The organism is Methylobacterium sp. Leaf99 (assembly GCF_001422375.1).
Lineage (GTDB): Bacteria > Pseudomonadota > Alphaproteobacteria > Rhizobiales > Beijerinckiaceae > Methylobacterium.
The window spans coordinates 1,183,158-1,627,709 of sequence record NZ_LMMU01000001.1 but is presented as its reverse complement, the minus strand read 5'-3'; the positions used below and the strand labels follow the sequence as shown (position 1 = coordinate 1,627,709).

The 444,552-nt window shown below is 70.5% G+C and carries 424 protein-coding genes, 2 tRNA genes, 3 pseudogenes and 1 riboswitch (2 of these 430 running past the window's edge); of the genes and pseudogenes, 210 read left to right on the top strand and 219 right to left on the bottom strand.

Going from position 1 to position 444,552, the window contains the following annotated elements; genetic code table 11:
• The 3 genes from ASF28_RS07425 to ASF28_RS07415 form a co-directional block, all read right to left on the bottom strand.
• Window positions 1-569, bottom strand: the 5' portion of a protein-coding gene (locus ASF28_RS07425; protein WP_056091397.1) for a 5-oxoprolinase subunit B family protein. Its footprint begins 151 nt before the window's first position; the window shows 569 of its 720 coding nt (coding positions 1-569); its start codon is at window positions 567-569; its stop codon lies off the left edge, out of view.
• 76 nt (window positions 570-645) lie between these two features.
• Window positions 646-1,764 (bottom strand): 3-dehydroquinate synthase, encoded by a 1,119-nt coding sequence (gene aroB, locus ASF28_RS07420; protein WP_056089634.1) that lies wholly within the window; start codon window positions 1,762-1,764, stop codon window positions 646-648.
• Window positions 1,761-2,378 carry a shikimate kinase gene (locus tag ASF28_RS07415; RefSeq protein WP_056089631.1) on the bottom strand — a complete coding sequence of 206 codons (618 nt, stop codon included), beginning with the start codon at window positions 2,376-2,378 and terminating at the stop codon, window positions 1,761-1,763. Before ASF28_RS07415 ends, aroB begins: the two co-directional genes overlap by 4 nt.
• Window positions 2,379-2,642: 264 nt before the next feature.
• Between ASF28_RS07415 and ASF28_RS23215 the strand changes: the two genes are divergently transcribed.
• Together ASF28_RS23215 and ASF28_RS07405 are read left to right on the top strand one after the other, a co-directional pair.
• The gene (locus ASF28_RS23215) at window positions 2,643-2,795 is read left to right on the top strand and encodes a hypothetical protein (RefSeq protein WP_056089629.1); all 153 of its coding nucleotides are present in this window, start codon (window positions 2,643-2,645) and stop codon (window positions 2,793-2,795) included.
• Between the two features lie 59 nt (window positions 2,796-2,854).
• Entirely contained in the window at window positions 2,855-3,733 is an 879-nt protein-coding gene (locus ASF28_RS07405; protein ID WP_244474965.1) for a site-specific tyrosine recombinase XerD, read from the top strand.
• A 13-nt stretch (window positions 3,734-3,746) separates the two neighbouring features.
• Here ASF28_RS07405 and ASF28_RS07400 read toward each other — a convergent pair whose 3' ends face one another.
• Window positions 3,747-4,946, bottom strand: coding sequence for an AI-2E family transporter (locus ASF28_RS07400; protein WP_056089620.1), 1,200 nt, complete (start codon window positions 4,944-4,946; stop codon window positions 3,747-3,749).
• A 92-nt stretch (window positions 4,947-5,038) separates the two neighbouring features.
• Window positions 5,039-5,506: a molybdenum cofactor biosynthesis protein MoaE gene (locus ASF28_RS07395; RefSeq protein WP_056089618.1), complete on the bottom strand. Its 468-nt coding sequence runs from the start codon at window positions 5,504-5,506 to the stop codon at window positions 5,039-5,041.
• Between the two features lie 183 nt (window positions 5,507-5,689).
• Between ASF28_RS07395 and ASF28_RS07390 the strand changes: the two genes are divergently transcribed.
• Window positions 5,690-6,709 carry a gamma carbonic anhydrase family protein gene (locus ASF28_RS07390; protein WP_056089615.1) on the top strand — a complete coding sequence of 340 codons (1,020 nt, stop codon included), beginning with the start codon at window positions 5,690-5,692 and terminating at the stop codon, window positions 6,707-6,709.
• A gap of 10 nt (window positions 6,710-6,719) precedes the next feature.
• On the opposite strand, the gene ASF28_RS07385 is transcribed toward ASF28_RS07390, so the two are convergent.
• A complete protein-coding gene (locus tag ASF28_RS07385) occupies window positions 6,720-7,343 on the bottom strand; it encodes a MarR family winged helix-turn-helix transcriptional regulator (protein ID WP_056091394.1) in 624 nt (207 codons plus the stop codon).
• 320 nt (window positions 7,344-7,663) lie between these two features.
• On the opposite strand from ASF28_RS07385, the gene rfbF reads away from it, so the two are divergent.
• From rfbF to ASF28_RS07360, 5 genes are read left to right on the top strand one after another with little or no spacing between them, the layout of a single operon-like run.
• Window positions 7,664-8,431 carry a glucose-1-phosphate cytidylyltransferase gene (gene rfbF / locus ASF28_RS07380; RefSeq protein ID WP_056089613.1) on the top strand — a complete coding sequence of 256 codons (768 nt, stop codon included), beginning with the start codon at window positions 7,664-7,666 and terminating at the stop codon, window positions 8,429-8,431.
• Between the two features lie 60 nt (window positions 8,432-8,491).
• Window positions 8,492-9,595 carry a CDP-glucose 4,6-dehydratase gene (gene rfbG / locus ASF28_RS07375; protein WP_244474921.1) on the top strand — a complete coding sequence of 368 codons (1,104 nt, stop codon included), beginning with the start codon at window positions 8,492-8,494 and terminating at the stop codon, window positions 9,593-9,595.
• Between the two features lie 5 nt (window positions 9,596-9,600).
• On the top strand, window positions 9,601-10,830 hold the full coding sequence (locus ASF28_RS07370) for a class I SAM-dependent methyltransferase (RefSeq protein ID WP_056091388.1): 1,230 nt from the start codon (window positions 9,601-9,603) through the stop codon (window positions 10,828-10,830).
• 4 nt (window positions 10,831-10,834) lie between these two features.
• The gene (locus tag ASF28_RS07365) at window positions 10,835-11,365 is read left to right on the top strand and encodes a dTDP-4-dehydrorhamnose 3,5-epimerase family protein (protein ID WP_056089609.1); all 531 of its coding nucleotides are present in this window, start codon (window positions 10,835-10,837) and stop codon (window positions 11,363-11,365) included.
• Window positions 11,362-12,279 (top strand): NAD-dependent epimerase/dehydratase family protein, encoded by a 918-nt coding sequence (locus ASF28_RS07360; RefSeq protein WP_056089606.1) that lies wholly within the window; start codon window positions 11,362-11,364, stop codon window positions 12,277-12,279. The genes ASF28_RS07365 and ASF28_RS07360 overlap by 4 nt, the downstream gene beginning before the upstream one ends.
• On the opposite strand, the gene ASF28_RS07355 is transcribed toward ASF28_RS07360, so the two are convergent.
• From ASF28_RS07355 to ASF28_RS22345, 3 genes are all read right to left on the bottom strand, one after another.
• The gene (locus ASF28_RS07355; RefSeq protein WP_056089604.1) at window positions 12,257-12,646 is read right to left on the bottom strand and encodes a response regulator; all 390 of its coding nucleotides are present in this window, start codon (window positions 12,644-12,646) and stop codon (window positions 12,257-12,259) included. The genes ASF28_RS07360 and ASF28_RS07355 overlap by 23 nt on opposite strands.
• 130 nt (window positions 12,647-12,776) lie before the next feature.
• On the bottom strand, window positions 12,777-14,030 hold the full coding sequence (locus ASF28_RS07350; RefSeq protein WP_056091386.1) for an adenosylmethionine--8-amino-7-oxononanoate transaminase: 1,254 nt from the start codon (window positions 14,028-14,030) through the stop codon (window positions 12,777-12,779).
• 136 nt (window positions 14,031-14,166) lie between these two features.
• A complete protein-coding gene (locus tag ASF28_RS22345; protein WP_244474920.1) occupies window positions 14,167-14,607 on the bottom strand; it encodes a hypothetical protein in 441 nt (146 codons plus the stop codon).
• On the opposite strand from ASF28_RS22345, the pseudogene ASF28_RS23210 reads away from it, so the two are divergent.
• Together ASF28_RS23210 and ASF28_RS07345 are read left to right on the top strand one after the other, a co-directional pair.
• Window positions 14,504-14,892: pseudogene (locus ASF28_RS23210) on the top strand (methyl-accepting chemotaxis protein); the annotation flags it as partial. The gene ASF28_RS22345 and the pseudogene ASF28_RS23210 sit on opposite strands and share 104 nt — an antisense overlap.
• A 1,192-nt stretch (window positions 14,893-16,084) precedes the next feature.
• Entirely contained in the window at window positions 16,085-17,053 is a 969-nt protein-coding gene (locus tag ASF28_RS07345) for a helix-turn-helix domain-containing protein (RefSeq protein ID WP_056089601.1), read from the top strand.
• A 139-nt stretch (window positions 17,054-17,192) separates the two neighbouring features.
• Here ASF28_RS07345 and ASF28_RS07340 read toward each other — a convergent pair.
• The 4 genes from ASF28_RS07340 to ASF28_RS07325 all read right to left on the bottom strand — a co-directional run bounded on the left by ASF28_RS07340 (window position 17,193) and on the right by ASF28_RS07325 (window position 19,998).
• Window positions 17,193-17,268: transfer RNA gene (locus ASF28_RS07340), tRNA-Phe, on the bottom strand.
• Between the two features lie 120 nt (window positions 17,269-17,388).
• Window positions 17,389-18,183, bottom strand: a complete 795-nt coding sequence (locus tag ASF28_RS07335) for an ABC transporter ATP-binding protein (RefSeq protein ID WP_056089597.1) — start codon at window positions 18,181-18,183, stop codon at window positions 17,389-17,391.
• 14 nt (window positions 18,184-18,197) lie between these two features.
• Window positions 18,198-19,001, bottom strand: coding sequence for an ABC transporter permease (locus ASF28_RS07330; protein ID WP_056089595.1), 804 nt, complete (start codon window positions 18,999-19,001; stop codon window positions 18,198-18,200).
• Between the two features lie 7 nt (window positions 19,002-19,008).
• Window positions 19,009-19,998: an ABC transporter substrate-binding protein gene (locus tag ASF28_RS07325; RefSeq protein WP_244474919.1), complete on the bottom strand. Its 990-nt coding sequence runs from the start codon at window positions 19,996-19,998 to the stop codon at window positions 19,009-19,011.
• Between the two features lie 113 nt (window positions 19,999-20,111).
• Here ASF28_RS07325 and ASF28_RS07320 point away from each other — a divergent pair, with 113 nt between their 5' ends.
• Both ASF28_RS07320 and ASF28_RS07315 read left to right on the top strand, forming a co-directional pair.
• The gene (locus ASF28_RS07320) at window positions 20,112-21,050 is read left to right on the top strand and encodes a 3-hydroxyacyl-CoA dehydrogenase NAD-binding domain-containing protein (RefSeq protein ID WP_244474918.1); all 939 of its coding nucleotides are present in this window, start codon (window positions 20,112-20,114) and stop codon (window positions 21,048-21,050) included.
• Between the two features lie 603 nt (window positions 21,051-21,653).
• Window positions 21,654-24,746: an autotransporter domain-containing protein gene (locus ASF28_RS07315; protein ID WP_056089591.1), complete on the top strand. Its 3,093-nt coding sequence runs from the start codon at window positions 21,654-21,656 to the stop codon at window positions 24,744-24,746.
• Window positions 24,747-25,505: 759 nt separating this feature from the next.
• On the opposite strand, the gene ASF28_RS07310 is transcribed toward ASF28_RS07315, so the two are convergent.
• Entirely contained in the window at window positions 25,506-26,750 is a 1,245-nt protein-coding gene (locus tag ASF28_RS07310; RefSeq protein ID WP_056089588.1) for an outer membrane beta-barrel protein, read from the bottom strand.
• Between the two features lie 322 nt (window positions 26,751-27,072).
• Between ASF28_RS07310 and ASF28_RS07305 the strand changes: the two genes are divergently transcribed.
• Window positions 27,073-28,002: an AEC family transporter gene (locus tag ASF28_RS07305; RefSeq protein WP_056089586.1), complete on the top strand. Its 930-nt coding sequence runs from the start codon at window positions 27,073-27,075 to the stop codon at window positions 28,000-28,002.
• Window positions 28,003-28,144: 142 nt separating this feature from the next.
• On the top strand, window positions 28,145-29,353 hold the full coding sequence (locus tag ASF28_RS07300) for an acyl-CoA dehydrogenase (protein WP_056089583.1): 1,209 nt from the start codon (window positions 28,145-28,147) through the stop codon (window positions 29,351-29,353).
• Between the two features lie 7 nt (window positions 29,354-29,360).
• Here the strand turns inward: ASF28_RS07300 and ASF28_RS07295 are convergent, their stop codons facing one another.
• The 4 genes from ASF28_RS07295 to ASF28_RS07280 all read right to left on the bottom strand — a co-directional run bounded on the left by ASF28_RS07295 (window position 29,361) and on the right by ASF28_RS07280 (window position 31,819).
• Window positions 29,361-29,570 (bottom strand): hypothetical protein, encoded by a 210-nt coding sequence (locus tag ASF28_RS07295; protein ID WP_056089581.1) that lies wholly within the window; start codon window positions 29,568-29,570, stop codon window positions 29,361-29,363.
• 451 nt (window positions 29,571-30,021) lie between these two features.
• A complete protein-coding gene (locus ASF28_RS07290) occupies window positions 30,022-30,429 on the bottom strand; it encodes a Panacea domain-containing protein (RefSeq protein ID WP_056089579.1) in 408 nt (135 codons plus the stop codon).
• Window positions 30,430-30,854: 425 nt separating this feature from the next.
• A complete protein-coding gene (locus tag ASF28_RS07285) occupies window positions 30,855-31,619 on the bottom strand; it encodes a hypothetical protein (protein ID WP_056089576.1) in 765 nt (254 codons plus the stop codon).
• Window positions 31,616-31,819, bottom strand: a complete 204-nt coding sequence (locus tag ASF28_RS07280) for a hypothetical protein (RefSeq protein ID WP_056089574.1) — start codon at window positions 31,817-31,819, stop codon at window positions 31,616-31,618. The genes ASF28_RS07285 and ASF28_RS07280 overlap by 4 nt, the downstream gene beginning before the upstream one ends.
• 720 nt (window positions 31,820-32,539) lie before the next feature.
• Between ASF28_RS07280 and ASF28_RS07275 the strand changes: the two genes are divergently transcribed.
• Complete coding sequence (locus ASF28_RS07275) at window positions 32,540-34,117, top strand: serine hydrolase domain-containing protein (protein ID WP_082476037.1); 1,578 nt, start codon at window positions 32,540-32,542, stop codon at window positions 34,115-34,117.
• Window positions 34,118-34,626: 509 nt separating this feature from the next.
• Here ASF28_RS07275 and ASF28_RS07270 read toward each other — a convergent pair.
• Both ASF28_RS07270 and ASF28_RS07265 read right to left on the bottom strand, forming a co-directional pair.
• Entirely contained in the window at window positions 34,627-37,320 is a 2,694-nt protein-coding gene (locus ASF28_RS07270; RefSeq protein ID WP_056089572.1) for an MGH1-like glycoside hydrolase domain-containing protein, read from the bottom strand.
• A gap of 172 nt (window positions 37,321-37,492) precedes the next feature.
• On the bottom strand, window positions 37,493-40,924 hold the full coding sequence (locus ASF28_RS07265; RefSeq protein WP_082476036.1) for a GAF domain-containing protein: 3,432 nt from the start codon (window positions 40,922-40,924) through the stop codon (window positions 37,493-37,495).
• 347 nt (window positions 40,925-41,271) lie between these two features.
• On the opposite strand from ASF28_RS07265, the gene ASF28_RS07260 reads away from it, so the two are divergent.
• Window positions 41,272-42,270, top strand: coding sequence for a catalase family peroxidase (locus ASF28_RS07260; protein ID WP_082476035.1), 999 nt, complete (start codon window positions 41,272-41,274; stop codon window positions 42,268-42,270).
• Window positions 42,271-42,896: 626 nt separating this feature from the next.
• Window positions 42,897-44,174, top strand: a complete 1,278-nt coding sequence (locus ASF28_RS07255) for a CaiB/BaiF CoA transferase family protein (RefSeq protein WP_244474917.1) — start codon at window positions 42,897-42,899, stop codon at window positions 44,172-44,174.
• A gap of 7 nt (window positions 44,175-44,181) precedes the next feature.
• On the opposite strand, the gene ASF28_RS07250 is transcribed toward ASF28_RS07255, so the two are convergent.
• The gene (locus ASF28_RS07250; protein WP_056091371.1) at window positions 44,182-44,694 is read right to left on the bottom strand and encodes a TetR/AcrR family transcriptional regulator; all 513 of its coding nucleotides are present in this window, start codon (window positions 44,692-44,694) and stop codon (window positions 44,182-44,184) included.
• A 417-nt stretch (window positions 44,695-45,111) separates the two neighbouring features.
• On the opposite strand from ASF28_RS07250, the gene ASF28_RS07245 reads away from it, so the two are divergent.
• Window positions 45,112-48,525 (top strand): acyl-[ACP]--phospholipid O-acyltransferase, encoded by a 3,414-nt coding sequence (locus ASF28_RS07245; RefSeq protein WP_056089566.1) that lies wholly within the window; start codon window positions 45,112-45,114, stop codon window positions 48,523-48,525.
• Window positions 48,526-48,548: 23 nt separating this feature from the next.
• Here ASF28_RS07245 and ASF28_RS07240 read toward each other — a convergent pair whose 3' ends face one another.
• Genes ASF28_RS07240 through ASF28_RS07220 form a run of 5 tightly spaced genes read right to left on the bottom strand, consistent with a single transcriptional unit; the run spans window position 48,549 to window position 54,656 of the window.
• Window positions 48,549-49,607, bottom strand: coding sequence for a glycosyltransferase (locus ASF28_RS07240; RefSeq protein ID WP_056089563.1), 1,059 nt, complete (start codon window positions 49,605-49,607; stop codon window positions 48,549-48,551).
• The gene (locus ASF28_RS07235) at window positions 49,604-50,521 is read right to left on the bottom strand and encodes a galactosyltransferase-related protein (protein WP_056089562.1); all 918 of its coding nucleotides are present in this window, start codon (window positions 50,519-50,521) and stop codon (window positions 49,604-49,606) included. Before ASF28_RS07235 ends, ASF28_RS07240 begins: the two co-directional genes overlap by 4 nt.
• A 46-nt stretch (window positions 50,522-50,567) precedes the next feature.
• Window positions 50,568-51,704, bottom strand: coding sequence for a glycosyltransferase (locus ASF28_RS07230; protein ID WP_056089559.1), 1,137 nt, complete (start codon window positions 51,702-51,704; stop codon window positions 50,568-50,570).
• A 20-nt stretch (window positions 51,705-51,724) separates the two neighbouring features.
• A complete protein-coding gene (locus tag ASF28_RS07225; RefSeq protein ID WP_200912648.1) occupies window positions 51,725-52,612 on the bottom strand; it encodes a glycosyltransferase family 2 protein in 888 nt (295 codons plus the stop codon).
• Window positions 52,602-54,656: an HAD-IIB family hydrolase gene (locus tag ASF28_RS07220; protein ID WP_056089556.1), complete on the bottom strand. Its 2,055-nt coding sequence runs from the start codon at window positions 54,654-54,656 to the stop codon at window positions 52,602-52,604. The genes ASF28_RS07225 and ASF28_RS07220 overlap by 11 nt, the downstream gene beginning before the upstream one ends.
• A gap of 60 nt (window positions 54,657-54,716) precedes the next feature.
• Between ASF28_RS07220 and ASF28_RS07215 the strand changes: the two genes are divergently transcribed.
• Window positions 54,717-55,757: a glycosyltransferase family 4 protein gene (locus ASF28_RS07215; RefSeq protein ID WP_056089554.1), complete on the top strand. Its 1,041-nt coding sequence runs from the start codon at window positions 54,717-54,719 to the stop codon at window positions 55,755-55,757.
• Entirely contained in the window at window positions 55,757-56,932 is a 1,176-nt protein-coding gene (locus ASF28_RS07210; protein ID WP_056089551.1) for a glycosyltransferase family 4 protein, read from the top strand. Before ASF28_RS07215 ends, ASF28_RS07210 begins: the two co-directional genes overlap by 1 nt.
• Before the next feature lie 110 nt (window positions 56,933-57,042).
• Here ASF28_RS07210 and ASF28_RS07205 read toward each other — a convergent pair whose 3' ends face one another.
• The gene (locus ASF28_RS07205) at window positions 57,043-57,996 is read right to left on the bottom strand and encodes a hypothetical protein (protein WP_244474964.1); all 954 of its coding nucleotides are present in this window, start codon (window positions 57,994-57,996) and stop codon (window positions 57,043-57,045) included.
• A gap of 118 nt (window positions 57,997-58,114) precedes the next feature.
• Here ASF28_RS07205 and ASF28_RS07200 point away from each other — a divergent pair, with 118 nt between their 5' ends.
• Complete coding sequence (locus ASF28_RS07200) at window positions 58,115-58,765, top strand: hypothetical protein (protein WP_056089546.1); 651 nt, start codon at window positions 58,115-58,117, stop codon at window positions 58,763-58,765.
• Between the two features lie 10 nt (window positions 58,766-58,775).
• Window positions 58,776-59,456, top strand: a complete 681-nt coding sequence (locus ASF28_RS07195) for a hypothetical protein (protein ID WP_056089543.1) — start codon at window positions 58,776-58,778, stop codon at window positions 59,454-59,456.
• 4 nt (window positions 59,457-59,460) lie between these two features.
• Here the strand turns inward: ASF28_RS07195 and ASF28_RS07190 are convergent, their stop codons facing one another.
• The 4 genes from ASF28_RS07190 to ASF28_RS07175 all read right to left on the bottom strand — a co-directional run bounded on the left by ASF28_RS07190 (window position 59,461) and on the right by ASF28_RS07175 (window position 66,167).
• Window positions 59,461-60,606: an aminotransferase class I/II-fold pyridoxal phosphate-dependent enzyme gene (locus ASF28_RS07190; RefSeq protein WP_056089540.1), complete on the bottom strand. Its 1,146-nt coding sequence runs from the start codon at window positions 60,604-60,606 to the stop codon at window positions 59,461-59,463.
• Between the two features lie 134 nt (window positions 60,607-60,740).
• A complete protein-coding gene (locus ASF28_RS07185) occupies window positions 60,741-62,432 on the bottom strand; it encodes a methyl-accepting chemotaxis protein (RefSeq protein ID WP_056089538.1) in 1,692 nt (563 codons plus the stop codon).
• Between the two features lie 472 nt (window positions 62,433-62,904).
• Window positions 62,905-64,272 carry a sigma-54-dependent transcriptional regulator gene (locus tag ASF28_RS07180; protein ID WP_056089535.1) on the bottom strand — a complete coding sequence of 456 codons (1,368 nt, stop codon included), beginning with the start codon at window positions 64,270-64,272 and terminating at the stop codon, window positions 62,905-62,907.
• Window positions 64,269-66,167 carry an ATP-binding protein gene (locus ASF28_RS07175; RefSeq protein WP_056089532.1) on the bottom strand — a complete coding sequence of 633 codons (1,899 nt, stop codon included), beginning with the start codon at window positions 66,165-66,167 and terminating at the stop codon, window positions 64,269-64,271. The genes ASF28_RS07180 and ASF28_RS07175 overlap by 4 nt, the downstream gene beginning before the upstream one ends.
• Before the next feature lie 309 nt (window positions 66,168-66,476).
• Here ASF28_RS07175 and ASF28_RS07170 point away from each other — a divergent pair, with 309 nt between their 5' ends.
• Window positions 66,477-67,820: a dicarboxylate/amino acid:cation symporter gene (locus ASF28_RS07170; RefSeq protein ID WP_056089529.1), complete on the top strand. Its 1,344-nt coding sequence runs from the start codon at window positions 66,477-66,479 to the stop codon at window positions 67,818-67,820.
• A gap of 225 nt (window positions 67,821-68,045) precedes the next feature.
• A complete protein-coding gene (locus tag ASF28_RS07165; protein WP_056089526.1) occupies window positions 68,046-69,338 on the top strand; it encodes an NAD(P)/FAD-dependent oxidoreductase in 1,293 nt (430 codons plus the stop codon).
• Between the two features lie 15 nt (window positions 69,339-69,353).
• On the opposite strand, the gene ASF28_RS07160 is transcribed toward ASF28_RS07165, so the two are convergent.
• From ASF28_RS07160 to ASF28_RS07145, 4 genes are all read right to left on the bottom strand, one after another.
• Window positions 69,354-70,280, bottom strand: a complete 927-nt coding sequence (locus tag ASF28_RS07160; protein ID WP_443189712.1) for an alpha/beta hydrolase — start codon at window positions 70,278-70,280, stop codon at window positions 69,354-69,356.
• A gap of 387 nt (window positions 70,281-70,667) precedes the next feature.
• Complete coding sequence (locus tag ASF28_RS07155; RefSeq protein WP_056089522.1) at window positions 70,668-71,387, bottom strand: cytochrome c biogenesis CcdA family protein; 720 nt, start codon at window positions 71,385-71,387, stop codon at window positions 70,668-70,670.
• A 5-nt stretch (window positions 71,388-71,392) separates the two neighbouring features.
• Complete coding sequence (locus ASF28_RS07150) at window positions 71,393-71,782, bottom strand: thioredoxin family protein (RefSeq protein WP_056089519.1); 390 nt, start codon at window positions 71,780-71,782, stop codon at window positions 71,393-71,395.
• Window positions 71,783-71,943: 161 nt separating this feature from the next.
• Window positions 71,944-72,132, bottom strand: coding sequence for a DUF1289 domain-containing protein (locus ASF28_RS07145; RefSeq protein ID WP_056089516.1), 189 nt, complete (start codon window positions 72,130-72,132; stop codon window positions 71,944-71,946).
• Between the two features lie 249 nt (window positions 72,133-72,381).
• Here ASF28_RS07145 and ASF28_RS07140 point away from each other — a divergent pair, with 249 nt between their 5' ends.
• Window positions 72,382-74,145, top strand: coding sequence for a pilus assembly protein (locus ASF28_RS07140; protein WP_244474915.1), 1,764 nt, complete (start codon window positions 72,382-72,384; stop codon window positions 74,143-74,145).
• Between the two features lie 43 nt (window positions 74,146-74,188).
• Here the strand turns inward: ASF28_RS07140 and ASF28_RS07135 are convergent, their stop codons facing one another.
• The 9 genes from ASF28_RS07135 to ASF28_RS07095 form a co-directional block, all read right to left on the bottom strand.
• Window positions 74,189-74,878 carry a TadE/TadG family type IV pilus assembly protein gene (locus ASF28_RS07135; protein ID WP_162239986.1) on the bottom strand — a complete coding sequence of 230 codons (690 nt, stop codon included), beginning with the start codon at window positions 74,876-74,878 and terminating at the stop codon, window positions 74,189-74,191.
• Window positions 74,879-74,893: 15 nt separating this feature from the next.
• The gene (locus ASF28_RS21545) at window positions 74,894-75,484 is read right to left on the bottom strand and encodes a TadE/TadG family type IV pilus assembly protein (RefSeq protein WP_162239985.1); all 591 of its coding nucleotides are present in this window, start codon (window positions 75,482-75,484) and stop codon (window positions 74,894-74,896) included.
• Between the two features lie 249 nt (window positions 75,485-75,733).
• Entirely contained in the window at window positions 75,734-77,962 is a 2,229-nt protein-coding gene (locus tag ASF28_RS07125) for a xanthine dehydrogenase family protein molybdopterin-binding subunit (RefSeq protein WP_056089508.1), read from the bottom strand.
• 53 nt (window positions 77,963-78,015) lie between these two features.
• Window positions 78,016-78,993, bottom strand: a complete 978-nt coding sequence (locus ASF28_RS07120) for an FAD binding domain-containing protein (protein ID WP_056089505.1) — start codon at window positions 78,991-78,993, stop codon at window positions 78,016-78,018.
• Between the two features lie 96 nt (window positions 78,994-79,089).
• Window positions 79,090-79,752 (bottom strand): 2Fe-2S iron-sulfur cluster-binding protein, encoded by a 663-nt coding sequence (locus tag ASF28_RS07115; RefSeq protein WP_056089503.1) that lies wholly within the window; start codon window positions 79,750-79,752, stop codon window positions 79,090-79,092.
• A 253-nt stretch (window positions 79,753-80,005) separates the two neighbouring features.
• Window positions 80,006-82,315, bottom strand: a complete 2,310-nt coding sequence (locus tag ASF28_RS07110) for a TonB-dependent receptor family protein (protein WP_056089500.1) — start codon at window positions 82,313-82,315, stop codon at window positions 80,006-80,008.
• A gap of 41 nt (window positions 82,316-82,356) precedes the next feature.
• Window positions 82,357-82,728 (bottom strand): DUF2946 family protein, encoded by a 372-nt coding sequence (locus ASF28_RS07105; RefSeq protein WP_056089497.1) that lies wholly within the window; start codon window positions 82,726-82,728, stop codon window positions 82,357-82,359.
• 27 nt (window positions 82,729-82,755) lie between these two features.
• Complete coding sequence (locus ASF28_RS07100) at window positions 82,756-84,126, bottom strand: PepSY-associated TM helix domain-containing protein (RefSeq protein ID WP_056089494.1); 1,371 nt, start codon at window positions 84,124-84,126, stop codon at window positions 82,756-82,758.
• A 133-nt stretch (window positions 84,127-84,259) separates the two neighbouring features.
• Complete coding sequence (locus tag ASF28_RS07095; protein WP_056089492.1) at window positions 84,260-84,580, bottom strand: hypothetical protein; 321 nt, start codon at window positions 84,578-84,580, stop codon at window positions 84,260-84,262.
• A 192-nt stretch (window positions 84,581-84,772) separates the two neighbouring features.
• On the opposite strand from ASF28_RS07095, the gene ASF28_RS07090 reads away from it, so the two are divergent.
• The 17 genes from ASF28_RS07090 to ASF28_RS07015 all read left to right on the top strand — a co-directional run bounded on the left by ASF28_RS07090 (window position 84,773) and on the right by ASF28_RS07015 (window position 102,465).
• A complete protein-coding gene (locus ASF28_RS07090) occupies window positions 84,773-85,879 on the top strand; it encodes a UV damage endonuclease UvsE (RefSeq protein WP_056089489.1) in 1,107 nt (368 codons plus the stop codon).
• 19 nt (window positions 85,880-85,898) lie between these two features.
• The gene (locus ASF28_RS07085; protein WP_056089485.1) at window positions 85,899-86,489 is read left to right on the top strand and encodes an FUSC family protein; all 591 of its coding nucleotides are present in this window, start codon (window positions 85,899-85,901) and stop codon (window positions 86,487-86,489) included.
• 115 nt (window positions 86,490-86,604) lie between these two features.
• Complete coding sequence (locus ASF28_RS07080; RefSeq protein ID WP_056089483.1) at window positions 86,605-87,771, top strand: FtsW/RodA/SpoVE family cell cycle protein; 1,167 nt, start codon at window positions 86,605-86,607, stop codon at window positions 87,769-87,771.
• 70 nt (window positions 87,772-87,841) lie between these two features.
• Window positions 87,842-88,951 carry a UDP-N-acetylglucosamine--N-acetylmuramyl-(pentapeptide) pyrophosphoryl-undecaprenol N-acetylglucosamine transferase gene (locus tag ASF28_RS07075; protein WP_056089480.1) on the top strand — a complete coding sequence of 370 codons (1,110 nt, stop codon included), beginning with the start codon at window positions 87,842-87,844 and terminating at the stop codon, window positions 88,949-88,951.
• A 48-nt stretch (window positions 88,952-88,999) separates the two neighbouring features.
• Complete coding sequence (gene murC / locus ASF28_RS07070; RefSeq protein ID WP_056089478.1) at window positions 89,000-90,415, top strand: UDP-N-acetylmuramate--L-alanine ligase; 1,416 nt, start codon at window positions 89,000-89,002, stop codon at window positions 90,413-90,415.
• 7 nt (window positions 90,416-90,422) lie between these two features.
• A complete protein-coding gene (locus ASF28_RS21540; RefSeq protein ID WP_082476031.1) occupies window positions 90,423-90,962 on the top strand; it encodes an endonuclease domain-containing protein in 540 nt (179 codons plus the stop codon).
• On the top strand, window positions 90,959-91,897 hold the full coding sequence (murB, locus tag ASF28_RS07065) for a UDP-N-acetylmuramate dehydrogenase (protein WP_056089475.1): 939 nt from the start codon (window positions 90,959-90,961) through the stop codon (window positions 91,895-91,897). Before ASF28_RS21540 ends, murB begins: the two co-directional genes overlap by 4 nt.
• 238 nt (window positions 91,898-92,135) lie before the next feature.
• Window positions 92,136-92,333, top strand: a complete 198-nt coding sequence (locus ASF28_RS07060; protein WP_056089473.1) for a type II toxin-antitoxin system HicA family toxin — start codon at window positions 92,136-92,138, stop codon at window positions 92,331-92,333.
• Complete coding sequence (locus ASF28_RS07055; protein ID WP_056091362.1) at window positions 92,333-92,539, top strand: type II toxin-antitoxin system HicB family antitoxin; 207 nt, start codon at window positions 92,333-92,335, stop codon at window positions 92,537-92,539. Before ASF28_RS07060 ends, ASF28_RS07055 begins: the two co-directional genes overlap by 1 nt.
• A 24-nt stretch (window positions 92,540-92,563) precedes the next feature.
• Window positions 92,564-93,487: a D-alanine--D-alanine ligase gene (locus tag ASF28_RS07050; protein WP_056089470.1), complete on the top strand. Its 924-nt coding sequence runs from the start codon at window positions 92,564-92,566 to the stop codon at window positions 93,485-93,487.
• Window positions 93,454-94,407, top strand: a complete 954-nt coding sequence (locus tag ASF28_RS07045) for a cell division protein FtsQ/DivIB (protein WP_056089467.1) — start codon at window positions 93,454-93,456, stop codon at window positions 94,405-94,407. Before ASF28_RS07050 ends, ASF28_RS07045 begins: the two co-directional genes overlap by 34 nt.
• A 69-nt stretch (window positions 94,408-94,476) precedes the next feature.
• Entirely contained in the window at window positions 94,477-95,799 is a 1,323-nt protein-coding gene (gene ftsA / locus ASF28_RS07040) for a cell division protein FtsA (protein WP_056089465.1), read from the top strand.
• Window positions 95,800-95,925: 126 nt separating this feature from the next.
• On the top strand, window positions 95,926-97,692 hold the full coding sequence (ftsZ, locus tag ASF28_RS07035; protein WP_056089462.1) for a cell division protein FtsZ: 1,767 nt from the start codon (window positions 95,926-95,928) through the stop codon (window positions 97,690-97,692).
• 322 nt (window positions 97,693-98,014) lie between these two features.
• Window positions 98,015-98,962, top strand: coding sequence for a UDP-3-O-acyl-N-acetylglucosamine deacetylase (gene lpxC / locus ASF28_RS07030; protein ID WP_056089460.1), 948 nt, complete (start codon window positions 98,015-98,017; stop codon window positions 98,960-98,962).
• 275 nt (window positions 98,963-99,237) lie between these two features.
• Window positions 99,238-100,116, top strand: coding sequence for an outer membrane protein assembly factor BamD (locus ASF28_RS07025; protein WP_056089457.1), 879 nt, complete (start codon window positions 99,238-99,240; stop codon window positions 100,114-100,116).
• A gap of 244 nt (window positions 100,117-100,360) precedes the next feature.
• Window positions 100,361-102,028: a DNA repair protein RecN gene (gene recN, locus ASF28_RS07020; RefSeq protein ID WP_056089455.1), complete on the top strand. Its 1,668-nt coding sequence runs from the start codon at window positions 100,361-100,363 to the stop codon at window positions 102,026-102,028.
• A 227-nt stretch (window positions 102,029-102,255) separates the two neighbouring features.
• Window positions 102,256-102,465, top strand: a complete 210-nt coding sequence (locus ASF28_RS07015; RefSeq protein WP_082476030.1) for a hypothetical protein — start codon at window positions 102,256-102,258, stop codon at window positions 102,463-102,465.
• Window positions 102,466-102,483: 18 nt separating this feature from the next.
• Here the strand turns inward: ASF28_RS07015 and ASF28_RS07010 are convergent, their stop codons facing one another.
• Window positions 102,484-102,738 (bottom strand): hypothetical protein, encoded by a 255-nt coding sequence (locus ASF28_RS07010; protein WP_056091356.1) that lies wholly within the window; start codon window positions 102,736-102,738, stop codon window positions 102,484-102,486.
• 245 nt (window positions 102,739-102,983) lie between these two features.
• On the opposite strand from ASF28_RS07010, the gene pstS reads away from it, so the two are divergent.
• The 6 genes from pstS to phoB all read left to right on the top strand — a co-directional run bounded on the left by pstS (window position 102,984) and on the right by phoB (window position 108,683).
• Window positions 102,984-104,024, top strand: coding sequence for a phosphate ABC transporter substrate-binding protein PstS (gene pstS, locus ASF28_RS07005; RefSeq protein WP_056089451.1), 1,041 nt, complete (start codon window positions 102,984-102,986; stop codon window positions 104,022-104,024).
• 155 nt (window positions 104,025-104,179) lie between these two features.
• Window positions 104,180-105,154 carry a phosphate ABC transporter permease subunit PstC gene (gene pstC / locus ASF28_RS07000; protein ID WP_056089449.1) on the top strand — a complete coding sequence of 325 codons (975 nt, stop codon included), beginning with the start codon at window positions 104,180-104,182 and terminating at the stop codon, window positions 105,152-105,154.
• Window positions 105,155-105,174: 20 nt separating this feature from the next.
• Window positions 105,175-106,068, top strand: a complete 894-nt coding sequence (gene pstA / locus ASF28_RS06995) for a phosphate ABC transporter permease PstA (RefSeq protein WP_056089446.1) — start codon at window positions 105,175-105,177, stop codon at window positions 106,066-106,068.
• A 49-nt stretch (window positions 106,069-106,117) separates the two neighbouring features.
• The gene (gene pstB, locus ASF28_RS06990; RefSeq protein ID WP_056089444.1) at window positions 106,118-106,936 is read left to right on the top strand and encodes a phosphate ABC transporter ATP-binding protein PstB; all 819 of its coding nucleotides are present in this window, start codon (window positions 106,118-106,120) and stop codon (window positions 106,934-106,936) included.
• A 164-nt stretch (window positions 106,937-107,100) separates the two neighbouring features.
• A complete protein-coding gene (gene phoU, locus ASF28_RS06985; protein ID WP_056089441.1) occupies window positions 107,101-107,841 on the top strand; it encodes a phosphate signaling complex protein PhoU in 741 nt (246 codons plus the stop codon).
• Window positions 107,842-107,978: 137 nt separating this feature from the next.
• Complete coding sequence (gene phoB, locus ASF28_RS06980) at window positions 107,979-108,683, top strand: phosphate regulon transcriptional regulator PhoB (protein WP_056089440.1); 705 nt, start codon at window positions 107,979-107,981, stop codon at window positions 108,681-108,683.
• Window positions 108,684-108,762: 79 nt separating this feature from the next.
• Here the strand turns inward: phoB and ASF28_RS06975 are convergent, their stop codons facing one another.
• The gene (locus tag ASF28_RS06975) at window positions 108,763-109,362 is read right to left on the bottom strand and encodes a GcrA family cell cycle regulator (protein ID WP_056089437.1); all 600 of its coding nucleotides are present in this window, start codon (window positions 109,360-109,362) and stop codon (window positions 108,763-108,765) included.
• Window positions 109,363-109,755: 393 nt separating this feature from the next.
• Here ASF28_RS06975 and ASF28_RS06970 point away from each other — a divergent pair, with 393 nt between their 5' ends.
• Window positions 109,756-110,586 carry a cell envelope integrity EipB family protein gene (locus tag ASF28_RS06970; RefSeq protein ID WP_056089435.1) on the top strand — a complete coding sequence of 277 codons (831 nt, stop codon included), beginning with the start codon at window positions 109,756-109,758 and terminating at the stop codon, window positions 110,584-110,586.
• A 25-nt stretch (window positions 110,587-110,611) separates the two neighbouring features.
• Here ASF28_RS06970 and ASF28_RS06965 read toward each other — a convergent pair whose 3' ends face one another.
• Window positions 110,612-111,943, bottom strand: coding sequence for a DNA polymerase IV (locus ASF28_RS06965; RefSeq protein WP_056089432.1), 1,332 nt, complete (start codon window positions 111,941-111,943; stop codon window positions 110,612-110,614).
• Complete coding sequence (locus ASF28_RS06960) at window positions 111,940-112,272, bottom strand: DUF3572 domain-containing protein (RefSeq protein WP_056089429.1); 333 nt, start codon at window positions 112,270-112,272, stop codon at window positions 111,940-111,942. Before ASF28_RS06960 ends, ASF28_RS06965 begins: the two co-directional genes overlap by 4 nt.
• Before the next feature lie 108 nt (window positions 112,273-112,380).
• Between ASF28_RS06960 and ASF28_RS06955 the strand changes: the two genes are divergently transcribed.
• Window positions 112,381-112,761, top strand: coding sequence for a response regulator (locus tag ASF28_RS06955; RefSeq protein WP_056089426.1), 381 nt, complete (start codon window positions 112,381-112,383; stop codon window positions 112,759-112,761).
• A gap of 38 nt (window positions 112,762-112,799) precedes the next feature.
• Window positions 112,800-114,173, top strand: coding sequence for a PleD family two-component system response regulator (locus tag ASF28_RS06950; RefSeq protein ID WP_056089423.1), 1,374 nt, complete (start codon window positions 112,800-112,802; stop codon window positions 114,171-114,173).
• A gap of 3 nt (window positions 114,174-114,176) precedes the next feature.
• On the opposite strand, the gene ASF28_RS06945 is transcribed toward ASF28_RS06950, so the two are convergent.
• From ASF28_RS06945 to ASF28_RS06930, 4 genes are all read right to left on the bottom strand, one after another.
• On the bottom strand, window positions 114,177-115,406 hold the full coding sequence (locus ASF28_RS06945) for an O-antigen ligase family protein (RefSeq protein WP_244474914.1): 1,230 nt from the start codon (window positions 115,404-115,406) through the stop codon (window positions 114,177-114,179).
• A gap of 28 nt (window positions 115,407-115,434) precedes the next feature.
• The gene (locus tag ASF28_RS06940; RefSeq protein WP_056089421.1) at window positions 115,435-116,058 is read right to left on the bottom strand and encodes a DUF2059 domain-containing protein; all 624 of its coding nucleotides are present in this window, start codon (window positions 116,056-116,058) and stop codon (window positions 115,435-115,437) included.
• Window positions 116,059-116,116: 58 nt separating this feature from the next.
• On the bottom strand, window positions 116,117-116,827 hold the full coding sequence (gene rpiA / locus ASF28_RS06935) for a ribose-5-phosphate isomerase RpiA (protein WP_056089417.1): 711 nt from the start codon (window positions 116,825-116,827) through the stop codon (window positions 116,117-116,119).
• Between the two features lie 130 nt (window positions 116,828-116,957).
• The gene (locus ASF28_RS06930) at window positions 116,958-117,437 is read right to left on the bottom strand and encodes a hypothetical protein (protein ID WP_056089414.1); all 480 of its coding nucleotides are present in this window, start codon (window positions 117,435-117,437) and stop codon (window positions 116,958-116,960) included.
• Window positions 117,438-117,604: 167 nt separating this feature from the next.
• Between ASF28_RS06930 and gph the strand changes: the two genes are divergently transcribed.
• Complete coding sequence (gene gph / locus ASF28_RS06925) at window positions 117,605-118,330, top strand: phosphoglycolate phosphatase (RefSeq protein ID WP_244474913.1); 726 nt, start codon at window positions 117,605-117,607, stop codon at window positions 118,328-118,330.
• Window positions 118,331-118,478: 148 nt separating this feature from the next.
• Here the strand turns inward: gph and ASF28_RS06920 are convergent.
• From ASF28_RS06920 to ASF28_RS06900, 5 genes are all read right to left on the bottom strand, one after another.
• Window positions 118,479-118,553 (bottom strand) — tRNA-Val (locus ASF28_RS06920).
• 155 nt (window positions 118,554-118,708) lie between these two features.
• On the bottom strand, window positions 118,709-120,361 hold the full coding sequence (locus ASF28_RS06915; protein ID WP_056091351.1) for an ABC transporter permease: 1,653 nt from the start codon (window positions 120,359-120,361) through the stop codon (window positions 118,709-118,711).
• Window positions 120,362-120,443: 82 nt separating this feature from the next.
• Window positions 120,444-121,466 (bottom strand): extracellular solute-binding protein, encoded by a 1,023-nt coding sequence (locus ASF28_RS06910; protein WP_056089408.1) that lies wholly within the window; start codon window positions 121,464-121,466, stop codon window positions 120,444-120,446.
• Window positions 121,467-121,612: 146 nt separating this feature from the next.
• Window positions 121,613-122,680: an ABC transporter ATP-binding protein gene (locus tag ASF28_RS06905; protein ID WP_056089405.1), complete on the bottom strand. Its 1,068-nt coding sequence runs from the start codon at window positions 122,678-122,680 to the stop codon at window positions 121,613-121,615.
• Complete coding sequence (locus ASF28_RS06900) at window positions 122,671-123,384, bottom strand: alpha/beta hydrolase (RefSeq protein ID WP_244474912.1); 714 nt, start codon at window positions 123,382-123,384, stop codon at window positions 122,671-122,673. Before ASF28_RS06900 ends, ASF28_RS06905 begins: the two co-directional genes overlap by 10 nt.
• Window positions 123,385-123,515: 131 nt before the next feature.
• On the opposite strand from ASF28_RS06900, the gene ASF28_RS06895 reads away from it, so the two are divergent.
• Together ASF28_RS06895 and ASF28_RS06890 are read left to right on the top strand one after the other, a co-directional pair.
• Complete coding sequence (locus ASF28_RS06895) at window positions 123,516-125,792, top strand: primosomal protein N' (protein ID WP_056089402.1); 2,277 nt, start codon at window positions 123,516-123,518, stop codon at window positions 125,790-125,792.
• Window positions 125,793-125,846: 54 nt separating this feature from the next.
• The gene (locus tag ASF28_RS06890) at window positions 125,847-126,206 is read left to right on the top strand and encodes an STAS/SEC14 domain-containing protein (protein WP_056091346.1); all 360 of its coding nucleotides are present in this window, start codon (window positions 125,847-125,849) and stop codon (window positions 126,204-126,206) included.
• Between the two features lie 3 nt (window positions 126,207-126,209).
• Here ASF28_RS06890 and ASF28_RS06885 read toward each other — a convergent pair whose 3' ends face one another.
• The 7 genes from ASF28_RS06885 to ASF28_RS06855 all read right to left on the bottom strand — a co-directional run bounded on the left by ASF28_RS06885 (window position 126,210) and on the right by ASF28_RS06855 (window position 131,466).
• Window positions 126,210-126,599 carry a hypothetical protein gene (locus ASF28_RS06885; RefSeq protein ID WP_056089399.1) on the bottom strand — a complete coding sequence of 130 codons (390 nt, stop codon included), beginning with the start codon at window positions 126,597-126,599 and terminating at the stop codon, window positions 126,210-126,212.
• Between the two features lie 282 nt (window positions 126,600-126,881).
• On the bottom strand, window positions 126,882-127,877 hold the full coding sequence (locus tag ASF28_RS06880; protein ID WP_157085513.1) for an asparaginase: 996 nt from the start codon (window positions 127,875-127,877) through the stop codon (window positions 126,882-126,884).
• 99 nt (window positions 127,878-127,976) lie between these two features.
• Window positions 127,977-128,183, bottom strand: coding sequence for a Trm112 family protein (locus ASF28_RS06875; RefSeq protein WP_056089394.1), 207 nt, complete (start codon window positions 128,181-128,183; stop codon window positions 127,977-127,979).
• 26 nt (window positions 128,184-128,209) lie between these two features.
• The gene (locus ASF28_RS06870; protein ID WP_056089389.1) at window positions 128,210-128,878 is read right to left on the bottom strand and encodes an LON peptidase substrate-binding domain-containing protein; all 669 of its coding nucleotides are present in this window, start codon (window positions 128,876-128,878) and stop codon (window positions 128,210-128,212) included.
• A gap of 61 nt (window positions 128,879-128,939) precedes the next feature.
• Window positions 128,940-129,833 carry a thioredoxin gene (trxA, locus tag ASF28_RS06865; protein WP_056089387.1) on the bottom strand — a complete coding sequence of 298 codons (894 nt, stop codon included), beginning with the start codon at window positions 129,831-129,833 and terminating at the stop codon, window positions 128,940-128,942.
• A gap of 128 nt (window positions 129,834-129,961) precedes the next feature.
• Window positions 129,962-130,432 (bottom strand): hypothetical protein, encoded by a 471-nt coding sequence (locus tag ASF28_RS06860; RefSeq protein ID WP_056091343.1) that lies wholly within the window; start codon window positions 130,430-130,432, stop codon window positions 129,962-129,964.
• A 101-nt stretch (window positions 130,433-130,533) separates the two neighbouring features.
• On the bottom strand, window positions 130,534-131,466 hold the full coding sequence (locus ASF28_RS06855) for an alginate O-acetyltransferase AlgX-related protein (RefSeq protein ID WP_056089383.1): 933 nt from the start codon (window positions 131,464-131,466) through the stop codon (window positions 130,534-130,536).
• Between the two features lie 82 nt (window positions 131,467-131,548).
• Here ASF28_RS06855 and ASF28_RS06850 point away from each other — a divergent pair, with 82 nt between their 5' ends.
• From ASF28_RS06850 to ASF28_RS06815, 8 genes are all read left to right on the top strand, one after another.
• Complete coding sequence (locus tag ASF28_RS06850; RefSeq protein ID WP_056089381.1) at window positions 131,549-132,079, top strand: 2'-5' RNA ligase family protein; 531 nt, start codon at window positions 131,549-131,551, stop codon at window positions 132,077-132,079.
• Between the two features lie 36 nt (window positions 132,080-132,115).
• Entirely contained in the window at window positions 132,116-132,880 is a 765-nt protein-coding gene (locus tag ASF28_RS06845) for a phosphatase PAP2 family protein (protein ID WP_056089378.1), read from the top strand.
• A 211-nt stretch (window positions 132,881-133,091) separates the two neighbouring features.
• Entirely contained in the window at window positions 133,092-134,405 is a 1,314-nt protein-coding gene (locus tag ASF28_RS06840) for a Gfo/Idh/MocA family protein (RefSeq protein ID WP_056089375.1), read from the top strand.
• A 93-nt stretch (window positions 134,406-134,498) separates the two neighbouring features.
• Entirely contained in the window at window positions 134,499-135,989 is a 1,491-nt protein-coding gene (locus ASF28_RS06835) for a carbohydrate porin (protein WP_056089372.1), read from the top strand.
• A 173-nt stretch (window positions 135,990-136,162) separates the two neighbouring features.
• Complete coding sequence (gene gntA, locus ASF28_RS06830) at window positions 136,163-136,888, top strand: guanitoxin biosynthesis heme-dependent pre-guanitoxin N-hydroxylase GntA (protein WP_056089369.1); 726 nt, start codon at window positions 136,163-136,165, stop codon at window positions 136,886-136,888.
• On the top strand, window positions 136,881-137,492 hold the full coding sequence (locus ASF28_RS06825) for a DUF1989 domain-containing protein (protein WP_056089366.1): 612 nt from the start codon (window positions 136,881-136,883) through the stop codon (window positions 137,490-137,492). The genes gntA and ASF28_RS06825 overlap by 8 nt, the downstream gene beginning before the upstream one ends.
• Window positions 137,493-137,609: 117 nt before the next feature.
• Window positions 137,610-138,623, top strand: a complete 1,014-nt coding sequence (locus ASF28_RS06820) for an SDR family oxidoreductase (RefSeq protein WP_056089363.1) — start codon at window positions 137,610-137,612, stop codon at window positions 138,621-138,623.
• Window position 138,624: 1 nt separating this feature from the next.
• Complete coding sequence (locus ASF28_RS06815) at window positions 138,625-139,524, top strand: alpha/beta fold hydrolase (protein ID WP_056089359.1); 900 nt, start codon at window positions 138,625-138,627, stop codon at window positions 139,522-139,524.
• 6 nt (window positions 139,525-139,530) lie between these two features.
• Here the strand turns inward: ASF28_RS06815 and glmM are convergent, their stop codons facing one another.
• The 5 genes and pseudogenes from glmM to ASF28_RS06795 form a co-directional block, all read right to left on the bottom strand.
• Window positions 139,531-140,901, bottom strand: a complete 1,371-nt coding sequence (gene glmM / locus ASF28_RS06810) for a phosphoglucosamine mutase (RefSeq protein WP_056089357.1) — start codon at window positions 140,899-140,901, stop codon at window positions 139,531-139,533.
• Between the two features lie 64 nt (window positions 140,902-140,965).
• A pseudogene (locus tag ASF28_RS22340) lies at window positions 140,966-141,415 on the bottom strand (SIS domain-containing protein); the annotation flags it as partial.
• A 145-nt stretch (window positions 141,416-141,560) separates the two neighbouring features.
• A pseudogene (locus tag ASF28_RS22335) lies at window positions 141,561-141,899 on the bottom strand (SIS domain-containing protein); the annotation flags it as partial.
• A 30-nt stretch (window positions 141,900-141,929) separates the two neighbouring features.
• Window positions 141,930-143,419 (bottom strand): glutamine--fructose-6-phosphate transaminase (isomerizing) (glmS, locus tag ASF28_RS06800; RefSeq protein ID WP_157085511.1); only part of this gene is annotated, 1,490 nt, incomplete at its 3' end.
• Window positions 143,420-143,623: 204 nt separating this feature from the next.
• Window positions 143,624-148,693: an Ig-like domain-containing protein gene (locus ASF28_RS06795; protein WP_056089350.1), complete on the bottom strand. Its 5,070-nt coding sequence runs from the start codon at window positions 148,691-148,693 to the stop codon at window positions 143,624-143,626.
• 409 nt (window positions 148,694-149,102) lie between these two features.
• On the opposite strand from ASF28_RS06795, the gene ASF28_RS06790 reads away from it, so the two are divergent.
• The 11 genes from ASF28_RS06790 to ASF28_RS06740 all read left to right on the top strand — a co-directional run bounded on the left by ASF28_RS06790 (window position 149,103) and on the right by ASF28_RS06740 (window position 164,490).
• Window positions 149,103-151,388 carry a hypothetical protein gene (locus ASF28_RS06790; RefSeq protein ID WP_056089347.1) on the top strand — a complete coding sequence of 762 codons (2,286 nt, stop codon included), beginning with the start codon at window positions 149,103-149,105 and terminating at the stop codon, window positions 151,386-151,388.
• Entirely contained in the window at window positions 151,385-152,761 is a 1,377-nt protein-coding gene (locus ASF28_RS06785) for a hypothetical protein (protein ID WP_056089344.1), read from the top strand. The genes ASF28_RS06790 and ASF28_RS06785 overlap by 4 nt, the downstream gene beginning before the upstream one ends.
• The gene (locus ASF28_RS06780; protein WP_056089342.1) at window positions 152,758-153,864 is read left to right on the top strand and encodes a hypothetical protein; all 1,107 of its coding nucleotides are present in this window, start codon (window positions 152,758-152,760) and stop codon (window positions 153,862-153,864) included. The genes ASF28_RS06785 and ASF28_RS06780 overlap by 4 nt, the downstream gene beginning before the upstream one ends.
• Complete coding sequence (locus tag ASF28_RS06775) at window positions 153,861-154,877, top strand: hypothetical protein (protein ID WP_056089339.1); 1,017 nt, start codon at window positions 153,861-153,863, stop codon at window positions 154,875-154,877. The genes ASF28_RS06780 and ASF28_RS06775 overlap by 4 nt, the downstream gene beginning before the upstream one ends.
• On the top strand, window positions 154,861-156,399 hold the full coding sequence (gene pelF / locus ASF28_RS06770; protein WP_056089336.1) for a GT4 family glycosyltransferase PelF: 1,539 nt from the start codon (window positions 154,861-154,863) through the stop codon (window positions 156,397-156,399). Before ASF28_RS06775 ends, pelF begins: the two co-directional genes overlap by 17 nt.
• Before the next feature lie 2 nt (window positions 156,400-156,401).
• A complete protein-coding gene (gene pelG, locus ASF28_RS06765; protein ID WP_056089333.1) occupies window positions 156,402-157,799 on the top strand; it encodes an exopolysaccharide Pel transporter PelG in 1,398 nt (465 codons plus the stop codon).
• 29 nt (window positions 157,800-157,828) lie between these two features.
• Complete coding sequence (locus tag ASF28_RS06760) at window positions 157,829-159,193, top strand: polysaccharide biosynthesis/export family protein (protein WP_056089330.1); 1,365 nt, start codon at window positions 157,829-157,831, stop codon at window positions 159,191-159,193.
• Window positions 159,194-159,296: 103 nt separating this feature from the next.
• Window positions 159,297-160,220 (top strand): MJ1477/TM1410 family putative glycoside hydrolase, encoded by a 924-nt coding sequence (locus ASF28_RS06755; protein WP_056089327.1) that lies wholly within the window; start codon window positions 159,297-159,299, stop codon window positions 160,218-160,220.
• 99 nt (window positions 160,221-160,319) lie between these two features.
• Window positions 160,320-162,059 carry a type I secretion system permease/ATPase gene (locus ASF28_RS06750; protein WP_056089324.1) on the top strand — a complete coding sequence of 580 codons (1,740 nt, stop codon included), beginning with the start codon at window positions 160,320-160,322 and terminating at the stop codon, window positions 162,057-162,059.
• The gene (locus ASF28_RS06745; RefSeq protein WP_056089321.1) at window positions 162,059-163,402 is read left to right on the top strand and encodes an HlyD family type I secretion periplasmic adaptor subunit; all 1,344 of its coding nucleotides are present in this window, start codon (window positions 162,059-162,061) and stop codon (window positions 163,400-163,402) included. Before ASF28_RS06750 ends, ASF28_RS06745 begins: the two co-directional genes overlap by 1 nt.
• A gap of 443 nt (window positions 163,403-163,845) precedes the next feature.
• Window positions 163,846-164,490: a response regulator transcription factor gene (locus tag ASF28_RS06740; RefSeq protein ID WP_210166744.1), complete on the top strand. Its 645-nt coding sequence runs from the start codon at window positions 163,846-163,848 to the stop codon at window positions 164,488-164,490.
• Between the two features lie 276 nt (window positions 164,491-164,766).
• Here the strand turns inward: ASF28_RS06740 and ASF28_RS06730 are convergent, their stop codons facing one another.
• Window positions 164,767-167,337 (bottom strand): bifunctional metallophosphatase/5'-nucleotidase, encoded by a 2,571-nt coding sequence (locus tag ASF28_RS06730; protein ID WP_244474911.1) that lies wholly within the window; start codon window positions 167,335-167,337, stop codon window positions 164,767-164,769.
• A gap of 504 nt (window positions 167,338-167,841) precedes the next feature.
• On the opposite strand from ASF28_RS06730, the gene ASF28_RS06725 reads away from it, so the two are divergent.
• The 3 genes from ASF28_RS06725 to ASF28_RS06720 all read left to right on the top strand — a co-directional run bounded on the left by ASF28_RS06725 (window position 167,842) and on the right by ASF28_RS06720 (window position 168,994).
• Window positions 167,842-168,117, top strand: a complete 276-nt coding sequence (locus ASF28_RS06725) for a hypothetical protein (RefSeq protein WP_056089315.1) — start codon at window positions 167,842-167,844, stop codon at window positions 168,115-168,117.
• Window positions 168,118-168,370: 253 nt separating this feature from the next.
• Window positions 168,371-168,616, top strand: coding sequence for a hypothetical protein (locus ASF28_RS23205; protein ID WP_082476027.1), 246 nt, complete (start codon window positions 168,371-168,373; stop codon window positions 168,614-168,616).
• Window positions 168,617-168,796: 180 nt separating this feature from the next.
• Entirely contained in the window at window positions 168,797-168,994 is a 198-nt protein-coding gene (locus tag ASF28_RS06720) for a hypothetical protein (protein ID WP_056089312.1), read from the top strand.
• 348 nt (window positions 168,995-169,342) lie between these two features.
• Here ASF28_RS06720 and ASF28_RS06715 read toward each other — a convergent pair whose 3' ends face one another.
• Window positions 169,343-169,543 (bottom strand): hypothetical protein, encoded by a 201-nt coding sequence (locus ASF28_RS06715; protein WP_147710121.1) that lies wholly within the window; start codon window positions 169,541-169,543, stop codon window positions 169,343-169,345.
• Window positions 169,544-169,931: 388 nt separating this feature from the next.
• On the opposite strand from ASF28_RS06715, the gene ASF28_RS23555 reads away from it, so the two are divergent.
• Entirely contained in the window at window positions 169,932-170,063 is a 132-nt protein-coding gene (locus ASF28_RS23555; RefSeq protein ID WP_274533112.1) for a hypothetical protein, read from the top strand.
• 47 nt (window positions 170,064-170,110) lie between these two features.
• Here ASF28_RS23555 and ASF28_RS06710 read toward each other — a convergent pair whose 3' ends face one another.
• On the bottom strand, window positions 170,111-171,232 hold the full coding sequence (locus ASF28_RS06710) for a YeiH family protein (RefSeq protein ID WP_056089305.1): 1,122 nt from the start codon (window positions 171,230-171,232) through the stop codon (window positions 170,111-170,113).
• A 134-nt stretch (window positions 171,233-171,366) separates the two neighbouring features.
• Between ASF28_RS06710 and ASF28_RS06705 the strand changes: the two genes are divergently transcribed.
• Window positions 171,367-171,609 (top strand): hypothetical protein, encoded by a 243-nt coding sequence (locus ASF28_RS06705; RefSeq protein WP_056089301.1) that lies wholly within the window; start codon window positions 171,367-171,369, stop codon window positions 171,607-171,609.
• 101 nt (window positions 171,610-171,710) lie between these two features.
• Here the strand turns inward: ASF28_RS06705 and sorB are convergent, their stop codons facing one another.
• The 7 genes from sorB to ASF28_RS06670 form a co-directional block, all read right to left on the bottom strand.
• A complete protein-coding gene (gene sorB, locus ASF28_RS06700) occupies window positions 171,711-171,995 on the bottom strand; it encodes a SorB family sulfite dehydrogenase c-type cytochrome subunit (protein ID WP_443189726.1) in 285 nt (94 codons plus the stop codon).
• Window positions 171,996-172,096: 101 nt separating this feature from the next.
• Window positions 172,097-173,302: a SorA family sulfite dehydrogenase catalytic subunit gene (gene sorA, locus ASF28_RS06695; protein ID WP_056089299.1), complete on the bottom strand. Its 1,206-nt coding sequence runs from the start codon at window positions 173,300-173,302 to the stop codon at window positions 172,097-172,099.
• A 38-nt stretch (window positions 173,303-173,340) separates the two neighbouring features.
• Window positions 173,341-174,069: a GntR family transcriptional regulator gene (locus ASF28_RS06690; protein ID WP_056089296.1), complete on the bottom strand. Its 729-nt coding sequence runs from the start codon at window positions 174,067-174,069 to the stop codon at window positions 173,341-173,343.
• A gap of 161 nt (window positions 174,070-174,230) precedes the next feature.
• Window positions 174,231-175,220: an Ldh family oxidoreductase gene (locus ASF28_RS06685; RefSeq protein ID WP_056089293.1), complete on the bottom strand. Its 990-nt coding sequence runs from the start codon at window positions 175,218-175,220 to the stop codon at window positions 174,231-174,233.
• A gap of 5 nt (window positions 175,221-175,225) precedes the next feature.
• Window positions 175,226-176,167: a hydroxyacid dehydrogenase gene (locus tag ASF28_RS06680; protein WP_056089290.1), complete on the bottom strand. Its 942-nt coding sequence runs from the start codon at window positions 176,165-176,167 to the stop codon at window positions 175,226-175,228.
• Between the two features lie 176 nt (window positions 176,168-176,343).
• Window positions 176,344-177,606 carry a UxaA family hydrolase gene (locus tag ASF28_RS06675; RefSeq protein ID WP_274533111.1) on the bottom strand — a complete coding sequence of 421 codons (1,263 nt, stop codon included), beginning with the start codon at window positions 177,604-177,606 and terminating at the stop codon, window positions 176,344-176,346.
• 25 nt (window positions 177,607-177,631) lie between these two features.
• Window positions 177,632-177,949, bottom strand: a complete 318-nt coding sequence (locus ASF28_RS06670) for a UxaA family hydrolase (protein ID WP_056089287.1) — start codon at window positions 177,947-177,949, stop codon at window positions 177,632-177,634.
• A 323-nt stretch (window positions 177,950-178,272) separates the two neighbouring features.
• Here ASF28_RS06670 and ASF28_RS06665 point away from each other — a divergent pair, with 323 nt between their 5' ends.
• Complete coding sequence (locus ASF28_RS06665; protein WP_056089285.1) at window positions 178,273-179,016, top strand: sulfite exporter TauE/SafE family protein; 744 nt, start codon at window positions 178,273-178,275, stop codon at window positions 179,014-179,016.
• A gap of 38 nt (window positions 179,017-179,054) precedes the next feature.
• Here ASF28_RS06665 and ASF28_RS06660 read toward each other — a convergent pair whose 3' ends face one another.
• The 7 genes from ASF28_RS06660 to ASF28_RS06630 form a co-directional block, all read right to left on the bottom strand.
• Window positions 179,055-180,785, bottom strand: coding sequence for an L-aspartate oxidase (locus tag ASF28_RS06660; protein WP_056089282.1), 1,731 nt, complete (start codon window positions 180,783-180,785; stop codon window positions 179,055-179,057).
• Window positions 180,785-181,390, bottom strand: a complete 606-nt coding sequence (locus ASF28_RS06655; protein ID WP_056089279.1) for a fumarate hydratase C-terminal domain-containing protein — start codon at window positions 181,388-181,390, stop codon at window positions 180,785-180,787. The genes ASF28_RS06660 and ASF28_RS06655 overlap by 1 nt, the downstream gene beginning before the upstream one ends.
• Before the next feature lie 85 nt (window positions 181,391-181,475).
• Window positions 181,476-182,348: a fumarate hydratase gene (locus ASF28_RS06650; RefSeq protein ID WP_056089275.1), complete on the bottom strand. Its 873-nt coding sequence runs from the start codon at window positions 182,346-182,348 to the stop codon at window positions 181,476-181,478.
• A 40-nt stretch (window positions 182,349-182,388) separates the two neighbouring features.
• On the bottom strand, window positions 182,389-182,763 hold the full coding sequence (locus tag ASF28_RS06645; protein ID WP_056089272.1) for a succinate dehydrogenase, cytochrome b556 subunit: 375 nt from the start codon (window positions 182,761-182,763) through the stop codon (window positions 182,389-182,391).
• Window positions 182,760-183,089: a succinate dehydrogenase gene (locus ASF28_RS06640; protein WP_056089271.1), complete on the bottom strand. Its 330-nt coding sequence runs from the start codon at window positions 183,087-183,089 to the stop codon at window positions 182,760-182,762. Before ASF28_RS06640 ends, ASF28_RS06645 begins: the two co-directional genes overlap by 4 nt.
• On the bottom strand, window positions 183,086-183,871 hold the full coding sequence (locus tag ASF28_RS06635; RefSeq protein ID WP_056089269.1) for a succinate dehydrogenase/fumarate reductase iron-sulfur subunit: 786 nt from the start codon (window positions 183,869-183,871) through the stop codon (window positions 183,086-183,088). Before ASF28_RS06635 ends, ASF28_RS06640 begins: the two co-directional genes overlap by 4 nt.
• Window positions 183,872-183,874: 3 nt before the next feature.
• Window positions 183,875-184,894 (bottom strand): ABC transporter substrate-binding protein, encoded by a 1,020-nt coding sequence (locus tag ASF28_RS06630; RefSeq protein ID WP_056089266.1) that lies wholly within the window; start codon window positions 184,892-184,894, stop codon window positions 183,875-183,877.
• 105 nt (window positions 184,895-184,999) lie between these two features.
• Here ASF28_RS06630 and ASF28_RS06625 point away from each other — a divergent pair, with 105 nt between their 5' ends.
• On the top strand, window positions 185,000-185,758 hold the full coding sequence (locus tag ASF28_RS06625) for a GntR family transcriptional regulator (protein WP_162239984.1): 759 nt from the start codon (window positions 185,000-185,002) through the stop codon (window positions 185,756-185,758).
• 81 nt (window positions 185,759-185,839) lie between these two features.
• Here the strand turns inward: ASF28_RS06625 and ASF28_RS06620 are convergent, their stop codons facing one another.
• From ASF28_RS06620 to motA, 10 genes are all read right to left on the bottom strand, one after another.
• Complete coding sequence (locus ASF28_RS06620) at window positions 185,840-186,739, bottom strand: ABC transporter permease (RefSeq protein ID WP_056089261.1); 900 nt, start codon at window positions 186,737-186,739, stop codon at window positions 185,840-185,842.
• Complete coding sequence (locus ASF28_RS06615) at window positions 186,732-187,526, bottom strand: ABC transporter ATP-binding protein (RefSeq protein ID WP_056089257.1); 795 nt, start codon at window positions 187,524-187,526, stop codon at window positions 186,732-186,734. Before ASF28_RS06615 ends, ASF28_RS06620 begins: the two co-directional genes overlap by 8 nt.
• Before the next feature lie 541 nt (window positions 187,527-188,067).
• Window positions 188,068-188,757 carry a response regulator transcription factor gene (locus ASF28_RS06610; protein WP_056089254.1) on the bottom strand — a complete coding sequence of 230 codons (690 nt, stop codon included), beginning with the start codon at window positions 188,755-188,757 and terminating at the stop codon, window positions 188,068-188,070.
• Window positions 188,758-189,157: 400 nt separating this feature from the next.
• On the bottom strand, window positions 189,158-189,613 hold the full coding sequence (locus ASF28_RS06605; RefSeq protein ID WP_056089251.1) for a hypothetical protein: 456 nt from the start codon (window positions 189,611-189,613) through the stop codon (window positions 189,158-189,160).
• Window positions 189,613-190,671 (bottom strand): flagellar biosynthesis protein FlhB, encoded by a 1,059-nt coding sequence (flhB, locus tag ASF28_RS06600; RefSeq protein ID WP_056089248.1) that lies wholly within the window; start codon window positions 190,669-190,671, stop codon window positions 189,613-189,615. The genes ASF28_RS06605 and flhB overlap by 1 nt, the downstream gene beginning before the upstream one ends.
• A gap of 53 nt (window positions 190,672-190,724) precedes the next feature.
• On the bottom strand, window positions 190,725-191,768 hold the full coding sequence (locus ASF28_RS06595) for a flagellar motor switch protein FliG (RefSeq protein ID WP_200912664.1): 1,044 nt from the start codon (window positions 191,766-191,768) through the stop codon (window positions 190,725-190,727).
• Window positions 191,769-191,772: 4 nt separating this feature from the next.
• Entirely contained in the window at window positions 191,773-192,144 is a 372-nt protein-coding gene (fliN, locus tag ASF28_RS06590) for a flagellar motor switch protein FliN (protein ID WP_056089245.1), read from the bottom strand.
• A gap of 73 nt (window positions 192,145-192,217) precedes the next feature.
• Window positions 192,218-192,460, bottom strand: a complete 243-nt coding sequence (locus tag ASF28_RS06585; RefSeq protein ID WP_244474961.1) for a hypothetical protein — start codon at window positions 192,458-192,460, stop codon at window positions 192,218-192,220.
• Between the two features lie 62 nt (window positions 192,461-192,522).
• A complete protein-coding gene (locus ASF28_RS06580; RefSeq protein WP_056089242.1) occupies window positions 192,523-193,461 on the bottom strand; it encodes a flagellar motor switch protein FliM in 939 nt (312 codons plus the stop codon).
• Between the two features lie 2 nt (window positions 193,462-193,463).
• Window positions 193,464-194,336 (bottom strand): flagellar motor stator protein MotA, encoded by an 873-nt coding sequence (motA, locus tag ASF28_RS06575; protein WP_056089240.1) that lies wholly within the window; start codon window positions 194,334-194,336, stop codon window positions 193,464-193,466.
• Between the two features lie 424 nt (window positions 194,337-194,760).
• Between motA and ASF28_RS06570 the strand changes: the two genes are divergently transcribed.
• A complete protein-coding gene (locus ASF28_RS06570) occupies window positions 194,761-195,507 on the top strand; it encodes a YebC/PmpR family DNA-binding transcriptional regulator (protein ID WP_056089237.1) in 747 nt (248 codons plus the stop codon).
• 75 nt (window positions 195,508-195,582) lie between these two features.
• Complete coding sequence (locus ASF28_RS06565; RefSeq protein WP_082476025.1) at window positions 195,583-196,527, top strand: glutaminase; 945 nt, start codon at window positions 195,583-195,585, stop codon at window positions 196,525-196,527.
• Between the two features lie 6 nt (window positions 196,528-196,533).
• On the opposite strand, the gene ASF28_RS06560 is transcribed toward ASF28_RS06565, so the two are convergent.
• Window positions 196,534-196,725, bottom strand: a complete 192-nt coding sequence (locus ASF28_RS06560) for a DUF2735 domain-containing protein (RefSeq protein ID WP_056089233.1) — start codon at window positions 196,723-196,725, stop codon at window positions 196,534-196,536.
• Window positions 196,726-197,194: 469 nt separating this feature from the next.
• On the opposite strand from ASF28_RS06560, the gene ASF28_RS06555 reads away from it, so the two are divergent.
• From ASF28_RS06555 to ASF28_RS06545, 3 genes are all read left to right on the top strand, one after another.
• Complete coding sequence (locus ASF28_RS06555; protein ID WP_056089231.1) at window positions 197,195-198,235, top strand: glutamine synthetase beta-grasp domain-containing protein; 1,041 nt, start codon at window positions 197,195-197,197, stop codon at window positions 198,233-198,235.
• A gap of 157 nt (window positions 198,236-198,392) precedes the next feature.
• Complete coding sequence (gene ruvC, locus ASF28_RS06550; RefSeq protein WP_056089226.1) at window positions 198,393-198,962, top strand: crossover junction endodeoxyribonuclease RuvC; 570 nt, start codon at window positions 198,393-198,395, stop codon at window positions 198,960-198,962.
• A gap of 215 nt (window positions 198,963-199,177) precedes the next feature.
• Window positions 199,178-199,753, top strand: coding sequence for a PilZ domain-containing protein (locus ASF28_RS06545; RefSeq protein WP_056089223.1), 576 nt, complete (start codon window positions 199,178-199,180; stop codon window positions 199,751-199,753).
• 22 nt (window positions 199,754-199,775) lie between these two features.
• Here ASF28_RS06545 and ASF28_RS06540 read toward each other — a convergent pair whose 3' ends face one another.
• Window positions 199,776-200,393: a YceI family protein gene (locus tag ASF28_RS06540; RefSeq protein WP_056091326.1), complete on the bottom strand. Its 618-nt coding sequence runs from the start codon at window positions 200,391-200,393 to the stop codon at window positions 199,776-199,778.
• 185 nt (window positions 200,394-200,578) lie between these two features.
• Here ASF28_RS06540 and ruvA point away from each other — a divergent pair, with 185 nt between their 5' ends.
• From ruvA to bfr, 3 genes are all read left to right on the top strand, one after another.
• A complete protein-coding gene (ruvA, locus tag ASF28_RS06535; protein ID WP_056089220.1) occupies window positions 200,579-201,196 on the top strand; it encodes a Holliday junction branch migration protein RuvA in 618 nt (205 codons plus the stop codon).
• A gap of 205 nt (window positions 201,197-201,401) precedes the next feature.
• The gene (locus tag ASF28_RS06530) at window positions 201,402-201,671 is read left to right on the top strand and encodes a (2Fe-2S)-binding protein (RefSeq protein WP_056089217.1); all 270 of its coding nucleotides are present in this window, start codon (window positions 201,402-201,404) and stop codon (window positions 201,669-201,671) included.
• Between the two features lie 60 nt (window positions 201,672-201,731).
• Complete coding sequence (gene bfr, locus ASF28_RS06525; protein WP_056089214.1) at window positions 201,732-202,229, top strand: bacterioferritin; 498 nt, start codon at window positions 201,732-201,734, stop codon at window positions 202,227-202,229.
• A 43-nt stretch (window positions 202,230-202,272) separates the two neighbouring features.
• Here the strand turns inward: bfr and ASF28_RS06520 are convergent, their stop codons facing one another.
• A complete protein-coding gene (locus ASF28_RS06520; protein WP_056089210.1) occupies window positions 202,273-202,857 on the bottom strand; it encodes a Uma2 family endonuclease in 585 nt (194 codons plus the stop codon).
• Between the two features lie 196 nt (window positions 202,858-203,053).
• Here ASF28_RS06520 and ruvB point away from each other — a divergent pair, with 196 nt between their 5' ends.
• On the top strand, window positions 203,054-204,103 hold the full coding sequence (ruvB, locus tag ASF28_RS06515; RefSeq protein ID WP_082476128.1) for a Holliday junction branch migration DNA helicase RuvB: 1,050 nt from the start codon (window positions 203,054-203,056) through the stop codon (window positions 204,101-204,103).
• Between the two features lie 37 nt (window positions 204,104-204,140).
• A complete protein-coding gene (gene ybgC / locus ASF28_RS06510; protein WP_056089207.1) occupies window positions 204,141-204,587 on the top strand; it encodes a tol-pal system-associated acyl-CoA thioesterase in 447 nt (148 codons plus the stop codon).
• Between the two features lie 104 nt (window positions 204,588-204,691).
• Here the strand turns inward: ybgC and ASF28_RS06505 are convergent, their stop codons facing one another.
• Complete coding sequence (locus tag ASF28_RS06505) at window positions 204,692-205,855, bottom strand: methyl-accepting chemotaxis protein (protein ID WP_244474910.1); 1,164 nt, start codon at window positions 205,853-205,855, stop codon at window positions 204,692-204,694.
• A gap of 501 nt (window positions 205,856-206,356) precedes the next feature.
• Here ASF28_RS06505 and tolQ point away from each other — a divergent pair.
• The 4 genes from tolQ (at window position 206,357) to tolB (ending at window position 210,401) form a co-directional block, all read left to right on the top strand.
• Window positions 206,357-207,073 carry a protein TolQ gene (tolQ, locus tag ASF28_RS06500; RefSeq protein ID WP_056089202.1) on the top strand — a complete coding sequence of 239 codons (717 nt, stop codon included), beginning with the start codon at window positions 206,357-206,359 and terminating at the stop codon, window positions 207,071-207,073.
• A 27-nt stretch (window positions 207,074-207,100) separates the two neighbouring features.
• On the top strand, window positions 207,101-207,544 hold the full coding sequence (locus ASF28_RS06495; RefSeq protein WP_056089200.1) for an ExbD/TolR family protein: 444 nt from the start codon (window positions 207,101-207,103) through the stop codon (window positions 207,542-207,544).
• Window positions 207,545-207,557: 13 nt separating this feature from the next.
• Window positions 207,558-208,961, top strand: a complete 1,404-nt coding sequence (gene tolA, locus ASF28_RS06490; protein ID WP_244474909.1) for a cell envelope integrity protein TolA — start codon at window positions 207,558-207,560, stop codon at window positions 208,959-208,961.
• A 117-nt stretch (window positions 208,962-209,078) separates the two neighbouring features.
• A complete protein-coding gene (gene tolB / locus ASF28_RS06485) occupies window positions 209,079-210,401 on the top strand; it encodes a Tol-Pal system beta propeller repeat protein TolB (protein WP_056089197.1) in 1,323 nt (440 codons plus the stop codon).
• 28 nt (window positions 210,402-210,429) lie between these two features.
• Here tolB and ASF28_RS06480 read toward each other — a convergent pair whose 3' ends face one another.
• From ASF28_RS06480 to ASF28_RS06470, 3 genes are all read right to left on the bottom strand, one after another.
• Entirely contained in the window at window positions 210,430-211,008 is a 579-nt protein-coding gene (locus ASF28_RS06480; protein ID WP_157085385.1) for a hypothetical protein, read from the bottom strand.
• A 188-nt stretch (window positions 211,009-211,196) separates the two neighbouring features.
• Complete coding sequence (locus ASF28_RS06475) at window positions 211,197-212,429, bottom strand: MFS transporter (protein ID WP_056089191.1); 1,233 nt, start codon at window positions 212,427-212,429, stop codon at window positions 211,197-211,199.
• A gap of 8 nt (window positions 212,430-212,437) precedes the next feature.
• Window positions 212,438-214,594 carry a protein-disulfide reductase DsbD family protein gene (locus tag ASF28_RS06470; protein ID WP_056089188.1) on the bottom strand — a complete coding sequence of 719 codons (2,157 nt, stop codon included), beginning with the start codon at window positions 214,592-214,594 and terminating at the stop codon, window positions 212,438-212,440.
• 165 nt (window positions 214,595-214,759) lie between these two features.
• Between ASF28_RS06470 and ASF28_RS06465 the strand changes: the two genes are divergently transcribed.
• Window positions 214,760-215,545: a 3-hydroxybutyrate dehydrogenase gene (locus ASF28_RS06465; protein WP_056089184.1), complete on the top strand. Its 786-nt coding sequence runs from the start codon at window positions 214,760-214,762 to the stop codon at window positions 215,543-215,545.
• A 45-nt stretch (window positions 215,546-215,590) separates the two neighbouring features.
• Here the strand turns inward: ASF28_RS06465 and ASF28_RS06460 are convergent, their stop codons facing one another.
• The 3 genes from ASF28_RS06460 to meaB form a co-directional block, all read right to left on the bottom strand.
• Complete coding sequence (locus ASF28_RS06460; protein ID WP_056089181.1) at window positions 215,591-215,944, bottom strand: CsbD family protein; 354 nt, start codon at window positions 215,942-215,944, stop codon at window positions 215,591-215,593.
• A 71-nt stretch (window positions 215,945-216,015) separates the two neighbouring features.
• Window positions 216,016-216,702 (bottom strand): pyroglutamyl-peptidase I family protein, encoded by a 687-nt coding sequence (locus ASF28_RS06455; protein WP_056089178.1) that lies wholly within the window; start codon window positions 216,700-216,702, stop codon window positions 216,016-216,018.
• On the bottom strand, window positions 216,699-217,703 hold the full coding sequence (gene meaB, locus ASF28_RS06450) for a methylmalonyl Co-A mutase-associated GTPase MeaB (RefSeq protein ID WP_056089175.1): 1,005 nt from the start codon (window positions 217,701-217,703) through the stop codon (window positions 216,699-216,701). The genes ASF28_RS06455 and meaB overlap by 4 nt, the downstream gene beginning before the upstream one ends.
• Before the next feature lie 155 nt (window positions 217,704-217,858).
• Here meaB and ASF28_RS06445 point away from each other — a divergent pair, with 155 nt between their 5' ends.
• The 4 genes from ASF28_RS06445 to ASF28_RS06430 all read left to right on the top strand — a co-directional run bounded on the left by ASF28_RS06445 (window position 217,859) and on the right by ASF28_RS06430 (window position 220,239).
• Window positions 217,859-218,068, top strand: a complete 210-nt coding sequence (locus ASF28_RS06445) for a type II toxin-antitoxin system HicA family toxin (protein ID WP_056089172.1) — start codon at window positions 217,859-217,861, stop codon at window positions 218,066-218,068.
• A gap of 26 nt (window positions 218,069-218,094) precedes the next feature.
• Window positions 218,095-218,496, top strand: coding sequence for a type II toxin-antitoxin system HicB family antitoxin (locus tag ASF28_RS06440; protein ID WP_056089169.1), 402 nt, complete (start codon window positions 218,095-218,097; stop codon window positions 218,494-218,496).
• Between the two features lie 166 nt (window positions 218,497-218,662).
• Window positions 218,663-219,703: an alpha/beta hydrolase gene (locus tag ASF28_RS06435; protein WP_244474908.1), complete on the top strand. Its 1,041-nt coding sequence runs from the start codon at window positions 218,663-218,665 to the stop codon at window positions 219,701-219,703.
• A 173-nt stretch (window positions 219,704-219,876) separates the two neighbouring features.
• The gene (locus tag ASF28_RS06430) at window positions 219,877-220,239 is read left to right on the top strand and encodes a hypothetical protein (RefSeq protein ID WP_056089167.1); all 363 of its coding nucleotides are present in this window, start codon (window positions 219,877-219,879) and stop codon (window positions 220,237-220,239) included.
• A gap of 43 nt (window positions 220,240-220,282) precedes the next feature.
• On the opposite strand, the gene flaF is transcribed toward ASF28_RS06430, so the two are convergent.
• A complete protein-coding gene (flaF, locus tag ASF28_RS06425; RefSeq protein WP_056089164.1) occupies window positions 220,283-220,642 on the bottom strand; it encodes a flagellar biosynthesis regulator FlaF in 360 nt (119 codons plus the stop codon).
• Window positions 220,643-220,822: 180 nt separating this feature from the next.
• Here flaF and ASF28_RS06420 point away from each other — a divergent pair, with 180 nt between their 5' ends.
• Complete coding sequence (locus ASF28_RS06420) at window positions 220,823-221,086, top strand: hypothetical protein (RefSeq protein WP_056089161.1); 264 nt, start codon at window positions 220,823-220,825, stop codon at window positions 221,084-221,086.
• Window positions 221,087-221,147: 61 nt separating this feature from the next.
• Here ASF28_RS06420 and ASF28_RS22945 read toward each other — a convergent pair whose 3' ends face one another.
• The 7 genes from ASF28_RS22945 to ASF28_RS06390 all read right to left on the bottom strand — a co-directional run bounded on the left by ASF28_RS22945 (window position 221,148) and on the right by ASF28_RS06390 (window position 225,341).
• Window positions 221,148-221,324, bottom strand: coding sequence for a hypothetical protein (locus ASF28_RS22945; RefSeq protein ID WP_200912671.1), 177 nt, complete (start codon window positions 221,322-221,324; stop codon window positions 221,148-221,150).
• 91 nt (window positions 221,325-221,415) lie between these two features.
• Entirely contained in the window at window positions 221,416-221,730 is a 315-nt protein-coding gene (locus tag ASF28_RS06415; RefSeq protein ID WP_056089158.1) for a hypothetical protein, read from the bottom strand.
• A 122-nt stretch (window positions 221,731-221,852) separates the two neighbouring features.
• A complete protein-coding gene (locus ASF28_RS06410) occupies window positions 221,853-222,389 on the bottom strand; it encodes a metallophosphoesterase (protein WP_056089155.1) in 537 nt (178 codons plus the stop codon).
• 15 nt (window positions 222,390-222,404) lie between these two features.
• Window positions 222,405-223,493, bottom strand: a complete 1,089-nt coding sequence (locus ASF28_RS06405; RefSeq protein WP_056089152.1) for a TonB family protein — start codon at window positions 223,491-223,493, stop codon at window positions 222,405-222,407.
• A gap of 4 nt (window positions 223,494-223,497) precedes the next feature.
• The gene (tolR, locus tag ASF28_RS06400; protein WP_056089149.1) at window positions 223,498-223,989 is read right to left on the bottom strand and encodes a protein TolR; all 492 of its coding nucleotides are present in this window, start codon (window positions 223,987-223,989) and stop codon (window positions 223,498-223,500) included.
• 158 nt (window positions 223,990-224,147) lie between these two features.
• A complete protein-coding gene (locus ASF28_RS06395; protein ID WP_056089146.1) occupies window positions 224,148-224,843 on the bottom strand; it encodes a MotA/TolQ/ExbB proton channel family protein in 696 nt (231 codons plus the stop codon).
• A 33-nt stretch (window positions 224,844-224,876) separates the two neighbouring features.
• Complete coding sequence (locus tag ASF28_RS06390) at window positions 224,877-225,341, bottom strand: Tat pathway signal protein (RefSeq protein ID WP_157085509.1); 465 nt, start codon at window positions 225,339-225,341, stop codon at window positions 224,877-224,879.
• 648 nt (window positions 225,342-225,989) lie between these two features.
• Between ASF28_RS06390 and ASF28_RS06385 the strand changes: the two genes are divergently transcribed.
• The gene (locus ASF28_RS06385; protein ID WP_056089140.1) at window positions 225,990-226,427 is read left to right on the top strand and encodes an Hsp20 family protein; all 438 of its coding nucleotides are present in this window, start codon (window positions 225,990-225,992) and stop codon (window positions 226,425-226,427) included.
• Between the two features lie 69 nt (window positions 226,428-226,496).
• Window positions 226,497-226,781: a DUF1150 family protein gene (locus ASF28_RS06380; protein ID WP_056089138.1), complete on the top strand. Its 285-nt coding sequence runs from the start codon at window positions 226,497-226,499 to the stop codon at window positions 226,779-226,781.
• On the opposite strand, the gene ASF28_RS06375 is transcribed toward ASF28_RS06380, so the two are convergent.
• Entirely contained in the window at window positions 226,768-227,553 is a 786-nt protein-coding gene (locus tag ASF28_RS06375; protein WP_056089136.1) for an alpha/beta hydrolase, read from the bottom strand. The genes ASF28_RS06380 and ASF28_RS06375 overlap by 14 nt on opposite strands.
• Before the next feature lie 178 nt (window positions 227,554-227,731).
• Here ASF28_RS06375 and ASF28_RS06370 point away from each other — a divergent pair, with 178 nt between their 5' ends.
• Together ASF28_RS06370 and infC are read left to right on the top strand one after the other, a co-directional pair.
• Window positions 227,732-228,955, top strand: coding sequence for a glycosyltransferase family 4 protein (locus ASF28_RS06370; RefSeq protein WP_056089133.1), 1,224 nt, complete (start codon window positions 227,732-227,734; stop codon window positions 228,953-228,955).
• 203 nt (window positions 228,956-229,158) lie between these two features.
• Window positions 229,159-229,680, top strand: coding sequence for a translation initiation factor IF-3 (gene infC / locus ASF28_RS06365; protein WP_238223988.1), 522 nt, complete (start codon window positions 229,159-229,161; stop codon window positions 229,678-229,680).
• Window positions 229,681-230,005: 325 nt separating this feature from the next.
• On the opposite strand, the gene ASF28_RS06360 is transcribed toward infC, so the two are convergent.
• Window positions 230,006-232,345 (bottom strand): amylo-alpha-1,6-glucosidase, encoded by a 2,340-nt coding sequence (locus tag ASF28_RS06360; protein ID WP_056089127.1) that lies wholly within the window; start codon window positions 232,343-232,345, stop codon window positions 230,006-230,008.
• Window positions 232,346-232,529: 184 nt separating this feature from the next.
• Window positions 232,530-233,663: a glycosyltransferase family 4 protein gene (locus ASF28_RS06355; protein WP_056089124.1), complete on the bottom strand. Its 1,134-nt coding sequence runs from the start codon at window positions 233,661-233,663 to the stop codon at window positions 232,530-232,532.
• A gap of 375 nt (window positions 233,664-234,038) precedes the next feature.
• Between ASF28_RS06355 and ASF28_RS06350 the strand changes: the two genes are divergently transcribed.
• From ASF28_RS06350 to ASF28_RS06250, 21 genes are all read left to right on the top strand, one after another.
• Window positions 234,039-234,404, top strand: coding sequence for an NADH-quinone oxidoreductase subunit A (locus ASF28_RS06350; RefSeq protein WP_056089121.1), 366 nt, complete (start codon window positions 234,039-234,041; stop codon window positions 234,402-234,404).
• A gap of 57 nt (window positions 234,405-234,461) precedes the next feature.
• Complete coding sequence (locus ASF28_RS06345; protein WP_056089118.1) at window positions 234,462-235,049, top strand: NuoB/complex I 20 kDa subunit family protein; 588 nt, start codon at window positions 234,462-234,464, stop codon at window positions 235,047-235,049.
• Window positions 235,050-235,056: 7 nt separating this feature from the next.
• On the top strand, window positions 235,057-235,704 hold the full coding sequence (locus ASF28_RS06340; RefSeq protein ID WP_056089115.1) for an NADH-quinone oxidoreductase subunit C: 648 nt from the start codon (window positions 235,057-235,059) through the stop codon (window positions 235,702-235,704).
• 15 nt (window positions 235,705-235,719) lie between these two features.
• A complete protein-coding gene (locus tag ASF28_RS06335) occupies window positions 235,720-236,910 on the top strand; it encodes an NADH-quinone oxidoreductase subunit D (protein WP_056089113.1) in 1,191 nt (396 codons plus the stop codon).
• 22 nt (window positions 236,911-236,932) lie between these two features.
• Window positions 236,933-238,012, top strand: coding sequence for an NADH-quinone oxidoreductase subunit NuoE (gene nuoE, locus ASF28_RS06330; RefSeq protein WP_056089107.1), 1,080 nt, complete (start codon window positions 236,933-236,935; stop codon window positions 238,010-238,012).
• Window position 238,013: 1 nt separating this feature from the next.
• Entirely contained in the window at window positions 238,014-239,315 is a 1,302-nt protein-coding gene (gene nuoF / locus ASF28_RS06325; protein WP_056089104.1) for an NADH-quinone oxidoreductase subunit NuoF, read from the top strand.
• Window positions 239,316-239,358: 43 nt separating this feature from the next.
• Complete coding sequence (gene nuoG / locus ASF28_RS06320) at window positions 239,359-241,440, top strand: NADH-quinone oxidoreductase subunit NuoG (RefSeq protein WP_056089101.1); 2,082 nt, start codon at window positions 239,359-239,361, stop codon at window positions 241,438-241,440.
• Between the two features lie 11 nt (window positions 241,441-241,451).
• Entirely contained in the window at window positions 241,452-242,474 is a 1,023-nt protein-coding gene (gene nuoH / locus ASF28_RS06315; protein WP_056089098.1) for an NADH-quinone oxidoreductase subunit NuoH, read from the top strand.
• A gap of 24 nt (window positions 242,475-242,498) precedes the next feature.
• Window positions 242,499-242,987, top strand: a complete 489-nt coding sequence (gene nuoI, locus ASF28_RS06310) for an NADH-quinone oxidoreductase subunit NuoI (RefSeq protein ID WP_056089094.1) — start codon at window positions 242,499-242,501, stop codon at window positions 242,985-242,987.
• Between the two features lie 166 nt (window positions 242,988-243,153).
• Window positions 243,154-243,774 carry an NADH-quinone oxidoreductase subunit J gene (locus ASF28_RS06305; RefSeq protein WP_056089091.1) on the top strand — a complete coding sequence of 207 codons (621 nt, stop codon included), beginning with the start codon at window positions 243,154-243,156 and terminating at the stop codon, window positions 243,772-243,774.
• Between the two features lie 25 nt (window positions 243,775-243,799).
• Entirely contained in the window at window positions 243,800-244,105 is a 306-nt protein-coding gene (gene nuoK, locus ASF28_RS06300) for an NADH-quinone oxidoreductase subunit NuoK (RefSeq protein ID WP_056089088.1), read from the top strand.
• A gap of 138 nt (window positions 244,106-244,243) precedes the next feature.
• Window positions 244,244-246,322, top strand: a complete 2,079-nt coding sequence (gene nuoL, locus ASF28_RS06295) for an NADH-quinone oxidoreductase subunit L (RefSeq protein WP_056089086.1) — start codon at window positions 244,244-244,246, stop codon at window positions 246,320-246,322.
• A gap of 113 nt (window positions 246,323-246,435) precedes the next feature.
• Window positions 246,436-247,956: an NADH-quinone oxidoreductase subunit M gene (locus ASF28_RS06290; RefSeq protein ID WP_056089083.1), complete on the top strand. Its 1,521-nt coding sequence runs from the start codon at window positions 246,436-246,438 to the stop codon at window positions 247,954-247,956.
• A 13-nt stretch (window positions 247,957-247,969) separates the two neighbouring features.
• Entirely contained in the window at window positions 247,970-249,424 is a 1,455-nt protein-coding gene (nuoN, locus tag ASF28_RS06285) for an NADH-quinone oxidoreductase subunit NuoN (RefSeq protein ID WP_056089080.1), read from the top strand.
• A gap of 10 nt (window positions 249,425-249,434) precedes the next feature.
• On the top strand, window positions 249,435-250,214 hold the full coding sequence (locus tag ASF28_RS06280; protein WP_056089078.1) for a biotin--[acetyl-CoA-carboxylase] ligase: 780 nt from the start codon (window positions 249,435-249,437) through the stop codon (window positions 250,212-250,214).
• A 13-nt stretch (window positions 250,215-250,227) separates the two neighbouring features.
• The gene (locus ASF28_RS06275; protein WP_056091315.1) at window positions 250,228-251,901 is read left to right on the top strand and encodes a ribonuclease J; all 1,674 of its coding nucleotides are present in this window, start codon (window positions 250,228-250,230) and stop codon (window positions 251,899-251,901) included.
• 175 nt (window positions 251,902-252,076) lie between these two features.
• Window positions 252,077-252,481, top strand: a complete 405-nt coding sequence (gene mce / locus ASF28_RS06270; RefSeq protein WP_056089075.1) for a methylmalonyl-CoA epimerase — start codon at window positions 252,077-252,079, stop codon at window positions 252,479-252,481.
• Window positions 252,482-252,486: 5 nt separating this feature from the next.
• Window positions 252,487-252,822, top strand: a complete 336-nt coding sequence (locus ASF28_RS06265) for a DUF1467 family protein (RefSeq protein WP_056089072.1) — start codon at window positions 252,487-252,489, stop codon at window positions 252,820-252,822.
• A 406-nt stretch (window positions 252,823-253,228) separates the two neighbouring features.
• Complete coding sequence (gene proS, locus ASF28_RS06260) at window positions 253,229-254,554, top strand: proline--tRNA ligase (protein WP_056089069.1); 1,326 nt, start codon at window positions 253,229-253,231, stop codon at window positions 254,552-254,554.
• A gap of 7 nt (window positions 254,555-254,561) precedes the next feature.
• The gene (locus tag ASF28_RS06255; protein WP_056089066.1) at window positions 254,562-255,860 is read left to right on the top strand and encodes a lipoprotein-releasing ABC transporter permease subunit; all 1,299 of its coding nucleotides are present in this window, start codon (window positions 254,562-254,564) and stop codon (window positions 255,858-255,860) included.
• A gap of 20 nt (window positions 255,861-255,880) precedes the next feature.
• Window positions 255,881-256,594, top strand: coding sequence for an ABC transporter ATP-binding protein (locus ASF28_RS06250; protein ID WP_056089064.1), 714 nt, complete (start codon window positions 255,881-255,883; stop codon window positions 256,592-256,594).
• Window positions 256,595-256,604: 10 nt separating this feature from the next.
• On the opposite strand, the gene ASF28_RS06245 is transcribed toward ASF28_RS06250, so the two are convergent.
• Complete coding sequence (locus ASF28_RS06245) at window positions 256,605-257,852, bottom strand: glycosyltransferase (RefSeq protein ID WP_056089061.1); 1,248 nt, start codon at window positions 257,850-257,852, stop codon at window positions 256,605-256,607.
• 564 nt (window positions 257,853-258,416) lie between these two features.
• Here ASF28_RS06245 and dnaE point away from each other — a divergent pair.
• Complete coding sequence (dnaE, locus tag ASF28_RS06240; protein WP_056089058.1) at window positions 258,417-261,914, top strand: DNA polymerase III subunit alpha; 3,498 nt, start codon at window positions 258,417-258,419, stop codon at window positions 261,912-261,914.
• A 122-nt stretch (window positions 261,915-262,036) separates the two neighbouring features.
• On the opposite strand, the gene ASF28_RS06235 is transcribed toward dnaE, so the two are convergent.
• Window positions 262,037-262,741 carry a gamma-glutamylcyclotransferase gene (locus ASF28_RS06235; RefSeq protein WP_056089055.1) on the bottom strand — a complete coding sequence of 235 codons (705 nt, stop codon included), beginning with the start codon at window positions 262,739-262,741 and terminating at the stop codon, window positions 262,037-262,039.
• 42 nt (window positions 262,742-262,783) lie between these two features.
• Window positions 262,784-263,173: a hypothetical protein gene (locus ASF28_RS06230; RefSeq protein WP_056089053.1), complete on the bottom strand. Its 390-nt coding sequence runs from the start codon at window positions 263,171-263,173 to the stop codon at window positions 262,784-262,786.
• 131 nt (window positions 263,174-263,304) lie between these two features.
• On the opposite strand from ASF28_RS06230, the gene recO reads away from it, so the two are divergent.
• Together recO and parC are read left to right on the top strand one after the other, a co-directional pair.
• Complete coding sequence (gene recO, locus ASF28_RS06225; protein WP_056089050.1) at window positions 263,305-264,042, top strand: DNA repair protein RecO; 738 nt, start codon at window positions 263,305-263,307, stop codon at window positions 264,040-264,042.
• A 53-nt stretch (window positions 264,043-264,095) separates the two neighbouring features.
• Window positions 264,096-266,345, top strand: coding sequence for a DNA topoisomerase IV subunit A (gene parC / locus ASF28_RS06220; protein ID WP_056089046.1), 2,250 nt, complete (start codon window positions 264,096-264,098; stop codon window positions 266,343-266,345).
• An 87-nt stretch (window positions 266,346-266,432) separates the two neighbouring features.
• Here the strand turns inward: parC and infA are convergent, their stop codons facing one another.
• Window positions 266,433-266,705: a translation initiation factor IF-1 gene (gene infA / locus ASF28_RS06215; protein ID WP_055879197.1), complete on the bottom strand. Its 273-nt coding sequence runs from the start codon at window positions 266,703-266,705 to the stop codon at window positions 266,433-266,435.
• Window positions 266,706-267,011: 306 nt separating this feature from the next.
• Complete coding sequence (locus ASF28_RS06210; RefSeq protein WP_056089044.1) at window positions 267,012-268,133, bottom strand: branched-chain amino acid ABC transporter substrate-binding protein; 1,122 nt, start codon at window positions 268,131-268,133, stop codon at window positions 267,012-267,014.
• A 184-nt stretch (window positions 268,134-268,317) separates the two neighbouring features.
• On the opposite strand from ASF28_RS06210, the gene ASF28_RS06205 reads away from it, so the two are divergent.
• The 4 genes from ASF28_RS06205 to ASF28_RS06190 are packed head-to-tail and all read left to right on the top strand — an operon-like array spanning window position 268,318 to window position 270,946.
• Window positions 268,318-268,641, top strand: a complete 324-nt coding sequence (locus tag ASF28_RS06205; protein WP_056089041.1) for an XdhC family protein — start codon at window positions 268,318-268,320, stop codon at window positions 268,639-268,641.
• Window positions 268,642-268,651: 10 nt separating this feature from the next.
• A complete protein-coding gene (locus tag ASF28_RS06200; protein WP_056089038.1) occupies window positions 268,652-269,353 on the top strand; it encodes an XdhC family protein in 702 nt (233 codons plus the stop codon).
• Window positions 269,350-270,375, top strand: coding sequence for a molybdopterin-binding protein (locus tag ASF28_RS06195; protein ID WP_056089036.1), 1,026 nt, complete (start codon window positions 269,350-269,352; stop codon window positions 270,373-270,375). Before ASF28_RS06200 ends, ASF28_RS06195 begins: the two co-directional genes overlap by 4 nt.
• Window positions 270,365-270,946, top strand: coding sequence for a nucleotidyltransferase family protein (locus ASF28_RS06190; RefSeq protein ID WP_443189711.1), 582 nt, complete (start codon window positions 270,365-270,367; stop codon window positions 270,944-270,946). The genes ASF28_RS06195 and ASF28_RS06190 overlap by 11 nt, the downstream gene beginning before the upstream one ends.
• A 4-nt stretch (window positions 270,947-270,950) precedes the next feature.
• Here ASF28_RS06190 and ASF28_RS21525 read toward each other — a convergent pair whose 3' ends face one another.
• Window positions 270,951-271,118 (bottom strand): DUF2256 domain-containing protein, encoded by a 168-nt coding sequence (locus ASF28_RS21525; protein WP_187272959.1) that lies wholly within the window; start codon window positions 271,116-271,118, stop codon window positions 270,951-270,953.
• Window positions 271,119-271,203: 85 nt separating this feature from the next.
• Between ASF28_RS21525 and ASF28_RS06185 the strand changes: the two genes are divergently transcribed.
• Together ASF28_RS06185 and ASF28_RS06180 are read left to right on the top strand one after the other, a co-directional pair.
• Window positions 271,204-271,470 (top strand): type II toxin-antitoxin system ParD family antitoxin, encoded by a 267-nt coding sequence (locus ASF28_RS06185; protein WP_056091312.1) that lies wholly within the window; start codon window positions 271,204-271,206, stop codon window positions 271,468-271,470.
• On the top strand, window positions 271,463-271,753 hold the full coding sequence (locus ASF28_RS06180) for a type II toxin-antitoxin system RelE/ParE family toxin (RefSeq protein ID WP_056089029.1): 291 nt from the start codon (window positions 271,463-271,465) through the stop codon (window positions 271,751-271,753). Before ASF28_RS06185 ends, ASF28_RS06180 begins: the two co-directional genes overlap by 8 nt.
• A gap of 9 nt (window positions 271,754-271,762) precedes the next feature.
• Here ASF28_RS06180 and ASF28_RS06175 read toward each other — a convergent pair whose 3' ends face one another.
• Window positions 271,763-272,629, bottom strand: a complete 867-nt coding sequence (locus ASF28_RS06175; RefSeq protein ID WP_056089027.1) for a methionyl-tRNA formyltransferase — start codon at window positions 272,627-272,629, stop codon at window positions 271,763-271,765.
• A 116-nt stretch (window positions 272,630-272,745) separates the two neighbouring features.
• Here ASF28_RS06175 and ASF28_RS06170 point away from each other — a divergent pair, with 116 nt between their 5' ends.
• A complete protein-coding gene (locus ASF28_RS06170; RefSeq protein WP_056089023.1) occupies window positions 272,746-273,480 on the top strand; it encodes an SDR family NAD(P)-dependent oxidoreductase in 735 nt (244 codons plus the stop codon).
• A gap of 9 nt (window positions 273,481-273,489) precedes the next feature.
• On the opposite strand, the gene bcsS is transcribed toward ASF28_RS06170, so the two are convergent.
• The gene (gene bcsS / locus ASF28_RS06165) at window positions 273,490-274,167 is read right to left on the bottom strand and encodes a cellulose biosynthesis protein BcsS (RefSeq protein ID WP_244474906.1); all 678 of its coding nucleotides are present in this window, start codon (window positions 274,165-274,167) and stop codon (window positions 273,490-273,492) included.
• Between the two features lie 361 nt (window positions 274,168-274,528).
• Between bcsS and ASF28_RS06160 the strand changes: the two genes are divergently transcribed.
• Window positions 274,529-275,131: an exopolysaccharide biosynthesis protein gene (locus ASF28_RS06160; protein ID WP_056089021.1), complete on the top strand. Its 603-nt coding sequence runs from the start codon at window positions 274,529-274,531 to the stop codon at window positions 275,129-275,131.
• Between the two features lie 24 nt (window positions 275,132-275,155).
• Here ASF28_RS06160 and ASF28_RS06155 read toward each other — a convergent pair whose 3' ends face one another.
• The 3 genes from ASF28_RS06155 to ASF28_RS23550 are packed head-to-tail and all read right to left on the bottom strand — an operon-like array spanning window position 275,156 to window position 277,025.
• Window positions 275,156-275,980 (bottom strand): metal ABC transporter permease, encoded by an 825-nt coding sequence (locus tag ASF28_RS06155; protein ID WP_082476126.1) that lies wholly within the window; start codon window positions 275,978-275,980, stop codon window positions 275,156-275,158.
• Between the two features lie 50 nt (window positions 275,981-276,030).
• A complete protein-coding gene (locus ASF28_RS06150) occupies window positions 276,031-276,906 on the bottom strand; it encodes a metal ABC transporter ATP-binding protein (protein WP_056089017.1) in 876 nt (291 codons plus the stop codon).
• Entirely contained in the window at window positions 276,903-277,025 is a 123-nt protein-coding gene (locus tag ASF28_RS23550) for a hypothetical protein (RefSeq protein WP_274533110.1), read from the bottom strand. The genes ASF28_RS06150 and ASF28_RS23550 overlap by 4 nt, the downstream gene beginning before the upstream one ends.
• A 174-nt stretch (window positions 277,026-277,199) precedes the next feature.
• On the opposite strand from ASF28_RS23550, the gene ASF28_RS06145 reads away from it, so the two are divergent.
• On the top strand, window positions 277,200-277,700 hold the full coding sequence (locus tag ASF28_RS06145) for a Fur family transcriptional regulator (RefSeq protein ID WP_056089015.1): 501 nt from the start codon (window positions 277,200-277,202) through the stop codon (window positions 277,698-277,700).
• A 14-nt stretch (window positions 277,701-277,714) separates the two neighbouring features.
• Here the strand turns inward: ASF28_RS06145 and ASF28_RS06140 are convergent, their stop codons facing one another.
• A complete protein-coding gene (locus tag ASF28_RS06140; protein WP_056091304.1) occupies window positions 277,715-279,220 on the bottom strand; it encodes an exopolysaccharide biosynthesis polyprenyl glycosylphosphotransferase in 1,506 nt (501 codons plus the stop codon).
• A gap of 361 nt (window positions 279,221-279,581) precedes the next feature.
• Between ASF28_RS06140 and ASF28_RS06135 the strand changes: the two genes are divergently transcribed.
• Window positions 279,582-280,844 (top strand): MFS transporter, encoded by a 1,263-nt coding sequence (locus ASF28_RS06135; protein WP_082476023.1) that lies wholly within the window; start codon window positions 279,582-279,584, stop codon window positions 280,842-280,844.
• Between the two features lie 81 nt (window positions 280,845-280,925).
• On the opposite strand, the gene ASF28_RS06130 is transcribed toward ASF28_RS06135, so the two are convergent.
• A complete protein-coding gene (locus tag ASF28_RS06130; RefSeq protein WP_056089012.1) occupies window positions 280,926-281,261 on the bottom strand; it encodes an antibiotic biosynthesis monooxygenase family protein in 336 nt (111 codons plus the stop codon).
• A 436-nt stretch (window positions 281,262-281,697) separates the two neighbouring features.
• On the opposite strand from ASF28_RS06130, the gene ASF28_RS06125 reads away from it, so the two are divergent.
• A complete protein-coding gene (locus tag ASF28_RS06125) occupies window positions 281,698-282,108 on the top strand; it encodes a helix-turn-helix domain-containing protein (RefSeq protein WP_056089010.1) in 411 nt (136 codons plus the stop codon).
• Window positions 282,109-282,119: 11 nt separating this feature from the next.
• On the opposite strand, the gene ASF28_RS06120 is transcribed toward ASF28_RS06125, so the two are convergent.
• From ASF28_RS06120 to ASF28_RS06105, 4 genes are all read right to left on the bottom strand, one after another.
• Window positions 282,120-283,430, bottom strand: coding sequence for a cobyrinate a,c-diamide synthase (locus ASF28_RS06120; RefSeq protein WP_056089007.1), 1,311 nt, complete (start codon window positions 283,428-283,430; stop codon window positions 282,120-282,122).
• Window positions 283,427-284,224: a precorrin-4 C(11)-methyltransferase gene (cobM, locus tag ASF28_RS06115; protein ID WP_056089004.1), complete on the bottom strand. Its 798-nt coding sequence runs from the start codon at window positions 284,222-284,224 to the stop codon at window positions 283,427-283,429. The genes ASF28_RS06120 and cobM overlap by 4 nt, the downstream gene beginning before the upstream one ends.
• Window positions 284,221-284,730 carry a cobalamin biosynthesis protein gene (locus ASF28_RS23200; RefSeq protein WP_338011685.1) on the bottom strand — a complete coding sequence of 170 codons (510 nt, stop codon included), beginning with the start codon at window positions 284,728-284,730 and terminating at the stop codon, window positions 284,221-284,223. Before ASF28_RS23200 ends, cobM begins: the two co-directional genes overlap by 4 nt.
• 1,096 nt (window positions 284,731-285,826) lie before the next feature.
• On the bottom strand, window positions 285,827-287,053 hold the full coding sequence (locus tag ASF28_RS06105; RefSeq protein WP_056089001.1) for a bifunctional cobalt-precorrin-7 (C(5))-methyltransferase/cobalt-precorrin-6B (C(15))-methyltransferase: 1,227 nt from the start codon (window positions 287,051-287,053) through the stop codon (window positions 285,827-285,829).
• 14 nt (window positions 287,054-287,067) lie between these two features.
• On the opposite strand from ASF28_RS06105, the gene ASF28_RS06100 reads away from it, so the two are divergent.
• A complete protein-coding gene (locus ASF28_RS06100) occupies window positions 287,068-287,796 on the top strand; it encodes a cobalt-precorrin-6A reductase (RefSeq protein WP_056088997.1) in 729 nt (242 codons plus the stop codon).
• A gap of 458 nt (window positions 287,797-288,254) precedes the next feature.
• Here ASF28_RS06100 and cobJ read toward each other — a convergent pair whose 3' ends face one another.
• The 10 genes from cobJ to ASF28_RS06050 are packed head-to-tail and all read right to left on the bottom strand — an operon-like array spanning window position 288,255 to window position 298,503.
• A complete protein-coding gene (gene cobJ / locus ASF28_RS06095) occupies window positions 288,255-289,010 on the bottom strand; it encodes a precorrin-3B C(17)-methyltransferase (protein WP_056088994.1) in 756 nt (251 codons plus the stop codon).
• Window positions 289,007-289,801, bottom strand: coding sequence for a precorrin-2 C(20)-methyltransferase (locus tag ASF28_RS06090; protein WP_056088992.1), 795 nt, complete (start codon window positions 289,799-289,801; stop codon window positions 289,007-289,009). Before ASF28_RS06090 ends, cobJ begins: the two co-directional genes overlap by 4 nt.
• A complete protein-coding gene (locus tag ASF28_RS06085) occupies window positions 289,801-290,433 on the bottom strand; it encodes a precorrin-8X methylmutase (RefSeq protein ID WP_056088990.1) in 633 nt (210 codons plus the stop codon). Before ASF28_RS06085 ends, ASF28_RS06090 begins: the two co-directional genes overlap by 1 nt.
• Window positions 290,430-291,677 carry a hypothetical protein gene (locus tag ASF28_RS06080; RefSeq protein WP_056088987.1) on the bottom strand — a complete coding sequence of 416 codons (1,248 nt, stop codon included), beginning with the start codon at window positions 291,675-291,677 and terminating at the stop codon, window positions 290,430-290,432. The genes ASF28_RS06085 and ASF28_RS06080 overlap by 4 nt, the downstream gene beginning before the upstream one ends.
• Window positions 291,674-295,240, bottom strand: coding sequence for a cobaltochelatase subunit CobN (gene cobN, locus ASF28_RS06075; RefSeq protein WP_056088984.1), 3,567 nt, complete (start codon window positions 295,238-295,240; stop codon window positions 291,674-291,676). The genes ASF28_RS06080 and cobN overlap by 4 nt, the downstream gene beginning before the upstream one ends.
• Before the next feature lie 16 nt (window positions 295,241-295,256).
• Window positions 295,257-296,129, bottom strand: a complete 873-nt coding sequence (locus ASF28_RS06070; protein WP_244474905.1) for a DUF4349 domain-containing protein — start codon at window positions 296,127-296,129, stop codon at window positions 295,257-295,259.
• Window positions 296,130-296,134: 5 nt separating this feature from the next.
• Window positions 296,135-297,169, bottom strand: coding sequence for a cobalamin biosynthesis protein CobW (cobW, locus tag ASF28_RS06065; RefSeq protein WP_056088978.1), 1,035 nt, complete (start codon window positions 297,167-297,169; stop codon window positions 296,135-296,137).
• Entirely contained in the window at window positions 297,166-297,558 is a 393-nt protein-coding gene (locus ASF28_RS06060) for a DUF1636 family protein (protein ID WP_056088976.1), read from the bottom strand. The genes cobW and ASF28_RS06060 overlap by 4 nt, the downstream gene beginning before the upstream one ends.
• The gene (locus tag ASF28_RS06055; protein ID WP_056088973.1) at window positions 297,551-298,300 is read right to left on the bottom strand and encodes a CbtA family protein; all 750 of its coding nucleotides are present in this window, start codon (window positions 298,298-298,300) and stop codon (window positions 297,551-297,553) included. The genes ASF28_RS06060 and ASF28_RS06055 overlap by 8 nt, the downstream gene beginning before the upstream one ends.
• 26 nt (window positions 298,301-298,326) lie before the next feature.
• The gene (locus tag ASF28_RS06050; RefSeq protein WP_056088970.1) at window positions 298,327-298,503 is read right to left on the bottom strand and encodes a CbtB domain-containing protein; all 177 of its coding nucleotides are present in this window, start codon (window positions 298,501-298,503) and stop codon (window positions 298,327-298,329) included.
• A gap of 53 nt (window positions 298,504-298,556) precedes the next feature.
• A riboswitch (cobalamin riboswitch) is annotated at window positions 298,557-298,753 on the bottom strand.
• An 88-nt stretch (window positions 298,754-298,841) separates the two neighbouring features.
• Here ASF28_RS06050 and cobU point away from each other — a divergent pair.
• From cobU to ASF28_RS06025, 5 genes are all read left to right on the top strand, one after another.
• The gene (gene cobU / locus ASF28_RS06045) at window positions 298,842-299,390 is read left to right on the top strand and encodes a bifunctional adenosylcobinamide kinase/adenosylcobinamide-phosphate guanylyltransferase (protein WP_056088968.1); all 549 of its coding nucleotides are present in this window, start codon (window positions 298,842-298,844) and stop codon (window positions 299,388-299,390) included.
• Window positions 299,387-299,986, top strand: coding sequence for a cob(I)yrinic acid a,c-diamide adenosyltransferase (gene cobO / locus ASF28_RS06040; protein ID WP_056088965.1), 600 nt, complete (start codon window positions 299,387-299,389; stop codon window positions 299,984-299,986). The genes cobU and cobO overlap by 4 nt, the downstream gene beginning before the upstream one ends.
• Before the next feature lie 108 nt (window positions 299,987-300,094).
• Window positions 300,095-300,475, top strand: coding sequence for a hypothetical protein (locus tag ASF28_RS06035; protein ID WP_157085381.1), 381 nt, complete (start codon window positions 300,095-300,097; stop codon window positions 300,473-300,475).
• A 53-nt stretch (window positions 300,476-300,528) separates the two neighbouring features.
• Window positions 300,529-301,983, top strand: coding sequence for a cobyric acid synthase (locus ASF28_RS06030; protein WP_200912647.1), 1,455 nt, complete (start codon window positions 300,529-300,531; stop codon window positions 301,981-301,983).
• Window positions 301,984-302,046: 63 nt separating this feature from the next.
• The gene (locus ASF28_RS06025) at window positions 302,047-303,411 is read left to right on the top strand and encodes an MFS transporter (protein ID WP_056088960.1); all 1,365 of its coding nucleotides are present in this window, start codon (window positions 302,047-302,049) and stop codon (window positions 303,409-303,411) included.
• Window positions 303,412-303,420: 9 nt separating this feature from the next.
• Here the strand turns inward: ASF28_RS06025 and ASF28_RS06020 are convergent, their stop codons facing one another.
• Together ASF28_RS06020 and cbiB are read right to left on the bottom strand one after the other, a co-directional pair.
• Window positions 303,421-304,488, bottom strand: a complete 1,068-nt coding sequence (locus tag ASF28_RS06020; protein WP_082476021.1) for a DUF3616 domain-containing protein — start codon at window positions 304,486-304,488, stop codon at window positions 303,421-303,423.
• Window positions 304,489-304,523: 35 nt separating this feature from the next.
• Complete coding sequence (gene cbiB, locus ASF28_RS06015) at window positions 304,524-305,525, bottom strand: adenosylcobinamide-phosphate synthase CbiB (protein WP_056091289.1); 1,002 nt, start codon at window positions 305,523-305,525, stop codon at window positions 304,524-304,526.
• On the opposite strand from cbiB, the gene cobD reads away from it, so the two are divergent.
• A complete protein-coding gene (gene cobD, locus ASF28_RS06010; RefSeq protein ID WP_056088958.1) occupies window positions 305,502-306,521 on the top strand; it encodes a threonine-phosphate decarboxylase CobD in 1,020 nt (339 codons plus the stop codon). The genes cbiB and cobD overlap by 24 nt on opposite strands.
• Here cobD and ASF28_RS06005 read toward each other — a convergent pair.
• Complete coding sequence (locus ASF28_RS06005) at window positions 306,514-307,698, bottom strand: MFS transporter (RefSeq protein ID WP_056088954.1); 1,185 nt, start codon at window positions 307,696-307,698, stop codon at window positions 306,514-306,516. The genes cobD and ASF28_RS06005 overlap by 8 nt on opposite strands.
• 367 nt (window positions 307,699-308,065) lie before the next feature.
• Between ASF28_RS06005 and ASF28_RS06000 the strand changes: the two genes are divergently transcribed.
• The 12 genes from ASF28_RS06000 to metH all read left to right on the top strand — a co-directional run bounded on the left by ASF28_RS06000 (window position 308,066) and on the right by metH (window position 323,097).
• Window positions 308,066-308,266 (top strand): hypothetical protein, encoded by a 201-nt coding sequence (locus ASF28_RS06000; protein ID WP_056088951.1) that lies wholly within the window; start codon window positions 308,066-308,068, stop codon window positions 308,264-308,266.
• Between the two features lie 237 nt (window positions 308,267-308,503).
• Window positions 308,504-309,910, top strand: coding sequence for a malonyl-CoA decarboxylase (locus ASF28_RS05995; RefSeq protein ID WP_056088948.1), 1,407 nt, complete (start codon window positions 308,504-308,506; stop codon window positions 309,908-309,910).
• Between the two features lie 18 nt (window positions 309,911-309,928).
• The gene (locus ASF28_RS05990; protein ID WP_056088944.1) at window positions 309,929-311,449 is read left to right on the top strand and encodes a malonate--CoA ligase; all 1,521 of its coding nucleotides are present in this window, start codon (window positions 309,929-309,931) and stop codon (window positions 311,447-311,449) included.
• 108 nt (window positions 311,450-311,557) lie between these two features.
• A complete protein-coding gene (locus tag ASF28_RS05985) occupies window positions 311,558-312,712 on the top strand; it encodes a YihY/virulence factor BrkB family protein (protein ID WP_056088941.1) in 1,155 nt (384 codons plus the stop codon).
• Between the two features lie 108 nt (window positions 312,713-312,820).
• The gene (gene msrB / locus ASF28_RS05980) at window positions 312,821-313,222 is read left to right on the top strand and encodes a peptide-methionine (R)-S-oxide reductase MsrB (protein WP_056088937.1); all 402 of its coding nucleotides are present in this window, start codon (window positions 312,821-312,823) and stop codon (window positions 313,220-313,222) included.
• 283 nt (window positions 313,223-313,505) lie between these two features.
• Window positions 313,506-314,387 (top strand): hypothetical protein, encoded by an 882-nt coding sequence (locus ASF28_RS05975; protein ID WP_056088934.1) that lies wholly within the window; start codon window positions 313,506-313,508, stop codon window positions 314,385-314,387.
• Between the two features lie 150 nt (window positions 314,388-314,537).
• On the top strand, window positions 314,538-315,938 hold the full coding sequence (locus ASF28_RS05970) for a dicarboxylate/amino acid:cation symporter (RefSeq protein ID WP_056088931.1): 1,401 nt from the start codon (window positions 314,538-314,540) through the stop codon (window positions 315,936-315,938).
• A 9-nt stretch (window positions 315,939-315,947) separates the two neighbouring features.
• The gene (locus ASF28_RS05965; protein ID WP_056088928.1) at window positions 315,948-316,853 is read left to right on the top strand and encodes an ROK family protein; all 906 of its coding nucleotides are present in this window, start codon (window positions 315,948-315,950) and stop codon (window positions 316,851-316,853) included.
• A gap of 59 nt (window positions 316,854-316,912) precedes the next feature.
• Window positions 316,913-317,920 (top strand): ArsR/SmtB family transcription factor, encoded by a 1,008-nt coding sequence (locus ASF28_RS05960; protein ID WP_056088924.1) that lies wholly within the window; start codon window positions 316,913-316,915, stop codon window positions 317,918-317,920.
• A gap of 56 nt (window positions 317,921-317,976) precedes the next feature.
• Window positions 317,977-318,900, top strand: a complete 924-nt coding sequence (gene metF, locus ASF28_RS05955; protein WP_056088921.1) for a methylenetetrahydrofolate reductase [NAD(P)H] — start codon at window positions 317,977-317,979, stop codon at window positions 318,898-318,900.
• 29 nt (window positions 318,901-318,929) lie between these two features.
• Window positions 318,930-319,181, top strand: coding sequence for a hypothetical protein (locus tag ASF28_RS05950; protein WP_056088919.1), 252 nt, complete (start codon window positions 318,930-318,932; stop codon window positions 319,179-319,181).
• A gap of 163 nt (window positions 319,182-319,344) precedes the next feature.
• Entirely contained in the window at window positions 319,345-323,097 is a 3,753-nt protein-coding gene (gene metH / locus ASF28_RS05945) for a methionine synthase (RefSeq protein ID WP_056088916.1), read from the top strand.
• 56 nt (window positions 323,098-323,153) lie between these two features.
• On the opposite strand, the gene ASF28_RS05940 is transcribed toward metH, so the two are convergent.
• Window positions 323,154-323,936, bottom strand: a complete 783-nt coding sequence (locus ASF28_RS05940) for a VOC family protein (RefSeq protein ID WP_056088913.1) — start codon at window positions 323,934-323,936, stop codon at window positions 323,154-323,156.
• An 84-nt stretch (window positions 323,937-324,020) separates the two neighbouring features.
• Here ASF28_RS05940 and ASF28_RS05935 point away from each other — a divergent pair, with 84 nt between their 5' ends.
• Window positions 324,021-324,476 carry a MarR family winged helix-turn-helix transcriptional regulator gene (locus tag ASF28_RS05935; RefSeq protein ID WP_056088912.1) on the top strand — a complete coding sequence of 152 codons (456 nt, stop codon included), beginning with the start codon at window positions 324,021-324,023 and terminating at the stop codon, window positions 324,474-324,476.
• A gap of 133 nt (window positions 324,477-324,609) precedes the next feature.
• Window positions 324,610-325,059 carry a hypothetical protein gene (locus ASF28_RS05930; protein ID WP_056088909.1) on the top strand — a complete coding sequence of 150 codons (450 nt, stop codon included), beginning with the start codon at window positions 324,610-324,612 and terminating at the stop codon, window positions 325,057-325,059.
• A gap of 18 nt (window positions 325,060-325,077) precedes the next feature.
• Here the strand turns inward: ASF28_RS05930 and ASF28_RS05925 are convergent, their stop codons facing one another.
• On the bottom strand, window positions 325,078-325,293 hold the full coding sequence (locus ASF28_RS05925; RefSeq protein ID WP_056088904.1) for a hypothetical protein: 216 nt from the start codon (window positions 325,291-325,293) through the stop codon (window positions 325,078-325,080).
• Window positions 325,294-325,495: 202 nt separating this feature from the next.
• On the opposite strand from ASF28_RS05925, the gene fae reads away from it, so the two are divergent.
• Window positions 325,496-326,035 (top strand): formaldehyde-activating enzyme, encoded by a 540-nt coding sequence (gene fae, locus ASF28_RS05920; protein ID WP_056088899.1) that lies wholly within the window; start codon window positions 325,496-325,498, stop codon window positions 326,033-326,035.
• Between the two features lie 34 nt (window positions 326,036-326,069).
• On the opposite strand, the gene ASF28_RS05915 is transcribed toward fae, so the two are convergent.
• Genes ASF28_RS05915 through ASF28_RS05900 form a run of 4 tightly spaced genes read right to left on the bottom strand, consistent with a single transcriptional unit; the run spans window position 326,070 to window position 332,212 of the window.
• Window positions 326,070-326,507 (bottom strand): hypothetical protein, encoded by a 438-nt coding sequence (locus ASF28_RS05915; protein ID WP_056088896.1) that lies wholly within the window; start codon window positions 326,505-326,507, stop codon window positions 326,070-326,072.
• A 45-nt stretch (window positions 326,508-326,552) separates the two neighbouring features.
• Window positions 326,553-329,870: an error-prone DNA polymerase gene (locus tag ASF28_RS05910; RefSeq protein ID WP_056088893.1), complete on the bottom strand. Its 3,318-nt coding sequence runs from the start codon at window positions 329,868-329,870 to the stop codon at window positions 326,553-326,555.
• A gap of 25 nt (window positions 329,871-329,895) precedes the next feature.
• A complete protein-coding gene (locus ASF28_RS05905) occupies window positions 329,896-331,467 on the bottom strand; it encodes a Y-family DNA polymerase (protein ID WP_056088891.1) in 1,572 nt (523 codons plus the stop codon).
• Window positions 331,379-332,212 carry an ImuA family protein gene (locus ASF28_RS05900; protein WP_056091287.1) on the bottom strand — a complete coding sequence of 278 codons (834 nt, stop codon included), beginning with the start codon at window positions 332,210-332,212 and terminating at the stop codon, window positions 331,379-331,381. The genes ASF28_RS05905 and ASF28_RS05900 overlap by 89 nt, the downstream gene beginning before the upstream one ends.
• Before the next feature lie 264 nt (window positions 332,213-332,476).
• On the opposite strand from ASF28_RS05900, the gene ASF28_RS05895 reads away from it, so the two are divergent.
• Window positions 332,477-333,304: a collagen-like protein gene (locus ASF28_RS05895; RefSeq protein WP_056088888.1), complete on the top strand. Its 828-nt coding sequence runs from the start codon at window positions 332,477-332,479 to the stop codon at window positions 333,302-333,304.
• 59 nt (window positions 333,305-333,363) lie between these two features.
• On the opposite strand, the gene ASF28_RS05890 is transcribed toward ASF28_RS05895, so the two are convergent.
• Window positions 333,364-334,587 (bottom strand): TIGR03862 family flavoprotein, encoded by a 1,224-nt coding sequence (locus tag ASF28_RS05890; RefSeq protein WP_056088885.1) that lies wholly within the window; start codon window positions 334,585-334,587, stop codon window positions 333,364-333,366.
• Window positions 334,588-334,794: 207 nt separating this feature from the next.
• Between ASF28_RS05890 and ASF28_RS05885 the strand changes: the two genes are divergently transcribed.
• A complete protein-coding gene (locus ASF28_RS05885) occupies window positions 334,795-335,802 on the top strand; it encodes a TerC family protein (RefSeq protein ID WP_056088882.1) in 1,008 nt (335 codons plus the stop codon).
• Window positions 335,803-335,823: 21 nt separating this feature from the next.
• Here ASF28_RS05885 and ASF28_RS05880 read toward each other — a convergent pair whose 3' ends face one another.
• The 4 genes from ASF28_RS05880 to ASF28_RS05865 form a co-directional block, all read right to left on the bottom strand.
• Complete coding sequence (locus tag ASF28_RS05880) at window positions 335,824-336,540, bottom strand: hypothetical protein (RefSeq protein WP_056088879.1); 717 nt, start codon at window positions 336,538-336,540, stop codon at window positions 335,824-335,826.
• Window positions 336,541-336,567: 27 nt separating this feature from the next.
• Window positions 336,568-337,326 carry an N-acetylmuramoyl-L-alanine amidase gene (locus tag ASF28_RS05875; protein WP_056088876.1) on the bottom strand — a complete coding sequence of 253 codons (759 nt, stop codon included), beginning with the start codon at window positions 337,324-337,326 and terminating at the stop codon, window positions 336,568-336,570.
• Window positions 337,323-338,048 carry a TerB family tellurite resistance protein gene (locus ASF28_RS05870; RefSeq protein WP_056088873.1) on the bottom strand — a complete coding sequence of 242 codons (726 nt, stop codon included), beginning with the start codon at window positions 338,046-338,048 and terminating at the stop codon, window positions 337,323-337,325. The genes ASF28_RS05875 and ASF28_RS05870 overlap by 4 nt, the downstream gene beginning before the upstream one ends.
• A 216-nt stretch (window positions 338,049-338,264) precedes the next feature.
• Window positions 338,265-338,534 carry a hypothetical protein gene (locus ASF28_RS05865; RefSeq protein ID WP_056088870.1) on the bottom strand — a complete coding sequence of 90 codons (270 nt, stop codon included), beginning with the start codon at window positions 338,532-338,534 and terminating at the stop codon, window positions 338,265-338,267.
• Between the two features lie 197 nt (window positions 338,535-338,731).
• Here ASF28_RS05865 and ASF28_RS05860 point away from each other — a divergent pair, with 197 nt between their 5' ends.
• Together ASF28_RS05860 and dusA are read left to right on the top strand one after the other, a co-directional pair.
• Window positions 338,732-339,334: an urease accessory protein UreE gene (locus ASF28_RS05860; RefSeq protein ID WP_056088866.1), complete on the top strand. Its 603-nt coding sequence runs from the start codon at window positions 338,732-338,734 to the stop codon at window positions 339,332-339,334.
• 43 nt (window positions 339,335-339,377) lie between these two features.
• Entirely contained in the window at window positions 339,378-340,376 is a 999-nt protein-coding gene (dusA, locus tag ASF28_RS05855; RefSeq protein WP_082476020.1) for a tRNA dihydrouridine(20/20a) synthase DusA, read from the top strand.
• Here the strand turns inward: dusA and ASF28_RS05850 are convergent.
• The 3 genes from ASF28_RS05850 to cobS all read right to left on the bottom strand — a co-directional run bounded on the left by ASF28_RS05850 (window position 340,373) and on the right by cobS (window position 342,199).
• The gene (locus ASF28_RS05850; RefSeq protein ID WP_056088864.1) at window positions 340,373-341,068 is read right to left on the bottom strand and encodes a retropepsin-like aspartic protease family protein; all 696 of its coding nucleotides are present in this window, start codon (window positions 341,066-341,068) and stop codon (window positions 340,373-340,375) included. The two genes, dusA and ASF28_RS05850, sit on opposite strands and share 4 nt — an antisense overlap.
• Window positions 341,065-341,313 carry a DUF1289 domain-containing protein gene (locus tag ASF28_RS05845; RefSeq protein ID WP_056091281.1) on the bottom strand — a complete coding sequence of 83 codons (249 nt, stop codon included), beginning with the start codon at window positions 341,311-341,313 and terminating at the stop codon, window positions 341,065-341,067. Before ASF28_RS05845 ends, ASF28_RS05850 begins: the two co-directional genes overlap by 4 nt.
• Before the next feature lie 61 nt (window positions 341,314-341,374).
• Window positions 341,375-342,199, bottom strand: a complete 825-nt coding sequence (gene cobS, locus ASF28_RS05840; protein ID WP_056091279.1) for an adenosylcobinamide-GDP ribazoletransferase — start codon at window positions 342,197-342,199, stop codon at window positions 341,375-341,377.
• Window positions 342,200-342,313: 114 nt separating this feature from the next.
• Here cobS and cobT point away from each other — a divergent pair, with 114 nt between their 5' ends.
• Window positions 342,314-343,336: a nicotinate-nucleotide--dimethylbenzimidazole phosphoribosyltransferase gene (gene cobT / locus ASF28_RS05835; RefSeq protein WP_443189710.1), complete on the top strand. Its 1,023-nt coding sequence runs from the start codon at window positions 342,314-342,316 to the stop codon at window positions 343,334-343,336.
• Here cobT and uraD read toward each other — a convergent pair.
• The 5 genes from uraD to ASF28_RS05810 all read right to left on the bottom strand — a co-directional run bounded on the left by uraD (window position 343,333) and on the right by ASF28_RS05810 (window position 347,908).
• Window positions 343,333-343,839: a 2-oxo-4-hydroxy-4-carboxy-5-ureidoimidazoline decarboxylase gene (gene uraD / locus ASF28_RS05830; protein ID WP_056088858.1), complete on the bottom strand. Its 507-nt coding sequence runs from the start codon at window positions 343,837-343,839 to the stop codon at window positions 343,333-343,335. The two genes, cobT and uraD, sit on opposite strands and share 4 nt — an antisense overlap.
• Window positions 343,840-343,845: 6 nt before the next feature.
• Window positions 343,846-344,199 (bottom strand): hydroxyisourate hydrolase, encoded by a 354-nt coding sequence (gene uraH / locus ASF28_RS05825; protein ID WP_056088855.1) that lies wholly within the window; start codon window positions 344,197-344,199, stop codon window positions 343,846-343,848.
• A 52-nt stretch (window positions 344,200-344,251) separates the two neighbouring features.
• Window positions 344,252-344,797, bottom strand: a complete 546-nt coding sequence (gene uraH / locus ASF28_RS05820; RefSeq protein WP_082476019.1) for a hydroxyisourate hydrolase — start codon at window positions 344,795-344,797, stop codon at window positions 344,252-344,254.
• A 29-nt stretch (window positions 344,798-344,826) separates the two neighbouring features.
• Window positions 344,827-346,173: an MFS transporter gene (locus tag ASF28_RS05815; RefSeq protein WP_056088852.1), complete on the bottom strand. Its 1,347-nt coding sequence runs from the start codon at window positions 346,171-346,173 to the stop codon at window positions 344,827-344,829.
• A gap of 154 nt (window positions 346,174-346,327) precedes the next feature.
• The gene (locus tag ASF28_RS05810; protein ID WP_082476018.1) at window positions 346,328-347,908 is read right to left on the bottom strand and encodes a sensor histidine kinase; all 1,581 of its coding nucleotides are present in this window, start codon (window positions 347,906-347,908) and stop codon (window positions 346,328-346,330) included.
• Window positions 347,909-348,160: 252 nt separating this feature from the next.
• On the opposite strand from ASF28_RS05810, the gene ASF28_RS05805 reads away from it, so the two are divergent.
• From ASF28_RS05805 to ASF28_RS05795, 3 genes are all read left to right on the top strand, one after another.
• Window positions 348,161-348,616: a (2Fe-2S)-binding protein gene (locus ASF28_RS05805; RefSeq protein WP_056088849.1), complete on the top strand. Its 456-nt coding sequence runs from the start codon at window positions 348,161-348,163 to the stop codon at window positions 348,614-348,616.
• Between the two features lie 57 nt (window positions 348,617-348,673).
• The gene (locus ASF28_RS05800) at window positions 348,674-350,878 is read left to right on the top strand and encodes a xanthine dehydrogenase family protein molybdopterin-binding subunit (RefSeq protein WP_056088846.1); all 2,205 of its coding nucleotides are present in this window, start codon (window positions 348,674-348,676) and stop codon (window positions 350,876-350,878) included.
• 259 nt (window positions 350,879-351,137) lie between these two features.
• A complete protein-coding gene (locus ASF28_RS05795) occupies window positions 351,138-351,458 on the top strand; it encodes a hypothetical protein (RefSeq protein WP_056088843.1) in 321 nt (106 codons plus the stop codon).
• Window positions 351,459-351,527: 69 nt separating this feature from the next.
• On the opposite strand, the gene ASF28_RS05790 is transcribed toward ASF28_RS05795, so the two are convergent.
• From ASF28_RS05790 to ASF28_RS05780, 3 genes are all read right to left on the bottom strand, one after another.
• On the bottom strand, window positions 351,528-351,803 hold the full coding sequence (locus tag ASF28_RS05790; protein ID WP_056088840.1) for a hypothetical protein: 276 nt from the start codon (window positions 351,801-351,803) through the stop codon (window positions 351,528-351,530).
• A gap of 121 nt (window positions 351,804-351,924) precedes the next feature.
• Window positions 351,925-353,097 carry a zinc-dependent alcohol dehydrogenase gene (locus tag ASF28_RS05785; protein ID WP_056088838.1) on the bottom strand — a complete coding sequence of 391 codons (1,173 nt, stop codon included), beginning with the start codon at window positions 353,095-353,097 and terminating at the stop codon, window positions 351,925-351,927.
• Between the two features lie 146 nt (window positions 353,098-353,243).
• Window positions 353,244-354,065, bottom strand: a complete 822-nt coding sequence (locus ASF28_RS05780; RefSeq protein WP_056088835.1) for an alpha/beta fold hydrolase — start codon at window positions 354,063-354,065, stop codon at window positions 353,244-353,246.
• A 129-nt stretch (window positions 354,066-354,194) separates the two neighbouring features.
• Between ASF28_RS05780 and ASF28_RS05775 the strand changes: the two genes are divergently transcribed.
• Both ASF28_RS05775 and pyrF read left to right on the top strand, forming a co-directional pair.
• The gene (locus ASF28_RS05775; RefSeq protein ID WP_056088833.1) at window positions 354,195-354,824 is read left to right on the top strand and encodes a uracil-DNA glycosylase family protein; all 630 of its coding nucleotides are present in this window, start codon (window positions 354,195-354,197) and stop codon (window positions 354,822-354,824) included.
• Window positions 354,825-354,880: 56 nt separating this feature from the next.
• Complete coding sequence (pyrF, locus tag ASF28_RS05770) at window positions 354,881-355,576, top strand: orotidine-5'-phosphate decarboxylase (RefSeq protein WP_056088830.1); 696 nt, start codon at window positions 354,881-354,883, stop codon at window positions 355,574-355,576.
• Between the two features lie 7 nt (window positions 355,577-355,583).
• Here pyrF and ASF28_RS05765 read toward each other — a convergent pair whose 3' ends face one another.
• On the bottom strand, window positions 355,584-356,156 hold the full coding sequence (locus tag ASF28_RS05765) for a TetR/AcrR family transcriptional regulator (protein WP_244474904.1): 573 nt from the start codon (window positions 356,154-356,156) through the stop codon (window positions 355,584-355,586).
• Window positions 356,157-356,286: 130 nt separating this feature from the next.
• Window positions 356,287-356,484 (bottom strand): hypothetical protein, encoded by a 198-nt coding sequence (locus tag ASF28_RS05760; protein ID WP_056088824.1) that lies wholly within the window; start codon window positions 356,482-356,484, stop codon window positions 356,287-356,289.
• 351 nt (window positions 356,485-356,835) lie between these two features.
• Here ASF28_RS05760 and ASF28_RS05755 point away from each other — a divergent pair, with 351 nt between their 5' ends.
• A complete protein-coding gene (locus ASF28_RS05755; protein WP_056088821.1) occupies window positions 356,836-357,126 on the top strand; it encodes a BrnT family toxin in 291 nt (96 codons plus the stop codon).
• On the top strand, window positions 357,089-357,352 hold the full coding sequence (locus tag ASF28_RS05750; RefSeq protein WP_056088820.1) for a BrnA antitoxin family protein: 264 nt from the start codon (window positions 357,089-357,091) through the stop codon (window positions 357,350-357,352). The genes ASF28_RS05755 and ASF28_RS05750 overlap by 38 nt, the downstream gene beginning before the upstream one ends.
• A gap of 33 nt (window positions 357,353-357,385) precedes the next feature.
• Here the strand turns inward: ASF28_RS05750 and ASF28_RS05745 are convergent, their stop codons facing one another.
• From ASF28_RS05745 to ASF28_RS05735, 3 genes are all read right to left on the bottom strand, one after another.
• The gene (locus tag ASF28_RS05745) at window positions 357,386-359,182 is read right to left on the bottom strand and encodes an NADPH-dependent assimilatory sulfite reductase hemoprotein subunit (RefSeq protein ID WP_056088816.1); all 1,797 of its coding nucleotides are present in this window, start codon (window positions 359,180-359,182) and stop codon (window positions 357,386-357,388) included.
• 182 nt (window positions 359,183-359,364) lie between these two features.
• Window positions 359,365-361,137, bottom strand: a complete 1,773-nt coding sequence (locus tag ASF28_RS05740) for a diflavin oxidoreductase (protein ID WP_056088812.1) — start codon at window positions 361,135-361,137, stop codon at window positions 359,365-359,367.
• A 123-nt stretch (window positions 361,138-361,260) separates the two neighbouring features.
• A complete protein-coding gene (locus ASF28_RS05735; protein ID WP_056088810.1) occupies window positions 361,261-361,767 on the bottom strand; it encodes an Lrp/AsnC family transcriptional regulator in 507 nt (168 codons plus the stop codon).
• Between the two features lie 229 nt (window positions 361,768-361,996).
• Here ASF28_RS05735 and ASF28_RS05730 point away from each other — a divergent pair, with 229 nt between their 5' ends.
• From ASF28_RS05730 to ASF28_RS05715, 4 genes are all read left to right on the top strand, one after another.
• On the top strand, window positions 361,997-362,794 hold the full coding sequence (locus tag ASF28_RS05730) for a phosphoadenylyl-sulfate reductase (protein ID WP_056088806.1): 798 nt from the start codon (window positions 361,997-361,999) through the stop codon (window positions 362,792-362,794).
• Window positions 362,791-363,720 carry a sulfate adenylyltransferase subunit CysD gene (gene cysD, locus ASF28_RS05725; RefSeq protein WP_056088803.1) on the top strand — a complete coding sequence of 310 codons (930 nt, stop codon included), beginning with the start codon at window positions 362,791-362,793 and terminating at the stop codon, window positions 363,718-363,720. The genes ASF28_RS05730 and cysD overlap by 4 nt, the downstream gene beginning before the upstream one ends.
• A 1-nt stretch (window position 363,721) precedes the next feature.
• Entirely contained in the window at window positions 363,722-365,134 is a 1,413-nt protein-coding gene (cysN, locus tag ASF28_RS05720; RefSeq protein ID WP_056088800.1) for a sulfate adenylyltransferase subunit CysN, read from the top strand.
• Between the two features lie 138 nt (window positions 365,135-365,272).
• Window positions 365,273-365,962, top strand: a complete 690-nt coding sequence (locus ASF28_RS05715) for a class I SAM-dependent methyltransferase (protein ID WP_056088797.1) — start codon at window positions 365,273-365,275, stop codon at window positions 365,960-365,962.
• Between the two features lie 34 nt (window positions 365,963-365,996).
• On the opposite strand, the gene ASF28_RS05710 is transcribed toward ASF28_RS05715, so the two are convergent.
• Entirely contained in the window at window positions 365,997-366,302 is a 306-nt protein-coding gene (locus ASF28_RS05710) for a helix-turn-helix domain-containing protein (RefSeq protein WP_147708413.1), read from the bottom strand.
• Window positions 366,303-366,398: 96 nt separating this feature from the next.
• Here ASF28_RS05710 and ASF28_RS05705 point away from each other — a divergent pair, with 96 nt between their 5' ends.
• The 3 genes from ASF28_RS05705 (at window position 366,399) to ASF28_RS05695 (ending at window position 368,655) form a co-directional block, all read left to right on the top strand.
• Window positions 366,399-367,601: a pyridoxal phosphate-dependent aminotransferase gene (locus ASF28_RS05705; protein WP_056088794.1), complete on the top strand. Its 1,203-nt coding sequence runs from the start codon at window positions 366,399-366,401 to the stop codon at window positions 367,599-367,601.
• A gap of 451 nt (window positions 367,602-368,052) precedes the next feature.
• The gene (locus tag ASF28_RS05700) at window positions 368,053-368,352 is read left to right on the top strand and encodes a hypothetical protein (RefSeq protein WP_056088791.1); all 300 of its coding nucleotides are present in this window, start codon (window positions 368,053-368,055) and stop codon (window positions 368,350-368,352) included.
• 84 nt (window positions 368,353-368,436) lie between these two features.
• Entirely contained in the window at window positions 368,437-368,655 is a 219-nt protein-coding gene (locus tag ASF28_RS05695; protein ID WP_056088790.1) for a hypothetical protein, read from the top strand.
• On the opposite strand, the gene ASF28_RS05690 is transcribed toward ASF28_RS05695, so the two are convergent.
• Window positions 368,656-369,045: a hypothetical protein gene (locus tag ASF28_RS05690; protein WP_056088784.1), complete on the bottom strand. Its 390-nt coding sequence runs from the start codon at window positions 369,043-369,045 to the stop codon at window positions 368,656-368,658.
• Between the two features lie 390 nt (window positions 369,046-369,435).
• Between ASF28_RS05690 and ASF28_RS05685 the strand changes: the two genes are divergently transcribed.
• Entirely contained in the window at window positions 369,436-369,645 is a 210-nt protein-coding gene (locus ASF28_RS05685; protein WP_055956856.1) for a cold-shock protein, read from the top strand.
• 189 nt (window positions 369,646-369,834) lie between these two features.
• Window positions 369,835-370,065, top strand: a complete 231-nt coding sequence (locus ASF28_RS05680) for a hypothetical protein (RefSeq protein ID WP_056088781.1) — start codon at window positions 369,835-369,837, stop codon at window positions 370,063-370,065.
• A gap of 245 nt (window positions 370,066-370,310) precedes the next feature.
• Here the strand turns inward: ASF28_RS05680 and ASF28_RS05675 are convergent, their stop codons facing one another.
• The 5 genes from ASF28_RS05675 to ASF28_RS05655 all read right to left on the bottom strand — a co-directional run bounded on the left by ASF28_RS05675 (window position 370,311) and on the right by ASF28_RS05655 (window position 374,167).
• Complete coding sequence (locus ASF28_RS05675; protein ID WP_056088778.1) at window positions 370,311-370,883, bottom strand: NUDIX domain-containing protein; 573 nt, start codon at window positions 370,881-370,883, stop codon at window positions 370,311-370,313.
• Between the two features lie 102 nt (window positions 370,884-370,985).
• Window positions 370,986-371,231, bottom strand: coding sequence for a sulfurtransferase TusA family protein (locus ASF28_RS05670; protein WP_056088775.1), 246 nt, complete (start codon window positions 371,229-371,231; stop codon window positions 370,986-370,988).
• 108 nt (window positions 371,232-371,339) lie between these two features.
• Window positions 371,340-371,807: a hypothetical protein gene (locus ASF28_RS05665; protein WP_056088772.1), complete on the bottom strand. Its 468-nt coding sequence runs from the start codon at window positions 371,805-371,807 to the stop codon at window positions 371,340-371,342.
• Between the two features lie 110 nt (window positions 371,808-371,917).
• On the bottom strand, window positions 371,918-373,285 hold the full coding sequence (locus ASF28_RS05660) for a glutamate--cysteine ligase (RefSeq protein WP_056088769.1): 1,368 nt from the start codon (window positions 373,283-373,285) through the stop codon (window positions 371,918-371,920).
• Between the two features lie 129 nt (window positions 373,286-373,414).
• Window positions 373,415-374,167: a 16S rRNA (uracil(1498)-N(3))-methyltransferase gene (locus ASF28_RS05655; RefSeq protein ID WP_056088765.1), complete on the bottom strand. Its 753-nt coding sequence runs from the start codon at window positions 374,165-374,167 to the stop codon at window positions 373,415-373,417.
• Window positions 374,168-374,434: 267 nt separating this feature from the next.
• On the opposite strand from ASF28_RS05655, the gene ASF28_RS05650 reads away from it, so the two are divergent.
• A complete protein-coding gene (locus tag ASF28_RS05650) occupies window positions 374,435-374,902 on the top strand; it encodes a hypothetical protein (protein WP_056088762.1) in 468 nt (155 codons plus the stop codon).
• A 102-nt stretch (window positions 374,903-375,004) separates the two neighbouring features.
• The gene (gene ubiA, locus ASF28_RS05645) at window positions 375,005-375,958 is read left to right on the top strand and encodes a 4-hydroxybenzoate octaprenyltransferase (RefSeq protein WP_056088759.1); all 954 of its coding nucleotides are present in this window, start codon (window positions 375,005-375,007) and stop codon (window positions 375,956-375,958) included.
• Window positions 375,959-375,961: 3 nt separating this feature from the next.
• Here the strand turns inward: ubiA and ASF28_RS05640 are convergent, their stop codons facing one another.
• Window positions 375,962-376,471, bottom strand: a complete 510-nt coding sequence (locus tag ASF28_RS05640; protein ID WP_056088756.1) for a DUF6101 family protein — start codon at window positions 376,469-376,471, stop codon at window positions 375,962-375,964.
• A 330-nt stretch (window positions 376,472-376,801) separates the two neighbouring features.
• On the opposite strand from ASF28_RS05640, the gene ASF28_RS05635 reads away from it, so the two are divergent.
• A complete protein-coding gene (locus ASF28_RS05635; RefSeq protein ID WP_157085379.1) occupies window positions 376,802-377,641 on the top strand; it encodes a 3'(2'),5'-bisphosphate nucleotidase CysQ in 840 nt (279 codons plus the stop codon).
• Between the two features lie 53 nt (window positions 377,642-377,694).
• On the opposite strand, the gene ASF28_RS05630 is transcribed toward ASF28_RS05635, so the two are convergent.
• The 10 genes from ASF28_RS05630 to ASF28_RS05585 all read right to left on the bottom strand — a co-directional run bounded on the left by ASF28_RS05630 (window position 377,695) and on the right by ASF28_RS05585 (window position 390,364).
• Window positions 377,695-378,960 (bottom strand): Zn-dependent hydrolase, encoded by a 1,266-nt coding sequence (locus ASF28_RS05630; RefSeq protein WP_056088753.1) that lies wholly within the window; start codon window positions 378,958-378,960, stop codon window positions 377,695-377,697.
• 54 nt (window positions 378,961-379,014) lie between these two features.
• The gene (locus ASF28_RS05625) at window positions 379,015-380,043 is read right to left on the bottom strand and encodes an ABC transporter ATP-binding protein (RefSeq protein ID WP_056088750.1); all 1,029 of its coding nucleotides are present in this window, start codon (window positions 380,041-380,043) and stop codon (window positions 379,015-379,017) included.
• The gene (locus ASF28_RS05620; RefSeq protein ID WP_200912646.1) at window positions 380,040-381,101 is read right to left on the bottom strand and encodes an ABC transporter ATP-binding protein; all 1,062 of its coding nucleotides are present in this window, start codon (window positions 381,099-381,101) and stop codon (window positions 380,040-380,042) included. The genes ASF28_RS05625 and ASF28_RS05620 overlap by 4 nt, the downstream gene beginning before the upstream one ends.
• Window positions 381,098-382,018, bottom strand: a complete 921-nt coding sequence (locus tag ASF28_RS05615; protein WP_056088746.1) for an ABC transporter permease — start codon at window positions 382,016-382,018, stop codon at window positions 381,098-381,100. Before ASF28_RS05615 ends, ASF28_RS05620 begins: the two co-directional genes overlap by 4 nt.
• Window positions 382,018-382,971, bottom strand: coding sequence for an ABC transporter permease (locus ASF28_RS05610; protein WP_056088741.1), 954 nt, complete (start codon window positions 382,969-382,971; stop codon window positions 382,018-382,020). Before ASF28_RS05610 ends, ASF28_RS05615 begins: the two co-directional genes overlap by 1 nt.
• A 172-nt stretch (window positions 382,972-383,143) precedes the next feature.
• Window positions 383,144-384,694: an ABC transporter substrate-binding protein gene (locus tag ASF28_RS05605; RefSeq protein WP_244474957.1), complete on the bottom strand. Its 1,551-nt coding sequence runs from the start codon at window positions 384,692-384,694 to the stop codon at window positions 383,144-383,146.
• Between the two features lie 443 nt (window positions 384,695-385,137).
• On the bottom strand, window positions 385,138-388,227 hold the full coding sequence (locus tag ASF28_RS05600) for an efflux RND transporter permease subunit (protein WP_056088734.1): 3,090 nt from the start codon (window positions 388,225-388,227) through the stop codon (window positions 385,138-385,140).
• A gap of 42 nt (window positions 388,228-388,269) precedes the next feature.
• Window positions 388,270-389,511 carry an efflux RND transporter periplasmic adaptor subunit gene (locus tag ASF28_RS05595; protein ID WP_056091264.1) on the bottom strand — a complete coding sequence of 414 codons (1,242 nt, stop codon included), beginning with the start codon at window positions 389,509-389,511 and terminating at the stop codon, window positions 388,270-388,272.
• A 2-nt stretch (window positions 389,512-389,513) separates the two neighbouring features.
• Window positions 389,514-390,152 (bottom strand): TetR/AcrR family transcriptional regulator, encoded by a 639-nt coding sequence (locus ASF28_RS05590; RefSeq protein ID WP_056088732.1) that lies wholly within the window; start codon window positions 390,150-390,152, stop codon window positions 389,514-389,516.
• Window positions 390,149-390,364: a hypothetical protein gene (locus ASF28_RS05585; RefSeq protein ID WP_157085375.1), complete on the bottom strand. Its 216-nt coding sequence runs from the start codon at window positions 390,362-390,364 to the stop codon at window positions 390,149-390,151. The genes ASF28_RS05590 and ASF28_RS05585 overlap by 4 nt, the downstream gene beginning before the upstream one ends.
• A gap of 442 nt (window positions 390,365-390,806) precedes the next feature.
• Between ASF28_RS05585 and ASF28_RS05580 the strand changes: the two genes are divergently transcribed.
• From ASF28_RS05580 to ASF28_RS05565, 4 genes are read left to right on the top strand one after another with little or no spacing between them, the layout of a single operon-like run.
• Complete coding sequence (locus tag ASF28_RS05580; protein ID WP_082476017.1) at window positions 390,807-392,012, top strand: iron ABC transporter substrate-binding protein; 1,206 nt, start codon at window positions 390,807-390,809, stop codon at window positions 392,010-392,012.
• Window positions 392,009-393,067 (top strand): FecCD family ABC transporter permease, encoded by a 1,059-nt coding sequence (locus ASF28_RS05575; RefSeq protein ID WP_443189709.1) that lies wholly within the window; start codon window positions 392,009-392,011, stop codon window positions 393,065-393,067. The genes ASF28_RS05580 and ASF28_RS05575 overlap by 4 nt, the downstream gene beginning before the upstream one ends.
• A complete protein-coding gene (locus ASF28_RS05570) occupies window positions 393,064-393,837 on the top strand; it encodes an ABC transporter ATP-binding protein (protein WP_056091258.1) in 774 nt (257 codons plus the stop codon). Before ASF28_RS05575 ends, ASF28_RS05570 begins: the two co-directional genes overlap by 4 nt.
• Window positions 393,838-393,857: 20 nt before the next feature.
• Window positions 393,858-394,343 (top strand): SAM-dependent methyltransferase, encoded by a 486-nt coding sequence (locus ASF28_RS05565; RefSeq protein WP_056088725.1) that lies wholly within the window; start codon window positions 393,858-393,860, stop codon window positions 394,341-394,343.
• A gap of 21 nt (window positions 394,344-394,364) precedes the next feature.
• On the opposite strand, the gene ASF28_RS05560 is transcribed toward ASF28_RS05565, so the two are convergent.
• Both ASF28_RS05560 and modA read right to left on the bottom strand, forming a co-directional pair.
• Window positions 394,365-394,574 (bottom strand): TOBE domain-containing protein, encoded by a 210-nt coding sequence (locus tag ASF28_RS05560; protein ID WP_056088721.1) that lies wholly within the window; start codon window positions 394,572-394,574, stop codon window positions 394,365-394,367.
• A gap of 13 nt (window positions 394,575-394,587) precedes the next feature.
• Window positions 394,588-395,370, bottom strand: coding sequence for a molybdate ABC transporter substrate-binding protein (gene modA, locus ASF28_RS05555; RefSeq protein WP_056088718.1), 783 nt, complete (start codon window positions 395,368-395,370; stop codon window positions 394,588-394,590).
• Window positions 395,371-395,554: 184 nt separating this feature from the next.
• On the opposite strand from modA, the gene ASF28_RS05550 reads away from it, so the two are divergent.
• The 6 genes from ASF28_RS05550 (at window position 395,555) to ASF28_RS05525 (ending at window position 399,930) form a co-directional block, all read left to right on the top strand.
• Window positions 395,555-396,325: an SDR family NAD(P)-dependent oxidoreductase gene (locus tag ASF28_RS05550; protein ID WP_056088715.1), complete on the top strand. Its 771-nt coding sequence runs from the start codon at window positions 395,555-395,557 to the stop codon at window positions 396,323-396,325.
• Between the two features lie 26 nt (window positions 396,326-396,351).
• Window positions 396,352-396,843, top strand: coding sequence for an ureidoglycolate lyase (locus ASF28_RS05545; protein ID WP_056088711.1), 492 nt, complete (start codon window positions 396,352-396,354; stop codon window positions 396,841-396,843).
• Window positions 396,844-396,888: 45 nt separating this feature from the next.
• Window positions 396,889-397,584 carry a glutathione S-transferase family protein gene (locus ASF28_RS05540; protein WP_056088708.1) on the top strand — a complete coding sequence of 232 codons (696 nt, stop codon included), beginning with the start codon at window positions 396,889-396,891 and terminating at the stop codon, window positions 397,582-397,584.
• A gap of 76 nt (window positions 397,585-397,660) precedes the next feature.
• Entirely contained in the window at window positions 397,661-398,449 is a 789-nt protein-coding gene (locus ASF28_RS05535; RefSeq protein ID WP_056088705.1) for a glutathione S-transferase family protein, read from the top strand.
• Between the two features lie 103 nt (window positions 398,450-398,552).
• On the top strand, window positions 398,553-398,816 hold the full coding sequence (locus tag ASF28_RS05530; protein WP_056091255.1) for a hypothetical protein: 264 nt from the start codon (window positions 398,553-398,555) through the stop codon (window positions 398,814-398,816).
• 406 nt (window positions 398,817-399,222) lie between these two features.
• Window positions 399,223-399,930, top strand: coding sequence for a Crp/Fnr family transcriptional regulator (locus ASF28_RS05525; RefSeq protein ID WP_244474903.1), 708 nt, complete (start codon window positions 399,223-399,225; stop codon window positions 399,928-399,930).
• A gap of 21 nt (window positions 399,931-399,951) precedes the next feature.
• Here ASF28_RS05525 and ASF28_RS05520 read toward each other — a convergent pair whose 3' ends face one another.
• The 5 genes from ASF28_RS05520 to ASF28_RS05500 form a co-directional block, all read right to left on the bottom strand.
• Entirely contained in the window at window positions 399,952-401,673 is a 1,722-nt protein-coding gene (locus ASF28_RS05520) for a putative 2-aminoethylphosphonate ABC transporter permease subunit (protein WP_157085373.1), read from the bottom strand.
• Window positions 401,674-401,681: 8 nt separating this feature from the next.
• Window positions 401,682-402,779: a putative 2-aminoethylphosphonate ABC transporter ATP-binding protein gene (locus ASF28_RS05515; protein WP_056088699.1), complete on the bottom strand. Its 1,098-nt coding sequence runs from the start codon at window positions 402,777-402,779 to the stop codon at window positions 401,682-401,684.
• A 43-nt stretch (window positions 402,780-402,822) separates the two neighbouring features.
• On the bottom strand, window positions 402,823-403,848 hold the full coding sequence (locus ASF28_RS05510; RefSeq protein ID WP_056088696.1) for a putative 2-aminoethylphosphonate ABC transporter substrate-binding protein: 1,026 nt from the start codon (window positions 403,846-403,848) through the stop codon (window positions 402,823-402,825).
• A 230-nt stretch (window positions 403,849-404,078) separates the two neighbouring features.
• Window positions 404,079-404,906, bottom strand: coding sequence for a phosphonoacetaldehyde hydrolase (gene phnX, locus ASF28_RS05505; protein ID WP_056088693.1), 828 nt, complete (start codon window positions 404,904-404,906; stop codon window positions 404,079-404,081).
• Window positions 404,907-404,927: 21 nt separating this feature from the next.
• Window positions 404,928-406,037 carry a 2-aminoethylphosphonate--pyruvate transaminase gene (locus ASF28_RS05500; RefSeq protein ID WP_056088688.1) on the bottom strand — a complete coding sequence of 370 codons (1,110 nt, stop codon included), beginning with the start codon at window positions 406,035-406,037 and terminating at the stop codon, window positions 404,928-404,930.
• A gap of 127 nt (window positions 406,038-406,164) precedes the next feature.
• Between ASF28_RS05500 and ASF28_RS05495 the strand changes: the two genes are divergently transcribed.
• The 3 genes from ASF28_RS05495 to ASF28_RS05485 all read left to right on the top strand — a co-directional run bounded on the left by ASF28_RS05495 (window position 406,165) and on the right by ASF28_RS05485 (window position 408,807).
• Window positions 406,165-407,028, top strand: coding sequence for a LysR substrate-binding domain-containing protein (locus ASF28_RS05495; protein WP_056088685.1), 864 nt, complete (start codon window positions 406,165-406,167; stop codon window positions 407,026-407,028).
• Window positions 407,025-407,840: a DeoR/GlpR family DNA-binding transcription regulator gene (locus tag ASF28_RS05490; protein WP_056088682.1), complete on the top strand. Its 816-nt coding sequence runs from the start codon at window positions 407,025-407,027 to the stop codon at window positions 407,838-407,840. The genes ASF28_RS05495 and ASF28_RS05490 overlap by 4 nt, the downstream gene beginning before the upstream one ends.
• A gap of 100 nt (window positions 407,841-407,940) precedes the next feature.
• On the top strand, window positions 407,941-408,807 hold the full coding sequence (locus ASF28_RS05485; RefSeq protein ID WP_244474902.1) for an EamA family transporter: 867 nt from the start codon (window positions 407,941-407,943) through the stop codon (window positions 408,805-408,807).
• Window positions 408,808-408,829: 22 nt separating this feature from the next.
• Here ASF28_RS05485 and ASF28_RS05480 read toward each other — a convergent pair whose 3' ends face one another.
• From ASF28_RS05480 to ASF28_RS05470, 3 genes are all read right to left on the bottom strand, one after another.
• Complete coding sequence (locus tag ASF28_RS05480) at window positions 408,830-410,260, bottom strand: GumC family protein (protein ID WP_244474901.1); 1,431 nt, start codon at window positions 410,258-410,260, stop codon at window positions 408,830-408,832.
• Between the two features lie 407 nt (window positions 410,261-410,667).
• A complete protein-coding gene (locus tag ASF28_RS05475; protein ID WP_056088677.1) occupies window positions 410,668-411,756 on the bottom strand; it encodes a glycosyltransferase in 1,089 nt (362 codons plus the stop codon).
• A 10-nt stretch (window positions 411,757-411,766) separates the two neighbouring features.
• Window positions 411,767-413,827 carry a glycosyltransferase gene (locus ASF28_RS05470; protein WP_056091248.1) on the bottom strand — a complete coding sequence of 687 codons (2,061 nt, stop codon included), beginning with the start codon at window positions 413,825-413,827 and terminating at the stop codon, window positions 411,767-411,769.
• A gap of 360 nt (window positions 413,828-414,187) precedes the next feature.
• Between ASF28_RS05470 and ASF28_RS05465 the strand changes: the two genes are divergently transcribed.
• Complete coding sequence (locus tag ASF28_RS05465) at window positions 414,188-414,532, top strand: winged helix-turn-helix domain-containing protein (RefSeq protein ID WP_056088675.1); 345 nt, start codon at window positions 414,188-414,190, stop codon at window positions 414,530-414,532.
• Between the two features lie 92 nt (window positions 414,533-414,624).
• On the opposite strand, the gene ASF28_RS05460 is transcribed toward ASF28_RS05465, so the two are convergent.
• The 7 genes from ASF28_RS05460 to ybaL all read right to left on the bottom strand — a co-directional run bounded on the left by ASF28_RS05460 (window position 414,625) and on the right by ybaL (window position 422,516).
• Window positions 414,625-415,980: an NTP/NDP exchange transporter gene (locus ASF28_RS05460; RefSeq protein ID WP_056088672.1), complete on the bottom strand. Its 1,356-nt coding sequence runs from the start codon at window positions 415,978-415,980 to the stop codon at window positions 414,625-414,627.
• Window positions 415,977-416,699 (bottom strand): NADPH-dependent F420 reductase, encoded by a 723-nt coding sequence (locus tag ASF28_RS05455; RefSeq protein ID WP_056088671.1) that lies wholly within the window; start codon window positions 416,697-416,699, stop codon window positions 415,977-415,979. Before ASF28_RS05455 ends, ASF28_RS05460 begins: the two co-directional genes overlap by 4 nt.
• Entirely contained in the window at window positions 416,689-417,615 is a 927-nt protein-coding gene (locus ASF28_RS05450) for an aldo/keto reductase (RefSeq protein ID WP_056088668.1), read from the bottom strand. Before ASF28_RS05450 ends, ASF28_RS05455 begins: the two co-directional genes overlap by 11 nt.
• A 249-nt stretch (window positions 417,616-417,864) precedes the next feature.
• The gene (locus tag ASF28_RS05445; RefSeq protein WP_056088665.1) at window positions 417,865-418,749 is read right to left on the bottom strand and encodes a polysaccharide deacetylase family protein; all 885 of its coding nucleotides are present in this window, start codon (window positions 418,747-418,749) and stop codon (window positions 417,865-417,867) included.
• Between the two features lie 75 nt (window positions 418,750-418,824).
• Complete coding sequence (locus ASF28_RS05440) at window positions 418,825-419,859, bottom strand: cysteine synthase A (protein WP_056088662.1); 1,035 nt, start codon at window positions 419,857-419,859, stop codon at window positions 418,825-418,827.
• Between the two features lie 45 nt (window positions 419,860-419,904).
• Window positions 419,905-420,237, bottom strand: coding sequence for a hypothetical protein (locus ASF28_RS22940; RefSeq protein ID WP_056088661.1), 333 nt, complete (start codon window positions 420,235-420,237; stop codon window positions 419,905-419,907).
• A gap of 458 nt (window positions 420,238-420,695) precedes the next feature.
• Window positions 420,696-422,516 (bottom strand): YbaL family putative K(+) efflux transporter, encoded by a 1,821-nt coding sequence (gene ybaL, locus ASF28_RS05430; RefSeq protein WP_056088658.1) that lies wholly within the window; start codon window positions 422,514-422,516, stop codon window positions 420,696-420,698.
• Between the two features lie 318 nt (window positions 422,517-422,834).
• Here ybaL and ASF28_RS05425 point away from each other — a divergent pair, with 318 nt between their 5' ends.
• From ASF28_RS05425 to polA, 4 genes are read left to right on the top strand one after another with little or no spacing between them, the layout of a single operon-like run.
• Entirely contained in the window at window positions 422,835-424,022 is a 1,188-nt protein-coding gene (locus ASF28_RS05425; protein ID WP_056088655.1) for a YihY/virulence factor BrkB family protein, read from the top strand.
• A 40-nt stretch (window positions 424,023-424,062) separates the two neighbouring features.
• Window positions 424,063-424,359, top strand: coding sequence for a nucleotidyltransferase family protein (locus ASF28_RS05420; RefSeq protein WP_056088651.1), 297 nt, complete (start codon window positions 424,063-424,065; stop codon window positions 424,357-424,359).
• Entirely contained in the window at window positions 424,340-424,699 is a 360-nt protein-coding gene (locus ASF28_RS05415; RefSeq protein WP_056088649.1) for a HepT-like ribonuclease domain-containing protein, read from the top strand. Before ASF28_RS05420 ends, ASF28_RS05415 begins: the two co-directional genes overlap by 20 nt.
• 43 nt (window positions 424,700-424,742) lie before the next feature.
• Complete coding sequence (gene polA, locus ASF28_RS05410; protein WP_056088647.1) at window positions 424,743-427,817, top strand: DNA polymerase I; 3,075 nt, start codon at window positions 424,743-424,745, stop codon at window positions 427,815-427,817.
• 36 nt (window positions 427,818-427,853) lie between these two features.
• Here polA and ASF28_RS22325 read toward each other — a convergent pair whose 3' ends face one another.
• A complete protein-coding gene (locus ASF28_RS22325) occupies window positions 427,854-428,189 on the bottom strand; it encodes a DUF6968 family protein (protein ID WP_157085371.1) in 336 nt (111 codons plus the stop codon).
• Window positions 428,190-428,921: 732 nt separating this feature from the next.
• On the opposite strand from ASF28_RS22325, the gene ASF28_RS05405 reads away from it, so the two are divergent.
• The gene (locus ASF28_RS05405) at window positions 428,922-429,644 is read left to right on the top strand and encodes a DUF4142 domain-containing protein (protein ID WP_056088644.1); all 723 of its coding nucleotides are present in this window, start codon (window positions 428,922-428,924) and stop codon (window positions 429,642-429,644) included.
• 56 nt (window positions 429,645-429,700) lie between these two features.
• Here ASF28_RS05405 and ASF28_RS05400 read toward each other — a convergent pair whose 3' ends face one another.
• The 4 genes from ASF28_RS05400 to ASF28_RS05385 all read right to left on the bottom strand — a co-directional run bounded on the left by ASF28_RS05400 (window position 429,701) and on the right by ASF28_RS05385 (window position 432,494).
• Window positions 429,701-430,459: a hypothetical protein gene (locus ASF28_RS05400; RefSeq protein ID WP_056088641.1), complete on the bottom strand. Its 759-nt coding sequence runs from the start codon at window positions 430,457-430,459 to the stop codon at window positions 429,701-429,703.
• Between the two features lie 78 nt (window positions 430,460-430,537).
• A complete protein-coding gene (gene proC / locus ASF28_RS05395; protein WP_056088638.1) occupies window positions 430,538-431,350 on the bottom strand; it encodes a pyrroline-5-carboxylate reductase in 813 nt (270 codons plus the stop codon).
• Window positions 431,347-431,850 (bottom strand): YbjN domain-containing protein, encoded by a 504-nt coding sequence (locus tag ASF28_RS05390; protein WP_056088634.1) that lies wholly within the window; start codon window positions 431,848-431,850, stop codon window positions 431,347-431,349. Before ASF28_RS05390 ends, proC begins: the two co-directional genes overlap by 4 nt.
• 335 nt (window positions 431,851-432,185) lie before the next feature.
• On the bottom strand, window positions 432,186-432,494 hold the full coding sequence (locus ASF28_RS05385) for an accessory factor UbiK family protein (protein ID WP_056088631.1): 309 nt from the start codon (window positions 432,492-432,494) through the stop codon (window positions 432,186-432,188).
• Between the two features lie 274 nt (window positions 432,495-432,768).
• On the opposite strand from ASF28_RS05385, the gene ASF28_RS05380 reads away from it, so the two are divergent.
• Window positions 432,769-433,491, top strand: coding sequence for a response regulator (locus tag ASF28_RS05380; protein ID WP_056088629.1), 723 nt, complete (start codon window positions 432,769-432,771; stop codon window positions 433,489-433,491).
• On the top strand, window positions 433,488-434,876 hold the full coding sequence (locus tag ASF28_RS05375) for an ATP-binding protein (RefSeq protein ID WP_056088626.1): 1,389 nt from the start codon (window positions 433,488-433,490) through the stop codon (window positions 434,874-434,876). Before ASF28_RS05380 ends, ASF28_RS05375 begins: the two co-directional genes overlap by 4 nt.
• 47 nt (window positions 434,877-434,923) lie before the next feature.
• Here ASF28_RS05375 and ASF28_RS05370 read toward each other — a convergent pair whose 3' ends face one another.
• The gene (locus tag ASF28_RS05370; protein ID WP_056088623.1) at window positions 434,924-435,580 is read right to left on the bottom strand and encodes a glutathione S-transferase family protein; all 657 of its coding nucleotides are present in this window, start codon (window positions 435,578-435,580) and stop codon (window positions 434,924-434,926) included.
• Between the two features lie 429 nt (window positions 435,581-436,009).
• Here ASF28_RS05370 and ASF28_RS05365 point away from each other — a divergent pair, with 429 nt between their 5' ends.
• Complete coding sequence (locus tag ASF28_RS05365) at window positions 436,010-437,224, top strand: polyhydroxyalkanoate depolymerase (protein ID WP_056088621.1); 1,215 nt, start codon at window positions 436,010-436,012, stop codon at window positions 437,222-437,224.
• Between the two features lie 229 nt (window positions 437,225-437,453).
• A complete protein-coding gene (gene rpsU / locus ASF28_RS05360) occupies window positions 437,454-437,771 on the top strand; it encodes a 30S ribosomal protein S21 (protein ID WP_056088618.1) in 318 nt (105 codons plus the stop codon).
• Between the two features lie 96 nt (window positions 437,772-437,867).
• Here rpsU and ASF28_RS05355 read toward each other — a convergent pair whose 3' ends face one another.
• A complete protein-coding gene (locus tag ASF28_RS05355; protein WP_056088616.1) occupies window positions 437,868-438,260 on the bottom strand; it encodes a response regulator in 393 nt (130 codons plus the stop codon).
• 422 nt (window positions 438,261-438,682) lie between these two features.
• Here ASF28_RS05355 and ASF28_RS05350 point away from each other — a divergent pair, with 422 nt between their 5' ends.
• Both ASF28_RS05350 and ASF28_RS05345 read left to right on the top strand, forming a co-directional pair.
• Window positions 438,683-439,477, top strand: coding sequence for a class II glutamine amidotransferase (locus ASF28_RS05350; protein WP_056088613.1), 795 nt, complete (start codon window positions 438,683-438,685; stop codon window positions 439,475-439,477).
• An 85-nt stretch (window positions 439,478-439,562) separates the two neighbouring features.
• Entirely contained in the window at window positions 439,563-441,005 is a 1,443-nt protein-coding gene (locus ASF28_RS05345) for an NAD-dependent succinate-semialdehyde dehydrogenase (protein ID WP_056088610.1), read from the top strand.
• A 52-nt stretch (window positions 441,006-441,057) separates the two neighbouring features.
• Here the strand turns inward: ASF28_RS05345 and ASF28_RS05340 are convergent, their stop codons facing one another.
• The 3 genes from ASF28_RS05340 to ASF28_RS05330 form a co-directional block, all read right to left on the bottom strand.
• Window positions 441,058-442,590: a L,D-transpeptidase family protein gene (locus ASF28_RS05340; RefSeq protein ID WP_056088606.1), complete on the bottom strand. Its 1,533-nt coding sequence runs from the start codon at window positions 442,588-442,590 to the stop codon at window positions 441,058-441,060.
• Between the two features lie 354 nt (window positions 442,591-442,944).
• Complete coding sequence (locus ASF28_RS05335; protein ID WP_187272926.1) at window positions 442,945-443,898, bottom strand: acetyl-CoA carboxylase carboxyltransferase subunit alpha; 954 nt, start codon at window positions 443,896-443,898, stop codon at window positions 442,945-442,947.
• Between the two features lie 122 nt (window positions 443,899-444,020).
• Window positions 444,021-444,552 carry the 3' portion of an aminopeptidase P family protein gene (locus ASF28_RS05330; protein WP_056088601.1) on the bottom strand. Its footprint extends 1,280 nt past the window's final position, so the window shows 532 of its 1,812 coding nt (coding positions 1,281-1,812); its start codon lies off the right edge, out of view — the gene reads right to left on this strand; the stop codon is at window positions 444,021-444,023.

Sequence of the window (444,552 nt, the reverse complement as noted above, 5' to 3'; positions counted from 1 at the left end):
GTCCGGCCGATCACGTACCAGCCCGTCGGCATCGGCACGGTCGCCACGGCCGCGAGGCCGCCGCCGATCAGGATGGCGTTGGCGGGGTGGGGCGGGCGCGGGCTCTCGCGTCGCGCGATGCCGAGATCGGCGGTGAGGCCACCGAGATAGGCGAAGCCCGGCGCGAAGCCGTACATGTAGACGCGGTAATCGGCGGCGGCATGGCGCGCGGCGACCTGCGCCGCCGGGAGGCCGGCCCACGCGGCGACGGCCTCGATGTCCTCGGCGAGCGCCGGATCGTAGCAGCATGGCACCGTCCAGAGCCGTCCGGCCCGCGGCCGCGGGACAGCCGAGGCCAGGAGGTCCGTGACGGTCCGGCACAGCTGTGCCCGGTCGAGGATCAGGGGATCGTAGTGGATCGTCAGCGAGCGGTAGGTCGGTACGCATTCGCCCAGCCCGGCCACCGAGGCGGCGCCCAGGGCGGCGTCGAGGGCGAGGACCCTGTCGTGCACGGCGGGATCGACGGCCTGCCCGAACTCGACGACGAGCGCGGCTTCGCCGACATCGAGGAGGCGGGGAGCATTCGCCACCCTCGGTCCCCGGGCGGCCCCCGGCACGGTCCGGCCGGTGGGATCGCGGTTGGTCGTCGGATCGATGGCCACAGGCTCAGCCGGTGCGCAGTTCGTCCGTGAGGAAGGCTCGGACCTCGGCCGCATCGATGCCGGGCGCGATGAAGCTCCGGCCGATCCCGTGGGCGAGGATGAAGGTCAGCGCCCCGTCGCGGACCTTCTTGTCCTGCGCCATGGCGTCGAGGAGGGTGTCGGCGTCGCCGCAGCCGCCCGGCACCGCCCCGAGGGTGGTGGGCAGGCCGGCGAGGGCCAGGTGGTTGGCGACGCGGCCCGCATCCTGGCCCGGACACAGGCCGAGGCGGGCCGAGAACCGGAAGGCGAGGGCGAGGCCGATGGCGACGCCCTCGCCATGGACGAGGCGGGCGGAGTCGTAGCGCGTCAGGCGTTCCAGGGCGTGGCCGAAGGTGTGGCCGAGGTTGAGCAGGGCGCGCTCGCCGTCCTCGCGCTCGTCGCGCACCACCACGCCGGCCTTGGACCGGCAGCAGATCGCCACGGCCTCGTCCCGTTCCGGGCCGCCGGAGAAGATGCCGGCCCAATGCGCCTCGCACCAGTCGAAGAACGCCGCGTCGTTGATGAGGCCGTACTTCGCGACCTCCGCGTAGCCGGCGCGCATCTCGCGCTCGGACAGGGTGTCGAGGGTGCCGGTATCGGCGAGCACTAGGCGCGGCTGGTGGAACGCGCCGATGAGGTTCTTGCCGAGCGGCGAATTGATCCCGGTCTTGCCGCCAACGGACGAGTCGACCTGGGCCAGGAGCGAGGTTGGCGCCTGGACGAAGCGCACGCCGCGCCGGAGGGTGGCGGCGGCGAACCCCGCGAGATCGCCGACGACGCCGCCGCCCAAAGCCACGACGATGTCGCCGCGCTCGACCCTGTGGGCCAGCAGCCCGTCGCAGACCTCCGCGTAGGTCGCGTAGCTTTTCGAGGCCTCGCCCGGCGCCACGGTGACGCGGCCGGAGCGCAGGCCCGCCGCTTCCAGGCTCGCGCTCAGGCGCTCGCCGTAGAGGGCGGCGACGTTCGTGTCGGTGACGATGACGGCGGCCCGTGCGCCCAGCGCCGCGATCCGCGCCCCGGCCTCGTCCAGCAGGCCACGGCCGATGAGGATCTCGTAGGCGCGGCCCTGGTCGAGGGGGACGCCCACCGTCAGGCGGTCGGTCACTGGGCTGCGATTCCTTGGTGGCGGGCGCCGTTGAGATGGGCGTCGAGGGCTTCCATCACGTCCTGCACCACGCGGTCGTGGGCGACGTCGCGGGAGACCACCACCACGTCGGCCGTGGCGTAGACCGGGTGACGCACCTCCATCAATCCGCGCAGGGTCTCCTCGGGGTCCTCGGTCTGGAGAAGGGGACGGCCGCCGCGCTTGCGGACCCGGCGCATGAGCACGTCGAGTTCGGCCTTGAGCCAGATCGAGACGCCGCGCTCGGCGATCCGCTCCCGGGTCGTGGCGCGCATGAAGGCGCCCCCGCCCGTGGCGAGGACCAGGGGGCCTTCGCGCATGAGCCGGGCGATCACCCGCTCCTCGCCATCGCGAAAGCTCGGCTCGCCGTAGATGGCGAAGATGTCCGGGATCGTCAGCTTGGCCGCCGTCTCGATCTCGATGTCGGCATCCCGGAACATCAGGCCGAGGCGTGAGGCCAGGCGCCGGCCGACCGTGCTCTTGCCGGCCCCCATGAGGCCGACGAGCACGATGGAACGGTCGCCCAGGGCGCGGCGCAGGCGCAGTTCGATGGGGTCGCCCGGGGGCGCGGTGCCCTGAGGCTCGGCTTCGGTCATCGGCTTCTTCGCATCGTTGCGCGGGTCTTAGCGCGTTTTGAGGATCGGGCGAAGCGGCGCCCGCGGGGCGTGCACGAAAACCCGATGGTCCGCCCGCGTCCCGGCGCAGCGACGCGCCTATTGCGCCGCAACCTGTGGCCGCGAAGTCATTGCCACGGCGCGCCCTCCATGGTGCAACCGATGACTTGTCACCGATGACTTGCCCTTGCGCCATCGGCGCCGCATTTCCCTCCCCCTTGCGCCCCGCGATCGAGGTTCGTCCGAGTGCCGACCCTGTTCCGTTTTCTCGCCACCCTCGCCATCCTGGGCGGCCTCGCCTTCGCGGGCCTGTTCGCCCTGGCGACCCTGGTGGTGCCGACGCCGCGCGAGATGAGCGTGACGATTCCGGCGTCCAAGCTCCAGCCCCCCGGCCGGTGAGCACGGCGCCGACGTCGGAGGACCTGTCGGGCGAGGCGCTGATCCAGGGCTACCTCGACATGCTCGCCGCCGAGCGCGGGGCGGCGGCCAACACCCTCAGCGCCTATCGCCGCGACCTGTCCGATTATCTCGCCGCCCTGACCCGCGACGGCCGCGACCCCGTGCGGATCGAGGCCGGGCCGGTGCGGGCCTACATGGCGGACCTCGAGACCCGCGGCCTCTCCGCGGCCTCCGCCGCCCGGCGCCTCTCCTGCATCCGCGGCTTCCACAGGTTCCTCTACGCGGAAGGCTTCGCCGAGGGGGACCCGAGCGCGCCCGTGGCCGCGCCGCGCAAGGGCCGGACGCTGCCCAAGGTGCTGTCGGTCACCGAGGTCGACGCCCTCCTGGCCGCCGCCCGGGGGCAGGCCGAGGCGGACGGCACGGGGCGAAGCCGGCGGATGCTGTGCCTCATCGAACTGCTCTACGCCACGGGGCTGCGCGTCTCCGAGCTCATCGCCCTGCCGCGGGCGGCGGGATCGACGCGGGAGCGCTACCTCGTGGTCAAGGGCAAGGGCGGGCGCGAGCGCCTGGTGCCGCTGACGGAAATGGCCCGTGCCGCCATGCGCGACCACCTCGCCCGCCCGGGTCCCGACGGGCCGTGGCTGTTTCCCGCCGACAGCGCGAGCGGACACCTCACGCGGCAATCCTTCGCCCGCGACCTCAAGGATGTGGCCGCCGCCGCCGGCCTGCGCCCGGACCGGGTCAGTCCCCACGTCCTGCGCCACGCCTTCGCCAGCCACCTCCTGCAGAACGGCGCGGATCTCCGCATCGTGCAGGAGCTGCTGGGCCATGCCGACATCGCCACGACCCAGATCTACACCCACATCCTCGACGAGCGCCTGAAGGGGATGGTGCGCGATCTCCACCCCCTGTCCGACGCCGAGGACGAGCCCGCCTGACGGCGGCGCCCCTTCAGGCCTCGGCGTCCTCCTTCAGGGTGTCTTCGATGTAGAGCTGCGCCAGCAGCACCTTGATCACCGCCATCAGGGGGAGGGCCAGGGCGATGCCCCACAGGCCGAACAGCACGCCGAGCACGAGCTGCCCGGCGAAGATGGTGGCGGGCGGGATATCGAGGGCCCGCTTCTGGATGTACGGCGTCAGGCCGTAGCTCTCCAGGGTCTGCACGGCGAGGTAGACGCCCAGGGCGCCGAGGACCGCCGTGAGGCCCGAGGCCAGGGCCGCCAGGATGATGACCACGCCCGCGATGAGGGGACCGATGGTCGGGATGAAGGCGAGGAGACCGGCCTGGAGGCCGAGGATCAGCGCTCCGCCGATTCCGAGGAAGCTCAGGCCCGCCCAGGTGCACAGGAAGATCACCGCCATGGTGATGAGCTGGCCGAACAGCCAGTGCCGCAGGGTCTCGCCCATGCCGTCGAGGAGGGCCCGCGCCCGCTCGCGGTGGCGCGGCGGCACGAAGCGCACGAGGCCGTCGCGGTAGGCACCCGGATCGGCCGCGCAGGACAGGCCGAGGAACACGATGACGAGGACGTTGCCCAGGGCTCCGAACAGGGCGATCACCACGCTGGCCGCCGGACCGAGGACGCTGCCGGCATCCGACAGGAGGGAGCCCGGGCTCTCCATGGCGCCCGAGGCGAGGCCGGCGAGGCCACCCTGCTTCTTGCCCTTGGGGTCGGACCCGTCCTTGTCCTTGCCATCCTCCGGGGTGGCCTGCCCGTCCGGCGCCGTCTTCGGTGCGGAGAGGCCGGGCACGTCGATGCCGTACGCCTTGAGCCGGTCGCGCACGGTGCCGGCCTGAGACGCCACGGTCTGCCCAAGGTCGCGGCCCTGCTGCATGATCGTCGCGCCGCCGAAGGCGATCATCGACAGGCTGAGGCCGGCGAGCACGAGGCTGACCAGGCTGAGGCGCAGGCCGCGCCCGGCGGGCAGCACCTTGCCGAGGAGCTGGGTCAATCCGTCGAGGAACACCCCGAGCAGGATGCCGGCGAAGATGAGCATCAGCGTCGAGACCGCGCTCCAAGCGAGGGCCAGGAACGCGGCGAAGGCCACGATGGCGATGCCCGAGACGGCATGGGACCAGCCCCGCGGCTGCGGGCCGGCCCCTGGCGGGGCCGCATGGGGATCGGGCCGGGTGTCGGGCCGGGTATCGGGCATGGAAATCGGGTGAACTCCTGAGATCGGGCGCTGACCCGGCACATGCGGGGCCCGTCGGCACAAGGCCGGGCGACGGCTTGCCTGTGGACGCCCTAGCGCCAACGCGCGGTTGCGGCCTCGTCGGCTTGCGTCGCCTCGACCCAGCCACCGACCGCGCCGCCGACGAGGTGCTCGCGCTTCCAGAACGGTGCCTGCGTCTTGAGGTAGTCCATGAGGAAGCTCGCCGCCTCGAAGGCCGCGATCCGGTGGCCCGCTGCCGTGATCACGAGGACGATGCCGTCGCCGGGGGCCACGAGGCCGTGGCGGTGGATGACCCGCACCCCCTGGAGCGGCCAGCGGGCGCGGGCGGTCTCCACCACCCGGCCGATCTCGGCCTCGGCCATGCCGGGGTAGTGTTCGAGTTCGAGGCCCGCGAGACGCCCGTCCTCGTCGCGGCACAGGCCGGTGAAGGTCACGATGGCGCCGGCCCGGCCCTGGAGGTCGCGGGTCAGGGCCGCGATCTCGTGCGCCACGTCGAAGGGCTCGGCCTGGATGCTGACGTCGGGGGTCGGTGCGGTCATGGCGGCTCGCTGGTACGGGGGCGCTCGATTGCTCTTGAGCACGGCGCGGCGACAGGACATTGGTGGGCGCGGACCCCACGCCGCGAACGCCGCTTCGCGGCCGAGCATGTCCGCCCGGTCCCGAAAGACCTATATGCCCCTCGTCCCGGTCCGCGCCACCGGGCCTCGAAGGAGACCGCCCGCGTGACCCCCGACCTTATCCTGTCCCATGACGGCGTTCTGCCCGTCTTCTCCGCTCGGCCCGTCTGGTGCGGACGCGGCAGCACGGTGATCGGCGCCGCCACCCTCGGGGCGCAGGCCTGGCTCGGCGACGACAGCGTGATCCGCGCCGACGGGCAGGTGGTGACCGTCGGCGAACGGTTTTGGCTCGGGCACCGCTCCACGGTCCACATCGCCACCCAGTCCTACGCGACCCGCGTGGGCGACCGGGTGACGGTCGGCCGCAACGCCGTGGTGCATGCCTGCACCGTCGGCTCCGACGTGGTGATCGAGGACGACGTCATCGTCCTCGACGGGGCCACGGTGGAGGATGGCGTGCTCATCGAGGCCGGCGCCACGGTGTTTCCCCGCGGGCACCTAGCCGCGGGGTTCGCCTATGCCGGCAGCCCGGCCAAGCCCCTGCGGCCCATCACCCTGCCGGAGATCGCCGAGCGGGCCGAGCGCCTGCGCGAGGCCTCCGGCGATCTGCCCCAGCCGCCCGAAGCGGACGCCGCCGAGACGGAGGCGAGCGTGTTCGTCGCCCGCACGGCACGCCTGCGCGGCCGCATCGCCCTCGGGGCGGGGTCGACCGTCCTGTTCTCCTGCGATCTCAACGCCGACGTCGGTCCCATCGTGGTGGGCGCCGACACCAACATCCAGGACAACACGGTGATCCGCACCCGTGCCGAGGGCGTCGTCATCGGCCGCGACACCACCATCGGACACAATGTGCGGCTCGCCGATTGCCGCATCGGTGCGCGCAGCCTCATCGGCATCGGCTGCGTCGTCGCCCCCGGCACCGTGGTGGCCGACGACGTGTTGCTGGCGGCCGGCGCCACCACCGATCCGGGCCAGTTGCTGGAGGGCGGCCACCTCTGGGGCGGGCGACCCGCCCGGGTCCTCGGCCCCCTCGACGAGGGCAAGCGCACGATGATGGCCCGCGTCGTCGAGGGCTACCGCGAGCTCGGGCGCGCGTATCGCCTCGCTCAGGACGCGATGCTGTAGGATTGCCGGCTCAGAGCGCCGAGACGATCCCATCGGCTTCCGCGTCGTCCTCGTCGATCTCGGCGTCGCCCTCGACCTCGTGGCCCAGGGCGCCGGAGATGGCGGCGAGGTTGCGGGCGGCCTTGCGCAGGAGCTTGCGCAGGCGGCGGCGCTCCTTGCCGTCGAAGCCGGCGAGCAGCTCGGCCTCGACGGCCTCGCCGATCCGCTCGATGGCCTCGGCCTTGGCGAGCCCCATTTCGGTGAGACGCACGCGCACGATGCGCCCGTCGCCCGCCTCGGCCCGGCGCTCGACGAAGCCGAGGGCGGCGAGGCGCGAGATGGTCTTCGAGGCCGTCGGCGGGCGCACCCGCAGGGTGGCGGCCAGATCCCCCATGGTCATGGTGCCGGAGGCGGCCAGCGCCTGGACCACCTGTTCCTGGCCCGCGAACAGGTCGAGGGCCGCGAGCCGGTCGCCGACCCGCGAGCGGTGAAGGCGCGCCGCCTGGACCAGGGCCCAGCCGACGCTCTTCGAGCCAGGGACGCTCTTCGACCCGGGAACATTCCTGGACCCGGGGGCATCCTTCGATCCCGGGCCACCCTGCTCGGAATCGCCCTTGGACCCCGGCGGGCGGATGCGCTTGTCCGACTTGCTCATGGTCCGCTCGGCACCCGGGAGGAGGGAATGGGGAAGGGGAAGGGGGCGTCCGTCGGCGAACGGCGCGCGGTCCAGGATCGCCTCGGTGCCGGATCGCTCGTCAACCGCCCGCATCGCCGCGTTCCCTTCGCATCATAGCGCGCAAACGGTGGGTCCGCGCCGGAATTTCCGGGCCCGTCCATCGCCGACTCGGCATCTGCCAGGGGAGTCGTGACGCCGATGTGACACGGCCCGGGATTTCGTCGCCGGTGGCCTGCCTGGACGGGTCGGTCCCCCCCGACTAATCGTGGGCCGCCGCACGCGGGCGGGCGGGGGAAACCATGAAGGCAGTGATCCTCGCGGGCGGTCTCGGGACGCGCCTGTCGGAAGAGACGGTGACCCGGCCGAAACCCATGCTGGAAATCGGCGGGCGGCCGATCCTGTGGCACATCATGCAGATCTTCGCGGCCCACGGCGTGCGCGAGTTCGTGATCTGCCTCGGCTACAAGGGCTACGTCATCAAGGAGTTCTTCCTGAACTACCGCCTGCACCTGTCCGACGTCACCATCGACGTCGGAGCGGGCCATGTCGACTTCCACCGCAGCGCCGCCGAGGACTGGCGCGTCTCCCTCATCGAGACCGGCGAGACCACCATGACGGGCGGCCGCCTCAAGCGGGTACGCGATTATCTCGGCGACGACGATTTCTTCATGACCTACGGCGACGGCGTCGCCGATGTCGATCTCACGGCCCTCGCCGCCTTCCACAAGTCCCACGGGCGTCTCGCCACGCTCACGGCCGTGACCCCGCCGGGCCGCTTCGGCGCCCTCGAACTCGACGGCGGCGCCGTGCGCAGCTTCCGCGAAAAACCGGCGGGCGACGGGGCGACCATCAACGGCGGCTTCTTCGTGCTGTCGCCGGCCGCCCTCGATCACATCGCCGGCGACAGTACCGTGTGGGAGGCCGAACCCCTGGAGCGCCTGGCCCGCGACGGCGAACTCTCGGCCTACGTCCACACCGGCTTCTGGCAGGCCATGGATACCCTGCGCGACAAGAACCACCTCGAGGCCCTGTGGGCCGGCGGGCAGGCGCCGTGGAAATGCTGGTAGGCGCGAACTGACACCGGCGCCGTCCCGGTGTAGGGAGTCGCGATCCGGAGACGCGACGGCTTGCAGAGTCCCATTCCTTCGCCGAACGCGGGTGCCCGCAACCCCGACCCCGCCTTCTGGGCCGGACGCTCGGTGCTCGTCACCGGGCATACGGGTTTCAAGGGCGCGTGGCTGAGCCTGTGGCTGGAACGCCTCGGCGCGCGGGTGAGCGGCCTCGCCCTGCCGCCCGAGACCCGCCCGAACCTGTTCGACGGCGCCGGCCTCTCCGGGCGCATGGATTCGCATCTCGGCGACATCCGCGGCCTGGAGCCCGTGCGCGCATGCCTCGCCGCGACGCGTCCCGAGATCGTGATCCACATGGCCGCCCAAGCCCTGGTGCGCCCGTCCTACCGCGATCCCCTCGCCACCTACGCCACCAACGTCATGGGCACCGCCCACGTACTGGAGGCCGTGCGCGAAACCCCGTCCGTCCGTGCCGTCGTGGTGGTGACGAGTGACAAGGCCTACGCCAACCGCGAATGGCCCTACGGCTACCGCGAGACCGAGGCGCTGGGCGGCCACGATCCCTACAGCAGCTCCAAGGCCTGCGCCGAACTCGTCACCGGCGCCTACCGCGCCTCGTTCCTCGCCGAGCGCGACTGCCGCGTCGCCACGGCCCGGGCCGGCAACGTCATCGGCGGCGGCGACTGGTCGGAGGACCGGCTGATCCCCGACATCGTCCGGGCCTTCCTGGCCGGCCGCTCCGTCGAGATCCGCGCGCCCCATGCCACCCGGCCCTGGCAGCACGTCCTCGAACCCCTGAGCGGCTACCTGCGTCTCGCCGAGGCCCTGTGCGCCCGGAACGGGGCGTCCGTCGCCGAGGCCTGGAATTTCGGCCCGGCCGACGAGGATTGCCGGCCGGTCTCGTCCATCGTCGAGACCCTGGCCCTGGCCTGGGGGGAGGGCGCCGCCTGGCACCTGTCCGAAAAGACCCATCCGCACGAGGCGACCTTCCTCAAGGTCGATGCCTCCAAGGCCCGCGCCACCCTCGGCTGGGACCGGCGCCTGCGCCTCGACGCGGCCCTCGCCTGGACCACGTCCTGGCACCGGGCCCAGGCGCAGGGGGCCTCGGCCCTCGACCTGACCCTGGCGCAGATCGGCGCCTACGAGACCCTGGGAGCGTGAGCGCCGTGACCCGACCCGCCTGTCGCGCCTGCGGCGCGCCCCTCGCCCGCACCGTGGCCGATCTCGGCCTGTCGCCGCTGGCCAACGCCTACGTGCCGGCCGACCGGGCCGGGAGGGGCGAGATGTTCCACCCGCTCCACGCCTTCGTCTGCGACACCTGCCACCTCGTGCAGCTCGAAGCCTTCGAGACGCCGGAGGCGATCTTTTCGGATTACGCTTACTTCTCAGGCTTTTCCGCCGGCTGGCTGGCGCATGCCGAGGCCTATGTCGCGGCGATGCGGGCCCGCTTCGGCCTCGGGGCCGACAGCAAGGTCGTGGAGGTGGCGAGCAACGACGGCTACCTCCTGCAATACGTGGTCGCGCGCGGCATCCCGGCGCTCGGCGTCGAGCCGGCGGCGAATGTGGCCGCGGTCGCCGTGTCCCGCGGCGTGCCCACCGAGGTCGCGTTCTTCGGCGCCGAGACCGCCCGGCGTTTGGTGGCCGAAGGCCATTCCGCCGATCTCACGGCGGCCAACAACGTCCTCGCCCACGTGCCCGACATCCACGACTTCGTGGAAGGGTTCCGCATCCTCCTGAAGCCCGAGGGGGCCGGCACCTTCGAGTTCCCGCACCTCCTGCGGATGATCGAGGAACGCCAGTTCGACACCATCTACCACGAGCATTTTTCGTATCTGTCCCTCGGCGTGGTGTCGGGCATCCTGGAGCAACACGGCTTGCGGGTGTTCGACGTCGAGGAACTGCCGACCCATGGCGGCTCCCTGCGGGTGTTCTTCGGCCATGCCGGGGCCGCTCACCCGACCGGTCCGGCGGTGGAGCGCGTCCGCGCGGCCGAGCGCGCCGGCGGCCTGTTCGCGGCGGAGGGCTACGCGGCCTTCGCCGAGGACGTGGTGGCGATCAAGTGCGCGACGCTGACCTTCCTGGCCGACCTGCGCCTGAAGGGCGCGAAGGTCTGCGCCTACGGGGCGGCGGCCAAGGGCAACACCTTCCTCAACTATTGCGGCATCGGCCCCGAGCTCGTGGCGGCGGTGGCCGACCGCTCGCCGCACAAGCAGGGCACCCTCCTGCCCGGCAGCCGGATTCCCGTGGTCTCGCCGGACGCACTGCTCGCCCTGCGGCCGGACTACGTCCTGATCCTGCCCTGGAACCTCAAGGACGAGATCGCCCGGGAGATGGCCGCCATCCGCGACTGGGGCGGGCGCTTCGTCACGGCGATTCCGCGCCTCAGCGTGACCTGACGCCATGCGTTTCGAGGAAACGCCGCTCGCCGGCGCCTACCGGGTGTGGCCCGAGCCCATGGCCGACGACCGCGGCTTCTTCGCCCGCACCGCCTGCGCGGACGAGTTCGCGGCGCATGGTCTCGTCGGCGCCTTCGCCCAGTCGAGCGTGTCGTTCAACGCCCGGCGCGGCACCGTGCGGGGGATGCATTTCTCGGCTTCCCCCCACGCCGAGACCAAGCTCGTGCGCTGCACGGCGGGCGCCATCCACGACGTCATCGTCGACCTGCGGCCGGATTCCGCGAGCTATCTCAAGAGCTTCGCCGCCGAGCTGACGGCCCGCAACCGCTGCGCCCTCTACATCCCGGCCGGCTTCGCCCACGGCTTCCAGGCCCTGACCGACGCGGCCGAGATGCTCTACATGATCGACCGCGCCTACGTCGCCGACAGCGCCCGGGGCCTGCGCTGGAACGACCCGGCCCTCGACGTGGCGTGGCCCGAGCCCGTCGCGGTGATCGCCGAACGCGATCTCGCTTATCCGGACTGGAGCGCGTGAGGGTCCTCGTCACCGGGGCGTCCGGCTTCGTCGGCCGCCACGCCGTGCCGGCCCTCGTGGCGCGCGGCTACGCGGTCCATGCCGTCGCGCGCGCGCCGATGTCCGGCGCCGTCGTCCATGCCGCCGACCTCCTCGACGAAGCCCAGCGCCGCGCCCTCGTCGCCGCCGTGGCGCCGAGCCACCTCCTGCACCTGGCCTGGGACGCCGAGCCCGGCCGGTACTGGACCTCGCCAAGCAACCTCGACTGGGTCGCGGCCAGCCTCGACCTCGCCCGAAGCTTTGTCGAGGCCGGCGGCCGGCGTCTCGTCGTCTCGGGCACCTGCGCCGAGTATCGTTGGGATTCTCCACGCTTCGACGAGGCGACGAGCGCCTGTCGTCCCGCGACCCTCTACGGCGCGGCCAAGGACGGAACCCGTCGAATTCTTTCGGCCTATGCCGCGAGCGTCGGCCTGTCCTTCGCGTGGGGACGGCTTTTCTATCTCTACGGCCCCGGTGAGCGCCGGGGCCGCCTCGTCAGCGACGCGGTCCACGCCCTCCTGGCGGGCGAGGCGTTCCCGACCTCGCCGGGACATCAGCGCCGCGATTTCCTGCATGTCCTTGATGCGGCAGGCGCTTTGGCGGCGCTCCTCGACGGCCCGGTGACGGGCGCCGTCAACATCGGCTCGGGGACGGCCGTCCCCGTGCGCACCCTCCTCGACGGACTGGCCGAGCGGACCGGCCGGCCGGACCTCCTCGACTACGGCGCCCGGGCGCTCGGGCCGTCAGAGCCGGCGGTGATCGAGGCCGCCGTCGCGCGTCTCCGGGACGAGGTCGGCTTCCGGCCCCGGTTCACCCTCGACACCGGTCTCGACGACACCCTGGCGTGGTGGCGGGACCACCGCGCCGGAGGGCTCAGGCCGGCAGCAAGCCCTTGAGCTGATGGAGAATATCCTCGCCCGTGCACGGGCGGGCGATGAAGCGGGCGCCCGGCGGCATCCGTTCGGGATCGGGCGCCGCCCGCCCCGAGACGATGACGATGGGCAGGTGCGGACGCGCCGCCGAGACCGCGTTGGCGAGGTCGAACCCGTTGGTCTTGCCCGACAATTCGACGTCGGTGATCAGCCCGCGGATATCGGGGCGCTCCTGCAGGAGGCCCAGCGCCCGCTCGGCGGAGGCGCATTGCACCGTCTCGTAGCCGCCATCCTCGAGGACGTCGCCGAGATCCATGATGGTCACCGCCTCGTCCTCCACGAGGAGGATCACCGGCCGATCGTCGTCCGAGCCCGTCGTCTCATCCACCACGATGCACCCTCCGCCCGTTCCATGGAATGCGGCCCGCGACGTTCCACGGGGGGACCCGTAACGGTCCACGGGGCCCGCGCGCCGCTCCCGACCCTGGTGCAACGAGAAAACGCGCCGCGGGTTGCAGGCCTCATGCGGGTGTCGCGTCGCACACCACCGTCACGACGGCCTCGATGAGCCGGTCGAGGTCCGGTTCGTCGATGGTGAGGGCCGGCGTGAGGTAGACGATGTCGCCGAACGGCCGGACCCAGACGCCGCGTTCGACGAGGCGCCGCTTGACCGCGGCGAGGTCCGGCACCTCGGTCCACTGGACCGCCCCGATGGCGCCGAGCACCCGCACGCCGGCGAGGCCGGGCCGGCCGCGCAGGGGGGCGAGGCCGGCCTCCAAGCGCTCCCCGATGGCCCGGCCCTGCGCGAGGCGGGGTTCCCCCTCGAACAGGTCGAGGCTGGCATTCGCGGCCGCGCAGGCGAGCGGATTGGCCATGAAGGTCGGGCCGTGCATGAGGGCGGCGGCGGGGTCGTCGGAGCGGAACGCGTCGAACACGGCGCGGGTCGCCACGGTGGCGGCGAGCGCCATCGTGCCCCCGGTCAGCGCCTTCGACAGGCACAGGATGTCGGGGACGATGCCGGCCTGCTCGCAGGCGAACAGGGTGCCGGTGCGGCCGAACCCGGTAAAAATCTCGTCGGCGATGAGGGGCAGGCCGTGGGCTTGAGCGACGCGCGCCACCTCGGCCAGGACTTCGGGGGGATGCATCCGCATGCCGCCGGCCCCCTGGACCAGGGGCTCGACGATCACCGCCGCCAAGGTTTCGCGGTGTCGGGCGAGGCAGGAATCGAGGGCCGCACTCCGCTCGGCGCTCGTCGGCAAATCGCAAAAAATCTGGGTCGGCAGGTAGGCGCCGAAGCGCCGGTGCATGCCCTCGTCCGGGTCGCAGACCGACATCGCCCCGAGGGTGTCGCCGTGGTAGCCGCCGCGGAAGGCGAGGAAGCGGGTGCGGCCCGTCACCCCCCGGTTCAGCCACATCTGGGCGGCCATCTTCAACGCGACCTCGACGGCCACCGAGCCGGAATCCGAGAAGAACACGTGGTCGAGGTCGCCGGGCAGGACGGCGGCGAGGCGGGCGGCCAGGCCCTCGGCCGGGGCGTGGGTGAGGCCGCCGAACATCACGTGCGGCATGGCCTCGAGCTGGGCGGCGACGGCGGCGCGGATATGGGGATGGTTGTAGCCGTGCGCCGCCGTCCACCACGAGGCGATGCCGTCCACGAGCTCGCGCCCGTCGGCCAGCACGATGCGGGTGCCGTGGGTCCGCACCGCCTCCAGGGGCGGGGCGGCATTCTTCATCTGCGTGTAGGGCCGCCAGAGGTGGTCGCGCGGAGTGGTCATGGCGGTGGGATGGAAGCGCGGCGCGCCCGGGTCAAGGCGGTGCCGGGCGCCGGTCCGCGTTCGGGGCGCGAACGGCGGAGCGAGGTTCACTGTCCCGCAGCTTCCATCGAGGAGTCTAGTCCGTCGAGAGGTTGTCTCAAAGATCGTATTTGAGGTCTTGATTCAGATTAATCTCGTTGAATATCCTTGCCGAGGGAGGCGTTCCAATGAACATCCAAGTCTCATGCGTTCTGAGAACACCGAGTGGACCCCTGGTGACCGGACCGCTCGCCCAAGGTCTGATCGGCGCGATGCAGCTGCGCGCGGTCAACGCCGATGCGCCGGATCTCTCCCACAGCTGAATGCCGAGTGTCCGCGAGCGCGGCCGGAGGCGACAAGGCCCGGATCGCGGCGGCAGACGCCGACGCACGCACGCCGGCTGACCGGCCTGCTCTGCTTCGCGGCCCTCGTGGTCGGCCTCGCCGGTATCGTCGGAACTGGCCGCCCAGACGGCACGGACCACCGAGGAGATCGGCAGCCAGATCGGCAGCCGGATCGGCCAGATCCACGGCGTGACCGGGCAGGCGGTCGCGGCCATCGGCTCGATCACGACGCGCATCCGCGAGATCAACGGCGTGACGACCTCGATGGCGACGGCTGCGGAGCAGCAGGGCGCGGCGACGCAGGAGATCGTGCGCAACGTCGCCCGGGCCTCCACCGGCACGGGCGCGTCACGCGCAACATCGCGGGCGTCGCGCAAGCCTCCGAGGCGACGGGGGCGGCGGCCGGTGAGGTGCTGTCGGCGGCGTCCGAGCTCTCGCACCAGTCCGAGCACCTCGGCGCCGAAATCTCCCGCTTCCCGTCGACGGTCCGCGCGGCCTGAACCGGACGGGGCGCGAGGCCCCATCCGACACGCTTGACGTGGCGGACGGCCCCCATGCGCCGTCGAGGGAAGATCCCGAGGCGGAAACCCGGATCGCGCATCCGTCGACTTCGTCGGCCCCCTCGCCCGCCGCCCCAAGACCCCGCGCGGGCTCACGCCCGACGAAGCCGTCCGCACGGCAGGGTCCGCCGAGCCCGACCGGTTGCGGTCGAACCCGCTCCACCGGACCTACGGCCTTCACACATCTGCGTTTTTGGAGTCAGAGCGCGTTCCTCTCCCCAGCGGACCTCGGGCTTGCCCGAGATCCGTCGAGCTTGCGGGGAGAGATTAGGAGTGGGGGTGGTTGGGTGACCCTCGGGGTTCGGAGGCCAGCGGAGCCACCCCCACCTCCCACTCCTCCCCGCAAGGGGGAGGAGAGCCGCGTCGCGCTGACAATGTGTGAATCCGGAAGCCTTCCGGGAGGGGGAGCACCCGTGGGGGCCTCACGCCTGCATCCGGATGCCGTCAGGTGCCCTGTCTCTGCACGAGATCGGCCCATTCGCAGTTGTGTGAATCCAAGAGCCACCGGACACCGGGACCGAACCCGCCCGACCCGGAAAATGGAATGGCCCGCGTCGCCCGATTGTGACATGATATCATGTCATGAGACGGCCATATGCAATCATCGTAATCGGGTAATCAAATAGAGTCGGCCCATGGAGGGGAGTTTGAAATCGATGTCCAGCAAGACGTGCGCAAAAGAGGTTCGTCGCGGACGAAGTTGAAAATGTCCGCCGACGACCCGTCGAGCGGACGACGATCGAAACCTGCAGAATTCCCTAATCTTAGTGGGGCCGGAGGGACGGCGATTTGATGATTTCGATTCGTTGTTCAGGGTGCGTGTCGCGGCGCATCGACGGTGCGCGCGGGTCGAATCGGTCTCGAATGCATCCTGAAGACAGGATTTGCGTTTATCAATTACCAAATCTAAGATCACTACTCCTCGTCTGTCTATACACCCACAACGGGTAGACATATGGGTTCTGCATACTGAAGTTGCGTGTCCGTGGACGCGTGAGACGGACATGCCGTGCCCTGCGCCGAAGCGGGGCCGGTTCGTCGCATGGGGGCGCGGCACGCCCGGCGGGTGGAGGCGTGATCCGAGACGCCCGGCGCAGGCACGGCTGCCGCGACGCGAAGTGGAATGCGATGAATGCAGACCGTGCTGACGACCGACGAAGCCCCCTCCGGCAACACGTTCGATCCATGGTGTGAACGGCTCCGCGAGAGGTACTTTCCCATCGAGGGCTTGCGCGACGAGGACGGGCCGTTCCAGGCCCGGCTGGAAGTGTCCAGCATCGGAAACATGACGGTCAATCGTTTTACGCAGACTGGTTCGTCGCGGTACACAATTCGCGACAACGTCGTCCGAAAGAAGAATCTCAGGGACGACACGCTGACGGTCAGTTTAAGAACACGTGGCGTTGCGCATACCCTGCAACATGATCGAACCTCGATTCAGCGGCCCGGGGATATCGTCATCCGGGAAGTCGGGCCGCTGGATCTGCATCTGTGCGACTTCAGTCAGGACTTCAACCTCGGCGTTCCACGGCATAAGATCGAAAATCTTCTCGGAAACGCGAAGATCTACACGTCGCTGACCCTCGAAGCCGAGCAGGCTTCGACGAGCCTCGTGACCAGCTTCTTCGCCGAACTGATCCGGATTCGACACGAACTGTCCCCCGATACGGCGGCGCGCATGACGTCGATCGGTGTCGACCTGATCGTCGCCGGCATGGCCGACCGTCTCGCCCGCGAGGTGCCCCGATCCCTGCACGGGACCCTCGTGGTCCAGAGGGCCAAGGCCTATGTCGAGGCGCATATCGGCGACCCGACCCTCGATCCGGCCCAACTCGCGGCCGCCATGGGCGTGTCCCTGCGTCGGCTCCAGGAATTGTTCAAGGAGCAGGGGCGCCAGATCGCCGAGTGGATCTGGGAGCGCCGGCTGAACATCGCCGCGGGACGCCTGGCCGACCGCGGATCCGCGCATCGGCAGATCGCCGACCTGGCCTATGGCTGCGGTTTCTCAAGCCAGTCGCATTTTTCCCGGCGCTTCAAGGATCGCTTCGGCATGACGCCGCGCGACTACAGGGAGCATGCCCGGTTGCGGACGGACGCGTGAGGGGTTTTTGCGGGGCGCGCACGCGACACGGGACTGGCCGCAGGGGCCGCGACGATCCCCGTCTGCAACGGCTGAGCGGAGGGGGCGCATCACGCACCCGGTCCGGCGCTCAAAGAACCATCGCCGGGGAGAGTCGAAATGGTGCCCAGAGACGGGATCGAACCGCCGACACTGCGATTTTCAGTCGCATGCTCTACCAACTGAGCTACCTGGGCAACGGGCGGTTCGGGTGAGCGGCACCGCCTGTGGAGGGGGGGTATAGAGGGGGTTCGGCGGCCTGTCCAGCCGGTTTCGGGAAGGTTTTTTCGGGCGGTCCGCCGGGGGCCCGGAGGCGACTAAGCGACGGCCGGGCCGTGGCGTTCGGCTTCCGTGAAGCGGCTCTGCTCCTCCATCACCAGGGTGGCGAGCTCGCGCTTGAGGGCATTGAAGTCGGGGGCGGCCGTGTCCCGGGGCCGGGGCAGGGCGACGGCGATGTCGCGCTTGAGGCGGCCCGGGCGGTAGGTCATCACCAGGATGCGGTCGGCGAGGTAGAGCGCCTCCTCGATGGAGTGGGTGACGAAGATCACCGTCTTGGCGAACTCGGCCCAGATCCGCAGGAGCTCGTCCTGGAGGGTGCGCCGGGTCAGGGCGTCGAGGGCCCCGAACGGCTCGTCCATGAGCATCACCGGCGGATCGAGGGCCAGGATGCGCGCGATGGCGACGCGCTGGCGCATGCCGCCGGACAGGTCCTTCGGGTAGCGCTTGCGGAAATCCGACAGGCCGAGGGTCGCGACGATGCGGTCCACCGTCACCGTGGCGTCGGCTTTGGGCACCCCCTTGATGTCGAGGCCGAAGCGGACGTTGTCCTCGACGCTCATCCACGGGAACAGGGCGTATTCCTGGAACACCATGCCCCGGTCCGGCCCCGGCCCGGTGACGGGGCGGCCGCCGAGGGTGATCCGGCCGCCGCTCAGGGGGGCGAAGCCCGCGATGGCGTTGAGCAGGGTGGACTTGCCGCAGCCCGAGGGGCCGAGCAGGCACAGGAACTGCCCCTCCGGCACCGTGGCGCTGATGTCCTCCAGGGCGGTCACCGCCCCGGGCCCGCTGCCGAACACCTTGCTGGCGTGGGCGACGACGATTTCTGCCTGCATGCCGAGGGTCCGGTTCAGCGCTCGAGGCCGCGGTGCCAGCGCAGCAGGTGGTCGTTGAGGCGCGACATCGCCCCGTCGATGACGAGGCCGAGGAGGCCGATGGTGAGCATGCCGCCGATGATCTTGTCGGACCACATGTATTCGCGCGCCTCCAGGATGCGGTAGCCGAGGCCGTCCGAGACGGCGATCATCTCGGCGACGATGACCACGATGAAGGCGGTGCCGATGCCGATGCGCATGCCGGCGAGCACGAACGGGCTCGCCGCCGGCAGGATCACCCGGCGGAACATCGTCCACGATCCCGCCCCGAGGTTGCGCGCGGCGCGGATGTAGATGGAATCGACCTGCCGCACCCCCGCGATGGTGTTGACCAGCACGGGAAAAAAGGTGCCCAGCGCGATGAGGAACAGGGCCGGCGGGTTGCCAAGGCCGAACCAGACGATAGCCAGCGGAATGTAGGCGATGGGCGGGATCGGCCGCAGGATCTCGAGCAGGGGGTTGAACAGGGAGAACAGCCGGTCGCTGGTGCCAAGCAGGAGCCCGACGGGCACGGCGAGGCCGGCGCCGATGCAGAAGCCCGTGAGCACCCGGGCCAGACTCGCCACGGCGTCGTGGGGCATCTCGCCGGAGAACAGCCAGGAGACGTAGCTCTCCTGCGCCGGATCGTGGGGCAGGGCCGGGACCATGCCGGACAGCCACTTCACCGCCACGGAGCTCGGTGGCGGCAGCACCACGGCGGAGAAGACGCCGAGCCGGCTCAGGACCTCCCACAGGACGAGGAGCAGGACGGGGACGATGGCGCCGCGCAGCCGATGCATGGCGGCCTCAGCGGGACACGAGTTCGGCTTTGGCCTTCTCGAGCAGGTCGGTCTTCACCCACTCGGCGTCGGATTTCGGCGGATTGACCATCTTGCCGAGGCCGTACTTCATCATGGTGTCGGTGGTGATCTGCATGTGGCCGGCGGGCACGTCGTAGGTGTACTTGGCATTCGCCATGCCATCGCGAAAATCCTGGGCCGTGAGCTGGCCCTTGAACACCGTCTCGCGGACGTATTTCTCGGCCAGCGCCGGGTCGTCGATGAAGGCCTTGGTGGCGGCGACGAACAGCTTGAGGACGCGGCCGGCGACCTCGGGGCGCTCGTTGTACATCTTCTCGGTCATCACCAGGGGGCGCACGGGCCGGCCGATGGGGGTGTCGTAGGGTTTCACCACTTCCGTGGCGTAGCCGGCGCTGATGGCCTGGGTCGATTGCGGCTCGCTCTGGCAGATGACGTCGACGTATTTCTGCGCCAGCGCCTGGTTCAGGTCGGCGTAGTTGTTGAAGTAGATCAGCTGGACGTCCTTGCCGGGGCGCTCGCCCCAGGTCATCCCGTGCTTGTCGAGTTCGGCGAGCAGCATCAGGTCCTGGGTGCCGCCGCGGACGGAGGCGACCTTGAGGCCCTTCACGTCCTTCAGGGTTTTCACCGCGTCGAGGTCCGGCCGCTTGAGGATGCGGACGCCGCCGTCGGCGAAGCCCGCCACCACGTAGAGCTTCACCCCGTTGCCGCGGGCCGCCACCGCCCCGTCGGCGCCCGACGCCGAGATGTCGATCTGGTCCACGGCCATGGCCGGGTAGATGTCGGCGCCCTTGGCGAAGACGCGCTCGTCGATCTTCAGGCCGAATTTCGGCGCGAGCTCCTTCATGTAGGAGACGGCGCCGTAATGGGCGAACTTGAGATTGCCGAGGCGCACGACGTCGTCGGCCCGGGCCGGCGCGGCGGCGAAGGCGGCCAGGACCAGCAGGGCGGCCCGCGCCGCCGCATTGCGCATGAACATCGGTTTCCTCCGCGTCGCGGGTCGTTCTCGCCCGCATCCGGTCCTTCAACGGACCGTGATGGATTGAATAAGGCGTGCCGACCGCCGAAAGTAAAGCGGCGGGAGGCGACGGATTGGCCGAGCTCTGTACGGATGACACCGGCCCCGTGGCCGTGATCGGCTGCGGCACCCTCGGGGCGAGCTGGGCGGCCCTGTTCCTCGCCCACGGCCTCGACGTGGCGGCCCACGATCCGGCCCCGGATTTCGTGGATCGCCTCGGGCCGGCGGTGGCCCGCGCCCGCGAACAACTCGCCGAACTCGGGCTGACGGGCGACGGCCGCCTCACGCACCATGCCCGCCTGGCCGACGCGGTTTCGGGCGCCCGCTTCGTGCAGGAGAACGCCCCCGAGGACGAGGGCGTGAAGCGCGCCGTCCTGGCGGAGATCGACGGCCATGCGGCGCCGGGCATCCTCGTCGCGTCGAGCACCTCGGCGATGCTGCGCAGCGCCCTCGTGGCCGATTGCGCGACGCCGGAGCGGGTGATCGTCGCCCACCCGTTCCACCCGCCCCACCTCGTGCCCCTGGTGGAGATCGTGGCCGGGGACGACGCGGTGGCGGTCCGGGCGGCTTCGTTCTACGCCGGCCTCGGGCGCCGCCCGGTGATCCTGCGCCGCGAGATGCCGGGCCACATCGCCAACCGCCTCGCCTCGGCCCTCTACCGCGAGGCGGTGCACCTCGTGGCCGAGGGGGTGGCGAGCGTCGCCGACATCGACGCCGCCCTGTGCAACGGGCCGGGCCTGCGCTGGGCCGCCATGGGGCCACACATGACCTACCACCTCGGCGGCGGCGCCGGCGGCATCCGGCACTACCTCGACCATCTCGGGGCGAGCCAGGAGCGGCGCTGGGCGAGCCTCGGAACCCCCGGCCTCGACGCGGACGTGAAGGCCCGCATCGTCGCGGGCGTCGAGGCGGAGGCCGCCGGCCGGACCTTTTCCGAATTGGAGGCCCGCCGCGACCGGGCCCTGCTGGAGATCCTGAAGGCGCGGATCGAGGTGGCGGGCGACGCGTCCTGAGGGAGCGGTCCCCGCCCGTGGCGTCGGTGACGGGGGATCGGGAGACGGGCCGGCTCCGGACATGACGGGCGAGGGCGGCCGGTCCTGACCCCATCGCCGGTGCGGCACCGAGGGGGCCTCGTCCCCGCCGCGGGCGACCGCGCCCCCACGGACCGGGCTTCCCGCCCCCATGCCGCCTACGGCATCCACCCATCTCGCGGGCAGCGCAGGTCCCCTCTCCTAAAAGGCTACGGCATTCACCCATCTCGCGGGCAGCGCAGGTCCCCTCTCCTTCCAGGAGAGGGGGCACCCGTGGGCCTCACGCCCGCATCCGGATGCCGTCGGGGGCCCTGCCGCTGCACGGAATCGGCCCATTCGCAGTTGTGTGAATCCGGTCGCCCATGCCGCAGGGGGGGGGCGATCGAAATTCAGTCGGCGTCGGACAAACACGCGCCATCGATTGTCGCTGGACTGTCATCCGTCGCGCCTATGGCGTCGATCATCAATATTGACCGATGGGGCCGGCCGGTGACGACAGATAAAACAGACGTGTCTTCGTTCGCGTATTTGAAAAGCGTTCGAAGGATCAGTCGATCTCCGTCCGCGGTTTCGGTCGCCGCCCTGATGATCGCGGCGTTCGGCGTCGGTGAAAGTCACGCCCAGCAGGCCATCATGGAAGGGGGCGCGAATCTGCTCACCAACTTGAATCGACTGCCCGGCACGGCGGCGGGACGCGCGGCGCTCGACGTGAACCTCGAGACGACGTTTCAGATTCAGAACAATGCCACGCAGGAGCGGCGCAATCAGGCGATGCGCGATACCATCGGCGGCCCTGCGAACGCGGCCGCCTATGCCGAAGGAGGATTGGGCACCAGCCTGTTCAAGGCCTTCTCGGTCGGCAACAAGGAATTCCCCAGCTCTGCCTTCACGGAAGTGCCGAGCTGGAATCAACTGTTCGGTTCGATCAACACGTTGAGTGCGAACACCAGCGGTCAGCATCGCCTGCTGATCGGACAGGGCTTCGCCGCCGGCCGGGCCTGGACCGGCGCCGGCACCTCCGCCAACACGCTCGGCACGCCGTTCACGGCCAGACTCGCGCTCCCCGCGGACGGTATCCTGAACCCTTACGATCGCTACTATGTCCCGGAGCAGCCGAACAGCGCCGGCCCGGGCGGCACCAGCGAGAACACCCGTCCGTACTTCACGCGACCCGGCCGGTACGTCAACTTTTCCGCGGTCGACTACTTCGGCGTGACGAAGGACAATCTGACCGCCAACATTCTTCCCGGCAAGAACAGCATCTCGTTTCCGAGCGGTCACTCGTCCGGCGGATGGAGCGGCGCCTTGACCCTGGCGATGATGTTTCCGGAACGCTGGCAGCAGCAGGTGATGCGCGGCGCGGAATACAGCGCCAGCCGCGTCGTGCTCGGCGTGCACTATCCGCTCGACTCCATCGGCGGCCGCATCCTCGCGACCTGGAACCTCGTGCAGATTCTCAACAACAATCCCGACTTCACCAACCTCAATCTGCTGGATCAACGCGGCGTTCCCCTGCCGCAGCCGTCGACGGGCGATTACCAGGCGCTGTTCAACCAGGCCTTCACCGATCTGCGCGCGTCGGTGGCGCAGGCCTGCGGCATGAGCATCACGGCCTGCATCGCCGCCGGCGCGCCCGACCGCTTCAGCGACAACGCCAAGAACAAGGCCGCCTACACCTACTATCTCACCTACGGCCTGCCGTCGGTGGGACCGACCGACCTCGCGCCGGTCGTTCCCGTCGGGGCCGAGGTGCTGTTGCAGACCCGGTTCCCGTACCTCACCGCGGCGCAGCGGCGGGAGGTCCTGGCCACCACCGAAATCGCGTCGGGCTCGGCCCTCGACGACGGCTCCGGCTATGCGCGCCTCAACCTCTACGCGGCGGGCGACGGCTACGGCGCCTTCCATTCGCAGGTCGCCGTCACGATGAACGGGGCGCTCGGCGGCTTCAACGCCGCCGATTCCTGGAACAACGACATTTCCGGTTCCGGCGGCCTGACCCTCGGCGGCAGCGGCGTCCTGACCCTGAGCGGCCGGAACACCTATACGGGACCCACCATCGTCGATGGCGGCGCCCTCGAAATCGCCGGGTCGATCGTGTCGGCGGCCACGGTGAAGGCCGGCGGCATCCTCACCGGTGCGGGGTCCATGGGAGACGTCACGGTGAAGGCCGGCGGCACCCTGGCGCCGGGCGCCCTCGCGTCGATGGGGACGCTCGCCGTCAACGGAACGCTGACGGCCCAGGCGGGCTCGCAGTACTCGGTCCGGACCACGGCAACGACGAGCGACAGCACCCGCGTGGCGGGCGCGGCCCACCTCGACGGCGGCACCGTGGTCGTCGCGGCGTCACCGGCGGCCTTCACCCTCGGCACCCGCTACACCATCCTGACCGCCACCGGCGGCGTGACCGGACGGTTCTCCGGCGTCACCGGCACCGCGCCGATCGCGCCCTTCATCGGCCTCGTCGATCGCTACGACGCCAACGCCGTCTATCTCGATGTCGCGGCCTCGTTCGCGACGGCGGCCGTCACCCGCAATCAACGGGCCACGGCGGCCGGCCTCGACGGCCTCCCCGCCGGCAACGCGCTGTTCGCCGCCGCCGCCCATCTGCCGAACGCCGCCACGGCGCAATCCGCCTTCGATCGGCTGTCCGGCGACCTGCACGGATCGCTGCAGACCCAGATGATCGACGACAGCCGCTTCGCCCGCAACGCCGGCATCGATCGCATCCGGAGCGCATCCGGTGCGGTCGGCGGGTCCCGTGCGCCGGTCCTCGCCTATGCCGGCCCGAGCGCGGCCCTGCCCTACGCGGGCAACGCGACCGGGACGCACGGCTTCGTCGCGGCCCCCGCGACGACGGAGCGGCTGGCGATCTGGACCCAGGCCCTCGGCGACTGGAGCCGGCGCGACGCCGACGGCAACGCGTCCGGCCTGACGCGCACCGGCGGCGGGTTCCTCATCGGCGCCGATCACGCCGTCCTCGACGGCCGCGCGCGCCTCGGCGTGATGGGCGGCGTCGGCCGCTCGACCTACAGCGCTCCGGCATCGTCCGGCTGGAGCGACGATTACAGCCTCGGCGCCTATGGCGGCGCGCAGCTCGGCGCCCTCGGCCTTCGGGCCGGCACGGCGGTGACGTTTCACGACCTCCGCACCAGGCGAAACGTGACCCTTCCGGGCTTCGCCGACATCCTGACGGGCAGCTATTCCGCCACGACGGCCCAGGTCTACGGTCAGGTCGGTTACGGGATGACCGTCGGCCGTGTCGGCCTCGAGCCCTTCGCCGATCTCGCCTATGTCAGCCAGTCGACGGACCGCTTGGCCGAATCCGGCGGCCTCGCGGCCCTGACCATGGCGGGCAGGACCACGGGCGTCACGTTTTCGACCCTCGGCCTGCATGCGTCGACGGACGTGACCCTGAACGCGATGGCCGTCTCCCTGCGCGGCACGCTCGGCTGGCGCCACGCCTTCGACGACACGGCCGCGGCGACCCGCGTCGCCTTCACCGGCGGGACGCCGTTCACGAGTTCGGGCATCCCGATCGCCGCCGATGCGGTGGTGTTCGACGCGGGGCTCGATCTGGCGGTCGGCCCGTCGGCGAGCCTCGGCCTGACCTACGGCGCCCAATTCGCCGAGACGGCGCGGAGCCAGACGGCGAAGCTGAACTTTACGCAACGGTTCTGAGCAACGGTTCTGAGCAAAGGTTCTGAGCAAAGGTTCTGAGGACGACGTGCGAGGCTCCGTCCCGGGGCGCCCCGGGCGGTGGTTGCCGCAGGGGGCGATGGCCGGGTGGGGGGCGACAGTCCCGCCTTTGCGGCGTCCGCCCTGCCATAAGCCCCCGACGAGACCGGGGCGATCGCAGCTGGCGGTCGCGGTCTGAAAGCCGCTGCGGAAGGGGGCTGTCGAAGAAGCCCCGTGCGCATCCCCTCGCCCCGCTTGGCGAGGGCTACGGGATTCACACATCTCAAGGGCAGCGCGGGTCCCCTCTCCTGGAAGGCTCTCGCGGGCAGCGCAGGTCCCCTCTCCTGGAAGGAGAGGGACAGGGTGAGGTGTGTGACCTATTCGGAGATGTCCCACACCTCACCCCAACCCTCTCCTTCCAGGAGAGGGAGCTCCGGTGCGCCTCCCGCCCGCGTCCGGATGCCTGCCGCTGCATGGAATCGGCCCATTCGCAGTTGTGTGAATCCAGTAGGCAGGCGCGGAGATGGGGATGCGCACGGGCGCTCCGCGCGACGGTTCAAGCGCAAATGCAAGCGCAACCGGCCATCGCGATCGCCCTGCCGTCCAGCGGAGGGGGCCCGTCGCCCGCGATATCGGCCACGGGTCCGAACGCGGAAACCCCTCCATACCCGGAGCGCCCGGCGCTTCGGGCGCGCGCGCGACCCAAGAAAAAAGCCCCCTCCGGGGGGAGGGGGCTCGATCGGGCTGGGACGAGGGCGGCGATCAGAAGGTGATGCCGGTCTCGACCATGTAGCGCTCCTGGGAGGTCTTGGTGCCGGTGCGGCCGAAGCCGAGGCCGGGGGTGATGTCGTAGAGCTGCACCGTCGAGAACTCGCCGCGGACGAAATAGCGGTCGAAGGTGAAGGTCGGGGTCACGGTGAAGGAGAGCGCCGAGCTGCCCGGTCCGTAGAGGACGGACGTGGTCGGCCGGAACGGGTTCACGGCGCTGCCGCTCTGGGTGATGTACTCGAAGCGGCCGGCCAGGGCGAAGTTGTCGGTGAAGGCGTAGCTGGCCAGGATCGCGCCGCCGAAGGTCTCGGCGCCGGCGAGACCGAGGACCGAATTGCGCTCGATGTTGGTGTACTGGACGTAGGGTGTCACGATGACGGGGCCGTCGGCGTAGGTGTAGTTGGCGCTGACGATGGAGCTGTTCTGCACGGCGAGCGGGGTGGCGAACTGGAAGCGCGGGTTCTGCAGGGCGGCGTTGTAGGTGTTGAAGTGCGTGCCGCCGTTGATGCCGACGGTGTTGGCGGCGTCGATCTTGTAGACGATGGCGCCCGTGACCCAGTTGATCTCGCCCGAGTAGAAGCCGTCCGTGGCGGCGAAGGACGCCGACCACGGGCCGTCGCTGTAGTTCACCTGAACGCCCTGGTTGATCACGTTCTCCTGGTTGAACAGCAGGCCGCGGGAGATGTTCAGGTTCTGGTAGGTGAAGGGCAGCTCCGAGCCGATGAGGGTCGGCATGCGGCCGCCCTGGACCGACCAGTTGTCGTTGAACACGTACTTGCCGAAGACGATGGGGATCGGCGAGTAGAGCAGGTCGGTCTGGTCGAAGGTGCCGAGGATCGGCAGGCCGAGGCCCGGGATCGTGTAGGCGCCGAACGCGGCGTAGAACTGGAACGCGCCGTCGGCCTTCTGGATGGTGCCCATGAGGTTCGAGAAGTCGACGCGGGCGGCGCGGTCGCTGGCGATCTGGGGCACGGCCGAGAACGCGAACTGGTTGGTCTGGGTGTAGGCGTAGCCGGTCAGGGCGCCGCCGAAGTAGATGTCGCCGATGCCGCCGATGGTGAGGCAGGCCGGGTTGGGGTTCTGCTTGATGATGCCGCCGTAGGACGGGAAGGTGATTTCCGCCTTGCACGATGCCGGGGGCGCGGGGATCGGCGCCTTCACCGACAGGTCGGCGGCCTGGAGATAGGTCGACGACAGGAGGAGGGTCGTCAGTCCGATGAGCGCGCTGCGGCGGGCCATATCAAGTCTCGTGCTGTTCGTGGGTTCCGGTTGACTGAAGGGTCTCAAAGAATGCCGCCGGCGCCAAAGTCATCCTTTATGCAGTTGCCTATTGTTTAAGCAAAACCCGGGTTCGTGAGGGACTTGCGGCCTTCGTGTGGCATTCCGGGAACACTTGTGTGGCGGATCCGTCGAAAGGCTAACAAGTGCTTAACGACGGGGCGCCGGCCGATTGACGGCGCGGTTTTCGTGGGAATCGGGACCGCGGCGCAACGATCGGACCCGGCCGCGCATGCTATGCCGGCCCGGCACCCTCCGCCTGGTCCCGGGACACCGAGCCGCCATGAACGCCGTCAGCATCATCGCCCCGGTCTTCGGAATCATCGTGATCGGCTGGGGCGCGGCCCTCGCCGGCCTCCTGTCCGAGCGGGTCAGCGACGGCCTGTCGGAATACGTCTTCGCCATCGCGGTGCCGGCGCTCATCATCGGCACCCTCACCCGGCCGGGGCTCACCGGCGAGGTGACGTGGTCGTACTGGATCGCGTATTTCGGCGGGGCCGGATTGTCGTGGCTCGCCGGCTCCCTCATCGCCACCCGGCGCAAGGGCATCGGCCGCCAGGGCGCCGTGCTGCACGGCTTCGCCGCGAGCCAGTCCAACACCATCTTCGTCGGCGTGCCGACCATCCTGCAGGCCTACGGCGAGGAAGGCGCGTTCCCGCTGTTCCTGCTGCTCGCCGTGCATCTTCCCCTGATGATGGGCTGCGCCACCTTCCTCATCGAGGCCGAGGGCGACCGCACCCTGGTCCAGCGCCTGCGCGGCCTCGGCCTCGTCCTCGTCAAGAACCCGATCTTCGTGGCGCTCGGGCTCGGCATGGCCCTGCGCCTCGGCGGCGTGGTGCCGACGGGAATCGCCCGCTCCCTCATCGACGGGTTCGGCTCCACCGCCTCCACCTGCGCCCTCGTGGCCCTCGGCGCCGGCCTGACCCGCTACAAGGTGCTGTTCGACCTGCCCGGCGCCCTGGTCATCGCCGGGTTGAAGCTCGTGGTGCACCCCCTCGCCGTGTGGCTGCTCGCCACCAGGCTGTTCTCCATGCCGCCCGCCTATGCCGGCGTCGCCACCCTGTTCGCGGCGATGCCCGTGGGCATCAACGCCTACCTGCTCGCCGTGCGCTACAAGGCCGAGACCGGGCTGGTGGCGGCCTCCGTCCTCGTCTCGACCCTGCTGGCGCCCATCACCACCGTGCTCTGGCTCACGCTTCTCGGGCGGGCCTGAGCGGCTGGACGGCGCGCCCGCTTCGGGTCCATGATTCGTCCCGAACGGCCGGCGCGACCGGCCGAGCGAAAGCATTTTCAAGCGAGGTGGACACCGGCTCGCGTGAAGGAAATGCGACCCTGGAAGAGCCGAGGACACGCCCATGAACGCTCCCGTGAACGCCCCCTCGCGCGCGGCCGGATTCGTCTGGGACGATCCCTTCCTCCTCGACGACCAGCTGACGCCGGACGAGCGCGCCATCCGCGACACGGCCGAGACCTTCGCGCAGGAGCGTCTGCTGCCCGGCATCGTCGCGGCCTACGCGGAAGAGAAGACCGACCCCGACCTGTTCCGGGCCATGGGCAGCGTCGGCCTCCTCGGCCTGACCCTGCCGGAGGAATACGGCTGCGCCGCCGCGTCCTACGTCGCCTACGGCCTCGTGGCCCGGGCGGTGGAGCGGGTCGATTCCGGCTACCGTTCGATGATGAGCGTGCAATCCTCCCTCGTCATGTACCCGATCCACGCCTACGGCTCGGAGGCGCAGCGCCAGAGATACCTGCCGAAGCTGGCCTCGGGCGAATGGATCGGCTGCTTCGGCCTCACCGAACCCGACGCCGGCTCGGACCCCGCCGGCATGACGACGCGGGCCGAGGCCATCGCCGGCGGCTACCGGATCACCGGGGCCAAGATGTGGATCTCCAACGCCCCCTTCGCCGACGTGTTCGTGATCTGGGCCAAATCCGACCGGCATGACGGCGCCATCCGGGGCTTCGTCCTGGAGCGCGGCCTGACCGGGCTCTCGACCCCGACGCTGCACGGCAAGCTCAGCCTGCGCGCCTCCACCACGGGCGAGATCGTGATGGCGGGCGTCGAGGTGGGGGAGGACGCGCTGCTCCCCGACGTCTCGGGCCTGAAGGGGCCGTTCGGCTGCCTCAACCGGGCGCGCTACGGCATCTCCTGGGGGGTGATGGGGGCGGCCGAGGATTGCTGGCACCGGGCGCGGGGCTACACCCTGGAGCGCCGTCAGTTCGGCCGGCCGCTCGCCCAGACCCAGCTCGTCCAGAAGAAGCTCGCCGACATGCAGACGGAGATCGCCCTGGGGCTCCAGGCCTCCCTGCGGGTCGGCCGCCTCATGGACGAGGGCCGCATGGCGCCGGAGATGATCTCCCTGATCAAGCGCAACAATTGCGGCAAGGCCCTCGACATCGCCCGCACCGCCCGCGACATGCACGGCGGCAACGGCATCATGGGCGAGTACCACGTCATGCGCCACGCCCAGAACCTCGAGACGGTCAACACCTACGAGGGCACCCACGACGTCCACGCCCTGATTTTGGGCCGGGCGCAGACGGGGCTGCAGGCGTTCTTTTAGGGGGGAGCTATCGCCCGGGGGCCGGCTTCGGCGGGTGGCCCCGGCGGATCAGGGTGGTGCCGACGTAGTGATCGGCCCGTTCCATCATCGCGTCGGTCAGCTTGGGAAGTTCTTCGTACTCCTCCGGCTGGATCACGTGGGCATCGACCCTGGCGAAATCGGTTTCGCCAATGGCGTCGGCGGAGAACGGGGATTTTTTGGGTTCGCTTGCGAACATCGGTCTTTCTCCAAGAGAGAGAGGCTGACCGTCCGTAGCCTGACCCCCTCGTTCATGGATTTGCGCGCGTCGCAGAGGGGGGATCAGAGAACGCTCGCAAACAGAAGGGAATGAACGCTTCGATCATTCCTTGGGGTCAGGTTCCTTTTCCGTCGGGCGTTTTACGCCACCTGACAATCTATGGAACAAAATCTCCAGAAATCTTACGATCCAAGGAACTTCGAGCCAATTTGCGAGTGACGTAAGACCGGCTAAAACAAGACACGTGATCAGGCCGAATGCGAAATTACTGTCGAGATACTTGTATAAGAATACCTCAAGAAAAATCGAGAGCGAGAAAACCCAGAAAAACCGTTCGATACGTCGCTCGGTTTTTTCATTCTGAAGCTGTGCTTCGAGCGCAGCGGACGAGATCGAGGCGGGGCCTCTATCTCTTTTCGAGAAAATTACACTAGTGCTCTGTGAGGGTTCCGCCCCCGATACGGTCGGCGTACTCTCGGGTGATGTCGCGGTCGGGGATTTCGATCCCTCTGATTCCTGGGACATAGTATTTCGCCCAAGCTCCGCCATCCCAATGGGTAATCTCGACGAGATCGCCCGCCCTCTTCGGCAGAAGTTCCTGGCAAATTTCTACCAGGAACTTATGGCGATCATCGGTCTCGTCAAAAACTCTTGCATCGAAAAACACATCGCTGATCGGGTTCGACCCGAACATGCGGACCTTCCGATAGACGGAAGGCTCGACGGGACCATAGTCCCATGCTTCGAAGAAGCCGTCAAAAAGCTTCTTGCCTTCATGACGGCCCATATAGGTCATTTGAGCGAGGTACAGAAGCTTTTGAAGCTGGAGATTGGTCACGCTCCAGCCGCCTCGCTCGCATATGAACTTGCAAACAGACTCTGTCCGTGCGGCCATTGTCTTTAAAGCCGGTATGGCGGTGTCGCGCCCTACACGGCTCCTCCTCTTCCGAGGCCAATGCGGCGCTTCGCCACTCGGCCCATGTCAACCGCGATCATATCGCTATGAGCGCATGTTCCCGCAATGTTCCATTGTAAGAGACAATGTGACGCGTTTCAAGCCGTCTCTGCGTAGATTTCAGAAATCGCTCCCTCAACGGGTAAACCCGAACTTGCCGTAGAAAAAACCAAATATTAAATCATAACCTAGAAGGTAATTTATTGATAAAAAAAGTTTATCGAGTATAAATTTATTCTATATCTCCGATGTGTTTGTATGATCGGCGCCTATTTCAGCTGATTGTGCCGGCTGCACAGGTATGGCCATCAGGAGTCCACGGAGAAGGGATCGGCCGGCACCGGCGCCACCGCGGCGCGGCGGCGGGCGGCCCGCTCGCCGGCCTCGGCGCCGCATTTGGCCACGTGGACCACGCGGTTGACCACCTGGAGGTTGGGGGCGCCCCAGTAGCCCAGCAGTTCCGGCCAGGGCGCGTCGCGGTGCTCGCGCCAGACCCGGTAGAGCGGCACCCGGTGGTCGACCTCGGCGGTCTTGAACAGGCGCTTGCCGGATTCTGTGCAGCGGTGGCGCTGGTGGCGTTTCAGCACCGCCACCTGCTCGGCCGGCGCGCACCACAGCTTCCATGCGGTGACGCAGGCCGAATGCCAGGCGGCGTTCTTGTTCGGCTGCCCCGCGCCCCACAGGTCCCTGTGCCAGCCGAAGCGGAACACCGGCTGGCCGCACAGGCAGCAATGGCCGCGGCCGCGGCCATGGGCCGGCTCGCGGTAGGGCGAGGGCGGCAGGCGGAAGCTCGCCGCGAGGCCCGGTTCGGTGCCGAGGCGCCAGGTCCAGCCCGCGGGCGCGCCGGAGCGGGCGGCGAGCGCCCGGGCGAGGCGGTCGGCCCGCAGGATGTGGGCGCGCCAGTAGCTCTCGACGGCGAGGCGCGGCGTCGGCGGCAGCAGGGGCCGCGACAGGGCGTGCTGCAGCACCGGGGCGGGGAAGATCGCCGGCAGCGCCCGGTCGAGGCGGGCCCGGGACCGCGCGTTGCGGGTGTCGCGCCAGGATGATCCGGGGCTCGTCGATCCCTCGCTCACGGATGGGCGGCGGGGGCCGGGGCCACGGGGGCGGCCGGCCGGCCCGCGATGGCGTCGGACAGGAGGTGAAGGCGGCGGGCGAGGTCCGTCACCTCGTTGAGGGCGATGGATTTCTCGCCGTTCTTGACCGCCCGGGTGATGTCGCTGAGCTGCAGCTTGGCGATGCGCGTCAGTTCGGCGGCGAGCTGGTCTCTCGTCATCGTGGGGTCTCGGCCTTCGTGGGAGGGGTCTCTTGGCGTAAGCCGGAACGGTTACCGAGCCGTTCACCTTCCGTCCACCGGCGGGGGGATGCGGCTTCGGGTCCGCCCTGGGGCGGCCCCGGACGTCGCCGCCGACCTCCGCCCGAAGCCTACGGCCTTCACACATCTCGCGGGCAGCGCGGGTCCCCTCTCCTTTCAGGCAGGGCGATCGCAGATGGCGTTTGGGACCTTGAGAAGTCCCGCAACGCTTTGTCATCCCGGGGCCGCGCAGCGGAACCCGGGACCCAGAAACACCGGTTTTGCAGGGTTTTGCGCTGTCGGCGGCTCTGGATTGCACGCCTCCGGCGCGGCCCTCCGGGTCCGGGTTCGCCTGCGGCGCCCCGGAATGACACCGGCGGTCCTATGCGATCGCCCTGTCTTCCAGGAGAGGGAGCACCGTTGCGCCTCACGCCCGCATCCGGATGCCGTCGGGGGCCCTGTCTCCGCACGCGATCGGCGCGTTCGCATTTGTGTGAATCCAGTAGCCCCGCAAGCGGAGGGAAGCCGGTGACGCTCCGGCCTCCGCGAGGCGGCGCTGGTCTTCAAAAATGTCTCGCTTTGTCTTTGACTCGTCGCTGTGTTTCGGCACGAGACAAGTCTAGCGAAACAAGTCTAGACTGCATTCCGTCCCGTCATGGCCGGTCGATCTGACGGGTCGGCCCGAGCGGAGAAGACGATCCCATGCCGCGGTCTCGATGGAAGGGGGGCCTCGCCCCCGCCTGTGTTCTCTTCGCCTGGGCGATGGTCGGGCCCGGAGCGGCCATGGGCCAGACGCTCACGGGCCAGACGCTCACGCGGGCACAGGTGGCGGCGCGGCTGCCGGCCCTGGAGGCGCTGGCGCGGGGCGCCGTCGACGCCGGGGCGGTGCCGGGCCTCGCCATCGCCGTCGTCTTCGGCGACGAGACCCTGTGGCTGAAGGGGTTCGGCCGCCGGGAGGCCGGACGGCCCGACGCCGTCGACGCCGATACGGTGTTCCAGATCGCCTCCCTGTCGAAGCCGGTCACCGCGACGGTGGTGGCGGCCCTGGTGGGCCGGGGCGTCGTCGGCTGGGAGTCCCGCATCGCCGATCTCGACCCGGGCTTCCGGCTCCGCGAGCCCTATCCGACGGCCGAGGTCACCGTGCGCGACCTGCTCAACCATCGCAGCGGGCTTCCGGGCCATGCCGGGGACGACCTCGAGGGGATCGGCTACGGCCGCGACGCCATCCTCCACCGGCTGCGCCTGGTGCCCTCGTCCTCGAGCTTCCGGGCGGGCTATGCCTACAGCAATTTCGGCTTCACCGCGGGCGCCGTCGCGGCCGCGAAGCCCACCGGCCAACCCTGGGACGCGGTGGCCCGGGACACGCTCTTCGGACCCCTGGGGATGCGGTCCACGGGCACGACGCAGGCGGAGTTCCTGACGCGGGCCAATCGTGCCGCCCTGCATGTCAGGGCCGGAGGACCCGCCGAGCCCTGGGCCACCCGGGTCACGCGGGACCCCGACGCCCAGGCGCCGGCCGGCGGCGTCAGCTCGAACGTGCGCGACCTCGCCCAGTGGGTGCGCCTCGCGATCGGCAACGGGATGGTGGCGGGCCGGCGGCACGTCGCGGCGGCGGCCCTCGCCGAGACGCACGCGCCGCTCACGGCCCGCGGCACCAACCCCGTCTCCGGGGCCGCGTCGTTCTACGGGCTCGGCTGGAACGTCGAATTCGGACGCCATGGCCTCGTCTGGGGGCATGCCGGCGCCTTCAGCGCCGGCGCCCAGACCCTGGTCTCGATCCATCCGGGTTCGAGGCTCGGTGTCGTCATCCTGACGAACGCGTTTCCCTCGGGCGTTCCGGAGGGCCTCGCCGACAGCTTCGCCGACCTCGTCTTCGACGGGGCCGTCGGCAAGGACTGGCTGAGGGCGTGGGGCGACGTCTACGGCAGCATGTTCGCGGCCGTCCCCGCGACCGCGGCGGCTCCCGGCAGCCCCGCCGACGCGCCGGCCGCCCTCGGGCCCGCGGCCTATGCCGGCGCCTACGCCAACGCCTATATCGGCCGGGCCGTGGTGGCGGAGGCGAACGGGGGGCTGACCCTGTCGGTCGGCCCCGGCTTGGCGCGCACCTACCCCCTGCGCCACCGCGATCGCGACGTGTTCCTGTATTTTCCGGACGCGGAGGCGCCCGACACGCCCGCGACCCTGCGGTTCGCCATCGGCGGCCAGGGCAGGGCCACCGCCATGACGGCGGAGTCCCTCGACGGCAGCGGCCTCGGCACCCTGGAGCGCGTGCCCGACTAGGACGCCGCCGCCTTTCGCGCGCCCCGTCAGGGCCTACGACATTTCCACATCGCGCGGGCAGCGCGGGTCCCCCCTCCTGGAAGTTAGGGCGATCGCAGATGAGTTTTCTCGGTGCTCGAACAGGACACGAAGGGCTTCGAACACGCGCGACGGGCCCCCTCTCCTGTTTGGGCTATAGGATTCACACAACTGCGAATGGACCGATCCCGTGCAGCTGTGCGAACTCTCCGAATAAGTCCCACACCTCACCCTGTCCCTCTCCTTCCAGGAGAGGGGACCCGTGCTACCCGCGAGATGTGTGAATGCCGTAGCCTTCCAGGAGAGGGAGCACCGGTGTGCCTCACGCCCGCATCCGGATGCCTTCCGGTACCCTGTCTCTGCTCCAGATCACCCTCTTCGCACGCGTGTGAATGCCGTAGCCTTCCGGGAGACGGGGCCCGTCCCGTTTCATGCCGGCTCGGCGTGACATGGAAGACAGCCGCCGGGCGGAGGGGTGAATCCGGTCGCCGTCAGGGCAGGGCGCCCGGCGTATCGATCTCTCCCGCGCCCGGCCGGCCCGCCCGGTGGTGCAGCAGGTTGAGGATGAGCGCGGTCCAGCCGGTCTGGTGGGAGGCGCCCAGCCCCCGGCCGGTGTCGCCGTCGAAGAACTCGTGGAACAGGAGGGCGTCGTCCTCGCCGGGGGCGGCCGGGATCGGTTCGCGCGTCCCGAAGATCGGCCGGCGCCCGTCGGAATCCTTGGCGAACAGGGCGATGAGCCGGTCCTCCAGGGCGTCGGCGATGGCCGCCAGGGTGAGGGAGGTCCCGGAGCCGGTGGGGTACTCGACGAGAAAGTCGTCGCCGTAATAGGCGTGGAAGCGGCGCAGGGCCTCGATGATGAGGTAGTTCATCGGCATCCACACCGGCCCGCGCCAGTTGGAATTGCCGCCGAACATGTTCGAGGTCGAGTCGGCCGGGTCGTAGCGGACGCTGAACGAGGCGCCGAACTCGTTGAGGGCGTAGGGCCTGTCGCGGTGCGCCTTCGACAGGGAGCGGATGCCGTGGTCCGACAGGAACTCGGCCTCGTCGAGCATGCGCCGCAGGAGCGCCTTCATGCGGTGGCCGCGCAGGAGCGACAGCAGCTTGCGGTCGCCGACCCCGCCCTCGGTCCAGCGCGAGACGAGGCAGGCGAGGTGCGGGCGGTTCTCCAGGACCCAGTTCATCCGCCGGGCGAAATCCGGCAGGCGCTGGAGTACGGAGGGCTCGATCACCTCGACGGCGAAGAGCGGCACGAGGCCGACGACGGAGCGCACCCGCAGGGGCAGCATGCCGCCGCCGGGGATGTCGACCTCGTCGTAGTAGAACTCGTCCTCCTCGTCCCACAGGCCGAAGCCCTCGCCGCCCATGTCGGTCATGGCCTCGGCGATGAGCAGGAAGTGCTCGAAGAACTTCGAGGCGGTGCTCTCGTAGACGTCGTTGTGGAGCGCGAGTTCGAGGGCGATGCGCATCATGTTCAGGGCGTACATCGCCATCCAGGCGGTGCCGTCGGCCTGGTGGATGCGTCCGAAGCCGGGGGGCGGGCGCGAGCGGTCGAACACCCCGACATTGTCGAGGCCGAGGAAGCCGCCCTGGAACACGTTGCGGCCGTCGGCGTCCTTGCGGTTGACCCACCAGGTGAAGTTGATGAGCAGCTTGTGGAACACGCCCTCCAGGAAGGCGATGTCGCCGCGGCCGCCGCGCCGGTCGCGGTCGATCTCGAACACCCGGTAGGTCGCCCAGGCATGGACCGGCGGGTTGGCGTCGCCGAACTCCCACTCGTAGGCGGGCAGCTGGCCGTTGGGGTGCATGTACCATTCGCGGGTGAGCAGCAGGAGCTGCTTCTTGGCGAAATCCGGGTCGAGCAGCGCCAGGGGCAGGCAGTGGAAGGCGAGATCCCAGGCGGCGAACCAGGGATATTCCCAGGTGTCGGGCATGGACAGCACGTCGGCCCCGGCGAAGTGGCGCCAGTTGGTGTTGCGGCCGCCCTCGCCCGCGCGCTCGCGCGGCGGCGTCGGCTGCAGCGGGTCGCCCCGGAGCCACAGGCGGACATCGTAGGAATAGAGCTGCTTCGACCAGATCAGGCCGGCGGCGGCCTGGCGGAAGATCACCCGCGCATCCGCGTCGGCGATGCCGTCCTGCAGGCCGTCGTAGAAGGCGTTGGCCTCGGAGACCCGGCGGTGGAGGATGGCGCCCTCGGCGTCGACGGGGCGCGGGCGCTTACCCGCCGAGAGCCGGAGGGTGACGCGCTTGGCCTCGCCCGGCTCCAGCCGCAGGGAATAGTGCAGGCCGAGCTTGGTCCCGCCGTCGCGGCGGATGGCCGATTCGTCGCCGTCGACGATGGCCGCGTGCAGGCCGTCCTTGAACGGGCCGGCGGCGTCGGGCTTCCAGCCGTGCAGGCGCAGGTTGGTGTCGTTCTCGCAGAACAGCACGTCGGGCGCGCCGTCGAAGGCGAGGCGGTAGGGGCCGAGGCGCGAATGGGTGGCGAGGATGCCGCCGTCCGCCATGATCTCCAGGCGGGGGCGGACGGACGTTGCGTCCTCGCGCCACGACCAGGTGTTGCGGAACCACGCCTGCGGGACGAGGTGGAGGTCGGCGGCCTCGGGGCCGCGATTGACCGCCGTGATCACCGCGTGGACGTCGTCGATGTCCTCCTTGGCGTATTCCACCGTGACGTCGAAGAACCGCAGCCCGTCGAAGATGCCCGTGTCCTCGATCTCGTATTCGGGCTCGTCGCGGCCGCGCCGCCGGCCCTCCGCCACGAGGTGGTCGTAGGGATAGGGGCCGTGCGGGTAGCGGTAGAGGAACTTGAGGTAGGCGTGGCTCGGGACCGCGTCGAGGTAGTGGTAGACCTCCTTGACGTCCTCGCCGTGGTTGCCCTCCTCGTTGGTGAGCCCGAACAGGCGCTCCTTGAGGATGTGGTCGCGCCCGTTCCACAGGGCGAGGGACAGGCAGAGCTGCCCGCGCTCGTCGCAGATCCCGGCGAGGCCGTCCTCGCCCCAGCGATAGGCGCGGGAGCGCGCCTCGTCGTGCGGCAGGGAGCGCCAGGCGTTGCCGTCGCGGCTGTAATCCTCGCGCACGGTGCCCCATTGCCGCTCCGCGAGGTAGGGCCCCCACAGGGACCACGCCCGCTCGCCGCGGCCCTGCTCGGCCAGCCGCCGGCGCTCGGCCCAGTCATCGAGCTCGCTCAACGGGTCGCCCCCGGACGGGGCCGGGCCGGACGGAGGCGGAGCGGGTGAGGGTCTGTCATGGGTCCCGGCGGGGTGCGGTGCGGTGGCCGGCGGGATGCACTATCGGCGCCAAGCCGGGCAGCCTCCCGGGACGCATGGCTTGCGGGCGTTCGGCTTCCCGGCGATCCGCCCTTCAGGCCGGCACATCGCCGGCGAAGGTGGCGAGCGGCGCCACGAGGATGCAGGTTACCCCCTCGGGCCGGTAGTCCAGGGACAGGCTGCCGCCGACCTGCGAGGCGAGGCCGCGCTCGATGAAGCGCGAGCCGAAGCCCTTGCGGGTGGGGGGCGCCACCGGCGGCCCGCCGACCTCGATCCAGGCGAGGCGCAGGCGCGGCTCGGCCCCATCGAGGATCTCCCAGGTCAGGTCGACATGCCCCGCCGCGTTGGACAGGGCGCCGTATTTCGCCGCGTTGGTGGCGAGTTCGTGCAGCATGAGGGCGAGGGACACGGCCCGGTCCGCGCCGATCTCGATCTCCGGCCCGGCGATCCGGAAGCGGTCGCGCCCGTCCTCGTGGACGTGGAGGGCGCCGCGCACCACGGGCTCGATCCGGGTGCTGGTGAGGGCCGCGCCCATGAGCAGGTCGTGGGCGCGGCCGAGGGCCACGAGGCGCCCGGCCAGGACGTCCTTGGCCTCGTCGACATGGGTGGCGTTGCGCAGGGTCTGGGTGGCGATGGACTGCACCATGGCGAGCAGATTGCGCATGCGGTGCGACAGCTCGTGGTTGACGAGATCCTGCTGCTCCTCGGCCTTGAGGCGGGCGAGGGCCGCGTAGGTCCGGTCGGCCACGCCGCGGGTGAACGCCACCTCCTCCACGCTCCAGATCCGGGGCTCGGCCGCGTGCACCAGGAGGAGGCCGACCAGGGTCCCGGCCTTCAGGAGCGGGACCTTGATCTGGCCGCGCACGCCGATGGCCCGGTAGGTCGCGGCATCCCCGGCGAGGCGCACCTCCGCCAGGGTGTCGGCGCAGACGAGAATCCGCCCGGTCCGCAGGCGCTCCATGGTGCCGGGCAGGGCCGCGAACGGGTAGGTGCCCGCGAGGCTCTCCACCCCCGGGGCGGTCCAGTCGCCCGCGATGGTGAGGGTCTCGCGATGGGCGTCGACGGCCGCGTAGGCGGCCCGCCCCGCCCCGAGGGTCCGCCCGAGGAGATCGGCCGCGATGGCGACGGCCGCGGCCGTGTCCGTCGCCTCGGCGAGGCGGTCGCCGAGGTCGAGGAGGGCCTCGATGCGGGCGCGGGCGGCGCGCTGGTCGGTGACGTCGGCGACGGTGCCGAACAGGGCGGTGATCCGGCCGGCGGGGTCGCGGGCGAACTCGGCCCGGCGCCCGATCCAGCGGATGGCGCCGTCGTCCGCCCGGCGGATGCGGTACGCGATCTCGGGTATGGCGGCGCCGGTGGCGCGCCGGGCGGCGTCCGAGCGCAGGTGGGAATCCTCGGGGAGGATCAGGCCCTCGATGACCGGGACGGGATAGCTGCGCGCCGCGGGGAGACCGAACAGGCGGCAGAACTCGGCCGAGACGGCGACTGAATCCCCCCCGACATCGGCCTCGAAGGTGCCGATGCCGCCGGCCTGCTGGGCCCGCCGCGAGCGGGCGTCGCTCTCGCGCAGGGCCGCCTCGTCGTCCAGGCGCTCGCGGGCGACGGAGAGGAAGCGGGCCAGGGTCGCGAAGACGGTCAGCACCTCGTCCTCGAAGGCCGGCGCGTCGCGGCGGGCGAACGAGATCACGCCCGTGAGCCCGCCCCGGCCGGTGATGGGGAAGCTCGCATAGGCGTCGAACCCGGCCGCGCGCGCGGCCCGGTGGCGCGGCGTCGCGTCGGCCTGGAGGCCGGACAGGACGAGGGGCCGCCCCGTCGCGGCGACGATCCCGCAGAGCGGCCCGTCCAGGGAGGCTGGGTCGAGGGGGGGCCGGTCGAGGGGCGCCCGTTCGAGGGCGGCCCGCGCCTCCGGCGCGACCCCGACCGCCTTCACCAGCACGAGGCTGGCCCGGTCCGGCGCCAGCGCCCAGGTCAGGCTCTCGTCGAACCCCAGGGCTTCGGCGCCCTCCTGCAGGATCGGCAGGAGCTCGTGGGCGGGATCGGCCGCCGAGAGCAGGGCGGCGGAGGCCCGGCTCAGGAGGGCGAGGCGCTGTTCGTGGCGGCGCTCGGCGGTGCGGTCCTGCAGGATCTTGAGGAAGCCCCGGACGCTGTCGTCCTCGTGGCGCAGGGTCATCATCCGGCCCACCGCCCAGAACCGGCCGCCGTCGCGGCGCTGGTGCCAGCGCACGTCGGGGGACGACCCGTTGGCGAGGGCGACGCGCTCCTCCCGGTCGGGCACGCCGTCGCGCCGGTCCTCGGGCGTGAAGAAGGTGTCGAGGAGCCGGCCCCGGACCTCGTCGGCCGACCAGCCCATGATCTGCTCGGCGCCGGTGTTCCAGTCGGTGATCCGGCTCTCGGAATCCGCGGCGACGATGGCGAAGTCGATGGCGCTGTCGAAGATCGCCTTGTAGCGGCCCTCGGCCTCGCGCAGGGCCTGCCGGGTCTCGGCCTCGGCCACGTCGCCGAAGGCCGAGCCGGCGAGGCCGGCCAGCATCTGGGCCATCAGGATGTCGCGCGGGCCGAACGGGCCGCCGGCCTCCGAGCGGATCTCGAGGATGCCGACGGCGAGGCCGTGGCGCTGCACCGGGACCGCGAGCAGCGCCGGGGGCGGACGACCGGCCTCGGCCGCCGGCGCGCCGGTGGTGCCGACGACGAGGGTCTCCTCCGTGAAGGCCCGGCCCGACGGGCTGTCCGCGATGGGGGTGCGCCGGCCGGTCCACCCGGCCGCGTGACCGGCCCCCGTGCGGCAGACGAGTTCGTCGCCGTCGCAGAGCGCGATGGCCGCGCCGTCGGCCCGGTCGATGATCGACAGGGCGGCGTCGACCACGGCCCGGAACACCGTGTCGAGATCGGCGGTGGCGGAGGCGACCACCTGCTGGGCGGCGATCATCGCCTCCAGGCGCGCGGCGTCGGCCACCGCCTGGGCCTGCTCGCGCCGCTGGCCCGCCAGGGCCGCGTCGCGCTCGGCCAAAGCCCGGCGCAGGCCGAGCTGGCTCATCACCTGCTCGGCCAGGGCCGTGAGGGATTCGGTCTGCTGCGCCGTCAGCCCGTGCGGACGCGGGACCCCGTCGATGACGCACAGGGTTCCGAGGGTCTCGCCCTCCTGCGTGTTCAGGGGGGCGCCGGCGTAGAACCGGATGCCCGGCGTTCCCGTCACCAGGGGGTTGTCGCGGGTCCGGGCGTCGAGGGTCAGGTCGGGGATGACCAGGGGGGTCCGGCGTCCCAGGGCATGGGCGCAGACGGATGCGTTGAGGCTCGTCTCGCACGGGCCGAACCCGGAGCGGGCCTTGAACCATTGCCGGTCGGCCGCCACCAGGCTGACGAGGGCCACGGGCGCGTCGCACAGGGCGCGGGCCAGGAGGACGATGTCGTCAAAACCCTTCTCGGGCGGCGTGTCGAGGATGCCGTGGGCCTCCAGGGCCGCAAGGCGGACCGGATCGGCGGCGGCGGCGGGCGCCGCATCGCCCACGGGAAGCGGGAGTTTCCCGGTCATCGGCTCGCGCGCGGGGGCACGGCCGGAGCGCCGAGGCGCTGCGCGCGGGCAGCGGCCGGCACGCGGGGACGGGAGGATCTGGCCTGCATGATGCGCTCATAACACAAGCCGGAGCCGTCGGCGCCGTCGAACGCGGTCCCGCACGGTCCCGCGCACGGTCCTGCGCGTGGTCTTGCGATTTCGCCGCGCGCCCGATCCTCGTGCTTGCCACAAGATTGCGCGCAATCTAGAACCGTTCCATGGAACGCCGCACCGTGATTCGGGTGGGGTGACCCCGCGTTTGCAGTCCCCTCGCATCGTCCCCCCGCACGGCCCCCTCCCACAATCCCTTCGACGAAAGGCTTCCCATGCTGCGGTCCTCGCCCGTCCTCGCCGCCACCGCTCTGACGGCAAGCCTCCTGACCGGGGGGGCTTCGGCCCAGAACACCGCAGGGCAAGACGCCGATCCGGGGGCGATCGTCGACGCCCTGTTCGCCGCCGGCGGCAACCAGCCGAAGGTGCGCGGGAGCGGCGCCAAGGGCGTGTGCCTCAAGGGCAGCTTCACCCCGTCCGCCGAGGCGCCGGGCCTGTCGAAGGCGCCGCACTTCGCCAAGACCGTGCCGGTGACGGCCCGGTTCTCCATGGGCGGCTCCAACCCGAAGATCTCCGACAAGGCCAAGCCCGTCACCCGGGGCTTCGCCATGCGGATGACCGACCCGTCCGGCGACATGGTGTTCGTGGTGATCTCCGCGCCGGTGTTCTCGACCCGGACGCCGCAGCAGCTCCTCGACTTCGCCACCGTGCGGGCGCCGGGGCCGGACGGGAAGCCGGATGCCGACAAGATCAAGGCCTTCGCCGCCGCCAATCCCGAGACGACGCGGCAGGCCGCGTGGCTCAACGCCCGGCCGGTGCCGGCGAGCTTCGCCGGCGTCGATTACTGGGGCGTCCACGCCTACACCCTCACCAACGCCAAGGGCGCCGCCACCGTCGCCAAGCTGAAATGGGTCGCGAGCGCCGGCCAGCTCGGCCTCACGGACGACGAACTCAAGGCCAAGCCCGACAGCTTCTACGCCGACGAGCTGAAGGAGCGCCTGTCCAAGGGGCCGGCGAGCTTCGCCCTCGTGGCCGTGCTGGGCGAGACGGACGATCCGGTGAACGATCCGACCGTCGCGTGGCCTGAGGAGCGCAAGTCGGTGACGCTCGGCACCGTCGCCATCACCGCCATCGAGCCCGACGCCACCTGCGACGCCGCCACCTTCGATCCCGTCGTCAGCCTGCCCGACGGCGTCGCCGGACCGGCCACCGACCCGATGTTCGCCGCCCGCTCGCCGGCCTACGCCGTGTCCCTGTCCCGCCGGACGAACTGAGCCGGGGGGCGCCGTTCGTTCCCGTCCGAACAAACGGTTGCGACGCACGCCTCCTCTCCCCGCGTGCCGACCGTGTTCACACATCGGCTCAGCGGAAGCTTTCGGAAGCTACGCTGCCCTGGCGTGGAGCGCGGCGGGCTCCCTCTCCCTCCAGGCAGGGCGATCGCAGATGGCGTTTGGGGCGTTGGGCCCTCCCGCAACGCTGTGTCATCCCGGGGCCGCGCAGCGGAACCCGGGAACCAGAAACACTGGTGTAGCAAGGCCTTGCGCTGTCGGCGGCTCTGGATTCCGGGTTCGCCTGCGGCGCCCCGGAATGACACCGGAGGTCCTATGCGATCGCTCTGCCTGAAAGGAGAGGGGATCTGCGCCGCCCGCGAGATGTGTGAATCCGGTAGCCTTCCAGGAGAGGGGACCCGCGTATCGTGCGCGATGTGTGAATCCGGTAGCCTCGCGAGCGGGGCGAGGGAATGCAAACCGACGACTCTGCCTCCCCGGCAACGGGCCCTCGTGCCGGTTCGACACGGCGCCGTCCATCTGCAATCACGGGGCCTGAATCGCGTGGAGGACTCGCGCTCCGCCTCACCCTCTCGGCGACACGCGGGCCCGTCTGCAGCTCGGGAGAGAACGTGGCCGACACCTCGAGGATACCGGAGAACAAGGCGCCCGGCGGGGCCCTCGCAGGACTGCGCGTCCTCGACCTGTCGCGCATCCTCGCCGGTCCCTGGGCCGGCCAGGTGCTCGGCGACCTCGGCGCCGAGGTGGTCAAGATCGAGCGCCCGCAAGGTCCCGGCGACGAAGGGGGCGACGACACCCGCCGCTGGGGGCCGCCCTACCTGCGCGACGCGGACGGCCGCGAGACCGACGTCGCCGCCTACTTCCTCTGCGCCAACCGCAACAAGACGTCCGTGGCCGTCGACATCGCCACCCCGGAGGGCCAGGGCGTGATCCGGGCGCTGGCGGCGCGGGCCGACGTGCTCATCGAGAACTTCAAGGTCGGGGGCCTGGCCCGGTACGGCCTCGATCCGGCCACGCTGCGGGCCCTGAATCCGCGCCTCATCGTCTGCTCCATCACGGGCTTCGGCCAGACCGGCCCCTATGCGGGGCGCGCCGGCTACGACTTCCTGATCCAGGCCATGGGCGGCCTCATGAGCATCACGGGCGCCCCCGGCGACGCCGAGGGGGCCGGGCCGCAGAAGGCCGGGGTCGCCATCACCGACATCGTCACCGGCCTCTACGCCGCCATCGGCATCCTGGCGGCGCTCACAGCCCGCGCCCGCACGGGCGAGGGCCAGCACATCGACCTCGCCCTGCTCGACACCCAGGTGGCGAGCCTCGCCAACCAGGCGATGAACTACCTCACCACCGGGGTGGCGCCGGAGCGCCTCGGCAACGCCCATCCCAACATCGTGCCCTACCAGGACTTTCCGACCGGGGACGGCGCCATGATCCTGGCGGTCGGCAATGACGGGCAGTTCGCGCGCCTCTGCGGCGTCCTCGGCTTCGCCGAATGGGGCACCGACCCGCGCTTTGCCACCAACCGGGCCCGCGTGGAGAACCGCGCCCTCCTCGTGCCCCTCATCGGGGCCGCGACCCGCCAGCGCAGGACCGCCGACTGGGTGGCGGCCCTGGAGGGCGTCGGCGTGCCGTGCGGGCCGGTCAACACCCTGGCCGAGGTGTTCGCCGATCCCCAGGTGATCGCCCGCGGCCTGCGCGTCGACCTCCCCCATCCCCGCGCCGGCACCGTCGCCCTGGTGCGGAATCCTCTCAACCTCTCGGGCACGCCCGTCGCCTACGCCGCCCCGCCCCCGGCCCTGGGGGAACACACCGACGCGGTGCTCGCCGACTGGCTCGGCCTCGACGGCCCGGCCCTCGCGGCCCTGAAGGACGCCGGGGCCATCGGGTGAGGCCGCCTCAGCCCAGGAAGCGGCGCACGAGGAGGCGGGCGAGGTCGCGGGGCGGCTCCGGGGTCAGCACCGCGAGCTTGCGCGAAGTCGAGAGGGAGGCGAGGCCGTGCAGGCCGGCCCACAGGGTCGCCACCGCCTGCCGGCGCTCGTCGGCGTCCGGGATCATCGGCTGGAGCACCCGGTCGACGAGGTCGGTGGTGCGGGTGAGCGCCTGCCCGTACCACTCGGGAAACGCCGAATCCGGCGCCAGGGTGTGCTCGAACACGAGGCTCCACACCTGCGGGTCCGCCTGCACGAAGGCGAGGTAGGCATCCGCGACGGACACGGCGTTGTCGCGCGGCGTCGCCGCGTCCGAGATCGCCGCCACCAGGGCGTCGTGCAGGCGCTCCAGGGTGCGGGCGTTGACCCGCAGCACCACCGTGTCGAGGTCGCCCACGGCGTTGTAGATCGAGTTCGGCGCGTAGCCGATGGCCGCCGCGAGGCGGCGCATGCCGAGGCCGCGCAGCCCCTCCTGGCGCACCAGACCTTCGGCCGCCTTGGCGACGAGGGCCTGGAATTCCTCGCGGTTGTGGTCGCCGCGCGGTCCCGTTCCGCGCCGTGCCGTCTTGGTCAAGGCTCCGTGCTCCCTCCGGTCACGCGGGATTCGCGACCTCAGCAATGTTACACTATAGTATCACGCATCCGTGATGGGAGCGACCCCGGCGAAGATCGGGCGGTTTTGTCAGCATCGCCCGTCGGGGATAGCCGCGCCGGGTCCGGGTTGTCCCGTGCGCGTCCGCACGGCGGCCCCCGGATCGGCCGCAGGACCGGTTGCGCGCCGCCGGTATTTGAACGACGTTCAATAGCAGCGACGCGACGCGTCCACCGGCCTGTTCACGAAGGTGTTTGACGCTTCGTCCCTCGCCGGGCAGTCATGGTGCCGCCAAGGAGACCCGTGATGTTTCGTACGTTGATGACCACGCGCCGGTTCGCGCCCCTGTTCTGGTGCCAGTTCTTCTCGGCCTTCAACGACAATTTCCTGAAGAACGCCCTCGTATTCCTGATCCTGTTCAAGGTCGGCGGCGAGGGTGAGGGCTCGGGCATGCTCGTCACCCTGGCGGGCGCGGTGTTCATCGGGCCGTTCTTCATCCTGTCGGGCCTCGGCGGCGAGATGGCCGACCGCTACGACAAGGCGCTCATCGCCAAACGGCTGAAATTCGCCGAGATCTTCGGGGCCGCCGCCGCCGCGCTGGGGTTCTGGCTGCATTCCGTGCCGGTGCTGTTCGTTGCGCTCGGCCTGTTCGGCACCATCGCGGCCCTGTTCGGCCCGATCAAGTACGGCATCCTGCCGGACCACCTGAAGCGGGAAGAGCTGACCGCCGGCAACGCCCTGGTCGAGGCCGCGACCTTCCTCGCCATCCTGCTCGGCACCATCGTGGCCGGACTCGCCACCGCCATGGGCGGCGACGCCTTCGCCTTCAGCGCCCTCATCATGGTGTTCGCGGTCCTGTGCTGGCTCTCGGCCCGGATGATCCCGGCCACGGGCGAGGCCGCCCCGACCCTCCGGGTCGACCCCAACGTCCTGCGCTCCACGGCAAGCCTGATCCGCGAGATCTGGCGCGACACGCGGATGTGGCGCGGCGCCGTCATCGTCAGCTGGTTCTGGCTCGTCGGTGCCGTGATCCTGGCCCTGCTGCCGGTCCTGGTGCGCACGAGCCTCCACGGCTCCGAGACCGTGGTGACCCTGCTGCTCGCCGTGTTCTCCGTGGGCATCGCGGTGGGCTCCGGCCTCGCCTCGTGGCTGGCGAGCGGGCGCATCGTGCTCCTGCCGACCCCCATCGGCGCCCTGCTCATGGGCGTGTTCGCCCTCGATCTCGCCTGGACCGTGGCGCATCTGCCCCCGGTCTCGGGGGACGTCCTCGGCGCCCGCGACTTCCTCGCTACGGGCACGGGCCTGCGCATCACGGCGGCCTTCGCCGGGCTGGCCGTGGCGGGCGGCCTCTACATCGTGCCGTCGTTTGCCGCCGTGCAGGCCTGGACCGACAAGGACCGGCGCGCCCGGGTCATCGGCGCCGTCAACGTCCTCACCGCCGCCTTCATGGTGGCCGGGGCCCTGGGCCTCGCCGCCCTGCAGGCGGCCGGCTGGTCCATGGCGGCCCTGCTCACCCTCATCGGCGTCCTCAACCTCGTCGCCGGCGCGGTCATCCTCGCGGTGCTGCCCACGAGCCCGTTCCGCGACTTCCTCTCCATCGTGTTCCGGGCGTTCTACCGCCTGGAGGTGCGCGGCCTCGACAACGTCGACAAGGCCGGCCCCAACGCCATCATCGCGTTGAACCACGTCTCGTTCCTCGACGCGCCGCTGGCCCTCTCGCTCCTCGACCGCGAGCCGGTCTTCGCCGTCGACCACGGCATCGCCCAGCGCTGGTGGGTGAAGCCGTTCCTCGCCATGACCAAGGCGATGCCCCTGGACCCGACCCGGCCGCTCGCCACCCGCACCCTGATCAAGGCCGTGCGCGACGGCGAGACCCTGATCATCTTCCCCGAGGGCCGGCTCACGGTGACGGGAAGCCTGATGAAGGTCTATGACGGCGCCGGCCTCATCGCCGACAAGTCCGACGCCTGGGTGGTGCCGGTGAAGATCGACGGCCTCGAGAAGACCGCGTTCTCGCGGCTCTCCCGCGCCCAGGTGCGCCGGCGCTGGTGGCCGAAGGTCACCGTGACCATCCTGCCCCCGGTCAAGCTCGTCATCGACCCGGCCCTGAAGGGCAAGCACCGCCGCCGCGCGGCCGGCGCCGCCCTCTACGACGTCATGTCGGACCTCGTGTTCGAGACCGCCGACATCGACCGCAGCGTCATGAGCGCCCTGATCCAGGCCGGCACCGACCACGGCTGGCGCCGCAACGCCCTCGAGGACCCGGTCACGGGCAAGCTCAGCTATGCCCGCCTCGTCATGGGCGCCAACATCCTCGGCCGCAAGCTCATGCCGCTCGCGGGGGAAGGCAAGCCCATCGGCCTGATGCTGCCCAACGCCAACGGCGCGGCGGTGACGTTCTTCGCCCTCGCCAGCGCCGGCCGGGTGCCGGCGATGATCAACTTCTCCGCCGGCCCCGCCAACGTGCTCTCTGCGTGCCGGGCGGCGCAGGTCGACACGATCCTGACCTCCCGCGCCTTCATCGAGAAGGGCCGCCTCGGGCCCCTCGTCGAGGCGATCCAGGGCACCGTCACGCTCGTCTACCTGGAGGATGTCCGCGCCACCGTGACCACGGCCGACAAGATCCGGGGCTTTTTCGCGCCGCGCAAACCCCTGGTCGCGCGACGCGGCGATCATCCGGCCGCGATCCTGTTCACCTCGGGGAGCGAGGGCACCCCGAAGGGCGTGGTCCTGGCCCATCGCTGCATGCTCGCCAACACCGCCCAGGTCGCCGCCCGCATCGATTTCGGGCCCACCGACAAGGTGTTCAACGTGCTGCCGGTGTTCCACGCCTTCGGCCTGACGGCGGGGCTGATCCTGCCCCTGGTCTCCGGGGTCCCGGTCTACCTCTACCCGTCGCCCCTGCATTACCGGATCGTGCCGGAGCTCGTGTACGGCTCGAATTCCACGGTCCTGTTCGGCACCGACACCTTCCTGGCGGGCTACGCCAAGATGGCCCATTCCTACGACCTGCGGAGCCTGCGCTACATCGTGTCCGGCGCCGAGCCGGTGAAGCAGACCACCCGCAAGACCTATTCCGAAAAATTCGGCCTGCGCATCCTGGAGGGCTACGGCGTCACCGAATGCGGGCCGGTGGTGGCGCTCAACACGCCGATGTTCAACCTGTTCGGCTCCGTCGGCCGCCTGCTGCCGGGCATCCAGCATCGCCTGGAGCCGGTTCCCGGCATCGACGGGGGCGGACGCCTGTCGGTGAAGGGGCCGAACGTCATGCTCGGCTACCTGCGGGCGGAGAAGCCCGGCGTGCTGGAAGCCCCCGTGGACGGCTGGCACGACACCGGCGACATCGTCGCCATCGACGCCCTGGGCTTCGTCACCATCAAGGGCCGGGCCAAGCGCTTCGCCAAGATCGCCGGCGAGATGGTGTCGCTGGCCGCCGTCGAGTCCCTCGCCGCCGAACTCTGGCCCGACGCCCCGAGCGCGGTGGCGGCGGTGCCCGACGCCCGCAAGGGCGAGCGCCTGATCCTGTTCACCGAGCGGGCGGACGCGACGCGGGCCGCCTACCTCGCCTTCGCCAAGGGCCGGGGCGCCACGGAACTCGCGATTCCCGCCGAGGTGGTGGTGGCCAAGGTGCCGATGCTCGGCACCGGCAAGGTCGACGGGGTCAGCGTCACCAAGATGGCCCGCGAGCGGGCCGGCAGCGACGCGACGGCGGCGGCGTAGGGGGCGTTCTGCGGCGTCCCCCGTCAGGACGCCGCGCGCGCCTGGGTGTAAAGCGCCTCGCAGCGGTCGAGCCAGAGGTCGCGGGTGAACAGCCGCAGGACCCGCGCATGGGGCACGGCGCGCGGGATGGCGAGCGCCGCGCCGATGGCCCGCGCCAGGGCGGGTTCGTCCCCGAGGGGCGCGAGGCACCCGGCCTCGCCGACGACTTCCTCGGCCGCCCCCATGGCGAGGCCCGCCACCGGCACGCCGCAGGCCATGGCCTCGATGGCGACCAGCCCGAAGGGCTCGTCCCAGCACGGGGTGAACAGGAAGACCGAGGCGCGCCCGATCGCGCGCGCCAGGGCGTCGCCGGAGAGGTGGCCGCCGTAGCGGATCGCCCCGCCCAGCGCCGGCGCGATGCGGGTGTCCCAGTACTCCGGGTCCTCGATGGGGCCGTACAGGGTCAGGGGCAGCCCCGCCGCCCGCGCGGCCGCGATGGCGCGGTGCGCGCCCTTGATCGGCGCCATGCGCCCGGACCACACGGCGCTGCCGTCCCCGGTGTCCCGGTAGGGCCAGGCCGCGGGATCGACGCCGTTGTGGAGCACGGACACGTCGGGCGGCACCGCCTCCGGCCACCAGACCTTGGCCTGCGCCCGCGACGTCACGGTGATGCGGTGGGTGGGGGCGCGGCTCTCCTGCACGAACCAGCGCAGGGCGTCGTAGGGCGGCACGTGCAGGGAGGTGACGGTGGGCATCGCGGCCGTGCGCCGCCGCTCCAGGGGCAGGCGGCTCAGGGAGTTGTTGTGCAGCACGTCGAAGCCACCCGCCGCGATCCGGTCGCAGGCGGCGGCGTAGCCCGCATCCACATGGGCGACGAGCCCCGGATCGCCCCGGTGTTCGAGGCCGGGGAAGCTCGCCTCGTGGTGCACCGGGATCACCGGGTCGACGGCAAGGCGCGGGTCGCTGTCCCCGGCGGCGAACAGCACCACGTCGTGCCCCCGCGCCATCAGCCCCTCGGCGAGGGACCAGCTGTGGGCCTCCATGCCGCCGGCGAACGGCGCCGCCACCGGGTGGCGGAGATGGGCGAGGAGGGCGATCCTCACGCCGTCGCCGCCGGGGCCGCCCGGGCTTCGAGGAAGCGGATGACGGACGCCGAATTGGCGTAGGGCTGGTGGCTCTGCTGGCCGGTGAGCGCGAGGTCGGCGGCCTCGGGGCGGCGCAGGATGCGGATCGGCCGGTTGGGCGCGTCGTCGATGAGGCCCATCACCTTGAACGCGTAGAGCCAGTGGCCCATGGTGCGGTAGCCCCACTTGGCCTCGAACAGTTCGGCGTTGCGCACGACGCTGTCGAGGTGGTGCACCGGCGGCATGTGGTGCGGGTGGTACTGGTGATAGGCGAGGCCGCCCTTCATCCAGGCGATGGGCACGCCGCCCTGGTCGAGGACCTTGCCGAAATCCGTGTCCTCGCCGCCGTAGCCGGTGTAGCGCTCGTCGAACCCGCCGGTGGCGAGGAAGGTGGCGCGCCGGATGGCGAAGTTGAGCGACCAGAAGCAGCGGTAGTCGTTGCAGAGTTCGAGGCCGGAAGCCGGGGGCCCGCGCCGGTCGGAATGCTTCTCGGCGACGCCTGCGAAATCCGCGCACGTCCAGTCGCCCGCCGTGGCCCCGTCCGGCAGGTGGAGCACCTCGCCCATGAGCAGGCCGTCGAGTTCGGCGAGGCCGCGCGCGTAGTCGGCCACGAGGTCGGGGGCCGGGATGCAGTCGACGTCGAGGAAGACGATCATGTCCCCGGTCGCCGCCGCCACGCCGCGGTTGCGCGCGGCCGCGAGGGGCAGGGCCGCGCCCGGCACCAGGATCTGGCGGACCGGGAAGCCGACCTCGGGCAGGTCGTAGGGCGCGTCCTGCATCACCGCGACGACGAACTCGGCGGGGGCTCGCGTCTGGCGCTGCAGGCCCAGCAGCACGTTGCGCAGGTGGGCGGGCCGTCCCTTGGCGAGGGTCACGACGGAAACGGTGGACATGGGACGATCTGGCTCCGGGGAGTCTTGAGCACGGGAAACGAAGGGGTCAGCCGGCGGCAACGACCGGGGGCGCGGGGGGCTCCGTCGCCCCGTGCCAGAGTTCGTCGGTCAGCCCCTCGAGCCAGCCGGCGGCGCGGCGTGCGGCATCCGGCGCGTAGAGGCCGCGCAGGGCGGTGCCGTCGAGGGTGCGGGCCCGGGCCACGAGGTCGCGCCAGCCCTGGAGGTCGCCGGGCCAGACGGGGGCCTGGATGGCGGCGCCGAGGCGGACCAGGGCCTCGGCCTTGCGGGTCTGCTCGCCGAAGTAGCGCCATTCCGGCATGACGACGAGGCGCCCGCCCACGCGCGCGACCTCGTGGACCGTGTTGTCGCCGGCCGACGCCACCACGATGTCGGCGGCGGCGAGGTAGTCGGTGACGGACGGGACCCAGCCGAGTTCGCGCAGGTTGGCGAAATCGGTCTCGTGGCCCTCGCGGTGGGTCGGCCCGAGGGTCAGCCACAGGGCGTCGGGCACGGCGCGGGCGGCGACGGTGAGGGGCGCGTAGGGGGTGCCGCTGCCCCCGCCCCCGGTGACCGCGACGACGATCTCGCGCTCCGGGTCGAGGCCGAGTTTTTCGCGGGCCTCGGCGCGGCTCAGGACCCCGTCGACGCTGGTGCACAGGCCGCCGCTGTAGAAGGTCTTGGCCCGCAGGGACGCCGGATAATCGTCCTGCTCCATCCGTTCGTCGAAGGGGGCGAGCATCCCGACGCAGGCTTCGTAGGCGCCGACATGGCCGATGTCCGAGCGATCGCCGTGCATGCGGATCTGCACCGCCGGCACGCTGGCGATGCGCGCCAGCAGGGCGATCTCCGCCGAGACGTCGACCACGAACAGGCCGACGTCGCGGGCGTCGAGGTGGTCGAGGATCGTCCGCATGGTCCGGCGCATGGCCGTGAGACCGAGCGGCACGCAGTGCATCACCTGCGGCGTCGGCTCGGCGTAGAGGCGCGGGGTCGGCACGGCGGCGCCGATCATGTCGGGCAGGGTCACGATCTCGATGTCGCGGCAAAACCCCTCGAACAGGTGCGGCCCGGCGGTGAGCACGGAGACGGGACGGTCGCGGGCGAATTCGGCCGCCACCGCCATGGTGCGGTTGGCGTGGCCCCGTCCCTGGTGATGGACGAAGAACGCGATGGGCTTCTTCATGGCGGTGGTCTTCGCAACTCTCAGGAGAACAGGGCGTCGGGCCGGTGCGCGGCGGCGATCTCGGCGGCGCTCGGCCGGCGCAGGACGCGGATCGCGGGGGCGGCCGGGTCCCAGTCGATGAGGCCGGCGGCGCGGAACTGGCCGAGCCAGTAGGTCATGCACCAGCGCCCGTGGGTGTCGAAGAAGCGCGCGGCGTTGACGAGGATCGCCTCGAAATGCTGCAGGGGCGGCACGTGCACGGCGTGGTGCTGGTGATAGGCGCGGGCCCGCCCGACCCAGTAGGTCGGCAATCCGGTGGCGGCAAGGCGGGCGGCCAGATCGGTCTCCTCCCCGCCATAGCCGACATAGGCCTCGTCCATGCCGCCGACGGCGCCCCAGGCCCGGGCCGGCAGGGCGAAGGACAGGCCCCAGAGCTGGCCCGGATCGGGCTCGCAGCGCAGGCCCGTCTCCGGCACCGCGGGCCGCGCCGGATGCGCCTGCCCGAGCCGGTCGAGGGTCTCGGGGTCGGGCGGCGCGTCGGGGGACAGGTTCGGCGGCAGGTACAGGACCTCGCCGAGGAACAGGCCGTCCGTCTCCGCCGCCGCACGGGTGTAGGCGCCCACGAGGGTGGGGGAGGGGATGCAGTCGACGTCGAGGAAGATCAGGAGGTCGCCGGCGGCGGCTCCGGCGGCGCGGTTGCGGGCGGCGGCGAGCGGCATCGGCTCGCCGGCCACGTGGAGGTGGCGCACCGGGCAGCCCGGATCGGGCAGGTCCGGGGCGGGCTCCGGCTGCATCCAGGCGATCACCAGCTCGCGCGGGCACACGGTCTGGCGCGCGAGGCCCGCCATGAGGTTGCGCAGGCGGTCGGCCCGGCCGCGCACCAGGGTGAGCACGCTCGCCGGAACGCCGTCGGGCGGCTCAGCCGGCATCGGCCAGCATCCGGCGGAAATGGCCGACGCCCTCGATGATGCCGCGGGCGTGCGAGGCCCGGGCCACGTAGGAATGGGTCAGGCCGGCCTGGCTCGCCAGATCGTCGGAGTAGTTGGCGACGATGATGGCGTGCCCCTGGGCGCGCAGCATCTCGACGTCGTTGCCGGAATCGCCCGCCACGAACACGGCGCGCTCGGGCAGGCCGTAGCGCGCCCGGACGTGATCGACGGCCGTGCCCTTCGAGGCCGCCACCGGCAGGACGTCGAGGTAGCGGCCGTGGCTGTGGATCACGTTGGCGCGCCGCCCCGCCCGCACGAGGCGGGCCCGGACCGCCTGGGCCGTGGCCGCATCGCCGAAATAGCTGAGCTTGTGCCCGCGCTGCTCCAGGGAGCCCTGGGGCACGAGCCCGTCGAGGTCGGCCAGGGCCGCGCGGACGCCGTCGCGGTCCCAGTCCGCCGAGACGCGGGCGCGCCACGCCGCGTCGGCCGTGTAGGTCACGCCGTTGGCATCGAGGTGGTGGATCTCGGAGCCCACGGAGGTGATCATCACCTGCGGGCGCGGGCTCTCCTGCTGTTCGAGGATCGCCATGGCGCTGTGGAACGAGCGACCGGTGGCGACGCCGAAGGCCAGCCCCGCCTGCCGGCTGCGCCAGCGCCGGAAGATGCCGAGGGCCGCCGCGCAGCCCACCAGGGTGTTGTCGATGTCGCAGACCAGCAATTGCCGGGGCGTCGCCAGGGGCGGCTCGGGCGCCAGGAGCGCGCGCAGGAGGGTGTGGTAGCGCGCGGCGTGCCGGTCCCAATCGTAGGCCGCCGCCGCCCGCGCGCCGCCGGCGACGCAGGCGGCGTAGAGGCCGGGCTCGTCGAGGATGCGCAGGCAGGCGGCCGCGATGGCCTCGGGGGCGCGGGGATCGACGAGCAGGCCGTTGCCGCAGGTCTCGACGATGTCGTTGGGGCCGCCGCTATCGGTGGCCACCAGGGGCAGGCCGGCGGCGGAGGCCTCCAGCAGGGTCAGGCCGAACGGCTCGTTGAGGGCCGGGTTGACGAACAGGCCGCCGCGGGCGCGGGCATGGGCGTAGATCGCCGGCACGTCCTCCGGGCGGTGGGTCTTCGGATAGGCGACGCGGCCGTAGAGGTCGTAGCAGTCGATGAGCACCAGGATCTCGCGCATGGTCCCGGCCATGTCGCCGTCGAGGGCGTCGATGTCCTCGCGGGTGCCCGCCATCAGGACGAGGTTGGCCCGGGCCTGCAGTTCGGGGCTCTCGCCGTAGGCGCGCACGAGGGCGCCGAGGTTCTTGCGCGCCACCGGCCGGGCCAGGGCCAGCAGGGTGGGCTTGCCCGGATCGTGCAGGAAGCGGTCGATGGCGGCATCGACCTGCGGACGGGGCTCGGCCGCGGCGAACCGGGCGAGATCGCTGCCCGGCGGCAGGACGCGGATGCGGCCGGGCTCGTAGGCCGCGTAGCCGGCATACTGCACCTCCGCCTCGTCGCGGGACGAGGCGATGACGAGGCTCGCCCGCGCCAGGGCCGCTTCCTCGGCGGCGATCCGGCGCGCGAGGTCGGGGCAGCCCGCCGCCGCGGGCCCGAGCATCGCCGCCTTGACCCGCCCGAGGGAGTGGGCGGTGAACACGAAGGGAATCCCGAGGCGGTCCGCGACGAGGCCCGCCACGGAGGCGGCGTCCGCGTAATGGGCGTGGATCAGGTCCGGCGGCCGCGGCTGCGCGGCGATCCAGGCGACGAGGTTGCGGGCGAAGCTTTCGACCTCCGCGTGCATCGCCTCCTTCGACCGGTAGGCCGGCGACGCGCTCGCGAGCCGCACGAGCTCGACCTTGTCGGAGATGCGCTCTTCGGGCACGGCGTAGTCGGGGCCGGGCGCGCCGTGGAACAGGCGGGTCGCCACCACGATCCGGTCGACGCCGACATCCTGGGACGAGGCCGCCACGAGATCGAGCAGGTAGCGGATGTGGCCCCCGGTGTCGGCGGTGAGCCCGAACACGACCTCGCCGCCGCGCAGGCAGCCTTGCAGGGCGATATGCAAGACGAACATCAGGGCGCCGGCGTTATGGGCGGGTTCCGACGAAGAAACGTTTCAGATGAGGCACAACCCGTGATCCGCGTCGCCCAAGTCGCCCCGAACATTTTCCCTATTCCCCCAGAGCATCATGGCGGCACCGAGCGGGTCATCCACGACCTCGGCACGGCACTTCGAAGCTTGGGCGTGGATATAACGCTGTTCGCCCCGTCCGACAGTGCGACAGACTTGCCGCGCATCGGCGACTATCCGAGCCTGTCGGCCCTGGAGGGCCGCCACGGGCGGGTCGCCCCAGGGGTTCCGGCCGCCCTCGATGCCCTGCAGCTGGAGGCCCTGCGCCGGACGCTCGACGGGTTCGACATCGTGCATTGCCACGGCGAGTTCGCCCATGCGGCGCTCCTCGGCGACCGCCGGCGGCACAGCCTGACCACGGTGCACTGGCGCGTCGACGAACTCGACCGGGCCCTGTTCTTCTCGGGGTTTCCCGACCTGCCCGTCGCGGCGATCTCGGCGGCGCAGGAGGCCGGCATCCCGGCCTCGAACCGGGCCGGGGTGGTGCATCACGGCATCGACCGGGACCGCTACGCCCTGCGGACGCGGCCCGGCGGGCACGTCGCCTTCGTCGGCCGCATGACCGACCAGAAGCGGCCCGACACGGCGATCCGCGTCGCCCGCGCGGCCGGCCTGCCGATCCGCCTCGGGGGGACCATCGACGTCGGCAACCCGGACTATTTCGACAGCCGGGTGCGCCCCCTCCTCGGGGACGACGCGACCTACCTCGGCCCCGTGGACGACGCCCGGAAGGGGGACCTCCTCGGGGGCGCGCGGGCGCTGCTGTTTCCCATCGACTGGCCGGAGCCCTTCGGCCTCGTGATGATCGAGGCCATGGCCTGCGGCACGCCCGTCGTCGCCTGGAACCGCGGCTCGGTCCCGGAGATCGTCGAGGACGGCGTCACCGGCTTCATCGTCTCCTCCGAGGCCGAGGCGGTGGCGGCATTAGGCCGGATCGGCCAACTCGACCGCGCGGAAATCCGCCGCCGCTTCGAGGCGCGCTTCACCGCCGAGCGCATGGCGGCCGACTACCTCGCCCTCTACCGCCGCCTGCTCGCCGCCTGATGCGCACCGCCCTCCTCGCCTGGGACTACCCGCCGGCCCCGAGCGGGCTGTCGACGGCCGCCCGGGAGATCGCCGAGAGCCTCGCCGGTGCGGGGGCCGAGGTCACGGTCTTCACCCTCGACCGCGCGGCGCCCGAGCGGGTCGGCGGCGTCACCGTCGCGGGACTCGCCCTGCCGCCCGGCGGCGGGCTGGCGCGCCTGCGCCGGTGGGGTTCGGCCGGGCACCTCGCCGCGCCCCTGGCCTTCCGCCGCGCCGTCCTGGCGGCCCATGCCCAAACACCCTTCGCCGTGGTGGAGGCGACGAACTGGTACGCCCCCGCCGTGCTCCTCGCCGGACGCCCGGACCTGCCCCTGGTCACCCGGAGCTCGACGCCCGCCGCCTTCACCCGCGTTCCGCCCGGCTCCCTCCGCGACCGCCTCGACGGCCGGACCGCCGATGCCCTGGAGCGCCGGCAGGCGCGGGGCAGCGCCGGGCTCATCGCCAACACCGCCGCGCACGCGGCGGTGATCGCCCGCGCCTACGGCCTGTCCGGCCGGCAGCCCGCCGCCGTGATCGGCCTCAGCCTGCCGCCCGCGATCCTGGCCTCCGCCCGCGCGGCCGCCTACCCGGAGGCGGGCGATCCGGTGCGCCTGCTCTTCGTCGGGCGGGCCGAGGCGCGCAAGGGCTTCGACGCCCTGCTCGCGGCGATCGCGATCCTCGTGCGCGAGCAGGCGGCAGGCGCCGTCCCGCCCTTCGTCCTCGACCTCGTCGGCGTCCCCCCGGAGGACCTGCCGGCCAGCCTGCCCGAGGCGGCGCGGGCCCGCATCCGGGCGCGCGGCCGGGTTCCGGCCGAGGCCCTGGCCCGGGCCTATGCCGACGCGCACGCGGTGCTCGCCCCCTCCCGCTACGAGAGCTTCGGCCTCGTCTACCAGGAGGCCCTGGCCTATGGCCGCCCGGTGGTGGCCTGCGCCGAGGACGCGAGCGCGCGCGCCTTCGTGGGCGCGCCCGATGCGGGGCCCCTGGCGCGGGCGGCCACGGGCCCGGCCCTGGCCGACGCCCTGCGCCCGCTCCTCGCCGACCCCGCCCTGCGCCTCGCCTACCGGGCCCGCGCCCTGGCGGCGGCCGGCCGCTTCGACCGGGCGACCCTGGCGCGCGAGACCCTCGCCCTCTACGCCCGGGCCATGGCGGCGGCGTGATCCGGGCTTCCAAAGGGCCGAGGCCCTTTGGCGGGGTCTCGGGATCGGCGTTGACCGCAGGGCTCCGCCCTGCACCCGCCAAAGGTCTCGACCTTTGGAATCCGGGAGTCTCAGTCGCGGTAGGGGCGCAGCAGGGCGGCTTCCTCCTCGGTCCGGCCCCGGCCGGGATCGAGGGCCTCGTAGCGCCGCGAGCGGGCCAGGACATGGCCGCGGCTCAAGCCGTGCTCGATCGCCCCGTGCAGGGCGATGAAGCCGCGCGGCCAGCCGCCGTCGAGGCGGGGCCGCTCGTGGACGCGGCCGGCATAGCGCACGGCGCGGTGGTTCAGCCGGTACTGCACGTCCGGGTAGACGTCCGAGAGGATGCCGTCGACGCGGTTCCGGCGCGGCAGCCCGATGGAGACGACGTCGCCCGCCTCCGCCAGGGCGGCGAGGGCCGGCAGCAGCCGGCCGGCGCCCGGATCGAGGGCCTCGTCGGCGTCGAGCTGCAGCATCCAGGGATGGCGGGCGCGGTCCTGGAGGGCGTTGCGCTGCGCGGCGAAATCGCCCGCCAGGGGCCGGGCGCCCACCCGCACCGCGCCGGGGGGAAAGCCCGGCGCCGGCACCGCGCCGGGCGGGGCCGCCGGGGCGTCGAGGAGGATCGCGACGTCGTCGGTCCAGGCCGCGTGCGGGGCCACGGCCGCCAGGACGGCGTTGAGGTCGGCCGGGCGGCACAGCAGGCCGAGGGAGACGGGCCGCCCCTCGGCCGCATCGAGGTCGTAGAGCGCCGCCCGCGCGGCCCGTTCGCCGTGGGGATGGCGCAGGTCGTGGCGATCGTCGTCGGTGAGCGGGCGAACCCCGCGGCCGAACCCCGTCGCGGCACTGCGCAGGGTGTAGGGGTCCAGGCCGTAGGGTGCGTCCGGATCGGACAGGAAGGCCGGGCCGGCGAGGGCCGCCGCGAGGTGCGCGCGGGCCCGGACGGGATCGGTGCCCGGCTCCAGCAGGACGCCGCAGGCGGCGCAGGCGAGGGGAAAGGCGCGCGTCCGCCCGTCCGGATAGGCGAGGCGCCGGGCGCTCGGCCCCAGCATGTCGGCGGCGCAGACGAAGCATCGGCGCGGGATCGGCAACGGCGTCTCCTGTCGTGACCGGCCCTTGCCGCGCGGGGCCGGCGCCATACCTCCGCCCTTCCTCGAACCCCTGCCGCAAATGCCCGCCCAGGTCGACTCGCCTTGCCCGGACGACCCTCCCTGCGCGGACGACCGGCTTCCGGTTACGGATGCCCGCCTCAGCATCGTCGGCAACGCGCCGGACCTCGCCGCCGCCGCCGCCATCGATGCGGCGCCCGCCGTCGTGCGCTTCAACAACGCGCCGGGCTTCGGCGGCCGCACGGGCGCGCGGGTCACCCACCTCGCCCTGGTCAACCGCGGCGGGCAGATGCGCGAATGGCTCGCCGATCCGCACTTCCTCGACCGGCCTGTGGTCCGGCGCGCCGAGGCCTTCATCCTGCCGTTCCCCATGCTGCCGGCGGCGCACAACGTCCCCGAGCAGACGTGCTGGACCCGCGAGGCCCTGGCCCTGCTGCGCCCCCTCGGCAGGCCGGTCCACATCCTGCCCGAATCCCTGCACGCCGAGGCCCGGCGCCGGCTCGCCGCCCGCACGGAGGGGCGGCCGAACCCGAGCACCGGCTTACTCGTGACCCTGGCGCTCCTCCTCGGGCGGCCGCCGCGATCCGGCCCGGTGGACGCCTACGGCTTCGGCTTCGCCGGCTGGCCCGGCCACCCCTGGGCGGCCGAGCGTGCCTGGTTCGCAGACTCCGAGGCGGCCGGGCGGCTCCGGCTGCATTCCCCCAACGGATGAGTCCCGTCCCATGACCACGCTCATCACCGTCCTGAAGGGCGGTGGCCGCTACGATGCGACCTGGGTCGAGCGCCTCGCCCGGGGCGTGCGCCGCCACGCCCCGGCCTTCCACCGGATCGTCTGCCTCACGGACCTGCCCCTTGCCGTCGCCGGCGTGGAGCGGGTGCCCCTGCGGCACGACTGGCCGGCGTGGTGGGCGAAGATGGAGGCGTTCCGCCCCGGCCTCACGGAAGGCCCGACCCTGCTCTGCGACCTCGACACCGTCCTCACCGGGCCGGCCGACGCCCTGGCCGAGCCGGGCCTTTCCGCCATGGAGGACTATTTCCACGCGGGCCGCGTCTCCAGCGCCCTCCTGCGCTGGGAGGCGGGAGACTTGGCGGGCGACCTGGCGGGCGACCTGGCGGGCGACCTGGATTGTCTCTACGCGGCCTTCGCGGCCGAGCCCGAGCGCTGGATGGCGCCCGGCTCCTGCGGCCCCGTCCCCAATGCCGTCCACGGCGATCAGGTCGTCATCGACCACCTCCTGCGCCGCGAGGGGCTCCGGCCGGATTTCTTCCAGCGGCGCCACCCGGACCTCCTCGACTTCTACGATCCGCGCCGGGCGGAGCATGGCCCGGTGGTGATCTTCATCGGCGATGCAAAGCCGGACACCGCCACCGGCCCGGTCCGGGCGGCGTGGGACGGCGCCTGAACCCTCAGGTCCCGGCGCCGCGCAGGGCCAGGATCGCGTCCGCCAGCCCGTCCACCTGCGCCTCGCCGTGGGCGGCCGAGAACGCCACCCGCAGGCGGGCGGTGCCGGCCGGCACCGTGGGCGGCCGGATGGCGACGACGAGGAAGCCCCGCGCTTCGAGGGACGCCGACAGGGCCAGCGCCGCGGGCGCCTCGCCCACATGGATCGGCACGATGGGGCTTTGGGCCTCGGGCAGGCCGAGGCGGGCGGTGAAGCGACGGGCGAGGGCCAGGGGCCGGGCGGCGCGGTCGGGCTCGGCCTCCACGATCTCCAGGGCCGCCAGCGCCGCCGCCACCGAGGCCGGCGGCAGGCCGGTGGTGTAGACGAAGCTGCGGGCCCGGCTGGTCAGGAGGTCGACGACGGCGCGGGACGCGCAGAGGTAGCCGCCGTAGGAGCCCAGCGTCTTCGACAGGGTGCCCATCTCGAGGGGGGCGCGAGCCTGCGGCTCCACCACCCCGAGGCCGTGGGCGTCGTCCACCAGGGTCCAGGCGTCGTATTCGGCGGCCAAGCTCAGGATCTCGGACAGGGGCGCCCGGTCGCCGTCCATGCTGAACACCCGCTCGGTGAGGATCAGCACCCGTTCGTGCCGGCCGCGCCGCGCCGCCAGGATCGTTCGCAGGTGGTCGAGGTCGTTGTGGCGGAACCGCAGCATCGTCGCGCCGGACAGCTGCGCGCCGGAGAACAGGCAGGAATGGCCCAGCGCGTCGACGAGGACGAGGTCGCCGGCGCCCGCGAGCGCCGGCACGATGCCGAGGTTGGCGAGGTAGCCGCTGCCGAACACGAGGGCCGCCGCCGTCCCCTTGTGGGCGGCGAGCCGCGCTTCGAGGGCGGCCAGGGGCGGGTGGTTGCCGGTGACGAGGCGCGAGGCCCCCGCCCCGGCGCCGTAGCGCGCCAGGGCCGCCTGTCCGGCGGCGATCACCCTCGGGTCGTTGGCCAGGCCGAGATAGTCGTTGCACGAGAACGACACCAGGGCGCGGCCCGCCCGCGTCGCCCCGGCCGCGGGCCCCCGCGCCGTCTCGACGAGGCGCCTTCGCAGGGCCCCGGCGTCGAGGGCGGCGAGGCCGCTCCGGGCGAAGGCTTCGAGGCTGGGTGTGTCGGCGGGTCCTGGCATCGGGCCGATGGCGCCCCGATCCCCCGGCTTGTCAAGGGACGGCGCGGCACCGCCCCCGCGCTCTCGTAAAAAAGCCCGCCGCATCTTCGCAGATGCGGCGGGACCCTGATGAGGGCGGTCTCGGGCGCGGACGGTCAGGCCGCCTTCACGCCGGACAGGAAGCGCTCGACCTCGTGGCCGAGGCTTTCGGAGTAGCGGGAGAGCTCCTTGGCCGCGCCGAGGACCTGGGTGGCGGCGGCGCCCGTGGTGCCCGCGCCGACGCGGACGTGCTCGATGTTGCTCGTGACGTCCTGGGTGCCCTGGGCGGCCTCCTGGACGTTGCGGGCGATCTCGCGGGTGGCGGCACCCTGCTCCTCCATGGCGGCGGCGATGCCGGCGGAGTAGTTGGACATGTCCGCGATGGTCCGGCCGATCCGCCCGATATCGGCGACGACCTCGCCCGTGGCGCCCTGGATCTCGCCGATCTTCGCGCGGATCTCCTCGGTGGCCCGGGCCGTCTGGCCGGCGAGTTCCTTCACCTCGGTGGCGACGACGGCGAAGCCCCGGCCCGCCTCGCCGGCCCGCGCCGCCTCGATGGTGGCGTTCAGCGCCAGCAGGTTGGTCTGCCCGGCGATGGTCGTGATCATGGCGACCACGTCGGTGATGCTGTCGGCGACGGCGGCCAGGGTCTGCACCGTGGTCTCGGTCCGGCGCGTGTCCGCCACGGCCTGGGCCGCGATGGCGGAGGATTGCGTGACCTGGCTGACGATCTCCTGGATCGAGACCGACATCTCCTCGCTGGCCGCGGCCACCGTCTGGACGTTGGCGGAGGTCTGCTCGGCGGCACCCGCCACGGACACCGCCTGGTGGATCGCCTGCTCGGCGGTGGCGGACATCGACTGCGCCGTGGCCTCCATCTCCGTGGCCGCGCCCGCCAGGCCCTGCGTCAGGGCGGAGACGTTGGATTCGAAGCGCTTGGTCAGGCCGTCCAGGACTTCGGCGCGGCGCATCTTGGCGTCGTTCTCCGCCTCCTGCTCGGCGGCGAGGCGGCGTGCCGTCACGGCGTTGACCTTGAACACTTCGAGGGAGCGGGCGAGCAGGCCGACCTCGTCCTTGCGCTCGACGCCTTCGACGGCGATGTCGAGGTCGCCGTGGGCGAGCCGGCCCATGGATGCCGTCATGTGGCCGATCGGCCGCGACACCCCCAGCACGACGATGGCGGCGGCCAGGCCCATGGCCGCCAGCAGGCCGCCGGTCGCCGACACGATGAGGAGGGTCGTCGACGAGGCCGCGAGGTGTTCCGCGTCGTTGGACGCCGCCTTGAGCTGCTGCTCGATGATGGCGCCGCGGCGCTCGGCCTCCTCCCGGATCTTCGCGCGCTGGGGGGCCGCTTCCTCCTGGGAAATCTTCATGCCGGCCGCCGATTCGCCCTTCGCGCCGAGGGCGGTCGAGCGGTCGAGCACGGTGTAATAGGTCGTGAGTCCGGCGCGCAGGCTCTTGTTGGCCGCCGTCCGCTCCGCCGAATCCTCGAGGGCGACGAGGCGGTCCATCGCCGCGTAGCTCGCCGCGATGGCGGCGGCCTGCTTGGCCTGATAGCCGGACATCTTCGACAGATCGGCCTCGACCAGCGTATTGCGGTTCTGCACCGCCGCTTCGGTCATGGAAACCTGCATGTTCAGGATGTGGGCCTGGCGCGCCGCCTGGACTTGCGCGATCTCCCGCGTCTCATGGGCGAGTGTCGTCAGTGCCGATCGAGCATAGGCGACGAGGCCGGCCGCGACCAGCGCCATGAAGACCAGGGGAATGGCGATCTTTGCTAGAAGACCGAGATTGTTGAAAGCTTTCATGAACAGGGCCCTTCGGGTACGGCGTCGCAGCAACCACAGGAAATCTTTATTCTTGTCGAATGAAATTTCGATTAATTAGATCTAAAAATATACAGTTGTCATTCAGGTCGTATTCAGTCGCTGATTGGGTAATTTAGGCGGCATATTTCCGCGCGACTGGAAAAATTCATAGCGTCGAGGCGTGTGCTCGAAAGCACTGGGGCGGTTGTGGCATCGAACCGAAGACCAGCAATCACTGGGCGAGTCTTGACGGTTTCATGACAGCGAGGATCGCGGCTGGACCAAGACATGATCTGAACCAGGACGCCGCCTCGGCAACACACGGCCTGAAGCACGGCGCGGAACAGTGGCGGCCGGTGTTTCCGGACTCCTCACGCGGCGCACGGATTTCGCAGGACGCCGCTTCCACGCCCTCGCGGCGGGTGCGGTCTCGGCCGAGGGCGTGGAAGCGTCCGCGTCCCGGCGGGCGGACCTAGCGGTAATCCGTCGGGGTGAGGCCGTGGCGGGCGATCTTGTCGTAGAGGGTCTTTCGCGGGGTGCCGAGGGATTCGGCGGCGAGGCGCACGTCGCCGCCGGCCATGAACAGTTCCTCGCGGATGAGGCCGCGCTCGAACCGGTCGACCTGCTCGGCGAGGGTCCCGAGGGTGGCGGTCCCGGCGGCCCCGGGCGGGGCCGCCTCGGGCCGGCCGAGACCGAGGGCGTGGCGTTCGGCGAAGTGGCCGAGTTCGCGCACGTTGCCGGGCCAGTCGTGGCGGCGCAGGTACTCGCGCACGGCCGGCGTGACCGGGGGCGCCTCGCGGCCGAAGCGGGCGGCGGCCCGGGTCAGGAACTCCTGGAACAGCAGCATCACGTCCTCGCGCCGGTCGCGCAGGGGCGGGATCTGGATCGTGATGACGTTGAGCCGGTGATAGAGATCGTCGCGAAACGTGCCCTGGGCCGCCGCCTGGCCGAGATCGACCTTGGTGGCCGCCACCACCCGCATGTCGATGGCGCGGATTTCATTGGTGCCGAGGGGCTCCACGACCCGCTCCTGCAGGACGCGCAGGAGCTTCACCTGCAGGTTGAGCGGCATGCTCTCGATTTCGTCGAGGAACAGGGTGCCGCCCTGCGCGTGCTCGATGCGCCCGACCCGGCGCTTGAGGGCGCCGGTGAAGGCCCCGGCCTCGTGGCCGAACAGCTCGCTCTCGACGACGCTGTCGGGCAGCGCCCCGCAATTCATCGCCACGAAGTTGCGCCGCGCCCGCCGGCTCCAGCGGTGCAGGGCGCTCGCCACCACCTCCTTGCCCGAGCCGGTCTCGCCGAACACGAGCACGTCGACATCGGCGTTCGCCACCTCGCGCACGAGGCCGCGCAGGCGCACCATCTCGGGGGAGACCCCGAGGAAGGCGGGGTCCTCCTCCACCGCCGCGTCGAGGGTCGCCCGCAGGGCCCGATTCTCGAGGACGAGGCGCCGCCGCTCCAGGGCCCGGCGCGCCGACGCCATCAGGGCCTCGGCCGGGTAGGGCTTGGCGAGGAAATCGTAGGCCCCGTCGCGCATGGCGCCCACCGCCATGCGGATGTCGCCGTGGCCGGTGATGAGGATGACGGGGAGATCGGGGTCGAGGGCGCGCAGGCGCGCGAACAGGGCGACGCCGTCGAGGTCCGGCAGGCGCACGTCCGTGACCACGAGGCCGGGCGGATCGGCCAGGATCGCGGCCAGGGCCGGCCCGGCGGCCCCGAAGGTCTCGACGGTGAAGCCGTCGAGTTCGAGGCTCTGGCGGTTGGCCCGGCGGACATCCGCCTCGTCGTCGATGAAGACCACCCGCTCGGGCGACGGCCGCCCCTCCGCTGCCTCGCTCAACGCCCCGCCTCCCCGTGCCCGGCCGTCCTGGTCGCCCCGGCGAGATCCAGGCGGAAGACGGCGCCCCCCGCCGGATCGTCGCCCGCCGTCAGGCTGCCCCCGCAATCCTCGGCGATGCCGCGGGCGATGGCGAGGCCGAGGCCGAGGCCGTCCGTCTTGGTGGTGAAGAAGGCATCGAACACCTGCGCACGCAAGGCCTCGGGCAGGCCCGGGCCGGTGTCGTGCACCGCGATCCCGACGCGGTCGCCGTCCTCGCTCACCCGGAGGGTCACCCTCGGGTCGGGGCGGCCGGCGACGGCGTCGAGGGCGTTCTGCAGCAGGTTGACCAGCACCTGTTCCAGGCGCGGCCCGTCGCCGAGGACGTGGAGGTCGGTGCGGGGGACCTCGACCACGACGGGGATGCCGGCGCCGCGGGCGCGCGCCTCCACCAGTTCGAGGCCGTTGCGCAGGATCGCGTCCAGGGGCACCGGCTCGCGCCGGGGCGAGGCCCGCCTCGCGAAGCCCTTCAACTGGCGGGTGAGGCCGCCGATGCGGTCCGTGAGCCGGCCGATGGCGACGGTGTTCTCGGCCGCCTCCGCGGTGCGGCCGCGCTGCATCAGGATCGCGGCGTTGTCGGCGTAGGCGCGGATGGCGGCCAGCGGCTGGTTGATCTCGTGGGCCATGCTGGCGGCGAACTGGCCGAGGGCCGCGAGGCGGCCGGCCTGGGCGAGTTCGCGGCCCAGGCGCTCGCGCTCGGCTTCGATCCGCGCGCGCTCGGCTTCGACGCGCTCGCGCTCGGCCTCCGCCCGCCGGCGCTCCTCGATCTCGAGGCGCAGCATCCGGTTGGCGTCCGTGAGCTCCCGGGTCCGCTCGCGCACGCAAGCCTCGAGCTCCTCCCGGCGGGCCGAGGCCTCGGCGAGGCGCCGGCGCTGGTGCCGGCGCCGGTCGGCCAGGGTGGCGAGCCCGAGGCAGGCGAGGCCGGTGACGAGGGCGGCGATGATCCAGGCCTGCACCCGCTCGCGCTCCACCGCGCCGCCCAGCGGCGTCAGGGTGTGGAGCCGCCAGTCCGTCCCCGGGATCGCGGCGTCGAGGGCCAGGGCCGGCCGCGCCGGTGACGCGCCCCGGCCGACCCGCACGCGGTCGGGGGCGCCCGGAATGGGATGGAGCGGCATCTCGGCCAGGGGCGCCGCCCCGAATTCCAGGGCCTCGCGGATGCGGCGGCGCTCGTCCTCGTCGATGCGGCGCAGGGTCGAGAAGTGCCAGGCCGGATCGCTCGCCACGAGGACGATGCCGCGGGAATCGGCCACGAACACCCCGTCGCCGCCCGCCCGCCACGCGGCCTCGACCCCGTCGAACTCGATCTTGACCACCACGACGCCGCCGGTGCCGGCGATCTTTCGCGAGAGGTAGAGACCGGCCCGGCCGCTGACGGTGCCCAGCGCGAACTGCGATCCGGCGCCCGTGGCCACCGCCTGCCGGAAATACGGCCGGAAGGCGTAGTCCCGGCCGACGAAGCTGCGCTCGGCCCCGGCGTTGCTCGCCGCCACGGTGATGCCGTCGGGGCGGATGACGTAGATCACCGCCGCCCCCGTGGCCGCCGCCACCTGGGCGAGGCGCCGGTTCACCCGTTCGACGAGGTCCTGCGACAGGGACGCGCCCGCCACCGCCGCGATCTCCGGGTCCGCCGCCAGGGCCAGCGGCAGGGAGGCCTGCTTCTGCATCTCGGCCTGGAGCGCCGCGACCTGGAGCGCCAGGGTCGCGTGCGCCGTGCGGCGCAGGTCTGCCAGCGCCCAGCGCTCGGCCGCCCGCCCGGCGATCCAGGCGGCCAGGAGCATCGCGGCGAGGCTCGCCACGAGGACGAGGCCCCGCCGCCGCCCCGGACGGGGCGTGGCGGGATCGGGAGGGGCCGTCCTCATCGGGCGTGGCGGCGTGCGGATTTCCGCACGGCTTTCTCCGGCCGGGTGCGGGTTCTCGGATCGGGGTCGGGCGATCGGGCGGGCGGCATCGGAAAAATCGGCCTCGAATCAACGTGTTAACGAAATATTAGATTGGTTCCCGGGCTGGCATGCCGGTTGCCATTCGGTAAGCGAAACGCAGGCCTGCATCCACGGCAGGGCTGGGTACCGGGGGGAGAGACCCGCCGGCCAACACCAGGATCGGACGGAGCCGGGGCCAACCCCGCCTCCCAACCGACACCCGCAACGTCGAACCGGGAGAACGCCCCCATGGCTGCCGTACCATCACCGCTCACCGCCCCGCATCCGCCCGCCAAGCCCAAGCCCCTGTACCGGACCCTGTACTTCCAGGTCCTCGTCGCCGTCGCCATCGGCATCACCCTGGGCCACTTCTACCCGCAGGTCGGCGCGGACATGAAGCCGCTCGGTGACGCCTTCATCAAGCTCGTCAAGATGATCATCGCGCCGGTGATCTTCCTCACGGTGGTCTCCGGCATCGCCGGCATGACCAACCTCGAGAAGGTCGGCCGCGTCGGCGGCAAGGCGCTCATCTACTTCATCACCTTCTCGACCCTGGCCCTCATCGTCGGGTTGATCGTGGCGAACCTCGTCCAGCCGGGCTCAGGGATGCACATCGATCCCAAATCCCTCGATCCGAAGTCGATCGCCATGTACGCCGACAAGGCGAAGACGCAGACGATCACCGACTTCCTCATGAACATCATCCCGTCGACGGCGGTGGGGGCGTTCGCGGGCGGCGAGATCCTGCAGGTGCTGTTCTTCTCGGTGCTGTTCGGCTTCGGCCTCGCGTTCCTGGGCGACCGCGGCAAGCCGGTGCTCGACATCATCAAGGTGCTGTCGGAGGCCATCTTCGGCGTCGTCAACATCATCATGAAGGTCGCCCCCATCGGCGCCTTCGGCGCCATGGCCTTCACCATCGGCAAGTACGGCATCGCGTCGCTCGCCAACCTCGCCTACCTCGTCGGCGCGTTCTACCTGACCTCGGCGATCTTCGTGCTCGGCGTCCTCGGCCTGGTGGCGCGCTACAACGGCTTCTCGATCCTCAAGCTCATCCGCTACATCAAGGAAGAGCTGCTGCTGGTGCTCGGCACCTCGTCGTCCGAATCCGCGCTGCCCTCGCTGCTGGAGAAGATGGAGCGCGCCGGCTGCTCGAAGCCCGTCGTCGGCCTCGTCGTGCCCACGGGCTACTCGTTCAACCTCGACGGCACCAACATCTACATGACCATGGCGGCTTTGTTCATCGCCCAGGCCACGGACACGCCGCTGACCTACGGCGAGCAGGGCCTCCTGCTCCTCGTGGCGATGCTGTCCTCCAAGGGGGCGGCCGGCGTCACCGGCTCGGGCTTCATCACCCTGGCGGCGACCCTCGCGGTGGTCCCCTCCGTGCCGGTGGTGGGCATGGCGCTCATCCTCGGCGTCGACCGCTTCATGTCCGAGTGCCGCGCGCTGACCAACTTCATCGGCAACGCGGTGGCCTGCATCGTCGTCGCCCGCTGGGAGGGCGAGGTCGACGACGTCAAGCTCGCGGCGGCGCTCGGCGGCAACCCGATGCCCCTCGATTCCGAGCTGCCCGTCCTCCAGGCGGCCGAGTAACCCAGCATTGTCCGGTCTGACCGGTCCTCGACCCTTCGGCGCCCCGCGCCGGAGGGTTTTTTCGTGGGCCTTTGCCGACGCGGGCGGGCCGGGGCGGTCGTGCGTGCTCAGGTGGCCTTGTCCCCGGCCCCCGCGCCCGCGATAGGAGGCCGCGGTCTTGCATGGCGCCGGCCCCGAGGGGCCCGCGGCCTGCGCCTTCATCCGGAATGGGAACGATGCCGTCGCATGAGTGAGCAGCACGCAACGACCGCCGGGGACTCCTGCGACGTCGCGGTGATCGGGGGCGGCATGGTCGGCCTCGCCTCGGCCATCGCCCTGCGGGAGCGCGGCCTCGACGTGGTCCTCCTCGATCCGGGGGAGGCCCGGGCCCGGACCTCGTTCGGCAATGCCGGCGTGATCAGCCGCGGCTCGATCCTGCCCATGGCCGGGCCGGCCCTGTGGGGCAAGCTGCCGGCCTACCTGCGCAACGCCGACCGGGCCTTGCGCCTGCGCTACACCCATCTCCCGCGGGTGCTGCCCTGGACCGTGCACTTCCTCGCCGCCGCCCGCACCTCGGCCTGGCGCCGGGCCGCGGGGGCGCTCCTGCCCCTCACCAGCGCCGCCTATACCGAGCACGAGCGCCTCGCCGCCCGGGCCGGCACGACGCATCTCCTGAAGCGCACGGGCTGGATCAAGGCCTACCGGACGGACGAAGCCTTTGCCGCGGCCGCCCTGGAGCGGGCGATCCTGGCCGAGCACGGCGTGGCGATGGACCTCCTCGACGGGCCGGGCCTGCGCGACCTCGAACCGGCCCTGGTGCGCCCGTTCGCCCGGGCCATGCTCCTGCCGGAGACGGGCAGCGTCGGCGATCCGGGCGCCCTGGTCGAGGCCTGCGCCGCCCTGTTCGCCGGCCTCGGCGGCCGCACGATCCGCGCCGCGACCCGCGGCCTCGCGCCGGAGGCGGAGGGCTGGCGCATCGACGTCGAGGCCGGACCGGTCTTCGCCCGCCAAGTCGTCCTCGCGGCGGGGGCGGCGTCGGCCGACATCGCCCGGCCCTTGGGCTACCGCTTCGCCTTCGCGGCCGAGCGCGGCTACCACCGCCACTACGCCCTGCATCCCGACAGCCCGCCCCTGACCCGGCCCATCCTCGACACGGGGGCGGGCTCGATCCTGGCGCCCATGGGCGAGGCCCGGGTGCGGGTCCTGTCCGGCGTCGAGCTCGACGCCCGCGACGCGCCGCCCGATCACATCCAGATCGAGGCGGCCGCGCGGGAGGCCATGGGCACCCTGCGCCTCGGCGGCCCCCTCGACAACCAGCCCTGGCTCGGGGCCCGCCCGTCCACCCCCGACGGCCTGCCGGTGATCGGCCGGGCGCCGCGGCATCCGGGCCTGATCTTCGCATTCGGGCACGGCCATATCGGCCTGTCGACGGGACCGGTCACCGGCCAGATCGTCGCCGACCTCGCCACCGGCCGGCCCCCGCGCCTGCCCCTGGAGCCCTTCTCCCCCGAGCGCCTGCTGCGCTGGCCGCGCTTGTAGGGTTGTCCCAGGGTCTCATTCGAGGGCGGTCGGGTTCTCTTCTTCGAGGAAGGCCGCCACGGCGCGGAAGAACTGCATGCGGTTCTTCTCCATCATCACCGTGTGGGTGCCCTCGCCGAGCTCGACGAAGCGCTTGTAGGGCGCGGCGGTGAGCTTGGTGAAATACCCCTGCGCCTGATAGCTCGGCAGGTCGGCGTCCCATTCCGCGTGGATCACCAGGGTCGGCACCCGGATCAGGCCGGGGTCGTAGAGCGGCTTGCCGGCCTGCCAGTAATCCTGGGAATCGGCGAGGATGCCGTTGGGCGCGCGCAGGACCGGCGGGGTCCGGGCCGCCCCCACCGTGTCCGTCGCGAAGGTCGCGTCGGCCCATTGCTCGAACCAGCCGGGCGGGATGAGGCCGGCCTTCTTGTCCTCGGGCACGCCCTTGAGCCAGCGCTCCTTCGCGCTGTCCCGCGACACGGTGCGGTAGGCGCCGAGCGGGCCGGTGTTGCCGAGGTTCAGCGGCGCCGTGGCGAGCCATTGCGGCGCGTAGAGCACCAGCCGGTTCACCTTGGCGTTGTTCTCCGACGTGTAGAGCCCCATGGTCGAGGTGCCCCACGACCAGCCCATGAGGTTGAGCTTGTCCACGCCCCGGCGCTTGAGGATGGCCTCGACGGCGAGGCCCACGGCGCGGGCGGACTCGACCGTGCGCAGGAACGGCTTGTTGTCCCCGGCGGGGGCGCTCATCTGGTGCGGCCGGTCGGAGAAGCCGTAGCCCGGCAGATCGACGAGGTAGACGTCGAAGCCCTGGCCGGCGAGGTAGTCCATCATCGAGAGCCCGTTGAGGGGCAGGTCGAACGAGGTCGAGGCCGGGTAGGTCGCGCCGTGGACGTAGAGCAGGATCCTGTCGGCCGGGAACGCCGTCATGCCCGCCGGGCGCTTGTTGCGGACGTAGAGGGACACGGCGGGGTCCTCCGTCGGAACCCGGAAGGAGTCCGTCGCGAGGGCCCCGGCCTTTGCGCTGCCGCCTTCAGAGCCCTTGCCCTCGGAAGCCGAGGCGTGCGGAGCCTGCCCCGTGGACCACGCGGCGGCCCCGAGGGCGGCGAAGCCGTGCAGGATCTGGCGTTTCGTCGGTGTCTTCGAAGTCGTGGGCGTGGATGTCTCTGATTTCGATGTCTCTGATTTCGATGTCTCTGATTTCGATGTCTTGCGCATCGGTTTCTCCCGACCGCCGGAGGGGCGGACGGCTCAGGGTGACGCACGGCGCCACCCGCCGCAACGGGGATCGGAGCGCCTCACGAAACACCGCCGTTCTTCCGTCGAGTACGGCGGCGGGGTCGTGGGAAACATTCAGAACCGCGTGGTCAGGGCGGTGAGCCAGGCGGGCGAGGCCTCGACCAGGGCGGTCTCCAGGCCCTTGTCGAGGCCCGTGAGGATCGCGAGGCCGGTCGCGAGCAGGATCAGGCCGAGGACCGCCTTGAGGCCCCGGCCCAGCCCCATCATCCGGCCGCGCCACCCCATCAGCGTCGCGCGGGACAGGGTGCCCAGCAGCACCAGGGGCAGGCCGGCTCCGAGGCCGAACAGCACCATGGTGAGGGCCACGGCGGCGAGGTCGCGCCCCTGCGCGGCGAGGAGCGAGGCGGCCCCGAGGGTCGGCCCGACGCAGGGGCTCCACACGGCGCCGAGGAGCAGGCCGACGCCGAACTGGCCGCCGAGCCCGGTGGTCGAGGCCCCGCCGAACCGCGCCCGCGCCCGGTCGCTCAACGGGCCGGCGGCGACGGCCAGGCGGGTCTGGGCGGCGGGCAGCATCAGGACGAGGCCGATCGCCACGAGCAGGACGGCCGCGCCCATGCGGAATACCGCCGTGTCGAGGTCGAGGGTGAAGCCGATGGTGGCGACGAACAGCCCGATGGCGACGAACGCCAGGGCGAGCCCGCCCGCCAGGGCCGCCGGCCCGAGGCGATGCTCGCTCGCCGCCGCCCCAAGGACCAGGGGCAGGAGCGGCAGCACGCAGGGCGACAGCACCGAGAGCAGGCCCGCCAGAAAGGCGAGGCCGAGGGTGGCGGCCATCGGCGCTAGAGCGTCTTCTCCACCAGCCCCTCGATCCATTCGGGCTGGGTCTCGCCGACGGAGCGTCCGGTCTCGGTCGCGCCCTTGAAGGCGATGAGCGTGCTCTGCATGCGGGCGTCGAAGCGGCGCAGGACGTCCTTGCGGCTGTCGAAATCGATGTCGAAGATCACGAGGTCCTTGAAGCGCGGGTCCTGGGCGAGCCTGGCCAGGATCGGCTTCTGGGCCTTGCAGATCGGGCACCACGGCGCGCTGACCTCGACGAGGATCGGGCGCCCCGCCTTCTGCGCCGCCGCGAAGGCGTCCGCGTCGAAGGGAATCGGTTCGGCGCGCGCGGGCCCTGCGAGCGCCAGGGGGAGGAGGGCGGCGAGGCCGAGGAGCGCGCGGCGCAGCATCATGGGTGTTCCTCCGAGCCTTTCACCCCCGTTCGGTCGGCGCGGCCCTCGAGGCAGGCTTAGGGGATTGCGGCGCGCCTGTCTGTGACGGAGCGCCCCGCACCCGAAGAGTTGAAGGCGCGGCGGCGTCGGACGAAGTCCGCCTCGGGGAAGCGGAGACGGGATCAATCCTCCCGGGGGGCGTCCTGAACCTTCCGGACCCGGGCCGGCAGATCGCGCAGGAGGGCCGTGCGGCGGAACGGCGTCAGCTTCGTCCAGGCGCGGATCTCCGGGATCGTCCGGCCGCAGCCCACGCACCAGCCCGTCCGCCCGTCGAACCGGCAGACGGCGATGCAGGGATCGTTCTTGCGCATGGCTCCGTCCGGCCTCCACCATGGGGCGGACGCCCCGGACCCGGTCATAGGGCATCGCGACCGCGCCGCGTAGGCGCGCCGCGCGCGACGGGCCCGTTCCCGGCCGGTGCCGTGCTGCGGGACCCGAGTGGCGGGCAATGGTGTCGATCCAGGGCGGCATCGGGCTGGTGGCCGCCGGTGATCACCGAACGTTAAGCAAAACCTGATGGGTGTCGCCGGATGTCGATCAAGGTCCGAACGATGTCCCTCATGAGTCGATTTCTCAGCGACAGGCGCGGAAATATCGCGATCATCTTCGGCCTGAGCTTCGTGCCGCTGATGTTCCTCGCCGGTACCGGGATCGATTACGGCCGGGCCTCGGCCATGCGTGCCCGGTTGCAGAACGCCGTCGATGGGACGGCCCTGAGCCTGTGTCAGACCACCACGACCACGACGAGCGCCGCCCTGGAGGATCAGGCGACGAAGCTCATCGCCTCCTACATGCCGGTGGCGACCCTGACGACACCGCTGACCATCGGGGCGAACCCGCGCACGATCCTGGTGAAGGCCACCGCCACCTACACCACCGCCTTCGCCCGCCTCCTGCGCATCAACACCATCGATGTCTCCGCCTCGTCGCAATGCGCGACGCCCATGGCTCAGACCTTCGAGATCGCCATCGCGTTGGACACCACGGGCTCGATGAACAAGGCCGGCGGCTCGGGCACGAAGATGGCCGCCGCCCAGGACGCGGCCAAGAAGTTCGTCGATTACGTCTACACCAAGCCCGCCTTCAGCCCGCAGACCAGGATCTCCATCGTGCCGTTCGCCAGTGGTGTAGCCGTGGATCCCAATACCTACGGCGCCGCGACGGCCTGGATCGACGGGTCGTCGGCCCCGAAATCCGCCTACCACTGGACCAACGTCGATTTTTCCGCCGCCAACGCCACCGTCAAGGCGGCCATCAAGAACCGCCTCGACATCTTCGCCCAGCTCAAGAAGCTCGACTCGACCTGGGGCTGGGCCGGATGCCTGGAGACGCTGCCCTATCCCCTGAATGTGCAGGACGCGGCGCCGACCTCGGGCAATCCCGACAGCTACTTCGTGCCGATGTTCGCGCCCGACGAGCCGGCGGGTACCTCCCAGGACATGACGTACGTCCAGAACGACTCAGCCAATAACTTACCCAAGACGGCGTCGCGTTACACAAAAATGAATCCTTCAGTGCAATATCAACTCAACAGTTATCTGGAGGATTATACGAACGAGCCGGGTTGCGAGGCCAAGACGATGACCGCCCCGGAGGCGGAGATGCGTGCCTGCAAATACTACAAATCGACGCGCTATTCCGTCACGACGTACAATGACGTCGGCATCCCCAACGGGCCGAATTTCGGCTGCACGAGCAAACCGCTGCAGACGCTGACCAACGATACAGCGAAGCTGAAGTCTCTCATCGATGGTCTCGGTCCATTGGGCAGCACCAATATCTTCGAGGGCTTTATGTGGGCTTGGCGGACGATTTCGCCTCTCAGCGTTTTCGGCCAGGGCGTGGCCTACAACGACACGACGGTCCGCAAGGTCATCGTCCTCATGACCGATGGTTTCAATTCATGGAACACCAACGCGACTATCGCCGCATCGAGCGGTTTCGATTTCCGCAACATCAACGATTCCCTGTTCGGCTCCATGGGCTACATCACCAACGGCAACGGAACCAAGGTCTCGGGCAGTTCGGCCCTCGCCGGGCGCCTCGTCACCGGCACGGCCAGTCCGGCCTCCGACGCCCAGGCGCGGGACGCCCTCGACGCCCTCACGCGCGAGGCCTGCACCAACGCCAAGGCGCGCAACATCGCGGTGTTCACCATCGGCTTCAGCGTGCCGAACGACCCCATCGACCAGGCGGGTATCAATCTCCTGCGGGACTGCGCCACGGTGCCGGCCCAGGCCTACGTCGCCAACTCGTCCACCGCCCTGATCGCGGCCTTCGACGACATCGCCAAGAGCATCGGCAAGCTGCGCATCGTCCGCTGATCCGGCCGGCGGCACGCCCCCCTCGACCCGGGGACCCGCCCCCTCAACTCGACGTCGCCGGGCAGGCGACGCCCGCCGGCAGGACCACCTCGTCGTCGGCGCCGGTGGTGACGGCCTTGCCCTGGCGGGTGGGCCAGACCACCGTATCGGCCAGGGGAAACGCGCCCGTGCTGGCGCCGGTGAAGGTGGCGTAGGCGGCGCCGAGGACCGGCGAGTACGGCATCGTGACCTGGGCCACGACGAGGCGCATGCCGTGACGGTTGTAGTTGGCCGGGATCGTCAGGCCCGTCGGCGCGACGCCGACCGGCCATTTGGCCGTGCTCGGCGAGCCGTCGCTGGAGCAGATCCGCACCGTGCGCGTCGTGCCCTGCATGTAGATGCCGATGGCGGCGACCCGGATGACGGCCTGGGTCGCATCGAACGGATTGTAGACGAGGCGGGACGCCGCCAGGATGTCGTTCATGGTGGCCCGCGCCATGGGCGAGGTCGTGTCGCCGAGGGCGGTGAGGTCGGCCACGGTCCGGGCGAGCAGGCTGGTGCGCCGCTGGGCCATCGCCGCCCGGGCGAGTTCGCAGCCGCCGACATACATGAGCAGCAGCACCGGCGCGATGAGGGCGAACTCGATGGCCGCGACGCCGCCCTGGGCGCGCCGGAAACGGCCGAGGACGCCCGACGGGGCCGGGTCGGCGGAGACCGGCGCGGTCACGGCAGCCTCCGGGGATAAGCGGGTCACGCGGGCCTCCACGGCTCAGAACGGCTCGGTGCGAAAGACCTGGACGGATTGCAGCAGGCGCGATCCGTCCCGGAATGTCGGGGTCATGGGAAACATGATGGTGAAGGTCGGGTACTTCACCGCCGCCTGGACCACCACGATGGTGCTCGCCTGGGCGTTCGCGTAGGCCGTGCCGAACCCCTTCGACCAGTCGCCGGTGGAGGGGTCGACGGGGTTGGTGCCCGTGCCCGCCGCCATGGAGGCGAAGACCCGGACCTCCAGCTTCACCTCCGCGCACTTGAACAGGGTCCAGCGGTCGGCGCCGTTCACCTGGCAGAGCTGCTTGCGCAGGTTCTCCAGAACCAGCGCGGGATCGGCGACGCCGGAATTCACGCTCTGGAACTGCCCCGTCTGGATCGTGCGCGAGGCGTCGGCGAGGGCATCGTCGAGGGTCTGGCTCGCCCAGAACAGCATCGACATGTCGATGATGCCGGTGATCAGTGCCAGGAACGGAAACGCCAGGATGGCGAATTCCACCACCGTGGCGCCCTCCCGCGCGTGCCGGAACCGGGCGGCGAGGGCACGGGGTGTGAGCGCCCGGCGAGGGGGCAGGGGCGAGGGGGCCATGGGGCGTCGGGCCTTGTGGGATGCGCCGCGAGGGCGCGCGCACGCGACACTCCTGCCGCATCCTCCTTTCGAACCTGTTGCGTTGCGGGCCCGCCCGGAAACACTGCACAGGATTGCCCGCCCGGGACGGTCTTCGAGTGCGTGTCGGCAAAGACTCCGTTCGGCCCGACTCATCGCCGCGTGTCGCAACGGCATGGACTTCGCGCCGCGAGTCCCGACGACGTCTTGGGGACATCCGGTCCGGATGCGTCAGGTCGGGCGCGCCGGGGCGCGATCCCGGGTCTCCAGGCCGCGCAGAACCTTGTCGAGGGTGAGGGGGTAGTCGCGAATCCGCACGCCGGTGGCGTTGTAGACGGCGTTGGCGAGCGCCGCCCCGGCGCCGCAGATGCCGAGTTCGCCCAAGCCCTTGCTTTTGAGCGGATTGGCCTTGTCGTCGAGTTCGGGCAGGAACACCGCGTCGATGGCCGGAATGTCGGCATGCGCCGGCACGTGGTACTCGGCGAGATCGTGATTGACGAAGTGGCCCGTGCGCGGGTCGACGACCACTTCCTCCATCAGGGCCGCGCCGACGCCGAACACCATGCCGCCGATGGCCTGCGAGCGTGCCGTCTTCGCGTTGAGGATGCGTCCGCCGGTGAACACCCCGAGCATGCGCCGCAGGCGGACCTCGCCCGTATCGGCATCGACGCCGACTTCGGCGAAGTGCGCGCCGTAGGAGTATTGCGAGAACGCCTCCTTCATGGTGCCGGGCTTGATCTCGCCCGTCGCCTCGATGTCGCCGCGGCGCCCGGCGATGTCGGCGAGGCTCTCCGAGCGGTTTCCCGAGACGACGCGTCCCTGCTCGAAGCGGGCCTCCTCGGGCCCGAGACCGGCCGCCGCCACGATCTTCGCCCGCAGGGACTCGCAGGCGACGTAGAGGGCCGAGCCGGCGCTGCCCGCGCCGAACGAGCCGCCGGAGCCGGCGGCCTTCGGGAAGCGGGTGTCGCCGAGCTCGACCCGGACCCGCTCCACGGGAAGGCCGAGCATCTCGCCGGCGATCTGCGCCAGGATCGTGTAGGTGCCGGTGCCGATGTCGGTCATCGCCATGCGGACGGTGACGGTGCCGTCGCCCTCGAGACGGATGGCGGCGGAGGACGCCATCAGCGGGTTGAGGCGGGCGGCGGCCGAGACGCCCATGCCGACAAGCCACTGCCCGTCCCGCGTCGTGCCGGCGGCGCGGCGCCTGTCCCAGCCGAAGCGGGCCGCGCCCTCGCGCAGGCACGGCACGAGCTGGCGGGTGGAGAACGGCACGCCCTTCTCTGGGTCCTGTGTCGGCTCGTTGCGGATGCGCAGCTCGACGGGATCGATCTTCAGCTGCTCGGCGAGTTCGTCCACGGCGCATTCCAGCGCCAGCATGCCCACCGCCTCGCCTGGCGCGCGCATGGCCGAGGCGAGCGGCAGGTTGAGGGTGGCGAGGCGATGCTTCGTCATCCGGTTCGGCGCGGCATAGAGGGAGCGCGTCGCGTTGGCCGAGGTCTCGTAGAACCCGTCGCCCGGCGTGGTGTCGGACCAGGATTCGTGGCCGATGGCGACGAGTTTGCCGTCCGGTCCGGCGCCGAGGCGCAGGCGCTGGATCGTGTCCGAGCGCCGGGTGGTGACGTGGAACTCCTGCTGGCGGGTCAACGCCACCTTGACGGGACGGCCCACGGCCTTGGAGCCGAGGGCCGCGAAGATCGCGTCGGCCTGGGGCTGGAGCTTGCCGCCGAAGCCGCCGCCGATGTAGCGGCTGACGAGGCGCACGTTCTCCGGCGGCAGGCCGAACACCGAGGCGAGGGACACCTGTCCACGGTTCAGCATCTGGTTCGCCGTGAACAGGGTGACGTGGTCGCCCTCCCAGGAGGCGATGGTGGCGTGCGGCTCCATCATCGCGTGGGTCTGGACCGGGGTGGTGTACTCGACATCCACCTGCACGGCGGCCTTGGCGAAGGCGCCTTCGAAATCGCCCAGCGCCGAATCCGGCGGGCTCTGCATCTGTTTGGGCACCTGCGCGCCCGCCATGCCGGCGCGCAGGTCGTAGGCGCCGGTCTCCTTCGCGTACTCGGCCTTGATCGTGGCGGCGGCGGCGCGGGCCTGCTCGAAGGTCTCGGCCACCACGAAGGCGATGGGCTGGCCGTGATGCCGGATTTCGGTTCCCGTCAGGACGGGTGACACCTGCTCCTTCTTCTCGCCCTGGGGCGGCACGTTCTCGTGGGTCATGACGTGGAGCACGCCCGGCATGGCGCGGGCCGCAGCGACGTCGAGGCTGCGGAGGCGGCCCTTGGCGATTCCGGCCTCGACGAGGGCGCCGTAGGCGGGGTTCTTGAGCTCACGGGTCTCGTAGGCGTAGGGCGCCGCGCCCGTCACCTTGAGACGGCCCTCGATCCGGTCGATGGGCTTGCCCAGCAGGCCGTCGGGCTTGTCGTCGAGGGGGGTGCGGCCGATCGGCTGGTTCATGTCCATCGGACGGTTCCTGATTCTTTCGGGATTTGGCGTCGCGGCGGGCTCGGACGGCGTCAGGCCCCGAGGGCTTCGGCGACGACGGCGCGCAGGGTCCGACGGGTCAGGGGGATCTTGAAGTCGTTGGTGCCCTGACCCTTCGCCCCCGCCAGCACCGCGTCGGCGGCGGCGTCGGCATCGCCGTTCGAGGCGACGAGGGCCGCCTCGGCCGCCGGCACCCGCCACGGCTTGTGGGCGAGGCCGCCGAAGGCGAGGCGGGCCGCGCGGACTTTGCCGTCCGGTCCCTTGTCGATCACCGCCGCCACGGAGATGATCGCGAAGGCGTAGGAGGCCCGGTCGCGGACCTTGCGGTAGAGGTGCGCGCCGGGAACCGGCTTGCCCAGGGTCACGGCGGTGACGAGTTCGCCGGGCTTCAGGGCGGTCTCGATCTGCGGCGTGTCGCCGGGCAGGCGGTGGAACTCGGCAAGCGGGATCGTGCGCTCCGCGCCCTTGGCGTCCACGGTCTCGACGGCGGCGTCGAGGGCCCGCAGGGCCACGGCCATGTCGGATGGGTTGGTGGCGATGCAGGCGTCGCTCGCCCCCAGCACCGCGTGGATGCGGGTGAACCCGCCGATGGCGGCGCAGCCGGACCCCGGCGCCCGTTTGTTGCAGGCCTGGGTGGTGTCGTAGAAATACGGGCAGCGGGTGCGCTGCAGCAGGTTGCCGGCGGTGGTCGCCTTGTTGCGGAGCTGGCCCGAGGCCCCGGCCAGGAGGGCCCGCGACAGCACCGCGTAATCCTTGCGGATGCGCGGATGGGCGGCGAGATCCGAGTTCCGCACCAGGGCGCCCACGCGCAGGCCGCCGTCGCCGGTCTCGGTGACCTCGGCGAGGCCGAGGCGGTTCACGTCGACGAGGTGAGCCGGCGTCTCGACCTGGAGCTTCATCAGGTCGAGGAGGTTGGTGCCGCCGGCGATGAAGCGGGTGTTCGGCTTCGCCGCCGCCATCTCGGCCGCTTCCGCGACGGTTTTTGGCCGGGCATACGTGAAGGCTTTCATCGGCGTGGTGCCCGTTCTGGTGTGGCCCCGTGGAGGACCCGGCCGCGCGCCCGAGGGGCCGGGCCGGGACGGTGTTTCCCGTGAAACATGGTTAACTCAGCCCTGGCGCCCGGCGGCGTCGCCGATGGCCGCGACGATGTTCGGGTAGGCGCTGCACCGGCACAGGTTGCCGCTCATGCGCTCGCGGATCTCGACCTCGGTGAGCTTCGGCGCGGCGAGGAGATCGGCGCTGGCATGGCTCGGCCAGCCGGCCTCGACCTCGGCGAGCATGCCCTTGGCCGAGCAGATCTGGCCCGGCGTGCAGTAGCCGCACTGGTAGCCGTCGTGTTCGAGGAAGGCGGCCTGGAGCGGGTGCAGCGCCTCGCCCTTCGCCAGGCCCTCGATGGTCTCGATGTGGTCGCCCTCGTGCATGGCGGCGAGGGTCAGGCAGGCATTGATGCGCCGGCCATCGACCAGCACCGTGCAGGCGCCGCACTGGCCGTGGTCGCAGCCCTTCTTGGTGCCGTTGAGGTCGAGGTGCTCGCGCAGGGCGTCGAGGAGGGTGGTGCGGGTGTCGAGGACGAGGTCGCGGTCCTGCCCGTTGATGGTGAGGCGCACCGGCATGGTCTCCGGCGCCGGATCGCCGGGGGCGGGCGCCGGCGCGGCGAAGGCCGGCCGGCCGAAACCCGCCACCCCGAAGGCGGCCACGGCGGCGCAACCCTCCATGACCTTGCGCCGGCTGGGGCCCGAAAGTCTGGCGGTCTCGGTCTTCTCGGTCATGCACGCATCCCCGGCGTTCATTCCCACCGGCCGGACAGCCGTGGCGCGGACCCCGGTTTTCACCGGCGGGTGCGCTGTTTGGAATGACTACGAATTCGGGGGGTGAACGCGCGCCCGGCGCGTTGCGATCCGTTCGGGGAGGTGCGCCGGGATGGCGCAACCGGCCGCACGGACCGTTGCGGCCGTCACGTCCTCGCGATCGGGACCGGCCGGTCCCTTCGCCCGCGCCGCGAAGCGGCGCGGGGTACGGGCGTCAGAACGAGAGCTTCATCCCGGCCATGACGGTGCGCGGGGCGCCGGCATAGACGGAGCCGGTGACGCCGGCCAGGGCCGCCGGTCCCGTGGGCAGGCCGGTGGTGGCGCTGAGTCCGTTGGCGAGGTTCTGGGCCGAGGCCACGTAGGTCCGGTCGAGGAGGTTGCGCCCCTCGACGTAGAGGTTGAGGCGCTTGGCGTAGCCGCCGGGCAGGTCGGTGACGTAGTGGACGTTGGCGTTGACGAGGGCGTAGCCCGGCGCCTTCAGGGTGTTGGCGTTGTCGATGAAGAAGCCGTCCTGCGCCACCACCTCGACGAAGCCGCCGACCCCCGCGAGGGGGCCGCCGACCTGCTCGTAGCCGAGGCGGGCCAGGAGCTGGTGGGCCGGCACGCCGGGGATGAGCCGGCCGGCCCGGTCGAACCGGGCGGTGACGCTCCCGGCGCTGAGCTGCTCGACGTAGTTCGTGTAGATCTGATCGTCGAACGTGTAGGCGAGGGTGCCGCGCCAGCCGGGGCTGAACGCCCAGTCGGCGGCGAGTTCGACGCCGCGATGCTCCGAGGCCGGGGCGTTGAAGGTGTAGGCCAGGAGCCCGGCGCCGGGGCTCTGCGACACGAGTTCGTTGCGGAAGAACTCGTAGAAGCCCGTGAGGCTGACGCGCAGGCCCTCCCACGGGGTCCAGTCGGTGCCGAGGTCGAAGCCGAGATTCTCCTGGGTCTGGAGCCCGGTGTTGTTGCCCGGCACGCCGGCCGGGGTCACGAACAGGTTGCCGGCCGCCGGGGTGGTGTAGCCCGTGGCGGCGCGGCCCCGGAACGCCCATTCGGTGCTCGGCCGATAGACCAGGGCGAGTTCGGGGGCGACGTTGAGGAAGCTGCGGTCGGCCAAAGCCGGCGTCGTCGTGCGGCCGGCGGCGGAGTAGGCGTAGGCGCGGTTCTGCCCGGTGATCCAGGTGTTCTCGGCGCTGATCCCCACGACGCCGGTCCAGGCCGGCGACAGGGCGATCTCCGTGCGCGCCCGCCCGCCGAGGTTCGACTGCTGCGCCACCTGGTCGCCGATGAGGGCGCCGAGGGTCGGCCCCGCCAGGGGCTGCAGGTTGAAGGTGGTGGCGTGGGCGTCGAGGGCGTTGAAGGAGAGCGCCGCGTAGCTCACCGTCGGCAGCCCGAACAGCTCCGAGCGGTGGGTGATGTCGCTCATCACGTTGTAGGACGGGATGCTGCCCCGGCCGGAGCTGGTGAAGAACGGCTGGTTGTAGTTGCGCTCGTCGAAGCCCACCTGCGTGCGCCACGTGGTCTCGGCATCGACGTCGTGCTCCCAGCGGGCCGCCACGATGGTGCGCCGGTCCTTGCGCTCCAGGCCGACTTCGGCCGCCGTCACCGGCACGGTGGCGCCGAAGGCGCCGTTGCGGAAGAAGCTGAAGGTGGTGCAGCCGGGCGCCGCCGTCGCCGCCGAGGCGCAGCCGCGCTGGTACGGGTTGATCCGGTACTGGTTGAGGGACGACCGCGCCGGGATGTCGGCGTGGAGATCGTTGTTGATCACCTTCAGGGTGAAGCGGTTGTCCGGCGTCGGGGTGTAGCTCGCCAGCAGGTTGATGGTCTGGGTGTCGTAGGACGAATGCTCCTGGTAGCCGTTGGCGCGGACATCGCTGGCGAACAGGCTGATCTCCACCGGGCCGCTGGCGCCGCCGACGGTGAAGTAGTTGCTGAGATATCCGAAGCTGCCCGCGTCCGTGCCGATTTCGTAGCCGTCGATTTCGCGGCCCGTCCGGGTGCGGAAGGCGATGGCCCCGCCCGTGGCGTAGTTGCCGAACAGGGCCGATTGCGGCCCCCGGAACACGTCGATGCGGGAATAGGCGCGCGGATCGACGAGGTCGAAGCGCGAGGCGCCGTCGGGCTGGGTCAGGACGAAGCCGTCCTCCAGCACCACCATGTTCTTGGTCACCCCGGTGGAGCGGGCGTTGCTGCCGCGCACGGAGATGACGACGTCCCGCGCCCCGTTGCCCTGGCGCACGGTGACGCCGGGGCTCTCCAGCAGGACGGAGCCGATGCTCGTCGCCGGCCGGTCGGCGATGGCGCCGTCGCGGCCGATGGCGGTGATGATCTGGCCGATGGGCGTCTCGATGACGCTCGGGGCCGAGCCCGGCAGGGACGCGACGCCGAAGCCGCCGCGTCCGGCCGGCCGGCCGTCGCCGACGACGGAGACCTCGTCGAGGGTGACGCTCGACGCGTCCTGCGCCCGCGCGCCGAAACTCAGGCAGGCGACGGGGAGGGCGAGGAGGGGGCCGAGGCGACGCCTCGGGAGGAAGACAAGCACCATGGGAAACGCGTCCGATCGGTCGAAGGGGAGGGGCGACGGGATCAGGACGGACGGGGCGGTGCGCGGGGCTGGCCGGCGGGGCGGGGCCGGCGCAGGGAAGGCGGCGGCGGCGGGGTCGCCCAGGCCACGGCGTGCCAACGGGCGGCGCGCGCCACCTGCGGACCGGCCGGGACCAGGGGGGCGGTCGCGATCCCGGCGCAGAACGGGCAGGACGCGCATGCGCTCGGCCGCCCGTCCTCCGACGCGACGGGGGCCGGCGCGCCGTGGCCGCAGATGATCGCGTGGGCCAAGGCATCGGTGATGGGATCGGGGGCGGTCAGGCGCAGGGCCGCGCCCGGCGCCAGGGCCTGGAGCCACAGGGCCAGGATCACCAGGACGATGCCGAGACGGGTCCGGATCGGGGCGGGAGACACGGGCGGCGCGCCCGGTGCGATGGGTTTTCAGGCCGCGCTCCGCCCGACGAGGGCGCGCGTGCCGCAATCGAGCAGGATCATCGCCAGGATCGCCGCGCCGGTCAGGGGGAACAGGGCGCCGAGGCCCAGGACGAGGAGCGTGACGCCGGCGACGATCCCGGGGGCGCGCGGCCAGGGCGGGATGCCGAGACTCCCCGAGGGCCGGCGCTTCCACCACATCACCCCGGCGGTGACGCTGAGCAGGAGGCAGGCGAGGCACACCGCCAGCATGACGAGCTGGTTGAGCCGGCCGAAAATCTCGCCCTTGTGCAGGCCGATGCCCCACTGGATCGCCCGGCCGACGAGGCCGATCTCGGCGAAATGCACGTCGACGAGGGCCCGGCCGGTGTACTGGTCCAGGGAGATCATGCGCTGGCGGGTGACGTCGCGCGGGTAGGCGGCGGCGGCGTAGACCCCGGTCCCGCCCACGGGCAGGGCGAGTTCGTAGCCCGCCGGCATGCCGCGCTCCGTCAGGATCGCCGCCGCCCGGTCGAGGCCGATGGGCCGGCCGGGCGCGGGCCGCGACAGGGGCACGGGCGCGTCCTCCAGAGCCCAGCCGGCGGTGGTGAGCGCCGCGCCCATGGGAACCCGGGAGACCGGAACCTGCGCCCACAGGGCGCTCGGCTGGCCGAGGCCGGCGGCGTTGGACACGGCCCGCAGCTGCTGACCCCAGACGATGGACCAGGGCAGGCCCGTGAGCGCCAGGAACAGCAGGCCGCCCCCGGCGACGAGGCCCGTGACCGCGTGAAGATCGCGCCACCACACCCGCCGGCCGGGCGTGCCCCGGACCGTAACGACCCCGCCGGACCGTCCGCGCGGCCACCACAGGTAGGTGCCGGTGATCACGAGCACGACGAGGAAGCCCGCCACCACCTCGACGAGGCCGTTCGCGATCGGTCCGAAATAGCTCAGGCTGTGCAGGCGCCGGATCACCGCCATCACCTCGGCATCCGCCGCGACGCGGCCGAGGACGTCGCCCGTGCGGGGGTCGAGGGTGACCAGGGTCTTGGCGCCGTCCTTCGCCAGGGTGACCACGGCCGGAGACGTCGGGCCGGCGGGGTCGAGGTAGGTGAGGGGGGTGGCATCCGGCACCGCCTGGCTCGCCACGTAGACGAGGCGGTCCGGCCCGAGGGGCGCCCGGTCCGAGGCGGGCACGACGAAGCGCCGGGTGAACAGGGCGGCGTTGATCTCGTCCTTGAACAGGTAGAGCGCCCCCGTGGTCGAGAGCAGGATCAGGAACGGCAGGCAGATCAGCCCGGCATAGAAGTGCCAGCGCCACACGGCGCGGTAGACCGCCTCGCGGGAGAGGCGAATGGGCGCGGCCAAGGATGCGGCATCGCCGGAAAGGGAGGGGGGCATGGTCGTCCTGAGGGCACGAGCGCTCGGGGCCGCGCCACGGGGCACGGCCGATCCGTCGAACCCGTCCGGTCTGGCGGACGGGCGGGGATCGGGGCGCCGGCCGCACCGCCGGGGGCGGGGACGAAGGGCGCCCTCAGGCGACGGGCGGTGCCCGGGGCTGTGCGGGCCGTTCGGGCGGGGCCCGGGGCCGTGCCGCCGCATGGGGGCGCCACGCCGGGGGGGCGATGCGCCGGTCGGGCCAGACGGTGACGGTGGGCACGAGGGGCGGCAGGTCGAGGGTCGAGAACGCCGGAGCCGCCGTGCAGCAGGACAGGTGCACGTGGACCGGGGCGGGCGCCTCCGGCCCGGCCTCACCGGCCTCGTGCAGGCACAGGCCGGGCTCCTGGCCCATGGGCGTCGGGATCGCGGCGCTGCCGAGGATGGCCTGGAGGCACAGGGCGTAGAGCGCGATCACGGCGATGATCGCGCGGTGGCTCGCTCCCCTGGGCCGGTCTCCGTGCATGGCATCGGATAAAGGCGACGCCCGCCCGCCCGTCAATGGCCCGTCCGCGCGGGGCGCCGTGGCCGCGACATTTTTCACGGGGGCTGTGGCCGCCGCGCGCCGGGCCGGGCGGGACCAAACCGGCCCTGCGGCGTTGGGGCCAGGATGACCCAGACCCCGCCCTCACCCACGCCGACCACCGATGGCGAACCGCGCCTCGGCTTCTGCTGCAAGTTCATCCTCGAAGCCCCGCCGGAGAGCTTCAAGACCCTGAAGGCCGCCCGCGAGGCCGCCCTGGAGATGAATCTCACCCACGTCACCATGGCCAATCTCGCCCGCCTCGCCCCCGGCGCCCGCCGGGCGAAGCTCGAGGCCCTCGCGCGCCACAACCTCGGGGCCCTGGAGCGGCAGGTCGCCTGGGTCGCGGGGCGCCCGCCCCTGGAGCGGCTGCTGCGCATGGCGAGCAACGTGCTGCCCGGCTACACCCACCCCATCGCCAGCGACCTCTACGCCGAGGCGGGGATGCGCGCCCTCATCGAGCCCGGCCTCGCCCGCATCGGCGACCTGGCGCGGGCGGCCGGCGTCCGCCTCAGCTTCCATCCGGGGCAGTTCTGCGTCATCGCCTCGCGCAACCCCGCCGCGCAGGCCAACGGCCTCGCCGAGTTCGAGTACCACGCCGAGGTGATGGCGCTCATGGGCTACGGCGCCGGCTGGCACCCGCACGGGGCGCACATCAACATCCACGTCGGCGCCCGCGACCCCGGCGTCGCGGGATTTCGCGCCAGCCTGCCCCTGCTGTCGCAGACCGCGCGCGACCTCATCACCGTCGAGAACGACGAGAACTGCTTCGGCCTCGACACCGTGCTGCAGCTCGCCGACGCCGTGCCGGTGGTGTTCGACCTCCACCATCACTGGGTCGAGAGCGGCGGCCAGTACATCGAGCCCGAGGACCCGCGCATCGCACGGGTGCGCGAGTCCTGGCGCGGCGTCCGGCCCATCGCGCATATCAGCGTCTCCCGCGAAACCCTGCTGGCGGGCGCCGACCCCGAGGCCGCGCCGGATTTCGCCGCGCTCTCGGCCGCCGGCCATTCCCGGCGGGATCTGGCGGCCCATTCGGACATGATGTGGAACCGCGCCGTCAACGCCCTCGTCGGCCGCCACCTCGCCTGGGCGGATTTCGAGATCGAGGCGAAGGGCAAGAACGCCGCCTCCGGCCAGATCGCCGCGCAGGTCGCCCCCGGCCTCGCCGCCGCGCCGCAGGCGGCGGCCTGAGCGCCCGAGCGTGAACCCCATGGAACAGGACCTGCGCGAGCCCCCGGTCCTGCCGGGCGAGGCGACGCGGGACGAGGTCCGCATCGGCTGGCTGCGCCAGCAGCTCGCCCGCCTGCGCAAGCGCCTGCCCCTGCGCCGCCGCCTCGTCGGCGGGGCCGCGCACGGGCTGATGTCGGCCTCGGCCGCCCTCATCGCCTACATGCCGACCCAGGCGCTCAACCTGCGCGAGGGGTTCTGGAGCGCCATCACGGCCATCGCGGTGGTGCAGACGGAGTTCCGCGCCACCCGCACCATGGCCCGCGACCAGTTCCTGGGGGCGGCCACGGGCGGCCTCATCGGCCTCGCGGTGCTGAGCGCCGTCGGCCAGGACCTCGTCGCCTACGCCGTCGCCGTCATCCTGTCCCTCACCGCGTGCTGGCTCCTCAACGTCGCGAGCGCCGGGCGCCTCGCCGGCGTCACCGCCACCATCATCCTGCTGGTGCCCCATGCCGGCACCGCCCAGCAGATGTTCGGCTCGCGCCTGTTCGAGGTCGGCTGGGGCGTCACCGTCGCCATCGCGGTGGGCTGGGTGGCGACGCGGATGATGCGCCATCCCGCGGATGGAGTGTGATCGCAAAGGATTGGTTTACCATTCCGGCACAGGATCGCGCCGTGCCGGCTCTTAGGCTGCCGGCGGCCTGCGGCTGCTCCGGCGAGCGCCCCGGCCCCCACGGAGAGCGCTCACCATGATGTCCCGCGCGGAACGCACGCCTCTCACCGATTGGTGGTGGACCGTCGATCGCGGCCTGCTCGCGGGCCTCGGCGCCCTCATGGTGGCGGGCCTCGTCTTCCTCATGGGCGGCGGCCCGCCGGTGGCGGAGAAGATCGGCCTGCCGACCTTCCACTTCCTCAACCGGCAGGCGCTCTACCTCGCCCCCACCCTGCTCATCATCGTCGGCGTGTCGTTCCTGTCCCTGCGCCACATCCGGCGCGTGGCCCTGGCGACGTGGCTGATGGGCGTCGTCCTGTGCGTGCTGGCCGGCAAGTTCGGGCCGGAGATCAAGGGCGCGCATCGCTGGATCCAGTTCGGCCCCTTCGGCCTGCAGCCCTCGGAATTCGTCAAGCCCGCCTTCGTGGTGGTGGCCGCCTGGGCATTCTCGGAGGGGGCCCAGCGCCGCGACATGCCGGGCGGCCTCCTGGCGATCCTGCTCCTGCCCATCACCATCGTGCCCCTCGTGCTCCAGCCGGATTTCGGCCAGACCATGCTCATCACCATCGTGTGGTGTTCGCTGTTCTTCGTGGCCGGCCTGCACTGGTTCTGGGTCGCCGGCCTCGGGATCGCCGGCCTGCTCGGCGTCGGCGTCGCCTACCGCTTCCTGTACCACGTGCGCGAGCGCATCGACCGGTTCATGAACACCGAGTCCGGCGACAACTTCCAGGGCTTCTGGGCCCACGAATCGTTCAATTCCGGCGGCTGGCTCGGCGTCGGACCGGGCGAGGGCCTGGCCAAGCGCCACCTGCCCGACGCGCACACGGACTTCCTGTTCTCGGTGATCGGCGAGGAATTCGGCGTCCTCGTCTGCCTCGGCCTCGTGTCCCTGTTCGCCTACCTCGTCATGCGCGGCCTGAAGCTCGCGCGGCGCACGGACGACACCTTTTCGCGGTTGGCCATCACCGGGCTCGTCACCCTGTTCGGGCTGCAGGCCTGCATCAACATGGCGGTGAACGTCCAGCTCATGCCGGCCAAGGGCATGACCCTGCCGTTCGTCTCCTACGGCGGCTCGTCGATGCTGTCGCTGGCGCTGGGCATGGGTTTCCTCGTCGCCTTGACCCGCAAGCGCCCGCGCACCACCACCCTGAGCCAGAAGCCGCCGGGCACCGCCCCGGCGACCGTCGCCGGAGTGATGCGTTGACCGTTGCCACCGCTACCATCCTCTTGTGTGCCGCGGGCCCCGCCCCGGCGACCGTCGCTGGAGTGATGCGTTGACCGTCGCCACCGCTACCATCCTGCTCTGTGCCGGGGGCACGGGGGGCCACCTGTTCCCGGCCGAGAGCCTCGCCCACGTCCTGCGCGCGCGCGGGCTGCGGGTGGTGCTCGCCACCGACGCGCGGGTCGATTCCATCGCCACGGGGTTTCCGGCCTCCGAGATCGTCACCATCGCGTCGGCCACGCCCTCGGGCCGCTCCCCGGTGAAGCGCGGCCTCGCGCTCCTCACCCTGGGACGCGGCTTCGGCGTCGCCGCCCGGCATATCAGGCGCATCGACCCCGCCGCCATCGTCGGATTCGGCGGCTATCCCACCGTGCCGCCCATGCTCGCCGGGCAGATCCTGCGGGTGCCCACGGTCCTGCACGAGCAGAACGCCGTCATGGGCCGGGCCAACGCGTTCCTGGCGCGGGGCGCCCGGGCCATCGCCACCGGTTTCAGGGAGGTGCGCGGCGTGCCCGTGAAGGCCCTGGCGCCGCGCACCCACACGGGCAATCCCCTGCGCCCGGCGGTGATCGCGGCCGCCGCCACGGCCTATCCCTCCGTGGAGCCCGGCGCCCCCCTCCACCTCCTCGTCTTCGGCGGCAGCCAGGGCGCGCGGGTAATGGGCGAGGTGGTGCCCAAAGCCATCGAAGCCCTGCCGGCGGACCTGCGCGCCCGCCTCCACCTCGTGCAGCAGGTGCGGGCGGAGGACCTGACGGCGGTGCAGAACCTCTATCTCGGCCTCGGCCTCGGCGGGATCGAGGCGGCGCCGTTCTTCAAGGACCTGCCGGCCCGCATGGCCGCCGCCCACCTCGTCATCGGCCGCTCCGGCGCCTCGACGGTCTCGGAACTCGCCGCCCTCGGCCGGCCGTCGATCCTCGTGCCGCTCCCCGGCGCCATCGATCAGGACCAGGCCGCCAACGCCGCGACCCTGGCCACCCTCGGCGCGGCCCTGGCGATTCCCCAGAGCGCGTTCACGCCCGACCGCCTCGCGGCCGAACTCGTGGACCGCTTCACCAACCCTGAAAAATTGACCGCGGCGGCGGCAGCGGCCAAAAGCGCGGGCCTTCACGACGCCGCCGAACGCCTCGCCGACATCGTCGTCGCCACGGCCGCCCGCACCTGATTCTTACCCGACGGGCGCCCGGCGCCCCGCCCTGGACTGGTTCATCCCATGAAGCTGCCCGACAAGCTCGGACCCATCCACTTCATCGGCATCGGCGGCATCGGCATGTCCGGCATCGCCGAGGTGATGATGAACCTCGGCTACACCGTCCAGGGCTCCGACGCCTCCGACAACGCCAACGTGCGGCGGCTGTCCGAGAAGGGCATCCGCACCTTCGTCGGCCATTCCGCCGGAAACGTGGAGGACGCCGCCCTCGTCGTGGTCTCGACGGCGATCCAGCGCGACAACCCCGAGCTCGTCGCCGCCCGCGAGCGCCGCCTGCCCGTGGTGCGCCGGGCCGAGATGCTGGCCGAGCTCATGCGCTTCAAGTCCTGCGTCGCCATCGCGGGCACCCACGGCAAGACCACGACCACCTCCCTCGTCGCCACCCTGCTCGACGCCGGCAACATGGACCCCACGGTCATCAACGGCGGCATCATCAACGCCTACGGCACCAACGCCCGCATGGGCGAGGGCGAGTGGATGGTGGTGGAGGCCGACGAATCCGACGGCACCTTCCTCAAGCTGCCCGCCGATGTCGCCATCGTCACCAACATCGACCCCGAGCACCTCGACCATTTCGGCTCGTTCGACGCGGTCAAGGACGCGTTCCGGCGCTTCATCGACAACATCCCGTTCTACGGCTTCGCCGTGATGTGCATCGACCACCCCGTGGTGCAGGACCTCGTCGGCCACATCGAGGACCGCCGCATCATCACCTACGGCGAGAACCCGCAGGCCGACGTCCGCCTCATCGACATCGACCTGCGCGGCGGCCAGAGCCGGTTCCGCGTGATGATCCGCGACCGGCGCCCGGGCTTCCGCCTCGAGATGGAAGACCTCATCCTGCCGATGCCGGGCAAGCACAACGCCCTGAACGCCACGGCGGCGCTGGCGGTGGCCCATGAGCTCGGCGTCGAGCCGGAGGCGATCCGCAAGGCGCTCGCCGGCTTCGGCGGGGTCAAGCGCCGCTTCACCAAGACCGGCGAGTGGAACGGCGCCCTGATCTTCGACGATTACGGACACCATCCCGTGGAGATCAAGGCGGTGCTGAAGGCCGCCCGCGCCTCCACGGACGGCAACGTCGTCGCCATCGTGCAGCCGCACCGCTACACCCGCCTCGCCTCGCTGTTCGACGATTTCTGCACCTGCTTCAACGACGCCGACACGGTCATCGTCGCCCCGGTCTACGCGGCCGGCGAGGCCCCCATCGAGGGCATGGACCGCGACGGCCTGGTCTCGGGCCTCAAATCCCGCGGCCACCGCGACGCCATCGCCCTGGACCGCTCGGAGGATCTCGCCGGCATCGTCGCCGGCCGCGCCAAGGCCGGCGACTACGTGGTGTGCCTCGGCGCCGGCAACATCACCCAGTGGGCCTACGCCCTGCCGGGCGAGCTGGCGGCGCTCGGGGGTGTGGCGGGGTGAGACGTGGATGCGTGGATCGTCCCCGTCTCGGACACGCTTTCGTCGGCACCTGCGCCGTGAGGAAACGGATGCCGAGAGGCGCCTCTGGTCGCGTTTGAGGGACAGACGCCTCGCCGGGTTCAAGTTTGTCCGTCAGGAACAGATTGGTCCCTACATCGTGGATTTTGTCTGCCGTGAAGCGAGGCTCGTCATCGAAGCGGATGGCAGCCAGCATGCGGAGAACGCTCGCGATCACGTCAGGGACTCGTGGCTCGCCGAGCGAGGCTATCGCATCCTTCGCTTCTGGAATTCCGATATCATGCAACAGACCGATTCGATCGTCGCGACGATCCTCGTTGCTCTCCCCCCCTCTCCCCGCCTGCGGGGAGAGGACGCCGAACCCCTTGTCGGGTTCGGCGTGAGCCCGAAGGGCGAAGGTGAGGGGGGGCTTCCGAGTGAGACTCCTCCGGAATCGCCCCCTCACCCTCGGCTGCCGCCTCGCTTTGCCGACGACAAGGTCGACAAAGCCCTCTCCCCGCAAGCGGGGCGAGGAGGAGAACGCGCATGACCGCCTTTCCCGATCTCACCCCCGCCATCCGCGCGGCCGCGCCCGGCCTGCGCGGGCGCCTCATCGCCAACCAGCCCCTGTCCGACCTGACGTGGTTCCGCGTCGGCGGTCCGGCGCAGGTGCTGTTCACCCCGGCCGACGCGGAGGACCTCGCCGCCCTGCTGGCCGGCCTCGACCCCGAAACCCCCGTCACGGTGATCGGGCTCGGCTCGAACCTCATCGTGCGCGACGGCGGCGTGCCGGGCGTGGTGGTGCGCCTCGGCGGCAAGGCCTTCGGGTCGGTGGCGATCGACGGCGAGCATCTCCGCGTCGGCACGGCCGTGCCCGACATGCGCCTCGCCAAGGCGGCGGCGGAGGCCGGGCTCGACGGGCTCGCGTTCTTCCGCGGCATCCCCGGCTCCATCGGGGGAGCGCTCCGCATGAATGCCGGGGCCCATGGCGGCGAGACCACGGACGTGCTGATCGCGGCCGAGGGCGTCGACCGGACGGGCGGCCGGCGGACGTTCACCCATGCCGAGATGGGCTTCGCCTACCGCCACAGCGGGGCCCCCGACGACGTCATCTTCACCCATGCCCTGTTCCGGGGCCGGCCGGGGAACCGCGATGCCATCGAGGCTGAGATGGACCGGGTCACGGCGGCCCGCGAGGCGGCTCAGCCCATCCGCGAGCGCACGGGCGGCTCGACCTTCAAGAACCCGCCCGGGGGCAAGGCCTGGCAGCTCGTCGATGCCGCCGGCTGCCGGGGCCTGCGGGTCGGCGGCGCCCAGGTCTCGGAGATGCACTGCAACTTCCTGATCAACCGCGACGGCGCCACGGCGGCCGACATCGAGGGGCTCGGCGAAGAGGTGCGCCGGCGCGTGCGCGAGACCAGCGGCGTCGACCTGCACTGGGAGATCAAGCGCATCGGCCTTGGCGTCTTGGAGGCTGTGGCGTGAGCGAGGCGGGACGCGAACGGCCCGATTTGGACGGCGATGCGGCTGGATCTTCGCGGCCGGTCGCTGCGGAGCCGGCGGTCGCTCCAGGCTGCGATCCGTCGGGCCTGCCGGCGGTTGAGGACCCGTTCGTCACCTTCACCGAATGGGGCGACCCGGTCGATGAGGCCGATTACGCTGGATTGTAAGCCCCCGAAGGGCAACGGGCACGCGTGCGATCGGAATCGACGGATGGTCCATCATGAAAGTGCGTGAGATCATCCGATGGATCGAGGCCGATGGTTGGTTTCTGGTCACGACGCGGGGAAGCCACCGCCAGTACAAGCACCTCACAAAGCGTGGCCGCGTGACCGTCGCGGGCGCGATGTCGGACGAGATCGCTCCGGGAACGCGGGCAAGCATCCTGAAACAGGCCGGCCTCAAGGAAAGGGACGCATGATGCGCTACGCTGTCGTCATCGAAAAAGCGGGCGGAAATTTTTCCGCCTATGTCCCCGATCTTCCGGGCTGCATCGCAACGGGCGCAACGGTCGCGGCGGTCGAGCAGGAAATTCGCACCGCGATCCGTTTCCATATCGATGGCCTGCAGGAAGACGGCGAGCCCGTCCCGCAGCCGACATCCCTGGCCGAGTACGTGGACGCCTGAGCGCGGCCATCGGAGGAAAACATCATGTCCCAGCACGTCGCCGTCCTCATGGGCGGGTGGTCCTCCGAGCGTCCGGTCTCGCTCAATTCCGGCAACGCCTGCGCCGAGGCCCTCGAAGGCCGGGGGTTTCGCGTCACCCGCGTCGATGTCGGGCCGGACATCGCCACGGTCCTCACCGACCTGAAGCCCGACGTCGCCTTCAACGCCCTGCATGGGCCGGCGGGCGAGGACGGCACGGTCCAGGGCCTGCTGGAGCTCCTGCGCATCCCCTACACCCACTCGGGCGTGCTCGCCTCGGCGCTGGCCATGCACAAGGAACGTGCCAAAACGATCATGCGGGCGGCCGGCGTGAGCGTCCCCGAGGGCCGCGTCGTTAACCGTCACGAGGCCGCGAGCGCGCATGTCCTGACGCCGCCCTACGTGCTCAAGCCCGTGGCCGAAGGCTCCTCCATGGGGGTCATCATCGTGCGCGACGCGGGCGCGCCGCCGCCCCGGGAGGTCGGCCGGGCGGATTGGGGCTATGGCGATGAAATCCTTATCGAAACCTACGTCGCCGGGCGCGAGCTGACCTGCGCCGTCATGGGCGACAGGGCCCTCGGCGTCATCGAGATCAGGACCGCGTCGGGGGACTGGTACGACTACGACGCGAAGTACGCCGAGGGGGGGTCGATCCACGTCCTCCCGGCAGAAATTAAACCAAATCTTTACCAGCGTGTCCAAGAGTTGTCGTTAACGGCGCATCAAGCACTCGGGTGCCGGGGCATCAGCCGTGCGGACCTCCGCCTCGACGACACACCGGGTGGAACCGGTGCCCTCGTCGTCCTGGAGGTCAACACGCAACCCGGCATGACGAAGACGAGCCTTGTGCCGGAGATCGCAGCCCACGCTGGCTATAGTTTCGGTGAGCTCGTCCAATGGATGGTGGAGGACGCAACGTTGGGCCGCTGAGCGCTCCGGGTCATACCGGCGGCGCAGGCTTCGCCCCGGCCCGCGCCCTGCGCGACGCCGTGACCGCACGCCTGCGGCGCCTGGGTCCGGGCCGCCGCTCGCGCCTCGCCCTGCCCATCGAGCGGCGCATCCCGCGCCACCTCGGCACCCTGACGATGTCCGTGTCGTTCGCCGCCCTGGCGCTGACCGGCTTCGTCGCCAGCGGCCGCTACGAGCGCTTCGTCCTCGAGAACGGCCGCCCCTTCGACATCCTCGCGCGTCTGGCCGGCTTCGGCGTCGAGCGCGTCACCATCTCGGGCATCGCCCGCCTCTACGAGCGGGAAGTGCTCCAGGCCGCCGGCATCGACGGCCACTCGTCGGTGGTGTTCCTCGACGTCAACGAAGTCCGCGAGCGGCTGATGCAGGTGCCCCTCATCGCCAGCGCCTCCGTGCGCAAGGTCTACCCGAACGAGATCGTCATCACCCAGGTCGAGCGCGAGCCCGCCGCCCTGTGGCAGCGCAACGGACTCATCTCCGTCATCGCCGCCGACGGCAAGGTGATCGACGAGATGCGCGACGACCGCTACGCCGCGCTCCCCCTCGTGGTGGGCGAGGGCGCCAACGAGCGCCTCAAGGACTACCTCGCCCTCATCGACGCCGCCGGCACCCTCGCCGAGCGCGTCAAGGCCGGGACCTACGTCTCGGGCCGGCGCTGGACGCTGAAGCTCGACGGCGTCGACATCCGCCTGCCCGAGACGGGGGCGGCGGAAGCCCTCGCCCGCCTGGTGCGCCTCGAGCGCGAGGCCCGCATCCTCGAGAAGGACATCATCGCGGTGGACCTGCGCATGCCCGACCGGGTGGTGGTGCGCCTCACCGAGGAAGCCGCCGCCGCCCGCGCCGAATCACAGAAGAAGCCGAAGGCCAAGGGAACCGCGACATGAGCCGCACGATCCGTCCGGCGCATCCCGCGTCACCGCCGAATTCCTCCCCGTTCCCGGCCCGGTAGCACGATGCACCACCAGCATGGCCTCACCCCGCGGCTCAAGCCGCTCTCCGCCCGCCGGAGCACCACCCTCTCGGTGCTCGACATCGGGACGAGCAAGATCGTCTGCCTCATCGCCGAGCTCCAGCCGGCCGAGGCCCTTTCCACCTTACGCGGACGCACCCACTTCGCCCGCATCATCGGCATCGGCCACCAGCGCTCGCAGGGGCTCAAGGGCGGCGCCATCGTCGACCTCGAGGCCGCCGAGGGCGCCATCCGCCAGGCGGTCCACGCCGCCGAGCGCATGGCCAAGGTCGAGGTCCAGTCGGTCATCGTCAACATGTCGGGCGGCCGCATCGGCTCCCAGCATTTCGAGGCCCGGGTCAACACCCGCACGGGCACCGTCACGGGCACGGACGTGGAGCGCGTGCTGGAGACGGCCTCCGCCCACGGCGTCAGCCCCGGCCGGGCCGTGCTCCACGCCCTGCCCACGGGCTACGCCATCGACGGCCAGGGCGCGGTCATCGATCCGTCCGGCATGATGGGCGACGCGCTCGGCGTCGACCTCCACGTGGTCACCGGCGAGGCGGCCGCCGCCCGCAACCTGATGTTGGCGGTGGAGCATTGCCACCTCGGCGTCGAGGCGGTGATCGCCACCCCCTACGCGGCGGGCCTGTCGGCCCTGGTCGACGACGAGGCCGAGATGGGCGTCTGCGTCGTCGACATGGGCGGCGGCACCACCAGCGTCGGCGTGTTCTCCGGCGGCCACCTCGTCCACGTCGACGCCATCGCGGTGGGCGGCCACCACGTCACCATGGACATCGCCCGCGGCCTCTCCACCCGGGTCGCGGCCGCCGAGCGCCTGAAGACCCTCTACGGTTCGGCCATCGCCACGGCCTCCGACGACCGCGACATGATCGCCGTCCACGGGGTCGGCGAGGACGAGGGCGACGCCCCCACCCACGTGCCGCGCTCGCAGCTCGTGCGGATCATCCGCCCGCGCGTCGAGGAGGTCATCGAACTGGTGCGCGACCGCCTGCGCAATGCCGGCTTCTCGGCCCAGGCCGGGCGCCGGGTGGTGCTCACGGGCGGGGCGAGCCAGCTCGTCGGCCTGCCGGAAGTCGCCCGCCGGGTGATGGAGGGCCAGGTCCGCATCGGCCGGCCGCTGGGCATCCGCGGCCTGCCCGAGGCGGCCAAGGGACCCGCCTTCTCGGCGGCGGTGGGGCTGCTGGTCTACCCGCAGGTGGCGCATGCGGAGCACTTCGAGCCGCGCGGGCACGGCGCCTTCGCCCGCACCGGCACGGACAACTACATCCAGCGCGTCGGGCGCTGGCTGCGGGAAAGTTTCTGAAACGACCGCCGTCGCGCCCCAAACCCCCGGCATCGGGGGTGGGCGCGAACGGCCAGACGAAAATCGGCGCCTCCCTCGTTTCGAGGCGTCAAATGAAACGTGAAAGGCACGAGAGGCTCGACACCCATGGCCATCAGTCTGCAGGCACCTGACATCCGGGAACTCAAGCCCCGCATCACCGTCTTCGGTGTCGGCGGAGCCGGCGGCAACGCCGTCAACAACATGATCGAATCGGGCCTCCTCGGCTGCGAGTTCGTCGTGGCCAACACGGACGCCCAGGCCCTCACCTCGTCCAAGGCCGAGCGCGTGATCCAGATGGGTCTCGGCGTGACCCAGGGGCTCGGCGCCGGCTCGCACCCGGAGGTCGGCTCCGCCGCCGCCGACGAGGTCATCGACGAGATCCGCGACCAGCTCTCCGGCGCCCACATGTGCTTCATTACCGCCGGCATGGGCGGCGGCACCGGCACCGGTGCCGCCCCCGTCATCGCCCGCGCCGCCCGCGACATGGGCATCCTCACCGTCGGCGTCGTGACGAAGCCGTTCCAGTTCGAGGGCGTGCGCCGGATGCGCACGGCCGAGGCCGGCATCCAGGAGCTCCAGGCCGCCGTCGACACCCTCATCGTCATCCCGAACCAGAACCTGTTCCGGGTCGCCAACGAGAAGACCACCTTCGCCGACGCCTTCGCCATGGCCGATCAGGTGCTCTACTCGGGCGTCGCCTGCATCACCGACCTCATGGTCAAGGAAGGCCTGATCAACCTCGACTTCGCCGACGTCCGCGCGATCATGCGCGGCATGGGCAAGGCGATGATGGGCACCGGCGAGGCCTCCGGCGAGAACCGCGCCAACCGCGCGGCGGAAGCGGCCATCGCCAACCCGCTCCTCGACGACGTGTCGATGAAGGGCGCCCGCGGCCTGCTCATCTCCATCACGGGCGGCAACGACCTCACCCTGTACGAGCTCGACGAGGCCGCCACCCGCATCCGCGAGGAAGTGGATTCGGATGCCAACATCATCCTCGGCGCCACCTTCGACGAGAGCCTCGACGGCATCATCCGCGTCTCCGTGGTCGCCACCGGCATCGAGCCGGCCCTGATCACGGCGCACTCGCAGAACAACCCCGAGATCCAGCAGACCGAGCAGCGGATCGCGGAAGTGGCCGAGCGGCTCCGGGCGGAAGCGAGGGCCCGGGCGGCACAGCCCGCCCCGACGTTTCGTGCCCCAGGACAAGACCAGCCCGTGACCGCTGCGCAGAACCAGTCCCTGGGCGCCGCCCCCGTCGCTCCGGCGCCGGTGGCCCCCCGCCCCGCGCTGCCGGAGGCCGCCGCCCCCGAGCCCGTGCGGATGGAGATGGCGCCCGTCATCCGCGACGAGGTCGTGCTGACCCAGACCCAGCCCCGCGCCGCCATGGCGTACGAGCCGGCGCCCCAGCCCCAGCCCGAGCCGGCGCCCGTCCTCGCCGCCGGCCCGTTCGTGCCGCCGCGCCCGGCGGTGGCCGTGGCCCGCGCGCCGCGCATGCCGCAGATCCAGGACCTGCCGATGCCCGGCCAGGCCCAGATCCGCGCCAGCCGCGGCGAGGAGCCGGTGGAGCCCGCCGCCGACACCAAGCGGATGACCCTCCTGCGCCGCCTCGCCACCGTCGGCTTCGGCGGACGCCGCGAGGAGGCCGAGGCCGCCCCGGCCCCGGTTCCGGTGCCCGTGCGCGCCCCGGCGGCACCGGTGCCCCAGGCGCCCGTCGACTATGCCAAGCGGGCCCCCGCGCCCGTCGCCCAGGGCTACCGCCCCGCGCAGGGCAACCTCGACGCCCAGGGCCGTGTGCAGGCACCGCAGGCCCGCATGATGGACGACGATCAGCTCGAGATCCCGGCCTTCCTCCGCCGCCAGGCCAACTGAACCCTCCCGGACGGGGCCCATCCCCGTCCGGCTTGATGTCTTTTTGCAACGCACCCGGGGTCTCGCGACCTCGGGTGACATGCGTTGTTAAATCGTTGATCGAAAAAAGCTTTTTCGATCGCCGTCCCGACGCTGCATTGTAACACAGCGTAAGAAACCGTGATTTGGTCCCGGTTTGGGGCGGGGCTATACGAATTTTGGAACGAAAAGCGCGGCGGTTTCGCCGCCCGCGCTCGCGGGGCTTCAAGCAGCGGACGGATCACGGGAACGACTTGCCTCCCTCGAAGGAGGCCTGCGTTCGATCACGGCCGAGGGCTATGGAATGCGAACGAACCAGCAGACGACACTCAAGGCACCGGCCACCCTGCGGGGCATCGGCGTGCATTCCGGCAATCCGGCGGAGATCACCCTCCACCCCGCGCCGGCCAATCACGGGATCGCGTTCCTCCGCACCGGAATGCCCACGGGCAACGACCGCCTCATCAAGGCCCACCACGCCTGCGTGTCCGCCACCGAGCTCTGCACCGTCATCGGCGATGTCCAGACGGGCGCCGTGGCAACCATCGAGCACCTGATGTCGGCCCTGTACGGGCTCGGGCTCGACAACGTCCTCGTCGAGATCGACGGCCCCGAGATGCCGATCCTCGACGGCAGCGCCCGCCCCTTCGTCCAGGCCATCGACGCCGTCGGCCTCGCCACCTGCGGCGCCGCCCGGCGCTGGATCAAGGTGCTGCGCCCCGTGCGCATCGAGGTGGACCGCGCCTTCGCCGAGCTCCGCCCCATCGACCGGGGCTTCCGCCTCGACGTGGAGATCGATTTCGAGAACCCGGTGATCGGCCGCAGCCGCAAGGCCATGGACCTCACCGCCTCCGCCTACCGCCGCGAGATCGCGGGCGCGCGCACCTTCGGGATGATGCGCGACGTGGAGCGCTACTGGAAGGCGGGCTTCGCCCTCGGCGCCTCCCTCGAGAACACCGTGGCGGTCGGCGAGACGGCCGTCGTGAACCCCGAGGGCCTGCGCTACGCCGACGAGTTCGTGCGCCACAAGTTCCTCGACGCCGTCGGCGACCTCGCGCTGGCCGGCCTGCCGATCCAGGGCGCCTACCGCTCCTATTGCGGCGGTCACCGCATGAATGTCGGCGTGCTCACCGCCCTGTTCTCCGACCGCTCCAACTACGCCATCGTCGAGGCCGCGAGCCCGCGCCGCGAGACCAGCCTCGCCGAGTTCGGCAGCAGCCTCGGCCTCGCCGCCTTCGCGGGCGACCTCTGAGGGGCCGATCCGTCGCGGGCAGGATCTGTGGCGGGCGGGATCTGTAGCCGGTCTGCAACACGCGACCGTTTCGGACGCCTCCGCGGCACGGCCCGGCGGGGCCGCCGCTTTCACGCCCAAATCGCACGCCACGGTGACTCGTCCGTGAAACGGAGCAAGGTCCGCTGGGCAACGCAGCCGGACCGTGGCATCACGCCGTCAGCCACGCGACCGACACCTGTGATGGCTTGACGACGCGCGTCCCGAGCGGGCCGCCTGTTGGGGGAAGTACCGGAATGCGCCTCATTCATCCCAACCGCGGTGCGATGGCGGCCGTGCTTCTCACGCTCTGCAGCGTGGGCCTCGGCGGCTGCGACGCCCTCGATTCGATCAACCCCTTCGCCGAGAAGTACAAGCCGGAAGTCGTGCCGGATGTTCCTGCCGACAAGCTCTACAGCGACGGCCTGGCGCGGATGGAGGACAAGGACTACGAGGGCGCCTCGAAGAAGTTCGGCGAGCTCGACAAGGCCTACAGCTATTCCGACTGGTCGCGCCGCGCGCTGCTGATGACGGCCTACTCGAATTACGAGGGCCAGAAGTACGACGACGCCATCTCGGCCTCTAAGCGCTACCTCCAGCGCCACCCGGCGAGCAAGGACGCGGCCTACGCCCAGTACCTGATGGCGATGTCGCACTACAAGCAGATCCCCGACGTGACCCGCGACCAGGACCGCTCCGAGAAGGCGCTGGCCGGCCTGCAGGAGCTCGTCCAGAAGTATCCGACCTCGGAATACGCCACCGACGCCAAGGCCAAGATCCAGATCACCCGCGACCAGCTCGCCGGCAAGGAGATGGAGGTCGGCCGCTTCTACCTTGAGCGCCGCAACTTCCCCGCCGCCATCAACCGTTTTCGCGATGTGGTGAGCAAGTACCAGACGACCCGCCACGCGGAAGAGGCCCTGGAGCGCCTCGTCGAGGCCTACATGGCCCTCGGCATCACCGCCGAGGCCCAGACCGCCGCCGCCGTCCTCGGCCACAACTTCCCCGACAGCCCCTGGTACAAGGACGCCTTCGCGCTCCTGCAGAACGGCGGCCTGGAGCCGCGCGAGGAGAAGTCCTCCTGGCTGAGCAAGGTCTACCGCGGCGTCATCGGCCGGACCGCCGAGGCGCAGTGATCCGGACCGGCGGCCCCGCGCGGGCTTGGTGATCCGGACCGGCGGCCCCGCATGGGGCCGCCCTTCGGCGGAGCCCGTGCGTCTCCGCCGAGGCGGACAGGCGTTTCCGTCCGACCCCGAATCCCGCTAAGAGATCCTCACGCAAAGCCCCCGCGCCCCCCGTCGCCGGGGACGGCGCCGAACGGGCGTTTCGTGAGAGGCACCCAAACGTGGCCACCGTTTCCAACAGGGCCGAACCCGCGGCATGCTGAGCCAGCTCGCGATCCGCGACATCGTCCTCATCGACAAGCTCGACCTGAATTTTCGCGAAGGGCTCAGCGTCCTGACCGGCGAGACGGGTGCGGGCAAGTCGATCCTGCTCGATGCCTTCGCGCTGGCCCTCGGCGGGCGCGGCGACGGCCGCCTCGTGCGCCACGGCGAGGCCCAGGGCGCGGTGACCGCCGTGTTCGATCTCGGCCTCGACCACCCCGCCCGGGCGCTCGCGGCCCTGGCCGACCTCGACACCGAGGGCGACCTGATCCTGCGCCGCATCCAGATGGCCGACGGCCGCACCCGGGCCTTCGTCAACGACCAGCCCGTGGGCGTGCAGGTCCTGCGCGCCATCGGCGCCGCCCTGGTCGAGATCCACGGCCAGCACGACGACCGGGCCCTGGCCGACCCCGGCACCCACCGGGCCATCCTCGACGCCTTCGGCGGCCTGCACGGCCCCCTCGGGCAGGTGGGGGAGGCGGCCAGGCGCGTGCGCGCCGCCCGCACCGGCCTCAGCGAACACCGGGCCCGCGTGGACGCCGCCCGCAAGGAGGTCGATTTCCTGCGCCACGCCGTCGACGAGCTCGAGACCCTCGATCCGAAGGCCGGCGAGGAGACGGGCCTGGCCGAGCGCCGCACGGTGATGCAGCAGGGCGAGAAGGTCGCCCGCGAACTCAACGAGGCCATCGAGGCGTCCGGCGGCCCGAGCGTCGCCCACCTTTCCTCCGCCCTGCGCAAGCTCGAGCGCCGCGCCGGGCAGCTGCCCGCCCTGGTCGAGCCCTGCGTCGCCGCCCTCGACGCCGCGTTGACCGCCCTCGACGAGGCCCACACGGTCCTGGACGCCGCCCTGCGCGAGGCCGAGTTCGACCCGCGCGAGCTGGAGCGCGTCGAGGAACGGCTGTTTGCGCTCCGCGCCGCATCGCGAAAATACGACGTGCCCGTCGACGATCTCGCGGCCCTCCGCGAGCGCTACGCCGCGGATGTCGCCGCCATCGATGCCGGCGAGGAGGCGCTGGGCGGCCTGGAGAAGACCCTCGCTGAGGCCGAGGCCGCCTACGCCAAGGCGGCGACGAAGCTCACGGAAGGCCGCCGCAAGGCCGCCAAGGCCCTCGACGCGGCGGTGAAGGGCGAGCTGCCCCCCCTGAAGCTGGAACGCGCCCGCTTCATCACCGAGATCGGCACCGACCCCGAGTCGCGGGATGCCGCCGGCTACGACCGGGTCGAGTTCTGGGCGCAGACCAATCCGGGCACCCGTCCCGGGCCGATGATGAAGGTGGCTTCCGGCGGCGAGCTCTCGCGCTTCATGCTCGCCCTCAAGGTGGTGCTGGCCGACAAGGGCTCGGCCCCGACCCTGATCTTCGACGAGATCGACACGGGCGTCGGCGGCGCCGTGGCCGATGCCATCGGCGCGCGCCTCGGGCGCCTCGCCACCCGGGTCCAGGTGGTGGCCGTCACCCACGCGCCCCAGGTCGCGGCCCGGGCCGAGACGCACTTCCTCATCGCCAAGGACCCGGTGAAGGGCAGCGACCGCGTCGCCACCCGTGTTGCCTCCCTCGCCGCCCCCGCGCGGCGCGAGGAGATCGCCCGGATGCTCGCCGGCGCCACGGTCACCGACGAAGCCCGCGCGGCGGCGGCCCGCCTGCTGCAATCGGCGGAGGCGTGAGGCGGGCAGGGAAACCTGCTTTGACACAAAACATCGTCCCCGACGTCGTATCCGGCACCACGCTTAGGCCCCAAATCCTGGTTCGGCTCCCGCCGAGATCCAGCGTCTATTTCCCGGACCAATGTCTTAAGGGTTTGTTTACCATGATCGGGGACTCTCTCTCGGTGACGGGTACGCCCTGATTCGGCGCAGGCGTTGAACATCGCTCGAGACGAGGGACTGAGACGTTGGACCAGAGAGTCACCGGGATCGACAGGGGCTGCGGGCACGATGGCGATGCACACCCGACCCTGACCGACGACACGCGTTACCGCCTCGGCACCGCCCTGCGTTCCCTCTACGAGGAGACCTGCGACACGCTGCCGATTCCGGACGGCCAGATCGACCTGCTCCTGCGCCTGCGCCACAAGGAGCGCGACCGCCGCCGGGTCGACTGAGCGCCCGGTCTCCGCCGCCTACCAGCGCCGCGCGCCCGGCTGCCGCCGATACTCCGCCGCCCGGATCAGGGTGAGCACCCGGTCGAGGTCGAGCAGGGTCTCCCGCTCGTCGCTCCCGGCCCGCGCGATGGCGTCCGCGTTCGTGCCGAATTGCTGCTGCTGCTGGACGAGGACGAGCCTGCGCTCGAGGGCCTCCCGCTGCACGTGCAGATCGAGGAAGACGCCGTCGCCCGGGTCCGCCGGCGCCGTGCCGCTGCTCGCTTCGTTCGTCACCGTCGCCTCCCCGTCAGGGCCGCATCGCTCCGCCCGGACCGCCATGGGCCGAAGTCCCGATCAGGTTCCAACGCGCGAAGGCGCGAGACCGTGCCATTCGACTCTGGCCGCCGCTGTCATCGGCCTGTCACGTCGCGGTCATAGAGCCGCACCATCGGGCGGTTAACGGGTCGTGGCGGATCGAGGGCGCGCGGATCGCGCGGGCCCGGGGTCCCCCCTCCCGCTCGACAGACACGGAGAGCCTCGTGAAACCCTTCGCCTACGCCCTTGCCCTCGGGCTCGCGACCGCCCAGCTCGCCACCTCCGCCCTGGCCGCCGACATCACCGGCGCCGGCGCCACCTTCCCGTTCCCGGTCTATTCGAAATGGGCCGAAGCCTACCGCAAGGAGAGCGGCATGGGGCTGAACTACCAGTCCATCGGCTCGGGCGGCGGCATCAAGCAGATCCAGGCCAAGACCGTCGATTTCGGCGCCACCGACGCGCCCCTCAAGGGTGCGGCCCTCGAGAAGGACGGCCTCGTCCAGTTCCCCACCGTCATGGGCGGCGTCGTCCCCGTGGTGAACATCGCCGGCGTCGAGCCGGGCAAGCTCAAGCTCACCGGCGAGGTCATCGCCGAGATCTACGCCGGCCGGATCACCAAGTGGTCCGACGCGAAGATCGCCAAGCTCAACGAGGGGGTCAAGCTCCCCGAGGCGACCATCACCCCGGTCTACCGCTCGGACGCGTCGGGCACGACCAACATCTTCACCACCTACCTCTCCCAGGTCTCCGAGGCCTGGAAGAAGGAATTCGGTGCCGCCACCACGGTGAGCTGGCCCGCCGGCCAGGGCGGCAAGGGCAACGAGGGCGTCACCGCCACCGTCAAGCAGGTCCCCAACGCCATCGGCTACGTCGAGTCGGCCTACGCCAAGCAGAACAAGCTCAGCCACGCCCTGATCCAGAACAAGGCCGGCAAGTTCCCGCAGCCCGACGACAAGGCCTTCCAGGCCGCCGCCGCCAGCGCCGACTGGAAGTCCGCCCCCGGCTTCGGCATCTCCCTGACCGATCAGGCCGGGGAGAACGCCTGGCCGATCACCGCCGCGACCTTCATCCTGGTCTACAAGGAGCCGGCCGACCCGGCCAAGGCCGCCGACGTGCTCAAGTTCTTCGACTGGGCCTACAAGAACGGCGACAAGCTCGCCGTCGACCTCGACTACGTGCCGCTGCCCGACAACGTCGTCGGTCTGATCCACGACGCGTGGAAGGACATCAAGGCCAAGGACGGCAAACCTGTCTTCAACATGTAGGCTTGTCTTCGGCAGGTAAGACTTCGTCCCCTTCGAGGGACGGGCGATCCATCGACGGGCCCGGCGCATGCGCCGGGCCCGTCCCATGGAACACGATCGGCTCGCGTCGGGACACGCCGCGCTGTAGACGCCGCAGAGAGAAGAGACCAACTCGGATGGGCGCCTTGACTGAACAGATCTCCCTGACGCGGACGGCCGCTCCGGCCCGGCGCAAGCCCGGCGGCCTCGGCGACCAGCTGTTTCGCGCGGCCTCCTACGCCTCGGCGATCCTCGTCCTCCTCGTGCTCTTCGGCATCCTCGCCTCCATCGCCTATGGCGGCTGGCCGGCCTTCGCCGAATTCGGTCCCGGCTTCATCACGTCGAGCGCCTGGAACATCGGTCAGGAGCAGTACGGCGCCTTCGTCGCCATCATCGGCACCTTGGCCTCCGCCGTGCTGGCGCTGCTCATCGGCGTGCCCCTGTCCCTCGGCATCGCCGTCTACCTGACGCAGCTCTGCCCGGGCTGGGCGCGCAAGCCCGTCTCCATGACCATCGAGCTCCTCGCCTCGGTGCCGAGCATCATCTACGGCATGTGGGGCCTGTTCATCTTCGCGCCCCTGTTCGCCCGCTTCGTGCAGGTGCCGGTGTCGAACCTCGTGGAAGGCATGCCCATCGTCGGCACCCTGTTCTACGCCCGGGTGCCCTCGGGCGTCGGCATCCTCACCGCCGGCATCATCCTCGCCATCATGATCGTGCCGTTCGTGGCTTCGATCACCCGCGACATGCTCGACCAGATCCCCACGGTGCTGCGCGAGAGCGCCTACGGCATCGGCTGCACCACCTGGGAGGTGGTGCGCCACGTCCTCGTGCCCCAGGCCTCGGTCTCGATCATCGGCGCGATCATGCTCGGCCTCGGCCGGGCGCTGGGCGAGACCATGGCGGTGACCTTCGTCATCGGCAACGCCAACCGCCTCTCGGCCTCGGTGTTCGATCCGGGCTCCACCATCGCGTCGCGCATCGCCAACGAGTTCAACGAGGCCGACGGCCTGCAGCTGAATTCGCTCATGGCGCTGGGCTGCATCCTGTTCGTCATCACCTTCGTCGTCCTCATCGTCGCCCGCCTGCTCGTGCGACGCGTGAAGGTCGCGTGAGTTCGCCGGAGCCAGAACCCATGGACGCGCTCAACACCGTCGCCGGCACCGCGCCGCCGCTCCAGGCCAGCCGGGTCCGTTCCGGACGGCGGATCGCCGACAAGATGCTCATCGGCGCCAGCACCCTGGCCACCCTCATCGGCATCCTCGTCCTCGGCTCGATCCTGGGCATGCTCGTCATCGAGGGCGTGAAGGGCTTCTCGCCCCTCCTCTTCACCGAGCCGACGCCCGGACCCGGCTCCGAGGGCGGCGGCATCGCCAACGCGATCCTCGGCAGCCTCGTGATGACGTTCCTCGGCATCGTGGTGGCGACGCCCGTGGGCGTCATGGCCGGCACCTTCCTCGCCGAGTACGGCCGCAACTCGAAGCTCGCCGACCTCGTGCGCTTCCTCAACGACATCCTGCTGTCGGCGCCCTCCATCCTCATCGGCCTGTTCGTCTACACCCTCATGGTGCGGCCCATGGGCAGCTACTCGGGCTGGGCCGGCGCGGTGGCCCTCGCCATCATCGCCACCCCGGTCATCGTGCGGACCACGGAGGACATGCTGCGCCTCGTGCCCTCGACCCTGCGCGAGGCCGGCGCGGCGTTGGGCGCCCCGCCCTCGAAGGTCATCACCGCCATCACCTGGCGCGGGGCCTCGGCCGGCATCGTCACCGGCATCATCCTGGCGCTGGCCCGCATCGCCGGCGAGACCGCGCCGCTGCTGTTCACGGCGCTGAACAACAACAGCTGGTTCTCACCCAACCTCATGGGCGGCGTGCCGAACCTGCCGGTGATGATCTACCAGTTCGCCCTCTCGCCCTACCCGAACTGGCAGCAGCTCGCCTGGGCCGGCGCCCTCCTGATCACCGTCACGATCCTCGCCCTGTCGATCGTGGCCCGCTTCGTCATCAAGAGCGAGCGGGCGCGCTGATCCGCGCGCCGCTCCCACCGCCCCGCGCTCGATCGAAGGATTGCCACCGATGAACGCCGCCTCCGGGATCACCGCCGCGCAGCTCACCGGCCGCCACAAGGCGGACGAGAACTCCCCCGTCCGCATCGCCGTGAAGGACCTGAATTTCTACTACGGCAGCTTCCACGGTCTGAAATCCGTGAACCTCAACTTCCACGACCGCCAGGTGACGGCGCTCATCGGCCCGTCGGGCTGCGGGAAGTCGACCCTGCTGCGCACCTTCAACCGCATCTACAGCCTGTATCCGGACCAGCGCGCGGAAGGGCAGATCCTGCTCGACGGCCAGAACGTCCTCGATGCGAAGGTCGATCTCAACGAGCTGCGCTCGCGCATCGGCATGGTGTTCCAGAAGCCGACGCCGTTCCCCATGTCGATCTACGACAACGTCGCCTTCGGCCTGCGCCTCTACGAGAAGCTGCCGAAAGCCGACCTCGACGTGCGCGTGGAGGAGTCGCTCCGCAAGGCCGCCCTGTGGGACGAGGTCAAGGACAAGCTCAAGCAGTCCGGCATGGGCCTCTCGGGCGGCCAGCAGCAGCGCCTGTGCATCGCCCGCACCGTGGCCCAGCGCCCCGAGGTGATCCTGTTCGACGAGCCGACCTCGGCCCTCGATCCGATCTCCACGGGCCGCATCGAGGAGCTCATCGAGCAGCTGCGCTCCGAGTTCACCATCGTCATCGTCACGCACAACATGCAGCAGGCCGCGCGCATCTCGCAGTTCACGGCGTTCATGTATCTCGGCGAGCTCGTCGAGTTCGGGCCGACGACGCGGATCTTCATGAACCCCGAGAAGCGCCAGACCCAGGACTACATCACCGGCCGCTTCGGCTGAGGGCCTCCCGCGAAACGCCCGCCGCGCCGCCGGATTCGAGCGGAGCGGCCGCGATCGGGCGTTTCGCGAGGCACTCTGATCCTCGGGCGGGGGACATCGACCCCCGTATCCCGCCCCAACGCCACGTGGCAGGTTCCGAGACGGGCCTGACCGAGGAGTGCGACATGCCCGACCACATCGTCAGTTCCTACGACACCGACCTCGAAGACCTGCGCCGCTCCATCTCGGAGATGGGCGGCATCGCCGAGAAGATGATGACGGAGGCGAGCGACGCCCTCGTGCGCCGCGACGTGCCCCTGGCCCAGGCCGTCATCGCGGCGGATCACCGCCTCGACACCCTGCAGCGCGAGATCGAGGAGCGCTCGATCCTGCTCATCGCCCGGCGCCAGCCCATGGCCATCGACCTGCGCGAGACGGTCTCGGCCATCCGCGTCTCGAACGACCTCGAGCGCATCGGCGATCTGGCCAAGAACGTCGCCAAGCGCGTGGTCGCCATCGCCGAGCAGGTCCAGCCGCAGAAGATCGTCATCGGCGTCCAGCACATGAGCGACCTGGTGCAGGAGCAGCTCAAGGACGTCCTCGACGCCTATGCCAGCCGCGACACCAAGGCGGCTCTGGACGTGTGGGAGCGCGACGACGCCATCGACGCCCTCTACAATTCCCTGTTCCGCGAACTCCTGACCTACATGATGGAGGACCCGCGCAACATCTCGTTCTGCACCCACCTCCTGTTCGTCGCCAAGAACATCGAGCGCATCGGCGACCACACCACCAACATCGCCGAGACGATCCACTACCTCGTCACCGGCGAGAACAGCCTGGCCGAGAGCGACCGTCCCAAGAACGACGCCTCGAACTACGCCACGGTGGACGTGCCGCCCCTCGACGTGGCCACCGGCGTCTGAGGGACGGCGGGGACCGGGCCCGGTCGCCGGGACCCAGGAGATGGGACGGTTCCGGGGGCGTTCGGACCCGGTCCGGACGTCCCCGGTTTCGCATGGGGGCGCATGGTGGGCGGGCGTATACTGAGCGGGCGTGGGTGATGAGTACGCGGATCCTGATCGTCGAGGACGAGGAGGCCCTGACCCTCCTGCTGCGCTACAACCTTGAGGCCGAGGGCTTCGTGGTCGACTCCGCGACGCGCGGCGACGAGGCGGACATCCGGATGCAGGAACAGGTCCCCGACCTCGTCCTCCTGGATTGGATGCTGCCCGGCCTGTCGGGGATCGAACTGTGCCGCCGCATCCGGGCGCGCCGGGAGACCGAGCGCCTGCCGGTGATCATGCTCACGGCCCGGGGCGAGGAGAGCGACCGCATCCGCGGCCTCGGCACGGGCGCCGACGACTACATCGTCAAGCCGTTCTCCGTGCCCGAGCTCCTCGCCCGCGTGCGGGCCCTCCTGCGGCGGGCCAAGCCCGCCCACGTCGCCAACCTGCTGGTGGCCGGGGACATCGAGCTCGACCGCCTCAGCCACCGCATCCGCCGGGAGGGCCGCGAGATCCATCTCGGGCCGACGGAGTTCAAGCTCCTCGAATTCCTGATGCAGAGCCCCGGCCGCGTGTTTTCGCGGGAACAGCTCCTCGACGGGGTCTGGGGCCACGACGTCTACATCGACGAGCGCACGGTGGACGTCCATGTCGGGCGCCTGCGCAAGGCCCTCAACCGGCCCCGCCAGAGCGACCCGATCCGCACGGTGCGGGGCTCGGGCTACTCGTTCGACGAGATGTTCGCCGGCGCCGAACCGTAACGCGTCCGCTTCAGCGGAAGCCGCCGGCCAAGCTTAGCGAAAGCCGCCGGCCCGGCTCAGCGGAAGCCGCCGGCCGGGCTCATCGGAAGCCGCCGACCCGGCGGTCGCGCCGGCGCTCGGCCGCCGGCTGATAGGCGATCTCGGCGTGGTGGGTGCAGTAGGGCAGGCCGGTGATGGCGCGGTCGCCGCAATAGTGGAACTCGGGCGTGGTCGGGTCGCCCAGGGGCCAGCGGCACATGGATTCGCGCAGGTCCATGATCGTCACGCGCCGGGAGGTCGCCAGGGCCACGGGCTCGACCCGCGCGACGGGCGCCGCCTCGGCACGGGCGGCGGGCGCCTCGGCCGCCACGGGCACCATGGCCACGGACACCATGGCGATGACCGCTCCGGGTTCGGCCGTGCCGGTCTCGGCGCCCTGCGCCGCCCCGGTCGCTTCGGCCCCGGCCCCTTCCGACGCCTGGGCTTCCCCCTCGCGGGCGGCCTTCTTGCGGGGGAGGACCGTGTCGGACGCCTTCGCGGCGCGGCCGGACAGGCCGAGGCGATGGACCTTGCCGATGACGGCGTTGCGGGTGACGCCGCCGAGCTGCGCGGCGATGCGGCTGGCGCTCAGGCCCTCCTGCCACAGGCGGCGCAGGAGATCGACGCGCTCGTCCGACCAGCTCGGGATCGTATCCGTCATCGCCCCCTCCGACATCGTCCTCGCTCACCCTCGGCGTCGCGGGCACGGAGGCACAGCGGCGGGGCTCCGCGGCTGGCGACTTCGGGACCGGACGGGTGACGTTCGCCTCGGGCTCTCTTCGGCGACGGGCGAACCGTACAGGAGCGCGCGAGCCGGAGGCAAGAGCGGCTTCGGCGATGACCGGAAGAGCGGCCAAGTTTCCACCGGCCAAGTTTTGGCCGGACGCGTTCGCCTGGACTGAGTTTCCCTTGACTATGTTTCCTGCGGTCGCGTTTCGACCCCCGGCCTTTGGCCGGACGAGGCGTGCCGGCGGCCCCGCATTGCCGGTGGGAGACGGGCGGCCTATCTGAGGGGCGACCGCCGCATCCCGATCCACCCCCACCAGGAGACCCCATGCGTCTGCCCCGCGCCACGGCCTGTCTCGTCCTGTTCGCCACCGGGGCGGGCGCCGCCGAGCCCGTGCACCTCGCCAGTCACCGGGCGGTCTACGACCTGTCCCTGGCCCAGAGCGGCGGCACCCGGGCGGTGGAGAGTGCGCGCGGGCGCATCGTCATCGATTTTTCGGGCGACGCCTGCAAGGGCTACACGATGCAGACCCGGCAGGTGACGGTGCTGGACAGCGGTGAGACCGGCAGCCGCACCTCGGACCTGCGCAACACCACCTTCGAGAGCGCCGACGGACGCAGCTACCGCTTCAAGGTCAGCACCCTCCTCAACGGCACGCCCGGCCAGTCCGTGGACGGCACCGCCGAGACGGCGGCCGACGCCCTCAAGGTCCGCCTCAAGGAGCCCAAGCGCGACGGCTTCCAGGCGAGCGGCGAGGTGCTGTTCCCCACCCTCCACATGCGCCGGCTCATCGAGACGGCGCGCGCCGGCCAGACCACGCTCTCCGTCAAGGTCTACGACGGCACCGACGACGGCCGGAAGGTCTACGACACCCTGGCGGTCATCGGACGCCCGGCCACGACCGCCTCCGCCAAGGCGGAATCCGACCGCGACAAGCCCCTGCGCGAGGGCGAGATGGCGGGCATGACCCACTGGCCGGTGACCCTGAGCTACTTCACCTCCGGCGCGGGCGAGCGCACGCCGATCTACGTGCTGACCTTCGACCTCTACGAGAACGGGGTCAGCGGAAACCTGCGCCTGGATTACGGGGAATTCGCCGTGGCGGGCAATCTCAGCCGCCTCGACAAGCTCCCGGCCGCGACGGACTGCAAATCCTGACGCCCGCTACAAGTCCTGAAACGCGCTACTCGCCGGCGCGCGGCGCGGGGGTGAAGGCGAGGCCGCGCTGGATCGTTCCGGCGCCGAACTTTTCACGCAGCCGGTCGAGGGCGGCCTCGCGCCGGACGGTGCGGGCCACACCTCCGTCGACAAGGCCTCCGGTGACGAGACCTCCGGTGACGAGCCCGCCCGCCGTGAGGCTCCCGTCGATGAGGTCGCCCCGGTCGGCATGGACCGCGTCGCACAGGTCGCCGCCGCCGATGCCGAGGAGGCGGAACGGCGTGCCGTCGCAGGCCGCCCGCAGGAGGGGTTCGCTGTCGGCGAACAGGCGCGCGGCGAGCTGCGTCGGCGCCAGGCCGCCGCGCGTCCGGGTGCGGAGGCGGAACGCCGAATCCTTGAGCTTCAGGGTGACGTTGGCGGCCGCGAGGTTCTGGCGCTTGAGCCGGCCCGACACCTTCTCGCACAGGCGCCACAGGATCGGCCGCAGGGCCTCGAAGGCGGCGATGTCCGCGCTGAAGGTGGTCTCGGCCGAAACGCTCTTGGTGTCGCGCTCGGGCCGGACGGGGCGCGGGTCGTCGCCCCGGGCGAGGGCCAGGAGCCGGCTCGCGTCGCGCCCCAGGGCCGCGTGCAGGGTCCGCGGGTCGGCCCTGGCGATGTCGGAGACGCGGCGGATGCCGCGCTCGGCCAGCCGCGCCCGCGCCGCCTGGCCGATGCCGGGCAGGATCGAGACCGGGCGCCCGGCGAGGAATTCCACCGCCTCCGCCCGGCCGAGGATGGCGAACCCGCGCGGCTTGTCGAGGTCGGAGGCGATCTTGGCCAGGAACTTCGCATCGGACAGGCCGATGGAGACGGTGATGCCGATCTCCCGCTCCACCCGGGCGGCGAAGCGCGCCAGGGTGAGGGCCGGGCTCGCCCCGTGCAGGCGCTCGGTGCCCGACAGGTCGAGGAAGGCTTCGTCGATGGAGACGGGCTCCACCAGGGGCGTCAGGTCGAGCATCATCTGCCGGACCTCCCGCCCGACGCGGGCGTACTTCTCCATGTCCGGGCGCAGGACCACGGCGTCGGGGCAGGCCTTGAGGGCCTGGAACATCGGCATCGCCGAGTGGACGCCCGAGATCCGCGCGAGGTAGCAGGCGGTGGCCACCACGCCGCGGGTGCCGCCGCCGATGATGAGGGGCCGGTCGCGCAGGGACGGGTCGTCGCGCTTCTCCACCGTGGCGTAGAAGGCGTCGCAATCGACATGGGCGATGGTGAGCCGGTCGCGCTCGGGATGCGACAGCAGGCGCGGCGAACCGCAGGCGCGGCAGCGTGCCGGGCCGGCCTGGACCGTGCAGCAATCCCGGCAGAACGCCGTCATGGGAAATCGTCGCCCGCCGCCCCGTGGTCGGAGCCGTCATCGAACTCTGTGGGCGAGAGCCGGCGCCAGGCCGCCGCGATGCGCTCGGGCGGGACCGCGAGGGCCTGTGCCGCGGCCATCAGGGTGGCCTCGTCGCCCATCACGTGGTCGAGGAGGCCCGCGAGGAAGCCGGCATCCTGCGCGCTCGCCCGCAGGGTGTCGGGGGTCGCGCCGGTGGCGGCGAGGAAGGGGTGGAGCCGCTCGTCGTCGGTGGCCAGCCAGGCGAGAATCGCCACGGCGAGGCGCTCGGCCGAATCGCGCTCATTGTCGGATTTGCGTTTCGTCAACATGTATCCGTTACATCTTCTCGCGCGGGACATGTCGCGCGGGCCGAGCCTCCAAGAACGGGCCATGCCTCCAAGAACAATGAGCCGCTCGAACGCCGGGAACAATGGGCCATGACAAAGACGGTGCTCATCGTCGAGGACAACGAGCTGAACATGAAGCTCTTCAACGACCTGTTGGAGGGGCATGGCTACGCGACGCTCAAGACCGCCAACGGCATCGAGGCCATCGAGCTGGCCCGCACCCACCGGCCCGACCTCATCCTCATGGACATCCAGCTTCCCGAGGTCTCCGGCCTCGAGGTGACGAAGTGGCTCAAGGAGGACGACGACCTGAAGTCCATCCCGGTTATCGCCATCACGGCCTTCGCCATGAAGGGCGACGAGGAACGCATCCGCGAGGGCGGCTGCGAGGCCTACCTCTCGAAGCCGATCTCCGTGGCCAAGTTCCTCGCCACCGTCCGCCAGTATCTCGGCGACGGCCGGACGACGTGACCGCCTCCGCTCCCCTCGACCCGAACGCGTGAGGACAGATGTCGGCCCGCATCCTGATCGTCGATGATCTCTTCCCCAACGTGAAGCTCCTCGAGACCAAACTCTCGCTCGAGTATTTCGACGTGCTGGCGGCCATGAACGGCCCGGACGCCCTGGCGATCTGCGCCAAGGGCCTGTGCGACCTCGTGCTCCTCGACGTGATGATGCCCGGCATGGACGGGTTCGAGGTGTGCCGGCGCCTCAAGAACGACCCCAATACCGCCCACCTGCCCGTGGTGATGGTCACCGCCCTCGACCAGCCCTCCGACCGCCTGCGCGGCCTCGACGCCGGCGCCGACGACTTCCTGACGAAGCCCATCGACGACGTCGCCCTGTTCGCCCGCGTGCGCAGCCTCGTCCGGCTCAAAGCCGTGACGGACGAGCTGCGCAGCCGCGCCCTCGCGTCGCGGGATTTCGGCATGGGCGATCCCCTGGCGCTCGCCACCGCCGAGACCGGCCAGAACGCCGCGATCCTGCTGGTCGACGACCGGGCGAGCTCGGCCGACCGCCTGTCCACGGCCCTGAGCCAGCACCACAGCGTCACCGTCGAACCCGATCCGCACCGGGCCCTGGTGCTCGCCACCGAGGGGACCTTCGACCTCGCCCTCGTCAGCCTCGATCTCGTCGATTTCGACGGCCTGCGCCTGTGCAGCCAGCTGCGGTCCCTCGACCGAACCCGGGCCATGCCGGTGGTGATGATCGCCGAGCCGCACGACAAGGCGCGGGTGGTGCGCGGTCTCGATTTCGGCGTGCACGACTACCTCATGCGCCCCGTCGACCGGAACGAGCTCGTGGCCCGCGTCCGCACGCAGGTGCGCCGCCGGCGGTTCTCCGACACCCTGCGGGGCGCCGTGCAGGCCTCCATGGAGCTCGCGGTCACCGACGGGCTCACGGGCCTGCACAACCGGCGCTACCTCGACAGCCACCTCGGCGCCCTGTTCGCCGAGGCCGCCCTGCGCGGCCGCCCGGTGGCGACCCTCATGCTCGACATCGACCGCTTCAAGGCGATCAACGACACCTGGGGCCACGAGGCCGGCGACGAGGTCCTGCGGGCCTTCGCCGACCGCATCCGCACCCATACCCGCGGCATCGACATCGTCTCCCGCTACGGCGGCGAGGAGGTGGTGATCATCCTGCCCGACGCCGAGCCGCCCGAGGCCCACGCCATCGCCGAGCGCATCCGCGAGCGGATCGAGGCGGTGCCGTTCGCGATCCAGCGCGACACCCGCGCCATCGCCGTCACGGTCTCCATCGGCGTGTCCTGGCGCCGGCCCGAGGATATCGGCCCCGCCGACATGCTCAAGCGCGCCGATCTCGCCCTGTACCGGGCCAAGAACGCCGGCCGCAACCGCGTCGAGGCGGCCGCCGCCTGAGCGTCAGGCGGCCGGCTCGGCCCGGCCTTCGGCCAGCCCGTCTTCGCGCATCCAGCCCTCCCGCAACCACGTCACGGCGCCGCCGAGGCCCGCCACCCACCAGGCCTGCCACGCGCCGTGCTCGACGAAGGCGACCGCCGCCGCGGCGCCGAGGAGGCCCAAGGCCGTCACCGCCTGGAACCGGGGCATCGCGGCGATGGACCGGAGCGTCAGGAAGAGCAGGGCCGCCATCAGGCCGGCGCCGACGATTCCGAGTTCGGCCCAGACCTGCAGAAAACTGTTGTGCGGGTGGCCCACCGCCAGCATCCGGCGCCAGTCCGGCGCGAGGGTGTCGGCCACGGGGGTCCAGGCGAAGCGCCCGGCCGTGCCGTACCCGGCCCCGCGCCACGGATCGGCGGCGACCGCCGCGCCGAAGCTGCGGGCGATGGCGACACGGGCCCGCGAACTGCTCTGGATCAGGCGCTCGTGGGCCGCCTCCGGCATCAGGCGGTGCAGGAGATCGCCCTCCACGGGGCTGAGCGCCACGGCCAGGGCCAGGCCGGCGCCCGCGAGGCCGAGGCCGGCGCGCCGGGGCAGGCACCGGGCCGCGAGGGCCATTCCGGCGCCGGCGCCGAGCCCGAGGGCGGCCGCCCCGCTCACGGAGCGCAGGATCGCGGCCACGGACACGAGGACGACGAGGCCGGCGGCCCACCGATGCCCGCGCCGCAGGAGCACGGCCGCGAGGGGGCCGGCCACCAGGAGGATCGTCAGGACCGGGCGGTTGAAGACGAAGTAGGCGACCCGCGTGCCCAGCGCCTTCTGCACCGGCAGGTCGGCGGCGAGGTCGACGACGATGTAGAGCCCGGCCAGACCCAGCATCCAGGCGGCGGCCAGGGCCATTCCGGGCGGCATCCGTCCGGGGGCCAGGCGTGCCGCGCAGTAGGCCGCCACGAGGGTGGGGCCGAACTCGCCGGCCGTGCGCCAGGACAGGGTGGGGAACGGGCTCCAGGCGATGGAGACGAGGCCCCAGGCGAGGAAGGCGAGGGCGGCGCCCCCCGCCGGCGTGCGCAGGGGCGCCGCGAGCGCGGTCCAGGCCGCGCGCCGGTCCTCCACCAGGGCGGCGGCCAGGAACAGGAGGGCGGCGAGGCCGATGACGGCCGGGCTCGACCGGTTGGCCGCCGCCATCACCAGGGGGAGGGCGGCCAGGACCAGGGCGCCGGCGCCGCGCAGGCGCGCGACGGACGGGGACGTCACGGGGACGACCGCGCGGGAGCGGGGCGCCCTACTGGAGCTGGTGGCCGCGCTTCACCATCTCGGTCCGGACGCGGACCATGACGTATTCCGAGACCTCCTGGGTCCAGCCCTGCATGGCCTGGACGATGCCGTCGAGGACCTGGGGCTGGGTCTCGACGTAGCGCTTGCCGGCCGGGGAGCGGAAGAACGCGGCGATGTCGGCGAGTTCGGCCTCGGTGAGGCGGGTGGCGTAGATGCGCGCGGCCGTGTCGATCATGGCCTGCTTCTGCATCTCCATCTCGGGCTGGAGGCCGACCAGCACCTCGTCGAGGTCCTTGCCGAGTTCCGGCCGGGTGACGGCGTTCTGCCGGATCTGCTCGCTGAAGGCCGGGATGATGGAATCGAACGAGCGGGCGATGCCCGAACTCAGCATCACCTCGCGGGCTAGGGCCATGTGCGACGGGGCGAAGGCCGGGGCCTGTGTGTTCGCTGCCGGAGTCGGCACGGCGGGCGTCGGCGCGGCGGGCTTGCCCGGGGCGGCCTTCGGCGGGGTCGCCGGCTTCTGCGGGGCCTGGGCCCAGGCGGCCAGGGGAAAGGCGGCCGGGGCGATCGCCAGGACGGCCCCCGCCAGGGCGGTGCGCAGGGTCTGAGAGCGGACGATGGGGCGGGACATGGATAAGCGCTCCGGAGGTCTTCTGCGATGCGGTTCGGGCGATGGATCGGGCTTCTGGTTAGACGGCGCCGAGGCAGGTCACGTGCGCGACCCCGTCCCGCGCTTCCGCCAGGATCGCCCCGGTGGCGAGGCCGAGGAACAGGCCGTGCTCGACCACGCCCGGCACCGCCCACAGGGCGGCCGACAGGGCCTCGGGATCGGGGATGCGCTTGAGGTGCGCGTCGAGGATGTGGTGGCCGCCATCGGTGCGCAGGGGCGCGCCGTCCGCGCCGGCGCGCAGGAGAACCGCGCCGGCGCAGCCGGCGGCGGCGACGGCCGCCTCCACGGCGCGGCGGGTGGCGCCGAGGCCGAACGGGTTGACCTCGACGGGCAGCGGAAACGCGCCGAGGGTCTCGACGCCCTTGGCGGCGTCGGCGATCACCACCATGCGGCGGCTGGCGAAGGCGACGATCTTCTCCCGGAGCAGGGCCGCGCCGCCGCCCTTGATCAGGCGCATGTGGCCGTCGATCTCGTCGGCCCCGTCGATGGTGAGATCGAGCTCCGGCATCTCCTCGAGGGTGGCGAGGCGGATGCCGGCGGCCTCCGCCGCCAGCCGCGTCGCCTCCGAGGTCGGCACGCCGACGACGTCGAGGCCGGCCCGGACGCGGGCGCCCAGGAGCTCGACGAAGACGTTGGCGGTGCTGCCGGTGCCGATCCCGAGGCGCATCCCGTCGGTCACGAGGGCGACGGCCCGCTCGGCGGCGGCGCGCCGCAGGTCGGGCCCGCTCACGCCGCGACTCCGGGGGCGACGGGGCGGATCGGAACGGCAGGGCGCATGGCACGGGCTCGGGTTGCGGGCGTCGGCAGGCCCTACCACGGCTGGCAGCGCCGTCAAACGCGGGGCGTTCCGGCGCTTCCGATCAGGGGCGGGGTGTGGGCTGGAGGGGGGTGACGCTCGGGCTCGCGCGGCCCGGCGCCGGGCTCGCCGCCTCGTCGGCGGGGTTGGCCTGGGCGGTGCAGACCACGGCCTCCTTCTGGAGCTGGACGTAGCAGATGCTCATCTCGCCCGTGCGGTAATTGACCCGGAACACGCCCGCCTCGCGGGTGTGGCGGGAGGCGACGAGGCCGTACTCGGAAGGCGCCTGGGCGCTCGCCCCCTCGCCGGCGCCGTAGCACACGGTGACGCCGACGCTGCCCACCGCGCCCTCGCGCAGGCCGTACTGGCACGAGGTGACCTCGCCCGTGACCTTGTCGACCCGGTAGACCCGGTTGAGGTCGATCTGGGGGGCGGGCACGAACTCGTAGGAACTCGCGAGGGCCGTCCCCGTGAGCAGCCCGAGCACCGCGCCCGCGCGCAAAAGGTGTGAGACTTGATGTGAGGCCTGGTGTGTCAGACGCATGAGTGCCCCGATGTCCCGTTTGCGGATGTCGCGCGAGCGGTATCGCCGCCTTGCGGCGCAACCGTGACCCCGCGGCGGGCGTCTTGTCCGCGCCGCGCGGCCCCGATAGCGCTTGGCGCCGATCCCCGGCCCATCTCCGCAGCCGAGCCCTCGCAGAAAGCCAGCCCATGTCCGCGTCGAGCCCCATGTCCGCGTCGAGCCAATCCCCGTCCCCCCTGCCGCCCATTGCGGTGTTCGACCTCGACGGCACCCTGGCCGAGACGGCGGGCGACCTCGTCGGCACCCTCAACGCGATTCTGGCGCGGGAGGGCCTGAACACCCTCGACCTCGCGCAGGCCCGCGACATGATCGGCGCCGGCGCCAAGGCGCTGATCCGGCGCGGGTTCGAGGCGGCCGGCGAGGAACTCGACGAGGCCCGCCTGGAGACCCTGTTCGTGGCCTTCCTCGATCATTACGGCCGCCACCTGTGCGACCATTCCCACCTGTTCCCGGGGGTTACGGAGGCCCTCGACACCCTCGCCGCCCGGGGCTTCAGGCTCGCCGTGTGCACCAACAAGGTCGAGGCCCACGCCCTCACGCTCCTCGAACTGCTCGGGGTCTCGGGCCGCTTTTCCGCCATCTGCGGCCGCGACACCTTCGCGCATTTCAAGCCGGACCCGCGCCACATCACCCTCACCATCGAACGCGCCGGCGGCGATCCGGCCCGGGCCGTGATGGTGGGGGATTCGCGCGCCGACATCGACGCGGCGAAGGCCGCCGGCATCCCGGTGATCGCGGTGCCGTTCGGCTACACCGACCTGCCCGTCGAAGCCTTCGGCCCCGACCGGGTGATCGGGCATTTCGATGAGCTGGTGGAGGCCGTGGAGGCGCTGGTGCCGGTGGTGCGGGGATAGGGTCGCGTCGGCTCGGCCTGTCGGTCCCATTCCATCACCTCATCCCGAGGTGGTGGAACAGGCCGAGCGCATCGAAGGCGCGCCGACCGACGGCACGCGATGCGGCAGCGATGAAAACCGTCGGATGATGGGTGTTCATCGAGGAAAATGGTGGGCGGTACAGGGATCGAACCTGTGACCTTCCCCGTGTGAAGGGGACGCTCTACCGCTGAGCCAACCGCCCGTTGCCATTCTTGCCGGTTCGCGCGGGTTTCGCTCGTTCGAGCGTCCCCGTGGTCGTAGCGAACGGCGTTCCGCGGACGACGCCGCCGGAACCGAGGGCGTTCTAGGGCGCGGCCCCCCGGGCCGTCAAGGCGGGAATTTCGTGGCGATCGGATTTCACGGACGGGCCGTCGCGGCGGCCGCGCGCCGGGTGCCGAGGCGCATCAGGACGGCGACGGGCACGAGGCCGACGAGGACGATGAGGAGGGCGGCCACCGTTCCGTCCTCGTAAGTGCCGCGCGCCGCCTCGCCGTAGAGGTGGGTCGCGAGGGTCTCGACGTTGAGGGGGCGCAGGAGCAGGGTCGCGGGCAATTCCTTGACGCAATCGACGAAGACGAGGACCGCGCCGCTCAGCACCGCCGGCCAGGCGAGGGGCCATTGCACCCGGGCCAGCGTCGCGGCGGGGCCGCGCCCGAGCATGCGCCCGGCATCGGGCAGGCTTTCCGGGATGCGACCGAGCCCGGCCTCGCAGGTTCCCGTGCTGACGGCGAGGAAGCGGATGAGGTAGGCGATGACGAGGGCGCCGCCGGTGCCGAGGCCGATGAGGGCGGGGGCGACGCCGAACAGGCGCGTCAGCCCCTCCGACAGGATCGTGTCGGCGAGCGCCAGGGGGCCGAGCAGGCCGATGGCCAGGATGGCGCCCGGCAGGGCGTAGCCGAGGCTCGTCACCCGCACCATGCCCCGGCCGAGGGGACCGGGCAGGAGGCGGGGGCCGGCGGCGACGAGGAAGCCGATGCCGGCGGCGAGGGCCGTGGCGAGGCCCGCATACAGCACCGTATGGCCGATCTCTGGCAGGATGGTCGCGGGCCAGCCCACGCGCGCGATCCGCTCGAGGGCCGCGCGAAACAGGTAGGTCGCGGGAATCAGGAAGCCGACGGCGACGGGCACGAGGCCGAGGGCCAGGGCGGCTCCGGCGCGCCAGCCGTGGAGGCGGCGGCGGGCGAGGTCGCGCGGGCGCTGGGCGGTGCCCGCAAAACCCCGGCCGCGCCGGGCCCAGCGCTCGAGTGCCACGAGGCCGAGGACGGCGACCAGCATCACCAGGGCGATCTGGGCCGCACCGGGCAGGTCGGAGCGGTTCACCCAGGTGGCGTAGACCTGGACCGTGAGGGTGCGAACCCCCAAAAATTCCGCCGCGCCGATGTCGTTGAGGGTCTCCATGAGGGCGAGGCTGGCGCCGAGGGCGATGGCCGGGCGCGCCAGGGGCAGGGCGACGCGCAGGAACACGGCGGAGGGCGCGCGCCCGAGCATCCGCCCGGCCTCGATGAGGTTGGCCGCCTGCATGAGGAACAGGGCCCGGGTCGGCAGGTAGACGTAGGGATAGAGTACGAACCCCAGCAGCAGGATGCAGCCCGGCAGGGAGCGCAGTTCCGGCAGCACGAAATCGCGGGGCCGGGCGTAGCCGAGCCACCCGCGCAGGGCGGTCTGCACCGGGCCGATGGGGTGCAGGAGGTCGAGATAGGCGTAGGCCACGATGTAGGTCGGCACCGCCATGGGCAGGAGGAGCGCCGCCTCGAGCCAGCGCCGGCCGGGGAAGGCGTAGGCCGAGACGAGCCAGGCCGCGCCGGTGCCGAGCACCACCACGACGAGCCCGACGCCGGCGAGGAGCAGGCCGGTCTCCGCCACGGCCCGGGGCAGGACATGGGCGAGGAGGTGCGGCCACAGGGCGCCGTCGCCCTGCGCCGCCGCGCGGACGAGGGACGCGACGGGGCTGAGGACCAGGGCCGCCAGCGCCAGGGCGGCCGCGGACCAGGCGAGGGTCCGGGGCCGCATCCGCGTCGCCCGCCCTCTTGGCCGGGGCGTCGCCAGATCCTCGGCGTCGAGCGCCTGCGCCGCGCCGGTCATGGTTGCCCGATCAATTGTCGAAGCCGACCTTGTCGAGGAGCAGGCTCGCCGCCTTGCGGTTGCGGGCGATCTCGGCCAGCGGCGTCGTGTCGACGGTCAGGGGGCCGAGCGCCGCCAGCAGGGGATCGACGGGGGCGCCGGCCTTGACCGGGTACTCGTAGTTGCCTTGCGCGTAGAGCCCCTGGGCCTCGTCGGAGACGAGGTATTCGAGGAGCTTGACCGCTTCGTCGCGGTTCGGGGCGGTCTTGGACACGACCGCGCCGGAGACGTTGACGTGGGTGCCGCCGCCGAGGAACGTCGGCATCAGCACGGCGATGCCGTCGCCCCAGGTCTTCTGCTCCGGGCCGCCCTTTCCTGAGCGCATCAGGCCGACATAGTAGGAATTGGCGAGACCGATCTTGCAGGTGTCGGCGAGGATGTCGCGGGCGACGTCGCGGTCGCCGCCGGCGGGCTTGCGGGCGAGGTTGGCCTTGACGCCCTTGAGCCAGGTCTCCGTCGCCTCGGCGCCATACCGGACGAGGTAGTGGGCGACGAGCGCGGTGTTGTAGGGGTGCTGGCCGGAGCGCAGGCACAGGCCGCCCTTCCAGCTCGGATCGGCGAGGGTCTCGTAGGTCAGGCCCTTCTGGTCCTTCAGGTCCTTCGCCGCATAGGCGACGCGGGCGCGCATGGAGAGGGCGAACCAGCGCCCGTCCGCGTCGCGCAGGGTGGCGGGGATCGCCGCCTCCAGAACGGGCGAGCGCACGGGTTGCGCCAGGTCGCGGTCCACGAGTTCGATGAGGTTGCCGATGTCGACGGTCATCAGCACGTCGGCCTTGCCGCGCGCGCCCTCCGCCGCCACGCGCTCGGCCAGGCCCTTCTCCACGAACACCGTATTGACGGCGGTGCCCGTGCGGGCCGTGTAGGCGTCCAGCAGCGGCTTGATCAGGCCGGGCTCGCGGGTGGTGTAGAGGTTGACCTCCGCCGCCTGCGCCGATCCGAGGGTGGCCCAGGCGACGACACCCGCCAGAGCGAACTGCTTGACCCCACCGACCATGATCCCGTCCTCCCGCTTGGTTGCGGAGGACGTTCAGACGCAGGGCCTGGGAAAAAGCAAGCGCGATGTCTTGGACTTGTAACAGTTAAAAACTGCAGCTGGTCTTCCGAATGTCCGTATTATCGCGCCGATGCAAGCAACGGGTTTTAATCCGTTCCATCGGTAAAAATAAACGTGTTCGCCTCGTCGCAGCGCAGACCCACGGCGTCGCCCGGCCCGCGTCCGTCCGCGCCGGGCACGGGCAGCAGCAGCGGCGCGTCGAACCCTTCGGCCTCCACGGACAGGATGACCGTCGCGCCGAGAAAGCGGCGGCCGACGATGCGGCCCGGCACGCCCTCGCCCACCGGCATCAGGTGGATCGACTCGGGACGCCAGCAGGCGACGGCGGCGGCACCCTCGGCGACGGTCGCGGCGTGGCGGGGGCCGAAGGGCGTCGCCACGTGGCCCGCCCGGCAGGGGCCGGCCACCTCGACGAGGTCGCCGAAGAAGCGCGCGGCGAAGCGTGAGGCGGGGCGACGGTAGAGGTCGTCCCCGGTGCCCGCCTGGACGATGCGCCCGACCCGCATCAGGGCGATGCGATCGGCGAAGCCCAGGGCCTCTTCCGGATCGTGGGTCACCAGGATCGTCGTGGTGCCGGTCTCGCGCAGGAGGCCGAGGGTGTCGGCGCGGACCCGGTCGCGGGTGCGTCGGTCGAGGTTCGAGAACGGCTCGTCGAGGAGCAGGATGCGCGGCCCCGGCGCCAGGGCGCGGGCCAAGGCCACCCGCTGGCTCTCGCCGCCCGACAGGGTGCCGGGGTAGCTCGCCGCGCGGTGGCCTAAGCCGACCTGCTCCAGCCGCGCCGTCGCGATGGCGCGGGCCGCCTGGCCGGGATGGGCGTGGAGGCCGAAGCGCACGTTCTCGGCGACGGTGAGGTGCGGGAACAGGGCGTAGTCCTGGAACATCAGCCCGACGCCGCGCCCCTCGGGCGGCACGCCGCCGACATCGTCGCCGTCGAGGTGGATCGTGCCCCGATCCGGCCGCTCCAGCCCGGCGATGGCGCGCAGGAGCGTGCTCTTGCCACAGCCGGAATCGCCGAGCAGGGCGACGATCTCGCCGGGACGGACGGCAAGATCGATCCCGTCCAGGGCCCGCACGGCCCCGAAGCGCATGCCGAGGTTTCGGAGTTCGAGACGGGGCGGGATGCCGCGGCCTGTGTCGGACTGGGTTATGGGCATTCTTCGGGCGTCCTCGCGTCGGGGCCGAGAAATCGCCCGTTCTGGACGAAGTGCAAGGCCTCGCGGATGACGCGTGTGTTCCACATCATCAGGCTGTGGCTGGTGTGCAGAGTCACGTGGGCGCTCATGCCGGCCACCCGCGTGCGTTGGACGCTCACCCGTCCGTCATTAGGGCGGGGCAGCATCAGCCAGGACTCGACGGGATAGAGCGTGCGATCCCCCGCGATGACGCCCAGGGGATAATCGACGGTCCCGAGGAGCGCCGCCAGGGACGCGTCCCGCCGCGTCGTCAGTTCTGCGCCGGCCGGGCCGAAGAAGCGCCGGTAGGCGGCCATGCCGTGGAGTCGGTCGGCGACCTCGCTTCCGCCATTGGGCGGGGCCAGCATCACCACGCGCCCGAGATTGTCCGGACGCTGGCGGGTCAGGAGCGCGCGGGCGACGAGGCCGCCCATGGAATGCGTGACGACGTGCACGTGGCTCACCCGAGCGGCGAAGGCGGCCATGGCCGGGGCGACGAGCGCCGCGAGGTCCGCGAGGGCGGCCGTGCGGGCCGGATAGTCGAGGTTGAGCGTCGCGTACCCCTGAGCCTGGAAGGCGCGTTCCATCCGGGCCAGGGACGCGGACCGGCGCGCGATGCCGTGCAGGAACAGCACGCCCTCCGGCGAGGCGGTCCCCGCGATCGTCCCTGGGTCTGGATGGCGCATCGGGGCTCACGGCACGGCGTCGGGCGGCGGATTCACTGCGTGATCGAGAGACGGAATGGTTCAGGCGTGCCCGTCGCGCAATCGGCGGATCATGCTTATATTCCGGGTATGTTCCAAAGCAGCCCGCGCCGATGCCCAGCGTCGCCGAGATCCTGATCCCGCTGGCGCTCGACAGCGCCTACAGCTACGCCGTGCCCGCCGGTCTCACCCTGGCGGTGGGCGACGTGGTGCAGATCCCCCTCGGGCCGCGGGAGACCGTCGGCGTGGTCTGGGGCGTGCGCGAGAGCCCGGCGGGCTCGAACCTGCGCCCCGTCACCGGTCGCCTCGACGTGCCGCCCCTTTCGGGGCCCTTGCGCGAACTCGTCGACTGGCTCGCCCGCTACACCCTGGCGCCCAAGGGGTCGGCCCTCGCCATGGCCCTGCGCCTGCCGGACGAGGCGGCCCAGGGCGAGACCGTGCGCATCGGCGTGCGCGCGTCCGGCAAGCCGCCCGCCCGCCCGACGCCGGCGCGGATGAAGGTGCTGGCGGTGGCCGCCGACGGCGCCATGCGGGGCAAGAGCGTGCTGGCCAAGGAAGCCGGCGTGTCCCTCAGCGTCGTCGACGGCCTCATCGACGACGGCGCCCTGGAGGCGACGGCCCTCGCCCCGGAGCCCGTCGCCCTGCCGCCCGACCCGGACCATGCCCGCGTGCCCCTGTCGGAGGCGCAGGCCGACGCGGTGCGCGATCTGATCGCGATGATGAACCCGGCTCCCCCGCCGACGGACCGGCTCGAGGCCTTTCTCCTGGAGGACGCCGGACAGGGCGACGTCGCCGCAATCGCAGCGCCGCCGTCCTTGCCGGAGCCCGAGCCCGCCCCGTTCCGGGCGCCCACGATCCTGCTCGAAGGCGTCACCGGCTCGGGCAAGACGGAGGTGTATTTCGAGGCCGTGGCCGATTGCGTCCGGCGCGGGCGCCAGGCCCTGATCCTGATGCCCGAGATCGCGCTGACGGCGCAGTTCCTCGACCGGTTCGCCGAGCGCTTCGGCGTGCGCCCGGCCACCTGGCATTCGGGCATCGGTGGAAAGCGCCGCGAGCGCATCCGCGCCGGGGTGGCGGCCGGCGAGGTCGCCGTGGTGGTCGGCGCCCGCTCGGCCCTGTTCCTGCCGTTCGCAAAACTCGGGATCGTCGTCGTCGACGAGGAGCACGAGGCCGCCTACAAGCAGGAGGACGGCGTGCACTACCACGCCCGCGACATGGCGGTGGTGCGCGGGCGCATCGAGAACTGCCCCGTGGTGCTGGCCTCGGCCACCCCCTCCATCGAGACCCGGGTCAACGCCGAGCGCGGGCGCTACCGCCACATCGTCCTGCCCGAGCGCTTCGGCGGCCGGCGCCTGCCCGACATCACCGCCCTCGACATGCGGTCCGACAAGCCCGAGCGCGGCAGCTTCATCGCCCCCGCCCTCATCGCCGCCGTGCGCGAGACCGTGGCGGCCGGCGACCAGGCGCTGCTGTTCCTCAACCGCCGGGGCTACGCCCCCCTGACCCTGTGCCGGGCCTGCGGCCACCGCTACCAGTGCCGCAACTGCTCGACCTGGCTGGTGGAGCACCGCTTCCGCAAGGCCCTCGTGTGCCACCAGTGCGGCTACGCCGAACGCCGTCCGGAATCCTGCTCGGAATGCGGCACCTTCGACAACCTCACCCCCTGCGGTCCCGGCGTCGAGCGCATCGCCGAGGAAGTCACGGCGCTGTTTCCCGACAAGCGCGTCATCGTCCTGTCGAGCGACTTTCCCGGCGGGGCCGAGCGCCTGCGCGCCGAGCTCCAGACCGTGGCCGAGGGCGGCTGCGACATCGTCATCGGCACGCAGCTCGTCGCCAAGGGCCACAACTTCCCGCACCTCACCCTGGTCGGCGTGCTCGACGCCGATATCGGCCTGACCTCGGGCGACCCGCGCGCGGCCGAGCGCACCTTCCAGCTGCTCCAGCAGGTCACCGGCCGGGCCGGGCGCGGCGAGAAGCCGGGGCGGGCCCTGGTCCAAACCTTCCAGCCCGAGCACCCGGTCATCGCCGCCCTGCTGTCGGGGGATGCGGCGCGGTTCTACGAGGAGGAGATCGCCGCCCGCGAGGCCGCCGGCCTGCCGCCGTTCGGGCGTCTCGCCGCCCTCATCGTCTCGGCGGGCGACCGTGCCGTGGCCGAAGCCCACGGGCAGGCCCTGGCGCGGGCGTCCGAGCCGCCCGACGGCGTGATGGTGCTGGGGCCGGCCGAGGCGCCCCTCGCCCTGGTGCGGGGCCGCTACCGCTTCCGCCTGCTGGTGAAGACCGAACGCTCCGTCGACCTGCAGAGTTACCTGCGCGACTGGATCGCCCGCGGCCCCAAGGTTCGCGGCAACGTGAAGGTCGCCATCGACGTGGACCCGCAGAGTTTCCTATAACGCGGCCTCGACGTTCGCTCGGGGTCGCGTTCGACCCCATCAGGAGTGCTGCACGTGCTGACCTATACGAAGAAGCCGGAATCGAACGTCGCCGAGATCGTGGTCGACGGGCAGATCACCGATGCGGACATGAACACCGTCATCACGGCCATGCAGGCCGACCTCGACAAGGGCGGCAAGATCAAGCTCCTCGAGGATGTCCGCGAGTTCAAGGGCATGGAGCCGGCGGCGTTCTTCAAGGACCCGCGTTTCGGCCTCGCCATGATGAAAGGCGTCAGCCACGTCGCCCTCGTCACCGACGCCTCCTGGCTTCGGATGATCGCCGATACCTTCGGCAAGGTCTCGCCGGCGACCATCAAGACCTTCGACCGCGCCCATATCGAAGAGGCGCGGAGCTGGCTGGCGACGGCCTAAAGTCTACTCCGCCTGGGCGGTGCGCGTCGTGTGGCGTCGCGCCGTCCAGCGGCCCGAGCACAGGGACGAGACCTTCCAGGTGCCGCCGCCGGAGGTGGCCTGGAGCCGGCCCGAGACCGCGCCCGTGGCGGTGCCGTTGGTGACGCTGAGGCCCACGGTGCCATCCGGCCCGACGCGCCCGCTCAGGCTGGCGTTCTGGCCCGAGACGAGGCGGACCTGCCCCTCCTGCACCGACACCGAGTAGCTGTAACGGCTGTCGCAGACCATGCCGGATTCGGTGACGAGATCCACCGACCACGCACCGTTGAAGTTGGCACCGTCGCGGGCCTGGCCGGGCAGCGGCGCGAGGGCGGAGACGGTTCCGAGGGTCAACAGCGCGGCGAGTCTGAACATGCATCATCCTTCGGCGAAATGCCCGACCACGCCCCCACGCGGACGGCGCGGCAGCATCCCAAGCAAACGATCGGTGAAGAGTGACCGCAGGATACTCGGGCAAGCGGCAGGATTGTGACGGGCGCTGCCATTCCAAGATGAGAGCCATGGCGGACGCCGCCTGAACCAGCGATGACTGGGGTGGATCGTACGCGTAACCTTGGCGGTGTCGACGTTGCGTGCGATGGGGCCGGTCGCCGTCCGGCCCGCCCGTGGCTCTCCGGTGTCCGGGCCGTGGCGCGGCTAGCGGTTGTAATACGCCTGCAGCGCGGCCCGGTCGTGGGTCAGCGGGATGGCCAGGAGCGCGAGCACGCGGGCCTTGTCGGGCGTCAGGTCGTCGGCGAACACCGCGCCGGCCTTGAGCAGGGTGTTGCCGCCGCCCTTGAAGCCGTAGACGGGCAGGGCCCGGCCGTTGTGGACCTTGGTCGCCACGACCACCGGCACGCCCTTGGCGATGGCGTACTGGATCGCGTCGTGCATGGCCGCGTTGACGTTGCCGAAGCCGTAGGCCTCCACCACGATGGCCTCGGCGCCGCCATCGGCGCTTTGGCGCACCTGGGTTCCGTCCGCGCCCGCATACATGGACACGAGGTCGATGCGCGGCATGCGCTCGGGGATCGGCAGGGTCTGGCGGCGCAGGGATTTTCGCGAAAACACCACCCGGTCCTCGTCGACGTAGCCGAGGGTGCCGGCGTCGCCGGAGTTGAAGGTCTCGACGTTGCTCGTATGGGTCTTGCGCACCTCGCGGGCCGCGTTGATGTGGTGGTTGAGGGTCACCGTGACGCCCATGTCGACGGCATCGGGCGACAGGATCTGGCGCACGGCGTTCAGGAGGTTGCGGCTTCCGTCCGCGTCGGCATCGGACGCGTTGCGCTGGGCTCCCACCATCACCACCGGCTTGGTGCTGCGCAGGGTGAGGTCGAGGAAATAGGCGGTCTGGTCGAGGGTGTCGGTGCCGTGCAGGACCACGGCGCCGGCGATGTCGGGCCGGGCGAGCAATTCGTCCACCTTGGCGGACAGGCCGGGCCAGAGCTCCGGGCCCATGTAGTCGCTCGGCACGTTGCTGAACTCGGTCACCTCGATCCGGGCGATGTCGCCGAGTTTCGGCACGGCGCCGACGAGGTCGGCCCCCGACAGGGCCGGCACCGGCGCCCCGGTGACGGCGTCGTTCTTCATGGCGATGGTGCCGCCGGTGGCGACGATGGCGACCAGGGGACGCTCGGCGGCGATGGCGGTCATGGCGGTGAGGGCCCATGCGAAGACGGCCAGGGCGGCGTGACGGAGGATGGCCTGTGTCGTCATGGCGCGCCCTGGCTTCGAGAAAGGGGGAGGGGACCGTCAGTCGGTGAGGGGGCGCGCCTCTTCGGGCAGCATGATCGGGATGCCGTCGCGGATCGGATAGGCGAGCTTGGCCGAGCGGCTGATCAGCTCCTGCCGGGCGACGTCGTAATCGAGGGTGTCCTTGGTCAGGGGGCAGACCAGGAGCTCGAGGAGCTTGGGGTCGACGCGGGTCGCCTCGACCGGGGTCTGGGTGTCATCGGCCATGGGCGCTCATCCTTGGAGGGAACGGATCACTGCAGGGTAGGCTCGGAGCCCGAGCCCCGCACCAACTCCATTTCGGTCACCGCAATCAAGACCTCGGCCCGTGTCTTGAGGTCGGGGGCCTCCAGCATCGCCTGCTTCTCGCGGGCGCCGAACGGGCTCATCATGCACAGGGCATTGACCAGGGCCTCGTTGGGCGCCTCGTCGATCCCGGCCCAGTCGACCTTGAGGTCGTTGACCTCGACGAAGTCCTTCAGAGCCTTGAGCACACCCTCGCGGTCCACGGCATCCTCGCCGGCCCGCGGCTCGAAATCCACCGCGAAGTCGTCGTAGGAGACCTGGCAGCGGCGGTAGCGCGAGGCCACCGCCATCTCGCTCTCGACCCGGAACCGGGCGACGCCCGTGAGCGAGATGAGATAGCGCCCGTCGCCGGTCTCGGCGAACTGGGTGATGCGCCCGGCGCAGCCGACCCGGAACAGTTTCGGGGTCATCGGCGACGAACCGCTGTCCACATCGGGCTGGATCATGCCGATGATCCGGTCCGTGCGCAGGGCATCGTCGATCATCGCGAGGTAGCGCGGCTCGAAGATGTTGAGGGGCATCTGACCGCGCGGCAGCAGCAGCGCGCCGGGCAGGGGGAAGACCGGGATCACCCCTGGGCAATCGGCCGGTCCCTTGTAGCCCGCATGCGTGCTCATCGCGTCGTCCCGTCGGTTCGATGCCTCACGCCGACACCCGATCTCACGTGGAGAACCGGCGTCACGCGAAAACCAGGGTCGAGAGCCGGCGCCGGCCCCGGATCGAGGCCTTGTCCATCAGGCCCCAGGCTTCGAAGAAGGTGAGGAGCTGCTTGCGCGCCGCGCCCTCGTTCCAGGTCCGGTCGCGCCGCTCGATCTCGATAAGCTGGTCCACGGCCTCGTCGCGCTTGTTGAGGCCGTTGAGGCCGAGCGCGAGGTCGAACCGGGCCTGGTGATCGCCGGGATCGGCCTCGATCCGCTTCTGGAATTCCCCGAGGTCGCCGAGTTCGGCGGCCTTCTCGGCCAGCTCCAGGGCGGCGCGCACGCCGGTCAGGGCCGGGTCACCCGCCTTGTCGGCCGGCGCCATGGCCAGGATTTCCTTGGCCTTGTCGATCTCGCCGAGATCGAGCTGGAGCTTCGCCAGGGCCGCGATGGCCGCGATGTTATCGGGCTCCTCGGTGAGGATCGCGGCGTAGAGCTGGGCGGCGCCCGCCGTGTCGCCGACCCCCAGCATCGCCTCGGCCTCGGCCAGCGCCTCCTCGATGGGGGAGGGGCCGGCCGGACCGGCGAGGCGCCCGATGAACTCCTTGATCTGGGACTCGGGCACGGCGCCCATGAACCCGTCCACGGGCTGGCCCTTGTCGAAGGCGATGACGGCGGGGATCGACTGGATGCCGAGCTGGCCGGCGATGGAGGGATGCTCGTCGATGTTCATCTTGACGAGCTTCACGGCGCCGGCCGAGGCCTGCACCACCTTCTCCAGCACGGGGGCGAGCTGCTTGCACGGGCCGCACCAGGGGGCCCAGAAATCCACCAGCACGGGCTGCTGCATGGATTCGGCGACCACGTCCTGGCGGAAGCTCGCCGTCGTCACATCCTTGATCGGTTCGCCCGCCTGGGGCGCGTCGTTCAGCATCGGGTCCTCGAAACGTCGTCAAGAGTCTTCGGAAGCAATCTCGGGTCGCGGCCGGGTCTGTCCGTCCGCGTGCCCGTCCGTCAAGAGATGGTCGCGCCCGGGCCTCGCGACCAGACCCGAAATTCGCTTCAGGGCGCCGGCGCGCCGGGGGGCGCCTTGGTGTCGGTCACGAAGGTGCCCGCATAGGTGCCCTTGGCGGCGTTGGCCTCGCAGGTGATGGCGGTCTTGCCCGGGGCCGGCGTGCTGAAGCGGCACGCGCCGACCGCCACCAGCGGGCCCTGGACCACGCCGTCCTTCGTCGTCTCGCTCGGAATCACGAGGTTGATGGGCTGGAGCGGGTCCGTCTCCTCCGTGCGCTCCTGCTGGGCGCCGTTGCCGCTGAAGCTGAGGGCCCGGCCCTCGGCCGAGAAATCGAAGCTCGTGCGGCTGCGCGAGACCGTGTTCATCAGCGTGGCCTTGCACGTACCGGTGACGTCCTGCCCGGCGATCACGAGCTTCTCGCAGCGGCCCTCGAGTTTGATCGCCGTCTGCGCCAGGGCGGGACCGGCGAGCAGGAGGGGCGCGAGGGCGAGGGCGAGGCGGAGGGTCGGGGCGTACATCATGAAGCAGATGTATGGTGGCGTCCCGATCTGTCGAGGGGGAGCCGCCGTCGCGGGACGAGGACCGCGCGGGACCGGGACCGCGCGGGACCGGGACCGGATCAGGCGGCGGGCGGAGGGCCGTCCTCCGGCGGCGCATCCTTGTGGACGGCGCGGATGTCGAACCCGTCGTCGGGCACGCGGGTGAGGAAGCGCTCGGCCATCTCGAACAGCAGCAGGTCGGGCCGCACGGATTCGATGTAGCCCCAGTCGAGGCTCGACGACCACACGAAGTGCACCTCGCGAAAGGTCTCAGCCAGGAGGCCCGTGAGCATGATCGGGGCGAAATGGGCGTAGGAATCGCCGAACAGCACCACCGTGCGCGGGTCGGCGCCGGGCGTGTCGTTGCGGTAGACCACGTGGGCGCCGACGTGGAGGTCGTGGGCGCGCCCGGCCGCCTCGTAGGCCTCCACGGCCGGGCTGGCGTAGTGGCGCCGGGCGTCGCGGTCGATGATGCCGTGGCTCGCCGTCTCCGTGGGCTGGCTCGGGAGCTTGTCGCCGAGGTCGCGCACCCGCGTCGTCTCGAAGCGGGGGCGCTCGACGAGATCGGCGGGGGGCACCGCGCCGCAGGCCCTGAGCAGGGTGCGGTAGGCGAAGAGGCAGCCGTCGTAGTTCCAGTGGGTGTCGGTGCGGTAGTAGAGCGGAACGGGGCCGTCGCGACCGGCCCGCATCGGCCCCAGGAGATCGACGAAGGCCGGGTTGTTGACGAGGCGCCGGGCGAGGCGCCGGGCCGGCGAGCGTTGGACGTCGAAGCCGAGCCCGTCTGTGCGGTCGTCGTAGACGGAGAGCTTTTCCGGCACGAGGGTGTGGAGGTAGCGGATGCCGAGGGACTGCGCCCGGGCGGCCCGTGCCTCGATGAGCTTGCTCCAGGCGCGCAGGCGCCACCAGCGCGCCGGGGTCGCGCGGTACTGCGCGAGCACGCCGTTGCTGCCCCCGATCAGGAAGAGCCAGCCGTCCCGGCCCACATGAACGATCTCCCGGTGTTTGCGCCGCATGCGCGGTCTCTAGACGGCGAACGGGTTCCTGAACAGACCGGGGCTGGACCCGTGAGCCCGACCGCGCCATCTGCACAGCCACATGACGAATTCCGGCGCCACGCCCGACCCCCTGATCCTGACCCTGCAGTTCGATGCGCCGACCTTCGCGCAGTTCGACGGCCTGCGCCGGCGGCACTTCCCCGCCGCCCTCAATCACATCCCGGCCCACGTCACCCTGTTCCACCACCTGCCCGGCCTCGACGAGGCGGGCATCGCCGAGACCGTGGCGGCCCTCGCCCGGGTCGAGGCTCCGCCGCAGGTCGCGGTGACGGGCCTGCGCTTCCTCGGGCGCGGGGTGGCGTATGGGCTGGAATCGCCCGCCCTCGCGACGTTCCGGGGCCGCCTCGCCCATGAATTCGCCGCCGTGCTGACCGCCCAGGACGGCCAGGGCTGGCGCCCGCATGTCACCGTTCAGAACAAGGTCGCGACCGGTGTGGCGCGCGCGCTCCTGGCCGAGCTGGAGGCGGATTTCACGCCCTTCCGGTTCACGGCGCCGGGCCTCGTCCTGTGGCGCTATCTCGGCGGGCCGTGGGAACGCCGGGCCGCCTTCGCGTTTGGAGAGAACCGGTGAACCGGGACAGGTGAGCCAGCTGAGGACACGCGCGCGATGAAATCCCTCCCGGCGTTCGGCCGCATCGACCCCCTGATCGGCCGCGCCAATGCCCTGCGGCTGGCCCTGCGCCTCAACGAGGTCGGCGCCGTCGTGGCCCTGCTGGCCGTCAGCCTCCTCGGCTACGGCTTCTTCGCCCTGGCGAGCGAGGTCGGCGAGGGCTCGACGGCGGCCCTCGACCGCAAGATCCTGCTGGCCCTGCGCAATCCGGCCGACCTCTCGGACCCCATCGGGCCGCGCTGGCTCGAGGAGACCATGCGGGACATCACCGGCCTGGGGAGCATCTTCACCATCGTGTTCGTGACGGTTGCGGCCGTGGCCTACCTCGCCATGACCGGACGCCGGCGGATCGCCGCCTTCGTGGTCGCCGCCATCGGCGGGGGCGAACTCGCCTCCACGGTGCTGAAGCTGTTCTACCACCGGCCGCGGCCGGACCTCGTGCCCCACGGCATGGAGGTGTTCACGGCGAGCTTCCCCAGCGGCCACGCGATGATGTCGGCCATCGCCTACCTCACCCTCGCGGCCCTCGTCGCCCGCGTCGACCGCCAGCGCGGCGTCAAGGTGCTGGTCATGCTCGTCGGCATCTCCATGACCCTGCTCGTCGGCTTCAGCCGGGTCTATCTCGGGGTGCACTGGCCGAGCGACGTGCTGGCGGGCTGGTGCGTCGGCGCGGCCTGGGCGGCCCTGTGCTGGTTCGTCGCCCTGCAGCTCCAGCGCCGGGGTGAGGTCGAGGCCCCGACGGCCGCCCCCGCGGCGCGCTGACCCTTCGGACGGGACGGGGGCGGACCGCGTCCGGTGTGGGCGCGACGATCGGCGTCGTGCGCGATTGGCGCGCCATACGGGCGGAGAACGCGCCTCTGCGCGGGCGCCTCGCCGCCGTCCGCCGGGACGGTTGACCGCAGGAACACCCGCACCCCCATGGCGTTCCCGGACGGAGTCATCGACCTGTCCGAAGCTTCAGCGGCGTGAATTCATGAGCGACGATCTTCCCCTGTCCCGGCGAAATCTCCTGCGGGCCGGAGGCCTGACGGTCACCGGCGCAGCCCTCGGCCTCGGTGCGGGGGGCGCGAACGCCCAGGGGCTGCCGGGCCCCTCCGTGCCCGCCGATACCGGCGCGGTGCAGGGCGGCAAGGTGATGTTCCCGAACTGGCGCGGGGCCGGCGACCGGGTGCCGCCGCCGCCGCCCGCTCCGATGCCGCCGGCCCAGCGCGTGGGCTTCGCCGTGATCGGCCTCGGGCGCCTGAGCCTGGAAGAGATCCTGCCGGCCTTCGGGGAGACGAAGCGCGCCCGCCTCGCGGCGGTGATGTCCGGCACGCCCGCGAAGGCGCGGCTCGTGGCCGAGCAGTACGGCGTGCCGGCCGACGCGGTCTACGGCTACGACGAATGGGACCGCCTGGCGCAGAACCCGAGCGTCAAGGCCGTCTACATCGTCACGCCCAACGGCCTGCACCGCGACAACGTGCTGGCCGCCGCCAAATCGGGCAAGCACGTGCTGTGCGAGAAGCCCATGGCCAATTCCTCGGCCGAGGCGCGCGAGATGATCGAAGCCTGCGCCAAGGCGGGTCTCAAGCTGATGATCGCCTACCGCTGCCAGTACGAGCCCTACAACCGCGAGGTGACGCGCCTCGCCCGTTCCGGCGAGTTCGGCAAGCCGCGCCTGATCCAGGCGTTCAATGGCCAGACCACCGGCCTGCCCCAGCAATGGCGCCTGCGGAAGGCCCTCTCGGGGGGCGGGGCCCTGCCGGACATCGGCCTCTACTGCCTCAACGGCGTGCGGGCGCTCACGGGCGAGGAGCCGGTCTCCGTGGAGGCGAGCCTCCATTCCCCGCCGGGCGACGCGAAGTTCGCCGAGGTCGAGGAGACGGTGTCGTTCACCCTGCGGTTTCCCTCCGGAATCCTCGCTCAATGCATGACGAGCTACGGCATCCACGAATCCCGCCGCCTCCAGCTCCACACGGAGCGGGCCGACATCGACCTGCGCAACGCCTTCGCCTATCGCGGCCAGCACCTCGTGGTCTCGCATCCGGACGGCGCCGTGGAATCGCAGGATTCGCGGGTCCTGGCCCCCAAGAACCAGTTCGCCCTCGAGATCGACCACATGGCCCGGTGCATCCTCGAGGACCGGCGCCCGCGCACCCCCGGCGAGGAGGGGCTGCAGGATCAGGTCCTGATGGAGGCGATCTACGAAGCCGCACGCTCGGGGCGGCCCGTTACCGTCGGCCCGCCGGCCGGGAGCGGCGCCGGCCTCGATGTCACGCGCGGGCCGGAACTCGACGAGGCCGGCTGAAGATCCTCGGGATCGTCATGAAAGCGGGGTAGGGTTCAGCGAACACCTGCCCAGGGGCCGTCCATCTTCCTCCGCCGCTTCATCGCCCCCGGCCTGGCTCTCGGCTCGACCCTCGGCCTGCTCGGCGCGGCGAGCCTTCGCGGCGCCCAGGCCCAGAGTCCGGCCGACGAACTGGCCCGGATCGCGGCCGAGCCCGTCGCCATCGGCTCGTCGCGGGGCGCGGGCGGCGATCCGCAGACCTCGGTGGCCCAGTCGGTCACCTCGTCGCGGCCGTCGGCCAACCTCGACACCTCGATCCAGGATCAGCTCGGTCCCTACGGCGATCCCTTCGGCCTGCGAGCCTTCCTGAAAGCGCGCGGCATCACCTACAGCCTGACCTATATCGGCGAGGGCCTGGGCAACGCGACGGGCGGCCTGCGGCGGCGCGCGATCCTCGAGGGCCTCCTCGACCTCGAGATCGACGCCGATCTCGGCCCCCTCCTCGGCTGGCAGGGGGCGTCCCTGCACACCAACCTGTTCCAGATCCACGGGGCCGGCCTGTCGCGCGGCACCATCGACAACCTCGTCACGGTGAGCGGGATCGAGGCCCTTCCGTCCTCCCGGCTCTACGAACTCTCCTTCGAGCAGAAGCTGTTCGACGACCGGTTCTCCGTGCGGTTCGGACAACTCGCCGCCGACACCGAGTTCGCCGTGACCCAGACCGGCACGGTGTTCGTGAATTCCACCTTCGGCTGGCCGAACAACATGGCCGTGGTGATCCCGAGCGGCGGGCCGATCTATCCCCTGGCGGTACCGGGCATCCGGGCGAAGGTCGTGCCCAACGCCAACCTCTCGCTCCAGGTCGGCGTGTTCGACGGCGATCCGGCCGGCCCCGCGCGCTCGGGCGCCGATCCCGACCCGCAGCGGCGCAACCGCACCGGCACCAATTTCCGCACGGGCGATCCGGCCCTCGTCATCGCGGAGGCCGCCTACGCCTACAACATCGAGGCCGGCAGCACCGGCGAGGCCGGGACGGTGACGCTCGGCGGCTGGCACCATTTCGGGCGCTTCGACAGCCTGCGCTTCGACCAGAACCGCACGCCCCTGGCCTCGTCCGGCAGCACCGGCATCGCCCGGCGGTTTCGGGGCGACAGCGGCCTCTACGGCATCATCGACCAGACGATCTACCGCGAGCCCGACGACCCCAACGACGGCGCCAGCGTGTTCGTGCGCGTGGCGGGCGGGCCGTCCGACCGCAACCTCATCGACCTCTACGTCGATGCCGGCATCGCCTACAAGGGGCTCCTGCCGGGGCGCTCCGACGACACCGTCGGCGTCGCCTTCGCCCTCTCGCGCATCTCCCGCGACGCCCGGGCCTTCGATGCGGACACGATCCTGGCCACCGGCGTCCCCGGCCCGCGCCGCAGCAGCGAGGCGGTGCTGGAGGCGACCTACCAGGCGGTGCTCGGCCCCGGCGTGACCCTGCAGCCGGACGTCCAGTACATCTTCCGGCCGAGCGGGGGCATCCTCAACCCGCGCGATCCCGATGCCGGGCGCATCCGCAACGCGGCGGTGTTCGGCCTGCGCACGACGATCCGGTATTAGGGGAGTCGTCCGCCGCGCGCACCGCCGGAACGGGGTGCGCAAAATCCCCTGTTGGTAAGCCTGCGGCCTCTCGTCCATGGCGGAACACCCGGCCCGTCGACCCGGTTGCTCAGGACCGCGTCATCGGCTGCCGCATCTGTGCGCAGCCGGAACTGCCCGAGTGATGAGTCCGTATGCAGTTTCCCAGGGACGACCGTGACCATGCGCTGGCGCATGCCTTCCGTGATTTCATCCGTGACCCTCCCTTCCCCTGCGTCGGCGCGAAATCGGCCCTGTCGAAGGGGCAGATGAAGATCGTTGTGGCCCGGGACATCACCTCCGGCTGGGACGACATGCGGATCTACCCCGCGCTCCTCGCCTTCGCCGCGCGCTACAAGCGGGCACCGGACCTGTTCCAGAGCTTCGCCGTGGTGTTCGAAGGGCCGGGCGACCTCGGGGAAGAACAGTTCGAGCGTCACCTGTGGGCCCGCGCCCAGTCCCTCGCCGACAAGGATCAGTGGCTCGGCCAGCCCTGGGACCGGCGGGTCGCGAGCGATCCCGAGAGCCCGCACTTCTCCCTGAGCTTCGGCGGCGAGGCCTTCTTCATCGTCGGCCTCCACCCGCGGGCGAGCCGGCCGGCCCGGCGCTTCTCCTCGCCGGTGCTGGTGTTCAATCTCCACGCCCAGTTCGAGGCCCTGCGCGAGGCCAACCGGTACGAGAAGCTGCGCAGCTCGATCCTCGCCCGCGACACGGCCTTCGCCGGGTCGGCCAACCCGATGCTGGCCCGCCACGGCGAGATGTCCGAGGCCCGTCAGTACAGCGGCCGGGCCGTCTCTGACGCGTGGCAATGCCCGTTCAAGGGCCGGGCCCGCACGGGCGAGACGACCGGAACGCGCGCGCGCGAGGCGACCGATGTGTGACGCGCCTCCCCCCCAGGCGATCGCGCCGCGTTCGGGTGTCGCCTTCACCCTCGACCGGGGCCAGCGCCTCACGGTCATCGACCCGCAGGGCGAGCAGGTCGCCGACCTCCTCGCCTACAACCGGCACGATACCGGCGAAGTCCTGTCCTCGGGCCGCACCCTCGATTACGCGAGCCGGATCTACCTCACCACGGGCGATCCCCTTTACTCGAACCGCTCCAACGTGATGCTCCGCATCGTCGAGGACACCGTCGGGCGCCACGACTTCCTGCTGACGCCGTGTTCGAAGGACACGTTCCGGATCATCTACGGCGACACCGACCCGCATCGCGGCTGCTTCGGCAACCTGGCGGCGGCCCTCGCCCCCTACGGGATCGGGCCCGACCAGATCCCCATCGCGTTCAACTGCTTCATGAACGTGCCCATCGACGCCGCGACCGGCGCCATCACCGTCGAGCCGCCCCTGAGCCGGCCCGGCGACCACATCACGTTCGAAGCGCAGGCCGACCTCGTCATCGGGCTGACGGCCTGCTCGGCCCTGCAATCGAACAACGGCAGCTTCAAGCCGATCCACTACCGCATCGACTCGGCGGACGCGGCCTGACGGCGCCGGGGGCGTGAAATCGGCGCAGGCCGCGCCGTTTCGCAACGTCCCATCGCTTCGCGCGTAGGTTCCAGCGCGAGTCACGGACCGCGCGCAACCTCGGGAAGCGACCGGCCCATGAAACACAAGTCCCTGCGCGATCAGGTGATCGTTGTCACCGGAGCCTCATCGGGGATCGGCCTCGCCACGGCCCGCATGGCCGCGAAGGGCGGCGCGCGCGTGGTGCTGGCGGCCCGCAGCGGCGCGGCACTGGCCGACATCGTCGCGGAGATCGAGGCGGCCGGGGGACAGGCCGTCTGGGTCGAGGCCGATGTCGGGCAACGGGCCGAGGTCGAAGTCATCGCCGCCAAGGCGATCACGGCGTTCGGCGGCTTCGACACCTGGGTCAATGTCGCCGGCGTGACCATCTACGGCCCCCTGCGGGCGGTGTCGGACGCGGATCACGCCCGGCTGGTGCAGACCAACTTCTGGGGCACCGTCTACGGGTCGCTGGTCGCCGTCGAGCACCTGAGCCGGCGCGGCGGTGCGCTGATCAACGTCGGCAGCCTCGCCTCCGACCTCGCCTTCCCGTTCCAGGGCATGTATTCGGCCAGCAAGCACGCGGTGAAGGGCTTCACCGACGCCCTCCGGATGGAGCTGCGCCACGAGGGCGCCCCGGTCACGGTGAGCCTGATCAAGCCGGCCTCCATCGATACGCCCTTGCCGCGGCGGGCCCGCAACTACATGGATCGCGAGCCGATGCTGCCGCCGCCGGTCTATCCGCCGGAAGAAGTCGCCCATGCGATCCTGCACTGCGCCGTGCATCCCCTGCGCGACGTCATCGTCGGCGGCGCCGGCAAGGTCTTCGCGGCGAGCAAGGAATTCGCGCCCGGCGCCTTCGATCTCCTCGCCCCGGCCATCGTCGCCATGCAGAAGCGCCCCGGCCGTCCGCGACGTCCGACCGGGACTCTCCACCAACCCGAGCAGGACGACACCGGGCACGCGAAGGGCGATCAGCCGGGCTACGTCATGCGGACCAGCGCCTATACCCGCGCCAGCCTGCACCCCCTCGCCCTCGTGGCCGGAGCCATCGGGCTCGGCCTCGCCGCGACGGCGTTCCTGGCGCCGCGCCGCACCAGGCGGCGGTCCTGACGTGAACGCGCCCGCGTTGCGCCCGTGGCCGCCGGCCGTCTCGACGGCCGACGGGGCGGTGACCCGCCGAACGGTGGATCTCGGGGACGGCCGCACCGTCGCCTATGCCGAGGCGGGCGAGGGGCCGGCTGTCGTCCTGATTCACGGGACGCTGATGGCCCTGGAGGACATGTGGCTCGCCCTCATGCCGACCCTCGCACGGCGCTTTCGCGTCATCGCCGTCGATCGTCCCGGGCACGGCCTGAGCCGGCGGCAACGGTCCGTCGATGCCTCGCCCTGGCGACAGGCCGAGATCATCCACGATGCCATGCGGGCCATCGGCGTCGAGCGGCCTCTCCTCGTCGGCCATTCCTTCGGCGGAGCCGTCGCCCTGTGCCACGGACTGCGCTTCCCGGGCGAAACGGCGGGTGTCCTGGCCCTGGCGCCCCTGTGCTTCCCGGAAGTCCGCCTCGAGCAGGTCCTGTTCGGACCGCGCTTCACCCCCGGCCTCGGCGAGGTCTTGGCGCCCGTCCTCGCCGGGAGTTCGGACCCCGCCCTGCTGCCGCTCCTGTGGCGCGCGATCTTCCTGCCGCAGATCATGCCGAAGGCGTTCGCCGAAAACTTCCCCTTCGCCCTGGCCAGCGGGCCGGAGCGGATGATCGCCGAGGGCGAGGATGCGGTGGGCGTCTGGCCGGCCCTGACCCGCGCCGCGGCGGCCTACCGGACCTGCGCGGTGCCGGTCCGCATCCTCGGCGGGACGGCCGACCTCGTCGTCAACAACGCCCTTCAGGGCGCCCTCGCCGCCCTGGCGATGCCGGGGGGGCGCTTCGACTGGGTGCCGGGCGCGGGGCACATGCTCCATCACTTCCGCCAGGATCTCGTTTCGGCCGCCGTCGCGGACCTGGCCGATCGCCGGGCCTGAGGCTCTTCAGCTGTGCAGGGCCCGGTGGGGTTCCGGGACGCCGAAGCGCCGGGCGATGGCGTGCGACACCTCGTCGACGATGTCTCCGATCAGGTTTCGATCGTCGCCCTCCGCCATGACCCGGATCACGGTTTCGGTGCCGGACGGGCGCACGACGAGGCGACCGGAGGTGTGCAGCCGGGCCGTCGCCGACGCGATGACGTCCAGGACCGCGCCGTCGCGGAGCGGCTCGCCCGAGCGATAGGGCACGTTCCTGAGGATCTGCGGCAGGGCGTTGAAGCAGCGACAGACCTCGCTGACGGGCCGGTCCTGGCGCTTGACCACGCTGAGGAGCTGCAGCGCCGCCACGAGTCCATCCCCCGTCGTCGCGTAGTCCGACATGATGATGTGGCCGGATTGCTCGCCGCCGAGGTTGTAGCCGTGCGCGCGCATGTGTTCGAGCACGTACCGGTCGCCGACGGCGGTGCGGGCGAGGGCGAGGCCGATCCCGCCGAGATAGCGCTCCAGGCCGAGGTTCGACATGATCGTGGCGACGAGGCCGGGCTGGCTCAGGCGATCGTCCTGTTGCCACGAGCGCGCCATGACCGCCATGAGCTGGTCCCCGTCGACGACGACGCCCCGTTCGTCGACGATGATCACCCGGTCGGCATCGCCGTCGAAGGCGATGCCGATGTCGGCGCGGCGTTCCCGCACCTTGGCGACCAGGGTCTCCGGCGCCGTGGAGCCGACGTCGCGGTTGATGTTGAAGCCGTCCGGTTCGACGCCGATGGCGATCACCTCGGCGCCGAGCTCCCACAGGGTCTCGGGCGCGACGCGGTAGGCCGCGCCGTTGGCGCAATCGACCACGACCCGCAGGCCGTCGAGGGTCATCTGCCGCGGCAGGGTCCGCTTGGCGAACTCGATGTAGCGGGCATGCACGCTCTCGATGCGCTTGGCCCGGCCGAGGTCGCGCGCGCCGGCGAGCCGCGTCTGCAGCGGCCCGTCGATGAGGCCCTCGATCTCCCGTTCCACCGCATCGGAAAGCTTGAAGCCGTCGCGGCCGAACAGCTTGATGCCGTTGTCCTCGTAGGGATTGTGGGAGGCCGAGATCATCACGCCGATATCGGCGCGCATGGAGCGGGTCAGCATCGCGACTGCCGGCGTCGGCATCGGCCCGAGCTGGAGCACGTCCATGCCGACGGAGGTGAAGCCCGCGATCAGGGCCGTCTCGATCATGTAGCCCGACAGCCGGGTATCCTTGCCGATGACGACCCGGTTGCGGTAGCCGGAATTGCGGAAGTGCAGACCCGCGGCCTGCCCGACCCGCAGGGCGAGTTCCGGGGTGATCACGCGATTGGCCAGTCCACGGATCCCGTCCGTGCCGAAGTATTTCAGCATTGCCGTCACTCCCGAATACTTACCCAAGTTCTTCCGATGAGCGATCGGACACGCCCGGTGTCGATCATTCCACCGTGACGGATTTCGCCAGGTTGCGCGGCTGGTCCACGTCTTTCCCCATGAGCGCGGCGGTGTGGTAGGCGAGGAGCTGGATCGGGACGGCGTAGACGATGGGGGCCACCACCGGGTCGCAATCCGGCATGGTCACGGTGGCCATGGTCTCCAGACCCGCTTCCGCCGTACCCCTTGCGTCGCCGATGAGGATGATGCGCCCGCCCCGCGCCGCCACCTCCTGCATGTTCGACACGGTCTTCTCGAAGATGGCGTCGTGGGGCGCGATGACGATGACCGGAACGCTCTCGTCGATGAGGGCGATGGGGCCGTGCTTGAGTTCGCCCGCCGCATAGCCTTCGGCGTGGATGTAGCTGATTTCCTTGAGTTTCAGGGCGCCTTCCAGGGCCATCGGGTAGCTGGTGCCGCGCCCCAGATAGAGCACGTCGCGGGCCTTCGACACCTGCGATGGGGCCGTGCTTGAGTTCGCCCGCCGCATAGCCTTCGGCGTGGATGTAGCTGATTTCCTTGAGTTTCAGGGCGCCTTCCAGGGCCATCGGGTAGCTGGTGCCGCGCCCCARATAGAGCACGTCGCGGGCCTTCGACACCTCGCGGGCCAGGATCTCGATCTCGCCCTCGCGCTTGGTCGCCTCGGCCATSAGGCCCGGCACGGTGATGAGGGCGTCCACCAGTGCGCGCTCGCGCTCGGCGCTCAGGGTGCCGCGGGCCCGGCCCGCCGCGATGGCGAGGCACAGGAGCACGGTGAGCTGGCACGAGAACGCCTTCGTCGAGGCGACGCCGATCTCCGGTCCGGCCAGGGTCGGGACCACGGCGGAGGCCTCGCGGGCGATGGTGGAGGTCGGCACGTTGACCACCGCCAGGGTGTGCTGGCCCTGGGCCTTGGCGTAGCGSAGGGASGCCAGGGTGTCGGCGGTCTCGCCCGATTGCGGCCGGACGTGGCCGCGAGCGGACTCAANTGGATGTAGCTGATTTCCTTGAGTTTCAGGGCGCCTTCCAGGGCCATCGGGTAGCTGGTGCCGCGCCCCAGATAGAGCACGTCGCGGGCCTTCGACACCTCGCGGGCCAGGATCTCGATCTCGCCCTCGCGCTTGGTCGCCTCGGCCATGAGGCCCGGCACGGTGATGAGGGCGTCCACCAGTGCGCGCTCGCGCTCGGCGCTCAGGGTGCCGCGGGCCCGGCCCGCCGCGATGGCGAGGCACAGGAGCACSGTGAGCTGGCACGAGAACGCCTTCGTCGAGGCGACGCCGATCTCSGGKCCGGCCAGGGTCGGGACCACGGCGGAGGCCTCGCGGGCGATGGTGGAGGTCGGCACGTTGACCACCGCCAGGGTGTGCTGGCCCTGGGCCTTGGCGTAGCGGAGGGAGGCCAGGGTGTCGGCGGTCTCGCCCGATTGCGAGATCACCAGGGTGAGGCCGTCGCGGTCCAGGGGCGGCTCGCGGTAGCGGGCCTCCGAGGCGACGTCGATCTCCACGGGCAGGCGCGCCAGGGTCTCGAACCAGTACTTGGCGACGAGGCCGGCATAGTAGGCGGTGCCGCAGGCGGTGATGGAGAGGCGGGTCAACCGCGCGAAATCGAACGGCAGGTCTGCGGGCAGGACGATGCGGCTGCGCGCGAGGTCGACGTAATGGGCGAGCGTGCGGCCGACGACCTCGGGCTGCTCGTAGATTTCCTTGCCCATGAAGTGGCGATGGTTGCCCTTCTCGACCTGATAGGCCTGGGCGACGATACGCTGGCGCGGGCGCTCGACCACGGCGCCGCCGATGTCGCGGATCTCGGCGCCGGCGCGGGACAGGACCGCCCAGTCGCCCTCCTCCAGGTAGGTGATCTCCTCTGTGAAGGGGGCGAGCGCCAAGGCATCTGAGCCGAGATAGGTCTCGCGCGTTCCGAGTTCGTCCTGGCCGAAGCCGATGGCCAGCGGCGCGCCGTGGCGGGCGCCGATGAGCAGGTCGTCGTAGCCGGCGAAGATGAAACCGAGGGCAAAGGCGCCGTGCAGGCGGGGCAGGGCGGCGGCCACCGCGTCCTCCGGCTCAAGACCCTTGTCCATCTCCCGGCTGACGAGCTGGGCCACGACCTCGGTATCGGTCTCGCTCTCGAAGCGGATTCCGAAGCCCTGCAGCTCGGCCTTCAGCTCGCGAAAATTCTCGATGATGCCGTTGTGGACCACGGCCAGCCGCGCCGTGGCGTGCGGGTGGGCGTTGGCTTCGGTGGGCCGCCCATGCGTGGCCCAGCGGGTGTGGCCGATGCCGATGGACCCGCCGAGGGGCTCGTCGCGCAGGCTCATCTCCAGGTTGGCGAGCTTGCCCTCCGCCCGGCGCCGCACCAGGCGTCCCCGTTCGAGGGTGGCGATGCCGGCCGAATCGTAGCCGCGGTATTCGAGCCGCCGCAGGGCCTCGACCAAGGAATCCGCCACGGAAGTCCGACCGACGATCCCGACGATGCCGCACATGACACGCTCCCCCAGTTGTGTTGCAGGTCGCCGACCCCGTTGGCGATCGCCGGCGGGCATCGTCGTCGAATCGGTCGGGCGTCCTTCCCCGGGGCGCCATCCCGCGGGGCCCTCGGGGCGCGCGTTCCGCCCCTGTTCACGGGCCGGCCGCCGGGTGGGCGAGGGCCGATGACGGCCCGCCCACCCGGGGATCACCCGCGAAGGTCAGGCGAGGTGCCGGCCTTCCGCCATGCCGTACTGCAGGTAGTGCTGCAGGGGGTCCATCTGCGCCGCCGCCACGTCGGGATTGGCCGCCAGATAGGCGTTGTTGTCGAACGCCGTCCCGGAGGAGCGTCCCTGGCGCCATCCCATCTCCTCCTGATGCAGGAGGGGATTCAGGCCCAGCCCCGCGACGTCCGGATTGGCGGCGAGGTAGCCGTCGGTGGAGAAGAACGCGTTCGGATCGCGGCCCTCGTGCCATCCGTAGGTGTTGTAGTGCTGGAAGGCGTAGCCCTCGGGGTCGTGGTTGGCCGGCACCGCGGCTGCGACATCGGGGTTCCGGGCCAGGTAGTAGGTCGCGTCGAAGTCGCCGTGGATTTCGTGACCGTTGGCGGCCGTGACGGCACCGGGGAAGGCGAACCGGCCCTCCGCCCTGCCGTACTCCTCGTAGTGCTGAAGGGGGTTGAGGCCCGCTGCGCCGACGTCCGGATTCGTCGCGAGATAGGCTTCGGCCGAGAAGCCCGGGCCGGCGCTCCGCCCCTCCTTCCAGCCATACTCGTTGTAGTGCTGCAGCGGATTCAAGCCGGCCGACGCCACATCCGAATTGGCGTTGAGGTATCCGCTCGTGGAGAACTCCGCGTTCGGGTTCCGGCCCTCGCGCCAGCCGTTCTGCGCATAGTGCTGGTCGGGGTCGATCCCGGCCTGCCAGACGTCGAGGTTCCGGGCGGCGTAGTACAGGTCGTCGACCCCGGGCTGGCCGTCCCGCACCTGGACCGTGCCGTCGGCGAACGTGATGGTGCCGACGCCCGTGAGATCCGTCACCGTCCCGTCCGGGGCCGTCATCACGCTGTGACCGTGACGGAAGTCGAAGGACGCCTCGCCGAGCTTGAACGCGAAGGATTCGTTCGCATTGGAGGCGGATTGGGTACTGTCGATCCGCAAAGTCGCTTGGGCCCCGAGGCCGCCCGGATCGACGGCCGCGTAGGTGAACGCATCGCTGCCGGCCGAGGCCGCGACGTAGCGATACTCGCCGTTGGCCGCGATCGTGAGGGTGCCGTGCTGGCCCATCACCTGGGCGGTGCCGGAGTCGGGCAGGGCCACCGCGACGCCGTTGCCGAATTGGACGGCGCCCACGTGCAGGGCGTCGCCGTTCGGATCGCTGTCGTTGGACAGCACGTTGCCGGTGGCGTTGGACTTGTAGGCAACGCCGGAGCCGAAATCAGCGACGGCCACGGGCGCGGCGTTGGCGGGCTGGGACGGGGTCACCAGCGGGGGCAAGGACGGACCCGAGGGAATCGGGGCCGGATCCGGGGGGGTCGAGGGCGGGGCGGGCGGCTCCGTCCCCGGCATCGTGACGACGTCGACGCCCATGACCGTCAGGGTGTGCGTCTGCTGGATTTTGGCACCGTGGATGTCGGTGACGTCGTAGCTCGCCACGATCACCCGCTTGTCCTGCGCGGTGAGGGCATCGAAGGCCGCGTCGGACGGATCGACGGTCAGCATGTGGGTGGCGGCGTCGTAGTGCAGCCCTTTCGGGGCCATTTCCGAAGGCGTGCCGCCATCCGTGGAGAAGACGAGGTGTTCGACGGTGAGGGACTTTGTCTCGCCGGCATCGGGGTCGCTGGCACCCGCCATCAGGTCGTAGCCATCGGGCGGGGAGGCGTCCTCCATGACGAAAGCCGTCAGCGGGCCGGCGACGAGGGGCGCTTGGTTGCTGGCCGGGGACGACGGACCCGACGGGGCGGGCGGCGTCACCGGCGGGGTCACGGGAGGCGTGACCGGGGGTGTCACCGGAGGCGTCACGGTGCCTGCCCCTTTGACCGTCAGGGTCAGGGTCTGGTGGACGCTGGCGCTGTGGGTATCCGTGATGTCGTAACCGACGTCGAACGCCTGCTCGGTGCCCGCCGTCAGGGACGCGAAGGCGGCGTGGTTGGAATTGACGGACAGCTTGTGGGTCCCGTCATCGTAGGTCATCCACTCCGGAAGCGCCGCCCAGGCCGTGCTGCCTTTGGCGGCGTAGACGAGGGTCTTGACGGCCAGGGTGGGTGTTTCGCCGGTGTCCGGATCGCTGGCCCCGGTGAGCAGATCGAAGCCGGGGCTCGTTTCGCCCTTGGTGACCAAGGTCGCGAGTGCGCCGGCGACCTTGGGCGCATCGTTGGTGCCGGTCACCGTCAAGGTCAGGGTCTGGGTCGGGCTGGCTTTCGCCCCATGGATGTCGGTGACGTCGTAGCTGGCCACGAGCACCCGCGGGACATCCTGCGGGAGCGGATCGAAAGCGGCGTGCTTGGGATCGACGGTGAGTGTGCGGGTGGTTTCGTTGTAGGTGAGGCCATCCGGAATCTTCGCCGCGGCGACCCCATCGATGGTGTAGGTGAGGTTTTTGACTGCGAGGGTAGTGGTCTCGTTCGCATCCGGATCGGTGGCGCCCGCGAGCAGGTTGAAGCCGGCGCTCGCGTCGCCCTCCTTGACCGCGCCCACGAGCGGGTTGGCGACCGTCGGTGCGTGGTTGGTCGCGACCGGGGGCGAACCCAGCGTGACGCTGACCTTGTGCTGGCCGAGGCCGGTCAGATCGATCTGGAGCTTGTCGCCGTTGAGACTCACCTTCTTGGGGTCGGTTATGGTGACCCCGTTGTCCTGCACGACCACGGGCCGTCCTTTGGGATCGACGAGGTCGACCAGGACCTTGCCTTCGCCGACCATCGTGAAGTCCAGGTTGGTCCCATTGCCGCTGACGCTGACGAGATCCCCGCGGTCGGCCACCTTGGTGATGTGCGTGACGTCGTCCGGGGTCGGACCAAGATTGATCTGGAAGGTGCCACCGTCCTTGTCGACGAACACGCTGTTGGCGTCGTAGGCGTAGTAGGCAGTGCCATCCGCAGTATTGACGACGCTCCTGATCGTCGCGGCGTTTCCGAGGTCGAGGGCGAACTTGCCGGCACTGGTCGAGCCCACCATTGCCGTGACGGCGTTCGCGGTGGCGTCGAACTGATAATTGAACGTGGCGGTGTCGAAGGCGCTCATGCGCTCGGCGAGGTCGGCTAGGGTGACGAACTCCGAGCCGGCATTGTAGGCGGTGTCGATGAAGCTCGTGAACATGGCGGTCGAATATTTGGACGCGACCCCGTCGGAGGGCCATTCCGTCACGCCGTAATCGTGCCAGGGCCAGACGATCACCGGCAGGTCCGAATGGGCGCTGAGGGTCTTGAACTCCTGTTGCCAGATTGCACTCGCTTCGGCGGCTGTCCTCGGTGGAAGGTTCGGATCCGGTTGGTAGCCGATAAGGGTGAAATCCGACGAGACGTTGGGGGCGATGTAGACCTTGCTGTCCCCGGGCGTGAGATGCCCGATCGCGCCAGGATAGCCCGCGCCGATCAGCGTCGTGCCGCCGGTGACGTAGGTATAGTACTGTTCGATCGCTTGAGCCGTTAGCAGGAACTCCGGTGCGCCTGGAACCGCCGCGCCAGCGACGTTGATCTTGAGTTCGGCTTCAATGATTGATTTCGATTCGGAAAACTCTTTCGCGAACAGAGTGGGGTTGTCTTTGAGGAGGACGTTCGTATCCGCCGGATGCGAAATGGTATGGGAGCCGATCTCGTTGCCCATGGCGAGCATCTGTTGGTAATACGGGGCGGATACGGCCCAGTTCGTCGTCTGATCGGGCGAATTGCTGCCGATGTCGATGTAGTACGATCCGACGAAATTGTAGTCGGTCTTCCACTGCTGAAGGATCGGAATCATCTTGTCGTAGATTCCGTCTTTCGGTGCCGCCCCACCGTTGACGTCGTCGATTTCCTGGGCCTGGTCCATGTCGGAGCGCGAGGCCACGACCGCGGCGGCACGACTGATCTTGAGGCTGAGTTCGGGCCCCGCCGCCGGTTTCTCGACGTAATCCAGCGCGTGCTGGAGCATGTTGTTGTCGCCGAGCAAGCTCTCGTTGGCGAAATGGACGTTGCGGCCGCCGGTCTGCGTGCCGATCACCGCATCGGCGCTGCTTGAGCCGAATGACATCGTCGCGATGTGGCTCACATCCGTGCCATCGGCGCTTTTGTAATAGTTGGAGTTCATGCTGGCGTAGCTGTGGATCGTCTCACCGGCGCTATAGCCCTCGATCATCGGGTTCGACAGGTCGTTCGCCCTGACCGCGATGGCAACGGTGCCCGTGTTGCCGCCGGGCTCTAGGTTAAGAAGAGTCTTCATGCGGGCATAGGCGTCGGAGTTTAGAGCAATTCCGTCCTCGTCATTAGTCATTAAGTTACCGGCGGTGATGAGATTGATGCCATATTTATAGACGGCTTCGGTCAAGACGTCCTGAATATTCGCGACCTCGGTCTTTTTCACGTTGCCGAACGACGGAAACACCAGGGTATCGTATCCGGCGAGCTTGGTGAGGTTCGTCAGATCGCCCTCGGACAGGACGTCGAACGACAGGCCGGCGGCTACAGCCTGATTTTGGGCCGCCATGAAGAGCTGCGAATAGGCCATGAGACCGGCGGGCGTGCCGCCGAAATACTGCGCTGCCGTAGTCGCGGAATAGACGATGCCGATCTTATGCGCGTCGGCTGGCGGGGCCGGTGAATCGTAAACGGTCAGGGGGGCCGTCAGGAAGTCGCCCGGAATGGCCTGCGCCTTGGACCCCGCTGCGTCGCTATAATTGATATTGACCTTGAGATCGAGGTCAAAATCGGTATCGCCCGGAGTGAGCAAGGCATGCGGGACGGCGAACTCGACGGTCTTGCGGTCATCTGAAAAGGTATATTCCAGCTTGGTAAATGTTCCGGTCGGACCTGAGGCAGTGGCGGGGTAGAGATAAAGATTTCCGTCTGGATGGAAGAGGACGTAATACTCGGCGCCCGTGCCGGCTCCGGGGTAAGACTGGAATCCGGTCGTCGCATTCCGGTCCGTGTTCAGCCACAGCGTCGTGTTGGTGAGAAGCGCGCCGGGGGCCTGGAGGGCAAAGACGTAGGATCCTCCCTCCGAGGTTCCGTAGACGGAGAAGCCTGGCGTCCCCTTGCCCGGCAGATCGATCCGCTCGTTCTTCGTCCAGTCGCCAAGGATGCCGTCGATCACGTGTGCCATCTCGTCCTCCGGGGTGCGACGCGTTCCATCGTGCATCGACTGCTGAAAGTAGATGTGATCTCGCCGAGAGATTGTCGGTAATCATTCTCCGCCAATACGCAGGCGGGAGGCGTCGTCATCTCCTGTCTTCGAGACTAACGACGATCTATTCTTCTTGTGGCATTACTGGATTTTTAGAGCACGTTAATAATTCGTTAGCAATATAAACCTTAATGGTTAACGGCCTACGCCTTTTGATACATGGCACGTACTCCCCTTGCGTGCGTACCTTGGCCGTCGTTGAGCGGCGGAGGGTGATGTGAAAGGTGCGAGCGATGGGGGCCGGCTCCCTCCGCACAGGGCCGTCGCACTGGGCATGGGCTCCCGGAGGGGCGCACGGGACCTTCGTTCGCGGATCGCCGGATCACTGATGACCCCGGCCTGCGCCGTCTGGCTGGCGGGGGCCGCGCTCGCCGCGATGCCCGCCGCCGCCGCTCCCGTCGCCGGGGAGATCGTCGCCAAGGAGACCGTCGCCAAGGAGACCGTCGCCAAGGAGACCGTCGCCAAGGAGATCGTTGCAAGGGAGATTCTCGCCCTGTACGACGGGGCGCAAGAACAGGCGCCGGACCGGACGCGGATCCACAAGTACGCCGAAGTCGTCCTCAACCATCTCGGCTACGCGGTCGTGTACCGCGACGTGCGCGATCCCCTGCCGGAGCCCGGCGCGGTGGCGCGCTACGCCGGAATCCTGACCTGGTTCGCCGCACCGCCCGCGGCGCGCGGGCCGTACCTCGCCTGGGCGAGGATCGCGGCGCGCTCGGCCCGCCGCGTCGTGATCCTCGGATCGACCGGCGGCGCGTTCTGGTCGGACGACCATCCGGCCATCAACGCCGTCCTGTCCGAACTCGGTCTCCGCCACGAGCGGCGCGCCATCGAGCTCACCCTCGGCACCGAAGCCGTCCCGGTATCGAAGCGGCTGACCGCGTTCGAGCGCGGCCTCGATCCGGTCCTGCCGACCTACGACGTCGTCACGGCGATGCGGTCCGACGTCGAGCCCTGGCTGCACCTGACGATTCCCAGGCGCGAGGGCGGCGGGACGAGCGTCGTCGTCGCCACGGGTCCGCGCGGGGGCTACGCCGCATCGGGCTTCGAGATCGTCGAGGATGGCGGCCTCGGACGGTCGCGCTGGCTCATCGACCCGTTCGCCTTCTTCGCCCGGGCGCTCCGGTCGGAGCCCTGGCCGATCCCCGACGTCACCACGGTGTCCGGGCGGCGGCTCTACTTCCATCACGTCGACAGCGACGGGTTGAACGACGTCATCGTCGCCCGCAAGCAGGAGCCGGTTCTGGTTCCGCAGGTGTTCCTGAACGAGATCGTCCTGGCCTATCCCGACCTGCCGGTCACCCTGGCCGTGACGCCGGGCGACCTCGATCCCCTGCTCGGCGGCAACGCCACGCCGACGGACCTCGTGCGGCAGATCTGGTCGAGCCCGAACGTCGAAGCCGGCGTCGCGTCCTACACCCGGCCGCACCGCTGGGCGTTCTTCGCGGAGGCGAACCGGGCCGCGGAGACGGCGGCGGTCACGGCCGACGCCCCGCAGGACCGGTTCGGCCTGCGCCGGCTCCTCGATCTGGCGGGATACGGCACCGCCATCGACAGTCACGTCGCCGGCGGGCGCGATCTGCCCCGGGAGTATTTCCGCTTCCCCTTCGACCTGCGCATCGAGACCGAGACCGCCCTCGCCACGGCGCGCACCCTCCTGCCGGCCGACAAGTCGATCCGGCTCTATCAATGGACCGGGGACGCGCAACCGTTCGAGGGGGCCATCGCGGCGACGCGCCGCCTCGGGCTCCTCAACATCAACGGCGGCGAGAGCCGCCTCGATCCGGGCTATCCCTCGGTCAGCCATCTCGCGCCGATCGCGCGCCCCGTCGGGATCGAGCGGCAGACCTACGCCGTCGCCTCGGACGAGCTGCCCCGGTCCAAGGCGTGGCGTCCCATGGTGGCCGCCCTGCGGGGCCTGCGCACCACGGCCCTGAACACCGAGATTCCGCGCCGGCTGAAGGGCTCGAGCCTGCATTATCACCTCGCGTCCCTCGGCAAGCAGCCGGCCCTGCGCGAGGTCCAGGCCCATCTCGCCGAGGCGCGCACCGCGCCCGTGGCGCCGATCACGGCGGCGGATTACGCCGAGCTGGCGCAGGACTTCCCCGGTGTCGCCATCGACGCCCTGGGGGACGGCGCCTGGAGCGTCGCCGGACGCGGCGCCGTCCAGACCGTCCGCTTCGACGCCGCCGGGGCCATCGACGTCGACCTGTCCCGCTCCGTCGGGGTGATCGGGCGGACCCGTCACGGCGACGCCCTCTACGTCGCCCTCGACCGCGCCGTGGAGCCCGCCCGGGTGGTCCTGTGGACGGGGGCGGGCCCGGCCCCCGCGGTGGTTTCCCTCGCCGATGCACGCTGGCGGCTGTGGCAGGTCGTTCGGTCCGGCGCGGACTGGCGCTACGAGGCGAGCGGGTTCGGTCCGGGCGACTTCGCCTGGGACGGCGTGCCCGCGGGGGCCTACCGGGTGATCGCCCGCCGCAACGGGGAGGATCTCTGGAGCGCCGAGGTCGCCCCGTCCGTCGACGGGCGGCTCAGCTTCAGCATTCCGGTGGCGGGGATCGCCCCCCTCGGCGTCGAGATCCGGCGCGTGGCCACGGCGGAGGCGACGCGATGACGAGTGCCCGCATTCTCCTGGCGGTCATCGTGGCGATCTGCCTCGCCGCCGGCTACCTCGCGCAATCGGGGCCGGAAGAGCGCATCGCGACGCTGATCCGGGACGGCCGCCGGGCCGAGGCATCCCGGGAGATCGATACGGTCCTGGCCGACGGGCGGGCGACGCCGCACATGCTGATGACGCTCGCCCATCTCCAGGACGCCCTCGGCGACCCGGCCCGTGCGACCGAGACCATGGAGCTCTATCGCCTCGCCCGCCCCGACGACACGGCGGCCCTGGATTGGCTCGTGAACCGCTACGAGGGATCGGAGGACCCCGACGGCCTCGCCGAGGCCCTGGCGGCCCGTCTCCAGGCGAGACCGACCCGCGAGACCCTGGCCCGCCTCACCGCCCTGCACCGGTATGCCGGACGCTTCGCCGAGGAGCGGGCCGTCCTCCAGACCTATGACCGGGCCCTGTCCCTCGATTCCGATCAGGTCCAGCGCCTCGCCGAACTGCTCGCCGCCGAGGGACGCGACGCCGAGGCCATCTCGGTTCTGAAGCGGGCCGACGAGGCCGCGGCGGGGGATGGCGAGCGAAGCCGCACCCTGCTCTTCACCCTGCTGGTCCAGGGCGGGCATCACGCCGAGGCCGCCCGGCGGGCGCAGGGCTGGCTCGCCCTCTGGAAGAAGCCGTGGCTCGCGACGCGGTTCACCCTGCGCCTGGCCCGCCACGCGCCGATGGAGGTGGCCGCGCGCCTGGCCCGGACCAGCGCGGCGCTGCACCCCGATGGCGGCCTGTATCTCGCGAAATCCTTGGGCGAACAGGGCGCCCGCGGGGCGGCCGATGCCGTCCTCGCCGACTGGCCCTGGCCGGAGACCCGCCTCACGGTGCAGGAGGTCCAGAGCTTCGTCGAGGTCGCCGCACGCTTCGGACGCCCGGCCCACCTCTGGGGCGCGTTCGCCCGACTGCGTGCCCGACCGGCCGAGACCGCGGCGCAGGCCACCTTCGCCGAGGCCCTCGCGAGCCAGTTTGGCGATGGAGTCGTCCTCGCGCTCCAGCCGCCCCTGGCCATGGAGCTCCTGCGCGAGCGGCCGGTGTTCGGCGCGCGCATTGCCCTGGCGACGGGGCGCCGGTCCCTGGCGCAGCACCTGCTCGCCACGGCGGAGCCCGGCGCGCTGTCCGTCCCGGAGCAGCTCGACTGGTCCCGCCTGCTGCGGACGGCTTTCGGACCGCTGCGGGGCTTCGAGATCCTCGACGAGGTCCGGCGCCGGGGCGATCTGCCGGCCGGCCTGCAGGCGTCGCACCGCGATCTCGGCGCCGAGATCGGCCGGGTGAGCGTGCGACGGTCGAATTTTGCCGATGCGAACCTGACGGGGCGGGCGACGCGATGAGATGGTCCGTCGATTCCGTCACGCCCCTGCGGGCCGCGGGCGCCGCAACCCTCCTCCGGTTCCTGACGCGCGACGTCGCCGCGTCCCTGTTCTCCGTTCGCGGCCGCTACGAGGCGGGCCTGATCTTCGTGATCCTGCTCATCGTCGAATGGATCATCCCCGGCCCCGCATCCCTCGCCCGCATCGCGCCGCATCCGTTCTGGATTCCCGTCATCCTGATCAGCGTACAGTACGGGAGTGCGAGCGGCATCCTCGTGGCGGCCTTCGCGGCCTGCCTGAGCTGGGTCGTCGGATGGCCGGCCCAGTCCGGGACCGAGGATTACTTCGCCTATTCCCTGCGCACCTGGCGTGAACCGGTCCTGTGGATGATCGGCGCCCTCGTGGTCGGCGGCCTCCGCAGCCGGGAGATCAAGGACCGCCGGTCGATCCACGACCGCCTGGTCCTGGCGGAGACGCAGCGCGACACCATCGGGTCCTACGCCCTCGACCTGCAGGAGGAGCTCACCCGCTGCGAGCGCAAGGTCGCGACCGCGGAGGTTTCGTCCGTCGAGGCCGCCGTGGAGGCGCTGAGCACCCTGCGCGGGGGGCCGTCCGCCGAGCCGCTTCCCCTCCTCCGGTCCGGCATCGAACGCTGGATGGGGAGCGCCGCGTGGACGTTCTACCGGGTCGAGGGCGACGACGTCGCCGCGTCCCTCGGGAGCCGCGACGAGGCGACGCCGGGGCGCCTGACCGTGGAGACGGTCTTCAAGGTCGGCTCCGTCCACGCCATCGCCCACCGGCAGATGGCCGTCCTCAGCGTCTTCGACGCGTCGCAGGCCGAGCTCCTCGACGGTCTCGGCGTCTACGCCTGCTCGGTTCCGCGGGCCTGGCGGGGCGGCAGCCACGGCCTCCTCGTCATCGAGACCCTGCCCCTGCATCGCCTGCGGGATGCGACGGCGGAGGCGGTGGCGCTGATCGCGGGCGCCCTCGGGGAGCGTCTCGACCGGCAGGTTCCGGAGGCGGTGATCGTCCGTTGCACCCGCGAGATCCGCGACCTCGCCACGGCGTCCGTGGCGTCGCAGCGCGCGGCCGTCGCCGAATGCCACGCCGGGCATGCGCCATGACGGGCATCGAGACCGTCCCCGCCATCCCGTTCACCGCACGGCTCACGCCCCGGGCGACGTCGGCCCTCATCCTCCTCCTCGCCGTCGACGCCCTCGTCCTCGCGGGCTTCCTCGTGGGAGACCTGAGCGGCCCGGCGGCCCTGGTCGGGCATGGCCTCAACCTCGGCCTCTTCGTCGCGACGGCGCGTCCGGCCTTCGCGGGGGACCAGACGTTCCTCGTCGTGGTGACGCTGCTCAGCGCCGGCGCCGGCCCGTTCGGGACCCTGGCGACCTTCGTCCTCTATGCCCTGCTGGTGCGGACGAACGTGCCCGCCTCGGATCTCGCGGTCTGGTACCGGCGGATCTCGGGCGCGCCGGACCTGAACCGGGCGGAGGCCCTCTACGACCGCATCGTCGACGGCCGGGCCCGGCGGCCCGGCCCCGACGCCGTCGCCCGCTTCCATACGGTCCTCGACGGTCCCCTGGCGCAGCAGCAGGCCCTGCTCGGCCTGATCGGCCTGTCCTACTTCCCCGAGTACCGGCTCCTGCTGCGCAAGGCCCTGTGCAGCGCCGAGCCCAGCATCCGCGTCCACGCCGCCGCCGTCTCGGTCAAGCTGCGCACGGCCCTGCGGGCGGAGTTCGGGAAGGTCTGCCCGAACGCCGGGGACCCCGCCGACGCCGATCCCGCCCGGGCCGAACGCCTCGCCCTCCTCGCCGACAGCGGATTCCTCGACCCTTCGGAGAGCACGATCGCGCGCGAGGCGGCCCTCGGACTCTGCCGGCCCGGCCTGCGGGACCGGCCGGACGACAGGCCCCTGCGCCGGCAGGTCTTCGGGCTCCTTGCCGGCCTCGGACGCTGGGACGAGCTGCGCGCGGCCCTGGAGGCGACGCGCGCCCGTTCGCCCGACGAGGACGCCCTGCGCATCCGATGCCTCATGGAACTGGCCCGCGCGCGCGACCTGCACCGCGTGGTCGGCCGTCCGACCCCCATCCCCGCCCGCCCCGGAGCGACCCGCGATGCCCTTCCTCGCTAGGCCCCGCGCGACACCGCCGGAGGCGGATGTCTGCGTCATCGTCGAAGGCTGCTATCCGTTCGTGCCGGGGGGGGTCTCCACCTGGGTCGACTGGCTCATCAAGGGCCATCCCCACCTCACCTTCGCCATCGTCGCCATCGTCGCCGACACGGCGCCGCGCGAGCCGCGCTACCAGCTGCCCGCGAACGTCGTCGATTTCCGCTGCCTTCCCCTCCACCGGCCGTTCGAGACGGCGTCGTGCCGGGACGCCGCGCGGCCGGAGGGCATGGAGGAGGCGCTGGCCGACGCCTTCATCCTGCTCGTGACGGGGGGCGGACTCGCCGCCTTCCAGAGGCTGGTGCGGCTCGTCGCCGATCCGCGCAACGCCTTCACCATCCAGACCCTGATGGTCTCGCCCCTGTCGTGGCGGCTGACGTGCCGGATGTACGAGCGGCTGATGCCGCACGCCTCCTTCCTGCACTTCTTCTGGGCGTGGCGCGCCCTGTTCGGCGGCCTGTTCGCGGTGCTGGTCTCCGATCTGCCGCGTGCCCGCGTCTATCACACGATCTCCACGGGGTACGCCGGCCTGCTGGCGGCCCGCGCCGTGATCGAGACCGGATCGCCGGCGTTCATCACCGAGCACGGCATCTACACCAACGAGCGCCGCGTCGAGATCCTCATGGCCGAGTGGATCTGCGATACCGTCGACAAGGGCATGGACCTCGACGACGGCCGGGTCGACCTCCGGGACATCTGGATGCAGGTCTTCGAGGCGCAGGCCCTGATCTGCTACCAGGCCTGCACCCGGATCGTGACCCTCTACGAGGACAACCAGCGCCTCCAGCGCGCCCTCGGGGCGCCCGGCGAGCGCCTGGCGGTGATCCCCAACGGCATCGACGTCGCCCGCTTCGAGGGCCTTCCGCAGGCCGCCGCCGAAGCCCCCCCCACCATCGCCCTCATCGGGCGGGTCGTCCCGATCAAGGACGTGAAGTCCTACATCGAGGCGGCGGCGATCCTGCGTACCCGCTTTCCCACCCTGCAGGCCCTGGTCCTCGGGCCGACGGACGAGGACCCGGCGTACTTCGCCGAATGCGAGGCCTGCGTCGCGGAATGCGGCCTCGCGGATACCGTCGTCTTCACCGGTGCGGTCAACATCGTCGCCTACCTCTCGCGCATCCACGTGGTGGTCCTGACGAGCCTGAGCGAGGCCCAGCCCCTCGTCATCCTGGAGGCGGGGGCGGCGGGAATCCCCTGCGTCGCCACCGATGTCGGGTCCTGCCGCGAGATCCTCGAGGGGCGCTCCGACGAGTCCCCGGGCCTCGGGGCCGGCGGCCTGGTGACGGCCCTCGTCGATCCCCAGCAGACGGCCGGGGCCGTCGGGCGCCTCCTCGGCGACGCGGCCTTCCGGCACGCCTGCGGCGAGACCCTGCGGACGCGGGTGCGCCGGTACTACGCGTCGCAGGATGCCCTCGACGCCTATCGCCGCACCTACGCGGACCTACTCCAGCTGTCGGGCGATCACGCCGCCCGGAGGGCGTCCTAGCCATGGCCGGCATCGGATTCGAGCTGCGCCGCCTCGGGCGCCGCGACGACCTCCTCGGGCCCATGGCGGCCATCGTCCACGCGGCCATCGTGGCGGCCGGCCCCTGGCTCTACACCGTCCTCGTCATCCTGATGATCAGCGAGGTCACCCGGGGCGTGATCGGGGAAGAGGAGCTCGCCACCTTCCGGGTGCTCCTCGTCTACGTCTTCTCGATTTCCCTCGTGGCGACGACGCCGGTGACGATGATCGGCACGCGGGTTCTCGCCGACGACCTCTTCCTGAGGCGCTACGACGACGTGCGCGCCCTGTTCCTGCTGACGATGCTGGCCGGCAGCGCCCTGACCCTGGGGCTCGGCGCCCTCGTGTTCTGCGTCGTCATGGCGACGTCGGCCCCCGTGGCGCTGGCGGGCATCGCCAGCGCCCAGCTCGTCGCCATGGTCTGGGTCGCCCTCGTGTTCTGCGGGGCGATGCGCGACTACCTCCAGGTGACGATCGGCTTCGTCCTCGGACTCGCGGTCGGCACCACCCTGGCGATCGCGGCGGCCTTCTGCCAGCTCGGCGCCGTCGCGATGATGCTGGGCTTCGCCCTCGGCTTCCTCGTGGTCTTCGTGTGCCTGACGGCGCGGTTCATGGCGACCTTCACGGCCCCGTGCCGCGCCCTCGGCCCCGTCACCGCCCGCGTCGTCCAGCGGGTGCGGATCAGCCCCGCCCTCGCGCTCGGCGCCTTCGCCAGCGGGCTCAGCGTCTGGATCGACAAGTGGGTCATGTGGTTCAGCGGCTACGGCGAGCGCCTCGACATCGGACTCATCCACGCGCCCCTCTACGATGCCCCGATGTTCATCGCGAGCCTCACCGTCGTTCCGGCGCTCGCCCTGTTCGTCACCAGCGTCGAGACGACGTTCTTCGAGAATTACCGAACCTATTTCCGGGCCATCGACCAGCACGCGACCCTGAAGACAATTCTGGAAAAGGAATCGATCCTCCGGCACGAGACCATCAAGACGCTGACCGGCATCATCCTGATCCAGACCGCGCTCTGCACCATCGTTCTCCTGACGGCCCCGGCGATCATCGAGGCGTTCGGTCTCGAATTCCAGCAACTGACCCTCTTTCGCATGGGCGCGACGGGAGCCCTCTTCCAGTTCCTGTTCATGACCTGCTCGGCGATCCTCATCTACTTCGACGCCACGCGCCTCTACGCCGCCCTGCAGGTCGCGTTCGTCGCCTGCCTCGGCGTCCTGACGGTGGTGTTCTCGCGGTTCGATCTCGGGCTCGCCGCCGCCGGCTACATGATCGCCTGCATCGTCCTGGGCTTCTCCGCCCTCGGGGCGCTTCTCGCCATCCTGCGCAGCATCAATCACCGCACCTTCGTCGGGAGCGCGACGCGGTCCGCGGTCTGAACCCATTGGCCACATCACGGGAGGGGATCATGATCTATTCTTGGAGACGCCGCATCGCACGCACGGCCCGCGCCGCCGCATGGGTCTCGGTGGCCCGGGTCGCGGCGCTGCAGGTCTCGGCGGCCTGGATCGTCACGGCGGCCCTCGCCGCCGGTCCGGCCGTGGCGGAGGGGACCCCGAGGAACCTGCTCCACGTCGGCGACCGCCTGAAGATCACCCTCTTCGAGACCATCGAGGTCTCCGACGCCGCCACCGCCCCGGCCGGCAAGGAGGCCGGATCACCGCCCATGGTCCAGACCGCCTATCCGCGCCTCGACCTGTCCGGCGAGTACGGCGTCGAGGCGGGCGGTGTGGTGACCTTCCCCCTGTTCGGCCAGATCACCGCCGGCGGGCGGTCGATGGAGGATTTCCGGACCGACCTCGGCGAGGCGTTCACGCGCACCTACCAGCGCACGGCCAGCATCACGATCGCCTTCGTGCAGCGCTCGCCCGTCTACGTCGTCGGAGCGGTCCGCTCGCCGGGGGCCTATCCGATCTCCCCCGGCATGATCGTCGTCCAGGCCGCGGCGCTCGCCGGCGGCGACCTCGCCACGTCGGCGTCGAACCCCGCCATCGAGACCATCCGCGAGCTCGATCGCCGCGACGCCGCCCGGGAGCGGGTCAAGACGTCCCTCGTCCGCATGGCCGCCCTGACGGCCGAGCGCGACGGCACCCCCCTGGCGAAGTCGGTCGACGCCCTGCGCCACCTCGCCGGGATCGACGGGCTCGTCGCGGCCGAGGCACGGATGGCGGGGCTGCGGGCCCAGAACGCCGGCAGCGTCCGGGCCACGCGCGACGCGACCATCGCCGCCCTCGTCGACGAGATCGAACTCATCAAGCAACGCAGGACGGGCTACGACGCCCAGATCAAGGTCCGCGGCGAACGCCTGAAAATGATGGAGGCCCTGTTCACGCGCCAGGTCGTCGAGAACGAGCGGGTCGCGGACGTGCGGCGGGACTTCGTCGATATGGAGGGGCGTCGCCGGGACATCGAGATCAGCCTGCTCCAGGCCGAGCAGCGCCTCGAAGCCGCCCGCAAGGGCGTGGTCCAGGCCGATCTCGACCGCCGTCTCACCCTGGAGCGCGACCTCGCGAGCGCGGCGGCCGAGGTGCGGGACGCCGAGCGCGCCGCCGCGGTCCTGAGCGCGACGGCGGCGATGCAGGAATTCGCGAGCCCTCCCGGCCGGGATTCCGAGACCGCCGGCGTGGTGTTCGAGATCCTGCGCGCCACCGCCGACGGCTTCGAGACCCTGAGTGCCCGGGAAACCGATCTCCTCGAACCGGGCGACGTCCTGCGGGTCTGCACGGCCAAATGCCGGACGGGCCCGGCCGGCGAACGGTTCGTCGCCAAGTAGGCCTCGAAGTGAATCTCGAAGTGAGTCTCGAAGTCAGTCGCCACACGAATCCGCCCGTTGCGTCGAAGTCCGGTCCAGGCGTCCGTTTCAGGGGTATCCGGCCATGATGATCCAGTTCAACCGCCGTGCCCTGTTGATGAGTGTGGGCCTCGGCACCGCCGCCCTGGTCGGCGGCGGTGCCACGGGCGCGGTCATGCGACCGGGGCCGGCGGCCCGGCTCGGCGGCCTCGATGTCGAGCGGTGGGGCTGCCAGTATCAGAACATCGACCTCGACGCGGTGGCGCGCTCGCCCCTCGATCTCATCGTCCTCGATCCGGTGGTCCAGGGAAAACCCCTGACCGAAGCGCAGACGGCCCTCCTGCGCCGCAAGCCCGATGGTGGCCGGCGCCTCGTCCTGGCCTATGTCAGCATCGGCGAGGCGGAAAGCTACCGGGATTACTGGCAGGCGGATTGGCGCCAGCACCCGCCACCCTGGCTCGGTCCCGAGAACGCCAACTGGCCCGGCAGCTTCGCCGTGCGGTTCTGGCATCCGGCCTGGCGCGACATGCTCCTGGGCCCCGGCGGGACGCTCGACCGCATCCTCGAGGCCGGGTTCGACGGCGTGTTCCTCGACAGGGTCGATGCCTACGGCGACTGGCCGGATCAACGCCTGCGGGCGCAGGAGGCGATGATCACCCTGGTGAAGGCCGTCTCGGACCGCGGACGCGCGCGCCGTCCCGGGTTTCTCGTCGTCGGACAGAACGCCGAGCCCCTGCTCCTCAGCCAGACCTACCTCGCCGCCATCGACGCCGTGAGCAAGGAAAGCCTGCTCTACAACCTGCACGGTCCGGGCCAGGCCAATTCCGACGCCGACGTGCAGTGGAGTCTGAACTACCTGCGCAAGGCCCAGGCGCACGGCCTTCCGATCCTGGCGATCGAGTATGCCGATACGTACTTTTCAAAGCTCAAATGTAGATTTCAGCTCAAAAAACTTGGAATGACGCCGTTCATCGGAGTAAAGCTTCTAGACGCTATCCCGAAAGCTTGATAGTGTTTGATTTGCTATAGTATAAATACGTAGTTCGCTGAACGCAATGCTGTCCGAGAGCGGATGGCGGTCCGGATATCGTTCAAGAGGAGGCGGGGCATGACGAAGGACCGAAACTCGGCCGAGCTCGCCTCGGCATTGTCCCGGTGCCGCATGGCGTTCATCGGGGTGGGCGCCATGAGCGGCCTCGTGAACGTGCTCTACCTCACGGGCTCGTTCTTCATGCTGGAAGTCTACGACCGCGTGATCCCGAGCCGCTCCGTGCCGACCCTCGTCGGCCTGATGCTGCTGGCCCTCGTGCTCTACGCCTTCCAGGGCGCCCTCGAGACCCTGCGCTCCCGCATCCTGACCCGCGTCGGCGCCGCCCTCGACGAGGCCTTGAGCGCGCGGGTCTTCGACATCGTGGTGCGCAGCCCCCTCAAGGGCAGCACCCAGGGGGACGGCCTCCTGCCCCTGCGCGACCTCGACCAGCTGCGCGGATTTCTGGGCGGGACCGGCCCGTCCGCCTTCTTCGACCTGCCGTGGATGCCGATCTACCTCGTGATCTGCTTCCTGTTCCATCCCCTCATCGGGGTCGCCGCCCTGGTGGGGGCCGTCGCCCTCGCGATCATCGGCCTGCTCACGGACGGTGCCACCCGTGGACCCGCGCGGACGGCCACCGGACACGGCCTGCACCGCAACGGCCTCGCCGAGGCCGGGCGCCGCAACGCCGAGGTGCTCGCCGCCATGGGCATGCAGGAGCGGTTCGCCACCCGCTGGGCCGGGGCCAACCGCGACTACATGCAGGCCCAGCAGCGGACCTCCGACATCGTCGGGGGCTTCGGGGCCGTGTCGAAGGTGTTCCGCATGGCCCTGCAATCGGGGGTGCTGGCCCTCGGCGCCTGGCTCGTCATCAACGGCCAGGCCTCGGCCGGGATCATCATCGCGAGCTCGATCCTCGTCGCCCGGGCGCTTGCCCCGGCCGAGCTCGCCATCGTCAACTGGAAGGGCTTCGTCCAGTCCCGCCAGTCCTGGGCCCGCCTGTCGGAGCTCTTCGCCGCCCTGCCGCCCGGTCGGGCGCGCCACGCGCTGCCCGCCCCGGTCCGGTCCCTGCAGGTCGAGAGCATCAGCGTCGCCCCGCCCGGGACCCCGGTGCCCGTGGTCCGGGACGTCAGCTTCGCGCTTCGGGCCGGCCAGGGGCTCGGCATCATCGGCCCCTCGGCCTCGGGCAAGTCGAGCCTCGTGCGCGCCGTCGTCGGGGTGTGGCCGGCTTTCCGCGGCAAGGTCCGCCTCGACGGGGCCGCCCTCGATCAATGGTCGACGGGCGAGCTCGGGCCCCATCTCGGCTTCCTGCCCCAGGAGGTCGAGCTGTTCGCCGGCACCATCGCGGAGAACATCGCCCGCTTCGATCCGGCGGCCCCCGCGGAGGCGGTGATCGCCGCCGCCCGGTCGGCCGGCGTGCACGACCTCGTCCTGCGCCTGCCCGAGGGCTACGACACCCGCATCGGCGAGGGCGGCGCCGGCCTCTCGGCCGGCCAGCGCCAGCGCATCGGCCTGGCGCGTGCCCTCTACGGCGACCCCTTCCTCGTCATCCTGGACGAGCCCAACGCCAACCTCGATTCGGAGGGCGAGAACGCCCTGACGCAGGCGATCCTCGGGGTGCGCCGGCGCGGCGGCATCTGCGTCGTCGTCGCCCACCGCCCTTCGGCCCTCGCCGCCGTCGACCTCATCCTGATGATGGCCGAGGGCGGTGCCCAGGCCTTCGGGCCGAAGGACGAGATCCTGAAGAGCGTGTTGCGGCCGGCCTCCGTTCCATCCGACGCCCGACCCGCCGTCGGCGCCCTGCGGGAGAGTGCGTGATGACCCATATCGTTCGTCTCAATGCCCCTGCCGCGGCCCTCGGCCCCTCGACCGCCCACGGCTCGATCCACGGCCACCTCGCCCTCAGCCTCAGCCTCGGCGCGGCCCTGGTGGTGGGCGTCGGCGGCTGGGCCACCGTCACGCAGATCTCGGGCGCGGTGATCGCGCCGGGCCAGCTCGTGGTCGAATCCGACGTGAAGAAGGTCCAGCATCCCACCGGCGGTGTCGTCGGTGAATTGCGGGTGCGCGAGGGCGCACGGGTCAAGGCCGGCGACGTGCTGATCCGCCTCGACGCGACCCAGGTCCGGGCCAACCTCGACATCGTCCTGAAGGCCCTCGACGAACTCGCGGCGCGCCGGGCCCGCGACGAGGCCGAGCGCGACGGCCATGCCGAGGTCCGGTTTCCGCCCGACCTCGCGGCGCGCAGGGCGACCGACCCCTCGGTGGCCCACCTCATCGACGGGGAGGCCCGGCTGTTCACCGCCCGCGTGGCGGGCCGCGCGGGCCAGAAGGCGCAGCTGCGCGAGCGCATCCTCCAGCTGCGCGAGGAGATCAAGGGCCTCACGGAGCAGGCCGGGGCCAAGCGGCACGAGATCAGCCTCATCACCGACGAGCTGAAGGGCGTGCGCGAGCTCTACGGCAAGAACCTGGTCTCCCTGGCCCGGGTCAACGCCCTGGAGCGCGACGCGGCGCGCCTCGACGGCGAGCGCGGCCAGCTCGTCGCCGCGACGGCCTCGGCCCGGGGCAAGATCACCGAGACCGAGCTCCAGATCCTGCAGATCGACGGCGACATGCGCTCCGAGGTCGGCAAGGATCTGGCCGAGATCCGGGGCCGATGGTCGGAAGCCGTGGAGAAGCGCGTCGCGGCCGAGGACCAGCTCAAGCGCGTTGACATGCGTTCGCCCCAGGACGGCACCGTGCACCAGATGACGGTGCACACCATCGGCGGCCTGGTGACGCCCTCGGAACCCGCCATGCTCATCGTTCCTGAGGCCGACCAGCTCGCCGTCGAGGTGAAGATCCAGCCCCAGGACATCGACAACGTCCGCCTCGACCAGGCGGCGATCCTGCGGTTCGCCGCCTTCAACCAGCGCACGACGCCGGAGATCGACGGGGTCGTGGCGCGGGTCTCGGCGGATGTGACCACCGACCCGAAGACCGGGCTGAGCCACTACACCGCCCGCATCCGCCTGCCGCCGGACCAAGCCGCCCGTCTCGGATCCCTGCGCCTCGTGCCCGGCATGCCGGTGGAGGCCTACATGCAGCTCGGTGACCGCTCGGTCCTGAGCTACCTGACGAAGCCCCTCACCGATCAGATCGCCAAGGCCTGGCGTGAGCGCTGAACTCCGGCTCGTATCTGCGGGACATTACCGGCACGGTCGGGCATGACGTGCCATTCCGACCCGCTCAGTGAGACGTCTCCAGCATTCGTTCGGTATTCATTCTTATTGGATGCTCAAAAATGTTGAAACTCAATTGCATCGTGCCAAAATAGGAAATTAATCTTTTCGCCAAAACATGATTACTGTTGAGGTTTTCAACAAAAACATGATTTACTTTCAGCTCGACTGTGTCAGAATTGCTGTATCGAATATTGGTTCATTGGAGTCTCAATTGCGAGATGTGCGCCGGAATCTTCCTCGAAACGTCGGCCGTGAAGGCCATTGCAAAGCCGGAAGCGGGCCCGCCCAGGGCGCTTCCCCCCGATAAGGTGGATCTCGGTCCGTCGATGGGACATGGGGGCAACCAGGGGCCGCGGACCGGTACTGCGGGGCCCGGATCCGGCATGATGGACAGACCCGATCCGCGAATGGTCGTTCTCATCGACAACCGCGCGTTCATTCGGGATTGTCTTGCCCAAGCTATGCGATCGTGGGCCTACGACGTGGAAACGTTGCCGTCCGTGGAGGGCTGCGCCGACCTCGTCTCGACGCGCGGTTGCGACCTCATCATACTCTGGGGAAGCAGCCACCTCGACATCGTCGCCGACCTGACCGTCCTGCACGGCGCGTGCCGATCCTGCCCGGTTCTGGTCATCTGCGATACGGCCGGCGCCGATGCGGCCATCAAGGTGTTCGAGCTCGGAGCACGGGGCATTCTCCCGACGAGTTCTAATCTCCGCATCCTCAACGGCGTCATCAGCCTGATCCTGTCGGGCGGGTCCTATGTTCCCCCCGACAGCGTGATCACGGCGCAGAAGACCAATCCGAGTCTACCCACGCCACCCGTTGTCAGCCTGCCGTTCACGCCCCGGCAAGCCGCGATCATCACGGCGATACGGAAAGGCAGCCCCAACAAGATCATCGCCTACGATCTCGGCATGTGCGAGAGCACCGTCAAGGTCCACATCCGAAGCATCATGAAGAAGCTCAAGGTTCGAAACAGGACGGAACTGGCCCTCAAGTCATTCGAATTGCATATCGGCTCCTGATCGTCGTTCCGCCGGCCGCCCCCGATTTCGCGGCGGCGAACGGTCCGGTCGCTCGAACGGAGCCCATGACCGGCATCGCGCGTCGCGGGAGCCGGCGACAACGCGTCGCCGCTCCGGCGGTGCGTTGATGTTCGGCGTCCGGATCGGGCGCCGACTCGATCCGCATGTCACGGAACCGCCTTCGCGCTCCGGACCCCGCACCGGGACACATCACCCGCGCGAGGTCCGGCCTGGACGGGAGCCGCTCCGGGCGACGGCGCCCGGAGCGGCGGGCCCTCATATAAAGATCAGCTCGTTGATCTGACCCACCAGGGCGCCGTCGGGCGACCAGTTGGACTTGCCGATCAGGTCGCTGGTGCGCACGACGTCGAGGGGCACCGCGCCCTGTCCTTCGGCGACCAGTGCGCTGTTCTTGAGGAGGCGCATGTAGCCGGACTCGTCCACGCTGGCCTGCCACTTCGCCATCTCGCCCTCCACGATCGTATCCGGCGCGGTGATCCGGTGCTTGGTCGATCCGGTGAGGATCTCGAACACCATGTCGTCGCCGTTCCATTCCTGGCCGAGCCAGATGTTGTTGCTGTCCGCGCCGTTGCCGGTGTCGAAGACGCGCTGGAAGTAACCGCTGTCGAGATCGTCGAACCGGACCTCGGCGAACATCTTGAAGGCGCCGTCGATCTCCGGAATGGCCTTGTGCGGCGTGATCACGAGGTCGCTCACCTTGCCGACCAACGGCTTGACGTCGGACCAGTTCGACTTGCCGACGAACTCGTTGGCGCGGTCGACGTCCCTCGGCACGAGGCCCTGTCCCTCGGCCACCACGGCGCCGTCCTTAAACAGGCGCATCCAGCCCGCCTCGTTGACGCTGGTCGTCCAGGTGGCCTCCTTGCCCTCCACGATCGCGTTCTTGGCGATCACCTGCCCGACCTTGCCCCCGTTCACGACGGAGAACTGCATGTCGCTCGAGGTGCCGACCTGGCCGAGCCACACGCTGTCGATATCGGGCCCGTTGCCGAAATCGTAGACGCGCTGCCAGGCGCCGGCATCGAGGTCGTCGAAGCGCGCCTTCACGGTGGCGGTGAACGCCCCGTCGATGTCGGCGAAGGGGTCCGCCTTGAAGCTCAGGTCGTGGACGGAGCCGACGAGCTTCGTGTCCCAGGACCAGTGGGTCTGAGCCTGCTTCGTCGCGTCGAAGCTGTAGGAGATCCCGCCGACTTGGGTGAACTGTCCGGGCGTCGCGCCCGCTGCCACCGCCGCGACGCCGTGCTCGAGGACGCGTTCCAGCTCCGAGGCCGTGACGGTGACGATTGCGAGGTTGTTGTTGAAGCGCAGCGAATTGGTGACGTCGAGCTGCGAGATGTCGCCGGCCTGCTTGCCCGCCGAGGGGTTGGCCGCGGGGGGAAGCTCACTGGTGCCGCCGCCTGACGTGGAGAACGACCCGATGGAGTCGCGGATGCCGCCGCCGTTCTTGATCGAGACCGTGACGCCGGCGTCGAACTGCTTGGCGTACCAGAGGTTCGCGTCCGACGTCAGGTCGCCGAGGTTGGTCTCCTCCGTGCGGACCTCGCCGCGCCGTCCCTCCAGGTAGACGTTGGAGCGGCCGAGGATGTTGCCGTCCTGGGCGCGGATGACGTCGGCGATGCCGGCGGTCTCCTGCACGCCGTCGTTGTTGACGTCGAGGCCCTCGATGACCTCGCGGACGAGGAAGCCCTTGCTGCTGGGGGTGAAGGCGGCGGCGGTGGAGCCGTAGAGCCCCGCGACGGTGGCGTCGTCCACCGCCACGGCCCCGCTGGTGGCCGGGTTCACCGAATCGCGAAGGATGTTGCCCTTGTCGTCGAAGGTGACGTTGAGGCGGCCCACGTAGGAATACTCGGAGGCGGTGTTGACGAGGACCAGGGTCTGGCCGCTGGCATTGGTGTGGAATTGCGGGTAGGCGCCGGCGGCCGTGTCGCCGGAGAGCAGCCGGTCGTCGCCATCGGCCAGCAAGGTGTGCGACCCGCCGCCGATGAGCACGTCGACGTTGCGCAGGAGCGGGGCCAGGGCCTGCTCGTTGGCGAGCTGCTGCAGGTGGGTGCCGACGATGACCTTGTTCACGTCGGGATTGGCGGCGAGCACCCGGTCGATCTCGGCGTTGATCTGCTGGGCCAGCAGGGGGATGTTGTCCCGGCCGTCGAAGCCGTCCACCGTGACGTTGCCGAGGGTCGTCAGCAGCGGCTCGACCTGGGTGGTGGCGCCCACGAAGGCGATCTTCTCGCCGTTCTCCACCAGGATGGCGGATCGGGCGATCTTGTCGGCGCCGGTGCCGGTCTGGGTCGAGGCCGGTCCGGTCTGCGCGAAGGTGGCATTCGAGACGTTCGGGTTGACGAGGCCCGACAAGGCCGCTTCCCGCGAAAAGTTCAGGTTCGTGGAGAGATAGGGGAACTGGGCGCCGACCCAGGTGTCGTCGGCGTTGCCCGGCGCGGCGCCGAGATTGGCCCCGATGATGTTGGCGACCTCCGTTGGGCCGGAATCGAACTCGTGATTGCCGAACACCGCCGCCTGGACGCCGACGATGTTCTGGATGGTGACGTCGGCCCGGCCCACGGACGGCGCGAGCCTGGTGTAGGCGGCAGCCCCGGTGAGTCCGTAGAGCTGGTTGTAGACGCCGTTATAGGTCGCCGCGAGCTGCGGATCGGCGCCGGCGATGAAGAACGGGCTCGGGATCCAGCCGTCGCCCGTGGAGAGGGTGATGGAGTTCGGGGTCGCGTCCTCGAGCTTGTCGACGATGGCGGCGAAGTTCGCCGCACGCTGCGTGGCGAGCAGGCCCGCTTCCCAGTCGGAGGCGTGCAGGATCTGGAGCGTGTAGGTCATGACCGGCGGGGTCTCCGTCGTGAAGGCGCGCTGAGGGGAGGGGGTGTCGCCGGCTTCGCGTCGGGGGCCGCCGGGGTGTCGGACCAAGCCCGGAGCCGTGGATCGACCGCGGGGGCTTGCAGCGTCGGGATCATGCGGACACTCCGGACCGGGCATTCCAGACAACACGGCGCCGGGGACCGGCAGACGTCCCGCGAACTCACGCGGCCGAAGGGCCGTCCCCCGGCGCGAAAGCCGAGAGATGGCCTGCCCCAGAAACACTGAAGCGTCCGATGCGAATAGTTTCGTGCCGTGACGTTTGCATGAAGACGCCGGCGCCGCAGGCTCGACCCCGGGTCTTCGTCAAGTCATGAGCCGAGTACAGAACTTCAGAATCCAGCGAATCAGTCTTGTCGCGGTCTGGTCCCGTCGCTTGGGCCGAGCCTCATCGCGTGCGCCGGAACGTCGCGACTCGGCGTGACGTTACCCTCTGCGTTCCGCGCGCCAACATCAGGGAGAAACACCATGAAGGCCATCGCACTCGTCCTCGCCTCCACCTTGGTCCTGGGCTCGGCTGCCATCGCGGCCGAAGGCGGATCGGGAACCACGAAATCGGGCACCCTGAACAGCACGGGCCCCAACGATGCGGGCGCAGGCTCCTCCCCGGGTGCCGCCGGAAGCGGCCCCTCGACGGGTGACAAGAGCCGCTCCGGGACGGCGAACAGCACTGGGGCGAACGATGCGGGCTCCGGCTCCTCCCCTGGATCGGCCGGCAAGGGGGCCGGTTCTCCGACCCGCTGAACCTTGTCCGCCGAAGCGGGGGCGGATCCCGCCCCCGAAGATGCGGGGCTGTCACGGAAAGGCGCTCTCGGGTTGAACGCCTGACGCGCGATTTGCACCGGTCTCGTCCGACCCGCTCCGCGAGGGCGGACGGGGTCGGGGGTGCCTCCCGAAACGTCCGGTTGCGGTCGGGTCCCGCTCCGGCACAACGGCAGCGTTGGACAAGAGACCTCTAGGAGACCGGAACGGGATGCCATCTTATCTGCGACGACACATGGCCCGTCTGTCCTGCGCGGCCGTTCTCGGGATCGCCGGTGCGTTGCCGGTGGCCCTCTCCGGCCCGGCCGCGGCGCAGAGCCCGGCCAAAGACTTTCTGTTCCAGGAACAGCGCTTCAGTCGAGCCTGCCGGCCACCGCTGAAATATGCCGCCGGGGCGTGCGTTCGTCGCTGCCCCGCAGGCTATGAGGATATGGGTCGAACCTGCCGGCAGCGAAGCATGAGGGGGGGCGGCGGGTGGTAGCGCGCCCGTAGCCGTCTCCCGGGACACGCCAACCCGGCACGGGGATGCGGGCGACGGGATTCTTCAGCCCGGGGAAAACGGCGGCCTCGAAAAGCATCGGCCGGGTGAGCGCGTGAGGTTCTGTCGCAGGGCCTTCGAGGCCCCGCCTCGCGTTACCCGCTGCCGATGCAGGAGGCCCATATGGCAGCGAACAAAGACGTCACGAGCTACACCCTCAAGCAGGCCCTGGCTGCCAGGGTCGGTGATCACGTGGAGATCGCCGTCGAGGCTGAGGATGGCACCAAGTTCAAGATCGTCGCCACATCCGAGCAACTCGAAGCGCTGACGGGCGATCTGGAGACGATCCTCGACGCGGACGATGCCGAGGCCGAGGCGTAATCGGCCGGAGGGGGCCATGGCAACACAGCCCTGTCGCCCCCTCCGAGACCTGACGGACCCTACAAAGATTCGGGCTACGGGCGGTTCGCGTAAATTCGGTCGTTCCGCTTCACTCTGCGCCTAGACTCCCCGGGGGGGGGCGCCGTTTCCAACGCATACCCATGGGCCAGCAGATCGACCATGAGCCCCGCGGGTGTGACTTCCAATCCAGCTGTCCCCCGGGGAACGAAAGTTCCCGGAACGGCGATGGGTTCGATCGGGGGCGAAGGTCCGTCCCGGAGCCGGGACGGCCCCGCCTATGCCGGCCCTCGGCGACGGCCGTGATCGAAGTCGCCGGGCGGTTCCCGACTACGTCGCCTGCGTGTCGAAGCGCTGGACGAGGCCATTCTCGTCATAGAGGTCGGTGCGACCGTCGACATCCCTTTCGGTGACGATCCCGATCGCTTCCGCGTCGCTGCCTGCCTGGATGTCCCGTACGTGAACGATCTGGCCGTCGCCGTTCCGGGTGATGGCGCGGTAGGATCGCCGTGGGGTGAGGGTCTCTTCCACAGCCATTGGCTCGGCATCTGGCAATACGTTTTTCCTCCCCGCCATTGCGCGTGATCCGGGTGGTACGCGCAAGGAAAGCCGTGAGTTTCAGGAAAAACACGGACATCCGCGTCAGCGCCCTTCTCCGGATGGCCGCGCCTCCGGGAGGTTGCGCGGGACCATCATCGCGTCGATCGCCGGGGATTCTCGTCGGTTCCGGATTGGCCGTCGCAACCGGACCCCGCCCGGCAACCACCGATGGCCATCCGGCGGGTGACACCACCACGGGGGGAACGATCCCGTCGCCTCCCACAGAATCGTGAAGGCGGCGGGGCGGCATCGCCCTTCTGTACTAGTACCAAAATACTAGGTGGTTCTCCGGCAACGACAGTGCACGTGGGATCCAGTCATGACCGACGATCATGCCCCGACCGGCATCCGCCGCCAGTTTCTGGTGTGGGTTGCCTATGTCCGCATCGGGTTCTGGGTACTGAAGGAGGCCGGCTGCTGGTACCGGCCCTCCGCGCGGCGACGTCCCTGATTCCAATCCGCTTCCACGGTGACAGGCGCACGAAGGGCGGACGATGATTACGAAATCCGCAAGGCCCAGATCAGCGACAGGCTGACGGCGAGGAGGACGATCAGCGAGCCGGTCACCGCCAGGGTCACCCGGCCGCCGACCCGGGCCAGCACGCGGACGTCGACGCCGAGCCCGAGCGCCGCCATCGACACCACGGTGAGCAGGCCCGCCAGCCGGGTGATCGGCGGCGTGGCCGCGTCCGGGACGATCCCCAGGGAGCGCAGGGTCGCGAGCGCCAGGAAGCCGAGGATGAACCAGGGCACGATCTTGAAGAAGCCGAGGCGTCCGGGCCTGCCCTTCGGGGATGCGTCTTTCTTGGAAGACGCCCCCTGCCCGGAAGATGCGCCCTCCGGCGGCAGGTAGGGCGCGATGAACGAGAACGCGACCACGACGGGCCCGAGCATCAGGACGCGGACCAGCTTGACCAGGGTGCCGACCTGCGTCGCCAGGATGCCGACCGGGACCGTGGCGGCGAGCACCTGCGGCACGGCGTAAACCGTGAGGCCCGCGAGCGTGCCGTACTGGTGCTCCGACAGGCCCACGAGGGGGATGAACAGGGGCAGGCCCAGGACCATCAGCACGCCGAGGACGGCCGTGAAGGCGATGGCCGCGACCACGTCCTTGCTGTCGGCCCCGATCACCGGCGCCACGGCGGCGATGGCCGAGTTGCCACAGATGGCGTTGCCGCAGGCCACCAGGATCGCCATCCGGGCGGGCAGGCCGAGGACCCGGCAGATGGCGTAGCTCGCGACGATCGCCAGGACCACCGTGGCGACGATGCCCACGAGAAGGCTTGTCCCCGACGCGACGATGGCGCCGAGGCTGACGGAGGCGCCCAGCAGGGTGACGGCGAGTTCCAGAACCTGCTTGGCCGAGAACGCGATGCCGGCCCGGAAGCGCTCGCCCGGACTCCAGACGGTGCGCAGGGCGATCCCGAGCAGGATCGCGATGACGAGGGCCTCGATGTAGGGATGGCCCGTGGCGCGCTCCTCGATCGCCTGCACGGCCAGGGACGCCAGGGTCACGGCGAGGCAGACGAGGATGCCCGGCAGGAGCGAGGCGATCTTGCCGGACGCGATCCTCGGCTGCGCCGTCCCGGCGCGTGCCGTCGCGAGGCCCTTGGCGCTCATGGTGCCTTCCCTTGAGGCACGAGGAAGGAACTTCTGCGTGTCCCGCCCCCCGGAGAACAACACTCTCCGCCCGCGGACATCTTCGCAAAACGCATCCATTGATCGAGCGAGCCCGAAGCGCGACATCTAAGCGTATGAGCAAGCGTAGCGACCAGCCGGCGATGGCCTTCGATCCGTTCGGCGAACCCGTCGAGATCGCTTGCCACGGCCCGTCCGCGACGGGTGACCGGCGCGCGCGCAGCGTCGCTCTGATCGGATTCTGGCTGATCGCCGCGACCCTGACGGCGGGCCGGATCTACTTCGCCGACGAGCCCGTGGCGCAGATGGTCGCGAATGCTCATGCGCAGGTCGCCGCCTTCATCACCGCCATCCTCTAAATCCGCCGACTGAAATCGGAGCGGGTCATCCATTCTGCCCCCGAGGTGGAGAGCCATGCCGGTTTGCGATGAACCGGTCTCCACGTCTTCGAAAGCGTGCCCTAGTACGCCGCGGCGAGGTAATCCGCGATGGCCCTGGCGTCGGCCTCGTTGATTGGGGCGTGATAGACCTTCGTCATCTTCGTCACCTCACTGGTCCAGAACGCAACACCCTTCCCCGGCGGCTGCATGGCGATGTAGTCGACGGAATGGCAGGTCATGCAATTGGCCTGGGCCGCCTCGAACCCGGATTCCCGGCCGGCCGCCGGCCGCAACGCTGCCGTCGGTTTGGGGAGTTCGTAGGTCCGCGGCGCGGCGATCGCGGGGAGGCTCGCCAAGACCCACATACTCGCCAAGACCCCCATACTCACCAAGACCCCCAGAGTTGCCAACAACCCGAGGCTCGCCGGCAGGATCGTCTGAGAACGCATCGTCATCCTGGCTGCCCTCACGCTGCCCGCACGCGGACGGTCTCGATGACGTTGCGCATGTAGCCCGGTGGGTTCCAGCGCGCGGCCATCGGCTGGACGCCCCCGTCGTTGCCCGTCGCCCGGACCCGGAGGGCGTGCGAACCGGCCGGGAGGTCGACCGACAGGGTCCAGGGCCGGAAGGAATAGCGCCCGAGATCGGGCCCGAGCATCGCCCCGGTCCAGGTGCGGCCGTCGTCGACGGAGACGGAGACCGCCGCGATGCCGGAGCCGCCGTCGAAGGCGATGCCGCGCAGGTCCGTCCGTCCGGCCCGGATCGTGGCCCCGTCGGCGAGGTTCGTCACGAAGGACCGGATGGTCAGGCGGTTGATCGGCACGGTGGCCTCGGGGGTCTGGCCGGGCTCGACGCAGGCGCAGGCCGTGTCGGGAATGCGATAGGCCGATTTCATCCAGAAGCCCTCGTAGGGCTTGTCCAGCACCGTGATCGCGTCGAGGTGCTTGACCCAGTAGGTGCCGTAGAAGCCCGGGACCACGAGGCGCAGGGGATAGCCGTTGAGCCAGGGCAAATCCTCCCCGTTCATGGCCCAGGCCAGCATCACTTCGCCGTCGCGGGCGTGATCGAGGGCGAGCGCCTTGGCGAAGTCCGGGGTTTCCGGGAGGACCGGGCCGTCGAGGCCCCCGAACACGACCTGCACCGCGCCGGCCTTCACGCCGGCGCGGTCGAGCACGGCTTTCAGCGGCACGCCCGTCCAGCGGGCATTGCCCATGGCGCCGTTGGCGAGCTGGCCGCCGGCGACGCGGGGCTCGACGAAGCCGCGGGAATTGCCCGAGCACTGGTTGACCGCGACGATCTCGGCGTTCGGCATCGCCTTGAGCTCGGCGAGGGACAGCGAGACCGGCCCATCGACATGCCCCGCGACCGTCAGGCGGAAGCTGTCGGGATCGATGGAGGTCGGGATGTCGGCGAGGTGATAGCGCACGAAGAAGGCGTCGTTCGGGGTGATCGCGCCCGCGTCGAAGACCGCGAACGGCGTCTCCAGCTGTGGCGGCCGCGCGGTCATCTGCAGCAGCGGGCGCTTGCCCGGATAGGCCACGAGGGGGCGCTCGCCGTTGCCGAAGGGCAGGGTGACGGCCTCGCCGGCCCGGGCCGCGAAGGGTGCGAGGGCGGCACCGAGAAGCCCGGCCCCGGCCTGCCTCAGGAGCGTTCTGCGATCGGTCCCGATCATCCCGGAATCTCCATGTCCCGCTGGCGACCTCCGCGCGATCATCGCAGGACGGAGGCGTAATGGATGTCCTCGGTGAGGCAGGTCGACAGGCGCCACTCCACCGGGCGGTCCTCGAGATCGACGGCGACGCGGTCGACTTCGAGGACCGGGGTTCCCGCCGGCTTGCCCAGCAGATCCGCCTTGTCGGGGCTGAGCGCGATCGCCTTCAGGCGCTCGTGCGCCGTCGCGATCGTGATGCCGAACCGGGTCGCGTAGAGGCTGTAGAGCGTGTTCGGAAGCGCCATCCCGGCCATGCCGGGAAACAGGCTCGACGGGACGGTGATCGTCTCGAACAGGCAGACGCGCCCGTCGAGGGAGCGCACCCGCTCCAGCCGCACCACGCGCGCGTTGCGCAGGAGGGCGAGCCGGTCGCGCTCGTCGAGGGTGGCGGCGGCCTCCGCGATGGAGACGACGCGGCTCGACGGCGTCCCGGCGACCGCCCCGTCGGGCCTCAGCTTGAAGAAGCGGAAGACGCTCTGCTTGTCGTCGTGCTCGGCCACGAAGGTGCCGCGCCCCTGGCGGCGCACCAGGAGGCTGTCGGCGGTGAGCGCGTCGAGGGCTTTCCGCACCGTCCCCTGACTGACGCCGAGTTCGGCGGCGAGCACGCCTTCGCTCGGCAGGATCTGGCCCGGCTGCCAGACCGCATCGGCGAGGCGGCGCAGGAGCGTGTCGTAGACCTGTCGATAGAGCGGCCGGAAGCCGACCGCATTGCCACCTGTGCGTTCCATGTCGGTGCACCGCTGCTCCCCGGGCGTGGGAGGAGGAAAGGAGAGGTTTCCCAGCACGGTGTCCCGTTCTTCGTTAAAGCCGAGCCCGGCTCCGGGCAATCGGTCGACCCGGAGGGCCGGAGGCCTGGGACGAAATCCGCTCGGGATGGCGGCCTTCATGGTCAGAGCGCCCCGATCTCGGCCACGAGGGCATCCGGGACGGTGAGTCCTTCGGCCTCGGCCCGGGTCCGGAGGGCGAGGCGGCGCGCGCCGGGCAGGCGCGCCCCGTCCTGCGCCTCGATGGAGCCCGCGAGATCGGCGAACCGGGCTAGGGCGCCGGGCCCGAACGCATCCGCCGCGATGGCGAGGACGAGTTGGCCGGTCCCCGGCGGATCGCCCTCGGCATCGAGGAACGAGCTCGCCTCGGCGGCGAAGCGCCCGCCCGTCAGGCCGGCGGCGAGCAGCTCCACCATCAGGGCGAGCGCGGTGCCCTTGGCATCGCCGAGGGGCACCATGGTGCCCTTCAGGGCCGCGCCCGGATCGGTCGTCGGCCGGCCCTCGGCATCGAGGGCCCAGCCCTCGGGAATGGCCTCGCCGCGCTGCCGGGCGGCCATGATCGAGCCGCGCGCCACCTTCGAGAGGGACAGGTCGATGACGATGGGCGCGCGCCCGGGCAGGGGACAGGCGAAGGCAAGGGGGTTGGTCCCGAACACCGCCCGCGACCCGCCCCAGGGCGCCATGGCCGCCGGGGTGTTGGCGAACAGGATCGCCACGAGACCGGCCTCGGCCAGGGCCTCCACGGGCCGCCCCGCCGCGCCGCAATGGTGGGAGCGGCGGATGCCGGCCGCCGCGATGCCCTGGTCCCGGACCATCGGCGGAAGCTGCTCGATGACCGCGTCGAGGGCCGGATAAGCGAAGCCGTGGGCGGCATCCACCGCGAGGAGGCCGGGCCGGGCCCGCGTCGTCGCGACCGCCGCGTCGCCCACCACCTTCCCGGCCCGGACCTGTGCCGCGTAGGACGCCACCCGCGAGAGGCCGTGGCCCTTCAGTCCGTCGGCCTCGGCGCCGACGAGGGCCCGGGCGACGCTCCGTGCCGCGGGCGGCAGCGTCCCGCAGCGGACCAGGGCATCGGCCACGAGGGTGTGGGCTTCGGCGAGGGTCAGGGTCGTCATGGCTTTCAGCCCTCGGCGAGGTGACGGCGCACGGCCTGCGCCGTGACGGCCGAGACGCGCACGTTCGATTCCCGCGTCACCCCGGCGATGTGCGGAGTCAGGATGAGGTTGGGCAGGTCCCGGAACACGGCGCCCGCCGCCGCGTCCAGGGGTTCCTGCGGGAAGACGTCGAGGGCGGCCCCGCCGAGATGTCCGCCGCGCAGGGCCGCCGCCACCGCGGCGACCTCGACCACCTCGCCCCGCGCGGCGTTGATCAGAACGGCCCCGGCCGGCATCCGGGCGAGGGCCCGCGCATCGATCATCCCCCGCGTCTCGGGCGTCAGCGGCACGTGCAGGGACAACACGTCGCTGCCGGCGAGGAGGGCGTCGAGATCCAGGCGCGCGATCGTGCCGTAGGCCGGCCGCCACGCCGGATCGTCGGCCGGCAGGAGGGGATCGTGGGCCGCGACCTGCATGCCCAGGGCGACGGCGCGGCGCGCGGTCTCGCGGGCGATGGCGCCGAAGCCGACGAGGCCGAGGCGCTTGCCAGAGATCTCCCGGCCCATCAGCGCGTTGCGCGGCCAGGTTCCCGCCGCCACCGCGTCGGTCGCGCCGTAGGCGCCGCGCAGGAGCAGCATCGCCGTGCCGATGACGTACTCGGCGACCGCGACGTCGTTGGCGCCGGTGGCGGGATAGACCGCGACGCCGCGCGCGCCGCACGCCGCGAGATCGATGTTGTCGAGACCGACCCCGAGGCGTCCGACCACCTTGAGGTCGGGTGCGGCGGCCAGGAGCGCCGCGGTCACCTGCGTGCGGTTGCGGACCACCAGGGCGTCCGCGCCCGCCAGCGCCGCCATCAGGTCGGCGGGCCGGTCGACGAGGCCCGGATCGTAGAGGGTTGCGAACCCGCCGAGTTCGGCCGCGATGGCGGCTTCGTCCATGAATTCGCTGATGACGATCTTCGGCATGCGACCCTGGGAGGCTTCTGTCGTCGGCATGGCGCTTCGGCTCTGCTTGGCGAGGGGAGGCATGGTGCGAGGGGCCGTCGCGGCCGATTATCCACGATCGTGGGCGGGTACGGCGCTGCCTGTCCGAACGGGAGACGCCGCGTTCCGGATCGGAACGCGGCGCGCGAGCCCGCCCGTCAGGCGCTGCGGTACAGCTTCGTCATCACGAACTCACGGTGGCCGAGGGATTCGGCGGCCGTGAGACGCCCGTTCGCCGTCCGGACCACCATGTCGATGAGCGCGTCGCCGGCCTGCGGGATGGTCATCTCCCGGGTGAGCACGCCCGAGACGTCGACGTCGATGTGCTCGCCCATGGTGCGGACCGTGCGCGGGTTTCCGGTGATCTTGATCACCGGGACGATGGGGTTGCCGATGACGTTGCCCTGGCCGGTGGGGAAGGTGTGGACGACGTAGCCCGCCGCCGCCATCAGGGTGATGCATTCGGCGGCCGCCGACGAGGTGTCCATGTAGTACAGGCCGGGCCCCTTGGCGGGCGCCTCCGCCGGCTGGAGCGCGTCGATGAAGCGGCTGTCGTGGCCGATCTTCTCGAGGTTGCCGAGTGCCTTCTCCTCGATGGTGCTGAGACCGCCGAGGATGTTGCCCTTGGTCGGCTGCGAATCGGAGAGATCGTCGGTCTTGTGGGCCTCGATGACGTCGTCCTGGTAGGACTTCCACATGGCGAACCACTTGTCGCCGATCTCGGGCGTGGCGGCGCGCTCGCGGCAGAGGTGCTCGGCGCCGGTGATCTCCGAGGTCTCGCCGAACACGCCGTAGATCCCCTGCGGGATCAGCTTGTCGTAGAGGTTGCCCACGGTGGGGCAGGAGGAAAGCCCGGTGGTGGTGTCGGACTCGCCGCATTTCGTCGAGATCCAGAGGTCGGCGATCGGGCATTCCTCGCGGGGCAGTTCGGTCGCCCATTGCACGAAGCGCTTGGCCTGGTAGCTGGCCTTGGCGATGGTGGCGATGTCGCCGTGGCCCTCGATGCCGAACCCGACCACGGGCTTGCCGGTCTTGGCGATGCCCTCGACGATCCGGTTGGTCCACTGGTCCTCGATGCCGATGACCACGACGGCCGCGACGTTCGGGTTCGAGCCGATGCCGATCAGGGTGCGGAAGTGGAGGTCGAGATCCGCGCCGAACTGCAGGCGGCCATAGGCGTGCGGCAGGGCCATCGTGCCCTTGATGGAGTTGGCCACGGCCTCGCAGGCGGCATTCGACAGGTCGTCGAGGGGCAGAAGCACGACGTGGTTGCGCACGCCGACGCGGCCGTTCTCGCGGCGCCAGCCCATGAAGGTGGCGGCCTTGGTATCCGCGGAGGCGCGGCCGGAGCCGAGGGCCGTGGTGGCGAACTGGTCGGGGGCTCCGCCGACGAAGGGGGAGGTGGTCTCGGGGACGTTCATGATGTTCTCTCCGGGCATCGCCACCTCACCAGCGCTTCGTCTTGAGGTTCTGCACGTGGACGTGCTCGCCCTTGGCGACGTCCTTGATGATCTTCCCGATATCCTGGCCGTACTTGATGGCCGTATCGCCGGCCTTCAGGTCGGTGAGCGCCACCTTGTGGCCGATCGGGATGTCGTGCCGGACGTTCACCGCGAAGGTCGAATCATCCTCCGTGATGACGCCGAGTGCGTCGGTGTCGGCCCTGAGACCTTCGATGACGGCGACGGCGACGTTGTCCAGCGGGCTATGCGCGAGAAGGTGCGGCTTCGTGCGCCCCTCGCCCGATCCGGCGTGACTATTCATTCCGGGGTCCTCCTTGATGAAGCCGTCGGCTCTTTGCGGCGACTGAGTCTTGTATAAGACAGCATAGTTCGACGCGTCAATCGAGGAAGCACCGCGTCGTTCCGCCCGGGCCGCATGAGCGGCCGAACGGGATGCAAAAAAATGACAAATCGCGCCTAGGTGAGCGCCTACGGTGCACGCATCTGTCCGGTACCACAGGCGCACTTGATCGGGCATCATTCTTATATAAGACCAATATCGATCACGACGTCGTCCTGCTCGCGATCGACACCGCCCGCACCGCTCCCGCGTGCCGTCGGCGGCCGAGGAGCCAGAGGCGCATCGTGAGCGAGACCCTCCAGATCGTCCTGTGCCTGAGCTGCGCAGGTCTCGTGTCCGGCCTGACGGGCTTCGCCTTCGCGCTGGTGGCCTCCGGCACCCTGCTGTCGATCCGGGCGCCCATCGAGGCGACGGCGCTGGTGCTCACCTGCAGCATCCTCTCTCAGGCCCTGTCGGTGCTTCGGCTGCGGACCCTGCCGCCGCGCGCCACGGCACTCGCCATGATCGGTCCCGGGCTCGTCGGGGCGCCCATCGGGATCTACCTCCTGCAGGACCTCAACCCCGAACTGGTGAAGGTGCTCATTGGGATCTTCCTCATCCTGTACAGCGCCGTCGTGGCGATGCTGCGCAGCGACTATCGTGTGTCGTTCGGCAACGCCTGGAGCGACGGGGCGGTCGGGTTCCTCGGCGGCATCCTCGGCGGCATCGCCGGCTTGTCGGGAGCGCTTCCCACCGCCTGGAGCCTCGTGCGCGGCTGGGAACCGCGCATGCAGCGCGCCGTCTACCAGAGCTTCACCCTGGTCCTGCAAATCTGGTCCCTGGCGATCCTGGCCGTGTTCAATCCGTTCCCGCCCGAACTGATGGGTGATCTCGCCCTCGGGCTCCCCATCGTCCTCGTGAGCGTGCTGGCCGGGCTGTCGCTGTTCGGCCATATCGACCAGCGCCGGTTCCGATCGATCGTGCTCGCCCTGCTCGCCGCCATCGGCATCACGACGACCGCCCTGGCACTCCCCGGCCTGCTGCACTGACCCGCGCCCGCCCGGTCCCGGCGGTGCGCGGGATCGCCTCAGGCCGCCGCGTCGAGCAGGGATTCGCCGGGACGCACATGCGTGAAGGCAACGGGCTCCAGGGTGACGTCGAGGGTGGGGTCGCCCTGCCGCACGACGGTGTAGTGCGAGGTCGCGAGGTCCGAGGTGTCGGGGAAATCCTCGCGAAAATGTGCCCCACGGCTGTCGGTGCGGGCCAGGGCGGCGGCGCAGATCGACCTGCTGACGAGGACGAGGTTCTCGAGGTTCAGCCGGTCCATCCAGGTCAGGTTGTAGCGGCGGTCCCCGTCCGCGACGCCCGCCCGGGCGACGGCCCCGGCGAGGTCGTCGAGGCGGGCGCCGGCCCGGGCCAGCCCGGCGGCGTCGCGCAGGATGCCGACATCGTCCCACATCGTCGCGTAGAGGGCTTCGCGGATGGATTCGAGGTTCTCGGACGGGCGCCCGAGGGGACCGAAGGCACGCGCAAGGCCGGCCTCGATGGCGTTCGGATCGGGCTCGGCCAGGGTTGTCACGCTCCGGATGTCGCGCGCCATGGCGGCGCCGGCGAGGCCCCCGAACACGGTGGAATTGGCGACGCCGTTGCCGCCGAGGCGATTGGCGCCGTGGACCCCGCCGGTATCCTCGCCGGCGGCGTAGAGGCCCGGTACTTCGGTGCCGCAGCCGGGGCGGAAGGCGACCCCGCCCATCATGTAATGGGCGGTCGGGATGACCTCGACGCGCCCGCCCGCGAGGTCGAAGCCGCAATCGGCACAGCGCTCGACCATGCCCTTGAACATCCGCCGGACGTCGTCGGGGCCGAGATGGCTCATCTGGAGGTAGACGCCGCCGTTCGGGCTGGCCTGTCCGTCGCGGATGCGCCGCATGATCGAGCGGCTGACGACGTCGCGGGTCGCCCGCTCCGCGCGCGGATCATAGTGATGCATGAAGCGCTCGCCGGTGGCGTCGAGCAGCCAGCCGCCCGCGCCCCGCAATCCCTCCTCCAGCACCGTGCCGGTCATCCGGGTGCCCGCGCCGGCGAGGAGGCCGGTGGGATGGAACTGCACCATCTCCATGTCGCGCAAGGGAAGGCCGCCGCGCAACGCCATGGCGAGGCCGTCGCAGGTCTTGTCGCCGGACGGCGTGTGGAACCTGTACATGGTCGGACCGCCGCCCGTGGCCAGCAGGGTCGCCTTGGCGCGCACGAGCGCGGGGATGCCGGTGCGCATGTCGAGCATGAGCACGCCGGCGAGGCCGGACCCGTCCGCCGCCGGGATCAGGTCGAGGGCGCGGTGGTCCTCGAGGCGCCGGACGTCGCGGCGCCAGACCTGTTCGGACAGGCGGTTGATGATCTCGATGCCGGTGAGGTCGCCCTTGTGCACGGTCCTGTCGAAGGTCTGCCCCGCGAAGGCCTTCTGGTGGACGCTGCCGTCGGGATTGCGGTCGAAGAAGCAGCCGAGCTCGGTCTCGAGTTCGCGGATGCGGACCTGCGCCTCGGTCACCAGGGTCCAGGCCAGGGCTTGGTCGTTGAGCCACTTGCCGCCCTCGATCGTATCCATGAAGTGGCGCTCGACGGAATCGCCCGGCGCCAGGGCCACGTTGTAGCCGCCCTGGACCATGCGGGTGCAGCCGCACTTGCCGAGCAGGCCCTTCACCGCGACGGTGACGTCGAGGTCGGGCGCGGTCTTCTTGGCATGAAGCGCCGCGAACAGGCCCGCCCCACCGGAGCCCAGGATGAGGATGTCGGTCTCGACGGTGGTGAGGTCAGCCCGCATCAGGTGGCTCCCAGGCTCTCGATGATGGCGTCGCGCCGGCCCGCGACGTCGCGCTGGACCTCGGCGAAGAGCGATCCGCCGTGGGAATCCATGCCGACGAGGAGGGGCCCGAAATCGCGGATCGCGAACTTCCACAGGCTCTCGGGGTGGAGGTCGTCGAGGTCGATGTCCTCGATCCGCTCGATCCAGGTGGTCTCCAGGGCGGCGGCGCCGCCGACGATGGCGAGGTAGGCGCCGCCCTGTTCGGCGAAGGCGTCGAGGGTCTTCGGGCCCATGCCGCCCTTGCCGACGATGAGGCGCACGCCTTCCCGCCGCATCAGGGCGTCGGTGAAGCGCTCCATCCGCATGGAGGTGGTGGTGCCGATGCAGAACGGCGCGTAGCCGACGGGGGCCTCGGCCGAGACCGGCACGCGGTGGACGTTGGGCGCCGTGTGGATGATGGCGTGACCCGACAGGTCGAGATGCGTGCGGCGGCCCTGGTCGAACATGTGGATCAGGGTCGCGTCCCGGATGCCGAACAGGGTTTTGCGCAGGGTGACGGTGTCGCCGATCCGCAGGGCGCGCGCCCGCGCGGCATCGATCGGCATGTCGAGAACGTGGTGCATGGTCCTGCCCTCCCGGAGGCCGCTTGGATCAGTCGCAGACGCTTGGATCCGTCGCGGACGCTTGGATCAGTCGCGGACGTTTAGATCAGTCGAAGGCGATGCCGCCCGGCGTGAAGGTCGCTCGGGCGCGGCGGGCCGAATGGCACTGGATGTTCACCGCCACCGGATTCTGGGTGATGTGGGTCGCGGCGATCTCGACATGGACGGCGAAGCTCGTGGAGCGCCCGCCGAGCCCCTGCGGCCCGATGCCGAGCTCATTGACGGCGCGCGACAGCTCCGCCTCGATCCGGGCGCCGTCGGGGTCGGAACAGGCGGTGCGCAGCTTGCGGGTCGCCGCCACCTTGGCGAGGTGCATGCACAGGTCCGAGGTGCCGCCGATGCCGACGCCCACGATGGTCGGCGGGCAGACGCGGCCGCCGAGCTCGATCACCCGGTCGATGACGAAGCGCTTGACCGCGTTGATGCCGTCGGAGGGCAGCAGCATCTGCAGGAACGAGCCGTTCTCCGAGCCCGACCCCTTCGGGATCATCTCGATCGCGACCGTCTCGGGCCGGTCGTCGAAATCCACATGGATGATCGGCACGCGGATGCCGCAGGAGGTCTGCTCGTTCACGCGGGTGATCGGGTGGACCACGGAGGAGCGCAGGGAATGCTCGGTGGTGGCGCGCGCGCAGCCGCGCCGGATGGCGGCCTTGAGGTCGGCGCCGTCGAAGCGCACGTCGCGCCCGATCACCACGTTGTAGATCGGAATGCCGGTGTCCTGGCACAGGATGTTGCGCGTGCGCTCGGCCACCGCGATGTTTTCGACCATGGTGCCGAGGATCGCCCGGCCGGTGGCGCTGGTCTCCTCCCGCGCCAGGTCGGCGAAGCCCGCCTTGATGTCGGGGGGCAGGAGTTTCAGGGCACGGACGTAGAGGTCCCTGCACAAGGCTTCGACTTCGGAGAGATCGAGGTCCATGCCGGTCTCCTTAGGGGGTTGGGGGCGGAAGGGCCGAGGGTCAGGCGCCGCCGAGCAGGAACAGGAGCCCGACCGCCAGAGCCGCCGCCACGCAGAGCGAGACCATGAGCGCCGTCCGCTCGCGCGTGGCGAACCACTCGATGGCGAGCACGCGCAGTCCGAGGACGAGATGCAGGGCCAGCGCGCTGACGAGGCCCCATTCGGCCGTGCGCACGAAGCCGTTATGGGTCAGCCCGAGGAAGCTCTCCAGGCGGTCGGCCCCCTGCAGCGCGGTCCCGAGGGCGATGAAGTGCATCGGCAGGAACAGCGCGAGGGCGATGCCTGACAGGCGGTGCAGGAGGGCGGCGGCAAGGCCGGCGCGCGGGCGCGCCGCGACGCGCCGGGGCAGGGGGGCCGCCTGCGTCCCGGCATTCATGCGATGTAGACCGCGAGGGCGGCGCGCAGCCCGAGGACGACCAGGAGCGCCGAGACGGCGAGCATCGCGCCGTCGAGGGAACGCCCGCGCCAGCCCGTCCACTCGCGCAGGATGCTGCGCAGGCCGATGGGCGCATGGATCGCCGCCGCGATGACGAAGACACCGTAGAAGGCGAGGAAGGCGCGGTTGCCCTGGGTGCGGCCGAGGATCTCCCCGGCGGTGAGGCCGCCGCGCACGGCGTACAGGATGGTGCCGAGATGGACCGCCACGGCGACGGCCAGGATCACGGCGGTGCCGCGCTGGGCGACGTAGAGGAGCGGGTTCATGCCGACCTCCGGAAGCGACGGGCGCCGAGCCGCCGGAGGGACGCTTTGGCGGTCTCGCGCTTGAGGCCCGCGATGGCGAAGGTCGGCGCCAGCGCCTTGGGGCAGCTCTCGGTGCAGCTCATGTGGGTGTGGCAGGATTGGCAGCCGGCATCGCCCGAGACGGCCTCGAGGCGTGCCTCCCGGCCCCGGTCGCGGACGTCGTTCACCAGGGTCCAGGCCCGGTTGAGGGCGGCCGGCCCGAGGTAGTCCGGGTTCCACGTCACCACGTCGCAGGCGGCGTAGCAGACCCCGCAATTGATGCACTCGATGCCGGCATCCACGGCCCGGCGCTCGGGCGAGTCCGGCGCCACCACGGCGAAGTCCACGGTCGGTGCATCGCCGGGCTCGAAGGCGCCGTGCGCGGCCGTCCACTTCTCGAAGAACGGCTCCATGTCGACGGCCAGATCCTTGACCACCGGCAGGTTGCGCAGGGGTTCGAGCGTCAGGCCGTCGCTCGCCGCCACCGCCGCGACCCGGGTGCGGCAGGTCCAGCGCGGGCGGCCGTTCACCATCATGGCGCAGGATCCGCACATGCCGACCCGGCAGGCGAAGCGGTAGGCCAGCGTCGGGTCCTGCTCGCGCTGGATCTCGGTGACCACGTCGAGGATGGTCTGGGCCGGGCGCCGCGCCACGGCGAAGGTCTGAAAGCCGCCGTCCCGCCGGATGCGCACCGTCAGCATCGCCCCGGTCGCGGGCTCGACCGCACGACCGTTCAGCGCCGCGTTCGGGATCGGAGCGTTCATGCCTCAGCGCTCCGCCTTCGTGACGGCGCCGGGGAAGAACAGCTCGCCCTGGTCGGCGGCCTTGGCGCTGACAAGGCCGGCGCGGTTCATGTAGTCGAGATAGGCGAGCATGTTCAGGGGCGCGCTGGTCCAGCCGGTCTGCGGCGCGCGGATAATGTCCACCGCTTCGGCCTCGGTCAGCTTGGCGTTCTCCGCCTTGATCCAGAGGGCGGCGACCCGGTTGGGCTCCGCCTTGATCAGGGCCAGGCTCTCCTCCAGGGCGCCCCGGAAGGCGGCGACGATCTTCGGGTTGGCGGAGACGAAGCGGCTGCTCGCCCAGACGAGGTTGAAGGTGTGCGGCCCGCCGAGCACGTCGTAGCTGTCGAGCACCTTGCGGGCTTTGGGGTCCTTCAGCTCCACCTCCTGGAACGGCGGGGCGCCGAAATGCGCGGTGATCTCGGAGCGGCCGCCGAGCATCGCCGTCTGGGCGTCGGGGTGGCCCATGGAGACCGTGAGCGGATCGAGCTTGCCCTGCTGGCCGGGTCCGAAGGCCTTCTCGGCGGCCATCTGCAGGGTGATCGCCTGGATCGAGCTCTTGGCCGTCGGCAGGGCGATCTTGTCCTTCTCGGTGAAGTCCTTGATCGATTTCACCGCCGGATTCACCGTGACCAGCCAGAGCGGCATGGCGTTCAAGGCCGCCACGCCCTTGACCATCATGTTGCCCCGGGTGCGGCCCCAGATCGTCAGCATCGGCCCGACGCCGCCAGCGGCGAAGTCGAGGTTTCCCGACAGCAGGGCTTCGTTCATGCCGGAGCCGCCGGTGAAGCGCAGCCACTCGGTCGTCAGGTCAAGCCCCTGCTGGCGGGCATGCTTCTCGATGAGCCGCTCCTCCTCCATCACGGTGAGGGGCAGGTAGGAGATGCCGAACTGCTTGGCGAGGCGCACGACGGACGCCTCGGCCCAGGCTGCTCCCGATCCGGCCAGCAGGCTCGCCGTGACGAGGGCTGCGGCTCCGCAGAGCCGATTGAGACGGCCGAGCGCCATGTGTTCCTCCTCGTCTGCCCGAATTCTCTGGTCCGGTGCCGAGGGCCACGATAGCCTCGGGACGATCGCTGTCAACGGTCATATGTCATATATATGAGTTGCGCCTTGCCGAACGCCATCCGAACCGCCCCCAATCCTGCGCACCAAAACGAGCCCCTGGCGAGCCGCCCGCTCTACCTGCAGGCGCGCGACCTGATGCTGCGCCGGATCGTGGACGGAATCTGGACGCCCGGCAGCTACCTGCCGAGCGAGCCGCAGCTCGCCACGGATCTCGGCGTCTCCATCGGGACGATCCGCAAGGCGATGGAGGATCTCGTCGGGCAGGGGCTGCTGGAGCGCCAGCACGGGCGTGGCACGCAGGTGGTGCCGCACTCGAGCGATCGCTCCCGCTTCCGCTTCCTGCGCTTCGTCCACGGCGACGGCCGGCCGTTCCACCCCGTGGCCCACGTCCTCGCGGCCGGAATGGCCCGGGCCGATGCCGAGGACCGCGCCCGGCTCGGTCTGGCGGCGGGCGCGAAGGCGCTGGTCCTGCTGCGCACCCGCAGCGAGGACGGCGTCCCGATGGTCTACGAGCGCATCGCGCTGCCGGCGGACCTGTTCGCGCAACTCCACGCCGAGCCGGGCGCCGAGATGCTGGAGGAGATCTACGTGCTGTATCAGGCCCGCTGCGGCCAGACCGTGGCGCGGGCGCGGGACGAGATCGCCACCGACGGCGCGAGCGCCGCCGTCGCGGCCGCCCTCGGCTGCCCGCCGGCGGCGCCCCTGCTCCTCGTGCGCCGGGTGGCGGTGTCCCTGGCGGGCGCGCCGATCGAGTACCGTCAGAGCTGGACGGCGGCGCTGCACTACCGCTCCGACCTCGATTGACCGGAGCTCCGGACGGGTGGGACAGCTCCCGCCCCGGCCGGTCGCTTCAGATCCCGCGTGGGCGCTCTGTGCCCGGGACGGTCACGCCTGCATGCCCCAGCGCTGCAGGGTGTGGCGCTCGATGGTCTGGAAGATCAGGTTCTCGACGCAGAGACCGATGATGATCACCGTCAGCAGCCCGGCGAAGACGTTGGGGATGTCGAGCATGTTCTTGTTCTCGAAGATGAACCATCCGAGGCCGCCCGAACCCGAACTGACGCCGAAGACGAGTTCCGCCGCGATGAGGGTGCGCCAGGCGAAGGCCCAGCCGACCTTCAGGCCCGTGAGGATGCTCGGGAAGGCGGCGGGGATCAGGATCTTGGTGATCAGCCTGCCGCCGCGCAGGCCGTAGTTGCGGCCGACCATCTTCAGGGTGCGACTGACCGAGAGGAAGCCCGAATGCGTGTTCAGGGCGATGGCCCAGGTCACGGAATGGACCAGCACGAAGATGAGGCTGCCGTTGCCGAGGCCGAACCAGATCAGGGCCAGGGGAAGCAGGGCGATGGCCGGCAGGGGGTTGAACATCGACGTCATCGTCTCGAGGAAGTCGGTGCCGATGCGCGAGCTGATGGCGATGCCGGTGAGCACCGTCGCCAGGACGATTCCGAGGCCGTAGCCGATTAGCAGCACCTTGATCGATCCCCAGGCCCGCATCGGCAGCGTCCCGTCCGCGACCCCGTGGGCGAAGGCCGTCACCGTGGCGGAGAAGGTCGGGAACAGGAGATCGTTGTCGAGGATGCGCCCGTAGGCCTCCCAGATCAGGGCCAGCGCCGCCAGGATGACGAGCTTGCGCAGCCAGGCATGGTTGTAGAGCCGTTCGACCGTGGAGAGGGGCTTCTCGACGATGGCGCCCCCGTAGCTGCCGCCGCTGTCGCGGACGATCTCGGGGCGGCTCGGCCGCAGGACGATGGGAGACACGAGGGCCTTCGCGGTCCTAGACATTCTCTGCCTCCTTGATCTCTTCGGAAAACAGCATTTGGTGGATGCGTTGCTCCAGCAGGAGCACGTCCTGCGGTGAGCCGGCCGTGTTGAGCTCGGCCTTGACCTCGCCGGGATGGGGCGAGAGCAGCAGGATGCGCGAGCCGATCTTGATGGCCTCGGGGATCGAGTGGGTGACGAACAGGACCGTGAAGCGGGTCTCCTCCCACAGGGCCAGGAGCTCGTCCTGCATCCGCCGGCGCGTCAGGGCGTCCAGCGCCGCGAAGGGTTCGTCCATCAGGAGGATGTCGGGTTCCATCGCCATGCCCCGGGCGATGGCCACGCGCTGCTTCATGCCGCCCGACAGCATGTGCGGATAGCTGTCGGCGAAGGCGCTGAGGTTGACCTTGTCGATGTAGTGCATCGCCCGCTCGTCGGCGGCGCGGCCCGCCAGGCGCCCCGACGCCTCGAGGGCGAAGGCCACGTTCTGGCGCACGGTCTTCCAGGGCAGGAGCTGATCGAATTCCTGGAACACCATCATCCGGTCCGGTCCGGGCTCGGTGACGACCTGATTCTTCAGGCGGATCTGGCCCTCCGTCGGGGCCATGTAGCCGCCGACCGATTTCAGGAGCGTGGATTTTCCGCATCCCGATGGCCCGAGCAGGACGAACCGGTCGCTCGGAAACACCTGGAAGCTGACCCGGTAGGTGGCCGTGACGAGATGATGGGGCGTCTTGTACCGGAGTGTGACGCCATCGACGTCGAGCAGGGGCTCAGTGAAGTCCGATGGCAGGCTTGTTGCCAAGCTCATAGCATCCTCCCTTCAGCCACCCGCATGGCGGCCATTCCATTTCCGTGAGCGGTCTGATGCCGCTTTTCACCCGGACGTCCGGCGCGCCTGCGACCCATAGCCCGGGCCACCGTGAATTGGCGGAATCTCGTGCCGCAACCGAGGGTTATGGTGCGACAGCGAGATCGGTCCGAACCGTCCGTAGGCTCTTGGATAACAAGCAAACTCGGCCCTGTAAACGGGTTATCTATCTAATATAAGACAGGAATTTATTACTATTTTTGGATTTGATACGGGCCGGTCACCGCGCGGTTTGAGGGGGGCGATCTCGGTCTCGCGAACGCCACTTTGCCGGCCGGACGATCAAGACTCCATCCGACGCGGCGAGCGGCCGGCGTCGATGGGGCAAACGCAAGAAGACTCGGCAATAAGGTTCGGGATGCCCCGTGGCCATCGACATCGAGGCCACCTCCCGGCCGTGCACGCCCGCCGATGCCGACGACCGCGGGGGGGCGTCTCGTTCAGGTCCGCATGTACCCGTCCGGTGCGTCCGGCGCCGGCCCTACCCGACGAACGTGTAGCCCATGAAACGCTTGGCCTCGATGGGGTCGAAGCCGAGGCGGGTTGCGAGCTTCTTGCGCAGCTTGCTCACGTGCCCCTCGATGACGCTCTCCTCGACGCCGTTGCTGTAGACGCCGTAGACCACGTTGTAGATCTGGGTCTTGGTCATCCGCTTGCCCCGGTTGCGCACGAGGCATTCGAGGATGTGGCGCTCGCGGCGCGGCAGGGACAGGGCTTCGCCGTCCACCTCGGGGTCGCGCCCGTCGAAGAACACCCTGAGGCGGTCCGTGGGGACCGGCGGCATGTCGCGGGGCGTCAGGGGCGCGCCGCCGTTGACCCGGCGCCAGATCGCCTCGGACCGGGCCAGGATTTCGCGGACATGGACGGGTTTCGGCAGCACGTCGTCGATGCCGGCCTCGAACAACAGTAGGGTCTGGTCGAGGGAGCGCACGTCGCTCAGCGCGATGATCGGCGCGCGGGAGAGCCTGCGGATGGCGCCGGCACACTTGGCCCGGTCCTCGAAATCACCCAGCAGGAAGCCCTGGATCGCTTCGCGGTCGAGGCGCGACGAGGCCTGAAACCAGTTGGCGAACTCGTCCGGCGCCAGACCGAGGGAAGAGATGCCCTCCCGGTCGAAGCTGGCCTTGTACCCGGCATTCACCGATTGCCGGGTGTCGACCAAGATATACATCTACCGCCTCCCCAGACGACCAGGCTCCGGCCGACAATCACACATCGCTTGCATTCGGTTTACGTCTTCCCCATTCCAAGCCGCGGGTCGATTTTTCCCAGGATGTGTTTGGATTGGTTCGGGAAGACAGTTCGTTTTATCGGGAAATCAAGTTTTTCCCTTAAATATGCTGATATCTGTCCAGCATTCTGTACGGTCTCGTCCGAAGTTCTTCATCGCATGGTGATTCGTGCCCGCTGGACTATCCATGTCCGGCGCACGAAGGCAGGTCAATGGCCTGTCTGACATAGGTCACCGATCGTCCCATCCTGAGTCCATTGGAGCAGGTGGGAGATCAAGTCTTGGTTGTATCGATGGAGGGCGATCCGGGCGGCTGCGCGCCGCGCGCCTCCGGGCGGATTCAGACCGCCGCGGGGGCGATCCGGGCGCCGTCGAGGGCGCTGGCGAAGCCGTCGAGGCAGAAGCCCGGCCCCGTGTCGCCCTCCTGGTCGGCCAGGATGCGCTGGATCGCGACGCCGACATAGACGCCGTCGAGGACGAGCTTGAAGAACACCGTCACGGGCGCGGTGACGAACTCCATGTCGAGGACCACGGTGAGCGAGCGCCCCCAGTCGAAGCGCACGTCGGCCCCGTCGGCATACGCGATGGTGGCCTCCTTGAAGAACGGCTCGGCCGAGGAGGCGACGAGGTCGGCGATGTTGCCGTGGCGCCCGCCCTGCACCCATCCGATGAGGATGCCGCCGTCGAGGAGACAGAGTTCGGCGATGAAGTCGCGGATCGCCGTGGCGAAGACGCGCTCGGCCGCTGCGAGCACATCTTCGGTGCCGCTCGATTCCAACGTGGGACGAGCGCTCATCAGCGGGCTTTCGAGAACAGGAAGAACAGGACTTGGGCCACTGCGCTGTAGAACTCCGCCGGAATCATCTGATCGACTTCGACACTGTCATACAGGGACCTTGCGAGAGGCTTGTCTTCCACCACCGGAATGCCGTTCGCCTCGGCGATTTCACGGATGCGCAGGGCTAGGAGATCCTTGCCCTTGGCGAGAACCAGGGGCGCGGGCTGTTCGTCGCGGGCATAGCGCAAGGCAATGGCGTAGTGGGTCGGGTTGGCGATGACTAGGGTGGCGTTCTTCACGTTTGCGAGCATGCGCTTGCGCGAGCGGTCCTGTGCCATGGACCGCAGGCGGCCCTTGACCAGGGGATCGCCCTCGGACTGCTTGTGCTCGTCCTTGAGATCCTGCTTCGACATGCGGATCGAGCGCTGCCAGCGCAGGCGCGACCAGACGAGGTCGGCCGCCACGATGACGATGGTGGCGATGCTGACCACCGACACGAGGCGGATCGCCACGGTGAGGATCAGGTCGGGGATCTGGCTCGGGTCGGAGAACATGGCATTCACGGCTTTGTTGCCCTCCGAGCGCAGGAGCAGCAGGGCGACGACGGTGACGCTCAAGAATTTAAAGAGCGATTTCAGGAATTCGACCTGACCCGATTTTCCGAAGATCCGTCCCCAGCCCTTGGCGAGCGAGATCCTGGACCATTGCGGCCGGATGCGCTCGCCCACCACGCTCGGCACGTTCTGCACCAGGGAGGCGACGAGGCTGCACCCGCCCAGGATCGCCAGAATCGGGATCAGGAACCGGGCCGCCGCCAGGGCGGTGCCCTGGAGGATCATGGCGGCGTCCTGGCTGTTCCCGAGGGCGAAGTCGCGCGGGTGGTCGATGAACGGGATGAGGTCGCGGACCAGGGGGCCGGTCCCGTCGCGCACCACGAGGCTGAGCGCGATGAGCAGCCCGAGGATCGAGGCGAAGACCGGCGCCTCGCGGGAGAACGGGACGTCGCCCTTCTCCACGGCGTCGCGCACCCGCTTCTCGGTGGCGTCCTCGGTCTTGCTCTCCTGATCGTCAGACATGCGGGCGGCCGCGTGGCCGGACCGTGATTTCGCCGGTCACGGGCTCGCCGCCCTCAGCGGACGAGGGGCTCAACCTCGCCTCCGGCGTTGATCTCGATGTCGCCGCGCCCGGCCATCTCCATGGCGAGATCGGTGATGGAGCGGCGGGCCTCCAGCACGTCCTTCTGCGCCGCCGGCTCGCCGCCGTTGAGCTCGTGCTCGACCATCCGCTTCACCCGGGCCGAGAGGGCGCCGAGGACCACGGTGCGGAACTCCGCGTCCGTGCCCTTGAGGGCCATGACGAGGCGGTCGTTGGGCACGGCGTCGAACAGGGTGGTGCGCGCGCGGGGCGCCAGCTTGACGATGTCGTCGAAGGTGAACAGCAGGCCCTTGAGGATCTCCACGGATTTGGGACGGGATTCCCCCAGGCTCGTCAGCACGTCGTCGATCTGCGTGCGCTCCATCTTGTTGATGATGTCGGCCATCTTGGCGTGGGTGTCGGCCCCCGAATTGCGCGAGCCGTTGATGAGGAAGTCCTCGTGCAGGGCACGCTGGACCGACTGCATGATCTCGTCGACCACGGGCTTGAACGTCAGCATCCGGCGCATCACCGTGTTGCGCAGGGGCAGGGGCAGGTGGGCCATCACCTTGGCGGCGGTGGCCGGCTTGATCCGCGACAGGATCAGGGCCGCCGTCTGGGGATGCTCCTTGACGAGGGTGCTCGCCAGGACGGTCTCGGAGACCTCCGACATCCGGTCCCAGACGGACCGGGTGGAATCACCGCGCACATCGGCGAGGATCTCGGCGAGCTGGGCGGCCGGGATCAGGCCGGTGAGAAGCTTCTCGACTTCCTGTACGGTGCCGATGAGGCTGCCACCGTTGGAGAACTCGCCCGAGAACGCATCCACGATGGTGTCGAGCTGATGGGCACTGACGGAGCCGAGCTGCATCGCCGAGCGGGTGATGCGCTTGATCTCGTCGGCCTCGAAGTACTTCAGCAGGCGGCCGGCCGCCGGCTTGCCCATGGCGAGCAGCAGGTCCGCGACCTCGTCCACGGGGGCGAGCTGGCGCGGGAGTCCCGGGGATTTCTGGGGGATCGGCACGCTGCCCACGCTCATCGGGTCAGCCATTCTGTCCGGAATCGGCCGGGCCGACGATCTCCGTCAGGGAGACCCCGAAGCGGGAATTGTCCTCTTCCACCACGACGATCTCGCCGCGGGCGACCACGCGCCCGTTGACGGTGACGTCCACGGGCTCGCCGACCCGGTGGTCGAGGGAGACGATGGCGCCGCGCCCGAGCTTCATCAGGTCGGCCACCGGCATGGTCGCCGAGCCGAGCACCACCTGGATGAGGACCGGAATGCGCAGGATCGAATCGATGTTGCGGGTGTCGCCGATGCGGGCCTCGGCGGCCGGGGCGGCGGCCGGCGCCACGCTCGGGAAGACGGGAGCGATGCCCGCCGGGGGGGCGTCGTCGAAGGGGCTGTTGCTCATCGTCCGCTCGTCAGGGGGTGGCGTCGGGGGTCAAAGGCGTCGGGGATCAGGGTCGGACGAAGGGATGCCGCGGTCAACCGCCGACCCGCGTCTGCCGATCGAAGTCGCTCGCCAGGGCCCGCCGGCCCGCCTCCAGGGCGGAGAGGGTGGCGCGCGCCTCCTCGATCTTCCCGTCGAGGGCCTCCAGGATCGCCCGCCCCTCCGTGCTGAAGCCGCGCACGGCCTCGCCGGCCTGGTTCAGGGCGTGGCCCGACTGGGTGAGGATGCGGCCGTACTCGGCCTGGGTCCGGTCGAGGCGCTTCAGCTTGAGGTACATCGGCACCACGCAGGCGCTCGTCGCGATGAGGGCGACGAGCAGGATGGTGTCAACCAGCGGCGTTATGGCACGAGGCCTTCCTTCTCGGGGGCGATGGCTTCGTCGATGCGCAGGACGTAGGAGCCCTGCGCCTGCCCCATATGGCACCAGAACAGCGGCCTGTCGTTGCCCTCGAGCTTCACCCGGGTGGTGGGGGTGGCGTCGAGCCCGATGACCTGGCCGACCTTGAGCTCGGAGATCTCGCCGAGCGTCAGGGTGCGCTCCTCCAGGACGGCGCGGAGGGTCACCTCGGCCTTCTGCACCTCGGCTGCCATCTGCTGGGTCCATTTCGGATCGCGGGCGGCCGAGTCGACGGTGAGCACCTTCGACAGGCTCGGGCGCATGGGGTTGATCACCGATTGCGGGATGATGAGGAACATCTCGCCGCTGCGGTTGAGGGCCTGGAGCAGGAATTTGGCCTCCACCGCCTTGTTGCCGCGGCCGCCGATGACGGCGAACTCCATGCGGGTCTCCGTGCGTTCGAGGCGGAACGGCGTGGCTGCCACGAGGGAGAACGAGGATTCCAGCGCCTTGCCGACCTGTTCCAGCACGATCTGGGCGATGCGCGTCTCGATGCCGGAGAACGGGCGCTCGTCCTCCACCCGCGGCTCGCCGCCATCCGAGCCCAGCAGCACCTCGACCATGGTGAAGACGAAGTCGCGGTCGAGGCCGACGAGGATGTGGCTGTCCCATTCGGGGGCGTGGAAGAGACCCGCGATGGCGTTGGTGTCGTAGGCGTCGAGCATCTCGCCGATGCGCCCGCTCTGGATGCCGCCGAGGGAGAAGTGCACCGGCGAGGCGACGAGGTGCTTGAGGTTGTCCGAGCAGCCCGTGGTCAGGCGGTCGAACACCACGCTGAGCATGGGCAGCCGGTCGAGGGACAGGCCGCCGGCCTCGATGAGGCGGGCGCGGAGATCGGTGCTCGGCCCCTTCTGGCCGGAGGAACCCTCTGGCGTGTCCATGGTCAGGCGGCCTCGCGCTGGGCGCCGCCGTTCACGGTGGCGTTCTCGACTTCGTCGATGGTGGGGCGGTCGCCGAGGGAGATGCCCTTGCGGCCGTGCTCGACGGCGATCTGCGGCACCGCCCCGCTCATGTAGGCGAGCAGGCTCTGCTTGACGATGATGTAGACATGGGCCTGCTTCTCGCGGATCACCTTGATCTTGGTCGCGAACGGCGCGAGCACGCCGTAGGACATGAAGACGCCGAAGAACGTGCCCACCAGCGCCGCGCCGATGAGGCCGCCGAGGATCTGGGGCGACTGGTCGAGCGCCCCCATGGCCTTCACGATGCCGAGCACGGCCGCGACGATGCCCAGGGCCGGCATCGCCTCGGCCACCATGGTGACGGCCCCGTAGGGCTTGAGCCGGTCCTTGCGATAGCCCGAGATCTCCTCGTCCATCAGGGCCTCGATCTCGTGGGCGCGGGCGTTGCCGATGAGGATGAGGCGGGCGTAGTCGCAGATGAACAGGACGAGGTCGGCGTTCTTGGCGACCGTCGGATAGGCCTTGAACAGCTCGGAGTTCGCCGGGTCGTCGAGGTGGGGCTCGACCTCGTTGCGGGGCTTGGCCTTCAGCTCGCGCATGAGGGCGTGGAGGAGGCCGAGGAGTTCGAGGTAGTCCTTGCGCTTCGGCACCTTGCCGGTCAGCGCATCGACGCTCGCCTTGCCGGAATCGACCACGGTCTTCATCGGGTTGGCCATGACGAAGGCCCCCGCTCCCATGCCCCCGATGATCACGAACTCCCACGGCTGCCAGAGCACCACGAGGTGCCCGCCCATGGCGACGAACCCGCCGAGCATGCAGCCGATTCCGATGACGAGGCCGATGACAATGCCCAAGGTCTCTGGCCTCCGCCGGTGTGAACGCGTGTCACGCTAGGCAGCGGAGGTAAGGCGAGAGGCTTGCGCGGGGCTGGATGGGCCTTAAGCCCCGCGGCGCCTGTTCCCACGACCCTCCGCCGGGGCGGGGAAGAGGATCGTGCCGGCCGCGAGCCCAAGGAGAGCGACGAGCCCGAGGCGGCCCCAGCGGACGGGTTTGTTCGCGATGGCCTCCGGGGGCGACGCCGGCCCACCGAGTGCTGTCCTGGGAGCCCGGGCCGGTGCGTGATGGGGGATATCCATGTGGGTCAACGCCCGGGGCCCGCCCGCGTTGCCACGCCGCACGCCCCCGGCCTATAACCGCCGCCCATTCCCGATGCCCCGCGCCGTCGAGGAGGCTCGGGCCTCATCCGGCGCCGCTCTTTTTCGCGAGATAGGTCACGCCATGGCCGGCCATTCCCAGTTCAAGAACATCATGCACCGCAAGGGCCGCGTCGATGCGGTCCGCTCGAAGATGTTCGGCAAGCTCGCCCGCGAGATCACCGTGGCGGCCAAGCTCGGCCTGCCGGATCCCGCCATGAACGCCCGCCTGCGCGCCGCCATCATCGCGGCCCGCGCCGAGAACGTGCCCAAGGACAACATCGAGCGCGCCATCAAGAAGGCCTCGGGCGCCGACGCCGAGAGCTACGACGAGATCCGCTACGAGGGCTACGGCCCGGGGGGCGCCGCGATCATCGTCGAGGCGCAGACGGACAACCGCAACCGCACGGCCTCCGACGTGCGTTCGGCCTTCACCAAGTCCGGCGGCAGCCTCGCCGAGACCGGCGCGGTGTCGTTCATGTTCGACCATGTCGGCGTGGTGGAGTTCGAGGCCAAGGTGGCGGATGCCGACACCATGCTGGAGGCCGCCATCGAGGCCGGGGCCGACGACGTGCGCTCGTCCGAGGACGGCCACGAGATCGTCTGCGCCCAGGACGCCTACGGCGAGGTCTCCAAGGCGCTGGAAGCGCGCTTCGGCGAGCCCCGCCGCACGGCCCTGGTCTGGAAGGCGCAGAACACCATCGAGGTCGACGACGAGACCGGCGAGAAGCTCCTGCGCCTCGTCGAGGTGATCGAGGACCAGGACGACGTCCAGAACGTCTTCGTGAATTTCTCCCTGTCCGAGGCCCTGATGGAGAAGCTGGCGGGTTGAAGCTCCCGTCGAGACCGGGCTTGGCAGTTTCATTGCGTCGCGTCGGGAAATCCCTTCAGCCCGCGTGAGACCGCCGTGCCGCAGAGCCCCAGCCCCGACCTGCACGCCGTCGTGCGGGAGATCGCCGAGGAGATGCGGGCGCGGCCCGACCGGGGCGAGGTCGCCACCTACATTCCGGAGCTCGCCCGGGTCGATGCGGGCGCCTTCGGCCTCGTCGTCATCGATGCCGACGGCGTGGTCGCGGCCGGGGGCGACGCCGACGTGGCGTTCTCGATCCAGAGCATCTCGAAGGTGTTCACCCTGACCCTGGCGCTGGGCATGGTCGGCGACCGCCTGTGGCGCCGGGTCGGGCGCGAGCCATCGGGGAGCCCGTTCAACTCCATCGTCCAGCTGGAACGCGAGCGCGGCATCCCGCGCAATCCGTTCATCAACGCCGGCGCCATCGCGGTCACCGACGTGATTCTGTCGGGCCATCAGCCGCGCGAGGGGTTGGGCGAGATCTTGCGCTTCATGCAGTTCCTGGCCGAGGACCCGAGCATCACCATCGACGAGGCGGTGGCGGCCTCGGAACTCCGCACGGGATTCCGCAACGTCGCGCTCGCGAATTACATGAAATCCTTCGGCGTCCTCGACAACCCGGTGGACTTCACCCTGGGCGTCTACTTCCACCACTGTGCGATCAGCATGACGTGCCGGCAACTCGCCAGGGCCGGGCGTTACCTCGTGCATTCGGGCCGGATGCCCTCGACGGGCCATTCCGTGATTTCGGCGGAGCGGGCACGCCGCATCAACGCCGTGATGCTCACCTGCGGCCATTACGACGGGTCGGGCGAGTTCGCCTACCGCGTCGGCCTGCCGGGCAAGAGCGGCGTCGGCGGCGGCATCCTGGCCGTGGCGCCGGGGCGTGCCTCCATCGCCGTGTGGTCCCCCGGCCTCGACGCCTCGGGCAATTCCCACCTCGGCCGGATCGCCCTCGAAACCCTCACCCGGCGCCTCGGCTGGTCGATCTTCGGCGTCTGATCGCCGTCAGGACTTGCGCGAGCGGTCCGCGTCCACCAGGGCGGCCTCATGATAGCCGCAGGCGGCGAACGCGGCCGGTGGCTGCATCGCCTTCGTTTCGCCGCGCGGGCGGCTGGCCTCGCGGCGGTCCGCGCCGAGGCGGCCCCCGGTCGGGAAGGCGTAGATCTTGGCGGTCTCACGCGTGGCGGACGGCGTCATCGAACTGAGTCTCCCTGGGAGCGGCACCGACGGCGCCGCTCGAACGCTGAGCACAACATAGACCCTCTGCCCTGGGAATGCGCGGCCTGACGCGAATAAAACGCGCATCTGCCGGAAATATGCGCATGCCGGCGATTGCTAAAACGCGATGCAATAGTTCGATGGGGAAATCCTCGTTCGGGGTAAACGAGATTTCGAGGTGCCGATATCGAGCCTATGCTTCGCTGTGTCTGCTCAAGAACATGGCATGGGCATCGTATGATGAAAAACAATGCAAAATGCCCAATTGCTGGGCAAATGCCGCATCCGAAGGCTGGATCCCAAGGGGGACTTAGCCGGTCCCGACGGGCGAACGGATCTAGGTTTGATTGGCATAGCAAATGCTTTTGCGAGGGCGGCAGTTCCCTGGGGCGGTCGACGGTCCGCGCTCGGCGGTGGTCCGCACCGCGAACGGAAGAGAGACTTCACGATGACGAAGTACAAGCTCGAATACATCTGGCTGGACGGCTACACGCCCGTCCCCAACCTGCGCGGGAAGACGCAGATCAAGGAATTCGACGGCTTCCCGACCCTCGATCAGCTTCCCATGTGGGGCTTCGACGGCAGCTCGACCATGCAGGCCGAGGGCGGCTCTTCCGATTGCATGCTGAAGCCCGTGCGCCACTTCCCCGACGCGACCCGCAAGAACGGCGTCCTGGTCATGTGCGAAGTGATGATGCCGGACGGCGTCACCCCCCACGCCTCCAACAAGCGCGCCACCATCCTGGATGACGACGGCGCCTGGTTCGGCTTCGAGCAGGAGTACTTCTTCTACAAGGACGGCCGTCCGCTCGGCTTCCCCGCTTCCGGCTATCCGGCGCCCCAGGGACCGTACTATTGCGGCGTCGGCTACAAGGAAGTCGGCTCCATCGCCCGCAAGATCGTCGAGGAGCACCTCGACCTCTGCCTCGACGCCGGCATCAACCACGAGGGCATCAACGCCGAGGTCGCCAAGGGCCAGTGGGAGTTCCAGATCTTCGGCAAGGGCTCCAAGAAGGCCGCCGACGAGATGTGGGTCGCCCGCTACATCCTCCAGCGCCTGTGCGAGAGCTACGAGATCGACGTCGAGTACCATTGCAAGCCCCTGGGTGCCACGGACTGGAACGGCTCGGGCATGCACGCCAACTTCTCGACGGAGCACCTGCGCACGGTGGGCGGCAAGGCTTACTTCGAGGCGCTGATGGCCGCCTTCAAGGACAACCTCGACGACCACATCGCCGTCTACGGCCCCGACAACCACATGCGCCTGACGGGCAAGCACGAGACCGCGGCGATCAACGAGTTCAGCTACGGCGTCGCCGATCGCGGCGCCTCGATCCGCGTGCCGCACAGCTTCGTCAACAACGCGTACAAGGGCTACCTGGAGGACCGCCGTCCCAACAGCCAGGGGGACCCCTACCAGATCGCCTCGCAGATCCTGAAGACCGTGGCCTCGGTTCCCACCGCCGCCGGAGTCTCCGCGGCCGCCTGAGGCGACCGGCTTTCCCGATCCTCCAGAGCGCGGCGCGGCCCTTCGCGGGGCCGCGCCGTTCGCATTTCGGGGGGAGGGGTTTGGCGAAACGGTCCGTTCACGGTATGTGCCTAACGCTCGACGCCGGCGCGACCCGCGCGCTCCAGGGCCACCACGCATGACCGCTCCCGTCCGCATCCTCGGCATCGATCCCGGACTGCGCCGCACCGGCTGGGGCGTGATCACCGTCACGGGGACCAAGCTCGCCTACGTCGATTGCGGCGTCGTCACCTCCGATGGCGACCTGCCCCTGGCGCTCCGCCTGCGCGAGCTGCACGAGGGCATCAGCCGGGTGGTCCGGGGGTTTTCCCCCGACGAGGTCGCCGTGGAGGAGACCTTCGTCAACAAGGACGCCCAGGCGACGCTGAAGCTCGGACATGCCCGCGCCATCGCCCTGCTGGTCCCGGCGCTGGCGGGTTTGCCGGTGTCGGAATACGCCGCCAACCTCGTCAAGAAGACCGTCTGCGGGGCCGGTCACGCCGACAAGGTGCAGATCCAGGCCATGGTGAAGTTCCTGATGCCGAAGGCCGAGTTCAAGACGGCCGATGCCGCCGACGCCCTGGCCATCGCCGTCACCCACGCCAACCACCGCGCCTCCCACGCCCTCAAGAGCCGGCATGCCCCCGTGCCGGGGATGAGCGCGCTTGCCGCCGCCCGCATCGCCGCGGCCCTGGCCAAAGCGGGCTGATCGCACCGGGCTGATCGCACCGGGACGCCACCTGGCGGTTCGGGCTGAGGGTGGCGCTTCGGGCCGCCCGGAACTGGGAGGCCCCATCCGCGGGGGCGCCCGGTCCGGGAGGAAGGGCCCGTCGTTCGACGGAATCGCTACAACTCTTCCTATCCCGCGAGAGCGATCGAAAGACTCCCGATCCTACGATGCCCGCGAGCGGCACAGTGAGAGCGATGAGACACCCGCACGCGAAACCCCATCACCACACGGTGGTCGTCCCGGCCCTGTGCTGGGGACGGGATCGCTCCGAGTTTTACGCCGTGACGGACATCGTCTCCCCGGACGGAATTCACTTCCGCTCCGCCACCACCCCGCTCGTCGACGAGGAACTGACCTGCAACATCCGCCATATCGGCGCCGTGGAAACCCGCGTGGTCAGCATCGGTGACCACGCCTTCGTCGTCCGCCTCCTTGCGAAACAGCAGGCCGTCGCCAGCGTCGCCCGGGAACTGCGCCTGCTCTCGGAGCAGCAGGAGGCGACCGCCCCCGTCCGCGTCCATCCCCGGGTGACGCCCCTGGAGACCGACGTGACCGTCGAACTCGCGGATGGCCGGATCGTGCCGGCCAGGCTTCTCAACGTCTCGGCGTCCGGCGTCGCCTTCACCCTCGACGTGCAGATCGCCATCGGCGCGCCCATCACCATCGGCCGGACGGCGGCCCGCGTCGCCCGTCACTTCGAGCACGGGATCGGCGCGGTGTTCGACAGGGCGTTCGCCCCCCAGGCGATCGACCAGCACATCACCCTCTGAGATCGCCCGGCGCGGCCGGCCGTCAGGGTACCGCCTTGAACTCGCCCTCCAGGCGCAGGGTCACCTCGTCGCCCACCATCGACAGGTAGGCGGTGATCCCGAACTCCGAGCGCTTGATCACCGCCCGCCCGTCGAATCCGACGGTGTAGAGCTTGTCGACGGGGTGGAGCCCGGCCTGGTTGAAGGTGGCGTCGAACGAGACCGGTCTGGTGACCCCCTTGAGGGTGAGTTCGCCGTTGACCCGCGCCGTCGTCGGACTGGTCGGCTCGACGGAGGTGCTGACGAAGGTCGCCGTGGGGAATTTCTGCGTGTCGAAGAAGTCCGGGCTCTTGAGGTGGGCGTCGAGCTTGTCGTTGAGTCCGGTGATGCTCGGCGTGCCGACGGTGACGCTGATGCGGCTCTTGTCCGGGGCCTTCGCGTCGAGGCTCGCCTCCGCCGCCACGTCGGTGATCTGCCCGTAATAGGTCGAGAAGCCGAGGTGGCCGAGCGACCAGGTGATCTTGCCGTGGGCCGGATCGAGGCGGTAGGCCCCGGAGCGGACCTGCGTCGGGTCGGTGGTGGGGGCCGGCGGGGGCGTCTCCTGCGCGTGGGGGCCGGCGAGACCCAGCAGCGTCAGGGCGAGAACGGTGCTACTGCGCAGGGCGGCCTTACCCAGGGCGGCCTTGCCCAGGGCGGCCTTGCCCAGGGGCGCCCTGCTCGGGCCCGTCCGGCCGGTGCGCGCCTGCGGATTGGTGACGGATCCATGCTTCATGTCGCCCCTCGGTTCTCCGGGCCGCCCGGCCAATCCTCGGACACCGCCCCGTCCCCTCTGATAAGAGACTTCGCATGATCGGCAAGCTGAAGGGCGTCGTGGATTCCTACGGAGAGGACTTCGTGATCCTCGACGTTCAGGGGGTCGGCTACGTGGTGCATTGCTCGGCCCGCACGCTCCAGCGCATGCCCGCCATCGGCGAGGCCGCGAGCCTTGCCATCGACACCCATGTCCGCGAGGACATGATCCGCCTCTACGGCTTCCGCTCCGATCCCGAGCGCGAGTGGTTCCGCCTGCTCCAGACCGTGCAGGGCGTCGGCTCGAAGGTGGCCCTCGGGTTGCTCTCCGTGCTGGAGCCGGAGGCTCTGGCCTCCGCCATCGCCCTCGGCGACAAGACTGCCGTCGCGCGCGCACCCGGCGTCGGCCCGCGCCTCGCCGCCCGGCTGGTCGCCGAACTCAAGGACAAGGCCCCGGCCTACGCCCCCATCGATCCGTCCGTCATCGCCCTCAACGGCGCCGTGCAGGACCGCTCCGCGCCCCAGCCCGTGGCCGACGCCGTCTCGGCCCTGGTCAATCTCGGCTATGCCCCGGTGCAGGCCTCGGCCGCCATCGCGGTGGTGCTGGCGGGCGCGGGGGAGGGCGCCGAGGCCAAGACCCTGATCCGGCTGGGGCTTCGCGAACTCGCCCGTTGAAACGCCCGCGCGGGATCGTTGGCGCCCAATGCAATTGTGCCCTTGACGGCGTGCACGGACATTGCCAGATTCGCCCCGGGCCTCTAAGGTCCTGTAAAGACAGCAGTTTCTAGTGATTCTAATCTAGCGTTCGAGACAGGGGTCGGGCCCTAGGCCCCGGCATCCTCCCCAACGGCACGATGCCCAGCGCGAGTTTCGGTCCCGCATGATCGTCTGTTCCTGCAACGTCCTGTCCGACAACGCGGTCCGCGCCTGCCTCCATCGCGGCCCGGATTGTCCCCGCACGCCGGCCCAGGTCCAGGCCTGCCTCGGCTGCAGCCCGAAATGCGGGCGCTGCGCCCGCACCATCCGGTCGATCATGCAGAACGCCCTGCAAGCCGCCCTCGAGGAGGCCGGCCATGCGTGCTCGACGACTTGCGCAACGGGCTGTAGTTTGGTCAAGCTCCAAACTGCGGAGGAAGGGATCGCCGCCTGAGCGCCTGTGCGAGGTGCCACGCTCCCTTCCGGCCACGGTGCCTCAAGGGAGAATGGGCGGATGAAGGGTGATGCGAAGGTCGTCGAGTACCTCAATCGGGGACTGCGCAGCGAACTGACGGCGGTCAGCCAGTACTGGCTCCATTTCCGCATGCTCAATGATTGGGGCTACATCGAGCTGGCCAAGTTCTGGCGCAAGGAATCCATTGAGGAGATGAACCACGCCGATCGCTTCGTCGATCGCATTCTGTTCCTCGACGGCTTCCCCAACCTGCAGGAACTCGATCCCCTGCGGATCGGCCAGAACGTGCAGGAAATCATCGAGTGCGATCTCGCCGCCGAGACCGAGGCGCGGGCGCTCTATCTCGAGGCCGCCAAGTACTGCGATTCGATCAACGACCGCGTGTCGAAGCGCCTGTTCGAGGATCTGGCCGAGGACGAGGAAGGCCATATCGACTTTTTGGAGACCCAGCTCGAACTGATCTCCCAGGTCGGCCTGCCGCTCTACGCGCAGAAGCACATCGGCGGCCTGGAGCCCATCGCGCCCGAAGCCGAGTGAGATGATAGGGTCTCTCGCGGCGCTTCGGGCGCCGCGGGATTTTTCAGGGGCCGAAGACGCTCCAATAGACTTCGCTCAAGGGCAGGGACGCCTGGATCGCGACGAGTTCGAGCGTCGCGTCCATGCCCTCGATAACCCGAAAGCCGCTCCAGGCTTCATCGACCCGATCGTAAACCTCGAGGTGTGGTCGGTCCCGTGCCACAAGGACGTAGTGCTGCAGGGCCGGCAGCTGTTGGTAGATCCGCCACTTCTCCAGGCGGTCGCGCGCTTCCGTGCCGGGCGAGACCACTTCGATCAGCACCGTGGGATTGTCCACCGAAGTGGCGCCCGCTTCGATGCCGCCGCACACAACGAGAACGTCGGGTAACAACGCCCCGTCGAGGGGGCGGCTCTTCAGGTAGAACGTCTCGGCAAACGTCTGGCAGGACGATCCTTTCGCCCGAAAGCCTTGATGCAGATGGCTTGCGATGTTCTGGACGATCCGTCCGTGCTCCCAGCGCGCGCCGACCATCATCCGGACGACGCGGCCGCCGATCAACTCCCAGCGCTCGTTGCGCGGCTTGTCGGCCAGCAATTCCTCGAAGTCGTCGAAATCCATCCTCTCGAACTCGGCGGACGCGTTGTCCATCGTGAGCTCCCCCGACGGCCATCCGCCGACGCCGCGAATGTAGCGCGATCCGGGCTGGTGTGCGACATCGGCCCCGACAACAGTTGCTGGACGCAGGCCCCGCCGGGCCCCACCGAGAGTCCGTGTGAGCAAGCTTCCGAAATCCCCCAGGCCGTCCGGCTCCCCCAAGCCGTCCGGTCCCCCGAAATCGCCGACCCTGCACCCGCTGCCGGACTCGCTCCTGACCCCGGAGCGCCGGGAGGACGACCTCGAATCGTCGATTCGCCCCCTGAGTCTCGCGGAGTTCATCGGCCAGCGCGCGGCCCGCGCCAACATGAGCATCTTCATCGAATCGGCGAAGAAGACCGGCTCGGCCCTCGACCACGTCCTGTTCGTCGGCCCGCCGGGCCTCGGCAAGACCACCCTCGCGCAGATCGTCGCGCGCGAACTCGGGGTGAACTTCCGCTCCACCTCCGGCCCGGTCATCGCCAAGGCGGGGGATCTCGCCGCCCAGCTCACGAACCTCGAGGAGCGCGACGTGCTCTTCATCGACGAGATCCACCGCCTCAACCCGGCGGTGGAAGAGATCCTCTACCCGGCCATGGAGGATTATCAGCTCGACCTCATCATCGGCGAGGGCCCGGCGGCGCGCTCGGTGAAGATCGAACTGCCGAAGTTCACCCTGGTGGGCGCCACCACCCGCGCCGGCCTGCTGACGACGCCCCTGCGCGACCGCTTCGGCATCCCGATCCGCCTCGAATTCTACGATGTCGACGAGCTCGAACTCATCGTGCGGCGCGGGGCCCGAGTGCTGGGTCTGGGCATGTCAGAGGAGGGGGCGAACGAGATCGCCAAGCGCGCGCGGGGCACGCCGCGCATCGCCGGGCGCCTGCTGCGCCGGGTGCGCGACTTCGCCATCGTGGCCGACGCTCCCACCGTGACGCGGGCCATCGCCGACCGGGCCCTCCAGCTCCTCGACGTCGACCCGGCCGGCCTCGACGTGATGGACCGCAAGTACCTCACGATGATCGCCAAATCCTTCAACGGCGGACCCGTGGGGATCGAGACCATCGCGGCGGCGCTCTCGGAACCACGCGACGCCATCGAGGACATCATCGAACCGTTCCTGATCCAGAAGGGCTTCGTGCAGCGCACCCCGCGCGGCCGCATGCTCACGCCGCACGCGTTCCGCCACATGGGCTTTCCCGAGCCGCGCCGCGAACCGGGCTCGCAGTTCGGCCTGTTTCCCACCGACCCGGAGGCATGATGGGGTCCCTTCGAGCCCCGCCACAGGAGAGCCGCCCTTGAGCGAAACCGACCTCCCCGGCGTCCATCGTCAGCCCGTGCGGGTCTATTACGAGGACACCGACTTCTCCGGCTTCGTCTACCATGCGAGCTACCTGCGCTTCATGGAGCGCGGGCGCACCGAATTGCTGCGCGGCTTGGCCGGTGACCAGTCCGACCTGCACCGGGATGCCGCCGGCCTGCACTTCGTCGTGCGCCGGATGGTGATCGACTACGCCAAGCCCGCGCGAATGGACGACCTCCTGGACATCCGGACCTGGACGGCTGCGATGAAGGGCGCCTCGATGCATCTCGCCCAGGAGGTCCGGCGCGGGGACGAGCTCCTGGTGAAGGCCGAGGTCGTCGTCGCCTGCGTGCGAGACGGCCGGGCCATCCGCCTTCCCGATGCCCTGCGCCGCGTTCTGTCGCCCGAGGGTGACGCCGCCGGACCGGTGCCGGCGGCGTGAAGGCCGGGGCGATGCCGGGATAGGGCACCACCCCCGGCCGCGAACCGGTTTTCGCCCCGCAGGCCCGGTGATGCGGCCTGCGCTCCGTTCGAGGGGGAGCCGCCTCAGATCTTGCGGACTTCGCCGAGGAAGAGCTTGACCGCCGCCGCCACGGCGTCGATCTCGCGGTTGAGTTCCGCCGTCGCGCTCAGCATGCTTTGCGCCGAGCTGGCCGAATCCGTCGCGCTCTTCGCCACCGCCGCGACGCTGGAACTGACCGTTTCGGTCCGACCCGAGGCCTCTTCGACGCTGCGGCGGATCTCCGTGGAGGTCGCCGACTGTTCCTCGACCGCCGACCCTACCGAGAGGGCGCTCTCGTCGATCCGGGCGATGATGCCGGCGATCCGCTCGATGGTGGAGGCCGTGGAGGTCGTCGCGGTCTGGATCATCGCGACCTGCCGCGAGACGTCGTCCGTGGCCCGCGCCGTCTGGGCCGCGAGCTCCTTGACCTCGCTGGCGACGACGGCGAATCCGCGTCCGGCCGGTCCGGCGCGGGCCGCCTCGATGGTGGCGTTCAAGGCCAGCAGGTTCGTCTGGCTGGCGATCTGGCCGATCATCCCGACGACCTGGCCGATATGATTCGAGTTCTCGCTGAGGGCCCGCACGCTCGCGACCGCTTGGCGGGCTTCCTCCACCGCCTCGCTGGTGACGGAGCGGGACCGGTTCATCTGCTGCGTGATCTCGGCGTTGGCGACGTTGAGCTGCTCGACGGCCTCGGCCACCGTGCGGACGTTGGCCGAGGTGCCCACCGCTCCGGTGGCGGCCGTCGCGGCGGCGTGGGAGGTCTCTCCCGTCTTCTCCAGCACCTGCCGGGCCGAGTCGCGCAGGGTGCTCGTCGCGCCGCCGGCGGTATCGAGGGCGGTCTGGATCGCGCCGTCGAACGCCGAGATCGCGTCGGTGAACGGCGTCACGTCGGCCCAGGACAGCACGGCCGCGACGTAGCTGCCCTGTGACATCACCGCCGAGACGTGCAGGTCGAGGGTCTTGGGACCCAGGCGGATCTTGGTCCGCCAGGGCAGGCGCGACGGGTCGGCGACGATGCTGCGCTGGTGACGGGGGTTCCTGTGGAACACGTCCATCGATGTCCCGATCATGCGGTCGGGGTCGACCTCCCTCGGCAGGTATTCCCGCAGGGCGTGCATCGTCTCGATGCTGCGCCGGTTGGCATAGGTGATGTTGGCGCTGACTGGGTCCAGGACGAGGACATTCACCGGGAGGGCATTCAGCACCGCCTCCGAATCGATCTGAGGCGCGAATTCGGTCCGTTCAACGTCGTGCGTTCGGCGCAATGCACCAAGTATCGACCTGCGGATTTTCATGGCGCGATTCCCGAGGCATCGGATTCATATTTGATAGACTGAGATATTATTATAAACTATTAGTAAAAATTTCGTTAAATGGAAGATCAGATGAGTGACTTATTGTCTGCCCGTCATGGCGCTGTTGAGTTTCGAGCGTTGCCGCCCGCCTCGAGACGCGACGGCGGCCCGGGAGGCGAACGGGGGGGCTGGTCGTGGCCCTGCGAAGGGCGGCGGCAAGGAAATGTTAACCCTGCTGCGTGCTTAACTGCGCTCGGAGCAGTCGCGTGCGATGCACAACACAGCCCCATACTTTCGACAGATTCGCGGCCCATTGAGCGTTGAAATCGCACAAGGTTCCGGTTGAAGCGCGAGGGTCGGGCCACCGGTTCCGTGACGGCTCCGCGCGGGGTTTTATCCAAGGATCGTGTCATGAACCCAGCCGATGCCATGCAGGCGATGCCGGCCCCCGACATGACCTTGCTGGGCCTGTTCCTGCAGGCCCATTTCGTCGTCAAGGTGGTGATGGTGGGGCTGCTGGGCGCCTCCGTCTGGTGCTGGTCGATCATCGTCGACAAGACCCTGCTGTTCCGCCGCACCAAGGCCGAGATGGATGCTTTTGAGGAGGCGTTCTGGTCGGGCCGTTCCCTTGAGGAGCTCTACCGCTCGTTCAACGACAAGCCGGCGGTGGGTCAGGGCGCCCTGTTCGTGGCGGCCATGCGCGAGTGGAAGCGCTCGTTCGAGGGCTCCGGCCGGCAGATCCAGAGCCTGTCCCAGCGCATCGACAAGGTGCTCGACGTCACCATCCAGCGCGAGGTCGAGCGCCTCGAATCGCGCCTGCTGTTCCTCGCCTCCATCGGCTCGGCCGGCCCCTATATCGGCCTGTTCGGCACGGTCTGGGGCATCATGACGGCATTCACATCCATCGCGGCCTCGAAGAACACCTCCCTCGCCGTGGTGGCGCCCGGCATCGCCGAGGCCCTGTTCGCCACTGCCATCGGGCTATTCGCGGCCATTCCGGCCGTGCTCGCCTACAACAAGCTGCAGTCGACGGTCTCGAAGCAGCAGTCGCGCCTCGAAGGCTTCGCCGACGAGTTCTCGGCCATCCTCTCCCGCCAGATCGACGAGCGCCTGTCGCTCGTCGCCTGAGACTCCACGCAAGACCGAGGGACGATCATGGGCATGGCCCACGGAGCGGCACAGGGTGGCGGACGGCGGCGGCGCGGCCGGCGCCAGGGCGCCATCAACGAGATCAACATGACGCCGTTCATCGACGTCGTCCTCGTGCTGCTCATCGTCTTCATGGTGGCCGCGCCGATGATGACCGTCGGCGTGCCCCTCGACCTGCCGCAATCGAAGGCGAGTCCCCTCAACTCCGACACCAAGCCGGTGACGCTTTCCATCCGTCAAAGCGGTCAGGTGTTCCTGGGCGAGGACGAGCTCGGCGACGACAGCATCATCCCGAAGCTCACCGAGGCCTCGAAATCGGGCTTCGAGGAGCGCGTGTTCGTGCGCGGCGACAAGCGGGTCGATTACGGCCGGGTCGCCCAGGTGATGGCCATCGTGACCGGCGGCGGCTTCAAGAAGGTGGCCCTCGTCACCGAGCCCGACCAGAAGTAGCGGACGCGCCCCCGTGAAGCTCCCCTTCAAGCGCAACGAACCGGGCATGTGGATCTCGGCCGGCGTGCACGTCGCCGTGCTGACGGCGGCGATGCTCACCGTCGCCGCTCCCGCCCTGCCCGACGCGCAGGAGGGCGTGCCCGTCGAGGTGATGACCGAGCAGCAATATTCGGAACTCACCAAGGGTGAGACCAACGCCGACAAGCCGCAGCCGGATGCCAAGCCGCGCGCCGACCGCAAGGCGGACAAGGCCGAGGAGCGCGAGCCCGAGAACGCCAAGGTCGATGCCCCGGCCCCGCCGAAGCGCCCCGCCGACATGAAGGTCGCGAGCGCCGAGGAGATGCCGCTGCGCGTCAACGAACCCGACCCGGACAAGGACGCCAAAGCCGCCGAAGCCAAAGCCGCCGAGGCCAAGGCTGCGGAGGCCAAGGCGGCCGACGCGAAAGCCGCCAAGGCGGAAGCGGCCAAGGCCGAAGCCGCCCGCGCCGCCAAGGCCGAGGCTGCGGCGGAAGCCAAGGCGGAGGCGAAGGCTGCCGCCGAGGCCAAGGCCGTCGCCGCCAAGGCGGAAGCGAAGGCGGCCGCCGTGAAGCGCGAGCAGCTCGCTCAGCTCATCGAGAAGGAAGAAGCCGAGGCGGAGGCCGCCGCCAAGGCGGACGCTGCGAAGGCGGCCGAGAAGGCCGCCAAGGCGAAGGCGGATGCCAAGGCCCGTGCCGAGGCCGAAGCCAAGGCCGAGAAGGCGGAGGCCGAGAAGGCGCGTGCGGAGGCCAAGGCCCTGGCCGAGAAAGCCGCCAAGGCCGAAGCCGAGCATCAGAAGCAGGTCGCCGAAGCGAAGGCGGAAGCCGAGGCTGCGGCCAAGGCCGATGCGGCCGCGAAGGCCAAAGCGGAGACCGCCGCCAAGGCGAAAGCCAAGGCCCTGGCGGATGCGAAGGGCAAGGCCGATGCCGAGGCCAAGGCGAAGAAGCAGGCCGAGCTCGCCGAAAAGTTCAGCGCCGGCGACATCCGCCAACTGCTGGCCTCGAAGGCGCCCTCGCAATCCACCGGCGCCACCGGTCGCGATGTGCAGCGCACGGCCTCCCTCGGGGCCGCCTCGGGCAATTCGCAGCGCCTGTCGCCGTCCCTGCGCGAGGCCCTGGTCGGCATGCTGCAGCAACAGATCGAGCGCTGCTACGTCGCCCCCCCCGGCGCGGCGCAGGGCGTGATCCTGCCGATGCTCGACATCCGGCTGAACCCGGACGGGGCGCTCACCACGGAGCCCCGGATCATGCGCGGCGGCGCCAACGCCGTCGACCGCTCCATCGCTGAAGCGGCGCAACGCGCCGTGCGACGCTGCGCGCCCTACAAGATTCCCGCCCAGTACGCGCCGTATTACAACGACTGGAAGGCGATCAACGCGGAATTCGAGTTTTCGCGGGTCTGATGCGCCGGACCCGATCCATCGACCCGGGCCGCTCGCCCGCGCCGTGAGCCTGCTCGCGTGACGTGACCACCGTGCGCGACCGCCCGGACAGATAGTCCCAAAAAGTCGGAACCGACCATGCTCCCCAGCCCCACCGCGCGCCTTGCGCCCCTCCTCGCCGCCCTGGCTCTCGTGCTGTTCGGCCTCGCCGGGCCGGCGCGCGCGCAGCTCAACCTGCGCATCGGCGGCGGCGCGTTCCAGCCCATGCCCATCGCGGTCACGGACTTCTCGGGCGATCCGAGCCTCGGCCTGCTGGTGTCGAGCGTGGTGACGAACAACCTGCGCCGGTCGGGCTACTTCGTGCCCGTCGAGAAGGCGAAGTTTCCCGAGAGCCCCGGCTTCGATGCGGTGCCGGGCTTCGACAAGTGGCGCACGGCCGGGGTCCAGGCCCTGGTGACGGGGCGGGTCTCGCGCGATCCGTCGGGCAAGCTCAAGGTCGAGTTCCGGCTGTGGGACGTGACCTCGGGCCAGCAGATGACGGGCCAGCAATACGGCGCCGACACCGCCAACGCCCGGCGCACGGGTCACCTCATCTCGGACGCCGTCTACACCAAGATCACCGGCCTCGGGCCGTGGTTCGACAGCCGCATCGCCTTCGTGGACGAGTCCGGCTCGAAGGAGAACCGCCGCAAGCGCCTCATGGTCATGGACCAGGACGGCGCCAACGTGCGGGCCCTCACCAACGGCGAGACGGCGGTGGTCGCCCCGCGCTACTCGCCCGCGACTCAGGACATCGCCTTCATGACCCAGGCGACGGGCCAGCCGCCGCGCATCCAGGTCATCAACCTCGAAACCGGCGGCCGCCAGGCGGTGGGCAAGGCCGGTTCCATGAGCACGAGCCCGCGCTTCTCCCCCGATGGCCGGCGCCTCGTCATGAGCGTGCAGGAGGGCGGCAACGCCGACATCGTGGTGATGGATCTCGGCTCCAAGGCGCAGACGCCGATCACCAACGGCAACGCCATCGACACCTCGCCGACCTTCTCGCCCGACGGCAGCCAGATCGTGTTCGAGTCCGATCGCGGCGGCTCGCAGCAGGTCTACGTCATGAGCGCCACGGGCGGAAACCCGACCCGCATCTCCTTCGGCGAGGGCTCGGCCTCGCAGCCGGCCTGGTCCCCGCGCGGCGACCTCATCGCCTTCACCCGCCAGCGCAAGGGCGGGTTCGCCATCTGCGTGATGAAGCCGGACGGCTCGGGCGAACGGGTGCTTACGGAGGGCTTCCACAACGAGGGCCCGACCTTCGCGCCCAACGGCCAGTACGTGCTGTTCTTCCGCGATCCCGGCGGCCAGGGCGGCGGCAAGCTCTACATGGTCGACATCACCGGCAAGGTGGAGCAGCCGGTGCCGACGCCGTCCTACGCGTCCGACCCGACGTGGTCGCCGCTGCTGGCAGGTAAGTAGGTTTCCTGCAAAGTGCGCGGCTGAAGCTTCAGCCGCGTTCGAAGCCGGCGGTTCGACGAACGAAGCCGAAAGCTGACGTGAGCGATGCGCTGGCGGCTCCAGCCGCCGCCTGGACCGCGCCCGCCGCGGCTTGAGCTGCATCGCTCGCCGTCGCTATCAGCCCTACATCCGCACTGGCCGGTCCAGCGTCCGGCTGCACTACACGTTGTGCCGCCCGGGCGAAGCCTCGCCGGAGAACGTCCCGATCGTTGGCGATCAGGGCCGGCAGACGCGGATCGGCGAGGGCGATCAATAGTCCGCCATCCTGAAACGCGATCTCCAGCAGGGTCTGAGGCTGAGAGTCTTCGGCCGAGATCGAAGTCAGGGCTGTCGCCGCCAGCAGGGCCGTTCCGCTCAGATCGATGTTCGAGGCGAGGGCCAAGCTTCCTTTCAGCCCATCGAGAACCTGACCACCCCAGTTGCGCGCGCCCGCAACATCGCCGTGGGCTTCCACGGTCAACAAGCTCTCGATCGAGCGCTCGACGCCATCTGGACTGGTCAGGACCCCAGCTTGGTATGTCCCTCTACCCTTGCCGCAATTTCCGGCAACCACTTTGATGTCAGCCATCGCGCCCTCCCACACCATTTCTATCCTTGCGTGCAGCCGCCTGTCATGTGCAAAAAGTTTAAGTCGTAAGAATGAGTTCAAGCTGAACCAATGTCCCTTCGATGGAACTAAGTGGCTGAACTGGAAGGTATTATCCCGGGATCTTTCCAAACGGCCTCGAAAAGGGATAACGCTTCTTTTTCGCCTCCTCACCCCACCGGCGGCAACCGATCCCGTGCCTTCAAGGCCGGAAAAATCCGCCCCCAGGCGGCGGCGACCAGGAGCGTCGCGAGGCCGCCGAGCACCACCGCCGGCACGGCGCCGATGAGGGCGGCGAGCGTACCAGATTCGAACTCGCCGAGTTCGTTGGAGGCGCCGATGAAGACGGTGTTCACCGCCGAGACCCGGCCGCGCATGGCATCGGGCGTCTCGCCCTGGACGAAGGTCTGGCGGACGTAGACGCTGATCATGTCAGCGGCCCCCGTGACGAACAGGCAGGCCATGGACAGGGGCAGCGAGGTCGAGAGGCCGAACCCCACGGTGGCGAGGCCGAAGACGCCGACGGCCTGCAGCATGCGGAGGCCGGCATGGCGCTGGAGCGGCCGGTAGGCGAGGAGGACGGCCATCAGAACCGCACCCGCAGCCGGCATGCTGCGGAGCGCCCCGAGACCGAGGGGGCCGACATGCAGCACTTCCGCCGCGAAGATCGGCAGCAGGGCGGTGGCGCCGCCGAGCAGCACCGCCACGAGGTCGAGGCTGATGGCGCCGAGGACCACGGGATGGTCGCGGATGTAGGTGAGGCCGGCCGAGAGGGTCGCCCAGGTCACGGGCGGGCGCTCGGCGACGGGGGCGGGGCGGAACCGGATCGCCGCGATGAGGGCGCTGGCGAGGGCGAAGCTGAGGGCCGCCGTGCCGAACACCACCGCCGGGCCGAGGGCGTAGAGGAAGCCACCGAGCGCCGGTCCGAGGATCGAGGCGCTCTGCCAGAGCGAGGCGTTCCAGGCGATGGCCGAGCCGAACAGGGTGCGGGGCACCAGGGTCGGCAACAGGGCCTGCAGGGCGGGATTGGCGAAGGCGCGGCCGGTGCCGATGACCACCACCAGGGCGTAGATCGGCCAGATCGCCCCGGTGCCGTAATGGACGAACGCCAGGAGGCCGAGATCGGCCGCCGCCAGGGTGGCGTAGGCGACCGCCGCGACCACGCGCCGGTCGTAGGTGTCGGCCACGTGGCCGGTGATCAGCGCCGCGAGCATGGCGGGCAGGAAGCTCGCGAGGCCGACGAGGCCGAGCGCCAGGGCGGAGCGCGTCAGGTCGTAGACGAACCAGCCCACCGCCACCGCCTGCATCTGGAAGGCGAGGCCGGTGAGGAAGCGGGCGGTGCCGTAGAGGCGAAAGTCGCCGTTGCCGAACACGGCCCAGCGCGGCGCGGACGAATCGGTCATGGGGTCGATCAGCGCTCCGCTGGCGCCAGGGCGGCGCTGCGGGGCATGGCCGGAAGGGCCGCGAGGGCGTCGAGCACCGTGCCGGCCGTCAGGATCTGCGGCAGCACCACGGGTGTGCCCTTGCCCCCGTAGAGCAGGTAGAGCGGCACGCCGCTGCGGCCGTGGCGGGCGAGGAAGGCGGTGATCTCCGGATTCTGGTTGGTCCAGTCGCCCTTGAGATAGGTCACACCACGCGCGGAGAATGCCTCGCGGACGGCCTGCGTCCCGAGCGTCGTGCGCTCGTTGACTTGGCAGGAGATGCACCAGGCCGCCGTCATGTTGACGAAGACCGGCCGGCCCTCCGCGACGAGGGTGTCGAGCCTCGCCTGGCTGAACGCCTCGGTGCCGTCCTGGCGGGCGACAGCGGCGGCACGATCCTGCGACAGGCCGAGGGTGAGGACGGCCAGGCCCGCGAGGGACACGAGCGCCATGCCGCGGGCGACCCAGGTCCAGGCCGGCCGCGCGCCATGGCTGCGTTCCCAGGCCCAGGCGGCAAACCCGACGAGGACGAGGCCCAGCAGGGCGGCGAGCAGCCCCGGGGGGCCGACCTGCTGCGCCAGGACCCAGACGAGCCAGGCGGCGGTGGCGTAGATGGGGAAGGCAAGGACGCCCTTGAGCGTGTCCATCCAGGCGCCGGGCCGGGGCAGGGCCCGCAGGGCGGGCGGCCACGCGGTCAGCACCAGGAAGGGGAGGGCGAGGCCGAGGCCGAGGCTGGCGAAGACCGCGAGGCCCACGGCCGGTTCCTGGGTCAGGGCGAAGCCCACGGCCGAGCCCATGAACGGCGCCGTGCAGGGGGTCGCCACCACGGTGGCGAGGACGCCCGTGAAGAACGAACCCTGAAGTCCCGAGCGCCGGGTCAGGCCGTCGCCGAGGCCCGCGATGCCGCCGCCGAGATGGACGACGCCCGACAGGCTGAGCCCCATGCCGAACAAGAGGTAGGCGAGGGCCGCCACCACGACGGGCGATTGCAGCTGGAAGCCCCAGCCGATGCCGGCTCCGGCCCCTTTCAGCCCGATGAGCAACCCGGCGAGGCCGAGGAAGGCCGCCAGCACGCCGGCGGTGTAGGCGAGGCCGTGCAGGCGCACCCGGCCGGGCGATTCCCCCGAATGCCGCACGAGGCTCAACACCTTGATGGACAGGACCGGGAACACGCACGGCATCAGGTTGAGGACGAGGCCGCCGAGGAAGGCGAGGCCGACGGCGCTCCACAGGGTCAGGCTGTCTTCCTCGGCCGGGAGCGCCGGGGCGACGGCCGGGGCGTCCGCGGCCGGGGCGGCGATGGCGGGGGCCTCGCCCAGCGCGTAGGCGCGCCGGACCGGGCCGTCGGCCGTCGTCTCCTCGAAGGTGAGCACGCCGGGCAGCGTCGGGGGGGCGGGCTCGTCGGCATTGCCCCGGACGAGGCCGAGATGCAGCTCGGCGGCATCGATCCGCACGTCCTGCGGGGCGGCGTTCTCAATGGCGGTTTCGGCGTAGGGGAAGAACGCCACCGCCTTTACCCCGTCGGGCGAGAGGGTCGGTGCCTCGACGGTGAGGGTCAGGCGATCCTTCGTGGCCCCGTATCGCACCGGCCAGGGCGCCGGCACGGGTACGGCGGCGCGACTTTGCGCGAACAGGGCGCGGGTCTGCGGGTTGGTTCCCGTGCTGGTCCCGGCCTGGGCGACCGGCAGGGTGAGCCGCAGATCCGCCGTGCCGGGCACGCATTCCCTCTCGCAGACGAGGTAGCTCAGATGCGCCTTGAGGGTGACGGGCCTGCCCGGCGCGAGGGTCTCGGGCGGCGTCACCTGCGCCAGCAGCACCGTCTCGCCCTCGTAGCCGAAGTTCATGAGGTGGGCGACGGGGATGCGGTGCGGTGCCGGCCAGTCGAGGGCGCCAGCCGTGAAGCCCGCCGGCAGGGCCCAGGTCACCTCGGGCGGCAGGCCGGAATCACCGGGATTGCGCCAGTAGACGTGCCAGTCCGGCCGCATCACCATGCGGATGCCGACGGTGAACGGCTCGCCCGGCCGGATCGCCGCGGGCTCGGCCACGAGGCTCGCGGTGACGAGGTCGGACGGCGGCTTGAGCCCTTGTGCCGACGCGCCTGCGAGGCCGGACAGGGTGAGGGCCAGCAAGGCGAGGAACCGGATCATGGCGTCTCTGTGCGTCACCCGTGACCGACCCCGTGACGAAGCGGCATGGTCCGTCGCTATAGCATGCCGCGCCCGGGGCGGAGCGCATCGACTTGCCGCGCCCCGTCGGGCAGGATTTTCGGCGATGGACCTGCGCGCCTCGGCGCACGACCCCGGAGACGTTCCATGAGCCTCAAATCCAAGAAAGCCGTCGTGACCGGCTCCACCAGCGGCATCGGCCTCGCCATCGCGCGGGGCTTCGCTGGGCAAGGCGCCGACGTGGTGCTCAATGGTTTCGGCCCGCCCGAGGCCATCGAGGCGGCCCGGGCCGGCATCGAATCGGAGTTCGGTGTCCGCGCCATCCATTCCCCGGCCGACATGACCAAGCCCGACGAGATCGCCGGACTCATCAAGCTCGCTGAAGAGACCTTCGGGGCCGTCGATATCCTGGTGAACAACGCTGGCGTTCAGTTCGTCTCGCCCATCGAGGATTTTCCGCCGGAGAAGTGGGAGCTCATCATCGCGCTCAACCTGTCCTCGGCGTTCTACACCATGCGGGCGGCGATTCCCGGCATGAAGGCGCGGGGCTGGGGCCGGATCATCAACACCGCCTCGGCCCATTCCCTCGTGGCCTCGCCGTTCAAGGCGGCCTACGTGGCGGCCAAGCACGGCATCGCCGGCCTCACCAAGAGTGCCGGGCTCGAACTCGCCACCCACGGCATCACGGTAAACTGCATCTCGCCCGGCTACGTCTGGACGCCCCTGGTGGAGAGCCAGATTCCCGACACCATGAAGGCACGCGGGCTGACCGAGGAGCAGGTGATCAACGACGTGCTCCTGAAGGCCCAGCCGACGAAGGAATTCGTTACCGTCGATCAGGTGGCGGCCCTGGCGGTGTTCCTGTGCTCGGACGCGGCGAGCCAGATGACCGGGTCCAACATCGCCATGGATGGCGGCTGGACGGCGCAGTAATCCGAGCGGGCCGCGCCGCCCCGGTGGGGCGGCGCGGCGACAAGCTCAGCGGCGGTGGAGCAGGAGGGCGAGGCCGTAGCCGACGGCACCGGCGAGCACGAGGGCGATGAAGGGATTCTCCTCCACACGCGTCTCCACCGCACGGGTGCCATCGCGAAAATAGGCGCCGCCACGGTCCTGGATCCGGTCGTAGGCGTCGCCCGCGTAGTCGCTGACGTTGTCGGCGACGTCGCGCACGGTGTCCTTGGCCTGGCCGTAGGCATCCTGGGCGCGCCCCTGCGCCGCGCGGAAGCGACCCTCGACGGAATCGCCCTGCGACCCGAGGGCGTCGCCGACGGCGCCCTGCACACGGCCGCCGAGATCCTTGGCGGTTCCGACGATACGATCCGTATCGACCATGATGATTCTCCTGAGTGACGCTTCGATGCGGGTTCGGTGCCGTCGGGGCGTGGCACGCCCGCATCCGACGTTCACAGAACGCCCGAGATGGGATTGGGCACCGCACCCATCGCATTTTCCTCGATCGCCCTGTCGGCACGGTGAATCGACGGTCGCGCGAGGAGCCCGCGCGCCACCGCTACGAGGGCCGCCGCCAGGGCCTCGACGGGGGATCGGCCCCGTCGGTACGGACCGGGACGGCCGGCCCGGGGCAGGGGCGGGATATGGATGAAGAGCACCGGGGCGGCTTCGGCCAGACCGCGAAAGTAGGCGGCGTTGCAGAGGTAGCGCCCGGCGTCATTCGACGCGATGGCCGGGATGCCGTTCCGGCGCAGGGTGGCGAGGGCCGGCGCGGCGGGGGGCGCGCGCCGCTCGGCCGGACCGTCCGCTGACAGGGTGAGACGGCGCGCAACGTGGCCCGAGACGTCCGGGAACAGCCGGCTCGCCCGGTTGCGGGCGCGGACCTCGACCCGGACCCGCGTGGCGCGCCGGGCGACGCCGAGCATCAGCACGGCGCCGGGCGCCTCGGCCAAAGCGGGGACGAGATGCGTCGGGATCGCGCCGTAGGCGGTGGGCAGGATGAGAAGGCGGACATCGCCCCCGGCGAGGCCGTGGCGGCGGGCGAGCGCCGCGAGGCGTCGCGCCACCACGGCACTCGGGTTGATGGGCACGCCCGGAAACGGCCCGAACCCGGTGACGAGGAGATGCTTGCCGCTCAAAGACCGATGAGGGTGGCGATGGCCTCGGCCCCGGCGGCGGGGGAGGATTCGCCGCGGGACACCCCGGCCTCGGCCTCCGCCGTCTGGCGGCGGACCTCGGCCGAGCCGACGAGGCGCTGATGCAGGCGCTCGTGGACCAGCGCCCACATCCACTTCACGTCCTGGGCGCGGCGCTTCTTGGCGATCTCGCCCGTGGCCGTAAGCCTGTTGCGGTGATCGACGACCCGCTCCCACATCCCGTCGAGGCCCTTGTTGTTGAGGCCCGAGATCGTGACCACGGGGGGCGTCCAGGTGGAGCTCGGCGCGCTCAGGATGTGGAGGGCGGCACGGTACTCCGAGGCGGCCGCGCTCGCCCGGCGCTCGCCCTCGCCGTCATCGGCCTTGTTGACGGCGATCATGTCGGCGAGTTCGATGATGCCCTTCTTGATGCCCTGCAGCTCGTCGCCGGCGCCGGGCAGCATGAGGACGAGGAAGAAGTCGGTGAGGTCGGCCACCGCCGTCTCCGACTGGCCGACGCCCACGGTCTCCACGAGGATCACGTCGAACCCCGCCGCCTCGCACAGGAGCATGGTCTCGCGGGTCTTGGCCGCGACGCCCCCGAGGGTCCCCGACGAGGGGGAGGGGCGGATGAAGGCGTTGGGATCGAGGGCGAGCCGCGCCATCCGGGTCTTGTCGCCGAGGATCGAGCCGCCCGTGCGGGTCGAGGACGGATCGACGGCGAGCACCGCCACCTTGTGGCCGGCGGCCGTGAGGTTGGCGCCCAGGGCGTCGATGGTCGTCGATTTGCCCACCCCCGGCACCCCGGTGATGCCGACGCGGATGGCCCGGCCGGTCTGCGGCAGCACCGCGGCGATGAGGTCGCGGGCCACGGCGCGGTGATCGGCGCGCTTCGATTCGGCCAACGTGATGGCGCGGGCGAGCGCCGCCCGGTCGCCGGCGAGGAGCCGGTCCCGCAGGGCGTCGATGTCGAGGGCGGGCGGCGGAGAGGAGGAGAGGGCCATCGTCACTTCTTGCCGGGCCGGCCGGCTTTCGTCGAGGGGGCGAGGCGCCGTATTCTTCGCGGGAACGGACGGGGCAATGCCGTGTCGGCCCGATCTTGATCAAGGGCGAGTAGTGTGTAATCTTACACAATAAGTCTCGACGAGACCATACCGACATGGGTTCAGTGCATCGCAGCCGGCGGACCCGCGACGTGATCGCGGCGCTTCACGCGGATGGCTGGCGGATTGCCCGTAAGGGACCGGGCGACCACGTACAGTTCAAGCACCTGGAAAAGCTCGGAAAGGTCATGGTCGATACCGGTGAGTCCGAGATTCCCACGGGGACCCTGCGAAGCATCTATCGGCAGGCCGGCTGGGATTGGTGAGAGGCGAGGAGGAGGGGACGCAGCCCATGGCACGCATCGTCATGCTGATCCACGAAGAGGCAGGGCAGTTCGGTGCCTCGTTTCCGGATTTTCCGGGCGCCACCACCGTCGCGTCCGATCTCGACGCCCTGTACCGCAAGGCCGGCGAGATGATCGCCTTCCATGTTGGCGGTATGATCGAGGACGGGGCGGCGGTGCCGGTCGTGCGGAGCCTCGACGCATGGCGCCGCGACGCGACGTTTCGCGAGGACGCCGCCGGGGCCGTCATCGGGCTGATCGAGATCGAACTGCCCGGCAAGGCCGTACGGGTGAACATCTCCCTGGAAGAGACCCTGCTCAAACGGATCGATCGGGCGGCGGAGGCCGTCGGCGAGAGCCGGTCCGGCTTCCTGGCGCAGGCCGCCAAAGCCCGGCTGGCCGCCGCCTGACGGGGGTTCCGCTGTGGGCCGCGCGCCACAGGCGCAGCTCTGCCCGCTATTCACACGGGCCACGGCCACGTTCGTGCCCCGCCATGGTCACGATCGTCCGCGACAGGTTAGCACCACGCGACGGCCGGGTTTCCCGGCCCCTCACCGGCCAGGGCTGTCAGACCGCATGAAACGATCCATCCGGCCGACCCGTCGCAACCTCGTGCGCCTCGCCGCCCTCGTGGGGATGCTCGGCCTCGCCCCGGGACTCTCCGGCTGCGTCACCGAGGAACTCGCCACGGGCTCCTCCAGCCCCGAACGCCAATCGAACATCGACGTCAGCCCCGTGCTCCTCGTGGCCACCACCCGCAAGGTCGTCGGCAGCCCGCCGAAGAGCCCGTGGTTCAATTCCGAGCGCGGCCGGGGCCTGAGCTTCGCCGAGGTGCGCCTGTCGGCGCCCGACCGCTCGCTCATCGGCAAGGTCTCCTCCGTGGTCACCGGCGACTGGGGAGTCGCGGCGGTGCCGCAGATCGAGACGGGACCGGGGGCGGCCGGCGCCTTCGCCCAGGCCGCCTTCGGGCGCGACGTGCTGATCTACGTCCACGGCTACCGCGAGAGCTTCCAGTCGGCGGCGTTGAGCGCGGCCAAGCTTTCCGACGGCATCCGCTTCCGCGGCGCCTCGGCCCTGTTCACCTGGCCCTCGGCCGCCGCCACCTTCGATTACGGCTACGACCGCGAGAGCGCCCTGTGGTCGCGCGACGCCTTCGAGGACCTGTTGAAGGCCCTGGCGAACTCGCCGTCCGGCGGCCGCATCAACATCGTCGCCCATTCCATGGGCACGCTGCTGACCCTCGAGACCCTGCGCATGCTGCGGGCCGAAGCCGGGGAGGGCGCCATGGCGCGCATCGGCGCCGTGGTGCTGGCCGCGCCCGACATCGACATCGACCTGTTCACGAGCGCCATCGAGCGCATGGGGCCGGACGTGAAGAAGGTCACGGTGATCTCGTCCACCAACGACCGGGCGCTGGAACTCTCGGGCGCCATCGCGGGCGGCATCGTCCGGGCGGGCGCCGCGGACCGCGAGCGCCTGGAGGCCCTCGGCGTCCGCGTCGCCGACGCCTCCGATTACGGCGGCGGTCTCATCAACCACGACCTGTTCCTGTCGAATCCGGAAGTTCAGGGCGTGGTGAAGCGCGCCATCAGCCGGGGCGCCGGCGGGGGCAGCTGAACCGCGTCCGGGCGTTCCCACGCGGGATGGCGTCCGGGGTGGGGCTTGGCGCGCAGGCCGTTGCCCCCTACACGGGCGGCGGCCCCCATACGGCCAATCAGATCCAAGGGCGGCGTCCCCCGGCGCCGTACAGCCGGCGCGTCCAGCGCAACGACGTTCGAGAGGAATTCGCGATGTTCACACTCGAGATCGATGGCGTGGCCATCGCCGTCATCAACGGCTCCGAGGAGGTCGCCCGCGATCTCTTCACCTGCGACGGCTTCAAGGACGACATCCAGGCCATGAAGAGCGACGGCAAGGTGCTGTGGAACGGCACCTCCCCGCTCAAGATCCGTCCCGCCACCGAGGAGGAGACGGAGATCTTCGAGGACGCCCTGGCCGAGGACGATTCGGAGGAGGACGAGCCCTTCGAGCCGGATGCCCGCCATGCCGAGACCGCCTCGAACGACGACGAGGAAGAGGACGAGGATGGCGAGGACGACGCCGACATCGTCTTCCTCGTGGATATCGACGAGGATGCGGGACTCGATTCCTGAGGCTGTCGAAACACTCCTCCCCGTGCGGGGAGGAGTGCGCCCGTCAGGTCCGCAAGCCGGCGGCGATGTTGTGGTTGATGCTGATCAGGGCCGTGAGCTTGTCGGAGCTCGGTTCGATCAAGGTGTCGATCATCCGGCGGAAGACGAAGACCGACAGCTGTGCGATGCTCGTCTTGATCGGTTCCGGCAGGGGGCTCTCGGGAGCCGTGGCGGCGCCGGCGATGATCGTCCAGACCTTCTGATTGAAGTTGAGCGCCTCGGCCAGCGCACCCTTCTGATTTTCCCAATCGGCCTGCACGGTCTGGAGGCGCGTGGCGGCCTTGATCAGGACGGCGGCCTCCGCTTCGCGCGGCGACATGGCCGTCTGTGACACCCTGGCATAGGCGCTGGCCCCGTATGACATTCCGCGTTCTCCCCAGGCGCTGCGACTCGTATGTCGCGCGGCCGGAAGAAACCTATCGGGCGTATCCTTAAGAGACCGTAATCCGGCGTCCGCCGCAATCATGCCGAGAAGCTTGACCAGGAAGGACCGTCGATCGCGGGCCGGCCTCTGTCCGCACGCCGATCGCGGGACTCCGCACGCATGACGAACTTCATCCTCGGTACGGTCGCGGGGGCATTGCTGGCCGCTCTGCTCACCATCGTCGCCGTGCGCCAGCCCGAAATCCAATCGCGGCTCGGGCTGTTCCCGATCTCCACCGCGCCGATCCTGCCGGCGGCCCGCACACCCGATCCTGTGGCGGAGGCGCGGGCGAAGACTCAGGCGGCCTGTCGAACCAGTCAGTCAGAGGTCGGCAACTTCGACATGCTGTTCAATCGAAAGCGGTTCTGGCTCGTGGCGCCGTGAGCCCCATCGTCGGCCACGCCGCCGATCGAACGCCATCGACGGACCGGTAGATTGGCAGGTCTCAGACGCTGCTGAGCAGAAACATCACCATGGTGGTGGCGACCGTGGTGCTGAGGAAGCCGCACAGGGCCGCGGCGAAGGACGGACCGGTGGCGCCCAGGGCGCTGGAACCCAGGGCGCTAGAACCGAGGACGGTGTCGGCGAGGGCGACGTTGGACTGCGTGGCGGTGGCGTTCATGATCGTGGACCTTCAGGGCAGCGAATCACGCGCCGCTTGTTCAGACTTGTGAAACGAATGGCTTCAGGCAGGTGTGCGTGGCCGCACCCGTTCAGTCGCAGCGGTTGACCTTCTTGGCGACGCGCAGATTCCGCGACTCGCTGCGCAGATCGATGGCGACGACACCGGCGCCGCAATCCTCAAATGCGTCACGGGCGTCGGCATAGCGGTCGCCGATCTCGTCGAGGGTTTCGCAGACGCGGTCGTGGTTGCCGATCCGGGCTTCCTGGCGGGCCTGGAATCGCAGGGCGTTGGCCTCTTCGACCTTGCGCTGGCCCTCGAAACAGGCCGGCGCAGCGAGGGCCGGCGCTGCGATCATCAGGGTAAACCCGCTGGCGAGGAGCGTGGGAAACAGAGCGTGGCGCATGGGATACCTCGGCGGCTGACGTCTCGAGGAACGGGGTGTGTGCAAGATGACGATCGGACCATTCCGAGGTTCCGGAGGGGGTCGGCCAGTCATCCTGCGTTCATGCCCCAAAAACCCTCGACCTACGGCGAAGGTTCCGCTTTTCGGTTGCCCACTTTCCGGGCGCGGCGGGAGGCGAGGATCCTCGGCAGATCCACGGGCGTGAAGCCCTGCGCATCGACACCGACATCGTATTGCTTCGGGATGGGGGTCAGCTTGGCGTGCGAATAGCCGTGCAGGTCGAGGGCGCCCCGGCCCATCCCGTTCCAGGTGCGGAAGGCGTAGTGGCACAATACGAGGGGGCGGCCGTCGACGGCGATCTCGGCGTAGTGTCCGACGCTGGCCCAGCCCGGGGCCGCGCACGTCTCCGGACCGTCGTTGTTGCCGACGATGAGGTGCTTGGTGCCATTGAGCGACCCGAGGATCTCGGCGATCCGGGCCGCCGTGGGTTTCAAGGCGACGTCGCCGAGATGCCAGACCGTGTCGCCGGGCAGGACGACGGCATTCCAGTTGGCGATGAGCGCCGCGTCGTGGGCGGGCAGATCGGGATAGGGGCGCCGGTCGATCCGCAGCACGCGCGGATCGGTGAAGTGGGTGTCGCTGGTGAACCAGACCGTCATCGGGCGGCGTTCGCCTCAGCGGCCGGGGCTGAAGCGCAGGGGGACGGTGACGGCGAGGCTGCTGATGGTGACGCCCGCAGGTGCGGCCGGGAGGGAGCCCCGCACGGTGGCGAGGGCGGCGCTGTCGATGGCGCCGACGCCGCTGCTGCTGGAGAGGCCCGAGCTCAGCACCTGACCGGACCGCGACACGGTGAACCGAACGACGGCGACGCCGCCGCTGGTGCCCGCCGCCGCGCCGGCGTTCATGCGGCCACGGATCGCCGAGCTGAGCGCGCCCTGCCAGGCGCGGAGCGCGTTGGCATCGTTGCCGCCGGCGGCGGCACCCGCGCTGCTCTGGCGCGAGGCCGAGGCCGAGTTCTGCCGGGCGCTGCCTTCGCTCGCCGCCGCGGCGGCGCGGCGCGCGGTTTCGCGGGCCGCCTTGGCACGGGCCTCGGCCCGGGCTTCCTGAAGCGCCTCGCGGCGCTCCTCCTGCTCCGCCTTCAGCCGCGCCTCGCGGTCGGCCTTGCGCTTGGCTTCGCGCCGCGCCTCGAGAATCTTGGCCTGATCGGGCTTCGGCTTGACCACCTCGACGGGCTTGGGCAGCTCCTGCGCCGCAACGGGCGGGGGCGGCGCCAGGGCCGGCGCGGTCTCGGCCGTCGAGGTGATGACCTGATCCTCGGGCGGCGGTTCGTTCGCCACCTCGACGGGGGGCGTCGGCGGAGCCTCCGGCGGCTCGGCCGTGGTCGTCGCCTCGGGGGCGATCATCGCCGTGTCCGGCGGTGGCGGCGCCGTCGCCTCGGGCGGCGTCACCTCCGTGGTCTCGATGGGTTTTTCCTGCTGCACCGTCTCGGGCGTCTGGACCGGATTGGCCTCGGGCGGCGCCGACATCGACGCGGCCTGCTCGGCCGGCGCCTGGGTCTCGGCCTCCGTCATCTGTGGCGCGAGGTCGACGGTGACGATGTTCTCGCCCGGGGGCGCCTTGGGCTCCGGCTGGAACAGCGTGAGGGCGATGAGCCCGGCCGCGTGCAGGCCGAGGGCGACGAGGAAGGCGGCGGCAAGCCCGGAGGGGCCGCGCCGATCCGGATCACCGGTCGATGCAGGGACGCTTACAGGACTGGCGCTCATGGGACTATTGGGCCGTACCGGACGCGGGGGCCGCGGCGGCAGGCGCCGCGGCCGGGGCGCCGCTGGGCGACTGGGCGATGAGCGAGACCTTGGTGAAGCCCGCCTGCCCGACGAGGCCCATCACCTCCATGATCTTGCCGTAGGGCACGTCGCGGTCGCCGCGCACCAGCATCACCTGGGTCGGGTCCTCGGCGGCGAGCGCCCGCAGGCGCGGCATGATCGCCTCGGGCGTCAGCTCCTCCTTGGCGAGGTAGGGCTTGCCGTCCTTGTCGATGGAGATCTCCAGGGGCTTCTTGGCCTGGGCGACCTTCTGGGCCGTGGTCTTGGGGAGCTGCACCGGCACGCCCGTGGTCATCAGCGGGGCGGCGACCATGAAGATGATCAGCAGCACCAGCATCACGTCGACCAGGGGGGTCACGTTCATCTCCGACATCGGCGCGCCGTCGAGGCCGTCCTCGTCGTCGCCGCCACCGGTGCGGATCGATCCCATAGCCATGCGTCGCCCTCCGGGGCTTCGGGCGGGCCGGCGCATGACCGGCGCCGCGTCCCGCGAAACAAGGAAAATTGGTCCGGAACCGCCCGGCGCTGCCGGCCGGTCTTCCGGCGTTCCAAAGCCCGCCTCGCCCGCGTGGGGCGAGCCGGCCGTGGGGGACTCTACTCGGCGGCGGCGGCGGCCCGGCCGTGAACCGCGCGGTCGCGGGCCAGACGGTTGCCGAGGGTGCCGATGGAGGTGACGAAGCTCGCCTGCACCCGGCCGATGTCGTTGATGAGCTTGTTGTAGGCCATCACGGCGGGGATCGCGACCACGAGGCCGATGGCCGTGGCGAACAGGGCCTCGGCGATGCCCGGAGCCACGACGGCGAGCGACGTATCCTGGCTTTTCGCGATGGACGAGAACGAATTCATGATGCCCCAGACCGTGCCGAACAGCCCGATGAAGGGGGCGGTGGAGCCCGAGGTGGCCAGGAGCGGCAGGCCGGTCTGCATGGATTTCAGGCGCGTGGTGAGGGCGGCCCGCATGGCGCGCTCGATGCGGTCACGGCGCTCGGCCCGGGTCTCGGTGCTGTCCTGATCGCGCCACGCTTCGATGGCGGCCGCCGTGATCTGCGCGTCCATGCCCTTGCCGGACGATTCGAGGGACCCGCCGGAGCGCACCAGGGTGTCGAAGGCCTTCGCCTGACGCTTGGCGGCGGCGATGCGGATGATCTTCTCGAACACCACCGTCCAGCAGGCGATGGAGGCGACCACGAGCAGGATCATCACCGACTTCACGATGGGATCGGCCTGGAGGAACAGGCCGAGGAACGACATGTCGTGGGAGACGCCTGCGGGCGCGGCGGTCGGATCCATGATGGTGTCTCTCGGGTTCGGTGACGATACGGATCAGCGGACGAAGGGAGCGGAAGCCTTGCTCTCGGTCTCGATGCGCTCGAGGCAGGCCTCGCGGCTCGCCTCCCCGCCCTCGCAGGCGAGGACGTCGTTGAGGAGCACCCGGCCGATCTTCGCGCAGGCGAGGGCCGGAAAGTCGAACAGGCGGACCGTGGTCTTGCGATCCTGCACGGGGCCGAGCTCGACGGCGAGGCGCTTCTGGGCGACGCCGTCCGTGTCGAAGGCGAACAGGTCGACCTTGAGGGATTTCAGGGCCGGGCCGCGACTGTTGTCGACGAGCAGATAGGTCCGGCAGGATTCGCCGGCGGGTTCCAGGCGATTGAGTTCGAGCTTGAGGGGAGCGCCCTTGGTGTCCGATGCCTTGGTGTCTGAAGCCTTGCCGTCCTGCGCCATCGCCGAGCCCGCGATGGCCGCCAGCACGACCGCGGCGCCCATGGACACCGTCATGGCCGCCCGCATCCGTCCCTGAAGCCGTTCCCTGACCACGCCGCGCACTCCATCCATGACGATTCCGTTTCCTCAACGATGGCGGCAGCGCCGCGTCGGGCCGGTCCTTGCGGACGTGTGGTCCGGGCGAGCGGGTCGGCGCACCCGGTCGTCGAGACCCATGGGCTCACGCCGTCCCGGGGGATACGCGAACCGGTACGGCGCCGGCCGGTAAGCCCGCGTGATCCGCTCAGCAGTTGCGGTCGCAATATCCGAGTTCGCCGCCGCAGATCAAGCGCGGGGCTGAATATCAGAGTAATTCCAAACTGTTACTCTGGAAGATTACATGGCCGCGCTTCCGGCTTTGCCGATTTATCCCGATCTAATTTTCCGAAATTGCCTGGTGTCGTGAACGCCAGGGGGGCCGCGTCCATCTCCCGATGAAGGTGGGGACACACGCGGTTCGGCGCGGTGGAACCGGGGGGCGGACGGGGCCAAAACCCCCTTGATCGGCAAGCCCTTGATGGGGCTCGCCCCGGGCTCCATATCCGTTGAACCGGCGGGCGACCGTCGGCACCGATGGGCGACCGTCGGCGGGAGCGCTGCCTCGGGCGGGCTCTCCGACCACACCGAAGTGCCTCTCCACCGTCCCCGGGGCTTCGATTCCAAGGACCTCCATCCGTGACCACACGGCCCTCTCCGTTCGGACATCCGTTCCTGCTCGGCTTCGACGAGATCGAACAGGCCCTCGACCGCGTCTCGAAGGCAGCCAGCGACGGGTATCCGCCCTACAACATCGAGCGGGTCGCCCGCAGCGAGCAGGAGCCCGAGCGCCTGCGCATCACCCTGGCGGTGGCGGGCTTCACCCGCGACCAGCTCGACGTGATGCTGGAGGAGAACCAGCTCGTCGTGCGCGGCCGGCAGGTGGACGAGAAAACGCGCCAGTTCCTCCACCGCGGCATCGCGGCACGCCAGTTCCAGCGGGCCTTTCTCCTTGCGGACGGCATGGAGGTGATGGGCGCGGACCTCTCCAACGGCCTGCTCTCCATCGATCTGACCCGGCCCGAGCCCGAACGGGTCGTGCGCAAGATCGCCATCGCATCCCGCGACGACGTCTGACGGCGACGTCCGCAGCTTCACCCGGGTCGGGACAGTCCCGACCACGCTCTGCCAGAAGGAGAGCCGACCATGACCGCATTCAGCCAGAACCCCATCACCGGCGCCGATCTCGATCCGGCCGAGTTTAACGCCGCCGACCTCGCCGCCCTCGGCGAAGGCCACATCGCCTATGTCCGCGCCATGAGCTCCGACGAGGTCACCCGCCTGTTCCCGCAGGCCCCGGAACTGACGCCCGGCCTCGACCTGTTCGCCCTGCTCTCGGCCAGCGGCGCGCCGATCCTCCTCGCCGATTCCCGCGACGCCGTGGTGGCCAACGCCATGGCCAACGATCTCCACACGGTCAGCCTGCACTGATCCCGGTCACCGCCGCCAGCAGCCGCGCGAGATCCTGCGGCCGCGACAGGCGGTGGTCGCCGTCGGCAACGAGGGTCAGCACCGTGCCGGCCTTCGGCAGCCGTTCGACGATCCGCAGGGCGTGGGACCACGGCACGTCCGGGTCGTCTATGCCCTGGAGGATGTGGACGGGGCAGCCCGGATCGAACGCCCGATCCAGCATGCCGTGCCGGCGCCCGTCCTCGATGAGGGCGCGGGTGATCGGCACCGGCACGGGGTCGTACTCGCTCGGGCGCGCCCAGACTCCCTCCCGCTCGATGGTGGCCCGAATTTCCGGCGTGAACCGGGCCCACATCAGATCCTCGGTGAAATCGAGGGCCGGGGCGATGAGCACGAGGCCCGACGGGGCGTCCTCGCCCCGCGCGGCCCGCGCGCGTGCGGCGAGGCAGGCGATCCATCCGCCCATGGACGATCCGACGAGGAGGGGGCCCTCCGGGGCGAACGCCGCGATCACGGCGCATGCGTCTTCCAACCAGGTGGAAATGGTGGATCGGGCGAAATCGCCGCCCGATTCCCCGTGGCCCGTATAGTCGAACCGCACCAGGGCGCGACCGGTCTCGCGGGCCCAGCCGTCCAGGGCCTCGGCCTTGGTGGCGCGCATGTCCGAGCGGAAGCCTCCGAGCCAGACCACGGGCGGTCCCTCGCCGGCGCGGTGGAGCACGGCGAGACGCCGTCTCGCGTCTCCGCTTCCCACTTCGAGGAAGGTCGGAGCCTCGTCGAGCGGCATCGGCATCGGTTTATCCCCGGAGTTACGAACCATCGCATTGCGTCCGTCGCATTTGCCTTTCGTTTACCGGGCCGTAAAGCACCCCGCCCATGCTGCATTCCATGACCGAGACGCCCGACGGACGCTCCCGACCCCGCTCCGAACCCTCAGGCCCCCTCGCGGGACCGGATCGCGGAGCCGCGTCGTGACCGGCGAGCATCGCGGCGGCGGAACGTTCCCGGGGGAGGGCGCTCCGCTCGCGGGCCGGACCATCCTGCAGGTGATCCCGGCCCTCGACGCGGGTGGGGCCGAGCGCACCACCGTGGATGTGGCCGCGGCCCTCGCGGCGGCGGGCGCGCGGGCCCTCGTCGCCACGGAGGGCGGGCGACTGGTGGGCGAGCTGCAGGCCAAGGGCGGCATCTGGCTGCCGTTCCCGGCCGCCTCGAAGAACCCCGTCGCCATGGCCCTCAACATCGGGCACCTGGCGCGCCTGTGCCGGCGCGAGGGGGTGCAGATCATCCACGCCCGCTCGCGCGCCCCGGCCTGGGTGGCCCTGGGGGCCGCGCGTCGCCTGAAACTCCCCTTCGTCACCACCTATCACGGCAGCTATTCCGGCCGCACCGGCGTGAAGGTGCTGTACAATTCGGTCATGGCGCGCGGCGACGTGGTCATCGCCAACTCGCACTACACCGCCGACCTGATCCGTGCGCTCCATCCCGAGCAGGCGGGCGACCGCGTCCGGGTGATCCACCGGGGCACGGACCTCGCCTTGTTCACGCCCGGCGCCGTGGCGCCGGCCCGGGTCGAGGCCCTGCGCCGGGCCTGGGGGGTGACCCCGCACGAGCGGGTGGTGCTCCTGGCCGCCCGCCTCACCGCGTGGAAGGGCCAGCGGGTGCTCATCGAGGCGGCCGCCCTCATGCGCGACCGGGGCGTCTCGGGCGTCGCCATCGTGCTCGCCGGCGATCCGCAGGGGCGCGTCGCCTACGAACGCGAACTCGACGCCCTCATCGCCGCGCGCGGCCTGCAGGGCATCGTCCACCGGGTCGGGCACTGTACCGACATGCCGGCGGCCTTCCGCGCCGCCTCCGTGGTCGCGGTGCCCTCCGTCGAGCCGGAAGCCTTCGGCCGCTCGGCGGTGGAGGCGCAGGCTTTGGGCACCCCCGTGGTGGTCTCTGACCTCGGCGCCGTGCCCGAGACCGTCCTGGCCCCGCCGGAGGTGCCGGCGGGCCAGCGCACGGGCTGGCGCGTGGCCCCGGGCAACGCCGCCGCCCTGGCGGATTCCCTGACGGACGCGCTGTCGCTCGGCGCCTCCGCACGGGACGCCATGACCCGGCGCGGCCGGGCGCATGTGGAGGCGCACTTTTCCCTGGAGGGCATGGTCGGCGACACCCTCGACGTGTACGCCGACCTCCTGGCCGGGCGCCGGTGACGGCCCCGGACCTGTTCCGAAACGCGGGCGGCGTGAACCAAACCCGCCCGCGTGTGTTGACTTGAACGAAAGTTCAGCCAAGGTATCGGGCCGGATTCCGGAGCGATTGGTGGCCAGGATCGACCCCGAGGGGTGTGGGTTCGCAGGCTGCCGTTTCGTCGTTTCATCAGGAGATTGAAGCCATTCGTAGACCTATGAGAGCTATGCCGGCCCCGCAGAAGGACGGGCCGCGCGCCAACCGGGACATCCGTGGCGTTCGCGAAGTGCAGCTCATCGACGACACCGGTCAGAACCGGGGTGTGGTCGCCTTCTTCGACGCCCTCGCGTTGGCCGAGGAAGCCGGCCTCGACCTCGTCGAGATCGCGCCCAACTCCGTCCCTCCCGTCTGCAAGCTCCTCGATTACGGCCGCTTCCGCTTCAACGAGCAGAAGAAGCAGAACGAGGCCCGCAAGAAGCAGAAGACGGTCGAGGTCAAGGAGATCAAGCTGCGGCCCGGCATCGACAAGCACGACTACGACACCAAGATGAAGGCCGTGGTGCGGTTCTTCGAGGAGGGCGACAAGGTCAAGGTGACCCTGCGCTTCCGCGGTCGTGAGATGGCCCACCAGGATATCGGCCTGCGCCTGCTCGAGCGGGTGAAGAACGAGACCCAGGAGATCGCCAAGGTGGAGAGCGAGCCGATGCTCGAGGGCCGCCAGATGATCATGATCCTGGCGCCGCGCTGAGCGCAGCGCTCAATCGGGTTTGACGATCCACGCCGCTTTCCCCCGGGGAAGGCGGCGTTTTTCGTGGTCGCTGCTGATGCGGATGCACGGCCCCCCTCTCCTGTTTGGGCTACGACATTCACACATCTGCGTTTTTAGAAGCGGAGCGCGTTCCTCTCCCCCTTGCGGGGAGAGGTTAGGAGTGGGGGGGGATGGGTGACCCTCGGGGTTCGGAGGCTAGCGGAGCCACCCCCACCTCCAACTCCTCCCCGCAAGGGGGAGGAGAGCCCCGTCGAGACGAAATGGGTGAATCCGGTAGCCCGCGAGGGGAGGGGGATGAGTATCTCTACTTCACCACCGAAACCTGCGCGTCGCCCGTCCGCCGCAGCACGTTCACCGTGACGTCGCCGCCGTAGCGCTGGAAGCGCAGGTCCACCCGCGAATCGCCGAGCTTCAGGTTGAAGATCGAGACCCCGTCGAGGAAGGCCGGCAGGGTCGGGTTCTTCAGGCGGATGCGGTTGCGGTCGTGCTGGAGTTCGAGGCCGATGCAGGCGGCGAGGAACGCGAAGGGGGCCGCCGCCGCCCAGGCCTGGGGGGAGCACGCCACCGGGTAGGAGACCGGCCCGCGCTGATGCCGGCGCATGAAGCCGCAGAACAGCTCCGGCAGGCGCTTCTGGTCCTGGTAGAGGGCGGTGTCGAACATGCCCTCGAAGATCCGCGAGGCCTCGGGCTTCAGGTCGTAGCGGGCGAGCCCCATGGCCACGAGGGCGTTGTCGTGCGGCCAGATCGAGCCGTTGTGGTACGACATCGGATTGTAGCGCGCCTCGCCGCGCGCGATGGTGCGCACGCCCCAGCCGTTGAACCCGTCCTTGGACAGGAGGTTGGCGGCGACACTCGCGGCGCGCTCCGGCAGGGCGATGCCGGTGAACAGGGCGTGGCCGGCATTGGACGAGCGCACGGCGCATTGCCGCTTCTCGCCGTCGAGGGCCAGGGCGTAGGTGCCGATGGAATCGCACCAGAACGCCGTGTCGAAATCGGCCCGCAACTTGGTGGCCTCCGCGCCGAGGCGCTCGGCCAGGGCATCGTGGCCGAGCAGGGTGGCGAGCGTCGCCATGCCGTTCTTGGCGGCATAGACGTAGCCCTGGACCTCGCACAGGGCGATGGGGCCCTTGGCGAGGTTCCCGTCCGTGTGGAAGATCGAATCGTGGCTGTCCTTCCAGCCCTGGTTCTCCAGGCCCTTGTCGGTGTCGCGGGCGTACTCGACGAAGCCGTCGCCGTCCCGGTCGCCGTACTTGTTCATCCATCCGAGCGCCAGTTCGAGGGCCGGCCAGATCCGCTCGATGGTCTCCCGGTCGCCGGTGACCGCGTAGTACTCCGAGGCCAGCATGACGAAGAGCGGCGTGCCGTCGATGGTGCCGTAATAGTGCCGGAACGGCACCTCGCCGAGCATCGCCATCTCGCCGCGCCGGGTCTCGTGCAGCACCTTGCCGGGCTGGGCGTCGGCGGCGGGATCGATGGCCTTGGCCTGGGTCGAGGCGAGGTAGCGCAGGACGCCCTTGGCGAAGTTCGGGTCGATCCACAGGGCCATCATCGCCGTGATGATGCCGTCGCGGCCGAACACCGTGGAGTACCAGGGGATGCCGGCGAACGGGTAGATGCCCTCCGGGGTCCGGCTCGCCAGCATGTAGAGGTCGGCAGTGGCGCGGCAGGCGGCCTCGTTGAACTGGTCGTTGGACGAGATGATGGTGGTGATGCCGGCCGTGAGCTGGCGCAGGTCCCGGCGCGAATCACGGTACGCGCGGGCGAAGATCACGCCCTCGGCCAGGCCCTTGGGATGGCGGGCCGTGGCCGAGGAGCCGGCGGCGTGCGACAGGCCGGCGGCGGCGTCCTCGCCGACCTTCTCGGCGGCCGGCGCGCTGGTGAAGGCCCGGTGCGATTCGAACACCGTGCGGATGAACAGGGAGGCCCGTCCGCCCGGCGGCAGGGAGACCTCGAAGCCGACCTTGCCCGGCTCGATGTGCTTCGGCTTCGGGCCGAAATGCAGGCTCGTGGTCCGCACCACCTCGTCGAGGCCGACGTAGCGGAACTGGACCTCGGACTCGCTCGCGACCTGGACGCTGCGCTTGCCCCGCACCGGCCGGTCCATGCCCCGGACCTCGAACAGATCGCGGAAATCGGCGTCGAAGGTCACGCCGATCTTGAGGTTCCAATGGCGCGAATCGTAGTTGCGCAGGCCGATGCGGTCGTAGCACGCCCCCTTGAACAGGAACTTGGTGCGCTCGATGGCGATGAGCTCACGCGGGATCGTGGTCTCGTCGTGGGCGTCGATGCGGATGTCGGGGGTCGTCATGTCGACGCTCAGCGCCCCGTTGTCGTCCTGCATCACCGAGGACAGGAGCAGGGGGCGCTGATCCTCGATGGTGAAATGCAGGCGCGACAGGTAGCGCGTGTCCTGGAAATACAGGCCCTCGGGGCCGGGCAGCACGCCGATATCGCCGTAGCTGTCCAGCACCGCGAAGGCCTCGCCGTACTTCAGCGAGCGCAGGGGCCGCTCGACCAGGGAGGTGTGGGCCTCGATATGGTACTGGGGCAGGACCGCGTCGGCATCCTGAAAGCCATGGTTCAGCGGCCCGTCCGTCGTGCCGGGTGCCTGTTCGGGAGTCGCCGTGAAACTGTCAGCCGCCATGCCCGAGCGTCTCCGGAATGTTCGAGGGATGTTTTCGCGAGTCGAGGATCGCGATGGGTCTGGAATCGAAAGGCCGCCCGTCGCGGCATGCGATGCGGGCGGCCTTCAGGGTAAGAGTTAGTGCGGCGATCGTGCGACGTCACCCCACGGCATCCGGCTTTGCAAGCCCGATGCCGGGTGGCTGTCAGGCCGGCATGGCGGCGACGGAAATCGACGGCAGGGAAGACCCGTTGAGGTCGCCGTAACGGGGCGAGAAGGCGGCCGCGTGGGGCATCTTGATCACGTCGACCTGATGGGCGAGCAGCCGCTCATAGGCGGCGACGTACTTGCGGACCATGCACTCGGCGGTGAACTGCGTCTCGAAGTGGCGGCGCACGCCGGCGCGGCTCATGGTCTTGACCATGTGGACGGCCTCCACCGCATCGTCCATCGAATCGCACAGGACGCCCGAGACGCCGTCGGCGATCACTTCCGGCACGGAGCCGTTGCGGAACGCGATGACCGGCGTGCCGGCGGACATGGCCTCGATCATCACCAGACCGAACGGCTCCGGCCAATCGATGGGGAAGGCCAGCGCCAGGGCGTTGCCGAGGAAGTCCTTCTTCTGCTCTTCGTTGATCTCGCCGATATACTCGACCAGGGGATGGTGGATCATCGGCTCGATGACCTCGTCCCAGTAATCCTGATCGGCCTTGTCGACCTTGGCGGCGATCTTCAGGGGTACCCCGGACCGGATCGCCATCTCGATGGCGCGATCGGGGCGCTTCTCGGGGGAGATGCGGCCGAGGAAGGCGAGGTAGCCGCCCTTGGCCTCCGGATAGAACGGGCAGTTCTGGGCCGGCAGGCCGTGATGGATGGTGGAGGCCCAGTTCACGTTCTTCGGCATCGGCTCGCGCTGGTTGTCGGAGATCGACACCAGGGGCATGCCCGTGAAGGTGCGGTAGACCGGCATGAAGTCCGGCACGTCGAGGCGGCCGTGCATCGTCGTGATGCACTTGTGGTTCAGGTCCTCGAACATGGGATATTGCAGCAGATCGATGTGGAAGTGCAGCACATCGAACTCGTGCGCACGCTTGTGGACGTGATGCAGCATGGCGAGATGGCTCGCCGTGTGGTCGCGGTAGCCCAGGAGGCGCAGGCCTTCCGGCGTGCAGGCCGCGAGCTTGGCCGAGGTCTCCGAATCGCCGCTGGCGAACAGGGTGACGTCGTGGCCCTGGCGGACGAGCTCTTCCGTGATCCAGGACACGACGCGCTCGGTGCCGCCGTAGAACTTCGGGGGGACCGCCTCCGAGAGCGGAGCTATCTGGGCAATGCGCACGAAGCGTCTCCTGTGAGGTCGAATATGCGCCGACCTAACGCGATCCGGCCTGAGTGGGACATGAATGAAACCCACGGCCAAGGTTATGGTTCCAGGCGGGTCCGTTCGCCACGGGACTTTTGCGCTGCAGCGGAGATGTCCCCGCTATCCCGGGATCGGCCGCAGGATCGGCACCTGCGCGGATCGGTCGTGTTGTCCGGCCGGACCGCGGACCTACCTCCGTGACATGTGCGAATTTGTGCAATGCGAGCCGCCCTTGTCTCCCCTCCGGGGGTCGTCTAAGCCTCCGGCCGGCGCAGTCTGGCATTGGAGCAATTCCATCCGGCGGGTCGCCCCCGGGGCAGTGTGGTCGCCGGCGCATATGAGAGGTCCCGCATGACCGGCCTGATGGCGGATTATCTGCCCCTCATCGTCTTCATCGGCGTATCGCTGTTCATCGCGGCGGCCCTGCTCGTGGCGCCCTTCCTCGTGGCGTACAACAGCCCCGATCCCGAGAAGCTGTCGGCCTACGAGTGCGGCTTCAACGCCTTCGACGACGCGCGCATGAAGTTCGACGTGCGCTTCTACCTCGTGGCGATCCTGTTCATCATCTTCGACCTCGAAGTCGCCTTCCTGTTCCCGTGGGCAATCACCTTCGGCGAGCTCGGCTGGTTCGGCATGTGGTCGATGATGGCCTTCCTCGGCGTTCTGACCGTCGGCTTCGTCTACGAATGGCGCAAGGGCGCCCTGGAGTGGGACTAGAACTCCCGCGTCGTCGCCGAGCCGCCGAATCGTCCGAAGCCTGATCCCGAGAAACCGATGGCCTTCAGTCCCGACCTCTCCCGCGCCCCGGCCATCGCACCGGCCCCCAAGGGGATCATCGATCCCAACACCGGCCGGCCCATCGGTGCCGACGATCCGACCTTCCTGTCGATCAACAGCGAACTCGCCGACCGCGGCTTCCTCATCACCTCCACGGACGACCTCATCAACTGGGCCCGCACGGGCTCGCTCATGTGGATGACGTTCGGCCTGGCCTGCTGCGCCGTCGAGATGATGCAGATGTCGATGCCGCGCTACGATTGCGAGCGCTTCGGCTTCGCCCCGCGCGGCTCGCCCCGCCAGTCCGATGTGATGATCGTCGCCGGCACCCTCACCAACAAGATGGCGCCAGCTTTGCGCAAGGTCTACGACCAGATGCCGGAGCCCCGCTACGTGATCTCCATGGGCTCGTGCGCCAACGGCGGCGGCTACTACCACTACTCCTACTCGGTCGTGCGCGGCTGCGACCGCGTGGTGCCGGTGGACATCTACGTCCCGGGTTGCCCCCCGACCGCGGAGGCGCTCCTGTACGGCGTCCTCCTGCTTCAGAAGAAGATCCGCCGCACCGGCACCATCGAGCGCTGAGGGGTCGATGAGCAACGGCATCACCATCCGGGCGCACACCGCCGCCCCGTCCGGGCCCGACGCGCTCCAGGCCCTCAGCGACCATGTCGGCGGCGCCCTCGGCCCGGCCGTCGTGACGCGCACCATCGCGTTCGGCGAACTGACCCTCGTCATCCAGGCCAGCGACATCGTCTATGCGCTGACGTATCTGCGCGACGATCCGGCCTGTGCCTTCCGGTGCTTCATCGACATCTGCGGTGCCGACTATCCGAACCGCGCCAAGCGCTTCGACGTGGTCTACCATCTGCTGTCCCTGCGCCATAACACCCGCATCCGGGTCAAGGTGCAGACCGACGACCAGACCTCGGTGCCGTCGGTCATCGACGTGTTCCCGGCGGCGAACTGGTTCGAGCGCGAGGCCTACGACCTCTACGGCATCCTGTTCTCGGGCCACCCCGACCTGCGCCGGCTGCTGACCGATTACGGCTTCGAGGGGCATCCCCTGCGCAAGGACTTCCCGCTGACGGGGTTCGTCGAGGTCCGCTACGATCAGGACGAGGCGCGGGTCGTGTACGAGCCGGTCAAGCTGACGCAGGAATTCCGGAACTTCGACTTCCTCTCGCCGTGGGAGGGCACCGAGTACGTGCTCCCGGGCGACGAGAAGACATCAGCCTAGGCGCGGAGCGAGGCCATGACCGAGCACAACATCCGCAACTTCGCCATCAATTTCGGGCCCCAGCACCCGGCGGCGCACGGCGTGCTGCGCCTCGTGCTCGAGCTCGACGGCGAGATCGTCGAGCGCGTCGATCCGCATATCGGCCTGCTGCATCGCGGCACCGAGAAGCTCATCGAGCACAAGACCTACCTGCAGGCGACCCCCTATTTCGACCGGCTCGACTACGTCTCGCCGATGAACCAGGAGCACGCCTTCTGCCTCGGCATCGAGAAGCTGCTGGGGCTGCAGGTGCCGCGTCGCGCCCAGCTCATCCGGGTTCTGTTCTGCGAGATCGGCCGCATCCTCTCCCACCTCCTCAACGTCACCACGCAGGCGATGGACGTCGGCGCCCTGACGCCCCCGCTCTGGGGCTTCGAGGAGCGCGAGAAGCTGATGATCTTCTACGAGCGCGCGTCGGGTGCCCGCCTCCACGCCAACTACTTCCGGCCCGGCGGCGTCCATCAGGACCTGCCGCCCGCCCTCATCGACGACATCGAGGCGTTCATCGATCCGTTCCTGCAGGTGGTCGACGACCTCGACAACCTCGTCATGGGCAACCGCATCTTCAAGCAGCGCAACGTCGATATCGGCATCGTCACCGTGGACGAGGCCATGGCCTGGGGATTCTCGGGCGTGATGGTGCGCGGCTCCGGCATCCCGTGGGACCTGCGCAAGTCGCAGCCCTACGAGTGCTACGAGGAGATGGACTTCGACATCCCCGTGGGGAAGAACGGCGATACCTACGATCGCCAGGTCATCCGCATGGAGGAGATGCGCGAGTCGGCCAAGATCATGCGGCAGTGCTGCGTGAAGCTGCGCGAGCCCGCCGGGCAGGGACCCATCGCGGCCATCGACGGTAAGTTCGCGCCGCCGCCGCGCCGGGAGATGAAGCGCTCGATGGAAGCGCTCATCCACCACTTCAAGCTCTACACCGAAGGCTTTCACGTGCCGGCCGGCGAGGTCTACGCGGCCGTCGAGGCGCCCAAGGGCGAGTTCGGCGTCTACCTCGTCGCCGACGGCACCAACAAACCCTACCGCTGCAAGATCCGCGCTCCCGGCTTCGCCCATCTCCAGGCCATGGACTGGATGTGCCGCGGCCACATGCTGGCCGACGTGTCCTGCGTGCTCGGTACGCTGGACATCGTGTTCGGCGAGGTGGACCGGTGATGGGACGCAAGGTTTCGAACTGATGGCAAACCGCAGACTCGCCCCCGCCTCAGAGCAGCCGGCTTCCTTCGCCTTCTCGTCCGAGAACGCCGAGTGGGCCAAGGGCCAGATCGAGAAGTATCCGGAAGGCCGACAGGCTTCGGCGGTGATCCCGCTTTTGTGGAAGGCGCAGGAGCAGAACGGCGGCTGGCTGCCGCGCGCCGCCATCGAGGCGGTGGCCGGCGAACTCGGCATGCCGCATATCCGCGTCCTCGAAGTCGCGACCTTCTACACGATGTTCGCCCTGGAGCCCGTGGGCCGGTTCTGGATCCAGCTCTGCGGCACGGTGCCGTGCGATTCCTGCGGCGCGCGTGAACTGAAGGATTACCTCCAGGCCCGCCTCGGCGCGCCCGGTCATGTCAGCGCCGACGGCAACTTCTCCTGGCTCGAAGTCGAGTGCCTGGGCGCCTGCTGCAACGCGCCCATGGCGCAGATCAACCAGGATTACTACGAGGATCTGACACCCGATCTCCTCGGCGCCCTCATGGACGATCTCGCCGCCGGGCGTCCCGTCAAGATCGGCTCGCAGGTCGGCCGGACCTCGTCCGAGCCGAAGGGCGGGGCCGACACGCTCACGGACGCGACCCTGTTCGACGGCTCGCGCGTCGGCGCCTGGCGCCAGCGCTTCGAGGACAAGAAGGCCGAGGACAGCAGCGAAACGTCGGGCAAGGCCGAGGCCGCGTCGTCCGAGCAGCGCGCCGCCGCCGACCCGAAGCCGGCGCATCCCGCGTCCGGTCGCGCCGCTGAGGGAAAATCCACCGACGCGCCGGCCCAGCGTTCGGCCGCCGGCGAGACACCGGTCAAATCCGTCGACGAGACCGATGCGGCCGACCGCACCGAGTCCACGGCCCAGCCCGGCACGCCAGCGCCGTCCGCCGCCGAGACGGTGGCGCGGGCCGAGGCGGCCGGTGCCGAGGCCGGTACGCAATCCGACCTGCCGCGGGACGAGCCGCCGCCCCAGCCCGTCGCGTCGGGTGCGAGCGAAGCCGTCGACGAGCCGAAGCCGGCACCGGCGAACAAGTCCGGGCCGAAGCGCTCCGCTCCGAAGAGCGAGGGGAACTAGCATGCTCTCCGATCAGGATCGCATCTTCACCAACCTCTACGGCCTGCACTCGCCCGGCCTGGACGAGGCCAAGAAACGCGGCGCCTGGGACGGCACCAAGTTCCTGCTCGAAATGGGCCGCGACTGGATCATCGAGGAGATGAAGCAGTCGGGCCTGCGCGGGCGCGGCGGCGCAGGTTTCCCCACGGGCCTGAAATGGTCGTTCATGCCGAAGAAGTCGGATGGGCGGCCACACTACCTCGTGGTCAACGCCGACGAGTCGGAGCCCGGCACCTGCAAGGATCGGGAGATCATGCGGCACGATCCGCATCTTCTCATCGAGGGTTGCCTGCTGGCTTCCTTCTCCATGGCCGCGCACGCCTGCTACATCTACATCCGCGGCGAGTACGTCGCCGAGAAGCATGCCCTGCAGAAGGCCGTCGACGAGGCCTATGCGGCCCGCCTCGTCGGCAAGGACAACGTCCACGGCTACCCGTTCGACATCTACGTCCATCACGGCGCCGGCGCCTACATCTGCGGCGAGGAGACGGCGCTGCTGGAGAGCCTCGAGGGCAAGAAGGGGATGCCGCGCCTCAAGCCGCCGTTCCCGGCCAACATGGGTCTCTACGGCTGCCCGACGACGGTGAACAACGTCGAGTCCATCGCCGTCGCCGGCACCATCCTGCGCCGGGGCGGGGCATGGTTCGCGGGTCTCGGCGGCAAGAACAACACCGGCACCAAGCTGTTCTGCGTCTCGGGCCACGTCAACAAGCCGTGCAACGTCGAGGAGGAACTCGGGATCACCTTCCGCGAACTAATCGACCGGCATTGCGGCGGCATGCGCGGCGGGTGGGACAACCTGCTGTGCTCGATTCCCGGCGGCTCCTCGGTGCCCCTGGTTCCGGCCGACCAGATCATCGACGCCAAGATGGACTTCGACACCCTGAAGAGCCTCGGCTCCGGCCTCGGCACGGCGGCGGTCATCGTCCTCGACCGCTCCACCGACATCGTCTCGGCCATCGCCCGCATTGCCTACTTCTACAAGCACGAGTCCTGCGGCCAGTGCACGCCGTGCCGCGAGGGCACAGGGTGGATGTGGCGGGTGATGCTGCGCATGGCCGAGGGCCGGGCGCAACGCCGCGAGATCGACATGCTCCTCGACGTGACAAAGCAGATCGAGGGCCACACCATCTGCGCGCTCGGCGACGCGGCGGCCTGGCCGATCCAGGGCCTGATCCGGCATTTCCGGCCGGAAATCGAGCGCCGCATCGACCGCTACAGCGCCAACCCCCATTCCGACCCGGTGCCGATGGCGGCGGAGTGATCCGTAGCCCGCACCAACCCGAATTCGAACCCGAGACCCACGCATGACCAAGATCGTCGTCGACGGCACCGAGGTCGATGTTCCGGCGGACTACACGCTGCTCCAGGCGTGCGAGATCGCGGGCGCGGAGATCCCGCGTTTCTGCTTCCACGAGCGGCTGTCCATCGCCGGCAATTGCCGGATGTGTCTGATCGAGCTCAAGGGTGCGCCGAAGCCCGTGGCCTCGTGCGCCTACGCGGTGAAGGATTGCCGGCCCGGCCCCAACGGTGAGCCGCCGGAGGTGCTGACGCGTTCGGGCACCACGAAGAAGGCCCGCGAGGGGGTGATGGAGTTCCTCCTCATCAACCACCCCCTCGATTGCCCGATCTGCGACCAGGGCGGCCATTGCGACCTGCAGGATCAGGCCATGGCCTACGGCGTCGACTCGACCCGCTATGGCGAGAACAAGCGCGCCGTCGAAGAGAAGTATATCGGTCCGCTGGTCCGCACGGCCATGAACCGCTGCATCCACTGCACCCGCTGCGTCCGCTTCCTGGCGGAGGTCGCCGGCGTGCCGGATCTCGGTGCCATCGGGCGCGGCGAGGACATGGAGATCACGAGCTACCTCGAGTCCGCCATGGGCTCTGAGCTTCAGGGCAACGTCGCCGACCTGTGCCCCGTGGGGGCGCTGGTCCACAAGCCGCAGAGCTACGAGGTCCGACCCTGGGAGCTGTCGAAGACCGAGTCCGTCGACGTGATGGATGCGGTGGGCTGCGCCATCCGGGTCGATGCCAAGGGCCGCGAGGTCATCCAGATCGAGCCGCGCGTCAACGAGGCAGTCAACGAGGAGTGGATCTCCGACAAGACCCGCCACGCCGTCGACGGCCTGCGCCTGCAGCGCCTCGACCGCCCGTATGTCCGTGAGAACGGCCGCCTGCGCCCGGCGTCCTGGGGGGAGGCGTTCGCAGCCATCGCCGCCAAGGTGAAGGGCGCGGACCCCGAGCGCATCGGCGCCATCGTCGGCGATCTCGCCGGCGTCGAGGAGACGTTCGCGCTGAAGTCGCTGATGACGGCCCTCGGCGTCACCAACCTCGACTGCCGTCAGGCCGGCGAACAGATCGATCCGGCCCGGGGCCGCGCGGCCTACACCCTCGGCACCACCATCCCGGGGATCGAGGAGGCCGACGCCATCCTCCTCGTCGGGACGAACCCGCGCCTGGAGGCCTCGCTCCTCAACGTGCGCATCCGCAAGCGCTGGCGCATGGCGCCGCTCGCCGTTGGTCTCATCGGCGAGGCGGTGGATCTCACCTATCCCCACACCTATCTCGGCGCCGGACCCGACACCCTGGCGGAGATCGCTTCCGGCCGCCACAGCTTCTCCGAGGTGCTGAAGGCCGCGAGCCACCCGCTGGTCATCGTCGGCATGGGTGCCCTGGCACGGCCCGACGGCGCCGCGATCCTCTCAGCCGCCGCGACGCTGGCCAGGGACATCGGCGCGGTGACGCCGGAGTGGAACGGCTTCGGCGTGCTCCACACGGCCGCCGCCCGCGTCGGCGCCCTCGATCTCGGCTTCGTGCCGGGGGAGGGGAGCCTCGATCTCGCGGCGATGGTGCAGGGCGGTGCCCTCGACGTCCTGTTCAACCTCGGGGCGGACGAGGTCGAGATCGCTCCCGGCGCCTTCGTCGTCTATCAGGGCACCCACGGCGACCGCGGTGCCACCCGCGCCGACGTCGTCCTGCCGGGTGCGGCCTACACCGAGAAGAGCGCCACCTACGTAAACCTCGAAGGCCGGGTGCAGATGGCCAACCGCGCCGGCTTCCCACCGGGTGATGCCCGCGAGGATTGGGCGATCCTGCGCGCCCTCTCCGAGGTGCTCGGCCAGCGCTTGCCATTCGATTCGCTGAGCGCCCTGCGCCGGACGCTCTACGGCGAATACCCGCACTTCGCCGCCCTCGACGCGGTGGCGCCGAGCGACGCGGTCGCGGCCGTCGATGCCCTGGTCGGCCTCGGCGGAACACCGGATCGTGCGGCCTTCGCGTCGGCGGTGCCCGACTTCTACCTCACCAATGCGATCGCCCGCGCCTCGCGCGTGCTCGCCGAATGCTCGAGCCTCGCCCGGGTGCGCGGCCTCGAAGCCGCCGAGTAGGGATTGTCTCGATGACCTTCTGGGAAGTCCTCGGCGCCGTCCTGCTCATGGCCTTCAAGAGCTTCGTGCTCCTGGCCCTGCTGCTGGTGTTCATCGCCTACGCCCTGCTCGCCGACCGCAAGATCTGGGCGGCGGTGCAGCTGCGGCGCGGCCCCAACGTCGTCGGGCCATGGGGGCTGTTCCAGTCCTTCGCCGATCTGCTGAAGTTCGTCCTGAAGGAGCCGGTGATTCCGGCCGGCGCCAACAAGGCGTTGTTCCTGCTGGCGCCCCTGGTCTTCGCCACCCTGGCCCTCGCCGCCTGGGCGGTGATTCCCCTGGCCGAGGGCTGGGCGCTGGCCGACCTCAACGTCGGCATCACCTACATCTTCGCCATCTCGTCCCTGGGCGTCTACGGCGTGCTCATGGGCGGTTGGGCCTCGAACTCGAAATACGCGTTCCTCGGTGCGCTCCGCTCGGCGGCGCAGATGATCTCCTACGAGGTCAGCTTGGGCTTCGTCATCATCTGCGTGCTGCTCTGCGCCGGCTCCCTCAACCTCTCGCGCATCGTCATGGCGCAGGACACCTCGCTCGGCATCCTCGGCTGGTACTGGCTGTGGCTGTTCCCGATGTTCATCGTGTTCTTCATCTCGGCTTTGGCCGAGACCAACCGCCCCCCCTTTGATCTGCCGGAGGCCGAGTCCGAGCTCGTGGCGGGCTACATGGTCGAGTATTCCTCGACGCCCTACCTGCTGTTCATGCTCGGCGAGTACGTGGCGATCATGACCATGTGCGCGCTCGGCACGGTGCTGTTCCTCGGCGGCTGGCTCTCGCCGATCCCGTTCGCGCCCTTCACCTGGGTGCCGGGCCTGATCTGGTTCGCCCTCAAGGCCAGCTTCCTGTTCTTCATGATCGCCATGGTGAAGGCCATGGTGCCCCGCTACCGCTACGACCAGCTCATGCGGCTCGGGTGGAAGGTGTTCCTCCCACTCTCGCTGATCTCCGTCGTCGTCGTCGCCTTCGTCCTCAAGCTCACCGGTCTCGCGCCGGGCGCCTGACATCACCCAACTGGAGATCGCAGCATGAAGCTCGATCAGGTCGCCAAGGGTCTTCTCCTGAAGGAGTTCGTGACGGGGTTCGCCCTCGCCATGCGCTACTTCTTCAAGCCGAAGGCCACCATCAACTACCCGTTCGAGATGGGGCACCGGGGGCCGCGCTTCCGGGGGGAGCACGCCCTGCGCCGCTATCCCAACGGCGAAGAGCGCTGCATCGCCTGCAAGCTGTGCGAGGCGATCTGCCCGGCCCAGGCCATCACCATCGAGGCCGGTCCGCGCCGCAACGACGGCACCCGGCGCACCACGCGCTACGACATCGACATGGTGAAGTGCATCTATTGCGGCATGTGCCAGGAGGCCTGCCCCGTCGATGCCATCGTCGAGGGGCCGAACCTCGAGTTCTCCGTGGAGACCCGCGAGGAGCTTCTCTACGACAAGGACAAGCTTCTCCTGAACGGCGACCGCTGGGAGCGTGAGATCGCGCGCAACCTCGCCGTGGACGCGCCTTACCGGTGAGACACGACGGCTCCGCGGTTGTGCACCGCAGGGTCGGGTTCTATAGACGGGCGGCCTGTCTTACCCTGCGGACGGCTTGCACCAACCCAGCGGGCGGCCCGCACGGGCCATGGACGAATCAACGGCAGAAGGGGCTGTCCTCGGGACGGCTGATCTCCACAATCGCATGAGTGCAGCCGCAGCCTTCTTCTACCTGTTCGCCGGCGTGACCGTCGCCTCGGGCTTCATGGTGATCGCCTCGCGCAATCCCGTGGCCTCGGTGCTGTATCTCATCCTCGCCTTCGTGAACGCCGCCGGCCTGTTCGTGATGATGGGCGCCGAATTCCTCGCGATGATCCTCGTGGTGGTCTATGTCGGCGCCGTCGCGGTGCTGTTCCTGTTCGTCGTGATGATGCTCGATGTGGATTTCGCCCAGCTGCGCCAGGGCTTTCAGCGCTACCTGCCCGTCGGCGCGCTCATCGGGGCGATCTTCCTCATCGAACTCATCCTCGTCGTCGGCTCGTGGAGCATCGCCCCCGACCTGCTCCAGGCTCCGCTGGGGCCGCTCGCCAGTTCCGAAGGTGTCACCAACACTCAGGCTTTGGGCCGGGTGCTGTACACGGACTACGTCTTCTACTTCCAGCTCGCCGGCATGATCCTGCTGACGGCGATGATCGGCGCCATCGTGCTCACCCTGCGCGACCGCCCCGGCGTCAAGCGCCAGAACATCTCCGTGCAGAACGCCCGCACCCAGTCGGACGCCGTCGAGACCCGCAAGGTGCCCTCGCGCCAGGGCGTGGAAGTCTGATGGCGGATTACGGGAGACCCATCCGATGATCGGCCTGAGCCATTACCTGACCGTCGCCGCGATCCTGTTCACCCTCGGGGTGCTCGGCATCTTCATCAACCGCAAGAACGTCATCGTCATCCTGATGTCCGTGGAGCTCATCCTCCTCGCGGTGAACATCAATCTCGTGGCGTTCTCGACGCATCTCAACGACATCACGGGCCAGGTCTTCGCCCTGTTCGTGCTGACCGTGGCGGCGGCCGAGGCCGCCATCGGACTCGCCATCCTCGTCGTGTTCTTCCGCAACCGCGGCTCCATCGCGGTCGAGGACGTGAACATGATGAAGGGCTGACGCGCATCACGACGATCTGACTCGAGCGGGACCGGGCAGAACCCGGGTCCGGGCGGTGACACGAAGACAGGGCTCGTTCGCGAGGCTCCGCGCGCGGCGCGGGGTCAGCCACGACCCAGGAGGCCGGACAAGCCAGCGATGTATCACGCGATCGTCTTCTTCCCGCTCATGGGCGCCCTGCTCGCGGGCCTGTTCGGCCGCCAGCTCGGCCCCAAGGTGTGCGAGGCCATCACCACCGGCTTCCTCGCCTTCTCGGCGCTCCTCTCCTGGGGCGTGTTCCTGGAAATCCCGGGCACGGAGCACGCCACGCGGGTCCAGGTCGCCACCTGGTTCACCGCTGGCGACCTCGTGGTCGATTGGGCCTTCCGCATCGACACGCTCACCGCCGTGATGCTGGTGGTGGTGACCTCGGTCTCGACCCTCGTCCACCTCTACTCCATCGGCTACATGGCCGAAGACCCGCATCGGCCGCGCTTCTTCGCCTACCTGTCGCTGTTCACCTTCGCCATGCTGATGCTGGTGACGGCCGACAACCTCGTGCAGATGTTCTTCGGCTGGGAGGGCGTCGGCCTCGCCTCCTACCTGCTCATCGGGTTCTGGTACGAGAAGCCTTCGGCCAACGCCGCCGCCATGAAGGCCTTCATCGTCAACCGCGTCGGCGATTTCGGCTTCTCGCTCGGCATCTTCCTCGTCTTCGTGCTCACCGGCTCCGTCGCCTTCGACGGCATCTTCGCCCGCGCGCCCGAGATCAAGGACGCGACCTTCCACTTCCTCGGCTACGACTGGAGCGCCTGGACCCTCGCCTGCCTGCTCCTGTTCATGGGCGCCATGGGCAAGTCGGCGCAGTTCCTGCTCCACACCTGGCTGCCCGACGCCATGGAGGGACCGACCCCGGTCTCCGCCCTCATCCACGCCGCCACCATGGTGACGGCGGGCGTGTTCATGGTGGCGCGCCTGTCGCCGATCTTCGAACTCGCCCCCAACGCCCTCGTCGTCGTCACCGTCATCGGCGGCATCACGGCGTTCTTCGCCGCCACGGTCGGTCTGGTGCAGAACGACATCAAGCGTGTGATCGCGTATTCGACCTGCTCGCAGCTCGGCTACATGTTCGTGGCCCTCGGCGTCGGCGCCTACTCGGCCGCCGTGTTCCACCTTTTCACCCACGCCTTCTTCAAGGCTTTGCTGTTCCTCGGCGCCGGCTCGGTCATCCACGCGATGCATCATGAGCAGGACATGCGGAACATGGGCAATCTGCGCCGCTACATCCCGTTCACCACGGCGATGATGACCATCGGCACGCTGGCCCTCATCGGGTTCCCGTTCACCGCCGGCTACTACTCGAAGGATGCGATCATCGAGGCCGCCTACGCCTCGACCCGGCCGGGCCACACGCTGGCGTTCCTCGCCACCGTCATCGCCGCCCTCATGACCTCGTTCTATTCCTGGCGCCTGTTCTTCATGACCTTCGAGGGACCGGCGCGCTGGGCAAATCACGGTGCTGCACACCATGACGCCCACGCCGTGAGCGCGCAGGCCGACGGTGCACCGGGTCATCACGAGGGCGTCGCCCACGATGACCACGGCCACGACGCCGAGCCGGCCTCGCACAGCGCCATCGAGCACCACGACCATGCGCACACGCCGCATGAGAGCCCCCTGGTGATGACGATCCCCCTCGCCATCCTCGCCTTCGGCGCCCTGTTCGCCGGCCTGATCTTCAAGAACCGCTTCATCGGCGAGGGCATGGACAAGTTCTGGGGGCATTCCCTCGGTCGTGGCCCCGACAACCACATCATGCACGACATCCACTCGGTGCCGGCGCTGGTGGCCTATTCCCCCTTCATCATGATGCTGATCGGCTTCGTATTGGCGTTCTGGATGTATATCCGCAGGCCGGAACTACCCGGCCAGCTCGCCGCGCAGCAGCCGAGCCTGTACCGGTTCCTCCTCAACAAGTGGTACTTCGACGAACTCTACGACCGGATCTTCGTCCGGCCGGCCAAGGATTTTGGAAAGTTTCTCTGGAAGGAGGGCGACGGCCGGGTCATCGACGGGATGGGCCCGGACGGCATCGCCACCCGGGTGATGGACGTCACCCGCGGCGTCGTCCGGCTCCAGACTGGTTACGTCTACCACTACGCCTTCGTCATGCTCGTTGGTGTCGCCGGCTTCATCAGCTGGTACATGCTCACCGGCCTGCCCAAGGCCGGACACTGATGGTCGCGGATAAGAGTGCCTCACAAAACTCCCGATCCCCGACGGTTCTCGCTCTGCGACCAACGGGCAGCGGGAGTTTTGTGAGAGACACTAAGAACGGGAGCGCCCGCTAGATGTTCGGCCTCGGAATCCTCTCCGGCCTCCTGATCGTGCCCCTGTGCGGCGCGGCCTTCATCCTCACCCTCGGGGATGACACGGAGGCTTCGAAGCGCAACGCACGCTGGGCGGCCCTCGCCACCACGCTCCTGACCTTCCTCCTGTCCCTCGTGGCCTGGAGCCGGTTCGACGCGACTACGTCGAGCTTCCAGCTCATCGAGTCCCACGCGTGGCTGACGGACTCGATCCGGTTCAAGCTCGGCGTCGACGGCTTCTCGATGCCGCTGATCCTGCTCACCACGTTTCTGATGCCGTTCTGCATCGGCGCGTCGTGGCTCTCCATCGACAAGCGGGTGAAGGAATATTACGTCGCCTTCCTCGTCCTCGAGACGACGATGATCGGCGTGTTCCAGGCCCTCGACCTGGTGCTGTTCTACCTGTTCTTCGAAGCAGGCCTGATCCCGATGTTCCTTATCATCGGCATCTGGGGCGGCAAGCGGCGTATCTACGCGAGCTTCAAGTTCTTCCTCTACACCCTGCTCGGCTCTGTGCTGATGCTGCTTGCCATCATGGCGATGTACTGGCATGCCGGCACCACCGACATCCCGACCCTGCTGCACACCCGCTTCCCCACGGGGATGCAGACCTGGCTGTGGCTCGCCTTCTTCGCCTCCTTCGCGGTGAAGATGCCCATGTGGCCGGTCCACACCTGGTTGCCCGACGCCCACGTCGAGGCGCCCACCGCCGGGTCGGTGATCCTGGCCGGTATCCTCCTCAAGATGGGCGGCTACGGCTTCATCCGCATCTCCCTGCCGATGTTCCCCGATGCGAGCCAGGCTTTTGCCCCGATGGTGTTCGCCCTCTCGGTCATCGCGATCATCTTCACATCGCTGATCGCGTTGATGCAGACGGACATCAAGAAGCTCATCGCCTACTCGTCCGTAGCGCATATGGGCTTCGTGACCCTCGGCCTGTTCACCCTCAACGAGCAGGGCATCCAGGGCGCCCTGTTCCTGATGATCTCCCACGGTATCGTCTCGGGTGCGCTCTTCCTCTGCGTCGGCGTGGTCTACGATCGGATGCACACCCGCGAGATCGCAGCCTATGGCGGCCTCGTGAAGCGCATGCCCCTCTACGCGGCGGCCATGATGGTGTTCACCATGGCCAATGTCGGCCTGCCCGGCACGTCGGGCTTCGTCGGCGAGTTTTTGGCCATGATGGGCGCCTTCAAGGCCAACCCCACGGTGGCGTTCTTCTCGGTGTTCGGCATCATCCTGTCGGCCGGCTACGCCCTGTGGCTCTATGCCCGGGTGATCTACGGCAAGCTCGAGAAGCCCAACCTCCAGGGCATCCTCGACCTCGATCTGCGCGAAAAGATCATCATCGCGCCGCTCGTCGCCCTGACGATCTATTACGGGGTCCACCCGGCCCCGATCCTCGATACCTTCGCCCCCTCGACGGAGGCGTTGATGCAAAGCATGAAGACCGCGCTCTCGAACACGCAGACGGCGGCCGCCCTTCCGCCCGTCGCGCGCTGAAAGCTTCGATCCGATGACCGTCGCCCAATCCGTCCTTCCCGCGCTCTGGCCCGCTCTGCCGGAGCTGATCCTCGGCGTCGGCGTCCTCGTCCTGATCCTTTACGGGTCGTTCCGGGGCGAGCGCTCCGCCGAGGGCGTCAATGTCGGCGCCCTGCTGCTGCTGATCCTGGCGCTGTTCGTGGTCATGTCCCAGCCGGGCACGAAGGTGACGACCCTCAACGGCTCGTTCATCGTCGATGGCTTCTCGAAGGTGATGAAGGCCCTGATCCTGCTGGGCTCCGCCGCCTCGATCCTGCTCTCGCGCGACTACTTCCAGCGCGAGCGCATCGACCGGTTCGAGTTTCCGATCCTCATCGTCCTGTGCACCCTCGGCATGCTGGTCATGGCCTCGGCCAATGACCTGATCTCCCTCTATCTCGGCCTCGAACTGCAGTCGCTCGCCGCCTACGTCATCGCGGCGTTCCACCGCGACAACCTGAAATCGACGGAAGCCGGGCTGAAGTATTTCGTCCTCGGCGCGCTGTCCTCGGGCATGCTGCTCTACGGCTCGTCCCTCGTCTACGGGTTTACCGGCACGGTCTCGTTCCCCGGCATCGTCGCCGCCCTGAACGACGCGAATGTCGGCTTCGGCCTCGTCCTCGGCATCGTGTTCGTGGCCGCCGGCGTCGCCTTCAAGCTCGCGGCGGTGCCGTTCCACATGTGGACGCCGGACGTCTACGAGGGCTCGCCGACGCCGGTGACCGCGTTCTTCGCCTCGGCGCCGAAGATGGCCGCCATGGCCATGACCGTGCGGATCTTCATCGGCGCCTTCCCGGACGTGACGGCGGTCTGGCAGCAGATCATCGTGTTCGTGGCCATCGCCTCCATGGCGCTCGGCTCGTTCGCGGCCATCGGCCAGCGCTCCATCAAGCGCCTGATGGCGTATTCCTCCATCGGCAACGTCGGCTACGCCCTCGTCGGCCTGGCGGCGAGTTCGCAGGCCGGCATCAGCGGCGTGGTGATCTACATGATCATCTACCTCGCCATGACGCTCGGCGCCTTCGCGGTGATCCTGTCCCTGCGCCGCGGCGGCCAGATGTTCGAGACCGTGGACGACCTGTCCGGCCTGTCGCGCACCCATCCCGTCCTGGCGTTTTGTCTGGCCGCGATGATGTTCTCGCTCGCCGGCATCCCGCCCCTCGCCGGGTTCTTCGCCAAGTTCTACGTCTTCGCCGCGGCCATCGAGGCCAACCTCGTGGCGCTCGCCATCATCGGCGTGGTCACCAGCGTGGTCGGGGCGTTCTACTACCTGCGCCTCGTCAAGGTGATGTACTTCGACGAGCCGCTCGCTCCCTACGACCCCATGGCGCCGGGCCTGCGCATCGTTCTCGGCCTCTCCAGCGCCGTCGTGATCCTGTTCGTGCTGGTGCCGGCGCCCCTGGTGGGGGCTGCGGGCGCGGCCGCCAAATCCCTGTTCGCCGGGTCCTGAGGTCCGCGCCTTGAGCGGCTACCGCCTCGGAGCCCTGGCGCGGGCGGACGGACACCGGCTGCACGTCCACGACAGCCTCGGCTCCACCAACACGGAGGCCCTGGAGCGGGCGCGCGATGGCGAGGCCGGACCCCTCTGGGTGGTGGCCCATCGCCAGACCTCCGGGCGTGGCCGGCGCGGCAACGGCTGGGCCTCCCTGCCCGGCAACCTCACCGCCAGCCTGCTCTGGCCGGTGCAGGACGTCGACCCGGCCCTGGTGCCGACCCTCGGCTTCGTCGCCGGTGTCGGGCTGATGGCCGCCCTTCACGGCGCGGGAGTCGGCGGTGTCACCCTGAAGTGGCCCAACGACATCCTGGCCTCGGGCGCCAAGCTCGCCGGCCTGCTTCTGGAGGCCGAGACCCTTGCCGGCGGGCGCCGCTGCGTGGTCATGGGCTTCGGCGTCAACGTCGCTGCGGCACCGGAGGGCTTGCCTTATCCGGCTACGTGCCTCAGGCAGTTGCGGCACGCCACGCGCGCCGAGGATCTGTTCGTCCGTCTGACGGACGGGATCGTCGACGCCGCGCGAGTGTGGGACCGTGGCCGGGGATTCGTAAGGATCCGCGAACGCTGGATTGCCGATGCGGCCGGACTCGGCGCGACGGTGACCGTTCAGACCGGCGACACCCGCGTGCAAGGAATTTTCGAGACGATCGACGGGGCGGGGCGGCTCGTCGTCCGATCGGAGGATGGAACGCGACGGACCGTGACGGCGGGCGAGGTGCATCTGGGTACGGCCGCGACGGCGGCTTGAGGTTTAGGTGAAGATGACGACAGGGCAAGACGAACTCGTCTTCGTGCCGCTCGGCGGCGTGGGCGAGATCGGCATGAACGCGGCATTGTACGGCTTCGGGCCGGCCAAGCGCCGCAAGTGGATCATGGTCGATTGTGGCATGGGCTTCGCCGGGGAAGAGGGCTTTCCCGGCATCGACCTGATGTTTCCGGATCTGAGCTTCATTGAGGAGCGCAAGGACGATCTGCTGGGGATTTTCATCACCCACGCGCACGAGGATCATATCGGCGCCATCGGTGAGCTTTGGCCGAAGCTCAAGGCGCCGGTCTACGCCACGCGCTTCGCCAAGAACCTGCTCGAGGCCCGCCGCCTGAGCGAGCCGGGTGCCCCGAAGGTCGTGCTCAAGGAGATCCAGGCCGGGCGCCGGGTCCAGCTTGGTCCCTTCGACATCGAGTACATCCCGGTCTCGCACTCGATCCCCGAGTCGAACGCGGTGGCGATCCGCACGCCCCACGGCCTGCTGCTCCACACCGGCGACTGGAAGCTCGATCCGACCCCGATCCTCGGCGACGTGACCTCCGAGGCCACGTTCCGGGCGCTGGGCGACGAGGGTATCCTCGCCATGATCAGCGATTCGACCAACGTGGTTCGCGAGGGACGTTCCCCGAGCGAGGCCGAGGTCGCCGCCACCCTGCGCGAGCTGATCTCGGAGGCGCCGCACCGCGTCGCCGTCACCACCTTCGCCTCCAACGTGGCGCGCATGCGCGCCGTGGCCGAGGCCGCCCAGGCCTGCGGCCGCGAGGTCGTGGCCGTCGGTCGTGCCATGGACCGGGTCATCGGCGTCGCCCGCGAATGCGGCTTCCTCGATGGCCTGCCGGAGTTCCGTTCCGCCGATGCCTACGGCTACCTGCCCCGCGACAAGGTGGTATGCCTGCTCACCGGCTCGCAGGGCGAGGAGCGGGCGGCGCTGGCCCGCGTCTCGCGCGACGATCATCCCGACGTGACCCTGGCCGCCGGCGACCGGGTGATCTTCTCGTCCCGCGCCATTCCGGGCAACGAGCGGGCTGTCGGGGCGATCATCAACGACCTCATCAACGCCGGCATCGAAGTGGTCACCGACCGCACCAAGCTCGTTCACGTCTCGGGCCATCCCCGGCGCGACGAGATGGCCGAAATGTACGCCTGGACCCGTCCGCAGACGGCGATCCCCGTCCACGGCGAGGCCCTGCACCTCGACGAGCACGCGCGCTTCGCCCGGGCCCAGGGCGTGCCGAACATCGTCAAGGCCCGCAACGGCAGCGTCGTGCGCCTCGCCCCCGGCACGCCGGAGATCGTCGACACCGTCAAGGCCGGCCGCCTGTTCAAGGACGGCAACATCCTCATCGACGCCAAGGACCGGGCGATCCCCGAGCGCCGCAAGCTCGCGCAGGCCGGTCTCGTCTCCGTCGCCATCGCCATCGACGAGCAGGGCGAGGTCCTGGGCGAGCCGGCCATCGACATCATCGGCCTGCCCAATCGCGGCCGCAACGGCCAGCCGATGCTGGACGTGGTGATCGAGTGCGTGTCCCGGACCCTCTCCGGCCTGTCCAAGGTCAAGCGCCGGGATGCGGAGGCCGTCGAGAAGGCCGTCGATCGGGCGATCCGCTCGGGCGTCAACGAGACCTGGGGCAAGAAGCCCGCCTGCCACGTGCAGGTGGTGGAAGTCTGAACCGACGTCCCTCCCCCCTCTGCGGGGGAGGGTGCCTGCGGAGCAGGCGGGAGAGGGGGCGACCTCTCCGGAACTGTCGCTCCCCTCACCCGACCCGCTGACGCGGGCCACCCTCTCCCGCAGAGGGGAGAGGGATATTTCGCACAGCGGGTCATCACGGAGGGAGCAAAACAGCATGATCGGACGCCTCAACCACGTCGCCATCGCCGTGCGCGATCTCGACGCCGCCTGTGCCATCTATCGCGATACCCTGGGCGCCACCGTCACCGAGCCGCTGCCGCAGCCCGAGCACGGCGTCACGGTGGTGTTCGTGAACCTGCCCAACAGCAAGGTCGAGCTCATGGCGCCGCTCGGCGAGGGCTCGCCCATCGAGAGCTTCGTCGAGCGCAACCCCAACGGCGGCGTGCACCACGTCTGTTACGAGGTCGACGATATCCTGGCCGCCCGCGACAAGCTCAAGGCTCAGGGAGCCCGCGTGCTGGGCACCGGCGAGCCGAAGATCGGCGCCCACGGCAAGCCGGTGCTGTTCCTTCATCCGAAGGATTTCCTCGGCACCCTGGTCGAGCTGGAGCAGGTCTGATCCGCATGGGCGCCGCTTTCAACGCCGTCGCCGCCTCGACCCTTCGGACGCTGGCCGTCATGCTGATGGTCGTCGCCTTCGTGGTCGTGGTGGCGGTGAGCCAGTTCCGGCTCACGGTGTTCGGGGCCATCGCCCTCTACTTCGTGGTGTGGTGGACGCTGCTGTTCGTGATGCTGCCCATCCGCAATCAGGCCGAGACCGATCCGGCCCGTGTCGTGCCGGGCCAGGACCCCGGCGCTCCGGCCTCGCCGCGCCTGCGGGAGAAGGCGCTCTGGACCACGCTGCTCTCCGGCGTGGTGTTCCTCGTCGCGATTCCGGCCTTCGAGCTCAGCGGCCTGTAACCCGGAGTCTCGCGCTGCGCGGCGCTTGCCGACATAAAAAAAGCAAGGCCTGAGCCTTGCTTTTGTGAAGACGGTCTATGGCGCAGCCTTGTTATCTCACGCATCTTGACGGCGTGGCGGCTGATTGTTCCTCCCAAGACTCGGGCCTGTCGCTGCCTCTGGCGGGCATTGCGACCAGCACCGGGCGCTTATAGGAACGGAAGTTCCCATTGTCACCTCGTGGGAGATCGAATCCGGTGCTTTTCTACCGGAAACGCACGGATCTGTTACCGCCCGTACGCAGACCCCCGCCCGGGTGAGCCACGCGGGCTCGGGGTGTCGCCCGGCTGCGCTTGTATTTTCCCGGTGCAATGTGTTGTGTGCCCCGGCGCGCCCGACGGTTCGGCACGCTGGTCCAGGGCCTTCCATGCGTCTCTCCCGCTACTTCCTCCCCACCTTGCGCGAGACGCCCAAGGAGGCCGAGATCGTCTCCCACCGCCTGATGCTGCGCGCCGGCCTCGTCCGCCAGGAGGCCGCCGGCATCTATGCGTGGCTGCCGCTCGGCCTGCGGGTGCTGAACCGCGTCTGCGCGGTGATCCGCGAGGAGCAGGACCGCGCCGGGGCCATCGAGATCCTGATGCCGTCGATCCAGTCGGCCGAACTCTGGAAGGAATCCGGACGCTACGAGGCCTACGGCAAGGAGATGCTCCGCATCTCGGACCGGCACGACCGCGAGATGCTGTTCGGCCCCACCGCCGAAGAGGTCGTCACCGAGATTTTTCGCGGTAGCGTGAAATCCTACAAGGACCTGCCGAAGAACCTCTACCAGATCTCGTGGAAGTTCCGCGACGAGGTGCGGCCGCGCTTCGGCACCATGCGCTCGCGCGAGTTTCTGATGAAGGACGCTTACTCGTTCGACATCGACCAGGCGGCGGCGCGCCACGCCTACAACCGCATGTTCGTGGCCTATCTGCGCACCTTCGCGGGCCTCGGCCTGAAGGCCATCCCCATGCGCGCCGATACCGGCCCCATCGGCGGCGATCTCAGCCACGAGTTCATCATCCTGGCGCAGACCGGCGAGAGCGAGGTGTACTGCGACCGGCAGTATCTCGATTTCGAGACCCCGCCGGTCACCACCGATTTCGAGGATGTCGCCGGCCTCCAGGGCACCGTCGATCGCTGGACCTCGCACTACGCCGCGACCTCCGAGATGCACGAGCCGGCGGCCTTCGCCGAGGTGCCGCAGGACAACCAGATGGCCGCACGCGGCATCGAAGTCGGGCACATCTTCTATTTCGGCACCAAGTATTCCGAGCCCATGGGTGCCAGGGTGACCGGTCCGGACGGCGTCGATCGGCCAGTCCATATGGGCTCCTACGGCATCGGCCCGAGCCGGCTCGTGGCGGCGATCATCGAGGCTTCGCACGACGAGGCCGGGATCATCTGGCCGGATTCCGTCGCGCCCTTCGACGTGGCGCTCATCAACCTCAAGACCGGGGATGCGGGGACCGACGCCGCCTGCACCGAGATCCAGGGCACCCTGGAGGCCGCCGGACTCACGGTGCTGTACGACGACCGCGACGAGCGCCCGGGTGCCAAGTTCGCCACCGCCGACCTCATCGGCCTGCCCTGGCAGGTCATCGTCGGCCCGCGCGGCTTGGCCGAGGGCAAGGTCGAGATCAAGCGCCGGGCCGGTGGCGAGCGCGAGACCATCGCGCCCATCGACCTCCTCGCCCGCCTGAAGCGGACCTGAGCCCGCCATGGCGGCGGCGGTGATGGATCGGCTGAAGGGCGTGCGGGGCCTGTTCAAGGGCGGCGGCACGCCGCCTTTCGCCGGCTTCGAATGGATTCTGGCCGGGCGCTACCTGCGCGCCCGACGGCGCGGCGGCGGCGTTTCGGTGGTGGCGTTCTTCTCCGTCCTCGGCATCGCGCTCGGCGTCGCCACCCTCATCATCGTCCTGTCCGTGATGAACGGGTTTCGCACGGAGCTGCTGTCGAAGATCGTCGGCATCAACGGCCACGTCTTCGTCACGCCCATCGATCGCCTGTTCACGGATTTCGAGGACCTGTCCGACCGTCTCGCGAAGGTCGCCGGGGTCCGGGCCGCGATTCCCCTGGTCGAGGGCCAGGCCTTCGCCTCCTCGCCCTATGGCGGCAGCGGCGTGCTCGTGCGCGGCATCCGGGCCGGCGACCTCGACAAGATCGGCAGCATTGCCAAGAACATTCGCGGCGGCACCCTGGAAGGCTTCGAGGACGGGACCGGCGTCGCCATCGGCCGGCGCCTGGCGGAAGCGCTGGGCCTCCAGGCCGGCGACAACATCACCCTCTCCACGCCGAAGGGCGCCACCACGCCGTTCGGTACGGCACCGCGCACGAAGTCCTACACGGTCAAGGCGGTGTTCGAGATCGGCATGACCGAGTTCGACGCCACCTTCGTGTTCATGCCCCTGGCCGAATCCCAGGCCTTCTTCAACCGCGACGCCGACGTCAGCCTCATCGAGGTCTACCTCGACAATGCCGACGGCGTGGCGGCCATGCGGCCCGACCTCGAGATGGCGGCCGAGCGCCCGGTGCTGCTCACCGACTGGCGCCAGCGCAACCGCACCTTCTTCGGCGCCCTGGAGGTGGAGCGGAACGTGATGTTCCTCATCCTCAGCCTCATCGTGGTGGTGGCGACCCTCAACATCGTCTCGGGGCTGATCCTGCTCGTGCGCGACAAGTCGAGTGACATCGCCATCCTGCGCACCATGGGTGCCACGCCCGGCACGGTGATGCGGGTGTTCCTCATCAACGGGGCGCTGATCGGCATCGTCGGGACCCTCAGCGGCCTCGGCCTCGGCATCCTCATCACCCTCAACATCAAGCCGATCCAGCGCGTGCTGTTTCCCTCGGCCTGGGACCCCACCGTGCGGTTCCTGGCCGAGATTCCGGCCGAGATGAATTCGAGCGAGATCACCGTGGTGGTCGTCACCTCCATCGCCCTGTCGCTCATCGCGACCCTGTATCCCTCGTGGCGCGCCGCCCGGCTCGATCCGGTGCAAGCGCTGCGCTACGGCTGAGCGAAAGCCCTAGGAGTCCCATGACCACGACAGCCGAGGCGCCCGGCGCGCAGCCGGTCCCGGCCCTGTTCTTCGCCAAGGTGGAGCGGCGCTACACCCAGGGGGCCGGGGCGCTCGACATCCTGCGCGGCGCCGATTTCGCCATCTGGCCCGGCGAGCTCGTCGCCCTGGTCGCCCCCTCGGGCGCCGGCAAATCGACCCTGCTGCACATCGCCGGCCTGCTGGAACGGCCCGATGCCGGCGAAGTCTTCATCGGCGGGCGGCCCACCGCCGCCATGGCGGATTCCGAGCGCACCCGCATCCGCCGCGAGGAGATGGGCTTCGTCTACCAGTTCCACCATCTCCTGCCCGAGTTCTCGGCCCTGGAGAACGTGGTGATGCCCCAGCTCATCCGTGGCCTGTCCAACAGGGAGGCCAAGGCCCGCGCCACCGAGCTCCTGAGCTTCCTCGGCCTCAAGGAGCGCCTCGTCCACCGCCCGGCCGAGCTGTCGGGCGGCGAGCAGCAGCGCGTCGCCATCGCCCGCGCCGTCGCCAACGGCCCGCGCCTGCTCCTGGCCGACGAGCCCACGGGCAACCTCGACCCGCACACGGCCGCCCACGTCTTCGGCATCCTGGTCTCGCTCGTGCGCGCCTCCGGGCTCGCGGCCCTGGTGGCGACGCACAACATGGAGCTCGCCGCCCGCATGGACCGGCGGGTGACCATCCGGGACGGGTTGATCGAGCAGCTCGACTGATCCGACCGCCTCAAACCCCCATCAGGCGCTCGATCTCGTCGCAGGCGGCCGCCACCCCGTTTTCCCGCGTCATCCTGACCCGCGCTTCCGCGCAGGCCCGCGCCACGGTGTCCGAGGCCAGGAGACGGGTCAGGATCTGGGCGGCCCGCGCGGCGGTGAACCGGCGCCGGCCGAGCACGGCGCCGACGCCGAGGCGCTGGAGGCGCAGGCCCTCGTCGAAATGGTCGAACGCCACCGGGACCACGAGCTGCGGCACGCCCGCGGCCAGGGCCTGGGCCACGGTGCCGATGCCGCCGTGGTGGATCAGGGCGGCGGCGCGCGGCAGCAGCGCGCTCAAGGGCGCGTAGGGGACATGGATCACGCCCTCGGGCAGATCCGCAGGCACCTGACCCGCCTCGGGGGCCAGCAGCACCCCACGCCGGCCCGTGGACCGGCACAGGGCGCAGGCCGTCCGGAAGAAGGGTTGTCCCTGGCGCATCGCCGAGCCGTAGGTGAACACCAGGGGCGCCGGACCGGATTCGAGGAAGGCCATCAGCTCACCGCTGAGGCTTTCCGTGTCGCCGAGGCGATCGACGAGGGGAAAGCCGACCTGCGCGGCCTGCGCCGGCCAATCCGCCTGCGGAGCGGTGAACCAGTCGGGAAACATCAGCAGAATCCGCGTCGGGCTGTTCCACCAGTGCCGCAGGCGGCGCACGGGTGCGAGATCGAGGCGCCGGCGCAGGGCATTGAGTTGTGGCAGGGCGGCCGGGCCGATCACGTAGCGGTCGGCACCCCGGCCGAGCCAGTGCCGAAGGCGTGACGGCAGGAGATGGGCGAGGGGGATGCCCGGCAGAACCGGTGCGGCGTGCCGGCTCTCCACCAGCAGGGGCATGACGTGGACGGTGACGACGGGCAGTCCGAGCTTGTCCTGCGCCACCCGCGCGCCGAGGCCGAGGGTTGAGGCGACCACGAGGGTCTCGCCCGGGCGGTTCGTGCGCGCCAGCCAGTCGTAGGTCTGTTCCGTCGTCGGGCCGAGCTGGTCGAACAGGACGAAGGCCCCCCGCCGCGGGTGCCACAGGTCGGGCACACTGACGGTCCGATCGTAATCGGCCCGCGTCCCCAGGGCATGGAACGGCAGGTTCACGCGGGCCGCCAGCTCCGCGAAGGGAGCGGGCGCTGCCAGAATTGCGGCATGCCCGCGCCGAACGAGTTCGGCGCCGAGGCCGATGAAGGGTAGGATGTCGCCGTGGGAGCCGACGGCCACCAGCTTGATTTGCATGATCGGTCTGTGATGCGGGACCCGAAAGGTGCCGCTGAAATAGGTAGAGCGATCGTCTCCGTCATCCCGTGGTGACGCGATCGGCATCGACGCAGCGTTCTCGCAGGCAACAATGGGCGGGAGCTCATGGAGCTCGACCGTTCTACGGGCCGGGGAAAACGCGGATTCTCTCCGTTGCGACCGGCAGCTTCGAAGGGAATCCTTGCCGTGCCGATGGAGGTGTCGCTCACATCACGCGCGAATTCATGCCGCTCGCGATCGCTTCACGTTTCGTTGACTCTGCGGCGCACCCGATCGATTTTTCGCTTTACAAGGAACAAAACAAGAACAAAACTGAGGGCCTCAACGAAAGGCGCTTCCCATGTTCAAGCGGATGATCCTCACCAGCGCGGTCGAGTTCATGGCCTTCGGGCTCCTGGCGGTTTCGGTCGCCGCCTGGGCCGTAGCCTTGGCGCCGTTGCGATAGCGTTGCCGACGCATCACGGAGGGCAGCCTTCCACAGCCAAACCATGCGCCCCGATCGTTCTTGATGGATCGTTCACCGCGACTCGGGCTGATGGAAGCATGGCGCGCATCCTCAAAGATCCCGGCTTCGTCCACCTCCATGTTCACTCGTCGTTCTCGCTCCTCGAAGGCGCGCTGAAGGTCGGGGACATCGTCAAGGCGGCCGCCGCCGACCGGCAGCCGGCCCTGGCGCTCACCGACACCAACAACCTGTTCGGGGCGCTGGAATTCTCCGAGAAGGCCTCGGGCGCGGGCCTCCAGCCCATCGCCGGCCTTCAGGTGACCGTCGCCTTCGAGGCGCCCGACCCCATGGCGCGCAACCCCCAGGCGCAGGGGGGATGCGCCAACGTCGTGGTCCTGGCCCAGGACGAGGCCGGCTACGCCAACCTCCTGCGCCTCGCGAGCCGTGCCTATTTCGACGGTGCCCTGGGCGATGCTCCCCGGGTGAGCGCGGCGGGATTGGCGGAATGCGCCGGCGGCCTCATCGCCCTGACGGGCGGCACCACCGGACCCCTCGATTCCGTCCTGCGCCAGGGCCGGGCCGAACTCGCCGCCGCGCGCCTCGCCCAGCTCAAGGCGGCCTTCGGCGAGGACAATCTCTACGTCGAGATTCTCCGCCACGGCCTGTCCGACGAGCGCATGATCGAGCGCGAGCTGCTCCGGCTCGCCGATGCCAACGGCCTGTCCATCGTCGCCACCAACGAGCCGTTCTTTGCCAAGACCGGCGACTACGACGCCCACGACGCCTTGCTCGCCATCGCCGACGGGCGCCTCGTCTCCGATGAGCGCCGCCGCAAGCTCACCCCGCGCCACGGCTTCACCACCCGCGCGCAGATGGCCGAACTGTTTTCGGACTTGCCGGACGCGCTCAACGCCACCGTCGAGATCGCCATGCGCTGCGCCTACCGCGTGCGCACGCGCAAACCCATCCTGCCCAATTTCGCACGGGTGGCCGCGGAGGCCGTCGCCAACGAGTCCGCCGTCGAGGTGGTCCGGTCCGAGCCGGAGGAACTGCGGGCCCAGGCCATCGCCGGCCTCGACCTGCGTCTCGCCCAGCACGGCACGGCGCCCGGCATGACCGAACAGGTCTACCGCGACCGCCTCGCCTTCGAGCTCGACGTCATCGTCGGCATGAAGTTTCCCGGCTACTTCCTCATCGTGTCGGACTTCATCAAGTGGGCCAAGGACCACGACATCCCCGTGGGCCCGGGCCGCGGCTCGGGTGCCGGCTCCCTGGTGGCGTGGTCGCTTCTCATCACCGACCTCGACCCCCTGCGGTTCGGCCTGCTGTTCGAGCGCTTCCTCAATCCCGAGCGCGTCTCGATGCCGGATTTCGACATCGACTTCTGCGTCGATGGCCGCGAGCGGGTGATCCAGTACGTGCAGGAGCGCTACGGCCACGAGCAGGTCGCGCAGATCATCACCTTCGGCACCCTGCAGGCGCGCGGCGTCCTGCGCGACGTCGGCCGCGTCCTGGAGATGCCCTACGGACAGGTGGACAAGCTGACGAAGCTGGTGCCGCAGAATCCGGCCAACCCCGTGACCCTGACCCAGGCCATCGAGGGCGAGCCGAAGCTTCAGGCGGCCATGGAGGAGGAGCCCATCGTCGCCCGCCTCATGGAGATCGCCAAGAAGCTCGAGGGCCTGCACCGCCACGCCTCGACCCACGCCGCCGGCGTGGTCATCGGCGACCGGCCCCTCGAACAGCTGGTCCCCCTCTACCGCGACCCGAAGACCGGCATGCGGGTGACCCAGTTCAACATGAAGTGGGTCGAGGCCGCCGGCCTCGTGAAGTTCGATTTTTTGGGTTTAAAGACGCTCACGCTGCTGCGGTACTGCACCGATCTGCTGAAGAAGCGCGGGATCATCGTCGATCTCGCCTCGCTGCCCTTGGACAACGAGGCGACCTACCTGCCGATGAAGCGCGGCGAGACGGTCGGCGTGTTCCAGGTGGAATCCGCCGGCATGCGCAAGGCGCTCGTCGAGATGCAGGCCGACCGGTTCGAGGACATCATCGCCCTCGTGGCGCTCTACCGCCCCGGCCCCATGGCCAACATTCCGGTCTATTGCGAGCGCAAGCTCGGGCGCGATGCCGGCAACGAGGCGAGCTGGTATCCGCACGCCAAGCTGGAGCCGATCCTGCGCGAGACCTTCGGCATCATCGTCTACCAGGAACAGGTGATGGAGGTGGCGAAAGTCCTCGCCGGCTACTCGCTCGGCGAGGCCGACATGCTCCGCCGCGCCATGGGCAAGAAGATTAAGGCCGAGATGGACGCCCAGCGCGACCGCTTCGTGAAGGGCTGCATGGAGCGCGAGCTCACCAAGGCCAAGGCCGACGAGATCTTCGATCTGCTCGCCAAGTTCGCCGATTACGGCTTCAACAAGTCACACGCCGCCGCCTACGCCCTGCTGACCTACCAGACCGCCTACCTGAAGGCGAACCACCCCGTCGAGTTCCTGGCCGCCGCCATGCAGCTCGACATCGACGTCACCGACAAGCTCGCCGAGTTCCGCCAGGACGCCCAGCGCCTCAAGATCGTCGTCGAGCCGCCGTCCATCAACACCTCGGGCGTCAACTTCGAGGTGACGGACGGGCGGATCATCTACGCCCTGTCGGCCATCAAGGGCGTCGGGCGCGGCGCCGTGGAGGCGATCGTCCAGGCGCGGGGCGACACGCCGTTCCAGGAACTCGCGTGCCTGGCCCGGCGCATCAACCCCCGCCTCATCAACAAGCGGACCCTGGAGAACCTCGTCGCCGCCGGCGCCATGGACGGGCTCGAGCCCGACCGGGCGCGGGCATGCGCGGCCATCGAGCCGATGATGAAGCTCGCGCAAGGGGCGGCCGAGGCCGAGAGCACCGGCATCGCCGACATGTTCGGCGGCGTCACCTCGACCGATGTCACCCTGCGGGTGCCCCCTTACGAGGGCTGGCCCATGGCGGAAAAACTCAAGCGCGAATACGACGCCATCGGCTTCTTCCTCTCGGGCCATCCGCTGGACGAGTATTCGGGCCTTCTGGAAAAACTCCGGGTCCAGACCTGGGCCGAGTTCTGCCGGGCCGTGCGGGCCGGCACCACCAGCGTCGGGCGCGTGGCCGCCTCCGTCCTCGACCGTTCGGAGCGGCGCACCAAGACCGGCAACAAGCTCGGCATCGTCATCCTGTCGGACCAGACCGGTCACTTCGAGGCGATCATCTTCTCGGAAGGCCTCGGTCATTACCGCGAGATCCTGGAGCCCGGCCGGCCCCTCGTCCTCCAACTCCAGGCCAACCTCGAAGGCGAGGATGTCCGCGCCCGCATCATGACCGCCGAACCCCTCGACGCGGCGGTGGCCCGCCACCAGAAGGGCATGCGCGTCTACCTCCGCGACGAGCGCCCCATCGCCTCCGTGCAGCAGCGCCTGCAGGTGCGCGGCGAGGGCGAGGTCTCCCTCATCCTCCTCCTCGACAACGGCGACCGCGAGGTCGAGGTCAAGCTGCCGGGCAAGTACCAGGCGACGCCGCAGATCGCCGGGGCCCTGCGGGCCGTGCCGGGGGTGGTGCAGGTGGAGGTGAACTGATCCGGGGTTCCGAGGGGATCATCCCCTCGGCGGGTGTCGGGCAGAGCCCGACGTTTCTTCCAGGGCTTTGCCCTGGACCCACGAAGGGCGAGCCCTTCGAACCCGGATGCTTTCTCCGAGAATCAGGAGGCGGCCCGCGCCTCCAGCCGCTCGGCCACCAGCGCCTGCAGGTTCCACAGGTGGAGGTCCAAAATCCCCTCGCGCGCGCAGGCCTCGGCGGTCCGGAACAGGTATTCGGCGCTGGGCCCCAGATGCCCGGCGCCCGTGGCGATGCGGTCGGCGATCTCGGGTTCCGTGAGGCGGCCGGTGTAGCGGTCGCTGGCGCGGTTGACGACGAAGGTGAGGGCCGTCACCGGGCCGTCGGCGGTCTCGACCACCACCCAGCGGGATTCGTAGCCGTTGCCGCGCATCTCCCGGCGCCAGACCGGCAGCAGGGTCACGTGCGGATCGTCGCCCGGCAGCCGGAACGCAACGCCCCGGCACAGGCCGCCGCGATCGAGCGCGAGGACGAGGCCGGGCCGGTCCGTGCTGCCGCGAAACCGCCGCTGCAACAGGCAGAACCGGCGATGGTAGCCCCGCACCGTCCCCGTGCGCCGCTCGCTGAAGGCGAATTCCGGCTGCCAGATCAGGGAGCCGTAGCCGAACACCCACAGGCCGTTCTCGGTACGCGGACGCCGGGTGAGCGCCCGGGCGAGGCCGGGGCCGAGTTCGTCGTCGGTGAGGAGGGCCAGCGCCGTCGGGTCGTCGCGGACGGGGTCGGGATGGGCGCGGGCGATGAGGTCGAGGCTCAGGCTCAGGGGACGTTCGGTTGAAGGGTGTCTGGGCATGCGGGCATGGTTTCATCGCCGCGCGGCCCGGGCAAGGGGGCGTCAGGCCGGGTTGCCGAGGGTCTCCAACTCCGGGAATGGTTCCGTGCGGTGGCCGCTGCAGAGTTCTTCGTCGTCCGGGAGCACGCTGAGCACGCCGCCCGTATCGCGGATCACCGCCTTCGCCCGCTCGCCCTTGCCGAAGGTCCGGCCCTTCATCCGGGTCGAGACGCAGTAGAGGGTGCGCCCGCCATCCTCGAACGGCCCGGCGATGCGGCTGTGCTCGAACCGCACGGGGATCACCGACACCGAACCGAAATCCACCTGGGCCAGGGCGAGGGCGGCGACGCGGGTGCGGAGCGTCGCGCCGGGGGAGGGGGCCGGCGCGCGGGGCGTGCACGCCGAGAGCGCGCATGCCAGACCCAGGAGCAGGAGCCGAGCCGGACCACCCATCGCCATCTCCGTGCCCCTCCGCTTCACCCACAAGCTTAAGCGTATTCCCGCCCTGCGGGAAATGGATCATTGGTGCAATCTTTGCTGCCGTCGCGCTTTTCCTTCCCGCCGGCATCGGCCTATGGAAAGGCATGCAATGGACCGACGACGGCCTCGTGCTCGGCCTGCGTCGACAGGGCGAGACGAGCGTGGTGCTCGAACTGATGACCGCCGCCCATGGACGCCATCTCGGCCTCGTCCATGGCGGGCGCTCGCGCCGGATGCAGCCCGTGCTCCAGCCCGGCAACCGGGTCCAAGCCACGTGGCGCGCGCGCCTCGACGACAGCCTCGGCGCCTACGCCGTCGAGCCCATCGAATCGGTGGCCGCGCGTCTCATGGGCTCGGGGCTCGCGCTTCACGGCATCGCCCACCTCGCCGGCCTCCTCCGATTGCTGCCTGAGCGCGATCCCCATCCCGAACTCTACGAAGCCGCCCGCATCCTCATCGACCACCTGCACGATCCCGACATCGCCCCGCCCCTCATGGTGCGGTTCGAACTCGCGATCCTCGCCGAACTCGGATTCGGCCTCGACCTGTCGGCCTGCGCGGCGACGGGCGGCAACGACGCCCTGATCTACGTCTCGCCCCGTTCCGGCCGGGCGGTGAGCGCCTCCGCCGGCGAGCCGTATCGGGACAGGCTCCTGGCGCTGCCCGATTTTCTGCGCGAGCGAGACGCGGGGTCGCTGCCGATGACCCCCGCGGGCCGCGACGTTACCGCGGGGTTTACCTTGACGGGTTACTTCCTCGATCTGCACATCTGGGGACCGCGCGCGTTGCCGCCCCCGGACGCGCGGGCGCGCTTCGTTGCCTTGGGCACGGGAAGCGCCTAGACCATGTTCTTGATTCGTTCTGATTTGGGGCGTCGGCGCCCCCGGAGATCGTGATGGGCCAGCCCTTCGAGCCGCCGTCGGGCTCCGACGGCATCGAGAGCGTCGAGCTGAAATCCGCGTTGGAGGACCGCTACCTCGCCTATGCCCTCTCGACGATCATGCACCGGGCCCTGCCCGATGCCCGCGACGGCCTGAAGCCCGTCCACCGGCGCATCCTGTTCGCCATGCGGCTGCTGAAGCTCGATCCGACCTCGGCATTCAAGAAATGCGCCCGCATCGTCGGCGACGTCATCGGCAAGTATCATCCGCACGGCGACACGGCGGCCTACGACGCCCTCGTGCGCATGGCCCAGGACTTCGCCCAGCGCTATCCGCTCGTCGACGGCCAGGGCAATTTCGGAAACATCGACGGCGATAACGCCGCCGCCCAGCGCTACACCGAGGCCCGGATGACGGAGGTCGCGCGCCTCCTGATGGAAGGCCTCGACGACGATTCCGTCGATTTCCGCCCGAACTACGACGGGCAGGAAGAGGAGCCGGTGGTGCTCCCGGCCGCTTTCCCGAACCTGCTCGCCAACGGCTCGCAGGGCATCGCGGTGGGCATGGCGACTTCGATCCCGCCGCACAACGCCGCCGAACTCTGCGACGCGGCGCTCTACCTCATCGGCCATCCCGACGCGACCTCGGCCCAGCTCCTCACCTTCGTGAAGGGGCCGGATTTTCCCACCGGCGGCATCCTCATCGACAGCGCCGACTCCATCACCGAGGCCTACCGCACCGGGCGCGGCGGCTTCCGGGTGCGCGCCCGCTGGGCCAAGGAGGATCTCGGCCGCGGCACCTGGACCATCGTCGTCACGGAGATTCCCTACGGCGTGCAGAAGGCGCGCCTCATCGAAAAACTCGCCGAGTTGCTGCAGGAGCGCAAGCTCCCCCTGCTCGCCGACGTGCGTGACGAGTCCGCCGAGGACGTGCGCATCGTCCTGGAGCCGCGCGCCCGCAACGTCGATCCCGTCATCCTGATGGAATCGCTGTTCCGGCTCACCGAGCTCGAAGCCCGTATCTCGCTGAACATGAACGTCCTGGTCGGCGGCCTCGTCCCCCGGGTCATCGGCCTCGCCGAAGCCCTGCGCGAGTGGCTCGACCACCGCCGGGTCGTGCTCCAGCGCCGCGCCCGCCACCGCCTGGGCCAGATCGACCGGCGCCTCGAAATCCTCGGCGGCCTGCTCATCGTCTACCTCGACCTCGACGAGGTCATCCGCATCATCCGCGAGGAGGACGAGCCGAAGCCCGCCCTGATGAAGCGGTTCGAACTGACTGAAGTCCAGGCCAACGCCATCCTGGACACCCGCCTGCGCTCCCTGCGCAAGCTCGAGGAGATGGAGCTCAAGCGCGAGCTCGATACCCTTACCAAGGAGAAGCTCGGAATCGAGGAACTGCTCGGCTCCGACAAGCTGCAATGGGCCGACATCACCAAGCAGATCCGCGCGGTGAAGAAGACCTTCGGACCCGAGACCAAGATCGGCGCCCGGCGCACCACCCTCGAGAACCCGCCCGACACGGCCGGTATCGACTTCACCTCGGCCATGGTCGAGCGTGAGCCGATCACCGTCATCGTCTCGGCCAAGGGCTGGATCCGGGCCCTCAAGGGGCATGTCGCGGACCTCTCGGGCGTCGCCTTCAAGGGCGACGACAACCTCAAGATCGCCTTCCCGAGCGAGACGACGGCCAAGATCCTCGTGCTCGCGTCCAACGGCAAGGTGTTCACCCTGGAGGCGGCCAAGCTCCCCGGCGGGCGCGGCTTCGGTGATCCGATCCGCCTCATGGTGGATTTCGACGACGGCACCGAGATCGTCGCGGCCCTGCCGTATCAGCCCGGCACCAAGCTCCTGGTCGCGGCCTCCGACGGGCGCGGCTTCCTGGCGCCGGCCGATGCCCTGGTGGCCAACACCCGCAAGGGCAAGGGCATCATGGGCCTCGACGACCCGGCCACCGCGACCCTGCTGGTGCCGGCGGTCGGCGATCACGTCGCCGTCTGCAGCGCCGACCGCCTGCTCCTCGTCTTCCCCATCGCGGAGATGCCCGAACTCGTGCGCGGCAAGGGCGTGCGCCTGCAGCGCTGCCGTCAGACCACCCTGACGGATGCCTGCGTCTTCACCCTCGCCGAGGGCCTGCCCTGGCGCGAGACCGGTGGCGAGGTGCGGCTGGCCAATGCCGGCATTCTGGAGAAATGGCTGGGCCACCGCTCCGATGCCGGCGCCCTGATGACCCGGAGTTTCCCGAAGTTCGAACGGTTCGGGAAGTAGGTCGAATAGAAACGGCAATGCCCGCGTGAGCGGGCATTGCCGTGTATCGATCGTCGCAAACCTGAACGGCGCGTCGCGCCGAAGCCTTCAGCGGCGGCGGAACTGACCACGGATCGGCGGACGCGGACCGGCGGAGCGTTCGTCCTTGTGGCGGAACACGAGGCGGCCCTTCTCGAGGTCGTAGGGCGACATCTCGACGGTGACGCGGTCGCCGGCCAGAGTCTTGATGCGGTTCTTCTTCATCTTGCCGGCCGTGTAGGCCACGATCTCGTGCCCCTGGTCGAGCTGCACGCGGTAGCGTGCGTCCGGCAGGATCTCGATCACGAGACCGTCGAACTGCATCAACTCTTCTTTCGCCATCCACACTCTCCAAGCGGGACAGCCTGAACGGGGCGACCCGGAACATAAAACGAAGCCGTTCGGCAAAACGCGGCGGGCGGCGGGTCCGATCCCATCGGATGCGCAACACCGGCGAGCGTTGCCCCGACATAATGTTCGGATCGGCGCGAAGCAAGCTTTTCCCGCCCACCGTCGATTTTCATCGACAGGCTCTCGGCCGCCGCCTCCCCGGAACCCAGGTCCCGGTCGGGGCTCGCTTCGGGGTAAAGAGCACTTCCTTCGGGGAGAAGCGTACTTCGGGGGCTCGTTTCGGCGGCCCCCCAAATCTCATGGATCGACGGTGTTGCCCGCGTAATCGATGCGGCCGTCCGGGGTCCGGCGCCAGACCTGAAGGGCGTAGGCGGGCCGGCGTGGGTCCGGCGTGAGGTCGCCGCGCGCATCGTAGGCGAGGGCGCCGAGCACGGTCTTCACCGGCGTGCCGCCGTGGAGGAAGGCCGCCACCGCCCGGCCCTCGCTCGATTGCGCGCCCAGGATGCCGGCGCGCAGCACCTCTACGGCGGCGTAGCTCTGGGCCGCGAAGGCCTCGGTTTCCGGGGAGCGCGGCTTGGCCGGCGCCAGCTTCGCCTCGGGCAGGCGGGGGGCGGGGGCCAGGGTCATCACCGTGCCGTCGGCGGCGGACACCTGCGAGAACTCCTTGTCGAGCAGGCCGTCGCTGCCGACGAGGGGGGCGTCGAGCCCCGCCTCGCGCAGGGCCCGCAGGAGCAGGCCCGCCTCCGCCGCGAGGCCACCGAAATACACCACCTCCACCCGCGCGCGCTTCAGGCGGGCGGCGAGGCCGGACAAGTCCCTGTCGCCCCGAGCCAGGGCCTCGAAGGCGGCCTCCGTCTGGCCCGCAGCCTTGAGGACGCGGGCGACGCCATCGACGAGGCCGCGGCCGAAGGTGGTCTTGTCGTGGACGAGGCCGATGCGGCGGTTGGCGAAACGCTCGGTGAGATACGTGCCGGCCAGGGCGCTCTGTCCGGCTTCGTTGGCGCAGGTGCGAAACACGGTCCCGAACCCGCGCGCCGTCAGGGGTGCCCAGGTCACCCCCGGCGTCACCGCGACGATGCCGGCCTCCGCATAGGCCGGCATCGCCGCCCCGGCCACGGCCGCGTTGAGGGGGCCGACCACGAGGCCGACCCGCTCGGCGGCGAAGCGGCGCGCCACCGCCAGCCCCTGCTTCGGATCGCCGGCATCGTCGGCCACCACCAGGGCGAGGCGCTGTCCGTTGACGCCGCCCGCCCGGTTGATGTCGGCTACGGCCTGCTCGGCCGCCCCGCGCATGCCGAGGCCGAAGGCGGCGTCCGGCCCGGTCAGGGGCGCCGACAGGCCGATCCTGATGGGGGAAGGCACCGGTTGAGCCTGGGCGGCGGCGGGCATGAGGGCGAGGATCGCCGCGAATCGTCTCATCGGGCCTACCCTCGCACTGAACTTCGGAAACCAACGTCAGGATAGGCTGGCGCTCTCCGTGCGGAAAGTCACGTCCTGGCATAAGGGGCGCGCCGGTCGCATTGTTGCCTGTCCGGGGGAGCCTACCTGCCGTTCTTCGTGTTGCGAGGAGACGGGGCGCTCGTTCCCGTTCCGGAGTCACCCCATGCTCTCCACCGAGACCGACATCCTCAGCACGGCCGAGGCGTGGCGCCGCGCCGGGCGCGGCGTGGCGCTGGCCACGGTGATCGAGACCTGGGGCTCGGCCCCCCGGCCCGTCGGCAGCCACCTCGTGGTCGATGCCGACGGCAATTTCCTCGGTTCGGTCTCGGGCGGCTGCGTCGAGGGCGCGGTGATCACGGAGGGGATGGAGGCCATCGCCGACGGACGGGCCCGCGTCGTCGCGTTCGGCGTCGCCGACGAGACCGCCTGGCGGGTCGGCCTCTCCTGCGGCGGGCGCATCCGCGTCTATGTCGAGCCCGTGACCTGAGGCCGCCGCCATGCAACTCGATGCCCTGACCGCCCTCAATGCCGAGCGCGCCGCCCGGCGCGCCGCCATCCTGGTGACGGACCTCGATGGCGGCACCCAGCGCGTGGTGCGCGAGGCCGAGATCGCCGCCGACCCCCTCGCGGATCTCCTCGGTCAGCGCCTCGCCTCAGGCAAGAGCAGTCTCGCCGAGGTCGAGGGCCGCCCGCTCTTCCTCACGGTGCAGGCGCCGCCCGTGCGCCTCGTGATCGTCGGGGCCGTGCATATCAGCCAGGCCCTCTGCCCCATGGCGACGGCCCTGGACCTCGACGTCGCGGTCATCGACCCGCGCACGGCCTTCGCCACGCCGGAGCGCTTTCCCGGCATCGACCTCGTTACCCTGTGGCCCGACGAGGCCTTCGGAGGCGCGGTGCCGGCCCTGGACCGCTACTGCGCCGTGGCCGCCTTGACCCACGATCCGAAGATCGACGACCCGGCCCTGATGGCGGCCCTGCGGGCGGACTGCTTCTATGTCGGGGCCCTCGGCTCGAGGAAGACCCACGCCGCCCGCGTCGCCCGGCTCGGAGCGGTCGGATTTACTGAGGACGCCATCGGCCGGATCGCCGCGCCCATCGGCCTGGATATCGGCGCCGTGAGTCCGGCCGAGATCGCCGTGTCGATCCTCGGCCAGATCGTCGAGGCCCAGCGCGCGCCCCGTTCCGCGGCGGCGCGATGAGATTCGGCTCCGTCCCGACCCGGGAGGCCGGGGGGCTCATCGCCGCCCATACGGTCCGTGCCCACGACGTGACCCTGCGCAAGGGCCGGCCGATCCCGGCCGAGGACGCGGCCCGCCTCGACGCGGCGGGTCTCGCCGAACTCGTGGCGGTGAGCTTCGAACCGGGCGACGTCGGCGAAGACGCGGCGGCGGAGCGCCTCGCCATCCGCCTCGCCGGGTCGGGCCTGCGCCGCGAGCCGCCCTTCACGGGCCGCTGCAACCTGTTCGCCCGGGAGGCCGGGCTCCTGCTCATCGACCGGGCCGGCATCGACGCCGTGAACGCCGTCGACGAGGCCATCACCGTGGCGACCCTGCCGGCCTATCGCCCGGTGGTGGCCGGTGAGATGGTCGCCACCGTCAAGATCATTCCCTACGCCGTCGCCGGCGCCGCCCTGGAGCGTGCCTGCCGCGCCGCGCCGGACGCCGCCCTGCGGGTCGCGCCCTATGTCCGGGCCCGCGTCGGCGTGGTCTCGACCCGGCTGCCCGGCCTCAAGGAAGCGACCATCGACAAGACCCTGGCGACGCTCGCCCGGCGCCTCGCGCCCACGGGGGCGGCGATCGTCGCCGACACACGGGTGCCGCACGGGGCCGGGGCCGTCGGTGGGGCGATCCGAGCGCTCGCGGCGGAGGGCGCCGACCTCGTCGTGGTGTTCGGCGCCTCCGCCATCACCGACCGGCGCGACGTGATCCCGGCCGGCATCGAGGCCGCCGGCGGCCGGGTCGATCACCTCGGCATGCCCGTCGATCCCGGCAACCTCCTCCTCGTCGGGTCGTTCGGCGACGTGCCGGTGATCGGTGCCCCCGGCTGCGCCCGCTCCCCGAAGGAAAACGGGTTCGACTGGGTGCTGCACCGGCTGCTCGCGGGTCTCGCCGTCACCCGCGCCGACATCGTCGGCCTCGGCGTCGGCGGTCTCCTCATGGAGATCGTCTCGCGGCCCCAGCCCCGCTCCGGCGGTACCCCGGCGGATGACGATGACGGTTGATTACGGCCTCGTGCTGCTGGCCGCCGGACGCGGCACCCGCTTCGGAGCGACCCCGAAGCTCCTGAGTGTCCTCGACGGCGAACCCCTGGTGCGCCACGCCGCTCGGGCCGCACTCGCCTCCGGACTCGGCCCGGTGGTGGCGGTGATCGGTGCCCATGGGCCAGCCATCCGCGCGGCCCTCGATGGGCTCGACCTCACCTGCATCGACAACTCGGCCTATGAAGAGGGCCTGTCCACGTCCCTCCAGGCGGGCCTTGCCGCCCTGCCGCAGGCGGACGCGATCCTCGTTCTGCTCGCCGACATGCCACGCATCACGGCCCACCACCTCACCGCCCTGACGGAAGCTTTTCGCGGGGGCGATCCGGCCGCCGTGGTGCCCGTCCATGCCGGCCAGCGCGGCAATCCGGTGCTGCTCAACCGGCGACGCCTCGCGGCCGATCTCGCGACCCTGACCGGCGATCAGGGGGCGGGTCGGCTGCTCGCACGGCGCACCGACATCCGCGAAGTCGCCATGGATGCCGCCGTACTCCAGGATGTCGACACCCCCGAAGCCCTCGCGGGTCTCGTCTGACCCGTCAGGATTCCGCTTGCGGCCGGGTGCGCTTGGCCTCGGTCCGGCAACGGTCGGAGCAGTAGCGCACCTCGTCCCACACCCGCTCCCACTTCTTGCGCCACGCGAACGGCTTGCCGCAGGTCGCGCAGATCTTGGTGGGCAAATCGGCCTTCTTGCGCATCCGCGCCATGGGGAGAGCCTGCGTTCGAAAAATGGCGGTTTAAGCGTCTTTGTGATATATGCTTATTCGGATGTGCGACGAGATCGGGGGATGCATGGCGACGATGACGGTTTCCCTGCCGGGGCCGATGAAGGACTGGGTCGAGGCTCAGATCGAGACCGGCGCCTATGCCAGCTCAAGCGATTACGTCCGGGATTTGATCCGCCGTGACCGTGAGCGACGGAGCCAGGACATGGCCCTGGAAGAGGTGCGTCAGGTCGTGCTGGACGCCAGGGCGAGCGGGATAAGTCCGCTCAACGTGGAAGAAATCTTCGAGCAGGCCCGCGAGATTGCCCGCAGCCGCGGGACGTTGCGTGGCTAGGTATAGGCTGACGCGCCGGGCAGAGAGCGATTTGCTCGATGTCTTTCTGTTCGGGCTTGAACGGTTCGGCGAAACGCAGTCCGAACGCTATCGCGTTGAACTCGAACGTTGTTTCCGGCTGCTCGCCGAGACCCTCGGTCTTGGCCGGTCGGCCCGAATCATCGCGCCGGACGTCCGGCGCCATGAGCACGAGAGACATATCATCCTCTGCGAAGAGGATGCCGATGGCATTCTCGTTCTGGCCCTGGTTCACGCTCGCAGCGTACGCCGCCTCAAGCTCTGATCGCTCCGTCTACCGCCCGAGATGGCCGGCTTCCGTCATCGCCACCGGGCTCCACCGGTTGAGCTGGATGTAGCCGTCGCGGGCCGCGATGACGATGTGCCGGCGGTAGCGGTGGACCACCGTGCCGGGCGTGTGGCGGTGGGGTTCGGACCAGCCCTCCGCCGCCGCCACGTAGACGCGGTTGTCGCCGAGCCGCGCGATGGTCTCGATGGTCCCGAAGGCGCGCACCCGCCGCAGGATCGCCGCCACGTCGCTTCGGAAGTCGAGGGTGCGGTCGGCGTCGGTGACGCGGGGCCAGTACGAGCCCTCGCCCTGGGGTTCGGCCCCGCGCCAGCGGGCCGGCAGGTCGCGGGCGATGGGGCCGGCGGCAAGGCGACGTGCCGCGATCTGGCACTTGGAGAGCAGGCTCTCGTGGGTCTCGTCCCCCGACAGGACGAAGCGCTCCTGCGCGAGGATGTCGCCCGTATCGAACCCCTCCTCGCCGAGCACGTGGGCGGTGACGCCCCATTCCGTGTGGGCATCGGCCACCGCCTTGAACAGCGGGTAGGGGCCGCGCCCCATGGGCAGGGGCGAGGGATGAAAATTGACACCGTAGGCCGCCGATCCGCGCCAGTCCCGGATCAGCCAGGGATAGCCCGCCACCACCAGGGCCCAGTCGCGGCCGTGCGACTGGGCCAGGGCCTCCATGTCGGACGCCTTGATCCGCGAGAGTTGCATCGGCAACCGGTGCCGGCGTGCCTGGGCCACCACGACCTCGTTGTGATCGTAGATCCCGTCACAGGGGCGGGTGAACAGCTTGATCGGGGTCCAACCCGCCTCGACGAGGCTCTCGAACACGCCCCCGAGGAAATCGATGCCGGCAAAGGCGAACTTCATGGGCCTGTCTCGCTCGGGGGGCTGCGACTCCACGGATGGGGCGATCCGGGTGGAGGGCGCTCCACGTCGCCCCCGCGCGCCTTACCTAATCCTTCGCGAACGGAATGGGAGCAGGCATGAAGCGGGTCATCCTCTACGGCGGCACGGGCGGCATCGGCCGGGCGACGGCGGACGCCTTGCGCCGGCGCGGCTATTCCCTGCATCTCGCGGCCCGTGATGCCGGGCGCCTCGAGGCGGCGGCGGCGGAGCTCGGCGACACCACCTTCACCGCCGGTGACGTCACCGACCCGGCCTTCTTCGCTCAGGCGACGGAGGAAGCCGGTCCTGAACTCGCGGGCCTCGTCTACGCGGTCGGCACCATCAACCTTCGGCCGCTCGCCAAGCTGACCGCCGACGATGCCGAGACCGACTTTCGTATCAACGCCCTGGGTGCATTCCTCGCCATCCAGGCCGCCGCCCCCGCGCTCAAGGCCGGCGCCGGGGAGACCGGGGCGGGCGTGGTCCTGTTCTCGACGGTGGCGGTGGCGCAAGGGTTCCCGGCGCACGCCTCCGTCGCCATGGCCAAGGGGGCGGTCGAGGGCCTCGCCCTGTCGCTCGCCGCCGAACTGAGCCCGCAGATCCGCGTCAACGTGGTGGCGCCGTCGCTCACCCGCACGCCGCTGTCGGCTGCGATCACGGGCAGCGCCACCCTCGCCTCGGGGATCGCCGCGATGCACGCGATGCAGCGCCTCGGAACGCCCGAGGACATCGCCGGCCTGACGAGCTTCCTCGTGTCGGAGGAGGCGGCCTGGATCACCGGCCAGGTCATCGGCGTCGATGGCGGGCGCTCGGCCTTGCGGACCAAGGGCTGAGCCGCGACTTCACCAGGGCGTCCACACGGTAAGGGCGACGTAGGGGCTTGCGGGCCCCTGCGGTTCGAACTGGAGGCCGGCCGAGGTGCGCAGGCTGAAGCGCCCGATGGCGAAATCCGTCGCGTGGACGCCGAAGTTCCATTTCCGGTAGCCGGTGCGGTCGGCGTAGAGGGCGAATTCGGGGCCGAGATAGGGATTCCAGCCCGGCCACGGCTCCAGTCGCCAGCCCCACGAAAGCCGGCCCCAGGCGGCGGTCCGGGACGAATCGAGGATCGCGGTGGCCGTGAGGAGCGTCGTCTCGGCCGGGCGTGCCCAGACTTCGCCGTGCAGCCGCACCCCGAGGCGGACGGGTTCGAAGCGGGTCGCGCCGCCCATGGTCAGGGCCTCGACGGAGCCCTCGATCCCGCCATAGGCGGCGATCACGCCCCAGTCGCGAAACCACTGGTAGCCGACCACCGCCGCACCGGTGGCGGTCTCGCGCCGGCCCGCCCCCTCCCGCCGCGTGCCGGCACCGAGGCTCGCCAGGGCGACGAAGCCCTCGCGGTCGATCCGGTCGAGGGCGAGCTTCGCGCCGGTGCCGACGAAGGTCGAGGGACCGGCTTCGAGGCTGCCGAACAGCAGGAGGGAAGCCGGATTGTTCTGGGTTGGCTTGTCCTGGGCCTGTACGGAGCCGAATCCGAAGAGCACGCGGATCAGCCCGGCGCCCACCGCCCATGCTGCCCGTCGGCGCCCTCGGCCCTTGGTTCGTCCCGGCCCGGTCACATGCGGAGACCTCCACAACGTGTGGGGGAAGTATAGATAAAATCGAGAATTGTACGAGTCTCGATTTGAGGAGCGCAGGATTATTGGGTTGTTATGGACAGGGGCTACCGAAGGGTGTCGGTTCTTACTTGAGGTGTTTCCAAGTTTATCTTCCCAGTCTATGATTGGGTCGGCGCCCATGCGCGCTGGCGCACGCGGGACGAACCGTCCCCGATCGGTCCGCTTGGCGCCGGTGCCCGACTAGGCTACAGCCCGCGACAGGACCGTCGCCAATGGCCGAGCTTTCTTGTCTCCAGGTGCCCGAACTTCCGAAGTGCTGACCGTCCTCTCCGAGCAGGAGAGCGAGCGGCTGACCGTCGGCGATATCGTCGCGGTGCTGAAGGATCGTGCCTTCGCCCTGCTGATCGTCATCCTCGGTCTGCCCAACTGCCTGCCGATGCCTCCGCCGATCCCCCTGGTCTGCGGGCTGCTGCTGCTTCTCGTGGCGGTGCAGATCACGGCCGGCATGTCCTCTCCGTGGCTGCCCCGCGCGCTCCTGCGGCGCTCCGTGGCCCGCAAGGATGTCGAGCGGGCCGCGAACCGGGCCGTCCCCCTGCTGCGGCGCCTCGAACATTGGTCGCGTCCGCGCATGAGCCTGTTCGAGACGGGCATAGGCCTGCGCGGCGTCGGCCTGATCCTGCTCACCCTCTCCCTGGCGCTCATCGTCGCGGCCCCCATCGTCGGGCAGATTCCCCTGGGGCTCGCCATCTGCCTCGTGGGTCTCGGCCTCGTCGAGCGCGACGGCGTCGTCGTTCTGGCCGGTCTCGCCGTCGGGGCCCTGGGCGTGCTGCTCAACGCGGGCTTCGTCTACGCCCTGGTGTCCGGCATCATGAGCCTGTTCAACCTGTAGGTCGTGGAAGGGCGCCTCCCGGCGCTATCCTTCGAGGTGGCGCGCCCGGACGAAGCGGCGGATCAGCCCGCCGCGTGGGCCGATGACGAGCGAGATCACGTAGAACGCGCCGGCGGCCAGCACGATGGCCGGGCCCGTGGGCAGGTCCGCCCGGTACGACACGGTCAGCCCCGCCACGCTCGCGCCCATGGCGAACACCACCGAGACCGGGATCATGCCGCCGAGGTCGGCCGCCCAGAACCGCGCGGTGATGGCCGGGAGCAGCATCAGGCCCACCGCCAGGAGGGTGCCCAGCGCCTGGAAGCCGCCCACGAGATTGAGCACCACGAGCCCGAGGAAGGCGTAGTGGACCGGCCCGCCCGCCCGGCTCACCGTGCGCAGAAACAGCGGGTCGACGCATTCCATCACCAGGGGGCGGTAGAGGGCCGCGAGCCCGAACAGGGTGATGGTCGCGATGCCCCCCAGCAGCAGCAGGGCCGGATCGTCCAGGGCCAGAACGGTGCCGAACAGGATGTGCAGGAGATCGATCTGCGATCCGCGCAGGGAAATGAGCACCACGCCGGCGGCGAGCGAGATGAGGTAGAACGCGGCGAGACTCGCATCCTCCTTGATGAGGGTTGAGCGGGTGACGGCCCCGGCCAGGAGCGCCACGGCGAGGCCGGCCGCGAGACCGCCGAGGGTCATGGCCGGCAGGGACAAGCCCGCCACGAGAAAGCCGATGGCCGCCCCCGGCAGGACGGCGTGGCTCATGGCGTCGCTCATCAGGCTCATGCGCCGCAGCATCAGGAACACGCCCACGGGCGGAGCCGACAGGGACAGGGCGAGGCAGCCGACGAGGGCGCGCCGCATGAAGCCGAATTCGAGGAATGGGCCGAAGAGCCAGTCGATCAGGGTATCGATCACGGAGCGTCCCGGTGGCCGTGGTCCTGGGCATGCCCGTGCGTGAGATCGTGGGCAGGCCCGTGAGAATGCGCATGCGCGTGCGAGGGGGCGTGCGAGGGGGCGTGTCCGTCGCCCGCCCGGCCGCAGATCGCCGCGTCCTCGTCCCAGGCCTCCGACAGGGTCTGGGCGCGGGCGAGGTTGTGCGGAGTCAGGACTCGATCCGTCGGACCCCAGGCCACCGGCTCGCGGGCGAGCAGCAGGGTCTGGGGGAAATGGCCTCGGACCTGGGCGAGGTCGTGCAGGGCGGCGACGATGGTGCGGCCCTGGCCGTGCCACGCGCCGATGAGGCGCAGGAGGTCGGCGCTGGTGCGTCCGTCGACGCCGGTGAACGGTTCGTCGAGGAGGATGACGCGGGCATCCTGGACGATGAGGCGGGCGAACAGGGCGCGCTGGAACTGCCCGCCCGACAGGGTGCCGATGGGCCGGTCCTCGAAGCCGACGAGGCCGACGGCGGCGAGGGCCTCGGTCAGCCGGTCGCGATAGGGCGCCGCCCGGCGCCACGGACCGATGTGGCGCCACAGGCCCATGGCCACGAGGTCGAGGACCCGCAGGGGGAAGCCCCGGTCGATCTCGGCCGATTGCGGCAGGTACGCGATGGCGCCGGCGAGGCCCGGGCGGTCGATCCGGCCGTCGAGGCACGGCACCTCGCCGACGATGCCCTTGAGGAGGGTCGACTTGCCGGCGCCGTTGGGACCGACGAGGGCCAGCAGCGCACCGGCCTGGATCGTACCGTCGAGGTGGTGAACGGCCGGGTGGCGATCGTAGCCCAGGGTCAGGCCGTGGAGCGCGATGGCGCCCGTCGCGGGCACACTGCCCGCCGTGGGCGCGCTCATGCGAGGGCCCACAGAATGGCGCCCCAGAGCAGGGTGGCCAGACCGGCGGCCACGACGAAGCGGAGGGGCGCGCCCGCCTGGAACAGCGAGCGGCGGGGCGGGGGACTGGGACGGGTCACGGGACGGGTCAATCGGACCGAACGGGCGCATCGGCTTACGTTGCGCGCTGATACACTGTAACATCGTCGAAATTCAACGGGCCGGCTCACCGGCCCGGAGCACGATGCGCGAAGGGGAAACCGGTTTTCCCCCGAGATCATCGTGCTGCCATGTCTCACGGGGACCGGGAGCCCATGCACGACCACGCGGGCACGCACGCCGAGGCGGGATGTCATGGCCATCACGGGCCGGAGGAGGCCCTGGCACGGGCCGAGGCCGTGTGCCGGGCGCGCGACCTCCAGTTCACTCGCCTGCGCCGGGACGTCCTCGAAGTGGTGGCGTCGCAGGCGCGGCCCCTGGGCGCCTACGACATTGCCGAGCGCCTGAGCGGGCCGGGCAAGCGGGTGGCGGCGGTCTCGGTCTACCGCGCCCTCGATTTCCTCACGGAGAACGGCCTCGTCCACCGCATCGCCAGCCGCAACGCGTTCGTCTCCTGCGGCCATGCCCATACGGACGGCGCCGGCCTCGTCTTCCTGATCTGCCGCAATTGCGGTTCCATCGACGAGACCACTTCGCCCGAGATAGAGGATCAGCTCGGACGCACCCTGGCCAAGGCGGGCTTCAAGCCGTCGAGCCGCATCCTCGAAGTCGAGGGCGAGTGCGGCGCCTGCCTCGGCAAGCCCGTCGAGTCGTAGACCGCTCCGTCACCTCAGAACGCGTTGTTGTAGGCGCGGGGCGAGACCACCGTCTGGACCATGATCCTGAGGTCGAGCCAGATCGACCAATTGTCGATGTAGTGGAGGTCGTGGGCGACGCGGCGCTCCATGTCGAGGTCGGTCAGGGTCTCGCCGCGCAGGCCATTCACCTGCGCCCAGCCGGTGATGCCCGGCATCACGTTGTGGCGGCGGGCGTAGTGGGCGATGCGCCGCTCGAAGCTGCGATCGTGGGCCAGGGCATGGGGGCGCGGGCCGACGAGGGCCATCTCGCCGCGCAGGACGTTGATGAGTTGGGGCAGCTCGTCGATGTTGGAGCGGCGCAGCACGGCACCGATGCGGGTGATGCGGGTGTCGTTGCGCGAGGCCTGACGGAAGACCGCATCGCCCTCCGTCTTCATGCTGCGGAACTTGTAGACGCCGAACGGCTGCTGGTTGAAGCCGTAGCGCCGCTGGCGGAAGAACACCGGCCCGGGGCTGTCGAGCTTGATCAGCACCGCGACGGCGGCGAAGAGCGGGGCCAGCATCACGAGGGCGGTGGCCGCCAGGGTGAGGTCGACCGCCCGCTTGAGCAGGATCTCGCCGGCCTGGAGCGGTCGGCGGCCGATGCTGAGGCCCGACAGGCGGCCGACGCGGCCGACCTTGAGGTCGGGGAAGCGGTCCATCACCGCGCCGGGACGCAGGTGCAGGGCGGCGGGCACGCGCAGGAACGCGTCGATGCAGCGCTCGATGTCGTCGGCCTCGGACCACGGCACCAGGATGAAGACATCGTCCGGGCGCAGGAACCGCACCACCGAAACGGCGAGATCGAGGTCCTCGGCCAACTGGGTGTGCCGGGCGAGGCCGTCGGAACCGCCCTCGATCCGGCGCAGGTAGCTCGTGCCGATGACGCGAAGTCCCAGGGCTTCGGCATCGTTGTGGGCGTAGAACCGCGCGATGTCCTCTTCGAACCCGACGAGATGGACGCGGTTGATGGAGGCCGAGCCCGGCGTGATCGCCCGGCGCACCAGCCCGATCATGCCGGCGCGCACGGCGATCATCATCGGCAGACCGGCGAGGAAGAAGCCCAGGGATACGATGCGCGAGAAGTCGTTGGTGGTCTTTGTGGCGAAGCCGAGGATCAGCACCACCGCCCAGGCCGAGATCCACAGGGTCGCCGTACGCCGCAGGTGCGGACCGTGGGAAAGCGAGGTCTCGATACTGTATTCCTCCCGCGCCAGATTGGTGAGCAGCACCATCACCGCCACGAGGCCGGCGATCTGCAGTCCACCGCTCACGCCGCTCGGCGGGAATTCGCCGAGCACGCCGAAGGAATAGATCACGTCCACCGCGTAGGCCGTGCCCAGGATGGTCAGCAGATCGGCGGCGGCCACGGCCGTGGAGATTCCCAGGCGGAAGGCGGCGCGCCGGCGTCGCGGCAGGAGCGCGGCCCAGACGTCGCGGCGGGCCGCGGCGTTGATGGGCACCCCCGGGTGCATCTTGTGGATCGGTTCCTGAAACATCTGGAGCGCCATGTCCCGTCGTGGGGCGGAAAGTGTCTCAAATCGAGCCGGTTCGCGGCTCGATCCCGGTTTCATGAGATCGGGGCGCAATCCTCGGACCTTACACACCAGCACCAGGACGGATCATGCCGGGTTAACCATCGGATCGGCCAGTCGCCATCATCCCTCGACTTATCCACGGACAAGTCTCGGCCGCCTCCGGGAACGTCCTGGTCTTCGAATTCCGCCGGGCCTATCCGCGCGAAAACCTCGTTCCGGCGATCCTGCCCGAGCCCCCTCGCCGATACGCCGCCTTCGGCCATGTTCGCGACACCGATGGCGCGCAGGCGACCCGGGAACGAAGACCCGTCGGGACGCGTCCATGTCAGGAACCATCGAAGCGGCGGCCCGCGAGGGCCAGCGTGCGCAGCCGGAGCGGGAGACCGGTCCGGCGACATCCGGTCCCGTGACGCCGGCGGCCGGGCCGGCTTTCGCGGTGCTCGGGGCGCTCAGCCTGTCGCATCTCCTCAACGACCTCGTGCAGTCCCTGCTTCCGGCGATCTACCCCCTGCTCAAGGCGCAGTTCCGTCTGGATTTCGGCCAGATCGGGCTCATCACCTTCGTGTTCCAGGTCACGGCCTCGGTGCTCCAGCCCATGGTCGGGCTCTACACGGACCGCAGGCCGCTGCCGTTCTCCCTGGCCCTCGGCATGGGCTCGTCGCTCATGGGCCTCCTCCTGCTGTCGGTGGCGTGGGAATACGGGCTGCTGCTCCTGGCGGCGGGGCTCGTCGGCCTCGGCTCGGCCGTGTTCCATCCGGAGGCGACCCGCGTCGCCCGCCTCGCCTCGGGCGGCCGATACGGGCTCGCCCAATCGGTGTTTCAGGTCGGCGGCAATGCCGGCACGGCGCTCGGGCCGCTGCTCGCCGCCTTCGTGGTGGTGCCGCACGGGCAGGGGAGCGTCGCCTGGTTCTCCCTCGTGGCCCTCGCCGGGATCGGCGTGCTCACCGGGGTCGGCCGCTGGTATGCCGGCCGGCTCCGTGCGCCCCTGCGTCCCGCCATCCGCACCGGCACCCGGATCGCCGCCGGCCCGTCACGCCGGCGGGTCGGCCTCACCATCGCGATCCTGCTGACGCTGATCTTCTCGAAATACTTCTATCTCGCGAGTTTCTCGTCCTACTACACCTTCTACCTGATCCAGCGCTTCGGCGTTTCGGTGGCGCAATCGCAGATCTACCTGTTCGTGTTCCTCGGCGCGGTGGCGGCGGGCACCATCCTGGGCGGTCCCATCGGCGACCGTTTCGGACGCAAACCCGTGATCTGGGGCTCGATCGTCGGCGTGCTGCCCTTCACCCTCGCCCTGCCGCACGCCGATCTGGTCTGGACGGTGGTGCTCACCGTGCCCATCGGCCTGATCCTGGCCTCGGCGATGCCGGCGATCCTCGTCTACGCGCAGGAGCTCCTGCCCGGCCGGATCGGCCTCGTCGGCGGCCTGTTCTTCGGCTTCGCCTTCGGGATGGGGGGCCTCGGCGCGGCGATCCTCGGCGAGGTGGCCGATCACGCCGGCATCGTCACGGTCTACGCCCTGTGCGCCTACCTCCCGCTCATCGGCCTCGCGGCGGCGTTCCTGCCGCGCCTGACGCGATGACCGCGGCACGCGCGGCGTGAGCTCGGTCCGGCGTGAAGGTGGGGACCGGGCCGGCCCGATCCCGGCCCGGACGCGCGTGTGTCAGGCCGCGGCGTCCGCACCGGCGCCGCCCAGGGTCTGGATCGTCTCGAATCCTTCGAACTGCGGATGGCCGAGGTAGAGCGGCTTCGTCGTCGGAACCCGGCCATGCGCCTTGCGGAACTGCTCCGAACGGGTCCACGCCTCGAAATCGGCCTTCGACGCCCAGATCGTATGCGAGGCGTAGAGAATGTGGTCCTCGTGCTCGGGCCCGCGCAGCAGGTGAAACTCGACGAAGCCCGGCATCTCGCCCAGCTGGCTGTCCCGTCCGAGCCAGACCTGCTCGAAATCCACAGCCGAGTCCTTGACGACCTTGAAGCGGTTCATGGCGATATACATGGTGGATGTCCGGGGTTCTCGATGCGGTTCGGGTCGCCGAGCATCCTAGCCCAGGCGGGACGACAACCGGAAGTACCACCCTGAAGTCCCCCCATGGCGTCCATCCTCCTGTCGCGTCGTCTCCGGGGCCGGTCCGCAGGCGTCGTCGTCCCAACGGGGCGCTTGCCTTTCGGGCCGGCTTTGTGGTCAAGCTGCAGGCAGCGTGGAATTCTGACCGAAATCGAGCAATACGAATGTCAGTGCTGAGGCAGACGATGCGCTGAGTTTCCGATGCAAACCTACTCGGGCGGCCCTGCTGAGCGTATCGAGGCAACCGTCGAGGCAGCCGAACTCAAGGGTGGTTCGTACGAGATCGTGTGAAATCACCTTTTTCGAACCGTTTCCGCCGATGGTCCGGGCGCTAACGTCACGTCAACTTCAAGGACTGAATCGAGAGATGATGCCTAAGCAGACCACCGATGTTGATCGCCTCGTCGGATTGCGGATCACTGCCCTCCGCAAGGCGCGCGGCTTGAGTCAGACCGCGCTCGGCACCGCCGTCGGTGTGACCTTCCAGCAGGTTCAGAAATACGAGAAGGGCCAGAACCGCGTCGGCGCGGGGCGCCTGCGCGAGATCGCCCGCCTCCTTGAAGTGCCGGTCTCGGCGTTCTTCGAGGATGACGATGCCGGCGGCACGCAGTCCGACGTCTTCGGTTTCCTCAGCGCCCAGGGCGCCATCGAACTCCTGCGCGCCTACGCGCTGATCGAGGACGACCAGCTGCGCCGCGATGCCCTCGCCATCGTCCGGACCATCGCCAAGATGGGCAAGCCGGCCCCGGTGCCCGAAGCCAAGGAGGCCAAGGAGTAGGGCGGCCGCGCTCATCCGATCAGGTGGAAGAAGCTTCCCGTCACCCGCCCGAGGCGGTGGCCGGCGAGGCCCAGGGCCACACCCTCCGCATCGGTGACGCGGGCCAGCGCCGCCGCTTCCTCGGGGGCGGGCGTGCGCTCGCTCGCATAGTGGAACTCGTGGCCGACGAGGCGCGTGCCCGCGCCGCCGAGGGGGCCGTCGGCCAGGAGGGTCGCGACCCGGTAGCCAAGATGCAGCTTGCGCGTCCGGTACGAGGTCGCCACCGGGAGCAGCCCCGCCATGGCGTGGGTGATCCCGTCGGCATCCTCCAGGCTCTCCCCCAGCACCATGTAGCCGCCGCACTCGCCGTGGACGGGTTTTTCCCGCGCGAAGGCGCGCAGGCCGGCAAGGAACGTCGCGGCCTGCGCCAGCCGTCCGGCATGGAGTTCGGGATAGCCGCCGGGCAGCCAGGCCGCGTCGCAATCGGCCGGCGGGGCCTCGTCGGCGAGCGGCGAGAACGGGACGAGTTCGGCCCCCAGGGCGCGCCAGCCCGCCGCCATATGCGGATAGAGGAACGAGAACGCCGCGTCCGAGGCCACCGCGATGCGCTGGCCGGGCGGGTGCGGCAGGGCGCCGGCGCGCCGCGGCGGCGTGGCGCCGGAGGCGGCGGCGAGGATCGCGTCGAGCTCGAGGCCGGCCTCCGCCAGATCCGCCAGGCGGTCGAGGCGGGCGTCGAGATCGCTGGTCTCGCGGGCCTGGACGAGGCCGAGATGGCGCTCGGGCAGGGTGAGGCCGGCATCCCGCATGAGGGCGCCGAGGACCGGCAGGCCGACTTTGGCCAGCCCCGCTTCCACGAGGCGGCGGTGGCGCGGGCTCGCAACCTTGTTAAGCACCACCCCCGCGATGCGGATGCGCGGATCGTAGAGCGAGCAGCCGAGCGCTACGGCGGCGGCTGATTGCGCGGCCCCCGACACGTCGAGGACGAGGAGGACGGGCCAACCGTAGCGCGCGGCGATGTCGGCGTTGGCGCCGGTGCGGCCGGCCCCCGCCACGATCCCGTCGAACAGCCCCATGGAGCCCTCCGCCACCACGAGGTCGGCGTCCGTGCCGGCGAGTCCCGCCACGGCGTCGAGCATGGGTTCGGGCATGGCGAAGCTGTCGAGGTTGAAGCTCGGGTACCCCGTGGCGGCCGCGTGGAAGGCCGGGTCGATGTAGTCCGGCCCGCATTTGGCGCCGCGCACGGCGATCCCGCGCCGACTCAGCGCCCGCATGAGCGCGAGGGTGACGGTGGTCTTGCCGGAACTCGACCGGGGGGCGGCGACGAGGAGGCCGGGCACGGTCATGCGCGCTCCCCCGCCACGGGGCCGGCCGCCCGCGTCCCGGCCTGCGGCCGGAAGCGGCGGTCGTAGTCGGTGGAGTAGAGCGCGCTGTCGCGGAACTCCGCCGGGTCGAGGGCGGGACCGACGAGGATGAGGGCCGTGCGCTCGAGCTTTGCGTGCGCCACCAGCCCCGCGATGGTCGCGAGGGTGCCGGTGAGCACGCGCTCGTCGGGCCAGGTGGCGCGGAACACCACGGCGGTGGGGCAGTCCGGCCCGTAGAACGGCGTCAGCTCGGTCACCACCGCATCGACGACGTGGATCGAGAGATGCAGCGCCAGGGTCGCACCCGTGGCGGCGAAGGCGGCGAGGGTCTCGCGCTCCGGCATGGCGCTGGCCCGGCCCGAGGTCCGGGTCAGGATGACGGATTGCGCCAGCCCCGGCACGGTGAGTTCGCGCCCGAGCACGGCGGCGGCGGCGGCGAAGGACGGCACGCCCGGCGTCACCGTGTAGGGGATTCCGGCCTGGGTCAGGCGCCGGGTCTGCTCGGCGAGGGCGCTCCAGATGGACAGGTCGCCCGAATGCAGGCGGGCGACGTCGAGGCCGGCCGCGTGGGCGGCGGCGCACTCGGCCACGATGGCGTCGAGGTCCAGGGGCGCGGTGTCGACGATGCGTGCCCCCGGCGGACACCAGCCGAGGATCTCGGGCGCCACCAGGGAGCCAGCATGGAGGCAGACGGGGCAGCGCGCGATGAGATCGCGCCCGCGCACGGTGATGAGGTCGGCGGCACCCGGGCCGGCGCCGATGAAATGGACGGTCATGGCGCCTGAGTGACGGATTCTAGGCGCAGCGCAAGGGCGCATGTCGCCCCGGCGCTGGCGATGCGGGGGAGGATCAGGTCGGCGCCCACGCCCGCGCCCGCCAGGGCGGCGGCTTCCGCCACGGAGCCGACGCCCCGCGTCGCCGCGATGCGGGCCGAGCGGGTGACGATCCGGTCGTCCACGGCGATCATCGCCTCGGCCGAGATCCCTAGCAGGGGCACGCCCAGGGTGGCGGCCACGGCGCGGATCGCGGGTTCGTCCGCCCGGTCGGCGGGGGTGGCGAGGCATCCGAGGGGGACGCCTCGGGTGGCGAGGGCCAGGCGGACGAGGGCCAGGATCTCGTCGGCCGACGTGGCGTGGCGAAACCCGATTCCGGCGACGCAGCCCCGGGGTGTCCGCTCCCTCGCCGGACGCGTCCGCGTGTCGGCGTCGGGCGCGACGGGCTCCGTCTCCTGGAAGGCAGGGCGATCGCAGATGGGTTTTCCCGACGCTCGAACAGGACCCAAGAGGCTTCGAACACCCGCGACGGGCCCCCTCTCCTGTTTGGGAGAGGGTTGGGGTGAGGGTCGTGGACTCTCCGGAGGGTTCACACACCTCACCCTGTCCCTCTCCTTCCAGGAGAGGGGACCCGTGCTGCCCGCGCGTTGGGAGATGCCGTCCCCCGGACGGAGACGGAGACGGGGCCGGTCGCGGTTCATCTGCGATTGCCCTGCCGGAAGGAGAGGGGACCCAAGCATCCCGCCCTTCGGCGATTTGCACCGGCGGTCGACCCCATCGGCCGATAACTGTCTCATGTCCGTGTGCCTCGGGGAGCCGTCCGGCAAGAGGGAGCCTGCCACGGCGGAGGCGTGCGCGCCTAGGCGTCGGTTTCGAGGGCGCGCACGGCTGCGGCCCCGCCGCCGGTGGCGCGGGGGATGGCCGGGAAACGGGAGACGCGGGACGCCGCGAAACCACGTTTTTTTGAGTTTTGCCGGTCTCCCGGCGTCCCCCGGCCCGGCCCGTTTCGGGGCCGGTCCGTTTCGTCACGATGTCTTCACGGCGTCGGCGACTCGGCTAGTGGCGGCCCTCCTCCGCGCGACGCGACGCCCCTCGCGGGAACGCCGGTGCGGCAGCCGACTAATCAGGGCGCTGGGCCCCGAGCCCGCCTCGTAGTGGGCGGACCGTCCGTTCTCTCGGTGCGCCCCAGGGTCCCGGAGCCAGCCTCAGCACGGCCTCCCGGCTCTTCCGCACCAAGAATTCCCAGCCCCGAACGGCCGACNCGCCGGCGCGGCCCGGGGCGATGGCGACCGGGCCATCGACGCGGGGCACCGTCTCCTCCCCCCGAGCCCCCCGACCCGGTCCGCCGGGGGGCCTCCCGTGTGGGAGGCGAGTGACCGGAGACAACCACGGAATAGGAATATTGTCAAGACATTTCGGTGTCTGAGCGCCGGCGTCGCGGCGAAAAATCCTTCTCCCCCCTGCGGGAGAAGGTGGCCCGCGAAGCGGGTCGGATGAGGGGGAGCACTGCCTTATCCTGGAACGTCGCGCTGCCCCTCTCCCGCCTGCTCCGCAGGCACTCTCCCCCGCAGAGGGGGGAGGGTTTGTTAGGCGGCGGTTCGTCCTTCACGGCTTGACCCAGGTCCATTGCGTCACCGGCATCGCGCTGCGCCAGCCGTGGAGGTGGCCGACGGGATCGGCTTTGGCGACGGTGAGGCGCTTGAGGCCGCCGCCGTGGCGGGCGAAGGCGGCGAGCAGGACGGTCTCGCCTTCCAGGGTCACGACGTTCGAGACGAGGCGGCCCCCGGACGGGAGGGTGGCCAAGGCCCGCTCCAGGAGGCCCGCCGCCGTGACGCCGCCGCCGATGAAGACCGCGTCGGGTCGCTCCAGACCGTCGAGGGCATCGGGGGCGGCGCCCTCCACCACGACGAGGCCCGGCACCCCGAGATGCGCGGCGTTGCGTCGGATGCGGGCGGCGCGGGCCGGGTTGGCCTCGACGGCGAATGCCCTGAGGCCGGGACGGCGCAGCATCCACTCGATGGAGATGGAGCCGGCCCCGGCGCCGATGTCCCACAGCACCTGCCCCGCGCGCGGGCGCAGGGCCGCCAGGGTCACGGCGCGGATGTCGGACTTGGTGAGCTGCCCGTCATTCTCGAACCAGGCGTCGTCGAGGCCCGGCGCCAAAGGCACCACCCGCGCGTCGGGCGCGGCCGCCACGGCGACAGCGAGGGTGTTGAGGGGATCGATGGCCTGCAGATCGAACGTGTCGGCGCGGGCGCTGCGGCGGCGTTCCCGTGCGCCGCCCATGGCTTCCAGCACGGTCAGGGTCGACGCGCCGAACCCCCGCTCGGTGAGCAGGGCGGCCACGGCCGCCGGCGTCGCACCGTCCCAGCTCAGGACGAGGAGGCGGGCGCCGGGCTGGAGGTGGGGGATCAGGTTGGGCAGGGCCCGGCCGTGCAGGGTCAGGCAGCCGGTCTCGGCCACCGCCCAGCCGAGCCGCGCGCAGGCGAGGCTGAAGGCGGAGGGCTGGGCGAACACCCGCAGCTCGTCCGCCGGCACGAGGCGGGCGATCTCGGCGCCGATGCCGTAGTGGAACGGATCGCCCGTGGCGAGGATGCAGGTCGGCCGGCCGCGCCGGGCCAGGATGCCCGGATAGGCGTCCGCGATGGGGCTCGGCCAGATCCGCGCCTCGGCGGCGAGGGGGCCGGCGAGGGCGAAGTGCCGGCGCCCGCCATAGACGCATTCGGCCGCGTCGAGGGCGGCGCCGGCCGCCGGACTCAGGCCGGCGCGTCCATCCTCGCCGATGCCGACCAGGGTGAGCCACGGCCGGCTCGACACGGGCTCAGGGCTCATGGACAACGCATCCCATGGTCAAGCGTCTCCTCATCCTCGGCGGCACCGGCGAGGCGAGCGCCCTGGTGCGGGGCCTGCCCCCCGGCGTCGAGCCCACCCTGTCGCTCGCCGGCCGCACCGCCGCGCCGAAGGCCGAGCCCGTGCCGACCCGCATCGGCGGGTTCGGCGGGGTCGACGGGCTCGCCGACTGGATCGAGGGCAACCGCATCACCCACGTCATCGACGCGACCCATCCGTTCGCGGCCCGCATCGCCGCCAACGCCGCCGGCGCCTGCGCCCGCACGGGCACGAAGCTGCTCGCCATCCGCCGCCCGGCCTGGGAGCCGGTGCCGGGGGATCGCTGGCGGGCGGTCGCCGACATGGGAGCCGCCGTCACTGCCCTCGGGGCCGCGCCGTGCCGGGTCTTCCTCACGGTGGGGCGCCAGGAAGTCGGGGTTTTCGCGGCGGCGCCGCAGCACGATTACGTCGTGCGCTCCATCGAGCCCGTGGCTCTGGCCGTCCCGCGCCTCACGGCGATTGTTGCGCGCGGCCCCTTCGCGGAGGCCGACGAGGCGGCCTTCCTGCGCGATCAGGCGATCGCCGTCGTGGTGAGCAAGAATTCCGGCGGGGCGGCCACGTACGGCAAGATCACGGCTGCGCGGGGTTTGGGCTTGCCGGTGGTGATGGTCGCCCGGCCGCCGAAGCCCGACGTGCCGAGCGTGGCCGACGCGGCCGGAGCCCTGGCGTGGCTGGCGGCCCAATAGGCAGCAGATTTGAACGGAAACACGGGTCTCTGACGGTGGAGATGTGAGCGCGTGACCCGCGCGCTGCCCCCTCTCCTGGAAGGCGACCGGATTCACACAACTGCGAACGGGCCGATTCCGTGCAGCGGCAGGCATCCGGATGCGGGCGGGAGGCGCACCGGGGCTCCCTCTCCTGGAAGGAGAGGGCTGGGGTGAGGTGTGTAGACTCTCCGAGAAGGTCCCACACCTCACCCTGTCCCTCTCCTTCCAGGAGAGGGGACCTGCGCTGCCCGCGAGATGTGTGAATGCCGTAGCCTGGAACGAGAGGGTTGGGGTGAGGGTCGTGGCCTCTCCGAAAAGTTCGCACACCTCACCCTGTCCCTCTCCTTTCAGGAGAGGGGACCCGCGCTCGATCCCGATCCGCGTAGGAATGACCGCACCCGTTTCGGCGTCGCGACACGTCCGAAGTACGGCTCGCCTCACGCCGGCACGCTGCGGGGGGTGTAGACGTAGGGCACCCCGTCCCCCCGCGAAATCAGGCGGGTCGCCGAGGCGCCGATGATCACCAGGGTGGCCATGTCGGCCGTGGTCTCGCGGGCCTCCGCCAGGGTGAGGACGCGGAGCGCCTCGTCGGGGCGCGAGACCGCGCGGGCGAAGATCACCGGGGTGTCGGGCGCGCGGATCTCGGCTGCAAGGGCGAGCGCCCGCCCGAGCTGCCACGGCCGCGCCTTCGAGATCGGGTTGTACAGGCTCACCACGAAATCGGCCCGCAGGACCGCGTCGAGGCGGGCGGTGATGACCGCCCAGGGCTTGAGGTTGTCCGACAGGGACATGGCGCAGAAATCGCCGCCCAGCGGCGCGCCCAGGCGGGCGGCGGCGGCCAGCATGGCGGTGATGCCGGGCTCGACGGTGATCTCCAGCGTTCGCCACAGCGGATCGCCGGCCTCCACCGCCTCGAAGATCGCCGCCGCCATGGCGAAGACGCCGGGATCGCCGCCCGAGACCACGGCGACGTGGCGGCCGGCGGCGGCGAGTTCGAGGGCGTGGCGGGCGCGGTCGACCTCGACGCGGTTGTCGGTGGCGTGCCGGATCAGGCCCGGCCGCTCGGGCACCCGGGCGACGTAGGGGATGTAGCCGATGAGGTCCTCCGCTCGCGCCAGGGCCGCCTCCGCCGAGCGGGTCAGCAGGTCCGGGTCGCCGGGTCCGAGGCCGACGACGGTGACGGAGCCGGTCACGGCCGGCGGCCTTCGCCGGGCAGGAGCACCATGGAGAAGTAGGGCGCCACGTCGTCGGTCTTGTCCTTGAGCGCGATCACGCGCTCGCCCGCCATGGTGCCGCGCTCGACGTAGACCGCGCGCTCCAGCACCCCGGCCTCGCCGAGCGCCGCCCGGACCTTGGGCAGGTGGCGGCCGAGCTTCATGATCACGGCGGCGTCGGTCTGCGCCAGACGCGCGACGAGGGCCGCGTGCGGCAGGGTCGCGGGCAGGATCGTGAGCACGTCGTCGCCCCAGGTGATGGGGGTGCCAGCCCGGGTCCAGCAGCCGGACATGCCGGTGACGCCCGGCACCACCTCCACGGGGAAGCGGTCCTTGAGGCGGCGCCACAGGTGCATGAACGAGCCGTAGAAGAACGGATCGCCCTCGGACAGGATCGCGACGTCGCGCCCCGCCCCGAGGTGGTCGGCGAGCTGCCCCGCCGCGTCGTCGTAGAAGGCGGCCAAAGCCGCGACGTAGTCGGGATGATCCGGGTGCAGTTCGGTGGTGTAGGGGTAGGCGAGGGGGAATTCGCGCGCCGGCTCAGACTGCAGCACCGCGTCCGCGATGGTGCGGGCGTTGCCGCGCCGGCCCTTCTTGCAGAAATGCACGAGGACGGGCGCCGCCTGCAGCACCTTCATGGCCCGCACGGTGAGGTAGTCGGGTTCGCCCGGCCCCATGCCGACGCCGAACAGGGTGCCGGTGGTCTTCGCCACGGGGCTTGCGGTCTCTTCCAGGGGATCGACCGGGGGGAGGGGGGCGCCCGCCTCCATCACTCGATCTCCTGCGCCAGGGCGTTGACGGCGGCGGCCGTCATGGCGCTGCCGCCGCGCCGGCCGTGAACGACGATGAACGGCACGCGCCCGTCGCGGGCGAGGGCCTCCTTCGATTCGGCCGCCCCGACGAAGCCGACGGGGATGCCGATGATCGCGGCCGGCGGCGACACGCCCTCGTCCAGGAGTTCGAGGAGGCGGAACAGGGAGGTCGGGGCGTTGCCCACCGCCACGATGCTGCCGGGCAGGTGCTCGCGCCACAATTCCATGGCGGCGGCCGAGCGCGTGGTGCCCATGGCGGCGGCCATCTCGGGGACGCGCGGGTCGCTCAGGGTACAGATCACCCGGTTGTTCGCCGGCAGGCGCGACCGGGTGACGCCGTCGGCGACCATGCGGACGTCGCACAGGATCGGCGCGCCCGCCTTCAGGGCGGCCTCGCCGCGTGCCGCGAAATCGTCCGACGCCTCCACGTCGCCGGGGAGGTCGGTCATGCCGCAGGCGTGGATCATCCGCACCACCACCCGCTCGGCGGTGCCGTGGAAGCGGGCGAGGTCCGCCTCGGCGCGGATCATCGCGAAGGAGCGGGCGTAGATCGCCTGCCCGTCGCGCAGGTAATCGAGGCGCGAACTCATGGTGTCGTGGTCCTGAAGGCGTGAGCGAGGATGTGGGCCGGATCGGCCCTCCTTACGCGGTCCAGCGCGGCCTCGAAAGTGAGTTGCATCGCCGGCTCGCCATCGGGGCGGCCGTGGAGGACGATGCCGTAGCGTCCGGCGCGGCCGACGAGGGTGAGGGCGGTGGGGCCCGGATGGGCGCAGCCCTTGGCGCAGCCGGAGACGTGGGCGTCGATGCCCGTACCCTTCAGCGCCTCGGCGAGGCGGGCGGCATCGAGCAGCGTCGGCGTCGAGCCCGAGGCGCAGGCGGGCGCGCCGGGGCAGGCGGCGACGTTCCCGCGGGGATCGTCGGCGGCGTGTATGAACCCGTTTTCGCCGAGGGCGTCGAGGGCGCGCCGGGTGCCGTCACGGTCCCGGGCCACGAGGACGAAGCCCCGGGTCGGGCTCAGCGCGAGGTGGAGCGCTCCGAGCCGGTCGCTCCACTCCGCCAAGCGGTCGAGGCCGTCCGCCGTGCAGCGGCCGAAGGCGGCCGCGACGGCGAGCGCCGTGCGGCCGTCGCCGACATCGTGCAGGCCCGGCGCCAGGGCGGGGAGAGGTGAGGGGGCCGGCATCGCCGTGCCCGCGAGCCTTTCACGGCACGCGGCGTCGAGGTCGCGCATGCGCCGGGCGCCGCTCTCGGTCAGGGCGCGCAGGGCGTTGGAGACATGCTTCAGCGCTCGCGCTGTCGTCACCGGCGCGAACCAGACCGGCCCGTCCGGCCCGGCTAGCGCCCAGGCGACGCCGTCCGGGGCAACGACCCGGAGGTGGATGTCGGCCTCGGCCTCCCCGAGGCCGAAGCGCCCGTCCTCCTCGATGGCCACCAGGGTCTTGGGCGGCAGGCCGGGCACCGCGCGGCCGATCGCCTCCACGGCCTCCGCCAGGGTGTCGAGGCCGAACAGCGGCGCGGTGAGCGTCAGGCGCTGCGGGCCGCCATCGGCGCGGACATCCCCGAGGCCGACCCCCCCGAGATGCCCGGCGAGGGGCCCCTGCGTCTCCGGCACGACGCCGCGGATCTGGAGGTTGGCCCGTGCGGTGACGTCGACATGGCCGTTGCCGAAGCGGCGCGCGCCCTCGGCCACGGCCCGGGCCTGGGCGGCGGTGAGGCGCCCGAGCGGCGGATGGACCCGGGCCAGGAGGCCGTCGCCCGTCGGCATCGGCCGGGCGAGGCTCGGGCACCAGCCGCGCCGATTCGGTGCCTCGGGCAGGACGCGGCGGGCGAGGCTCACTCGGCCGCCTCCGGCATGGGTTCACCGGGCATCAGTTCGTCGGCCGCCATGGCGTTGCGGCGGGTGGTCCACAGGCCACGGCGGCGGGCCTCGTCGAACCGTTCGAGGATGGCGCGGGCCGCCTCCGGGTTGGCGGCGCGCAGGGCGTCGAACGTCTCGGGATCGGCGATCATGGCGCCGTAGAGCCGGTCGAGGTCGGCATCGGACACGGCATTCGTGGTGGCGGCGAGGACGAAGACCGCATCGATCCCCTGCGCCAGCTCCTGGGCGCCGCGATAGCCGTGGCGCAGCTGCGCCGCGATCCAGCGCGGATGGCCGAGTTTTCCGCGAATGAGCCGGGCCGCGTCCTCGCGCGCCGTCCGGGCTTTCGGCGAATCGGGTGTGCCGACATCGAGGCTGTAGAGGGTGGGGCGGGCGCCGGTGAGGCCGGCCGCGGCGGAAAACCCGCCCATGGCCTCGGCGGCGGCGTCGCCGTCGAGGAGGTCGCGCTCGGCCACGTCGAAGGCGTGGACGTAGGCGTCGGCCTGGGCGACGCGGGCGGCGAAGCCGGCATCGGCGACGTCCTCGGCGCCGCCATAGGCGTGCGAGGTGGCCTCCAGATAGGCGCGGCCGAGGTCGTCCCGGCCGTCCCAGGCGCCGTCGAGGGCGAGGCCGCCGGCCCCGGCGCCGTAGCGGCCGGGGGCGGCGCCGTAGACGCGGGGCGTCGCCTCGCCCCGCCGCCGGGCGGCGGCCAGGGGATTTTCGGCGTCCTCCTCGTCGCGGGACGCGACGGCGTCCGCCGCGCGGGCGAGGAGCGCCAGGGTGTCGGGAAAGGTGTCGCGAAACGCACCCGAGACCCGCACGGTCACGTCGATGCGCGGTCGGTCGAGGAGCGCCAGGGGCAGCACCTCGAAGCCGGTGACGCGGGTCGAGGCGTGGTCCCAGACCGGGCGCACGCCCATGAGCGCCAGGGCGTGGGCGACGTCCTCGCCGCCGGTGCGCAGCGTCGGCGAGGCCCACAGGTCCATGACGATGCGGGCCGGGTACTCGCCCTCGTCCTGCAGGTAGCGCCGGACCACGGCATCGGCGGCCTTGGCGCCCAGGGTCGTGGCGGCACGGGTCGGCAGGCTGCGCGGATCGAGGGTGGTGAGGTTGCGCCCCGTCGGCATCACGTCCTTGCGCCCGCGCGACGGCGAGCCGGCGGGACCGGGGGGAACGAAGCGCCCGTCGAGGGCGGCGATGAGGCCGTCCCGCTCGGCCGTGGCGCAGGCGGCCACCGCCTCCGAGGCATCGGGCGCGGCCCGGCCGAAGACGTGGAGTCCGTCGCGGGTGGTGACCTCGCCGAGATCGCACAGGTGCGCGTCCAGCGCCGCCAGGGCGTCCGGCATGGCGGTGCCGGCATCGATCCCGGCGGAGGCCAGGAGCCCGGCCGACTCCGCCTCGTCCAGGATGGTGCGGGCGATGATCGCGGCCCGGCGCGGGTCGAGGACGCTCGCCGCCGAATACTCCTCCACGAGTTCGCGCAGGTGGGCCGCTTCCGGGTCGAGGCCCGCGCACTCCGTCTGCGGCGTGAGGTGGCCGAGCGCCACGCCGCCGAGGCGGCGCTTGAGGGGGGCGGCCTCGCCGGGATCGTCGACGATGAACGGGTACACCACCGGCAGGGCGCCCACGGCTCGGGCCGGCCAGCACCCGGGCGACAGGGCCACGGCCTTGCCCGGCAGCCACTCGGTGGTGCCGTGGGTGCCGAGGTGGATCAGGGCGTCGAAGTTTCGGCGCAGGCCGAGGTGGAAGGCGAGGTAGGCGTGGGTCGGGACCGCGTCGGGATCGTGATAGCCGGCCTTGCGGTCGGCGGCCCGGCCGCGGTCGGGCTGGAGGAAGAGGGCGACGCGGCCGTTCGGGCTTCTTTCCCGCTCACCCTCACCCGGAGGTACATTCGGGCGGGCAGCCGGATCAGTCGCGGGTCCCCTCTCCTGGAAGGAGAGGGACAGGGTGAGGTGTGTGGATTCTCCGGAGATGTCCCACACCTCACCCCAACCCTCTCCTTCCAGGAGAGGGGGTCTGTCGCGGGTGTCCCCCACTTCGGGGCTTCTGCTTGCTGCGTGATGATGGGAGGTCGAACGGACTACGGGGAAGCGAAAGGCGCCGTCGACGCAGAGCGGATCGGCCTCGGGCTCGCCCCAGCTCGCGATCAGATCGGCCCGGTCGGCCTCCGGCAGGCCCGCGATCCACGCCCGATAGGCGGCAAGATCAACGACAAAATCGCGCGGTCCGTGGGTGAGGGCGCGCATCACCGCGTCGGCCTCCGGCAGGGGGCCGGTGGCGTAGCCGGCCGCCGCCAGGTCCGACACCATGGCCCGTGCGCTCTCGGGCGTGTCGAGGCCGACGGCGAAGCCGGCCCGGCCGCCGCGGGCCGGGTAGTCGGAAAGCACCACGGCGAGCTTGCGCTCCGATGGGGGCAGGCGGGCGAGGCGCATCCAGGCCGCCGCCCGGTCGGCCAAGGCCGCGATGCCCTCGGCATAGGGGCGGGCGCGGCGCTCGGAGAAGCCGTCGATCTCCGGCCCGTCCTCCTTGAACGAGATCGGGAAGCCCGAGAGCCGCCCGTCGAATTCCGGCAGGGCCACCTGCATGGCGAGGTCGGCCGCCGACATCCCCCGGGCCGAGGCGTCCCAGGCGGCCTGGGCCGCGCCGATGGTGTAGGCCTGGATCACCGGGCAGTCTGCGCCGTCCAGCACGAAGCCCGCATCCTCGCGGGCCGAGAAGGCGGTGGCGGCGACGACGAGGTCGGGCTTTTGCGCCGCGATGGCGTCGCGCAAGGCTCCCACGGCCGACGGGTCCTTAAGGCTCGACACGGCGACGAGGAGCACCTGCAGACCGCGGGCCTGGAGGGCGTCGCCGAGGGCCGCGAGGGGGGCGGTGTCGCCCGACAGGATCGCCGAGCGGTAGACGACGAGGAGGGCGAGGGGCGCCGCGCCGGACGACAGGGGGCGCCCGGCGGCGAGGGCCCGGTCGCGGTCGATGGGGCCGCAGCCGGGGCAGCAGACGAAGCCGCGCGGCAGGGCCCGGGGCTCTTCGATCGCGACGGGAAACCCGATCTCGGCGGCGAGCCGCCCGAGCATCCGGCGCAGGTTGTCCGCGCCCCCGGCCCGGAAATAGGCGTCGAGGACCGGCGCCAGTTCCGGCGCCGTCGAGAAGGCGTCGAGGCGGGTGTCGGGCCGGTCGTCGCCCGGCAGGACCACGAGCCGGACGCCGTTCGCCCGCGCGGCGGCGGCGGCGCGCTCGATGCCGTAGCGCCAATAATCGAGGCCGCCGAGGCAGCGGATCACGACGATCTTCGAGCGCGCGATCACGCCGTCGACGTAGAGGTCCACCGACATGGGGTGGCGGAGTTTTGCCAGTTTCGCGAGGCGCAGGGTCGGTGCTGGACTCTCAGCGCCCTGCGGAAACGCCGTCGCGAACGCGCCTGCGACGCCGAACAGGTCGGAATCCGTGAACGACAGAAACACGATGTCCCCCGGTGCCTGACCGAGATCGATGGCGGCCTCGCCCTCGTCGAGGGAGACCGTGTCGATGCGGATCAGGTGCATGGCGGAACGCGCGGCCTCACGGCTGCGCCTCCGTGAGGGGCCGGCCGATGCGGGCCCGCCGGCGCCGGCGCAGGCGCCACAGGACGCGGACGAGGAGGAGCCCGATGGCCGCCACGGGGAGCCAGGGCAGGCTGGCGACGGCGAAGCGCAGGGCGTCGCCCGCGCTGGCGCCGAAGGTCTGGCCGGCCTGGCTCCAGGCGTCCTCCACGGGGGCGAAGGCGCCCGACCGGGCCCCGTCCGAATGGAAGAAGACGGACACGATCTCGGTGTCGACGCGCCGCTGCAGGCCGCGCTGCCGGGCCTCGCCCTCTTCGACCTGGGACTGGACCTTGGACAGTTCGCCGGCGATGCGGATGAGGTCTTCCACCCGCGTGTCCGATTTCGCCGCCAGCTCGTCGAGGCGGGCGCGATAGGCGGTGAGCTGCGCGAGCCGGCGGTCTCCGTCTTCCAGGGGGGTGGTCAGGTCGTCGGCCCGCGTCGCCTGACGGCGCAGGACGACATCGCCCGCCGCCTCGCCCGGCAGGGGAGCGGTGAGGAACGCCACGTAGGGGGCGACGGATTCGTGCGGCAGGCGGACCTGGATCTGCGCCTGCGGGCGGCCCGAGGGGCGCGCGCCGTCCTCGAGGGAGGACGAGACCAGGACGCAGCCGAGGCCCGTATCGGACAGGCAACGGTTGCGCGCCGCCGCGAAGTGCGGCGCCACCCTGTCGGGCGGCAGGCCGAGGGTGAGATCGTGCGTGAAGGCGAGCTTGGCGGCGGCGCTCCGGTTGGCCTGCATCGACGGCAGCGGGCTGGCGACTTCGGGGGCGGGCGGACGCGCGTCGGAGCAGCCCCCGAGGAGGGCGGCGAGCCCCAGGGCCGCCGCGACGAGGCTGCGCCGTCCCGCCATGCCGCTCATCCCGCCAGGGCGGCGGCGACCGCGCCCTGATCGAAGCCCTTGAGGCCGATGACCACGAGGCGGCCGTCGCGGGCTTCCGTACCCTTCCAGGGCCGGTCGTAATGGTGCGCGATGCGGGTGCCGACGCCCTGGACCACGAGGCGCATGGGCTTGCCGGTGACTTCGGCGAAGCCCTTGATCCGCAGGACGCCGGCGGTCTCGGCGGCCCGGGCCACGCGGATCGCCAGATCCTCGGCGGTGGCGGTGGCGGGGACCGGCAGAGCCACGGAGTCGAAATCGTCGTGGTCGTGGTCCTCGCCCTCGCCGTGGTGGGAGGGGCGGGCGTCGAGGTCGTCCTCGGCCGCGGCGCCGAGGCCGAGGATGACGCGCGGGTCGAGGCGGCCGTGCTCGGCCTCCACCATCTTCACGGCGCGGGGCAGGTGAGCCTGGACCTCGGCGCGGACTTTTTCGCGGCCGGCGGCGTCGAGGAGGTCGGCCTTGTTCATCACCACGAGGTCGGCGCAGAGGAGCTGGTCCTCGAACACCTCTTCGAGGGGGTTGTCGTGATCGACGTTCGTGTCCTCGGCGCGCTGGGCGGCGGAGGCCGCCGGATCGTCGGCGAAGAACCCCGCCGCCACGGCCGGGCCGTCGATGACCGCGATGACGCCGTCGACGGTCACCCGCGAGCGGATCGCCGGCCACTGGAACGCCTGGACCAGGGGTTTCGGCAGGGCGAGGCCCGAGGTCTCGATGAGGATGTGGGTCGGCGGGTCGGCCCGGTCGAGGAGCTTGTTCAAGGCCGGCACGAAATCGTCGGCGACGGTGCAGCAGATGCAGCCGTTGGCGAGCTCGACGATGTCCTCATCCCGGCAGCCCTCGATGCCGCAGGCGGCGAGGAACGAGCCGTCGAAGCCGAGATCGCCGAACTCGTTGACGATGATGGCGAGCCGCCGGCCGTTCGCGTTCTCCACGAGGTGGCGCACGAGCGTCGTCTTGCCGGCCCCGAGGAAGCCGGTGACGATGGTGCAGGGGATTTTTTCGACGAGGCTCATTCGGCGGCGTCCGGAATGGGGTGCGCCGCGAGCGGCGGGATGCGGGCGACGACGCCCTTGCGGAATTCGGGGGGCCGCGCCTTCCACGGCACGATGCCGTCGGGCGTCTCGCCGTAGAGGCCGACGCCCTCCAGGATGGTGCGGGCCGATTCGGTGGCGTCGAGGTCGCCGTAGACGTAGGTCCAACGTCCTTCCGAGGCGACGGCGACGGTGCAGGGCCGCTTACACACGGACAGGCACTCGACGCCCTCGATGCGCAGGCCGGGCCGGCCGTGCGCGCCCACCGCGTCGCGGAGCGCACTCAGCAGTCGGGCGCCGGCGCGGGGCTCGGCCGGGTCGCCGGCCGCGCGGCAGGCGGTGCAGACGTAGAGGGTGACGTCCTCAGCCATGGGACGCCGCCTTCCGGCCGAACAGGCTCCAGGCCCAGCCATAGGCCAGCCCGATCACCGCCCAGAACACGAAGGCGATGCCGAGGGAGCGGGCGGCGAACTGCGCCGCGTAGCCCGCCGGCAGGGCCGAGGCGGCGTGGCTCGTCTCCGGCGCCCCGGCGAGGTGCGGCGCCACGAGGAGGACGAGGCCGCCGGCGATGGAGATCGGCGTGCGCCGGACTGCGATGAGGTAGAGCCCCATGGCCGTGGCGGTGGCGGTCATCACCCACCAGAACTGACGGTCGGCCAGCGGCGCCGCCTCCATGCCCGGCAGTTCCGGCGGCAGGCCGAGGGCGGGTGCGAGGGCGACCGCGAGGAAGCCGGCTACGGCGAAGCGCAGGCCGGTCTCGGGGGTCGGCTCGCGGCCGACGGCGAGGAGGACCGCGCCGAGCAGCAGGGCGTAGCCGACGCCGCCGACCAGGGTGGCGAGGGCCGTGAACGCCATGCGGGGCAGGCCGGGACCCGGCTGCCACTCGGGCGCGGTTTCGCCGCCGGAGACGGCCGGGTCCTTCGCGCCGTGGTCGTGCCCGCCGTGAACACGCACGACGAGGGACGCGAAAGTAGGAGCGGAGGCAGAAGCCTGCGTCTCGTAGCGCTCGGCCGCGATGATGAGCGGCGAGGTGAGCGCGAGCTGCAGGCCCGTCGCGACCACAGCCGCGAGGAAGCCGGCGACCAGGGCCGCCGACACGAGCCGGATGATCATGGGGGGTCTACCCTGGCGCTAAACGCTCAGTGGCAGGGGAAATTCTGGGTGTGGCGGAAATCGTGTGCCGCGTTGTGCAGCGCCATCGCCGGGGCGAAGCCCGCCATGAACACGAGGCCGAGGCCGAGGAACGCGGCGACCATCACGGCGCCGAGGCGCTCGTTGGTGCGGGTGCCGGTGAGAACGAGGGTGTTGGTGGTCATCGGTTGATCTCCTGGCCGCCCCGCCGGCGGCCGTGGTCGAAGGTGAGGACGGAAGTCCCCGGTGCCGGACGGCAGGTCTCCTGGCTCGCGGGTCGTCCGGTTCCTGCCGCCTTCCCGGATCGCTCCAGTGGCCGATGGCAGGCCCGTCGCCGCTCACAGTTGCGGGGGCAGCCGCGGTTTCAAGGCGCTCGCCCCTCACCGCATTCCCTTTTCACCCCGTCGCCGGGGCACCGTCCGATCCCAGCTTCTACGCGGTCGCACGATCCCTGACAACGCGCCGCCCCGCCGTTTCGCGCGCCTTTGACCACACGATGACGTTTCGGGCTAAAGGATGCGCCATGCCCCAGCCCCCTCCCCACACCACCCTGGTTCTCGGCGGCGCGCGCTCGGGCAAGAGCGTCCATGCCGAGGGCCTGATCGAGGCCTGCCCGGCGCCGTGGCTCTACCTCGCCACCGCCCAGGCCTGGGACGACGAGATGCGCGGCCGCATCGCGCTTCATCGCAACCGGCGGTCCGCCGACTGGATCACCCGGGACGTGCCGATGGATCTGCCCGAGGCCGTGGCGGCCGCGCGCGGGCCGGTGCTGGTCGATTGCCTCACCCTCTGGCTCACCAACCTCATCCTGGCGGAGGCCGATGTCGAGGCCGCGACTGGGCAACTGCTCGCCGCCTGCGCCGGGGCGCCGGGGCCGGTGGTGCTGGTCGGCAACGAGGTCGGCCTCGGCATCGTGCCCGACAACGCCCTCGCCCGCCGGTTCCGCGATGCGGCGGGCCGCCTGCACCAGCGCCTCGCGGCGCAGGCCGACCGCGTCGTGTTCATGGTGGCGGGCCTGCCGATGCTCGTGAAACCTCAACTCCCGAATCCCTCGCTCGGAGCGACCCCATGACCGAAGCCGACCGCCATCGCGAAAAGATGGAGAAGCGCAAAGCCGTGCAGGATGCCGAGGTGGCGGAAAAGACCATCGAGAAAGGCCTCCTCATCGTTAACACCGGCCCCGGCAAGGGCAAGACCACGGCGGCCCTGGGCCTGATGCTGCGGGCGCTGGGCCACGGCTGGCGCGTCGGCGTGGTGCAGTTCATCAAGGGCGCTTGGGACACGGGCGAGAAGCACGCGCTGAAAGCCTTCGGCGACCGGATCGACTGGCACACCCTCGGCGAAGGCTTCACCTGGGAGACCCAGGACAAGGCCCGCGACATCGCCGCCGCCGAGCACGCCTGGGCCAAGGCGCTAGACCTCATGGCCGACCCGACCATCCGCCTCGTTGTGCTGGACGAGCTCAACATCGCCCTGCGCTACGACTACCTGCCCCTCGACGCCGTGGTGGCGGCGTTCCGGGCCCGTCGGCCCGACCTCCACGTCATCGTCACCGGCCGCAACGCCAAACCCGCCCTCATCGAGGCCGCCGACCTCGTCACCGAGATGGTCTCGGTGAAGCACCACTTCGCGGCGGGGGTGAAGGCGCAGGAGGGGATCGAGTTCTAGGCACAAGCCGCCGGCGTCGGTGCTTTCCGCTTGATCCCGCGCCGGGGACGTTGCGTAATCAGTCCGATGCAATTCGGAGTTGAAGCGATGCGCCTCAGGACGGTTCTCATGCCGCTTCTCGCGGGTTCCCTTCTCGTGGGTCCCTTGGCAATGCCCGCGCCTGCAAGCGCGGAAGCCCTGTGCGGCCACGAGGTCGTGTCTATCGAGCAGATGGTGCGGGACATCCAGGCGAAGGCCGGCGGCCGCGTAAGTCTGGACAACGCAAGTTTCGTCGCCGTCGACGATCCGGCCAACATGATCCTGTGGACGTTCGCCAAGCCGAGCGGCGGCCGGTTTCCCGCCTACATCTGCCGCAAGGTCGTCCAGGAGGATGGCAAGGTCGTCGTCCAGCTGAGGGCTCTGTGCCGGGGCCCGAAGCCGGAATGCGACGCGTTGATTGCCAGCGTCCTCGATCAGCAGCAGAAGGCGACCCAGTCTATCCGGCGCTGATCTGATCACGTCCCCGATCCGACGAAGCCCGCCCCCAGTCGCAGGACCCTCCGATGACCCGCGCCATCATGATCCAGGGCACGGGCTCGGATGTCGGCAAGTCCCTCGTCGTCGCCGGCCTGTGCCGGGCCTTCGTCCGGCGCGGGCTCGCCGTGCGCCCGTTCAAGCCGCAGAACATGTCGAACAACGCCGCCGTCACCGCCGATGGCGGCGAGATCGGCCGGGCGCAGGCGCTCCAGGCGCGGGCGGCCGGGGTGGCGCCGTCCGTCCACATGAATCCGGTGCTGTTGAAACCCCAGAGCGAGACCGGCAGCCAGATCGTGGTTCAGGGCCGCATGGTCGGCCAGGCCACGGCCCGCGACTACCAGGGCTGGAAGCCGCGCCTCCTCGCCGCCGTGCTGGAGAGCTTTTCGCAGTTGAAGGCCGAGGCCGACCTCGTCGTCGTCGAGGGTGCGGGCTCGGCCTCCGAGGTGAACCTGCGGGCCGGCGACATCGCCAACATGGGCTTTGCCCGCGCTTCGAACACGCCGGTGATCCTGCTCGGCGACATCGACCGGGGCGGGGTCATCGCCAGCCTCGTCGGAACGAAGGCGGTGATCGATCCGGCCGACGCGGCGATGATCCGGGGCTTCCTCGTCAACCGGTTTCGCGGCGACCCGAGCCTGTTCTCCGACGGGATGGACCTCATCGCCCGCCACACGGGCTGGCCGAGCCTCGGCCTGATCCCGCATTTCCCGCAGGCCGCCCGCCTGCCGGCCGAGGATGTTCTGGGCCTCGTCGGGTCCGAGGGGAGCGCCGCCGGTCGCAAGGTCGTGGCCGTGCCCGTCCTGCCGCGCATCGCCAACTTCGACGACCTCGATCCGCTCCGGGGCGAGCCGAACGTGTCCGTGGTGCTGGTGCGTCCGGGCGAGCCGATCCCGGTCTGCGACCTCGTGCTCCTGCCGGGTTCGAAGACCACCATCACGGACCTCGATTTTTTCCGGGCCCAGGGCTGGGATACCGATCTTCTGGCGCACGTCCGCCGGGGCGGCCGGGTGCTCGGCCTCTGCGGCGGCTACCAGATGCTCGGTCGGTCCCTCGCCGACCCGCACGGGATCGAGGGCGCGCCCCGCACCGTGCCGGGCCTCGGACTCCTCGACGTCGCGACGGTCATGAATCCGGTCAAGCGCCTGGAGGCCGTCACCGGCACCTCGCTCCCCGACGGCGTGCCGTTCTCCGGCTACGAGATGCATGTCGGCGACACCCATGGCCCCGACGCCGCGCGCCCGCTCCTCGGCTTCGCCGACGGCCGACGCGATGGCGCGGTCTCGGCCGACGGGCGGGTCGCCGGCACCTACGTCCACGGCCTGTTCGCCGACGATGCCCAGCGCGCCGCCTGGCTCGCGCGCCTCGGCGCCGCGGCCGGCGGCGGGGCCTACGAGGCCGGGATCGAGACGGTGCTCGATGCGCTCGCCGACCACCTCGAAGCCCACGTGGATTGCGACCGCCTGTTCACCCTGGCGTTGTAGCGCTCACCCGTCGTAGGCTCGGGATCGAAGCCCGGCCAGAACGGGCACGGGAGAATCCGCCCGATGACGACGCCGCCCCCGCAGGTCGATGCGCGCCTGGCGCACGACACGGTCCGCACGGTCACCCTCCGGCTGATGCCCCTGCTCGGGCTGATGTACCTCATCGCCTATATCGACCGGCAGAACATTTCCTACGCCAAGCTGCAGATGGTCGGCGACCTCGGCCTGAGCGAGACCGCCTACGGCCTCGGGGCGTCGCTGTTCTTCCTCGGCTACTTCCTGTTCGAGGTGCCGTCGAACGTGATCCTGGAGCGGGTCGGCGCGCGGCGCTGGTTCGCCCGGATCATGCTGACCTGGGGGCTCATCACGATCGGGCTCGGCTTCACCCAGAACACGGCGATGTTCTACGCCCTGCGCTTCCTCCTCGGGGTGGCGGAGGCCGGCTTCTTTCCGGGCGTCCTGTTCGCCCTGACCCTGTGGTTCCCGCAATCCCACCGCGCCCGGATGATCGGCTGGTTCATGATCGCGAGCGCGGTGGCCAACGCCGTGGGCGCGGCCATCGGCGGCGCCCTCCTCGACCTCGACGGCCTGCTCAGCCTGAAGGGCTGGCAATGGGTGTTCGTCGCCACCGGCTTGCCCGCCCTGGCGCTGGCCGTCGTGGTCCTGCGCATCCTGCCGGACGGGCCGGAGCGGGCGCCCTGGCTCTCCCGCGAAGGGCGCGACTGGCTCGCCCGCACCCTCGCCTTCGAGCGCGAGGCCGGGGGGCAGGTGGAGCACGGCAATCCGTTCGCCGCCCTCCTCGACCGGCGGGTCTGGATGCTGGCGTCGGTCTACATCGCGTTTCCGCTCGCCGCCTACGGGTTGAGCTACTGGCTGCCGACGGTGGTGCGCAGCTTCGACGTCTCGAACACCCTCAACGGTCTCATCAACATCATCCCGTGGGTGGTGACCGCCTTCGCCCTGTGGTGGGTGCCGCGCCGCGCGGCCCGCTCCGGCGATCAGGTCTGGCACGTGGTGGTGCCGGGGCTCGTGGCGGCGGCCGCCCTCGTGCTCAGCGTCGTGCTGCCGGGGGCGGCGCTGAAGTTCGCCTGCCTGTGCGTGGCGGCGGCCGGGGTGTTCTCGGCCCAGCCGGTGTTCTGGTCCCTGCCGGCGACCTTCCTCAAGGGCGCGAGCGCCGCCGCCGGGATCGCGGCCATCAATTCGGTCGGCAACCTCGGCGGCTTCATCGCGCAGAACGCCGTGCCGCTCATCCGCGACCGCACCGGCAGCGACCTCGCCCCGATGTATTTTCTGGCGGCCTGCCTCGCACTCGGGGCGAGCCTGATGTTCGTGGTGCTCTCGGCGCTCCGCCGCGACGCCGCGCGGCGGAGCGCGCAATCGGGCCTTCGCGCGGAGCCGGTGCCCGGTCCGTCCGTGGAAGCGCGCTGAAGTTACAGCCTACGGGATCGCCACCGCGTACTCGCGCGGGCCCCCGTCGAGAACGCTGTCGAACACCACCAGCACCCGGCCGGGGCCGAGGCGCACGATGCCCTCGGGCTTGCCCCTGGCCTCGTCACCGTCCAGCGGCGCGAGGGTGCCGAGCGGCGTGACCTTGCCGGAGGGCAGTTCGGCGAGGAACAGGGTGTAGGGCACGGCCAGCCCGTTGCGGGTCGGGCCGGACAGCACGAGGAGCCGCCCGTCGGGCAGGGCCGTGAGGTCGCGGATGCCGGCATCGCTTCCGAGGGCGAGGGGGATCGTCGTGGGCTTGGCGCCGAGGGGCCCGTCGCCGGGGGCGAACAGGGCGGCGACGGGCACCGAGACGAGGAAGGCCCGGCCGTCGAGGACCGGCGCGCGGAGGCCGGCATAGAGGGTGTCGCCGACCACCGCGAGGCCCTCGACGTTGAGGCCGGAGAGCGGCTTGCCGCCCTCGCGCGGTTCCAGATCCTTCAGGAAATACGGGCCCACCGTGTCGGCGGTCCGGAGGGCGTCGCCGAGGCGGTAGGTGGTCTCGACGCGCGCCCCCGTGCCGGCGGCGTCCGGGCGCAGGCGGGCCAGGAGGGCGGTGGAGAGCTTGAACTCGCGTCCCCGCCGGCTGCAGCCATGGGAGCCGGTGACGTAGAAATCGGGTGCTTCATAGGCCACGGCCTCGCCGTCCATCTCCCGGTACGCGCCCTGGCCGAGGGTGCAGTCGCCCGTGGCCGGGGGGGACCCGAGGGCGGCGGCGGGCGGCTTGCGGCCGGCGATGTCGATGACGGCGCCCGGATTCAGCGTCGTGCCGTCCAGGGTGACGAACTGGGCGCCCGCCGCCTCGTCGTCCACCACCATGCAGGTGCGCGGCCCGGCCCCGGCCGGTGCGCAGGCGATGCCGGAGATGTCCTCGGCCGGCTTGGTCTGCTTCTTCGTGATCTCGCCCGCCAGCCCCGCGCCGACGGTGTAGGATCTGTCCACGGGATGCAGCACCTGCGCGCGGACCTGAGACAGCAGGGCCAGTCCCGAGGCGGCGGCGAGGAGGGAACGGCGGATCATGGCGGAGCTCCGGGGGACGGGCGGCATGGTCGCGCTCATAGCAGCGCGACCGTGAGGAGGGCGAATGTCAGGGCGGCGAGGCCGAACAGCAGGCGGCAGGCGGTGCGGTAGAGGGCGAGCGCCCGCTCCACGTCGCCGGGCCCCGCCTCGGCCCTCCCATCGCCCATCCAGGCATCCTCGACCCGGGTCGCGCCGTAGACGCGCGGACCGGCGAGGCGCAGGCCGAGGGCCCCGGCCATGGCGGCCTCGGGCCAGCCGGCATTGGGCGAGCGGTGGCGGCCGGCGTCGCGCAGGAGGGTGCGCCAGGCCGCGCCCGGCGAAGCACCCCGGTGGAACAGGGCCGCCGCGACGATGAGGCCGCCGGCCAGCCGCGAGGCGGGCAGGTTGACGAGGTCGTCGAGGCGGGCGGCGGCCCAGCCATAGGCTTCGTGGCGCGGGGTGCGGTGGCCGATCATGCTGTCGGCGGTGTTGATCGCCTTGTAGAGGGCGCCGCCCGGCAGGCCGCCGACGCCGATCCAGAACGCCGGCGCCACGATCCCGTCGGAAAAGTTCTCGGCGAGACTCTCGATGGCGGCGCGGCAGATGCCGGCCTCGTCGAGGCTGTCGGGGTCGCGCCCGACGATCATCGACACGGCGACGCGCCCGCCCGCCAAGCCACCGCTCCGCAGGTCCGCCGCCACGCGGGCGACGTGGTCGTGCAGGCTGCGCTGGGCCGGCAGGCTGGCGCAGAGGAGGGCGAGGATAATGGGGCCGCCCCACGGGCCGAGCAGGGATGCGCCCGCCGTCAGCCCGAAGGCGACGGCGGCGACCACGGCGAGCAGCGTGAGGGTCGCCAGCACGCCCATGGCGCGGCGACGGGCCGGGCCGCCGCGGTTCAGGCGCCCGTCGAGCCGGCCGATGACGGCGCCGATCCAGGTGACAGGGTGGCCGAGGGCCCTGTAGAGCCGGTCGGGATAGCCGGCGGCCGCCTCGACGGTCAGCGCGAGCAGCAGGACGACGAGCGTATCGGGCGGATGGGTGAGGGCGGTCCAGGGCATTCGGGTTCGGTGAGCGGGTCTCTCCCCATCGCGCATGGCGGCGATCTCGATGCGGCGCGCGCCCTGTTTCCGGAGGCGCCCGCGCCGTGGGTCGATCTCTCGACGGGGATCAATCCGGTGCCCTACCCGTGTCCGCCCCTGGAGGCCAGCGCGTTCCGGCGCCTGCCGTCCCCGGCCGACCTCGCGGCGCTGAACGCGGCGGCGGCGCGGGCCTACGGCGTCGCCGATCCGGCCGGCATCGTGGCGGCGCCCGGCACCCAGATCCTCATCGAGACCCTGCCGCGCCTGTGGCCCCCCGCCCGCGTCGCCGTGGTCGGGCCGACCTACGCCGAGCACGCCGCCGCGTGGGGCCGGGCCGGCCATGCCGTTGCCGCGGTGACGGACCTCGGTGCGGACGCCGACGTGATGGTGGTGGTCAATCCCAACAACCCCGACGGGCGGACCTGGGACGCCGCCGCGCTCCTCGCCTGCGCCGAAGGGCTGGCCGCGCGCGGCGGCCTCCTCGTGGTGGACGAGGCCTTCGCCGACCTCGAAGCGGTCGAGACCCTCGGGCCCCACCTGCGGCCGGGCCTCGTGGTCCTGCGCTCCTTTGGCAAAACCTACGGGCTCGCCGGGCTCCGCCTCGGCTTCGCCCTGGCCGAGCCCGCCTTCGCCGCGCGCATCGCCGAGGCGCTGGGCCCCTGGGCGGTGTCCGGGCCCGCGCTCGCCATCGGCCGCGCGGCGCTGTCCGATCCCGACTGGCGCCGGACCGCCGCCGCCGCGCGGAGCGCCGATGCGGGCCGCCTCGACCGGATGATCGCCCGGTCCGGCGGCCGGGTGGTCGGCGGCACCTGCCTGTTCCGCACCGCCGACTTTTCGGACGGGCCGGGCCTGTTCGCGCGCCTGGGCGAGGCCGGCATCTACGTCCGGCGCTTCGAAGCGGCGCCCCGGCGCCTGCGCTTCGGCCTGCCGGCGGACAAGACCGAATGGTGTCGGCTGTCGCGGGTGCTCAGGTAGCCTTCGGCGTCCCGCGCTCGAGGAGCGCCACGAGGAGGCCGGCGCCCGACAGGACGAGGCCGACGGCGCAGACGCCGGGCCAGCCGGCCATGAGGAAGGCCTGGCTGCCGGCGAACGCCCCGATCGCCCCGAACACGAACATCACCGTGAACAACACCGTGTTGACCCGTCCGCGCGCGCCCGGGACCAGGGCGTAGACCCGGGTCTGGTTGGCGATGAGCGCGCCGTTGAGGCCGATGTCGATGAGGAGCACGCCGAGACCGACGGCCACGAGGGAGACGGCGCCGCCGGCCCACAGGACCATGAAGGCCGCCACCACGAACAGGGCGCCCGCCACCACCACGGGCCGGGCGCCGCGCCGGTCGGTGTAGCGGCCCGACCCCGGGGCGATGAAGGCACCGACCACGCCGATGACGCCGAACAGGCCGGCCCCCGCCGCCGTGAGGTCGAAGGGCGGCGCTTCCACCAGGAGGGCCAGCGTCGTCCAGAACGCGTTGAAGCTCGCGAACAGCAGCCCCTGGCACAGGCTGGCGCGGCGCAGGGCCGGCTGTGTCCGCACGAGGTGGAGGATCGACACCATCAGGGCGCGGTAGCGCAGGGGCCGGGTCTGGGCCGTGCGCGGCAGGGTCGCGGCGGCGACGCCCGCGATGATCAGCGCCACGGCGCTGGCGGCGAGGAACACCGCGCGCCAGCCGTACTGGGCGCCGACGAAGCCGCTCGCCGTCCGCGCCAGCAGGATGCCGCTGAGCAGCCCGGTCATCACCTGACCGACCATGCGGCCCCGGGTGGCGTCGGGGGCGAGTTCGGCGGCGAACGGCACCGCCTGCTGCGCGGCCGAGGCGAGGAAGCCGATGGCGAGGCTCGCCGCCGCGAGCGATCCGAGGCTCGGGCTGAGCGCCGCCGCCAGGAGGGCCACGGCGAGGCCGAGCATCTGCGCCAGGATGAGGCCGCGCCGGGGCAGGCTGTCGCCGATGGGGACAAGGCAGAGGATGCCGAGGCCGTAGCCGACGAGCGACGCCGTCGGCACGAGGACGGCCGCGCGGTCGCCGAACTCCGCCACCAGCAGGGCCAGCAGGGGCTGGTTGTAGTAGATGTTGGCGACCGCGCCCCCGGCGATGAGGGTGAGGCCGAGGCGCGCCTTCAGGGTGAAGCCGTGGCCCGGTGCCGCCCCGCTCATGCCGCGCGCCGGGGTGCCGCCGGGGGGACGTCGCGCGTCGCTGTCAGGCCGGGTGTCGTCATGGTCTGGTGCTGTCCCGGTGGGAATCGAACGGGTGAGTAGGGCGGTGTGCACCGTGCCCGCAAGGCCGGTCGGGCCGGCGGGCCGGACGCGTCGTCGCAGGTGCGTACCTCTCGGGCAGGCCCGATCGCATCTGTTTGAACGAGGGACCGCACGTTTTGGCGGCCGAGGGACCCGGAATCGGGCTGACAAGCCGGGCCAACCCCTTGGAAAACGCGAGATTTTGCGGTCTGATCGCAGCCATGGCCCGGCGAATCGCGCTCCGTTCCACGGGAGCGGCCCGCCGGGTCCGACGACGGAGCCTCGAATGCCGAACTATCGTGTCGAGTTTGCCAAGGAAATCCTGGGCGTTCCCTTCCCCGTCGGCTCCGTCGCCATCGTCCGGGCCCGCGATCCCGTGCGGGCGCTCCGGGCAGCGGAACTGCGCTTCGCCCGCCAGCACGGCGTCGAGGACTGGCGGGAGCGGGCCGACCGGGCCGAGATCATCGCCGCCGGCGGCGCGAGCTGACGCACGCGGCCTCCGGCCGTCCCGGGCCCGTTGCACGACCGAGGTCACCGGTTTCGCGGCGTGAATCTGCGACACGCCGAAGGGGCGGGCACTGCGCCGCGTCGGCGTGCCGAAGCGAACCGGCCTAGGTCTCTGGTCCTTCGCGCGGGGCCGTCATAGAGTGTTCGTCGAGCCGTGCGCGGATGCGCGTGGCGGGACCGCCCGGTTCGGGCGCCAGTACGGGGACAGGCGGCTTCCATGGCGGCGATCTCTTTCTTCGGCGATCTGCTGCAGACCATCAGCGACCGGGGCCGCGACCTCATCGGGTTCGGGCGTGGGGATCTCGCCGCCCGCGCCAACGCGCAGGAACTGGTCAAGCTGTGCGAGGACCTGATCTCCCGGCGCGGCGAGGCCTCCGGCGTCGCCCTCGCCCGGCTCATCCTCGACCGATACGCCAGCCTCGCCCGGCCCGAGCGGGCGAGCTTCCTGCGCATGGTCGCTACCGAGTTCGCCGCTGACCACGCCGCCGTCGACGAGGCCATCTCGGCCTACCGCGCCGCGCCGTCGCGGGCGGCCCTCGGCGTCCTGCACGACGCCGCCGAGCCGCGCAGCCAGGAGCTGATCCGGCGCCTGAACCTCGCCCGGGACGGCACCCTCGCCCTGGTGCGCATGCGCGAGGACCTGTTCGGCCTGCGCCGGTCCCTGCGCGACGAGGAGGCCGACCCCGACCTCGTCGACGCCGCCGACAGCCTCGACAGCGATTTCGAGCACCTGTTCGCCTCGTGGTTCAACCGCGGCTTCCTCGTGCTGCGCCACATCGACTGGACCACGCCGGCCCATATCCTGGAAAAGATCATCCGCTACGAGGCGGTCCACGCCATCGCGGATTGGGACGACCTGCGCCGCCGCATCGAGCCGCGGGACCGGCGCTGCTTCGCCTTTTTCCACCCAGCCCTCGTCGACGAGCCACTGATCTTCGTCGAGGTGGCGCTGACCGCCGCCATCGCCCCCGCCATCGCGCCGATCCTCGCCCACGAGCGCGACCTGCTGCCGCCGCGCGCGGCCACCACGGCGATCTTCTATTCCATCTCCAACTGCCAGAAGGGTCTGGCCGGCGTCACCTTCGGCAACTTCCTCATCAAGCAGGTGGTGGAGGATCTGGCCCGCGAGATCCCCACCCTCAAGACCTTCGTCACCCTGTCGCCGGTGCCGGGCTTCGCGACCTGGCTCGACCGCGAGCGCCGGGCCGACGCGCCGCAGGGGCTCACCCACGAGGATGTCGAGGCCCTGCGCGCCATCGACGAGCCGGACTGGTTCTCGGACAAGGCCAAGGCCGAGGCCGTGCGCAAGGCGATGATCCCGGCGGCCGCCGCCTATTTCCTCCGCGCCAAGAACGAGCGCGGCAAGCCGCTCGATCCCGTCGCCCGGTTCCACCTCGGCAACGGCGCCCGCCTGGAGCGCCTGAACTTCCTCGGCGACGTCTCGCCCAAGGGGTTGGGCCAGTCGCGCGGGCTGATGGTCAACTACCTCTACGACCTCTCGGCCATCGAGAAGAACCACGAGACCTACGCCAACCTCGGCACCGTCGCGGCCTCCAGCGCGGTCAGCCGCGAGTTGCGCAACAACCTGCCGCCCGCCCGCGCGGTGGCCCTGGCCGACGCCTGAAAGCAATCCGAAGCCCGCATGCCCAATCACCTCTTCGACCTCGTCCGCGCGAGCCTGCCCGCCGATCCGGCCACGAAAACCTTCGTCGAGACGGGGGACGGCACGCGGTTCACCTATGCCGACCTCCTGGCGCAGTCGGGCGCCTATGCGGCGGCCCTGGTCGGGCTGGGGGTGAAGCCCGGCGACCGGGTTGCGGTGCAGGCCGAGAAGAGCCCTGAATTCCTGTTCCTGTACCTCGGCACCGTCCGGGCGGGGGCCGTGTTCCTGCCCCTGAACACCGCCTACACCGCCCACGAGGTCGCCTACTTCCTCGGTGATGCGGAGCCCACCGTGTTCGTGTGCGATCCGGGCAAGCACGAGGCCCTGGAGCCGGTGGCGCAGGGGGCCGGCGTGGCCGCAATGCGGACCCTCGACGCGTCCGGGCGCGGCAGCCTGGTCGCGGCGGCGGATGCGGCTCCGGGCGACTTCGCCGACGTGGCGCGCGGCCCCGACGATCTCGCGGCGATCCTGTACACCTCGGGGACCACCGGGCGCTCCAAGGGCGCCATGCTCACCCACGAGAACCTCGCGTCGAACGCCCGGACGCTCGCCGAAGTCTGGCGCTTTACCGCCGACGACGTGCTCATCCATGCCCTGCCGGTGTTCCACACCCACGGCCTGTTCGTGGCGACCAACACCGTTCTGGCCACGGGCGGCACGATGCTGTTCCTGGCAAAGTTCGACGCGCGGCAGGTGCTGGGCCTGATGCCGCGCGCCACCGCGATGATGGGCGTGCCGACCTTCTACACCCGCCTGCTCAAGGAGCCGGGCCTCGATGCTGCCATCGCGAAAACTATCCGTCTGTTCGTCTCCGGCTCGGCGCCGCTGCTCGCCGAGACCCACCGCGACTGGGAGGCCCGCACGGGCCACGCCATCCTCGAACGCTACGGCATGACCGAGACCAACATGAACACCTCGAACCCCTACGCGGGGGCGCGGGTGGCCGGCACCGTGGGGCCGGCGCTCCCGGGCGTCGCCGTGCGGGTGGTGGATCCCGAGACGGGGACGCACCTCGGGACCGACGCCGTCGGGATGATCGAGGTGAAGGGCGCCAACGTGTTCCGGGGCTACTGGCGCATGCCGGAGAAGACGGCGGCCGAGTTCAAGGCCGACGGGTTCTTCGTCACCGGCGACCTCGGCAAGATCGACGCCGACGGCTACGTCCACATCGTCGGGCGCGGCAAGGACCTCATCATCACCGGCGGCTACAACGTCTACCCGAAGGAGGTCGAGAACGAGATCGACGCCCTGCCGGGCGTGGTCGAGTCGGCGGTCATCGGCTTGGCCCACGCCGATTTCGGCGAGGGCGTGACGGCGGTGGTGGTGGCCCGCGACGGCGCCCCCGACGAGGCCGCGATCCTGCGCACCCTCGAGGCGCGGCTTGCCCGCTACAAGTGCCCCAAGCGCGTACTCTTCGTCGACGACCTGCCCCGCAACGCCATGGGCAAGGTCCAGAAGAACGTCCTGCGGGAGACGCATGCGGGGCTCTACCGCGCCTGAACCCGGCCCGGACCGTCCGGCAGGGCGGAACGCCCCGCAGGCCCCGGCGTTCTGCTCAGCGTAAGCTCAAGCTTGGCACCTCCTGCCGCCCGAACGGTCCCCGCCGCGATGCCTTCCTCCCCCGAACCGGCGCCCGCCCAGATTGGCGCCGCCTCCGTCCTGTGGACCCTGGCCATGGGGGCGGCCCTCGTCGCCCTGGCGGCGGGGACCCGCGGCCGGACGCGGAGGGACGGGCCCGTCGCCCCGCCCGAGCCCGACCGGAACCGGGACGGGGGGGCGCGCTCCCATAGCGGGCGCTCCGCCGAATGGGTCGCCGCCACGCAGGCCGGGCGCGGGCGCGCCGCCCGCACGCCCCTGGAGATCACCGCCAGCGGCTGGAAGGACATCCTGTTTCGCGTCTACCTGGAGTTCAACAAGGACCGGGTGCTGTCGGTGGCCGCCGGGGTCACGTTCTACACCCTCCTGTCCCTGTTCCCGGCCATCGCCGCCCTGGTCTCCTGCTACGGCCTCGTCGCCGATGTCGGGTCCATCAACGACCATCTCGCGAGCTTGCAGGGCGTGCTGCCGTCGGGCGCCATCGAGATCGTCGGCGATCAGGTCAAGCGCATCGCCGCCAAGGGTGGCGGGTCCCTGGGGCTGACCTTCTTCACCAGCCTCGTCATCTCCCTGTGGAGCGCCAACGCCGCCATGAAGGCGATGTTCGATGCCCTCAACGTGGTCTACGAGGAGGAGGAGAAGCGCTCGTTCGTGATGCTCAACCTGCGCTCCCTCACCTTCACCATCGGCGCCCTGCTGTTCACGATCTTCGCCCTGTCGAGCATCGTCGTGCTGCCCCTCGTGTTCACCTTCGTGGGCTTCAGCGACACCGCCTGGCTGCTGGCCCAGCTGCGCTGGCCCGCCCTGCTGGTGGTGGTGCTCGGCGGCCTGTCGCTGCTCTACCGCTACGGTCCGAGCCGGGAGCGGCCGCGCTGGCGCTGGGTCGGCGTCGGGGGCGCCGTGGCGGGCGTGCTGTGGCTCGTCGCCTCGATCCTGTTCTCCTGGTACGTGTCGAGCTTCGGCAACTACAACGAGACCTACGGCTCCCTCGGTGCCGCCATCGGCTTCATGACCTGGATCTGGATCTCCACTACCATCGTGCTGCTCGGTGGCGAGATCAACGCCGAGATGGAGCACCAGACCGCCCACGACACCACCACGGGCGCTCCCCTGCCCATGGGTGCGCGCCGGGCCCGGATGGCCGACACCCTCGGGGCCGTGGCCTAGCGTCGGGGCCATCGGACGAGCCGACGCGGTCGGCTGGCCTCCACGGGATGGCTCCGGGACCCTATCTAGGGGGAAACCACACCGTTTCCCTCGCGATGGATCCGACCCATGACCGCACCAACCGCCGACACCCGCACCGACGCCGAGTGGCGCGAGATTCTGTCCCCCGAGCAGTACCGGGTGCTGCGCCAGCACGGCACCGAGCGCGCCGGCACGAGCTGCCTCAACGCCGAGAAGCGCCCGGGCGTGTTCCACTGCGCCGGCTGCGATGCGCCGCTGTTCGAGAACGGCACCAAGTTCGAGTCCGGCACCGGCTGGCCGAGCTTCTTCGCACCGTTCCCCGAGGCCGTGGAGACCCAGGTCGACCGCAGTCACTGGATGACCCGGACGGAGGCGCACTGCGCCCGCTGCAAGGGCCATCTCGGCCACGTCTTCGACGACGGTCCGGCCCCCACCGGCCTGCGCTACTGCATGAACGGGATCTCCCTGCGGTTCGAGCCGCGCGGATGAGACGGCGGGGCGTCGCGCGACAGTCGCCGCGACGGCCATCAGGCGGGGGATCGAGCAAGGGATCGAGATGGGGACGGAGCGGTGGATCGCGGGCGTAATCCGGCGCACCACCTTGATTTCTGCGGTGTTTTGCTTAGTCCCGGAATGGTAATTCTCTGACGAATACCGCGGCGCCCGCTGATGGGCGCTGCGCAGACCGCATCGTTCGAAAGATCGAGGCGCCCGTGAATGTCAGTCCGGCGGAACCTCGACCGTGGGACGCACAGACCCCCGGAGACTCCGCATGAGCATCGTTCGCCGGTTCCTCGTCGCCCCCTCCCTCGTGCGCCTCATCCGCAAGGAGCGGGGCGGTGCCCGGATCACCGAAGGCTACTTCGCGCCCCAGGCCGGACGCGTCTCCTACGTCCGGGTCGACGGCCAGCAATGCCACCTCGTCCTCGTCAGTACGGACCAGGACGGGGCCTCGACCGAGGAGCGCACGGACGTGCCGCGCGCCCACGGCGACGCCCTGCTCGACGTCTGCAGCGGCAAGGCCCAGTACGACCGCACCGCCATCGCCCTGGGCGCCGGCCGGGAGGCGCGCATCGACCGCTACGTCGCCCCGGGCAACCTCGACCTCGTCAGCGTGACCTTCGACGAGATCGGCGACGCCAACGCCTTCCCGGTGCCGGTGTGGTTCGGCCCCGAGGTCTCGGGCGACGCGGCCTACGAGCGTCACGCCGTCGCCCTCCAGGGCGCGCCCCAGCCGGGCGAGATCGCCCTGAGCAACGCCGCCCTCGAGGCAGTCCTCGACCTCGTCGAGCCCCGCTTCGGCTTCGGCCGGTACGGCGCCGCCTCCGGTGCGGCGGCCGCCAAGCCGGCGGACGAGGACGGCATGATGAAGGCCCTGCGCCGTGTCGCCGGCGGCGGCGCTCAGCCGGTTCCCCCGGCACCGGCCCCCGTGCCGGTCGCGGCGCCCGAGGCCGTACCCCATGAGGCCACGACCCAGGAGGCCGGCGGCCCCAACGACGCCCGGATTGACGACGTGATCGAGAGCCTGTCGCAGGCCCTCGGCAACCCGCAGCCCCTCCCGCCCGAGGGCGAGGCCGCCCAGCCCGCGCGGGCCGAGGAGGCCGGGGCCGAATTCGAGCGCTGGACCGTCCGCCCGCGCCGCAACCAGACCTGATCGGGGCCCGATCGAGGCACGTGCGGCCGCGCCCCGTTCGGGATGCGGCCGCACGTGCGAGAATGTCACTTTCATCCCCGCCTGCGCGATTGAGTGGTGCCCACAACTTCGCTAGCGTCGCGAGCAAGAAACACGACGGGCGAGGGAACGATGTCCCAGGCGATGACCCACGGCACGGTGGCCGAGCCCCCACGGGTGGCCGAACCCTGGTACAAGGTCCTCTACATCCAGGTGCTGATTGCCATCGCGCTCGGCATCCTGCTCGGCTACCTCCATCCGGAATGGGGCAAGTCGGTCAAGTGGCTGGGTGACGCCTTCATCGCCCTGATCAAGATGATGATCGCGCCGATCATCTTCTGTACCATCGTGCACGGCATCGCCTCCATCGGTGACCTGAAGAAGGTCGGCCGCGTCGGCCTGAAGGCCCTGGTCTACTTCGAGGTGGTCTCCACCATCGCCCTGCTCATCGGCATCCTCGTCGGCGAGGTGGTCAAGCCCGGCGCCGGCTTCAACGCCGACGTGACGAAGCTCGACGGCAAGTCGGTGGAGAAGTACGCCAAGATGGCCGCCGACGATTCGGTGACCGGCCACATCATGGCGCTGATCCCGAAGAGCTTCTTCGACGCCTTCGCCACCGGCGATCTGCTCCAGGTGCTGCTGATCTCGATCCTCACCGGCGTCGTCGTCACCGGCATGGGCAAGCGCGGCGAGGTCATCACCCACGCCATCGACACGATGGGGCAGATCTTCTTCCGCATCATCGGCCTCGTGGTGAAGCTGGCGCCCATCGGCGCCTTCGGCGCCATGGCCTTCACCATCGGCCAGTACGGCATCGGCAAGGTGGTCGACCTCGCCTGGCTGGTGGGCACCTTCTACGTCACGGCATTCCTGTTCGTCGTCGTCGTGCTCGGCGGCATCGCCCGGGTGGCCGGCTTCTCGATCTTCCGCTTCCTCGCCTACATCAAGGACGAGCTCCTCATCGTCCTCGGCACCTCGTCGTCCGAGACGGTGCTGCCGCACATGATGACGAAGATGCGCCGCCTCGGCGCCTCGGATTCCGTGGTCGGCCTCGTGATCCCCACGGGCTACTCGTTCAACCTCGACGGCACCAACATCTACATGACCCTGGCGACCCTGTTCCTCGCCCAGGCGGTGGGCGCGGACCTGTCGTTCGGCCAGTACGCCACCATCATCCTCGTGGCGATGCTGACCTCGAAGGGCGCCTCGGGCGTCACGGGGGCGGGCTTCATCACCCTGGCGGCGACGCTCTCGGCCATCCCCAACAACCCGGTTCCGGTGGCCGCCATGACGCTGATCCTCGGCGTCGACAAGTTCATGTCGGAATGCCGGGCCATCACCAACCTCATCGGCAACGGTGTCGCCACCGTCGTGGTCAGCCGCTGGGAGGGCGAGCTCGACCGGGAGAAGCTGCGCCAGGTGATGGAGCACCCCTTCTCCATCGGCACGGACATCTCGGATCACGCGCCCAACATGGACCCGGCCACCACGCCGTCCGCGGCGGCCGCGCCCATCCCCGCGCCCGCGCGCTGATCCAAAACCTTGCGCCTCGGAATCGACCTCGGCGGCACCAAGATCGCCGGGATCGTCCTCGATGATACCGGGGCGACGCGGGCGGAGGCCCGCGTCGCCACACCGCGTGAGGATTACGCCGGCACCCTCGGCGCCATCGCCACCCTCGTCGCCGGCCTCGAAGCCCGCACCGGACCCGCCGGCAGAGTCGGCGTGGGCATGCCGGGCGCCCTCGCGCCGGCCACGGGTCTCGTCAAGAACGCCAACTCGACCTGGCTCAACGGCCGGCCCTTCGCCGCCGACCTCGCCCACGCCCTCGGCCGCCCCGTGCGGGTCGAGAACGACGCCAATTGCCTCGCCGTGTCCGAGGCCGTCGACGGAGCGGGCGCCGGTGCCGCCGTCGTCTGGGCGATCATCCTCGGCACCGGCGTCGGCTCCGGCATCGCGCTCCACGGCCGCGCCCTATCGGGCCGGGGCCGCATCGCCGGCGAGTGGGGCCACAACCCGCTGCCGGCGCCGCGCGACGACGAGCGTCCGGGGGCGGCCTGCTATTGCGGCCGCACCGGCTGCATCGAGACCTGGCTGTCGGGGCCGGGGCTGGCCGCCGACCACGCTCGCCATACCGGAAACGCCCTCACCGCCGAGGCCGTCGTGGCGGCGATGCGCACGGGCGACGTGATCGCGCAAAGAACCTTCGCGCGCTACCGCGACCGCCTCGGCCGGGCGCTTGCCCACGTGGTCAACATCCTCGATCCCGACACCATCGTCATCGGCGGCGGCCTCTCGCGCCTGCCCGAACTGTTCGAGGGTCTCGCCGACCTGACGGCGCCCCACGTGTTCTCGGACCGGTTCGACACCCCCATCCGCCCGAGCCTGCACGGCGACGCCTCCGGGGTCAGGGGCGCGGCGTGGCTGTGGAACGGAGACGGACCCTGACGCCGGTTCCCGCGCGGAGCCCCTTGCCAGGGCCCGGGATTGCACATAAACATATCTTTATGTCTCATGCAGGTGCCTCAGCAGAACCATCGGTGCCGTTCGCGCACGCCCTCGGCGTGCTGCGTGCGGCGGCCGAGGAGACGCGCCTGCGCATCCTCGCCCTCCTGGCGGAAGGCGAACTGTCGGTCTCCGACCTGACCGACATTTTGGGCCAGTCGCAGCCCCGCATCTCGCGCCACCTGAAGCTCCTAGTCGAAGCCGGCCTCGTCGAGCGTCACCGCGAGGGGGCCTGGGCGTTCTTCCGCCTCCTCGACGGCCGGGCCGGCCTCGTCGATCCCCTCATCGCCGGGCTTGATGCGGGGAGCCCGCCGCTCTCGGAGGACCGGGCGCGGCGCGAGGCCGTGCGCGCCCAGCGGGCCGAGGCCGCCCAGACCTTCTTCGCCCGCCTCGCCCCGAAATGGGATCACCTGCGCTCGCTCCACGTGCCGGAGGCCACCGTCGAGGCCGCCGTCCTCGACGCGCTGGGCAACCGGCCGATCCGCAACCTCATCGACCTCGGTACCGGCACCGGCCGGATGCTCGGACTGCTCGCCGGCCGCGCCACCCGCGCCACGGGCCTCGATTCCAGCCACGCCATGCTGTCCGTCGCCCGGGCCAACCTGGAGCGGGCCGGCCTGTCGCGGGTGGACCTGCGCCAGGGCGACATCCACGCCCCGCCCTTCGGCAGGGGCAGCTTCGACCTCGTGCTGGTGCATCAGGTGCTGCACTACCTCGACGATCCGGCGCGGGCGCTGCGCGAGGCCGCCCGCCTCGTGGCGCCGGGCGGGCGCCTCCTCGTGGTCGATTTCGCGCCCCACGGCCTCGAGTTCCTGCGCGAGACCCAGGCCCATCGCCGCCTCGGCTTCGCGCCCGAGCAGGTGACGGGCTGGCTCAACGATGCGGGCCTCGCCACCGTCACCACCCGCGACCTCGCCCCCCCGGCGGCGGAGGCCGATCACCAGCTCACCGTCACCCTCTGGCTCGGGGCGGATGCCGCCGAGGCCGGACTGGAACTGGCCGTCGCCTGACCGGCCCATCCGCTTTCGCGATCCGTCTGAACCGACCGACATTGAGGACGTCCCCGATGCCCACCGCCTCCCAACACCGCGCCAGCCGCGACGGCTACCGCCCGATCCGGGTCTCCATCGAGTTCTTCCCGCCGAAGACCGACGAGATGGAGCAGATCCTGTGGAAGTCCATCGAGCGCCTCGCGCCGCTCCAGCCGAAATTCGTCTCGGTGACCTACGGGGCCGGCGGCTCGACGCGTGAGCGCACCCACAACACCGTGGCCCGCATGGTCCGCGAGACCGGCCTGAAGCCCGCCGCCCACCTCACCTGCGTCGACGCCACCCGCGAGGAGATCGACGCCGTCGTGCAATCCTACTGGGATGCCGGCGTGCGCCACATCGTGGCCCTGCGCGGCGACCCGCAGGACGGGGTCGGCACGACCTATCGTCCGCATCCGGGCGGCTACGCCCAGACGGCGGACCTCGTCGCCGGCATCAAGCGCATCGGCGACTTCAAGGTTTCGGTCTCGGCCTATCCCGAGAAGCACCCGGAGGCCGCCTCCCTCGACGCCGACATCGACGCCCTGAAGGCCAAGGTCGATGCCGGGGCCGATCAGGCGATCACGCAGTTCTTCTTCGAGAACGACATCTACCTGCGCTACGTCGACAAGGTGCGGGCGGCGGGCATCGACATCCCCATCATTCCCGGGATCCTGCCCGTCCAGAACTTCAAGCAATCGGCCAACTTCGCCCGCCGCACCGGCGCCTCGGTGCCGTACTGGCTCGCCGCCCGGTTCGAGGGCCTCGAGAACGACCCCGACACCCGCCGCCTCGTGGCGGCGGCGGTGGCGGCCGAACAGGTGCTCGATCTGGTCGATCAGGGCGTCAACGACTTCCATTTCTACTCGATGAACCGCTCCGACCTCGTCTACGCCATCTGCCACCTGCTCGGCCTGCGTGCGCCGGCCCCCAAGGTGGAAGCCGCGAAGGCGGCCGCCTAGATATCAGGGGTGGGAGCAGGAGGCGTGCCGTGGCCGAACCGCAGGATATGATCCTTCCTTTGTTACGTGAAATACGTGCGGACCTGAAAGCCGGCTTCGATCGTGTTGATCGGAAACTGGAACAGCACGATGCACGCTTCGACAAGCTTGAGTGCCGTTTCGACAATCTGCGCGAGGCCGTGAACGGCGAATCCGTCCTCGGTCGCTATGCCGCCGCTCAGTTTGAGGAGCGGCTCGAGGCCATCGAGAAGCGCCTCGCTGTGCTGGAGACGGGGTCCTGAAGCCCGTCGGGCCCTTCCCAGACAGCGCCTCTCCTCCCCCTTGCGGGGAGGAGCCGGAGGTGGGGGTGGTGCCGGATACGGCGCGACACCTTCGCAACCACCCCCACCCCTGACCCCTCCCCGCAAGGGGGAGGGGACCTCCGTGACGAGACATGAGAAACCCATGACCGACCTGCGCCCCGTCGACGGAAAAGAGATCGAAGCGGCCCTGCGCCAGCGCGCCGCCGAAAAAATCCTCGTCCTCGACGGGGCGATGGGCACCGTGATCCAGCGCCTCGGCTACGGCGAGGCCGATTTTCGCGGGCACCGGTTCACCGATCACGGCCACGATCAGAAGGGCAACAACGACCTTCTGATCCTGACGCAACCCGACGCGATCCGGCAGATCCACCTCGACTACTTCCTCGCCGGCGCCGATATGTGCGAGACCAACACGTTCTCCGGCACCACCATCGCCCAGGCCGATTACGGCATGGAATCGATCATCCACGAGCTGAACCTGCAGGGCGCGCGCCTCGCCCGCGAGGCCGCCCAGCTCGCCGAGGCGCAGGATGGCCGCCGCCGCTTCGTCGCCGGCGCCATCGGGCCGACGAACCGGACCCTGTCGATCTCGCCCGACGTCAACAATCCGGGCTACCGGGCGGTCACCTTCGACGAGGTCAAGCAGGCCTATGTCGAGCAGGTCCGCGGCCTCATGGATGGCGGCGCCGAACTCATCCTCATCGAGACGATCTTCGACACGCTCAACGCCAAGGCGGCGGTGGCGGCGGCCTGGGCCGTGTTCGACGAGCGCGGCGTCACCCTGCCGATCATGATCTCGGGCACGATCACGGATCTCTCCGGCCGGACCCTGTCGGGCCAGACCCCGGAGGCGTTCTGGAACGCCCTGCGCCACTCCGCCCCGCTCACCATCGGCCTCAACTGTGCGCTGGGCGCCAAGGAAATGCGGGGCCACATCTCGGAGCTGTCGCGCATCGCCGACACCCTGGTCTGCGCCTACCCGAATGCGGGCCTGCCCAACGAATTCGGCCTCTACGACGAGAGCCCCGAGGCCATGGGCAAGCTGGTCGGCGAATTCGCGGCCGGCGGCATCGTCAACATGGTCGGCGGCTGCTGCGGCACCACGCCGGACCACATCCGCGCCATCGCTGAAGCCGTCGCCGGGTGCAAGCCGCGGGTCATTCCCGACGTGCCGCGCCTCATGCGCCTGTCGGGCCTGGAGCCGTTCACGCTGACGAAGGAGATCCCCTTCGTGAACGTCGGCGAGCGCACCAACGTCACCGGCTCGGCCAAGTTCAGGAAGCTCGTCACCGCCGGCGACTACGCGGCGGCCCTGGACGTCGCCCGCGATCAGGTGGCGGCGGGCGCCAGCATCATCGACATCAACATGGACGAGGGCCTGCTCGATTCCGAGAAGGCCATGGTGGAGTTCCTCAACCTCGTCGCCGCCGAGCCCGACATCGCCCGGGTGCCGGTGATGATCGATTCCTCGAAATTCCACGTCATCGAGGCCGGCCTGAAGTGCGTCCAGGGCAAGGCCATCGTGAACTCCATCTCCATGAAGGAGGGCGTGGACAAGTTCATCGCCGACGCGCGTGTCTGCCGCTCTTACGGCGCGGCGGTGGTGGTCATGGCCTTCGACGAACAGGGCCAGGCCGACACCCTGGAGCGCAAGGTCGAGATCTGCACCAAGGCCTACCGGGTCCTGACCGAGGAGATCGGCTTCCCGCCGGAAGACATCATCTTCGACCCCAACGTCTTTGCCGTCGCCACCGGCATCGAGGAGCATAACGGCTACGGCGTCGCCTTCATCGAGGCGACCCGGATCATTCGCGAGACCCTGCCCCACGCCCACATCTCGGGCGGCATCTCGAACCTCAGCTTCGCCTTCCGCGGCAACGAGCCCGTGCGCGAGGCCATGCACGCGGTGTTCCTGTACCACGCGATCCAGGTCGGCATGGACATGGGCATCGTGAATGCCGGCCAGCTCGCCATCTACGACGAGCTGCCGGCGGAGCTGCGCGAGCTGTGCGAGGACGTGGTCCTCAACCGCCGCGACGATTCCACCGACCGGCTGCTGGAAGCGGCGGCGCGCTTCAAGTCCGGCGGCGGCGTCCAGGCCAAGACCGCCGACCTGTCCTGGCGCGAGGCGCCGGTGGAGAAGCGCATCGAGCACGCGCTGGTCAACGGTATCACCGAGTACATCCTCGCCGACACGGAAGAGGCGCGGCTCCAATCCGCCCGGCCCCTCCACGTCATCGAAGGCCCGCTCATGGCCGGCATGAACGTGGTCGGGGACCTGTTCGGCTCGGGCAAGATGTTCCTGCCGCAGGTGGTGAAGTCCGCCCGCGTGATGAAGCAGGCGGTGGCCCATCTCGAGCCGTTCATGGAGGCGGAGAAGCTCGCCAACGGCGGCGACGGCAAGCGTCAGGCCGCGGGCAAGATCCTGATGGCGACGGTGAAGGGCGACGTCCACGACATCGGCAAGAACATCGTCGGCGTCGTGCTCGCCTGCAACAACTACGAGATCATCGATCTCGGCGTGATGGTCTCGGCCGCCAAGATTCTCGACGTCGCCCGCAAGGAAAACGTCGACATCGTCGGCTTGTCGGGTCTCATCACCCCGTCCCTCGACGAGATGGTGCACGTCGCCGCCGAGATGGAGCGCGAGGGCTTTTCGGTGCCCCTGCTCATCGGTGGCGCCACGACGAGCCGCGTCCACACGGCGGTGAAGATCCACCCGTCCTACGCCCGCGGCCAGACCGTCTACGTCACCGATGCGAGCCGCTCGGTGGGCGTGGTCTCGAGCCTGCTCTCGAAGGAGACCCGGGATTCGACCATCGAGAAGGTCCGGGCCGAGTACAGGAAGGTCGCCGACGCCCACGCCCGCTCGGAACTCGACAAGCAGCGCCTGCCGCTCGCCAAGGCCCGCGCCAACCCGTTCCGGATCGACTGGTCGGGCTACGCGCCACGTAAGCCGACCTTCACCGGGGCGCGCGTCTTCGCCTCCTACGAGGTCGCCGATCTCGTGCCCTATATCGACTGGACGCCGTTCCTGCAGACCTACGAGTTCAAGGGCCGCTATCCGGCGATCTTCGAGGACCCGAACCAGGGACCGGCGGCGAAAGCCCTGTTCGATGACGCGCAGGAGATGCTGGCCCAGATCGTCGCCGAGCGCTGGTTCAACCCGAAGGCGATCATCGGCTTCTGGCCGGCGAACTCCGTCGGCGACGACATCGCCCTCTACACCGGAGAGAGCCGGTCGGAGAAACTCGCGACCTTCCACGGCCTGCGCCAGCAATTGTCGAAGCGCGATGGCCGCGCCAACACCTGCCTGTCCGACTTCGTGGCGCCGGAAGGCTCCGGCGTCGCCGATTACGTCGGCGGCTTCGTGGTCACGGCCGGGTTGGAGGAAGTCCGCATCGCCGAGCGCTTCGAGCGGGCCAACGACGATTACCGCTCGATCCTGGTGAAGGCGCTCGCCGACCGCATCGCCGAGGCCCTGGCCGAGCGCATGCACGAGCGCGTGCGCAAGGAGTTCTGGGGCTACGCCGCCGACGAGACCACCGCCCCCGAGGATCTGGTCCGCGAAGAGTATGCCGGCATCCGCCCGGCGCCCGGCTATCCGTCCCAGCCCGACCACACCGAGAAGGTGACGCTGTTCGATCTGCTGAAGGCCGAGCCGCGCATCGGGGTGAAGCTCACGGAATCCTACGCCATGTGGCCGGGCTCGTCGGTGTCGGGCCTCTACATCGCCCACCCGGACTCGCATTACTTCGGCGTCGCCAAGGTCGAGCGCGATCAGGTCGAGGATTACGCCGCCCGCAAGGGCATGGACCTGGCGCAGGTGGAGCGCTGGCTCGGTCCGATCCTGAACTATGACCCGGCCCGCTACCTCGCGGCGGCGGCGGAGTAGCTTTTTGGATCTCGCGGGGCGGCGGTGCTCCTGGCGCCTCCGCCCCGCGGGGGAACCTATCGCTCCGCCGCCGTCAGGGCGAACAGCGCGCCCTGCGGGTCGAGCCCGTGCAGGATCCAGGCGCCGCCCGGCACCTGATGCGGCCCGTTGAGCACCTGTCCGCCGGCCTGGGCGATGCGCGCGGCGGCTGCATCGATTGCCGAGACCGTGAAGTAGTAGAGCCAGGCCGGTGGCCCCTGCATCTGCGGCGGCTTGGTCATCAGGCCGCCCACCGCCGGGCCGTCGCCCGTGGCGAAGAGCTGGTAGATGCCCATCGGTCCGAGATCGATGGCCTCCCTCGGCGTCCAGCCGAACAGGCCGGCGTAGAAGGCGAAGGCCGTCTCGCGGTCGCCGACGTGCAACTCGCGCCAGCCGACATGGCCGGGGGCCGTGGAGCCGGCCGGCGGCGGGGCGCAAGCCTCGTCCGAGGGTGGTCCGGCTGCGAACAGCAGGAAGACGGCGCCGTGCGGGTCGGCGACCCCGGCGAAGCGGCCGATGCCGGGGATTTCGGTGGGCGGGCAGTGGACGGCGCCACCGGCCCGCTTCACTGCCGCGGCGGAGGCGTCGACATCCGTCACTGCGATGGAGCCGGTCCAGGCCGGTCGGCCGTCGGTCCCCTCTGACAGGGTCGTCAGCCCGGCCACCGGCACCGTGCCGGCGCGGAACTGGGTGTAGTCCACACCGTCGATGCCCGCCGGGCTCGCGTCCCAACCGACGACGCGGCGGTAGAACGCCTCCGCGGCGACCGTGTCGGTGGTCATGAGTTCGTACCAGATGAACTGTCCGTCGGGTGCGGCCATGCGCGAGTCTCCCCCTAATCGGTCGCGGCCCTGACGCGCCGCGAGTCGCCTTGACATTTAGGTTGATATCAACCTAAATCGTGTATGTCAAAGTCTGAGGCCGCTCCCCTGGTGCCGTTCGCCGCGACCCTGATGGTGCGCGACACCTGCCTGTGCCTCCACGTGCAGCGCGCCGCCCGCGCCCTGGCGCGTCACTTCGACGAAGTGATGCGGCCGTTAAGTCTCACCCACGGGCAGTTCTCCCTGCTGATGGCCCTCAATCGGCCGGATCCCGCGGGGCTCGGCGCCGTGGCGGCCCTGCTCGCCATGGACCGCACCACCCTGACGGCGGCCCTGAAGCCCCTGGAGCGGCGCGGCCTCGTCGCGGTGTCCCCCGATCCGAAGGACCGGCGCGGTCGCCGCCTCGCCCTCACGCCCGCCGGCCTGGCGCTCCTCGCCGACGCCTTACCCCTGTGGGTATCGGCGCACGCGGCCGTCGAGGCGCGGATGCCGGAGGCCGGGCCGGAGCGGCTTCGGGCGGGCCTGCGCGCCCTGGCCTGAGGCCGGAGCGGCGGAAACGCGCGGGAGTGTGGCCCGGTGAGGCTTGACCGTGGGGCCGCCTGCGCTTCAATGCCGTCGAGACTTTGGCGAGGCCAGACGCAAGGGCGCCCCGATCGTGTACCGGACCAGCCCCATGCCCGTATCCAACACGGCGGCCGTGATCCTGGCCGTCACCGCCCTCGGTCTCCTGGCCTCGGGCTGCACCGGCTTCGCCTACGTGTCGAAGACCTATGTCAGCCTGACCCCACAGGTGGTGACCATCGGCTGTAAGGACCCCTACGAGGTCTACGACCAGCGCCGCATCCGCAAGATGCTCATCGTCTCGAATTCCCTGCGGGAGATCACCGGCTGCGGGATCGACGACCGCCTCGACGGCGGCGACCCGTCCCTCACCCGCGCCAAGCGCTTTCGCGAGGCGGCGCGCACCTACCTCGACGAGACCGTGCGGGAGGATTGCAAGATCACCGGCGAGACGGTGTTCACCGATCTCCAGACCGAGTTCACCTATTCCTGCGCCGGCCCCATCGAGCCGCGCGGCACCAAGGTTCCGCGCCTGCCGGGCCGCAACCGCGTCGGGCTGTAACCCTCGAGACTTCGAGGATCAAGCGTCGGGCGGCTGCAAAAAAGTCCGCTCGATGGCGTCGCCCGAGGCGGCGAGCAGGGCGCGGGCGAGGGTGCGGGCCTCGTCGCGGTCGAGGGTGAGGATGGCGGTGAACGGTCGACCGGCGACATCCGGCAGGCCGATCTCGACCCGGACGCCGTCTTCCGCCGCCGCGACCGACAGGCTCCAGTCCCGGTCGTGTGACCCTGCACTCATCGGCTCGTTACCCTTTTCGCGGCGACGTTCCGCCAATGCTGCATGACCGATCCCGCTTGGCGAGGCCAGCGCCAGTTGCGGCGCCCCTCGCGGCGGCCTCTGGCGGCGTCCTCTCGCGATTGACGGCGCGCCGCCCGGTGGTGTTTGTGCGCCCCGACCCGCCCGGCCCGTCGCCGGGCTCTCAAGCCTGAGAAAGAGACCCATGTCCGAGATTTGGTTCCGCACCGGCGAGGCCACCGTACTCGCCGCCGAGGGGCAATACACCGACGCCATGCCGGAGGTGCTCATCGGCTCCACCCGCGGACCCGCCGGTCAGGCGTTCGCCGGCATGATGGGCCAGGTCCAGGGCCACACCCGGATGTTCGTGGTGCGCGACCTCAACCAGCTCGTGCGCCCGGCCACGATGATGACCACCAAGGCCACCATCCACACGGCCGAGTACGTCGAGCTCCTCGGCGGCGTGGTCCAGGCCGCCACGGGCGACGCCATCATCGACTGCGTCATCGAGGGCGTGCTGCCGAAGGACGGCCTCGACGACCTGTGCATGATCATCATGATCTGGCTCGACCCGCGCTGCGCCGAGGACGGCAACCTCGACCGCAAGGACCTCTACCGCACCAACTACGAGGCGACGAAGCTCGCCATCGGCCGCGCCATGAAGGGCGAGCCGTCCATCGACGAACTCATCGCCAACCGCAAGACGGTGAAGCACTACGCCCTGGAAGACGTGATCGAGTATTGATCTTTGTGATGGAAGCGGGTTCCGGCCCGCTCCCTCACCCCGGCGGGATGCGCCCCACGGAGCACAGGGTACGGATCGATCCGGTCCGGTCGGTGTAGCAGCTCGCCGACCAGCCGTTCTGCTGGATGAAGGATTTTTTGCCCTCGCGGAGCGCCGTGGCATGGGCCGTGGCAAGGGCCCCCTGTACGGCATCGGCGGAGACGCCCACCACGATCTGCCCGGCGACGGCGAGGTCCTGGAAATAGGCGGCCGAGGGGGCCGGGTCGCCGGAGGCCGCCTGGACGATGGGCTCGGCCCGGCAGGTGAGGTCGATCCGGATGGCGCCCGGAACTCGGATCTCGACGCCCGGTCCCTGCCGCCGCCCGGCCTTGCCGCCGATGGCGGATGCCACCTGAGCGGCGAGGCCGTCGCACTCGTCGGCGCGGGATGCCACGGTGGTGAGGAGCAGGAGGGCGAGGGCGGGGCGCAGCATGACTGCACTCTCGTTCAGGCTCCAGATCCTGTCGAGGTCTGGAACTTAATGAAAATCCCGGCTGCGATAGACACGCCGGTCGGGCGGCGCGGAAAAATCCGTGGTCTCGGGGGGCAGGCGCAGGCCGCCCTCGCGCAGGCTCCGCAATTCGGCACTGAGATCGCGGAACTGTTCGGCGAGGAGATGGACCACGAGACCCTGGCGCTGCACCCGCCCGCGCACGGCGAGGAAGCGCGCTCCCATGGCGACGGCCCGGTGGGCCTCGAACACCTTGGCCCAGACGATGACGTTGGCGATGCCGGTCTCGTCCTCGAGGGTCAGGAACACCGTGCCGCGGGCCGTGCCGGGGCGCTGGCGGGTGAGCACGAGGCCCGCCACGGTGACGCGGGCGTTGTTGGGGACGCGGGCCGGGTCGTGGTGGTCGCGGGCGGGAATCGCGCCGATCCGGGCGAGGCGCGCCCGGAAGAACGCCACCGGATGGCCCTTCAGGGAGAGGCCCGTCGCGGCGTAATCCTCGGCCACGTGCTCGGACGCCGCCATTTCGGGCAGCGCCACGGCGGGTTCGGTGCGGAACAGCCCGTCATCGGCGTGGAAGGCGAAGAGCGGCATCGGCGCCTCCAGGAGATGCGCGCGCCGGTCGGTGCCCTGGCGCGACGCGGCCTTGCGGCTCGACGTGCCCTCCAGGGTCCGCACCGCCCACAGGGCCGCGCGCCGGTCGAGGTCGAGGGAGCGGAAGGCGTCGGCCTCGGCCAGCCGCTCCAGGGCGTTGCGCGGCAGGGTGAGGGCCGCCTGCAACCCCTCGATGCTGGCGTAGCCGTTGCCGCGCAGGGCCACGAGGCGGCGCATGGCCGCCTCCGGCGCGCCGCTCACCTGGCGCAGGCCGATCCGCACGGCGAGGCGCCGGGGAACGCCCGGGGGCGGGGGCTCGGAGGCCGGCTCCAGGGTGCAGTCCCAGGCGCTGGCGTTCACGTCGACGCCGCGCACCTCGACGCCGTGGGCGCGGGCGTCGCGGACGAGCTGGGCCGGCTGGTAGAATCCCATGGGCTGGGCGTTGAGGATCGCCGCGAGGAAGACGTCGGGGTGGCGGCACTTCATCCAGGCCGAGGCGTAGACCAGCAGGGCGAAGCTCGCCGCGTGGCTCTCGGGAAAGCCGTAGGTGGAGAACCCCTCGATCTGCTTGAAGCAGCGCTCGGTGAAGTCGCGCGGGTAGCCGCGCGCCACCATGCCCTCGACGAATTTCGTCCGGAAGTTCACGATCTCGCCGTTGTGCCGGAAGGTCGCCATGGCCCGACGCAGGCCGTCGGCCTCGGACGGCAGGAACCCGGCCGCCGTGATGGCGATCTGCATGGCGTGCTCTTGGAACAGGGGCACGCCGTAGGTCCGCTTGAGCACGCTCTCGAGCTCGTTCGCCGGTCCGTGATCGGGATGGGGCGACGGGTAGATCACGGGCTCCAAGTTCTGGCGCCGGCGCAGGTAGGGATGCACCATGTCGCCCTGGATCGGGCCGGGGCGGACGATGGCGACCTGCACCACGAGGTCGTAGAACTCGGCCGGCTTCAGGCGCGGCAGCATCGACATCTGCGCCCGGCTCTCGACCTGGAACACGCCGACGGAATCGGCCTTCGACAGCATGGCGTAGACGGCCGGGTCCTCGCGCGGCAGGTCGGCGAGGGTCGGGTAGTCGTGGCCGTAGTCGCGGGCCAGGAAGTCGACGCCGCGCTTGAGGCAGCTCAGCATGCCGAGCGCCAGAATATCGACCTTCATCAGGCCGAGGACGTCGATGTCGTCCTTGTCCCACTCGATGAAGGTCCGGTCCGCCATGGCGGCGTTGCCCACCGGCACGGTCTCGTCGAGGCGCCCGCGGGTGAGCACGAAGCCGCCAACATGCTGCGACAGGTGACGGGGGAAACCGATGAGGGCGTGGGCGAGATCGAGGGCCTGCCGGATCGCCGGGTTCCTGGGATCGAGGCCGGCCTGCTCGACATGGGCGTCGGGCAGGTCGGCGCCCCAGGAGCCCCAGACGGTGTCGGCCATCACGCCGGTGATGTCGGGGGTGAGGCCCAAAACCTTGCCGACCTCGCGGATGGCGCTGCGCGGCCGGTAGTGGATCACCGTGGCGCAGATGGCGGCGCGGTCGCGGCCGTAGCGGTCGTAGAGGTGCTGGATCACCTCCTCGCGACGCTCGTGCTCGAAATCGACGTCGATGTCGGGCGGCTCGGCCCGGTTCTCCGAGATGAACCGCGCGAACAGCAGGCGGATCTCGGTGGGGTCCACGGCCGTGATGCCGAGGCAGTAGCACACCACGGAATTGGCGGCCGACCCGCGGCCCTGGCACAGGATGCCCTTGGAGCGCGCGAACTCGACGATGTCGAACAGGGTGAGGAAGTAGCGCGCGTAATCCATCTTCGCGATGAGGACGAGCTCGTCCGCGATGGTGTTCGCGATGGCCTCGGGGATGCCGTCCGGGTAGCGCCACCGGGCGCGCTCGTGGACCTTGTCGGCGAGATAGCCCTGGGCGGTCCGGCCCGGCGGCACCGGCTCGTCGGGGTATTCGTAGCGCAGCTGATCGAGGGAGAAGCCGCAGGCCTGCGCGATCTCCACCGTCCGGGCCAGCGCGTCCGGGTGGTCGGCAAACAGCCGCGCCATCATGCTGGGCGGCTTGAGATGGCGTTCGGCGTTGGCCTCCAGCCGGTAGCCGGCCTCGCGCAGGGTGCAGCCGGCGCGGATGCAGGCGAGGATGTCCTGCAGGGGGCGCCGGCCGGGGGCATGGTAGAGGGCGTCCGACACCGCCACCAGGGGCGCGCCGAGGCGCTTTCCCCATTCGGCGAGGCGGCCGAGGCGCCGGCGTTCGTCGCCGCGATGGTGGTGGCTGCCGGCCAGGAACGTCCGCCCCGGCGCGGCCTCGGCGAGGGCCGCGAGGTGGTCGGCGAAGGCTTGGTCCAAGTCCTCCGGCGGCATGTTTCCGGGAGGCATGGCGATCAGCATCTGGCCCTCGCTCGCCGCCAGCATCTCGGGAAAGGAGAACCGGCAGGCGCCCTTCTCCGAGCGGCGGTTGCCGAGGGTGAGGAGGCGGCAGAGCCGGCCGTAGGCCACCCGGTCCATGGGATAGGCGACCGCCTCGAACCCGTCTTCCGTCACGAGGCGCACGCCCACGAGAGTGCGGATGGGGGGCTCCCCGGCTTTCGCCCGACGCAACCCCTCCGCATAGGCGCGCACCACGCCCGAAAGCGTGTTGCGGTCGGCGATGCCGATGGCGGCGAACCCGAACGCGGCCGCCGTCGCCACCATCTCCTCCGGGTGGGAGGCCCCGCGCAGGAAGGAGAAGTTCGTGGTCACGGCGAGCTCAGCGTAGGGCGGCGTCATGCCCCCGCCCGCTGGGACGCTGCCCTCACGCGAACATCCCGTGGATGAACCAGCCCGCCGCCTGCGACGGAGTAAGGGTTTGAGCCGGGATAGGGGGTTGCATCGGAAGAGGCGCCTGCCGGTAGACCCACAGGCGCCGGCCGGCCTCGTCCTCGACCACGTAATAGTCGCGGGTGGGGGTGGCCCCCGACCACCATTCCCCGGCGATGCGCTCGGGGCCGTCCGCGTGGGCGACCCGGTGCAGGCGCCGGCGCCAGCGGAAGCGCTGGGGCGGGCCGTCGGGGGCGAGCATGTCCTCGGCCGCCTCGCTGCGGGTGAGGAGGACGAGGGGGCGGAGCAGCCCCGTGCCGGCCCGGACCGGATGGTGCGGGGCGACGCGGGTCACCCGCCACGGTTCGACGGCCTCGGCCCGCTCGGGCACGTGGCTCGCGTGCGGGGCGAGGCGCAGGATGCCGCGCCCCAGGCGCTGGCGCAGGGCATCGGCGAGGCCGGACGCGCTCGCCGCCGCGCGGCCGCCCCCCGAAAAATCCACCTGCCGGGCGGTGATCGGGCCGGTGCCGACGACGTCGAGGCGCACGGTCTCGAAGCCGAAGCCGGCGTCCAGGGCGGGGCCGAGGCGGTCGAGGCGCAGGTCGAGGAGGCGCCCCACCTGGACCGAGCAGCGGGTCGGCTCGCTCAACGCGAGGGCGAGGGTGCGGATCACGCCGTCGACCCGGTGCAGGGTGAGGCGGAGCGCCCGCGCGCCGAGGCCGGCCGCCTCCAGGCGCGGGGCCAGGGTCTCCATGAGGCGCGCCGCCGTGGCGACGATGACGGCCTGATGGCCGATGGGGTCGAGGAACCCGCGCGCGGCACCGAGCGCCGCCGGTTCGTCCAGGGGCACCAGGGGTTCGGGCCGGTGCCCGAGGGCTTGGTCGAGGCGCCGGATCAGCCCCTCGCCGAAGCGTCGGGCCAGGGGCGCGCGGGGGGCGTCCATCAGCTCGCCGATCCGGCGCAGGCCGAGGCGTCCGAGGGTGACGGCCATCTCCGGTTCGATGCGCAGGGCGAGGACGGGCCGGTCGCGCAGGGCGGCGGCCTCGCCGCCGGCCGGCACGAGGCCGCCGGCGCCGTAGCGGGCCAGGGCGAAGGCGCAGCCGGGCGTGCCGGCCAGCGCCATGCGCGCCGGCACGCCGTTGGCGGAGAGCCGCCGGGCGAGGTCGGCCAGGAGTCCGGCCTCGCCGCCGAACAGGTGGCTCGATCCCGCCACGTCGAGGAACAACCCGTCGCGCGCCTCGGCCGCGCCGAAGGCCGCCACGTTCGGCGTGTAGCGCTTGGCCCACAGGCAGAGGCGGTCGAGGGCCGCCGCGTCGGCCTCGGGATCGGACGGATGGACGGAGAGCGGTGTGCTCAGCCGGGCGCGGGCGCGGGCCAGGGGCTCGCCGGGGCGCAGGCCCAGGGCCCGGGCCCGCGCATCGACGGCGGTGAGACGCAGGCCCGTCGCCTCCCCGGCGGCGACCACGAGGGGGGCATCGTCAGGATGGCCCGGCATGAGGCCCGACTGCGCCCGCCTCAGGCGGGTGACCGGCCAATGCTCCAGCCAGACCGAAACGATGCGCGGCATGATCCCACTCCAGAAGCCAATCTCCCGTCCGTCCGTTGCGGCAGCGGTCGAGCCGCACCCGCCAGCACGGCCGCTCGATGCAGCCGAACCGGTCCCGCAGGGCCTTGCCGGCGGCGATCCGCCACCGGGTCGCAGCCACGTTCGGGCTGTCCGCCCCCGCCGGGCGCAGCACGAGGAGCAGCCCGTTCGTGCGCCCTCCGGCCAGATGCAGCCGCCGGCTCTGCGTCAGGGGCAGGCCGGCATCGACCAGACCCGCCACCGCCGCCAATCCCCCGGCGCCGGAGGCCAGTCCCTCGCCGGACAGGCCCCCGGCGCGCAGGGCCTCCTCCAGGGCGCGATAGGCGTCGGTGTCGCTGGCCGCCTCGAACAGGAGCAGCCGCCCGGGGTCGAGGCCGAGGCCGGCGAGCCCGTGGCCGTAGGGCATCGGATGCCCCCTCGCGATGACCAGGAGGGCATCGCCCGCGACCTCGGCGAGGCGCCGGGCGACGAGGGCGAGGGCGAAACCGAGGGCCGCCGCCTCGTCGCCCTCGGCCTCGGGGGCGACCTCGTGCAGGTGGCCGAGGCCGAGGCCGCCGCCGGGCAGGCGCCCATCGACGGCGTGGACCCCGAACGACAGGATTTTTCGCGGGGCGGCCTGCCCATCGTGGAGCGCGACCCGTGCACGCAGGGCCGCGAGCCGCGTGCTGACATCGCCACCCTCGCGGGGGGCTGCGTCCGGTCGGCGGGCGGGGGGGGTAGGCGTCATCCGGGCGCTCCATGGCCGGAGATTAAGAACAAAACAGGAACATATTCAACCGATTTCCGGCGGCGGTGCGATCGGCCTGCGACCTCCCGGCATTCCGTCCCCGTCGCCAGGGGCTTGGCCTGTGGAGAGCTGTGGGCGGGCGGCCCGATGCGCCGAAGCTTCGAGCCCCCCTGCGGTTAACCACATCGCTTGACCCTGGGGGGCGGGCAGGGCAGCACTCGTGGCCGCCGCGCACGAGACGCGGGATCAGCCGGGAGAGTCTACATGCGCCTCGATCGCGTCCTCGTGGTCCTGTCGGGCCTGTTCGTGTGTGCCGGGACCGCTTCGGCCCAGGCCCAGCAGGCCAAGCCCCGCCGGGCGCAGGCACCGGTCCAGCCGATCCAGGTCTACGACGCGCGCTTCGAGAACGGGGACCTGCGCATCTCCGGCAGCGTGCGCAAACCCGGCCTCACCGTGATCCTCGACGAGGACATCTCCGTCATCGCCGACAGCCGCGGCCGCTTCGTCTTCCGCCTGCCCCACATGCCGCACAACTGCGTCGCGACCCTGAAGGCGGGCGAGGACGAGCGCGAGGCCGTGGTGTCCAATTGCGGCCCCGTCGGCCAGACCGGCCCCAAGGGCGAGTCCGGGGCCAAGGGCGAGGCGGGTGCCAAGGGCGAAGACGGCGCCACCGGACCGCAGGGCGCCGCCGGCCTGCAGGGCCCGCCCGGTCCGCAGGGCGCCGCCGGTCCCAAGGGCGAGGCGGGTGCCAAGGGCGAGACCGGTGCCAAGGGCGACGCTGGTCCCAAGGGCGACGCTGGTGCGAAGGGTGAGGCCGGCGCGAAGGGCGAAGTGGGCGCGAAGGGCGCGACCGGCCCGGCGGGTCCCCAGGGACCGGCCGGCGTGACGGGTCTGGCGGCCGCGCCGTCGCCGTTCCGGGTGCTGCGTCCCGAATCCTGCCCGGCCGGCGGCTGCGCCGTGACCTGCGAGACCGGCGAGACCCTGGTCTCGGCCTATTGCCTGCCGACCGGCAGCGCCACCATGAGCCGGGGCACGGGTGCGTCGTGTCCGTCCGAGAGCCAGGGTCTGGTGGCCGTCTGCGGCCGACTCTGAGCCCACTTCGCGGCGCGGCGCCACGACCGCGGCGCGGCGGTCGTCCGCCGGACTTCACATCAGCGCCGCGCCATCCAGGCGCGCATCCCCTCCCCCGCCGCCCGGCCGCTGGCGAAGGCACCCTGGAGCAGGTAGCCGCCCGTGGGGGCGTCCCAGTCGAGCATCTCGCCGGCGACGAAGGTGCCGGGGCGGGCGCTCAGCATGAAGCCGTCGTCGATCTGCCCGAACGGCACCCCGCCGGCCGACGAGATCGCCCGTTCGATGGGGCGCGGGGCCAGGAGGCGCAGGGGCGCGGCCTTGATGAGGGCGGCGAGGGCCGCCGCCTCGCCGGGGAGCGCCTGTCCCGCCGCCTCGCGCAGGAACCCCGCCGCCACGGGCGAGAGCCCGGCGGCCTTGCGCAGGCGGTTGGCGAGGGATTCGCCCGGTCTGGTCTTGCCCAGGGCCAGGGCCAGGGCGCCCTCCGGGAGGTCGGGGCGCAGGTCGAGGGTGATGGCGATCCCCGGCCCATGGGCCAGGGCCGTCCGGATCGCGTGGGACGCGGCGTAGAGCGCGCCGCCCTCGATCCCCCCGGCGGTGATCATCGCCTCGCCGCGGACCCGGTGATCGCCCACGCTCAGGGCGATGCGCTTGAGGGGCTGGCCGGCGAAGCGCTCGGAGAACACCGGCGACCAATCGACGGAGAAGCCGACATTGGAGGCCCGGAGGGGCGTCACCGGGATGCCCCGGCCCTCCAGCACCGGCACCCAGGCGCCGTCCGAGCCGAGGCGGGGCCAGCTCGCGCCCCCGAGCGCCAGGAGCAGGGCGGCGGGACGGGCCTCGACCCGGCCCTCCGGCGTCTCGAACCGGACCGCGCCCGTCTCCGACCAGCCGACGAAGCGGTGGCGGGTGCGGAGGGTGACGCCGAGACCGTCGAGGCGCGCGAGCCAGGCCCGCAGCAGGGGCGAGGCCTTGAAGCTGTCCGGAAACACCCGGCCGCTCGACCCGACGAAGGTCGGCTGGCCGAGATCGGTGCACCACGCCCGCAGGGCCTCGGGGGGAAAACGCTCGATGGCCCCGGCGAGCGCCCCGCCGGGGGGGTGATAGCGACCGAGGAATTCGGGCAGCGCCTCGGAATGCGTCAGGTTGAGGCCGCCGCGCCCGGCGATGAGAAGTTTTCGCGATGGCGACGGCATCCGGTCGTAGACGGTCACGGCGTGGCCGGCCCGCGCCAGCACCTCCGCCGCCATCAGCCCGGCCGGGCCGCCGCCGATCACCGCCGGGCCGTTCTCAGGGTGTCCCGTCATGCGAGCTCCGCGCGACCGTCCAGGGATCGCGACCCCGGCAAGGCCGTCGCGCGGGTGTCCCTGTCAAGCGCCGCCCTTGATTCGCGTGTCCCCTGGCCCCAACTCCGGCCCATCGGCTGCGGGCCCCTCTGGCGGGATGCTCTGTGATGCGTTCCGTGATGTCGGAGCCGATGCTTTCTCTCCTCAAGAAGCATCGACGGTCCGCGCATGGAACTTCTCACCTATGAATGGCTCGGCAAGCCGGTCTGGATGTGGCTCGGCTTCCACGCCCTGATCGCGGGCCTCCTCGCCTTCGACCTCGGCCTGCTGCACAAGGACAAGAACCACGAGATCGGCGTGAAGGAGAGCCTGCTCCTCACGGCGTTCTACTTCAGCCTCGGCCTCGTCTTCGGCGGCTGGGTGTGGTGGTACCTCGGACCGCAGGCGGGCCAGGAATACGTGGCCGGCCTCGTGGTCGAGAAGTCGCTGTCCATGGACAACGTCTTCGTCATCGCCGTCATCCTCACGGCCCTCAACATCCCGCGCGCGGCCCAGCACCGGGTGCTGGTCTGGGGCATCCTCGCCGCCGTGCTCCTGCGCGGGCTGATGATCGGGCTCGGGGCCGCCCTGGTGCATCAGGCCGCCTGGGTGCTGTCGATCTTCGCCGCCTTCCTCATCTTCGCCGGCCTGAAGATGCTGTTCTCGAAGGAGGAGGAGCCCGGCGACATCAACGAGAACCGGGTGGTCCGCTACCTCCAGAAGGCCCTGCGCATCACGCCCGAGCTGCACGGCCAGCGCTTCGTCGTGCGCAAACCCGATCCGAAGACCGGCAAGCTCGCCCTGTGGCTGACGCCCATGGCCCTGGCCCTCATCCTCGTGAACGGCGCCGACGTGATCTTCGCCGTCGACAGCGTGCCGGCGATCTTCGCCATCACCACCGACACCTTCGTGGTCTACACCTCGAACATCTTCGCCATCCTCGGCCTGCGCGCGCTCTACTTCGCCCTGGCCGCCATGGTGGATCGCTTCGCCTACCTCAAGACGGCGCTCGCCTTCATCCTGATCTTCATCGGCACCAAGATCGTGGTCGCCGACACGTTCGACCTCGTCCACGTGCCGGCCTGGGTGTCCCTCGCCGTCACCGTGGTGCTGCTGGTGGCCGGCGTCAGCTACAGCCTGTGGCGCACGCGGGGTGCGTCTTCGGAGGCGGAGAAGGCCGAGGCGCACCACGCCTGAGGGGAGGGGGCGCCGCCCGCCTCAACCTTTTCGGCCGTAGAGGCCCGTGAAGGTGACGTTCATGCCGCCGCAGCCCGCGTTGCTCTGGGCCTGCAGGAAGGGCGGGACGAGGCGCAGGCGGACCTGGCAGGCGGAATCGTCGGAATGCCCGTAGGGCTGCGTCGGGCCGCCATCCGCCGCTTCGGTGAAGCCGAGATTCGCCCCCGTCGGCTGCGCCGTGGCCTGGAACTGACCGATATTGACACCCCCCCGCCGCACGCGCTCCGGGTCCTGCGCCCCGTAGGTGGCCTCGCCGACGAGGACGAGACTGTCGCCCTTGGCCACGATGGTGATGGTCTGCTCCGGTCCGCTCGTCCAGGTCCCGACCCAGTCGGCGAGACCGGGATTCGTCGGCGGCTCGGTCTTGAGGGCGGCTTGCGGGATCCATCCGCTGCGGGTCGCGCCCTTGGCGCCGCGATAGGTGGCGCAGGCGAAATCCCGCAGGGTGCCGTTCACCAGCACCCGGTTGCCCGCCACCAGATAGGCCGCCTCGCGGCACGCCGCCTGCGCCGACGGGCAGGCCTTGTCCTGCCAGGTTGATTTCACGAAGGGGACGCGCTCGGGCGCGATCACCGTGGCGAGATGGGCCGGCTGCGTGAAGTCGGGGCCGTCCTGACACGTACCAGCGGGCTCCGCCCAGGCCGCCGGGGCGAGGACAACGAGGCCGAGCAGGCCGATGGTCAGAAAGCGGGACAGCATGAGGCCTTCCTCGGGTGGTTTCGCGGCTCAGCCCCGACCCGGCAGGGCGGCGATGAGGTCGCGCAGGGTCGTGATGGTGGAGGCATCCGCCACTCCGTCCACCCGGGCGGGGCGGAAGTGGCGCTGGAACGCGGTGACCACGGCCCTTGTCCGGGCATCGAAGGCCCCGGTCACGGGCAGGTCGTAGCCGTAGAGGGAAAACATCGCCTGGAGCGCCTCGATGGGCTGGCCCGAATCCCCCTGCGAAAAGAAGCGCCCGTCGCGGATCGGCGTCGGCGTCACCCAATGGCCGATCCCGGCCCGCGCCAGGGCGTCCCACGAAAAATGCTCGCCGGGGTCCTCCTTGCGCTCGGGCGCGATGTCGGAATGGGCGAGCACCCGGTGGGCGGGGATGCTCCAGCGCCCGGTGAGATCGCCGCAGAGGGCGATCACCGAGGCGACCTGCGCCGCCGGATAGGCCGGCAGGCCGCCGGCATGGCCGGCGTTGACGATCTCGATCCCGAGGGACCGGGAGTTGATGTCGGTGATCCCGGCCCAGGAGCCCCGGCCCGCGTGCCAGGCCCGGCGGCCCTCGGGCACCATCTGCACCACGCGCCCGTCCTCCAGCACCACGTAATGGGCCGAGACCTCCGCCACGGGGTTGGCGAGTCGCTGCAGGGCGGCCGCCGCACTCTCCATGCCGGTGTAGTGCAGGATCAGCAGGTCGACGGGGCCGCTGCGGCGCTCGCCGTGGTTGGGCGAGGGGTGGACGGAGGTGGCGAGCGGGCTCTCGGGATTCGGCTTCATCGCAACCCTCGCTCGGCGGAAATCCGGTCGTAGGCCGCGTTGATGGCGGCCAGGCGCCGGGTGGCGATGGTCACGGCCTCGGGCGGCAGGCCGCGCGCCATGGCCCGGTCGGGGTGGTTCTCGATCACCAGGGCGCGGTGGGCCGCCTTGAGGGCGGCGTCGTCGACATCGTGGTCGAGGCCGAGCACGGCGTAGGGATCGTCCGCCAGGCTGACGTGGCGGGCGGCGATGCGCCGGAAGGCGGCCTCGTCGAAGCCGAAGGTCTCGGCCACGGCGCGCAGGTAGCGCTCCTCGGCCTCATGGATCGCCCCGTCGGCCTTGGCGATGTGGAACAGGCCGTCGAGGACGTCCTCGAGCAGGCCAGGCTCGTCGTGGAAGGTGCCGGCGAGCTGCCGGGCATAGGCCTCGAAGCCGTTGGACGTGCCCTTGGCGAGATCGAACAGGCGCTGGACCCCAGCGCGCTCGCGCTCGCCCACCTGCACGACTTGGGCGAACGCCTCGATCTCGGATGGGGTCACCACGCCGTCGGATTTCGCCATCTTGGCGGCCAAAGCCACGAGGCCGGTGGTGAACACCACGTCGCGGGGCGTGGTCCCGAACAGGGCGCCCTCGCGATCGACGAGGAAATGGCCCGCGACCCCGCCGACCAGCCCGCCGATGGGCCCGCCGACGGCGAGGCCGAGACCCGCACCTCCGAGTTTGCCCCAGATCCCGATGCTCATCAGGCGGACCTCGCGGCCGGGCGCGGCAGGGGAGGGACGGGGAGCGGGGGCATCGGGCGGCCGGCGGGTGAGGTGTCGCGAGGCGTTCTTATACCGGAGGGGTTTCGCGATGCGAGGGGGCATGCCCAAACGAAGGAAGGGTCGGGGCGTGTGCCCCGACCCTTCCCGCACCGCGTATCCGCCGCGCCCGGAGGCGCGGCATCCCGTCAAAAAAACTCAGCGGCAGTACACGTCGCCGTAGGCGTCGCGGTAGGTGCCGTAGGGGCAGCGCGGGGCGGTGGAGGCGCCCACGATGGCGCCGCCGGCGCCGCCGATGGCCGCACCCGCCAGAGCGCCGCCGGCCCGGCCGGTCGCCGCGCCGCCGATGGCCGCACCCGCCAGGGCACCGAGACCGGCGCCGCCGAGCGCGCGATCCTCGGGGGTGTTGCAGGCGCCGAGCGACAGGGCGAGGGCCCCGGCGAGGGTGGCGGCGATGAGCTTCTTCATGATGCGAGACTCCCGTAGGCGTGGTGATGTCCGGTCTTGAGCCGGTCCGAAGCGAGACTTGAGCTTAGCTATTCCGCTCAAGGAATGCACGCGGTACGGCTAAGGTTCCCGCCGTGGGGGCGGTACGGCCGAGTTTTCGCCGGCTTTCCGTTCGCGGCCGAAATCCGGTAGGGGTGTGGCCTGTCCGAGAGGTTTTCATGCTGCGCGCCACCACCCTGATCCGCAAAGCCGCCGTCCGCGCCGACGCCGTGGTCGATCGCGTCACCCTCGACCATGCCGCCCGCCAGGCCCCGCCCGCGACCCTGACGGGGGCGGGCGGCCTCGGCTTCACCCCGGCGCTGGCCAAGGCGGCGTCCCTCGAGGACGGCGACGCCCTGCGGCTGGAGGACGGCCGCCTGATCCTCGTGGAGGCGGCGGCCGAAGCCCTCCTGGAGGTGCGCGCCACCAACCCCGCCCGCCTCCTGCGCCTCGCCTGGCAGCTCGGCGGCAGCCACGTCCCGGCCGAGATCGCGGCGGAGGTTCTCTACGTTCCAGCCTCCGCCGCCGAACTCGTGCGCGGTCAGGGCTGCGCCGCGACCCCCGTCACCCGCGCCTTCAAGCCGGAGCGCGAGGCGCACGATCACAGCCAGTGCGGGCACGATCATTCGCACGATCACGGGCCTTCCCACGCGGATCACGGCCCCGCCCATTCGCACGAGCACGCCCAAGAACATACGCATGACCATGGGCATTCCCACGGCCACGCTCATGACCACGCCCCCGGCCATGTGCACGGACCGGACTGCAAGCACGATCACTGACCGCCGCGTTGAAGCTTCCGCGCTCGACCGCTATGTCGGCGCGATGACGCCCGACGACCTGCGCTTCTCCATTGCACCCATGATGGACTGGACCGACCGGTACTGCCGGGCGTTCCACCGCACCCTGTCGCGGCGCGCCCGGCTCTACACCGAGATGGTCACCACCGGCGCCGTGCTGCACGGCCCGCGCGACCGACTCCTCGCCTTCGCGCCGGCGGAGCATCCCGTGGCAGTGCAGCTCGGCGGGTCGAACCCGGCCGATCTGGCGCAGGCCGCGCGGATCGCCGAAGGGTTCGGCTACGACGAGGTCAACCTCAATGTCGGGTGCCCGTCGGACCGGGTGCAGGACGGGCGCTTCGGCGCCTGCCTCATGCGCGAGCCCGCATTGGTGGCCGACTGCGTCGCCGCCATGAAGGCCGCCGCGGGTGTGCCCGTCACGGTGAAGTGCCGCATCGGCGTCGACGACCAGGACACCGAGCTCGCCCTCGACGCGCTGACGCAGGCCGTGATCGCGGCCGGGGTCGACGGCCTCGTCGTCCATGCCCGCAAGGCGTGGCTCCAGGGCCTGTCGCCGAAGGAGAACCGCGACGTGCCGCCCCTCGACTACAATCGGGTGGCGCGGCTGAAGCGCGCTTATCCGGGGCTGCCCATCGCCATCAACGGCGGCATCGCGACGGTCGCGGACGCCAAGGCGCAGCTCACCCAGGTCGACGGCGTGATGATCGGGCGCGCCGCCTACGGCGACCCGGCGATCCTCCTCGACGTCGATCCGGTGCTGTTCGGGGAGGCGGCCCCCGTGGCCGACGCTTACACAGCCGCGGAGGCGTTCGTGCCGGCACTCGCCGATTTCCTGCAGGAAGGCGTGCGCCTGCACGGGGTGACCCGGCACATGCTCGGCCTGTTCAACGGCCGCCCCGGCGCGCGGGCCTATCGCCGCCACCTCTCGACCCGGGGCCTCGACCCGGAGGCGGGCGTCGAGACCCTGCGGGAGGCCGTGGCCCTCGTCGCGCGGGCGGAGGCCGAGCGCGATCAGGCGGCCTAAGACCCGCGCAGGATCAGCCGGTCGCCGCGCACCTCGAAGCCGGACAGGCGGTCGAGGAAGCTCATGCCGAGCAGGTTGTCGCGCAGGGCGCCGGGCCGGCTGACCAGGGCCGGGACGCGGCGCTCCACGAGGGTGCCGACGCGGATCGAGTCGAGGAAGGCCGGGGCCGCCATAGTGGTGCCGTTGGCGGTGGAGACCCGCACCCCGAACTCCGATTCCGCCGGCCGGATGCCCAAAGCCGCCGCCGTCTCGGCGGTGAGCACCACGGAGCTCGCGCCCGTATCGAACTGGAAGCCGTGGGCCTGGCCGTTGACCTCGGCGCGGACGTGGAAGTCGCCGCCGGCCCGACGGGTGATGGTCACGCTGCCGTCGTCTCCAACCACGGCGCTGCCTGGCCGCACGGCGCCCATCAGCCGCGCCCCCACGGTCCGGGCCTCGTCGCGGTAGGCGTAACTGGCGACCAGGGCGAGGGCGAGGGCGCCCCAGATCAGCGCCGCGCGCACGTTCGCCCCGAGATTGCCGCGGAACTGGTGCCAGAACCCGGCGGCGATGACGGCGAGCAGGCTGCCGCTGATGGCGAGACTCGCGAGCTGGTCCGGCTCCAGGCCGACGACGCTCCGGCTGTCGTGTGAGAAGATCAGCACCGCCAACACGAGGCCGAGGGCGGCGAGGGCCAGACCGGGGACGCTCACGGGGCGACCCGGTTCGGGAAGGCACGGTGTGGAAACGCCTGGTGCAGGCGCTCGGGCAGACCCGCCATCACCGCCTGCCGCTGGGGCTCCGTCATCGAGCCCCACAGGGCGATCTCGTTGCGCGTGCGCCCGCAGCCCTCGCACAGGCCCGAGACCGCATCGAGCAGGCAGGTCTTGTTGCAGGGGCTCGAGGGCTTTGGGCTCGAGAGCTTCGGGCTCGAAAATTTCGGGGCGGCCTGGATCATCCCGGCGTTCATGCCAGCCGGGGTGCCGGGGGATCAAGCCCGGATGGCGTCGCGGACACCATCAGGCCGGCACCGCCGCCACGAGCCCGAGGAGGGCGGCGATCTCGGCCACCTGCTGGCAGGCGCCGATGACATCGCCGGTCTGGCCGCCGATCCGGCGCCGGGCCAGCGCCGTCACCGCCAGGGCGCCGAGGCCGGAGAGAACCAGCATCAGGACGATTCCGCCGAAGGGCAGGCCGAGGAGCGCGGCCAGGAGAGCGAGGGCGAAGGCGAGGGTACCCGCCACCATCAAGGCGGGGTGCCCGGGGCGGCCCACGGCGGCGGCGGCGCCGTCGCGGCGGGCGGGATCGAGCAGCACCATCGGGGCGAGGGCGGCGGTGCGCGACAGGGCGGCGGCGAGGACCAGGGCGACGGCCGCGCCGGCGTCGACCCGGTCGAGGAGGGTGGCGAGCGCCCCGATGCGCAGGGCCAGGGCCAGGACCAGGGCGACGCCGCCATAGGCGCCGATGCGGCTGTCGCGCATGATCTCCAGGCGCCGCTCGCGGGTGGTGCCGCCGCCGAACCCGTCGGCGACGTCGGCGAGGCCGTCCTCGTGCAGGGCGCCTGTGATCAGGACGCCCGTGGCGACCGCCAGGGTCGCGGCCAGGAACGGCCCGAGGCCGAGCCCCCAGGCGGCGAGCAGCACCAGGGCGCCGGGCAGCGCCAGGACGAGGCCGGCCAGCGGCAGCATCCGGGGCACGCGGGTGAAATCCGGCGGGGCGTGCGGGTCGCCCTCGCCGGGCAGGGCCGGCACGGGCAGGCGCGAGTAGAACCGCAGGCACGCGGCCCCGTCGTAGGCGAGCCCCGCCCCCGGAAAGGCCGGCTCGTCCGGACGCTCGGAGTCCATCGCCACAACCCCCGCCTTCACCGCCATCCCGGCGCCCGTTATAGCTCCGGCGACAGGCGGTCCGCCATCCCGGCGCGGCGGCCGCCCCCGGATTCGTGCCCCATGTCAGATCCCATGTCAGACGAGACCCCGTTCGCCGACATCCGCCGCCTCATCACCGGCTTGCCGGGGCCGGACCGGGACGCCGTCGCCATGGTGGCCGAGCGCGACGCCACCCTGACGAAGCCCACGGGCTCCCTCGGGCGCCTCGAACACCTCGTCGCCTGGCTCGCCGCCTGGCAGGGCAAGGGCCAGCCCAGCCTCGACCGGCCCCTGGTCTGCGTCTTCGCCGGCAGCCACGGCGTCGCGGCGCGGGGCGTCTCGGCCTATCCGGCGGAGGTGAACCGGCAGATGCTCGAAAACTTCGCCGCCGGCGGGGGGGCGATCAACCAGATCTGCGCCGCCTACGGCCTCGGCTTCAAGGTGTTCGACCTCGCCATCGATCTCCCCACCGGCGACATCACGACGGGCCCGGCCTTCGACGAGAAGGCCTGCGTCGCCACCATGGCGTTCGGCATGGAGGCGGTGGCCGCCGGCACCGATTGCCTGGCGGTCGGCGAGATGGGCATCGGCAACACCACCGTGGCGGCGGCGATCTACGCCGCCCTCTACGGCGGCGCGCCGGCCCACTGGGTCGGGCGCGGCACGGGGGTGGACGAGGCGGGCCTCGCCCGTAAGGTCGCGGCCGTGGAGGCGGCGCTCGCCCACCATGCCGGCCACCTCGATGACCCCCTGGAGATCCTGGCCCGCCTCGGCGGCCGGGAGATCGCGGCCATCGCCGGGGCGATCCTCGCCGCGCGCCTGCAGCGGGTGCCGGTGGTCCTCGACGGCTACGTCGCCACCGCCGCCGCCGCGATCCTGCATGCCCTCGATCCGTCGCTCCTCGACCATTGCCTCGCCGGCCACGTCTCGGCCGAGGGTGCCCATGCCGACGTGCTGGAGCGCCTCGGCCTCGTGCCGCTCCTGGCGCTGGGCATGCGGCTCGGCGAGGGCTCCGGCGCGGCCCTGGCGGTGGGCCTCCTCAAGGGCGCGCTCGCCTGCCACCGCGACATGGCGACCTTCGCCCAGGCCGGCGTCTCTGAGCGCTCGGCGGGTTAGCTGATCAGGCGGTCGAGGCGCATCCGGGTGATCAGGGCGATCTCCTCAACGGCGGTCGCCTCCTCCGCCGCCCGGTCCCGCAGCACGCGCGCTTCGAAGATCCGAAGGATCTCGGCCCGGTCGCGGCCCCGCACGGCGACGATGAACGGAAACCCGAATTTTTCGCGGTAGGCGGCGTTCAGGCCGTCAAAGGCGTCCGCGTCGGCCTGGGGCATGCGGTCGAGGGCGGCGCTGCCCTGCTCGCTCGCCGAATCGGCGGTCATGCTGCGCGCCCGTGCCTCCGGGCCGGCGAGCTCCGGATGCCCGTTGAGGAAGGCCCGGCGCTCTTCCGTCGAGGCTCCCCGCACCATGCCCATCATCGCCGCGTGAAGATCGGCGACGCCGGAAAAGGGCCGGGCCGGAAACGCGCCCTCGGCGACCCAGGCGGCATGCTCGAACACGCCGCCCAGCAGGGCGACGAAGTCTGCGCGGTCGAGGTGGTTCAGGGTGGCGAGGTCCGTCATTGGGTCTCAGCTTCCCCGATAGGTCGTGCAGTTGCCGGGCGTGCACAGCATCGGCACGTGGTAGTGCTGCTTCACGTCGGAGACCGAGAAGCGCACCACCGGGTTGTCGACGAAGATGTCGGCCTCGGTCACGCCGGGCTTCGTCTTGAGATAGGCGTCGATGTGGAATTCGAGCTGGTACTGGCCCGCCCTGGCCTCGTCGCCGGGCAGGATCGGCTTGTCGGTGCGCCCGTCCGCGTTGGTGACGACGGATTTGACGAGGCGCCACGCGCCGCCCTCCATCATCGAGAACTCGATGCGCACCCCGGGGGCGGGGCGGCCGCGATCCGCGTCGAGGACGTGTGTGGTGATGCCGGCCATGGGGGCTCGCTGCTTCGAGGAAGACTTCGGGGAAGGGTCGGGCGCGGGGGCGTCAGCTGCCGCGGTAGTAGGAATAGCCCCACGGCGTGAACAGCACCGGCAGGTGGTAGCGCTGGCTCGCGTCGCGGATGACGAAGCGCACGGGCACGAGGCCGAGGAAGTTCGGGCTCGGCAGGGTGGCGCCGGTCTTCGCGAAGTAGTCCTCGAAGTGCATGAGCAACTCGTAGTGGCCGGCCTTCAGGGCGTCCTCCAGCAGGAGCGGCTCGGCCGTGCGGCCGTTGGCACCCGTGGTGACGGTCTTGATCGGCCGATAGGCATCGCCCTCGCGGATGGAGAGGTCGCAGATCATGCCCGCGCCGGGCGTGCCGTGGAAATTGTCGATGGCGTGCAGGGTCAGGCGCGGCCCGAGGCCGGCCTGGACCACCGGCGCCGTGGTCAGGGCGCCGGGCTGGGACGGGCTCGCCGGGGGCGGCCCCGCCTGCGCCAGGGCGCCGGGCGCGACGGCCATGGCGGCGCCGCCGATCCCGGCGCCGACGAGGCCGCGGCGCGTCAGGGCATGTCGATCCGGTTCACGCCGATCCCATTCTTGTCGATTCATGAGGAACTCCTTGGGGCGTGATGCCCCGCTCAAGCCGTCACGGCGCGGGCCTGCGCGGTGGGCGTCTCGGGCGGGACGAAGGCGAGGATGAGGACGAGGGCGGCGCACTCGACGGCGGCCACGATCCAGAGGCCGGTGGAGACCGAGCCGGTGTGCTCGCGCAGGTAGCCCATGGCGGCCGGGGCGCCGAACCCCGCGAGGTTCGCCACCGAGTTGATCAGGGCGATGCCGGCGGCGGCGGCCGAACCCGCCAGGAACCGGCCGGGGATCTGCCAGAACACGGGGATCGCGCTCATGGTGCCGACGATGGCCACCGTCAGGGCGACGATGGCGAGGCCGGGGCTCACGGGCACGAGGAAGCCGAGAACCGCGATGGCCACCGCGCCGACGAGGGCCGGCACGCCGCAATGCAGCCGGGACTCGCCGGTGCGGTCGGAGTGGAGGCCGTTGAGGATCATCCCGGCGCCGCCGCAGAGATAGGCCCCCGACATGATCCAGCCGATGGTGAGCGGATCGGTGAAGCCGGCCTCCCGCACCACGCTCGGCCCGAAGAAGGTGAGGGCCGAGTTGGCGGTGACGATGCAGAAGAAGATCGCGATGCACTGCCAGACGCGGGCATCCCCGAGGCAGGCGAGGATGCGGTGCTCGCGCGGGCCGAGCGCCGCCGCGTCGCGGGCGAGGTCGGCCTCGACCAGGGCCCTCTGTTCGGCCGTGAGCCAGGTGGCCTTCGCCGGCCGGTCGGTGAGGTAGACCAGGGTGACGAGGCCGGCGAGGATCGAGGGAATTCCCTCCAGCAGGAAGACCCATTGCCAGCCGGACCAGCCGTTCACCCCGTCCAGGCCGGTCATGATCGCGCCGGCGAGCGGCCCGCCGATGACGCCGGCGAGCGCCGAGGCCGACATGAACAGGCCGAACACCCGGGCCCGCCGCGCGGTGGGGTACCAGTAGGTCAGGAACAGGATCACGCCGGGATAGAAGCCGGCCTCGAACACGCCGAGCAGGAAGCGCAGCACGTAGAACCCGGCCGGGGTCGTGACGAACATCATCGCCACGCAGCAGGCGCCCCACAGGAAGGTGATGCGTGCGATGGTCCGGCGGGCGCCGATGTATTCGAGAAGCAGATTGCTCGGCACCTCGCAGAGAAAGTAGCCGAGGAAGAAGATTCCCGCGCCGATGCCGTAGACGGTCTCGCTGAACCTGAGGTCGGCGAGCATCTGCAGCTTGGCAAAGCCGATGTTCACCCGGTCGATCCAGGACAGGATCCACAGGCCCATCAGGAACGGCAGGAGCCGCCAAGTGATCCGGCGATAGGTCGCGTCGAGGGGCGTCGGGATGCCGGCCGGCGGAGGCGAAGCGGTCGGGACTGTCTGGCTCATCGTCCCCCGTTCCGCGGCCGACCCGGCGGGGCCGATCCCCGTGCCCATGGGCCGCGAACAAGCAACATACGGACCAGGAACGGCTGTCCGGATGGGGATCGCCCGCGCGGTTGTCGGGCCCGCGGCGCCTGAGACGGCCGCAGCCCGCGTCGGGTCAGGCCGCCCGCGCCGCGGACCGGCCGCGCTTGGCCTCGGGCTTCGGCGCGGCGGCGCCCGGCCCGTCCCGGTCGGCCAGCGCTTCGCCCGGAAGATCGAGGGCCGGCAGGGTGTCCATGACGCGGGTCGCCGGGAAGGTGACCACCACCTCGGTGCCCTCGCGCGGCTTCGATTTCAGCTGGAAGTTGCCGCCGTGGAGGTCGACGAGGCCCTTGACGATGGGCAGGCCGAGGCCGGACCCTTGTTCGGCGGTCTTGATGGCGAGGGACCCGCGGCCGAACGACGACATCACCGTGCCGAGTTCGTCCTCCGGGATGCCGGGGCCGCTGTCCTTCACGCTGACATACTGCCCGCCCGACGAGGTCCAGCCGACCTTGATGGTGATCTCGCCGCCCGGCGGGGTGAACTTCACCGCGTTCGATAGAAGGTTGAGGATGATCTGGCGCAGGGCCCGCTCGTCCGCCCACAGGCGCGGCAGGGTGTCGTCGATGAACTCGTGGAAGGTCTGGCCCTTGCTCCGCGCGCGCAGGCCGATCATGTGGCGGCACTCGTCCACGGCATGGCCGAGCTGGATCGCCTCCTCGTTGAGTTCGTAGCGCCCGGCCTCGATGCGCGACAGGTCGAGGATCTCGTTGATGAGGTTGAGGAGGTGCAGGCCGCTGTCGTGGATGTCGGCGGCGTATTCCTTGTAGGACGGCGCCACGTGGGCGCCGAACACCTCGTTCTTCATCACCTCGGAGAAGCCCAGGATGGCGTTGAGCGGCGTGCGCAGCTCGTGACTCATGGTGGCGAGGAACCGGCTCTTGGCGAGGTTGGCTTCCTCCGCCCGGCGGCGGGCCTCGTCGGAATTGGCCTTGGCCTGTTCGAGTTCGCCGAAGATCGCGTCCTTCTCCGCCTGGGATTTCAGGGCGCCCACGGTGGAGGCGTAGACCCGCTGGGCCAGCCCCATGAAGAACACCTGCGCGCCCACCACCATGGCCACCAGCATCGCCGTGTCCATGTCGTGCGAGAACGCGAGCAGGGCGAGGGCGGCGACGTTGAGGGGGACGAGGGCGGCCACCGCCGCCGCCGGCAGGGTCGCGGCCAGCATGGTCACCACCGCCGCGACGATGACGAGGCCGAACAGCACGAAGGTGCGCGCGCCCGGCGTGGTGCCCACCAGGATCATCAGGGCCCAGGACGTGCTCTGCACGACCTCGCACACCATGAAGTAGCGCCGCCACACGGTCACGGAGGCCGCGTCCGGGTCCTGGGCCAGGAAGCGCCGGGTCGCGAACATCGACAGGGTGACGGCCGCGAGCAGGCACGCCCCCCACAGGGCCGCGACGGGGGGCGGCACCCACAGGGCGGAGGTCCCCGCGATGGCGATGCCGAGGAGCGCCAGGGGGATGACGGCGCCGGCCCGGTACTGGGCGTAGACGCGGATGAGTTCGTAGTCGAACGCGCGTTCCAGCCCGCTCGTCGAGGTCAGCTTCTCCCGGGCCGAGCGCATCTCCCGCGCGACCTCGCGGCGGCGGACCGCCTCCGGGGCGGACGGGCCGCGCCCGCGCTGAATCATCTCCGCTGTCAGGTCGGGCATTACCGTCTTGAGGATCGCGCGAAGGGGGGGCTCGCCGCCCTGGGGGCCGCGAGCATGTCGGAACACGACCCCGTCAGGATGATCGAAATATGTTAAGATCGACCTGCCGCGATCCGCCGGATTGTCTCGATTCCGGACGACGGGGTGGCCCTGCGGGAACTGCGCGGCGGACGGGGCGTGTGTGGTGGCGCACACGGGGGAAGTATTCCACAGTCTAGCATCGTTCCAGATCGCGAGTTCGGAGCACGACCCATGGTGAAGCTGACCGTCAACGGCGTCGCCCACAGCGTCGAGGCCGATCCCGAGACCCCGCTCCTGTGGGTGCTGCGCGACCATCTCGACAAGACCGGCACCAAGTACGGCTGCGGCATCGCGCAATGCGGCGCCTGCACGGTCCACCTCGACGGCCAGCCCGTGCGCGCCTGCCAGACCCGGATCGGCGACCTCGGTGAGGCCAAGGTCACCACCATCGAGGGCGTGTCGGGACGCGTGGCCGAGGCGGTGCGTACCGCCTGGCGCGGCCTCGACGTGGTCCAGTGCGGCTACTGCCAGTCCGGCCAGATGATGTCGGCCATCGGCCTCCTGTCGGGCAACGCGAAGCCGACGGATGCCGACATCGACGGGGCCATGGACGGCAACGTCTGCCGCTGCGGCACCTACCAGCGCATCCGCGCGGCGATCCACGAGGCGGCGCGCAGCCTCGCCTGATCGTCTGCATTCGTCCGCCGGCCCGCACCCGAAGACCCGTCCGAACTGGAGTCCGCCATGCTGAAGGTCCGTCAGGCCCTGGAGACCGCCCCCTCCCGCCGCGCCTTCCTCGGCGGGGCCACCGTCGCGACGGGGGCGATCCTGCTCGGCTTCACCCTCGGCGGCCCGCGCCAGGCCCGCGCCGCCGGCGGCCCCGACCTCACCGGCGGCCCGGCCAAGCCCAACGCCTTCGTGCGCATCGCCGCCGACGACACCGTCACGGTGATGATCAAGCACCTCGACATGGGCCAGGGCAACACCACGGGCCTCGCCACGATTCTCGCCGACGAGCTCGACGCCGACTGGGCCACCGTGCGCACGGCCTTCGCCCCGGCGGATGCGGCCCTCTACAACAACATGCTGATGGGCCCCGTGCAGGGCACGGGCGGCTCCACCGCCATCGCCAATTCGTGGCTGCAGCTGCGCCGGGCCGGTGCCGCCGCCCGGGCCATGCTGGTGGCCGCCGCCGCGGAAAGCTGGAAAGTCTCGGCCGCCGAGATCACCGTGTCGAACGGCGTGGTGCGCCACGCCGCCTCGAACCGGCAGGCCCGCTTCGGCGAACTCGCCGAGGCCGCCGCGGCGCAGCCCGTGCCGCAGGAGCCGACGCTGAAGCGGCCGGACCAGTGGACGCTCATCGGCACCAAAGTCCCCCGCCTCGATTCGAAGGCGAAGACCGACGGCAGCGCCACCTATTCCTTGGATATCCGCCGCCCCGGTCAGGTCACCGCCATGGTGCTGCACGCGCCGCGCTTCGGCGGCGTGGTGGCGACGGTGAACAGCAAGGCGGCGCGCGCCATGCCGGGCGTCCTCGACGTGGTGACGATCCCCACCGGCGTCGCGGTGATCGCCCGGGACACGTGGTCGGCCATGAAGGGCCGCGAGGTCCTCGACGTGACCTGGGACGATTCGGGCGCCGAGACCCGCTCGTCCGACACGATCCTCGCCGAGTACCGCGAGCGCCTGAAGAGCCCCGGGATCGTCGCCTCCGAGCGCGGCGACGCCGGCGGCGCCATCGCCAAGGCGGCGAAGGTGCTGGAGGCGGAGTTCACCTTCCCCTACCTCGCGCACGCCTCCATGGAGCCCCTCAACGCCACCATCGAGCGGGCGCCCGACGGCACCTACGACGTCTTCGCCGGCTGTCAGATCCAGACCATCGAGCAGGCCGTCGTCGCCGCCACCCTCGGGGTGACCACCGACAAGGTCCGCCTCCACACGCAGTGGGCCGGCGGCTCGTTCGGCCGGCGCGCCACGCCGGGGGCCGACTATTTCGCCGAGACCGCCGCCATCGTGAAGGCGACGGGAGGCAAGGCCCCCGTCCACCTCGTCTGGACCCGCGAGGACGACATGGCCGGCGGCTATTACCGCCCGATGGTGGTGCACAAGCTCCGGGCCGGCCTCGACGCCGCCGGGGCCGTGGTCGGCTGGGAGCACCGCATGATCGGCAAGTCGATCATGATCGGGTCGCCGTTCGAGGCGATGCTGGTGAAGAACGGCGTCGATTCGACCTCCATCGAGGGCGCATCGGACACACCCTACGCCCTGCCGGCCTACCGCTTCGAGGTCCACAACGCCCGCGAGGGCGTGCCCGTGTTGTGGTGGCGCTCCGTCGGCCACACCCACACGGCCCAGGCCATGGAGGTGTTCGTCGACGAACTCGCCCACGCCGCCGGGGCCGACCCCGTCGCGTATCGCCTCGGCATGCTGAAAGGCGCCCCGCGCCTGTCGGGCGTCCTGACGCTCGCCGCCGAGAAGGCCGGCTGGGCGAGCCGGCCCTCGGGGAAAGGGCAAGGCTTCGGCGTTGCGGCGCACGAATCCTTCGGCTCCTACGTCGCCATGGTGGCCGACGTGACCGCCGACGCGGCCAAGGTGAAGGTCAACCGCATCGTCGCCGCCGTCGATGTCGGCATCGCCGTCAATCCGGACATCATCCGCGCCCAGGTCGAGGGCGCCGTGGGCTTCGCCCTCTCGTCGGTCCTGCGCAACAAGATCACCCTCAAGGACGGGGTGGTGCAGGAGACGAACTTCGACACCTACGAGCCGACCCGCATGAGCGAGATGCCGGTGGTCGAGGTTCACATCGTGGCGTCGACCGTGGCGCCGACGGGCATCGGCGAGCCCGGCGTGCCGGTGATCGCGCCGGCCATCTCCAACGCCGTCTTCGCCGCCACCGGCCGCCGCCTGCGCTCCCTGCCCCTCGATCTCGGCGGCCTGAAGGGCGTGTAGCGCCCGTCACGAAACGCCCCGTCGCCGCCGGTTCTCACCCCGGTGCCGCGGGCGTTTCGTCGGGGACATTTCGAGCGTCGGCCCGAGGGGCGGACGCCGGCGGGCGCGTTCGCGCGGTGCGTGACGCGGGGCGCGCCGATCGAATCGATCATCGCGAAGGCGTGAACGCAGCGCGATTTCAAGATCATGAATTGGCAAGGATTGAGATCTCAGGATCGATGCAGCGTGGTGTATCCGCAAAGCAACTTCGAGCGATCCGATGTTTTCCTGGGTTCCGTCGATCTTCAAGCGGTTCAGTACGCGCCCTCATTCGTCGCGATCGGCCGACGGTTACGGCAAGCTCGAACCGGCGGTCGTGCGAATCGGCAGCCGGATCTATCCCTGCACCATCGTCGGGGAGATCAGCGACAGGACCCTGGTGACCCTGCGCAAGGACGTGTTCATCGCGGCGGCCGCTCCGATCGACATCAAACTGGATCGGGATCGCACCTACCGCCGGTTCCGCGTGCGCTGGAAGCATGGTCTCCAGGTCAGCGTCCAACCCATCACCGCCTGGGCCGCTCCCAAGATGGCGACTTGAGGCATCGACCCGGCCAGTGCGCATCGCTCCTGAGGGACGATCAGTCCGCCCGGCCGCCTCGCCTCGGTCTCACGCCGGGCCGATCTCGAAGGCCATCCCCAAGCCCGGTCCCCGGTCGGCATAGTCGATGAGGCTGTAGCCGCGTTCGGAGAGGGCCGCCTCGATGATGTCGTGGTGCTTGCGGAACATCTGGCCGATGGCCAGGGGCGTCAGGCGCGGGTTGCCCTGCCGCAGTTCGTCCACGCCGATATGGAGCGGCGCGCTTCCCCGGTCCGCGATCCGCACGAGGGCGGCGGCCAGATCCGCGGCCTTCGTCTCCGATGCCGATTTCGCCTTGAATGCCATGTCGATGTTCTACGCGTGCCCGCCGGACGGGACAAGCGCGGGGAGGGCGGCGCAATCCGGGCGCCCTCCCGCCGGGCGCCTCGGACCGGGTGCGACCCCGGTCCGAGGCGGTCCGCGGCGCTCAGTTCGGGTGGAACACCACCTTCACGCAGCCGTCCTTCTTGTCGCGGAACGTCTTGTAGAGGTCGGGCCCATCGGCGAGGTTGGTGGAGCGGTGGGTGATCATGGAGGTCATGTCGATCTTGCCCGCCTGGATCAGCTTCGTCAGCGGCTCGAGGTAGCGCTTCACGTGGGTCTGCCCGCTCTTCATGGTCAGGCCCTTCTGCACGATCATGCCCATGTTGACCGGAACCGGCCCGCCATAGACGCCGGGCACCGAGACGATGCCGCAGGGACGCACGGCCTTGATCGCCTCCATGAGGGCGTAGGGACGCTCGGTGGAAGTCAGCTTCTCCTGGATCGTGTTGACGAGGCTGGCGATGCCGTGACCGGCGCTCGCCTCCATGCCGACGCAGTCGATGACGCCATCGGCGCCCTCGCCCTTGCTGATCTCCTTGATCCGCTCGAACACGTCCTCGTTCACGTAGTCGATGATGTCGGTGGCCCCGTAGACGCGGGCGAGGGCGAGGCGCTCGGGCACCGTGTCGATGGCGATGATGCGCTCGGCGCCCATGATCTTCGCCGACTGGATCGCGAACAGGCCGACCGGCCCGGCGCCCCACACGGCGATGATCTCGCCGCCCTTGATCTCGCAATGCTCGGCGCCCTGCCAGCCCGTGGGCAGGATATCCGTGAGGAACAGGAGCGACTCGTCGTCGATGCCCTCGGGCGCCAGCATCGGGGCCACGTCCGCCATCGGTACGCGCACGTACTCGGCCTGACCGCCCGAATAGCCGCCGGTGAGGTGCGAGTAGCCGAACAACCCGGCGGTCGGATAACCGAACTGGGCCGCCGCCATGGCGCCGTTGCGGTTGGAGCGCTGGCAGACGGAGTAGTTTCCAAGCTTGCACTGGCGGCACTCGCCGCAATTGATGTTGAACGGCACGACGATGCGGTCGCCCTTCTTGAACTTGGTGAAGCCGGCGCCGACCTCGACCACCTCGCCCATGAATTCATGGCCGAGGACGTCGCCGCTCTCCATGGTCGGCATCTGGCCGTCCATGAGGTGGAGGTCCGAGCCGCAGATGGCGCAGGACGTCACCTTGATGATGACGTCGCGCGCATCCTCGATCCTCGGGTCCGGCACCGTATCGCACCGGATGTCGCCCTTGCCGTGCCAGCACAACGCCTTCATGCGGATCGTCCTTCATGATGTCTTCGGAAAGCTCGGTCGAAAGCAGGCCACGGTTCCAACGAAACCTTAGCCTGAATGTTCGGAGCACCGCCGATGATGGTTCGATACGGGATTCAAGACGCTGGGACCGGGATATGTTCCAGTCCCTAGGCCCGCAGAAACGCCACGAGATCGTTCGTCAGCCGCTCGCCATGGGTGAACGGCAGGGCATGCGATCCACCCTCGTAGACCGTGAGGGTCGAGCCGGGAATCGCGGCCGCCGCCGCCCGGCCCGAGACGTCGATGGGCACGGTCTGGTCGTCGTCGCCGTGGATGATGAGGGTCGGGAGCCGGACATGCGCCATGTCGGGGCGGAAATCCGTCTCGCCGAAGGCGCGGACGCAGGCGATGGTGGCTTTCGGCGAGGCGCGCATGGCGAGATCGCCCGTCCACTGCATGAGTTCGGTGGAGGCCGGCGACGAGAACACGCCGGCGCCGAAGAAGGTCTTCGAAAAATTCGCCAGGAAGTGCGGCCGGTCGGCCTTGAGGCCGTCGATCATGCCCTCGAACACGCCGGCGTCGACGCCGTCGGGATGATCCGGGGTCTTCAGCAGCATCGGCGTCACCGCCGAGACGAGGGCGACGCGGGACACCCGGGCGCCGCCGTGGCGCGACAGGTAGCGGGCGATCTCGCCGCCGCCCATGGAGAAGCCGACCAGGGCCACGTCCTGGAGATCGAGGTGATCGAGGACCGCCTTCAGGTCGTCGGCGAAGGTGTCGTAATCGTAGCCGCTCCAGGGCTGGTCCGAGCGGCCGAACCCGCGCCGGTCGTAGGCGATGGTGCGAAAGCCGGCCTCGGTCACGCCCGGCATCTGGTATTCCCACATGTCGGCATCGAGCGGCCAGCCGTGGATGAACACAACGGGGCGGCCGGTCCCCCAATCCTTGTAGAAGAGCTTGGTGCCGTCCGGGGCGTCGAGGAAGGGCATGGGCAAATCCGTCGGGTGGGGGCCGTGCGATCCGGCCTGGGAGGTTCGAAGGGCTAAAGGCCGAAGCGCGCGACCGTTCCCGCACTCCCCCTGTCCGAGACGGACGGGCGCCCCTATCTCCCCGCCATCATGCACTCCGCCCCGGATTTCGACGCCACCGCCGCGTCCCTGCGCGCCTGCCGCATCTGCCGCGATGCCCCGGCCTACGGACCGCCCCTGCCGCAGGAGCCGCGCCCCATCGTCCAGGGCAGTGCCCGCGCCCGCCTGTGCATCGCCAGCCAGGCGCCGGGCAACAGGGCCGACAAGAGCGGCATCCCGTTCATGGACCCGTCCGGCATCCGTCTGCGCGACTGGCTCGGCCTCGACGAGGCGGCGTTCTACGACGCCGCGCGCCTCGCCATCGTGCCCATGGGCGCGTGCTTTCCGGGCTACGACGCCAAGGGTGGCGACCGGCCGCCCCGGCGCGAATGCGCCGAGCGCTGGCGGGTGGAGCTGTTCGCCGGCCTGCCGCACCTCGACCTCATCCTCGTCATCGGCCAGTACGCGCAGGCGTGGCACCTCGGCCGGTCGAAGGGCGGCCTCACCGAGACCGTGCGGGGCTGGCGCGCCGTCCTCGACGCGCCGCGTCGCCCGCGCGTGCTGCCCCTGCCGCATCCGTCCTGGCGCAACAGCGGCTGGCTGAAGGCCAATCCGTGGTTCGAGGCCGAGTTGCTGCCGGTGCTGCGTGCGGAGGTGGCCGACGCGATGGCGCCGCGTTGACAGCGGGCGCATGACGCGGGATGGCCGCCCGAGACCTTTTGGCCCAAGGACACACGATGCCCGCCACGACCGATCCGCGCGACCGCCTCATCGTCGCCCTCGACGTCGCGACGGTGGCGGAGGCGGAGGCGTTGGTGGGGCGCATCGGCGACGCCGCGACCTTCTACAAGATCGGCTACCGCCTCGCCTATGCGGGGGGCCTCGCCCTGGTGCCGCGTCTCGCCGCCGCCGGCCTCAAGGTGTTCCTCGACCTTAAGCTCCACGACATCGGCAACACCGTGGAGGAGGGGGTGCGGGCTCTCGCCGACCTCGGCCCGACCTTCCTCACGGTTCACGCCTACCCGCAGACCATGCGGGCGGCCGTGCTCGGGCGCGGCACCGGCGGCTTGCAGATCCTGGCGGTCACCGTCCTGACCTCCTACGACGAGGCCGATGCGCGCGAGGCGGGTTACGCGCTCCCCGTCGCCGACCTCGTGGCACAGCGCGCGCGTCAGGCCGACGAGGCCGGAATCGACGGTATCGTCTGCAGCGCCGTCGAGGCGGTATCGGTCCGGGGCGTGGTCGGGCCGTCGCGCCTCATCGTCACCCCCGGCATTCGCCCGGCCGGCAGCGGGCTCGGCGACCAGAAGCGGGTGATGACGCCGGTCGAGGCCCGGCGGGCGGGCATCGACCACGTGGTGGTCGGTCGTCCCATCACGGGCGCCGCAGATCCGAGGGCGGTGGCCCAGGCGATCGTCGCCGAAATGGCCTGAGCCGCGGTCAGGCCGGGCCGCGCAGGCTCCGCAGGAGGAAGGCGATCATCGCATCCACCGGCGGGACGCCTGCGTCGGGATACCGGCTCACCAGGGTGGGATGGCAGTAGCGCAGGACCGCCGTGTGGAGGCAGGCGGCCGTCAGGGACGGGTCCGCGACGGCGAACTCCCCGGCGGCGACGCCTTCGACCACGAGGCCTTCGAACACCGATCCGATCCGCTCGATGTGATGGGCGCAGACGTCCCAACTCTCCGCGACGGCGGCCTCCACCATCTCGTGCATGCGCGGATTGGCGTCGCAGCGTTCGACGCAGGCGCGGTGCAGCACGCGGATGACGTTGGACAGGCGTTCGCTCACGCCCTGGCCGATCATGGTCGAGGCGACGGTCACGCGCCGCTCGGTTTCGTCCATGAGGCGCTGGATCACCGCCTCGTGGATCGCCTTCTTCGAATCGAAGAACCGATACACGTTCGCCGGGCTCATCCGCAGGGTACGGGCAATGTCGGCGACGGTGGTCTTCTGGTAGCCGATGTCCCGAAACGCCCGCTCGGCGGTTTCCAGGATACGGCACCGGGTCATCGGCGCGGTTTCATCGAGGGGGGCGGTCAAGGGTGCCGCTGCAATCGTCATGGGTGCCACGCTAGAGCGGCAACCCCGGCCCGGTCAAAGGCTGAGCCGGCCTTGGACCAACAGGACGCGCGTGTGTGCCTTATGAGCCGAACTGCGAGCCGAGCTGTTCGAGGTATTCCGCCAGATCGACGCCACCGATGCGCTTGCCGTAGTCGAAGCGCATGCCCTGCTGAATATCCACGCTGCTCGATTTCGTCGTCAGGGTGAAGGGCTTGACGCAGATCCAGGCGCCGTCGCGGCGATGCTCGAAGAAGTTCAGGATCTCGTGCTTGGCCATGGCCGGTTCCCCGCTGTGTGGGGAGTTAACGGTCATCAAGCGCAACGGTTCACCGAAGGCCTGAATTTCGACATGTTTCGAAAAGCTTGGCCGTAGTGATCGGCCACGGGTGGTGCTGGATTGGCGCCGGGATCGCACTGAACCGTCTGTGACGAGGATAATGATTTCCATGCTGGCCATGCTGGCACGAAAACGGATTGCCAAATCCGGCCTAACCTCGGCGATGGGGAGTATGAGGACAGAACCCTGGGCTGAGCCGGCGCATTCCGCCCTATGGCAGGTTTGACATAGACCCAACACTTGATCCGCGACCACCCCACGTACATACTTTATGTAGGAATTTTCTGGGCGATGTTCGAGTGGGACGAAGCCAAAGAGATCACGAACATCGCCAAGCATGGCATCAGCTTCGCGCAGGCGAGCCGGATTTTCGCCGGTCGGGTTTGGACGTTCATCGACACGCGTACGGATTACGGCGAGGTGCGGGAGATCAGTATCGGTGTGGCCGATGCGGTCGCATTCCTAACCGTCGTTCACACGGATTGGAGCGGCGTCACCCGAATCATCTCGGCTCGCCCTGCCTCCCAAAGGGAAAGGAAACGCTATGACGAAGCGTTACGCGCGTCCGATGACACCCGATGAAATCGCGGCCGTACCGGACTCCGAGATCGATTTCAGCGATGTGCCGGAACTCGATGAGGCGTTCTGGGCAAACGCCAAGCTCATCGAGCCGGATCGGACGCAATCCGTCACGCTCCGGGTCAAGACCTCGGTCCTCGAAGCCTACAAGCAGCATGGGCGAGGCTACCAGACGCGCATGAACGCCGTTCTGGAAAGCTATGCCCGTGCGATGCTCAAACGTGAGTGAGGGAGCGAGACATCCCCGCTCCCTCACCGCAGCTCAGGCTGCGCTCTTCAGGGGGCCGATCTTCTCATGGAAGTCCGGACCGTTGATCGTCTTGGTGACGTAGCCGTCGCGGATGAGGTAGTCGCCGAAGCGCTCGCCCGGCTGCTTGTTCTTCGCGTAGGCGGCGAATAGCGGATCGAGGATGGTCTTGATCTCCGAGGCCGTCACGTCCTCGCCGTAGAGCTTGCCCAGGCGCGAGCCGTCGAAGGCAGCCCCGAGATAGAGATGGTAGCGCTCGGGGCCGCGGCCGACGAGGCCGATCTCGGCGATGAACGGCCGGGCGCAGCCATTGGGGCAACCGGTCATCCGGATGGTGATCTCGTCCTCGGCGAGGCCGTGCGACGCCAGGCTGGTCTCGAGTTCGGTCATCAGGTCGGGGAGGTAGCGCTCGCTCTCGGCGAGCGCGAGACCGCAGGTCGGCAGCGCCACGCAGGCCATGGAATTGCGCCGGAGCGCACTGGCCCCCTTCATCATGCCGTGCTGGTCGACCAGCGCCTCGATCTCGGCGCGCTTGTCCGAGGGGACGTTGGCGATGATGACGTTCTGGTTGCCGGTGAGGCGGAAGTCGCCCTCGTGGATCTCGGCGATGCGGCGCAGGCCCGTGAGCAGTTGCGGGCCATTCTCGTAATCCTTGATCCGGCCCGAGGCGACATAGAGGGTGAGGTGATGGCGGCCGTCGTCGCCCTCGGTCCAGCCGTAGCGGTCGCCGTTGTTGGTGAAGGTGTACGGCTTCGGGTCGGCGAGCGGCTTGCCGACGCGCTTCTCCACCTCGGCGCGGAAGGCACTGAGCCCGTAGCGCTCGATGGTGTATTTCAGGCGGGCGTTCTTGCGGACCTTGCGGTTGCCCCAGTCGCGCTGCACCGTCATCACGGCTTCGGCCGTCTTGAGGGCATCCTCGGGCGCGACGAAGCACATCACGTCGGCCGTGCGCGGGAAGGTGTCGGTCTCGCCGTGGGTCATGCCCATGCCGCCGCCCACCGTGACGTTCCAGCCGGTGACCCGGTTCTTCTCGTCGAGGATGGCGATGAAGCCGAGGTCGTGGGCGAAGATGTCGACCTCGTTCGAGGGCGGCACGGCGATCACGGTCTTGAACTTCCGCGGCAGGTAGGTCTTGCCGTAGACGGGCTCGATCTCGGCCGCATTCTCGCCGCCGACCACGCGCTCGCCGTCGAGCCAGATCTCGCGCCAGGCGCTGGTCTTCGGCAGGAGCGAATCCGAGATGTCCTTGCCGAGCTGGTAGGCGGCCTTGTGGGCGCCGACCTGCGCCGGGTTCGTCGCCGCCATGACGTTGCGGTTGACGTCGCCGCAGGCCGCGATGGTGTCGAGCAGCGTCGCGTCGATGGCCGCCATGGTGCGCTTGAGGTTCGACTTGATGACGCCGTGGTACTGGAAGGTCTGGCGCGTGGTCGCGCGGAGCGCCCCGCCCGCATAGGTCGTGGCGATCTCGTCGAGCGCCAGCCACTGCTTCGGGGTGACGACGCCGCCGGCGATGCGCAGGCGGATCATGAAGCTGAAGGCTTTTTCGAGCTTCTTCTTCGTGCGCTCCGCGCGGATGTCGCGGTCGTCCTGCATGTACATCCCGTGGAACTTCACGAGCTGGCCGTCATCCTCCGAGATGGCGCCGGTGGCGTGCTTCAGCAGCCCGTCGGCCAGGGTCCCGCGCAGGTAGCCCGACGCGATCTTGAGGTGCTCGTTATGCGCGAGCCCCGCCGACCGGGCGGCTTCCGCGTCGGTGATCGGGCGCTCGGTCGGCGGGGTCTCGTAGGTGCGGGGCGGGGTCTGCTCGGCCATGGCGGGATTCCGGTCTTTTCGAGTTTGTCTGGTGCCTTGGGTGCGCGTCCCTCTCCCCTCTGCGGGAGAGGGTGGCCCGCGTCAGCGGGTCGGGTGAGGGGAGCGCCAGTTCCGGATAGGGCTTCCCCTCTCCCGCCTGCTCCGCAGGCACCCTCCCCCGCACAGGGGGGAGGGTTCTTTAATCAGTACACATCCTGCTGGTAGCGGTGGGCGCGCTCCAGTGCCGCGACCGCCGCCTCCGCCTCGGCCTCGCCGAGGGACTTCACCGTGGCGTAGGCGCGCACGACGGCGTTGCGCACGTCCTTGGCCATCCGGTTGGCGTCGCCGCAGACGTAGAAGCTGGCGCCGCCGTCGAGCCACTCCACCAGTTCCCGGGCGTGATGGTCGATGCGGTCCTGCACGTAGATCTTCTGCGGCTGGTCGCGCGAGAAGGCGACGTCGATCTTCGTGAGCGACCCGTCCTCCAGGGCGTCCTGCCATTCGAGCTGGTAGAGGAAGTCGTGGGTGAAGTGCCGGTCGCCGAAGAACAGCCACGACCGCCCCGGCGCCTCGACGGCGCGGCGCTCCTGCACGAAGGCGCGGAACGGCGCGACGCCGGTGCCGGGGCCCACCATGATGATGTCGGTGGCCGGGTCCTGCGGCAGGCGGAAGTGGCGGTTGGGCTTCAGCTTCACCCGCAGCTTGGCGCCGTTCTTCACGCGGTCGGCGACATGGGTCGAGGTGACGCCGGACCGGGCCCGGCCATGGGTCTCGTAGCGCACGGCCGCGATGACGAGGTGGACCTCGTCGCCCACCTCTTTTCGCGATGAGGCGATGGAGTAGGCGCGCGGCGGCAGCGGCCGGGTGATGGTGGCGAGGTGCTCGGCCGTGACCGTGGCCGGGAAGCTCTGGATGAGGTCGATGAGGTGGCGGCCCTCGATCCAGGCCTTGGCCTCGCCGCTGTCGATGAGCTTCTGCGCCTCGGCGTGGCCCGTCGCCTTGGCGAAGCGCTCCACGGTGGTGGCCGACAGGGTGGTGATGTCGCGCTCGGCGAGCAGGGCCCGGCGCAGGGCCTCGTCGCCGGAAAGCCCCGTGGCGGCCAGGATCTCGTCGACGAGGGCGGGATCGTTCTCCGGGTAGATCTCCAGGCTGTCGCCCGGCTCATAGGCCGGCGCACCGTCCTCGAACTCGAGGGCGAGGTGGATGGTCTCCTTGTCGGAGCGCGACGAGTTCAGGTTCACGTGATCGACGACCTCGACCACCCGGGGCTCACGGCTCGGCTCGGCCTCGTCGTCCTCGTCGACGGTGCGCGCGGCGAAGTCTACGGCCACGACGTTGTCGGCGCCGGGCGGCGGCGTCAGGGCCTTGACGGTGTTCTTGATCCAGTCGGCGGCGGGCTCGTCGAAGTCGAGATCGAGGTCGGCCCGCGCGTAGGCGCGCTTGGCGCCCAGCGCCTCGAAGCGGGCATCGAGGGCCTTCCCGATGGCGCAGAACTCCGCGTAGGACGTATCGCCCAGCGCCAGAACGGCGAAGTCGATCCCGTCGAGGCGCGGCGCGCCCTCACCCATGAGTTCGCCGTAGGCCCGCATGGCCCGGGCCGGGGGCTCGCCCTCGCCCCAGGTGGCGGCGATGGCGACCACGTGCTTCTCGCGCGCCAGGGAGGCCACGTCGAGGTCGAAGAAGTCCACGATCTTGGGCTTGAACCCGCTCTTGCGTGCGAGCTTGGCGACGTCGCCGGCGAGCTTTTCGGAATTGCCCGATTCGCTGGCGAACAGGATCGTCAGGGGCTCGGCCGCCTTCGGGGGCGCGGCCGGCACCGCGGCCGCCGGTTGACCGCCGGCGGCGTCGAGGCCGGCGAGGAAGCCGGCGAGCCAGGCCCGCTGGATCGGGGTCGCGGCGCCGAGGACGGCGTCGAGGCTCGCCCGTTCCTTGTCTTCGAACGGGGCCGTGCGGGGGAGGATCGCGTGTCGTGCCATTGGGAAAGCCATGTCGTCCTGAGCGGCCGCCCTGTCAACGGAATGTCCGTTTTACAGAACGACGTCACGGTAGAAGGAGCTGCCTGCGGGTGCGCCGCAAAACAGAAGTTTGTTCTCTCGTGCCTATTCCCCCGCCACCACGGACAGCGTCGGCACGAAGCGGCCGCTGACCGGTGGGGCGGGCAGGGGCAGGGCGGTGGTCGACTTCACCTTCTCCATGGCGAAGCGCGAGGTGACGTTCTTCAACGGCAGGGTCGCGATCAGATGCTTATAGAAGGTGTCGTAGGCGCGCATATCGGCCACGACGACGCGCAGCATGTAATCCACATCCCCGGCCATGCGGTAGAATTCCAGCACCTCCGGCATGGCCGACACGGTTTCGGCGAAGCGCTCCAGCCACTCGCGCGAATGGTCCGCGGTCTCGATGGAGACGAACACCGTCAGGCCGAGGCCGAGTTTCACGGGATCGAGCACGGCGACGCGCCGGTCGATGACCCCGTCGGCCTCGAGGCGCTGGATACGCTTCCAGCACGGCGTCTGCGACAGGCCGACCTTCTCGCCGATGGTGGCGATGGAGAGGGTCGCATCATGCTGCAGCAGCCCGAGGATCTTCAGATCGATCGCATCCAAGGTGGCCTCGTGTCGGTTTCCAGGGCGGCGCTGCGTGCGCGGGAGCACGGCGCGCCGACCATATGAGAAGGATCTTTCTTTGTCAGGCAACCGACGACGGGACCGGGTCGTTGCCCGATCGCACCGCCCGCAGGGCCGGGATGTCCGGCGCACAGGCAGCGATGCCTTGACAGCGTTCGTTATAGCGAACATTTCAGTCGTCAGACAAGCGGACATTCCGAACACCGTCATGAGCTTTCAACTCGAACACGCGGCGCGCGCCCTTGCCGCCGGCATGGCCGGCCTCGACCTCAAGGGCCGCATCGCCCTCATCGAGGCGACGGTGCCCGGCCGCCTCGTCTTCACTACGAGCCTCGGCATCGAGGATCAGGCCCTGACCCACGCGCTGGCCATGGCGAAAGGGCGCACCGAGATCGTCACCCTCGACACCGGCCGGCTCTACCCCGAGACCTACGACACCTGGAGCGAGACCGAGTCGGCCTACGGCATCCGAATCCGGGCCTATGCGCCCGAGCGCGAAGCCGAGGAGCGGTTCGTGCGCGAGGAGGGCATCAACGGCTTTCGCCAGTCGGTCGCCGCGCGGCAGGCCTGCTGCGGTTTTCGCAAGGTCGAGCCCCTCGGCCGGGCGCTCGACGGCGCCGCCGGGTGGCTGACGGGCCTGCGCACCGGCCAATCGGCCAACCGGGCCGATACGCCCCTCGCCGAGGCCGACGAGGCGCGGGGCCTCATCAAGATCAACCCCCTCGCCGACTGGAGCCGGGCGGATGTCGACCGCTTCGTCGCCGACAACTACGTCCCCTACAACGTTCTGCACGATCGCGGTTTTCCCTCCATCGGCTGCGCCCCCTGCACCCGCGCCATCAAGGTCGGCGAGGACGAGCGCGCCGGCCGCTGGTGGTGGGAGCAGGCATCCAAGAAGGAATGCGGTTTGCACATCCACGCGCCCGAGGCCGACGTCGAGCCGGGCCAGGAGCCGGCGGCGTTCGAATCCCCCCACCACACTCGATCCCCGGAGATGGCCCGATGAGCGCCGCCCTCGCAGCCACGCGCGCCGAGCGCCTCACCCATCTTCAGCGCCTGGAGGCCGAGAGCATCCACATCATGCGGGAGACCGTCGCCGAGACGGAGAACCCGGTGATGCTCTACTCCATCGGTAAGGACTCGTCGGTGCTGCTGCATCTGGCCCTCAAGGCCTTTTCACCGGGCCGCCTGCCGTTCCCGTTGATGCACATCGACACGACGTGGAAGTTCAAGGAGATGATCGCGTTCCGCGATCAGAGGGCCAAGGATCTCGGGCTCGATCTCATCGTCCATACGAACCAGGAGGGCTTGGCGCGCGGCATCGGTCCCATCAGCCACGGGTCGGAAGTCCATACCGACGTGATGAAGACGCAAGGTCTGCGGCAGGCACTCGACAAGCACAAGTTCGATGCGGCCTTCGGCGGCGCGCGTCGCGACGAGGAGGCGAGCCGCGCCAAGGAGCGCATCTTCTCGCTGCGCACGGCGCAGCACCGCTGGGACCCCAAGCGCCAGCGCGCCGAGCCGTGGCACGTGTACAACCTCAGGAAGAAGCGCGGCGAGTCCCTGCGGGTGTTCCCGATCTCGAATTGGACCGAGCTCGACGTCTGGCTCTACATCGAGCAGGAAAACATTCCGATCGTGCCGCTGTACTTCGCCAAGCCCCGCCCCGTGGTGGAGCGCGACGGCCAGCTCATCCTGGTCGATGACGATCGCCTGCCCCTGGAGCCGGGCGAGACCCCGAAAGAGGTCTCGGTCCGCTTCCGGACGCTCGGCGACTATCCCCTCACGGGGGCCGTCGAGAGCGATGCCGCGACCCTGCCGGAGATCATCGGCGAGACCCTGGCCGCCCGCACCTCGGAGCGCCAGGGCCGGGTCATCGACAAGGACGGCTCCGGCGCCATGGAGCGCAAGAAGCAGGAGGGCTATTTCTAAGATGACCATCCATCAATCGCCCGAGGCCTTCGGCTACGACAGCTTCCTTGCCGCCCATCAGAGCAAGGAGGTGCTGCGCTTCATCACCTGCGGTTCCGTGGACGACGGCAAATCGACCCTGATCGGCCGGCTCCTGCACGACACCAAGCAGATCTTCGACGATCAGGTGACGGCCCTCCAGCGCGATTCGCGCAAGCACGGCACGCAGGGCGCCGAGATCGATCTGGCCCTCCTCGTCGACGGCCTCCAGGCCGAGCGCGAGCAGGGCATCACCATCGACGTCGCCTACCGGTTCTTCTCCACCGACCGGCGCTCGTTCATCGTCGCCGACACGCCCGGTCACGAGCAGTACACCCGCAACATGGCCACCGGCGCCTCGACGGCGGATGTCGCCGTGATCCTGGTGGACGCCCGCCAGGGCCTGACCCGGCAAAGCCGCCGGCACGCGCTCCTCGTCTCGCTGCTCGGCATCCGGCGCGTGGTGCTCGCCATCAACAAGATGGATCTCGTCGGCTGGTCCGAGAGCAAGTTCGAGGGGATCGTCCAGGCGTTCGACGCCTTCGCGGCGCCGCTCGGCTTCACCGAGATCCGGGCGATCCCGCTCTCGGCCAAGAACGGCGACAACGTCGTTCTGCCGGGCGCGGCCGTGCCCTGGTACACGGGCACGCCCCTGCTCCAGTACCTCGAAGAGGTGCCGGTCCATCTCGAAGAGCAGGCGGCTCCATTCCGCATGGCGGTGCAGTGGGTCAACCGGCCGAATTCCGAGTTCCGGGGCTTTTCCGGCCTCATCGCCAGCGGTCGCGTCGCCCCCGGCGACAGCGTCGTCATCGCCCCGTCCGGCCGGACCTCCACCATCGCCCGCATCCACACCGCCGACGGCGACCTGCCCCACGCGGTGGAGGGCCAGTCCGTGACCCTGGTGCTGACCGACGAGGTCGATGCCTCGCGCGGCGCCGTCATCGCGGCGGCCTGGGCACCGATCCGCGTCACCGACACCATCGACGCCCGCCTGTTCTGGGCCGCCGAGACCGAACTCGCTGAGGGTGCGACCCTGCTCGCCAAGATCGGCACCGTCACGGTCAACGCCGTGGTCACCGCCATCCGCACGCGGATCGATCCCGAGACGGGGCAGGCCGAGCCGGTGACGCGGCTGGTGGCCAACGACATCGGCGACGTGGTCCTGACCCTCGACCGGCCCGTGCCGGTGGATGCCTATACGGACAACCGCGACACCGGCGGCTTCATCCTCATCGACCGCGAGACCACGGATACGGCGGCGTTGGGGCTGGTGCAGGCGGCATCCGCCGCGCCGAAGCCGGCCAAGGCGAACGTTGCCGAGGCCGAGGCCGCCAAGTCCGAGCCCGCCAAGTCCGGCGGCCTATTGTCCGGGATCAAGCGCCTGTTCGGCGGCTGACCCTTCGCGCCCCGCCTGCCATCGCGCCGCCGCTCCCCTGGGGGCGGCGGCGTTGTCGTAACCGCGGGTGACGGGCGCGACACCGATGTGCGACACGGCGGACCCCGTCGCCCATCAGAGGATCGGTTCGGACCAACAATGGCGAAATTCCACTTCGTGGAGGATTACGAGCGCTACGTCGCCGACCTGATCCGGCAGCATCCCATCGACACGGCCATGAGCCTGGCGGTGGGAGGTTCGTACGCGAGCGTCGGCGCCATCGAGTGCGAGATCCTGCTGCATGCGGGCCTGGAGCCCGGCATGGCGGTGGTCGATCTCGGCTGCGGCAGCGGACGCCTCGCAGTGGCCCTCGCCAACCGGATCGCGGTCGGCTATCTCGGCCTCGACGTGGTGTCGGCGCTGCTCGACTATGCCCGGACGAAGGCGCCGAAGGCCTACCGGTTCGTCCTCAACCGCGCCCTGTCCCTGCCCGTCGAGGCGGCGTCGGTGGATGTGCTGTGTGCCTTCAGCGTGTTCACCCACCTACTGCACGCCGAGACCTACCTCTACCTGGAAGACGCCCACCGGGCCCTGCGCCCCGGTGGCCGGGTGGTGCTGTCGTTCCTCGAATTCGCCATCCCCGATCATTGGGCGGTGTTCGACAGGACGATCCAGGCCCAGCGCGCCAGCACGGTGCCCCACCTCAACCAGTTCATCGAGCGCAATCAGATCATCGTCTGGTCGCAGCGCCTCGGCTATGCCGGGGTGAGCTTCATCGACGGCAACACCGCGCCCTGGCCTTCGGGCGAGCCGCTCGGGCAGTCCATCGCGATTCTCACCAAGGGGTGAAACTTCGAGCCCCTTGCAGTTCCCGACGTTGTCGTCAGGCCGGCTGAGCGTCTTCTGCAGACGCGCTGTCGAGACGGATATGTAACGTGGCACCCGTCGCGTCGGCGAAGCGGCGGAGCGAGGTTGTTGTGGAGGCGGATTTCCCACTCTCCCACCGCGCGACCATGGCCTGGGACGTGCCGATGCGCTGGGCGACCTCCGACTGGGAAAGATGCGCGCGGTGGCGGGCCTCGGCCATGGCAAACGCCAGATCCATCACCGGCGACACCGCGTCCCGCGCGGCCCGATAGTCCGGCTCGGCGTTCCACCGTTCGCGGACGACCTTGAAGGGAATCGCCATCACACCAAGCCTTTCGTCGTCGTAACCTTGCTCCGTTTGCGTGCCACGACTACGGTCCGGCCCGTCCGAAAACCGCAAAAATTCCGGAGTTCTCCCATGGGCTTTCTCGCCGACGCCCTGTCGCGTGTGAAACCGTCCGCGACCATCGCGATGACGCAGAAGGCGCGCGAGCTCAAAGCCGGCGGGATGGATGTCATCAGCCTGTCCGTGGGCGAGCCGGACTTCGACACGCCCCAGCACATCAAGGATGCGGCCGTCGCCGCCATCGCGCGCGGCGAGACCAAGTACACGCCCGTCTCCGGCATCGTGCCCCTGCGCGAGGCCATCGCCGCCAAGTTCAAGCGCGAGAACGGGCTGGACTACAAGGCGTCGCAGACCATCGTCGGCACCGGCGGCAAGCATGTGATCTACAATGCCCTGCTCGCGACCTTGAACCCCGGCGACGAGGTGGTGATCCCGCGCCCCTACTGGGTCTCGTATCCGGAGATGGTGGTCCTGTGCGGCGGCACGCCGGTCTTCGCCGAGACCACCATGGACCACGACTTCAAGCTCCAGCCCGAGGAGCTGGAGCGGGTGATCACTCCCAAGACCAAGTGGATCATCCTCAACTCGCCGTCGAACCCCTCGGGGGCGGCCTATGCGCGGGACGAGATGAAGCGGATCACCGACGTGCTCCTGCGCCATCCCCAGGTGTGGGTGCTCACCGACGACATGTACGAGCACCTCTGCTACGGCGATTTCGAATTCGTCACCCCGGCCCAGGTCGAGCCGAACCTCTACGAGCGCACGCTCACCATGAACGGCGTCTCGAAGGCCTACGCCATGACCGGCTGGCGCATCGGCTACGCTGCCGGCCCGGAAAAACTCATCAAGGCCATGGACTTCGTCCAGGGCCAGCAGACCTCGGGCGCCTGCTCGATCTCGCAATGGGCGGCGGTGGCGGCCCTCGACGGACCGCAGGCGCACCTCGCCGAGTTCCGCACGGCGTTCCAGGCGCGCCGCGACCTCGTGGTGTCGATGCTGAACCAGACCCAGGGGTTGAAGTGCCCGACGCCCGAGGGTGCGTTCTACGTCTATCCCTCCTGCGCCGAGGCCATCGGGCGCCGGGCGCCGTCCGGCAAGGTCATCGCGACCGACGAGGATTTCGTGGTCGAGCTGCTCCAGGCCGAGGGCGTGGCCGCCGTCCACGGTTCGGCCTTCGGCCTCGGCCCGAACCTGCGCATCTCCTACGCCACCTCGAACGCCGCCCTGGAAGAGGCGTGCACCCGCATCCAGCGCTTCTGCGGCTCCCTGCGCTGAGGGCACCCGGGATCGCCCCGGCGTCGCGGCCGCCGCGGCTTGCGGTCCTGCGGCGCGGGGGCGGATTGCCGGCTCCCGGTCCGGCGCCTACATCGACGGTCCCTGCTGCCGATGTGTCCGATGGTCTCGCGAACCCGCTCGGACTTCGCATGGTGACGGGGTCTGTCGTGACGGGGTGGTGCGGACCAGTTCTCTGCGCCGTTCCTGTGAGGCCTAGTGGGCCGGGTCGCGACAGGCGTGTCACGGGCGCGGGGAACAGGAACCGTCGCCGTGGCGCAAGGCCCACCCTTCGTCGAGGCCCGCCCTCTTAACGGATCGAGGACGGACGATGGCCCAATCCGGGACGGTAGCTCATCCAGCCCGGGTTCGTTCCCTTAACGATCCTGGGTGAGAGTGGGGCAAGGCCGGGGAACCGGTCGCGTGCCACCGCGTAGTTTCGGGCCCGACCTCAATGAGACGCCTTCTCACCGGTGGCATCAAGGCGATCCTCGCCATCGCCGCCCTCTCCACCGCCGCGCACTGGACCATGCGCCTGCAACGGGATCCCGCGCCCGCACCCCGGCCCGTGGCCGCGATCCCCGATCCGGTGACCACCGGGTCCATCGATGCGCGAAAGCCCGTCCTGGCCCCGGCCGCCGACGTGACGCGCGGCCTCGACCAGCGCCGCCTGTCGGAGCTGTTCGCCGGCACGGCACCCGAAAAGGCCAAGGTCCAGAAGGCCGAGGTCCAGAAGGCCGCCGTGAAGCGCTGAGGCGCTTCGGGACGTCGCCGAGTCTCGGAACCCTCCCCAGGGGGCATGTGTTGGTCAGCACAGCCCCACCCGAGGAGATTCCGCATGGCCAACCCCGGCCTACCGATCCCCGAACCGTTGCCCGGTGGCATTCCCGGCGATCTGCCGGTGCCTCCGCCGCCCGACGAACAGCCGGATATCGGCCCCACCGGTCCCCGCACGCCGTATCCGGTCAATGATCCGGGCATCGACGAGCCCACCGGTCCCGGCTCCGAGCCGGATTATCTGCCGGGCGGCCCCACCGATCCCGGCGTCCGCATGTAGTTAGTGATCTCCGTGCGACGCGCGAACGTCGCGCGGCGCACTCAGGATTTCGGAGAGGCTCGTCACCACGTGGCGGGCCTCTTCGTCCGTCAGGCGCAGCTGGAACGGCGGCAGCGCCCCGGCCTGAAGGGCGACCACGGCCTGGCCCTGCTCGTCGGTGCCGACCTCGATGGCCGAGGAGGTCACGTCGAGCATGGCCATGTCCTCGTCGTTCATGTCCTCAGGGCCATCGGTGTCGTCCGGCTCGTCGATGGCCGTGAGGAGGTGGCCGACCGCCCGCACCAGGGCGCGGGCGGCGCGCGCATCCATCACCACTGCCGTCGCCTGATCGTCCTTCTGGAAGGAGAGCTGGATGTTCGCACCTTCGAGGGAAACCGAAATGCCCGCCATGAACCGCCTAACCGCATCGCCACCGAACGGCCCACGCAAACCCCGGTCCGCGACAGATCTCCCACGGGCGAGGCGGGACGCGACGGAGGTGTCCGTGGGCGGCTCTAACTGCCTGGACCCGAACTCTTATATGCACCGGGACGCACCGGAATCCCAGCGGTCGGCGGCATTGCCGCAGGCCGCCCGAGCGCGCCGGGGACCCGTCCTGCCTTGTTGCGGCCGCAGGAACCGACTACATATCATCTCAGCGGGTATCGGTGAGCCGGGCGCTTGTAAGACCAAGCGTTTCACGTCCTGCTGATCCCCGTCAGGACGTTTTACGAAGAGGATTTGCGGTTTCATGTCCCTGGACATGGGCCGTCGATCGACGAACGATACGAGGATCTATACGTGAATACCGGCACTGTTAAGTGGTTCAACGAGACCAAGGGCTACGGCTTCATTCAGCCTGACGATGGCGGCAAGGACGTTTTCGTCCACATCTCTGCCGTCGAGCGTGCAGGCATGCGCAACCTCATCGAGGGCCAGAAGATCTCCTACGAGATCCAGACGGACAAGCGCAGCGGCAAGGACTCGGCTGGCAACCTCCAGGCGGCCTGACGCCCTCGGCGCCAGCCCTCAGGGCTGGCGTCACCAACGGTTCTCGCGAGAACCCTTCACCGCCGACCATCGATGACCGTTCCGGGAAGGAACGCCGCATCGATCCGGCTTCCCGCCACATCAAGCGACGCTACCGGACCCGCAAGGGGTCCCGCACATCACGACACCTGAAAGTACACAAGAAAACACATGTTGTTCGAATACACCCGACGCCGCAGCGTCCGTTCGCCCGTCACCGACGCGGCGACCTTCCGGGTGGATCGTCTCAAGCAGTCCGCGACGCGCGGTACGAAGACGACCGACCTGAGCCATCTCATCGACACCTCCTACAACTACCATTCGCCCCGCGAACTGCGCTGGCACCTCGCCGAGCGTTTCGGAATGGCCCCCGAGGCCGTGGCCCTCCGCGAGCACGCGTAAGCGTCCGGCACGCCCTCCGAAGGCGCGGCTCGTTTCGCGGGCCATGCCCCGATCCGCTCCGCGCTCCGGTTCGTCACCCGACGGGCGCGTCTTCCCATCCCCGATGGCATTCCCTGCATCGCCGCCGGTCTCCCTCGGAGACCGCGCGGCTTTCGGCATGCGATCAACCACGACGGTACTCCGTTTCCCGTCGCGGGGAGGCGCAACGAATCACTACGCAACGACGTAGGACGTCGGCGCCCGCCTTAGGACGCTGCGAACAGCTCGGGATGGCGCAGGCGCAGGGCGTAGACGAGAAGCAGCGTCTTGATGTCGGTGATGGCGCCGGTGTCGCTCATGATCGCCAGGGTCGCGAGCGGCATCTCGTGCACGGTGATGTTCTCGTGCTCGGCATCCAGGCCGCCGCCGGGGCCGGAGCGGTCGTCGGTGCCGTAGGGAGCCAGGAACAGGTCCATCTGCTCCGTCGAGATGCCCGGCATGCTCCAGCCGCAGGTGATCCGCTCCAGGGCACCGAGGCGGACGCCCACCTCTTCGTAGGCTTCCCGCCGCGCCCCTTCCTCGGGATCGGCCTCGTCGAGGAGGCCGGCTGGAACCTCGAGGACGGATTCGGTCCCGGCGGCGTAGAGGGCGGCGGGCCGGAACTGCTCCACCAGGAGGGCGACGCCGCGGGCCGGATCGTAGGGCAGCACCGCCACCGCCCGACCGTGATCCTCGATCTCGCGGGCCAGACGCGTCCCGTCCGGCATCGTCACCTCGGCAACGAGAAACCGGCTCCAACCGTCATGCAGGATCCGCGTGCCACGGATGACTGGCGCCATGCTTTTTCCCCACTCGCCGTCCGGACAGGAACGGCCGACGCGGGGGCCTTACCAGCGCGTTGTCGCACGATTGAGGCAGGGATTCGTGAGGCAACGCTCGCCTCAGCGCGGCATACGCCGGATGACGAAGCGGATCGCGCCGTCCCGACGTTCCTGGCCGAGGAGCGAATCGCCCTCGCTGCGCACGAGGTGCGGAATGTCGATGGCCGCGAGGGGGTCCGTGCTCAGGACCGCCAGAGTCGCGCCGGGGAGCAGGCCGCCGAGGGCCTTGCGCGTGCGCAGGACCGGCAGCGGACACTTGAGGCCCGAGAGATCGAGCTCGGTGACGTCGGAGCGTTCGGCGGACATGGACTTTCGTAATGGAGTCACGGCGCAAAAAACCCGCCGGCGGCGCGGGGCCATCGACGGGTCTTATCAGGGTCGAGGCCCGGTGACACACACCGGGCCGTCCGAACCTCAGTAGCCGTAACCGTAGGCGGGGTATCCGTAGGCCGGCGCGTAACCGTAGGCGGGGGCGGCGTAGCCGTAGGCCGGGGCGTAGCCGTAGCCATAGGCGGGGGCGCCGTAGCCGTAGCCGGCGCCGACGTAACCGCGGTCGTAGTAGCCGTAGCGGGGCGCCTGACTCGCCGCGATGGCGCCGCCGATGATGCCGAGGGCGGCACCCGCCGCCAGGGCGCCGCCGATGCCGGGGCCGCGACGGTGGCCGCCGTAATAGCCGCGGCCATACCCACGGCCGTAGCCGGCGCCGTAATAGCCGCCGCCGTAGCCGCCGCGCCAGCGGACGTTCTCGACGCCCGCCCGCTCACCGGCGATCTGGCCGGCGTTCAGGGCCGGGAACGGGGCCGCTTGGGCAGCCGTGAACGAGCCGGCGGACAGGCCGATGGCTGTGGTGCCGGCGAGGGCGAGGGACAGAATGCGCGACATGCGAGACTTCTCCGTCTGGCGATCCAATGTGCCTATGAACGGCATCGCGCCTGAACCGTTCCCGAACGAACACAGTCAAGCCTGCACGCTCCCGTGAGGCGACGGCTGGTTCAGAAGACGCACTCGGTGAAGGCGGGCTCGACGGAACGCTGCCAGCGGCCTTCGTAGGCGGCGAGATGCACCTCCGCCTGCGAGCGACCGGCGGCGACGATGGCCTCGAGGGGCTGGAGGTGGCGGGTCTCGTCCTGCCCCTGCGCGTCGCGGCGGCCCCGGGCCGCGAGGCCGGAGCGCGCCACGGCCAGGGCCTCGGCGGCCACCGCCCCGAGGGGTCGGCCACCGATGCGGGCGGCGAGGCCGAGGCGCGGCACCGTGGCGCGCAGGCACTCGCGGTCGGCGTCGGTCCAGCCCTTGGCGATGTCCCAGGCGGCGGCCAGGGCCGCGTCGTCGTAGAGCAGCCCGACCCAGAACGCGGCCTGGGCGGCGATCATCTCCGGACCGCCGACGTCGGCGCCGCGCATCTCGAGGAAGCGCTTGAGCCGGACCTCGGGAAACGCCGTGGAGGCGTGGTTCGCCCAGTCCGACACCGTGGCGCGCTCGCCCGGCAGGGCGGACAGCGTGCCGGCCATCAGATCGCGAAAGGAGGCGCCGGAGACGTCGTGATAGGTCTCGCCGCGCTTGACGAAGTACATCGGCATGTCGAGCAGCCAGTCGGCATAGGCCTCGTAGCCGAAGCCCGGCGCGAAGGCGCGGGGCAGCATGCCGGTGCGGTCGGGATCGGTGTCGCGCCAGATCTCCGAGCGGCGCGACAGGAAACCGTTGGGCCGCCCGTCGGTGAAGGCCGAGTTGGCGAAGAGCGCCGTGGCCACGGGCTGGAGCGCCAGGGCGACGCGCATCTTGGCGACCATGTCGGCCTCCGAGGCGAAGTCGAGGTTCACCTGCACGGTGGCCGTGCGCAGCATCATGTCGAGGCCCAGCGTCCCGACCTTCGGCATGTAGCCGGCCATGATCTTGTAGCGGCTCTTCGGCATCACGGGGGTTTCCTCGCGGGTCCATTTCGGACTCATGCCGAGGTCGAGGAAGCCGATGCCGAGGGGCTCGGCCACGCGCTTGACCGCATCGAGATGCGTGCGCAACTCGGCTTCCGTGGCGTGGACGTCGGCGAGCGGCGCGCCGGAGAGCTCGAACTGCCCACCCGGCTCCAACGAGATGGCACCGCCCTCCTGGCCGGCCAGACCGATGAGGTGGCCCGCATCCTCGATGGCCTCCCAGCCGGTCTCGCGGCCGAGACCTTCGAGGAGGGCCTGGATGCCGGCCTCTCCGGCATACGGAACCGGCCGGTTGCCGTTGCGGTAGAACGGCACCTTCTCGTGCTCGGTGCCGATGGCGAAGCGCGCGCGCGGTTTCTCGCCCTCGGCGAACCACGCGATCAGTTCGTCCCGCGTCGTCAGCGGCGTCGTGTCGGACGTATCGCGCGCCATGCGCTGGCCTCGTGGTGAAATCGTTCGGGTGAGAGGCAGGCCCGACCTCGGGTCGCGGAAGCCCCATCGGGATGCCGCCTCCTTAGTCCACGCCCGCTGTGCGAACAACGGACGCGACGGCGCGCCGTGTCAGCGTGTGTCCCCGAGCACCGACTGCACCAGGGCGAGCACCACGACGGCCGCCGTGTCGGCCCGCAGGATGCGGGGTCCAAGGGACAGGGCAACGGTGTTGGGCCGGCCTAAGATCAGGGCGCGTTCTTCCGGCGCGAAGCCGCCCTCGGGGCCCACCAGCACGGCCAGGGGCGGGGCGGCGGCGGGGTCGGCCGCTCCCCGCAGGGCGGCGATGGGATCGGACAGGGGGGCGTCCTCGTCGCAGAACACTAGCAGGCGCTCCGGCGCGAGATCGGCCAGTGCGGCGGGCAGCCGCACGGCGTCCGGAAACTCCGGCAGGGCGAGGATGCCGCACTGCTCGGCCGCCTCGATGGCGTTGGCGCGCAGGCGCTCGACGTTGAGCTTCTCGCCCTGCGTGCGCCGGGTGAAGACCGGCCGGATGGTACCGGCCCCCATCTCCACGGCCTTCTGGGCGAGGTAGTCGAGGCGCGCGCTCTTGAGGGGGGCGAACAGGTAATGCAGGTCGGCCCGTGGCGTCTGGGCGCGGGTCCGCTCGCGGACCACGAGATCGGCGCTCTTGCGGCCACTCTGCGCCAGGGTGGCGCGCCACTCGCCGTCGCGGCCGTTGAACAGGAGCACCGGGTCGTCCGGGCCCCGGCGCAGGACGTTGAGGAGATAGTTCGCCTGCGCCCGGTCGAGGGGCAGGACCGCGTCCGGCGCGAGGTCGGCCTCGACGTGGAGACGGGGGGCGGTAAAATCGTAGGCGGCCATGGCGGCGGTGGTCGCGTGGCGCTCGACCGCTGTCAACGCGCGGTTTGTTGCGGGAAGAGCACAGGCGCGATCTTTACGAAGTTTGCCCACGCCCGATCGAACAGGCCGGTTTGCGACTCGAATAGCGCCACATTCCTATGGCGAAACACGAATCGGGGTCGAAGCGCGCGGATCGCGCCACGTCCCGCAGCGGATCGGGCCATCGCGTCGGCGGTCAGGGGCAGAGCTCCCGCCGGGGCGTCGGGGAGACTCAAGGGAAGTCAGAGCATGTCGTTCAAGATCATCGCGACGGTCGCCGTCGCCCTCGCCGGCCCCCTGCTCGTCGCGGCTCCGGCGTTTGCCCAGAGCGTCGAGTGCGGCGAGATCCAGAAGACCCTCCAGGCGCGCAAGGACCTCGTGGCCAAGGCCAATTCCGCCTCGAACTCGAAGAAGAAGATGACCCCGCAGGAGGCCTGCGCCCTGTTCGGCAGGCTCCAGACCAACGGCTCCGAGGGGATGAAGTGGATCACCGCCAACAAGGAGTGGTGCTCGATCCCGGATTCCTTCGCCGAGGGCTTCAAGGCCGATCACCTCAAGGTCGGCGGCATCCGCACCAAGATCTGCGGCATCGCCGCCCAGGCCGCCAAGATGGAAGCCCAGGGCCGTGCCCAGGCTCAGAACGGCGGCGGCGGCGGTGGCCTCCTCGGCGGCCCCGGCCTCACCGGCGCGATGAAGATGCCCCAGGGCGCGCTCTGACCGCGCGATTCCGGACCGTGCGATCCCGACGGCTTGTGTCGCCGGGGCAATGCCCGCCATACGCCGCGGGATGAACCGCTCCCGTCACGCCGCCGGTCCCGCATGCGCGTGACCGTCCCCCCGTCCGAGCGCCCCGTCGCCGATGCGGTCGCCGGCCACTGGGTCGACCGATGGGCGCCGCGGCGCACCCGCCCCTACCTGCGCCTCGCCCGCATCGACCGGCCCATTGGCTGGTGGCTGCTGCTGCTGCCGTGCTGGTGGTCGGCGGCTCTGGCCGCCATCGCGTCGGGTGCGGCGTTCCCGAACCCGGTCCATCTCGCCCTGTTCCTCGTCGGCGCCGTGGCCATGCGCGGGGCGGGCTCGACCTATAACGACATCGCCGACCGCGACCTCGACGCGCAGGTCGAACGCACCCGCTCGCGCCCGCTTCCCTCGGGGCAGGTACGCGCCCGCCACGCGGCGGTGTTCCTGGTCGCCCAGACCTTCGTTGGGCTCCTCGTGCTGCTGCAGTTCAACGCCGACGCCATCGTGGTCGGGATCGCGTCCCTCGCGCCCGTGGCGATCTACCCGTTCATGAAGCGCGTGATGCCGATGCCGCAGCTCGTGCTCGGTCTCGCCTTCGCCTGGGGCGCGCTGATGGGGTGGGTCGCCGTGTTCGGCCGCCTCGATGCCCCGGCCTGGCTGCTCTACGCCGGCACCATCGCGTGGGTGGTGGGCTACGACACGATCTACGCCGTGCAGGACATCGAGGACGACGCCATCGCGGGCATCCGCTCCTCAGCGCGCACCTTCGGACCGCGCCTGAAGGTCGCCATCGGCGCCTGCTACGCCGCCGCCGCCGGGCTCGTGGGCCTCGCCGCCTGGAGCGCGGGCGCGGGCGTGGTCGGTCTGTTCGGCGTCGCCGGGTTCGCCGCCCATCTCGGATGGCAGACCGTCCGCCTCGAGGCGGGGGACGGGCGCGGCGCCCTCAGGCTGTTTCGATCGAACCGCGACGCGGGCCTGATTCTGTTCGCGGGGCTCGCCCTCGACGCCGCCCTGCGGGTCTGGACGGCGTAATCCTCAGCAGACGCCGCCGCAGGCGATCTCGCTCTCGCCGCGATGGATCAGGGGACGCACGGGCAGGGAGCCGGTCTTGCGGCGCACGAGGAAGCGCGGGCGGCGGCCGGAGAGCAGGCCGTGGCGGCGGCGGGTGCGGGTGAGGCCGAGCGCCACGGGGCCGAGCTGGCGCGAGACCGCGGCGAGGCCGCCATCCTCCTTCACGATCATCCGGGCGAGGCCGGACGTGTCCGCCACGTCGCGCCACAGGGCCACGACCTCGTCCTCGCAGAACGGGCCGAGGCGGCTGATGACGACGGCGTCCGCACCGACGAGGAGCAGGTCGAACCGATCCTCGCCGCACGCGTCGGAGGCGTCGTCCGAGAACGCCAGGGCGATGCCCGTGGGCCGGACGGTGCCGGTACGGCCGATCACCGGCAGGCGGGCGGCGACGAAGGCCGGCATCGTCGGGAGCGTGTCGTCCTGGCCCGTGGCATCGGCCGAGGCGCGGTTCGTGTTTGCGAAAGTGTTCATCACCGGGGCACCCTGTCGGTGGCAACGGCCTCTGTCGGACCGTCCGTCTATGACAAGCAGAATTGCGTCTAACCTCCTCCAACCACCTTAAGAGTGAGCGTTAAGCGAATATGGACGCGCCCCTCTTGCCAAGAATGCTCAACGGTTCCTTGCGTCGATGTTCGGGATCCGAGCGTATCGACCTCTGCGCGGCAATCCTTGTGGCGACCGGACGAGCACCTTAGAGTGACTTCGACGACGGATGCACGGCGCATCGCCACGCCGCCCGGCATCTTCCGTGCTTCGTCCCCAGCCTCGTCCCCCGCCCGAACCCGATCCGACTGGAGCCGCATGCCCGCCACGATGACACCGGATGCGGCCCAAGCTCACGCTCAGGCCCTTGTGCCGGCCCTGCGCGAGGCGATCCGCGAGGCCGCCGGTCTCGCCTTGCCGTTCTACCGGGCGGGCGAGCAGACCGGCGCGCGGATCTGGTCGAAGGCCGGCGGCTCGCCGGTGACGGAGGCCGATGTCGCCGTCGACACCTTCCTCAAGATCCGCCTGAGCGCCCTGCTGCCGGCGGCGGCGTGGCTCTCGGAAGAGACGGCCGACGATGCCCTGCGCCTGAAGGCCGACCTCGTCTGGATCGTCGATCCCATCGACGGGACGCGCGCCTTCCTCACCGGGCACCCGGACTGGTCGATCTCCGTGGCGCTGCTGTCCGGCGGCCAGCCGGTGCTCGGCTTCGTCCACGCGCCGGTGAGCGGGCATTTCTACGAGGCGGTTGCCGGCTTCGGGGCGACCCGGAACGGCGAGCCCATCCGCGCCTCGGCGCAGGCGACCTTGGCGGGGGCGCGGGTGACGGGCCCGAAGCCGATGATGGACAGGCTCGCGCGCGGCGGCGCCCGGGACGGGGTGAAGCCGGACTTCGTCGTGGTCGAGCGGGTGCCGTCCCTGGCCCTGCGCGTTGCCCGCGTCGCCGACGGTTCCATCGATGTCGGACTCGTCTCGTCGGATGCCCGCGACTGGGATCTGGCCGGCGCCGACCTGCTCCTGCGCGAGGCCGGCGGCTCGGTGAGCGACCTCTCGGGCCGCCCCACCACCTACAACCGCACGGACCCCGTCCACGGCTCGCTCATCGCCCTGCCGGACGGTTTGCGGGCGCAGACGGTGGACGCCCTGGAACGCGGCTGAGGGCTCATGCCAACTCCGGTTGATCCCTTCGGGATGGCGGAGTTGGGCTTCGCTCAGGCCCGCGGCGGCGTAACGGGCGCGTTCGCCAGGGTCAGCAGGGTCTGCAACAGGAGATCCGCGCCGGCGGTGCAGTCGAATTGCGTCGCCGATTCCGCCTCGTTGTGGCTGATTCCGTCCTTGCACGGCACGAAGATCATCGCGGTCGGCACCTTCAGGGCCAGGTTGCAGGCGTCGTGTGAGGCGCCCGAGACCATGCGGCGATGGGGCAGCCCGAGGCTGTCCGCGCCCCGTTCGATCAGCGCGACAATGCCGGGGTCGAACGGCACCGGCTCCTGGCGCCACACCAGATCGAGGGTGAAGCCGAGATTGCGCCGTCCGGCGATCTCCGCGAGGGCGGCACGCAGTTCGGCGTCGATGGCGTCGAGGGTGGCGGCGCGCGGGTCGCGGATGTCGAGGGTGAAGCGGACCCGGCCCGGGATGACGTTGCGCGACGGCGCTCCGATCACCGCCTCGCCGAGGGTGCCGACGGCGCTCGGGCCATGGGCACGGGCGATGCGCTCGACGGCGAGCGCCACCTCGGCGAGACCCGCGAAGGCATCGCGCCGGCGCGGCATCGGTGTGGTGCCGGCATGGCTTTCGAACCCCGTGATCGTGCCGTCGAACCAAAGGATGCCCTGGCCGCCCTCGACCACGCCGATGGTCTTGTCCTCCGCCTCGAGGATCGGCCCCTGCTCGATGTGGAGTTCGACGAAGGCGCCGATGGTGCGCGACCCCGTCGGCTCGGTGGCGGCGATGCCGAGCTTGTCCAACGCGTCCGCCACGCTGACCCCGTCCACATCCGTGCGGGCCAGAATGTCGGCCGTCGTGAAGGTGCCGACATGGGCGGCCGACGCCATGGTGGCGGGGGCGTAGCGGGAGCCCTCCTCGTTGGTCCAGTTGACGATGAGGATCGGCGCCTCCGTCTCGATGCCGGCATCGTTGAGGGTGCGCACCACCTCCAGCCCCGCGAGGGTGCCGAGAATCCCGTCGAAGCGCCCGCCCGTGGGCTGGGTGTCGAGGTGCGAGCCCGTGGCGACGGGCGGCCGTGTGCTGTCTCGGCCGGGCCGCAGGGCGAATTGGGTGCCGAGCTCGTCCGTACCGACGGTCAGCCCCGCCGCCTCGCAGGCGTTACGGAACCAGTCGCGGACCTGCCCGTCCTCCGGCGACAGGGTCAGGCGGTTGATGCCGCCCGCCGGCGTCGCCCCGAACGCCGCCGTCTCCATGAGGCTGGACCACAGGCGCGCTCCATCGACCCGCAGGTTGTGCCGTGCCGTGCCCATGGGGGCTCCTTATTGTTGGTTCGATCGGGTCGGGTTTGATCGCGGCTCAGCCGATCAAACCGCCGCTTCCAGCACCCGCGCCCGGTCGCCCTGGAACGCGGCGTGCGCCGCCTCCGTACGCCAGCACGCCGCCCGGTGGCCGGAATCGACGGCGACGTCCGGCGGGGCGTCGACGCTGCAGCGGTCCTCGGCGAGGAAGCACCGCGGAGCGAACGGGCAGCCCGGCGGGCGGTTGGCGAGGTCGGGGGGCGAGCCCGGAATCGTCTTCAGGCGCGAGCCCTTGGCCAAAGCCCCGTCGGCGCGGCTGCGCATGAGGCCGATGGTGTAGGGATGGTGCGGGTTCAGCACCACGTCGCGGGCCGAGCCCTCCTCGACGATGCGGCCGGCATACATCACGGCGATCCGGTCGGCGACCTCCACCGCCGCCCCGAGGTCGTGGGTGACGAAGATCGTCGAGAGGCCGAGTTCGGCCTGCAGCTCGCGCAGGAGCAGCAGGATCTGGATCTGCACCGTGGCGTCGAGCGCGGTGGTCGGCTCGTCGGCGAGCAGCACCTGCGGCCGGCAGGCCAGCGCCAGGGCGATCATGGCGCGCTGGCGCATGCCCCCCGACATCTCGTGCGGATAGGCGTCGAGGCGCCGCTCGGGGCTGGGGATGCGCACGCGCTCGAATAGCTGGAGCGCGCGCCGGCGCGCGGCCTCGACCCCGATTCGTTCGTGCTGGCGGATCGCCTCGGTGATCTGCTTGCCCACGGTGTAGACCGGGTCGAGGGCGAGAAGGGGCTCCTGGAAGATCATCGCCACTTCGCGGCCGCGCAAGGCGCGCAAGGCACGTGACGACAGCTTCATCACGTCCTGGCCAGCGACGAGGATCTCGCCGTCGATCCGGGTTTTGCGCTCGGGGTTGAGGCGCATGATGGCGCGGAGGGTCACGCTTTTCCCGGAGCCCGATTCGCCGATGAGGGCCACGGCCTGCCCGCGCTCCAGGGTGAGGTCGACCCCGTCCACGGCCTCGACCACGCCGCCGAACACGACCTTCAGGCCGCGAATGGCGACGGCGGGTTCTTTTGCGAGTCCGCTGCTCATGCGGCCACCGACAGGGCGGGGGCGGCGGAGTGGCCGGAGCCCGGCTGGCGGGCGAGGCAGGCGACACGGTGGACCGGATCGACGGGGGCGAGCGGCGGGGCGGTCGCCCGGCACACGTCCTCCACCAGGGTGCAGCGCGGGTGGAAGCGGCAGCCCGGCGGCGGGTCGATGGGGTTGGGCGGATCGCCGGCGAGGGGCGCCACCTCGGTCCGCGCATCCGGGTCCATGGACGGCATCGAGGACAGGAGCGCCGCCGTGTACGGATGGGCGGGGTTCGCCAGCACCGTGTCGGCCGGGCCGATCTCGACCACCTGGCCGAGATACATCACCGCGACCCGGTCGCAGATGAAGCGCACCACGTTCAGGTCGTGGGAAATGAACAGATACGTGAGGGCGAATTCCTGCTTCAGGTCCATGAGCAGGTTCAGCACCTGCGCCTCCACGGACTTGTCCAGGGCCGAGACCGCCTCGTCGAGGACCACGAGGCGCGGTTCCAGGGCCAGCGCGCGGGCGATGTTCACGCGCTGGCGCTGGCCGCCGGAGAGTTCGTGGGGATAGCGCGCGGCGAAGCGCGCCGGCTCCAGGCCGACGCGGGCCAAGAGCGAGCGCGCCCGCTCGATGGCCTGACGCTTCGGCACCCCGTGCACCCGCGGCCCGAAGGCGACGGAGCCCTCGATGGTCATGCGCGGGTTGAGGGACGAGTAGCTGTCCTGGAACACCATCTGGGTCTGGGCGCGGAACTCGCGCCAGGGCAGCGCCCGGCCGCCGATGCGCTCGCCGTCGAACAGCAACTCGCCCTTGTCATGCGGCATCAGCCCCATGATGAGGCGCGCGGTGGTGGACTTGCCGCAGCCGGATTCGCCGACGATCCCGAGGGTCTCGCCCTTGAGGATGTTGAAATCGACGCCGTCGACGGCACGCACCACGGCCTTCTTCCCGCCCAAGCCCTTCTTGACGGGAAAATGCTTCACGAGGCCGTCGATGGACAGCAGCGGCTGGGCCGGGCCGCCCCGGTCGCGGTCCTGCGGAACGGTGGGGAGTCCGATCGGCGTGCTCACGACTTCACCTCCATGGCGGACCGGAGCCCGTCCGAGAACAGGTTGAACGAGATCGAGACGATGAAGATGGCGAGTCCCGGCAGAGCCGCGACCAGGGGGTTCACGTAGATCGCCGTGCGCAGGGTGTTGAGCATCAGGCCCCATTCGGGCTCGGGCGGCTTCACCCCGAGGCCGAGGAACGACAGGCCCGAGGCCAGGATCATCGACACGCTGATGAGGCTGGTGGCGTAGACGAAGATCGGCCCGAGCACGTTGCCGAGCACCTGCACCCGCAGGATCGTCAGGGTCGAGGCGCCCGACAGCCGGGCGGCGTCGACGTAGTCGCGCGAGCGGATCTGCGTGGTGACGCTCTCGGCGACCCGCGCGATCTGGGGCACGAACACGCAGGTGAGCGAGACGATGGAGTTGAACACGCCCGCGCCCAGCGCGCCCGAGAGGGCGATGGCCAGCAGCACGGACGGGAACGCGAAGAACACGTCCACGGTGCGCATGAGCACGGTGTTGACCCAGCCGCCGACATAGCCGGCGAGAATGCCGATCCCCGAGCCGATGACGAAGGCGAGGATGACGGGGGTGACGCCGATGAACAGGGACAGGCGCCCGCCCATCATCAGGCGGCTCAACATGTCGCGGCCGAGCTCGTCCGAGCCGAGGATGTAGGTGGCGTCGCCGATGGGCTTGAGGCGGCGCACCATCGACCCGCGATAGGGGTCCATGGGGGTGATCCACGGCGACAGCAGCGCGATCGCCACGATGGCGAGGATGACGCAGGCCGCCGTCATCGCCACGGGATCGCGCACGAGCTTGTGGCCGACCTGCCCCCAGAACCCGCGCGAGGCCACGAAGGCGTCGGGGGCCGCCGGGGCGGGGGGGGCCCCGCCGGCGACATCGATGGCTGGTGCAAGGGTGTTGGCCATCAGCCCCTCTCGATGCGCGGGTCGAGGGCCGTCTGGACCACATCGACGATGAGGTTGAGGGCGACGAAGAACATCGCCAGGACGAGGATCGAGCCCTGGAGCAGGGGCAGGTCGCGCTGGAAGATCGCCGCGTTGAGCAGGAAGCCCGTGCCCGGCCAGGCGAACACCGTCTCGATGAGGATCGAGCCGCCGAGGAGGTAGCCGAGTTGGAGGCCCATGATGGCCAGCGCGGTCGGCGCGGCGTTCTTCACCACGTGCTTGAACACGCCGAACTCGCTCATGCCCTTGGCCCGCAGCGCCCCGACGAAGTCTTGGGCGAGGATGTCGCCGACCAGCGCCCGGACGGTGCGGGCGATGACCCCCATGGGGATCACCGACATCGTGATCGCCGGCAGGATGATATAGCGCAGGTGCTCGAGATCGGGCCGCCAGTTGCCCGAGCCGTCGGGGCCGGCGCCCGTCGGCGGCAGCCAGCCGAGCTGGGCCGAGAACACGATGACCAGCACCATGCCGAGCCAGTAATGCGGCACGCTGACCCCGAACACCGACACGGCCGAGGCGAGGCGGTCGAGGATCGAGTTGCGGAAGTAGCCGGCGACGAAGCCGAAGATCATGCCGAAGGTGAAGCCGATGAGTGTCGCCACCGATGCGAGGATCAGGCTGTTGACCACGGCCCGGCCGACCTCCTGCGCCACGGGGCGCCCGGTGGCGATGGAGATGCCGAGATCGCCCTGGAGCACGTGCCAAAGCCAGATCACGTACTGCAGCGGCAGCGGCTTGTCGTAGCCGTAGGCCGTGCGCATGGCGTCGATGGTCTCCTGCGTCGCGTCCACGGGGAGCACGGCGCTCAAGGGGTCGCCGGGCGCGAGGTGGACGAGGAGGAAGCACACGACGCTGACGCCGAGGGCCACGGGGGTGACGGTGAGCAGGCGCTGGAGGATGAAGCTCAGCATGGTCTTTACCCTCTCCCCCCTGCGGGAGAGGGTGCCTGCGGAGCAGGCGGGAGAGGGGGCGACCTCTCCGGAAGCGTTCCTCCCCTCTCCCGATCCGCGCTCGCGTGCGGGCCACCCGCCCCCGCAGGGGGGGGAGGGTTCATGCGTGCGGCCCTGGTCATCACTGGCCCGATCATTTCGCCATCGATATCGGCGAAAAGTCCTGGAACCAGTTCTGCGCCTGGACGAAGCCCTTCACCTTGGGGCTCATGGCCCGCGGGTTGGTGTCGTGGGCCACCATGAGGAACAGGGCGTCGTTGACGTACTTCTCGTGGACCTTCTCCAGCACCTTGGTCTGCGCAACCGGATCGAAGGTGGTGCGGACCTCGTCGAACAGCTTGTCCATCTCGGGGTCGCAGTAATGCCCCCAGTTGGTGCCGTTCGGCGCCGCGAGATTGCACTGCAGGTGGCGGATGAAGCCCGTGAACGGGTCCTGGACGAAGTACGAGAAGTTCATCCCCGTGGCCTTGCGCGACATCTCGGCCTTCGATCCACCCCGCCACAGGTTGATGAGGGTGTTCCACTCCACCACCTCGAACTCGACCTTGATGCCGATGTCGGCCAGATTCTGTTGGATCAGCTCGTTCATCGGCAGGGGCTGCATCTGCCCCGAGCCGGACGGCGCGATGAGGATCTTCGTCACGATGGGCTTGTTGGGGCCGTAGCCGGCCTCGGCCAGGAGCTTCTTGGCCGCCTCCGGGTCGTAGCCGGGCTTGAAGGTCGGGTGGCCGAACCAAGCCGAGCCCGGCGGCATGAAGCCCTGGGCCGGGATCATCAGGCCATTGAGCATTTCCTTCATGCCCTCGCGGTCCACCGCGAGGTTGGCGGCCTTGCGCACGCGGATGTCGTTCCAGGGTGAGCCCTCGGCCCGCGACAGGTGCCAAGTCCAGTTGTGCGGATAGGCGTTGGTGACGATGCCGAAGCCCGCCCCCTTGAGGGAGGCGACGGCGTCGGGCGGCGGTGCCTCGATCCAATCGACCTGACCGGACCGCAGGGCCGCCACGCGAGCGTTGGCCTCGGGGAGCGGCACCAGCACGAGCTTGTCGAGCTTCGGCACCCGGGCCTTGTCCCAGTACGCCTTGAACGGGACCATCTCGGCGCGCTCGCGCGGGGCGAACAGGGTCATCTGCCACGGCCCCGTCCCCGACGGCGTCTTGGCGAAGGCGTCCCAGCTCTTACCGAGCTTCTCCCACTGGGCCGGCGACGAGATCATAATCCAGGCGATCTGGTAGGGCAGGGTCGCGTCGGGGTTCTTCGTCGTGATCTCGACGGTCAGGGGATCGACGACCCGGTAGCTCGCCACCGCCGGAATGCGCGAGCGCCCCTGCGCCGATTGGCGCGGATCGAATTGCGGGGCGTCGGTCTTCAAGAGCTTGTCGAGGTTCCACACCACCGACTCGGCGGTGAAGGGCGAGCCGTCGTGGAAGGTCACGCCATCGCGCAGCTTGAACGTCCACTTGGTGTTGTCGGCCGGGTCCACGGTCCAGCTCGTGGCGAGCCCCGGCGCCAGCACGGACGGCTTCGTCGCCGAGGACAGGTCCCAGTTGATGAGGCCGTCATAGACCGTGAAGCCCGTGAACCGCATGCCCTCGCCGCCATTGTCGGCCTGGCCCGTGGTGAGCGGGATGTCGGAGGCGGTCATCCCGATCTTGAGGACGCCCTGCGCGAAGGCCGCCGGGGTCATCAGGCCCGACAGGAGCGTCGCGGCGAGGAGGCGCTTGTTGAAGCGGGAGAGCTTGGTCCGACGCGTCACTGAATCGATCATGCGCACACAGGTTCCTTCGGCGGGCCGGGCCCGGACGGGATACCGTATGCAATCCACCGGCCAGCCCGGCGGGCCGGGGCCGAGAAACCGATTTGAGATGTCGAGGATGGCAGACCGCCGTCGATCCTCGACGACCCGCTATTCGTACGTATCGCGGGCGGTCTTTCTTGGAGGGAGAGGGACCCGGCGAGGTCTGAGACCCGTCCGGTTGACCCGCACACCTCACCGCGATCCTTTCCCGAGAGGAGTTGGAGCCCGTTGTGCCTCACGCCGCCGGCCCCAATCCTTCCGGATCGGTCCTTCGAACGGCGTGGATCCCGTGCCGGCGGTGAAGTCCCCGGGTCGAGCGGGCGGGCGTCGCCTCAGGCGCCGTGGGACGCCGCGCCCTCCGGGGCCTCGTCGCGGGCGCCGACGAGGCGGCCGAGCAGGCGGCCCAGGACGTTGCCGAGGCTGTCCATGAGCAGGAACACCGCCGGCACGAACACCAGGGACAGCAGGGTCGAGACGATGAGGCCGGAGATCACCGCCACCGCCATGGGGGCGCGGAACTCGCCGCCGACCCCGAGGGCCAGGGCGGAGGGCACCATGCCGGCGGCCATGGCCAGCGTCGTCATCACGATGGGGCGGGCGCGCTTGCGGCCGGCCTCGACGATGGCGGTGACCCGATCGACGCCGCGGGCCATTTCCTCGACGGCGAAGTCCACCAGCATGATGGCGTTCTTCGTCACCAGCCCCATGAGCATCAGGATGCCGATGACCACTGGCATGGAGATCGGCATGTTGAGGACGAGCAGGCCGAGGATCGCGCCGCCGATGGAGAGGGGCAGGGAGAACAGGATGGTCAGGGGCTGCAGGAACGAGCCGAACAGCAGCACCAGCACGGCGTAGACCATCATGATCCCGGCGCCCATGGCCATGAGGAACCCCGAGAACACCTCGCCCATGATCTCGGCGTCACCCGTCTGCCGGATGGTCACCCCCGGGGGCAGGTTCTTCGCGGTGGGCGTCTCCAGGGCCTGCTGGATCAGGGAGCCGAGGGCGTCGGACCCTTCCATGTTGGCCTCCACGGCGACACGCACGACGCGGTCGTAGCGGTCGATGGCGCCCGGCCCCTGGCCGAGCTCGATGTCGGCGACGGCGGCCAGCGGCACGGCGGTGTTGTTCTTGGCCGGCACCTTGAGGTTTTCCAGGCGCGCGACGGTGCCGCGGGCGCTTTCCGGCAGCTGCACCCGGATCGGCACCTGACGGTCGGCGGCGTTGAACTTCGCCAGGTTCAGGCCGATGTCCCCGATGGTGCCGACCCGAACGGTCTCGGCGATGGCATCGGTGGACACGCCGAGATCGGCGGCGGAGCCCTCCTTCGGGCGGATGCGCACCTCCGTGCGGTTGAGCGGCGCCGTCGACATCACCGAGACGAGGTGGGGGATCGCCGCCATGTCACGCTGCAGGCGGGCGGCGACTTCGGTCACCACCTCCGGGTCGGGCCCGCCGACGACGAGGGCGAGGTCGCGCTGTCCACTGTCGCGAAGGGTCCAGGAGCGGATGTCCGGCTCCTCGGCGATGAGCGCCGCGATTTCGGTCTCCAACGCACCCTGCTTCTTCGCGCGCCGGTTCTTCGGCGTCAGGTTGACGATGAAGCTGGCGAGCCGGGTTTCCTTCTTGCCGCCCACCTGCCGTCCGCCATCGACGAAGACGGAAACCACCTCGGGGAGCGCCCGGATGCGCGCCGCCACCCGGTCGGAGGCCGCGATGGTGTCGGCCAGCCGCGCGCCGGGGGCGAGCTCGACCATGACGAGGGTGCGGGCGTTGTCCTGCTTCGGCACGAACCCCGACGGCAGCAGCCGCGTGGAGGCCAGCGACCCGGCGAACAGTGCCAGACCGATGACCAGGGTGATGAAGCGATGGCGCACGGACCAGCCGACGAGGCGAACATAGAGGCGCATCACCGGGCCGTCCTGCGCTTCGGCGTGACCCTGATCGCGTAAAAAATAGGCAGCCAACATCGGTGTGATCAGGCGTGCCACCAGAAGCGACATGAAGACCGACACCGCGATGGTGAGGCCGAACTGCATGAAGTAGCGCCCGGCGATCCCGCCCATGAACGACACGGGGGCGAACACCGCGATCAGCGTCGCCGTGATGGCGATGACCGCGAGCCCGATCTCGTCGGCGCCGTCGATGGCGGCGCGGTAGGGCGATTTGCCGAGGCGCATATGCCGGACGATGTTCTCGATCTCGACGATGGCGTCGTCGACGAGGATGCCCGTCACCAGGGTGATGGCCAGCAGGCTGATGCCGTTGAGGGTGAACCCCATGGCGTCCATGGCCCAGAAGGTCGGGAACACCGAGAGCGGCAGGGCGACGGCGGCGATGAGGGTCGCGCGCCAGTCCTGCAGGAACAGGAACACCACGATGACGGCGAGCACCGCGCCCTCGATGAGGGTGTGCATGGCCGAATCGTAGGAGCCGAGGGTGGCCGAGACCGACGAATCGATTTTTTCGAAGAGGAGGTCGGGATAGGTTTCCTGGAACTCGGCGATTTTCTTCTCGACGCCCACCGCGACTTCGGCATCGCTGGCGCCCGCTCCGCGCGAGACCGTGAACGCCACCACCGGATTGCCGTTGAAGCGCGCGAAGGTGCGCGGCTCCTCGATGGAATCCTCCACGGTGGCGAGGTCGTCGAGGCGCACCTTGCGGCCCGCCGGCAGCACGATGGAGGTGGCCTTGAGGTCGCGCAGGGTGCGCGAGGCGGCCAACGTGCGGATCGACTGCTCACGTCCGCCGACCTCGCCGCGCCCGCCGGCCATGTCGGCGGAGGTGAGGCGCAACTGCCGGTTCACGTCCGCCGCCGTGATGCCGAGCGCCAGGAGGCGGTCGGGCTGGAGCACCACGCGCAGTTCGCGGGCGACGCCGCCGACGCGCTCGACGCCGCCGACGCCCTTCACCCCCTGGAGGGTGCGGGCGATCTTGTCCTCCACGAGCCAGGACAGGTCGGCGGGGGTCATGGCCGGGGCGGTGACGCCGTAGACGAGGATCGGCAGGCCGGCGATCTCGACGCGGCTGATCACCGGCTCGTCGATGGTGCGCGGCAGGTTGATGCGGATCTTCGAGACCGCGTCCTTGACGTCGTTGACGGCCCGGTCGGTGTTCACCTCGAGGCGGAACTCGACGGTGGTGACGGACGAACCCTCGGTGATGGCCGAGGTGATGTGCTTGACCCCGCGCACGCCGGCGATGGAATCCTCGACCCACTTCGTCACCTGGGTCTGCAGCTCGGACGGCGCCGCCCCCGCCTGCGTGATCGCCACGGAGACGATGGGCACGTCGACGTTGGGCATGCGCGTGACGGCGAGGCCCCGGAAACTGACCAGCCCGAGGACGATCAGCACGAGGAACAGGACCAGGGGCCCGATGGGCTTGCGGATCGCCCAGGCGGAGACGTTCAGGCGCATGGGACGAGGTCTCCGGTGCGAAGCGCGGGGGGCCGGGGCGGCCTACGGAACGCCGGCCTCGGCGGTCGTCAGGGGCGACGGCTTCGCCGCCATGGCGGGAGCCGGTGCCCCGACCATGACGGGCCGCACCCGGTCGCCGTCGCGCAGGAACGAGCCGGCCCGGGCCACCACCCGTTCGCCCGCGTCGAGCCCCTTGCGGATCTCGATATCGTCGTCGTCGGACAGGCCGGTGCGGACCTCCCGGGCCTCGACCCGGTCGCCGGTCACCACGAGGACGGTGCTGCGCCGGTCGGCGCCGTAGAGGACGGAGGCCTGGGGCACGGTGACGTCGCGGGTGCGGGCGAGCTCGACGCCGCCGCGGGCGAAGGTGCCGATGCGCAGGCGCGGGTCGGCGTCGAGGCGCACCCGGACCTTGCCGAGACGGCTCGCCTTGTCGACCTCCGGATAGATGGCGCGCACGCTGCCCTGGACCCGTTCGCCGTCGCCGAGCACGATCCAGGCGGGCTTGCCCTCGCGCAGCTGCGGCAGCTTCGTCTCGATGACCTCGCCCTCGAGCTCGATTTCCCCCCGCGCGATGAGCCGGAACAGCGGCTCGGACGCGGCGGACGCCGCCATGCCGACGCGGGCGGTGCGGCGGCTGACGATGCCGGCCTCCGGCGCGCGGATCTCCGTGCGGGCCAGGCGCAGTTCGAGTTCGTCGCGCACGGCCTGGGCCTGGGCGAGCTCGGCCTTCGCGATGATCAGGCCGTTGCGGGCAAACGCCAGCTTGCCCTCCGCCTGGCGCAGGACGGAGGTGCGGTTCTCGAGGATCACCGCCGTGGCGTTGCCCGTCTGGAGCAATTGGCGGGCGCGCTCGTGGGAGAGGCGCGCCTCCGTCTCGGCGGCCTCGGCCTGCTCGATGCTGCTCTGCGCCTGCGGGACGACGGCCGCCGCCTTGTCGATGAGGGCCTTCTGCTGGGCGAGCTGGCGATCGACGAGGTCGCGCGACAGGCGCGCCAGGACCTGGCCGCGCTCGACCCGCATGCCCTCCTCGACGAGGACCTCGGTGATGCGGGTGCCGTCGATCTCGGGCGTCACCAGAATCTCGTCGCGGGGCACCAGGGTGCCGGTGACGGTCACCGTCTCGACGATCTCGCGGCGCTGCGCCTCGACCACGCTGACGGCGGGCGGGAGCGGCGCCTTGGCGGGCGTCGTCTCGGCCTGGGCTGAGCCGCCGCCGAGGCCCGACATCACCGCATGGGCCAGCATCACGGCACCGAACCGGAGGGCGTGCGTGCGGACCATGGTCATGGGGTCGACTCCAGGATCGTCTGGGAGGGACGGGGAAACTGTCCCGCGAGCCCCGCTTCGATCGTGCTGTTGAGCTGGGCCGCCGCCGCGACCGTATCGTAGCCGGGCACCAGGGCTCGACCGACGACGAGTCCCGTCATGAGGGGTTCGATGATGGCGTAGACCGCGGTCGGATCGCAGTCGGGATCGGTGGCGAGGGCCGCGATCGTCGCCAGGAACCACGCCCTGGTCTCGGCGTCGGCCCGCTCCGTCATGGCGGCGATGGCCGGGTTGCGGGTCGCCTCCGACCAGATGTCGAGCTGGAGCACCGCGGTCTCGCGGCTCAACGTTCCGAAATACTGGGTGAGGATGCCGAGGAACGCCGTGCGGCGGTCGCCGTCGCGCTCCAGATCGGCGACGCGAAGGGCAGCCTGTCCCCGCTCGCGTTCGGCGAGCCCCAGAACCAGGGCCTCCTTCGATTCGAAGTAGCGGTAGACGTTGCCCGGGCTCATGGCCGCCTCGCGGGCGAGGTCCTGCATGGTGGTGCGGTGGAAGCCGTTGCGCACGAAGCAGGCCTGCGCCGCGTCGAGGATGTGCTCGCGCCGGGCGGCCTGACTGCCCCGGGCGTCGATGACGGCGCCGGCGGCCGCGCTCACGAGGCGGCTCCCGGGGACTGAACCACCGCGCAGGCCCGCGGCTGCAGGTCGAGGTCGGCACAGACCCGGGCCTGCCAGCTGTCCGGGCCGGCCCCGGTCCAGCCGATGAGGGCGAGCCATCCGAAGGCGAGGGTGCCGACGAGCACGAGGTTTCCCGGCGTGCAGACCGCGCGGATGGCCGCCATGACGTGGTGGGCCGACCTGGATTGCACGGACCCGGATCGCGATGGTCCGGGACCCGTCACGTTGAATTCCGGCCAGCGGCCTCGGTGGGGAAGGGCCATCACGCACTCCTGACTATGCTTCCGTGTAATGAACATTCATTCTCACGTCAATGAACATTCATTCTCATGGCGGACCGAACAAGGTGGAAGGCGACGAAGGGCCATATCGGCGAGTCCCTGCCGCCGATTCGCCGCCGTCGAAGCGGACCCGCACTTGGCCGGGCGATTCGCGCCTGGAAACGGGGGGCTGCCCGTCCCATGCGGTGCGGCGTCATCGGGTGTGGTATCGGTCCGTCGGCGTGAGCCGCGATCCCGGGCGACGCGGCCGCCGGTCGTTGTCGCGGCCTCGCCGGACCGGGGCTTCGCCAAGCCGTAACTTCGGAGAACGCAGTCCCGAATGACGCAAACGCCCGACGAACGAGCCCTCCGCATGGATCCCGGCCTCGGTGGTACGATCCGGGTCGCGCCGCGACCCTCGACCGGTTCGGCGAGCCCCTGGGCGCGCGCCTCGACGACGCACGGCGTTCCGGGCGCGGAACCCGCACCCCCGGTCGCCGCCCGGCCTCGGACTGCCCGTCGGAGTGCCCTCGCGGGCATCGCCGTCATCCTCGGATGCCTCGCACCCGTCGCGGCCTCGGCCCGGCCGTTCACGGATGCGGCCGGACGGACGGTGGAAATCCCCGACCGGGTGGCGCGCGTCCTCGCCGCCGGACCGCCGGCCTCGGTGCTGCTCTACAGCCTCGCGCCCGGCCGGATGGTCGGCTGGGTCCGCGCGCCGTCCCCGGAGGAGCGCCCGTACCTCGCGCCCGAGACGTGGGACCTGCCGGCCACCGGGCGCCTCACCGGGCGCGGCGGCACCGCCAATGTCGAGGCGGTGCTCGCCCTCAAGCCCGATCTCATCGTCGATGTCGGCAGCACCGGACCGACCTACGCCTCGCTGGCCGACCGGGTCCAGGCGCAGACCGGCATTCCCTACGTCATCCTCGACGGCACCTTCGCCAAGACCGGAGAGGCCTACCGACAGCTCGGCGACCTCATCGGTGAACGATCCGCGGCCGAGGCCTTGGCCGCCTATGCGGATGCCACCCTGAGGGACGTGACGGAGACGCTCGCGGCGTTGCCCGAGGCCCGGCGGCCCCGGGTCTACTATGCGCGCGGTCCGAGGGGGCTCGAGACGGCGCTCGCCGGGTCCCTCAACGCCGAACTGCTCGACGTCGTCGGCGCCCGCAACGTCGCCGTGGCGGCGGGGCAGGGCGGCCTCGCCACCGTCTCGCCGGAGCAGGTCCTGGCCTGGAACCCCGACGTGATCGTGACCCAGGACCCGGCCTTCCGCAGGGCCGTCGCCACCGATCCGCTCTGGGCCGGCGTGAAGGCCGTGCGCGACGGCCGCGTGATCCAGGCGCCGACCCTGCCGTTCGGCTGGTTCGACGCGCCGCCCGGCGCCAACCGCCTCATCGGCGTGCGCTGGCTGGCGGGCGCGCTCTATCCCGACCTGTTCCCGCAGCCGCTGGCCGAGGTCACCCGCGACTTCTACCGGCGCTTCTACCATGTCGAGCTCGATCCGGCGCAGGCCGCCGCCCTCCTCGACGGGGCCGTGAGCCCGCAGGGCCCGACCCCGCACGGACCGACGCCGTGACTTCGGATGTTGTGGCGGAGGTCCCGACCCGGCCGGCGGGGCGGCGAGTCCTCGCCGTTGCCGGATGGGTCCTGCCCGTCCTGGCCCTGTGCGCCCTCGCCGTCGCGGCCCTCGGCATCGGCCGCTACGCGGTGCCGGTGGGCGATGTCTTCGACGTCCTCGCCGCCACGCTGTTCGGATGGCCGTCGGGCGCCGACGCCACGGTCCAGACGGTTGTCCTGCGGGTGCGCCTGCCGCGGGTCATCGCCGCCCTCGTGGTCGGGTCGGCCCTCGCGGCGGCCGGGGCGACCTACCAGGGGCTGTTTCGCAATCCCCTGGTCTCGCCCGACATCCTCGGGGTCTCGGCCGGTGCCAGCCTCGGGGCGGTGCTCGGCATCTTCCTGTCCCTGCCCGTGGCGGCGATCCAGGGCCTCGCCTTCGCGGGCGGCCTCGCCGCCGTGGCCTGCGTCTACGCCGTCGGCGCCACGGTGCGGCGGCACGATCCGGTGCTGACCCTGGTGCTGGCCGGCGTCGCCATCGGGGCGGTGCTGGGGGCGGCGATCTCCCTCATCAAGGTCCTGGCCGACCCCTACAACCAGCTGCCGGCCATCACCTACTGGCTGCTCGGCAGCCTCGCGTCGGTGACCCTCGGCGATGTCGGCGCCATCCTGCCGACCATGGTTCTCGGCCTCGTGCCCCTCGTGCTCCTGCGCTGGCGGGTGAACCTCATGAGCCTGGGCGAGGAAGAGGCCCGGGCGCTCGGCGTCGAGACCCGGGCCCTGCGCCCCCTCCTCGTCATGGCCGCCACCCTGGTGACGGCGGCGGCGGTGTCGGTGACGGGCGTCATCGGCTGGATCGGCCTGCTCGTGCCCCATGTGGCGCGCCTCCTCGTGGGCCCGGATTTCCGGCGCCTGTTGCCGGCCTCCCTCCTGCTCGGGGCCGGCTACCTGCTCGCCGTCGACATCGTCGCCCGCACCCTGGCCCCCGTGGAGGTGCCGCTCGGCATCCTCACGGCCCTCATCGGCGCGCCGTTCTTCCTGTGGCTGCTCGCCAGCGGCCGGCGCGGCTGGGCCTGATGCTGGAGGTCGACAACCTCGCGTTCGGCTATGGAACCCGAAGGATCGGGTCCGACGTGAGCTTCGGCCTCGCGGCCGGGGAGGTCCTGTGCCTGCTCGGCCCCAACGGCGGCGGCAAGACCACCCTGTTCAAGACCCTGCTGGGGCTGCTGCCGAAGCAATCGGGGCGAATTCTCCTCGACGGCGTCGACGTGGCGGGCTGGTCGCGCGCACGCCTCGCCCGCAGCCTCGCCTACGTGCCGCAGGCGCAGGCCGCCTTGTTTCCGTTCCCGGTCCGCGACGTCGTCCTCATGGGGCGCGCCAGCCGCCTCGGCGCCTTCGCCAGCCCCGGCCGGGTCGACCGCGCCCACGCCGAACGGGCGCTCGCGACCCTCGGCATCACGCATCTGGCCGAGCGCATCTACACGGAGATCAGCGGCGGCGAGCGCCAGATGGTGCTCATCGCCCGGGCGCTCGCCGGCGAGCCGCGCCTCCTCGTCATGGACGAGCCCACCGCCAGCCTGGATTTCGGCAACCAGACCCGGGTCCTCGATCAGGTCCGGCGGCTGGCGCGCGGTGGAATCGCCGTGATCCTCTCGACCCACGACCCCGACCACGCCTTCCTGTGCGCCGACCGCGTCGCCCTGCTGCACGAGGGCCGCCTCGCGGCCCTCGGCACCCCGGCCGAGACGATCACACCCGCGAGCCTGCAGCGCCTCTACGGCGTCGCCGTCGCGGTGGTGCCGCTCCCCGGATACGGACGCTCCGTCTGCGCACCGATCCTGTCCTGATCCGCAAGAGGCCCTTCCCGATGGTGCGCCTGAACGAGATCCGCCTGAACGAAATCGCCGTGGCCCCGCCCGCCGCCACCGATGCCGGCCTCGTCTATGTCGGCCGCATCGCGACGCCCTGGAGCGACCGCCTCGCCTGTCCGCGCCAGGGCCGGGCCGACGGACCCCTGTGCCGGATCACGGTGTTCGAGCCCTGGGTCGCCGCCCTCGACGGGCTCGCCGCCTACGCGCGGATCGAGGTGCTGTACTGGCTCGACGCCTCGCGGCGCGACCTCGTCCACCAGTGCCCGGCGAGCGACGGGGTCGCGCGCGGCACCTTCTCGCTGCGCTCGCCCGTGCGTCCCAACCCCATCGGGACGTCCATCGCGCATCTCGTGTCCATCGAGGGACCGGTCGTCACCGTGCGCGGCCTCGACTGCCTCGACGGGACGCCGCTCCTCGACCTCAAGCCGGATCGCAGCCTGTTCACCCCCGTCGCCCCGCCGCAGCCGGGCGATTTCGAATGACGGAAGCGATCCGGAACCCGCTCAGTCGACGGCGATCATGACGTCCGAGGCCTTGACCACGGCGTAGGCCTGGCCGCCCACCGTCAGGCCGAGGGAATCCACGGCCTCGTTGGTGATCGAGGACGTGATGACCGTGCCGTCGGCGACCTCGATCTTGACGTGGGCCGTGGTGGCGCCCTTCTCGACGGAGACGACCTTGCCCTTGAGGGTGTTGCGCGCGCTGATCTTCATCGGTGCTCTTTCGTTACTGTGAGGGACCGGCGCCGAGGACCTGGAAGCCTTGCGCCTCGAAGAAGGGCCGGGCCGCCGCACTCTTCAGGAAGGCGAGGAAGCGGGCGGCACCATCCCCCTTGGCCTCGGCGGTGACGGCGAACGGATACACCACCGGCGGGTGCGAGTCCGCCGGAAACACGCCCACCACCTTCACGCCCGGGTCGGATTTCGCATCGCTCTCGTAGACGACGCCGAGCGGCGCCTCGCCGCGCGAGACGAGGAGGAGGGCCGCGCGCACGTTGTTGGCCTGGGCGAGGCGCGGCTGCAGGCCGCCCCACAGGCCGAGCTTCTCGAAGGCCGCTTTGGCGTACTTGCCGATGGGCACGGAGGTGACCTCGCCCGTGGCGAGGCGGCCATCGGGGCCGAGGGCGGCGGAGAACCCTTCCTGCGTGAACGGCACGTCCGCCGTCTTGGCGTCCTTCGGCGCGATGACCACGATGCGGTTGCCCAGCAGGTTCACCCGGGTCTCGGGGCGCACGAGGTTCTTCTTCGCGATATAGTCCATCCATTCGAGGTCGGCCGAGGCGAAGAGGTCCGCCGGCGCCCCCGACTCGATCTGCCGCGCCAGGGCCGACGAGGCGGCGTAGCTCGCCTTCAGCGCGACGCCGCTCTCGGCGGTGAACGCCTTGCCGGCGTCGTCGAGGGCGTTCTTCAGGCTCGCGGCCGCGAACACCGTCGCGGTCTCCGCGGCCCGGGCGGCGGGGGCCACGGCGATGAGGCCGGCAAGCAGGACGGCACGGAGGGATGTGAGCATGCGGAATCGATCCTTCGACAAAGCACCGGCGGGGCCGCGGCGATGGGGTATATACAGCCAAATATAGCCGAGGTCAGGGGCCCACGGCCCGGGGAACCGACCGGTCCATCGCCGATTGACGCCTCATCGGGCTCGACGGGCCTCGCCCCGGCGGGACCTCCGCAACGGCAGGACACGGGATCCTATGAAGCTACAAGGCAAGCGTGCGCTCATCACCGGCGCCGATTCCGGTATTGGCCAAGCCACGGCCGAACTGTTCGCCCGCGAGGGCGCGGATGTCGCCATCACTTACAACACCGACGCCGAGGGCGCCCGCGAGACGGCACGGCGCGTGGAGGCCCTGGGCCGGCGCTGCCTCGTCATCCAGGACGATGTCGGCGATCCGGCCTCCGTCGCCGCGACCTTCGACCGGGTGGCGAGCGAACTCGGAATCCTCGACATCCTCGTCAACAATGCCGGTCAGGCCATGAGCGGCATGCCCGTGGCCGACATGGAGCCGGCGAAGCTCGAGCAGATCCTGCGGGTCAACCTCATGGGGCCGGTGTTCTGCGCCAAGGCCTTCATCGCCGTGCGCCGGGCCAACGGCGGACGCGGCAAGATCGTGACCGTCTCCTCCGTGGCCCAGCACCTGCCGACGCCGGAGAGCGCGCCCTACGGCATGTCGAAGGCCGGCATCGGCTCCCTGTGCCGCAGCCTGTCGCGGGAGCTCGCCGAGGACGGGATCAACGTCAACAACGTCGCGCCGGGCCTGATCGAGACGCCGATGACGAGCGACCGGTTCGAGAACCCGGAAAAGCTCGAAGCCTCCCTGGAGCGGATCCCGTGGCACCGCGCCGGCCAGCCCGACGAGATCGCCAAGGCGATTCTCTACCTCTCCAGCGACGATTCCAACTACGTGACCGGCCATACCCTCGTGGTCGACGGCGGCCTGACCATGCAGTGGGGCGGCGCCTGAGCGCCGGCGGGCCGGGAACACGACCCATGTCGGCCACCGATCCCGCGCGGACGCTTCCGATCCGCCCCATCGACGCGGCGGCGTTCGCGCCGTTCGGCACCCTGCTGGAAGCGCCGGACGTCGCCCCGCGCCAGGACCGGGCCACCTTCATCGAGAACGGGCGTCCGGCTGTGGCCGTCAACCTCGCCCTGATCCGGAGCGAGCCCTGGTCCGGCCCCGTACCCGTGGCCCGCCTGGAGCGGCACCCGCATTCGAGCCAGGCCTTCCTGCCCCTCGCCGTCGCCGCCTACGTGGTGGTGGTGGCGCCCGACCGGGACGGGCGTCCCGACGAGGCGGCCCTGCGGGCCTTTCGCGTGCCCGGCCATATCGGCCTGAACTACCGGGCCGGGGCCTGGCACGCCCACATGATGACCCTCGACGCCCCCGGCATCTTCGCCATGCTGGTCCACGAGGACGGGAGCGCGGACGATTGCCACGTGGTCGCGATCGCGCCCGTCGCCCTGACCCTCGACGGATGAGCGGTCGCGCTCCCGCTCTCCACTGTCAGATCAAGAGACCTCTCCATGACCAAGCCCCGCCTCTATACCTCGCCTTCGGCCTTCCCGAACCCACAGCGGCTACGCCTCTTCCTGCATGAGAAGGGCATCGCCGACCGGTTCGAGGAGGTGATCTACGATATGGCGCCGAAGGGCGAGCAGCGCGGCTGGCGCCACCTCAAGCTGAACCCGTGGGGCGAGACCCCGACCCTGGATCTCGGCGACGGCCAAATCCTCTCGGAATCGGCCGCCATCGTGCGCTACCTTGATGCGACGCATGACGGCCGCAGGATTACCGGCACGACGCCCCTGGAGCAGGGCCAGGACGCCATGTGGGACGACCGGATCTGGGTGCAGATCCTCTATCGGATCACCACGATGTTCCACGTCCGCAACGAGGGCCTGGGCCCGAAGCTCGAACTGACGCACAATCCGCAATGGGGCGAACACTGCCGTAAGGAGGCCATCGCCCATGCGGGCCTCGTCGACCGTCACCTCGCCGACGGCCGCGACTGGCTGCTCGGTGGCGACCAGCCGACCTTCGCCGACATCACCCTGTGTACCGCCATCGCCTTCTCGAAGTTTCCAAGCGTCCAGACGCCCCTCGACGAGCGCTTCGAGCACCTCGACGGATTCTGGCGGCGCTGGAAGGTCCGCGACAGTTTTCGCACCGCCTATGCCGATGGCGGCGGCCTCGACGAACTGGCCGACTTGTCGGCCTGAGCGGATGCGGCGACGCCGTCCGGCGCGCGTCGTGCCGGCTCCGAGATTGCGTCCCGCTCCCGTCCCCGGAGACCCCATGGTGCTGCTCTACGAGCATCCGCTCTCGTCCTACGCCCAGAAGATCAAGATCGCCCTTCGCGAAAAGGGCGTGGCGTTCACGGCCGAACTGCCCGACAGCTTCGGTACCGGTCGCGCCGACGGCCCGTTCGCAGAGGCCAATCCGCGCACGGAAGTGCCGGTGCTCATCGACGGCACCGTGTCGATCTTCGAATCCACCATCATCCTCGAATACATCGAGGAGCGCTGGCCCGATCCGCCGCTCCTGCCCCGGACCCCGGCGGCCCGCGCCTTCGCGCGGATCACCGAGGATGTCTGCGACACCCAGTACGAGGCCGTGAACTGGGGGTTTGGCGAGGTGCTGTGGTTCCGCCGCGCCACCGGGGCGCTGGCCGATCACCTGCGGGCCCAGGCGGCGGCGCAGACGCGTGTCCTGCAGGATTGGCTCGCGGGACGCCTCGGCGACGCCGACTGGTTCGGCGGACAGGGCTTCGGCTGGGCCGACGCGGCGGCGGCGCCCCTGGTCAACCGCTCGGTGCATTACGGCCTCGGGCCGGAGCCCGGCAGCCCGCTCCGGCGCTGGCACGCGCGGGTCGGCGAACGCCCCGCCGTGGCCCGGACCTTCGCCGAGTTCGAGGCGGCCGCCGCCCGGATGGCGCAGGCCGCGGACCTCTACACCACGGGGACGCGGCGGCGCGAATACCGCGACCATCGTCTCGAATGGATGGTGAAGTCGGGTGGGCTGTGCGTCGTCGAAGCGGGTTTGCGCGACGGCAACATCCGCTTCCCCTGGCCGAACACCCCGTAGGCGGGCTCCCGTGCGTTGCCGCACGGTCGACCGCGTCATCGTGTGAACCGACCTTCGCGGCATCCGTTGAAACACGATGATCCGCAACCGAAGGAAGTGCGCCGTGACCTCGAGAATTCCGCTGATCGCCGCCCTCGTGTTCACCATTGGGTCAGCCGGTTCCGTTCTGGCCCAATCCCCCGCCGAGACCGGGACCGGTGGGGACGTCAGCACCACGACGCGGGCACCCAACACCACCTCCGTCGGCCAGACCAAGCCGCCCGGCGCCGCCGCGGGCGGCGACGTCGATCGCAACCTCGATCAACGCACGAAGCAGCAGAAGAAGGACAGCGAGATCACCAAGGGCATCTGCATCGGCTGCAACTGACGGGGCGATACGCTCGCCCATGGCCGGTTCTCGCTCCGCGCACGACGGCGGAGCGGGGGGCTCCTGTGAACCGAGGGCTCGGCGAACGCAGGTGGCTTCGCGCATGTTCTGACTGTGCCTCGTCGGCATGCGGTGCCGCGGCTTTCGACGAGGATGGCTTCGTCCGTCTTCAGAAAGTCCTGTCGACCAGTCGGAGGCCTGCGGGCAAGTTCGGAGGTCGGCGTACGTGCGGGACGAATTCCTGCTTACGCTCAGTGTTAATAAATAATAATATTCCGCTCGTATTCGCGTGGAAAAGTGTCTAGTGGTCGTCTGTCAATCGGCTCGGATCATTCGCTCGATACAAAAGCGCCTGATTTCCTCTGAAACAGGTGCGGCCATGACACTTTCTCTCGATCAATCTAAGTTGCAGAATACGTTACTGGCCAGTCTCCGGCCCGACCTGTTCGCTGTGCTCGCGCCGTACCTCGCGCCCGCGTCGCTTGATCGCCACCACGTCATTGAGAGCCAGCACGAGGCCATTTCCCAGGTCTGCTTCCCGGGACCGGGCGTCGTCTCCGTGGTCGCTCGCACGGCGAACGGCATCCGCATGGAAACGGGCCTGATCGGCCCGGAGGGGATGACGGGCGTGGCGCTGCTCTACGGCGTCGACCGCACGCCGCACGAAACCTTCGTTCAGATTCCCTGCCGGGTCATGCAGCTCTCGGCGTCCGACCTCCGCCAGGCCCTGATCGACAGCCTACCCCTGCATCGCCATCTGCTGCGCTACGCCTATGCCTTCTCGATCCAGGTGGCGCAGACGGCCCTTTGCAACGGCCGCTTCACCATCGAACAGCGCCTGGCCCGCTGGCTCCTCATGAGCCACGATCGCGTCGACCGGGAGGACATTATGCTCACGCACGAATTCCTGTCCCTCATGCTCGGCGTGCGCCGCGCCGGCGTAACGACGGCCCTGCGCAACCTCGTCACCCTCGGATCCATCGGCATCCATCGCGGCACCATCGTCATCCGGGACCGCGCCGAGCTCCTGGCCTCGGCGGGCGACGCCTACGGCGCGCCGGAAGCGAGCTACGCCGCCGTCATGGGAACCACGCCCCCCGGGCTCGCCGCCTGACCGTCGGCGCTGGCCGGCGCGTCACGCCGTCCCCTCGCGGCGGCGCCAGACCTGGGCACGGGCGAGGACGAAGCGGTTGACCAGGGCCAGCGCCAGGCGGGCGCAGAGCGCGGTCGCCATGATCACGCTCGCCATGGCGGCGGCGGACGCCGTGGCCCCGGCCTCGTCCATGTGGACGATGGCGATGGCGGCGAGCTTGGTGCCCGGCCCGTAGAGGAAGATCACCGCCGAGACCGTCGTCATGGCGTTGACGAACAGGTAGACGGCGAGTTCGAGCACCGTGGGCAGGCAGATCGGCAGGCTGACCCGGCGGAACGTCTGCCAGAACGGCACCTTGAGGGAGGCCGAGACCGCTTCGAATTCGGGATCGATCTGCTTCAGGGCCGTCGTCGCGGTCACGTGCGCCACGGTGTAGTAGTGCGCCACAGTGTTGATCACCAGGAGCGCCAGGGTCCCGTAGAGGACGTTCAGGGGGTTCCACGGCGCGTTGAAGAAGAACACGTAGCCGAGTCCCAGCACGAGGCCGGGTACGGCCAGCGGCAGCATCGCCAGCAGCTGCGCCAGGGCGCGGCCGGCGGAGAACACGTTCAGCTTCTCGATGAGGTAGGCGCCGCAGAACACCAGCCCGGTGCCGAGGACGGCCACCGCCCCGGCCATGAGCAGCGAGTTCCCGTAGGGTATCCAGCCGTCGGAATCGGCCGCCGCGAAGTCGTAATGGTCGAGGGTGAGGCCGAGATTGTACGGCCAGTAGCGGATGAACGAGGCCCAGACGGCGACGCCGTAGGTGGCGACGACGAGGCCGGCGACGAGCCCCGCATAGGCGAGCGACAGGCCGTCGCGGACGGGGTGGGGTTTGGGCTCGTAGGGCACGGAGCGGGCCGTGAGCAGGGCCGATTGCCGGCGCCGGATCAGCCGGTCCACGGCGAAGGCCAGCACCGCCGGGGCCAGCATCAGCAGCCCGACCACGGCGCCCATGGGGAAGTTCTGCTGGCCGACCACCTGGCGGTAGGCGTCGGTGGCGAGGACCGGATACTGGCCGCCGATGACCTTCGGGATGCCGAAATCCGTCACCACCAGGGTGAAGACCACGAAGGCTGCGCTGACGAGGCCGTAGCGGGCGCCCGGCAGGGTCACGGTGGCGAAGGTGCGCAGGCGCCCCGTGCCCATGGCGGCGGCGGCCTCGTAGAGCCGGGCGTCGGACAGGGCCAGGGCCGTCATCAGGATGATGAGGGCGTGCGGGAAGGCGTAGAGGCATTCGGCGATGACGATGCCGATGGGTCCGTAGACGCTCTGCCCCATGAGCAGCCCGCGCAGGAATCCCTGGTTGCCGAGGATGTGGGTGAGGGCGATGCCCGACAGGAGCGAGGGCGCGAACAGCGGCAGCAGGGCCAGGGCCAGCAGCACGCCCCGGAACCGCATCGCCGTGCGGGTCAGCGCGTAGGCGTAGGCGAAGGCGAGGGGCACCACGATGGCGACGGTGGTGCCGGCCACAGCGAGGCTGTTGACCAGGGCCTCGACCAGGGTCGGGGTGGCGAAGTAGGTGCGGAAGTTGGACAGCCCCGCGAAGCCCCCGCCCGGCGCCTCCAGGCTCTTCATCAGCAGGGTGCCGAGCGGCAGGGCGAGGATGAGAACGAGCACCAGGCACAGGCCGGCGATGAGCACGGTGGCGACGAGGCGCTCCGGCACGCGGGCGCGCCGCACCGGAACGGCCTCCGGCAGGGCGAGGGCGAGGGCCTCCGTCATCGCGGGACTCACGCGCGCGCTGCCACCGGGAAGGCCCGGAGGGCCGCCGGCGGCAGGGAGACGTAGAGGTACTGGCCTTCCGTCAGGGCGAGGTCGCCGTGGAGGTTGGCCGAGACGTCGGCCACGAGGGAGCCGCCGAGGTCGAGGCTCGGTTCCAGGCGGGCCCGGGTGAAGGCCCCGAGGAATTCGAGGCTGCGCACGCGGACCTGGAACGCGTTGACGTCGGTTGGCCGGACGTTGCCGACCCGGATCTCCTCCGGCCGGAAGCCGAGGCGGACGGGGCTGCCGGGGACGAAGCCGCGCCCGTCCTCGCAGACGAGATCGACGGCGCCGACCCGGAGCTGCCGGGCCGCCCCGACGGTGGCGTCCAGGAAGGTCATGGCGCCGATGAAGTCGGCCACGAAGGCGGTCGCCGGGTTCCGGTAGATTTCGCCGGGCGTGCCGACCTGCTCGATGGCGCCGCGGTTCATCACCACGACCCGATCGGCCATGGCGAGGGCTTCTTCCTGATCGTGGGTGACCATGATGGTGGTGATGCCGAGCCGCTTCTGAAGGTGCCGGATTTCCTCGCGCAACCGGGTCCGCACCTTCGCGTCGAGGGCCGAGAGGGGTTCGTCGAGGAGGAGCAGGGACGGCGAGGTGGCCAGCGCCCGCGCCAGCGCCACCCGCTGCTGCTGCCCGCCCGAGAGCTGAACCGGATACTTCTCGCCCTGCTCGGGCAGGCCGACGAGGGCGAGGAGCTCGGCCACGCGGTCGGCGATGCGGGCCCGGTCGAGGCGGCGGTTGACGAGGCCGTAGGCGACGTTGGCCGCCACGGTGAGGTTCGGGAACAGGGCGTAGGACTGGAACACGATGCCGAAGTCGCGGGCCGCCGGCGGCGCGTGCGAGACGTCCCGGCCGGCGATCCCGATCCGGCCTTCGTCCTGCCGGTCGAGGCCGGCGATGAGGCGCAGGAGGGTGGTCTTGCCGCAGCCCGAGGGGCCGAGGAAGCACACGAACTCCCCGCGCCCGATGACGAGGTCGATCCGGTCCAGGGCCGTGAAGGCACCGTAGCGCTTCGACAGGCCGGAAACCGTCAGGAACGGGGTCGCATCGCGCTGCGTCATGGCGGGGCCCTCGGCTTGGCGGGAGACTGAAGTCTTGGCTGCCTTACTTCTTGGCGGCCTTGGCCTCGTAGCGGCGCGACCACTCGGCCAGCACCCGCTCGCGGTTGTCCGCCATCCAGCCGAGATCGTTCCTGATCATCGCGGCCTCCGCGCCGGCGGGATAGTTCGCCGGAACGGTGGCGACGCCCGGATAGGCGACCACGGCGTAGCTCTTGGCGTAGAGCTCGTTGGCGGCCTTGGTGGCGCCCCAGTCGGCGACCTTGCGGGCGACGTCCCCATGCTTCGTGGTGGCCACGATGGCGTAGGCTTCCTCGTCCCAGCCGGTGCCGTCGGCGGGCGCGATCACGGCCAGCGGCGCACCCTTGGTCTTCTCGGCGGCGCCCCGCATGTCCAGCGACAGGCCGGCGGTGCGCTCGCCCCGCGCCGCCTGGACGCACGGCGCCGAGCCCGAATGCAGGTAGGCGGCGATGTTGTCGTGGAGGCGGTCCATGTAGGCCCAGCCGGCTTCCTCGCCCATGCCCTGGAGCCAGCCCGCCACCAGCAGGTAGCCGGTGCCGGACGAGGCCGGATGCGGCATCACCACCTTGCCCTTGAGCTCGGGTGCCAGCAGATCGGCCCAGCGCGCCGGCGTCTTGGCCTTGTCCTTCTCGGCCTCCGCCGTGTTGAAGCAGATCACGCCGATGGAGGCGTCCGTGCCGGTCCAGGTGTAGGGCGTCTTGGCATCGCGAAAAGCGGGCTTCAGGGCCTCGACGCCCTTCGGCTCGTAGGTGGCGAGCAAACCCTGCTTCTCGAACATCAGCAGGCTGGAGGCGGCGAGCCCCATGACCATGTCGGCGCGCGGGTTGTCCTTCTCGGCCAGGAACCGGGCGGTGATGACGCCCGTCGAATCGCGCACCCAAACCACCTCGACCTCGGGCACCGCCCGCTCGATCCCGGCCTTGAACGGACCGAGCTGGTCGTTCTCCAGGGCGGTGTAGATCGTGAGCTTGGTGCGCTCGGCGGCCTGGGCGGGGAGGGGCGCCAGGAGGGCGAGTACGAGGGGCAGGGCGAGGCGGCCGAGGGCTGTCATAGTCGCGTCTCCGGGAGGCTTTCGTCGCCACCGCTTTACGGGGCGGTTCGTGACAGTAGAAAGACGAAATCTCACATGAGCAAGATTAGTCTTTCGGCGTCTCTTGCCTCTTTCGTGTCCATCGTCTTCGAAGACTTAAGTGATTTCGCGCACGCCAAGACCGCCCACGGCGAGATGCCATGGACGGTCCACGAATGCTTCGGTTGTCCGGGCGCGCGAGGCGCCCGCGATCAGCAGGCCTGCGGCATCCGCCCGGCGGCGAGCAGGCCGTCGATGTCCGCGACGATTCCCGGCAGGTCCGCGATGGTGTCGATGAGGAAGTGCGGCTTCGACGCGGCGAACAAATCCGCGATCCGCGCGCGCTCGGCGGCGAGGCGCTCGGCGGGCAGGCGTAAGAACTGGTCGTGGGTGAGGCCGAGGGCGTTGCCCGAGCAGGTGAGCGCCACGGTCCACATCCCGGCCTTGCGGCCCTCCAGGATGCCCGGCACCGTGTCGTCGACCTTCACGCAGGCGGCGACGTCGTCGATGCCGAGCGCGATGACGTTGGCCAGTGCCTGGGCCGGCCACGGCCGCCCGTTGGGAACCTCGTCGGTGGCGACGACATGGTCGGCGACGTAGCCGTTGCTGGCGGCGAGGGCCACGACCCGCTCCATCACGCGGGCCGGATACCCCGAGCACGAACCGATCTTCAGGCCCCGGGCCCGCAGGGCCGCGATGGCGTCGAGGGCCCCGGGGATCACCGCCGAGTGGTCGGCGATCTTCTCGATCTGGAGCGGCATGAAGCGTTCGTAGAGGGCGGTGACGTCGGCATCGCTCGCCGCCCGCCCGTGAGCGACCGCGTAGCGCGCGGCGATGGCGGGATCGTTCAGCAGCGTGCGGATGTGGTCCCACTTGCCCATGCCCATGGGCCCGCGCGCCTCGGCGAGGCTGACGGCGACGCCGAATTCGGCGAAGGCCTCGACGAAGATCTGCGTCGGCGCGAACGAGCCGAAATCGACGACGGTGCCGGCCCAGTCGAGGATCGCCGCCTGGAGTCTTTTGGGTGGGGCGTAGGACATGGCGCGTGTTCCTCGAGGGGCTCAGGGCGTCGTGATGGCGAGGGCCCGCAGGGCGTCGGCGATCGCCTCCACCGCGCGTTCCATGTCGGTGGAGTCGACGTGGCCGATGCAGCCAACGCGAAACGTCTCCACCTGCGTGAGTTTGCCGGGGTAGAGGATGAAGCCGCGCTCCCGCACCGCCGCGTAGAACTTGGCGAAGCGATAGTTCGGGTCGCGCGGGGCGTGGACTGTGACGATGATCGGCGCCTGGATCGCGGGTGCCAGGAAGCTTTTGAGGCCGAGGCGCTCCAGCCCGCGGATCAGCACGTCGCAATTGCGGCCGTACCGGGCGTGGCGGGCGGGCAGGCCGCCTTCCTCGTCGTATTGCAGCAGGGCCTCGTGCAGGGCCGCGACCACGTGGGTCGGCGGCGTGAAGCGCCATTGCCCCGTGCGCTGCAGGTAGGTGTGCTGGTCGTGGAGGTCGAGGGCCAGCGACGCCGCGTTGCCCTCAGCCCGCGCCAGGGCATCGGCACGGGCAATGACGAAGCCCATGCCGGGGACGCCCTCGAGGCACTTGCCCGAGGCCGCGATCAGGGCCTCGAACGGCACCGTCTTGGCGTCGATGGGCAGGGCCCCGAATGAACTCATGGCATCGACGATGAGGCCGCGCCCGTGCCGGGCGACCATTGCGGCGATCTCGGGCAGGGGGTTGAGGATGCCGGTGCTGGTCTCGCAATGGATCAGGCCGACATGGGTGATGGCCGGATCGGCGCCGAGCAGGGCATCGACGGCGTCCGGTGTCGTCGGCACGTCGTCGGCGGTCTCGTAGACGCTGTGGTCGCGGCCGAGGGCCGCGCAGATCTTCGCCAGGCGCTTGCCGTAGGCGCCGTTGACGAGGACCAGCACCTTGCCCGTGCGCGGTACGAAGGTGGCGATGGCGGCCTCCACCGCGAAGGTACCGCTGCCCTGGAGCGGCACGCAGGCATGGCTTCCGGTGCCGTTGGCGATGGCGACGAGCCGTTCGCAGACGGAGGCCGTCAGCCGGTTGAAGCTGGAATCCCACGAGCCCCAGTCTGTCATCATCGCGGCGCGGGTGCGCGCCGAGGTGGTGAGCGGGCCGGGCGTCAGGAGTATGGTGGCGGGGGCTGTCATGGTCGTCTCCGGTCCGCTGAGGGACACGAGCGAAGCGGGTCGGCGCCCAAAAACCTTGCCTTCGCGGCACCCATCAGATCAAATCGTTTGTCATGATGCACGGCATCAGTTCGGCTGATGGGCGCCCATGAACCTGTTCCAGCTCCGCGCCTTCGACGCCGTCTCGCGCGAGGGCAGCTTCACCCGTGCGGCCCGAAGGCTGTGCATCAGCCAGCCGGCGGTGACCGGGCACATCAAGGCCCTGGAGGAACGCTACGACCTCGTGCTGTTCCGGCGCACGGCCCGCAGCGCCGAACTGACGCCGCAGGGGCAGGCCCTGGCCGAACTCACCGGCCCCCTGTTCGGCCTCGTCGAGCGGGCCGAGGACCTGCTGGAGGCCAACCGCAATCTGGTCTCGGGCCGCATCGAGATCGCCGTCGATTCGCCCCACATCGTCATGCCCCTGTTGGCGCGCCTGCGCGCCCGCCATCCCGGCATCGTCGTCGGCCTCCGCCTCGGCAACGCCGCCGAGACCCGGGAGGCCCTGCTCGCCGAGCGCGCGAGCGTCGCGGTGCTGACGGAGGCGCAGGCCCATCCCGACCTGCACCTCGAAGACATCGCCGTCTCGCGCATCTGCGCCGTGCTCGCCCGCACCCATCCCTGGGCCGGGCGGAGCGGACTCGATCCCGGTGAACTCGACGGCGTTGCCATGGTCCTGCGCGAGCCGGATTCCGTCACCCGCCGGACCTTCGACCGCGCCTGCGCCGCGCGCGGCATCAGGCCCAACGTGCTGATGGAGCTCGACAGCCGCGAGGCGGTGATCGAGGCCGCCGCCGCCGGGATCGGGATCGGCATCGTCTCCTCCCTCGAATGCGGGCATGACGGCCGCGTCGCGGCGATCCCCCTCGCCGGGCCGGACCTCACCAACCGCCACGCCATCGCCTGCCTCGCGCGGCGCCGCGGTCTGCGCCTGATCCGGACGGTGTTCGACCTCGCCGCGACTGACCGATGAGGGACGCTTCCGTCGGCGCCGAACCCCGCACCCTGGCGGCCCGGCGCCAGGACGAGATCCTGGCGCGCCTCGGCACCGAGGGCAGCGTCAGCGTCGAGGCCATGGCGGCGCGGTTCTCCGTCTCCCGCGAGACCATCCGGCGCGACCTCAAGCATCTCGCCGAGCGCGGACGCCTCGCCATCGTCCACGGCGGCGCCACCCGCCGGGCCGACGAGCCGGCCCTCGCCGTGCGGGCGCGCGACAACCCCGAGGGCAAGGCCGCCATCGGCCGGGCGGCGGCGCGCCTGGTGGAGGACGGGATGGTGGTGGTGCTCGATTCCGGGGCGACGACCCTGGCGGTGGCCCACGCCCTCGCGGGCCTCGATCCCGTCCTCGACGCCGTGCCGCGCACGGGCGTGACGGTCTGCACCAACAGCCTGCCCGTCGGCCTCGTCCTGTGCCGGGTGCCCGGCCTCCGGGTCCATATCCTCGGCGGCGCCGTCGAGGCCTCGGACGAGGCCGCTTTCGGTTCCGAGGCCGTGGCCGCCCTGGCGCGGTTTCGCGTCGATCTCGCCTTCGTCGGCGCCGGCGGCATCGCCCCGGACGGCGAGATCACGGACTTCGCGCCGCTCCCCACGGAGCTGCGCATCGCCATGCTGGCCTCGGCGGCGCGCGGCTACGTCGTGGCCGACCGCACCAAGTTCGGCCGCCTCACCCCGATCCGCCTCGCGCCGATCCCGGCCGGCAGCGGGCTCATCGTCGATGCCGCCCCGCCGGCCGCGATGGCGGCCGCCCTGACGGCGCGCGGTCTTGAAGTCATCGTCGTCCCATGATGTGGTTTTTTGTGGTTTTTCGCTTCCTTTCGTTGAGGACGTGGCCTAGGTCTGGGCCCGGCCGCGCCGGTTCGGGCGGCCGGAGCGGAGCTGCGGACGCGTGGAGAACCTCGTCACCACCGGCATGAGCCTGCCGGTCTTCGCCATGGTGCTCGCCGCCGCCTGCATGCATGCGGGCTGGAACGCGGCGGCCAAGCTCAACCTCGAACCGATCCTCACCATGGCGCTGATCTCGGCGTCCGCCGGCCTGTTCGCTCTGCCGGCTCTGGTCTGGTTCGGATGGCCGGTGCCGGCCGCATGGCCCTGGCTCACCGGGTCCATTGTCCTGCATCTCGGCTACTACGTCGCCCTCGCCGAGGCCTACCGCCACGCCGACATGGGACAGGTCTATCCCATCGCCCGGGGCAGCGCGCCCCTGCTGACGGCGCTCGCGTCCCTGACGGTCCTACGCGAGCCGGTGGCGCCGCTCGCCGCCGCCGGCATCGTCGTCCTGTGCGCCGGCGTCGCCCTGATGGCCCTGGCCAAGGGCGGCGGGAAGCCCCTGAGCCGGACGGGCCTCGGCCTCGCCCTGCTGACGGGCATCCTCATCTCCGGCTACACCCTGGTGGACGGGCTCGGGGCGCGGGCCGCCGACGATCCGCACGCCTACGCGGCGGCGCTCTTCGTCATCGACGCCGTACCCCTGCCGCTCTACGTCCTGTGGACCCGGGGGCGCGGCGTCCTGGGGCTCGCGCGCGGCCTTGCCTTGCCGGGCCTCGGCGGCGGCCTCCTGGCGCTCGGCTCCTACTGGATCGCCATCTGGGCGATGACGGTGGCGCCCATCGCCCTCGTGGCGGCGACGCGGGAAACCAGCGTGCTGTTCGCCACCCTCATCGCCGTGGTGCTGCTCAAGGAGCCCCTGGTCGCGGCCCGCGCCGTGGCGGCCGTGATCATCGTCGCCGGCATCGCCACCATGCGGCTGGCCTGACGACCGCGCCTCCGGATGGGGTTCAGGCGTCGATGGCGCGAAAACTCCGGGCACCGAGGGGCGCGGGCATCCGTGTCGCCTCGTCCCGGCGGTCGCGGCTGGCACCCCGCATGAGGGCGAGGCCGGCACCGAGGGCGAGTCCGAGGGCGAGGGCGAGGGGCAGCACCACCTTGGGCGAGGGCGGCCAGCTGCGCAGGCGGGCCGGGGTCGCGGCCGAGATCACCCGGACGTTGGAGCTGTTGAGCCGCTCCTGCTCGGAGGTCTCGCGCGAGCGCTTCAGGAAGGTCTCGTAGACCCCCCGCCGCGATTCGAGTTCGCGCTCGAGCTCACGCAGGCCGACATTGGCCCGGTCGTTTCCGGCGGTCTCGACCTTGGCCCGCTCGAGGCTTTTCCGCACGGCGGCCTCGCTGGCCGAGGCCCGGTCGTAGTCCTTCTGCGAGGTGTCGATGATCCGCTCCTTCTCGCGCTGGATGAGGCGCTGGAGGTCGCGCTGCTGGGCATACTGCTCGGCCATGGCCGGGTGGCGCTCGCCGAGGCGGGTCGCGAGTTCGGCGGTGTTGCGCGACAGGGTGGCGTAGGATTGCCGCAGGTTCTGCATCTCGAGGGATTGCAGCATTTCGGGCAGGGCCGTGCCGGCCTCGGCCGTGCGCATGCGCTTGGCCTGATCGAGGCGGGACTGGGCCTCGGCCGTGCGGATCGTGGCGGTGACGAGCTGCTGGTTGAGGTCGCTCAGCTGCTGGTCGCTGAGGAGGCGGCCGCTCGTGGTCACGAGCTTGTTCGATTCCCGGTAGCGGATCACCTTGCCCTCGGCCTCTTCGACGCCGCGCCGCAGGCTGACGAGCCGGCCGCCGAGGGCATCGGAGGCGCGCCGCGCCGCCTCGGTCCGGGCGCGGGCGTCTTCGGCGAAGTAGGCGTCGCCGATGGCGTTGGCGATGCGCGCCGACTTCTGCGGATCGAAGGTCTGGACGTAGACGTCGATGACGAAGGTCCGCTCCGCCCGGCGCACGCCGAGCTTGGTCCGCAGGGTATCGAGGGCGATGTTGACGGCGTCGCGGCTGGCGGCCGGCGGGTCGAGGCCGAGGAGGTCCTTCACGCCGACGACGACGGGGTTCGTCGAGGGTTCGCGGACGAATTCCGGGTCCTCGGCGAGGTGGAGGCGTTCCACCACCCGGCGCAGGACGCTGTCGGACTGGATCACCCGCGCCTGGCTCTCGGCGATGGAGACGCCGCTGTCGGCCTGCGGCGAGCGGGTGCTGAGGTCGTTGGCGATGACGGCGAGATCCGTGGGGTCGACGAGGACCTGGAGCACCGAGGTGTAGGTCGGCGTCAGGACCCCGAGCCCGGCCACCGCCAGGACCACCGCGATCACCCCGGACAGCACGATGAGGCCGGCGCCCCGGCGGAGCCGCCGCAGGATGATTGCGGCGTCGGGCGCCGAGGATGCGCGTTCCATCACGATGGGTTCGCCGCGTACCGTAGTCCCGAAGTCGAACATCTGTCCCGTCCCCGACCGTCCCGTCCCCGGGGCATCGCGCCCCGCGCCCCACACCGGTCCTCCGAATTTCTGTGCCGATCCGGCACGGAAACCTCAGGCGTCGGCGTGGATGCGGGGTGATTCGCAGTCGGCATGCCAGCTCGCCCCGTTCCGGCCGCCCCGCGGCCCCATCGGAGCCGGACACGCCGGGGCCCCGAGGAGGCCCCGTCGAACCTGCTGCGATCACCACCGAAGACTAGGGACGGCCCGGTATAAGAAGAGGCTATCGGGCGCTCGGCGACCCCGCAAATTCCTGTGCGCAACGGCGACGATGCGTCGGTATGGTGACCGAAGTCTGACGTGATGGACGTCCGCCGTGACCGGCCTCAGCGTGCCGGCACCACGCCGTCCGGGTCGTCCGCGTAGGCGGCCGGCCCGCGGTCGAGGAAGTCGCGGAAGCGCGCCGCGTCCCCCGCCGCGAGCCGGTTCCAGCGCGCGACGTTGGCCCGTGCCGCCGCCGTCGCTCCGGGGAGCCGGGTGCGCGCCCATGCGGCGATGCGCCGGGCCGAGTCCGCTGGATCGTCCGGTGCGATGAACAGGGCGGAGGACCCCAAGACCTCCGAGAACACCGCGCCCTCCGGGGCGACGACGGGCAGCCCTCCATGCTGGACTTCGAGGAGCGGCAGGCCGAGGCCCTCGGCCTTCGAGGTGGACAGCAGAAGGTGGCAGCTCTCGGCCAGGCGGCGCAGGCCGGCATCGTCGACGTAGCCGTGCAGGGTCAGGAAGGGGGGCGGCGCGTCGAGGAAGGCGTGGCGGCCCCAGCCGATCCGCCCGACCACGTGCAGCTCCGCCGGGATGCCGGCGGCGTTGAGGGCCGCCACGATGGCGATGGCCGCCGGGTAATCCTTGCGCGGCTCGATGGTGCCGATGGCGAGCAGCCGCAGCGGGCGCCCCGGGTCGTAGGCTGCCGTTCCGGCCATCCCGGCGAGGCCGAACACGTCGCGCACCGCCGGCCGCAGCAGGGCCACGAGGGCTTCGCGCCGGCACACGTCCCGCACGGCCGCGCCGGTGGTGCGGGAATTGACGAGGAAGCGGCGCCCGAAGCGCATGGCGAAGGCGAAGCTCGGCGCCATGTAGAGCCGGCTCTTCCAGCTCAGGTCCTCGGGCCGGGTCAGCAGGAAGGTGTCGTGGACGTAGGCGATGCAGCGGTCGCCGAGGGCGACGGACAGGGGGCCCGGGGGGAAGCCGGGGAAGACGAACAGGGCGGAGCGGTCGGCGAGCGCGCGGGCCGGCAGGCCGACATGCTGGGTCAGCACCATCCCGGGCAGGCTGCGGCTGCGAACGGGGCGGACCGCGTGCGGCGCGAGGTTCTCCGGGGCGAACAGGTCGAGGGCGATCCGCTCGATGCCGGTGACGTGGCCGCGCAGGTTGGTCAGGTCGAGATAGACCCGGCGCGGCGAGGGATCGGTGCTCATCGGCGGCGCCTCATGATCTGTTCCGTCTCAGGGGGCCCGCGAGGAGGCTGCTGACGTAGAGGCCGCGCCGGAGCCAGAGGGGCAGGTCCCGGCCGAGAACCGCGCGCTTGGCCCGGCGCAGCATGCGGATCGGCGCGGGGGAGGGGGCCGGCACGGTGCCGCTCTCGCCGGGGTGCCGGTCCCGCGCGAAGGCGAACCGCCCGAGCAGGTCCGGGGAGAAGCGCAGGCGCCCGTCGGCGGCGGCGGGCAGGAGGCCGTGCGCGCGCAGGACGTCGTTGAACCGCAGGGCGGCCGAGGCGTGACTGAACCGGTTCTCCAGGGCGATGCGCGCATAGGCGCCCATGCGCCGGCGCAGGGGCGCATCGTCGATGAGCTTCGCGAGGGCGTCGGCGAGGGCGCCGGGGACCTGGGGCACGAGGATGCCCGAGACGCCGTCGATCACCGCCGTGGTCAGGCCGGAGGCCCGGTAGGCGACGGTGGGGATCCCGCACAGGCCGGCCTCCACGGGGGTCTGCCCCAGGGTCTCGTTGAGGCTCGCGGTGACATAGATGTCGCAGGCGCCGTACCATTGCGCCAGGCCGGCCTCGTCGCCGATGGGCCCGACGGCCACGAGGTCGGGCAGGCCGAGGGCGGCCGGGTCGTCGAGGCGCCCCACGGCGACGAAGCCGACGCCCGGCCGGGCGACCCGGCGCAGGGTCGCGGCCAGATCCGCGAACCCCTTGCCGGGCGCGTCGGCGATGACGGCGGCGAACATCACCAGCACGCCGTCGGCGGGCAGGCCGAGGCGCCGGCGCAGGGCCGCCCGGTCCCCCGGCCGGAACGCCCCCGTGGGGAAGGCGAGGTCGATGCGGGCGATGGCGGCGCCGGCGGGGGCGCAGGCGCGGGTGTAGGCGAGGGTCCAGGCGGAGTTCGCCAGGAGCAGGGGCCCGCCGGGCTCGGCCAGCAGCGCCCGCTTCTCTGCGTAGATTCCGGCGATCCGGGACGGGGCGAGGTGGGGATACTGCGTCGAGGTCGGGCAACGCGCGTCGCAGCCCGTAGCGATGAGGGCGCATCCGCACGGGAAGGCGCAGCGCCCGGTCAGGGGAAACAGGTCGTGCATCACGAGGGCGACGGGCAGGTGCCGCCCGAGGCGCGCGAGGACGTTCGGCCGGCGGGTGGCGCCGTGGATGTTGCCCACGAGGAGAAGATCGTAGGCGCCGTCGCGGATGGCGGCCTCGGTCCGGGGAAACCGGTCCTGCCACTCGGCCCCCGCCGGAACGGCCTCGTCGGCCAGGCGGAAGTCCGTCACCCGGTGGCCCGACAGGATCAGCGCCTCGGCCAGACGCCGATGGGCGATGCCGGCGCCGCCGCCGGCCCCGTGGTCGGTGAGGGTGGCGATGGCGAGCCCCGGACGCGGCGTCGTCAGCGAGGACCGCCCGCCGGGTGCATGCTGCAGCAGGACCGGTCGCCCGATCCGCGCGAGCCGCGCGCCTCCAAGGCGGGGCCACAGGTCGGCCACGGGGTGCGCCTGCGCGAGGTCGATACCGCCCGCCCGGCGGATCGCCGCCCGCGCCAGGAGGCACTCGCCGCCGGTGAACGCCGCCAGGGGGCCGTCCGGGACCCCGCCGCCGTCGAGGGGGCCGGGGGCCTGCGCGATGGCGTCGAGGCCGAGCACCCCGCCGAGCACCCCTCGGTCGAACACGACGCGCAGGCCGGCGACCACGTCCGGGCCCGCGGAGGGGCCGCCGTCCAGGACCGCTTCCAGGCCGAGGGCGGTCAGGGCGCCCGGCGCCAGGAGGTCGCCGGCCCGCAGTACCAGGAGGTAATCGACGGACGGATCGGACAGCAGAGCCTCGACGGAGGCCGGCGCGTCCGGTCCCGGCGGGACATGGTGGTGATGCAGGGGCGCATAATCCTGCGCCGCCACCGAGGCGTCCGTGGCCGCAAGGCCGGGGGCGTCGGGCCCCGCCGCGGTGAGGACGTGGATGCTCGGCCAGGGGCGGCCGTCGGGCAGCGTCGCCGGGCGCGGCGCGTCCGGGGCGCGGGGCCCGAAGGGCCACTGGGCGACGCCGTGACCATCGTGTTCGAGCATGGCGACGGTCGAGCCCGTGAGTGACATCGCCGGGAGAACGCACACCGACCCGGCCTCGGACCATGGCCCGAGGGTAGGTCCGAATCCTGAAGATATGCTTGTCGCCCCCTGAACCGGCAGGACCGTGTCCTCCCGCGCAACTCACGTCATCCGGGCCAGCACCGCGTCCCTCCACGGTACCGCTGGGGCCGCAGGGGTCGGGCGTGTTCGGTCATGGAGATCTCAGGCCGGCGATTCCCGACGGCGTATGGTCCGGACCATAAAGCGACGGGCCGGTCGCAACCCCATCCCGGCATCGCGACATGATGAAAGCGCGAGGGCGCCACCGGACAGCGGTGCGCCGACGCACGAGGAGAGTCGATGGCACGCTTGAGTATCCGCATCGATCTCGGTCCCGACCATCGGGTCGGCCCCGGGAAGGTGCACCTGCTCGAGATGATCGCGGAGCATGGTTCGATCTCGGCGGCGGGCCGGGCGCTCGGCATGTCGTATCGCCGCGCGTGGATGCTGGTCGAAGCGATGAATAAGGGCTTCGGCAGGCCCGTCGTCGATGCACAGATCGGCGGCAAGTCCGGGGGCGGCGCGCGCCTCTCGCCGTTCGGCGCCGACGTTGTGGCCCACTATCGCGCCATCGAGCGTGCGGCGGAGGAATCGGCCCTGCCGTTCCTGGCGAAGCTCTCGGCCCCCTCCGTGAACGAGACGTAGCCCGCGGCCCGCGTCTCATCGGAGGTCCGGTCGCACCGCGACCGATCCGACCGTGGAGCCTTGTATTCCTTCGGGAGCAGCGGGCCGTTCCGCTACGGGCTCGATGCCTCGGCTTGCGCCTCGCTCTCCCGTTGCCGCGCCTCCTGGCGGCGGCCGAGCCAGAGGCTATTGACGAGCCATGCGATGGAGAGCGGTACCGCCGTCACGGCGACGGCCGTCGAGCCGAGTCCGAGGGCCGCGATCCCGGCGAACGACCAAGCGCCGATCTGGTCGCCGGTGCGATAGACCACGGTGTCGAGGAAGTTCTTGGCCTTGTAGCGATCCTCGCGCGGCACGACGGTGAACAGGACCTCGCGGATCGGCCGGGCGATGGCGAAGTTGCCGGCCCGGCGCAACACCTGGAACACCACGATTGCGGTGATGGTCGGCGACACGGCCAGGGCCGCGAACCCGAGGATGCTGGCCGCCGGCAGGAGGGCGAGGCTCGGGCCGACGCCGATGCGCCGGACGATCCGTCCCGTGAGGAAGAACTGCACGCCCAGCGTCAGCCCGTTGACCAGGAGATCGACGGTGGCGAAGAACGCCGTCTGCGCACCGCGATCGGGGAAGCTCTTCTTGGCGATGCCGGCCTGCTCGAAATACAGGAACGTCGAGGTCACGGAGAACAGCAGCAGGAACAGGCCGATGTTGAGGAGATAGGGCGAGCGGAACGTCCGGGTGATGCCCGCGAAGGCACTGCCGCCGATGGCATCGGCCGGGCCCGCGTCCCCGGCCACGGGGCGCTGGTGCAGGCGGTCCGACAGGCGGGCGAGGCCGCGCATGCTGAACACCGCCACCTCCAGCAGCACGGCCGCACCTACGAGGAGCACCCAGGTCGGCACGTCGCGGGCGAGGATCGCCGTGGTGGCCGAGCCCGCGATGGCGCCGAGCGTCGCTCCGGCGGCGATGAATCCGAACAGGCGCTTGCCCTGCTCCGTGGAGAACACGTCGACGATGGTGGCCCAGAACACCGAGACCACGAACAGGTTGAAGATCGACAGCCAGATGAAGAACGCCCGCCCGATCCAGACATCGCCCTCGGGACCGGCGAGGTAGAGGGCGGCGGCGAACAGGAGGATGTTGGCGGCGAAGAACCGGTAGGTCAGGGGCACGAACCGGGCGCGCGGCAGGGTCTTCACCAACCAGGCGAAGGGCACGTTGAGGGCGAGCATGCCCACAAGCGTACCGGTGAACAGCCAGGGCAGGTTCTCGAGGCCGCCGGCGATGCCCATCTGGTCCCGGATCGGGCGCAGGACGTAGTAGGCGGCCAGGATCGAGAAGATGTAGGCCCAGGACCACGCCAGCGCCGGAACCTCGCCGGGCCGGACATCGACGAGGCGCCCGAGCCAGTGGGTCGCCCGAACCCCGCCATAGACGGGGACGGGAACGACCCCGCCGGGGCTGCTCAACGCGTGACCCCGAGGCGCGTGCTCAATTCCGGGGCGGTGAGGTCGTGGCCGAAGCCCGGCGAGCCCATGGCGAAGCCGTCCGCTTTCGCGAGGGGTCCGACGATCACCGGATCGAAGCCCGCATCCGTGACGAGCTTGGAGACCGTGGCCAGGGCCTCGGCGTCGTCCCCCGCCATGGGGATCGCCATGCGGGCGCCGTCGCGATTGCTGTTCTTGGCGAACACCTTGTAGTTCGCCGCGTTGAAGGCGCGCACGATCCGGGCACCGCGCAGGTACTTGGCCGAGACCGCCGCGATGCCGCTCTCCTTCACCTCGGCGTAGACCGCGCCGTCGCGGGCCTCGGTGGCGTTCCCGGCGTCGATCACGGTCTTGCCCTGGAGGGCGGCGCCATGGTCGGCGCTCAGTTGCGGATAGGCCTTGTAGGGCACGGCGATCAGAACGACGTCGCCGAAGGCGATGGCCTCGGCCGGGGTGCCGGCGCGGGCCTTGGGGCCGAGGCTCTCGACGAGGCCCTTCAGCTCCTCGGGGTGGCGCGAGGACACCATGACCTCGTGGCCGGCCTTCGCCCACAGGCCGCCGAGGGTGCCGCCGATGTTGCCGGCGCCGACGATCCCGATGCGGGCCGGCGGCGGAGCGGTCTGGGCCCAGGCGGGCCCGCTCAGGGCGAGGGACGCGGCGAGGGCGAGGGCCGCCCGGCGGGACATGATCTCAGAGCGCATCGACATAGGCCTCCATTCGGGCACGCTGGGCGGCGTCGGGCATCCGGCCGCGCGCGGCACCGAGGTTGTCCTCGACATAGGCCGCCTTGGCCATGCCGGGGATCGGGCAGGTCACGGCCTCGTGGGCGAGGACGTATTTGAGGAAGAATTGCGGCCAGCTCGCGCAGCCGAACTCGGCGGTCCAGGGCGGCAGGTCGCGGCCCTGGACGGCCTTGAGCAGGCGGTCTCGCCCGAACGGCACGTTGACCATCACGGCCACACCGCGCTCGGCGGCGAGCGGTAGGATGCGCTGGGCGGCCAGTCGATCGTCGAGGGCGTAGTTCACCTGAATGACATCGAGGGTCTCGCGCTTCATCACGGCTTCGAGGTCGGCGAACTGATTGTCGCGCCACACGGTGACGCCGACGTAGCGGATACGCTTTTGCGCCTTCAGGTCCCGGAGGGTCGCGAGGTTCGAGGCCGGGTCGATGAGGTTGTGGACGGCGACGAGGTCGATCACCGGTGTGTTCAGGCGCTTGAACGAGCGTTCGATCTCGGCGAGGCCGGCTTCGCGGCCGGGCGTGCCGACCTTGCTGCACAGGAACACCTTTTCGCGCAGGCCGTCCTGCGGGAGGATGACGCCGAGCACGTCCTCGGCCGTGCCGTAGCTCGGCGCCGTGTCGATCACCGAGCCGCCGAGCGCCACGAAGCGCCGCACCGCCTCGCGCAGGGGGGCGACCTTCTCCGCGGTCGGCTCGACCTCGTAGCGGCGCGAGGTGCCAATGCCGAGGACGGGCAGCATCTCGCCGGAGGACGGGATGGGCCGGCGGATCAGGCCGGCGGGCTCCGCCCGCGCGGGCCGGATAGCGGGGCCGAAGAGCGGCGCCAGGGGGAGAAGGCCGGTGCCGGCGAGGATCGCGCGTCGGGATGGGTGCATCGGGCAGGGGCTCCTGCGGAGAGTGGCGTGCCCTCCATCTAGGTCGCGCATCCAATTCCGACATGGTGCAGGGCGCCTGCCGGGCCGCGACCGGCCCCTGTCGGCACCCGGTCGCGCGAGGCGACCGATGCCGAAGAGCCGGCGGCCGCCCGGTGCGCGAAGGCCTCGCTAACCATTTCACGTGAAAAAGGCGGTCGGAAAGATGCGCCGGCCGAGGCCGGCCGATCCCCCGACCGGCGCCTTCCGGCCTCAGGCCGCGGACAGGGAAGCGACGTGATCGGCGATGGCCCCGGCGGTGGTGAGCCAGATGTCGTCCCGGTGCCGGGCGATGTACTCCAGGGCCGTGCGCAGGGGCTTGAGACGATGGGGCTGGCCGACGATGTAGGGATGGAGCGCGATGCCCATGACCAGGGGCGCGGTCCGGGACTGCTCCAGCATCGCGTCGAAACCGTCGACGATGGCTTCGGCGAACTGGCGCCCGGTGTCCTTGCGGGCGACGATGGCCGGGATGTCGTTCAGTTCCTGCGGATACGGCACCGAGAGGATGCGCCCGCCCCCGCGCGTCACGAACCAGACCGGCTGGTCGTCGTGCGCCCAGTCGAGGAGGTAGCGGTAGCCGGCCTCGGCCAGGAGATCGGGCGTGACCGGCGACTGCGAGATCCACGGGCCGAGCCAGCCGGCGGGCGGCCTGCCCTCGTGCCGGGTCAGGGTCCGCGTGGCCTCCGCGATGAGGGCCCGCTCGGCCGCCTCGTCCAGGGTGCCCTGGCGCTCGGCATTGGTGCGGCCGTGGCCGACGATCTCGTCGCCGCGCGCCCGGAACGCCTCGATGAGGCCGGGGCAATCGTCGTAGAGCCGGCTGTTGACCAGCACGCTCGCCGGCAGGGCGAGCGCGTCGAACAGGGCCTTCATCCGCCACGCGCCGACGCGGTTGCCCCAGTCGCGCCAGGCGTAGTTGAGCACGTCCGGCTGCGGCCCGCCGGGGGCGAGCTCGGCCCCGAGTCCCGATCCGAAGTCGAAGGTCTCGAGGTTGAGGGCGACGTAGACGGCCAGGCGCTTGCCCCCGGGCCAATCGTAGACCGGCCGATCGGGCAGGGCGCTGTAGCCGTAGCGGCCGTGGCCTGTCGGTGTGTCCATACCTGATGCCCTCGAATTCGACGGGATGTCGCGCCCGGCCGAGATAGGCCGCTTCGGGCCGCGGTTCCACGGCGATCAGGCCCGCCACTCGGGAAGCGCGTCCGGCGTCGCTTCGAGCCAGCCTGGGACCGGCAGGCCGCGCTCGCGCAGGAACGCGATGTTGAACAGCTTCGAGGCGTAGCGGGCGGCCCCGTCGCACAGGATCGTCACGATGGTGTGGCCCGGCCCCAGTTCGCGCGCGAGCCGTACCGCTCCCGCGACGTTGATCCCCGACGAGCCGCCGAGGCTGACGCCCTCGTCGCGCATGAGGCCGAAGACGTGGTCGAGGGCCTCGGCGTCGGGAATGCGATAGGAATGGTCGGGCCGGAAGCCTTCGAGGTTGCGCGTCACCCGGCCCTGGCCGATGCCTTCGGTGATCGACGAGCCCTCGGCCTTGAGCGCCCCATCCGTGTAGTAGGCGTGGAGCGCCGAGCCGTCGGGATCGGCCAGGGCGATGCGCACGCCGGGCTTCAGGGCGCGCAGGGCTTCCGCCGTCCCGGCCAGCGTCCCCCCGGTGCCCGCCGCGCAGACGAATCCGTCGACGGCGCCTCCCGTGCCGGCGAAGATCTCCGGGCCGGTGGTCTCCACATGGGCCCGCCGGTTGGCGACGTTGTCGAACTGGTCGGCGAAGAAGGCGCCCGCCGGCTCCGTGGCACTGAGCGCCGCGGCGAGGCGGTGCGCGGCGTGGACGTAGTTGTTCGGATTGGAAAACGGCACCGCCGGCACCTCGACGAGGCGGGCGCCGGCCAGCCGCAGGGTCTGCTTCTTCTCGGCCGACTGGGTCTCCGGGATGACGATGACCGTGCGGTAGCCGCGCACGGCGGCGACGAGGGCGAGGCCGATGCCGGTGTTGCCGGCGGTGCCCTCGACGATGGTGCCGCCGGGCCGGATCAGGCCGCGCGCCTCCGCGTCCCGCACGATGGACAGGGCGGCGCGGTCCTTCACCGACAGGCCGGGATTCAGGAACTCGGCCTTGCCCAGGATGGTGCAGCCGGTCTCGTCCGAGGCGCGCGCCAGCCGGACGAGCGGCGTGCCGCCGATGGCGGACAGGATATCGTCGTGGGGCGTCATTCGGGGCGTCAGCCGTGTTGTCGTTGCGGATGCGAGGCGGCGCCCTCAGGCCGGTCCATCCCGAAGGAGGGCCGAGTGTGCGCCGCCCTCGCCGAGGTAGGCAACCATCATTTCGGCCACCGCCCGTTCGGCGTAGGCGGCGAGGCTCTCGCCGTTCCAGACCGGAAAGGCGTCCACCAGAGTGCGCCCGGCCAGGATCTGCCGGATCTCGTCGGGCATCAGCCCATCCTCAATGGCGGCGAAGTATCCGGCTCGCGCATAGGCCCGGCGGCGCCGCGGTCCCGCGCCCTCGGACCGATGGGACGCGCCGGTTCGCTCGAGGCGTCCGAAATCGAGGAGCCGCGCCCGCGCCTCGCGATCAGGATAGTCGCTTCCCATGGCCGACGGGCCTCCCTGTCGAGTTCTCCGAATCCGAGGCCGCACCGGCCGGGCCCGGGCATGGGACGGGTGATCTCGTGGAAGCGGGAATGAACATCGTCACGATACGGGACCCTCACGACCGAACCGGCACCGGCCTTTTCGATACGGCGATCCTAGTCATTCGGATCGAGGATGTGCTTCCAAAGATCGCCGCCGCCGGGGTGCGATCGTCGCCCGGGCACGCTCAGCATGAAAGTTCGTGGGCGCAGGCGGACGAGGCGGCAGGTCTGCGGGGCGCCGCGATCCGTTCGAACAGGAGCATGGGGCCCGGGTACCGATCTCGGCGACGGGCTGCACGATGACCGTGAGGCCCGGAGCGACGGGGCCGGTCCAGGGCTCGTCGTCGACGCCGGCGAGGGCGACGTCGATGGGTTCGCGCGGGCTCCGCCCGCGCGGCGCAGGGCAGGAGCGCCCGCTCACCCCTCGGCCGCATCCTCCTTGTGCGGGCGGAGTTCCGGGACGCCGTGGTCGATGGCGGCTTCGGCGGGGGCCGAGCGGCTCTCCACGCGGGTGCTGTCCACGAAGATGCGGGCGTCGCCCTCCTTCAGGCCGAGGCTGCGCAGGGCGTAGAGGGTCATGCCGAAGGCGAGCTCGCGCTCGGCCATGAGGACGAGGCCGACGCCCTGCTCCTCGAAGTAGCGCCGCTCCGTGTCGCTGTGGGTCCGCACCAGGGTGTCGATCCCCGGGCTCATCTCGCGGGCGAGCTCGACGAGGCGTCGGGCCGTGTGCGGTTCGGGCGTCGCGATGACGATGATTCGCGCCGCCTCGATATCGGCGGCGTGCAGGATGCCGGGTGCCGTGGCGTCGCCGAACACCGCCTCGATGCCGTCCTTGCGCAGGTCCAGCACCCGGCGCCGGTCGCGGTCGATGACGATGTAGGGCAGGTCCCAGGCGGCGAAGGCCTTGCCGATGGTGCTGCCGACGCGGCCGTAGCCGACGACGATGGCGTGGCCGCGCTTCGGGATTGCCTCCATCTTGGCGGCGAGGGCGTCCACGCCCCGCCGTTCGAAGCGGGCGGCGAGGGTCGGGCGGGCGGCCACCGACCGCCCGATCCAGTCCGTCAGGGCGAAGAACAGCGGGTTGAGGGTGATGGACAGGATCGCGCCGCCGAGGATCAGGTCGCGCCCCTCCGTCGGCAGCAGCTTCAGCGACAGGCCGAGGCTGACGAGGATGAACGAGAACTCGCCGATCTGGGCCAGACTCGCCGCGATGGTGAGCGCCGTCCCGAGGGGATGCCGGAACGCCAGCACGATGGCCACCGCCGCCACCGACTTGCCGATGAGGATCACGCCCAGCACGGCCAGCACCGAGAGCGGCTCGCGGATGAGGATGCCGGGATCGAACAGCATGCCCACGGAGACGAAGAACAGGACCGCGAACGCGTCCTGCAGGGGCAGGGAATCGGCCGCCGCCTGGTGGCTGAGGTCGGATTCGGCGAGCACCATGCCGGCGAAGAAGGCGCCCAACGCGAACGAGACGCCGAACAGCTCCGCCGAGCCGAAGGCGATGCCGAGCGCCAGCGCCAGGACCGCGAGGGTGAACAGCTCGCGCGAACCCGTGCGGGCCGCCTGATCGAGGAGCCAGGGCACGACGCGGCGCCCGCCGACCAGCATCACCACGGCGAAGACCGCGACCTTGGCGAGGGTCAGCACGAGGGTGAGCCAGATGTTGCCGTCACCGGCATGGTGCGCCACACCGTCCCCGACGCCGCCGAGCGAGGGAGCCAGGGCCGGCAGCAGCACCAGGGCCAGCACCATGGCGAGGTCCTCGACGATGAGCCAGCCCACGGCGATGCGGCCCTTGTCGCTGTCGAGCAGCCGCCGTTCCTCCAGGGCGCGCAGCAGCACCACGGTGCTCGCCACCGACAGGGCGAGGCCGAAGACGAGGCCGGCGCCGACGCCCCAGCCCCAGGCCCAGGCGAGGCCGCCGCCCATGGCGGTGGCCGCCGCGATCTGCACGATGGCCCCCGGCAGGGCGATGGTGCGCACCGCCATCAGGTCCTTGATGGAGAAGTGCAGGCCGACGCCGAACATCAGCAGGATCACGCCGATTTCGGCGAGCTGGCCGGCGAGCTGGCCGTTGCCGACGAAGCCCGGCGTGTAGGGGCCGACGAGGACGCCCGCCATGAGGTAGCCGACGAGGGGCGGCAGGCGCAGGCGCTGCGCCGCCATCCCGCAGATGAAGGCGAGCACGAGGCCTAGGGCGATGATGGCGATCAGCTCGGTCGCGTGCGGCACGGGGGAGGGCTCTCCTGTCGATGGGATCGGGCTGCCGGTCGCATCCCTGGCATTCTGCTGCGCCTGCTGATGCGCCGGGTGTTATTGCCCCTTGGCGCGTGTTGCCCCCAGGGGCAAGCGCTGTTCCAGGCTCCTACGGGCACGGCGTGGGGAAATCCGTGCCGCCGGGCACTCCGGCGGAACCCTCGGAGGGACCTTGGGCGTGCAGGCCATGAAACTGCATCTTGAATTCACGTTCGCGTGAAACTTCCGTGACTTCGACGCTGTTGTCGAGGGGGAACGTGCCGACGTCTGGTCGGTGCCCGGAAGGACACTGGCATGGCCGAGCGCGACGACGTCCAAAGCTCCCTCGATGCGGCGTCGACCGGCCCGACGATGGTCTGGACCCTGGCCCTGGCGACGGCCCTCGTCGGCCTCGTGGTGCTGCCGCGCCGGGGCGCTTCGCAGGGGCCGACACAGGGGGCGGCGACGTCACGCGCAAGCGGTTCGGCCCTGCCGGGCGACCCGACCCGCGAGCCGTCGCCCTCCCACGCGGGCGGCGACGCCAGGGCGGTCGCCCGAGCCGAGCCGGAGCGCGGCCGGCAGGCGGCGAAACCCTCCGAGATCCCCGCCAAGGGCTGGAAGGATATCGGCCTGCGGGTGTTCCACGACATCTCCGAGAACGCCATCGTGTCGGTGGCGGCGGGCGTGACCTTCTACGTGCTGCTCGCGATCTTCCCGGCGGTGGCGGCCCTGGTCTCCTGCTACGGCCTGTTCGCCGATGTCGCCACCATCAACGACCATCTCCAGAATCTCCAGGGCATCATGCCGTCGGGCGCCCTCGAGATCGTCGGCGATCAGGTCAAGCGCATCGCCGAGAAGGGCGACACCACCCTCGGCCTCACCTTCTTCACCGGCATCGCCCTGTCGCTGTGGAGCGCCAACGGCGGCATGAAGGCGGTGTTTGCCGCCCTCAACGTCGTCTACGAGGAACGTGAGACCCGCAACTTCGTCTGGCTCAACCTGCGCTCGCTCGCCTTCACCGCCGGCGCCCTGCTGTTCGTGGTCCTGGCTCTGGTGGGAATCGTCGTCGTCCCGGCGGTGATCGGCATCGTCGGCCTGAGCACCGAGGCCTGGTACATCGCCCTCCTGCGCTGGCCGGTGCTGCTCCTCGCGGTGCTGGGCGGCCTCGCCCTGCTGTACCGCTACGGCCCGAGCCGCGACGCGCCGCGCTGGCGCTGGGTGACCTGGGGCAGCGCCATCGCGGGCATCGCCTGGCTCGCGACCTCGCTTGGGTTCTCGTGGTACGTCGCCAATTTCGGCAAGTACAACGAGACCTACGGGTCCCTCGGCGCCGCCATCGGCTTCATGACCTGGATCTGGATCTCCACCACCATCGTGCTGGTCGGCGCCGAGATCAACGCCGAGATGGAGCACCAGACCGAGGTCGACACCACCCGCGGCCCCGAACAGCCGTTGGGCACCCGCGACGCCCGGATGGCCGACACGGTGGGGGCGGCGGGCTGAGGGCCTTCAGCGACCGTGGGCGTTCTGATACGGTCCGCCCATGGAACGCGAGGCCGCCATCGAGATTTTGCGCGCCCACGAGGGTGCGTTGCGGGCGCGTGGTATCCGGCATGCCGCCTTGTTCGGTTCGACGGCGCGGGGCGAGGCGCATGCGGACAGCGACGTCGACATCGTGATCGACCTCGACGAGGCCCTGAAGCTCGATGTCTACGCCTATGTCGGCCTCTGCCACTTCATCGCGGACCTGTTTCCCGTGTCGGTCGATGTCGCCAATCGCAAGACCCTGAAGGACCGGGTCAGGACACGGATCGAGCGCGATGCCATCCCTGTCTTCTGACCGCGAATACGACGCGTGTGAGGACATCGTCACCAACGCCGAGGCGGCCCTGCGCTTCACCGCCGCCATGACCTTCGCGGCCTTCGAAGCCGATCTGCTGACGCAGTATGCCGTGGTTCGCTGCCTCGAGATCATCTCGGAGGCGAGCCGGCGGCTTACGGCCGAGACCAAGGCGCGTCATCCCGGCATCCCCTGGCGCGACATGGCGGATGCCGGAAACCTCTATCGGCATGCCTATCATCGGGTGTCCCTGGACATCGTCTGGAAGACCGTCCACGACCAGTTGAACCCGATCACCGCGGTCTGCCGCGTTGAACTGAGCCGACCGCAGGCCCCGTGAGCGCGGCCGCCCCGAGCCCCCCTTTGCGAGACCCTGCCGCGCGATGACGATGCCCGCTTCCGCTCCCGTCGGCCCCGGCGATCAGATCATCCTCGTCGATGGTTCGTCGTTCATCTTCCGCGCGTATTTCCAGTCGATCAACCAGGACCAGAAGTACAACACCCGCCCCTCGGACGGCCTGCCCACGGGGGCCGTGCGGCTGTTCTGCACCAAGATCGCCCAGTTCGTGCAGGAGGGGGCGGCGGGCGTGATGCCGACGCATCTGGCCATCGTGTTCGACAAGTCCGAGGGCTCGTTCCGCAAGGAGCTCTACCCCGACTACAAGGGCCACCGGCCGGACGCGCCCGACGACCTCAAGCGCCAGATGCCGCTCATGCGCGATGCCGTGCGCGCCTTCGGCCTCCAGCCCATCGAACTGATCCGCTACGAGGCCGACGACCTCATCGCCACCTATTCGCGCCAGGCCGAGGCGCGGGGCGCCGGGGTCATCATCGTCTCGTCCGACAAGGACCTGATGCAGCTCGTCGGCCCCCTGGTGCGGTTCTACGACTTCGAATCCGGCACCAAGGGCAAGGCCGGCCACCGGCCCGAGCGCAACCTTGACCGCGACGCCATCATCGCCAAGTGGGAGGGTCTGACCCCCGAGCAGATCGGCGACGCCCTCGCCCTCATCGGCGACACCTCCGACAACGTGCCGGGCGTCCCCGGCATCGGCCTGAAGACGGCGGCGGCGCTGATCAAGGAATACGGCAGCCTCGACGCCCTCCTGGACCGGGCCGGCGAGATCAAGCAGCCCAAGCGCCGCGAGACCCTGCTCGCCAGCATCGATCAGGCCCGGCTCTCGCGAAGGCTCGTGGCGCTGGAAGAGAACGTGCCGGTGCCCGTGCCCCTCGACGATCTGCGCCTGCCGAAGCCCGATCCGCAAAAGCTCGTCGGCTTCCTCAAGGCCATGGAGTTCAACACCCTGACGCGGCGCATCGCCGCGATGCTGCACGTCGACCCCGAGGCGGTGCAGCCCGATCCAGCCCTGCTGCCCCAGCGTGCCGAGGCCGAGGACGCGCCGTTCGCGGCCCAGGCCCTCGGCGATCCCGTGCCGCTGCCGCCCGGGGACGGGCCCGAGGTCGATCCCTTCGCCGAGTTCGGCTTGCCCGACGCCGCGCCGAAAGCGCGCCGGTCGTCCGAGGCGACGCCCGCCGACCTCGTGGCGGCCCGCGCCGCCGAGTCCGTCAAGCCGTTCGATACGGCGGCCTACGAGACCATCGGCCTCGTCGAGCAGCTCGACGCCTGGATCGCCGAGGCCGAGGAGGCGGGCGTGGTCGCGGTCGATACGGAGACCGACGCCCTCGACGCCATCAATTCCAACCTCGTCGGCATCTCGCTCTGCGTCGCGCCGGGGCGCGCGGCCTACATCCCCCTGCGCCACCTCGACCCCGTGCAGGCGACCGAGGGCGACCTGTTCGGCGACGCCAAGGCGGCGTCGGACGTGTTCCAGCCGGCCGCCGGCCAGATCGACCTCAAGGTGGTGATCGCCCGCCTGAAGCCGCTCCTCGAGAATCCGGGCGTGCTCAAGGTCGGCCAGAACCTGAAATACGACCTCGCCGTGCTCACCCGCTACGGCATCGACGTGGCGCCGTTCGACGACACTATGCTGATCTCCTACGTGCTCGATGCCGGCAAGGGCGGGCACGGCATGGACGAACTCGCCCGCCGCCACCTCGGCCACCAGCCCATCACCTTCGCGGACGTGGCCGGGACGGGCAAGGCCAAGACCACCTTCGACCGGGTGCCCCTGGACCGGGCCACGGCCTACGCGGCCGAGGACGCCGACGTCACCCTGCGCCTGTGGCGGATGATGAAGCCGCGCCTCGTCGCCGAGAAGCGCGTCACCGTCTACGAGACCCTGGAGCGCCCCCTGGTGGCGGTGGTCGCCCGCATGGAAGCGCAGGGCATCCGCGTCGACCGCAACATGCTCAGCCGCCTGTCTGGCGACTTTTCGCAGATCCTCGTGCGTCTCGAAGAGGAAATTCAGGAGGATGCCGGAGAAAAATTCCAGGTGTCGTCGCCAAAACAGATCGGCGACATCCTGTTCGGCAAGATGGGCCTGCCCGGCGCCAAGAAGACGCCGTCCGGCCAGTGGGCGACGCCCGCGACCCTGTTGGAGGAACTGGCCCAGGCCGGCCACGAACTGCCGAAGAAGATCCTGGAGTGGCGCCAGCTCGCCAAGCTCAAATCCACCTATACGGATTCGCTGCAGCAGCACGCCGACCGCGAGACCGACCGGGTCCACACCTCGTTTTCGCTGGCCGCCACCACCACGGGCCGGCTGTCGTCGTCGGACCCGAACCTGCAGAACATCCCGATCCGCACGGAGGAGGGCCGGCGCATCCGCCGCGCCTTCGTGGCGGCGGAGGGCAACCGCCTGATCTCGGCGGATTACAGCCAGATCGAACTCCGGCTGCTCGCCCACATCGCCGACATCCCGCAGCTGCGCCAGGCCTTTGCGGACGGCGTCGACATCCACGCGGCCACCGCCAGCGCCATGTTCGGCGTGCCCCTGGCGGAGATGACACCGGACCTGCGGCGCCGCGCCAAGACCATCAACTTCGGCATCATCTACGGCATCTCGGCCTTCGGGCTGGCCGACCGCCTCGGCATCGGCCGCGAGGAGGCGGGCGCCTTCATCAAGCAGTATTTCGAGCGCTTTCCCGGCATCCGCGCCTATATCGACGACACCAAGCGCCTGTGCCGCGACCTCGGCTACGTCACCACCCTGTTCGGCCGGGTGTGCCACTACCCCCAGATCCGCTCCAACAACCCCAACGAGCGGGCGAGCGTCGAGCGCCAGGCCATCAACGCCCCGATCCAGGGCTCGGCCGCCGACATCATCCGCCGGGCGATGATCCGCATGGAGGACGCCCTGAAGGCGGAAAAGCTCAACGTGCGCATGCTGCTGCAGGTGCACGACGAGCTCGTGTTCGAGGCGCCGGAGGACGAAGTCGCGAAGGCCCTGCCGGTGATTTCGCGGATCATGGTCGAGGCGCCGGCGCCGGCTTTGACGCTGCGGGTGCCGCTGGTGGTGGAGGCGCGGGCGGCGTTGAACTGGGAGGAGGCGCATTGAGCGGCGCCTGAAGGACAGGCCAACCAGATATTGTAGTCAGCCTTCGAAGGTCTTGTCGTCGCCGATCAGGAAGCTGCGACCGTTCCGCGTGATGGGGAATCCATAGCCGCCTCCGGGCGCAGACCAAAACAGATTGCCGGTTGCATGGTATTCACTCATATATAAGTCCAGGCATATTCGCTGCAAGCCCAAGTGAAGTGCTTGAATCGAGTCAGAGCCTTTTGCAAAATTCGACTGGGTTGAGTCGGGCCATTGGATGTCGTAACGGCAAATCCAATCTGATTCATTGGGTTCGGGCATATGGATGTCGATTTTTACATCGAGTTCAGATCCTTTGTTTTGAAATTTTAACATTCTAGACGCGATGATCATTGGCTTGTCCTAATAGTTTAGTGGAGTAATGGGGTGCCCATTTTCACATGCCACAAGTCGGACCATCGCCTGTGCGTAGCAGCCACTGATTTTTACTATCTTACATTGAAATAAATCACGTCTGTATATTTCTCTGCAGTACTCATCTGTTATATAATCAGCTCTCAATGGCTTAAGTCTAGGGACTAGATCGAGATCGCTCTCATTAGATGTTTCGCTCGACCATTGGCCCCCATTGGCCCCCATTGGCTTGCCCAGCTGGCACACGTGGCTGGTTTTGGTCGAATTTGAGAGCGAGGATGAATTTTTGGAACGCCAAATCTAGCTTGGCACTGCTAAGACCGGTCCGGATACGAAGAAGTCTAATGCGATCCACAAGAGTATCTCCTCTGATTTTTTGAGATTTCCATCCTATCAAAATACTGATCAAAAATCAAGAATAAAAACCTATATTGTTGAGGATCTGAAAAAGCCGCTTCGGGGCCGGGATCGCGTGACGGGTGGTATTCAAGGAAACTGCCCCGACCGCAGGGATGATACCGAAGCCGCCGGCAACGCTGGTTGCGGGATCAGAAATTGCTCGAAAGAAAACGCGCCGGTCCAATCGCGACGGTGCGCTGCAGCACAGCCATGCACGTTGAGCGGGAACACCCCCGTTAAGAAAGCGTTGCCGGCGGACGACACGTTCCATCACCACAAGCGCCATCAAGGCGCGTGAGGACATTTTCCGCCATGATCAACACCAAGCTTCTCGCCGCCCTCGGCCTCTCCGTCGCCGCCCTCGCCACCCCGGCGTTGGCCCAGGAGCCCCTGTCGTTCCGCGTGGCGCCGCAATACGACGGCAACTCCGTCGAGGCCCGCGATACCTCGGCCTTCCGCTCCGCCGCCCTCAAGTCGGATGCGGTCAGCATCGAGTCGAGCCGCATCGCCCTGGAGCGCTCGCGCAACCCGAACGTGCGCAACTACGCCAAGAACGTTCTCGTCGAGCGTGAGGCCACCACCAAGGCCCTGCTGCCCGAGGGCACCTCGCTCACCGCCGGCGGCACCGTCGTCTCCGACAGCCAGCCGTTCGAAACCCGCCTCGACAACCCCGTCGGCGTGGTGCTGGCCCCGGTGACCATCTCGGCCACCATCGCCCAGAAGATCGTCGGCGGCGTCCTCGGCGGCGTCGGCCTCGTCGACAACAGCCCCGGCGAGCCCGGCCGCCGCGTCGCCATCGGCCCCGAGGGTCAGGCCCGCATCGACAGCCTCAAGAACGCCCGCAGCGCCCGCGAGTTCGACCGCACCTACGCCCGCCAGCAGGCCCGCTCGGATGCCCGGACGCTGGGTCTCTACGAGGCCTATTCGCGCAACGGCGACAGCGCCCAGGGTCGCGAGTTCGCCAACCAGGCACTGCCCTACATCGCCAACCAGCACGGCCACTCGGCCGTCCTCGCCGACCGCATCGGCGGCTGATCCACACGCGATCGCCTGACGGAAGGGCCGCCCCGATGGGGCGGCCCTTTCTCGTTTCAGATGGCGGCGGCGGGGTCTCCGCCGAGGGGATTGCCCTCGTCCTCGTTGCGGGTGTCGCTCCGCCGGCGCGACCCGCGATCGAGGAGCGAACGGCCGAGGGCCCGGAACGGTGCGGTGAGGCGGCGGGCATCGTCGGCGCGCTCCATGAAGCGCTCGCCGTTGCGGATCTCCTTGTCGAGCTTCGCCATGGTGCGGGCCAGCGCCGGGTCTTCGTCGTCGAGCCAGACCTCGACGGTGCGGGCGAAGGCGACGACCACGCCCTGGAGCTTGAGGCGCCCGAGGGGCCCCTCGGTGTTGATGCCGGCCGCCGCCAGCATGAAGCGGTGGGAGTTGAGGGCGACCCCGTTGAGGGCCAGGAGCGAGAGCGGATCGCCGCGCAGGGCATAGGAGATGCGCCGCAGGGCATCCTTGTAGGGGGTCATCGCGTCGAGGCGGCGCATGAGCACGTCGAACAGGCGCTCGCGGGTCGGCTCCTCGGCGAGATCCGTCGCGTCGCCGTCCAGCACCTTGCGGTCGATGATCCGGGCGAGGCCGCCCAGGACCGCGCCCTTCGACGGAAACAGGTCGCGGAATTCGGCGAGGCTCAGGCCGGCCTCCCGGGCGATGTCGCCGACCTCGATGTCGTTCCAGGGCTGCTCGGCGGCGAGCCGCATCAGCGCCTCGACGGCGGCCTCGCGGGGCGAGGGTTTCGGCGTCGCCACCGCGACGTCCGTTCCGGTCGAAGGGCTCGCGGAAGGCTTGTTGGCAGAGGGCATGGGGCGGTCCTTGGGGTACGATCCTCGTCGGTGTCGCCACCCATGTAGGGTGAAGCCGCCGAGGTCGTTAGGGCCACCCTACCCGGACAATTCGCCCGCCCGGTGCCGGCCCGCCGCCACGGCCTCGCGCAGGAGGTCGGGCAGGCCGCCGTCGCGCATGAGCACCGCGAGCGCCGCGGCCGTGGTGCCGCCGGGGGAGGTCACGTCCCGGCGCAGGAGTCCCGCGTCGCGGTCCGTGGCGTCGAGGAGGGCGCCCGAGCCCGAGACCGTGGCGCGGGCCAGCCGCGCCGCCATGGCGGCGGGAAGCCCGGCGGCGATGCCGGCCTGCGCCATCGCTTCGGCCAGGAGGAACACGTAGGCCGGGCCGGACCCGGACACGGCGGTGAGCGCGTCGATGAGGCCCTCGTCGTCGAGCCATTCCACGAGGCCGACGCTGGCCAGCAGCGCGTCGGCCTGGTCGCGCCGGGCGGCATCCACCCCCGCGCTCGCCACGGCGCCGGTGGCGCCCCGGCCGATGCTGGCGGGAAGGTTCGGCATGGCGCGGACGATGGCCCGCGGCCGGGGCAGGCGGGTGCGCAGATCCGCGATGGTCTTGCCGGCGAGGATCGACACCACGAGGGTGTCGGCACCGGCGAGCCCCGCCAGCATCGGCGCGGCGGCGTCGAGGCCCTGCGGCTTCATCGCCAGCACCAGGGCGTCGGACGCGGGCGGAGCGGCCGGGTTGAGGGCGAGGCCGCAGGCCGCGCACAGGGCCTCGATCTCGGGCGAGGGCTGGGGGTCGAGGATCGTGGTGCGGGCCGGATCGAGGCCGCCGGCGAGCCAGCCGGAGAGCATCGCGCCCCCCATCTTGCCGGCGCCGACGAGGGTGAGGGAGGCGGGAAGCCGGCTCACGCCTCGCCTTCGGTCTCGAACAGCACGGCGTCGAGGGATTCGCGCGCCGACTTGCCGGCCCAGATCACGAACTGGAACGCCTGATAGTAGCGCTCGCAGGCGTCCACGGCCGATTTCAGCATCATGGTGCACTGGTTCTGCGTCGGCGTGGACCCACCCGTCAGCAGGAGCGAGTGGCGGAACATCACCACGCTGTCCGTCGACCACAGGTCGAAATGCCCGACCCAGAGCTGCTCGTTGATGAGCGACACCAGCCGGAGCACCTCCGTGCGGCGGCGCTCGGGCACCTTGAGGTCGAAGGCGCAGGCCACGTGCAGGGCCTCCACGTCCTCGATCCAGGTGAAGGCGACGTGGTAATCGGCCCAGCGCCCGGCGACGGACACCGACATCTCGTCGGTCTCGGCCCGGTCGAAGATCCAGTCGCGCAGCGACGCGAGGCGCTCGACGATGTCGAGGGGGTGCTCGTGCCGGTCGTGATCTTCGATGTGGAGTTGGGTCATGGCGGTCCAGTTTGGCGATCCGGCACGGATCGTCGGCGTGTTGTGAAGAGCGGCCCGATGCCCCGGCATCCCCTCATCCTTCGCATCGGCCAAACCATTGGCATCATCCAAGCTCATCCGCTCGGGCGATACGTTCGGCCTCAGTCGAGGTCGGGACGGGGTGGTTCGGGGCAGCGGCGAATCAGGTCATGGCTCACTATAGACCGCGCCGGACTCGCGTTTCAAAGCGCTCCGGAAACCCGGTGAACAGGAAAGCGACCGTCCACCGTTCCTTCCTGTGCACAAGCGCGGTCGCCGGAAAGAGACCTTGGACCGCGCTCGTCTCGGGTATCGCGTCAGATCGCTTCCGTGACGCCCGCGGCCGGTTCGGGCCCGAGCTTGGCCTCGAGGGCGGCCACGCGGTGGGCCAGGGCGTCGTTCTGGCTGCGCAGGGCGGCGACCATGTCGCGCAGGACGTCGAGTTCCTCGCGCGAGGCGATGTCCATGTCGCGGATCAGGCGTTCGAACTGCGCCTTGACCACCGTCTCGGCCTCGCGGCGCACCCCCTGCGCGGCGCCGGCGGCGTCGGTCATCAGGCGGGCGAAATCGTCGAACAGGCGGTTGCTGCCGGGGCGATCTGAGCCTGGCCGGTCGGAGCTTTGCATCGGTCGTCTCCCGGGGGAATCGGCCGCCCTCCGCGTCCATAAGGGGCACGGAACCGGCGGCCGGTCCCAGCGACATAAGAATCGGCGCGGGTTCCGGCAATCCGTTCCGACTCCCGCCGGACGGTTATTGCCAAACCCGTCCGACGCCGCGTCCGAAACCGCCGGTTACAAATCGGCCGGCGCACCCCCCTTCGCCCCGCCCGCGCGAGGCTGCATAACCGGGGGGCGGACGGTCCCGCGTCCCTACCTTCTGTCGAACCCTACGACCCGCGTCATGACCCAGCCCGCGACCCCTCACATCCTCGTGGTCGAGGACGACCGCGAGATCAGCGCCCTCGTGGCGCGGTATCTCCGGGCCAATGCGTGCCGCGTCACCGTGGCGGGCGACGGGACCGCCATGGACCAAGCCCTCAACGACGCCCGCGTCGATCTCGTGGTCCTCGACCTGATGCTGCCCGGCGAGGACGGCCTCAGCCTGTGCCGCCGCCTGCGGACCACGTCGAACGTGCCGATCCTGATGCTCACCGCCAAGGCCGAGGAGATCGACCGGATCATCGGCCTCGAGATCGGCGCCGACGACTACCTCGGCAAGCCGTTCAACCCGCGCGAACTCCTGGCCCGCATCCGCGCCATCCTGCGGCGGGGGTCGGCCGGGGAGGGCGAGGACGAGGGCGGCGTGCGCCGCCTGCACTTCCTCGACTGGACCCTGGACGTCTCCCTGCGCCAGCTCGTCAGCCCCGAGGGCGCGCGCATCGCCGTCACGGGCGCGGAGTTCGACCTCCTCCACGCCCTGTGCCTGCGCCCGGGCCGGGTCCTGTCCCGCGACCAGCTCCTCGACCTGACGCAGGGGCGCGCCGCCGGCCCGTACGAGCGCAGCATCGACGTCCTCGTCAGCCGCATCCGCCAGAAGATCGAGCGCGATCCGCGCAGCCCCGAGATCATCCGCACCATCCGCTCGGGCGGCTACCTGTTCACGCCGGAGGTCGCGCGCACATGAGGGCGTCCGCCAGACTCCGCCTCGCCGCCCTGTGGCCCGGCAGCGTCGCCGGGCAGATCGCCCTGCTCATCGTCGCCGCTATGGTGGTGACCCATGCGGTGGCGACCCTCGCCTTCTTCACCCTGCGCGAGCCGTGGCGCCCCGACGACCATCCGGGCGTCGCCGCCACCCGGATCGCGACCCTGGCGCGCCTCCTCGACGCCACGGCACCCCCGGAGCGCGACGCCCTCCTGCGCGCCGCCGCCCGGACCCTGCCGACCCTGCGGATCGCATCCTGGCCCACCTCGGCGCCGGCCGGCACGGCGAGCGAGGCCCTCGCCGCCCACACCGTGGTGCAGCGCGTGCGCGACGGGTTCGCCCGGTCCCTCGCCATCACCGACCTCGACGCCGCCGACACGCCGCCGGGCATCCGGATCGGGATCGTCACGCCGGAGGGCGCGCGCTTCTCCGCCCTCGTGCCCGACGACGACCGGCCGCCGATCCGGCAGGGGGCCATCGTCGTGACCTTCCTGTTCCTGGCCGTGGTCCTGTCGCTGGTCACCGTGTGGGCGGCCCGGGCCCTGACCCGGCCGCTGGCCCGCCTCGCCCAGGCCGCGGAGGCGTTCGGCACCCGCATGAACGTGGTCGCCCTGCCCGAGGGCGGGCCGCAGGAGGTCATCGCCGTGGCGCAGGCCCTCGACCGGATGCGCGCCCGGGTGCGCCGCCTCGTCGACGACCGCACCCAGATGCTGGCGGCCATCAGCCACGACCTGCGCACGCCCATCACCCGCCTGCGCCTGCGCGCCGAGTTCATCGAGGACGACCACGCCCGGACCATGACCCTGCGCGACCTCGACCAGATGAACGGCCTCGTCGAGGCGGCCCTGTCCTTCGTCCGCGACGGCCAGAGCGGGGAAGAGCGCGCCGTGACCCTCGTCGACGTCGCCTCCCTGGTCCAGACCGTGAGCGACGCCTTCGCGGATGTCGGCGCCGACGTCCGGGTCGCGGCCACCCGGCACGTCCTCGTGCGCGGCCGGCCCGAGGAACTGCAGCGCGCCGTGACGAACCTCGTCGACAATGCGGTGAAGTACGGTGGCGGCGCCCGCCTGCGCATCGTCCAGACCGAGCACGTCGTGGCGGTGGAGGTCGGCGACGACGGCCCCGGCATCCCGGATTCCGAGCGCGAGGCGATGCTGCAGCCGTTCGTGCGCGGCGACCGGGCGCGCAACCTCGACACGGCGAGCGGCTTCGGCCTCGGCCTCTCCATCGTGGTCGCCATCGCGGAGGCCCATGACGGGCGCCTGATCCTGACGAACCGGAGCCCGCGCGGCCTCACCGCCCGCCTCGAACTGCCCCCGGCGGCGGGGGCGGCCCGGTCCGTGCCCGAGCGGATCGCGGCGGAGTAGTTTTTTCGCGTAGGCGAGACGGGTGCCGGGGCGGGCCGGCCGTGCCCTCAGAACTCCATGTCGAGTTCCTCGATCTCGTCGGGTTCGGCCAGCGCCGCCTCGGTCCATTCCTGCATCAGCGGCCAGGCCAGGATGGTGTCGCGGTAGCGCGCCGTCCTGTCCGAGACCGGCACGTCGTAGGTCACGAACCGGGTGCAGACCGGGGCCAGCATCGCGTCGGCGAGGCTCGGCACGTCGCCGAACAGGTAGGGACCGTCGTAGCGCGACACGCACTCGTCCACGATGGTGACGATGCGGTCGATGTCGCCGCGCGCGCCGTTGAAGATCTTGAAGTGGGTGTGGCGGGCCTTGAGATTCATCGGCAGGGCCGAGCGCAGGTTGATGAAGCCGCCGTGCATCTCGCCCGCGATGGAGCGGCAATGGGCGCGGGCCACGGCGTCCTTCGGCAGGAACCCGGCCTCGGGCCGGATCTCGTTGAGGTATTGGGCGATGGCGAGCGTATCCCACACGATGATCTCGCCGTGGCACAGGCGCGGGACGAGGAAGGACGGCGAGAGATGGAGCAGTTCCGCCCGGGTCGACGCGTCGTTGCCCGAGAGCAGCTCCGTCTCGAAGTCGAGGCCCGCCATCCGGCAGACGAGCCAGCCGCGGAGGGACCACGACGAATAGTTGCGACTCGAAATGGTGAGTGTCGCCGCTGGCATGGGTGTCCCCCGATGTCTCTGGTCGGCCGTGCGCGAAGCGGACGGACCGAAGCTGGTGGCGATCCAAGACTCGTGCCGAACCGCGCGGACGGCAAGCCCGTTCGGGACCGGGCACGCGGATAACCCTGAGCGGGGTCGTAGGGCGACACCCGGCGCGGTTCGGACGCGCAACCCCCGCACAACCCGGGATGCGGTATCCTGCGCCCATGCGGTGTTCGGCCGATCGCGGGCGCGCGGGCCGGGTCTGTTCGGAGCTGAGGACGACGAGTGATGCAGACGTACAACAATCCCGTGGGATCGCTCGCCGGGCCCGTTGCGTTGCCGACTCACGTAGACCAGCCTAGCGCCCCATCGGTGGCGGGCCTTTTGCCTGGTCCGTCCCCTGCGGACGTTCCGCGATCCGGTCGTTCGCGTAGGAGTTCGGGCTTCATGCTGTATCGTGCCTTCGATGCCCAGACGGATCTGGCCGAGCAGACCCGTGCCTGGGGCCGGCTCGTCCACGACGCGGTCTCGCCCTGGACCGCCGCCGGATACCGCGAGCCGATGAACTGGTGGTCGGCGGGGGCGCGCATGATGATGCGCGCCGGCCTGACCTTCACCCGGCCCGCCTACGGCATCGATTCCATCACCGTGGGCAACCGCGAGGTGGCGGTGACCGAGGAAGCGGTGTTCGCCACGCCGTTCGGCACGCTCCTGCGCTTCCGCAAGGACATCGACACGCCCCAGCCGCCGGTGCTCGTGGTGGCGCCCCTGTCGGGCCACTTCGCCACCCTCCTGCGAGGCACTGTGCGGACGCTTCTGGCCGACCACGACGTCTACATCACCGACTGGCACAACGCCCGCGACGTGCCCCTCGAGGCCGGTGCCTTCGGCTTCGACGACTACGTCGACCACCTCGTGCAGTTCCTCGGCGCCATCGGGGAGGGCGCCCACCTCGTCGCCGTGTGCCAGCCGGCCGTGCAGGCGCTCGCCGCCGCCGCCGTCATGGCCCAGTCGAAGGACGTGGCCGCTCCCCGCAGCATGACCCTCATGGCCGGTCCGGTCGATTGCCGCGTCAGCCCGACCTCCGTGAACCACCTCGCCACCTCGAAGCCCATCGCGTGGTTCGAGAAGAACCTCATCGCCACGGTGCCCCAGCGCCACAAGGGCGCCGGCCGGCGGGTCTATCCCGGCTTCATGCAGGTCTCGGCCTTCGTCTCCATGAACGCGAAGCGCCACATGCAGGGCCACGCCGACCTGTTCTGGCATCTGGCCAACGGCGAGACCGAGAAGGCACAGCAGATCGAGACCTTCTACGACGAGTATTTCGCTGTCCTCGATCTGGCGGCGGAGTTCTACATCGAGACGGTCAAGACCGTGTTCCAGGATTACACGCTCGCCAAGAACGAGCTCACCTATCGTGGCAATCCCATCGACATGCGCTCGATCCGGCGCACGGCGCTGATGACCGTCGAGGGCGAGCGCGACGACATCTGTGCCGTCGGCCAGACCATGGCGGCCCACGACCTGTGTACGGGCCTCGCCCCGCACATGAAGAGCCATCACCTCCAGGCGGGCGTGGGCCATTACGGCGTGTTCTCGGGCCGGAAGTGGGAGAGCCAGACCTACCCGCTGGTGCGCAACTTCATTCAGTCGCACGCCTGACACGCGGGCGTCGGAATCGCATTGCGGCGGTTGGAACTCGCCGAGCCTTCGTGTATGAGCCTGACCCAAGTGCAGTTTCTGCGCCGATTCGAGGCCGTCCGACCGACGTCCCGCCCGGGAGAGAATTCCGGGTCCGGGACATTTGTCGGTTTCATCCTCCTTCCAGGACCGCGATTGGCCCCGGGATCGGCGCCGTTCAACAAACCTATGTCTCAGAGGATCTAGACCGTTGCAGGTACTCGTTCGCGACAACAACGTCGATCAGGCTCTCCGCGTCCTCAAGAAGAAGATGCAGCGTGAGGGCATCTTCCGCGAGATGAAGCAGCGCAAGGCTTACGAGAAGCCGTCCGTGCGCAAGGCGCGCGAGAAGGCCGAGGCCGTCCGCCGCGCCCGCAAGCAGGCGCGCAAGACCGCCATCCGCGAGGGCCTGATCGCCGCTCCGAAGCCCAAGCCCCGTTTCGGCGCCGGTGCGCCCCGTCGTCCGGGCGGTTCGCCGTTCGCTCCGACCGCCCCGACCGTGCTGCCCCCCGTCGGCGGCGCTGCCTAAGTCATTTGTGCGGTTCGCTCCTCCGGAGCGAACCAAGCCCGCGAAAAAGCCCGGCCGCATCGCGGCCGGGCTTTTTCGTTGTGGCTGATCGATCGATCAGGCCGCGCGGGCGGCCACGGTGGCGTGCTCGGCCTGGACCAGCACGTCGAGGGCGCGCCAGGGCTTCTGCATGTAGACGGCCCGGCTCGGGATGCGGCCGGCGCCCCTGGCGTCGCCGCCCGAGGTGAGCACGACCCGCACGTCCGGCCAGCGCCGGCCCACCGCCGTGGCGAGGTCGATCCCGTCCATGCCCCCACCGAGGCGCACGTCGGCGAACAGCAGGGCGACGTGTCCGCCGGACCGTTCCAGCACGGAGATGGCCGCCTCGGCACTGTCGCAGGCGATCACGTCGAGGTCGGTTTCCTCGAGGACCGCCGTGGCGAGGTCGCGGATTGCGGCGTCGTCCTCCACCACGAGGGCGATCGGGCAGTCCGGCAGGGGCTGGGCCATGAAGTCTCCTTTGCGGATGGTGCGGGCGTTCGAAAGGGCGCAAGAAAGTCTCGCCAACCCTCGATCATGATTCTCGCCGGGTGATGCTGCTCTGCCACGCCGCGTTGGGCAAGAGTCCGGACGTGTCAGAATCGCAAGTGCCGATCCGGCTATGCGGTTCCTGCAGCCGCCTCATCCTGATCTCGCCATGGTGCCGGTGCAGACCGGTGTTCGCACGCCGGGGGCACCCGGTCTTCTGCGGTGCGCCTCTTGCATGACATCCGATGCACGGGGCGCACGCACGACGGTGACGTTAACGATCCGTTCACCGTGATCGCCCGAAAGTCGGGGCTTCGAAGCTGAGACGGCAGGCGCGCGAGGCGGGGTCGCGCACCGGCGGATGGGAGGCCCCCGCCCGAGATCCACAGGAGGTGTCTGCCTGCATGTGCCGTTTTCTCGCCTATTCCGGTGATCCCGTCTTCCTGACCGACCTCGTCTGCGCGCCGACGCATTCCCTGGTCCACCAGTCGCTCCACGCGACGGAGGCGAAGACCGAGACCAACGGCGACGGTTTCGGCATCGGCTGGTACGGCGAGCGGGCCGAGCCCGGCCTCTATCGCGACGTCTGCCCGGCCTGGTCCGACGAGAACCTCGTCAACCTGTGCCAGCAAGTACGGGCGCGGATGTTCTTCGCCCATGTCCGCGCCTCGACGGGCACGGCGACGACGCGGGCGAACTGCCACCCCTTCGCCCATGGCCGGCACCTGTTCATGCACAACGGCCAGATCGGCGGCTATCACAAGATCAAGCGCCGCCTCGAAGCCCTGATCCCCGACGACCTCTACGACGTCCGGCGCGGCACCACGGATTCCGAGGCGATCTTCCTCCTCGCCCTGGCCGACGGGCTGGCCGAGGACCCCGTCGGCGCCATGGCCCGGACGCTGTCCACCGTGCGCGACCTCATGCGGGCGGCCGAGGCGGACGAGCCCTTGCGCTTCACCGCCGTGGTCACCGACGGCGAGACCCTGACGGCCTATCGCTGGGCCTGCGACGGACGCCCGCCGAGCCTGTACTACCGCCAGACCGAGACCGGCCTCGTGGTGGTCTCCGAGCCCATCGACGGCTGCCGCGACGGCTGGAACGTGGTGCCGAAGGGCGGAACCCTTCAGGCGACGCGCGGCGGCAGCGTGGTCCTGCGCGGCCCCGATCAGGCCGTGGCGGAGCGCATGGCTGCCTGAGCGACGGGGACCGCCGCCGCGCGGGTTGCGGGCGGCGCGCGAAGGGCGGACAACCCGCGCAGTTCCAACTGCGCGGGAGCCGACGATGACCTATCCGAACGTGAGCCTGCACATCGCGGGGGCCTGGACCGGGGGTGCCGGCGGCGACACCCTGCCGGTCCTCAACCCGGCCACCGGCGAGAGCCTCGGCACCTGCGCCGTCGCCGCCCGGGCCGATCTCGACCGGGCGCTGGAGGCCGCCGCGCGGGGCTTTTCCGCCTGGCGCCAGGTCTCGGCGTTCGAACGCGGCAGGACCATGCGCCGGGCCGCCGACCTCCTGCGCCAGCGCGCCGACGCCATCGCCCGCATCATGACCCTCGAACAGGGCAAGCCCCTGGCCGAGGCGCGGATGGAAACCCTGGCGGCGGCCGATGTCGTCGACTGGTTCGCGGAAGAGGGCCGGCGCGCCTACGGCCGCATCATTCCGGCCCGCGCCGACGGCGTCGTCCAGATGGTCCTGCGCCAGCCCGTGGGGCCGGTGGCGGCCTTCACCCCGTGGAACTTCCCCATCAATCAGGCCGTGCGCAAGGTCTCGGCCGCCCTCTGCACCGGCTGCTCGGTGATCCTGAAGGGTCCCGAAGACACGCCGGCGAGCTGCGCCGAACTCGTGCGCGCCTTCCTCGATGCCGGCGTGCCGGGCGACGTGCTCTCCCTCGTCTACGGCGACCCGGCGACGATCTCGGCCTACCTCATCCCGCACCCGGTCATCGCCAAGATCTCGTTCACCGGCTCGACCCCCGTGGGCAAGGAGCTCGCGGCGCTCGCCGGCCGCCACATGAAGCGGGCGACCATGGAGCTCGGCGGCCACGCCCCGGCCCTCGTCTTCGCCGATGCCGACGTCGAGACCGCGGTGGCCGTGCTCGGCGCCAACAAGTTCCGCAACGCCGGCCAGGTCTGCGTCGCGCCGACCCGCTTCCTCGTCCACGACTCCGTCTACGAGCGTTTTCGCGATGGCTTCGTGGCCTTCAGCGAGGCGCGCGTGGTCGGCGACGGTCTCGATCCGGAGACCACCATGGGGCCGCTCATCCATGCGCGGCGCCTGGAAGCGATGGAATCCCTCTGTGCCGACGCCGTCGCCAAGGGGGCGGAACTGCGCACCGGGGGCCACCGCATCGGCAACCGCGGCAACTTCTTCGCCCCCACGGTGCTCTGCGACGTACCAGTGGAGGCCCGCATCATGAACGAGGAGCCGTTCGGGCCCGTCGCCCTGATCCAGCGCTTCTCCGACGACGAGGCGGCCTACGCCGAGGCCAACCGCCTGCCCTACGGGCTCGCGGCCTATGCCTACACCCGCTCCGTGACCCGGGCGACGGAGGTCGCCGCGCGGGTGCACAGCGGCATGATCGGCATCAACCATCACGGACTGGCCCTGCCGGAGACGCCCTTCGGCGGCGTCGGCGATTCCGGCCACGGCAGCGAGGGCGGTTCGGAGGCCATCGAGGCCTACCTCACCACCAAGTTCGTGAGCCAGGCGAGCGTCGGGGCGTAGGGCGCGGGGAATCCATCGCGACCGCTCCCTCCGGGGCGGTCGCGATGCGGGATCAATCCTTGGCCGCCGCGGCCTTCGTCGCCGGAGCCGGCGGCTTCGCGGCGGGCTTGGCCGCCTTCTCGTCGACGGCGGCGACGGTGCCGGGCTTCCCCTTCGCCGGCTGGGTCGTCGCCGCGTGGATCTGCCCGGAATGGGCGACCTTCGCGGGCGCCTTGGGGGTGAGCTTGGTCGGCACGGGATCGGCGGCGACGGCGGGCGGGATCGTCGCCGCGTCGGCGGCCGGCGTCGCCGGGGCGGGGCCGTTGCTGAACAGGTTGCCGAGCAGCTTCTTGTAGGCGGCCGGATCGCCGTCTGCGTCGGCCACCATCACGCGGGCGGGTTTCTGCGGAGTCGCGGCCGGCTCGGCCAAGGGCTGAACCACGGGCTCGACCTTCGCCATCAGGGTGGTGCGGGCGGGAGCGCCCTTCCTGCCGGCCTGAGCGGCGGCGGCCTTGGTCGGGATCGGCGCGTCGGCGGCGGCGAGCATGACCGGGCGGCCCTTGGCGTCGACTTCGACCTCGCGGGCGGCCGCGATGGTTTCGGGGCGGCTGACCTCGCCGAGGTGGTGGCGGGCATAGTCCTTCGGATCGTAGGGCTGCTCCGGCTCCTCGGGCTTCACCAGGTTGGCAAACGCCAGGGTGCTGCTCGGCGCCTGCGGGCGGAACACCGGGTTCTGGCTGCCGTCCTCGTAGACCACGCGGGTCGCCGGTGTGCCCTTGGCGACGAGCTCGGCGATCTCGCGGTTGTCGCGATCGCGCTTCTCGGCGACCTGCGGTTCGATGCGGGGCGTGCAGGAGCCGGCCGCAGCATCCGACCCGCCGAACACGTAGCGCGTGCCGCACAGGCCCACCTTCGGCTCCTCGCGCAGGGCCTCGAAATAGTCCGAGCCCTCCTTGAGGTTCTTCCAGAACGGCGCGTTGGGGTCGTTGCGGAACCGGGCGACGTTCGCCGCCGTCATTCGGAACGGGTAGGACTGGAACTGGAACGCCCGCTGGCCGCCGGCGAAGGAGTCGCGCGCGAGGGCGTAGATCTCGCCCATGGATTCGTCGGTCATGGCAAAGCAGCCCGACGACGAGCACGTGCCGTGGACCATGATGTAGTTGCCCGAGCGGTTGTTGGCCCGGTCGTAGGCGTTGGGGTACCCGGTGTCGAACGAGAGGTAGTACGAGGAGTTCGGGTTCATCTGCCCCGGCGTCACCGTGTAGAAGCCCTCGGGGGCCTGACGGTCGCCCTGCTTGGTCTTGGGGCCGAGCTGACCCGACCAGCGGCAGATCGGGAACGTCTTCAGGAGGGCGTACTGGCCACCTGCGCCGCGCTTCCACACCTCCATCTCCGCTTCCTTCTTGTAGGCGCGGATGAGGATGGGGTCGTTCTGGGCCATGCCCTTCTGGGTCATGAGCGCGAGGGTCTTTTGCGGCACGGGTGCGAGGGCACGCAGGGGAACGCCGCCGCCCGTCGATCCGTCCTGGCAGGCGCCAAGGGAGATCGTGAGCGCGGCGAGGCCGGCGATCACGTACGGGCGCAACGCCGACGGGCGCACAGCCATGGGGAACCCCGTTCTCAAAAGATACGCCTCCGCGGGATTTGTCCCGTCGAACGCCACTCCCCAACCCAATAGCTCCGTTAAACTTACCCCCTTCTTACCGCAAGGCGACGGGATCGGCGGCGGGGGATGCCTGTGAATCGCGGGCATGGTTCGGGCGCAGCGTGGAACCCGAGCGCCCGGCCCGCCGAGGCCATCGCGAAACCGCTGATCCGAAAGGGCTTTTCGCCGGGTCCGCGGCCACGGGCCTGGACCACCGCATGTGCGATCCGGCACGGGCCGCCCGGACAAACCTTAAAAGGTTCCTGCACCCGACCTGCGACAAAGCGTCCTGCCGGGTCATCGGGGCGGGGATCGTCAGAGTTTGCGGCCGATCTCCAGGAATTTCGCGGCGCGGCGGTCGCGGATGTCGTCGGGCGACAGGCCGTCGAACTCGGCCAGGGCCGCGGCGAGGGCCTGTCCGGCGGCGGCGGTGGCGGCGGCACGGCCGCGATGGGCGCCCCCCGTGGCCTCGGGCACGATGGTGTCGATGATGCCGAGCCGCAGGAGGTCCTGCGCGGTGATCTTCATGGCGGTGGCGGCGTCCGCCGCCCGGCCCTGGTCGCGCCATAGGATCGAGGCGGCGCCCTCGGGGGAGATCACCCCGTAGATGGCATGCTCCATCATCAGCACGCGGTTGGCGGTGGCGAGCGCGATGGCGCCGCCCGAGCCGCCCTCGCCGATGACGAGCGCCACGTTGGGCACGCCGAGGGACAGGCAGGCCTCCGTGGAGCGGGCGATGGCCTCGGCCTGGCCGCGCTCCTCTGCCTCGATGCCCGGGAACGCCCCGGCGGTGTCGATGAAGGCGAGGACGGGGAGGCCGAAGCGGTCGGCCATCTCCATCAGGCGCACGGCCTTGCGGTAGCCCTCGGGCTTGGCCATCCCGAAATTGTGGCGCAGGCGCGTCTCGGTGGAATGGCCCTTCTCCTGGCCGATGACGCAGACGGCCCGTCCCCGGAACCGGCCGAACCCGGCGACGATGGCGGCGTCCTCGCCGAAGGTGCGGTCGCCGGCCAGCGGCGTGAACTCGGTGACGAGGTCGGCGCAGTAATCGACGAAGTGCGGCCGCTGCGGGTGGCGGGCCACCTGGGTCTTCTGCCACGGGGTCAGGGACGCGTAGATGTCCGACAGGGCGGCCGCCGCCTTGGCTTCCAGGCGCCCGACCTCCTCGCTGATGGACACGGCACCGTCGCGGGCGCCCACGGCCTTGAGTTCCTCGACCTTCGCCTCGAGTTCGGCGACGGGCTTCTCGAAGTCCAGGTAGGAGCGCATCACCGTCATCGGTCTCAAGATCCATCGAGATCGCGCGCGGCGGGATTTCCACCCGGTGCGCAGCGGGGCGAGGTGTTGGCGAACCCCGGGCGGGTGTCAACCGCGAGGGGACTGGCGAGGGGTCAGGCGAGGGGGCGGGTGGCCGCGTCGAGCCAGGCAAGGGCGGCCGCGTCGAGGTGGGGCCCGAGGGCGTCGCGGACCCGGGCGTGATAGGCGTCGATCCAGGCGCGCTCGGCCGGACTCAACAGGTCGAGGGCGATGAGGCGCCGGTCGAACGGCGCGAGCGTCAGGGTCTCGAAGCCGAGCATCGGCCGTTCGCCGCCGGGAATCGCGCGCGGCTCCACCAGCACGAGGTTCTCGAGGCGGATGCCGTATTCCCCGGCCCGGTAATAGCCCGGCTCGTTGGAGAGGATCATGCCGGCCTCCAGCGGCACGGTGCCGGTCTTGGCGATGCGCTGCGGGCCCTCGTGGACGGAGAGGAAGGCGCCGACGCCGTGGCCGGTTCCGTGGTCGAAGTCGAGGCCGGCCTCCCACAGGGCGGCGCGGGCGAAGCCGTCGATCTGCGCGCCCGTGGTCCCCTTGGGGAACACCGCCCGCGCGATGGCGATGTGGCCCTTGAGCACCCGGGTGAAGCGGTCGCGCATGAGGTCCGTC

What these genes read in the sequence shown, in the direction of transcription:
- pstA (WP_056089446.1), top strand. Translation starts at nt 105,175, where the DNA reads ATGGACGCGCTCAACACCGTCGCCGGCACCGCGCCGCCGCTCCAGGCC.
- ASF28_RS06410 (WP_056089155.1), bottom strand. Translation starts at nt 222,389, where the DNA reads ATGACGGTCTGGTTCACCAGCGACACCCACTTCACCGATCCGCGCGTG.
- ASF28_RS05610 (WP_056088741.1), bottom strand. Translation starts at nt 382,971, where the DNA reads ATGCTGAGCTTCATCCTCCAGCGCCTGCTCACCGTCACCCCCGTGGCC.
- ASF28_RS06960 (WP_056089429.1), bottom strand. Translation starts at nt 112,272, where the DNA reads ATGTTGACGAAACGCAAATCCGACAATGAGCGCGATTCGGCCGAGCGC.
- ASF28_RS05390 (WP_056088634.1), bottom strand. Translation starts at nt 431,850, where the DNA reads ATGACCCAACTCCACATCGAAGATCACGACCGGCACGAGCACCCCCTC.
- ASF28_RS05515 (WP_056088699.1), bottom strand. Translation starts at nt 402,779, where the DNA reads ATGACGCAGCGCGATGCGACCCCGTTCCTGACGGTTTCCGGCCTGTCG.
- ASF28_RS06085 (WP_056088990.1), bottom strand. Translation starts at nt 290,433, where the DNA reads ATGAGTTCGCGCCTCGATTACCTGCGCGACGGGCAGGCGATCTACGCC.
- uraD (WP_056088858.1), bottom strand. Translation starts at nt 343,839, where the DNA reads ATGACGGACCTCGCCACCCTGAACCACCTCGACCGCGCAGACTTCGTC.
- ASF28_RS07315 (WP_056089591.1), top strand. Translation starts at nt 21,654, where the DNA reads ATGATCGCGGCGTTCGGCGTCGGTGAAAGTCACGCCCAGCAGGCCATC.
- ASF28_RS06630 (WP_056089266.1), bottom strand. Translation starts at nt 184,894, where the DNA reads ATGGCGCTCGGCCGTCTCAATCGGCTCTGCGGAGCCGCAGCCCTCGTC.
- ASF28_RS05420 (WP_056088651.1), top strand. Translation starts at nt 424,063, where the DNA reads ATGGAACGCGAGGCCGCCATCGAGATTTTGCGCGCCCACGAGGGTGCG.
- ASF28_RS07210 (WP_056089551.1), top strand. Translation starts at nt 55,757, where the DNA reads ATGCGCACCGCCCTCCTCGCCTGGGACTACCCGCCGGCCCCGAGCGGG.
- ASF28_RS06545 (WP_056089223.1), top strand. Translation starts at nt 199,178, where the DNA reads ATGAGACACCCGCACGCGAAACCCCATCACCACACGGTGGTCGTCCCG.
- cysN (WP_056088800.1), top strand. Translation starts at nt 363,722, where the DNA reads ATGACCATCCATCAATCGCCCGAGGCCTTCGGCTACGACAGCTTCCTT.
- ASF28_RS06470 (WP_056089188.1), bottom strand. Translation starts at nt 214,594, where the DNA reads ATGATCCGGTTCCTCGCCTTGCTGGCCCTCACCCTGTCCGGCCTCGCA.
- ASF28_RS06245 (WP_056089061.1), bottom strand. Translation starts at nt 257,852, where the DNA reads ATGCAAATCAAGCTGGTGGCCGTCGGCTCCCACGGCGACATCCTACCC.
- ASF28_RS06185 (WP_056091312.1), top strand. Translation starts at nt 271,204, where the DNA reads ATGGCGACGATGACGGTTTCCCTGCCGGGGCCGATGAAGGACTGGGTC.
- ASF28_RS06900 (WP_244474912.1), bottom strand. Translation starts at nt 123,384, where the DNA reads ATGCGCCATCCAGACCCAGGGACGATCGCGGGGACCGCCTCGCCGGAG.
- ASF28_RS05865 (WP_056088870.1), bottom strand. Translation starts at nt 338,534, where the DNA reads ATGAAGAAGCTCATCGCCGCCACCCTCGCCGGGGCCCTCGCCCTGTCG.
- nuoK (WP_056089088.1), top strand. Translation starts at nt 243,800, where the DNA reads ATGATCGGCCTGAGCCATTACCTGACCGTCGCCGCGATCCTGTTCACC.
- fliN (WP_056089245.1), bottom strand. Translation starts at nt 192,144, where the DNA reads ATGAGCAACAGCCCCTTCGACGACGCCCCCCCGGCGGGCATCGCTCCC.
- ASF28_RS06915 (WP_056091351.1), bottom strand. Translation starts at nt 120,361, where the DNA reads ATGCGGCCCCGGACCCTCGCCTGGTCCGCGGCCGCCCTGGCGCTGGCG.
- ASF28_RS06170 (WP_056089023.1), top strand. Translation starts at nt 272,746, where the DNA reads ATGAAGCGGGTCATCCTCTACGGCGGCACGGGCGGCATCGGCCGGGCG.
- ASF28_RS06235 (WP_056089055.1), bottom strand. Translation starts at nt 262,741, where the DNA reads ATGCCCAGACACCCTTCAACCGAACGTCCCCTGAGCCTGAGCCTCGAC.
- pelF (WP_056089336.1), top strand. Translation starts at nt 154,861, where the DNA reads ATGCCCTTCCTCGCTAGGCCCCGCGCGACACCGCCGGAGGCGGATGTC.
- ASF28_RS05750 (WP_056088820.1), top strand. Translation starts at nt 357,089, where the DNA reads ATGACGAAGCGTTACGCGCGTCCGATGACACCCGATGAAATCGCGGCC.
- ASF28_RS07145 (WP_056089516.1), bottom strand. Translation starts at nt 72,132, where the DNA reads ATGCGCAAGAACGATCCCTGCATCGCCGTCTGCCGGTTCGACGGGCGG.
- ASF28_RS06855 (WP_056089383.1), bottom strand. Translation starts at nt 131,466, where the DNA reads ATGCGGCGCAAACACCGGGAGATCGTTCATGTGGGCCGGGACGGCTGG.
- ASF28_RS06585 (WP_244474961.1), bottom strand. Translation starts at nt 192,460, where the DNA reads ATGTACCTCAAGCTGAAGCGCCTCGACCGGACCCAGGCCGAGTACGGC.
- ASF28_RS06445 (WP_056089172.1), top strand. Translation starts at nt 217,859, where the DNA reads ATGGGTTCAGTGCATCGCAGCCGGCGGACCCGCGACGTGATCGCGGCG.
- ASF28_RS05915 (WP_056088896.1), bottom strand. Translation starts at nt 326,507, where the DNA reads ATGCTGCGCCCCGCCCTCGCCCTCCTGCTCCTCACCACCGTGGCATCC.
- ASF28_RS06655 (WP_056089279.1), bottom strand. Translation starts at nt 181,390, where the DNA reads ATGCACCACGTTCTCGACATGCCGATCGATGCCGCGCGGGCGCGCGCC.
- ASF28_RS05730 (WP_056088806.1), top strand. Translation starts at nt 361,997, where the DNA reads ATGAGCTTTCAACTCGAACACGCGGCGCGCGCCCTTGCCGCCGGCATG.
- ASF28_RS06725 (WP_056089315.1), top strand. Translation starts at nt 167,842, where the DNA reads ATGAAGGCCATCGCACTCGTCCTCGCCTCCACCTTGGTCCTGGGCTCG.
- phoU (WP_056089441.1), top strand. Translation starts at nt 107,101, where the DNA reads ATGCCCGACCACATCGTCAGTTCCTACGACACCGACCTCGAAGACCTG.
- ASF28_RS06275 (WP_056091315.1), top strand. Translation starts at nt 250,228, where the DNA reads ATGACGACAGGGCAAGACGAACTCGTCTTCGTGCCGCTCGGCGGCGTG.
- ASF28_RS06125 (WP_056089010.1), top strand. Translation starts at nt 281,698, where the DNA reads ATGATGCCTAAGCAGACCACCGATGTTGATCGCCTCGTCGGATTGCGG.
- ASF28_RS05780 (WP_056088835.1), bottom strand. Translation starts at nt 354,065, where the DNA reads ATGCCCTTCCTCGACGCCCCGGACGGCACCAAGCTCTTCTACAAGGAT.
- ASF28_RS05890 (WP_056088885.1), bottom strand. Translation starts at nt 334,587, where the DNA reads ATGACGGGACACCCTGAGAACGGCCCGGCGGTGATCGGCGGCGGCCCG.
- ASF28_RS05425 (WP_056088655.1), top strand. Translation starts at nt 422,835, where the DNA reads ATGGCCGAGCGCGACGACGTCCAAAGCTCCCTCGATGCGGCGTCGACC.
- ASF28_RS05895 (WP_056088888.1), top strand. Translation starts at nt 332,477, where the DNA reads ATGCGCCTCGATCGCGTCCTCGTGGTCCTGTCGGGCCTGTTCGTGTGT.
- ASF28_RS05910 (WP_056088893.1), bottom strand. Translation starts at nt 329,870, where the DNA reads ATGACGCCGCCCTACGCTGAGCTCGCCGTGACCACGAACTTCTCCTTC.
- ruvA (WP_056089220.1), top strand. Translation starts at nt 200,579, where the DNA reads ATGATCGGCAAGCTGAAGGGCGTCGTGGATTCCTACGGAGAGGACTTC.
- ASF28_RS07125 (WP_056089508.1), bottom strand. Translation starts at nt 77,962, where the DNA reads ATGGACATGAACCAGCCGATCGGCCGCACCCCCCTCGACGACAAGCCC.
- ASF28_RS05615 (WP_056088746.1), bottom strand. Translation starts at nt 382,018, where the DNA reads ATGGCCAACACCCTTGCACCAGCCATCGATGTCGCCGGCGGGGCCCCC.
- ASF28_RS21545 (WP_162239985.1), bottom strand. Translation starts at nt 75,484, where the DNA reads ATGGCCCCCTCGCCCCTGCCCCCTCGCCGGGCGCTCACACCCCGTGCC.
- ASF28_RS07295 (WP_056089581.1), bottom strand. Translation starts at nt 29,570, where the DNA reads ATGTTCGCAAGCGAACCCAAAAAATCCCCGTTCTCCGCCGACGCCATT.
- ASF28_RS06775 (WP_056089339.1), top strand. Translation starts at nt 153,861, where the DNA reads ATGACGGGCATCGAGACCGTCCCCGCCATCCCGTTCACCGCACGGCTC.
- ASF28_RS07025 (WP_056089457.1), top strand. Translation starts at nt 99,238, where the DNA reads ATGCGCCTCATTCATCCCAACCGCGGTGCGATGGCGGCCGTGCTTCTC.
- cobU (WP_056088968.1), top strand. Translation starts at nt 298,842, where the DNA reads ATGCCCCAGCCCCCTCCCCACACCACCCTGGTTCTCGGCGGCGCGCGC.
- fae (WP_056088899.1), top strand. Translation starts at nt 325,496, where the DNA reads ATGTCCGAGATTTGGTTCCGCACCGGCGAGGCCACCGTACTCGCCGCC.
- ASF28_RS05415 (WP_056088649.1), top strand. Translation starts at nt 424,340, where the DNA reads ATGCCATCCCTGTCTTCTGACCGCGAATACGACGCGTGTGAGGACATC.
- ASF28_RS06975 (WP_056089437.1), bottom strand. Translation starts at nt 109,362, where the DNA reads ATGACGGATACGATCCCGAGCTGGTCGGACGAGCGCGTCGATCTCCTG.
- glmM (WP_056089357.1), bottom strand. Translation starts at nt 140,901, where the DNA reads ATGCTGAAATACTTCGGCACGGACGGGATCCGTGGACTGGCCAATCGC.
- ASF28_RS05810 (WP_082476018.1), bottom strand. Translation starts at nt 347,908, where the DNA reads ATGCCCGACCTGACAGCGGAGATGATTCAGCGCGGGCGCGGCCCGTCC.
- ASF28_RS07060 (WP_056089473.1), top strand. Translation starts at nt 92,136, where the DNA reads ATGAAAGTGCGTGAGATCATCCGATGGATCGAGGCCGATGGTTGGTTT.
- ASF28_RS05535 (WP_056088705.1), top strand. Translation starts at nt 397,661, where the DNA reads ATGGTGCTGCTCTACGAGCATCCGCTCTCGTCCTACGCCCAGAAGATC.
- ASF28_RS06335 (WP_056089113.1), top strand. Translation starts at nt 235,720, where the DNA reads ATGACCGAGCACAACATCCGCAACTTCGCCATCAATTTCGGGCCCCAG.
- ASF28_RS06650 (WP_056089275.1), bottom strand. Translation starts at nt 182,348, where the DNA reads ATGGACCTCGATCTCTCCGAAGTCGAAGCCTTGTGCAGGGACCTCTAC.
- ASF28_RS06050 (WP_056088970.1), bottom strand. Translation starts at nt 298,503, where the DNA reads ATGACCACCAACACCCTCGTTCTCACCGGCACCCGCACCAACGAGCGC.
- ASF28_RS07170 (WP_056089529.1), top strand. Translation starts at nt 66,477, where the DNA reads ATGGCTGCCGTACCATCACCGCTCACCGCCCCGCATCCGCCCGCCAAG.
- ASF28_RS05385 (WP_056088631.1), bottom strand. Translation starts at nt 432,494, where the DNA reads ATGCAAAGCTCCGACCGGCCAGGCTCAGATCGCCCCGGCAGCAACCGC.
- ASF28_RS05760 (WP_056088824.1), bottom strand. Translation starts at nt 356,484, where the DNA reads ATGGCCAAGCACGAGATCCTGAACTTCTTCGAGCATCGCCGCGACGGC.
- ASF28_RS07055 (WP_056091362.1), top strand. Translation starts at nt 92,333, where the DNA reads ATGCGCTACGCTGTCGTCATCGAAAAAGCGGGCGGAAATTTTTCCGCC.
- ASF28_RS05990 (WP_056088944.1), top strand. Translation starts at nt 309,929, where the DNA reads ATGCCCAATCACCTCTTCGACCTCGTCCGCGCGAGCCTGCCCGCCGAT.
- nuoE (WP_056089107.1), top strand. Translation starts at nt 236,933, where the DNA reads ATGGCAAACCGCAGACTCGCCCCCGCCTCAGAGCAGCCGGCTTCCTTC.
- polA (WP_056088647.1), top strand. Translation starts at nt 424,743, where the DNA reads ATGACGATGCCCGCTTCCGCTCCCGTCGGCCCCGGCGATCAGATCATC.
- ASF28_RS05350 (WP_056088613.1), top strand. Translation starts at nt 438,683, where the DNA reads ATGTGCCGTTTTCTCGCCTATTCCGGTGATCCCGTCTTCCTGACCGAC.
- ASF28_RS05345 (WP_056088610.1), top strand. Translation starts at nt 439,563, where the DNA reads ATGACCTATCCGAACGTGAGCCTGCACATCGCGGGGGCCTGGACCGGG.
- ASF28_RS06305 (WP_056089091.1), top strand. Translation starts at nt 243,154, where the DNA reads ATGAGTGCAGCCGCAGCCTTCTTCTACCTGTTCGCCGGCGTGACCGTC.
- cobT (WP_443189710.1), top strand. Translation starts at nt 342,314, where the DNA reads ATGTCAGACGAGACCCCGTTCGCCGACATCCGCCGCCTCATCACCGGC.
- nuoN (WP_056089080.1), top strand. Translation starts at nt 247,970, where the DNA reads ATGACCGTCGCCCAATCCGTCCTTCCCGCGCTCTGGCCCGCTCTGCCG.
- bfr (WP_056089214.1), top strand. Translation starts at nt 201,732, where the DNA reads ATGAAGGGTGATGCGAAGGTCGTCGAGTACCTCAATCGGGGACTGCGC.
- ASF28_RS06595 (WP_200912664.1), bottom strand. Translation starts at nt 191,768, where the DNA reads ATGAGCGTGGGCAGCGTGCCGATCCCCCAGAAATCCCCGGGACTCCCG.
- ASF28_RS05765 (WP_244474904.1), bottom strand. Translation starts at nt 356,156, where the DNA reads ATGACCCGGTGCCGTATCCTGGAAACCGCCGAGCGGGCGTTTCGGGAC.
- ASF28_RS06530 (WP_056089217.1), top strand. Translation starts at nt 201,402, where the DNA reads ATGATCGTCTGTTCCTGCAACGTCCTGTCCGACAACGCGGTCCGCGCC.
- ASF28_RS05935 (WP_056088912.1), top strand. Translation starts at nt 324,021, where the DNA reads ATGTCAAAGTCTGAGGCCGCTCCCCTGGTGCCGTTCGCCGCGACCCTG.
- ASF28_RS05875 (WP_056088876.1), bottom strand. Translation starts at nt 337,326, where the DNA reads ATGAAGCCGAATCCCGAGAGCCCGCTCGCCACCTCCGTCCACCCCTCG.
- ASF28_RS05490 (WP_056088682.1), top strand. Translation starts at nt 407,025, where the DNA reads ATGAGGGACGCTTCCGTCGGCGCCGAACCCCGCACCCTGGCGGCCCGG.
- ftsZ (WP_056089462.1), top strand. Translation starts at nt 95,926, where the DNA reads ATGGCCATCAGTCTGCAGGCACCTGACATCCGGGAACTCAAGCCCCGC.
- ASF28_RS06495 (WP_056089200.1), top strand. Translation starts at nt 207,101, where the DNA reads ATGGGCATGGCCCACGGAGCGGCACAGGGTGGCGGACGGCGGCGGCGC.
- ASF28_RS06200 (WP_056089038.1), top strand. Translation starts at nt 268,652, where the DNA reads ATGCAACTCGATGCCCTGACCGCCCTCAATGCCGAGCGCGCCGCCCGG.
- ASF28_RS06120 (WP_056089007.1), bottom strand. Translation starts at nt 283,430, where the DNA reads ATGACCGTGCCCGGCCTCCTCGTCGCCGCCCCCCGGTCGAGTTCCGGC.
- ASF28_RS05715 (WP_056088797.1), top strand. Translation starts at nt 365,273, where the DNA reads ATGGCGAAATTCCACTTCGTGGAGGATTACGAGCGCTACGTCGCCGAC.
- ASF28_RS05775 (WP_056088833.1), top strand. Translation starts at nt 354,195, where the DNA reads ATGCACTCCGCCCCGGATTTCGACGCCACCGCCGCGTCCCTGCGCGCC.
- ASF28_RS05625 (WP_056088750.1), bottom strand. Translation starts at nt 380,043, where the DNA reads ATGAGCAGCGGACTCGCAAAAGAACCCGCCGTCGCCATTCGCGGCCTG.
- ASF28_RS22345 (WP_244474920.1), bottom strand. Translation starts at nt 14,607, where the DNA reads ATGGCCGCGACCGCCTGCCCGGTCACGCCGTGGATCTGGCCGATCCGG.
- ASF28_RS06795 (WP_056089350.1), bottom strand. Translation starts at nt 148,693, where the DNA reads ATGGCACACGTGATCGACGGCATCCTTGGCGACTGGACGAAGAACGAG.
- ASF28_RS05670 (WP_056088775.1), bottom strand. Translation starts at nt 371,231, where the DNA reads ATGTCCGCCGAACGCTCCGACGTCACCGAGCTCGATCTCTCGGGCCTC.
- ASF28_RS06955 (WP_056089426.1), top strand. Translation starts at nt 112,381, where the DNA reads ATGACAAAGACGGTGCTCATCGTCGAGGACAACGAGCTGAACATGAAG.
- ASF28_RS06970 (WP_056089435.1), top strand. Translation starts at nt 109,756, where the DNA reads ATGCGTCTGCCCCGCGCCACGGCCTGTCTCGTCCTGTTCGCCACCGGG.
- ASF28_RS05365 (WP_056088621.1), top strand. Translation starts at nt 436,010, where the DNA reads ATGCTGTATCGTGCCTTCGATGCCCAGACGGATCTGGCCGAGCAGACC.
- pyrF (WP_056088830.1), top strand. Translation starts at nt 354,881, where the DNA reads ATGCCCGCCACGACCGATCCGCGCGACCGCCTCATCGTCGCCCTCGAC.
- ASF28_RS05690 (WP_056088784.1), bottom strand. Translation starts at nt 369,045, where the DNA reads ATGGCGGGCATTTCGGTTTCCCTCGAAGGTGCGAACATCCAGCTCTCC.
- ASF28_RS05370 (WP_056088623.1), bottom strand. Translation starts at nt 435,580, where the DNA reads ATGCCAGCGGCGACACTCACCATTTCGAGTCGCAACTATTCGTCGTGG.
- ASF28_RS06885 (WP_056089399.1), bottom strand. Translation starts at nt 126,599, where the DNA reads ATGTTCAGACTCGCCGCGCTGTTGACCCTCGGAACCGTCTCCGCCCTC.
- pstC (WP_056089449.1), top strand. Translation starts at nt 104,180, where the DNA reads ATGGGCGCCTTGACTGAACAGATCTCCCTGACGCGGACGGCCGCTCCG.
- sorA (WP_056089299.1), bottom strand. Translation starts at nt 173,302, where the DNA reads ATGATCGGGACCGATCGCAGAACGCTCCTGAGGCAGGCCGGGGCCGGG.
- ASF28_RS06710 (WP_056089305.1), bottom strand. Translation starts at nt 171,232, where the DNA reads ATGAGCGCCAAGGGCCTCGCGACGGCACGCGCCGGGACGGCGCAGCCG.
- ASF28_RS05580 (WP_082476017.1), top strand. Translation starts at nt 390,807, where the DNA reads ATGGATCCCGGCCTCGGTGGTACGATCCGGGTCGCGCCGCGACCCTCG.
- cbiB (WP_056091289.1), bottom strand. Translation starts at nt 305,525, where the DNA reads ATGCCCTGGACCGCCCTCACCCATCCGCCCGATACGCTCGTCGTCCTG.
- ASF28_RS07150 (WP_056089519.1), bottom strand. Translation starts at nt 71,782, where the DNA reads ATGATGCTGCGCCGCGCGCTCCTCGGCCTCGCCGCCCTCCTCCCCCTG.
- ASF28_RS05860 (WP_056088866.1), top strand. Translation starts at nt 338,732, where the DNA reads ATGCTGCGCGCCACCACCCTGATCCGCAAAGCCGCCGTCCGCGCCGAC.
- ASF28_RS06380 (WP_056089138.1), top strand. Translation starts at nt 226,497, where the DNA reads ATGACCGCATTCAGCCAGAACCCCATCACCGGCGCCGATCTCGATCCG.
- ASF28_RS07300 (WP_056089583.1), top strand. Translation starts at nt 28,145, where the DNA reads ATGAACGCTCCCGTGAACGCCCCCTCGCGCGCGGCCGGATTCGTCTGG.
- ASF28_RS05440 (WP_056088662.1), bottom strand. Translation starts at nt 419,859, where the DNA reads ATGACGCCCCACGACGATATCCTGTCCGCCATCGGCGGCACGCCGCTC.
- gntA (WP_056089369.1), top strand. Translation starts at nt 136,163, where the DNA reads ATGCAGTTTCCCAGGGACGACCGTGACCATGCGCTGGCGCATGCCTTC.
- ASF28_RS06360 (WP_056089127.1), bottom strand. Translation starts at nt 232,345, where the DNA reads ATGGCGGCTGACAGTTTCACGGCGACTCCCGAACAGGCACCCGGCACG.
- ASF28_RS22945 (WP_200912671.1), bottom strand. Translation starts at nt 221,324, where the DNA reads ATGAACGCCACCGCCACGCAGTCCAACGTCGCCCTCGCCGACACCGTC.
- meaB (WP_056089175.1), bottom strand. Translation starts at nt 217,703, where the DNA reads ATGGCCCTCTCCTCCTCTCCGCCGCCCGCCCTCGACATCGACGCCCTG.
- ASF28_RS06940 (WP_056089421.1), bottom strand. Translation starts at nt 116,058, where the DNA reads ATGTCCCGCCCCATCGTCCGCTCTCAGACCCTGCGCACCGCCCTGGCG.
- ASF28_RS07155 (WP_056089522.1), bottom strand. Translation starts at nt 71,387, where the DNA reads ATGGCCGCCACCCTCGGCCTCGCCTTTCTGGCGGGCCTGCTCTCGGTG.
- ASF28_RS06705 (WP_056089301.1), top strand. Translation starts at nt 171,367, where the DNA reads ATGAGCAAGCGTAGCGACCAGCCGGCGATGGCCTTCGATCCGTTCGGC.
- ASF28_RS06720 (WP_056089312.1), top strand. Translation starts at nt 168,797, where the DNA reads ATGGCAGCGAACAAAGACGTCACGAGCTACACCCTCAAGCAGGCCCTG.
- ASF28_RS07185 (WP_056089538.1), bottom strand. Translation starts at nt 62,432, where the DNA reads ATGAAAGCTTTCAACAATCTCGGTCTTCTAGCAAAGATCGCCATTCCC.
- ASF28_RS06440 (WP_056089169.1), top strand. Translation starts at nt 218,095, where the DNA reads ATGGCACGCATCGTCATGCTGATCCACGAAGAGGCAGGGCAGTTCGGT.
- infA (WP_055879197.1), bottom strand. Translation starts at nt 266,705, where the DNA reads ATGGCGAAAGAAGAGTTGATGCAGTTCGACGGTCTCGTGATCGAGATC.
- ASF28_RS06870 (WP_056089389.1), bottom strand. Translation starts at nt 128,878, where the DNA reads ATGAGCACGCATGCGGGCTACAAGGGACCGGCCGATTGCCCAGGGGTG.
- ASF28_RS05380 (WP_056088629.1), top strand. Translation starts at nt 432,769, where the DNA reads ATGACCCAGCCCGCGACCCCTCACATCCTCGTGGTCGAGGACGACCGC.
- nuoH (WP_056089098.1), top strand. Translation starts at nt 241,452, where the DNA reads ATGACCTTCTGGGAAGTCCTCGGCGCCGTCCTGCTCATGGCCTTCAAG.
- ASF28_RS05755 (WP_056088821.1), top strand. Translation starts at nt 356,836, where the DNA reads ATGTTCGAGTGGGACGAAGCCAAAGAGATCACGAACATCGCCAAGCAT.
- ASF28_RS06405 (WP_056089152.1), bottom strand. Translation starts at nt 223,493, where the DNA reads ATGAGCGCCAGTCCTGTAAGCGTCCCTGCATCGACCGGTGATCCGGAT.
- lpxC (WP_056089460.1), top strand. Translation starts at nt 98,015, where the DNA reads ATGCGAACGAACCAGCAGACGACACTCAAGGCACCGGCCACCCTGCGG.
- ASF28_RS05925 (WP_056088904.1), bottom strand. Translation starts at nt 325,293, where the DNA reads ATGAGTGCAGGGTCACACGACCGGGACTGGAGCCTGTCGGTCGCGGCG.
- pelG (WP_056089333.1), top strand. Translation starts at nt 156,402, where the DNA reads ATGGCCGGCATCGGATTCGAGCTGCGCCGCCTCGGGCGCCGCGACGAC.
- pstB (WP_056089444.1), top strand. Translation starts at nt 106,118, where the DNA reads ATGAACGCCGCCTCCGGGATCACCGCCGCGCAGCTCACCGGCCGCCAC.
- ASF28_RS05355 (WP_056088616.1), bottom strand. Translation starts at nt 438,260, where the DNA reads ATGGCCCAGCCCCTGCCGGACTGCCCGATCGCCCTCGTGGTGGAGGAC.
- ASF28_RS05455 (WP_056088671.1), bottom strand. Translation starts at nt 416,699, where the DNA reads ATGCGCTCTGAGATCATGTCCCGCCGGGCGGCCCTCGCCCTCGCCGCG.
- ASF28_RS06520 (WP_056089210.1), bottom strand. Translation starts at nt 202,857, where the DNA reads ATGGACAACGCGTCCGCCGAGTTCGAGAGGATGGATTTCGACGACTTC.
- cobO (WP_056088965.1), top strand. Translation starts at nt 299,387, where the DNA reads ATGACCGAAGCCGACCGCCATCGCGAAAAGATGGAGAAGCGCAAAGCC.
- ASF28_RS06190 (WP_443189711.1), top strand. Translation starts at nt 270,365, where the DNA reads ATGACGGTTGATTACGGCCTCGTGCTGCTGGCCGCCGGACGCGGCACC.
- ASF28_RS05475 (WP_056088677.1), bottom strand. Translation starts at nt 411,756, where the DNA reads ATGAGCACCGATCCCTCGCCGCGCCGGGTCTATCTCGACCTGACCAAC.
- ASF28_RS07330 (WP_056089595.1), bottom strand. Translation starts at nt 19,001, where the DNA reads ATGCATCGGCTGCGCGGCGCCATCGTCCCCGTCCTGCTCCTCGTCCTG.
- metF (WP_056088921.1), top strand. Translation starts at nt 317,977, where the DNA reads ATGCCCACCGCCTCCCAACACCGCGCCAGCCGCGACGGCTACCGCCCG.
- ASF28_RS06205 (WP_056089041.1), top strand. Translation starts at nt 268,318, where the DNA reads ATGCTCTCCACCGAGACCGACATCCTCAGCACGGCCGAGGCGTGGCGC.
- cobN (WP_056088984.1), bottom strand. Translation starts at nt 295,240, where the DNA reads ATGCACCTGATCCGCATCGACACGGTCTCCCTCGACGAGGGCGAGGCC.
- ASF28_RS05845 (WP_056091281.1), bottom strand. Translation starts at nt 341,313, where the DNA reads ATGATCCAGGCCGCCCCGAAATTTTCGAGCCCGAAGCTCTCGAGCCCA.
- ASF28_RS05795 (WP_056088843.1), top strand. Translation starts at nt 351,138, where the DNA reads ATGTTTTCCTGGGTTCCGTCGATCTTCAAGCGGTTCAGTACGCGCCCT.
- ASF28_RS06610 (WP_056089254.1), bottom strand. Translation starts at nt 188,757, where the DNA reads ATGTATATCTTGGTCGACACCCGGCAATCGGTGAATGCCGGGTACAAG.
- ASF28_RS05745 (WP_056088816.1), bottom strand. Translation starts at nt 359,182, where the DNA reads ATGGCCGAGCAGACCCCGCCCCGCACCTACGAGACCCCGCCGACCGAG.
- cobW (WP_056088978.1), bottom strand. Translation starts at nt 297,169, where the DNA reads ATGAGCCTCGTCGAAAAAATCCCCTGCACCATCGTCACCGGCTTCCTC.
- ASF28_RS06570 (WP_056089237.1), top strand. Translation starts at nt 194,761, where the DNA reads ATGGCCGGCCATTCCCAGTTCAAGAACATCATGCACCGCAAGGGCCGC.
- ASF28_RS06895 (WP_056089402.1), top strand. Translation starts at nt 123,516, where the DNA reads ATGCCCAGCGTCGCCGAGATCCTGATCCCGCTGGCGCTCGACAGCGCC.
- ASF28_RS07230 (WP_056089559.1), bottom strand. Translation starts at nt 51,704, where the DNA reads ATGAAGAAGCCCATCGCGTTCTTCGTCCATCACCAGGGACGGGGCCAC.
- ASF28_RS05510 (WP_056088696.1), bottom strand. Translation starts at nt 403,848, where the DNA reads ATGACAGCCCTCGGCCGCCTCGCCCTGCCCCTCGTACTCGCCCTCCTG.
- recO (WP_056089050.1), top strand. Translation starts at nt 263,305, where the DNA reads ATGCAATGGACCGACGACGGCCTCGTGCTCGGCCTGCGTCGACAGGGC.
- ASF28_RS06680 (WP_056089290.1), bottom strand. Translation starts at nt 176,167, where the DNA reads ATGCCGAAGATCGTCATCAGCGAATTCATGGACGAAGCCGCCATCGCG.
- ASF28_RS07220 (WP_056089556.1), bottom strand. Translation starts at nt 54,656, where the DNA reads ATGTTCGTCTTGCATATCGCCCTGCAAGGCTGCCTGCGCGGCGGCGAG.
- ASF28_RS05790 (WP_056088840.1), bottom strand. Translation starts at nt 351,803, where the DNA reads ATGGCATTCAAGGCGAAATCGGCATCGGAGACGAAGGCCGCGGATCTG.
- ASF28_RS05480 (WP_244474901.1), bottom strand. Translation starts at nt 410,260, where the DNA reads ATGGAACGCGCATCCTCGGCGCCCGACGCCGCAATCATCCTGCGGCGG.
- ASF28_RS05700 (WP_056088791.1), top strand. Translation starts at nt 368,053, where the DNA reads ATGAGACGCCTTCTCACCGGTGGCATCAAGGCGATCCTCGCCATCGCC.
- ASF28_RS06755 (WP_056089327.1), top strand. Translation starts at nt 159,297, where the DNA reads ATGATGATCCAGTTCAACCGCCGTGCCCTGTTGATGAGTGTGGGCCTC.
- modA (WP_056088718.1), bottom strand. Translation starts at nt 395,370, where the DNA reads ATGCTCACATCCCTCCGTGCCGTCCTGCTTGCCGGCCTCATCGCCGTG.
- uraH (WP_082476019.1), bottom strand. Translation starts at nt 344,797, where the DNA reads ATGAATCGACAAGAATGGGATCGGCGTGAACCGGATCGACATGCCCTG.
- ASF28_RS06000 (WP_056088951.1), top strand. Translation starts at nt 308,066, where the DNA reads ATGCCGAACTATCGTGTCGAGTTTGCCAAGGAAATCCTGGGCGTTCCC.
- ASF28_RS06785 (WP_056089344.1), top strand. Translation starts at nt 151,385, where the DNA reads ATGACGAGTGCCCGCATTCTCCTGGCGGTCATCGTGGCGATCTGCCTC.
- ubiA (WP_056088759.1), top strand. Translation starts at nt 375,005, where the DNA reads ATGCGCGTGACCGTCCCCCCGTCCGAGCGCCCCGTCGCCGATGCGGTC.
- ASF28_RS21540 (WP_082476031.1), top strand. Translation starts at nt 90,423, where the DNA reads ATGCGTGGATCGTCCCCGTCTCGGACACGCTTTCGTCGGCACCTGCGC.
- murC (WP_056089478.1), top strand. Translation starts at nt 89,000, where the DNA reads ATGAAGCTGCCCGACAAGCTCGGACCCATCCACTTCATCGGCATCGGC.
- ASF28_RS06350 (WP_056089121.1), top strand. Translation starts at nt 234,039, where the DNA reads ATGACCGGCCTGATGGCGGATTATCTGCCCCTCATCGTCTTCATCGGC.
- ASF28_RS07050 (WP_056089470.1), top strand. Translation starts at nt 92,564, where the DNA reads ATGTCCCAGCACGTCGCCGTCCTCATGGGCGGGTGGTCCTCCGAGCGT.
- ASF28_RS07045 (WP_056089467.1), top strand. Translation starts at nt 93,454, where the DNA reads ATGGATGGTGGAGGACGCAACGTTGGGCCGCTGAGCGCTCCGGGTCAT.
- ASF28_RS07345 (WP_056089601.1), top strand. Translation starts at nt 16,085, where the DNA reads ATGCAGACCGTGCTGACGACCGACGAAGCCCCCTCCGGCAACACGTTC.
- ASF28_RS06105 (WP_056089001.1), bottom strand. Translation starts at nt 287,053, where the DNA reads ATGAGCCCTGAGCCCGTGTCGAGCCGGCCGTGGCTCACCCTGGTCGGC.
- ASF28_RS05465 (WP_056088675.1), top strand. Translation starts at nt 414,188, where the DNA reads ATGGCACGCTTGAGTATCCGCATCGATCTCGGTCCCGACCATCGGGTC.
- tolB (WP_056089197.1), top strand. Translation starts at nt 209,079, where the DNA reads ATGCTCCCCAGCCCCACCGCGCGCCTTGCGCCCCTCCTCGCCGCCCTG.
- ASF28_RS05445 (WP_056088665.1), bottom strand. Translation starts at nt 418,749, where the DNA reads ATGGACACACCGACAGGCCACGGCCGCTACGGCTACAGCGCCCTGCCC.
- ASF28_RS06790 (WP_056089347.1), top strand. Translation starts at nt 149,103, where the DNA reads ATGACCCCGGCCTGCGCCGTCTGGCTGGCGGGGGCCGCGCTCGCCGCG.
- ASF28_RS06290 (WP_056089083.1), top strand. Translation starts at nt 246,436, where the DNA reads ATGTTCGGCCTCGGAATCCTCTCCGGCCTCCTGATCGTGCCCCTGTGC.
- ASF28_RS06030 (WP_200912647.1), top strand. Translation starts at nt 300,529, where the DNA reads ATGACCCGCGCCATCATGATCCAGGGCACGGGCTCGGATGTCGGCAAG.
- ASF28_RS07350 (WP_056091386.1), bottom strand. Translation starts at nt 14,030, where the DNA reads ATGACCACTCCGCGCGACCACCTCTGGCGGCCCTACACGCAGATGAAG.
- ASF28_RS05905 (WP_056088891.1), bottom strand. Translation starts at nt 331,467, where the DNA reads ATGCCGCGCATCGTTTCGGTCTGGCTGGAGCATTGGCCGGTCACCCGC.
- ASF28_RS05805 (WP_056088849.1), top strand. Translation starts at nt 348,161, where the DNA reads ATGGTGAAGCTGACCGTCAACGGCGTCGCCCACAGCGTCGAGGCCGAT.
- ASF28_RS06875 (WP_056089394.1), bottom strand. Translation starts at nt 128,183, where the DNA reads ATGGCCGATGACACCCAGACCCCGGTCGAGGCGACCCGCGTCGACCCC.
- ASF28_RS05335 (WP_187272926.1), bottom strand. Translation starts at nt 443,898, where the DNA reads ATGCGCTCCTACCTGGACTTCGAGAAGCCCGTCGCCGAACTCGAGGCG.
- ASF28_RS06090 (WP_056088992.1), bottom strand. Translation starts at nt 289,801, where the DNA reads ATGGAGGCGGGCGCCCCCCTCCCCCCGGTCGATCCCCTGGAAGAGACC.
- ASF28_RS07405 (WP_244474965.1), top strand. Translation starts at nt 2,855, where the DNA reads ATGCTCGCCGCCGAGCGCGGGGCGGCGGCCAACACCCTCAGCGCCTAT.
- ASF28_RS06560 (WP_056089233.1), bottom strand. Translation starts at nt 196,725, where the DNA reads ATGACGCCGTCCGCCACGCGTGAGACCGCCAAGATCTACGCCTTCCCG.
- uraH (WP_056088855.1), bottom strand. Translation starts at nt 344,199, where the DNA reads ATGGCCGGCATCACCACACACGTCCTCGACGCGGATCGCGGCCGCCCC.
- ASF28_RS06390 (WP_157085509.1), bottom strand. Translation starts at nt 225,341, where the DNA reads ATGCGGGCGGCCATGACGGTGTCCATGGGCGCCGCGGTCGTGCTGGCG.
- ASF28_RS06475 (WP_056089191.1), bottom strand. Translation starts at nt 212,429, where the DNA reads ATGACCGATTCGTCCGCGCCGCGCTGGGCCGTGTTCGGCAACGGCGAC.
- cobD (WP_056088958.1), top strand. Translation starts at nt 305,502, where the DNA reads ATGGGTGAGGGCGGTCCAGGGCATTCGGGTTCGGTGAGCGGGTCTCTC.
- ASF28_RS05880 (WP_056088879.1), bottom strand. Translation starts at nt 336,540, where the DNA reads ATGCTGTCCCGCTTTCTGACCATCGGCCTGCTCGGCCTCGTTGTCCTC.
- ASF28_RS06070 (WP_244474905.1), bottom strand. Translation starts at nt 296,129, where the DNA reads ATGGCGGGACGGCGCAGCCTCGTCGCGGCGGCCCTGGGGCTCGCCGCC.
- proS (WP_056089069.1), top strand. Translation starts at nt 253,229, where the DNA reads ATGCGTCTCTCCCGCTACTTCCTCCCCACCTTGCGCGAGACGCCCAAG.
- gph (WP_244474913.1), top strand. Translation starts at nt 117,605, where the DNA reads ATGTCCGCGTCGAGCCCCATGTCCGCGTCGAGCCAATCCCCGTCCCCC.
- ASF28_RS06340 (WP_056089115.1), top strand. Translation starts at nt 235,057, where the DNA reads ATGAGCAACGGCATCACCATCCGGGCGCACACCGCCGCCCCGTCCGGG.
- ASF28_RS05500 (WP_056088688.1), bottom strand. Translation starts at nt 406,037, where the DNA reads ATGACAGCCCCCGCCACCATACTCCTGACGCCCGGCCCGCTCACCACC.
- ASF28_RS06155 (WP_082476126.1), bottom strand. Translation starts at nt 275,980, where the DNA reads ATGCGGCGCGCCCTCGTCGGCTGCCTCGCCCTGTCCCTGTCGGCTCCG.
- nuoF (WP_056089104.1), top strand. Translation starts at nt 238,014, where the DNA reads ATGCTCTCCGATCAGGATCGCATCTTCACCAACCTCTACGGCCTGCAC.
- ASF28_RS06265 (WP_056089072.1), top strand. Translation starts at nt 252,487, where the DNA reads ATGGGCGCCGCTTTCAACGCCGTCGCCGCCTCGACCCTTCGGACGCTG.
- ASF28_RS06845 (WP_056089378.1), top strand. Translation starts at nt 132,116, where the DNA reads ATGAAATCCCTCCCGGCGTTCGGCCGCATCGACCCCCTGATCGGCCGC.
- ASF28_RS21525 (WP_187272959.1), bottom strand. Translation starts at nt 271,118, where the DNA reads ATGGCGCGGATGCGCAAGAAGGCCGATTTGCCCACCAAGATCTGCGCG.
- ASF28_RS06760 (WP_056089330.1), top strand. Translation starts at nt 157,829, where the DNA reads ATGATCTATTCTTGGAGACGCCGCATCGCACGCACGGCCCGCGCCGCC.
- ASF28_RS06430 (WP_056089167.1), top strand. Translation starts at nt 219,877, where the DNA reads ATGTTCACACTCGAGATCGATGGCGTGGCCATCGCCGTCATCAACGGC.
- ASF28_RS06605 (WP_056089251.1), bottom strand. Translation starts at nt 189,613, where the DNA reads ATGAGCGCTCGTCCCACGTTGGAATCGAGCGGCACCGAAGATGTGCTC.
- ASF28_RS05560 (WP_056088721.1), bottom strand. Translation starts at nt 394,574, where the DNA reads ATGAAGATCAGCGCGCGCAACACCCTCAAGGGCAAGGTCGTCTCCGTC.
- trxA (WP_056089387.1), bottom strand. Translation starts at nt 129,833, where the DNA reads ATGCTGAACGACGCGCCCCAGGCGGGCGAACCGATCAAGGATGTGACG.
- rfbF (WP_056089613.1), top strand. Translation starts at nt 7,664, where the DNA reads ATGAAGGCAGTGATCCTCGCGGGCGGTCTCGGGACGCGCCTGTCGGAA.
- ASF28_RS23555 (WP_274533112.1), top strand. Translation starts at nt 169,932, where the DNA reads ATGACCGACGATCATGCCCCGACCGGCATCCGCCGCCAGTTTCTGGTG.
- ASF28_RS06035 (WP_157085381.1), top strand. Translation starts at nt 300,095, where the DNA reads ATGCCGCTTCTCGCGGGTTCCCTTCTCGTGGGTCCCTTGGCAATGCCC.
- ASF28_RS07080 (WP_056089483.1), top strand. Translation starts at nt 86,605, where the DNA reads ATGATGTCCCGCGCGGAACGCACGCCTCTCACCGATTGGTGGTGGACC.
- ASF28_RS06670 (WP_056089287.1), bottom strand. Translation starts at nt 177,949, where the DNA reads ATGAATAGTCACGCCGGATCGGGCGAGGGGCGCACGAAGCCGCACCTT.
- nuoG (WP_056089101.1), top strand. Translation starts at nt 239,359, where the DNA reads ATGACCAAGATCGTCGTCGACGGCACCGAGGTCGATGTTCCGGCGGAC.
- ftsA (WP_056089465.1), top strand. Translation starts at nt 94,477, where the DNA reads ATGCACCACCAGCATGGCCTCACCCCGCGGCTCAAGCCGCTCTCCGCC.
- ASF28_RS05450 (WP_056088668.1), bottom strand. Translation starts at nt 417,615, where the DNA reads ATGCACCCATCCCGACGCGCGATCCTCGCCGGCACCGGCCTTCTCCCC.
- ASF28_RS07175 (WP_056089532.1), bottom strand. Translation starts at nt 66,167, where the DNA reads ATGAGGACGGCCCCTCCCGATCCCGCCACGCCCCGTCCGGGGCGGCGG.
- ASF28_RS05400 (WP_056088641.1), bottom strand. Translation starts at nt 430,459, where the DNA reads ATGCCCTCTGCCAACAAGCCTTCCGCGAGCCCTTCGACCGGAACGGAC.
- ASF28_RS06640 (WP_056089271.1), bottom strand. Translation starts at nt 183,089, where the DNA reads ATGAACCCGCTCCTCTACGTCGCCCAGCGCGGCACCGCCGTGATCCTG.
- ASF28_RS06020 (WP_082476021.1), bottom strand. Translation starts at nt 304,488, where the DNA reads ATGATCCGCCGTTCCCTCCTCGCCGCCGCCTCGGGACTGGCCCTGCTG.
- ASF28_RS07140 (WP_244474915.1), top strand. Translation starts at nt 72,382, where the DNA reads ATGAGTCGATTTCTCAGCGACAGGCGCGGAAATATCGCGATCATCTTC.
- ASF28_RS05520 (WP_157085373.1), bottom strand. Translation starts at nt 401,673, where the DNA reads ATGACGGAGGCCCTCGCCCTCGCCCTGCCGGAGGCCGTTCCGGTGCGG.
- ASF28_RS07190 (WP_056089540.1), bottom strand. Translation starts at nt 60,606, where the DNA reads ATGCCAGGACCCGCCGACACACCCAGCCTCGAAGCCTTCGCCCGGAGC.
- ASF28_RS06745 (WP_056089321.1), top strand. Translation starts at nt 162,059, where the DNA reads ATGACCCATATCGTTCGTCTCAATGCCCCTGCCGCGGCCCTCGGCCCC.
- flaF (WP_056089164.1), bottom strand. Translation starts at nt 220,642, where the DNA reads ATGTCATACGGGGCCAGCGCCTATGCCAGGGTGTCACAGACGGCCATG.
- cysD (WP_056088803.1), top strand. Translation starts at nt 362,791, where the DNA reads ATGAGCGCCGCCCTCGCAGCCACGCGCGCCGAGCGCCTCACCCATCTT.
- ASF28_RS05975 (WP_056088934.1), top strand. Translation starts at nt 313,506, where the DNA reads ATGAGCATCGTTCGCCGGTTCCTCGTCGCCCCCTCCCTCGTGCGCCTC.
- ASF28_RS06055 (WP_056088973.1), bottom strand. Translation starts at nt 298,300, where the DNA reads ATGATCATCCGGCTCGTGTCGGCGGCCCTGGTCGCCGGCTTCCTCGCG.
- ASF28_RS05640 (WP_056088756.1), bottom strand. Translation starts at nt 376,471, where the DNA reads ATGAACACTTTCGCAAACACGAACCGCGCCTCGGCCGATGCCACGGGC.
- ruvC (WP_056089226.1), top strand. Translation starts at nt 198,393, where the DNA reads ATGACCGCTCCCGTCCGCATCCTCGGCATCGATCCCGGACTGCGCCGC.
- msrB (WP_056088937.1), top strand. Translation starts at nt 312,821, where the DNA reads ATGACCGCACCAACCGCCGACACCCGCACCGACGCCGAGTGGCGCGAG.
- ASF28_RS05660 (WP_056088769.1), bottom strand. Translation starts at nt 373,285, where the DNA reads ATGGCGCGCGATACGTCCGACACGACGCCGCTGACGACGCGGGACGAA.
- ASF28_RS05785 (WP_056088838.1), bottom strand. Translation starts at nt 353,097, where the DNA reads ATGAAGGCGTTGTGCTGGCACGGCAAGGGCGACATCCGGTGCGATACG.
- ASF28_RS05630 (WP_056088753.1), bottom strand. Translation starts at nt 378,960, where the DNA reads ATGGGCACGGCACGGCACAACCTGCGGGTCGATGGAGCGCGCCTGTGG.
- ASF28_RS05940 (WP_056088913.1), bottom strand. Translation starts at nt 323,936, where the DNA reads ATGGCCGCACCCGACGGACAGTTCATCTGGTACGAACTCATGACCACC.
- dnaE (WP_056089058.1), top strand. Translation starts at nt 258,417, where the DNA reads ATGGCGCGCATCCTCAAAGATCCCGGCTTCGTCCACCTCCATGTTCAC.
- ASF28_RS06905 (WP_056089405.1), bottom strand. Translation starts at nt 122,680, where the DNA reads ATGCCCATAACCCAGTCCGACACAGGCCGCGGCATCCCGCCCCGTCTC.
- ASF28_RS05960 (WP_056088924.1), top strand. Translation starts at nt 316,913, where the DNA reads ATGTCTCATGCAGGTGCCTCAGCAGAACCATCGGTGCCGTTCGCGCAC.
- ASF28_RS05540 (WP_056088708.1), top strand. Translation starts at nt 396,889, where the DNA reads ATGACCAAGCCCCGCCTCTATACCTCGCCTTCGGCCTTCCCGAACCCA.
- ASF28_RS22325 (WP_157085371.1), bottom strand. Translation starts at nt 428,189, where the DNA reads ATGATCATCGCGTCTAGAATGTTAAAATTTCAAAACAAAGGATCTGAA.
- ASF28_RS06555 (WP_056089231.1), top strand. Translation starts at nt 197,195, where the DNA reads ATGACGAAGTACAAGCTCGAATACATCTGGCTGGACGGCTACACGCCC.
- ASF28_RS07275 (WP_082476037.1), top strand. Translation starts at nt 32,540, where the DNA reads ATGCCGCGGTCTCGATGGAAGGGGGGCCTCGCCCCCGCCTGTGTTCTC.
- ASF28_RS06910 (WP_056089408.1), bottom strand. Translation starts at nt 121,466, where the DNA reads ATGGTCGGTGGGGTCAAGCAGTTCGCTCTGGCGGGTGTCGTCGCCTGG.
- ASF28_RS06435 (WP_244474908.1), top strand. Translation starts at nt 218,663, where the DNA reads ATGAAACGATCCATCCGGCCGACCCGTCGCAACCTCGTGCGCCTCGCC.
- ASF28_RS06130 (WP_056089012.1), bottom strand. Translation starts at nt 281,261, where the DNA reads ATGTATATCGCCATGAACCGCTTCAAGGTCGTCAAGGACTCGGCTGTG.
- ASF28_RS05885 (WP_056088882.1), top strand. Translation starts at nt 334,795, where the DNA reads ATGGAACTTCTCACCTATGAATGGCTCGGCAAGCCGGTCTGGATGTGG.
- ASF28_RS07400 (WP_056089620.1), bottom strand. Translation starts at nt 4,946, where the DNA reads ATGCCCGATACCCGGCCCGACACCCGGCCCGATCCCCATGCGGCCCCG.
- ASF28_RS06025 (WP_056088960.1), top strand. Translation starts at nt 302,047, where the DNA reads ATGACGACGCCGCCCCCGCAGGTCGATGCGCGCCTGGCGCACGACACG.
- ASF28_RS07415 (WP_056089631.1), bottom strand. Translation starts at nt 2,378, where the DNA reads ATGACCGAAGCCGAGCCTCAGGGCACCGCGCCCCCGGGCGACCCCATC.
- ASF28_RS06005 (WP_056088954.1), bottom strand. Translation starts at nt 307,698, where the DNA reads ATGAGCGGGGCGGCACCGGGCCACGGCTTCACCCTGAAGGCGCGCCTC.
- ASF28_RS06175 (WP_056089027.1), bottom strand. Translation starts at nt 272,629, where the DNA reads ATGAAGTTCGCCTTTGCCGGCATCGATTTCCTCGGGGGCGTGTTCGAG.
- ASF28_RS07115 (WP_056089503.1), bottom strand. Translation starts at nt 79,752, where the DNA reads ATGACCGAGAAGACCGAGACCGCCAGACTTTCGGGCCCCAGCCGGCGC.
- ASF28_RS06860 (WP_056091343.1), bottom strand. Translation starts at nt 130,432, where the DNA reads ATGTACGCCCCGACCCTCCGCCTCGCCCTCGCCCTCGCGCCCCTCCTG.
- ASF28_RS06825 (WP_056089366.1), top strand. Translation starts at nt 136,881, where the DNA reads ATGTGTGACGCGCCTCCCCCCCAGGCGATCGCGCCGCGTTCGGGTGTC.
- ASF28_RS05705 (WP_056088794.1), top strand. Translation starts at nt 366,399, where the DNA reads ATGGGCTTTCTCGCCGACGCCCTGTCGCGTGTGAAACCGTCCGCGACC.
- ASF28_RS05995 (WP_056088948.1), top strand. Translation starts at nt 308,504, where the DNA reads ATGGCGGCGATCTCTTTCTTCGGCGATCTGCTGCAGACCATCAGCGAC.
- ASF28_RS06255 (WP_056089066.1), top strand. Translation starts at nt 254,562, where the DNA reads ATGGCGGCGGCGGTGATGGATCGGCTGAAGGGCGTGCGGGGCCTGTTC.
- ASF28_RS05375 (WP_056088626.1), top strand. Translation starts at nt 433,488, where the DNA reads ATGAGGGCGTCCGCCAGACTCCGCCTCGCCGCCCTGTGGCCCGGCAGC.
- ASF28_RS07265 (WP_082476036.1), bottom strand. Translation starts at nt 40,924, where the DNA reads ATGACCGGGAAACTCCCGCTTCCCGTGGGCGATGCGGCGCCCGCCGCC.
- ASF28_RS06460 (WP_056089181.1), bottom strand. Translation starts at nt 215,944, where the DNA reads ATGGTCGATACGGATCGTATCGTCGGAACCGCCAAGGATCTCGGCGGC.
- ASF28_RS05545 (WP_056088711.1), top strand. Translation starts at nt 396,352, where the DNA reads ATGTCGGCCACCGATCCCGCGCGGACGCTTCCGATCCGCCCCATCGAC.
- ASF28_RS06140 (WP_056091304.1), bottom strand. Translation starts at nt 279,220, where the DNA reads ATGTTTCAGGAACCGATCCACAAGATGCACCCGGGGGTGCCCATCAAC.
- ASF28_RS07335 (WP_056089597.1), bottom strand. Translation starts at nt 18,183, where the DNA reads ATGCAGGCAGAAATCGTCGTCGCCCACGCCAGCAAGGTGTTCGGCAGC.
- ASF28_RS05870 (WP_056088873.1), bottom strand. Translation starts at nt 338,048, where the DNA reads ATGAGCATCGGGATCTGGGGCAAACTCGGAGGTGCGGGTCTCGGCCTC.
- ASF28_RS07260 (WP_082476035.1), top strand. Translation starts at nt 41,272, where the DNA reads ATGCTGCGGTCCTCGCCCGTCCTCGCCGCCACCGCTCTGACGGCAAGC.
- ASF28_RS07120 (WP_056089505.1), bottom strand. Translation starts at nt 78,993, where the DNA reads ATGAAAGCCTTCACGTATGCCCGGCCAAAAACCGTCGCGGAAGCGGCC.
- ASF28_RS05800 (WP_056088846.1), top strand. Translation starts at nt 348,674, where the DNA reads ATGCTGAAGGTCCGTCAGGCCCTGGAGACCGCCCCCTCCCGCCGCGCC.
- ASF28_RS05605 (WP_244474957.1), bottom strand. Translation starts at nt 384,694, where the DNA reads ATGACCCCGGCGGCCTTCGCGCAGGGCGTCCTCAAGATCGGGATGACC.
- ASF28_RS05900 (WP_056091287.1), bottom strand. Translation starts at nt 332,212, where the DNA reads ATGACGCCTACCCCCCCCGCCCGCCGACCGGACGCAGCCCCCCGCGAG.
- murB (WP_056089475.1), top strand. Translation starts at nt 90,959, where the DNA reads ATGACCGCCTTTCCCGATCTCACCCCCGCCATCCGCGCGGCCGCGCCC.
- ASF28_RS05650 (WP_056088762.1), top strand. Translation starts at nt 374,435, where the DNA reads ATGTCGTTCAAGATCATCGCGACGGTCGCCGTCGCCCTCGCCGGCCCC.
- ASF28_RS06660 (WP_056089282.1), bottom strand. Translation starts at nt 180,785, where the DNA reads ATGCGGGCTGACCTCACCACCGTCGAGACCGACATCCTCATCCTGGGC.
- ASF28_RS06210 (WP_056089044.1), bottom strand. Translation starts at nt 268,133, where the DNA reads ATGAGACGATTCGCGGCGATCCTCGCCCTCATGCCCGCCGCCGCCCAG.
- ASF28_RS05600 (WP_056088734.1), bottom strand. Translation starts at nt 388,227, where the DNA reads ATGCGCCTGAACGTCTCCGCCTGGGCGATCCGCAAGCCCATCGGGCCC.
- cobM (WP_056089004.1), bottom strand. Translation starts at nt 284,224, where the DNA reads ATGACCGTCCATTTCATCGGCGCCGGCCCGGGTGCCGCCGACCTCATC.
- ASF28_RS06615 (WP_056089257.1), bottom strand. Translation starts at nt 187,526, where the DNA reads ATGAGCTTGGCAACAAGCCTGCCATCGGACTTCACTGAGCCCCTGCTC.
- ASF28_RS07325 (WP_244474919.1), bottom strand. Translation starts at nt 19,998, where the DNA reads ATGTTCATGCGCAATGCGGCGGCGCGGGCCGCCCTGCTGGTCCTGGCC.
- ASF28_RS07195 (WP_056089543.1), top strand. Translation starts at nt 58,776, where the DNA reads ATGACCACGCTCATCACCGTCCTGAAGGGCGGTGGCCGCTACGATGCG.
- ASF28_RS05550 (WP_056088715.1), top strand. Translation starts at nt 395,555, where the DNA reads ATGAAGCTACAAGGCAAGCGTGCGCTCATCACCGGCGCCGATTCCGGT.
- ASF28_RS05665 (WP_056088772.1), bottom strand. Translation starts at nt 371,807, where the DNA reads ATGTCGCGCATTCTGTCCCTCGCCCTCGCCGGCACCACAGCCATCGGC.
- ASF28_RS06135 (WP_082476023.1), top strand. Translation starts at nt 279,582, where the DNA reads ATGTCAGGAACCATCGAAGCGGCGGCCCGCGAGGGCCAGCGTGCGCAG.
- ASF28_RS06740 (WP_210166744.1), top strand. Translation starts at nt 163,846, where the DNA reads ATGATGGACAGACCCGATCCGCGAATGGTCGTTCTCATCGACAACCGC.
- tolR (WP_056089149.1), bottom strand. Translation starts at nt 223,989, where the DNA reads ATGGCTATGGGATCGATCCGCACCGGTGGCGGCGACGACGAGGACGGC.
- ASF28_RS05635 (WP_157085379.1), top strand. Translation starts at nt 376,802, where the DNA reads ATGCCCGCCACGATGACACCGGATGCGGCCCAAGCTCACGCTCAGGCC.
- ASF28_RS06395 (WP_056089146.1), bottom strand. Translation starts at nt 224,843, where the DNA reads ATGGATCCGACCGCCGCGCCCGCAGGCGTCTCCCACGACATGTCGTTC.
- ASF28_RS05710 (WP_147708413.1), bottom strand. Translation starts at nt 366,302, where the DNA reads ATGGCGATTCCCTTCAAGGTCGTCCGCGAACGGTGGAACGCCGAGCCG.
- ASF28_RS05495 (WP_056088685.1), top strand. Translation starts at nt 406,165, where the DNA reads ATGAACCTGTTCCAGCTCCGCGCCTTCGACGCCGTCTCGCGCGAGGGC.
- ASF28_RS06060 (WP_056088976.1), bottom strand. Translation starts at nt 297,558, where the DNA reads ATGGCTGAGGACGTCACCCTCTACGTCTGCACCGCCTGCCGCGCGGCC.
- ASF28_RS07310 (WP_056089588.1), bottom strand. Translation starts at nt 26,750, where the DNA reads ATGGCCCGCCGCAGCGCGCTCATCGGACTGACGACCCTCCTCCTGTCG.
- ASF28_RS06780 (WP_056089342.1), top strand. Translation starts at nt 152,758, where the DNA reads ATGAGATGGTCCGTCGATTCCGTCACGCCCCTGCGGGCCGCGGGCGCC.
- ASF28_RS06100 (WP_056088997.1), top strand. Translation starts at nt 287,068, where the DNA reads ATGGTCAAGCGTCTCCTCATCCTCGGCGGCACCGGCGAGGCGAGCGCC.
- ASF28_RS07205 (WP_244474964.1), bottom strand. Translation starts at nt 57,996, where the DNA reads ATGCTGGGGCCGAGCGCCCGGCGCCTCGCCTATCCGGACGGGCGGACG.
- nuoL (WP_056089086.1), top strand. Translation starts at nt 244,244, where the DNA reads ATGTATCACGCGATCGTCTTCTTCCCGCTCATGGGCGCCCTGCTCGCG.
- ASF28_RS07225 (WP_200912648.1), bottom strand. Translation starts at nt 52,612, where the DNA reads ATGCCGGCTGAGCCGCCCGACGGCGTTCCGGCGAGCGTGCTCACCCTG.
- ASF28_RS06195 (WP_056089036.1), top strand. Translation starts at nt 269,350, where the DNA reads ATGAGATTCGGCTCCGTCCCGACCCGGGAGGCCGGGGGGCTCATCGCC.
- ASF28_RS06620 (WP_056089261.1), bottom strand. Translation starts at nt 186,739, where the DNA reads ATGTCTAGGACCGCGAAGGCCCTCGTGTCTCCCATCGTCCTGCGGCCG.
- ASF28_RS06420 (WP_056089161.1), top strand. Translation starts at nt 220,823, where the DNA reads ATGACGAACTTCATCCTCGGTACGGTCGCGGGGGCATTGCTGGCCGCT.
- ASF28_RS06415 (WP_056089158.1), bottom strand. Translation starts at nt 221,730, where the DNA reads ATGCGCCACGCTCTGTTTCCCACGCTCCTCGCCAGCGGGTTTACCCTG.
- ASF28_RS07090 (WP_056089489.1), top strand. Translation starts at nt 84,773, where the DNA reads ATGACCCAGACCCCGCCCTCACCCACGCCGACCACCGATGGCGAACCG.
- ASF28_RS06150 (WP_056089017.1), bottom strand. Translation starts at nt 276,906, where the DNA reads ATGAGCGCGCCCACGGCGGGCAGTGTGCCCGCGACGGGCGCCATCGCG.
- ASF28_RS06345 (WP_056089118.1), top strand. Translation starts at nt 234,462, where the DNA reads ATGGCCTTCAGTCCCGACCTCTCCCGCGCCCCGGCCATCGCACCGGCC.
- phnX (WP_056088693.1), bottom strand. Translation starts at nt 404,906, where the DNA reads ATGTCCTACGCCCCACCCAAAAGACTCCAGGCGGCGATCCTCGACTGG.
- metH (WP_056088916.1), top strand. Translation starts at nt 319,345, where the DNA reads ATGACCGACCTGCGCCCCGTCGACGGAAAAGAGATCGAAGCGGCCCTG.
- ASF28_RS05655 (WP_056088765.1), bottom strand. Translation starts at nt 374,167, where the DNA reads ATGGCCGCCTACGATTTTACCGCCCCCCGTCTCCACGTCGAGGCCGAC.
- ASF28_RS06675 (WP_274533111.1), bottom strand. Translation starts at nt 177,606, where the DNA reads ATGAACGTCCCCGAGACCACCTCCCCCTTCGTCGGCGGAGCCCCCGAC.
- ASF28_RS07110 (WP_056089500.1), bottom strand. Translation starts at nt 82,315, where the DNA reads ATGGTGCTTGTCTTCCTCCCGAGGCGTCGCCTCGGCCCCCTCCTCGCC.
- ASF28_RS05595 (WP_056091264.1), bottom strand. Translation starts at nt 389,511, where the DNA reads ATGGTCCGCACGCACGCCCTCCGGTTCGGTGCCGTGATGCTGGCCCAT.
- ASF28_RS07235 (WP_056089562.1), bottom strand. Translation starts at nt 50,521, where the DNA reads ATGTCCACCGTTTCCGTCGTGACCCTCGCCAAGGGACGGCCCGCCCAC.
- ASF28_RS05985 (WP_056088941.1), top strand. Translation starts at nt 311,558, where the DNA reads ATGCCTTCCTCCCCCGAACCGGCGCCCGCCCAGATTGGCGCCGCCTCC.
- ASF28_RS06690 (WP_056089296.1), bottom strand. Translation starts at nt 174,069, where the DNA reads ATGGAACGCACAGGTGGCAATGCGGTCGGCTTCCGGCCGCTCTATCGA.
- ASF28_RS22940 (WP_056088661.1), bottom strand. Translation starts at nt 420,237, where the DNA reads ATGGGAAGCGACTATCCTGATCGCGAGGCGCGGGCGCGGCTCCTCGAT.
- ASF28_RS06480 (WP_157085385.1), bottom strand. Translation starts at nt 211,008, where the DNA reads ATGGCTGACATCAAAGTGGTTGCCGGAAATTGCGGCAAGGGTAGAGGG.
- ASF28_RS05815 (WP_056088852.1), bottom strand. Translation starts at nt 346,173, where the DNA reads ATGAGCCAGACAGTCCCGACCGCTTCGCCTCCGCCGGCCGGCATCCCG.
- ASF28_RS05565 (WP_056088725.1), top strand. Translation starts at nt 393,858, where the DNA reads ATGGTGCGCCTGAACGAGATCCGCCTGAACGAAATCGCCGTGGCCCCG.
- ASF28_RS05930 (WP_056088909.1), top strand. Translation starts at nt 324,610, where the DNA reads ATGCCCGTATCCAACACGGCGGCCGTGATCCTGGCCGTCACCGCCCTC.
- recN (WP_056089455.1), top strand. Translation starts at nt 100,361, where the DNA reads ATGCTGAGCCAGCTCGCGATCCGCGACATCGTCCTCATCGACAAGCTC.
- flhB (WP_056089248.1), bottom strand. Translation starts at nt 190,671, where the DNA reads ATGTCTGACGATCAGGAGAGCAAGACCGAGGACGCCACCGAGAAGCGG.
- ASF28_RS05970 (WP_056088931.1), top strand. Translation starts at nt 314,538, where the DNA reads ATGTCCCAGGCGATGACCCACGGCACGGTGGCCGAGCCCCCACGGGTG.
- nuoI (WP_056089094.1), top strand. Translation starts at nt 242,499, where the DNA reads ATGAAGCTCGATCAGGTCGCCAAGGGTCTTCTCCTGAAGGAGTTCGTG.
- cobS (WP_056091279.1), bottom strand. Translation starts at nt 342,199, where the DNA reads ATGGACTCCGAGCGTCCGGACGAGCCGGCCTTTCCGGGGGCGGGGCTC.
- ASF28_RS06930 (WP_056089414.1), bottom strand. Translation starts at nt 117,437, where the DNA reads ATGCGTCTGACACACCAGGCCTCACATCAAGTCTCACACCTTTTGCGC.
- ASF28_RS07165 (WP_056089526.1), top strand. Translation starts at nt 68,046, where the DNA reads ATGAGTGAGCAGCACGCAACGACCGCCGGGGACTCCTGCGACGTCGCG.
- dusA (WP_082476020.1), top strand. Translation starts at nt 339,378, where the DNA reads ATGACGCCCGACGACCTGCGCTTCTCCATTGCACCCATGATGGACTGG.
- ASF28_RS07385 (WP_056091394.1), bottom strand. Translation starts at nt 7,343, where the DNA reads ATGAGCAAGTCGGACAAGCGCATCCGCCCGCCGGGGTCCAAGGGCGAT.
- ASF28_RS06145 (WP_056089015.1), top strand. Translation starts at nt 277,200, where the DNA reads ATGCACGACCACGCGGGCACGCACGCCGAGGCGGGATGTCATGGCCAT.
- ASF28_RS06840 (WP_056089375.1), top strand. Translation starts at nt 133,092, where the DNA reads ATGAGCGACGATCTTCCCCTGTCCCGGCGAAATCTCCTGCGGGCCGGA.
- infC (WP_238223988.1), top strand. Translation starts at nt 229,159, where the DNA reads ATGCCGGCCCCGCAGAAGGACGGGCCGCGCGCCAACCGGGACATCCGT.
- ASF28_RS06580 (WP_056089242.1), bottom strand. Translation starts at nt 193,461, where the DNA reads ATGGACACGCCAGAGGGTTCCTCCGGCCAGAAGGGGCCGAGCACCGAT.
- ASF28_RS06730 (WP_244474911.1), bottom strand. Translation starts at nt 167,337, where the DNA reads ATGACCTACACGCTCCAGATCCTGCACGCCTCCGACTGGGAAGCGGGC.
- ASF28_RS06965 (WP_056089432.1), bottom strand. Translation starts at nt 111,943, where the DNA reads ATGACGGCGTTCTGCCGGGATTGCTGCACGGTCCAGGCCGGCCCGGCA.
- ASF28_RS06950 (WP_056089423.1), top strand. Translation starts at nt 112,800, where the DNA reads ATGTCGGCCCGCATCCTGATCGTCGATGATCTCTTCCCCAACGTGAAG.
- ASF28_RS05740 (WP_056088812.1), bottom strand. Translation starts at nt 361,137, where the DNA reads ATGGCACGACACGCGATCCTCCCCCGCACGGCCCCGTTCGAAGACAAG.
- ASF28_RS06230 (WP_056089053.1), bottom strand. Translation starts at nt 263,173, where the DNA reads ATGGGTGGTCCGGCTCGGCTCCTGCTCCTGGGTCTGGCATGCGCGCTC.
- ASF28_RS23205 (WP_082476027.1), top strand. Translation starts at nt 168,371, where the DNA reads ATGGCCCGTCTGTCCTGCGCGGCCGTTCTCGGGATCGCCGGTGCGTTG.
- ASF28_RS07305 (WP_056089586.1), top strand. Translation starts at nt 27,073, where the DNA reads ATGAACGCCGTCAGCATCATCGCCCCGGTCTTCGGAATCATCGTGATC.
- ASF28_RS05405 (WP_056088644.1), top strand. Translation starts at nt 428,922, where the DNA reads ATGATCAACACCAAGCTTCTCGCCGCCCTCGGCCTCTCCGTCGCCGCC.
- ASF28_RS07245 (WP_056089566.1), top strand. Translation starts at nt 45,112, where the DNA reads ATGTTTCGTACGTTGATGACCACGCGCCGGTTCGCGCCCCTGTTCTGG.
- phoB (WP_056089440.1), top strand. Translation starts at nt 107,979, where the DNA reads ATGAGTACGCGGATCCTGATCGTCGAGGACGAGGAGGCCCTGACCCTC.
- tolQ (WP_056089202.1), top strand. Translation starts at nt 206,357, where the DNA reads ATGAACCCAGCCGATGCCATGCAGGCGATGCCGGCCCCCGACATGACC.
- ASF28_RS05340 (WP_056088606.1), bottom strand. Translation starts at nt 442,590, where the DNA reads ATGGCTGTGCGCCCGTCGGCGTTGCGCCCGTACGTGATCGCCGGCCTC.
- ASF28_RS05470 (WP_056091248.1), bottom strand. Translation starts at nt 413,827, where the DNA reads ATGCTCGAACACGATGGTCACGGCGTCGCCCAGTGGCCCTTCGGGCCC.
- ASF28_RS07365 (WP_056089609.1), top strand. Translation starts at nt 10,835, where the DNA reads ATGCGTTTCGAGGAAACGCCGCTCGCCGGCGCCTACCGGGTGTGGCCC.
- ASF28_RS06465 (WP_056089184.1), top strand. Translation starts at nt 214,760, where the DNA reads ATGAGCCTCAAATCCAAGAAAGCCGTCGTGACCGGCTCCACCAGCGGC.
- ASF28_RS05695 (WP_056088790.1), top strand. Translation starts at nt 368,437, where the DNA reads ATGGCCAACCCCGGCCTACCGATCCCCGAACCGTTGCCCGGTGGCATT.
- ASF28_RS06375 (WP_056089136.1), bottom strand. Translation starts at nt 227,553, where the DNA reads ATGCCGATGCCGCTCGACGAGGCTCCGACCTTCCTCGAAGTGGGAAGC.
- parC (WP_056089046.1), top strand. Translation starts at nt 264,096, where the DNA reads ATGGGCCAGCCCTTCGAGCCGCCGTCGGGCTCCGACGGCATCGAGAGC.
- ASF28_RS07100 (WP_056089494.1), bottom strand. Translation starts at nt 84,126, where the DNA reads ATGCCCCCCTCCCTTTCCGGCGATGCCGCATCCTTGGCCGCGCCCATT.
- ASF28_RS06820 (WP_056089363.1), top strand. Translation starts at nt 137,610, where the DNA reads ATGAAACACAAGTCCCTGCGCGATCAGGTGATCGTTGTCACCGGAGCC.
- ASF28_RS06685 (WP_056089293.1), bottom strand. Translation starts at nt 175,220, where the DNA reads ATGACGACCCTGACCCTCGCCGAAGCCCACACCCTCGTGGCCGATGCC.
- ASF28_RS06850 (WP_056089381.1), top strand. Translation starts at nt 131,549, where the DNA reads ATGACGAATTCCGGCGCCACGCCCGACCCCCTGATCCTGACCCTGCAG.
- ASF28_RS06250 (WP_056089064.1), top strand. Translation starts at nt 255,881, where the DNA reads ATGACCACGACAGCCGAGGCGCCCGGCGCGCAGCCGGTCCCGGCCCTG.
- sorB (WP_443189726.1), bottom strand. Translation starts at nt 171,995, where the DNA reads ATGTGGGTCTTGGCGAGCCTCCCCGCGATCGCCGCGCCGCGGACCTAC.
- ASF28_RS05680 (WP_056088781.1), top strand. Translation starts at nt 369,835, where the DNA reads ATGTTGTTCGAATACACCCGACGCCGCAGCGTCCGTTCGCCCGTCACC.
- ASF28_RS07200 (WP_056089546.1), top strand. Translation starts at nt 58,115, where the DNA reads ATGCCCGCCCAGGTCGACTCGCCTTGCCCGGACGACCCTCCCTGCGCG.
- ASF28_RS06880 (WP_157085513.1), bottom strand. Translation starts at nt 127,877, where the DNA reads ATGACCGCCATCGCCGCCGAGCGTCCCCTGGTCGCCATCGTCGCCACC.
- ASF28_RS06750 (WP_056089324.1), top strand. Translation starts at nt 160,320, where the DNA reads ATGACGAAGGACCGAAACTCGGCCGAGCTCGCCTCGGCATTGTCCCGG.
- ASF28_RS06635 (WP_056089269.1), bottom strand. Translation starts at nt 183,871, where the DNA reads ATGAACGCTCCGATCCCGAACGCGGCGCTGAACGGTCGTGCGGTCGAG.
- mce (WP_056089075.1), top strand. Translation starts at nt 252,077, where the DNA reads ATGATCGGACGCCTCAACCACGTCGCCATCGCCGTGCGCGATCTCGAC.
- ASF28_RS07280 (WP_056089574.1), bottom strand. Translation starts at nt 31,819, where the DNA reads ATGACGAGAGACCAGCTCGCCGCCGAACTGACGCGCATCGCCAAGCTG.
- ASF28_RS05675 (WP_056088778.1), bottom strand. Translation starts at nt 370,883, where the DNA reads ATGGCGCCAGTCATCCGTGGCACGCGGATCCTGCATGACGGTTGGAGC.
- ASF28_RS07085 (WP_056089485.1), top strand. Translation starts at nt 85,899, where the DNA reads ATGGAACAGGACCTGCGCGAGCCCCCGGTCCTGCCGGGCGAGGCGACG.
- ASF28_RS06645 (WP_056089272.1), bottom strand. Translation starts at nt 182,763, where the DNA reads ATGAATGCCGGGACGCAGGCGGCCCCCCTGCCCCGGCGCGTCGCGGCG.
- ASF28_RS07395 (WP_056089618.1), bottom strand. Translation starts at nt 5,506, where the DNA reads ATGACCGCACCGACCCCCGACGTCAGCATCCAGGCCGAGCCCTTCGAC.